Annotated in this window: 442 protein-coding genes and 5 tRNA genes (1 of these 447 running past the window's edge); 246 read left to right on the forward strand and 201 right to left on the reverse strand. The window is 53.4% G+C overall.

Features of this window, described 5'->3' with window-relative positions:
- Nucleotides 1–932 carry the 3' portion of a hypothetical protein gene (locus IFT57_RS08175; RefSeq protein WP_192151150.1) on the forward strand. The gene continues 316 nt to the left of window position 1, outside the view, so the window shows 932 of its 1,248 coding nt (coding positions 317–1,248); the start codon falls outside the window, past its left edge; the stop codon is at nt 930–932.
- A 43-nt stretch (nt 933–975) separates the two neighbouring features.
- On the opposite strand, the gene IFT57_RS08180 is transcribed toward IFT57_RS08175, so the two are convergent.
- Nucleotides 976–1,515: an Arc family DNA-binding protein gene (locus IFT57_RS08180; protein WP_122530972.1), complete on the reverse strand. Its 540-nt coding sequence runs from the start codon at nt 1,513–1,515 to the stop codon at nt 976–978.
- A 116-nt stretch (nt 1,516–1,631) separates the two neighbouring features.
- Nucleotides 1,632–2,537, reverse strand: coding sequence for a phospholipase D family protein (locus IFT57_RS08185; RefSeq protein ID WP_192151152.1), 906 nt, complete (start codon nt 2,535–2,537; stop codon nt 1,632–1,634).
- 163 nt (nt 2,538–2,700) lie between these two features.
- Between IFT57_RS08185 and IFT57_RS08190 the strand changes: the two genes are divergently transcribed.
- Together IFT57_RS08190 and IFT57_RS08195 are read left to right on the forward strand one after the other, a co-directional pair.
- Entirely contained in the window at nt 2,701–3,921 is a 1,221-nt protein-coding gene (locus tag IFT57_RS08190; RefSeq protein ID WP_122530970.1) for a hypothetical protein, read from the forward strand.
- Nucleotide 3,922: 1 nt separating this feature from the next.
- A complete protein-coding gene (locus IFT57_RS08195) occupies nt 3,923–5,146 on the forward strand; it encodes a hypothetical protein (protein ID WP_244656757.1) in 1,224 nt (407 codons plus the stop codon).
- A gap of 55 nt (nt 5,147–5,201) precedes the next feature.
- Here IFT57_RS08195 and IFT57_RS08200 read toward each other — a convergent pair whose 3' ends face one another.
- Nucleotides 5,202–5,918, reverse strand: coding sequence for a hypothetical protein (locus IFT57_RS08200; protein ID WP_122530969.1), 717 nt, complete (start codon nt 5,916–5,918; stop codon nt 5,202–5,204).
- Between the two features lie 139 nt (nt 5,919–6,057).
- On the opposite strand from IFT57_RS08200, the gene IFT57_RS08205 reads away from it, so the two are divergent.
- Together IFT57_RS08205 and IFT57_RS08210 are read left to right on the forward strand one after the other, a co-directional pair.
- Nucleotides 6,058–7,362, forward strand: a complete 1,305-nt coding sequence (locus tag IFT57_RS08205; protein ID WP_122530968.1) for a hypothetical protein — start codon at nt 6,058–6,060, stop codon at nt 7,360–7,362.
- Between the two features lie 470 nt (nt 7,363–7,832).
- Nucleotides 7,833–8,873 carry a hypothetical protein gene (locus IFT57_RS08210; protein WP_122530967.1) on the forward strand — a complete coding sequence of 347 codons (1,041 nt, stop codon included), beginning with the start codon at nt 7,833–7,835 and terminating at the stop codon, nt 8,871–8,873.
- Between the two features lie 530 nt (nt 8,874–9,403).
- Here the strand turns inward: IFT57_RS08210 and IFT57_RS08215 are convergent.
- From IFT57_RS08215 to IFT57_RS08230, 4 genes are all read right to left on the reverse strand, one after another.
- Nucleotides 9,404–10,015 carry a hypothetical protein gene (locus IFT57_RS08215; RefSeq protein WP_192151154.1) on the reverse strand — a complete coding sequence of 204 codons (612 nt, stop codon included), beginning with the start codon at nt 10,013–10,015 and terminating at the stop codon, nt 9,404–9,406.
- Entirely contained in the window at nt 10,015–10,359 is a 345-nt protein-coding gene (locus tag IFT57_RS08220) for a hypothetical protein (RefSeq protein WP_122530965.1), read from the reverse strand. Before IFT57_RS08220 ends, IFT57_RS08215 begins: the two co-directional genes overlap by 1 nt.
- Nucleotides 10,352–11,719: a hypothetical protein gene (locus IFT57_RS08225; protein ID WP_122530964.1), complete on the reverse strand. Its 1,368-nt coding sequence runs from the start codon at nt 11,717–11,719 to the stop codon at nt 10,352–10,354. Before IFT57_RS08225 ends, IFT57_RS08220 begins: the two co-directional genes overlap by 8 nt.
- Before the next feature lie 297 nt (nt 11,720–12,016).
- Complete coding sequence (locus IFT57_RS08230) at nt 12,017–12,541, reverse strand: hypothetical protein (RefSeq protein WP_122530963.1); 525 nt, start codon at nt 12,539–12,541, stop codon at nt 12,017–12,019.
- A gap of 235 nt (nt 12,542–12,776) precedes the next feature.
- On the opposite strand from IFT57_RS08230, the gene IFT57_RS08235 reads away from it, so the two are divergent.
- Nucleotides 12,777–12,965: a hypothetical protein gene (locus IFT57_RS08235; protein WP_122530962.1), complete on the forward strand. Its 189-nt coding sequence runs from the start codon at nt 12,777–12,779 to the stop codon at nt 12,963–12,965.
- 57 nt (nt 12,966–13,022) lie between these two features.
- On the opposite strand, the gene IFT57_RS08240 is transcribed toward IFT57_RS08235, so the two are convergent.
- A complete protein-coding gene (locus IFT57_RS08240; RefSeq protein ID WP_122530961.1) occupies nt 13,023–14,276 on the reverse strand; it encodes a F390 synthetase-related protein in 1,254 nt (417 codons plus the stop codon).
- 515 nt (nt 14,277–14,791) lie between these two features.
- Here IFT57_RS08240 and IFT57_RS08245 point away from each other — a divergent pair.
- The 14 genes from IFT57_RS08245 (at nt 14,792) to IFT57_RS08310 (ending at nt 26,426) form a co-directional block, all read left to right on the forward strand.
- Nucleotides 14,792–14,980 (forward strand): hypothetical protein, encoded by a 189-nt coding sequence (locus IFT57_RS08245; RefSeq protein WP_192151156.1) that lies wholly within the window; start codon nt 14,792–14,794, stop codon nt 14,978–14,980.
- 71 nt (nt 14,981–15,051) lie between these two features.
- Complete coding sequence (locus IFT57_RS08250) at nt 15,052–15,858, forward strand: hypothetical protein (protein WP_122530960.1); 807 nt, start codon at nt 15,052–15,054, stop codon at nt 15,856–15,858.
- Between the two features lie 376 nt (nt 15,859–16,234).
- Nucleotides 16,235–17,560, forward strand: coding sequence for a hypothetical protein (locus tag IFT57_RS08255; protein ID WP_122530959.1), 1,326 nt, complete (start codon nt 16,235–16,237; stop codon nt 17,558–17,560).
- A gap of 81 nt (nt 17,561–17,641) precedes the next feature.
- Nucleotides 17,642–18,226 carry a hypothetical protein gene (locus IFT57_RS08260; RefSeq protein WP_241032670.1) on the forward strand — a complete coding sequence of 195 codons (585 nt, stop codon included), beginning with the start codon at nt 17,642–17,644 and terminating at the stop codon, nt 18,224–18,226.
- 74 nt (nt 18,227–18,300) lie between these two features.
- Nucleotides 18,301–19,488: a hypothetical protein gene (locus tag IFT57_RS08265; protein ID WP_244657274.1), complete on the forward strand. Its 1,188-nt coding sequence runs from the start codon at nt 18,301–18,303 to the stop codon at nt 19,486–19,488.
- 54 nt (nt 19,489–19,542) lie between these two features.
- Nucleotides 19,543–20,733, forward strand: a complete 1,191-nt coding sequence (locus tag IFT57_RS08270) for a hypothetical protein (protein ID WP_192151158.1) — start codon at nt 19,543–19,545, stop codon at nt 20,731–20,733.
- Nucleotides 20,734–20,818: 85 nt separating this feature from the next.
- A complete protein-coding gene (locus IFT57_RS08275) occupies nt 20,819–22,390 on the forward strand; it encodes a hypothetical protein (protein ID WP_192151160.1) in 1,572 nt (523 codons plus the stop codon).
- Nucleotides 22,391–22,477: 87 nt separating this feature from the next.
- Nucleotides 22,478–22,870: a hypothetical protein gene (locus IFT57_RS08280; protein WP_192151162.1), complete on the forward strand. Its 393-nt coding sequence runs from the start codon at nt 22,478–22,480 to the stop codon at nt 22,868–22,870.
- 219 nt (nt 22,871–23,089) lie between these two features.
- A complete protein-coding gene (locus IFT57_RS08285) occupies nt 23,090–23,449 on the forward strand; it encodes a hypothetical protein (protein WP_122530954.1) in 360 nt (119 codons plus the stop codon).
- Between the two features lie 3 nt (nt 23,450–23,452).
- Nucleotides 23,453–23,890 carry a hypothetical protein gene (locus IFT57_RS08290; RefSeq protein ID WP_122530953.1) on the forward strand — a complete coding sequence of 146 codons (438 nt, stop codon included), beginning with the start codon at nt 23,453–23,455 and terminating at the stop codon, nt 23,888–23,890.
- A gap of 30 nt (nt 23,891–23,920) precedes the next feature.
- The gene (locus IFT57_RS08295; RefSeq protein WP_122530952.1) at nt 23,921–24,367 is read left to right on the forward strand and encodes a hypothetical protein; all 447 of its coding nucleotides are present in this window, start codon (nt 23,921–23,923) and stop codon (nt 24,365–24,367) included.
- A 52-nt stretch (nt 24,368–24,419) separates the two neighbouring features.
- Entirely contained in the window at nt 24,420–24,851 is a 432-nt protein-coding gene (locus IFT57_RS08300; RefSeq protein ID WP_192151164.1) for a hypothetical protein, read from the forward strand.
- 444 nt (nt 24,852–25,295) lie between these two features.
- Nucleotides 25,296–25,907 carry a hypothetical protein gene (locus IFT57_RS08305; RefSeq protein ID WP_122530950.1) on the forward strand — a complete coding sequence of 204 codons (612 nt, stop codon included), beginning with the start codon at nt 25,296–25,298 and terminating at the stop codon, nt 25,905–25,907.
- 144 nt (nt 25,908–26,051) lie between these two features.
- Nucleotides 26,052–26,426 carry a hypothetical protein gene (locus tag IFT57_RS08310; protein WP_122530949.1) on the forward strand — a complete coding sequence of 125 codons (375 nt, stop codon included), beginning with the start codon at nt 26,052–26,054 and terminating at the stop codon, nt 26,424–26,426.
- 33 nt (nt 26,427–26,459) lie between these two features.
- Here IFT57_RS08310 and IFT57_RS08315 read toward each other — a convergent pair whose 3' ends face one another.
- Genes IFT57_RS08315 through IFT57_RS08325 form a run of 3 tightly spaced genes read right to left on the reverse strand, consistent with a single transcriptional unit; the run spans nt 26,460 to nt 28,592 of the window.
- On the reverse strand, nt 26,460–26,873 hold the full coding sequence (locus IFT57_RS08315; protein ID WP_122530948.1) for a hypothetical protein: 414 nt from the start codon (nt 26,871–26,873) through the stop codon (nt 26,460–26,462).
- A 14-nt stretch (nt 26,874–26,887) separates the two neighbouring features.
- A complete protein-coding gene (locus IFT57_RS08320; protein WP_192151166.1) occupies nt 26,888–27,475 on the reverse strand; it encodes a hypothetical protein in 588 nt (195 codons plus the stop codon).
- 1 nt (nt 27,476) lies between these two features.
- Nucleotides 27,477–28,592: a hypothetical protein gene (locus IFT57_RS08325; RefSeq protein ID WP_192151167.1), complete on the reverse strand. Its 1,116-nt coding sequence runs from the start codon at nt 28,590–28,592 to the stop codon at nt 27,477–27,479.
- Between the two features lie 341 nt (nt 28,593–28,933).
- Here IFT57_RS08325 and IFT57_RS08330 point away from each other — a divergent pair, with 341 nt between their 5' ends.
- Nucleotides 28,934–29,311: a hypothetical protein gene (locus IFT57_RS08330; RefSeq protein WP_192151168.1), complete on the forward strand. Its 378-nt coding sequence runs from the start codon at nt 28,934–28,936 to the stop codon at nt 29,309–29,311.
- A gap of 1,205 nt (nt 29,312–30,516) precedes the next feature.
- Here IFT57_RS08330 and IFT57_RS08335 read toward each other — a convergent pair.
- From IFT57_RS08335 to IFT57_RS08365, 7 genes are all read right to left on the reverse strand, one after another.
- Complete coding sequence (locus IFT57_RS08335) at nt 30,517–31,161, reverse strand: hypothetical protein (RefSeq protein WP_192151169.1); 645 nt, start codon at nt 31,159–31,161, stop codon at nt 30,517–30,519.
- Between the two features lie 100 nt (nt 31,162–31,261).
- Nucleotides 31,262–31,678, reverse strand: a complete 417-nt coding sequence (locus IFT57_RS08340; protein ID WP_192151170.1) for a hypothetical protein — start codon at nt 31,676–31,678, stop codon at nt 31,262–31,264.
- Nucleotides 31,679–31,748: 70 nt separating this feature from the next.
- Nucleotides 31,749–32,315 (reverse strand): hypothetical protein, encoded by a 567-nt coding sequence (locus IFT57_RS08345; protein ID WP_192151172.1) that lies wholly within the window; start codon nt 32,313–32,315, stop codon nt 31,749–31,751.
- 60 nt (nt 32,316–32,375) lie between these two features.
- The gene (locus tag IFT57_RS08350) at nt 32,376–32,900 is read right to left on the reverse strand and encodes a hypothetical protein (protein ID WP_122530938.1); all 525 of its coding nucleotides are present in this window, start codon (nt 32,898–32,900) and stop codon (nt 32,376–32,378) included.
- Between the two features lie 284 nt (nt 32,901–33,184).
- On the reverse strand, nt 33,185–33,751 hold the full coding sequence (locus tag IFT57_RS08355) for a hypothetical protein (RefSeq protein ID WP_122530937.1): 567 nt from the start codon (nt 33,749–33,751) through the stop codon (nt 33,185–33,187).
- A 284-nt stretch (nt 33,752–34,035) separates the two neighbouring features.
- Complete coding sequence (locus tag IFT57_RS08360; RefSeq protein ID WP_122530936.1) at nt 34,036–34,269, reverse strand: hypothetical protein; 234 nt, start codon at nt 34,267–34,269, stop codon at nt 34,036–34,038.
- 29 nt (nt 34,270–34,298) lie between these two features.
- Nucleotides 34,299–35,012: an SIMPL domain-containing protein gene (locus tag IFT57_RS08365; RefSeq protein WP_122530935.1), complete on the reverse strand. Its 714-nt coding sequence runs from the start codon at nt 35,010–35,012 to the stop codon at nt 34,299–34,301.
- Between the two features lie 142 nt (nt 35,013–35,154).
- On the opposite strand from IFT57_RS08365, the gene IFT57_RS08370 reads away from it, so the two are divergent.
- On the forward strand, nt 35,155–35,790 hold the full coding sequence (locus tag IFT57_RS08370; protein WP_192151174.1) for a hypothetical protein: 636 nt from the start codon (nt 35,155–35,157) through the stop codon (nt 35,788–35,790).
- Nucleotides 35,791–35,998: 208 nt separating this feature from the next.
- Here the strand turns inward: IFT57_RS08370 and IFT57_RS08375 are convergent, their stop codons facing one another.
- Nucleotides 35,999–36,238 carry a hypothetical protein gene (locus IFT57_RS08375; RefSeq protein WP_163020465.1) on the reverse strand — a complete coding sequence of 80 codons (240 nt, stop codon included), beginning with the start codon at nt 36,236–36,238 and terminating at the stop codon, nt 35,999–36,001.
- Between the two features lie 223 nt (nt 36,239–36,461).
- Nucleotides 36,462–36,893: a hypothetical protein gene (locus tag IFT57_RS08380; protein ID WP_122530933.1), complete on the reverse strand. Its 432-nt coding sequence runs from the start codon at nt 36,891–36,893 to the stop codon at nt 36,462–36,464.
- A gap of 224 nt (nt 36,894–37,117) precedes the next feature.
- Here IFT57_RS08380 and trxA point away from each other — a divergent pair, with 224 nt between their 5' ends.
- The 14 genes from trxA to IFT57_RS08450 all read left to right on the forward strand — a co-directional run bounded on the left by trxA (nt 37,118) and on the right by IFT57_RS08450 (nt 43,889).
- Nucleotides 37,118–37,432 carry a thioredoxin gene (gene trxA, locus IFT57_RS08385; RefSeq protein ID WP_122530932.1) on the forward strand — a complete coding sequence of 105 codons (315 nt, stop codon included), beginning with the start codon at nt 37,118–37,120 and terminating at the stop codon, nt 37,430–37,432.
- An 82-nt stretch (nt 37,433–37,514) separates the two neighbouring features.
- On the forward strand, nt 37,515–37,769 hold the full coding sequence (locus tag IFT57_RS08390; RefSeq protein ID WP_122530931.1) for a CopG family ribbon-helix-helix protein: 255 nt from the start codon (nt 37,515–37,517) through the stop codon (nt 37,767–37,769).
- Nucleotides 37,744–37,998 carry a hypothetical protein gene (locus IFT57_RS08395; RefSeq protein WP_122530930.1) on the forward strand — a complete coding sequence of 85 codons (255 nt, stop codon included), beginning with the start codon at nt 37,744–37,746 and terminating at the stop codon, nt 37,996–37,998. Before IFT57_RS08390 ends, IFT57_RS08395 begins: the two co-directional genes overlap by 26 nt.
- Before the next feature lie 10 nt (nt 37,999–38,008).
- Nucleotides 38,009–38,632, forward strand: coding sequence for a hypothetical protein (locus IFT57_RS08400; RefSeq protein WP_122530929.1), 624 nt, complete (start codon nt 38,009–38,011; stop codon nt 38,630–38,632).
- A gap of 18 nt (nt 38,633–38,650) precedes the next feature.
- Complete coding sequence (locus IFT57_RS08405) at nt 38,651–39,178, forward strand: SMI1/KNR4 family protein (protein ID WP_122530928.1); 528 nt, start codon at nt 38,651–38,653, stop codon at nt 39,176–39,178.
- A gap of 7 nt (nt 39,179–39,185) precedes the next feature.
- Nucleotides 39,186–39,452, forward strand: coding sequence for a hypothetical protein (locus tag IFT57_RS08410; protein ID WP_163020464.1), 267 nt, complete (start codon nt 39,186–39,188; stop codon nt 39,450–39,452).
- 13 nt (nt 39,453–39,465) lie between these two features.
- Complete coding sequence (locus tag IFT57_RS08415; protein WP_122530926.1) at nt 39,466–39,900, forward strand: hypothetical protein; 435 nt, start codon at nt 39,466–39,468, stop codon at nt 39,898–39,900.
- Between the two features lie 270 nt (nt 39,901–40,170).
- Nucleotides 40,171–40,704: a 3'-5' exonuclease gene (locus IFT57_RS08420; protein WP_122530925.1), complete on the forward strand. Its 534-nt coding sequence runs from the start codon at nt 40,171–40,173 to the stop codon at nt 40,702–40,704.
- Nucleotides 40,705–40,768: 64 nt separating this feature from the next.
- Complete coding sequence (locus tag IFT57_RS08425) at nt 40,769–41,845, forward strand: hypothetical protein (protein ID WP_192151176.1); 1,077 nt, start codon at nt 40,769–40,771, stop codon at nt 41,843–41,845.
- A gap of 9 nt (nt 41,846–41,854) precedes the next feature.
- Nucleotides 41,855–42,367, forward strand: a complete 513-nt coding sequence (locus tag IFT57_RS08430) for a hypothetical protein (protein WP_122530923.1) — start codon at nt 41,855–41,857, stop codon at nt 42,365–42,367.
- The gene (locus IFT57_RS08435) at nt 42,361–42,561 is read left to right on the forward strand and encodes a hypothetical protein (protein ID WP_122530922.1); all 201 of its coding nucleotides are present in this window, start codon (nt 42,361–42,363) and stop codon (nt 42,559–42,561) included. The genes IFT57_RS08430 and IFT57_RS08435 overlap by 7 nt, the downstream gene beginning before the upstream one ends.
- Nucleotides 42,562–42,605: 44 nt before the next feature.
- On the forward strand, nt 42,606–42,998 hold the full coding sequence (locus IFT57_RS08440; RefSeq protein ID WP_241032668.1) for a hypothetical protein: 393 nt from the start codon (nt 42,606–42,608) through the stop codon (nt 42,996–42,998).
- A gap of 28 nt (nt 42,999–43,026) precedes the next feature.
- The gene (locus tag IFT57_RS08445) at nt 43,027–43,407 is read left to right on the forward strand and encodes a hypothetical protein (RefSeq protein ID WP_122530921.1); all 381 of its coding nucleotides are present in this window, start codon (nt 43,027–43,029) and stop codon (nt 43,405–43,407) included.
- A gap of 11 nt (nt 43,408–43,418) precedes the next feature.
- Nucleotides 43,419–43,889, forward strand: a complete 471-nt coding sequence (locus IFT57_RS08450) for a hypothetical protein (RefSeq protein WP_241032667.1) — start codon at nt 43,419–43,421, stop codon at nt 43,887–43,889.
- Between the two features lie 49 nt (nt 43,890–43,938).
- On the opposite strand, the gene IFT57_RS08455 is transcribed toward IFT57_RS08450, so the two are convergent.
- The 6 genes from IFT57_RS08455 to IFT57_RS08480 all read right to left on the reverse strand — a co-directional run bounded on the left by IFT57_RS08455 (nt 43,939) and on the right by IFT57_RS08480 (nt 48,146).
- Entirely contained in the window at nt 43,939–45,429 is a 1,491-nt protein-coding gene (locus IFT57_RS08455; RefSeq protein ID WP_122530919.1) for a hypothetical protein, read from the reverse strand.
- A gap of 160 nt (nt 45,430–45,589) precedes the next feature.
- Nucleotides 45,590–46,465, reverse strand: coding sequence for a Fic family protein (locus IFT57_RS08460; RefSeq protein WP_122530918.1), 876 nt, complete (start codon nt 46,463–46,465; stop codon nt 45,590–45,592).
- Nucleotides 46,462–46,887 (reverse strand): hypothetical protein, encoded by a 426-nt coding sequence (locus IFT57_RS08465; RefSeq protein ID WP_122530917.1) that lies wholly within the window; start codon nt 46,885–46,887, stop codon nt 46,462–46,464. The genes IFT57_RS08460 and IFT57_RS08465 overlap by 4 nt, the downstream gene beginning before the upstream one ends.
- 3 nt (nt 46,888–46,890) lie before the next feature.
- Entirely contained in the window at nt 46,891–47,142 is a 252-nt protein-coding gene (locus IFT57_RS08470) for a hypothetical protein (RefSeq protein ID WP_122530916.1), read from the reverse strand.
- Between the two features lies 1 nt (nt 47,143).
- On the reverse strand, nt 47,144–47,392 hold the full coding sequence (locus IFT57_RS08475) for a hypothetical protein (protein ID WP_122530915.1): 249 nt from the start codon (nt 47,390–47,392) through the stop codon (nt 47,144–47,146).
- Complete coding sequence (locus tag IFT57_RS08480; protein ID WP_122530914.1) at nt 47,385–48,146, reverse strand: ATP-grasp domain-containing protein; 762 nt, start codon at nt 48,144–48,146, stop codon at nt 47,385–47,387. The genes IFT57_RS08475 and IFT57_RS08480 overlap by 8 nt, the downstream gene beginning before the upstream one ends.
- A 486-nt stretch (nt 48,147–48,632) precedes the next feature.
- Here IFT57_RS08480 and IFT57_RS08485 point away from each other — a divergent pair, with 486 nt between their 5' ends.
- From IFT57_RS08485 to IFT57_RS08500, 4 genes are all read left to right on the forward strand, one after another.
- A complete protein-coding gene (locus tag IFT57_RS08485) occupies nt 48,633–49,841 on the forward strand; it encodes a hypothetical protein (RefSeq protein WP_122530913.1) in 1,209 nt (402 codons plus the stop codon).
- A gap of 806 nt (nt 49,842–50,647) precedes the next feature.
- Complete coding sequence (locus IFT57_RS08490; RefSeq protein ID WP_122530911.1) at nt 50,648–50,989, forward strand: hypothetical protein; 342 nt, start codon at nt 50,648–50,650, stop codon at nt 50,987–50,989.
- A gap of 49 nt (nt 50,990–51,038) precedes the next feature.
- Nucleotides 51,039–51,521, forward strand: coding sequence for a hypothetical protein (locus IFT57_RS08495; protein WP_122530910.1), 483 nt, complete (start codon nt 51,039–51,041; stop codon nt 51,519–51,521).
- A gap of 79 nt (nt 51,522–51,600) precedes the next feature.
- Nucleotides 51,601–52,062, forward strand: a complete 462-nt coding sequence (locus IFT57_RS08500; protein WP_244657275.1) for a hypothetical protein — start codon at nt 51,601–51,603, stop codon at nt 52,060–52,062.
- A 42-nt stretch (nt 52,063–52,104) separates the two neighbouring features.
- Here IFT57_RS08500 and IFT57_RS08505 read toward each other — a convergent pair whose 3' ends face one another.
- Entirely contained in the window at nt 52,105–53,088 is a 984-nt protein-coding gene (locus IFT57_RS08505) for a hypothetical protein (protein WP_342030338.1), read from the reverse strand.
- 175 nt (nt 53,089–53,263) lie between these two features.
- Between IFT57_RS08505 and IFT57_RS08510 the strand changes: the two genes are divergently transcribed.
- The 3 genes from IFT57_RS08510 to IFT57_RS08520 are packed head-to-tail and all read left to right on the forward strand — an operon-like array spanning nt 53,264 to nt 54,687.
- Nucleotides 53,264–53,578 (forward strand): hypothetical protein, encoded by a 315-nt coding sequence (locus tag IFT57_RS08510; RefSeq protein ID WP_122530908.1) that lies wholly within the window; start codon nt 53,264–53,266, stop codon nt 53,576–53,578.
- Nucleotides 53,575–54,168: a hypothetical protein gene (locus IFT57_RS08515; protein WP_241032664.1), complete on the forward strand. Its 594-nt coding sequence runs from the start codon at nt 53,575–53,577 to the stop codon at nt 54,166–54,168. Before IFT57_RS08510 ends, IFT57_RS08515 begins: the two co-directional genes overlap by 4 nt.
- A 27-nt stretch (nt 54,169–54,195) precedes the next feature.
- Nucleotides 54,196–54,687: a hypothetical protein gene (locus IFT57_RS08520; protein WP_163020463.1), complete on the forward strand. Its 492-nt coding sequence runs from the start codon at nt 54,196–54,198 to the stop codon at nt 54,685–54,687.
- A gap of 4 nt (nt 54,688–54,691) precedes the next feature.
- On the opposite strand, the gene IFT57_RS08525 is transcribed toward IFT57_RS08520, so the two are convergent.
- Nucleotides 54,692–56,275 carry a hypothetical protein gene (locus IFT57_RS08525; protein ID WP_122530906.1) on the reverse strand — a complete coding sequence of 528 codons (1,584 nt, stop codon included), beginning with the start codon at nt 56,273–56,275 and terminating at the stop codon, nt 54,692–54,694.
- Nucleotides 56,276–56,386: 111 nt separating this feature from the next.
- Here IFT57_RS08525 and IFT57_RS08530 point away from each other — a divergent pair, with 111 nt between their 5' ends.
- The gene (locus IFT57_RS08530) at nt 56,387–56,872 is read left to right on the forward strand and encodes a hypothetical protein (RefSeq protein WP_122530905.1); all 486 of its coding nucleotides are present in this window, start codon (nt 56,387–56,389) and stop codon (nt 56,870–56,872) included.
- Nucleotides 56,873–57,207: 335 nt separating this feature from the next.
- Here IFT57_RS08530 and IFT57_RS08535 read toward each other — a convergent pair whose 3' ends face one another.
- Nucleotides 57,208–57,819: a hypothetical protein gene (locus tag IFT57_RS08535; protein ID WP_192151178.1), complete on the reverse strand. Its 612-nt coding sequence runs from the start codon at nt 57,817–57,819 to the stop codon at nt 57,208–57,210.
- A gap of 422 nt (nt 57,820–58,241) precedes the next feature.
- On the opposite strand from IFT57_RS08535, the gene IFT57_RS08540 reads away from it, so the two are divergent.
- The 3 genes from IFT57_RS08540 to IFT57_RS08550 are packed head-to-tail and all read left to right on the forward strand — an operon-like array spanning nt 58,242 to nt 59,846.
- Nucleotides 58,242–58,943, forward strand: coding sequence for a hypothetical protein (locus IFT57_RS08540; protein WP_122530901.1), 702 nt, complete (start codon nt 58,242–58,244; stop codon nt 58,941–58,943).
- Nucleotides 58,940–59,431 (forward strand): hypothetical protein, encoded by a 492-nt coding sequence (locus IFT57_RS08545; protein WP_241032663.1) that lies wholly within the window; start codon nt 58,940–58,942, stop codon nt 59,429–59,431. Before IFT57_RS08540 ends, IFT57_RS08545 begins: the two co-directional genes overlap by 4 nt.
- Nucleotides 59,432–59,459: 28 nt before the next feature.
- Nucleotides 59,460–59,846 carry a hypothetical protein gene (locus IFT57_RS08550; RefSeq protein WP_122530900.1) on the forward strand — a complete coding sequence of 129 codons (387 nt, stop codon included), beginning with the start codon at nt 59,460–59,462 and terminating at the stop codon, nt 59,844–59,846.
- 53 nt (nt 59,847–59,899) lie between these two features.
- On the opposite strand, the gene IFT57_RS08555 is transcribed toward IFT57_RS08550, so the two are convergent.
- From IFT57_RS08555 to IFT57_RS08595, 9 genes are all read right to left on the reverse strand, one after another.
- Nucleotides 59,900–60,493 carry a hypothetical protein gene (locus tag IFT57_RS08555; RefSeq protein ID WP_241032662.1) on the reverse strand — a complete coding sequence of 198 codons (594 nt, stop codon included), beginning with the start codon at nt 60,491–60,493 and terminating at the stop codon, nt 59,900–59,902.
- A 189-nt stretch (nt 60,494–60,682) separates the two neighbouring features.
- Nucleotides 60,683–61,210, reverse strand: a complete 528-nt coding sequence (locus IFT57_RS08560) for a hypothetical protein (RefSeq protein ID WP_244657276.1) — start codon at nt 61,208–61,210, stop codon at nt 60,683–60,685.
- A gap of 56 nt (nt 61,211–61,266) precedes the next feature.
- Nucleotides 61,267–61,887, reverse strand: coding sequence for a hypothetical protein (locus IFT57_RS08565; protein WP_122530898.1), 621 nt, complete (start codon nt 61,885–61,887; stop codon nt 61,267–61,269).
- Between the two features lie 28 nt (nt 61,888–61,915).
- Nucleotides 61,916–62,521 (reverse strand): hypothetical protein, encoded by a 606-nt coding sequence (locus IFT57_RS08570; protein WP_122530897.1) that lies wholly within the window; start codon nt 62,519–62,521, stop codon nt 61,916–61,918.
- Between the two features lie 3 nt (nt 62,522–62,524).
- Nucleotides 62,525–62,950, reverse strand: a complete 426-nt coding sequence (locus tag IFT57_RS08575) for a hypothetical protein (protein ID WP_241032661.1) — start codon at nt 62,948–62,950, stop codon at nt 62,525–62,527.
- A 142-nt stretch (nt 62,951–63,092) separates the two neighbouring features.
- Nucleotides 63,093–63,440, reverse strand: coding sequence for an ASCH domain-containing protein (locus tag IFT57_RS08580; RefSeq protein WP_241032660.1), 348 nt, complete (start codon nt 63,438–63,440; stop codon nt 63,093–63,095).
- Complete coding sequence (locus IFT57_RS08585; RefSeq protein ID WP_122530894.1) at nt 63,427–63,945, reverse strand: hypothetical protein; 519 nt, start codon at nt 63,943–63,945, stop codon at nt 63,427–63,429. Before IFT57_RS08585 ends, IFT57_RS08580 begins: the two co-directional genes overlap by 14 nt.
- Before the next feature lie 409 nt (nt 63,946–64,354).
- The gene (locus IFT57_RS08590; protein ID WP_122530892.1) at nt 64,355–65,659 is read right to left on the reverse strand and encodes a type II toxin-antitoxin system HipA family toxin; all 1,305 of its coding nucleotides are present in this window, start codon (nt 65,657–65,659) and stop codon (nt 64,355–64,357) included.
- Nucleotides 65,656–65,910, reverse strand: a complete 255-nt coding sequence (locus IFT57_RS08595; RefSeq protein ID WP_122530891.1) for a helix-turn-helix domain-containing protein — start codon at nt 65,908–65,910, stop codon at nt 65,656–65,658. The genes IFT57_RS08590 and IFT57_RS08595 overlap by 4 nt, the downstream gene beginning before the upstream one ends.
- Nucleotides 65,911–66,068: 158 nt before the next feature.
- Here IFT57_RS08595 and IFT57_RS08600 point away from each other — a divergent pair, with 158 nt between their 5' ends.
- Entirely contained in the window at nt 66,069–66,788 is a 720-nt protein-coding gene (locus tag IFT57_RS08600) for a hypothetical protein (protein ID WP_163020462.1), read from the forward strand.
- A gap of 2 nt (nt 66,789–66,790) precedes the next feature.
- Here the strand turns inward: IFT57_RS08600 and IFT57_RS08605 are convergent, their stop codons facing one another.
- The 4 genes from IFT57_RS08605 to IFT57_RS08620 form a co-directional block, all read right to left on the reverse strand.
- Complete coding sequence (locus tag IFT57_RS08605) at nt 66,791–67,171, reverse strand: hypothetical protein (RefSeq protein WP_241032659.1); 381 nt, start codon at nt 67,169–67,171, stop codon at nt 66,791–66,793.
- A gap of 49 nt (nt 67,172–67,220) precedes the next feature.
- Entirely contained in the window at nt 67,221–67,487 is a 267-nt protein-coding gene (locus IFT57_RS08610) for a hypothetical protein (RefSeq protein WP_122530889.1), read from the reverse strand.
- A 25-nt stretch (nt 67,488–67,512) separates the two neighbouring features.
- A complete protein-coding gene (locus tag IFT57_RS08615; RefSeq protein ID WP_122530888.1) occupies nt 67,513–67,887 on the reverse strand; it encodes a hypothetical protein in 375 nt (124 codons plus the stop codon).
- 63 nt (nt 67,888–67,950) lie between these two features.
- A tRNA-Leu gene (locus tag IFT57_RS08620) sits at nt 67,951–68,035 on the reverse strand.
- 479 nt (nt 68,036–68,514) lie between these two features.
- Between IFT57_RS08620 and IFT57_RS08625 the strand changes: the two genes are divergently transcribed.
- The 3 genes from IFT57_RS08625 (at nt 68,515) to IFT57_RS08635 (ending at nt 72,341) form a co-directional block, all read left to right on the forward strand.
- Entirely contained in the window at nt 68,515–69,771 is a 1,257-nt protein-coding gene (locus IFT57_RS08625; RefSeq protein WP_122530887.1) for a hypothetical protein, read from the forward strand.
- 1 nt (nt 69,772) lies between these two features.
- The gene (locus IFT57_RS08630) at nt 69,773–71,020 is read left to right on the forward strand and encodes a hypothetical protein (protein WP_192151180.1); all 1,248 of its coding nucleotides are present in this window, start codon (nt 69,773–69,775) and stop codon (nt 71,018–71,020) included.
- 61 nt (nt 71,021–71,081) lie between these two features.
- Entirely contained in the window at nt 71,082–72,341 is a 1,260-nt protein-coding gene (locus tag IFT57_RS08635; RefSeq protein WP_122530885.1) for a hypothetical protein, read from the forward strand.
- Nucleotides 72,342–72,350: 9 nt separating this feature from the next.
- Here IFT57_RS08635 and IFT57_RS08640 read toward each other — a convergent pair whose 3' ends face one another.
- The 12 genes from IFT57_RS08640 to IFT57_RS08695 all read right to left on the reverse strand — a co-directional run bounded on the left by IFT57_RS08640 (nt 72,351) and on the right by IFT57_RS08695 (nt 85,730).
- Entirely contained in the window at nt 72,351–72,842 is a 492-nt protein-coding gene (locus tag IFT57_RS08640) for a hypothetical protein (protein WP_122530884.1), read from the reverse strand.
- Nucleotides 72,843–72,844: 2 nt separating this feature from the next.
- The gene (locus tag IFT57_RS08645; protein WP_122530883.1) at nt 72,845–73,345 is read right to left on the reverse strand and encodes a hypothetical protein; all 501 of its coding nucleotides are present in this window, start codon (nt 73,343–73,345) and stop codon (nt 72,845–72,847) included.
- Nucleotides 73,342–73,980 carry a hypothetical protein gene (locus tag IFT57_RS08650; RefSeq protein ID WP_122530882.1) on the reverse strand — a complete coding sequence of 213 codons (639 nt, stop codon included), beginning with the start codon at nt 73,978–73,980 and terminating at the stop codon, nt 73,342–73,344. The genes IFT57_RS08645 and IFT57_RS08650 overlap by 4 nt, the downstream gene beginning before the upstream one ends.
- Complete coding sequence (locus tag IFT57_RS08655) at nt 73,977–74,783, reverse strand: MBL fold metallo-hydrolase (RefSeq protein WP_244656751.1); 807 nt, start codon at nt 74,781–74,783, stop codon at nt 73,977–73,979. The genes IFT57_RS08650 and IFT57_RS08655 overlap by 4 nt, the downstream gene beginning before the upstream one ends.
- Nucleotides 74,784–74,811: 28 nt before the next feature.
- The gene (locus IFT57_RS08660) at nt 74,812–75,783 is read right to left on the reverse strand and encodes an NAD-dependent epimerase/dehydratase family protein (RefSeq protein WP_122530880.1); all 972 of its coding nucleotides are present in this window, start codon (nt 75,781–75,783) and stop codon (nt 74,812–74,814) included.
- Nucleotides 75,780–76,196 carry a hypothetical protein gene (locus IFT57_RS08665; protein ID WP_122530879.1) on the reverse strand — a complete coding sequence of 139 codons (417 nt, stop codon included), beginning with the start codon at nt 76,194–76,196 and terminating at the stop codon, nt 75,780–75,782. The genes IFT57_RS08660 and IFT57_RS08665 overlap by 4 nt, the downstream gene beginning before the upstream one ends.
- Nucleotides 76,193–77,227, reverse strand: coding sequence for a 3-oxoacyl-[acyl-carrier-protein] synthase III C-terminal domain-containing protein (locus IFT57_RS08670; RefSeq protein ID WP_122530878.1), 1,035 nt, complete (start codon nt 77,225–77,227; stop codon nt 76,193–76,195). Before IFT57_RS08670 ends, IFT57_RS08665 begins: the two co-directional genes overlap by 4 nt.
- Before the next feature lie 117 nt (nt 77,228–77,344).
- Complete coding sequence (locus IFT57_RS08675) at nt 77,345–78,547, reverse strand: hypothetical protein (RefSeq protein WP_192151182.1); 1,203 nt, start codon at nt 78,545–78,547, stop codon at nt 77,345–77,347.
- A gap of 102 nt (nt 78,548–78,649) precedes the next feature.
- Nucleotides 78,650–80,401 (reverse strand): hypothetical protein, encoded by a 1,752-nt coding sequence (locus IFT57_RS08680; RefSeq protein WP_192151184.1) that lies wholly within the window; start codon nt 80,399–80,401, stop codon nt 78,650–78,652.
- Between the two features lie 200 nt (nt 80,402–80,601).
- Nucleotides 80,602–84,354, reverse strand: coding sequence for a hypothetical protein (locus IFT57_RS08685; RefSeq protein ID WP_192151186.1), 3,753 nt, complete (start codon nt 84,352–84,354; stop codon nt 80,602–80,604).
- A 129-nt stretch (nt 84,355–84,483) separates the two neighbouring features.
- Nucleotides 84,484–85,530: a CNNM domain-containing protein gene (locus IFT57_RS08690; RefSeq protein WP_244656750.1), complete on the reverse strand. Its 1,047-nt coding sequence runs from the start codon at nt 85,528–85,530 to the stop codon at nt 84,484–84,486.
- A complete protein-coding gene (locus tag IFT57_RS08695) occupies nt 85,521–85,730 on the reverse strand; it encodes a DUF1127 domain-containing protein (RefSeq protein WP_122530874.1) in 210 nt (69 codons plus the stop codon). Before IFT57_RS08695 ends, IFT57_RS08690 begins: the two co-directional genes overlap by 10 nt.
- 181 nt (nt 85,731–85,911) lie before the next feature.
- Between IFT57_RS08695 and IFT57_RS08700 the strand changes: the two genes are divergently transcribed.
- From IFT57_RS08700 to IFT57_RS08735, 8 genes are all read left to right on the forward strand, one after another.
- Entirely contained in the window at nt 85,912–87,081 is a 1,170-nt protein-coding gene (locus tag IFT57_RS08700) for a hypothetical protein (RefSeq protein ID WP_122530873.1), read from the forward strand.
- Between the two features lie 27 nt (nt 87,082–87,108).
- Nucleotides 87,109–88,317: a hypothetical protein gene (locus tag IFT57_RS08705; protein ID WP_122530872.1), complete on the forward strand. Its 1,209-nt coding sequence runs from the start codon at nt 87,109–87,111 to the stop codon at nt 88,315–88,317.
- Nucleotides 88,318–88,466: 149 nt separating this feature from the next.
- Nucleotides 88,467–88,922, forward strand: coding sequence for a hypothetical protein (locus IFT57_RS08710; protein WP_122530871.1), 456 nt, complete (start codon nt 88,467–88,469; stop codon nt 88,920–88,922).
- Between the two features lie 43 nt (nt 88,923–88,965).
- A complete protein-coding gene (locus IFT57_RS08715; RefSeq protein ID WP_122530870.1) occupies nt 88,966–89,490 on the forward strand; it encodes a hypothetical protein in 525 nt (174 codons plus the stop codon).
- A 39-nt stretch (nt 89,491–89,529) separates the two neighbouring features.
- Entirely contained in the window at nt 89,530–89,907 is a 378-nt protein-coding gene (locus tag IFT57_RS08720) for a hypothetical protein (RefSeq protein ID WP_122530869.1), read from the forward strand.
- A 9-nt stretch (nt 89,908–89,916) separates the two neighbouring features.
- Nucleotides 89,917–90,240 carry a hypothetical protein gene (locus IFT57_RS08725; RefSeq protein ID WP_241032655.1) on the forward strand — a complete coding sequence of 108 codons (324 nt, stop codon included), beginning with the start codon at nt 89,917–89,919 and terminating at the stop codon, nt 90,238–90,240.
- A gap of 19 nt (nt 90,241–90,259) precedes the next feature.
- A complete protein-coding gene (locus IFT57_RS08730; protein WP_122530868.1) occupies nt 90,260–90,451 on the forward strand; it encodes a hypothetical protein in 192 nt (63 codons plus the stop codon).
- A 305-nt stretch (nt 90,452–90,756) separates the two neighbouring features.
- A complete protein-coding gene (locus IFT57_RS08735) occupies nt 90,757–92,136 on the forward strand; it encodes a hypothetical protein (RefSeq protein WP_122530866.1) in 1,380 nt (459 codons plus the stop codon).
- 7 nt (nt 92,137–92,143) lie between these two features.
- Here IFT57_RS08735 and IFT57_RS08740 read toward each other — a convergent pair whose 3' ends face one another.
- On the reverse strand, nt 92,144–93,448 hold the full coding sequence (locus tag IFT57_RS08740) for a hypothetical protein (protein WP_122530865.1): 1,305 nt from the start codon (nt 93,446–93,448) through the stop codon (nt 92,144–92,146).
- 181 nt (nt 93,449–93,629) lie between these two features.
- On the opposite strand from IFT57_RS08740, the gene IFT57_RS08745 reads away from it, so the two are divergent.
- Both IFT57_RS08745 and IFT57_RS08750 read left to right on the forward strand, forming a co-directional pair.
- Nucleotides 93,630–95,012, forward strand: a complete 1,383-nt coding sequence (locus tag IFT57_RS08745; protein ID WP_122530864.1) for a hypothetical protein — start codon at nt 93,630–93,632, stop codon at nt 95,010–95,012.
- Between the two features lie 231 nt (nt 95,013–95,243).
- Entirely contained in the window at nt 95,244–96,872 is a 1,629-nt protein-coding gene (locus IFT57_RS08750; protein WP_122530863.1) for a hypothetical protein, read from the forward strand.
- A 135-nt stretch (nt 96,873–97,007) separates the two neighbouring features.
- Here the strand turns inward: IFT57_RS08750 and IFT57_RS08755 are convergent, their stop codons facing one another.
- The gene (locus tag IFT57_RS08755; protein ID WP_122530862.1) at nt 97,008–97,226 is read right to left on the reverse strand and encodes a hypothetical protein; all 219 of its coding nucleotides are present in this window, start codon (nt 97,224–97,226) and stop codon (nt 97,008–97,010) included.
- Nucleotides 97,227–97,355: 129 nt separating this feature from the next.
- Between IFT57_RS08755 and IFT57_RS08760 the strand changes: the two genes are divergently transcribed.
- From IFT57_RS08760 to IFT57_RS08770, 3 genes are all read left to right on the forward strand, one after another.
- Entirely contained in the window at nt 97,356–98,714 is a 1,359-nt protein-coding gene (locus IFT57_RS08760) for a hypothetical protein (protein ID WP_122530861.1), read from the forward strand.
- 70 nt (nt 98,715–98,784) lie between these two features.
- Nucleotides 98,785–100,104 carry a hypothetical protein gene (locus IFT57_RS08765; protein WP_192151188.1) on the forward strand — a complete coding sequence of 440 codons (1,320 nt, stop codon included), beginning with the start codon at nt 98,785–98,787 and terminating at the stop codon, nt 100,102–100,104.
- Between the two features lie 70 nt (nt 100,105–100,174).
- Nucleotides 100,175–101,488 (forward strand): hypothetical protein, encoded by a 1,314-nt coding sequence (locus IFT57_RS08770; protein WP_192151190.1) that lies wholly within the window; start codon nt 100,175–100,177, stop codon nt 101,486–101,488.
- Here the strand turns inward: IFT57_RS08770 and IFT57_RS08775 are convergent, their stop codons facing one another.
- Nucleotides 101,489–102,226, reverse strand: a complete 738-nt coding sequence (locus IFT57_RS08775; protein ID WP_192151191.1) for a hypothetical protein — start codon at nt 102,224–102,226, stop codon at nt 101,489–101,491.
- Between the two features lie 174 nt (nt 102,227–102,400).
- Nucleotides 102,401–102,766: a hypothetical protein gene (locus IFT57_RS08780; RefSeq protein ID WP_122530858.1), complete on the reverse strand. Its 366-nt coding sequence runs from the start codon at nt 102,764–102,766 to the stop codon at nt 102,401–102,403.
- Between the two features lie 177 nt (nt 102,767–102,943).
- Here IFT57_RS08780 and IFT57_RS08785 point away from each other — a divergent pair, with 177 nt between their 5' ends.
- A complete protein-coding gene (locus IFT57_RS08785) occupies nt 102,944–103,483 on the forward strand; it encodes a hypothetical protein (RefSeq protein WP_122530857.1) in 540 nt (179 codons plus the stop codon).
- A 7-nt stretch (nt 103,484–103,490) separates the two neighbouring features.
- Here IFT57_RS08785 and IFT57_RS08790 read toward each other — a convergent pair whose 3' ends face one another.
- The 7 genes from IFT57_RS08790 to IFT57_RS08820 form a co-directional block, all read right to left on the reverse strand.
- Entirely contained in the window at nt 103,491–103,823 is a 333-nt protein-coding gene (locus IFT57_RS08790) for a hypothetical protein (RefSeq protein ID WP_192151193.1), read from the reverse strand.
- Between the two features lie 95 nt (nt 103,824–103,918).
- The gene (locus IFT57_RS08795; protein WP_122530855.1) at nt 103,919–104,377 is read right to left on the reverse strand and encodes a hypothetical protein; all 459 of its coding nucleotides are present in this window, start codon (nt 104,375–104,377) and stop codon (nt 103,919–103,921) included.
- A 10-nt stretch (nt 104,378–104,387) separates the two neighbouring features.
- Complete coding sequence (locus IFT57_RS08800) at nt 104,388–105,968, reverse strand: hypothetical protein (RefSeq protein ID WP_192151195.1); 1,581 nt, start codon at nt 105,966–105,968, stop codon at nt 104,388–104,390.
- Between the two features lie 71 nt (nt 105,969–106,039).
- Nucleotides 106,040–106,621, reverse strand: a complete 582-nt coding sequence (locus IFT57_RS08805; RefSeq protein ID WP_122530853.1) for a hypothetical protein — start codon at nt 106,619–106,621, stop codon at nt 106,040–106,042.
- A gap of 116 nt (nt 106,622–106,737) precedes the next feature.
- Nucleotides 106,738–107,061 carry a hypothetical protein gene (locus IFT57_RS08810; RefSeq protein WP_244656749.1) on the reverse strand — a complete coding sequence of 108 codons (324 nt, stop codon included), beginning with the start codon at nt 107,059–107,061 and terminating at the stop codon, nt 106,738–106,740.
- A 74-nt stretch (nt 107,062–107,135) separates the two neighbouring features.
- Nucleotides 107,136–107,426, reverse strand: coding sequence for a hypothetical protein (locus IFT57_RS08815; RefSeq protein WP_192151199.1), 291 nt, complete (start codon nt 107,424–107,426; stop codon nt 107,136–107,138).
- 3 nt (nt 107,427–107,429) lie between these two features.
- Nucleotides 107,430–107,714: a hypothetical protein gene (locus IFT57_RS08820; RefSeq protein WP_122530850.1), complete on the reverse strand. Its 285-nt coding sequence runs from the start codon at nt 107,712–107,714 to the stop codon at nt 107,430–107,432.
- Nucleotides 107,715–108,090: 376 nt separating this feature from the next.
- Between IFT57_RS08820 and IFT57_RS08825 the strand changes: the two genes are divergently transcribed.
- Both IFT57_RS08825 and IFT57_RS08830 read left to right on the forward strand, forming a co-directional pair.
- Complete coding sequence (locus tag IFT57_RS08825) at nt 108,091–108,888, forward strand: hypothetical protein (RefSeq protein ID WP_244657277.1); 798 nt, start codon at nt 108,091–108,093, stop codon at nt 108,886–108,888.
- A gap of 1 nt (nt 108,889) precedes the next feature.
- Nucleotides 108,890–109,240, forward strand: a complete 351-nt coding sequence (locus IFT57_RS08830; RefSeq protein ID WP_192151203.1) for a hypothetical protein — start codon at nt 108,890–108,892, stop codon at nt 109,238–109,240.
- A gap of 8 nt (nt 109,241–109,248) precedes the next feature.
- Here the strand turns inward: IFT57_RS08830 and IFT57_RS08835 are convergent, their stop codons facing one another.
- From IFT57_RS08835 to IFT57_RS08845, 3 genes are all read right to left on the reverse strand, one after another.
- Nucleotides 109,249–109,845 (reverse strand): hypothetical protein, encoded by a 597-nt coding sequence (locus IFT57_RS08835; RefSeq protein WP_192151205.1) that lies wholly within the window; start codon nt 109,843–109,845, stop codon nt 109,249–109,251.
- Nucleotides 109,842–110,003, reverse strand: a complete 162-nt coding sequence (locus tag IFT57_RS08840; protein WP_163020457.1) for a hypothetical protein — start codon at nt 110,001–110,003, stop codon at nt 109,842–109,844. Before IFT57_RS08840 ends, IFT57_RS08835 begins: the two co-directional genes overlap by 4 nt.
- A gap of 199 nt (nt 110,004–110,202) precedes the next feature.
- Nucleotides 110,203–111,039 (reverse strand): SPFH domain-containing protein, encoded by an 837-nt coding sequence (locus IFT57_RS08845; RefSeq protein WP_122530846.1) that lies wholly within the window; start codon nt 111,037–111,039, stop codon nt 110,203–110,205.
- A 210-nt stretch (nt 111,040–111,249) separates the two neighbouring features.
- Between IFT57_RS08845 and IFT57_RS08850 the strand changes: the two genes are divergently transcribed.
- From IFT57_RS08850 to IFT57_RS08935, 18 genes are all read left to right on the forward strand, one after another.
- Complete coding sequence (locus IFT57_RS08850; RefSeq protein ID WP_192151207.1) at nt 111,250–112,254, forward strand: hypothetical protein; 1,005 nt, start codon at nt 111,250–111,252, stop codon at nt 112,252–112,254.
- A 96-nt stretch (nt 112,255–112,350) separates the two neighbouring features.
- Nucleotides 112,351–113,085: a hypothetical protein gene (locus tag IFT57_RS08855; RefSeq protein WP_122530844.1), complete on the forward strand. Its 735-nt coding sequence runs from the start codon at nt 112,351–112,353 to the stop codon at nt 113,083–113,085.
- Nucleotides 113,082–113,780 (forward strand): hypothetical protein, encoded by a 699-nt coding sequence (locus IFT57_RS08860; RefSeq protein WP_122530843.1) that lies wholly within the window; start codon nt 113,082–113,084, stop codon nt 113,778–113,780. Before IFT57_RS08855 ends, IFT57_RS08860 begins: the two co-directional genes overlap by 4 nt.
- 92 nt (nt 113,781–113,872) lie before the next feature.
- Nucleotides 113,873–114,655, forward strand: coding sequence for a hypothetical protein (locus IFT57_RS08865; RefSeq protein ID WP_122530842.1), 783 nt, complete (start codon nt 113,873–113,875; stop codon nt 114,653–114,655).
- Entirely contained in the window at nt 114,652–114,882 is a 231-nt protein-coding gene (locus IFT57_RS08870; protein WP_122530841.1) for a hypothetical protein, read from the forward strand. Before IFT57_RS08865 ends, IFT57_RS08870 begins: the two co-directional genes overlap by 4 nt.
- On the forward strand, nt 114,879–115,118 hold the full coding sequence (locus IFT57_RS08875; RefSeq protein ID WP_122530840.1) for a hypothetical protein: 240 nt from the start codon (nt 114,879–114,881) through the stop codon (nt 115,116–115,118). The genes IFT57_RS08870 and IFT57_RS08875 overlap by 4 nt, the downstream gene beginning before the upstream one ends.
- A gap of 83 nt (nt 115,119–115,201) precedes the next feature.
- Nucleotides 115,202–115,465, forward strand: a complete 264-nt coding sequence (locus IFT57_RS08880; RefSeq protein WP_122530839.1) for a hypothetical protein — start codon at nt 115,202–115,204, stop codon at nt 115,463–115,465.
- Between the two features lie 92 nt (nt 115,466–115,557).
- Complete coding sequence (locus IFT57_RS08885) at nt 115,558–115,998, forward strand: hypothetical protein (protein ID WP_244656748.1); 441 nt, start codon at nt 115,558–115,560, stop codon at nt 115,996–115,998.
- Nucleotides 115,999–116,190: 192 nt separating this feature from the next.
- Entirely contained in the window at nt 116,191–116,628 is a 438-nt protein-coding gene (locus IFT57_RS08890; protein ID WP_122530838.1) for a hypothetical protein, read from the forward strand.
- Nucleotides 116,625–116,972, forward strand: a complete 348-nt coding sequence (locus IFT57_RS08895; RefSeq protein ID WP_241032651.1) for a hypothetical protein — start codon at nt 116,625–116,627, stop codon at nt 116,970–116,972. Before IFT57_RS08890 ends, IFT57_RS08895 begins: the two co-directional genes overlap by 4 nt.
- A complete protein-coding gene (locus IFT57_RS08900; RefSeq protein ID WP_122530837.1) occupies nt 116,969–117,550 on the forward strand; it encodes a hypothetical protein in 582 nt (193 codons plus the stop codon). Before IFT57_RS08895 ends, IFT57_RS08900 begins: the two co-directional genes overlap by 4 nt.
- Nucleotides 117,551–117,569: 19 nt before the next feature.
- On the forward strand, nt 117,570–117,779 hold the full coding sequence (locus tag IFT57_RS08905) for a hypothetical protein (RefSeq protein ID WP_122530836.1): 210 nt from the start codon (nt 117,570–117,572) through the stop codon (nt 117,777–117,779).
- On the forward strand, nt 117,769–118,077 hold the full coding sequence (locus tag IFT57_RS08910; RefSeq protein ID WP_122530835.1) for a hypothetical protein: 309 nt from the start codon (nt 117,769–117,771) through the stop codon (nt 118,075–118,077). Before IFT57_RS08905 ends, IFT57_RS08910 begins: the two co-directional genes overlap by 11 nt.
- A gap of 16 nt (nt 118,078–118,093) precedes the next feature.
- Nucleotides 118,094–118,285: a hypothetical protein gene (locus IFT57_RS08915; RefSeq protein WP_122530834.1), complete on the forward strand. Its 192-nt coding sequence runs from the start codon at nt 118,094–118,096 to the stop codon at nt 118,283–118,285.
- An 11-nt stretch (nt 118,286–118,296) separates the two neighbouring features.
- Nucleotides 118,297–118,518 carry a hypothetical protein gene (locus IFT57_RS08920; RefSeq protein WP_122530833.1) on the forward strand — a complete coding sequence of 74 codons (222 nt, stop codon included), beginning with the start codon at nt 118,297–118,299 and terminating at the stop codon, nt 118,516–118,518.
- Between the two features lie 3 nt (nt 118,519–118,521).
- On the forward strand, nt 118,522–118,899 hold the full coding sequence (locus IFT57_RS08925; RefSeq protein ID WP_122530832.1) for a hypothetical protein: 378 nt from the start codon (nt 118,522–118,524) through the stop codon (nt 118,897–118,899).
- Between the two features lie 20 nt (nt 118,900–118,919).
- Nucleotides 118,920–119,378 carry a hypothetical protein gene (locus IFT57_RS08930; RefSeq protein ID WP_122530831.1) on the forward strand — a complete coding sequence of 153 codons (459 nt, stop codon included), beginning with the start codon at nt 118,920–118,922 and terminating at the stop codon, nt 119,376–119,378.
- Nucleotides 119,379–119,384: 6 nt separating this feature from the next.
- On the forward strand, nt 119,385–119,741 hold the full coding sequence (locus IFT57_RS08935) for a helix-turn-helix transcriptional regulator (RefSeq protein WP_122530830.1): 357 nt from the start codon (nt 119,385–119,387) through the stop codon (nt 119,739–119,741).
- Between the two features lie 127 nt (nt 119,742–119,868).
- Here IFT57_RS08935 and IFT57_RS08940 read toward each other — a convergent pair whose 3' ends face one another.
- Nucleotides 119,869–121,185 (reverse strand): hypothetical protein, encoded by a 1,317-nt coding sequence (locus tag IFT57_RS08940; protein ID WP_163020456.1) that lies wholly within the window; start codon nt 121,183–121,185, stop codon nt 119,869–119,871.
- Nucleotides 121,186–121,585: 400 nt separating this feature from the next.
- Complete coding sequence (locus IFT57_RS08945; protein ID WP_122530827.1) at nt 121,586–122,365, reverse strand: hypothetical protein; 780 nt, start codon at nt 122,363–122,365, stop codon at nt 121,586–121,588.
- A 207-nt stretch (nt 122,366–122,572) separates the two neighbouring features.
- Between IFT57_RS08945 and IFT57_RS08950 the strand changes: the two genes are divergently transcribed.
- From IFT57_RS08950 to IFT57_RS08980, 7 genes are all read left to right on the forward strand, one after another.
- Complete coding sequence (locus tag IFT57_RS08950; RefSeq protein WP_122530826.1) at nt 122,573–122,974, forward strand: hypothetical protein; 402 nt, start codon at nt 122,573–122,575, stop codon at nt 122,972–122,974.
- 149 nt (nt 122,975–123,123) lie between these two features.
- On the forward strand, nt 123,124–123,657 hold the full coding sequence (locus IFT57_RS08955; protein WP_192151209.1) for a hypothetical protein: 534 nt from the start codon (nt 123,124–123,126) through the stop codon (nt 123,655–123,657).
- Between the two features lie 19 nt (nt 123,658–123,676).
- Nucleotides 123,677–123,931, forward strand: a complete 255-nt coding sequence (locus tag IFT57_RS08960; protein ID WP_122530824.1) for a hypothetical protein — start codon at nt 123,677–123,679, stop codon at nt 123,929–123,931.
- On the forward strand, nt 123,931–124,170 hold the full coding sequence (locus IFT57_RS08965; protein WP_122530823.1) for a hypothetical protein: 240 nt from the start codon (nt 123,931–123,933) through the stop codon (nt 124,168–124,170). Before IFT57_RS08960 ends, IFT57_RS08965 begins: the two co-directional genes overlap by 1 nt.
- Before the next feature lie 5 nt (nt 124,171–124,175).
- Nucleotides 124,176–124,868: a hypothetical protein gene (locus IFT57_RS08970; RefSeq protein WP_241032650.1), complete on the forward strand. Its 693-nt coding sequence runs from the start codon at nt 124,176–124,178 to the stop codon at nt 124,866–124,868.
- Nucleotides 124,869–124,973: 105 nt separating this feature from the next.
- A complete protein-coding gene (locus IFT57_RS08975; RefSeq protein WP_192151211.1) occupies nt 124,974–125,741 on the forward strand; it encodes a hypothetical protein in 768 nt (255 codons plus the stop codon).
- 742 nt (nt 125,742–126,483) lie between these two features.
- The gene (locus IFT57_RS08980) at nt 126,484–127,062 is read left to right on the forward strand and encodes an RNA 2'-phosphotransferase (protein WP_122530820.1); all 579 of its coding nucleotides are present in this window, start codon (nt 126,484–126,486) and stop codon (nt 127,060–127,062) included.
- Between the two features lie 64 nt (nt 127,063–127,126).
- Here IFT57_RS08980 and IFT57_RS08985 read toward each other — a convergent pair whose 3' ends face one another.
- Nucleotides 127,127–128,023 (reverse strand): hypothetical protein, encoded by an 897-nt coding sequence (locus IFT57_RS08985; RefSeq protein ID WP_192151213.1) that lies wholly within the window; start codon nt 128,021–128,023, stop codon nt 127,127–127,129.
- Nucleotides 128,024–128,671: 648 nt separating this feature from the next.
- Between IFT57_RS08985 and IFT57_RS08990 the strand changes: the two genes are divergently transcribed.
- Together IFT57_RS08990 and IFT57_RS08995 are read left to right on the forward strand one after the other, a co-directional pair.
- Nucleotides 128,672–128,977: a DUF805 domain-containing protein gene (locus tag IFT57_RS08990; RefSeq protein WP_122530818.1), complete on the forward strand. Its 306-nt coding sequence runs from the start codon at nt 128,672–128,674 to the stop codon at nt 128,975–128,977.
- Nucleotides 128,974–129,462: a hypothetical protein gene (locus IFT57_RS08995; RefSeq protein ID WP_192151215.1), complete on the forward strand. Its 489-nt coding sequence runs from the start codon at nt 128,974–128,976 to the stop codon at nt 129,460–129,462. Before IFT57_RS08990 ends, IFT57_RS08995 begins: the two co-directional genes overlap by 4 nt.
- A gap of 64 nt (nt 129,463–129,526) precedes the next feature.
- On the opposite strand, the gene IFT57_RS09000 is transcribed toward IFT57_RS08995, so the two are convergent.
- From IFT57_RS09000 to IFT57_RS09055, 12 genes are all read right to left on the reverse strand, one after another.
- A complete protein-coding gene (locus IFT57_RS09000; protein WP_192151217.1) occupies nt 129,527–130,726 on the reverse strand; it encodes a hypothetical protein in 1,200 nt (399 codons plus the stop codon).
- 2 nt (nt 130,727–130,728) lie between these two features.
- Complete coding sequence (locus tag IFT57_RS09005; RefSeq protein WP_192151219.1) at nt 130,729–131,859, reverse strand: hypothetical protein; 1,131 nt, start codon at nt 131,857–131,859, stop codon at nt 130,729–130,731.
- A 147-nt stretch (nt 131,860–132,006) separates the two neighbouring features.
- Nucleotides 132,007–133,239 carry a hypothetical protein gene (locus IFT57_RS09010; protein ID WP_122530814.1) on the reverse strand — a complete coding sequence of 411 codons (1,233 nt, stop codon included), beginning with the start codon at nt 133,237–133,239 and terminating at the stop codon, nt 132,007–132,009.
- Between the two features lie 3 nt (nt 133,240–133,242).
- Complete coding sequence (locus IFT57_RS09015) at nt 133,243–134,469, reverse strand: hypothetical protein (protein WP_122530813.1); 1,227 nt, start codon at nt 134,467–134,469, stop codon at nt 133,243–133,245.
- A gap of 51 nt (nt 134,470–134,520) precedes the next feature.
- Nucleotides 134,521–135,750 carry a hypothetical protein gene (locus IFT57_RS09020; RefSeq protein WP_122530812.1) on the reverse strand — a complete coding sequence of 410 codons (1,230 nt, stop codon included), beginning with the start codon at nt 135,748–135,750 and terminating at the stop codon, nt 134,521–134,523.
- 60 nt (nt 135,751–135,810) lie between these two features.
- Complete coding sequence (locus IFT57_RS09025) at nt 135,811–137,100, reverse strand: hypothetical protein (RefSeq protein ID WP_122530811.1); 1,290 nt, start codon at nt 137,098–137,100, stop codon at nt 135,811–135,813.
- A gap of 56 nt (nt 137,101–137,156) precedes the next feature.
- Nucleotides 137,157–138,371 carry a hypothetical protein gene (locus tag IFT57_RS09030; protein WP_192151221.1) on the reverse strand — a complete coding sequence of 405 codons (1,215 nt, stop codon included), beginning with the start codon at nt 138,369–138,371 and terminating at the stop codon, nt 137,157–137,159.
- Nucleotides 138,372–138,405: 34 nt separating this feature from the next.
- Nucleotides 138,406–139,611 (reverse strand): hypothetical protein, encoded by a 1,206-nt coding sequence (locus IFT57_RS09035; RefSeq protein ID WP_192151223.1) that lies wholly within the window; start codon nt 139,609–139,611, stop codon nt 138,406–138,408.
- A 65-nt stretch (nt 139,612–139,676) separates the two neighbouring features.
- Nucleotides 139,677–140,900: a hypothetical protein gene (locus IFT57_RS09040; RefSeq protein WP_192151224.1), complete on the reverse strand. Its 1,224-nt coding sequence runs from the start codon at nt 140,898–140,900 to the stop codon at nt 139,677–139,679.
- A gap of 62 nt (nt 140,901–140,962) precedes the next feature.
- Complete coding sequence (locus IFT57_RS09045) at nt 140,963–142,219, reverse strand: hypothetical protein (protein WP_192151226.1); 1,257 nt, start codon at nt 142,217–142,219, stop codon at nt 140,963–140,965.
- Between the two features lie 77 nt (nt 142,220–142,296).
- On the reverse strand, nt 142,297–143,169 hold the full coding sequence (locus tag IFT57_RS09050) for a hypothetical protein (RefSeq protein ID WP_192151228.1): 873 nt from the start codon (nt 143,167–143,169) through the stop codon (nt 142,297–142,299).
- 96 nt (nt 143,170–143,265) lie between these two features.
- Nucleotides 143,266–143,910, reverse strand: a complete 645-nt coding sequence (locus IFT57_RS09055; protein WP_122530798.1) for a hypothetical protein — start codon at nt 143,908–143,910, stop codon at nt 143,266–143,268.
- A gap of 324 nt (nt 143,911–144,234) precedes the next feature.
- On the opposite strand from IFT57_RS09055, the gene IFT57_RS09060 reads away from it, so the two are divergent.
- The 17 genes from IFT57_RS09060 (at nt 144,235) to IFT57_RS09140 (ending at nt 164,188) form a co-directional block, all read left to right on the forward strand.
- Nucleotides 144,235–145,632, forward strand: a complete 1,398-nt coding sequence (locus tag IFT57_RS09060) for a TackOD1 domain-containing metal-binding protein (protein ID WP_122530796.1) — start codon at nt 144,235–144,237, stop codon at nt 145,630–145,632.
- Nucleotides 145,632–146,960, forward strand: coding sequence for a glycosyltransferase family 2 protein (locus tag IFT57_RS09065; RefSeq protein WP_420286319.1), 1,329 nt, complete (start codon nt 145,632–145,634; stop codon nt 146,958–146,960). The genes IFT57_RS09060 and IFT57_RS09065 overlap by 1 nt, the downstream gene beginning before the upstream one ends.
- 7 nt (nt 146,961–146,967) lie before the next feature.
- On the forward strand, nt 146,968–147,780 hold the full coding sequence (locus IFT57_RS09070; RefSeq protein WP_122530793.1) for a hypothetical protein: 813 nt from the start codon (nt 146,968–146,970) through the stop codon (nt 147,778–147,780).
- Nucleotides 147,781–147,930: 150 nt separating this feature from the next.
- Nucleotides 147,931–148,668: a hypothetical protein gene (locus tag IFT57_RS09075; protein WP_192151230.1), complete on the forward strand. Its 738-nt coding sequence runs from the start codon at nt 147,931–147,933 to the stop codon at nt 148,666–148,668.
- A gap of 89 nt (nt 148,669–148,757) precedes the next feature.
- A complete protein-coding gene (locus IFT57_RS09080; RefSeq protein ID WP_122530789.1) occupies nt 148,758–149,966 on the forward strand; it encodes a hypothetical protein in 1,209 nt (402 codons plus the stop codon).
- Between the two features lie 612 nt (nt 149,967–150,578).
- Nucleotides 150,579–151,601 (forward strand): HlyD family secretion protein, encoded by a 1,023-nt coding sequence (locus IFT57_RS09085; RefSeq protein ID WP_122530787.1) that lies wholly within the window; start codon nt 150,579–150,581, stop codon nt 151,599–151,601.
- Between the two features lie 7 nt (nt 151,602–151,608).
- Nucleotides 151,609–152,829, forward strand: a complete 1,221-nt coding sequence (locus IFT57_RS09090) for a hypothetical protein (protein WP_192151232.1) — start codon at nt 151,609–151,611, stop codon at nt 152,827–152,829.
- 21 nt (nt 152,830–152,850) lie between these two features.
- Nucleotides 152,851–154,092 carry a hypothetical protein gene (locus IFT57_RS09095; RefSeq protein WP_192151234.1) on the forward strand — a complete coding sequence of 414 codons (1,242 nt, stop codon included), beginning with the start codon at nt 152,851–152,853 and terminating at the stop codon, nt 154,090–154,092.
- A gap of 83 nt (nt 154,093–154,175) precedes the next feature.
- On the forward strand, nt 154,176–155,372 hold the full coding sequence (locus tag IFT57_RS09100) for a hypothetical protein (RefSeq protein WP_122530783.1): 1,197 nt from the start codon (nt 154,176–154,178) through the stop codon (nt 155,370–155,372).
- Between the two features lie 81 nt (nt 155,373–155,453).
- Entirely contained in the window at nt 155,454–156,659 is a 1,206-nt protein-coding gene (locus IFT57_RS09105) for a hypothetical protein (protein ID WP_192151236.1), read from the forward strand.
- Nucleotides 156,660–156,739: 80 nt separating this feature from the next.
- The gene (locus IFT57_RS09110; protein ID WP_122530779.1) at nt 156,740–157,933 is read left to right on the forward strand and encodes a hypothetical protein; all 1,194 of its coding nucleotides are present in this window, start codon (nt 156,740–156,742) and stop codon (nt 157,931–157,933) included.
- Nucleotides 157,934–158,015: 82 nt separating this feature from the next.
- A complete protein-coding gene (locus IFT57_RS09115) occupies nt 158,016–159,206 on the forward strand; it encodes a hypothetical protein (protein ID WP_122530777.1) in 1,191 nt (396 codons plus the stop codon).
- A 15-nt stretch (nt 159,207–159,221) separates the two neighbouring features.
- Nucleotides 159,222–160,514 carry a hypothetical protein gene (locus tag IFT57_RS09120; RefSeq protein ID WP_244657278.1) on the forward strand — a complete coding sequence of 431 codons (1,293 nt, stop codon included), beginning with the start codon at nt 159,222–159,224 and terminating at the stop codon, nt 160,512–160,514.
- Nucleotides 160,515–160,597: 83 nt separating this feature from the next.
- On the forward strand, nt 160,598–161,791 hold the full coding sequence (locus IFT57_RS09125; protein ID WP_122530773.1) for a hypothetical protein: 1,194 nt from the start codon (nt 160,598–160,600) through the stop codon (nt 161,789–161,791).
- 56 nt (nt 161,792–161,847) lie between these two features.
- Nucleotides 161,848–163,083 carry a hypothetical protein gene (locus tag IFT57_RS09130; protein WP_122530771.1) on the forward strand — a complete coding sequence of 412 codons (1,236 nt, stop codon included), beginning with the start codon at nt 161,848–161,850 and terminating at the stop codon, nt 163,081–163,083.
- On the forward strand, nt 163,073–163,513 hold the full coding sequence (locus tag IFT57_RS09135; RefSeq protein ID WP_122530769.1) for a hypothetical protein: 441 nt from the start codon (nt 163,073–163,075) through the stop codon (nt 163,511–163,513). Before IFT57_RS09130 ends, IFT57_RS09135 begins: the two co-directional genes overlap by 11 nt.
- A 144-nt stretch (nt 163,514–163,657) precedes the next feature.
- A complete protein-coding gene (locus IFT57_RS09140; protein ID WP_122531664.1) occupies nt 163,658–164,188 on the forward strand; it encodes a hypothetical protein in 531 nt (176 codons plus the stop codon).
- Between the two features lie 30 nt (nt 164,189–164,218).
- On the opposite strand, the gene IFT57_RS09145 is transcribed toward IFT57_RS09140, so the two are convergent.
- Together IFT57_RS09145 and IFT57_RS09150 are read right to left on the reverse strand one after the other, a co-directional pair.
- A complete protein-coding gene (locus tag IFT57_RS09145) occupies nt 164,219–164,959 on the reverse strand; it encodes a hypothetical protein (protein WP_122530768.1) in 741 nt (246 codons plus the stop codon).
- A gap of 20 nt (nt 164,960–164,979) precedes the next feature.
- The gene (locus IFT57_RS09150) at nt 164,980–165,540 is read right to left on the reverse strand and encodes a S1 family peptidase (protein WP_341477853.1); all 561 of its coding nucleotides are present in this window, start codon (nt 165,538–165,540) and stop codon (nt 164,980–164,982) included.
- Nucleotides 165,541–166,047: 507 nt separating this feature from the next.
- Here IFT57_RS09150 and IFT57_RS09155 point away from each other — a divergent pair.
- The 10 genes from IFT57_RS09155 (at nt 166,048) to IFT57_RS09200 (ending at nt 174,036) form a co-directional block, all read left to right on the forward strand.
- A complete protein-coding gene (locus IFT57_RS09155) occupies nt 166,048–167,250 on the forward strand; it encodes a hypothetical protein (protein ID WP_122530766.1) in 1,203 nt (400 codons plus the stop codon).
- Nucleotides 167,251–167,345: 95 nt separating this feature from the next.
- Complete coding sequence (locus tag IFT57_RS09160; RefSeq protein WP_122530764.1) at nt 167,346–167,633, forward strand: hypothetical protein; 288 nt, start codon at nt 167,346–167,348, stop codon at nt 167,631–167,633.
- A 50-nt stretch (nt 167,634–167,683) separates the two neighbouring features.
- The gene (locus IFT57_RS09165) at nt 167,684–167,878 is read left to right on the forward strand and encodes a hypothetical protein (protein ID WP_163020453.1); all 195 of its coding nucleotides are present in this window, start codon (nt 167,684–167,686) and stop codon (nt 167,876–167,878) included.
- 22 nt (nt 167,879–167,900) lie between these two features.
- Nucleotides 167,901–168,233 (forward strand): hypothetical protein, encoded by a 333-nt coding sequence (locus tag IFT57_RS09170; protein ID WP_122530762.1) that lies wholly within the window; start codon nt 167,901–167,903, stop codon nt 168,231–168,233.
- A 96-nt stretch (nt 168,234–168,329) separates the two neighbouring features.
- Nucleotides 168,330–168,698 carry a hypothetical protein gene (locus tag IFT57_RS09175; protein ID WP_122530760.1) on the forward strand — a complete coding sequence of 123 codons (369 nt, stop codon included), beginning with the start codon at nt 168,330–168,332 and terminating at the stop codon, nt 168,696–168,698.
- A 1-nt stretch (nt 168,699) separates the two neighbouring features.
- Complete coding sequence (locus tag IFT57_RS09180) at nt 168,700–170,778, forward strand: hypothetical protein (RefSeq protein WP_192151238.1); 2,079 nt, start codon at nt 168,700–168,702, stop codon at nt 170,776–170,778.
- Between the two features lie 8 nt (nt 170,779–170,786).
- On the forward strand, nt 170,787–171,110 hold the full coding sequence (locus IFT57_RS09185; protein ID WP_163020452.1) for a hypothetical protein: 324 nt from the start codon (nt 170,787–170,789) through the stop codon (nt 171,108–171,110).
- Nucleotides 171,103–171,402 (forward strand): hypothetical protein, encoded by a 300-nt coding sequence (locus IFT57_RS09190; protein ID WP_192151240.1) that lies wholly within the window; start codon nt 171,103–171,105, stop codon nt 171,400–171,402. The genes IFT57_RS09185 and IFT57_RS09190 overlap by 8 nt, the downstream gene beginning before the upstream one ends.
- 63 nt (nt 171,403–171,465) lie before the next feature.
- Entirely contained in the window at nt 171,466–172,707 is a 1,242-nt protein-coding gene (locus tag IFT57_RS09195) for a hypothetical protein (protein WP_192151242.1), read from the forward strand.
- 63 nt (nt 172,708–172,770) lie between these two features.
- Nucleotides 172,771–174,036: a hypothetical protein gene (locus IFT57_RS09200; protein WP_192151244.1), complete on the forward strand. Its 1,266-nt coding sequence runs from the start codon at nt 172,771–172,773 to the stop codon at nt 174,034–174,036.
- Between the two features lie 81 nt (nt 174,037–174,117).
- Here IFT57_RS09200 and IFT57_RS09205 read toward each other — a convergent pair whose 3' ends face one another.
- From IFT57_RS09205 to IFT57_RS09215, 3 genes are all read right to left on the reverse strand, one after another.
- On the reverse strand, nt 174,118–174,987 hold the full coding sequence (locus IFT57_RS09205; protein WP_122530748.1) for a hypothetical protein: 870 nt from the start codon (nt 174,985–174,987) through the stop codon (nt 174,118–174,120).
- A gap of 355 nt (nt 174,988–175,342) precedes the next feature.
- Nucleotides 175,343–178,117 (reverse strand): DUF2201 family putative metallopeptidase, encoded by a 2,775-nt coding sequence (locus tag IFT57_RS09210; RefSeq protein WP_122531662.1) that lies wholly within the window; start codon nt 178,115–178,117, stop codon nt 175,343–175,345.
- 717 nt (nt 178,118–178,834) lie between these two features.
- Nucleotides 178,835–180,100 carry an ATP-binding protein gene (locus tag IFT57_RS09215; RefSeq protein WP_122530747.1) on the reverse strand — a complete coding sequence of 422 codons (1,266 nt, stop codon included), beginning with the start codon at nt 180,098–180,100 and terminating at the stop codon, nt 178,835–178,837.
- A 263-nt stretch (nt 180,101–180,363) separates the two neighbouring features.
- Here IFT57_RS09215 and IFT57_RS09220 point away from each other — a divergent pair, with 263 nt between their 5' ends.
- Nucleotides 180,364–181,671 carry an aminoacyl-tRNA deacylase and HDOD domain-containing protein gene (locus IFT57_RS09220; RefSeq protein WP_192151246.1) on the forward strand — a complete coding sequence of 436 codons (1,308 nt, stop codon included), beginning with the start codon at nt 180,364–180,366 and terminating at the stop codon, nt 181,669–181,671.
- Nucleotides 181,672–181,929: 258 nt separating this feature from the next.
- Here IFT57_RS09220 and IFT57_RS09225 read toward each other — a convergent pair whose 3' ends face one another.
- Nucleotides 181,930–182,367, reverse strand: a complete 438-nt coding sequence (locus IFT57_RS09225) for a hypothetical protein (RefSeq protein ID WP_122531661.1) — start codon at nt 182,365–182,367, stop codon at nt 181,930–181,932.
- Nucleotides 182,368–182,486: 119 nt separating this feature from the next.
- On the opposite strand from IFT57_RS09225, the gene IFT57_RS09230 reads away from it, so the two are divergent.
- On the forward strand, nt 182,487–182,873 hold the full coding sequence (locus IFT57_RS09230) for a hypothetical protein (RefSeq protein WP_122530743.1): 387 nt from the start codon (nt 182,487–182,489) through the stop codon (nt 182,871–182,873).
- Nucleotides 182,874–182,951: 78 nt separating this feature from the next.
- On the opposite strand, the gene IFT57_RS09235 is transcribed toward IFT57_RS09230, so the two are convergent.
- The 20 genes from IFT57_RS09235 to IFT57_RS09325 form a co-directional block, all read right to left on the reverse strand.
- Nucleotides 182,952–183,572, reverse strand: a complete 621-nt coding sequence (locus tag IFT57_RS09235; RefSeq protein ID WP_192151248.1) for a hypothetical protein — start codon at nt 183,570–183,572, stop codon at nt 182,952–182,954.
- A gap of 61 nt (nt 183,573–183,633) precedes the next feature.
- Nucleotides 183,634–184,674, reverse strand: coding sequence for a hypothetical protein (locus IFT57_RS09240; protein WP_122530739.1), 1,041 nt, complete (start codon nt 184,672–184,674; stop codon nt 183,634–183,636).
- Between the two features lie 146 nt (nt 184,675–184,820).
- A complete protein-coding gene (locus IFT57_RS09245) occupies nt 184,821–185,228 on the reverse strand; it encodes a hypothetical protein (RefSeq protein ID WP_192151250.1) in 408 nt (135 codons plus the stop codon).
- Between the two features lie 23 nt (nt 185,229–185,251).
- Nucleotides 185,252–185,328: transfer RNA gene (locus IFT57_RS09250), tRNA-Arg, on the reverse strand.
- 99 nt (nt 185,329–185,427) lie between these two features.
- Nucleotides 185,428–185,568, reverse strand: coding sequence for a hypothetical protein (locus tag IFT57_RS09255; protein WP_163020451.1), 141 nt, complete (start codon nt 185,566–185,568; stop codon nt 185,428–185,430).
- 156 nt (nt 185,569–185,724) lie between these two features.
- Complete coding sequence (locus IFT57_RS09260; RefSeq protein ID WP_122530737.1) at nt 185,725–186,123, reverse strand: helix-turn-helix domain-containing protein; 399 nt, start codon at nt 186,121–186,123, stop codon at nt 185,725–185,727.
- Nucleotides 186,123–186,707, reverse strand: a complete 585-nt coding sequence (locus IFT57_RS09265) for a hypothetical protein (RefSeq protein WP_192151252.1) — start codon at nt 186,705–186,707, stop codon at nt 186,123–186,125. The genes IFT57_RS09260 and IFT57_RS09265 overlap by 1 nt, the downstream gene beginning before the upstream one ends.
- On the reverse strand, nt 186,707–186,838 hold the full coding sequence (locus tag IFT57_RS27110) for a hypothetical protein (protein ID WP_274605184.1): 132 nt from the start codon (nt 186,836–186,838) through the stop codon (nt 186,707–186,709). Before IFT57_RS27110 ends, IFT57_RS09265 begins: the two co-directional genes overlap by 1 nt.
- Nucleotides 186,835–187,314, reverse strand: coding sequence for a hypothetical protein (locus IFT57_RS09270; protein ID WP_122530733.1), 480 nt, complete (start codon nt 187,312–187,314; stop codon nt 186,835–186,837). Before IFT57_RS09270 ends, IFT57_RS27110 begins: the two co-directional genes overlap by 4 nt.
- A 706-nt stretch (nt 187,315–188,020) precedes the next feature.
- Nucleotides 188,021–188,167: a hypothetical protein gene (locus IFT57_RS09275; RefSeq protein ID WP_163020450.1), complete on the reverse strand. Its 147-nt coding sequence runs from the start codon at nt 188,165–188,167 to the stop codon at nt 188,021–188,023.
- Between the two features lie 269 nt (nt 188,168–188,436).
- Nucleotides 188,437–188,718: a hypothetical protein gene (locus IFT57_RS09280; protein ID WP_241032646.1), complete on the reverse strand. Its 282-nt coding sequence runs from the start codon at nt 188,716–188,718 to the stop codon at nt 188,437–188,439.
- Between the two features lie 60 nt (nt 188,719–188,778).
- Complete coding sequence (locus IFT57_RS09285; protein WP_122530729.1) at nt 188,779–189,006, reverse strand: hypothetical protein; 228 nt, start codon at nt 189,004–189,006, stop codon at nt 188,779–188,781.
- 332 nt (nt 189,007–189,338) lie between these two features.
- Nucleotides 189,339–189,923, reverse strand: a complete 585-nt coding sequence (locus IFT57_RS09290; RefSeq protein ID WP_122530727.1) for a hypothetical protein — start codon at nt 189,921–189,923, stop codon at nt 189,339–189,341.
- A 90-nt stretch (nt 189,924–190,013) separates the two neighbouring features.
- Nucleotides 190,014–190,400: a histone-like nucleoid-structuring protein, MvaT/MvaU family gene (locus tag IFT57_RS27155; protein WP_122530725.1), complete on the reverse strand. Its 387-nt coding sequence runs from the start codon at nt 190,398–190,400 to the stop codon at nt 190,014–190,016.
- 250 nt (nt 190,401–190,650) lie between these two features.
- Entirely contained in the window at nt 190,651–191,052 is a 402-nt protein-coding gene (locus tag IFT57_RS09300) for a hypothetical protein (protein WP_122530723.1), read from the reverse strand.
- 225 nt (nt 191,053–191,277) lie between these two features.
- Nucleotides 191,278–191,463, reverse strand: a complete 186-nt coding sequence (locus tag IFT57_RS09305; RefSeq protein WP_122530721.1) for a hypothetical protein — start codon at nt 191,461–191,463, stop codon at nt 191,278–191,280.
- A 77-nt stretch (nt 191,464–191,540) separates the two neighbouring features.
- Nucleotides 191,541–191,921: a single-stranded DNA-binding protein gene (locus IFT57_RS09310; protein ID WP_192151254.1), complete on the reverse strand. Its 381-nt coding sequence runs from the start codon at nt 191,919–191,921 to the stop codon at nt 191,541–191,543.
- 105 nt (nt 191,922–192,026) lie between these two features.
- Nucleotides 192,027–192,332, reverse strand: a complete 306-nt coding sequence (locus IFT57_RS09315; RefSeq protein ID WP_163020449.1) for a hypothetical protein — start codon at nt 192,330–192,332, stop codon at nt 192,027–192,029.
- 207 nt (nt 192,333–192,539) lie between these two features.
- A complete protein-coding gene (locus IFT57_RS09320; protein ID WP_122530715.1) occupies nt 192,540–193,022 on the reverse strand; it encodes a single-stranded DNA-binding protein in 483 nt (160 codons plus the stop codon).
- Nucleotides 193,023–193,179: 157 nt separating this feature from the next.
- Nucleotides 193,180–193,863: a hypothetical protein gene (locus IFT57_RS09325; RefSeq protein WP_122530713.1), complete on the reverse strand. Its 684-nt coding sequence runs from the start codon at nt 193,861–193,863 to the stop codon at nt 193,180–193,182.
- A 267-nt stretch (nt 193,864–194,130) separates the two neighbouring features.
- Here IFT57_RS09325 and IFT57_RS09330 point away from each other — a divergent pair, with 267 nt between their 5' ends.
- Complete coding sequence (locus IFT57_RS09330; RefSeq protein WP_122530711.1) at nt 194,131–194,895, forward strand: hypothetical protein; 765 nt, start codon at nt 194,131–194,133, stop codon at nt 194,893–194,895.
- A 46-nt stretch (nt 194,896–194,941) separates the two neighbouring features.
- Here the strand turns inward: IFT57_RS09330 and IFT57_RS09335 are convergent, their stop codons facing one another.
- Nucleotides 194,942–195,682 (reverse strand): lytic transglycosylase domain-containing protein, encoded by a 741-nt coding sequence (locus IFT57_RS09335; protein ID WP_122530708.1) that lies wholly within the window; start codon nt 195,680–195,682, stop codon nt 194,942–194,944.
- 241 nt (nt 195,683–195,923) lie between these two features.
- Between IFT57_RS09335 and IFT57_RS09340 the strand changes: the two genes are divergently transcribed.
- From IFT57_RS09340 to IFT57_RS09345, 3 genes are all read left to right on the forward strand, one after another.
- Nucleotides 195,924–196,271, forward strand: coding sequence for a cyclic-phosphate processing receiver domain-containing protein (locus IFT57_RS09340; protein ID WP_122530707.1), 348 nt, complete (start codon nt 195,924–195,926; stop codon nt 196,269–196,271).
- Between the two features lie 208 nt (nt 196,272–196,479).
- Complete coding sequence (locus IFT57_RS27120; RefSeq protein ID WP_274605185.1) at nt 196,480–196,602, forward strand: hypothetical protein; 123 nt, start codon at nt 196,480–196,482, stop codon at nt 196,600–196,602.
- 6 nt (nt 196,603–196,608) lie between these two features.
- Nucleotides 196,609–197,109 (forward strand): ATP phosphoribosyltransferase regulatory subunit, encoded by a 501-nt coding sequence (locus IFT57_RS09345; RefSeq protein WP_122530705.1) that lies wholly within the window; start codon nt 196,609–196,611, stop codon nt 197,107–197,109.
- A 7-nt stretch (nt 197,110–197,116) separates the two neighbouring features.
- Here the strand turns inward: IFT57_RS09345 and IFT57_RS09350 are convergent, their stop codons facing one another.
- From IFT57_RS09350 to IFT57_RS26975, 8 genes are all read right to left on the reverse strand, one after another.
- Entirely contained in the window at nt 197,117–197,284 is a 168-nt protein-coding gene (locus IFT57_RS09350) for a hypothetical protein (RefSeq protein ID WP_163020448.1), read from the reverse strand.
- 122 nt (nt 197,285–197,406) lie between these two features.
- Nucleotides 197,407–197,976, reverse strand: coding sequence for a hypothetical protein (locus IFT57_RS09355; RefSeq protein ID WP_122530704.1), 570 nt, complete (start codon nt 197,974–197,976; stop codon nt 197,407–197,409).
- A gap of 39 nt (nt 197,977–198,015) precedes the next feature.
- Nucleotides 198,016–198,924: an endonuclease gene (locus IFT57_RS09360; RefSeq protein ID WP_122530702.1), complete on the reverse strand. Its 909-nt coding sequence runs from the start codon at nt 198,922–198,924 to the stop codon at nt 198,016–198,018.
- A 138-nt stretch (nt 198,925–199,062) separates the two neighbouring features.
- Complete coding sequence (locus IFT57_RS09365; protein WP_122530700.1) at nt 199,063–199,293, reverse strand: hypothetical protein; 231 nt, start codon at nt 199,291–199,293, stop codon at nt 199,063–199,065.
- Between the two features lies 1 nt (nt 199,294).
- The gene (locus tag IFT57_RS09370; RefSeq protein WP_122530698.1) at nt 199,295–199,549 is read right to left on the reverse strand and encodes a hypothetical protein; all 255 of its coding nucleotides are present in this window, start codon (nt 199,547–199,549) and stop codon (nt 199,295–199,297) included.
- Between the two features lie 2 nt (nt 199,550–199,551).
- The gene (locus tag IFT57_RS09375) at nt 199,552–199,857 is read right to left on the reverse strand and encodes a hypothetical protein (RefSeq protein ID WP_122530696.1); all 306 of its coding nucleotides are present in this window, start codon (nt 199,855–199,857) and stop codon (nt 199,552–199,554) included.
- Between the two features lie 6 nt (nt 199,858–199,863).
- Nucleotides 199,864–200,103: a hypothetical protein gene (locus tag IFT57_RS09380; protein ID WP_122530695.1), complete on the reverse strand. Its 240-nt coding sequence runs from the start codon at nt 200,101–200,103 to the stop codon at nt 199,864–199,866.
- A 10-nt stretch (nt 200,104–200,113) separates the two neighbouring features.
- Nucleotides 200,114–200,554 carry a hypothetical protein gene (locus IFT57_RS26975; RefSeq protein ID WP_241032645.1) on the reverse strand — a complete coding sequence of 147 codons (441 nt, stop codon included), beginning with the start codon at nt 200,552–200,554 and terminating at the stop codon, nt 200,114–200,116.
- Nucleotides 200,555–200,635: 81 nt separating this feature from the next.
- Between IFT57_RS26975 and IFT57_RS09390 the strand changes: the two genes are divergently transcribed.
- From IFT57_RS09390 to IFT57_RS09410, 5 genes are all read left to right on the forward strand, one after another.
- The gene (locus tag IFT57_RS09390) at nt 200,636–201,175 is read left to right on the forward strand and encodes a hypothetical protein (protein ID WP_192151256.1); all 540 of its coding nucleotides are present in this window, start codon (nt 200,636–200,638) and stop codon (nt 201,173–201,175) included.
- 125 nt (nt 201,176–201,300) lie between these two features.
- Nucleotides 201,301–201,477 carry a hypothetical protein gene (locus IFT57_RS09395; protein WP_163020447.1) on the forward strand — a complete coding sequence of 59 codons (177 nt, stop codon included), beginning with the start codon at nt 201,301–201,303 and terminating at the stop codon, nt 201,475–201,477.
- Nucleotides 201,478–201,654: 177 nt separating this feature from the next.
- Nucleotides 201,655–202,185, forward strand: coding sequence for a hypothetical protein (locus tag IFT57_RS09400; protein WP_122530691.1), 531 nt, complete (start codon nt 201,655–201,657; stop codon nt 202,183–202,185).
- A 50-nt stretch (nt 202,186–202,235) separates the two neighbouring features.
- A complete protein-coding gene (locus tag IFT57_RS09405) occupies nt 202,236–203,126 on the forward strand; it encodes a nucleotidyl transferase AbiEii/AbiGii toxin family protein (protein ID WP_122530690.1) in 891 nt (296 codons plus the stop codon).
- 95 nt (nt 203,127–203,221) lie between these two features.
- Nucleotides 203,222–203,722, forward strand: a complete 501-nt coding sequence (locus IFT57_RS09410) for a hypothetical protein (protein ID WP_122530688.1) — start codon at nt 203,222–203,224, stop codon at nt 203,720–203,722.
- A gap of 59 nt (nt 203,723–203,781) precedes the next feature.
- Here the strand turns inward: IFT57_RS09410 and IFT57_RS09415 are convergent, their stop codons facing one another.
- The 3 genes from IFT57_RS09415 to IFT57_RS09425 all read right to left on the reverse strand — a co-directional run bounded on the left by IFT57_RS09415 (nt 203,782) and on the right by IFT57_RS09425 (nt 205,994).
- Nucleotides 203,782–204,948, reverse strand: a complete 1,167-nt coding sequence (locus tag IFT57_RS09415) for a ribonucleotide-diphosphate reductase subunit beta (protein ID WP_122530686.1) — start codon at nt 204,946–204,948, stop codon at nt 203,782–203,784.
- Nucleotides 204,949–205,081: 133 nt separating this feature from the next.
- A complete protein-coding gene (locus tag IFT57_RS09420) occupies nt 205,082–205,642 on the reverse strand; it encodes a hypothetical protein (protein ID WP_122530684.1) in 561 nt (186 codons plus the stop codon).
- A complete protein-coding gene (locus tag IFT57_RS09425) occupies nt 205,632–205,994 on the reverse strand; it encodes a hypothetical protein (RefSeq protein ID WP_122530682.1) in 363 nt (120 codons plus the stop codon). Before IFT57_RS09425 ends, IFT57_RS09420 begins: the two co-directional genes overlap by 11 nt.
- A 775-nt stretch (nt 205,995–206,769) precedes the next feature.
- On the opposite strand from IFT57_RS09425, the gene IFT57_RS09430 reads away from it, so the two are divergent.
- The 40 genes from IFT57_RS09430 to IFT57_RS09625 all read left to right on the forward strand — a co-directional run bounded on the left by IFT57_RS09430 (nt 206,770) and on the right by IFT57_RS09625 (nt 250,459).
- On the forward strand, nt 206,770–207,465 hold the full coding sequence (locus IFT57_RS09430; protein WP_122530681.1) for a hypothetical protein: 696 nt from the start codon (nt 206,770–206,772) through the stop codon (nt 207,463–207,465).
- Nucleotides 207,458–207,916 carry a hypothetical protein gene (locus tag IFT57_RS09435; protein ID WP_122530679.1) on the forward strand — a complete coding sequence of 153 codons (459 nt, stop codon included), beginning with the start codon at nt 207,458–207,460 and terminating at the stop codon, nt 207,914–207,916. Before IFT57_RS09430 ends, IFT57_RS09435 begins: the two co-directional genes overlap by 8 nt.
- Nucleotides 207,917–208,474: 558 nt before the next feature.
- Nucleotides 208,475–208,774 (forward strand): hypothetical protein, encoded by a 300-nt coding sequence (locus tag IFT57_RS09440; protein WP_122530677.1) that lies wholly within the window; start codon nt 208,475–208,477, stop codon nt 208,772–208,774.
- Nucleotides 208,775–208,787: 13 nt separating this feature from the next.
- Complete coding sequence (locus IFT57_RS09445) at nt 208,788–209,483, forward strand: DotI/IcmL family type IV secretion protein (protein ID WP_163020446.1); 696 nt, start codon at nt 208,788–208,790, stop codon at nt 209,481–209,483.
- Between the two features lie 96 nt (nt 209,484–209,579).
- Entirely contained in the window at nt 209,580–210,638 is a 1,059-nt protein-coding gene (locus IFT57_RS09450; RefSeq protein ID WP_122530673.1) for a DotH/IcmK family type IV secretion protein, read from the forward strand.
- On the forward strand, nt 210,639–212,108 hold the full coding sequence (locus tag IFT57_RS09455; protein WP_122530671.1) for a DotG/IcmE/VirB10 family protein: 1,470 nt from the start codon (nt 210,639–210,641) through the stop codon (nt 212,106–212,108).
- Between the two features lie 99 nt (nt 212,109–212,207).
- Complete coding sequence (locus tag IFT57_RS09460) at nt 212,208–213,551, forward strand: hypothetical protein (protein ID WP_122530669.1); 1,344 nt, start codon at nt 212,208–212,210, stop codon at nt 213,549–213,551.
- 130 nt (nt 213,552–213,681) lie between these two features.
- Nucleotides 213,682–214,035, forward strand: coding sequence for a hypothetical protein (locus tag IFT57_RS09465; RefSeq protein WP_122530667.1), 354 nt, complete (start codon nt 213,682–213,684; stop codon nt 214,033–214,035).
- A 15-nt stretch (nt 214,036–214,050) separates the two neighbouring features.
- Nucleotides 214,051–214,188 carry a hypothetical protein gene (locus tag IFT57_RS09470; protein ID WP_163020445.1) on the forward strand — a complete coding sequence of 46 codons (138 nt, stop codon included), beginning with the start codon at nt 214,051–214,053 and terminating at the stop codon, nt 214,186–214,188.
- A gap of 234 nt (nt 214,189–214,422) precedes the next feature.
- Nucleotides 214,423–214,806, forward strand: coding sequence for a hypothetical protein (locus IFT57_RS09475; protein WP_122530665.1), 384 nt, complete (start codon nt 214,423–214,425; stop codon nt 214,804–214,806).
- A gap of 72 nt (nt 214,807–214,878) precedes the next feature.
- Entirely contained in the window at nt 214,879–215,544 is a 666-nt protein-coding gene (locus tag IFT57_RS09480) for an HNH endonuclease (RefSeq protein ID WP_241032643.1), read from the forward strand.
- 151 nt (nt 215,545–215,695) lie between these two features.
- On the forward strand, nt 215,696–216,892 hold the full coding sequence (locus IFT57_RS09485; protein ID WP_122530663.1) for a hypothetical protein: 1,197 nt from the start codon (nt 215,696–215,698) through the stop codon (nt 216,890–216,892).
- Nucleotides 216,889–217,110: a hypothetical protein gene (locus tag IFT57_RS09490; RefSeq protein ID WP_122530661.1), complete on the forward strand. Its 222-nt coding sequence runs from the start codon at nt 216,889–216,891 to the stop codon at nt 217,108–217,110. The genes IFT57_RS09485 and IFT57_RS09490 overlap by 4 nt, the downstream gene beginning before the upstream one ends.
- Nucleotides 217,107–220,124, forward strand: a complete 3,018-nt coding sequence (locus IFT57_RS09495; protein WP_192151258.1) for an ATP-binding protein — start codon at nt 217,107–217,109, stop codon at nt 220,122–220,124. The genes IFT57_RS09490 and IFT57_RS09495 overlap by 4 nt, the downstream gene beginning before the upstream one ends.
- A gap of 65 nt (nt 220,125–220,189) precedes the next feature.
- A complete protein-coding gene (locus tag IFT57_RS09500; RefSeq protein ID WP_244656744.1) occupies nt 220,190–220,702 on the forward strand; it encodes a DotD/TraH family lipoprotein in 513 nt (170 codons plus the stop codon).
- A 27-nt stretch (nt 220,703–220,729) separates the two neighbouring features.
- The gene (locus IFT57_RS09505) at nt 220,730–221,614 is read left to right on the forward strand and encodes a type IV secretory system conjugative DNA transfer family protein (RefSeq protein ID WP_244656743.1); all 885 of its coding nucleotides are present in this window, start codon (nt 220,730–220,732) and stop codon (nt 221,612–221,614) included.
- Nucleotides 221,615–221,655: 41 nt separating this feature from the next.
- Nucleotides 221,656–222,795 carry a type IV pilus twitching motility protein PilT gene (locus IFT57_RS09510; protein WP_122530653.1) on the forward strand — a complete coding sequence of 380 codons (1,140 nt, stop codon included), beginning with the start codon at nt 221,656–221,658 and terminating at the stop codon, nt 222,793–222,795.
- Nucleotides 222,796–222,805: 10 nt separating this feature from the next.
- The gene (icmT, locus tag IFT57_RS09515) at nt 222,806–223,057 is read left to right on the forward strand and encodes an IcmT/TraK family protein (RefSeq protein ID WP_122530651.1); all 252 of its coding nucleotides are present in this window, start codon (nt 222,806–222,808) and stop codon (nt 223,055–223,057) included.
- An 89-nt stretch (nt 223,058–223,146) separates the two neighbouring features.
- A complete protein-coding gene (locus IFT57_RS09520; protein WP_122530649.1) occupies nt 223,147–223,980 on the forward strand; it encodes a TcpQ domain-containing protein in 834 nt (277 codons plus the stop codon).
- A gap of 14 nt (nt 223,981–223,994) precedes the next feature.
- Complete coding sequence (locus IFT57_RS09525) at nt 223,995–225,662, forward strand: hypothetical protein (RefSeq protein ID WP_192151264.1); 1,668 nt, start codon at nt 223,995–223,997, stop codon at nt 225,660–225,662.
- A gap of 15 nt (nt 225,663–225,677) precedes the next feature.
- A complete protein-coding gene (gene pilO2, locus IFT57_RS09530) occupies nt 225,678–227,066 on the forward strand; it encodes a type 4b pilus protein PilO2 (protein WP_122530645.1) in 1,389 nt (462 codons plus the stop codon).
- Nucleotides 227,008–227,865, forward strand: coding sequence for a hypothetical protein (locus tag IFT57_RS09535; RefSeq protein WP_244657279.1), 858 nt, complete (start codon nt 227,008–227,010; stop codon nt 227,863–227,865). The genes pilO2 and IFT57_RS09535 overlap by 59 nt, the downstream gene beginning before the upstream one ends.
- A 147-nt stretch (nt 227,866–228,012) precedes the next feature.
- Complete coding sequence (locus IFT57_RS09540) at nt 228,013–231,111, forward strand: GspE/PulE family protein (RefSeq protein ID WP_122530641.1); 3,099 nt, start codon at nt 228,013–228,015, stop codon at nt 231,109–231,111.
- Nucleotides 231,112–231,139: 28 nt separating this feature from the next.
- Nucleotides 231,140–232,189 carry a type II secretion system F family protein gene (locus IFT57_RS09545; RefSeq protein WP_122530639.1) on the forward strand — a complete coding sequence of 350 codons (1,050 nt, stop codon included), beginning with the start codon at nt 231,140–231,142 and terminating at the stop codon, nt 232,187–232,189.
- A 104-nt stretch (nt 232,190–232,293) separates the two neighbouring features.
- On the forward strand, nt 232,294–232,821 hold the full coding sequence (locus IFT57_RS09550) for a type 4 pilus major pilin (RefSeq protein ID WP_122530637.1): 528 nt from the start codon (nt 232,294–232,296) through the stop codon (nt 232,819–232,821).
- A 55-nt stretch (nt 232,822–232,876) separates the two neighbouring features.
- Nucleotides 232,877–233,839 (forward strand): ATPase, T2SS/T4P/T4SS family, encoded by a 963-nt coding sequence (locus IFT57_RS09555; protein ID WP_241032639.1) that lies wholly within the window; start codon nt 232,877–232,879, stop codon nt 233,837–233,839.
- 64 nt (nt 233,840–233,903) lie between these two features.
- Entirely contained in the window at nt 233,904–235,382 is a 1,479-nt protein-coding gene (locus tag IFT57_RS09560) for a type II secretion system protein (protein ID WP_244656742.1), read from the forward strand.
- 68 nt (nt 235,383–235,450) lie between these two features.
- Nucleotides 235,451–236,677, forward strand: a complete 1,227-nt coding sequence (locus IFT57_RS09565) for a radical SAM/SPASM domain-containing protein (RefSeq protein ID WP_241032637.1) — start codon at nt 235,451–235,453, stop codon at nt 236,675–236,677.
- The gene (locus tag IFT57_RS09570) at nt 236,671–237,810 is read left to right on the forward strand and encodes a radical SAM/SPASM domain-containing protein (protein ID WP_241032636.1); all 1,140 of its coding nucleotides are present in this window, start codon (nt 236,671–236,673) and stop codon (nt 237,808–237,810) included. Before IFT57_RS09565 ends, IFT57_RS09570 begins: the two co-directional genes overlap by 7 nt.
- On the forward strand, nt 237,807–238,907 hold the full coding sequence (locus tag IFT57_RS09575; protein WP_122530631.1) for a radical SAM protein: 1,101 nt from the start codon (nt 237,807–237,809) through the stop codon (nt 238,905–238,907). Before IFT57_RS09570 ends, IFT57_RS09575 begins: the two co-directional genes overlap by 4 nt.
- A gap of 71 nt (nt 238,908–238,978) precedes the next feature.
- Entirely contained in the window at nt 238,979–239,335 is a 357-nt protein-coding gene (locus tag IFT57_RS09580) for a hypothetical protein (protein WP_122530629.1), read from the forward strand.
- Between the two features lie 23 nt (nt 239,336–239,358).
- The gene (locus IFT57_RS09585) at nt 239,359–240,291 is read left to right on the forward strand and encodes a hypothetical protein (RefSeq protein ID WP_122530627.1); all 933 of its coding nucleotides are present in this window, start codon (nt 239,359–239,361) and stop codon (nt 240,289–240,291) included.
- 62 nt (nt 240,292–240,353) lie between these two features.
- On the forward strand, nt 240,354–241,397 hold the full coding sequence (locus tag IFT57_RS09590) for a hypothetical protein (RefSeq protein WP_241032635.1): 1,044 nt from the start codon (nt 240,354–240,356) through the stop codon (nt 241,395–241,397).
- The gene (locus IFT57_RS09595; protein WP_122530625.1) at nt 241,394–243,118 is read left to right on the forward strand and encodes a radical SAM protein; all 1,725 of its coding nucleotides are present in this window, start codon (nt 241,394–241,396) and stop codon (nt 243,116–243,118) included. Before IFT57_RS09590 ends, IFT57_RS09595 begins: the two co-directional genes overlap by 4 nt.
- A complete protein-coding gene (locus IFT57_RS09600) occupies nt 243,105–244,145 on the forward strand; it encodes a hypothetical protein (RefSeq protein ID WP_122530623.1) in 1,041 nt (346 codons plus the stop codon). Before IFT57_RS09595 ends, IFT57_RS09600 begins: the two co-directional genes overlap by 14 nt.
- Before the next feature lie 31 nt (nt 244,146–244,176).
- A complete protein-coding gene (locus IFT57_RS09605) occupies nt 244,177–245,319 on the forward strand; it encodes a radical SAM protein (RefSeq protein WP_241032634.1) in 1,143 nt (380 codons plus the stop codon).
- Entirely contained in the window at nt 245,319–247,103 is a 1,785-nt protein-coding gene (locus IFT57_RS09610) for a radical SAM protein (protein ID WP_122530621.1), read from the forward strand. Before IFT57_RS09605 ends, IFT57_RS09610 begins: the two co-directional genes overlap by 1 nt.
- Nucleotides 247,100–247,891: a hypothetical protein gene (locus tag IFT57_RS09615; protein ID WP_122530619.1), complete on the forward strand. Its 792-nt coding sequence runs from the start codon at nt 247,100–247,102 to the stop codon at nt 247,889–247,891. Before IFT57_RS09610 ends, IFT57_RS09615 begins: the two co-directional genes overlap by 4 nt.
- Nucleotides 247,888–249,033 carry a radical SAM protein gene (locus IFT57_RS09620; protein ID WP_122530617.1) on the forward strand — a complete coding sequence of 382 codons (1,146 nt, stop codon included), beginning with the start codon at nt 247,888–247,890 and terminating at the stop codon, nt 249,031–249,033. The genes IFT57_RS09615 and IFT57_RS09620 overlap by 4 nt, the downstream gene beginning before the upstream one ends.
- A 214-nt stretch (nt 249,034–249,247) precedes the next feature.
- Nucleotides 249,248–250,459, forward strand: coding sequence for a radical SAM protein (locus tag IFT57_RS09625; RefSeq protein WP_122530613.1), 1,212 nt, complete (start codon nt 249,248–249,250; stop codon nt 250,457–250,459).
- A 16-nt stretch (nt 250,460–250,475) separates the two neighbouring features.
- Here the strand turns inward: IFT57_RS09625 and IFT57_RS09630 are convergent, their stop codons facing one another.
- Nucleotides 250,476–250,823 (reverse strand): hypothetical protein, encoded by a 348-nt coding sequence (locus tag IFT57_RS09630; protein ID WP_122530611.1) that lies wholly within the window; start codon nt 250,821–250,823, stop codon nt 250,476–250,478.
- 113 nt (nt 250,824–250,936) lie between these two features.
- On the opposite strand from IFT57_RS09630, the gene sbcB reads away from it, so the two are divergent.
- From sbcB to IFT57_RS09645, 3 genes are all read left to right on the forward strand, one after another.
- Nucleotides 250,937–252,592: an exodeoxyribonuclease I gene (gene sbcB, locus IFT57_RS09635; RefSeq protein ID WP_192151266.1), complete on the forward strand. Its 1,656-nt coding sequence runs from the start codon at nt 250,937–250,939 to the stop codon at nt 252,590–252,592.
- A 58-nt stretch (nt 252,593–252,650) separates the two neighbouring features.
- Nucleotides 252,651–253,484 (forward strand): thymidylate synthase, encoded by an 834-nt coding sequence (locus tag IFT57_RS09640; RefSeq protein ID WP_122531652.1) that lies wholly within the window; start codon nt 252,651–252,653, stop codon nt 253,482–253,484.
- Nucleotides 253,485–253,775: 291 nt separating this feature from the next.
- The gene (locus IFT57_RS09645; protein ID WP_122531650.1) at nt 253,776–254,270 is read left to right on the forward strand and encodes a hypothetical protein; all 495 of its coding nucleotides are present in this window, start codon (nt 253,776–253,778) and stop codon (nt 254,268–254,270) included.
- A gap of 80 nt (nt 254,271–254,350) precedes the next feature.
- On the opposite strand, the gene IFT57_RS09650 is transcribed toward IFT57_RS09645, so the two are convergent.
- Nucleotides 254,351–255,589 carry a hypothetical protein gene (locus IFT57_RS09650; protein ID WP_122531649.1) on the reverse strand — a complete coding sequence of 413 codons (1,239 nt, stop codon included), beginning with the start codon at nt 255,587–255,589 and terminating at the stop codon, nt 254,351–254,353.
- Between the two features lie 178 nt (nt 255,590–255,767).
- On the opposite strand from IFT57_RS09650, the gene IFT57_RS09655 reads away from it, so the two are divergent.
- A complete protein-coding gene (locus IFT57_RS09655) occupies nt 255,768–256,124 on the forward strand; it encodes a hypothetical protein (RefSeq protein WP_122531648.1) in 357 nt (118 codons plus the stop codon).
- Nucleotides 256,125–256,179: 55 nt separating this feature from the next.
- Here the strand turns inward: IFT57_RS09655 and IFT57_RS09660 are convergent, their stop codons facing one another.
- The 5 genes from IFT57_RS09660 to IFT57_RS09680 are packed head-to-tail and all read right to left on the reverse strand — an operon-like array spanning nt 256,180 to nt 261,050.
- Entirely contained in the window at nt 256,180–258,606 is a 2,427-nt protein-coding gene (locus tag IFT57_RS09660) for a DotA/TraY family protein (protein WP_122531647.1), read from the reverse strand.
- The gene (locus tag IFT57_RS09665; protein ID WP_122531646.1) at nt 258,603–259,055 is read right to left on the reverse strand and encodes a hypothetical protein; all 453 of its coding nucleotides are present in this window, start codon (nt 259,053–259,055) and stop codon (nt 258,603–258,605) included. The genes IFT57_RS09660 and IFT57_RS09665 overlap by 4 nt, the downstream gene beginning before the upstream one ends.
- Nucleotides 259,056–259,057: 2 nt before the next feature.
- The gene (locus tag IFT57_RS09670) at nt 259,058–259,702 is read right to left on the reverse strand and encodes a hypothetical protein (RefSeq protein WP_122531645.1); all 645 of its coding nucleotides are present in this window, start codon (nt 259,700–259,702) and stop codon (nt 259,058–259,060) included.
- An 11-nt stretch (nt 259,703–259,713) separates the two neighbouring features.
- Nucleotides 259,714–260,823 carry a hypothetical protein gene (locus tag IFT57_RS09675; protein ID WP_122531644.1) on the reverse strand — a complete coding sequence of 370 codons (1,110 nt, stop codon included), beginning with the start codon at nt 260,821–260,823 and terminating at the stop codon, nt 259,714–259,716.
- On the reverse strand, nt 260,820–261,050 hold the full coding sequence (locus tag IFT57_RS09680) for a hypothetical protein (RefSeq protein WP_122531643.1): 231 nt from the start codon (nt 261,048–261,050) through the stop codon (nt 260,820–260,822). The genes IFT57_RS09675 and IFT57_RS09680 overlap by 4 nt, the downstream gene beginning before the upstream one ends.
- Before the next feature lie 105 nt (nt 261,051–261,155).
- Between IFT57_RS09680 and IFT57_RS09685 the strand changes: the two genes are divergently transcribed.
- From IFT57_RS09685 to IFT57_RS09705, 5 genes are all read left to right on the forward strand, one after another.
- A complete protein-coding gene (locus IFT57_RS09685) occupies nt 261,156–261,635 on the forward strand; it encodes a hypothetical protein (RefSeq protein WP_241032758.1) in 480 nt (159 codons plus the stop codon).
- Nucleotides 261,636–261,651: 16 nt separating this feature from the next.
- Nucleotides 261,652–262,131, forward strand: a complete 480-nt coding sequence (locus IFT57_RS09690; protein WP_122531641.1) for a hypothetical protein — start codon at nt 261,652–261,654, stop codon at nt 262,129–262,131.
- Between the two features lie 24 nt (nt 262,132–262,155).
- Nucleotides 262,156–263,811 (forward strand): DNA topoisomerase, encoded by a 1,656-nt coding sequence (locus tag IFT57_RS09695; RefSeq protein WP_241032757.1) that lies wholly within the window; start codon nt 262,156–262,158, stop codon nt 263,809–263,811.
- A 72-nt stretch (nt 263,812–263,883) separates the two neighbouring features.
- The gene (locus IFT57_RS09700; protein ID WP_122531639.1) at nt 263,884–264,180 is read left to right on the forward strand and encodes a hypothetical protein; all 297 of its coding nucleotides are present in this window, start codon (nt 263,884–263,886) and stop codon (nt 264,178–264,180) included.
- A gap of 192 nt (nt 264,181–264,372) precedes the next feature.
- Nucleotides 264,373–265,491 carry a hypothetical protein gene (locus tag IFT57_RS09705; protein WP_192151268.1) on the forward strand — a complete coding sequence of 373 codons (1,119 nt, stop codon included), beginning with the start codon at nt 264,373–264,375 and terminating at the stop codon, nt 265,489–265,491.
- Nucleotides 265,492–265,500: 9 nt separating this feature from the next.
- Here the strand turns inward: IFT57_RS09705 and IFT57_RS09710 are convergent, their stop codons facing one another.
- A complete protein-coding gene (locus IFT57_RS09710) occupies nt 265,501–267,042 on the reverse strand; it encodes a hypothetical protein (RefSeq protein ID WP_192151270.1) in 1,542 nt (513 codons plus the stop codon).
- Between the two features lie 62 nt (nt 267,043–267,104).
- On the opposite strand from IFT57_RS09710, the gene IFT57_RS09715 reads away from it, so the two are divergent.
- The gene (locus IFT57_RS09715) at nt 267,105–267,377 is read left to right on the forward strand and encodes a hypothetical protein (protein ID WP_192151272.1); all 273 of its coding nucleotides are present in this window, start codon (nt 267,105–267,107) and stop codon (nt 267,375–267,377) included.
- Here IFT57_RS09715 and IFT57_RS09720 read toward each other — a convergent pair.
- Together IFT57_RS09720 and IFT57_RS09725 are read right to left on the reverse strand one after the other, a co-directional pair.
- Complete coding sequence (locus IFT57_RS09720) at nt 267,374–267,853, reverse strand: hypothetical protein (protein ID WP_122531635.1); 480 nt, start codon at nt 267,851–267,853, stop codon at nt 267,374–267,376. The two genes, IFT57_RS09715 and IFT57_RS09720, sit on opposite strands and share 4 nt — an antisense overlap.
- Nucleotides 267,850–268,356, reverse strand: coding sequence for a hypothetical protein (locus IFT57_RS09725; RefSeq protein WP_192151274.1), 507 nt, complete (start codon nt 268,354–268,356; stop codon nt 267,850–267,852). The genes IFT57_RS09720 and IFT57_RS09725 overlap by 4 nt, the downstream gene beginning before the upstream one ends.
- A 74-nt stretch (nt 268,357–268,430) precedes the next feature.
- Here IFT57_RS09725 and IFT57_RS09730 point away from each other — a divergent pair, with 74 nt between their 5' ends.
- Genes IFT57_RS09730 through IFT57_RS09745 form a run of 4 tightly spaced genes read left to right on the forward strand, consistent with a single transcriptional unit; the run spans nt 268,431 to nt 273,996 of the window.
- Entirely contained in the window at nt 268,431–269,117 is a 687-nt protein-coding gene (locus IFT57_RS09730) for a hypothetical protein (RefSeq protein ID WP_122531634.1), read from the forward strand.
- Complete coding sequence (locus IFT57_RS09735; protein ID WP_244657280.1) at nt 269,107–270,492, forward strand: hypothetical protein; 1,386 nt, start codon at nt 269,107–269,109, stop codon at nt 270,490–270,492. The genes IFT57_RS09730 and IFT57_RS09735 overlap by 11 nt, the downstream gene beginning before the upstream one ends.
- Before the next feature lie 2 nt (nt 270,493–270,494).
- Nucleotides 270,495–271,610, forward strand: coding sequence for a hypothetical protein (locus IFT57_RS09740; protein WP_122531633.1), 1,116 nt, complete (start codon nt 270,495–270,497; stop codon nt 271,608–271,610).
- Nucleotides 271,611–271,668: 58 nt separating this feature from the next.
- Nucleotides 271,669–273,996 (forward strand): hypothetical protein, encoded by a 2,328-nt coding sequence (locus tag IFT57_RS09745; RefSeq protein ID WP_192151276.1) that lies wholly within the window; start codon nt 271,669–271,671, stop codon nt 273,994–273,996.
- A gap of 60 nt (nt 273,997–274,056) precedes the next feature.
- On the opposite strand, the gene IFT57_RS09750 is transcribed toward IFT57_RS09745, so the two are convergent.
- Complete coding sequence (locus IFT57_RS09750) at nt 274,057–274,452, reverse strand: DUF4326 domain-containing protein (protein WP_122531631.1); 396 nt, start codon at nt 274,450–274,452, stop codon at nt 274,057–274,059.
- Between the two features lie 60 nt (nt 274,453–274,512).
- Here IFT57_RS09750 and IFT57_RS09755 point away from each other — a divergent pair, with 60 nt between their 5' ends.
- Nucleotides 274,513–274,947 carry a hypothetical protein gene (locus IFT57_RS09755; RefSeq protein WP_122531630.1) on the forward strand — a complete coding sequence of 145 codons (435 nt, stop codon included), beginning with the start codon at nt 274,513–274,515 and terminating at the stop codon, nt 274,945–274,947.
- A gap of 100 nt (nt 274,948–275,047) precedes the next feature.
- Here the strand turns inward: IFT57_RS09755 and IFT57_RS09760 are convergent, their stop codons facing one another.
- The 6 genes from IFT57_RS09760 to IFT57_RS09785 all read right to left on the reverse strand — a co-directional run bounded on the left by IFT57_RS09760 (nt 275,048) and on the right by IFT57_RS09785 (nt 283,290).
- Nucleotides 275,048–275,959 (reverse strand): replication initiation protein, encoded by a 912-nt coding sequence (locus IFT57_RS09760; RefSeq protein WP_241032754.1) that lies wholly within the window; start codon nt 275,957–275,959, stop codon nt 275,048–275,050.
- Between the two features lie 1,272 nt (nt 275,960–277,231).
- Entirely contained in the window at nt 277,232–277,477 is a 246-nt protein-coding gene (locus tag IFT57_RS09765; RefSeq protein ID WP_122531629.1) for a hypothetical protein, read from the reverse strand.
- 204 nt (nt 277,478–277,681) lie between these two features.
- Nucleotides 277,682–278,593, reverse strand: a complete 912-nt coding sequence (locus IFT57_RS09770; protein ID WP_122531628.1) for a hypothetical protein — start codon at nt 278,591–278,593, stop codon at nt 277,682–277,684.
- Nucleotides 278,586–280,490, reverse strand: coding sequence for an AAA family ATPase (locus tag IFT57_RS09775; protein WP_122531627.1), 1,905 nt, complete (start codon nt 280,488–280,490; stop codon nt 278,586–278,588). The genes IFT57_RS09770 and IFT57_RS09775 overlap by 8 nt, the downstream gene beginning before the upstream one ends.
- Nucleotides 280,491–280,494: 4 nt before the next feature.
- Complete coding sequence (locus IFT57_RS09780) at nt 280,495–280,806, reverse strand: hypothetical protein (protein ID WP_122531626.1); 312 nt, start codon at nt 280,804–280,806, stop codon at nt 280,495–280,497.
- A 381-nt stretch (nt 280,807–281,187) separates the two neighbouring features.
- Nucleotides 281,188–283,290, reverse strand: a complete 2,103-nt coding sequence (locus IFT57_RS09785) for an ATP-dependent helicase (RefSeq protein WP_122531625.1) — start codon at nt 283,288–283,290, stop codon at nt 281,188–281,190.
- 186 nt (nt 283,291–283,476) lie between these two features.
- Between IFT57_RS09785 and IFT57_RS09790 the strand changes: the two genes are divergently transcribed.
- Genes IFT57_RS09790 through IFT57_RS09810 form a run of 5 tightly spaced genes read left to right on the forward strand, consistent with a single transcriptional unit; the run spans nt 283,477 to nt 287,994 of the window.
- Nucleotides 283,477–283,746, forward strand: a complete 270-nt coding sequence (locus IFT57_RS09790) for a hypothetical protein (protein WP_122531624.1) — start codon at nt 283,477–283,479, stop codon at nt 283,744–283,746.
- A 3-nt stretch (nt 283,747–283,749) separates the two neighbouring features.
- Nucleotides 283,750–284,223: a DUF1064 domain-containing protein gene (locus IFT57_RS09795; RefSeq protein ID WP_122531623.1), complete on the forward strand. Its 474-nt coding sequence runs from the start codon at nt 283,750–283,752 to the stop codon at nt 284,221–284,223.
- Complete coding sequence (locus tag IFT57_RS09800; RefSeq protein ID WP_122531622.1) at nt 284,208–284,948, forward strand: lytic transglycosylase domain-containing protein; 741 nt, start codon at nt 284,208–284,210, stop codon at nt 284,946–284,948. The genes IFT57_RS09795 and IFT57_RS09800 overlap by 16 nt, the downstream gene beginning before the upstream one ends.
- Complete coding sequence (locus tag IFT57_RS09805) at nt 284,945–287,566, forward strand: DNA topoisomerase (RefSeq protein WP_122531621.1); 2,622 nt, start codon at nt 284,945–284,947, stop codon at nt 287,564–287,566. The genes IFT57_RS09800 and IFT57_RS09805 overlap by 4 nt, the downstream gene beginning before the upstream one ends.
- A 2-nt stretch (nt 287,567–287,568) precedes the next feature.
- Nucleotides 287,569–287,994: a DUF7831 domain-containing protein gene (locus tag IFT57_RS09810; protein ID WP_122531620.1), complete on the forward strand. Its 426-nt coding sequence runs from the start codon at nt 287,569–287,571 to the stop codon at nt 287,992–287,994.
- 13 nt (nt 287,995–288,007) lie between these two features.
- Here the strand turns inward: IFT57_RS09810 and IFT57_RS09815 are convergent, their stop codons facing one another.
- Complete coding sequence (locus tag IFT57_RS09815; RefSeq protein ID WP_241032752.1) at nt 288,008–288,838, reverse strand: EAL domain-containing protein; 831 nt, start codon at nt 288,836–288,838, stop codon at nt 288,008–288,010.
- 97 nt (nt 288,839–288,935) lie between these two features.
- Here IFT57_RS09815 and IFT57_RS09820 point away from each other — a divergent pair, with 97 nt between their 5' ends.
- On the forward strand, nt 288,936–289,733 hold the full coding sequence (locus IFT57_RS09820; RefSeq protein WP_122531619.1) for a serine/threonine protein phosphatase: 798 nt from the start codon (nt 288,936–288,938) through the stop codon (nt 289,731–289,733).
- A gap of 440 nt (nt 289,734–290,173) precedes the next feature.
- On the opposite strand, the gene IFT57_RS09825 is transcribed toward IFT57_RS09820, so the two are convergent.
- The 3 genes from IFT57_RS09825 to dnaG form a co-directional block, all read right to left on the reverse strand.
- Nucleotides 290,174–291,403, reverse strand: coding sequence for a hypothetical protein (locus IFT57_RS09825; RefSeq protein ID WP_122531617.1), 1,230 nt, complete (start codon nt 291,401–291,403; stop codon nt 290,174–290,176).
- Between the two features lie 262 nt (nt 291,404–291,665).
- A complete protein-coding gene (locus IFT57_RS09830; protein ID WP_122531616.1) occupies nt 291,666–293,999 on the reverse strand; it encodes a DEAD/DEAH box helicase in 2,334 nt (777 codons plus the stop codon).
- 114 nt (nt 294,000–294,113) lie between these two features.
- Entirely contained in the window at nt 294,114–295,988 is a 1,875-nt protein-coding gene (gene dnaG, locus IFT57_RS09835) for a DNA primase (RefSeq protein WP_241032751.1), read from the reverse strand.
- Between the two features lie 149 nt (nt 295,989–296,137).
- Here dnaG and erpA point away from each other — a divergent pair, with 149 nt between their 5' ends.
- The 3 genes from erpA to IFT57_RS09850 are packed head-to-tail and all read left to right on the forward strand — an operon-like array spanning nt 296,138 to nt 297,336.
- On the forward strand, nt 296,138–296,494 hold the full coding sequence (gene erpA / locus IFT57_RS09840; protein WP_122531614.1) for an iron-sulfur cluster insertion protein ErpA: 357 nt from the start codon (nt 296,138–296,140) through the stop codon (nt 296,492–296,494).
- A gap of 6 nt (nt 296,495–296,500) precedes the next feature.
- On the forward strand, nt 296,501–297,043 hold the full coding sequence (locus IFT57_RS09845) for a hypothetical protein (RefSeq protein ID WP_122531613.1): 543 nt from the start codon (nt 296,501–296,503) through the stop codon (nt 297,041–297,043).
- Between the two features lie 35 nt (nt 297,044–297,078).
- Nucleotides 297,079–297,336, forward strand: a complete 258-nt coding sequence (locus tag IFT57_RS09850; RefSeq protein ID WP_122531612.1) for a nicotinamide mononucleotide transporter — start codon at nt 297,079–297,081, stop codon at nt 297,334–297,336.
- A gap of 41 nt (nt 297,337–297,377) precedes the next feature.
- Here IFT57_RS09850 and IFT57_RS09855 read toward each other — a convergent pair whose 3' ends face one another.
- The 3 genes from IFT57_RS09855 to dnaE form a co-directional block, all read right to left on the reverse strand.
- Entirely contained in the window at nt 297,378–298,454 is a 1,077-nt protein-coding gene (locus IFT57_RS09855; protein ID WP_122531611.1) for a hypothetical protein, read from the reverse strand.
- 74 nt (nt 298,455–298,528) lie between these two features.
- Complete coding sequence (locus IFT57_RS09860) at nt 298,529–299,161, reverse strand: hypothetical protein (RefSeq protein ID WP_122531610.1); 633 nt, start codon at nt 299,159–299,161, stop codon at nt 298,529–298,531.
- Nucleotides 299,158–302,763, reverse strand: coding sequence for a DNA polymerase III subunit alpha (gene dnaE, locus IFT57_RS09865; RefSeq protein WP_122531609.1), 3,606 nt, complete (start codon nt 302,761–302,763; stop codon nt 299,158–299,160). Before dnaE ends, IFT57_RS09860 begins: the two co-directional genes overlap by 4 nt.
- A 122-nt stretch (nt 302,764–302,885) precedes the next feature.
- On the opposite strand from dnaE, the gene dnaB reads away from it, so the two are divergent.
- Genes dnaB through IFT57_RS09880 form a run of 3 tightly spaced genes read left to right on the forward strand, consistent with a single transcriptional unit; the run spans nt 302,886 to nt 305,636 of the window.
- The gene (dnaB, locus tag IFT57_RS09870; RefSeq protein WP_122531608.1) at nt 302,886–304,370 is read left to right on the forward strand and encodes a replicative DNA helicase; all 1,485 of its coding nucleotides are present in this window, start codon (nt 302,886–302,888) and stop codon (nt 304,368–304,370) included.
- 50 nt (nt 304,371–304,420) lie between these two features.
- Nucleotides 304,421–305,149: a DNA polymerase III subunit epsilon gene (gene dnaQ, locus IFT57_RS09875; protein ID WP_122531607.1), complete on the forward strand. Its 729-nt coding sequence runs from the start codon at nt 304,421–304,423 to the stop codon at nt 305,147–305,149.
- Nucleotides 305,127–305,636, forward strand: coding sequence for a hypothetical protein (locus IFT57_RS09880; protein ID WP_244657281.1), 510 nt, complete (start codon nt 305,127–305,129; stop codon nt 305,634–305,636). The genes dnaQ and IFT57_RS09880 overlap by 23 nt, the downstream gene beginning before the upstream one ends.
- A 41-nt stretch (nt 305,637–305,677) precedes the next feature.
- On the opposite strand, the gene IFT57_RS09885 is transcribed toward IFT57_RS09880, so the two are convergent.
- From IFT57_RS09885 to IFT57_RS09895, 3 genes are all read right to left on the reverse strand, one after another.
- Nucleotides 305,678–306,145, reverse strand: coding sequence for a hypothetical protein (locus IFT57_RS09885; RefSeq protein ID WP_122531606.1), 468 nt, complete (start codon nt 306,143–306,145; stop codon nt 305,678–305,680).
- Nucleotides 306,146–306,240: 95 nt separating this feature from the next.
- The gene (locus IFT57_RS09890; protein ID WP_122531605.1) at nt 306,241–307,227 is read right to left on the reverse strand and encodes a DsbC family protein; all 987 of its coding nucleotides are present in this window, start codon (nt 307,225–307,227) and stop codon (nt 306,241–306,243) included.
- A gap of 76 nt (nt 307,228–307,303) precedes the next feature.
- Entirely contained in the window at nt 307,304–307,906 is a 603-nt protein-coding gene (locus IFT57_RS09895; protein WP_122531604.1) for a 5' nucleotidase, NT5C type, read from the reverse strand.
- Between the two features lie 150 nt (nt 307,907–308,056).
- Here IFT57_RS09895 and IFT57_RS09900 point away from each other — a divergent pair, with 150 nt between their 5' ends.
- Together IFT57_RS09900 and IFT57_RS09905 are read left to right on the forward strand one after the other, a co-directional pair.
- The gene (locus IFT57_RS09900; RefSeq protein WP_122531603.1) at nt 308,057–309,568 is read left to right on the forward strand and encodes a DNA primase; all 1,512 of its coding nucleotides are present in this window, start codon (nt 308,057–308,059) and stop codon (nt 309,566–309,568) included.
- Nucleotides 309,568–311,778 (forward strand): ankyrin repeat domain-containing protein, encoded by a 2,211-nt coding sequence (locus IFT57_RS09905; protein ID WP_122531602.1) that lies wholly within the window; start codon nt 309,568–309,570, stop codon nt 311,776–311,778. The genes IFT57_RS09900 and IFT57_RS09905 overlap by 1 nt, the downstream gene beginning before the upstream one ends.
- A gap of 11 nt (nt 311,779–311,789) precedes the next feature.
- Here the strand turns inward: IFT57_RS09905 and IFT57_RS09910 are convergent, their stop codons facing one another.
- The 4 genes from IFT57_RS09910 to IFT57_RS09925 form a co-directional block, all read right to left on the reverse strand.
- Nucleotides 311,790–312,584 carry a guanylate kinase gene (locus IFT57_RS09910; protein ID WP_122531601.1) on the reverse strand — a complete coding sequence of 265 codons (795 nt, stop codon included), beginning with the start codon at nt 312,582–312,584 and terminating at the stop codon, nt 311,790–311,792.
- A 16-nt stretch (nt 312,585–312,600) separates the two neighbouring features.
- Complete coding sequence (locus IFT57_RS09915) at nt 312,601–314,688, reverse strand: single-stranded-DNA-specific exonuclease RecJ (RefSeq protein WP_122531600.1); 2,088 nt, start codon at nt 314,686–314,688, stop codon at nt 312,601–312,603.
- A gap of 86 nt (nt 314,689–314,774) precedes the next feature.
- The gene (locus tag IFT57_RS09920) at nt 314,775–317,504 is read right to left on the reverse strand and encodes a ribonucleoside-diphosphate reductase subunit alpha (RefSeq protein ID WP_122531599.1); all 2,730 of its coding nucleotides are present in this window, start codon (nt 317,502–317,504) and stop codon (nt 314,775–314,777) included.
- A 67-nt stretch (nt 317,505–317,571) separates the two neighbouring features.
- Nucleotides 317,572–318,171, reverse strand: coding sequence for a hypothetical protein (locus IFT57_RS09925; protein ID WP_122531598.1), 600 nt, complete (start codon nt 318,169–318,171; stop codon nt 317,572–317,574).
- An 82-nt stretch (nt 318,172–318,253) separates the two neighbouring features.
- Here IFT57_RS09925 and IFT57_RS09930 point away from each other — a divergent pair, with 82 nt between their 5' ends.
- Nucleotides 318,254–320,614: an ATP-dependent DNA helicase gene (locus tag IFT57_RS09930; RefSeq protein WP_192151278.1), complete on the forward strand. Its 2,361-nt coding sequence runs from the start codon at nt 318,254–318,256 to the stop codon at nt 320,612–320,614.
- Nucleotides 320,615–320,626: 12 nt separating this feature from the next.
- Nucleotides 320,627–321,097: a restriction endonuclease gene (locus IFT57_RS09935; RefSeq protein WP_122531596.1), complete on the forward strand. Its 471-nt coding sequence runs from the start codon at nt 320,627–320,629 to the stop codon at nt 321,095–321,097.
- On the opposite strand, the gene IFT57_RS09940 is transcribed toward IFT57_RS09935, so the two are convergent.
- Entirely contained in the window at nt 321,090–321,443 is a 354-nt protein-coding gene (locus IFT57_RS09940) for a hypothetical protein (RefSeq protein ID WP_163020520.1), read from the reverse strand. The genes IFT57_RS09935 and IFT57_RS09940 overlap by 8 nt on opposite strands.
- Before the next feature lie 45 nt (nt 321,444–321,488).
- Nucleotides 321,489–322,883, reverse strand: coding sequence for a hypothetical protein (locus IFT57_RS09945; protein ID WP_122531594.1), 1,395 nt, complete (start codon nt 322,881–322,883; stop codon nt 321,489–321,491).
- An 82-nt stretch (nt 322,884–322,965) separates the two neighbouring features.
- Here IFT57_RS09945 and IFT57_RS09950 point away from each other — a divergent pair, with 82 nt between their 5' ends.
- Complete coding sequence (locus tag IFT57_RS09950) at nt 322,966–325,002, forward strand: RecQ family ATP-dependent DNA helicase (protein WP_122531593.1); 2,037 nt, start codon at nt 322,966–322,968, stop codon at nt 325,000–325,002.
- A 30-nt stretch (nt 325,003–325,032) separates the two neighbouring features.
- Here IFT57_RS09950 and IFT57_RS09955 read toward each other — a convergent pair whose 3' ends face one another.
- The 16 genes from IFT57_RS09955 to rdgC all read right to left on the reverse strand — a co-directional run bounded on the left by IFT57_RS09955 (nt 325,033) and on the right by rdgC (nt 338,104).
- The gene (locus IFT57_RS09955; protein ID WP_122531592.1) at nt 325,033–325,422 is read right to left on the reverse strand and encodes a hypothetical protein; all 390 of its coding nucleotides are present in this window, start codon (nt 325,420–325,422) and stop codon (nt 325,033–325,035) included.
- Nucleotides 325,422–326,174 carry a hypothetical protein gene (locus IFT57_RS09960; RefSeq protein WP_122531591.1) on the reverse strand — a complete coding sequence of 251 codons (753 nt, stop codon included), beginning with the start codon at nt 326,172–326,174 and terminating at the stop codon, nt 325,422–325,424. The genes IFT57_RS09955 and IFT57_RS09960 overlap by 1 nt, the downstream gene beginning before the upstream one ends.
- Before the next feature lie 19 nt (nt 326,175–326,193).
- Nucleotides 326,194–327,375 (reverse strand): type II secretion system F family protein, encoded by a 1,182-nt coding sequence (locus tag IFT57_RS09965; RefSeq protein WP_122531590.1) that lies wholly within the window; start codon nt 327,373–327,375, stop codon nt 326,194–326,196.
- Nucleotides 327,372–328,916: a GspE/PulE family protein gene (locus tag IFT57_RS09970; protein WP_122531589.1), complete on the reverse strand. Its 1,545-nt coding sequence runs from the start codon at nt 328,914–328,916 to the stop codon at nt 327,372–327,374. Before IFT57_RS09970 ends, IFT57_RS09965 begins: the two co-directional genes overlap by 4 nt.
- Nucleotides 328,913–330,541 (reverse strand): hypothetical protein, encoded by a 1,629-nt coding sequence (locus tag IFT57_RS09975; RefSeq protein ID WP_122531588.1) that lies wholly within the window; start codon nt 330,539–330,541, stop codon nt 328,913–328,915. The genes IFT57_RS09970 and IFT57_RS09975 overlap by 4 nt, the downstream gene beginning before the upstream one ends.
- Before the next feature lie 9 nt (nt 330,542–330,550).
- Nucleotides 330,551–331,018 carry a hypothetical protein gene (locus IFT57_RS09980; RefSeq protein ID WP_122531587.1) on the reverse strand — a complete coding sequence of 156 codons (468 nt, stop codon included), beginning with the start codon at nt 331,016–331,018 and terminating at the stop codon, nt 330,551–330,553.
- Nucleotides 331,019–331,024: 6 nt separating this feature from the next.
- A complete protein-coding gene (locus IFT57_RS09985) occupies nt 331,025–331,252 on the reverse strand; it encodes a hypothetical protein (RefSeq protein ID WP_122531586.1) in 228 nt (75 codons plus the stop codon).
- 297 nt (nt 331,253–331,549) lie between these two features.
- Nucleotides 331,550–332,047, reverse strand: a complete 498-nt coding sequence (locus tag IFT57_RS09990; protein ID WP_192151280.1) for a hypothetical protein — start codon at nt 332,045–332,047, stop codon at nt 331,550–331,552.
- Between the two features lie 207 nt (nt 332,048–332,254).
- The gene (locus tag IFT57_RS09995) at nt 332,255–332,752 is read right to left on the reverse strand and encodes a hypothetical protein (protein WP_122531584.1); all 498 of its coding nucleotides are present in this window, start codon (nt 332,750–332,752) and stop codon (nt 332,255–332,257) included.
- A 210-nt stretch (nt 332,753–332,962) separates the two neighbouring features.
- A complete protein-coding gene (locus IFT57_RS10000) occupies nt 332,963–333,352 on the reverse strand; it encodes a hypothetical protein (protein WP_122531583.1) in 390 nt (129 codons plus the stop codon).
- Complete coding sequence (locus IFT57_RS10005) at nt 333,349–334,440, reverse strand: hypothetical protein (RefSeq protein ID WP_122531582.1); 1,092 nt, start codon at nt 334,438–334,440, stop codon at nt 333,349–333,351. Before IFT57_RS10005 ends, IFT57_RS10000 begins: the two co-directional genes overlap by 4 nt.
- The gene (locus tag IFT57_RS10010) at nt 334,433–335,965 is read right to left on the reverse strand and encodes a type II secretion system protein GspD (RefSeq protein WP_122531581.1); all 1,533 of its coding nucleotides are present in this window, start codon (nt 335,963–335,965) and stop codon (nt 334,433–334,435) included. Before IFT57_RS10010 ends, IFT57_RS10005 begins: the two co-directional genes overlap by 8 nt.
- Nucleotides 335,959–336,360 (reverse strand): hypothetical protein, encoded by a 402-nt coding sequence (locus tag IFT57_RS10015; RefSeq protein WP_122531580.1) that lies wholly within the window; start codon nt 336,358–336,360, stop codon nt 335,959–335,961. Before IFT57_RS10015 ends, IFT57_RS10010 begins: the two co-directional genes overlap by 7 nt.
- 1 nt (nt 336,361) lies before the next feature.
- Nucleotides 336,362–336,826 carry a hypothetical protein gene (locus IFT57_RS10020; RefSeq protein ID WP_122531579.1) on the reverse strand — a complete coding sequence of 155 codons (465 nt, stop codon included), beginning with the start codon at nt 336,824–336,826 and terminating at the stop codon, nt 336,362–336,364.
- Entirely contained in the window at nt 336,823–337,059 is a 237-nt protein-coding gene (locus IFT57_RS10025) for a hypothetical protein (RefSeq protein WP_122531578.1), read from the reverse strand. The genes IFT57_RS10020 and IFT57_RS10025 overlap by 4 nt, the downstream gene beginning before the upstream one ends.
- Nucleotides 337,060–337,156: 97 nt before the next feature.
- Nucleotides 337,157–338,104: a recombination-associated protein RdgC gene (gene rdgC / locus IFT57_RS10030; RefSeq protein ID WP_122531577.1), complete on the reverse strand. Its 948-nt coding sequence runs from the start codon at nt 338,102–338,104 to the stop codon at nt 337,157–337,159.
- 113 nt (nt 338,105–338,217) lie between these two features.
- Between rdgC and IFT57_RS10035 the strand changes: the two genes are divergently transcribed.
- Nucleotides 338,218–338,907: a sigma-70 family RNA polymerase sigma factor gene (locus IFT57_RS10035; protein ID WP_122531576.1), complete on the forward strand. Its 690-nt coding sequence runs from the start codon at nt 338,218–338,220 to the stop codon at nt 338,905–338,907.
- A gap of 40 nt (nt 338,908–338,947) precedes the next feature.
- On the opposite strand, the gene IFT57_RS10040 is transcribed toward IFT57_RS10035, so the two are convergent.
- Both IFT57_RS10040 and IFT57_RS10045 read right to left on the reverse strand, forming a co-directional pair.
- Nucleotides 338,948–339,763, reverse strand: a complete 816-nt coding sequence (locus tag IFT57_RS10040) for a hypothetical protein (RefSeq protein WP_122531575.1) — start codon at nt 339,761–339,763, stop codon at nt 338,948–338,950.
- Nucleotides 339,763–340,485, reverse strand: a complete 723-nt coding sequence (locus tag IFT57_RS10045) for a hypothetical protein (RefSeq protein WP_122531574.1) — start codon at nt 340,483–340,485, stop codon at nt 339,763–339,765. Before IFT57_RS10045 ends, IFT57_RS10040 begins: the two co-directional genes overlap by 1 nt.
- A 99-nt stretch (nt 340,486–340,584) precedes the next feature.
- Here IFT57_RS10045 and IFT57_RS10050 point away from each other — a divergent pair, with 99 nt between their 5' ends.
- On the forward strand, nt 340,585–342,504 hold the full coding sequence (locus IFT57_RS10050; RefSeq protein ID WP_192151282.1) for a hypothetical protein: 1,920 nt from the start codon (nt 340,585–340,587) through the stop codon (nt 342,502–342,504).
- Between the two features lie 37 nt (nt 342,505–342,541).
- Here IFT57_RS10050 and IFT57_RS10055 read toward each other — a convergent pair whose 3' ends face one another.
- Complete coding sequence (locus IFT57_RS10055; protein WP_241032746.1) at nt 342,542–343,462, reverse strand: hypothetical protein; 921 nt, start codon at nt 343,460–343,462, stop codon at nt 342,542–342,544.
- 218 nt (nt 343,463–343,680) lie between these two features.
- Here IFT57_RS10055 and IFT57_RS10060 point away from each other — a divergent pair, with 218 nt between their 5' ends.
- Entirely contained in the window at nt 343,681–344,031 is a 351-nt protein-coding gene (locus IFT57_RS10060) for an HU family DNA-binding protein (RefSeq protein ID WP_341477854.1), read from the forward strand.
- A 23-nt stretch (nt 344,032–344,054) separates the two neighbouring features.
- Here the strand turns inward: IFT57_RS10060 and IFT57_RS10065 are convergent, their stop codons facing one another.
- Nucleotides 344,055–344,678 carry a hypothetical protein gene (locus IFT57_RS10065; protein WP_122531570.1) on the reverse strand — a complete coding sequence of 208 codons (624 nt, stop codon included), beginning with the start codon at nt 344,676–344,678 and terminating at the stop codon, nt 344,055–344,057.
- A 138-nt stretch (nt 344,679–344,816) separates the two neighbouring features.
- On the opposite strand from IFT57_RS10065, the gene IFT57_RS10070 reads away from it, so the two are divergent.
- Nucleotides 344,817–345,500: a hypothetical protein gene (locus tag IFT57_RS10070; protein ID WP_122531742.1), complete on the forward strand. Its 684-nt coding sequence runs from the start codon at nt 344,817–344,819 to the stop codon at nt 345,498–345,500.
- 15 nt (nt 345,501–345,515) lie between these two features.
- Here IFT57_RS10070 and IFT57_RS10075 read toward each other — a convergent pair whose 3' ends face one another.
- Together IFT57_RS10075 and IFT57_RS10080 are read right to left on the reverse strand one after the other, a co-directional pair.
- The gene (locus IFT57_RS10075) at nt 345,516–346,475 is read right to left on the reverse strand and encodes a ParB/RepB/Spo0J family partition protein (protein WP_122531569.1); all 960 of its coding nucleotides are present in this window, start codon (nt 346,473–346,475) and stop codon (nt 345,516–345,518) included.
- The gene (locus IFT57_RS10080; RefSeq protein ID WP_122531568.1) at nt 346,472–347,293 is read right to left on the reverse strand and encodes a ParA family protein; all 822 of its coding nucleotides are present in this window, start codon (nt 347,291–347,293) and stop codon (nt 346,472–346,474) included. The genes IFT57_RS10075 and IFT57_RS10080 overlap by 4 nt, the downstream gene beginning before the upstream one ends.
- Before the next feature lie 2,609 nt (nt 347,294–349,902).
- Between IFT57_RS10080 and IFT57_RS10085 the strand changes: the two genes are divergently transcribed.
- Nucleotides 349,903–351,711 (forward strand): hypothetical protein, encoded by a 1,809-nt coding sequence (locus tag IFT57_RS10085; protein ID WP_122531567.1) that lies wholly within the window; start codon nt 349,903–349,905, stop codon nt 351,709–351,711.
- On the opposite strand, the gene IFT57_RS10090 is transcribed toward IFT57_RS10085, so the two are convergent.
- Nucleotides 351,701–352,891, reverse strand: coding sequence for a hypothetical protein (locus IFT57_RS10090; RefSeq protein WP_163020518.1), 1,191 nt, complete (start codon nt 352,889–352,891; stop codon nt 351,701–351,703). The two genes, IFT57_RS10085 and IFT57_RS10090, sit on opposite strands and share 11 nt — an antisense overlap.
- 233 nt (nt 352,892–353,124) lie before the next feature.
- On the opposite strand from IFT57_RS10090, the gene parM reads away from it, so the two are divergent.
- The 9 genes from parM to IFT57_RS10135 all read left to right on the forward strand — a co-directional run bounded on the left by parM (nt 353,125) and on the right by IFT57_RS10135 (nt 361,688).
- Nucleotides 353,125–354,135 (forward strand): ParM/StbA family protein, encoded by a 1,011-nt coding sequence (gene parM, locus IFT57_RS10095; protein ID WP_122531565.1) that lies wholly within the window; start codon nt 353,125–353,127, stop codon nt 354,133–354,135.
- Nucleotide 354,136: 1 nt separating this feature from the next.
- On the forward strand, nt 354,137–354,625 hold the full coding sequence (locus IFT57_RS10100; RefSeq protein WP_122531564.1) for a hypothetical protein: 489 nt from the start codon (nt 354,137–354,139) through the stop codon (nt 354,623–354,625).
- A gap of 4 nt (nt 354,626–354,629) precedes the next feature.
- On the forward strand, nt 354,630–355,997 hold the full coding sequence (locus tag IFT57_RS10105; RefSeq protein ID WP_122531563.1) for a secretion/conjugation apparatus DotM-related subunit: 1,368 nt from the start codon (nt 354,630–354,632) through the stop codon (nt 355,995–355,997).
- A 21-nt stretch (nt 355,998–356,018) separates the two neighbouring features.
- On the forward strand, nt 356,019–356,237 hold the full coding sequence (locus IFT57_RS10110) for a hypothetical protein (protein ID WP_163020517.1): 219 nt from the start codon (nt 356,019–356,021) through the stop codon (nt 356,235–356,237).
- Nucleotides 356,238–356,241: 4 nt separating this feature from the next.
- Complete coding sequence (locus tag IFT57_RS10115) at nt 356,242–356,496, forward strand: hypothetical protein (RefSeq protein ID WP_122531562.1); 255 nt, start codon at nt 356,242–356,244, stop codon at nt 356,494–356,496.
- A gap of 74 nt (nt 356,497–356,570) precedes the next feature.
- The gene (locus tag IFT57_RS10120) at nt 356,571–359,114 is read left to right on the forward strand and encodes a type IV secretory system conjugative DNA transfer family protein (RefSeq protein ID WP_122531561.1); all 2,544 of its coding nucleotides are present in this window, start codon (nt 356,571–356,573) and stop codon (nt 359,112–359,114) included.
- A gap of 87 nt (nt 359,115–359,201) precedes the next feature.
- Entirely contained in the window at nt 359,202–359,678 is a 477-nt protein-coding gene (locus tag IFT57_RS10125) for a hypothetical protein (protein WP_122531741.1), read from the forward strand.
- Nucleotides 359,679–359,737: 59 nt separating this feature from the next.
- Entirely contained in the window at nt 359,738–361,033 is a 1,296-nt protein-coding gene (locus tag IFT57_RS10130; protein ID WP_122531560.1) for a hypothetical protein, read from the forward strand.
- Between the two features lie 25 nt (nt 361,034–361,058).
- Nucleotides 361,059–361,688, forward strand: coding sequence for a hypothetical protein (locus IFT57_RS10135; RefSeq protein ID WP_241032743.1), 630 nt, complete (start codon nt 361,059–361,061; stop codon nt 361,686–361,688).
- A gap of 49 nt (nt 361,689–361,737) precedes the next feature.
- On the opposite strand, the gene IFT57_RS10140 is transcribed toward IFT57_RS10135, so the two are convergent.
- Complete coding sequence (locus IFT57_RS10140) at nt 361,738–364,284, reverse strand: preprotein translocase subunit SecA (RefSeq protein WP_122531558.1); 2,547 nt, start codon at nt 364,282–364,284, stop codon at nt 361,738–361,740.
- Nucleotides 364,285–364,427: 143 nt separating this feature from the next.
- On the opposite strand from IFT57_RS10140, the gene IFT57_RS10145 reads away from it, so the two are divergent.
- Entirely contained in the window at nt 364,428–364,835 is a 408-nt protein-coding gene (locus tag IFT57_RS10145; RefSeq protein WP_122531557.1) for a hypothetical protein, read from the forward strand.
- Between the two features lie 9 nt (nt 364,836–364,844).
- Nucleotides 364,845–365,525 (forward strand): dUTPase, encoded by a 681-nt coding sequence (locus IFT57_RS10150; RefSeq protein WP_122531556.1) that lies wholly within the window; start codon nt 364,845–364,847, stop codon nt 365,523–365,525.
- A 157-nt stretch (nt 365,526–365,682) separates the two neighbouring features.
- Here the strand turns inward: IFT57_RS10150 and IFT57_RS10155 are convergent, their stop codons facing one another.
- The 4 genes from IFT57_RS10155 to IFT57_RS10170 are packed head-to-tail and all read right to left on the reverse strand — an operon-like array spanning nt 365,683 to nt 367,958.
- Nucleotides 365,683–366,045 carry a hypothetical protein gene (locus tag IFT57_RS10155; RefSeq protein WP_122531555.1) on the reverse strand — a complete coding sequence of 121 codons (363 nt, stop codon included), beginning with the start codon at nt 366,043–366,045 and terminating at the stop codon, nt 365,683–365,685.
- A 48-nt stretch (nt 366,046–366,093) separates the two neighbouring features.
- Nucleotides 366,094–366,474, reverse strand: coding sequence for a hypothetical protein (locus IFT57_RS10160; protein WP_122531554.1), 381 nt, complete (start codon nt 366,472–366,474; stop codon nt 366,094–366,096).
- Entirely contained in the window at nt 366,471–367,340 is an 870-nt protein-coding gene (locus IFT57_RS10165; protein WP_122531553.1) for a prepilin peptidase, read from the reverse strand. The genes IFT57_RS10160 and IFT57_RS10165 overlap by 4 nt, the downstream gene beginning before the upstream one ends.
- Nucleotides 367,341–367,385: 45 nt before the next feature.
- Nucleotides 367,386–367,958, reverse strand: a complete 573-nt coding sequence (locus IFT57_RS10170) for a hypothetical protein (RefSeq protein ID WP_241032742.1) — start codon at nt 367,956–367,958, stop codon at nt 367,386–367,388.
- An 89-nt stretch (nt 367,959–368,047) separates the two neighbouring features.
- Here IFT57_RS10170 and IFT57_RS10175 point away from each other — a divergent pair, with 89 nt between their 5' ends.
- Nucleotides 368,048–368,548, forward strand: coding sequence for a hypothetical protein (locus tag IFT57_RS10175; protein WP_241032741.1), 501 nt, complete (start codon nt 368,048–368,050; stop codon nt 368,546–368,548).
- On the opposite strand, the gene IFT57_RS10180 is transcribed toward IFT57_RS10175, so the two are convergent.
- Complete coding sequence (locus IFT57_RS10180) at nt 368,545–371,919, reverse strand: DEAD/DEAH box helicase (RefSeq protein WP_122531551.1); 3,375 nt, start codon at nt 371,917–371,919, stop codon at nt 368,545–368,547. The genes IFT57_RS10175 and IFT57_RS10180 overlap by 4 nt on opposite strands.
- 121 nt (nt 371,920–372,040) lie before the next feature.
- On the opposite strand from IFT57_RS10180, the gene IFT57_RS10185 reads away from it, so the two are divergent.
- The gene (locus tag IFT57_RS10185) at nt 372,041–372,952 is read left to right on the forward strand and encodes a hypothetical protein (RefSeq protein WP_122531550.1); all 912 of its coding nucleotides are present in this window, start codon (nt 372,041–372,043) and stop codon (nt 372,950–372,952) included.
- Here the strand turns inward: IFT57_RS10185 and IFT57_RS10190 are convergent.
- The 4 genes from IFT57_RS10190 to IFT57_RS10205 all read right to left on the reverse strand — a co-directional run bounded on the left by IFT57_RS10190 (nt 372,929) and on the right by IFT57_RS10205 (nt 375,904).
- The gene (locus IFT57_RS10190) at nt 372,929–373,897 is read right to left on the reverse strand and encodes a DNA replication terminus site-binding protein (RefSeq protein ID WP_122531549.1); all 969 of its coding nucleotides are present in this window, start codon (nt 373,895–373,897) and stop codon (nt 372,929–372,931) included. The two genes, IFT57_RS10185 and IFT57_RS10190, sit on opposite strands and share 24 nt — an antisense overlap.
- Before the next feature lie 57 nt (nt 373,898–373,954).
- Nucleotides 373,955–374,740 carry a hypothetical protein gene (locus tag IFT57_RS10195; protein ID WP_122531548.1) on the reverse strand — a complete coding sequence of 262 codons (786 nt, stop codon included), beginning with the start codon at nt 374,738–374,740 and terminating at the stop codon, nt 373,955–373,957.
- Nucleotides 374,741–374,810: 70 nt separating this feature from the next.
- Nucleotides 374,811–375,491 carry a hypothetical protein gene (locus IFT57_RS10200; RefSeq protein ID WP_122531547.1) on the reverse strand — a complete coding sequence of 227 codons (681 nt, stop codon included), beginning with the start codon at nt 375,489–375,491 and terminating at the stop codon, nt 374,811–374,813.
- A 38-nt stretch (nt 375,492–375,529) separates the two neighbouring features.
- Nucleotides 375,530–375,904 carry a histone-like nucleoid-structuring protein, MvaT/MvaU family gene (locus tag IFT57_RS10205; protein WP_122531546.1) on the reverse strand — a complete coding sequence of 125 codons (375 nt, stop codon included), beginning with the start codon at nt 375,902–375,904 and terminating at the stop codon, nt 375,530–375,532.
- Nucleotides 375,905–376,056: 152 nt separating this feature from the next.
- On the opposite strand from IFT57_RS10205, the gene IFT57_RS10210 reads away from it, so the two are divergent.
- The 6 genes from IFT57_RS10210 to tmk all read left to right on the forward strand — a co-directional run bounded on the left by IFT57_RS10210 (nt 376,057) and on the right by tmk (nt 382,250).
- Complete coding sequence (locus IFT57_RS10210; protein WP_122531545.1) at nt 376,057–376,905, forward strand: LabA-like NYN domain-containing protein; 849 nt, start codon at nt 376,057–376,059, stop codon at nt 376,903–376,905.
- Between the two features lie 54 nt (nt 376,906–376,959).
- Complete coding sequence (locus tag IFT57_RS10215; RefSeq protein ID WP_122531544.1) at nt 376,960–379,317, forward strand: patatin-like phospholipase family protein; 2,358 nt, start codon at nt 376,960–376,962, stop codon at nt 379,315–379,317.
- A 32-nt stretch (nt 379,318–379,349) separates the two neighbouring features.
- Nucleotides 379,350–379,973, forward strand: a complete 624-nt coding sequence (locus IFT57_RS10220; RefSeq protein WP_122531543.1) for a hypothetical protein — start codon at nt 379,350–379,352, stop codon at nt 379,971–379,973.
- A 1-nt stretch (nt 379,974) separates the two neighbouring features.
- Nucleotides 379,975–380,838 (forward strand): hypothetical protein, encoded by an 864-nt coding sequence (locus IFT57_RS10225; protein WP_122531542.1) that lies wholly within the window; start codon nt 379,975–379,977, stop codon nt 380,836–380,838.
- Between the two features lie 64 nt (nt 380,839–380,902).
- Nucleotides 380,903–381,511: a hypothetical protein gene (locus tag IFT57_RS10230; protein ID WP_122531541.1), complete on the forward strand. Its 609-nt coding sequence runs from the start codon at nt 380,903–380,905 to the stop codon at nt 381,509–381,511.
- A gap of 94 nt (nt 381,512–381,605) precedes the next feature.
- Entirely contained in the window at nt 381,606–382,250 is a 645-nt protein-coding gene (gene tmk / locus IFT57_RS10235; RefSeq protein WP_122531540.1) for a dTMP kinase, read from the forward strand.
- Between the two features lie 15 nt (nt 382,251–382,265).
- On the opposite strand, the gene IFT57_RS10240 is transcribed toward tmk, so the two are convergent.
- Entirely contained in the window at nt 382,266–382,634 is a 369-nt protein-coding gene (locus tag IFT57_RS10240) for a hypothetical protein (RefSeq protein WP_122531539.1), read from the reverse strand.
- 144 nt (nt 382,635–382,778) lie between these two features.
- Between IFT57_RS10240 and IFT57_RS10245 the strand changes: the two genes are divergently transcribed.
- Nucleotides 382,779–383,033, forward strand: coding sequence for a hypothetical protein (locus IFT57_RS10245; RefSeq protein ID WP_122531538.1), 255 nt, complete (start codon nt 382,779–382,781; stop codon nt 383,031–383,033).
- On the opposite strand, the gene IFT57_RS10250 is transcribed toward IFT57_RS10245, so the two are convergent.
- On the reverse strand, nt 383,013–383,591 hold the full coding sequence (locus tag IFT57_RS10250) for a hypothetical protein (RefSeq protein WP_122531537.1): 579 nt from the start codon (nt 383,589–383,591) through the stop codon (nt 383,013–383,015). The genes IFT57_RS10245 and IFT57_RS10250 overlap by 21 nt on opposite strands.
- Nucleotides 383,592–383,688: 97 nt before the next feature.
- Here IFT57_RS10250 and IFT57_RS10255 point away from each other — a divergent pair, with 97 nt between their 5' ends.
- From IFT57_RS10255 to IFT57_RS10270, 4 genes are read left to right on the forward strand one after another with little or no spacing between them, the layout of a single operon-like run.
- A complete protein-coding gene (locus IFT57_RS10255) occupies nt 383,689–383,913 on the forward strand; it encodes a hypothetical protein (protein WP_163020444.1) in 225 nt (74 codons plus the stop codon).
- Nucleotides 383,882–385,066 (forward strand): hypothetical protein, encoded by a 1,185-nt coding sequence (locus tag IFT57_RS10260; protein WP_241032740.1) that lies wholly within the window; start codon nt 383,882–383,884, stop codon nt 385,064–385,066. The genes IFT57_RS10255 and IFT57_RS10260 overlap by 32 nt, the downstream gene beginning before the upstream one ends.
- Nucleotides 385,067–385,096: 30 nt before the next feature.
- The gene (locus IFT57_RS10265; RefSeq protein ID WP_122531535.1) at nt 385,097–386,065 is read left to right on the forward strand and encodes a hypothetical protein; all 969 of its coding nucleotides are present in this window, start codon (nt 385,097–385,099) and stop codon (nt 386,063–386,065) included.
- Nucleotides 386,065–387,192, forward strand: coding sequence for a hypothetical protein (locus tag IFT57_RS10270; protein WP_122531534.1), 1,128 nt, complete (start codon nt 386,065–386,067; stop codon nt 387,190–387,192). Before IFT57_RS10265 ends, IFT57_RS10270 begins: the two co-directional genes overlap by 1 nt.
- A 76-nt stretch (nt 387,193–387,268) precedes the next feature.
- Here the strand turns inward: IFT57_RS10270 and IFT57_RS10275 are convergent, their stop codons facing one another.
- The 6 genes from IFT57_RS10275 to IFT57_RS10300 form a co-directional block, all read right to left on the reverse strand.
- Nucleotides 387,269–388,417 carry a hypothetical protein gene (locus tag IFT57_RS10275; protein ID WP_244657282.1) on the reverse strand — a complete coding sequence of 383 codons (1,149 nt, stop codon included), beginning with the start codon at nt 388,415–388,417 and terminating at the stop codon, nt 387,269–387,271.
- The gene (locus tag IFT57_RS10280; protein ID WP_122531532.1) at nt 388,401–389,330 is read right to left on the reverse strand and encodes a hypothetical protein; all 930 of its coding nucleotides are present in this window, start codon (nt 389,328–389,330) and stop codon (nt 388,401–388,403) included. The genes IFT57_RS10275 and IFT57_RS10280 overlap by 17 nt, the downstream gene beginning before the upstream one ends.
- Nucleotides 389,327–392,176, reverse strand: coding sequence for an ATP-binding protein (locus IFT57_RS10285; protein WP_122531531.1), 2,850 nt, complete (start codon nt 392,174–392,176; stop codon nt 389,327–389,329). Before IFT57_RS10285 ends, IFT57_RS10280 begins: the two co-directional genes overlap by 4 nt.
- A 63-nt stretch (nt 392,177–392,239) precedes the next feature.
- Complete coding sequence (locus IFT57_RS10290; RefSeq protein WP_192151284.1) at nt 392,240–392,596, reverse strand: hypothetical protein; 357 nt, start codon at nt 392,594–392,596, stop codon at nt 392,240–392,242.
- A gap of 143 nt (nt 392,597–392,739) precedes the next feature.
- Complete coding sequence (locus IFT57_RS10295; protein WP_192151286.1) at nt 392,740–393,426, reverse strand: condensin complex protein MksE; 687 nt, start codon at nt 393,424–393,426, stop codon at nt 392,740–392,742.
- Between the two features lie 2 nt (nt 393,427–393,428).
- Nucleotides 393,429–394,823, reverse strand: a complete 1,395-nt coding sequence (locus IFT57_RS10300; RefSeq protein WP_244657283.1) for a hypothetical protein — start codon at nt 394,821–394,823, stop codon at nt 393,429–393,431.
- A gap of 59 nt (nt 394,824–394,882) precedes the next feature.
- Between IFT57_RS10300 and IFT57_RS10305 the strand changes: the two genes are divergently transcribed.
- Entirely contained in the window at nt 394,883–395,590 is a 708-nt protein-coding gene (locus IFT57_RS10305; protein WP_122531529.1) for a YfbR-like 5'-deoxynucleotidase, read from the forward strand.
- Nucleotides 395,535–396,362 (forward strand): hypothetical protein, encoded by an 828-nt coding sequence (locus tag IFT57_RS10310; protein ID WP_241032739.1) that lies wholly within the window; start codon nt 395,535–395,537, stop codon nt 396,360–396,362. The genes IFT57_RS10305 and IFT57_RS10310 overlap by 56 nt, the downstream gene beginning before the upstream one ends.
- Here IFT57_RS10310 and IFT57_RS10315 read toward each other — a convergent pair whose 3' ends face one another.
- Entirely contained in the window at nt 396,363–396,956 is a 594-nt protein-coding gene (locus IFT57_RS10315; protein ID WP_192151288.1) for an HAD family hydrolase, read from the reverse strand.
- A 59-nt stretch (nt 396,957–397,015) separates the two neighbouring features.
- On the opposite strand from IFT57_RS10315, the gene ligA reads away from it, so the two are divergent.
- Nucleotides 397,016–399,043: an NAD-dependent DNA ligase LigA gene (ligA, locus tag IFT57_RS10320; protein ID WP_192151289.1), complete on the forward strand. Its 2,028-nt coding sequence runs from the start codon at nt 397,016–397,018 to the stop codon at nt 399,041–399,043.
- Between the two features lie 67 nt (nt 399,044–399,110).
- A complete protein-coding gene (locus IFT57_RS26865) occupies nt 399,111–400,028 on the forward strand; it encodes a CYTH domain-containing protein (RefSeq protein ID WP_122531510.1) in 918 nt (305 codons plus the stop codon).
- Between the two features lie 85 nt (nt 400,029–400,113).
- On the opposite strand, the gene IFT57_RS10330 is transcribed toward IFT57_RS26865, so the two are convergent.
- The 3 genes from IFT57_RS10330 to IFT57_RS10340 all read right to left on the reverse strand — a co-directional run bounded on the left by IFT57_RS10330 (nt 400,114) and on the right by IFT57_RS10340 (nt 402,222).
- Nucleotides 400,114–400,992 carry a DHHA1 domain-containing protein gene (locus tag IFT57_RS10330; RefSeq protein WP_122531509.1) on the reverse strand — a complete coding sequence of 293 codons (879 nt, stop codon included), beginning with the start codon at nt 400,990–400,992 and terminating at the stop codon, nt 400,114–400,116.
- A gap of 57 nt (nt 400,993–401,049) precedes the next feature.
- Nucleotides 401,050–401,442: an Hsp20 family protein gene (locus tag IFT57_RS10335; protein ID WP_122531508.1), complete on the reverse strand. Its 393-nt coding sequence runs from the start codon at nt 401,440–401,442 to the stop codon at nt 401,050–401,052.
- A gap of 183 nt (nt 401,443–401,625) precedes the next feature.
- The gene (locus IFT57_RS10340) at nt 401,626–402,222 is read right to left on the reverse strand and encodes a TerD family protein (RefSeq protein ID WP_122531507.1); all 597 of its coding nucleotides are present in this window, start codon (nt 402,220–402,222) and stop codon (nt 401,626–401,628) included.
- Nucleotides 402,223–402,332: 110 nt separating this feature from the next.
- Between IFT57_RS10340 and IFT57_RS10345 the strand changes: the two genes are divergently transcribed.
- The 6 genes from IFT57_RS10345 to IFT57_RS10370 all read left to right on the forward strand — a co-directional run bounded on the left by IFT57_RS10345 (nt 402,333) and on the right by IFT57_RS10370 (nt 407,582).
- Nucleotides 402,333–402,896: a hypothetical protein gene (locus IFT57_RS10345; protein WP_122531506.1), complete on the forward strand. Its 564-nt coding sequence runs from the start codon at nt 402,333–402,335 to the stop codon at nt 402,894–402,896.
- 48 nt (nt 402,897–402,944) lie between these two features.
- A complete protein-coding gene (locus tag IFT57_RS10350; RefSeq protein ID WP_122531505.1) occupies nt 402,945–404,804 on the forward strand; it encodes a hypothetical protein in 1,860 nt (619 codons plus the stop codon).
- Nucleotides 404,805–404,814: 10 nt separating this feature from the next.
- Nucleotides 404,815–405,210, forward strand: coding sequence for a hypothetical protein (locus IFT57_RS10355; RefSeq protein ID WP_122531504.1), 396 nt, complete (start codon nt 404,815–404,817; stop codon nt 405,208–405,210).
- A gap of 73 nt (nt 405,211–405,283) precedes the next feature.
- Nucleotides 405,284–405,904, forward strand: a complete 621-nt coding sequence (locus IFT57_RS10360) for a 3'-5' exonuclease (RefSeq protein ID WP_122531503.1) — start codon at nt 405,284–405,286, stop codon at nt 405,902–405,904.
- On the forward strand, nt 405,901–406,401 hold the full coding sequence (locus IFT57_RS10365) for a hypothetical protein (RefSeq protein WP_122531502.1): 501 nt from the start codon (nt 405,901–405,903) through the stop codon (nt 406,399–406,401). The genes IFT57_RS10360 and IFT57_RS10365 overlap by 4 nt, the downstream gene beginning before the upstream one ends.
- Before the next feature lie 95 nt (nt 406,402–406,496).
- Nucleotides 406,497–407,582, forward strand: coding sequence for a hypothetical protein (locus tag IFT57_RS10370; RefSeq protein ID WP_122531501.1), 1,086 nt, complete (start codon nt 406,497–406,499; stop codon nt 407,580–407,582).
- Here IFT57_RS10370 and IFT57_RS10375 read toward each other — a convergent pair.
- Entirely contained in the window at nt 407,579–407,758 is a 180-nt protein-coding gene (locus IFT57_RS10375) for a hypothetical protein (protein WP_122531500.1), read from the reverse strand. The genes IFT57_RS10370 and IFT57_RS10375 overlap by 4 nt on opposite strands.
- Entirely contained in the window at nt 407,748–408,833 is a 1,086-nt protein-coding gene (locus tag IFT57_RS10380; protein WP_244657284.1) for a hypothetical protein, read from the reverse strand. Before IFT57_RS10380 ends, IFT57_RS10375 begins: the two co-directional genes overlap by 11 nt.
- Before the next feature lie 235 nt (nt 408,834–409,068).
- Between IFT57_RS10380 and IFT57_RS10385 the strand changes: the two genes are divergently transcribed.
- The 3 genes from IFT57_RS10385 (at nt 409,069) to IFT57_RS10395 (ending at nt 409,331) form a co-directional block, all read left to right on the forward strand.
- Nucleotides 409,069–409,143: transfer RNA gene (locus IFT57_RS10385), tRNA-Arg, on the forward strand.
- Nucleotides 409,144–409,157: 14 nt separating this feature from the next.
- A tRNA-Glu gene (locus IFT57_RS10390) sits at nt 409,158–409,235 on the forward strand.
- Nucleotides 409,236–409,256: 21 nt separating this feature from the next.
- A tRNA-Glu gene (locus IFT57_RS10395) sits at nt 409,257–409,331 on the forward strand.
- Nucleotides 409,332–409,379: the final 48 nt, after the last annotated feature.

Consider the following 409,379-nt stretch of genomic DNA (forward strand, 5'->3'; position numbering starts at 1 on the left):
TCAAATTCGCCTATTCCAACATGCTTGAGAAGTTTCAGTTGGCCAGCTATCACAGCTATTTAAGGAAATCTCCAGAAACCCTTCAGCGCCTGGAATTTTTCAAAAAGATCGACACATACCCTTTCCAGAACCTGGCTATCGCTTTCGATGATGCCATCATGGCCAAGCGGCTGGTCGAAAAGGCAGGCAATAAATTCGACTACATCCTCTCCTTCCTGGCAGCCGTAACCCATTACCCCTACAGAGACTCGAAGGTCAGGTCTTTTCTCATCAGCCACTTTGGCGACATTCGGGATCATGAGATCAAGCTGCGCTTGTCCATGCAGAAGGTCATGATGAGCAACAGGATGAAATCCAGTGACTACCCAAAGCTTTCACTGGATGAAGCCCCTCCGTATGCAGTTTACGATTTCAAAGATGCCGCAGTGCTGGATCTGAAAGTCTTTCAAATGCCTGGAATTAGAGAATGGCTTGAGGAAGTCCCTGGTAGCATCGAATTGCTGGCCGAGAACCTCAATTACTCATCAGTTGGCAAGCTGGAGGGTCGCGCTGCTAGCCTAATCCCCTACTTTGACCAGGCGCTTGATGTGCTTTTTGAGAGCAAAATGCCGGTGGATCAAATCTACATGCAGGCATGTCAGGGGTATGATCGAGCCAAAGTCGAGTTAGCGCGACAATTTCACAGCTCTGAGCAGGAGCTTCATCGAGATATTTACTGCAACCTGATCTCGAAGCTAAAAGACAACGATCCTCTGTGCAACCACATCGCCAAGACGTTCATCAAGAAGTTGGGCTTGCCCTACTTTCTGGATCTGATGCAGAACCAGGATGATCTACTGGTCATTGCCAGGCATATCCGTGATGCATCGGTGATGAAGCGCCTGTCACCAGAACAGCGCGACAGCCTCATGGGTCATGACATCGGACTTTGAAATGACGCGGGCGACCGAGAAAGCGATCGCCCATGAGCCCTGATTATTCTTGATGGCCCAGCAACGTGGGTTCCATGGCGATAGTAGCTGTCATCAGGGCGTACTGCTGGCGCTGAACGTTGACCCATTTCACCAGTGCTTCGAGCACCCATTCCTTCATTGAGCCGTGCGAAGAGCTTGCCTGAGCTACTCCATTCCTGATGATTTCCCGAACATTGGGGGGAAGTCTGACAACGAACAGGGCTGGTGTGGTGCAGCCCTCAAGCTCGAAATCGGGGATTTGCGCCAGCACCTGTTTGCAAATGGGGTCTCCTAGGCGCTCTTTCAGCAACTTCACCAGCATCAAAGATCGAACCTGGCCATCCAGGGCGTCCAGGATCGCGGCTATGGCCTCGGAGTTCATGCTTCGGCCTTGGTGCAGCCCGATGCCCTTGAGCTCGTCAAATAGCTCTACAAAGCCTCGAATCACGAACTTGTCGGCAGTGCGGCTATCGAACTTGGGCCTGCGCACGGGCCCGCTTCGAACCTTCTTCAGAGCCCTGTTCAGCGCAGCAATGGCAAGCGGGTTGGATAGAGCAGACATTAAATTTCCTCCAACAAATCTCACATCAGACACAGCGCCTGATCTCAAAGCATTGCGCGGGATTATACACACGCACCAAAAGCATGCCTTTGTCGAAAAGATCGAAGAGGTGAGCTCTACTCGCCTTTTCGGTACCAGCCGAGACTGAACGTGTCCAGGTTTGCCCCGTACTTAGCCCAGTGGACAATCGCAGGCTTAGGGCGAAGTGCCGGATTGTTCGCCAGTTCAACCAGAAACGCCTGCACCTTGTCGAAGGTTTTCAGGTCCCTGGCTCGATTGGCCACCATATCGGGGGTCAAAAAGTATGGCTTGCCCTCAATGTTGGTTCGCGCCACCCGGCCAGACAAGAGCCACAACAGGTTGGCAGCATGAGCCGGCACTTTGATAGTGGCCTTGTTTTCGACCTCTCCGGGGAAAGCTCTGTAGTAAATCCTGGCCAACTCGGCGGAGGCCATGCGGGTCTTGTTGCGAGACTTTGCGCCAAGGGGTAGCGTCTCAAACACATCCTCTTCGAATAGCTCTGGCCCGTATGGCTTTCCACCTTCGCGTATCCAGCGCTGCTTGGCCTGTTCGATGTCATCAGATGTAATGGCACGGGCGCCAGCCCAAATGGAATCGAACCATAGATCAACCTCACCGTGGGGCGCAGTACCTGGCTCAATGAAGAAGCCGGCTTCAATCCACCCCCCGACCTCCGCCATCTGCAAGCCAAGTGCTTTTTCGGAGAAATTGGCCGAACCCACCACTGCCCCGCCCGCACTGATCGCAACCTTCGCGTGCAGGTCGTCCCGCTGCCTGAAAACCACATTGGGCTGGCGCATGATGGTTTCAATGACGCCTGGGTTGGTTCCAGGATGAGAGAGATTGCAGATCAACTCGTGTGGCCCCTTTCCTCGCGCCATTACTTGAGCCCCTTCACCCCAAAAAGCTACCGCAGCACGCAAGCGATCACCACCGGCATGGCTTGCAGATATCAAATCATCTATTTTGGCCAGTATTTGGGCGCGAGACTGCAGAAACATAGGGTCACTCCGGCGTAGGGGCAGACGGCAGTAGAGCAAACCTGCTGCGACCCCGCAACCGCCGCCGCCTGTCTTTGAAGTTAGGCCTACATCTGTAGGAAGGGATGCCTTGGCTGGCGCTTTTCTCTGCGCGTACACTGGAGTAAGACCAAGAGTGAAGACCATGACCTCCCTACGCCTGCTTGACGCTGACCTGTACCTCAAGGATGAAACCTCTGACTTCTGTTGGGAGCTGTCCTACGAACACATCTGTCACGTGCAGGACGCCTTTGTCAGCTACATGGAAGAGGGTCTGAGCTTTGACGACATCCTGGAGCACGTCGAGAGCGAGGATGAGGATTTTGAATTTGAATCAGTTCCAAGAATGGATGCTGCCAGAGCCTTCTGTGCTGTCGCGATGTGCGTACCGCATCCCAGAATACAAGATCTTGTAGGGTACATCGCCGACGTAGGGGGTGATCACCGCGATGAGATCCAAAGTGTGCTCGACACCCTGTTTGAGTACAACATGGGGCGCAAGATGATGGTAGCTCAGACCTTGGACAGCATAGGTCTTGAGCATCTGATGCAGTTTTCCCCGCTGACCGCTGATGATGCAAAAATGCTGGTGCTGATCAACGATCCAAAGCTCAGCAAGCGGCTTGATCCGTATCTTAAGCCAGAGGTTCGCCAAGAAGGGATCCTGGGAGTTACCTACAGGCCTGCACGTACCATTGGATGGGTGGACAACAATCCAGAGATCATCCCGCACACCGAAGTGCTGATGCGCCTGAAGAGACTCGGCAATACCTTATCGACTTGGAGCTATGGTGAGGCGGCTTCTACCTGTGACGCCGGCAGTTGGCTGGAGAATTCTGACATTGATGTGAAGGAGCAATGGACACTTGAGGGCATCGAGTCTAATGAAATTGATCTGTCAGTGCTCGATATGCCGCAAACCAAACGAACCATGGCCCTGTTCACAAGTGAGTGCGTAGCTGCGATCGTGGGTGAGCTTAAGTCCAACGACCCTATTCACCGGACGATTCTTGGCAAGTTGACCCAAACATTCCTAGATGCAGGTGTTGACGCCCATAAGCTTTTCTACATGACCTGCAGAGGTATGTCGGCGATTGAATACACCGACTTTCAGGAGCGAGGTGGTGTAGACCGGGGTGATTACATTCGCGAAGCCCTGAATTACACCCAGGCTCAGTGGCCTATCCAGCTGCGCCAGATGGCTGAGCACATGGTGGCGCAAGAGCCCGTGGAAAGCCTGCTATCCCATTGCTTCAGTGATCGCTTGCTGAACGCTGCGTATGCCGTTATCCCTGACAAGCGCTTGTTGACGCAAATGGGCTCTACGGGGCGCGACAAGGCCATGGCCTCCGACCTGGGGCTATGACATGACACAGCCGACGATGCTCAAGGGTGTGGTGTATTTCCGGGAAAACCCCAGGGGCAATGATACCTACTGGCCTATCTCGGTGGCTGAAATCCGCGAGGTGCAAGACACGTTCGTGACCTACATGGAGCATGGTTTGAGCCTCGACCATGTTTGTCAGCACGTGGACAACTCGCAGTACGGTATGGATGCCGATGCGGTTCATGACTGCGCTTTGGCTTTCTGCGCAGCAGCCCTGTGTATCCCGCACCCACGCCTGTCGGATCTGATTCTCTACGTCCGGGAAATAACCCGAAACAATGACTCGGAAGTCAGCCAGACCCTGGAGCGACTTTTCAATTACAACCTCATTCGCAAGTATGAGGTGATGGCAAGCATCACCAGTGATGCCTTGGACTTGCTGGGTGTGGTGGCGCCTGTGGGTGTTGAGGACTGCATCCTGACCTACCTCATCAATGACAAAGCGATCGCCCCCAGAATCTATGCCCAGGCATCTGCCAGCGAGCGGGAAAAGACTCTGGCATGTGTGAGGTACTTCCCCGAGAGATCTCTAGGATATTTGCGGGATAATCCCGAGTACCTTGGGCACAGAGAAATCATTGACCTGCTGGTTTATCAGGCGAGAGCCATGATGGGAGTGCCGGACAGCACATCGCGCAAATACAGCCTCCAGTTGTGGGCTGACGCCTGCAAACCCAGCCTGGATGAGCCGTTCTCGCTGCTTACTATGCGCTGCAATAGCCATGATCACGGCATCCTTGATCTGGAGCAAACGGTGCGCACACTGAAAGCATTTGGGCGGGAATGCATTGCGGCCATCGTCAAAGGCACCTTCCTCTTGAACAAGGATAAAACAGACCCGGTCTTGCTCGACAAAATGATGAATGCATTCCAGAGGGCCGATATCAGCAAGCAGGAGGTCTTTTATCTGTTGTGCGCGAGGATGACCCATGTTGAATACGCTGACCGTGAGGCTTGCCGTCCTACAATCCCTGATCACTTCATTCGTGAAATGCTCAGATTCACTGACTCATCGAACCCGCTACCCTTCCAGCAAATTGCCCTGCGTCTGCTTGAGTCAGAGCCCCTGGCGGTAATCATCGATGCCTGCAACGACGACCGGACGCTCAATGTCGCTTATGGTCATTTCCGGGACAGACGACTACTGCTTAAGATGTCGGGCACGGCACGTGACGTGGCTTTCGGGGGAGATATGGGGCTTTAGCCAGCACTTGGACGAGAGCTCATCCAGAAAGAGCTCTCGTCCAGTTGTTCTATTGCTATGGCTCCATCCCCAAGTCGCGAACAACGGGTCGGCTGACCATGGGGAAGGGATCTTGAGGCTTGGCCATGGCTGCAGCCGCGCTGAATTTCTCGTCGGATTTGAGATCTTGTTTTACCTTGGTAAGCCCAATCTGGGCCAAGGCAGTAACGGCAGCAACAGCACCCATAGCGCCAGCCTGAACTGCTGCCGCGCCGTAATTTCCTTGCCCTACGAACGGAAGATAGCCAATGCCAATACCCGCCATTACAGACGAGAATAACAAGGGGGCGGCCAGCATCATGCGTGTTGAATCCAAAGCTGTGGATGCCCAGTATGACCGTTTACTGGAAGGCGCATCGATAGCCTGGCAGATAGGTGTTTTACCCTCATCAATGAGGCCTAGGTTTTTACCCATCTGACTAATTCCGTCGACAAATGAGCGCCCGAGATTCTTCACGGCAGTGCCGGCGTTTCTCAGATGTTCTTTATCAAGGTTGCCCAAAGCGGCAAGGCCAATCGAGGTACCTACAACAGCAGCTGCTAGGGCTGGAACGCCTTGTGCTAGCAACGGGCTGTCTAAGCCTCTGTTCATTACTTCGCCATATAGAACAAAGCTTAACAGGCAGGTGGAAAGATAAGCGGCGCCCATCGGAATCATTGCGGTATAAACAGCGTTTTCGGCGAATGACACCTTTCCGTCCGGTTTGCTATCTAGTTTTTGGAGCCGATTCATATTGATGTCCTTTTTCTTTTTCTTGTATAATCAATATATCTTAAATGAGAATATATGATGTATTCAATTTAATGTTGCTTATTTTTTTACGCCAACACTGGCAAGATTGGCGAATAAAAAATTGGCCAGGACATCACTCATGAGCTTTTTGAAAAACCTTTTCAACACGGATGGTCTGGTCAAGGTTGAGTTGTACGAGCTTCCAAAAAACTCCCGCTCAAAGCAAGCTCACGTTCCGGATTTGCTGCGAAGCGATGATTACCGCTCCGGGGCTTTGCAAAGAAGCTGCCAGCAAGCCCTGCTGCGCCATTTGGATCAAGGCAAGCCATTGGCCTCAATGATGTCCCCAAAATCAACCAAGGCGGCTGCCAACGCTCTCCTAGCTCTGTCCCACCCCTGCCCCCGTCACCTGGATCTGTTTGCCTACTGCATCGATCTGTTCGACAACGGAGAGGGTGGGCTTAGGCTCAAGGGGTTATATGCCCAGTATCTGCAAGACTTGATGAGCTACAACCCTATCAACCTCGCCAAGATTCTCAAGCTGCACGGAGATGAGTACCAGTTCTTTCAGTTGACCAAACCTGTGCATGATCAGCTCGCCCAATTTGCCATTCTTCTTGACGATCCTGACCTGGCCAAGAGACTTGAGCGCCTGGAAAATTGCGAGGACAAAACGACCAGACTGTTTGACCACCTGCAGTTTCACCATTTCAGGCGGCGCCTGTCCAACAGTCACTACATCCAGGATTCGGCCCTACGCGAATTCCTCACCCCAGGCCGGGACATTGACCACCAGGAGATTCATTGCCGCATCGAACGATTTCTGGGCCCTTTATGTGAATTGTCTGCCGGCGATCGCACCTTCTCCTTCATTCCCAAAACGCTGATCGATCAATACTGGGCAGATGGCCCATCTTTGGAAAGCTGCGCGGAAACATTCGAAAGCGAAGTGACCCTTGATCAGATCATGGCCTTTCCGGGTATTGATCAATTTCTTACTGATCATAGTTTTCATTTTCTGCAGGAACTGGATATCAGCCCCGTGAGTGGAAGTTTGACATTGGGCAAGGATAGGCTGGAGTTGATCTCCCTGATGACCCAGAAAGCCCTTGATGCAGGTCACTCCACAGTCGACATTCACTACACCAGCATATTTGAGATGAGCCGTTACCGGCTCCAGGATATTCGCAATCAAGGCCGTAACATGACCAAGTGCTGGGTCAAACCAGCTTTGGATTTGGTTGCAAACAACAATTTCAGCCCTGCCGGCCTTGCGATCATCAAGGTGCTTCTGATTCACGAGGGCGTTGACAAGCTATTGGGCTTTGATCTGACCGACAAGCAGCTACTCGCGGCCAAAGAACTCACTGGGAACGGCGGGTTTGCACAGGGTCTGAGCCCAGGCGCACGCGACGACATGATGGGGCGCGACTTGGGTTTGTAGCCAGTCTCTGGGGGAGTCGCCCCTTTCGCGCTTCTTTCGCCTGGTGGTAATGGCCAATCCCTGATGGGCTCAATGCCGAACCCCATCACATAGGCGCCGCAAAGCGCGCTTGCTTCTACAAGAGACATTTGGAGGGCAAGGCATTTGTCCATGTTTGAAAAAGCTTCAGTTTTTTGTCCATGTTTCGAAAATTCTGCCGATAAACAGCTTTGGCCCAATGAAATCAGGAGATTGGCCGACATTACACGTGTGTCGACCTTATCGACATGGGGTGATGCTGAGGCATCAAACTCCTCTGCAGGCCCCGTTTTACATGGCTTTCAGCCAAATATGGACGGATTCCTTGCCATGTTCTACCCTGCCCTACCCAAGCGAGCTGTAATCTAGATCGTCGATGCTGCATTGCAGTGCAAATATTCAAATTCTCGATTAAGTGGTATATTGCTGGGAAATTACCATCAGAGGCACCTATGGCAAAGCACTTTTCCATTCACCAATCTGAGGGCGAACAAGCAAGCCTTCTCTGGCCTGTTCATTCGTCGCACGGAAATATAGGTGTCTTGAAGATTGTTTTTGAGGCCCCCTTGCGCAGAGATGTTCGGGTGCAGGCTATCATCTGGAAGGCTATACGTGCTCTAGAGGCTCTCGGACACCCCGATCCGGGTGAGTTGATCGTCCAAGTGTTTGACTCGAATGATGCGAGCATCAATTTGGTGCGAATTCGTCACACCCATCACTGGGCCCCAGGGCTGACCTGGCATCGCGGCACACAAGAAAACCTCGTCGAAGCGCTTGGTATCGACCCTGCATTTCTGAATTGCTCTGATTGGCCAATGGATGAAGACCTTCGGGTATTTCCTGGCAAGAGCTACCCTACCCAGCGCTACCTGTTGTTGAACGAGGACGATGTTCAGGCTCATTTTGATTGGCCTGTACCCAGCGACCATGGCGACATTGCCGTGCTGACAGTTCGCGAGCCGCACAAGGAGCGATACAGTCAGCGCTCTGAAGACCTTACAATTCGTACCGCCAGACTCATCTTCGAGCGGATGGGTGTGTTGGTATCCTGTGTAGTGACTCATACCTTTCAGCCGCGTTTCAAGGAATGGGATCAACCAGAAAAGTGGGCTATGGTCTGGGTGATGTGGCCATCAGTAGGCAAAACATCGACACCTGAGCCCGAGGGCGTTTGGAATTTCACGAGTAAAACCTCCCTTCAAAGTTTCTTGGCGCTGAGCGATGAGGTACTCGATGCCGACCGTCCTTATTTCGATGCACCTCCTCATATGCCGGCAGCTCGCGAAATCATGTCGACTGAGAAGCGCGTTCAGGCCAGGGTAGAGCAGGACGCCGACAGCCTGCTTGATTGCCTTGAGCGAATCAGAGCTACGCTTGAGCAGGGGCGTTCCGTTGGGTTTCAGGTAGGGCTGTCCGAAGGCGCAGTCCAGATGATGATTGCCAGACACGGTGCGCGGGCGGAACGCATCCTAGCCAACTGCACTCGACTCTGATCGAAACCTGGTTGGCCATACGCCGCGCCACCTAGCCGCCAAGGGATTGGCGAATCACCGACCCTCTCTCTTGATGCCTTCGCACCATGGCGATATCCTTCACGCTTTGTTTAAGGCAACAAGGATCAGGTAATGGCCTACACACCCGTAATTTCTCAGGAAGAGAATGTAGTTATCATCAAGTGCCCCAGTTGCAAAGGCTCGGTGATGAGCTTTGTGGAGCGTTTCGCCGGCAATAGGGACTTGGAAGATCTGGAAGATTTCCGTGAGCGTGGCTTCAGCATATCGACGATACCGGTACGGCGGCTTGGAGTTCAGACTGACTGCGCTTGTAGCAGCCCAGGTACGGTGCAGACGATATCTCCAAGCGTCAGCGTATCACCCAGGCCCAAAGCGGCACCCACTGGAAAACCACTTCTAAAGCTACCCAAAAGACCTTGATTCCAACAAGGCCTCGGCACCAATCAATGCGAGATTGAGCCGTCGCCCACCTCAGGTTATCTCGACACGCCATCATGTTGGCGCCTATGTCAGGGCTTGTCGTTTACCGCTCTGGCCAAAGTCTTGAGCGCAGGCCATTTTTTCAGAAGGAGGGTGGCGGCATGATCCACAGATGCCAACTCGCCAGAGCAGAGCGAGACACCGTTGGGGCCAATCAGGGTGTCATCTTTGATCGCAAAAGGCCCAAATGAGTGTGTCAGGGAAACGCCCATTTCTGTTTCATGTCGAGTCACCAGCCACTGTTCACCCCCTTGATTGGCAAGGCCATAGGTAGGATCAGGGATTTCAAGATTCTGATGAAAGTAGGACTCTACAAACCACGGGTTGACCGCCACACGATCATCGATCATGGATGCGTCGATAACGAAGAATTCGTTTTCGCACGAAGGGCAGTGTCCCACCCACAGCATGTAATCGTAATTCTGGTAGTACCACACGCTGTGATCAGAGGTATCGACTTCATTTTCCAAGCCAGCTTCGACCAATTTCCCGTAAAGACCAAAAATGGTATCCCCGTCTGAGATCCAACCGTCTTCGGTGACCACCTCCTCTTTCTGGGTAGTCACGCGCAATAGCGGCTCTAGGCAGCTTGGACAGGTGCGGCAGTATTCGACTTCGATCGGTTTGAGCTCGATACTCATCAGGGGCTTTTCCAGTAGGTCAGGGATTTCGTTCTGCTGTGACAGGCGAATTCAATAGCCGCCTCTCCCGCAGCAATCGGTTCGTTGTTCATGAGCATTGAGTAGCCATGGCTGGTAAGCATCCGGATTACCTTTTCGCAATCGCGGTCTCGACCCGGACGAAGTTCTTGGGTCACAGGGTTTCCCCGGCCAAGCAGATAGGCCTTTTCCAAAGCCATGACCCTGTGCGCCCTGTCAGTTCTGATGTGGTGCCCGTATGCGGCCAGCATCGACACTGTGCCTGCAATCATGGCCAAGCCAAACCATAGATCCCGATCGCCCAATCGAGCCTTGAGACTACCCATAATGCTGGTCTCCCAGCCTGCTTGAGTTTGACCTTGGCATTTGATCGACGATCTTTCGGGCAAGACGCTTGCCCTCAGTGGCCATCCAGTCGCCCTCTGCTGTCTTCTTGATCTCAACCTTGGCGTAAGGTGGCTTGATGATGAAAGCGCCCTGGGCACGATCCTGAAGGCCGTAAAGATACGTCTGAACTCCGTCTTTCTCACCCAGGTATTGGGTTTCCATGGGGGCGGTGGTGGATACAGCTAGGGCCTGGCCATTCCACTCAATGTCGTAAGTGGTGCTTTGAGCAAGAGTTGTGCCGTGGCGCAGCATCCGCCAGCCCATCTCGAACATCAGCAGCCAGCGACGCCTGGACACCTTTTGCTCACCCTCGGGTGCCAAAATATCGATGCAGTCAGTTAACTGCTCCTTGAGATTGGCCCTGTAGCCGCCCCCAAGCTTGCCAATCAAGTTGTACAAGGAGAGGATCGGTTTGAAGGCCATGGTGCGTTGATGAATTCTGGTCTCTGGGCCACTCTCGAACACTGCAGCCTGGAGGTCTTCAAGGTTCAACAGGTGGATGCCACTGGTGCCCCGAGGGTTGCATTCGATCACGTAGACACCCCCTTCGACTTCATCCTCGATAAAATCGAAGGCCACCTGGCCGTTATACTGGTGCTGCTCAATGAACGCTTTGTTGAACGCTTCGATCTGCTTGTAGTGCACAGGTGACAAGGCCAAGGCTGCAGAGTTTTCAATGCTAAAGCGAGCGTGGTAGCAGCTGTAGGCAACCATTTTGCCGTTCACAGCAACCGCGTAGCTGCACAGATTGCGACCGATAAGCTTTTCCTGCTGCACCCACGGCTGCTTGCCGTCAATTGCGGAGAGGTCTTCGGCAACAGGATTCATGATCACTTTGGAGCCAAATCGAGAGAACGCCGGCTTGAGGATCGTCGCTGCATTGCGAATAACGTCGTCGGCGTTGAAGACGGGCCGAGTTTCAGGGAAGCGGATTCCAGTGTTCTCCGGCAGCTGGGTGAAGACATGGTGTTTGTGATGAAGGTCGGCCAACAATGCGAAGTCCGGACAGAAGACCTGGCAGTCCATTTCTTCAGCAAAACTTGCGAGGTAGAAAACCTCCTCGCATGTGGGGATGACCATCTCGATCCCCTGCTCCAGGACAATGGTCTGAATATCTCGCTTGAAGCCTTCAGAATCCTGGGCGGGAGGTGCCACCTTGATGTAGGTACTCGCGAATGGCGCATAGCGCGAATAGGGGTGGCTCAGACTGTCACAGTAGATGATCTCGTGTTTGGCCTTGAGCGCCAGCCCCCAGTAGTAAGCCACATAAGAGCGTGCGCCGGTAATCAGGATTTTCATAGCTTGGCCTCATGGGTGGCCGGAGTTGAAGGTGGAGTTGATGTGAAATCGACACATTGAACCTGGTCTCGCAGCTCAAGTGGCATCAACGATCTGAGCTGATCAAGCAGGTCGCCATCACACTTGCCGTCGACAAAGGGGATTCCAGCGTCCGTAGTGGGGGTATTCATGGAATATTTAGCTCGGTCTGACTTCGAATGATAACGCCCGCTTTGCGAAGAGGCGTGAATCCTTCAAATATACGGTTTAGGTATAAATTGTCAATATGCAGCTACCTCTGGTATCTCAAACCAGGCCCTATGGCGAAGGCGAATCGTCACGGGTATGAGCCTTGAACTTGGCCAATTGTTGATCTGTCAGAAAGAATTCTGGTTTCTGTGCGACTACGCCGACTTTATCACCTGCGAGGGTGTAGTCCTGAATCAGCCCGGTGAATTTGAAAGATTGAGCGATATCGCGGGTCAGCTGGCGCTCGTTTTGACGGAACCAGGAATCATCGGTGTCGCCAGTTAGACGATTTTGCTCCTTGAGGAACGCCCCCAGGGTGTCTGCGATACGGGGGATGGAGAGGTAGTTTGGATTGGCCGGATAAGGGCTTCTTGGCCCTTTTCTGTAGTCACTACGCGTGATGTTAAACTCGTCGCCGAGAAGGTAATCAGAAATAAGCCCCTTCTCGACCATGCTGTCCATGAGTGAGGTAATGACGTGGCGGGTGCTCTGAGCTTTCTCAGGGTTCAAGGCGACTTTGTGGATGGCTTCTTGATAGCGGCTCACCACCAGTTGCAGGGCCTGGGTGAACTGCTTGTCGAATGCTGCATTCATGGCGTTGGCGCTCGTTATAGGCATCGTGCTGTCAATATTACCATATACCGTTTTTCCGTTGCCATTGGTCGTCACCGTTTAGCACTGTCTGCAGATCACCGTTGTGGGCGGTGGATCTATTCGTGAAGCACTTTATGCTCTCTTGACTGACAGCGGGCTGCAAATTTAAAGGTAGATTTTATGGAAAAAACTCCTAGAATGTAATCCGACACTATTAAACTGGATTGGACATCGCATGAAACTCACAATCGCTCACCTGGTTTTACTTGTGATGGCAATTTCCTTGCTGGAATTCGGTCATCAGAGCCTTGAGTTGGCGTTCAGTAAAGCGGGCGGCTTGGCGCTCTTGGCGTCAGCTACACTTTTGCTTATAGACCTCACTCTGGGTGCCGCAGAGTCATTTCGGAAAGAGGCTTTGATCTAGTTTTTTGAGGTTCAGAGCCCATCCTGATCCATGGCGCTTTAGTCGGCGCCATTTCAATCAATCGGAAACTTGCATGACTCGACGCTTCTTGGTCAGCCGATCGGCAGGCGCGTACTCGGCGAGGCTCATCCGTGGCAACATCAAACCCTTGTTCACATAGTGGGCACTCACCATTGCTTCGAGCACCAGGCGCTGGTGAGGATGAGCGCAGAGGATCAAGGACATGTCTGGCCGCTGCTGCACCTGAAACTCGGTTATGTCGGTACCGAAGAGTATCTCGCGAACCAGAAAATCGGGAAACAGCGTCTCGACCGTACCATCCCGTCTGACCCCCTTAAGCATGTCGTCACAGCGGCCTTCGATGCGCACGATCTCCTTGAACACCTGTGGGCTGGCCTTGTTGATGCACACGACGTCATCGAGCTCGTAGCGGATGATGGGCTGGGAGGTGCGGCGAAAGTCGGTGATGATGGGCTTGAAGCGCGTCTTGGCGTCATCCAGCCACATTGGCTCGATGTGCACCAGGTCTTCGTTGAACTGGAAGGCCCCTCGCTGACTGCATGCCAGAAAGCCCTCGGTGCACTGGTAGATCTGCTCAGGGTATATACCCAGCTTGGACTCACACGCGATCGCCGCATCCGGGTACAGCACTTCGGCACAAGCAATGACACGCTTGGGGCGAAAGTTCAGGAGCTCGGCACGCTCGGCCAACATCTTGATCATGGTGCCGGGGGCGAAGATGATATCGGGCTTGAAAGTGTTCATAGCCTCGATGTGCTGCTCCACATCCTTGGCCAGATCGAAGAACTGAAAGCGCAGACGACGCGAGTTCACCGAATCGTACAGTGTGCTGCCGGCGCGCAGAAACAGCGCTACTCGATGCCCCCTCCAGAGAAGATCCGGGAGCATTTTACCCAGGATTGCGCCCGCCCACAGCTCGCGCTCGGCGGGGCTTGCCAGGAAGATCCCACGATTACCTGAAGTCCCGGACGACAAACCCACGGTGAGGCCATTCAACGTCCCGCCGAACTGACGATCCTGTTCGCTTTTGTACGCAAAATCAAAGGCCTTCTCCTTGGTCACCCCCACCGTGTTGAGTTGGTCGAAGTTTTCCATCATGGAGGCCTTGTTCATCAGCGGCCACTGGCTCAGGGGCTTGCTCTTGCAGCGCGCATAGTACGGGGAGTTCTGGCTTACCCAGCACAGATGCTTGCGAATGCTTTGTTGTTGCCAAGCTTCAAGCCCCTCCCGGCTCTTGAAGGATGAGAATCGGAAACGCAGATAGTGGCGAAGGATGCTCAGGGTATTCACGGCGTCGAAGCCTCAGAAAAAAGTGTCGCAATTATGAGGCTTGGGCGAGAGGTGTCAATATAGACCTATATGTTCATTACAAACCCTTGCTCAGACAAGCTTTGGGGAGTGTCCAGCGGGCCATGCCTTGTCGCCCTGATACCGTTCTTTGCCGGTACCATTACAGCTGCTGCACTTGGGGCTTCCGTTATGATCGTAGCGACCACTACCACTGCATGCCGTGCAGGCTTGAAGCTTCCAGCCGTAGGTGTACTTTAGGTACTCTTGAGTCCTGAGGGCTTTGTCGTGGTAGAACGACCACCGCTGATGATGGGGACGCTTATCGTAAATCGCCTTGGCTTGCTCGAATGCCTCTGTTGCAGTGACCATAACCCTGACCCTTTAGATGATAGGATGGGTTGATACTGACACCAATTGCCAATTTGTCAATAAATAGAACCTGCTGTATCGCTTTGGGTTGGTGTTAGAATGAGACATCCATAATAGCTCAACGAGCAGCCACTCGGGTTCCCCTCATGAAACGTCGACTTCTCTGCCTCACCCTGCTCGCTCCCATCTTCCTTGGCTTGCCGGGGTGCGCCTCGCGCTACTCAAACGATTGCAACCTCGCGCAGCAAGCTGCCGCCGTGTTTGTTTCAAGCTTGGCATTTGCTTATGGAAGCATGGATCGCATCGCTCAGGATACCACAGGCTGTAATCTCTGAGGCAGAGTTGCCACGTAGGTGATTAAGGGATATATTGCGGAAAACCATCAACCTTTTGTGAGCCCGCCAGCATGTCCCAAGATTCTGCCAAATTTGACTCAAAAAGCGAGGCCGAAAGACTGCTCGGCGATATCGTTGATCAAAAGCTGCATGCCGCCCTGGGGCCGATCAAGCGCGATGTCTGGTTAATGGGCGTTGGGATTGCAGCTGTTTTGCTTGTGATCTGTATCTTCTTCTATGGCGCAATCAAAAGCGTGCGCGAAGATCGCTCAAACTCGATGGCGCCGGGGATCGAGTCCATTCTGAACCAGCCTACCTCGATTCCAAAGGTGGGCCAGCCAACCGTCAGCGCTGATCCCCGCGCACAGATCATTGGCACTGTGTCGGCGCTGATGGCGTCCGCCGACGGCAAAGTCAGCACAGAAGATGTCGTCTTCGCCTACAAGCTTTTTGCCAAACGTCTGCAAAGCGATTTTGGCGTGGCAGCGGGCACCTATCCAGAAAATGCCAAGCTAGATTTCGTCGACCGCTCGGCCATTCGCGAGCAGTTTGAGGATCGCCTGGAATACCTGACCACGTTCAATAATCGCATGGAGCCTCCTCGTCATATTTCTGAGGTGAGCCCAGCGGAAGTGTTGCGCAAGCAGGAAATCAGTATCACAGCTCTCTACGACCGAATTACGCAGTACGTTCCCGCCTCGGGCGATAAAGATGCCCCAGCAGCACGTGCAGAGCTTGTTAAACAGACCATTAACCTGGCTCGGGTGTGGACTGAGCAGGCCACTGCATTGGCAGGAGGCGCCAACAAGCCAGAAGCAGCGCAGTATCAGTTGATGCTGGACAGAATCGCCGATCGGCTTGATATTGCTCGCCCCTAATAATCCCCCACATCCATAAGAAGCGCAGCCTCGGCTGCGTTTTTTGTTGCCAAAAATACCCCAGCAACAAGGTCTAGATGTTGTTCCAAGGTGCAATTTATGAGATATTAGTTACCAGCTTCGGACAACATATTGCCTTTGAGAGTTGTCTGAATACCATTGATATAGGAGTTGCGCCATGACGCTTTCATTACCATCGCTTGAGCTTCCAGGCATCGTCCTCGTTGGTGTGATCTGCTTCATTGTGGGTGCTGCGGTTGGCTCTGCCTTGATGGCTAACACCGTCAGGCGGGAGGGCCGCAAGGCTCGGGGATGAACTTGTTTTTAGGCATGGGGGCGGTCTCCCCTTGTAGGCTATATGCATAGGAGACCCGCCATGACCAATACCGACAGCCCCCCCATCCCGCCTGATCAGCTTAAGCAGTTCTTCTCGGATTTCATCTACATTGCTGACAGCACGCCTTTCAGCACCCAAGAAGTGCTGACCGAAGAAATCCTGAACGAGATGCCGGGTCTTCGTAAGCGTTCGCTTCCCCAATTGATTCGTTTATCTCAGGGGCTGCTGCTTGAGGTTTGCAAAAACTTCGACACTGATCGAAGCGCTTTCGACTTTTTGAAATCCCTCTCTCCCTCAGTCCTCGGTGAGATTTTCTACTTTGCACGCATGCAAGGCCCCGATCGTGAAAAGGCAATTCATGCACTAGGTTCCAGGCTTGGGCCCTATGTGGCCAAATTGCCCAATTTTTCACCTGATGGATCGCGCTATCATGCTGCAGTCCAGGCGTTGCAGCTTTCATCTGAGCCTTCCGATATTGCGACGACTTTGGATGGGGCATCACTCGGTCTTTTCGTCGATGGGAAACCCCATCACTACACCTTGTTCAATCATCTGTATCATGGCTCCGGCAAATGGTGGGTGAGCAACTCGCTGGCTAACCTCGCCTCTCAACCCGAGGGAGAAGCCAACCTTGCGCGAAAAATTGGCCTGTTGCTGAAGGTAGACCCCGATGCCAGGGACGCGATCCGTACACTGATAAGCGACGAGCAACTTAAACTACATCACCACCAGACCCCCAACTTGCGCCGGATGCTTGGCCAAAGCGACCTCACCCCGTCCGAATGCTCAAGGCGGCTTGCTGCCCTGATCAAAGGTCTTGGTCGTGACGTAGCTCCGGCAGATGGAAGCTTCTGTGCCCAGGCCATCAAGGACTGCCCCCGGTATCGGGAGCATGCCCTGGTACCAGACCTCATCGACGCCATGAGGCTTAACTTGACGGTCTCGCAGTCTGTACAGGACACGTCTCGATTTGAAGCCTCAAGGCTTGCATCGTTCGAGAAGCTACTTGAAGGCCGGCAGCTTTCTCAATCCCAGATCAACCAGGTGGCGTGCCAAGGCATCTTGAGCATGAACGGAGGTGATTACCTGGAGTTGCAGGACACCGGGCCCGCGCACGCCGTCATCAAGCTTCTGGAGCGACATACTGCCAAGGAAAGTCTTTCCCCCGGCAAGGACTATGCTAACCGAGTATTTGTGCTGGGCCTTCTCAAGCACAGCGATCCTCAGCTTCTCAAGCAAACAGCAGCCCTCAAGGAGGAATATGCGATCTCTCTCTATGCCATCACGGGCAAACCCATTCTTTTGAAATTCGTGAAAAACGAAACTAGCCGCGATAAAATATTTTCTGGCGACCTCGGACTGTGACCAATGCGAAGGATTAGGGGATTCGAAAAGACCAAGCCTGAGAGAAAGGTCAGGAGCGCCGACGAAAAAAGGTGCACCCGCGTGGTGACCAACCTGATGAAGGGGCTTGAGCAAGGTATCGGACAGATGCCCAATTTCCCTTGGGTCGTCGACACCATTATGGCCAACCCCACCTACCGGCAGAGGGATCTGGTCGACGATATCTGCGACGCTTTCTCATCCGTTTTGGAGGATGCTATGGACGGCAAGACCTTCACAAAAACCCTGGGTACCGATGCCGAACGAATGGCCGCAATGGTAGTGTTTTTCAAAGGGGTTGGGCTCAATCAGAGCGAGGTTAATCGGGTGATGACTGTCGGCATTCGCGGTATGTCTAAGCACATGTACGAGCAATTGCATAAAAGTGGGACGTGTGACTCTCTGCAGGGTGCTCTCGACTGGCAAACGCAGCTAAAGACCAGCTACACCCGAACAGGTGAGGCAAACCAAATGTCGTTACATGCCTTGATCAAGTGTTGCGACCGATCGGTGCTGGTCAAGGCAGCCGCCCGTAACGAGAAACAAGCGATGCTTCTCTACTCGATTACAGGCCAGACCTTCCTGCTTCAGTCGATAACCAGTGACGAGAACCGGACAAAGGTATTCGCCTCTGATCTGGGCCTGTGAACTTCCCGGTCTTGAGGCGCACAGACCGCACCCCTAGACTGAAAGCATATTTGATAACAAACCTGGCGCCACTCATGTCCGACACATCTCCACGCAGGCCTATTGAGCTAATTTCCCAACTCGCTCTTTCGAGCATAAAGTCATACCCGCCCGCTATGATTGAAAGCCTTAAGCGCGGCGCCATGTATGACATTTGCGTGGAGATCCTTCGCACCCATATGGCATCTGGCAAGAAGAGCCTCGATGACGTTTGTATATCTCACTTGGGTGCGGGACGGCTGGATTCGGACAGTCTTGATCTGGCAGCAGCCATAGCCCTTAGCAAGCCCACAATGGACTATGAGGAGTTGCTGAGCTATGCCCTGACGCTGAATGAGGAGCGTGACATTCGAACCAACCTTAATTTCGTGATCGATAGTTTCGGGTACCGTCCCTCGTTCTACCACTACTTCATATCCCAGGATTCGCATGACGAGGTCATGGTCAAGCTATTTGATCTAGACGTGATGAGTGCTGCGCAAGATGTTGCAGTACATTGTGATCTTGCGGCCTTGAGGCGCCTGGCCAAGCTAACTGCCGCAAAGGATGAAAAAACACTGATCGGTCAAACCTTGGCCTCGATTCCACATGATCAGGCGTCACGAATCAGGGTGAAGCTCACGGGAGCGACGACCATGTCTAATTTCGAATTCACCTCGCGCATGGACAAGTTCTTCAGCCAGAAGGCTGGCCTGACGATGGGGTCTGATGGAAAGGACACTGTGCCCGTTTACACAACCGCCCAAGTGATGAATCTACCTGACTTTCAGGAAAAAATGGCCAAGAATGCCGGCACGGTGGTCAATCTTTTCTATCGGGCTGTGCGGGCTACCGACAGGGATGATGCAGCGCAAGCACTGGAATCCATCGAGAAAGATCTTATCGTGCCCATACTCAAGGTTCCCGAGCAGCGCATGTCCCTATTCTTCTCCCAGGCACTGAGCAAAAGTGACAGCTGGATTGCGGATGTTCTTGAATCGGATGACGGTGGTCGAAGCTATTACCTTCGAATGTTGCTCGATTACGTTGCCAAGGGCAAGAACGCGGCCTTGGGCGTAGCGCGTGCATTCGTGCGTCTGGAGCCTGTAGGCGAGTTGCTTCCCCTGTGTAGCCATGACGCCACCTTGGCCAACCTTTACAAGCTCACCTCCAACAAAGCCTATCTGCAAAAGGTTAGCACTAAGGGTCGCGATAGGTCGTTCAGCGCAGACCTAGGCTTGTAAGCCCGTGTGCTCATTTTTAGGCTTAATCGACCATAATTCATCTCTGGAGCAGCAATGGACTTCGACGATCGCATCAATCCGCTACGTCAGCTGCACCGGATCAAATTAAGTTCGCTTGATCGTGATGGGGCTACCCCCGATGTGCTCAAGAGCATCCGTTTTGGGCGCATCTACGAAAGCTGCCTGGAGATCCTGCGCGCCCAAGCTGCCAGCGGCCTGCCCCATTTGGATGATGGGTGTATCGCCGACATGGGGGCCGAAACCCTTTTTGACGACAACATGACGTTCATTGCCGCTGTTGCCTTGAGCCGCCCCGCCCCGGACTACGACGAGCTGATGTCCTACGCCCTTATGGTCAAGGAGCATCGGGATATCGAAGATGCGCTTCCAAAAATAATCCGCAAATTTGGTCGCCAGAACTCTTTCTACCAATTTCTGATGGCTCAGCAGACTCACGACGATGTCTTGGTCAGGATGTTTGATCTGAATGCCTCCAAGGCCTCGCAGCTTGTGGCGCCACGCGGTGACAAGTCGGCGATGAGTCGCCTGGCCAAGGTTTTTCGTCAAGACACAAAAACATTGACGGACAAGGCCCTTGCGCACTTCCCCATCGAGCGGGCTAAGGTGTTCAGGGAAAGGTTAACGGGCAAGGGGGAGATGTCCAATTTTGAATTTACTGAACGGATGGACATTTTCTGTCGGCAGAAGGGTGGTTTGACCAAAGGGCTATTCGAGGATGAAACCGAGGAGTCCTTCAGCCTGGCTGAGATCATGGGCATGCCAGGCTTCGATGAGAAGGTCACCATTAACGCTGATGAGGTGGTGAAAAGCTTTTATCGCTCACTGCGCGGTCAGGGTAGTGAGGCGGAGATGGGGGAGCTTGAAGCCATTGAGCAAAGGGTCGTCGCGCCGCTTATCAAACGTACTGAGAACCGCGCCAAGGCGTTTTTTGAACAAGCGCTGAGCAAAGGTACAAGCTGGGTCAAGGATGTCCTTGATACCCCAGATGGTGGGCGCCAGATCTACCTTCATATGCTGATCGATGGGGCTTCAAGCAACAAGGTGGTCGACAACCTGCTCGTTAAAGCCTTTGTTCGCTTTGAACCCGCCCAGGATCTGCTAGCCGAGTGCAAGGACGACAACGCGCTTTCCAAGCTGTATGGCATGACAGGTAACACTGATTTTCTGCGCAGCGCCAGCCACAAAGTCCGTGATCGAGCCATAGCGCAAGACCTGGGCTTGTAGGTGGATGCCTCCCCTGCTCCTGTTGCATCATTGAGGTATGAACCGGGGGGCCTTCATGCGCCCAAAGCAAATCCAGGTAACCTCCATGCGCCTTAAAACACTGCTTACCTCTATCCCGATGAGCCAGTTCTCTCAGCCCCGTCAGGCTGTTCTTCGTCGAGTGCTTGATGAGATCAACAGCTACCTGGCCCCAGACACCTTTCTGGGCGACGTGGAGAACCTGGTCGAATTGCACACCAAGGCGCCTGACGCTTTACCCAGGGCTTTGAAGCACGTGTTCGAGCTGGGTGGACTTCCTGAAGACGTCAACAGCTGGGAGGATGTCGCCGGGGTCGATCTCTATGGCGGCTGGCTGATGGACGGTGGCGACGCGGTCGAGGGTTGGAAGCAGCTGCATACTGGTATGGCCAGGCACCTGGATGCTTTGGCTGAATATGTCGAAAAAGTAGGCCTTCACTCAATTGTGTTTCAGATGGGCCTGCGTGATTCGCGGCTAAGCCTTGAGGGTGCTGCGAAGATCGCCGGGGCTTTGATCGAGCATCACAATCATCGCCGTGATGAAAAGGGTGGCTTGGAAAGGATCTCTATCGAAGGATTTGACAAGCCGTCGGAGGATCAGCTTTTTTCAGAGGACTGTGTTTGCGTGTTCTGGCGTCATTACCTCGATCCAAAGGCCCGCAGTAATGAAAAGAGCATTGAGGAAATGGTAGCGCTGGCGCAGAAAGAGTTCAGGCGGCGCAATAGCGGCAGTCATGATGTGCTCGACTATCTGCTCAAAGTCCTGATCTACAACCCTGGTCTTCGGATGCTGAGAGAAACCAGCGACTTCGACGCGGTCATTCAAGCGCTAGATCCCGTCTTGACGGCCATCAACAAGGTGGTTTTGACCGAGCCCTGGGTAAAATTTACGGATGACGAGTACGCGCTGTTTCAACGTCAGGTATTCCTGAACCTGTTCAGCCCGTTCCCGCACGCGCTTGCTCAACTTGAGGTCAACCCAGGAGAGCTTACGGGACACCCTGAACGCGAGTTTGTAGAGGATAAAGAGAAACCCAGCGCCTGGTTTCTTGCTCGCCGCACGCCCGTCAACCAGATGAAGGGCCCTTTGCAGGTATTTGGTTGTGAGACGGATGTCTTCGCCTACTTCAAGCACCAGGAGCTGCCCATCAATCTGGATTGGGTCATGCAGGGTATCGTTGATGACTACATCTTCCGAAATCTGCTGGTGATCGAGGGCAAGTGCGATCTGCTGGACTATAACCTCACCCGTATCGCTGACAATTTGGAGGTGAATGAAGGCGTCATCGAGGCGCTCAGGGGGTATGAGTTCGACCTGGACAAGATCCAGCTTAGCCCTAAGGCCACTGTGGGCGTTGTAGTCATGCTGCTGGGCGTTGGCAATGCGGACGGCTCAGATAGCGTGACCGAAGAATGGTTTGAAAGACGCCTGATCGATCACACCCACTACCGGGACAAGATCAAGGCTGACCCCACAATGAACACCCTGCTGCTGAAACGACTGAAGCAGACCCCCGCCCTGCTGACCCATCGCAACCTCATCTGGTGCGGCTTCGATGCCAAGGTGTTGAGCCAACTCGAAACAAGCGGCGATCGCAAGCTGCGCGATGACTTCTTTGCGGGCGACTTAGGCCTATAAGATAATTTTGACCCTATGCACGACTTAGACTAATATTGCGCATCATTCGGTGCGCAGTCATCGGTCAATTCTGAATTGGGGGTTATCGTGTCCACAATCGAGTACGATATTCATCTTCTCAAGGTGTCCTTGGACGTGCCGATGGCTCACCGACTGAAGGACGATCTTGAGCAGATGGTGATTGTAACAACGCCCATCGAAGCCCGCCTGACAGGGAAAACGTTCTCTACATCTGAAGGCAAGCGCATCCCTAAGGACAGCTTGATGCAAATCAAGACACTGGGGCTCGGCATGCTGCCAGATTACTACGTAGTCTGCTATCCAGAGGATCTGGAACAGGCTGTTTCGCTCATCCACATCCGCGTGGCCCAATTCATCGACAAGCAGCTTTCCTACTACAAGGTGGTTTCCAAGGCTGTCGAAAAGCCATTGCAGGTGAAGAGCCGCGATCAATTCATGAACGATTTGATGAACGGCTGAGCCCGCCCCCGGAGGTCTCGTGAATATCGATTCTGCCACCCTGATGAACCTTTACGCTGTAGCTGCAGGCCAGGTTAGCCATCGCCAGCAAACAGGCTGCCCAGGCGTTATTAACGGACTTGAGTCCCGCGACCATGACTGCCCGGCGTGCCTGGCTTTGATCGCTGCTGAGGCGGTTCCGGGGATTCTTTGGAAACCTGCAGCTGCGAGTTCTGCATCATGATTGCCAAGCCCCTGAAAGGACTGCTCTCATCAGTCTCACAGCGCCGCTGGCTCCATACCGAGCTTTGGGTAGTACCGATGTCGATCCCTGTAGCTATCATTGCTGGCCAGCCCTGGTATGGCATCGCAGTCATGCTGTTGCTGCTGCTGTTGCAGATGGGATTGCTTGGCCTGTGGCTGGCGCGAGCATTCCCCAAGCATATCCGGCCCAAGCTCTGGCACCACGTGGTCAGTCCCTATTGCCTGCTGCTGGAATTGTTCATGTCGGTACCTTTCCTATGGGAGATGCAGATGAAGCAGGACGAAATTGCCAGAATCGAAGAAGAAATGGCTGCCCTCGACACCCAGGAATCCTGAAAAATGTTCATCGACAATCCCGCCAACACCATCAAGCTTGCTGAAGGAAGTGAGGGCCGAGGCCCAGAGAGCACTCACTATCTGCTGGAAATGCGCCAAGACACGGCGAAGTTCTACATGAATAACATAGGCGCCATTCCCACTGACAAGAACTACGAAGACGCCCGCGAATACCTGACCGAGATCACGGGTCTTGAGTTCAATTGCGAACAAACGGAATCTCTGCTCGATCTATATGCCCACGTGAGGATCAAGCTGGCAGTTTACGACGGAATCAGTGACACCGACGTGCGTGACGACCTCAGCTATGCTGCTGCACATTTTATTCTGGGTTGCCCGTGGCCTACCTATGGCGAACAGGCAGACATGGAAGAGTTCATGGTCATGCTCCATGCCCAGGGACATGCGTTGGGATTCGCCAAAGTTGTTGAACAAGCGTAGTTCTTACGCAAATAGGATAGGATGAGCACCATGAACAGCATATCTTTCGCAGAACTGCTTGCAAATAAGCGGGGAGGGCCTGGAATAAATCCCCTTTCTAACGGCACGGAATTTGGATCGCAGTGTCATGTTGCTGATACCTTGAGGCTTCTTAAAAGCGTCAAGGCGCTGCCAGATGAATATGACTATGCACTGGCTAAGAGCATGCTCACCCGAATCTCCGGCTTGGAGTTTACTGATGATCAAACCAAAATGTTGCTGGATCTTAACCCCACTGTCCGCATCCATCTGGCTAACCTAAGCAACATCCCACATCGTGAATACCGAATTCTAATCCAGGGTGGCCTGCAGTCAGCAGTCGCGCACTTCTTCTTGATGTGTAGCTGGCCAGGCGCATGGGAAGGAGAGCGATTTTATGCCTTCAGAGCGCTCCTGATCAAGCAGGGTGTCGCCTTGGGATTCGACAAGGCCCATTGACCCCACTCTTGCGGCCCCGACACACTGAAAAAAACAGCTTGTCGGGTGAACCATGCTTCCTGAATTCCTCTATCACGTAACGGCCAAGAGCAATATCCCCTCGATCCGCAATGAGGGGCTGCGCGCTGGCGCCTACCTGAGCGCCCTGGACAACCTCACGCACTATTACGCAGAAACCATCAAGGATGAGGGGCAGACCCCGGTGACCCTTAAAATCGCAACCAAGGATCTCGACCCCACTGCCTTAGAGCCTGACTACCACGGCATCGAGGAGCCCATCCTGACGGTGGTTCGCTCACACCTGGGCATGGGATATAACTGTGATGAGGACTGGATCTATGGCAAATGGATGGAATCTGAACAGGACTTCGAGTCCTCACTCGCACTGATTGGCTCGGTGCGCTATGCCTCAGCCATTTCCGTAGAGAGCTTAAACCTGGGTCTCAGAAACACCAGAAACTCTGACATTGAGCCAAGTCGTTGACCCTCCCCGCACCGCTCTTGGCCAGGATCCTTTAAGCTCTATGCGCTCACACCACACCCCTATACCCGAACCGGTGCCAGCGCCGGCTTCTGCTTTGCAATCAAAAGCCTTCCAGGACTGGTTCCAAGGCAGCATGGTTGTCGACTCCCATGGCAAGCCTCTGGTGGTTTTCAATGGAACGGCCCGGCTGAATCAAGCGTTAAGGAGCGACAGGCACCAACATTGTGAAGGGGCCTATTTCACCTCAGATTTCGCTGACGCGCCTAAGCGTTGAATAGGGTTATATTGCAATTTTCTCAATTTAGAATTGGAATTTGATAGCGTTGCTCTGTATTCGGCAGGTGAGGTTGCCAATTGACCGGGAGCCTTAGCCCCGGTAATCTTGAGTAAGGAAAAAAAGCCAAGCTGGCGCCTACTCAAAATCAATAATAAAAAAGAGTTCCCATGAAACTCAGAATGCTGACGTTAGCGCTTGCCGCCCTGTCCCTCTCTGCCCAGGCAGAAACCACCAACGTTATACGCATGAGCGCCCCTATCGTTCAGGCGCCACAGCGGCCCACCGTGCAGCAAATAGAGTATGGTGAATGGATTACCTCCAGCCAGTCATGTACGGCCTTTAGCCCCATCACTTCCCAGATTACCTTTGGTCAAAGCTTCTCCCAAACCCGAACGTGCTCTGTAGAAGAATCTCGGGCCGTTACCCAGTGGACGTATTACCAGGGCACACAACAGAGATTCGATCCGGTGAGCCTCAACCCTGAAGCCAGGACGCGCCAACAGGCGGAGAGTCAGATGGCTGTCGGGGCTCAGGCCGTCGAGACAGGATGCAAGTACAGCACGGCCTCACCGGGATACAGTTGGGATTCGAAGCGATCAACCAAAGACAACACATTGATATGGGCAGGTGTTGTCGTGTACCAGCGAACAGGGTTAGCCACTCAACCGCCAATCGATGCAAACGGCTTTCGCTACACACGAGGAGGCGTGAAGCTGGATGAAGGCACCAATCCAACCAATATTCATCGAATCACCGAGATCTGCCGAACCAAGCTCTGATGCTTCATTGGGGTTGTAGGATAGCCACATCCCAGCACTTTAAGCGCCACCAGGATGCACCTTATAGATCATAAGGTGCACTCAGGTGACTCTTAAAGATTAAGCTAAGTACCAATAAAACCAATATAAACAGGTAGTTGCATCATGATGCCGCTGGAATTGGCCTTATGTTCCAAGATGGATGGCCTAGAACCCCAAATTCTTGATCAAAAGGGAGAGGTTTATCGAGCAAATGTACCGGAGAGTTCCCACATGCTGCTCATTCATCCCTACCGCTGTGCAGAGGGCGACAGCATTCCCAGTCTGTACTTTCCGGGGGCTGGTACGGATACCGTCAGCTTCGAAATCTTGGGTGAGACAATGCCTGGCAGAGATGAACTGGCTGAGTTGTTGCAAGAAGAGAATGTCGACTTCTACCTGATGGATTACGACGAAGCCCAAGGGAGAGGATATTTCGTGGCTATTGACGCTGACGGCCCACCCTCGGGAATACTCGCCCTTCCCATTGCTGGGGCCTAAATGCCGCACTCAGGTCTTGAGTGATGAATTGCATTAAGATTGCAATGAAGCATGGGGGCACTCTGGGTTTTTCCAGGCGCTATCAAGCTCACTTTCTCTGAGGGTGTATCCCCTGCGGATCAGTGCCTCGCGAATGATCGGGTTGATGATCGATTCAACATACACCGACCTGTTGTACTGGGCACCTAATCGCTCGAACTCTTTGAGCACCTGGCTGAACAGCCTTTGCCCTCGCAGGTTGGTGGGGACAGTGATGTCGGCCAAGTCGAGAGTCTTGATCCACCGGTTACCCAGAACCCTGGAGGTCATACGGACGTAGACCTGAATTCCCCCAATGTCGATCTGTGCCCTGCTCACGCTTTGGGCATGAAACTTGGACACGAACGACCGCAAGGCCTGAAAGTCCTCGGGGAGTGTGACGGTGGGGATAGAGTCTTCTGTTTGCATTGCGCAATTGTCTTTCAAAAGACAGGCGATTGCCAGCTTTGGCCTGGCTGCTCGAAGGATTCGACTCTCTTGATCTCCTCTGCCTTCAGCGGCGCCTCATGCATAAGCCCCAACTCTTGAATGCGCACGGCATAGGCAATTAAAGCATCCTCCTCAAAAGGCTCAAAGGCTCGCAACAGCCCGCCACCGATCCAATCTCTGAGAATGTCGGACGCTTGCTGCCCTCGTACTTCAAAGAAGTCAAACTGGTCACCGTACTCGGCAAGCATCTCATCATGCTCCCTGAACCCCCTGGCATCGAGCGCAAGTGTCGGCTCTCCCTCCCTTTCCAATAGGCAATAAGCGTGACCCAGGGCCATCATGGGGACGCCATCGTCATTCCAAAAGGCGTCCTCTTGCAGCAGTACGCCCAGTGTAAGTCCCGTGACCTTGGAGAGCGCCAGCGCCATCAGCTGACAATTGCCATGAAGATAGGTCTCTACGGTACGACGCTCACCGTCCAAGCCTTCAAGGATTAGAAAACGCTCAGAGACACTCAGTCGCTCGCCATCGTAGACATACAGGTGCTTTGGCTCTGGTAGGTGGTAAGGGGTAGTCGGCATGTCAGGCTCCATGGGCCAAGGTGGATGCGTGGTAGTAAAGTGACAGGTCAGGCATATCCTCAATCGGCTTAACTCGCTCCAGGAAGCCCGAAAGCTCCGGCCCCTTAAGCTCGAAGCACTCCATGAGACGCGCAGCCAACTGTTCCAGCACCTCCTGGTTAACCTCAAGGATCTTCCTGGCGATCGCCTGATGCTTTCTGCGCATGTCATTGAGGGCAAGCCTATTGTGTTCGATTTCAGGAGCCGTCTTGGGATCAGGGAAGAAGACCTCGTCCGGATCAGTGCGCATCATGCGCTGTGCAAGCTCCAGCCATATGCGGTAATCACTGCTACCTCCCATGCTGGGCGAGCCGATCACAAGGCGCTCGGCCTCTACACCTGCCAAATACCCCACCATCCTCATTACGTAATAATCACGTGAGTGTATGTTGTGTGGCCATCGGGCGTGCCGGCAGTAACCGAATGTGCCGTCTGCTGGATCCTGAGCCAGATAGACTTTGCAGTTATCGTCTATGAGGGGATCAAGCGCAATGATGATGGCATGCCCTGCCTCATGAATGGCAATGCTTCGATGATCCTGCTTGGTGAAAGGAATGACGTGGCGCCATGGGGTTTTGATGCTTCTGCAGAAATCAAACCGCGAGAACAGGTATTGCGACAGCAGATTGATCGGCAGGCTGGCCACAACACCCAGGGTGACAAGCCCTGCAAGGCACGTTAATCCCAGCACGATATATCTGCGCTCGTTTTCAATGACCGTCAGGAGCCTAGCTAGATAGCTATCTATCAGCGGGGCTTTGGCGAGCAGTTCAGGGGCGAAGAAGCTCAGTGTCTGCGTAGCGACCAACATCAAAGCGTTCATGAAGAATTGGTGTGCTGTCGAGCGCCATGAAGCGCAAAAAACAACCAGTAAAAGCCCCAGGGAATTTAGAAACAGCCCGAATGCTGACTCAGCGCTATGTTCTTGGTTGATGAGCAGCCCCATCGAAAGGGCATAAAAGGTGAAATAAGACACGATAGGTATGAGAACAGAGGCCAGATCGCGGAGTATCTCTCCCCTTGGCTTTTGTGGGGTGGCGAAAAAGCGGATGGCTATCCGATGAATGAGGTCTTTCAAAGCTTGTTCTCGACGTGATGCGAAGGACTATTAGTCAATTTATCACTAATCCAGCAATTCATTCGCACAATTCAGAATTGAAAATGCACAGCCCTCGCAAAATAATTGTCACTTTGGCAATTTATAGGTATATTGAATCCAAGTCACAGCACTAGTCCGCAAAAGTGCCTGCGAATTCGAATTTATTGAGGTTTGGCGGTTGTCAGTAGCTGATTGCTCCAACTTCATACGTTTACTACATTCACTCTCAAGGGGTCATCATGAAGCACCACTCTAACTCGATTGAAGGCTACTGCAGCAACCCCCTGCCCCTGGCAGAACTCACCGCCATTGAAACCTTGATGGCAGATCGCACCCAGAAGCGTTGGCGCACCCTGTGGTGCTACGCTGGTGTCCTCGCCATCCTTTATGGCGTTGTTCTGGCATTCCTTGGCCCGCCTGGCTTCGGCACATTTATTGCCAGCATGGTGTTTATCTGCTTTTTCAGCAGTACCGGCATGCTGATCAGTGAAGCGATCGCGCCACAACAAGGGGTCAAGATCGTCATTCATGGCGATGATCTGGCGACCGGTACCGATTTCATCCACGAGGTCGAAGTCCCGAATGAAGAATCTGTCGCCTCCCCGCTGGGCAAGACACTGATCAAAAGCATTCGAGCCCAGGACAGAAAGATGCGCGCCTTCGAGAAGAACCTGCTCAATCGTCTGTGCACCTTTTAACACGCTAACCTGATCGGGCTGGTAGGAACCCTGGTAACTCACCCCGGATCCACCGGCCCTTCATTCGTCCCGCGCTATCGCAGAGGCGTAGTCCATGGCTAAAGAAAGCGCTCCAAAGGTCTATGAGCCCGATGAGGGCAAAACCCACTATGGCCCACCACCGGGATTGGATCAGGTCACGCTGTGCGGCATCCCAGATTGGCTTGGTGGTCGCACTCCAGGGAAGTCCACGACCAAAAAGGTCGACTGTTTCGGGTGCAGGCAGATCGTGGACTTTGTCCAATCCAGCACTTTCAAGTAAACTGCGATCACCACCTCAGGCACGAAAAGCTGTTTTGGTTCCAAACCAAAAGGCTGCTTTCAGTGGCGGCTTGTTTTCTTTGCGCAGGGATATTCGATCATGTCTTTTGATAATCCGCGACCATTTTTCCAAGGCTTGGCGGCAGCAAGGGCTGTCGAAACTGTGGAGGTTGGCCAGGTGATGGATCTGGAGCAAGAATACCAGGATAGCCTGCTGCGATACCGGCGCGGTGAGCGGAACTCAGATCACCCTTCCCTGCAAAGCGTTGGCAGGCGGTACGCGGCGTACTTGGCTAACAGGCATATCTGGGAGAAAGCACTAAACACCAGACGGCAGGCGCCCAGGCGAAGTGACGACCTCCCCTAATCGCCCGCTGGCCTTGCTCAAAGCCTGTGCGAAGTTTCGCTCTAAGATATATAAGCGGCCAGGATAATGGCGTTCAGTACGATCCCTCCAAGGATTAGAGCCGCCCCTGTAGCGAAAGCTTGTCCTTGTTCTGGCCGCAGTCTTCGTTCGAGCATGACCGCTGCTATTGCGCCCATCCACGCACCTGGGAAGCAAAAGAGGTACGAGATCCAGGCTAGCCCTTCTGGGTGTTCCGCCGAAAACACCCACCACGCAAATGCCAGGAAGAACAAGAAAGCCCCAGAATGAGCTCCGAAGGCCAATGCCTTCGAACCGCGCAGGAGTAGCGTCAAGAGGACTACGCAGAGCACGGGGCAGTAGAACCAGGCGAGCCTGATGGGGAAACCGTCCGTTCCTGGTGATGCTATCCAGGCGCTCGCGGCGAGACTTATAGCCAAAGCCCACCAAAGTGAATAACCCGTCTGCTTACCTTTGTGGTTCATGACCAGTCCCTATTGTGCAGAAAGGGACTGTAGCCCTCTGGCGCAAAATCCATGAACTAAAGAGGCTCACGGCAAATTGCAAAGTAGTGATAGCTGATCTTCTTTGCCTCGCTCAGAACCGTGGATTCACGGTATGCGCCCCTCGTATAGCGGTAACCACCCTTATCGTAATAGTCAAAGGGAGTGTTGATGGGAACAGTGTAAAAAGTCTGACCCCAACTCTCGTCGTTCCATGACAATTTTGTCCCGTAGAGAGCCGGATCTGATGGATTCTCAGAACCTGAAACCCACCGGTAAACTGGGCTGCTCGAATCATATTGGCAAACTTTGCTATTCGTGCCGACCCCCTGCTGCGTATAGCTGTAGTCACTCAGAACACGCTCCTCGGTGGAGGTCGATATCAGTCTCGTTTCGCCTGTGACTGAGTTGCCTGTCAGCTGACGTACCGTGCGCGATTGCGCCTGGGTGCAGCCAGACAGGGTTTGTGTAAACAAAGTGCCGGCTGAGAACTCGCTTGCAGCTGGGGAGCCCGGCCCGCAGTTGGAGGCAGAGCCTACATTGCTCCAGTCCGACACCTCGTTGGCAATATCCTGCCAGGCCGATGATCCTCTGATCGGGGCAGACACCCGAATTTCGTTTGAGGCAACTGCCATGGCGGATGACAGGCAGGAACAGGCTAAAAGCAGCGAGACCGAACGCATGGACAACTCCCTAGTCGACTCAAGATTCGACCTTGTGTTTTTCTTTACTCTAGCACTGCAAATAGACACATGACAATTTATTCATTATTCACCGCAGGCGTCATTCCCTTGCCTTAATCGGAGGGGTTTGTTGGTCTTGGCGAAGGTAGGCTGGCGTCTTATCGACTTGAATAGGCGGGGTGGCGAACAAAGCTTTATACGCCTGAAGCTGCTCAAGGCGATGGTCGATCTCACGCCCAATGTCTTCGATCATCATCGCGATGGATGCCGGAATGTCCGCTTCAAGACACAACACCATGCGAGACGGCGTATCGCCCCGATCGTTGCGGATAATCTGGTTGAACTCCGACGCTGGCTGGGTGAAACCGCCGTAACGGCTGTATACCCCGTTTTCAAGTTTGGCTGGGTAGCGCTTGGTTTCCACCCGTGGCTGTGTGTCTCCATAGGTCGAGGTCAGAACCAGCCTGAAATAGGCGTCGGGATGCAGAATTTTGCAGGAATGGGGAGTCGTGGTCATTGGTTGCAGGCCAATCAAAAGTGGTGCGGCAGTATTACATCTAACCTGAGCTTATTCCATATATTGACAATCAACCGATCATTCTTTTGATCAGGTCAAGCTCGAATGCCATGAAAGGCCTGCGTTGACCGTCCACGTTCCTGAGCAGAGTTGCCACCTGTGGCCGCAGCTGGGATCGACTCCATCCCAATTTCACAGGCAGCAGCCAGGTGTAAGCGCCAGCGCTCTCAGAATCTGCCAGGTTCTTTAACCCTTTGTCGGTCAGGAACTTCTTGCCGGCAATGGTAATGCTGCACTCAACGTCAGCCAAAAAACCCGGTGGGGAACGTCTATTGAGAATGGAATAGCCGCCAGCACCCGCCAGGAACATCAAGGCGCAGGGGATCTGGATGCCGTAATAGGCTTCATCCGGCGCCAGTGGCAATCCGGTAAATGAGATAGCCATCAGGTAGGCCAGTACAGACACGAATCCGCACAAAGTGAAAATGGTATTGACCAAGGCCTTACGCTGGGCGGCAGATGCGCACTCTTGTCTCACTGCCTCCAGGAATAGCCACTGGTCGTGGGACACGGGGCTATTGCAATACTCATCCATAGATTTGTAGATGGAGAGCTTTCTTATATCGGTTGGAGGCATGCGTTAGCGGTCTCTGTTCTTGATTCCCCTTGGAACCTTGTTAGGTATGGGCTGTGGCTTCTATGGCAACAGTTCTAGCGCCGTTCGATAAATAAGGTCTAGATGGCCGGGGTTCTGGCGCAGCACTTCTCCTCGGTCATCGCAGGCGCCCAGAAACCGCTCGCGTACGTGCAATGCCAAGCAATTATCAGTGGAAAGGGTGGTGCTGTAAAAGTGAAGGTCGGCCTCCATTTTCTTCAGAACAAAGTCTGCCTCCACTTTGTGAGCAAAACGCGCTTGTTCAGTCGGTATCGGCAAGCCCTGATCGCGCAGCGCCAGGATGTCGGTAAGGCCTGCATGCAGCACAAGCTTGAGTTCCTTGCGTACCTGACGATCGCCAGTGGAAGCTGCGAAGACCTTCTGGACGTTCTCCATATCTGCAGCTTCAAAGGCGATAAGCGATGCGTGACCAGAAACCAGTAGGGACAGAATGCTCGGGCGAATTTGAGCCTTGGTCAGCGCTGTCTGCTCGGTTAGCGCAAATGATTCTGCAGTCAAAACCCAGGGGCTCATTGGCGAAGCTGCCTCGGAAACGTTCTGGAGCATGGCAATGCCTATCTTGTTGAGGTATATCGCGTGGGGTGCATGAGCCCGGAACAGGATCAGGAGAGCTCAAGGATTCGGTCTCTTCAAGAATCAAACGCAAGTCTGAAGCGAAGGTGCTCGAAGCTGCTGCCTGGGATTCTATATTACCCTGAGCATCCGAGATGGCGGCAATGGGTGTAGGAGTGTCAGGCAAACTGGTGTTCATGGGGCACCTTGAAATTGAAAGTGGGCCCAGAGTATCTCCTTGAAGCCCCTTGTGTCAATTTAGAGCTAAACAGAGCGGGTCAGTAATCAGGCCCTTGCAGCAAGGCGCAAGTGGGATCCTGGCTGCACGAGCTCCAGTCGCCTGCATCGGTTGCCATCCCAAAGCCGATAGCAATGGTGAGGGCAGAATAGGCCGAGAATCCAAGAATCCAGCGCCACTTGCGCTTCTTTATTTCGATCCAGCAGTTGCCAAAGCCAAGGACTCGTTGCATACCCCCCAGCCCGACAAGCACTGTTCCAAGCGTAATCCAGGCACCGAACCCCCAAGTAGCTGGGCCATCCAACAACAAGGTCAGCAGGGAGAGGATCAAGCCCGGCAATCCGGAAAGCATTGTCAGCACAGATGCCAGCCCAGGACGAACGCTGTCCAGGTAATCGAGCCGTTCTGAGGCCAGTGCTTCAACACGATCCCTTACCCCCACCAGGTAATAGGCGGGTGCTTCTCCGGATGACACCTGAGCTTCGGCATAGCCGATCGCACCACCCTTGAGTTCTGACACCTCTGCCCTTCCAGCAGTGCTTATGCGCGCAATCCGCATGAGGATAGCAGGATGGGTCTCCAGCTTGGCGGGAGCTTTCGTGGACATGGTCAATATCTTTGTTCAATTAAGGTGTAAAGAGCATATTCCAAAGCCAGGGTCATTGATAGGGCAAGCGCTCCTACAAGACCATCGCTCTACCTGATTGCTCCCTTTGAACCAAAGGCGTAAACCAGAGGGAAAGGTGATTTAAGGACTTTTTTGAATCCAAACCCACGGGCTTTAGGGTAAAGCGAGCGGGAGAAAGGGCTTGGCCATCTTGAAGGGTTGGGGCGGCAATGATGGTGGGCTTTGAGGGGTTGCCGCCTACTGGCGAATCAGCGACCTCCCCCCTACCTGCCTCTGACTGTGACCGTCAGGATGCATTGCTCTTGGACAACCATCTGGTGCTGGCTGTTGAGCCCGCGAGCCAAGACTATTTCCCCCTGGGCCTTGCTCACGACAATGCCCTCAAGATCAAAGGGCTTGAGGTTTTCGACCGATATTTTAACCCAGCTTTTGCTCTCGATAAGCCAGGTGTAGAAGAGGCTTGGGTCGTTCAGGACGTGCTCGGGTATGGTGCTCAAGAGGGTGCTCGCGTGGGTTTGATAGGGAATCAGATATCTGGTGTTTGGCTGGCGGTGAAGGAACCTGACAGATCCACGCGCACCTTAGACTCTCCCGAATCCATGGCTCCTGGCGCTGACATGGAGGCCACTTTCGCCCGCATCATCACTACCGGGGCACCGCCTGAGGTGTATGGCCCGTTGAATGAAAGTTCATCAATCTTGATTTCAGCCTGACCGAGCCCTGTGCCCACGACCTTGGCGCGGTGATTGATGTTTTTCAGGGCCGTATCGTACAACTCATCACCTACCGACTGCGCAGCCTCGTCCGAAAGAGAGTAGCTAATACTGCCCACACGCACAGGGGCCTTGGGGTCTTTGAGGACTTGCTCTACCAGGTCGTACAGCTCCGCGAACGATTTGGATTGAAGCTGCACGCTTGCTTGCTCACTCCACCCGATCACTTGAGGGTCGCCTTTGGAGTCGTCACGATACAGAGGCTTCACGTTTCGAGTGACAGGCTTGAACTTGACGCCATCGTGCCCCTTTACCCTTTCAGAGATGTGGCTCAACGCCTGATTGGTCAAGGAGTAGAGCACCTTGGTGTTCGCGGAGGTGCTTTCGGTCAAAATCACCACTGTCAGCGTGTCATTTGGGACGGCTCGATCCGCAGATGCCTGCAAATTGAATTTTGTTTCGGCATGGGCAGAGGTGGCAATGCAAGCAAGCAGAGCCAGCGAGGTCAACCAGGATGTGTGGTGCATGAGGATCTCCTGTAGGGGTTGCAGACTAGCCACACTCGTTGGCTTGGTCAATTGATATATCATATAGCCATATATTGGGCGGCGGCTGTATGCTTGGAATTGTGCTGCACAGGCAGTTTTATAGGAAGCCAGGGCAGGCAAAATGTTCACCGAACTATTGGCTGTGCCGGCAACAACCAGCCCTCAAGTATTCTTCGATCCAAGTCGGAGCATAGTCCAATCTACCAGAGACAAAAACTTGAAAACAGCGCCTGATAAAGCTCCAGAAGACCTCATTTCTCTTCAGGACTTTCTGTGTGGTGCCGATGGGGCAGACCCCTGGTGCCGGCAGCACTTCGACGATTATATCCACGACATTGACGTTCACTGGGACGAAGAGGGTATGACCACCCTCAAGGATGGCTACTGCCTTGCACCTTCCTCGGACGCTATGCTGCTGCTCAAGCAAAGAGAGTCGACCTTCGACGTAGTCGGCTACTACGCCACCCCAGGCGCTGTTTGCATCCAGGACGGTCATCAAGGCCGGGGATTGGGCGCCGAGCTGATTCTGGCCACCTACGAGTGGTTGGGTGGCCCGCCCACGGCAGGCTTGGATGAACAAAGCTTCAGCAAATCTGGATATGCCGCGCACATTGCGGCGTGGAGGCTGGGTGTTCAGCGGGGTCTGATCATCGACCCAAACGCCGTACCCCAACAACGCCGTAGGCGTAACGAGCAGGACGTCGAACCCGGCTTTTGGCTCTTGGGCGGCGCCAGCCGCCCGCTCTTTATAATATAAGATTCTCGCCGCAGGCGACCTTCTTTTGGCTGACGACAGGAAGCCTACAATTCTTCATCCTGTACAACCTCTACGATCTTACAATGCTTTTTTACAATGCTCTTGATCTACAATGCCTTTCTAAAATGCCGTACCTACAACAGTCTTTTAGAGACAATTGACCTTCAAAGCCTTACCCAACAGCCTCTAGGATCAGAATTTTTACCTTTCAGACCCCAACAGAAGAGTCGGCCTTTTGCTTTCCAACAGCATTTCTTTCCGCAGCCAGCCTATCAAAAAAGCCATTGACCCGAGCTTCATCCCAACCATCAGGCGTTTCGGCATTCAGATCGCCGCCCTGACTGACAATATGATCAGCATAGGCCCATCCCGAAGCATAGAGGTCGGTGCACTTGTCAGGGATTGGCAGTAAAAGTGCTTTGGTCTGAGTGGTGGCTGTAATGGTCATGGTAAGGTTCCTCGTAATGCATAGACGCATTGGGTGTCTGAAATATATCCCGTGTAGCTCCTTTCCCCAAGCAGATTTGAGATTTTAGCCTTTGCTTTGTGAACAAAAGGAGGGATGGTGGTTCGATTCTGGCAAAAATTGCAGGCCTCTTGCTTTGCTCAAATCCCCACTTCCCGTCCAACCTCCCCGCCTAGCCCCGCTGTAGAAGGCTGGGCAGAAAGAATCACTGCAGGCGCAGGGACATGAAGACTTGTCCGTCTTCAGATGGTTTGAGATCGGAAATGCTGACCGAAGCGACGGAGTCTTCACCCAACAGCTTTTTGAGGGCGGTAGTGAGGTGCGCTTCAATGTCACCGATCGAACACTTGCGCAGTGCATCAGCCGGGGTCAGGGACTTCAGGTCTCCCGTTTCAGCATCCAGGCGATTCTGAGCCCAGCTCACCAACACCTCGACACGCGGGTGCTCACCTTTGTTGTTTTCGCGCCAGCGCTTGAGGCCCGCCACACTCACCTGTCCGACCTTGGCGATTTGCTGGTAATCCATGTGCAGATCAACGCGAATGGCCTCGATCAAATCGCTTGTGCCGACGGTCATGCCGCCTTCGGTGCGAACGGCGGACAGGGCTTGTTTGAGTTGGTTTGGAAAGGATTTCATTGGGCCACCTGTATGATTGGTGTTGGTTTGCGTGCCAGAATAATCACACACTACGATCGTACTGTCAACACACTAATTGCACATCAAGCGTTTTGTTCGCAGTCATGATCAAGCATGCCAGGGCATCTTCATGCCTGCCGCCTATGATCCCCATGCTTTCAATTGATGTGTAAAACGAGTTATGGTGCGCTATTCTTGAATCCAAGCCAAAAATGGAGCACATCATGTCTGACCGCATCATCAACATCACTGCCGACAATTTCGAAGAGCTGGTTCTGCGTTCTGAAAAGCCGGTTCTCGTCGATTTCTGGGCTCCTTGGTGTGGCCCCTGCAAGATGATGGCGCCCACGCTCGATCGCCTGGCTGATGAGCGCGAGGATATGGTCATCGCCAAGATCAACGTCGATGAGGTAGGAGATATCTCGGCCAAGTATGGGGTGCGTGGTATCCCCACCCTGATGCTGTTCAAGCAGGGTGAAGTTGACCGCACCAAGGTCGGCGCTCTTTCGGGCGAGCAACTCAAGCGATTCCTTGCCTAAAAGCCCAGCAATATTGACACGAATATCCGCTTGTGTGACAGTGCATACAACGCATACATATCACTCAGCGGATATTTAGATCATGCCTGCAACCCTCTCCTTCCGAACCTTGGATGAATCAGCAGAAGCGTTGGACAAGTTGTGCCAAGCGACTGAGCGTGATCGCACCTACCATCTTACGCGGGCGCTAACGCGCTACCTCGAAACTGAGCTATGGCAGGCTGAGGCCGTTAAGGAAGGAATGGCAGATGTCGAGGCTGGGCGAACGATTTCCCTGGAAGACGTCAAAGCCAAGTGGGTGGGTAAGCGCAATGATCGCCTTAACGAACAAGGCTGAAGTTGACCTGCAGGCGCTTTTTGACCTGTATCCAGATGCTTGCGACGCCTTGAATCAGATAGAGGTGCTGCTTCAAGACCCCTCATTAGGGATCAATGGTGTTGTTCCTGATACTCGGGAGTTTTTGCTTTCAGGCACCCTCTTTGCTGCCGTCTACACCAAGCTTCAAGGCTGGATCATCGTTCTACGAATCCTGCCTCAACGCTTCATTCAGAAATCAGCCCCTTGAGGTAAGCGTTATGAGTAGCGCGCAAAGTCAGGAAGAAACTGCATTCACCCACGATCCTGTACGACCTGTTCGCACTGATGTGCTGGGCGAGGTGGTTTTCATGGCTCGTTGGAAAGAGCTTATGGATACTCATCTGGACTTTGAGTACGACATCGACCCTCCCAACCAGATGCTTAAAAAGATCCTGTGGGATGTGCCTGGTCAATTGACCGAACGGCATGCGCAAGTCGGCGCCAGCCTCATCCGGTGGCTGGGCACTAATAACGGTCGGGCATTCCTTGAGCAGGCGGATGATATGTCCATCCTTTTGCGCAGTCGCGAGCGAGGCTATGTTGCAGCCTGGGCACTCCAGAACGAACGGCGCCTTTCTACCTGTTACGGCTGGCGCACCATCGAGGCCGTGCTGAGCCCGGTTCAGCTTCACGACAATAAGGTGGAGCGACCACTCCTCAGCTTCGATGACGCCGAGACAATTGAAGCTCTGATCGGCTGGCTGGGCAGTGAAAAAGGTGAAGCCTTCGTGGTTCAATGCCGCAAAGAAATCACCAAGCAACAGAAGATCAACCGAGATATTCTCCAAGAGCAGCACCGTCAGCAGCTTCAGGCATCAAACCGGGCGGCAGCAAATCCCTAATTCAGAAGTGAATTCGACATGACTCAAGCAACCCAGCCTTTGATGTTCCCACCTATCCTTGCCGAACTGCACAAGCTGCCGTTCGAGCACAAAGATGGGGATGGTATTGACTTCGAGCCATTCCAGGATTTCTTGGATGCCTCAAAAGTGGAGTCCTTCCTCAAGGAGTGGACAGGAAACGACGAGATCAAGGCAGACAACTTCGCCGTGTTCGGTCGTGATAGTTTTGGTGGGCTGGTCGGCTTTTGGATTATCGATACCGAGAAGGCCGTTGAGGATCAACCGATCATTTTCCTGGGCCTCGAAGGTGAGCACATGGTGGCTGCCAACAACCTGGATGACTACCTCTGGCTTCTGGCAGGCAATCACGGAGCTCGCGAAGCGCATGAGTTCATCCACGATCATTTGCCACATGATGAAAACTTTACTCGCTTTGCCGAACAGCACTCATCCAGTGAGAAGCGTCCTCCATCGGTGATTGTGCGCGAGGCTTTTGATACCCACATCGACCGTTTCTCCCGCTGGGTCAACACTGTTTGCAGGTAACGTCATTATGAGCGAGCACCTTAGTACTCCTACTCGTTGGCAGCAGTTCAATGTCTGGACTGCTCATCACTTGCCGTGGTTTTGGGGGCGTTATTGGGGCTCACGCCTGATGGCCACCACCTATTACAGCCAACAGCTCAGCGAGGAGCGCCCAGAGATCAAGGGCTGGATGAATACCAAGCGGCATGCGCTGGGGCTCGCACTGTTTCTTTTGCCGGTTCCCCTTCCTGTTCGACCTCAATTTCACAGTCAGCCTGATAATCCGCTCCCATAAAAGAGGAATACCCATGGACAACCGCACGATCAACATTGTCTCTGAGGGGCGAGATGACCTCCGGGCAGCCCTCTCAATTCTGCTTAAAACCCACATCAAGGCCACGCATTATTGCGAATTTCGCCTTGTGGGCGCCAAGCCAGGTGAGACAGGTTACGGTATCGAAAGCTCGATCCTCAAAGAAGACCCTGAAGGCATTCCCACGCTGATTCTTTCAACCGCGCCCATCAAGGGACAGGGTCAGAAAACCATGTTCCCCATGGATCTGGACAATAGCGTGGATAATGCCATGGGCTGGCTGCGGAACGTGGACTACCCTCATGAGCCGGGTATCGATGGCAGTTGCAAGAAGGGCTGGCGGGCTTTCACAGAGTCATGGGGGCATGTACTGGGCTCCCACCATGCCATTGTGGCCATTCAGCCTGAATGGGCTCTCTACGGCAAATAACGGCGCGGCCCGTCGAGCCTGGGGTTAGGTGGCTTCCGTGCTCCCTCGCCGAGCCGCTAAGCGTCTTTTAGGGCGCTTAGCGATTTGACTGCGTGCCCCGCACAGGATTCCCCGATTGTCAGGAAATTTCCCATTTGTTTGACGTGGCGATCCTCTTCTGACCCTCCCGATCCCCCCTAAAAATCCAATGTTGCCCAGTATGAAAATCCTATACCGGACAACACCCTTTAGTGATATATTGAAAGCAAATTCGACTTCGGGATACCGGTCATGAGCGCCGACCATAGCAAAATCACCTGCTTCGACCTGGAAATGTGCTGCTGGGAAGATGCTCGCCAAATTGGTGAGATCATCTCATTTGGCGTTTGCGAACTGGATCTGAAGTCCGGCGAGCTAAAGCGTGAGGCTCATTACTACGTCAAGCCTGTCGTCGACACGGTTTCAGACTTTTGTACGAACCTGACCGGCATTACTCAGCGAGTCGTAAATCGTCAGGGGCGCCCACTGAGTGAAGTGGTAAATTCGATCACGGCCAAGTTCGGCACCAAGCGCCCCTATGTGTCCTGGGGTGATGATGGCGATCACCTGGCCCGAATGGCGCGCCGGCAGAACTTCTACATCCCGAACATGGTGTTTCTGAATGCCGCCCTGCTCTATCAGCTGCGCAAGCGCCACGTCGGCGAAAGCATTGGGTTGAAACGGGCTATGGAACGCGAAGGGTTGGAATTTGAAGGCGATGCCCATAACGCCCTGAACGACAGTCGCAACATGGCGCGACTCATTACTCAAGCCAACTTAATTTGATCCTAGTTTTTTCAATGCCAGGCTTTAGCGGATCAACACAAGATTTTTGAAGGGAAGAAACATTATGGGTGGAAATGCCATGCAGGCCTTCGGCGCCAAGCGCGTAGACGCCGACCTTGCACACCAGAAAGCTTTCGAGGTTAGCCAGGCGCTGGATCAGGTGCTCACTAATCACGGCATCACACGCCTTTGCCATGTAATCAGGGCGTACCGTGAGAAAGCCACCTTCGGCGATCTTGATCTGCTCGTGCAGCAAGAGGCTGTGGACGCCATCGGCCAGAAAAGGATTGTGAACGAGCTGGGTGCACTCCTGGGGCACGATCTCCCCTATTATCAGGTTCACCCCAAAGCCCCGCAGTTTCACACAGCGCTACCGCTTGAGGGCGGCGGGTCGTTGCAGATCGATTTTCAGATGATCCCCGAGATTACCTTCGACTATGCCAAGGACTATTTCGCCTGGAACGATTTGTCCAAGCTGATGCAGATCCTCGGGCGCACCATGGGCGGGATCAACTTCGGCGTGGATGGTCTGAGCCGTAGCGTCAAGCACAAAGGGCAGGTGATCGGCCATGTCACCTTTACCCGTGACTTCAATGAAGCCTTGGACTTCCTGGGTTATGACGTTGAGCGCTTCTCTCAAGGCTTTGACAACCTCGAAGCGATGTATGAGTTTGCTGTCAAAAACACCCGCATCAACAGCTCCATGTATCAATGGGAGAATCGAACATCCCGTGGCCGTGGTCAGGACATGGATCGCCCTACGTATCTGGGCTTTCTTGAATGGATGAAGGGTCGTGACCTGCCCGTGGATGAGCCTGTCGATGATACCGATTGGGTCGCGAAGGCTTATGAGCGCTTCCCTGGAGCCTATGCTGAGCGCGATGCACTTTTCGCTGAGCTGTCGGGGCTGGACAGCTTTCGTGTGCGTTTCAACGGGGGCGTGGTCACCAAGCTCACGGGCCTGAAAGGTGAGAGCCTGGGCATCTTCATGAAAGCCTATCGCAAGCATGAGGGTGAAGATGTCTTCGTCAAAAAAGTGCTGGCCATGAGTGATGAAGATCTCCATGCCCGGATCCAGGCTTACTGGAGCCTGTGCACCCAGCTCCCTACACCATCTTTTGACGATATCACCCCTCGGTAGGAGGTATAAATGCTGATCAGAACCTGTGCCCATGGCTTAAGCCCGAGTGTTGCCGACTTGACCGGGGCGTTCCCTCGAATCGCTTTCGTCAACGCCTCGGCCAAATTGATCGTCCCGCAACAGGTGACGTCCAAGCTGTTGCTGGTTGGCGCTGATGACATCAGCATGGGGGCTATTCCGAGGCTCGCTCAGTGGATCTTGCAGCTGCCGTCCCCCTTGTCTAATGCCTTCAAGCGTCTTTATCTGCATCAGTCGGCGGGCTCGGGTTATCCGGCTGCGCCCATGGCGATTGCAGACGGCCTGAAGATTATCGAATTCATCGACATGCATCAGCATATTCGGTCTCAGGAGCTTTTGATCAGTTGTGAGTATGGCAAGAGCAGGTCTGTGACCCTGGCGGGTGTTCTGGGCCCAATCATGGCCTTTCGCAATGCGGATGAAGCCAGAACACCCAATGCCTGGGTCAAGCAAGTGATGCAGGCTGCCATGAGCCAAAAATCAGAGATGATGAAGAAATGGTAAATTCCGATGAACGCCTCAACGCCCACAAGTCCGGCAATCCGGTACATGTGCGCAGCAACGACATCATGCAGGAATACATTGCACCACTGGGGCTGACAGAGGAGCAACTCAATATGGTTTATGCCACGCTCCAGATCTCCTGGAACAGTGGTTATAAGGCAGGATATAAGGACTGCGAAGACAGAGAGGTTTAACACCTCCTTTTCCCAAGAAATTTTCCTTTTTGAGTGACACTGCAATGCCAACTATTGATGAATCTGAATGGCGCCCTATGGGTAGCGCCCCTTTGGACGGCACCATCATCCTGGTGATCGAGACTGCTAACGGGGAAAACTTCCAAGTGCTTCCTGCCGCCTTCATGAACCACAAAGGAGGACACCCGCAGTTTGGGGAAAAAAAGATCGGGACGATCGGCTGGTGCGCCATTGCGCCTTCCCGACGCACTGGTCAGGGCGGAAACTGTCCCCTTCCTGTGACTTGGCAGCCTCTGTGCTCTACCCCGGTATGTTGGAAGCCTATGCCGGAAACCGAGCCCATGGAGAAACTACTCAACCGCCTGCGTTATGTGATGAGCAAACGAGGAAAGGCCCGAGAAGCGGCATTGATTGAAGCTTTGACCGCTACTGCATAAAATCGCAATATACGGGAAAGGGGTGGTCATGAGCAGAGATATTGCGGTCATTGAGCGGTACGTTGGTCGACTGAACACGGATATTCGCTCTGGCTGGGAGACAGGACTGCTGGGCAAGCAACGCTGTGGGTCTCAACTGATTGATCGTTTCCCTCCCCAGCATCTGATAGGTAACCGTCGTCGCGACTGGTTTGATGGTCAGGGGGCGGCAGCACGCTTTCTTCAGACCCGGCGCACACACTTCCAATACAAGGGCGCCGATGGTGTGCAAGTAGAGTTCTGGCGCAAGGGGTTTGCCAATCGTTCGACTGTGCTTTCGGCTTTGCGCAAGAAGGGGGTGCTTGTAGATGTTGAGGTCACCTATGTCGAAGATGGCAATATTGTTCGCGCACTCTCCTGTGGATTCTGAGGGGCAAGGCATTGAAACCTGACCGCTATTTCATCGACTTTGAGGCATCTGGGCTTCACCCCGACAGCTACCCTATTGAAATCGGCATCTGTGGCCCTGACTTTGAGTTTGAGGCCCTCATCAAGCCTGCCCGGTACTGGGAGCACTGGAGCCACGACGCCCAGGACATGCACGGCATCAGCCGAGAGATGATTGAATCCAAAGGGGTAGCGCCAGAAAGGATATGCCAGGCCCTCAACGAGCGTTTCGCGGGCCAGGTGCTGTGGTCAGACTCTCACCACGACACCCTGTGGATGGATATTCTTTTCGAGGCTGCCAGCATGCAGCAGGCGTTTGAGGTCAAGAACATCATGTCTGAGATCGACATTCTCAAGCTTCCGGATTATCGCAGTGGCGGACAGGATGCGCTGGCGCACCGAGCGTTGGCGGATGCCAAAGAGATCAGAGCATGTTGGTTGTATTACCTTTCTGTAAGCCTATAAGCATACAACCGAGACTTTTTTGTATGCTTATGGGCATTTAAAATGCGAGCTACCCCCTCAAAGCTTTCGCGAGTTCTTCTCGTGGATTCGACTTGATGCCAATGCGCTCAGGCTCTTCACCACGATGAATAGGGAGGCAGAAAATTTCCCCCACTCTCAACCAGATTGCATTGGGCAAGTTTTTACCACTGAGCTTTATGTTCTCATCCAGTGCGTTGACTAATCGAGGGATGGTATTGGCCTGATCGTCATGGCCCGGTACGAACCTGCCATCGAGTGGCCCCTCAAGCGCCTTTAATACCAGGTCTGCAGTTGCGCCAGGCCATATGGGCGTAACGTCATGTTTGTTTCTGTGCGCCACCTGGAGCACGCTAAACGCATGCCCTTCATGCTGGACAAAATAACCCTTGCTGTTAACGTAAAATACGGGCGATTGGAGCTGATTCGCTTCGACCATCGCTATTGAGCGCTGAAGCGTGCTGAGGTTATCGTCTGGATGAGCAAATTTATCGAACACCAGCAACACCAGAGGGGTTTTTGCCGCCTCGATTAGCAGTCGAGTTCCGGTCGCTTGCATACCTTCCACAATACCATAGTTGATCCTTTCCCTCCCTTTGATCTGCCACCCCAGTTGCTTCAAGACAGATTCCCAGTTATCAGCCGCTGATTTGCCGGGCTTCAGGGTGGAATGAACAAGGGAAAGATAAACGTTTTTTTTATTCAACCATTGCATATGGGGATCAAGAGGATGGTGGGCCGCAAGTAGATCAAATCCAGCTTGGCTCGCGCCATCAAATGCCTTGTCCAGGTGCATTTGAGCCAATCGGGTTCTGGCTGCTTGCAGCAGCTCTACCCTTTCAGATGGCCCACCGATGTCGATGCTCTCCCCGTTACTTTCAATGATGGAGATAACCTTCTTGAACCAGGCGGCTGCACGGTTTCCGTACGACCCATCCCCGGCCTCAACTAGCCACAGCAGGACATTCCCCGCATTGAACATAGCTTTGAGCAAACCCATGGCTGCAGCCGTTTCGTAGCGCTCTATTGCACCAAGCCAATCTTTCTTTCCGGTAATGTATCCTTCACGCACGATATCGGTTGCATTGGTGATTGCTGAAGCTTTCAGCGACACAGGGCCTTCACCTTTGATGGCCATCTGAAAGTAGCGATCAGCCAGCTTGTATTCCTCCACAGAAGAGGCTCTGAACAGAATTTCATTAGCAGCGTTGTAGGCAAGGTCGTGCCGACCAAACTCCGCAGCTGTCGACCACATGCTCTCGATCTCAGGGCCACTGATGTCATTGGTGACAGCCAGATTGCTGATGTCGTCCAAGATCATTCCCATCATTGGATCTTCCAAAAGATCCGGGCCGCAAGCTTGCGCGGCTTTGAGTGCGGCCTCCTTGATCTTCATGGCATTAATCAGCTGACTTGCTTCATGCCACAGCACCATGGAGGGGTCATAGCTTGATCTTGCCTCAGCCAAATTCTCTACGGCCTTGGAGAGCTGAGAAGAAAGATTGGGTTTTTTGGTCGTCATTAGGATCACCCGCTAGGCTCTAAAAGGCGTGTGCGATCGATCTTCTCCGCACACTGAGGCCTCAATCCTAGTGCCGGCAAGGCGATGTGGCAATTGCGTTGAGCTATTGCAGGGACGGAGAAACATTGACGCAGCTAAAGGTTGTGCTAATCAGTACTTCCTATTCTTGGTCGCTCATTGCAATCATGAGTACACCAAGCATGAATTCAATAAACCCCACCAGCCCCGCCTGACTCAACTGCCCTCGCCCATCCAGATCCCCTCGCCTGGGCTGATCGGCGTTGGCCAGCGATGCATAATACCCCTCACGGCGCTCGTACAGCACTTTTGAGACAGACCAGAGAGATGGTTCAAGCCCCAGACGCTGGAGCTGCAGATGAAGCAGCAGGCGCCCTACCCGGCCATTGCCATCATCGAAGGGATGAACATAGGCCAGCCGGTGGTGGAAGGCGAGACAGGCAATGAGAGCATGACGTGGCTCACGCTGCATCCCATAGGCTTGGTGCATGCGCTTGAGCATTGCATTGACCGCTGTCCAACAGGGCGCCTCGTGTCGACCGACCGCCACCTGCCGCTGGGAATGCGACCTTGTCTGTCCCGGTATCAACCTGCCCCCCGAAGACAGCAACAGATGATCTTGGCTCAACGGCTCGAACAAATACTGATGCAGGCTTTCGATCAGAGATGGCGCGAACACGTCCCCAAGACTGGAATCCCCCACTGGAGAAAACACCTCAAGCTTTTCAAAGTGAGCTTGAGCCCTCATGTGTGCCTGGGCGGGGGTAGGTGGTGTGCTGTATGACTTCCATGGAACGTAGCCAGCCAAGCTCAACAGCCCTGAATCAATGCCCTCGATAAGGCAGCTGAAATGACTGTTGTTGATGCGAGCTTGAGTCACCTTCTCTAAAAGCTGTCCAGGTGTAGTTGAACGCTTGAGGTGATTGGCGCACTCGAAAACGTCTGAGGCTCTATCCAGCAGTCGCAAGCTTACAGGCGATGGAATGAGCGGCTCAAGCCAATGCACCCCGGTGATCACGACAGTGCATCCCCAGAGGCCTGCTCAGGGCGCGCCCGAGTCAATTGCTCGGCCAGTCCATCGCGCTGGCGCACCAGAAGATCATAGGTGGCGCCAGTGGTCTCTTTGGAGCCCTTGAGGTTCCGGGCAAAGGCCAGATTGTCTTCAAGCAGGTCTGCCTGGGTCTTGGCCATCATCGAGTAGAGCTCTGTGATCTGCTCAACCCAAGCCTTTGCTGCTTTGCAATGGGTTCTCCAAGCAAAATCGATCAGGGGCGAGTAGCTCACGTTGCCATCGGCATCTACCTCACGCAGCACATGGCTCACGCCCGCGACTGATTCAAAATAGGCAGGCGATGTCACCAAGGCCAGCAACCTGTCAGGGTCGGCCAGCAACGCTGTATCAGGGAAGCCTTCTGGATTGATCAATAGCTTGGCATGCATGGGTCAGTCCTCTCGGGGCAGGTGATCTTCGAGATCGATGTCGACAGGACGATAGCGGCCCTCAGTAAGATTCGCAGCCATGCTTTCGTGGGTATGCCCTGCAGCGATGATCATGCCATCTACTGTCGAGACCAGAACCAGGCAATCTTTTCCCATGGACTTGGGGTCGTAACCGATGATGTAGCGCTCTGCACGGTTGTGAGAATCAACCTTGCGGCCAGTTTTGACGTCCTGTGGTTCCCATTCAAATTTCATGTCATGCCTCTCTGGTTCTGATTGTCGCGTACTGGGTGAATTTGAAACCCCGGAAGCCATTCAACTTGCCCTGAATCTCTGTGGTGAAATACCAGCCGAATTCGAACATGTCCTGAGCGAATGCAAGCTCGCTCATGCCTTCCGGCTTGATGATCTCAAGACCCTCTGCCATGTCGCTGCGAGATGCCTTAAAACCGGTGCCGTTGTCGCTTTGATAATTCAGAGGCCTATCATTGATCGGTTCAGCCATGTCCCAGCTCCCTTGTCTTGGCGTCAGTCATCAACTCCTGCCAACGCCCCGCCAGCATTTTCAGGTACACATCGGGCTCAACACCCTCGTAGGCACCAATCGCGAAACCTTCATTGCACTCAACCAGGGCGGTTCGGCCATCGTCAAGCACCCCGAAATCGATGGCATGGTGGTCAGTGTAGGTGCCGGTCGTAGCCAAGCGTCGCAGAGCCTCCACCACCATGGCTTCATCAGGCACCACATCAGGATCACCGTCGTAGCAGGCTTTCGCTTGGATTTGCCCGCAAACAATATAAAACCGCCATTCACTTACCCACCTTACCACCTCTGAGCGCCAAACCATCTCGCGCCGAGGTACATGCTTGATCGGGTAGTCATCCCCAGACCGCAGAACGTAGCCGGTAAACAGCTTGGGTCGATCAGCAGGCTTCACAAAACACACCCCGCCCTGCTCGATCTCGTCCAGCACCTTATATAAAGGCAGCTTGAGTACTTTGCGGCATAGAAGGTCGGACAGGATATCGGGGTAGGTATTATCGACCGGCATGCTGACCTTGCTTTGCTGCAAGGCTGCTTTAATGAAAGGCAAGGTGCCCACCACCAGACCTGCATCACGCACATCAACCCTCTGGCGCTGAAGCTGGGAGAGCGAAGCGATGGTGTAGGTTTGCCCACAAAGCAAAAGCCTTTGAGCAACCACCTTTTCCTCATGCTTGAGCTGGTGGCCAGATTTGCTTTCGAGGATCACTCGCATGGACGTCTCGCTGCTTTATATAGAAGGGGGAAGAATTGCCATTCCCTCAATATCTTGGAAACTAGCCACAAATTGCCATTTTGTCAATCTTTAGGCGTCTATTGACAGACATGACAGATGGGAATGCTTCTTGTTGATCTCTACTGTCACCCGTGAGCTTACCAATAGACCGCTTGTAGTTATTCAATTGCCCTATCAGGTCAATTCATTGAAAAATATTGCCTTATCCATGGAACCTTTTATTAAGGACTGCTGCCTCAATGTCTAGCATTTGCTAGGGATGAGCCGAAAGGTCAGGTGCAAAAATATTTTGTTAACCATATATTGACACCGCTTCGGACAACCTATACCTTCAGTCTCAGCTAAGGCGAAAACCACACAGCTCAGTTCTTTTTAGCCAATAATTGAACGAATGTTAGTGGTTGCCAGACAGAGTAAAACCAGCTCGGGCTAGACGCCCAAGCCACCGAATCATTAGGAGTTATCATGAATACGCAAGCCGTGAGCAAGATCCAGAACGAATTCCAGGATCGCGACAGCCTGATTTCTGCCCTGAACCAGCTTGAACCCGTGTGCGCCGATTTGCTGTCCCACATGGTTTTGAAAGAAACCCCGGCCAGCGACATCCAACTGGCGCGCCGTGATCTGCTCAAGGCTCACACTGCGTTGACTGATCTCACCACTGAAATGGAAACACTGCTGGGCCTGGACTTCCTGACCCAAGCAGAAGCTGCTGCTGTGCAGGAAGTGGTTCAAGTGCGACAACTGGCCACCGCCGACTACCATCGCGCCGTAAAGCTTGAAAACAACCTGGCTCGTGCAGCCCGTGAGTTCGCTCCAAAGCTCAATGCCACTTTGCTGAGCAAGCTGACCGGTCTGCAAGGCCAAGTCAAAGTAATTCGCCAAGGTCTGTTTGCCTTGTATTGGGCTCTGCCTGATCTGGGCATGACTTTCAGCGAGTGGAACGGTATGTCCGTACTGCAGCGCCGTGAAATGCGCCCAGCGGGTCGCCCTGCTCTGCCACTGGAAGCCCGTATCAGCAACGCCCAGGCTGATGTTGATCGCCTGCTGATGGATGTCAAAGTCCTGTCCAGCGGCGCCATCAAGAATCTGGAAGAAGCCCTGGCGGGTGTTAAGCTGTCGAACCGTGGTCGCCCTGCTGTTAGCCCGATCGGCAAGCTGGAGCGTCAGGTGGGTCGTCACAAGCGTGAGCTTGAGCGCCTGAATCCTGCTGACTTCCCAACTGCCGCCGAGCATGAGCAGAACCCGCGTATTGGTGACACCTACCAGATGCGTGCTGAGCGTATTCGTGGCCGTATTGACGAAGTGATGGCAACGATCCGCGAACTTGAAGAGGATCTGGAAGGCGTAGCGGTTTACCGTCGCCAACTGGAAAAACTGCGAGCTCGTCACCGCGACCTCGCGCTGTTGGAGCCTCAGGTCAAGGGGGCTGAGCAGGCCAAGGTGCTGTTGGAGATCCTGCTGAACGAAGAAAAACAGCAGGGCATGATCGAAACTATCCACCGCATGGATTCGAGCGCAACTGAGGCAAACACTCACAAGGTGAACCCGAAGGAAACGCGTGATCGCATCAAGCGTCTGGAAATGAACGGTCGCCTGGCTGACTCCGAACTGCTGGTGCTGAGCGAAATCAAGCGCACCATGAACGAGTGCCGCACTATCCGCAGCCGATAAAACCCGGTTGCTTGAACAAAGGTCATGCCTGATCATAAGGGCATGGCCTTTTAATTTGGGAGATTGAAAGTGAAATCCTATAGCCCAGAAACCGACAAGGGGCGCGTAGTGGCTGGGCATGACATCCACCACCGCACCGCCGATCAACCTAAGTCTTGGGCCAATGCTCAGGCCAAAGCCATGCGTCATGCCGCTCGGCAAGAGGGTCGTGATCAGGCTCGATCACGGCTTGAGGACTAAGGCAGAACGACCATCCTCTGCAGGTGGTCAATCCAGACCATAAGCAATGTTGATGCTTTGGCCAAGGCCTCGTTGATTGTCCATATCCTCGTAGAACCAGAAGTCCAGGTAACCCTGGTAATGACGCTTTGAGCCTCTGCGCTCGAAGATGGTGTACTCACCGCACGGATGGTCGCTAATGCTGATGCACTGTTGAGGAACACCTAGGCTTTTGGCGATATAACTGACCTCGCATGGGAAATCACCCGTCACATCGCTGTCGAACTCAAGCGTAATCCGTTACTTGGCAAGCTCCTGAGCTTGAATCCCGCCTAGTTTTTTGGATCGGCCAACATGAAATGGGGTGACACGTGCCATCTGCAATATCCTGTCAAACGCCAGCACAAGGCTGGATATTTCAGGTTATCTGGGCGCCAGTGAAAGCTCAAGCAGCCTATTTAAAAGTTTCCCATCCAGTGTTATTGTCTATATTGAATATCCCTGATGACAAGGAATCCAAATCATGACCTTCATCTGCGCCCAATTCTCGAATCTTCGATCTTTACCTTCAATCGGAGATTCTCATCATGGCAAGAACACTGCGTCGGGGAAAACCCTCGGCTAATCTGCATCATTACCTGAACCTGGACGTTGTCTGGGGTGAGCGAGACTGCTACAGCCTCAGCCGACCACTGTGGAAAGACGGTGAAGACGACCCCAGAACCTATGCCCAGTACGTGACCCAGTCGGTCAGACGACACCACAGGGACAGGCGCAGCAACACCGGACTGCCCCGCTACGTCAGAAAGCTCGATGTCGATCGGCAAAGCCGAGAGCATAAACAGCTGATTTTGAAAGCGGTGCGCACCCAGGATTTCGATGTGGCCCTCACTCGCATGGCCCAGCAAGCATCCTGGGCCTACTGGTAACAAACCTGGCCAGCCGGCTATGTCGAGCTGGCCTTCTTTGGAGAGCCTCATGCTGAACTATCCTCCCGTGCCACCTCGTCGCAAGAGACGCCTGCCCGACAGCGAAGCCTTCAAGATCACCTGCCTGATGATTGCGCTGATCTTGATGCTGATTGGCGTGTTCATCGGAGCCATCAACACGAAAACCGAAGAGGTGGCAACTGGCAGGCCTTTGCAGATCATTCGCGGCCACCTGCAGGAAATCGAAATTCGATCCGGGGGCAAGCAACGCATGATCGAAGAATCGATGAACAGAGGTAAATTCAATCTGGTCAATGAGGATGGCTCCCTGATCATGCAGGCCGGAGGCCCTAATCATGGCCAGATGTCACGAATTTACTACGATCATTCGAGCAACTGCCTCTACCTGCAAGAACACCTGATCAGAACCACCTATTTCGAACGTCGCGTTGGTTATCACCAGTACACGACCTTTGAGGGTGCCCGAACACCCAATCCTGACAATTCCTGTCCAGAATTTCCGGTCGACTGACCATTACCAGATAGGCCAACGGGCATGATGCCCTTGGAGCTTATCAACCACCACCACGCCATACTGCCTGGCATTTCAGATGATCACGATGAAAACAGAAACATCCATTTCACCAACCCGACCCAAAGCCTGGTTTCACACTGGCACAATACTAATAGGCCTATTGTTCGTTCTAATCAGTATCGTCGCGGGCTCGATCTTTTATGCGGTGAGCAACACCCACACCGAGGAAGTCAGCACTGGTCGTGGCCTGGATATCATCCAGGGGCGGCTTGAAAGAATTAGCGGATACAGGAACACAACCGCAGGGTATGCGATCATTTCTGATGAAGGACGAGAGGAGGCGCGAGTCAGCCGAACGCCCTACAGCAGCGAGGTGGTGAGCAATTTCTACGAGGGTAGCTTCTGCATCTATCTCCAAGAGCACCTGGTTCGCACTACCTACCCCAGCTCAAAAACTGATTACCGCCAGCACACGACGTTTGAAGGGATTCGAGACATCAATGCGGATGGCAGTTGCGAAGCATTCCCTTTCGACTAGCGAGCGAAAGGGAAAGGTGTTCTCTAAGCAGATGCATAGCCCCTAGAGACTGGGGGCTTCAATTTCCTTTTCCTTGTGAGTGCCAAAGGCCTTGCGCAGCTCAATGAGCGATGCGGCCTTTTCACTCGCAATCTTGTCGTCCATTACCTTCCAGTAGTCGGCATTCATCTCTGCCATCATCTCGTTATGCCTGGGGTTCTTGAGGGCTTCGCGCTCTTGCTCAGGCAATGCATCATGCTCCAATCTTGAGTTCACCGCTTCACGGAACATGGCTTCGGTGTAGGGCTCGTCAACCTTGCTGATCAACAGCTGGGCCAAAACGCTGCCTGACCCATCAAGGGTCGGAATCTCAAAGCGGTGCTCAGGCAAGTCCCAATTGGTCATCCGATCGATGGCCATCATCAGGTTATGGGTATTGAGCTTGTGCTGAATGTTCGAAAAATGGCTGTAGATGGCGCCGATAAGCGCGTACTGCGGCTTTCTGCCGTGAGAGTCATCACCGTAGTGCAGATTGTGCAACGCCAACTGCTCAACCAGGCTCAAGGAGCGGTGAGTTTCGATCTTGCTGCCCGCGAAAGCTTCGTTATCGGCCTTCAGGGCATAATCAATGTCAGCCTCATCATTATCTACCAAAGTTTTGAAGGCTTCCCAGCCTGCCGGCACTGCGCGAGCCACATCAGGAAAGCTTCGCTCCACCTTGATCTGTGCGGCTTTCACCTGGCGCGTGTAGTCCCATTTGCGATCCACGTCCAGGCCAGCCTCGGCGTAGTAGGAGATGTGCGTCAAAAACGACGACAGCGCCTTACTGGGCCCGTCGAACATCGGCGCATAGGCCTTCTCAATGGGGTTTTCCATCAGATTTCCCAACAGCTCACGCCGACGATCCGCAATACCCCTGGTATAGGCCCCAACATCCAGCCCATCAAAAGAGGCGCGGCTGTCGTGGAAAGCAGCTTCCTGTACAACCTTCACAAGGGCTGGCAGGTTCTCGACAGGCTCCCATTTGCTGGCGATGAAGTTGGCCACTGCCTGGATTTCTTCGGCGATTGAGAGGTCAGTTCGAAATGGCTTCACGTGGGGATCCTTTTTTCTAAGCATGGCGGTTGAGCGACCGCTCGGGCAACAATAGCGAACAATAGTGATATATTGACATTATGCGACTTTGAAGTATATTGATTCTATACACCACAGGGGAATTCCCATGCCCACTCGCTATAAAGTTTTTGCCCTGGTTCTGGCCAATCTCGCTGCTGGCGCTGTTGTCTACGATCTGATCGAGGCACTGCACGCCAACTGGGCCAAGATGGTGATGTTGATTGCCACACAGCGCCCCAGTGAGGAGATCATTGATTTCATGTCGATGGGCTTCAAGATGTCCGTGCTCTGCACCTTGATGGCCTCTGCAGCTTTTGCTTACCTGTTCGCCTGGAGCATGGCTCACTTCGCCCTTTGGCAAACCCAATATAAGCGTGACAGACACAGGGCTCAGCGACTGAGTGAGGGAGCCCTGCCATGAACATGGTCACTGACAATACCAGTTGCCCGGTCGTGCGCCGCAACATCGAGACCTTTCACCAGTCAGTGTATTTGGGCGGCGTACACTCGATGGAGTCGTTCGAACGACCTATCTTGTGGATCCAGGAAAGTGAAACGCGGGTGCTTTATCTGCACGGCGGCAAGGTGTTGCACAATGGCCCTGATTACGGCGATTACTATGGCTACCTGACTTCGTTCATCAACAGAAACGAGGACGACGACAAGACAAGTGAGGCCAAGACCTTCGGCATTACGTGCCAAAGCACCCTTGAAATGCAGTTGGTGACGCGCATTCATCAAATTCCCATGATCGAAACGGATGCTGACCGCCAGGAAAATGCGTCGCGGGCGACCCGAGGCTTGAAAACCCGGCAATACACGCGAATTCCTGAAGACTGGCGCAAAGAAATGGCCTGCGAGCACAGCCCGTCCGGCAAATACTACCCAGGCCTTGAGAAGGTCATGGTGGTTGAAGTGGTGACCTGGTCGAGCAAGCGCACAAAAGAAGAAAATCAAGCCTTTGCTGCCGACTTCATTCAAGAGTGGGCTGTCGAGCAGATGCCTTCCTAACCCCTTTCAATTCTGAACGAGAACTCCATGACCCCTTCCGGCATTCCAGTAAATTACCACTGCACTGTCACTGGCGTGACGTTTCCTACAATCTACAGGATCTATCATCCGGTGGCAGTGCGAGGTTTGCCAGGAGAGCACTCTTCTATTGTGCATAGCCATGAGTTCAACCTGGCGCCGGTATCTCAACACGGTGTCGCCGGTAGCGTCCCGGAGTTTCGGGTCGATGAAGTGCGCCGCCTTGGGCCTGGCGCAGGCGTTGACCTACACCTCAATCGTTTCGACAGTCAGGACAAGGCCACGGGCTTTCTACTGGCCGTCAAATACCTGCAAGAAGACTCGCCAGCCTATCCATCACAGATCGCAACGGAACATGGCTTTTTCGTGCTGATGGCTGTGAAGTCAGAAAAATCAAAGAACCGAGTTTTCTTCAACGTCTTTCAGGATGGGCAAGACCGTCCAAGCCAAGCAGTCTTCAACCAGAACGGGGAGTGCGTGGGTCACCCCTCCGACTGCTAAGTCATCAAAGGCCAAGGTCAGCTGCCATGTAGGCGTCCCGGAATGATGCGGGCGCCCTTGGGCCCAGCTGCCGCAACTCTTTAACGCCAAAGCCGAACACATCAAACAGCTTGCTGGTGACCTTCTGCTGATCCACCATCTCATCGAGCACGAGCGCCTTGAGGTGCGGGCGGGCATCGAACAAAGGCTTGAGCGGCGTGAAGCCTGTTGATCCTGCGATTCTCTTCTCGTTGTAGAAGGTGGAATCGATCTTGGCCAAGCCCGCTGATAGCAGCGACACAACAGTTTGGTCATCATATTGCTCCAGCACCTGGGTAGAGAGCATCAGCTCTGCGACCCTGGACAGGCGAAAAGCGCCCTCATAGTTCCTGAGCATCTCTGCGCCCCGCTCTTCGATCATCTTGAGGGGGTGGGTGGATTGCAGCAGTACGTTCGACTGGATGCGCCCATCAAGAGACCCGTGAATCGAGGTGTCAAAACTGATGCCATAACCCATTTCCTTGAAATACCTGATCATGGGAGTAACAATGTGAAAGGTGCTTGTGGTTTCGTCGCTGCTGGAAAACAAGTGCATAGGGCCCTTGAGGGTCGACGCGAATGCCTGGCTGAGCGGATGACCAATCAGCGCCTTGTCCAAAACGATGCCTTGCAGCTCCTCAGGCTTTGCGTCAAGCAGCTTCAGGCCGGCAGTGAAGGCACTGAACAAGTTGATCAGAACTTGGCGCTTGAGCGCTTCGCTGAATTCTTTGTCCTGGGTGACCTTGCTGATCAGGTAGTCGATCGTCGGTGACACTTCATCCAGAATACTGATGTTGTCATAGTCCATGTCCTTGAGCCTGTAGCCCATGTTGTAGACCAGGTGCATGAACGCCTTCTCGATGCGCTGAACCGCCGCAATGCTGGGCAGACCGTTCTGCTCGCCCTCCTCCAGCAACTGGGCAAAGGTTGACTCAGGTGGATCAAGGTAGTGATCAATCGCCGCGTGGAAGCTCTCCAGCGTCCATTTGGGGGCTTTTCGAGAGTCCAGGCGAAACAAGGTGTAGATCTGCTCTTTGGAGAGCTCCTGGTAATCCGGAGATGACTCCGAAATGTAGTCGTAGCCGTTGACGAGCCCTTCGGCGTCCTCCTGCATGGAGCACGACAACGTATCCAGCGGAAACCCGTGAATATCACGCACGTTATCCGAAATAAGCTTGGTGTAGAACCTGCGATCGGCAAGGCTTGGAAACTCACAACGAAAATGCAGCGAGTGCAAACCGTTCATGGCAACGTCTTCAGCCAGGCGCATCTGATCAAAACCGTAGAAGTCCTCGATCTTATCCAGATCCACACCTTCCTGAAAAATCATGCCCAGCAAATCCAGCCGACCTTCTCCACCCTCATCGAACGCATCAGTAGCTGCGCATCTGCGCTCGTTCTCCCAGTCCTCGTGCAGCATTTCATCGCTGGTGATGATATCAACCGCAAAATCGTAGGGCTCTGCCTCGGCTTGAGCGAAGGCAAGCATGTCTTCGGCCATCACTTCAAGGTGCTGTCGGCGCTCGCGGGTCAAAAGATCGGTACTGGCGGTGCGGAAAAATCGGCTCATGGGTCAGGCTCTCCTATGCTTCAATAATGGCAGGTGAGAGAACCTGACTTCCAGCATTGCCGGCTCATGCGGCACAATGGAGCAAGCCGACACCGCACAAAGGATCTTCTCATGTCCCTCGCCCACTACATCAAGTTCCGCCTGCGCAAGAATCCGTATAAAAACAAAAAGCCCTTGCTGACCGACGAGCAGGTGCTAGGGGATCCTTCACTGGCAATGTGCGCCCAATCCATCAAAAATATCGGAGCGCTTCCTCAAGAAGAGCAGGCCCGTGTATTCACAACTGTCGTAAAAAACAACCTTTGGCTTCATGAACTGGCGTTGATCCACTTCACTTTGCAAACATCCGCCTACGAACCGCTCAATGCCCTCAATGGGTATGTCTGGCACAAAGCTGAAGCTATCAAGTTCGAACAACCCGTGCGCGAGGAAGGAGTCATACTTCGCGAGCACCTAAAATCGCTTGGGCCAGAGGCTATGATCAAACATTGCAAGCGGCATGATTTGAAGGTCGCCTTTGGGGAGATATTTGGCAAGGCGCAAGCCATCAAGGCGTTTGGTCGAGACTACGAGCACACCATCGACATGGAGATGTGATTAGGGCCTAGACCGCTCGTGGGCCTGACGCAGGGGATCATCAGGCCAGCTGAAATCATCTGCCTCGCCATTGTTTCGGAAAAGGTCGTAATCCCATCCTGAGCGAATCATCTCCCCGCACCGGGCGCAAGACGCCCTCTTAAGGGCTTTGGTGATCGTCAGGTGCCCACACTCCAGCACTACGAGTCTGCCTTTGCTTGTGAGCTGGTGGGCTGTCTGCTCGGTATAGAGCATCAAAGCTGCGCCCTGGTTCGCAGCCAACAACTCCACAGGGTTTGGCCGACCTTTGAAAAGATCAGCCAGTGACCGATTGATGATGGGAGCTGGCGTCGGTTTCATGCCTGCATTGGCCACATTTCTGGCACGCCTTGCTTCTGAATCACGGGGTGCGTCCAATACGCCAGCTTGGGATAGAGCGGTCTTCCCGTATGCTTGGCCATAGCGCGACTGGTGACACAAAAACCTGCGTGAGAGAGCCCATGGATTCCCATATGGTGACCCAGCTCCAGGCCCATTCGCTGATCGGCGCCCCCGTTATCAAAGTGGTGATCCAGGATGCGCATTTCCAGAGGGATACCAATGTGTTCAGCTGCAGCCCAGCCCCAGGCGGTTGCCTCCGGATCGCTGCACTGAATGACCGCACGGTACAGAGGTTCGTCAGGGTCGGTGCCTGCATCGGCCACCTCTTTGAGCATCTTGCGCTGAGCCGGGGACACGTCGCCATCCAAATAGGCCCGGAACTGCGCGGGTACTGTGGCGATATGACCAGCTTCGTGCAAGATGTCGCTTACCTCACACGGCGCCGTGAATTGGAGCTCGCCTTTGACGATACGAACGCAGGGCAGAAAGCCTTCGATCGAATCGACCAGGCGGGTCACGATGCCGATCTCGTTGAGAAACTCAGCGGTCTTGAGCAACCAGTGGCTGGGCACGGGGGTGGATGTCATGTCGAACTCCTGAGCGTATCTGTGAAGTGTAACCAAACGCCTTGAAGGCGTCATCTGGCCTACTTGCCCTGTTTTTGAATCGAGAGCCAACGGCCTGAATTCTGAAGCTTCAGCGCCCTCATTTCTTCCTTGGCTTTCTTCTCCGGCTTCCACAAGCAGCCGATGTCGATCTGCACCTGTCCCTCCTTGGTAACCTTGGTCTCTACCACTCGATACATCTGCGCTGCCATGAAGCCCCCGCTGTCCGATACTGCCCCGGAATATGAACGATAAGAGAGTGTTTGAAAACCTCTGCGCCGAATCAATATACTACATATTCGAACCATATCAAGAATTACCGTAACGGGAATTTTCCTTGACAGCTTTGCCCTTATGGTCATAATTGCCACACCTAACCGAATACGATAAACAGGGAGCTTCACATGGCAATCGAAGTGATGAACGATGGTGAACCACGATGGATGCCGGCTGAACCCTGCGCCCTGTGCAGTGAGCCAACTCGTTACTGGTATAACCCCAACGACGTCGCCGTGTGCCAAAGTTGCGCCCAGAATGCCTGCGACTCCGACATTCCCACTAAACTTGAGTGGTTGACGGCGAACGGGGCCAAAGAGCGGTCAGCTGACTGGGCTCCCAACGTTGAGACCTATGCGGCGAAACTTGTGATTCACAAAGATTTGGTTTGCATGGCCAAAGTGGTCGGCGTGAAAGGCCCAGCCATCGAAATGATGAAAGCCCCAGTCGCCCTGATGCTTTTGAGCGCTGAGCGTGAGAAGTCGAATCTCTCGGCCCAGGTCATGAGCGATCACATCCAAAGCCTTGAGTACATTGTTGGCGTCCATGAGGCTCGTGATGAAGGCAAGCCTATCCCTTTACCCTACGCCTCACCCAAGCACATTGAAGAGCCTGTAGTGATGACGCTGGCCCCAGATCGCATTCAGATGGCCGTTGACGTCGACAGTGCGCGCAAAGAGCCTGTTGAGATGATGGCTGTCTCGCATGTGCGTCGCTTTCTTTCGGGTGAGCACTCACGTGCCCGTAACATCGATTTTGCACTTAAAAGCAAGATTGAAAGCCTTCGCAAAGAGCTTGCAACCTACGTTCAAGAAGGTGAACTGGCGTGAGCATGTCTGAGGAGCAGCGGGCGCTTTACAAGCGCCTGGAGGCCAAATCCACTTGGGTCGATGCCTATTGTGGGGCGGACATGAACAGACTGCCGGTGCGTGGTCAGATGCTCTTTGTAGGCTTCTGCATGGCGCCCCTTGCTTATCGGCTTGGGTTCGTCGTGCAGATCAGGCTCAAGCAGGGCGATTTTGGCAGTCACAATTTCTTGATGCGCATGGCGGATGGATCTCTGCATCAACACTCCAACAACAAGTTCGACGCGATCAGCGACGAAGACACCCAGGCATTGCTACCCTTTTTCGTTGGGAAGCCTGCGACCGAACAATATGAGCTTGGCTACTCAGTGGGCAGCCCTGACTCCGGGGCGGCTGGATACCTGATAGCAAGTGAGCAAGAATACCCTCGGCAGGACAATGGTGCTGCGCAAAGCATGCCCTTGGTGGATGCTGCAGGTAGTATTCAAATGGCTGATCTGGTGTATATTTAGCCATTAATTGATAATCAGGAACTACCTCATGCTTCGCATTGCTTCCAATTGGCGCCTGGCGCTATCCTCGATGTTGATGGCTTTTGCCCTTCTCTCCTATCTTCCCGTGGCCAGTGCTGACTGGAAGATGGATCTGATCAGCTCCACCGTGGGTCGCAAGGTCATCAAGGCGATCGTCATTCACGAAGGCAAAGCCATTCTTGAGGGGGCCAAGTCCAAAGCACTGGCGAATCTGGAAACGAAAGTCAGGCAGAATCCATGGCTGGCCAAGCAGGGCGAGAAGTCCCTGTCGGAAATCCTGCGCACGAGGAAGGTACATGAGACCTACAGTGCGAAAGAGATCGCTGACCTCAAAGAGAAATTCCAATTCCGCAAATGGAGTGATGAAGGGGTCGTTCAGAACAGCGACTTCTGAATATCTGGACTCAGCCAGGTTCACGGCAATTGGGTTATCTCGGTCGAATGGTTTTAATCAAGCACCTTGCAAATGTAGTAATAGGTGTAGGCCTCGGAAGATCCACCTCTAGCTGCTTGGCTAGACCCCCTCAGATAGGTCACACCATCTGATACCAGCTGAAACTCAGTGAGGGTTCCTCTCAGGCCAGCATTATTGAACGTCACTGACGAGGGCAGACGATTCCCGGCGCCCGTGACTGACCACTTCGATACCGGGCTGGACTGATTATAGCGACAGTCCAGGTTTCTTGGCTCGTTAAGAGTGCTGCGCGTCTCGCTCTCGTTTACAGCCTCGCCCACATTTCGGTATTCCCCACGCATCGCGTTATATTCGCGCTGCTGAACCGTGCGGGTTTTTGTTACCGCATCGCAGCTTTGGTATTGAACCGTGGTGGTAGCATTTAGCTCGTATCTGGCTGGGCTGTCTATGCAACCACTTGATTTACTGGTCACCCATGAGCCCACCATTGGTTCTGCAGAAATCCAGCTGTCAACGGCACGCGACTGCGTGATCGGTGCATTGACCCGAATGACGTTGTTCGCCAGGGAAAACTGAGGAATGGATAATGCAGCCACCGCCAGTACAAAAGGAATAATTTTCATCATCGAATATCTCTTTTATTGTTGATATTACCCGCGAGTTTCCATGAACACAACGCACCTCTCAGGCTAGGCGCCTGAACGGTCTTAAAGCTTTTTTTTGATTCCAAACCAAATGCTTCAAAGTCCTTGGCAGTTATCCTTCATGCGAGGATCAGAAGTCGAGATGAGTGCCCTGGCGGCGCTGCTGAGGCATCAGAGCCCAAGGTCTGAGCCCAAAATGGCGTCACGATCCTCGCCCACTGCTTTCTGTCGGCAAGCTTCCCACCCGGTCAATGCATAAAGGGCGGCAAGCTTACGGCTTCTTCGGGCCATTTCGGTGATCTCACCCTGCTTGTCCACGGGTATGTGTGGTGCGACCTTGCCAGGCAGCGCGAGCATGCCAGTGTTTTCGGGCTTGAAGGAATCAGATGGCTCTGTCATCAGAACAGCATACAAACCCTTGCACGAGAAATGCTCACACAACGCAACCTTCCACTCCTGGTGCAGGCCGTGTCCGACCTGATCCCACAGGTAATTGATGGTGCTTAGGCCAAAATCCTTGTCGAGTATCATTTTTTCAAGAACGCCGGCAGTCTTTACGGCCTGCGCTGAATAAAGGTCTCGTTTGCCGTCCAGGGGAATGCCGATCGCGAACTGCCCTTCACCCAGAGTCATCCGCACGATGTCGGTGCGCGTAAGATTGAAACCTCGAATCTCACCAACTGCCTGACGAAGGCTCATCTGACCAGCCAGAAGTTGGCGAGCCAGCCCCACACCCCATTCTCGTTCTGATTTTGTCATAACCCTAGGTCGGTACCCATGAGGTTTTCTCGGCTCTTTGCTGACGCTACCTGATGGCAGCAAGGCCAGGCGGTGTATTTATAAAGTAATTCAACTTTCCCCTTCTTGCGGGCGATCAGTGCGATAGGCTCACGATGAGATTCTGGCAAATACTCACCGACCTTTACCGACACAAGCACCTTGGCTTTATTCCTCGACGTGGTCTTGGGGAGGTTCAACAGAACGGCATAGCCAGATTCAACCGTCAGGTGCTTTGTGAAGACTTCCAGCCAACCCAGATCCTTAGGCTTGACCGACTCCCACAGGTAATTGAGCACTTCAGGGCGCAGCTTGGGGTGAACCAGCATCTCATTGATGACCTCCAGTGCCCGCATGGCCTTGGTCGAAGTATGGGGTACGAAACGGGTCTGCCACTTACTAATATCCACTGTCTCCCTGACATGGGAGTCCGGCGCAACACTGCCGAGCCGAAAGATGTCTTCAACGAGCTCGAACCTGCCGACGGTCAAGCCTGCCAAGTTTGCCACTGCTTTGTCCAATGGCACCTCACCCTCAAGGATGCCTCCGGCGAGTGCCACGCACAGGTCAACATGATCGAGAAAAACTGCCTTACCCATCCCCTACATCCTCAGAATTGTTTTTAGATTAAAGCCCAAGGTCGGTACCCATCAGCTTATCGCGGCTCTTGACTGAGGCCACCTGGTGGCAGCACTGCCAGCCCGTAAGCGAGTAAAGCGCCTCAATTTTGCCCTTGGCTCTGGCGATCTGGGCCACTGCTTCGCGCTTTCCATCAGGCAAGTATTCGCCAGTTCTGGTTGCCACATCCACCATGGCCTTTGCTTTGATCGTGGGCTTAGGAGCACTCATCAGCAGGGCAAACGAAGCGTTGTCGGTCATGTGCTCACAAAAAACCCGTAGCCAGGTCTTGTCACCAGGCTTGAGCGTCCCCCACAGGTGGTTCACTACTGTTTGGCGCAGTCGTGGGTGTTCAAGCATGTCGTTAATGACGTCAAGCCCACGCAGAGCTTTCATGGAAGACTCGGGGTAGAAGTCACCTTGGCTGTTTCGCACATGGCCAGAAATCGAGATGCAGGCGAGGTTCATCAGGCGAAAGAGCAGCTCTTCTCGGCCCACGGACAGCCCCTTCAGATCATCTAAAGCCCTGTCCAGGGTGATTGATCCCTCCAGCAGATTCATGCAGTTGCTGGCCACAAGGTTCACATCACCGAGAAATACCGCACGCCTGCTCATTGATCAAAGCCCCAAATCGACTGTCATGATTAAATCTCGTTGCGCGCCCTTGGAATGCTGACGGCACTCGGGCCAGGCTGTTAAACCAAAGAGCTTTCCAACCTGGCGTCGTCGTCCCGCTTCCTGGATAACCTGATCTTTCATCTGCTGCGGGATATGAGGAACTGCGAGGAGGCTGAAATCTTTCCAGCTTTGCTTTCTGGCAGCATTGCTCGGTTCGGTCACCAGCAGGCTGCACAATGCGCCAGCATCCATCCTCTGACAGAACGCCCTAAGCCATTTGGACATGTTCTCGTGCACATGGGCCCACAGGTAGTTCACGGCGCCCTCGCGGTACTTGGGATGGTTGAGCATCTCCTTGTAAAGCCCAAGACCGGCCTCAACCATTTTAGACTTGTACCTCAGTTCATTGAAGGATTCGTCAATCACCACATTCGCCCGAGCAACCGTCAATACGCTCTCTGACAGCTCTGAGCGAGTGATCTTTCGGCTCTGGAGCCATGCCAGCAGGCCCTCTGGATCCCATGGTTCCGTGATCAGGTCATGGCAGAGCTCCGACAGCTGGTCACGCCTATAACGACTGTACGTCCTTGTCATCATCACTTCCCCAGGTCGCTGGCCATCCTTTCTCTGATACATCGATCGCAAAAACTTGAACCGGCACATTGTCGAAATGCGGGTGGGTGATGGTTACGATCTTGTAGCCGCGCCACGGCAGCACCAGGCGGCGTTCGGTATCGCCACGCTTGGGGTAGCCCTTGGTGAGCTCAATCAAGTCGTACTCGCGACCTTCCAGGCGCTTTCGCCAGTAGTCATTGACCAGGCGGTACTCCTCAGGCTTGGTGCCGGCTCTGATGGCATCGAAATACTCGGCCTTGAGTGGCAGGATCAGGCGCCGAGGCTGCTTAGTGGACGACAATGTCGGCGTCCTCGGGAACATCTTTGTTGCCGATGCTCAGCACTGATGGAGCCGAAAGCGGAAACGCGCCTCCGGTGAACACGCAACTGAGCAGCTCTGGGATACGCTTGGTCATTCCCTTGGGCAGTTTGCTGTAGTTTACACAGTGGATGGAGTGCAGGATGTCCATCGCAACCTGGCTGTCCGGGCTTTGCGGGATCTCAAAATCGGTGATGACGCTTCGGATAGGACAGATGTCGAAGTGGCTGCCGCACAGCATCTGTTCAACATTCAGGACGAGTCCTGCCAGCGCCAGGCTTGCAAGCTCAGGATTCATGCTTTCTGGCGGCTCTGGCCACACGATCGAAAGCGTGGGCTTCGTGCCTCGGAACGAATAGACAACATCCGTCCCACTCTTGCGATAGAACAGACCCGGAAACTCCCCTGCAGCAACGGGCGCGGTGTCCAAGCAGATACTGGCGGCACTTTTGCGCCGGGTTATTTCAATTCCGAATGGAAGCTTCATGAGTAATACCATCTTATTCTTGTCAATATACGGGATAATACCACATAAGGCTGAAAACTGAATATCAGCCCCTATTCCTCAGTGTCAGGTTCGGGGCTTTGGTGGCGCGGGATTCTCCAGACAGCTTCCATGGTAATTTGGGCTTCCATTCTGCTTTTGAAGTGCCGGATTCTGCTCTCCTTGAGCCCGAAGCGCGAAGCTCCCATGGTGGCTGTTACATACCATACCCATCCGTTCAGGGTGCCTCGCCAATGGCGGTGAGCGGGGTAGTATCGAATTACGCCAACCACCTTTCCATCCACCATGGCGCTATAGCCTCGCAAAGGGATGCCCTCCCACTCTATCTTCCCCGTAGGTGTATTGGACGTGGTGGCTGTGGTCAGCCAACGACCTGGTCGACCTTGGCCTTTCATAGCTGCGTATCCTCTGATTGATTTCGGGCCTTTGTCTGCCCTCCACTGGAAGGTCTCCCCGCAGTGCGCTTGGCGGCTGAGGGATTGATGGCAAGGAAGATACCCTTATCCCACTCCCCTGACATCTTGGTGTGCAGTGTGGAATCGACCCGATCCTTGTTCAATGCAAGCGCCTGCCTCATGCCTTCGGCAATCCTATCAATTACCCGCTCCGGTCTCTTGAGCATGACAACCTCCCGGCCAAACTTGATCAACTCATCACGGGTTGGGTAGTTGCGATGCTTGTCGCCATCACGCAACCTCAGGGCCATGCTGTCGTCGAACACCTCACGCATGAATTTGCTGCTGTAGTGAGGGTAGATCGAGGTCGTGGTCACGTCATAGATGGGCGACAGGCGCCGACCGCCCTCTTCCCCAGGATGCTCGTAGAGGATGCCGAAGTTCTTGAGGTGGGCATCGCCGTTACGCACCATCAGTGACAGGCACAGGTACTCAAAGAACTTGGTCACCTGCCCCCAATCGCCCGGACACACCGCCTGAATGACCTTGGCGATGGTCTCATAGCTGCGGGTGTACTTGTAGTTGCCAGTGGATTCGACCGGAATGTCCAGCAGCACCGAAATGTCCTCAAAGCCCAAACGCTTCTCTGCCTCCAAGTCAAAGCGCTTCATCACGAACAACTCGCGGTTATCGGAGAGGAAGAACTCGGGCGTCGACATCCCGGACAGCCTAGCCGCTTCCATACAGAGGAACTCGTTCTGGGACAGAGCCTCGTACTCTTCCAGGCCAGATTTCACTATCAGGTTAGAGGCGATCAGGGTTTTGCGACCAAACGCCTCATCATCCTTGTCAGGCGCCAGCACCTTGGGTTGCACCCCAGACACGCCCGAAGCGAAGTACTGGGTGACAAGGAACTCGAAAATCTCTCCGGGTGTGCTGGCGCTGAGGATATCGCCCAGACCCACCTGGGCCTGACGGGGTGCCGGCGAAAATTCATCCGAACTGTAGCTGAGCCGACCGATCTGGTTATCACCGATAAGCGAGAGCAAGAACAAGTCGTTGTAGGGTGTCTTGGCCATGCGCTGGCGAATTTTCTCGGCCAGGTAGCCCTCAGGCAAGTTCATTGTGAAAATGGGTTGCAAGAAATTCTTAACGAAGGGGGATTGGGAGCCCGGCTGGGTGAGACTGACCTCGCGATCCTGGGCGTTTTCGTCGAAGTAATCGAACACATACTGAGCGCCCTTTGACAGACGACCGGAGTCTCCTTGTGGCACGCTGACCTTGACCCGCTTGATCTTCACTCAGTTTGCTCCTGTAGCTCACGCAACGAGCGGAAATCGGTTCTCTTGTCCATGATGTCCATACTCATGCCGAGCGACGCCAGGGCTCTGAAGAGCGTATGCGTGGCGACGTTCGCGCCCTGCTCCAGCTTGATGATGGTGCGCCGGGAGCACTCGCTTCGTTCAGCCAGCTCGTCTTGGGTCAGACCTTTGGCTCTGCGGGCCGATTCGATTCGTTGGCCGAGGCTGAGGGGTGTGTTGATCTGGCTCATGTGCATTATCCTTCACAATATTTACCAATATTATCACATTGTGCATGATAATTCACATTATGCAGGATCGTAACAATCCTTGTGATTGACCATCCCATTTACGGAGCATTTTCTCCAATCGTATCCTGCAGTTAGCTATTGATTTATTGGAGATGATCGTGACAAACGGACTGACAGTTGACGAAGCCATGGAAATAGTCAAAGATTTCTACCGAGAGTACCCCGCCTTACAGCAAATAAGCTGCGAGGTTTTTCCAAGCGAAAAAGAGGCCTTTGGTGATGAATACGCCCAGCAAAGCAGAGAAACAAAAACAAGAACCTCGGGAGCCTATCTCGCGAGGGACAGAGCCATCTTCATCCCCGCCGCCTCCAACTACTCGGAGGAAGATCTCCGAGCCACGCTTCGTCATGAACTAATTGGGCATTTTGGTCTAAATACCTTCACAACGGATCAAAAGAGAAACATTCTCAATGCAATCTTAAGATTCAAAGGTAGTGGGAAGGAGCCTGAAAACTGGGCCAAAATCCAAGGGCTTTACCCACGCGAAAGCAGAGATACCCTCGCAGAAGAGTATTTTGCTCACATCTGTGAAGCGCCTGCACATCCAGATGTGAAGTTATCGGAAAGATCCTTGGAGCAAATCCTCACTTCCAAGAGCTATATTCCGTCGAATCTTGAAATTTCAGGTCTTGCAAACTACGTGGAAAAGCTGGCTTCAGAGAATGTCTTGAAGCAGCAGCATATGCCGTCCAGCAACGGAAGCTCCTTCAAAATTTTTATGAATCTTGAAAAGATTTCCGTCGTGGCGAAGCTAGCCACCGGTAGATTTATTGGGCCTGGCATGGAAATGAAGCGTCATGATAATCCAGAGCCATGACCTTACTCCTTTAGGCCGGGCATTAGCTCAGCCGCCCAGTCCCAACATGACCCCAACACATCGCCAAACCGCTGGATTTCCTGGCGGCTGCAGCCATGCAGCATGCTCCTATCCTGCTCATCGAAATACCAGTTGCTGCACCCATCCCACTTGATCGATCCGTGCAGGTAGATCTCGGCTTCGCCCAGGTTGTCGACGCTGTCGGGAGAGGTGTCTGCCCCTTGCCGTGGCCAGTGAGGCTTGGATTGGTCATCATCCTGGTAGGACTGTATGTCGTAGACGATAAACTCTACGTAGCCCTCATGATCTGTGGCCAGAACAGTGAACAGCAACTCGTGGAAGTGCCTGATCGCGGGTACAGCAGGGGGGATGGATGAAGACATGATCGTAACTCGAATGCTTGGCCTTAAGCCTTAAGGTATGCCTATAGCCTCAGACGGCGCTGGCAATGTGCTTCTGGACGTAAGCTAACGCAGCTTCTTTGGCTTCATCAGCCGTTTCAACGGGCTCACTGTAGGAATTGAAGTGCGGAACACCCGAGCTCCAGCCGGCAACCCAGAACCAGGTACCAAATCGATCCGGGTTGACCATGGCATAGGTCTTCACGCCATCGTGCAAAATCAAAGAGCGGCCCATCTTACTGAGACCGGTCAGCCCTTTCTCTTGAGGCTTGAGTTTCCAACGCAGGCGTGAGGACATGAGATTTAAAATCCAAGGTCAGGTATCAGGAGGAGATGGCAATCTTTCGAGCATTGATCAGTTCGATCTCACGCTCGATGGCCTGAATTTGCTTCAATTTTGAATTGATCGATGCCTGCAGGGTTTCGTTAATGCTGGAAACGACCTCCGCTTCACTGTCAAAAACTACTGATTCATGCAAAAACATGGGGCCTGCGATGGGGCCAGACCGCGACCAGACTTCGGCCATCCCATTGTCCAGGCTTGTATTGGCAACCTGAACGGCTAGCGGTTCAAACTGATGTTCTGTGTAGCAAAGAGGGCCGATGCTTGCGAGCGCCTTCCTCATGCTCCAAGAGTACGCAATGTACCCCGTCCCACGACCGGTAGGCCATCTGGATAAAAACTGCTGGTTTGGCATGCTGACTCCAGATTTGTCCCGAGCAACAAAAAAAGCGCTGTCGCCAGCGCTCTCGTCAAGAATTGGTGCGGAAAGAGAGACTCGAACTCTCACACCTTTCGGCGGCGGCACCTAAAGCCGATGCGTCTACCAATTTCGCCATTTCCGCAATAGTGAGAAAGGCTCGGTTCGCGACTCCCGAGCAGCAGGATCCATCATTCTGCTTCATGCCCTATCCCATTCTCGGCGCACGGTTCGTAAACGAACGCTCAAACGCCTGGGATGATGGATTCCGGTTACCCGCATATCTCGTTGCGCACGCCTTACCGCCTTACGGCAGTTTGGGCCCCGGAATGGGCTTGAATGATCTGTTTACGCAGTGGGCGCGACTCCAGCACTACCCTCACCTCGTACGCCGCTGGCAGACCACAAATGGGTTCGGCAGCCGCCCAAGGTTATTTGGGGATCACTCGCATTGCCTGGCTACAGGCTTTCTTTCTCGTCACCTGGGGTTCAACCAAGTAATGAGTATTATCGCAGATATTGATGGCTTGTCAACGCAAAATATCGCCTGAGCAGCAACCTTACTGGATACCAGCAGCCCGCACTCGCATGGCATTATGGGCTATACACAGAAAGGTTACCGAGATGAACCCTACCCACACCCACACCCCAGAGTCACTCTATGAGCGCCTGGATTGCACCTTCCACCTTCTGTATGAAGGGATCAACCTGAACGATCCTGAAAAGGTCGACACCGCCCTTACAGCGCTACCCCAGGTTATGCACGACGCAATCGATGCCCGCTGCTATCAAGTTCTGGGGAGGGTGGAGCGTGGCATGATGCTTGTATTTGGCGAGCATAAGCTCCTGAACAAGACGATCGCCGGCAGCGTCTCAGAAGATATCCTGGAGCAGGTATTGGGTCACGCCACCCCTCACATGACTGACCTTGCCGGCATGGGTCGTGAGAAGATGACTGTTCGCGTAGGCAAGACCATCGCCGCGAGCTTGATCAAGCGCTACACAAAAGGCCTCAAGGATTACCAGAGCCTGCTTTTCCCGTTTGAGAAAACCAAGCACCTGGACACTTACAAGATGATCTACACCCATTTGCTCAAGTCCACCTTGCTGCTTAGCGAAGCGGAGTACCGCAAAAACCATATGAGCACCAATAGCAACCTGTTCCACGTTACCCTCATGAACGGCGATGAGATCTTCAGCGAAAAGCATGAGGCCATTGCCCAAGTGCTATTTGAAAACCAGGATCTTGTGCTCAAGCACCTGGACATCCAACGTCGAGGCACCTACATCCAATCTTCCCCCATCAACATCCGGATGATCTGCAAGCTTCACGAGATGGGCTTTGAGCGGCTCGCAGAGGCTTGGGGGCCGAACATTTTTTACGACCTCATCGATCCTCGACAATTGATACTGGCCGAGCAGGCGGGCATCGCCATCGACAAGGAATTGGTCACCCGGCAATTGCTCTTCAAAGAAAGCCGCACCAAAATCATCAATACGTTTGAGGCCGACACGCGGATCCCTGAGGACGCCCTTATCTATGCTCTGGAGTCCGATCGCTTTACGCTTGAAGACCTTGAAGAACTGCGTTCCGCTGTCGCAGGCAAGCGAGACAAGACGAACCTGAACCTGAACTTGCGCATGCCAAGCTCGCTGGCCAAAGCCTTGCAGGCCGTTTACCGCAAAAAGATGGCCGGGCCTAGCGAGCTATTGGTACAGAAAACCGAGATGCTGGTCAGCTGGGCCATGAATAACAAGCCAAGCCCGTACCAGCAAGAGCTGACGAAGGTTTTGCTACAGCTTCCTCGTCTGCCCAAGCACATCATTCTGACCCACCACACGCTGCGTGATGCCGCGTTTGGCGCCGACCTGGGCCTTTGACATGCAGGCATTGCCGCTGTACCAGAAGCAGATGATGTGGCGCATGGATGATGCTCGTGAGCTACTGAGCAGCGGCATCGACGCTAACAACACCGTTATGGTCAGTGGCGCCCTGGACGCCTACAAAGAGGTCAAGGCACAAGCGGTCGATAACGAGCTGACGGAGCTGGTTTCTCAGATTGGGCAAGACATCCATGAAGCCATGTGGATGAAGGCCGTCATCAAGAAAGTGGTACAAGGAAAAATCGCAGCAGACATTCTTGAGATGCTGTTGGGCCACGTGAATCTAAGCATCCTTGATCTGCAGCATGTGAACCTTGAGCAAATGAGTGCTCGAACCAGCACCTTACTGGCTGATAGCCTGATTCGCTTCTACGACAAAGGCCATTTTGAGTACGGCAGGATTCTGAATCTGTTTGCTGACAAAAAATACCGGGAGGATTGGAAGCGACTGTATGCGCACATGCTCCATGCCTCGCTAGACGTCGATATCGACAAATACCGTTGCGACCATTTCTATGGCGAGCTGAACCTGTTCAGTGTCGTCAATGCAAACCAGGACACAGAGCTGACCACCCCTATTTACGAGGTGCTGATCGACAATCAGGATGATGTGCTCAAGCATCTGCTCATGCACAAGCTCATCACTGACAGCGCCAAGGCAAGCCCTCTCAATGTTCTGACCCTGATAGGGCTGTACGAAAGGGGCTTCACCCAACCTGCTGAGATGGCGGGGGATGATCTGTTCAGCGAGAGCAAATATCCACGCCAGATGGTGCTTGCGCAGAGGGCAGGCATGGTTGTCGACAAGCAATTGGTGATCGACAAGCTGATGTTTACCGCCTATGGCCGACAAGAAAAGCCGGAAGCCTGGCGCTGTGCTCGCATGGACACTGATGCCCTGGTCTACGTGCTTGAGTCAGAAAGCTTTGATCTGGACGACCTCAAGGCGCTCAAAGCGAAGGTCAAGGGCAGCCGAAGCAAATTGAGCCAGACCTTGAGCCAGCGAGTCGCCTGCGACCTGTCCATTGCGCTAAAAGCGGTATACGACCACCAGCGTGATGAAACCAGTGATCTTCTGATCAGGAAAACCGAGTTTTTGGTCGACTGGGGACTGAAAAGCACCGTATCAACCTACAGAAATGCTCTTCGGTCAGCCTTGATCGAGCTGCATTTCATGCCAAAGCACATCGTGTTCAGCCACCAATCGCTGCAGGACGCCAGATTCGGTTGCGACCTGGGGCTGTGAGGACGTTTCGAGCAGATCTGCTCCTGTGCAATCATGGGATAAAACCCATAAGGGCCTTGCCATGAGCACACCTTTCACCCAAAAACCTGAGCAGATCCCCGAGCGTATCGGCGCCGCCCTTGAGATGGTTTATGCCGGGATCAACCGCAATGAACTTGAGATGGTTGATACCGCCCTGCTGGCGCTGGCTGATCTCAACAAACAGGCGATCGAAACCGGTCAATACTTCCTACTGGAGAAGGTTAACCAGGGGTTGAAGAAGGTCTTTGTTTCCGACCCTCTGTCTCAGTACAGCCTTTTGCCCAAGGTGATTTCCGGCAAGGTGTCGGAGGACATTCTGGAACAGATTCTGGAGCACACCACCCCTACCCCTACCCACTACATTTGGAATGCCGGCATCTCCAAGATGTCCAGCCGCATGTCCCTGCTGATTGCCAACAACTACGCCAAGTTTAAAACTTTGGACAACAGTGACGTTGCGCAGGTGCTCTCACAGCTTCATGAGACTGAACACGCCCAAGCCTTCAGTTTTCTTTACAAGCATGTGCTCACCTCCACCCTAAGCATGGACGAATTGACCTACCACAAGGTCTATTGCAAGGGCGAAGAAAACATTTTCAAGATGCTTGGGCAAAAACTTGAAGAAGAAAAGAACCTTCCCTTGATGACCCAGGTGCTGCTCAACAATCAAGACACTGCCCTCGCCCACATAGATCGCTTGCGTGGGCAGCCTGGCAACACGCTGGAAGGGCTATCCTTTGCTGCAGTCGCGCACCTGCACAATGAGGGGTTCGAGCGTCTGGCACCGGCCTGCGGCATCAAATTGCTCAATGGACATAAAGACATTGATTACATCTACCTTGAAAACGTCAGGGAGTTTGTCGATGCTCAGAACATGGGAATCCCGTTCGATAAGGACTACGTGGTCGGGAAGCTCACGGGGCGCCAGAGCCCTTTCGTAATGCCTCAGGCGATCTATTACGCCCTCACGTCCAAAGAATTTCAGATGGCAGACCTAGTAGCCATGAAAAATACCATCGAGTCATGCAAGGGCAAGGAAAGGGTGGCTCTGGAAGAATCCCTGATGAAGGGAGTCAGGTTGTCGCTAAGGGAAATATTCAAAAAAGCCACGCCCAAGAAAACGCCCGACATGATTGAGAAAGCCGATTTCATGATCAATTGGACGCTTGGTGTGACTCAGGGTGCGAGTTTGACCGGCTTCACTACCGCCATCATGGGCCTGCGACACTTTCCAGACAGCATGATCAACAAGCACCCCGCCCTGCGCGATTCGAAATTTGCCAGGGACGTAGGGCTTTAATCCGCTTTCTCAATCAACGATGGTCACAGTCTGGGCCATTCGTTCCTGCGCCAGCGCCACCCAGGCCATGAAATCTTCACGGGTTGTGTTTTCCTTGATGACGTCCAACAAAAGACGGTCATACACACGGGCAGCATCCTGGCGAAGGACATTTTGCTGGCGCGTCGCCTGATAGGCCTGAGTGTTCTGAACCACGTTCTGGGCCTTCTGTGCCTTGCGCAGTCTGCCAATGTGATCCTGAAGCATCTGTCGGTGGCGCTTGACGTACTTGAGTTTGGTCGAGGCCCGGTGAAACCACTTGGGGTCGGCATACACCTTGTCGTTATAGGCCTTTGACTTGGCTTCCCCCAAGGCGGACTCAAGACTGATCGATGAGCTACTCAACTCTTCCATCAAAGCGGCGCACGCCTCAAGCGTATCTGGCAGCTCGACAGGGCGCGGTGCACGGCGATTCTCGTGAGTGAGAACCGGAAGGGTTCCAGGGCTGACTGCAGTGTTCATACTCATTCCTTTTTATCATTGTATTGGTGAATGCGAATCCAGCTTTTGCGTGGCTGGCAGCGCTCTTCAAAGTTTTCGCGTAGAAAGTTTTCTGGGGCTTGCTTCATGATCGCGTGGCTTGGCGAGGGGTCGTGCACCACCACCTCATAGGTGGGGTGAGTTTCTGCTACCACCCAATGCCAGTTGAGGGGTGAAGAGCCTGGCCCTGCATTGACGGCCAAAATCCCAACTCCAGAGAAATGCTGCCAACCGCGCCAGCGCTCAAGGGTGCTGTCCACCCCAAACTCCGTGAGGGCCTGGCGCAGCTGTTTGAAATTCGTTGCATATGGGTTTCTTGGCCTGATCTGCGGGATGCCTATTGCGTCAAACACGCCACGGGCGGCCAGGTAAGAGATGTTTGCCACCATCGCCAGGCAGGCAACCCCACAGCCCGAGTTGTCATGCTGAAGCACCCGCTGAATCCGGCAGGTGCTTTCCCAGGAAACGAAGCGCCCTGCGCTCATCTGACCTTCCCGGCCTTCTGCGCCCCATCAGGGGTTGAACCGCTTTCCAGCCTTACAACCAGGCGGTAGCACCCCAAGTCTCCCTGTTTGCTCTCGGTGCAGGTACCCAGTGGAAGTTCTACCGACCTGTCTTTCCAGAGGGATAGGCCGGTGTTCAAATCCAGATCAAAGGATTTGGGCAGCTTGAGTTGCTCTCCGGGTTTGAGCAGATCCAAGTCCACGGGGGTGCGGGAGGTTTCCCGAACAGTGGCGCTGAGGCCAACCGTGGCAGTGAGCATACCCCCCGTCTGCAGCAGGGCTGTGCGCACGTAAAAAGACGTTTCACTTTTGGCGTTGTTGAATCCCCCAATGTCCGAGCGATCATGCGTGTCTTTTGCTGCGTAGAGCCTGGCTATCGCACTGTCGTCTACGGGTGTTGTCGGCTCCAACTTCTGCACAAGAGCAACTTCTTGCTGGGTGTGAAGGGTGAATGGAGCCTCGGCTACCAGTGGGGCAGAAAAGGTGCTGACAACCTGATCACCTTTGAATAACTGACCTTTGAGAAACCACCAGTTGCCTTCTTCAGATGCCTGGGTAACGCACGACAGCGCGCACAATGCGAGCGCAGCGACACCCGTTGAAATTGATTTGATCATGGGAATACAGTTGCCTCGTCGTGTGAGCCGATTAACCGCACCAGCTCTGAATGCTGGGCGTGCAGATAAGAAAGAGCGTTGAGCGTGACCATGTACGGGCGAACCTCATCCATGATCAGTCGGGCCATAAAACTGGGCTTGCGTCCCAGCAGATTCCCTTTAGTCCAGAAGGCGTCGCCGGTCAGGAAAATCCATCCGCTTACGGTGCGTATCAGAGCGCCCATATGACCAGCCGCGTGCCCAGGGAGGTTGACCAGGTAGGCGGAGCCGTCTTTGAAGAGCATGCAGCAATCAAAATCGTGCTTGAGTGGCGTACCCAGAATGTTGGAAAGCTTCTGCGGGTAGCGCTTGACCCATGCCGCTTTACGCTCAAAATCCTTAGGCAGAAGGCCCTTGATGAAGCCCTTCCTGACCTGGCCAAAGCGTGACAACGCCATCAGACGCTGGTAGCCCCACTGATCGGCCACGTACTCGTCAGGATTGAAATCAGCGCAGCCTGCAATATGGTCAGCGTGGAAGTGCGACAGGATGATCCGCTTGATCGAATCGCCACTGATGCCGGAGGCCTCCAGCTGCTGGCGCAGGGTCTGATCGAACGTGACAGGCGTTGTCAGTGCGTAGAGTCGCTCAGGGAAACGCCTGGTCTGTTCGAAAAAGGCTGGGTGGTAGCCGGTGTCAAACAATGTGTCGCCATACAGAGGGTGACGAATCAGTGCGCAGTAGTTGGGGAATGACTTGGGTGCCAGACCACAACCGCGCTCGGCCACGCATCCTGGGTGCGAGCACTGCCCGACCTGGAACATCTTGACCTCGACGTGCCCATTTGGAATCTTAGACATGGGCGTAGTCCTTGAGACCGTCAATGAGACTGCGCACAGGCTCATACCCCAGCTCGCGCTGCGCCTTCTTGATACACAGCGTCTGGTCAAAGCACAAAATGCCTGCGGTGTAGCGGGTCAGCTGCGGCTCTTTACCTGTCAGAAGGCCCTTGAGCTCTCCCAGGCGCCCCAGCAGCATCAGAAGCCTGGGATTGACCTTGCGCAGCTTCAGCGGCTCACCAAGAGCGTAGGAGAGCTTGTCGAGCGTCTCCATGAGGTTCTGTGGCTCACCGTTGGTGATGTTGTAGGCCTGGCCATTACGGTGTTCACCCTTGAGCGCAAGTCGAATCGCATGAGTCACATTGTCCACGTGGGTTACATCTAGCACTGCCTCGCCTTTTAATGGCAGGGGAATTCCGGTACCGCGCCCCATCGCAATCACGCGGGGAAAAATGGTGGTGTCGTGTTTACCGAAGATTCCCCGAGGACGCAGGATCGTGACGTGCATACGATCCTGGTACTTGAGCACTTCAAGCTCGGCCAGGTACTTGCTGTGGGCGTAGTGGTTGGCGAACACGCCTGGGGTCTTTGAAAGATCAGGAGTGGTGCCTACTTCGCTCTCGGTGATGTCCCGAGCATCCTTGAAGCGGAAGTACAGACTTGGGGTCGAAATGTGGACGAATTGCTTGACCCCATCCATCACGGCCTGCTCCAGCAACCTGCGGGTGGCCAAGACGTTGTTTTCATTGAATTCTTTCCAGCTACCCCATGGCGAGGACAAAGCCGAACTATGGACAACTGCCTTGAAGCCTTCCAGCCCTGGCAGTGGGTCGTGCGCCAGATCAACCTGCATGAAAGAATGCCCGGTCTCCAGTTGCACCCGCATCCCCTTGCTGAGATTTCGGCCCGTGAATGCGCAAGGCTCTACCGATTGCTCCAGAAAGTTTTGGCCCAGAAAACCCGTGCCCCCAGTCACCAAAATCATGACTGAACCTCGTCAGAATCAATGATTGTTTTCTTACCAAGCTCACAGAAGCGCCGAATAACTGTTACCAAGGAATAAATGGCAATCGGCACTGCGTAGATCACCATGCTTGCCATTAGGGCTGACTCGCGCACACTCTTCGAAAGAAGACCTCGGAACACCTCCTGAAAGCCGATCGTGTCGTCTGTCACCGACAAGTAAATCATTCCAGGGAAGTACACCAGGGCAGAAAAAATCAAAAAAAGGAGACCAATCACCAGAGAAGAGCAAATCCCGGCAAGGATCACCTTTAACCCCACCCACAAATGACGGAGTCGGAGCGATCTGATGGAATTTGCAGCGTCGCAAGCCCAGATACCCAAGCCCGCTTTGACGTGATTGGCGCTGCAGTGCAAATCAGGTTTAGTGTTCATGCCCACTCCCCCACTTCGATGATGGCTGAGCCATAGGACATACCCGCAGAGGTGCCCACCAGAAGCAGGCGCTGGCCAGGCAGGATTCGTCCGGACTCGATTGCCTTGTGGATGGCGAGCGGAATCGACACAGAGACCTGATTGCCGTAGTTCTCGAAGATGTTCAGAAAACGTGAGTCCTCAACGCCCAGCAGGCGCTGGCAGTGCTTGAGGCCATGGCCGCTTGCCTGGTGAGGAATTACCAGATCAATGTCATCCAGGCTCAAGCCTTGAGACGCAAGGTGGTCGTCGACAAAGCCACGCAGCTCCTTGGCTACGAAGCGGTAAAGTTTTTTGCCATCCATATGGAAGACGCAGTCATCGCGGTATTGCTCCAGCTGCTCAGGAGTTTGGACATCACGGATGTGACGGGTGCTGCCACCGGCTGCGATCGTGCAGAAATCATAGGCCTCGGCCACTGTCTCAAAGCGCATGCTTTTGACGTCAAACGAAACGCCTTTGGCTTTCAACCCGTGGCTGACATCGTCTTGCCTTTCGAAAAGGAAGGCTGCCGCACCGTCGCCAAAGATGACGGCGCTTTCAAGCTGCTTGGTGCTCAGGCCGCATGAGGCGACCTCGCTTGAGACCACGATAATGCGGCGGTACCGACCAGAATCCAGGTAGAGCTTGGCCACGTCCAGTGCTTGCACAAAGGAAAGGCAGGTCATGCAGACATCGAAGGTGTGCAGGCGGCGCGTCGAACCCAGATGGCGGTAAACACTGGCCGCATCATAGGGGAGAACCTGGCTGGGCGTACCGGAAGCTGAGATCAAGCAATCGAAATCCTCGATCGACAGGCCCGCCTGATCCAAGGCCTTGGAGATCGCTTGAGCGGCCATTTGATCAGAGGTCTGGCCCTCGCCGGCATAGTAGCGCTGCTTGATCAGAAACTGCTTCTCGCACGTGCCAGGCTCAAGGCCCTGCTGGGCGTCGATGACAGTCGAGTTGACTACGGTGCTACCTAGCTCGATAGCGGATGCGAGGATTTTCATTGTGGCCAAGCCTAGGAATGACAATTTGTCGAATAATACTCCATATTATCCCTATGTCAATTAACAGCTAAACCGAATAATGCCTTGACGCAAGTTAAACCAGCAATCCTCTATCCGTTACAGCTCCATCGATGACTCAGACAGCCTGTGAGCGGCCCTGGCCTCTCGCTCCCTGATCACCGGGCCAATCCTCTCTTTGAGCGCGTCACGATAAGGCTTTACTGCGTCGCGCAGTGCCTGCTGAATCAGATGCTCCTTCTCAGGATACGGGTTGAACTCATCCGGCTGCTCGATCAGCACCCGCTCCTCCTTGCTGGCTTCCAAATCAGCAAAATCGATCTCCCACAGTTCCCCGTCGAGCCAATACCTTTTAGGGTCTACCAACTCATTCTCATACTGCTTTTCGAGCATCTGAGAAACTGCCTTCAGGGCCTCGTCAAAACCCTCATGCACGCCACACTCTGCGCTGACATAGGTGTACTTGCCTTCTTGAGCTTCCAACACCGCAAAGGCCGCGCCGTGATTGTCGTACTGATGCTTCAGGGCATGCGAGTGATAGCTGATCAGTGCGCCTTTGCCGGCGAACAGATGGTCATTGATCACAGACGCTGTCACCAGCATCGACTCAGTGGAGCCGCCCAGTTTTCGATCTTGCAACAGCTTGCTGAATTCGGCCAGCACAGGCTTAGCGTCTTCCAGCGACAAGGGGGCTTTCCAGGCTTCGCTGTGAATGAGGTTCAGCATGTCACGCTCACGTGCCCAAGCTTGCTTCCTGGCCTCTTCCAGCTGGGCCAGGTTAGCCACCAGTTGATTGACAGCAACCGCGACATCACTGATGACCTCTTCCTCATGTTCCGGCACATCAATTTTGGAATCACCACGGACGTAGCAACCGCGCTCTTCATCTTCATTGATGACATTGAGCTCGATATTGCCATGCTCGTGGATATTGAAGGCTGCGTCCAAGGCCTGACCCAAGGTCTTGTAATCACCGACAATCGAGTCATCCACATCCGAGCCCCACGGCACGTACTCAAGAGCCCTGACCCGGTAAGGCTGCTCGTAGTTTCCGTACAGCTTAACCACCTCCAGCCAGGTGCCCCACGGATCGCCCAAGCCCTTGTGATCTGTCGGAGTCGTAAATAGATCAACGCCTGATGAATGCTCGTCCCATTCATTGGCCACGTACTCATAGAATTCAGAACTGACGCTGCGATCCATCTCCTCGTATTCCTGTTCGGAATTGATGGACAGAATCTGAATGAACTCAGGTTTGGCGAGTAGATCCAGCAGATCCTCTTTTCGATTGAGTGTGGACATGGGGTAGGCCCTTGATCTTGTAGTTTGCCCATTATTGTCGGATGTATGGACAGCTTGTCAAAGAAGAGAAACTCAAAACAGGGCATCCTTGCCCTTCTGGTCTCAGTTGGTGGCCTTGAGGTACAGCTGTTTGAGGTAGGTGTAGTCAAAGTGACTGTTCACTGTGCTGTCATAGCTGGCGATGACACACATCTTGGTTGGCGCGACGACGTTGGCACCACCGCACGGCCCGGTATTGCCCCACATTGTCCACAGACCCCACACACTGGCAGCGCTTGAATTGGCGCTCCAGCCAGCGGAGTATGCCCACAGGGTGGTAGGGCCGTTCGGCGTGTTGGCGGGGAAGCCGGCACTGGTGAGGGTCGTACCTGTGGCAAAGGTGTTGAATGTCTGCCAGGCGCCGTACTTGGCAATCCAGCTTGGATGCCCTGGCACGAACATGACCTGAGATGATGCGTTGACCGTGCCTGCAGGAATCGCAGGGTAGTTCACAGCATCGTTCGTCCAGCCATTGACCCCCTGCCCCTTGTAAGCACCCGCTTGAGCAAAGGATTTGGTGCTGGCCATGGTGGTCGACCAGCGCCCTACCAATATCCAGTTGCCCCCGTTGGTTTTCATGTCCACGTAGGCTTTGTAGGTGCCCCCACTGCCATCATTGATCGAGTAGATGCCGCTCATACCCGCAACCGGATTGACGATCGACATGGCCCTGGTCGTGGCTTTGGTACCCACGGCGTTTTGCGACTCGCTGCGGGGTGTGTCCTGGCCGTAGGGAACAGGATTGCCTACGTTACGGGTCAGGTTGAGGCTGGCAATCGATTCACGAGACTGCTTCACATAGGGCATGGATGAAGTGCAGGCACGAGTCTGGGTAAAGCTCACCCCAACTTCGATCGTACCCGCCTCAGGCGCCCAGGCCGCGCACGTGTCGGTGGGCGTTCCCGAAGTCTTCACCTCATCGGCCAGTGCCAACCAGCTCAGGCTGCGCTTGTCACTGCGAGAGGCCTGCTGCGTTTCTGTGGTAGAGGCGCCAGCATTGCGCACGGTACCGGCCTGGTTAACTTCCTGGGCTTGCACCGTACGTGTCTGAGTAAAATGACAGACCTGGGTTTGCTGGAAAGTCGATCCATTGGCCTGGCTCAGGGGATCGGGTGACCAGGCATCACAGCCGGTATCGGCGCCGATGACCCAGTTGCTGACCACAGGATTTGTCTGCTGCCAAACATCCTTGATGCCCACTGCACTTTGCGATTCGATGTTGGATGTGCTTTGGCTGTAGTAATCCGGGTTTCCGACCTCACGCACCAGGCCCAGCGAGGCGATCGATTCACGCGACTGCTTTACATAAGGGGTGATGATGGTGCACGTACGGGTCTGGGTGAAGGTCTCCCCACTAACAACGGTGCTTGAATCAGGATTCCAGGCATTGCAGGTGGTAGAAGGCTCGGCATCGTCCTGATGGATATCGTCGGGCAATGCTTTCCAGGTCAAGTTGCGTGACTTTTCTTTGGACGCCTGCTGGGTCTCAGTAGTCGCTGCCCCTTTGAGCCTGATCTCGCCATCCTGATTAACCTCGCGAGCTTGCACAGTGCGGCTCTGCTCCACCAGGCAGCTTTGTAACTGCTTGAAGGTCGAGGCGAATGGCTGGCTCAACGGGTCGGGTGTCCAACCATCACAGCCGGACGTAGCCCCGTCAACCCAGTTCCCCACGAAGGGGCTGGTCAGATGCCAGACATAGGGATCAACATAGGCGACTGGCGCCTGAGTGCGAATGATATTGGCAGCGTTAGACGACAGCGATAAGGCCATCATCACGGCAGCGGTGATGTGTTTCAATTTTGGGAGCGTCGACATGGTCGTGACCCACCTGATTCTTTTTATTATGGGTGAGATATGACCAAATATTGCACAGATCTTCCTGAGAAACTATGCCCTCAAGCGGAATATCTGCTCAATTTATCGGAAAAGCATTTTGGTTTGTCCCCAAAAAAGCCTTTATGCTTTTCAAGCAACCTGACCCTCTCTAAGCAATAGGGCGTCCCTGCCCTCATGCATCAGTTAGTCGCTCTAAGGTAGAGATGCTTGACGAAGCTGATGTCGTAGTGATTATTGGCGGTTTGCGTTTGGGCAATCACGCACATCTTGTTGGAGCCGACTCGGCCATCACCACCACATGAACCCCCATTGCCCCACTGAGTCCACAGCCCGAAGATGCTGCCGGAGGACGTAGTGCCCTGCCATCCAGCTGACTGGCCATACAGGGTTGAGGCGCCATTGGGCGTGGTGATCGCAAAGCCTGCACTACCAATGACGGTACCCTGGGCGAAGGTGTTGAAGGTCTGCCAGGCACCATAGCTTGCAATCCAGCCTGAGTGACCCGGAACAAACAAGACCTGAGAAGAAGTATTGATGGTGCCATTTGGGATGACCGGGTAGTTGGCATCATCGGTCGAGCCGCTGGTGGCCATACCTTTGAAAGCAACCTGCCCCATTGTCTTGGTGGGGATCGAGTTGACCCAACGATCGAGCAGGATCCAGTAACCGCCATTGGTGGTCATGTCCACATAGGCTTGGTAGCTGCCCCCATTGCCATTGCTGATTGAGTAGATGCCGTTCACGCCAGGTACGGGGTTGATGATCGCGAGTGAGCGATTGAGGGGTTGAGTGCCTGTGGCTGTCTGGGTTTCTGTACGCGGCGTTGACTGCGAGTAAGCCACAAGGCTTCCAACGTTACGGGTCAGGCCCAGGCTTGAGATCGATTCACGGGACTGCTTGGTGTACGGAGTGGTCGCTGTACAAGCACGGGTTTGATTGAATTTGACCCCCACCTCTACAGTATTCTCAGCCGGTGTCCAGGCCGCGCAGCTATTGGTGACCGACCCATTGGTCTTGACCTCATCAGCCAAGGCTACCCAGCTCAGGTTACGAGTGGTGGCCCGAGAGGCGTTTTGAGTTTGGGTGGTCGCAGCTCCGCTATTGCGGATGGCACCAGCCTGGTTCACTTCACGCGCCTGCACAGAACGGGTCTGCGGGAAGTAGCAGGTCTGGCTCTGCTGGAAGGTTGAACCATTGCCCTGACTCATAGGATCCGGCGTCCAGGCATCGCAGCGCGTGTTGGCGCCATCTACCCAATTACCGAACACAGAGGAGGTCGCTGTCCACACATCCTGGGTTCCGGTTGCAGACTGACTTTCCGTCTTGGATGAGGCCTGGCTGTAGGCTACCGAGCTGCCCACATTACGAGTGAGCCCCAAAGAGGCAATACTTTCACGCGCCTGTTTCACATACGGGGTGGAAACGTTGCAAGCGCGAGTTTGGGTGAAGCTCTGACCCCAATCAACGGTGGAGACAGCGGGTGTCCAGGCTGCGCACGATTGAGTAGCAGTGCCGCTGGCCTTGACCTCGTCTGCCAAGGCGACCCAAGTCAGGCTTCGCGTGGTGCTGCGAGATCCCTCTTGAGTCTCAGTGGTTGCAGCACCACTGTTGCGGATAGCACCGGCCTGGTTGACTTCACGTGCCTGCACAGTGCGGGTTTGTGTGAAATAGCACGCCTGACTCTGTTGAAAAGTAGAGCCGTTAGCGCGGGTCAAAGGATCAGGTGTCCAGGCGTCACAGCGGGTGTTGGCGCCATCTACCCAGTTGCCCACTACAGGACTGGTGCTGGCCCAGACATCCTTGGTGCCGGTAGCCGACTGAGACTCTGATTTGGTGGAGGCTACGCTGTAGGCATCGGCGCTGCCCACGTTCCGGGTAAGGCCAAGGGATGAGATGCTTTCACGCGCCTGTTTCACATAAGGTGTGGAAACATTGCAGGCACGGGTTTGAGTGAAGCTTTTGCCGAAGTCGATGGTGCTGACCTCTGGCGTCCAGGCTGCGCAGGAGGTTGTGACAGAGCCATTGGTTTTCACATCATCTGCGATCGCTACCCAGCTCAGGCTGCGATCAGTACTGCGTGAGGATTCTTGGGTCTGGGTAGTGGCAACGCCATTATTGCGCAGTGCGCCACTCTGATTGATCTCGCGAGCCTGCACACTTCGGGTTTGCGGGAAGTAGCAGGTCTGGCTTTGTTGAAAGGTCGAACCATTGGCCCTGCTCATAGGGTCAGGTGTCCAGGCGTCACAGCGGGTGTTGGCGCCGTCGACCCAGTTACCCAACACAGGGCTGGTGTTCGTCCAGACATCTTTAGTGCCGGTCGACGATCTGCTCTCAGTCTTGCTCGAAGCCACAGCATAGGGCACCGAGTTGCCCACGTTACGAACAAGCGAGAGGGAAACAATGGTCTCGCGTGACTGCTTCACATAGGGCGTTGAAATAGCGCAGTCGCGGGTCTGATTGAAGCTGGTACCCCAATCAACTGTGCTGACTTCCGGCGTCCAGGCGGCGCACGTAGTAGTTGGCGTACCATTGGTCTTGACCTCATCGGCCAGCGGTGTCCAGCTCAGGCTGCGCGCATTGCTGCGTGTAGCTTGCTGAGATTCAGTCGACGCCACGCCGCTGTTTCGAAGAGCCCCAGCCTGATTGATCTCGCGAGTCTGCACAGAGCGGGTCTTGGTGTAATAGCAGGCCTGGCTTTGCTGGAAGGTTGAGTCATTGGCTCTGGTCAAAGGGTCAGGCGTCCATGCATCGCAGCTCGTGTTGGCGCCATCTACCCAGCTACCTAGTACCGGATCGGTACTGGCCCACACATCTCGGGTACCTTGACTGGTGCGAGACTCGTTTTTGGTAGAAGCCTGACCGTAGGACACTGGATTACCGACATTACGAACAAGATCCAGCGAGGCAATGCTTTCGCGGGCCTGCTTAACGTATGGGGTTGAAATGTCGCATTTTCGAGTCTGAGTGAAATCCTGGGCCCAATCCACGGTAGAGGTGTCAGGCGTCCAGGTTTGGCAGGTGGTGGTCGCAGCGCCGTTGGTTTTGACATCATCGGCAATCGCAAGCCATGTCAGGGAGCGGCTAGTGCTTCTGGAAGCCTGCTCAGTTTCGGTGGTGGCTTCACCATTGTTACGCAGCGCGCCACTCCGATTGACTTCACGGGCTTGAACCGAGCGAGTTCTGTTGTACTGACAGGCTTGTGTTTGCTGAAAGGTCGAGCCATTGGCTCTGGTCAGCGGATCAGGCGTCCAGGCATCGCAACCTGTGTTAGCGCCATTCGTCCAAGCGCCGACCACCGGATCTGCCTGAACCCAGACGTCCTTGATACCCACCGCAGAGCGGGTCTCATTGTTGGATTGCTCTTGAACAAAAGAGGTAGGCTGCCCCTTCTCCCTGACAATTCCGAGCGATGAAATGGTTTCCCGAGCCTGCCGCATGTAAGGTGTGGTAATGACGCAAGTTCTTACCTGAGAAAACGAAGTGCCCCAGCTCACGCTGCCCGGATCAGGCGTCCAATCATTACACAGGGTGGTCGCATGCGCTTCATCAGCGCTGACATTGTCAGGCAACGCCACCCATGACAAGGTTCTGGATTGATCCTTCTGGGTTTGCTGGCTTTCAGTGGTGGCTTCACCCTTGTCCCTCACCTCACCCTTCTGATTGACCTCACGGCTCTGTACCGTACGGCGCTGCTCGAAGAAACAGGACTGAAGCTGGCCAAACGTTGAACCGAAAGCTTGTTCCAGAGGATCCGGAGCCCACGGCTCGCAGCTGATAGGCGTCCCAGCTCCCCAAGCACTGACGAAGGGCGAAGTGAGCTGCCAAGTGTCGGGATCGACATAGTTGACGGGTGCCATGACCCGGATGATGTTGCTTCCGGCATAAGAAGACATGGAAAAAGCTGTCAAGACAGCCGCTACCAACAGTTTCATCCTATGAATCTGGGACATGGGGCACCGACCATATTAGGCAAAAGGATTCAATATACCCCTAAATATAACATGGCAACCTATCGATTTTCTATGCACGATCCTCTGGGCAAGCAATATGTAACAAAATGACTACGCCCTTTTCGGTTTCCCTTCCTTATCGGACTCGGCGCCCTGAAAGATGCGCTTGTAGATCGTCTTCGCAGAGGTCACCCCCAGTGGAATGCCATTTCGGGTCACCAAAATTCTTGAGCACTTGCCTTCGCGCAACGTCACCAGGGCATCAATTATGGTGCTTTCCTCATCCACCAGTGCCACACCCCTGGCAACATCCTTGGCCTGAGCGCGTGGGTTGGACATCACACCCATGGCAGCGTCGCGAGCCGAGGTCACACCCATGACACCCTGGTCATCGTGAATGATGAAGTAGGTGTCGTGCTGGCCGGCAATCTGAGGCGCGAGGTCGGACAGGAAGGTGGTGGCATCGACACTGATCATCCCCCGGCTGGGCTTGATGTTCTTGACCAGCAGGCGTTGGAGCATCAGCGCATTCTGAAAGATATTTTCTTCAAAGTGCCCAATTACCCCCTTTTCAGAGTAATAGGACACAATGTTCTTGAGCTCGGACATGCGCAGGGTGCGCTTTCGATCAAGCTTGAACAGCCGGATCCAGACGGTCGTCGCCATCACTGCAGGGTAGGTGATGAAAAACACCAGTCGCATGAGCCAGGCCAGATTCACCATCATGCTTTCAAAATGACTGCGCGCCAGCACCTTGGGCAATGAGCGGGCAAAGACGATGTTGGCGTAGATCGACAGTCCCATGTAAATCATCATGGCGTAACCTGAGAACAGATTGAACGCCAGGATGCCAATGGTGCTGTTGGAGACGACCCCGATGATCACCTGGAGGATCATCGCCGCAGCCATGTGCTGGTCACGACCATTGCTCACCGCCGTGATTAGGCGAAGCTTGCGGGGGCTAAGAGTCCGTTTTTGCACCAGCGAGCGAATCTTGAACTCGTCAGCCAGCATGGCCACTGTCTCAAGGCTTGAGACCAGACCTGAAAGCAGGATGGAGGCCAGGGAAAAACCCAGCAGGATGACGAAATCGCTCATTTTTTTATTCTTCTCTATTAAGCATTGCCGAGAACATCGGCAATCCTCAATTATCGCCAAAAAGGCTTCGAGATTTCAAGCTGGCGATCGGACTCCGTGATCCCGCAGTCGCGCAGCAGGCGCTCATCGAGGCGTGCCAGGGCATGACGATTGTGGATGTTGGTGTTCCAACGCTTGAGGGTCGACAGGATCGAGGGGCGAATGGGTTGAGCAGCGCCCTGAGTCGACATGGCCAGGGTGCCGTTGCAGCAGGATTTCATGAGTTCACCTAATGGAATGAGATATTGTCAATTGACACCTAAAGAGACGAAGCATTCATGAGCCAAAGTCACGTTCCCTTGAAAAATAGTTGATCGCGTGGCCATTCAAAATGGTGGGCGGTTGGCCTGACCCTCGCCGCTGTGTCATTCTGAGAAAAAGCACACCTTGCGGAAATTCATGATGAGCCAGAACATCACCAACGTAGAACTGAGCAACCGCTTCCAAGCGGCGTACGATCTGGTCAATCACTCGCAAGGTAGCAAGGATGCCAACGAACTGATCAAGGGCGTTGAGTTGATGCTCGATACCGCCCAGATGTGCATGAGCCTTGGAAAGGCACTCATGATGGCTGACGGCATCCGCCATGTACGGGGCTGCATCAACTACAAGCTTCACATCAAATCCTACCTGTCCAAACAGACGTCAGAGGCCTACTTCGATCAGCTCCTCGCGCACTTTCCTCCCTACAGCAACGACATCCATAGTGAGGATAAGTCCACAATGGATGTGGACGAGAAATTGCTCAAAAGCCTGATTCGTCTGGACTATGTCGACGACTTCACAAGCTACTTGCGTCGCTTTGGCATGAACTCCAGCCGAAAAGCGTTTGCCATCGCACTCGAAGAGGCGTTCAAGCTGGTGACCAGCGAGGAATCCAACACCAAGAAGTCCAAGACTACTTACCCGATCCTCACCATGATCGACAGCTACAAGCCCGCTGCCACAGCCAAGGTTTGCCTGCCCAATGAAATTCTGGATGTCATGAAGCGCTACCCGCTTGAGATCCTTTCTCTTCACCAGCAGTACCGTCACGACAAAGCGGGCGGATACCTCAAAGTCGACATTCTTGAAGCCTTGCTCAGCCGCGCCGCCGCCAATGAGGTGCTCACTGACGTGGTGCTTGAGATCGCCGGCAATTCTGCCTTCAAGCTGGATGAGCCGAACCACCTGGTCTGGATCGAAGAGGTTGCCGGCAAGGTGATTGGCCCAGAGACTCTGAAACGGGAGTTTAGGGGCACGAACAAAATGAATGACGACATTGTCGCGATGCTCTACTACGCCCTGTGCTCCCCGCATTTCCCAGCAGATGAGGTTGACAGCGTAATGCGCCAGACGACCTTCATGATTAGCTCAGACATCTATGTGGAAACAATGAGACTGGCGGTGAAAGCCCAAAAGGCCCCCAACGAGATGTTTGAGAACAAAACAGCCAGCTTCATCAAGACTCTCTTCAAACGAGATCGTGACACCGCTCAGCAGCTGATGAACATCCCCGGCATTCCCCGTAGGCGTTTGATGGATGAACCCGTGCTGCGCGACCTGATCATGGCGGGCGACTTGGGCCTATAGGCCAGAGCCAGCAGGGGAAAAACGACCATGAAAATCACACTGCCCACCGAACAGCAATCCAAGGATATGTTTGACCAGGCGTGCCGCTTGATCGGCCAGTCACAGGCCACTCAAGACAGAGAAATGCTGGCGCAGGGTTTCATGCTGATGCGTTCGGTCAATGAAGTGTGCCGGCGCATCCCTAATGGTGGGGATATAGCCATCAGCGGCATGCGGCGCATAAGAAGCGGGGTTGACTTGCAGGCCGTCATTCAAACCTATCGAAAGAACAAGGAAATTCGGGCCTACCTGGAGCTTTTGCTGAGCACCATTTGCCCAAGCGTGGGCGATGTCACGTGCAAAAAGCACAGCAAGGGCGTTGACACTCTGCTGGTCAAAAGCCTGATAAAGCATGACGCCTACAGGGGGTGCAACAACTACCAACTCAAGACCCTGGATTTCAATGGACTCTTGAGTCATCTGGGCAAAGTGGGCAGCCGAGAGGCCTTCTCACTGGTGTTAGAAGAGTGTTTGAGGCGACTGCACGAGCAAAGCTTTGGCTCCAGGACAGCAAGCCCTCTCAATGTTCGTGTCCTTGAGATGATCAATGGCTTCAAGCATCTCAACCATACCTGCCCGGCATTGCCCAGAGAGATTCTGGATGTGATGGCCAGTCACGCCGATCAATTGCTTGCGCAGCAGCGAAAATACCCACAGCAGGTAGGCGGGTATCTCTCCATGGGCAAGCTCCAGTCAATGACTGACCATTTCCGCGACAATGAACGGATGATGGTCACCACTCAGAAGCTTGTCGGCGCCAGCCTCTATCAAATGGACGACCACAAACAGCTGCTGTGGGCCGAGCAGCTTGGAGTCCCCGTTGACGCCGATCATGCAGGTAAAACGATCCTCAACAGCTGGTTCAACGAGCAACAGCGCCTCTGCGCACTCTACTACCTGCTGAGCTCCCCAGAAGTGGATCTTCGAGCATTCAAAAACATGGTCGCCGAGATCAATGGTTATGTGGCGCCATTCGTATACGAGGCGGGCCTTTTGACTGCGGCAGACACCTTCAATGCCAATGGCCAAGATGATCACCTGTTTGTAGACAAGGCCATCGTCCTGCTCAATCACCTTCTGACCAGAGACAAAGCGACCGCCCAGGCACTTCTGAATAAGCGCATTGTTCCCGCCAGGATGCTGATGAAAGACCACAAGCTTCGAGACCACCTGATGGGAGCTGATCTGGGGCTGTAGTGGCAGCAGCCTGCCGGCTCAAGGTACGACTCCACTGCCCTGGGCCTAGCCAGCTAAAAAGTGGTTTAAATGGAAATTGATAGGTCATGTGCTGTTAAACAAGCAAGACTCTGAAAACACGGGTCTGCAATATATTGACAATTCCCATTATGGTAATTATTCTAGGCACCATATCCGGCGAGCCCGCAACGCCCGCCCTTCTGATTGTGCTTGAGAACCTTGCCATGACCATTGATAAAATCTCCCTGGGCGTCATTGTCGCCCTGATGCTGGGCACTGCCCTGGCCACTCCCCCTGCCCATGCAGATCAGACAGAAATGCGGGTCACTCATGACAGAAATGGCGCTCTTCAAAGTAGTGTCGAGACGTTTGTGATGTACGCCAAAGACAGCAGGCCCGACGCGCTCAAGTGTTTGCAGGTTCAGCGCTGGGTTGCTTCGATCGACACCTACGCAGACGACAAGGGCAACACGCAGAGCGTCCCCATGGTTAAGCAAGCGAGCCGCAGCAGCGTGTGCACCCTGGACGCCAGACCCTATGAAGACTCATGGCAGGCTAGCCAGCGAATGATTCCAGGCAATAAGCCTGCAGATCAATTGAAGTAAGGCCCGCCCCGGCAGCCCCATTTTCTGTTCAAGGATCACGCCCATGTCAGCCATTGTTTGCATCCAAAGCCACCTTACACGTTCCCACAACGTTGAAATCAGTGACGCTCACGCCGAGACACTCTGGAAGGCCACACGGGCTTTGCTGAACAAGCAGGGCTCGACCAAGGTCGTCAAAGCGGCAAAGGAGTTCAAGGGCGGCACCCTGGACACGTATGAGCGCGAAATTCTGCTCGATGCCATGGGCCGTGCGATGACCGAGGCCAACTGGCCAAGCTTCAGCGACCCTCAGAATGCCACACACCTGTTTCATGAGCGGGTCTATGCCTACCTGCGCGGTATCGGCGCCATCACTGCTGAGCAGGATCCGTATCTGGCCAAGATCAAAACTCTGGTTGAGGTGGACGACTGCAAAGGCATGACTCTGCGTGTTCAGAAACGGCTGTCAGGGTTGTACGACATTGCCCGAAAGATTCAGGGAAAGCCGGATGCCGACTATGAGACCAAGCATCCAGATTGCAGTGCTGATGATGCCATCCGGGCGCTGGGCCATTACCTTCAGTTCTGAATCAGATAGACTGACCGCCTGACAAAAGAGTGATGCGCCATGTGCGATGAGTCCACCGATACCGACGAGCTGACCACCAGCTTTGACATTGCTGACTTCTACAAGATGAAGAAGCCGTGTGCCAACTGCCCCTTTTTGAAAGAGGGGGCCATTGAGCTCAGACCTGGTCGGGTTGAATACATTCTCGATGGCATGATGAAGGATGACCACAAACCCTTCTTGTGCCATAAGACACTGGATGGTTTTGAGAGTGAGGAAGGGGGTTACCAAGCCGCTGGTACCGAGAAGATGTGTGCCGGCGCCTCAGCGGTGCTGTGGAAGCGCAGGATGCCAACGGTCGGCATGCGGATGGCCCTTGCGCTTCGCATCGCTGAACCGGAACTATGGGAACAGAACTTCGACAAGACGATTGATTAAGGATTATCCGTGGACACCACATACCCTGCTGCGCTTCCTGCTGTGCTTTACCTGGTCACTCCCGAGCGGGTGCGGGCAGGCAAACCCCCTCAGATTCTGAGGAACCCCCGCTATCAGCAAGGTGAACATTTCTGGGTTGAGGCCGAGGGCACAAATGTTCCCTATCGCATCGAAAAGTGCTGGCCGACTGCCGAGGAAGCGGCAGCCAAGGTCAAACAGATCGCCCTGGATGAGGTTCGATACGCCCAGAGCAAAATGTCCGATCTGGAAAAGCGCCTGCGAATGGCCCGGCGCCTGGCTGATGAATTGGCCAGCCCCACCCAAGCCCCATAACGCTTCGAGGCAAATCCCAATGTTCAGAAGCTTAATCGGCCAGCGCACCGAACGACAGAAGCGAGAAGACGCCGAATTCATGCAGGCGCTGAAGGCCATCCCCACATTGCAAGTTCGGGATGGTCGCATTTCTATGGATGTGTCTGACCTCAAAGAGAAGGTCAAAGCATCGCGAGAAGTAGGCAAACGCCTGATCGACCAGCAAAATTGATGAACCGCTTTCGCAACCGCTTACTGCGCGTCCAGTACGATGCCATGATCGAAGCTTACGAGCGCCGTGACCCCTACCTGTTTACTCCGGAGGGCATCCCCCATCGCGGTAATGCCCTAGCGCTAGCGTTCTGGAATGGCTTTGAAGGCGTGGTGATGGGTACCGGGTTCAGCAAGGCTGAACAAGGATCTCCTGCCTACGCTTGCTGGAGAGCAGGGCAGGACTCCAAGCGGTAATTTCTCCCTGTTGTCGCCCGCGTTGCGCAACCGATAAGCTGGTGGAAAGACATTCTGGATATCGTTGCCATGCAGCCTCACACCCTCGACCCACTTCTCTTTTCCCCTGACATCAGCGATGAACAACGTAAGTTCATGCTTTTTTCAGAAGTTGGGCACCTGTCATGGGAGTGCAACGTTGCCTATTCGATCATCGGCGGGGATCAGGGCAAGCCTGGGCCAGAAGCCTACCCACGCTTTGTTTCGGCTGCCGAACAGGCGCAGCAACTGATCCTGTTGAGCAAGAGGTTGTTCGGGACGGTTGAGGCCATGAACGAATTCCTCAATACCTTCAGTCTCCGCCAAAATACCTCAGGCCAGGAGGGCAGTGAGCGGGGCTATTACCTGAGCATCGCTGGTGCAGCGCTGATGCACGAGTCTCCTGCCCTATCTCCCACCTGTGACTGGCTGCGACAGTGGTTCAAGGTGGATGAACACGCCAGATCAAGCAACCGTCAGGCAAATCTTCGATTCCATGTCGGGAAGGTGAAGGTGCATTTTGACAATATTCAGCCTGGTCTTTACGAGCAGCCCAGGTTTTACACCAACAATGAATTTCGCAACTTGAGCTTTCATCGCTTCTTCTTTGGCGAAGTTGTGGCCCAGCAGTTTCAAGAGATAGCTGATGATGTGCGGCGCAATAATGACGCAGCAGCCTTCTGGTTCCATAAAATCATCGAGGCTGACAAAGGCATTGAGCCCGAGAAGACCATCCAGGCAGAGCTTGCATCACAGCTGCGCAAGCTCCCTGTCGATGGATTGTGGGGCCTTCGCAAGTTGATTTTGGGCAAGGCTCAGCCCTCGGGTGAGGAATGCTCCTCTCGCCTCTCAAACATCCTTAGCATCGCCGTGCACTATGAGCTTCACGAGCAAGCTCTCAAAGACCTCAGCGATAACGTAACTGCCCTTTCTCACAATTGCGATTATAGGGATAACGTGATGCTGGAGGACATGTGCGACTTCTTCAAGGCCGACCTTGTCACCTACAGCAATGAGGAGAAGCACTCCTACGATGGCGGGCCAACGACGATCGCTCAAATCAGCCAGGCCCTTAAATCCCTTGAGCTTCGTCCTGAAGACTTGGCATTTCTGGCGATGTCCACCGTGGCTGATTTCAGCCGGGGGCGTATGCGCGACCTGCAAAGCACTCCGGTAGCCGAGCAGCTCAGGGCAGTCATGGCCGGCATTCAACTCTCAGGGCGCCTGGCCATGCAGCCTGATGATCTTCGATACTCACTGTTTGCTGCGATCACCCGCAACCTGCCCGAGAACCTGATTGCACAGATGGCATCGGTCAACGATCTCACCCGCGCCACCTGCTACGCCATCACCGGAAAATCTCGCTTTCTCAATGGGCTGGAGAACGAGAAATTGCGTGACGATCTTTTGGGCAAGGATCTTGGGTTGTAGTGCTGCCCTAAAGCCCCAGATCGCGGCCAAAACACTCGTCTCGCACCGCCCCATCCTTGACCAATGCCAGATACCCCTTGTCGTTGGTCATGGCATAAACCAGGGCTGCAAGTTTCGAATCGTCCTCAATGGCCATTTTCACCAAGTCCTTGTCGCACCTTCTGAGAAGTGTCGAGTGGATCAGCGCCGCCGAGGAAGGATCCTTGTCGTACTCCCTGGATTTGGCTTGCTGCAGAAAGAATCTCAACATCAGGTGTTCCTCCCCCGCCATCCTGTCGAAGATCATTCCATTGACCTCCCCTCCGCTGGATGACTTTGCCAGGACGTAGTTCATCTCTCGGGTCGTCAGCGCCAGCTTGTCGAAAAGTCTCCCCAGGCCGTCCAGGGCGTCTTGGAATGCCCTGTCACCGATCTTGTCCTCAGTTTTGTCGATCAGGCGTATGACACTTTCAGCCAGATCCAGGGGCATCACATCCTTTCGGTAGCTGGGCGACATGTCGACTGCCTCCACCAAAAAGTCAGCTGCCTGTCCAACGTCGCCCTCCAATATCGACTTCATCACGCCTGATAGCCGGGTACTGCACTCGCCCGCCGACGGGTTTGTCATCCCGGTAATGCGCTGGCGCAGAACAGGAAACAATCTGGGTGAGTAGACGCGTATCTCGCTGCTGACAATGTTGTGGCTTCTCGGCCCCTCATGCTCCCAACCAATCGCGTCCAGAGCGCGGTGTGCCATGGCCTCAGGGATCAATTCATTGAAGGCTGCATGGATAATGATCTTGAAATTCGGAAATTGCCTGTAATCGACGAGCGCGCAATACACTTCCGGAAACAGGACGGCGTTGTCTTTCATGATGGAGGGGATGGCCAGGGATGCCAGATGGACAATGCCATCCTTGGATTTTGCCCCTTTGGGAGTATTGATACCCTCAAGCCGGGTTGCTCTCATCAAATCCGTCAGATCGCCCGCTGAGCAATCGGGGAATCTCTCAATAAAGCTTTTGTCGCCCAGACAGTCCCCTACCAGCTCATAAGCCTCAACCAGGTTTTTTCCTTTCACCAGCAAGCAGTAGGGAAGCACCGACCATTCGAAATCGTGGCGCTGTTTGGAAGTCAGGTTGTCCAGCCAATGACCATCGCTCGGATAACTGGCGCAATCGATCAGCCACTTTCGGCAGTTATTGGCGTGCGCCATGAGCCGTTCGACAGTCTTGTCCGGAACAATCTTGCCGGCGCTCCCGATCAGGTAGTTCATCACCGTCTCACTGACGTTCACCAGCCCATTCAGCTTTTGCTCATGCTCGGCAACCACAACACCACTCCACCACAAACCCATATATTGCCAGTCTATCGGCAGAGCAAGCCTTCGCTCAAAGGATTTGCCCAGGCTAAGGTAACTGGGCAGACCTCAGGAGTGGGTGCAGCAGCTTCTGTGGCTTCATGGATCGCTCGGGGGGTAGACTGAACAAAAAGAACTCCAGGATTTTGCCTCCATGCCTGCCACCACCCCTGCTTCAAACCGTACCGATTTTGCTCAGGAGCTCGGCGAGCGAGCGGCTCAGTGTTCGAACACTGAATGGGTCTTGAGGCAGTGGAACGATCTGCACTCATCTTACGAATCAGTGAATGCGAAAATGTCCTCTGCAGCAGTAAAAGCTCGAAATGCTTTTGCGGTCGTCGCGGCTGACTGCCAGGCCTTCTTGCTCAAGGCGCCCGAACTGTTCAATGACTTTGTAGACATGGATGAGTGGGCCCGAGCCAACAACCTCAGCGACGACCTCGACGATTTCGTCATCCCTTTTGCCATGGCCCTTGATTCTGATGAGCTGACCCCTCTAACCCACTGGATCGGAGAAGGCCTCAAGGTATTTCAATCGGTCGACAATTACCCTGGGAGTGGAGGCCATCCATCACGGGCCCAGGCAAGAGCCCGGCGCGTTGCGATGAACCTCCCCTACACCGACGATGAGCCAAACGCAGAAGCCCCACTCAATCGCCCGGAATTTTTCCGCGACGGTGAGTTTCGAAATGGCTTCTTGCACCGACAGATCTTCGCTCGCCAGGTAGAAGCGTGCGTCAAAGCCATCTGCGACAGCTCGCGGCACAATGTCGTCGAGACGGCCAAGTGGGTGAACCTGATCCATAAGGCAACCACCGAGAGCCCCTCCACGGGAGCAGTCATCAAAAAGGAGCTGGGCGAGCACCTGCGTCATTCGCGCATTGAGGGGCTGGAGACGCTTCGAGAGTACATCATTGGTCGCCACACTCCTACGGGTCAAGAATGCTCTGAGCGTGCTGCCAGGCTGTTTGGCGACATGGTCTATCGGGAGATCGAACCCAAGGACATCACTGACCACTTGGCCACATTGCGCCTGAATGATCGGTATTTTTCCACCCTGTTTTTCGATGAACTGGTGTCTGCACTTGCAGACCGATGCCGGCATTACAACGATAACGAGCGCGGTGACGAGTACGACAATGGCGCCCAAGGCATGCGGCAGTTCAGAGAGCTGTTCCGCCAGCTTGATCTGACTCAGCAGCAGCTGGCAAAGCTCGCCATGACCGTCACCGCCAAGTTCAGTCCAGGGCAGCAGATGGATTTGAGCGAACTGAGCTGCGTCGAGCAGTTGGACAGGGTCATGGAGTTCGCTCAGACAGATTCTTACGTAACCCTCAACCCAGAGGGAAATCTGCGCCACACCGTCTTGTCGGCGGTCATCCACAATCTGCCGCAGGACATGGTCGTCGAGATCGCTCAGAAGCGTGATGCTTCCCGAATGATGATGTACACCCTCACCGGCAAGGATGTCCACTTGCGAGGCATGAAGGACAATCGATTGACCGATGCTGTCTTCAGCGCTGACTTGGGACTCTGATACGGCTAAAATTATCTGAACGCACAACCTCCTTTATGGAATTTTACCAATTATAGAATTTCGTGCATCGACATCGGTTTCTTGCTATGGCTGAAGAGGCACGGATCTAGACGAAATCAATAGATAAAAGACTACTAAGCAAGACTGGATTTTCATCTCCAGTCGCATAGGTTCGTGCTTGAAGCAATGCAGGCTCCACAAGTAAAATGAATAAAAAATAGGTGAAAGATCATGAATCAAGTACTGAAAGACAACCTTAGTAAAGCTGTGGCATCGTTCACTGATTACGAGGGGTTTAGACACAACCTAAATAGGACAGAGGATTTCAACTTCCCAGACTTTAGCCATTACTTCCTAAGCCATTTTAAAACAACCGCTGATGCGATAATTTCTATATACAGCTCAGAAAACCACGATGAAATAAGAATTTCTGAAAAATATCTAGATGAGCTTTCAAGAAGCAAATATTGGACTAGAGTAGTGATTGCCGAGATCCTTGCGGAATTCGACCAATTTAACAATAAAAGCGAGACAGAAAAGTCAATTGAACTTCTACGTACCGACCAAAGGTTTTCAGGGTTCTTTGCTGACAAGGAGCAAGAGTCAATTGCAATGTCCTGGCACCGAACAGTTTCAAACAAAGCGCTTTGGATATTGGCAGACAAGGCAAAGTTCGGAAAAACAGCCCTGGTAAAAACCACGCATAACGACCACACCCTGAGATTGTCATGGGTTTCTCTGCTAACCAAAAACTGCAATAACTCTGCGGAAGAATGCGACTTCATTTTGTCAAAGATTTTTTTTCACATGAAGGATGGAAAGCACAATAGCCTTAACGTAAACAGAGACAATATTCTTGACGTAATCTCAGAATCCAACTCTGATAAGCTTAAATCTGGATACATACACATCCTAGAGTGGATGAAAAAAAATGGCATGCACAACATATATGATAGTCACTTGCCTACGATCTGGCATACTAGAAAGAAGGACTCCACTTATCAATGGAGGGATGATCTTTCTAGCTATATTGAATGCTTAGTTGACAAGGGCCATGTACAACCAAGGTTTTTTGAAGACTTAATTGATCTCGACCGCATCGAACACCAGCATATCACAGCTTATTATGAAGCAGGGCTAAGATTCAGACTAAAGTTCACGGCAACTGAAGTCGATAATATGGTTGCTTGCGATAATCACTCTGTAATTTATGCCATTTATTCGCAGCAGCGTTGCGCGATGTACAAAAGTATAGACTTTAGGACATTATTCAACAAATGTTTCTCTGACAAGGTGGATTTGGAAATAGCGGCAAAATCAATTACTGGATCCTTGTCAAAATCAGAGGCCTACAGGCAGATGATGTGGGAAAAGGCAGTCGATGAGATTTGCGCAGAAAAGATTCAAAAAGAGAAAAGTAATTTCATCAAGTTTATTGTCCTTGGATTTCCTCTTGTTGAAATAGCAAAATTCAGCGCTAAGTATTTATCAGATGAAAATTATACGTTCATCGATAAGGCTTCTAGTACCGCCGCAATAGGTGTTTGGATTGCGACACTTGCCTTGACCCAAGAGGGTAAATCTGCCTGGGCATATTTAAGAAAAAACTTTAAGCACATGTGTAGGTTTCTTTCTCAAAAAACCATGGATGTTGCCTCCAGCATATGTAGCGGTATTGTTGGGGAAATAAGCGCAGCAATGGGAAAGCTTTGGAGCACACTTGGAATGCTTGATCCGGACAATAACCAAATCAATGAGCCTGGTAAAGCTGAGGATGTTTTCCCTGAGACAAAGAAATTGCTATGGAAAATGCATTACAATGAAATCCAAGAAGACATTGAAGAAAAAGTTTTTAGGTAGTACCTAATTTCCACCTAATAATGTTCCATTAAATCTGAAAAAAAACCCGACGCCCACCCCAGCTTTTGACGCCTGAGTGGTTGTAGAAGATGTGGGGCGTACACAATGCAGGGCCGCCCTCCTGCCTGATCAGGGTCATACCGGGCGCGCCAGTGTGCCGCCGCATTGGTGGGTCACGTAGGCCATGAAGCGTGCAAGCAGCTTCCTGTCCAACCTCAGCTCCATCAGGCTGTCGTTTTCGGGTTCGTAGTAGTTGTCGAGGACGACCATCATCCCCTCGTCCATGTCCGCTTCTCGGTAGGTTGAGAAATCGTGCACATCGAACTTGGGTGGAAATTGCAGAATATTGCTCACGTGGCTGCCTTGTTATTATTTTTGTCACCAAACATCCATGCTTTTGCTCGGTGGGGCACGAGCGAGGCCTTGGTCTACGGTGATCTTTATGGCTAGACTGAGTAAAGAATACCAGGAAATTGAGCTGCCATGTCCACGTCGCCTGCGAACGAGCAAACCTACCTGCGCTTGAATTTTCTCCACCAGCTTGTACACCTGGGGAAAGAGTGCGCGGATCTGAACAAGGATCTTGGGGTGACCATTGACCCCACCCGTACTAAGCCAGGCCCCGACACAGTGGGCAAATTGCCGGCATTCAAAGACGCTGTTGCCCGCTCGCAAGCAAAGATTCTTGAAGCCAATTCGTTCTTCCAGAACCCCGGCGAGATGTTGACGTTCATGTTCCAAAACCAGACGCAACTGGGGCAGTCCATGATCGAGAAGCGCTATTTTGGGGTGGTGGCTGGCTATGCCCTTCAGCTTGAGGGGGCTGGCTACACCCAGATCAGCAGATTTCTAAAGCCCTGGTACAACGGGGATTACGGCAGCGACGATTCGACCAGCCTTGCACGTGTAGGGAAAATGGCTGAGCAGGTGAGAAAGGTGTTTGGCACTGCACTCCAGGGGCTACTGCCGACCCTTTACAAGAAAGACCACTTTGGCGACATTTTCATCCAGACCCGATTGTATGCAGCGCAGGCCGACAGCCAGATTAAAGACATGGTTGAGGAATGCCGAACTTCACAGGATCGGTGTGATTTCTGGATTGACGCGCTCAAGCACTCTGAAGAAACGGCGCCTGAGGACTACAGGACTCTTGTAACCTTGCTGACAACGCAGCTTATGAAGCAGGACATCAAGGGCCTTGAGGGCATTAGGTCTTTCGTACTCGGTTCGGCGGGCCCAACCGGGCAGGAGTGCTCAAAACGCACCATCAACTTGATGCGCGGTATCCTTGACCATGAGGCCAACACTGTTGAGGTGCTCGATCATCTGGCCGTTCTGTCGATGAACGAGCAATACCGGCAGGACGTCTTGATGAGCGACCTGCTGGCCACCATTGATGAGATCGCACACGACTACCAGGAAAATGATCGAGGCAACGAATTTATGCTTCGTGAAGAGACGGTTCCTCAGCTGGTTCAGGTTCTCAACGTGCTGCAGTTCAGTCCTGAAGAGATGGCGATGATTGCCATGCGGGCGGTGGCGGGGCTCAATCGAGGACTGACCCGCGATATGCAAAACGAGCCTGTAGCAAAACAGTTGGAGGCCGTAAGCACCGAGGTTTTCAAAGATCAGAGCTTCCCCATCAGCAATGACTCCATGAAATTCACCATTCTGAGCGCGATCATCAAGACGCTTCCCGTGAAACTGGTCAAGCCCATGGCTCAGGTCAACGACAAAGCCAGGGCTGCCATCTACACGATCACCGGCAACGGCGACTTCCTGGCCGGCATCAAGGACGGCAAAACCCTGGACAAGGTGATGGGCGCAGACCTGGGGCTTTGAACCTGCGGCGGGATTGGTTTGGGTCAGTCTCAGTGCCTAAAATGAGGAAAGAGATTGCTGGAGCAGTGAGATGCCAACCCCGTACACCCCACAGGAAAACCGCGACCTCGACAAAAGGATCATCGCCCTTGCCGGCGACTGCAATCATGTAACCGGCAGCTTCCACAGTGACTTGACTCAAGAAGAAGCCTTGCCTCGCTTTCGTCGCTACAAGCTCGTTGCCAAAAGCTGCGTTGATTTTCTTGTTGAGCTCCAGAGACGTAACGACTCATGCGCCCTGATGCTCCATGAGGCGCCTTCCAAACACTGGCGGGATGTAGAGCAAACCATCATCCCTTTCGCCATGAGCAATGACTCTGAGCACTTCACGGATCTGAGCAAATGGATAGGGTCGACCTGGATTAGCCTTCGTCCTCAGGTTCTTGTGCCTGAGCCCATGCTTCACGCCACGAAAAGTTTGGCTGACAAGCTCAATAGCCATTACGGCTGGCTGGAGCCTGAGGGCTACCGCATGCCTGAATTTCATAGCGCCGGGAAGTTTCGTGACATCCATCTGCACATGCGCGCCCTACCCTCCATGGTGAATAAGGCTATGGCCGACATTGTTTCCACCAGCCGTCACGATCCCCACGCCACTGTCGAATGGATCAAGAAGATCCATACCTGCTATGTCAAAGAACCCGCCACAGGTCACAAGATCAAGAGCAGTCTGGCTGAAACGCTTGCCAAGGTGCCCGTGGAGGGCCTGGATGACCTTCGAGACTACATTCTGGGTCAAGCCCCTGCCAAGGCATCAGAATGCTCTGTGCGTTGTGAGCGGATGCTATCCAACATCATTCAGGGCATCCCTTCCTACGATCTTGAATCGGACGCTTTTGTGCTGGCAAGCAACCACCGCTACATGAAGAATGCTTTCGTGGCCGAGTTCGTCGACCAGGCTCAAAAATACCACTACCAATTTATCGAGAGCGATGACGAGGATCCATTCCACACGGGCATCAAGTGTGCAAACGACCTCATCAGGCTCTATGGGATTGCCGGGCTCGATACTGATGATCTGTGCCGCATTGCCATGAAAATGGTGGGCAACTTTTCACTGGGCGCGATTCTTGATCTGGAGGAAGAAGAGCCAGCCAAGCGGCTGACGGCATCTTTCAATGGCATGAATGGCTACAACTGTGAAGAGTTGGATATGCACTCAAATCTGCGTGATGCCATCCTAAGCTCAGTTGTACGGTCGCTACCGGATGATCTGGTCATGGCACTTGCCAATGACAGCGACAACAACCGCGCCCAGATCTACACCATCACCGGCAACAGTGCCCACCTTGCCGGCATGAAAGATCCCAATAGGCTGGACGCGGTCATGGGCTCAGACCTGGGTCTTTGAGCCGTACGATGCCTGGTTAGCGCCCAGGCTCTGCGCCTACAATGAATAAACGCTTTCCGGAAACCCCTGAATGAACACCCTCAGTCACGAAGAATCAAGCGCTCTTCGAAACGCCTTTATCAATTTATCCAACGACTGCTGCCGGCATCGTTCTAAATTTGACATCCGCATTTCAGAAGCCGTGAAGGTCAATAATTTTGCCAACTACCAGGCGCTCAGTCAGCGCTGCCAGGCTTTGCTGGTGTCGAACTTGGACAGCTTCGAGGGCTTTGGGGATCTTCTTTTGTGGGCGCAAACACAGGACGTGAAGGAATCAGTCCATGAAGTCATTCGCTACGCCATGACTCTGGAGTCTGCGCATCTGACCACCCTTGGCTGGTGGATGAGCCCAGTACTCAAGGACACCTTCGAGATTGATTCGGACGGAGCTTTGGTCAACAAGATCCGCTCGCTGTTCCACCAGCTCTGCAACAGCTTCTCAGGACTTGAGGACGAGAAATACCGAGAGCCTGCCTTCTACATCAACGGCCAGTTTCGCGAAGGATTTCTTCACTCCACGATCTTCTCACGCAAGGTCAACCAGGCCATCGTGAACGTTATCGACGAGTGCCTGAATGATCCCGCCGCAACTCGACAATGGATCGAGAAAATTCATAACGCCTACGTAGACGACCCGGTCACGGGGAAGGTGATCAAGGACACGCTGCGCCAGCGTCTGATGGATGAACCCATGGAGGGTCTTGACGGCGTTCGCGACTATGTACTGGGCCAGGTCATGCCCAAGGGCGGGGAGTGCTCAGCGCGCTGCCTGAACGTCTTTAACCGCATAGCCTCAACCAAACGATCACTTGATCTGATGCCGGACATCAAGGTCATGAAACTCAACGAGCGTTACGTCAAAAACGCTTTTGCAGGCGAGCTGATCGGCCACTTTCAGGCGGCTCAGCGTGCGGCGATGGAGTCTTACGTCACAACAGAGCAAGCCCCTGAAAACCCACCCAACCTCAAGAACCTTACTCAGCTGTATTTGCAGATGGGGCTTGATGTGGATGCCTTGTGCAACATCGCAATGGCAGCCAGCGCAGAGTTCACCCTGGGCAAGATGGATGACTACCAGGATGAGGCGCCAGCTGATCGCATCAAGGCGGTCATGCGCCAAATGCAGCAATCATGGCCCGAAGGCTTCAACCCTTGCTGGCCCGCACAAGCTGCCATGGGATCAGTCTTGATGACCTTGCCGGCGAGTATCGTTGCGCAGGTTGCCCAGGATGATGACTACAACCGCATCATGATCTACACCCTGACCGGCAATAGCGCCCACCTTTCCAACATGAAGGATGGCAGGCACTTGGAAGCCATCATGGGCGCCGACTTGGGGCTTTGATCACTGCGCCTTGAGGTAGAGGCTTTTGATCGTTGAAAGATCAGCATGGCTGCCAAACCCTGGGGCCATGACCACACACATCCGGTTCGGCCCAGCTTTGTTAGCCCCGCCACATGGGCCGCTGTTGCTTGGCACTGTCCAAAGCGAGAAGGATTGATCCATCGTCTGGGGCAGACCCCAGGCAGACCTGCTGTGGTACAGGGAAAAGCTGCCGGTAGGGCCGCTGGCTGGGAACCCTGCATTGGTAAGTACAGTGCCAGGCGCAAAGGTCGAGAATTTCTGCCAAGTGCCGTACGAAGCTTGCCAACTGGCATTGCCACTGACCACCATCGCCTTGTCGGCGGTATTGATGTTGCCCGACGGGATCACAGGGTAGTTGGCTGCATCTAGGGTCTGGGTCTTGAGGGGATTGCCTTTGACCACGATATCATTGAAGGTGACGTTGACGCTCGACTCTACCCAACGAGCTGCCAGAACCCATTTTCCGCCATCGGTGTCCATGTCCACATAGGCGCTGAAAGTATTGGCGTTGTTTTTGACTGTGTAGATGCCACTGCGCCCTGCCACAGGATTGAGCACCGTGAAGGTATTGGTGGGGGCTTCGTGATTGTCGCGCTCGACGTATTGGACGGGCGCCATGACGCGGATGATGTTGGCGGCAGCAGCTTTGTGAACCAAGACTGCTTGTATGCAGCACAGGCCTAAAAGCATCAGCCCCATGCGGACTTTCTTGTTCATGATCAGGATCTCATTCTTATTCTAGTTATGAGTCAGATCCTAATCATGAGCCAAAGAAATGTCCAAATTTCTGGATCATTTGACCAGATTGTTCAAAATCAAGGATGAGCTAAAACCGCCAATCCCCAATGGCAGAGACATCAACCCTTGATCAACTCAGGGACTGTGGTGCTTCTATTTTTTGGACTTCAGGCTGACATCCACGCCGGTATTATCCTGATACTGGTGCAGCGTGTCCTGGAGGGTCGTTTCGAAGCACATTTCAAAATTCTGCCCCGTGGCCTTCGACCAGCCTTCGCAATAACCTGCTACCCATACCATCAACAGTTGGCCTACCTGCTCAGGCGACGCATCCGTTTTTACAGTGCGCTGGGCCATCTTGACCGAGGCGGCAGGTTTTTTCACCGGGTCGGCCACATGCGCAGCGGGAGCCTTCACTTCATCCTGTGGTTGTGCGGGTGCTTGATCCACGGTGGAACAGCCGGTCAGGAACAGGGAAACTAGCAGAGCGCCAGCGAGGGCGCGAAATGGCTTTCTCATTATTCTTCTCCAAGACGGGCTCAACCCGACAACGCATTCAATTCACGAACGAGTTTATTCGATTTTCACGTATATTGCATCGGTACAAGGCACAATTTGATGAGGCTACAGCAGAGGTTGCAACCCAGCGCAGGACAAATGCCATAATGGGGTAACGACCAAATCCAGGAAAAACCCATGATCAACCCCTCCCCTGAAGACTTGAAGGTGCTGTTCTCAGAGGTCTACGCCAAGTTCCTGTCCAAGGATCTGCACGTCCAGCAGGTGTTTGCATCAAAAGCTTTCGGCGACGTCACCGAGGCGATGGTCAGCCATGTGCAGAAAGACCACCCCGGCATGGAGGGAATGATGAGCTATGCCAAAGAGCATGGTTTCGATGCCACGGCGGCGCGGGGCATGTGGATTGGCTTGGGCCTGTGCGCGGCTCTCAAGGGCCCCAAACAGAAGAATTACATTGCTCAAGCCGCAGCAGTCTCAAACAACCTGCTGACTGACAAGGGGTTTGCCCCGATCATCGCTGACCTGAAGACAGCGTTCCAGATCGCAAATGGTGGCGCACAGCACACATTGATGTCGACCTTCAGCAAGGCGTTCAGGAGGAACCTGGCGGTATTGATGGAGCCTGCCTCTCAGCCCATCGAGCCTGGAAATCATCAAGAAGCCAGACCAGACAAAAATGCTGAAAGGCACAACACGGACACATCCCCCTCCATGTGATGGCGAATCAGGTTTCGTCTGAGAGCGCCTCAACCTGAAGGAGCTCCCAACGATCCATGTCCACCCCTGGGTTGCGCCAGTTGGCAATGCAGCCATCCTTCCCGATAGTGATGTCCATGTAGTCCCCCGCGCCACTTCTGCCGGCGCACAGGTAATCGCTTGGCACATACACACTCTTCCATCGGGCGATCTGGCGTCCGTGTGCGTCGAGCAACCAGTAAAGGCCTGCGTCGCACACCTTGTACATCAGTCGCGCTTCGACACCCTCTGGCCAGTGCTGCACGTAGCCAAGGGCCAGGTCGATCTTGCACACCCAGGCATCGGTCTCGCGAAGCGGCATATTCCCTTCCTGATCAACCCCCCCATTTAGAATCGCGTCTTCCCAGTACCCTGGGGCCACACTTACTTCGAGAAACCAGGCATCTTGCTCAATCGTCACGGCGCAAGCTCCTCGTTGGCATGTTTACGAGAAACATGCGGCTGGGCATCCATCACCTTAACGATCGCGTATCCAAGGTTTGAGGGAGAATCGCTTTTGTTGGCCACCGTCATGATCCAGGCCAGCATCTCGGACGGCGACTGATATGCCATATCCCCGGCAGAACCAAAGCAAGCCTCGGCGCACTCTTGGTATTCAGCTTTGAACTTGGCTTCGTCCTTGATAAGCGCGGTGACCTTGAGGATGAAGGTGTCAGTCGACTCCCGGTCAAGGCTGCGGCGCAGCACCTCGTAGCCTGCCTCCACGGGTTGTTTGTCGACCTGGGTCAGGTAATGCATCAGTGCACTCTGAACAGTGCCTTCGCCCACCTCATCGCTGAAGCTCTCCAGAAGGCCCTCCTCGTCCTGCAACAGGATTTGGGCGGCATAGGCAACCTTGCGGGGTGTAGTGCTCATGGCGTGCTCCTCAGAGGCCCAGGTCAGTACCGAGCGCATGATCACGGTGTTTGCCATGACTCAGGTGCTTGGCAGGGATGTTGTGCTTGGCAATCTGTAGTCGAACCTGCTCATCCTTCATGCCGGCGATGTAGCTCTTGGCAAGCTTGGGGTCGACTGCTTCCATTTCATCGATCTCAACACGCGTGAAGCGGTCGTAGGGCATGACTGCCTTGATCTGCTCAAGCGTTGCGAGCGGGTGATTGATGATCCGCATGAAATAGTCTCTGTCCTGATCCTGCTCGACCTTGGACACGTAATGCCCGGCAAAGGCTGGATGGCTCAGCAGCTTAGCTTTCATCAGGACATCCAGGGCCTGGGGTACATAGCGCAGGTAGATGTCCCTGGCGCACTGCTGGGCAATTGGCTGTGGGCAGCTGTCGTAGCTCATGCCCTGGTTAGAGGCCTTGACCGAGCTTGCAAAGAACGCTGCTACCGTCTTACTGCCCCCTTCCTCAAATTCGCCCATGTGGCTTAGCAGTTCCTCCACGTCCATACCGGCTGAATGGCCCAAGCGGCGCCAGAACTCAATGCAGATGGCCTCATCTGAGAGGGCCTTACCATCCCTGCGTTCTTCATAGGTACGGCTGGCATACTCGTAATTGCTCACCTTCTTCTGGTAACGGGCATATCCGGAGAGGATCGCTACCATGGCCGCATCTTTGTTCTCAGGATCCTTGAGCGCCTTGACCCAGGAGTCTGACAACAGATCTTTTCCGGACAGGCAGGTTTCGGGAAACATGGCCAGTAGAGTGTTCAAGGTATTGAAGCTGTCCCCCGGCGTGATCAAGGGGTTCGATTGACCCCGAACAAAGCGGTTCGCGCTCGTTAGGCCTACACGGAAGTTGTTGAACAGAGCCTCAGGCTTCTGCATAAGCAAAGCGCCCCAGATCTCCAGGCAATCGCGATGGGCTTCGTATCGCTTGGCATCCATCAAGCTCAAGAAGAAATCGCCTACTCGCTCAAGCCCCTTGTTCTTGTTGAACCAGATGGGCGCGACTTTTGAAAACTCCTGCTGAAGCTTCCCATCTTTGTGCCAGACAAGGTTTTCAAGATGATTGGATCGCTGACGCAGGTTCTGCATTTTGTCCAGAAACTGGGCCTCAACAGCTTGAGGCCAGCCTTCTGACTTGGTAATGCTCCAGGCCAGGTGTGGTTTTTTGCCAATGGCGGGTTTTGGGTCAGACAGGTGATGCTTGAGGGCTCGCTTGAGATGCCGTGAATCCAGGCTGTCAATCGCGTAACCCTGATCCCAGTTGGGATAGAAAGCCACCACGGTGCTTGCGACCTCAAGGCCATTCCAGTGTTTGTCCAGAGCCTCGCGCTGAAGCTCGCTGGCGATGTACTCAAGGGTGGCGGGGTCAGAGAGGGCCTTTTCCATCGCAGCCTGGCTTTTGAAGGACTTGCCACACCAAAACGTGTCCCTCTGCGCGATTACAGAGTTGGGGTGGGCCTGGCGATACATCTGGTAGACGCGAAAATGCTGCGTGAACTTAGGGTCGTTCCAGCGGTAGCGGCCTTCTTCGACAATGGGGGCGAGGTGGATGGTCATCGAGAATCTCCTGTTACCCCATTGTGCCGAGTGATACTTCGCAGCCTCAAGTGCGCAGGTTCAAGCCGAGATCACTGGATGAGATTTACCCTGAGGGTATCTCCATTGTTGATGGAGGCAGTGTCAGAGCAATTATTATAAACCCACGAGGTATAGGGGTAATAATCCATGGTCTTTTTAAGATCGCGGGTATTGCCGTTGATCTCCAGCTGAATCTGAGCCGGAAAGGATGCATAAGGAGTTTCAGAGGTGACCATTAGGTAAGAGAGACAGCTATTTCCGTAAATAAGGTACCGGCCAATAACCGCTTGAATACCCCCAACCTTGATATCGGTATGATCAATTGATCCCATGGAGGCTACCTGGCCTGCGCAGTTTGCTGCATCTGCAAACCCTTTTAGGCCTACTCCGCATCCACCCTGCGTAGGGTGACCGCTCATAACGATGAGATATTGGCTAGCCTTTTGGGGTTCCTCAGGGGTGGGGTCTGGGTTGGTTGAGGGGTCTTCAGGGTGTGCCGACCCACCGCCAGGCTTTCCAGCGATAGGGGCGAAGGTTTTGATAATGTTGTGACTGCTAGTCTCAGCCCCAACAGCAAGGGAGCTTCCTGCAACCAGAAAAGCTAAAAGTAGATTTTGGATTTGGCGCTTCATAATAGATCGCTCTTGTTTTTATTTATATTGATCTTAAGTTTTTCTAATAGCAACAAACAGAAGGGGGTCAGAATTTCATTGCGAACATCATATGACAAGCTACCCGAGGTAACCATCTAACGTGCAGACAACACTGGCACTCCCTTGAGCGTGTGAAGCTGGTACCGGCCATCGTTATAGCTCACCACCAGAATCGCCTGGCTGGCCCCATCATCGCCTTTGAGCATGGCGGGCACCAGATGGCGTTCCGATGACAGGGTCAGACAATCCTTGGCACTATTGAAGAACGGGCCAATGTTCGGACAGCGATCGAGTCCAGTCATCTCGAAACGCTTACCCCCAATCATGACCGGCTCGTTCGGCTGCAGGGCCCAGTTGTCGATTTTCATTTCCGGGTAGGCTTGCGTCAACTTCTTCCCTACCGATCGGGCAGTTTCCATGCAACCTGTGAGACCTGCCAGCACTGCTGGCAGTAGAAATGCAAAAGCCAAGCGCATAAAGCCTCCTGTTTTGTCTACAAACCTGGTTCTAAAAGCTCTTGCCTCGACTGCTTCTTTTCTTCCAGTTGGCGTTTGGTGAGCTTGCGCTTGGCCTCGGCGCCCATGCCCTGGTAATCGGACTCAACCAGGCGCGTGCCCAGCTGATCGCAACAACTGAGCATGCGCTCGCGAGTGAGCTGAGGGAAATCTAGCAGCGCCTGCTCGAACATGGGTTTGAGCTGCCGATACCGCTCGCTGCGGGCCAGGGCAAAGAGGTGGGCTACCACCTCCATGTCGCTGATGTCTTCTGCTGCTCGCTGAGCCATCGCTCAATCCTCTTGGTAGAGGGCCTCAAGATCTTGCTTGAGCGCCTGCTCGATACGTTGTTCGTGAAGTGTAACAGCCTTGAAGACACGCCGTGGGTTGCAGCACATGCAGCATCCGGAGCGTCCGCAGTTCAGGGCGTTCTGTTTGCGCCATGCCCCCTTTGGCTTGGAACCGAAAGCGTCGGGAATGCTTGGCGAGTAGTAGAATTGAACAATCCGCAGCTGACGTTTGATCTGCTTGCGGGCTTTGTCACGCCGGACACGACGTGCATTTTTGTCCTGAGACATGGATCACCGATTTTGCGCGCCCTCCCCGACATGGAAAGGGCCTGCGTGTGATCGGTGCTACCAGGTTGTTCATGGCCGACATTAGAAGCCCTCGTACTCTTCGTTGGGTTTCATCAGATCCAGTCCTCTTCTTTATGGCGGAGCACTATACCCACTCCTCTTCACGCCCAATTGCGTTTTTCATCATCGCTTCCTCTTGTGTCTTGCGCTCAATATAGCAAAGCCAACGCTCGGTTTAAAGACAAATTGATCAAGAGTTTTCGGAGAGTTTGAGTCTTTCAGAATAGGCTGTAACCCTCGTGATCATTGACCCCGGCGCCCCTCACGAGTCATGGTTATGGTATGGCCCCAAACACTTTTCATGAGCGAACTGATAATGCCCGACAACACACCCTTTCAACCCAGAATTTACAAGGTGAACAGCCACCACCGGTACGAGGACAACTGCGTGTTCGCGGACGTCTCCTTGAGCGAGGGTGTAATGATCATTCAGGATTGGTATTCGGCCATTGAAAGTCAGGGCTACTCGCGCCGGGCACTTGAGTGGATCACCGGAGAATCAGCTGTCAGCCGGGTCGAGGTAGTGGATGCTGCTGACAAAGCCATGCCCTTCTGGAGACGAATGTTCGATGTGGGCTTGGTGCAGCAGGTCAGCAGCACAACAGGCGAGACTGTGCTGGAGCGCGTCAATGGTGACCCCGCACCGATTATCAAGCCAGCAACCACAGCCATGCCGCAGTTGCCCAAGGGCATCCTGACGGGCAAGCAGGCCACTCAGTTCATTCATGACGCCATGCAGTCGATCGGGCTGCCTCGCACCAGCAAACTCAATGGCGGCGAAATCACCGGCTGGACAACCCACCATGGCGCAACTGGCTTCTCGGTGCGCCGTGATAACCGTGAGGGCTTGCTCCAGTGGCACGTGGTGGTGTCTGGACGCCCACACATGAGCTATGAGGAGGATGAAGATGGCCACCGCCCTTCCCGCCCAGAAATGCTTTGCACGCGCATCAAGAAGCTTTTCGAAGAGTTTGGCGTGAAAGTGAACTCGGTCAAGGCCACGGGTTGGCAGACCGCTTGGGATGATGACATCTCCTACGAAATTTTAACCGATCACCCTGGGTGGCTTGAGAACAACCGTCGCCTTGACCACGCCTCTGAAGTGAGCCTGTGAAATGATCAGACCAGTGTGTAAAGCGCAGTTCCAGCCTCAGGCCTGGCAAGACGATGATGCCATCGACGTTGACCCTGGCATGACCGAGTTTGATGTTACCGATCAGATCGAAGCCATGGGAAAGGAAAAGGCCCTGGCACTGGAGGACAATCAATATTCGTCCGATGAGCTGCGCGATGGCAAGAACGTCGAACAATGGATCAGGGACTGGGATGGGCCTTTCTACGTGCGTATCGAGGACTCTGTGCGCGAGTACTTCGAGGCAAAGGAGTTACAAGCAAACAAGGTCAGTGAGGGACTGGGCAAGATGTTGCGCCAGCGGCCCGTGCGTGATGATTCGCCCGAGCCTTGATGTGCAGCTTATTTACTCGTCAGGGACGGATCGTTGATTTCAACGGTGATAGGTCGACCATTGAGCGTCCCAATCGATTTCGAAATGCCCCATTCGAAAGTCGCCAGCTGATTCACAGTGGTGGCGCTGGTCACGCCTGTGGCCAGGGTACAGTTCTCGTCGATCACCTCAACCTTGGGTTCTTTCTGCACCTGGCTGGAGAAGCTGACGTAGGCTCTGACCGTCTTCTCATCACTCCAGATCGGCAGCACGGCAATAGTGGTGCCACTGGCGTATTTGGAAAGGTCGCCTATGGTGCTGATGGATTTATCAGCATGCACGATCATGCAATGCGCCTGGCTGGAGGCCGATTGGACTTCACCCGAGGTCATGGTGGTCGGATTTCCGATCAAGGTTGTCATGGTCGATGAGAAACCTTTGGCCTCGACCGATACCACAACAGCTTTTTGTTCAGCACCCGAGATCGCCGTGGTAGGACTTGCGATGAAGGTTGTCTTGGTCGATGGGGAGCCTTGGGCCTCGACCGACACCGCCATAGCGCTCTGTTCGGCATGAACGGTGCTTGCCAGCATGCCAAAAATAAGAGGGATCAGGATCTTCTTCACGGTAATTTACCTTCTTGATGGGTTTGCGGAGGTGTTGATTGGGCCTGCACCTTGGCAACGACTCGATCCATTTGCTGATCGAAACATTCGTTGAAATCAGCGCCCGTCTTTTCAACCATGACCTGGCAAAAACTGGCGACCACCGAAGTGATACGCATAGCCGATTCCTTGGCTGTCGGTGTAGATTGAGAGGAGCTACACCCCGCTGTAGAAACAAGCAGGGTTAAGGCAGAGATTCTTAGAAAGTGCTTCATTGTTCCATTCCGTTTTCATGTGCAGGGTCATCAAACAAAAAACCCAGGTAAGCCGCTCACCTGGGCTTTCTTGAAGGCCTGGCGGTGAACCAGGCTTGATCGATTACTTGCTGGCTGGCGCCGGCAGCGTCATCGGCACGGAGCCGCCCGACATGATCACGCAAGTCGACTTGGCGCAGGCCTCGCTGTACTTGTCGATCGCACGCAGCTCAACCAGTTGCTCTGGGGAGTAGCCCATCTTGTCAGCGTAGGCTTTGTCAGCCAGTGCTCGGGCCTTCTCGGATTCTGCACGAGAATCTTCGGCAAGCTTGCGTTTGTCGTAGGTCTTGGCTGCCTGCTCCTGTGCTACGGTGTCATCCATCTGGGCAACCACTGTTTTGTTCGGACGGCCCTGGCCCATGTTGAAGTCCATCACCAGCACCGGGATACCATCGGCCTTGACCTTGTCGTTCAGGATTTTCAGGATCTTTGTTTCGATCTCAGCGGACGTCCTGGCATCGGAGATGATCTGCGGCATCGTGTAAGCCTTCGAGATGTCACGAAATGCTGCTTCATAAGGACGCTGCAGGTTGTTGACGAACCATTCCTCACGGAAACCTGTGATCAGCTTGACCGAATCGAGCACCTTCACCTGAATGGTGGTGTTGAAATCCAGAAAGCTGTTATCAAGGGTCGGCAAATCGTCGAACTTGATCGCGTAGGTTTTAGGCGTCACGTCAACAGAAACGCCATAGGTGGTGGGCCAGGCCAGCAGCCGACCCTGAGTCAGCGGCTCCTTACGCGCACCTTCATGACCGAAGAAGTACGGGCGGTCAAAGATTACCACTTCGTGACCGGCTTCTACCGTGATGCTTTGAACGAAAAACGTGAAGAAAAAACCAGCTACGACAACAACAACTGCTGTTGCCACACCGATCAAACGACCGAAGAAACCACCCATACTGTTATCCCCTTTTAAAGGCTCATATAGAACCAAAGATGCTCTGTTTCACGCCGCTACGGCGTGGTTGGCGCCAATAATCTACAAAACTTGTCAAACTGTCAATATATTATGAATTCGTTTTTAACAACCAAGATTTACTCCAGATCAGCGTTTACGCATGACTGGATCCATACGACAATACATCTTAAATTCGTATGGACGCCTCCCATGACTGAACCACACCAGCACGCCACCACCCTGGCCGACCGAGCCGCACACCATGCAGGACTTTTTGCTCGCATTGTCGAGGCGGGTCAGCTTGATGAGCGGGCTCAGACACTGCTGGGTCTTTACCAGAGCTATGAGCTGCACCAGGATTATTCCAAGGTCTTTCATGATGCGCTGCGCAGCGATGACGCCAAGACGGGCGGCAATGCTTGCCGAACATTCGATTCTCTCTTCCAGGCACGCCTGAGCGAACAGCTCCAGAACATGAGTCGCCTGGCGCCTGAGCGTTTCGAGTCTGAGGGCGTGCAGGGGCTTGCCCGCCATGATGCCAATACTTACGCCACCGCCGTAGAGCAGGGTGAGACATTCGCCCTTCCAGCCCTGTGGGAGCGCATTCTCATTGGCCTTGATCATCACCAGTACAAAACCTGCTTGATTGCCCAGCTGATGCAGCGCGGCATTGCTCCCCAGCGCTTTCATCAGGATCTGGGCGCCATCCACACCGTGATCCGCGATCAGGTCACTCCTTATGAGCGAAGCCAGGACAGTGCTCGCGTGCTGGACACGCTGGCGCACCGACACGCCCACTTCTACCTTGATCCAGGGCTGTGCGCGAGCGCAGGCTATGACCAGACCCGACTGATGAGTGATATTTATGCCCTCAAAGGTGACAGCGTGTACTGGCAGACCCTGGAAAGCCAGATCGTTGAATCAGATATCAGTTTTGGGCCTATCCACCTGTACTGGTTTCGCCAGGAGATCTCGTTCTTCGAGGCCAACCGCAAGTCTCCTGCATTCAACGAAGAAGACCTGTTTGCGTTCGGCCCGCTCAACACCGCCCTGCTCTCGCTGGATGGGGACGAGGTTCTTCAGGGAGGCATGGCTGGAGCACTGAGAACTGCCCACGGTCATTCTGAACGGGGAGCCTATCAGGACGTGGAGCTCAAAAAGAGCAGCTTCGGAGCGGCTTTGAGAGAAATTGGTCTGGGCGCCAGTGCCCCGTAACCTTTGGTGTGGAAGTGCCCGAAAAGAGCGATATGCCTTTCTTTCCAAGTTTGTCAATTCATGGCAAAATAGCTCAATATTTTTGAGGGCGTGACCATGAAGTTTGGAAAAGCAAGTTGGCTCGTGCTGGTCTCGGCAGTCGCGGTGTACGGCCTGGGATGCCTTGTCGTTTCTTACCACCAACAATATCGACTTGATTCCAGCCTTTTGGAGACATCAGTCCTCAATGATTCCTTCAGTGCAGCTCACCAGCTCCAAAAAACCCTGCGGTCTAGGGGGATGGTGTGCTCAATCTTCTATTGCACCCAAGATTTAAAGGCTAAGTACGAAAAGGTAAGGTCTGTCAGAGAGGACTTGTTGCTATCGGCAGCAAGCCAGGGTGACAAGCGAGCCATCTCACTTGTCTTCGATTCGGAAAATTCGAGCCCCATCCTTAGATACAAGGCCCAAGCACTCATTCCTGCAATGTCGCTACTTCCGAACCCGACGCCGCAAACCTTACAACTGGCGGGTGAAATGTACATGCGTGGCGAAGCGGTCAACACCGACTACAAGCGTGCTTACAGCTACCTTTCAAAATCCTGGGCACAGGGAAACAAGTTTGCTGCCGCCAGCCTTGCACGACTCTTCAGCTTGTTGAACGACAGCCCAAATGCCTATCTGTGGGGTCTGCGCTGCAAAGTGACCTGCACTGAGGTGACGGCCACCGCCCAATCCCATTTAGAGGCAAACCAAATTCTCCGTATTCAGTCCATGGCGCCTTTCGACAAAATTATGACTGCAGGCACCACACCACTGTCTACCTCATCTAACTTGGAAGCTTTGAAATGAAGGTGCCTAGACTCATCCTTGCTGCAGGCCTGATTGCAGCACTCGCTGGTTGTGATCAATCAGGTACGCTTCAAGCGCGCCTTGATCAGGCAAGCCGCATCGGCGATCCCTACGAGGCCGCACAGTATCTGGACATGACCTACGAGGGCAAATACAGAAACGCCTGCGCTATTCTCATCGGCTGCAGCGACCAAGAGCTCGAACTCAACCGAGAAATCGAAAGCACCAAGCAAAGCCTGATGATTAAGGCTGTGGAGAGGGCCGACATTCGCGCCATCTCGAAAATCTTCGACGAGTACAGCCCGCCCAAAGTCCGCGCCCAAGCGGCCCCCATCGTCATGGCGCTGGCCCAGCATCCGGATGCAGACAAAGACATCCTGCGCATTGCCGGCACTCTGGCTTTTGAAGGCAAATTAGCCCAAGCCGACTATGTGAAGGCACTGGATTATTTTGCTCGATCCTGGAGGCTTGGCAGCAATCAAGCTGCCGATGGCGCCAAGACCTTGTTCGCCAAGATCGAGGACAATGACAATGCTTATCTCTGGAGCCTTCGGTGCATGAACGACTGCGCCTGGGACAACAGCAAAATCATCAAAACGCCCAATGCCCAGAGGGTAATTGAAATCCAGCGCCTGGCTCTTGATAAGAGCATTCTGGTGATCGGAGAATCCCCCTTCAAGTCGATCAAAGGCTGAGCCCCTACACCCTAATGTTGGCGGGCACGAATGGGCCTGTCAAAAATAACCAGCCGCAAGGCTGACCCACTCATTTTGCTGTAGAGGTTTTCATGCCCCACGATCTTGAGCAGTTTGATCCAGCCGCCGTCAAGGTGCACGACGCAAGCCTTTGGACGTCTGCCACGCCCACCGTCCACGCCGATGACTTCAACAAGTTGCTGGCGCTCTATGAAATGACACGCCACCGGGCGGACTCGACCCAGAAGAAGCTGCAGACGCTGGAAGCCGAGGTGGGCGACCCAGCTTTCTTCCTGCGCACCATCAACTGCCCCCACACCATCGACGCCAGCAAAGTCGAGTTGCATTTTGACCCCCGGCAGGTAGGCCATAACGCCCTCAACCAACTGTCCCGTCGCCTGACACCTCCCTTGAAGGTGCTCAAGCCCGCCGAGCCATTGGGTGGGCGCCTGCCTCCCCCTGAGCGCCAAGCGATCTGGGTGGTCATCGACGAAGCCCTGAGCGAGACACACGAACCTTTCGAGCGCGGCGATATCTGCAATCTGCTCGCTCCGGTGCTGGTGCCACTTGTTAGCCAATCGCCAGAACAGCCTGGGCTGATAAAACTCAACGATCTGCTCAACAGCGCGCCATGGCTGAACACCCCGCTCAACTTCGACGAGATCCGCCGCAACTCCGATCGCTATCTCTACCTGCGCGATCAGGCCACCAATAGCCGAGTGCCAGCCCCCATGGTCATCATGGTCAATCCCAAGCCAGACTATGTGGCAGCAATCGACAACGATGTTGGAAACTCGCTGAGTTACGGCAAACAGCTTGATCACCGAGTGGATCGGTGTTTGTTTCCAAAAATGGCAGGAGATGATCTGTCATGATCCAAGATGGCGTGTATCCAGACTCTAATAAACCCCTCAACGAACACGACAAGGCCTTTGTTCGAGATTTCTTGAGTGTGTTGTTCGAGCCAGCGGAGGCCGACCAAGATCAGGCGCACCAGCCGCAGGCTGAGCACGCAGGCCTTAACCAGGTAGTCACCACGATTGTCGACCAGGCCTACCTGACCCCAAATTCAACCCAAAGCAAAGAAGGAGTTCTCGCGTGAGAGCGCAAATCAATCTAGACCGGGGTCGTGAGTATCCCTATGACCAACCTGACGATGTGGAAACCCCGTTTCCTGCCAACGACTGGGCGCATGCAGCTGCACGCGGCATCCTGGCAGGGCTCAAAGGTCGCGGCGGTGTTGGCAATGAACTTGAGCAGTACGACGAAGAAATCCGTCAGGAAATCATCAGCGAAGCTGCCGACGTCATTCGCCTGGCCCACTCCCACCACGTCTGAGCCGTATTTCTTTAGAGAACCCCGTCTTTTCGGGGTTTTGTGGGTACCGGGAGCGATAAACGCCCCTTATCAGGAATGCCCACATGTCCGAGCCATCACGCCCCGCCCTGCCCGCTGGCGCCTACGCAGCCCTTGAAGGTCTCAAAGCCCAAGCCAAGGCAGCCATGCAAATGTTTCCAACCTGCGACAAAGCCACCCGTACTGCCGGCAAGAAAGCGCTCGGCGCTGCTCAGGCGACCATGAAGGCCAATGAAGAATGGGTAACCATGATCATTAAGCTCATGCGCTTCGAAGATAAATGCCTGGATGATGTGGATGTGCAGTGGCTGGAAAAGGTTTTACGTTAAGCACAATTGTGCAATAATTGCCAAAATGGCAATAGGTCAACGGGTTAACTGTCTGAGCCATTGCCCATAAGTGATCCACTGAGGATTAGATCATGAGCAAGCGCATGACAGCCGGAGAACTTCGGCGCGAGTACCTGCTTCGCCAGATTCGTCACACCGTCAGTGGCCGTGGCGTGAACTGCCGGGGCGGCATCTCCATGAATGATGATCTCAAGCACCTGGTCGAAGAAGGCAAGGTCGTGATCAATCGCATCCGTGGCATGGGCCGAAGCAGCCTGACGACCTCCAATCGCCCCAAGCGAGGCCCCCGAGGGATTGTCAGGCTGACCGTGGCTCAACCTGCAGACGGTGTTTACACCACTGGTTTTTTTGACTGTCCGTGCTGTGGCGCCCGAGCGCCAGACGCTTGGCTACTCAAGCACGCGTCCAACTGCTCGTTGCGCACCGACCACTACTTTGATCGTTACCCAGGCTGGCGCGCCAAGGAGCCTTGGTACAACAAGCACTGGATGGGCAAACCCAACCGACCGTGACCCTTCCCCAAAAGCCCTGACTCAGACGGCTCTGATCAGGGCCTCGATCATTGTTTATGGAACAATCCCGCCCCTCAATAAAGAGGTGAAATATCACTCTTTTCTCTTGAGTTCACCAGTAACCTCGGCCATACTTAAGTTGTCATCGGGACAAGCAATATCCCGGATAACCGAACAATGCAGGGGGCTACGATGAGCATCTGGAAACCGACGCAAGCACAATGCGACCTGATCAAGCAGGCGGCGGTGCTCGAATCCTGCCCAAATGCCATGCTGGGCCAAATCAAGCTTGAGCCAGGCATTCGCTACAACACATCCTCTCAGACCGCTCCTGAGTGCTTTAACATTGCACGGGTCTCCACACTCCCCGACTGGGCCGACACTGATCTGGTCGACCGCATTGACTGGAAAGTGTTTCGCAAGGGCGTGCCTTTGACTGAAGAAGGTGTGGCTATTGTTGACTTCTACATCCACTCGCGCACCGATGCGATCGCCGACAAGCTCGATTATCTGCTGGGCAACATCGTGGTCTTCTACAGCGAGGGAGAACTGACGGCTATCCGCAGCATTGGCGCCACCGGGAATAACCACCTGCCCCAGTTGCTGGCAAAGCTTGGAGCCTGCGCATGACCGAACACAACCCAATTGGGCAGCAGCCTGCTGCCCAAACAGCCCCTATGCCATCCATGGTCTGGGAGCCTGCCAACACCCGCCATACCGGGGGCGAGTCACTGCGCCTTGGCAAATACATTGTCGGCGAGTGGCAAACCGATGCAACGCTACCCAAAGGGGCCAAGTCCACTCACGCCGTCACCTGTCGTCTGCCTGGCGTACGGCCTGCCCTGGGGCACTGCGAAACCAGCGCCAATGCTCGTGCTTTGCTTGAAAAAGTGGTCAAAAGCTGGATCAGCCAAGCAGGCCTCTTCCTGACCGCCCCCACTACTGAACGAAATGAATCCGGAGTCTGCGCATGAACATTGATTTCCAACCCTTCGATTACGCCAATCTTCCGGATTCTGGCATGTACTGGCTTGCCGGCACCCGCCCCGTCTATGACATCGACGCTGATGCTGATGGGCGTACTATTGGAAAACCCACCGGCGAGGTGGAAAACTTCACCGCACTGGTGTGGCTGGACGTCTACGCCAATGAAGATGGCTCTCAGAGCGGCTATCACATTGATCCGGTCGACGCTGGCAACCTGGGCAACTTCGATGAGTCCAGCACCATCCAGTACTTTGCCGAGGTCAAAAAGGCAGCACATCCTCACGATGTCGAGGACAAGTTGTTCTCCATTGAAGGCGAAGTGATCTTCCAGCGAAGCGACGAGCCAGGCGCGTCCAACTGCGTGTGTTGCCCCCCAGGACAAAACCACGTGTTCTCACGTTACGTACGCTGGGACACGCGCAGCCAAGGCCTGGATTTCCACTACAGCAAGAGTGCTGATGACCTGGTGAGAAAATTGACCGGAAAATTTGCCAACGAAGGCCGTAGAATCAAGCTGACGGCGGAACTGGTCGATGAGACCCCACCGCAAGCCCCTGCCCTCTGACACCACAGGTTGATACCCCATGCCCCGCACCAGCAAATACGGCAACATGCCCGCCTCACTCAATCTGGTCGCCCAGGTTAAAGGTGATGGCGGCACTTATAAGGTCTGGGGTATCGACTGGCTCAACCACAAGGTGCTGCTTGACCGGGCGGGCTACGAGTGGACTGAAATTTCCAAGGTCAGCTTGACCCAGGGCGAGGTTGAACAGGATGACGGGCATGAGCGATAACACCAAGCCTCTTACCCAGGTTGAGTACGCGGCGCTGCTCTGGATCAAGACCACCACCTGCAATCTGGTCAGCATGATCCCAGACAAGACTGAGCTCAATGTGTTTGGCGATAAGGTGCCAGGCATGGCGACCTTCAAGAAACTGGCCAAGCGCGGCTACTGCTTTGAGACTGAGGAGGAGCCTGTTCGCTTCACCGACGATCCAGACGAGGTGCCCTTCGATTTCACGCCCTCGATCGAGATGACCGATGAGGGCCTCGCCGCGCTCGAAACTGCCATGGCCTCGGGCCGCTACTGACCATAGGATTTTCAACATGAATCGCCAGACACCCGAACAAGAGCTTGCCCAGCGTGTGCGTGAAGCTTACGCCACCACCAACAGCTGCAATCCTGAATACGAAAAGCTGTTCGACGAGTTGTCGGACATGCGCAAAAACAACATGGCTCAGTCCCATCGCCGGCAACGCGGCCTGCCTGAACATTCTCCCACCCCGTACGACCTTTGAGTGAGCGCATCATGACTTTGCCCTCGATCACCCTGACCACTGGCCAAATTGCTTGCTGCCCAGTTTGTGAGGCCCAGCAGTCCGATCCCATTGAGGATTACATGGCGCTCAATCGCATGGGTGCTGACAAAGGGGTTGTCGATCGCTGCGAAGGCTGCGGCATTCGCCTCAAGATCATCTGCGAAATTCCCGGCACGTTTGTTATCCATGCCCTTGAAACGACTCGGCGCTAACACATGAAAAAGCCAGATGTTACTCAAGCTCATTTCACCCTAGCCGGAAAGAAAACGGGCAAGACCATCACCCGGATCACCTTTGACGAATGTGAGGCCGATACAAGCGATGAGACCATCATCATCGCTTCTGACAAGCTCAAGGCGGCATTGTGGGAGCCTGATGTAAACACCGATCCGGAAAGCCCGGAAGACTGGGGTGGTTGGCATTGGAGCTTCAAGCTCGATGACGGCACGCACGCCTCGCTGAGCAACGATCGCCGGGGCGGTGCCAACTGGACGCTCTGGGTAAAGGATACCGCCGATTCACAAAGAGTGGCCGAGGTGCTTCTCGATGTAATCGCAGCCTCAGGTTTTCGCGCCCGCACTCGCGGCTTCTGACATCTTTCAAGGACACTTTCATGACCATTCACCACAACCCTCTGACCTGGCCTCAGTACCTGCATGTGAAACTGGGCGAAGAATGCGGCGAGCTCGCCCAATGCGCCGGCAAGGGCCTGTGTTTTGGTATTGAAGACGTCAACCCTAACTCTGGAAACCCTAACTGGCACGACACCCGCAGCGAAGCCAATGACGTCAATACCGTCCTGCGCATGATCGGCTACGCCACCAAGATCAATTTGCTGGGCGATTGGGCCAATGGGGCCAGCGAGAACAAGGCCATGCAGCTCAAGGAAGCCCGCCTCGTCTTTCACGCCCAGTGGGCCTTGAAGCGCGGCACCTTGGTGCTCAATGAAGGCGAACGCAAGTATTTCGACATCATCCTGTCTGAGCATGCCGAGTACCTCAAGGACTTCAAGCACCCGGATGAAATCTTGAAAAAGGATGATGAATCATCCGTTATCCTTGATAAGCGATGATATCTCATGTCTGAACTAAATCCTGCCAGCCTCCAGGCGCTCGTCACCTTGGGCGAGAATATTGAGATAGCGCGCCGTCGCCGTCGCCTGAATCAGAAGGCTATCTGCTTTAAGGCCGACATCACGCCACAGACTTACCGCCGCCTGATCCAGGGGGATGCAGGGATTTCCCTGGGAGTGGTGTTCAGGGTATGCCAGACCATGGGAATCGAGAGCCTGTTGGGTCAGCTGCTTGATCCCCGCCTTGATGAGGCTGGCAAGCAGGCTGAGGCCAAGACCCCTGACTACGAAATCGATGACAATGGGCGGTGCATGCCGGCCCGCAGGCCCAAGACCAAACAGCCACCCCCTTTGGACGAATGATCCGGGTGTAGCCATGAAGATCTGATGTTCGGCAGCAGCTTCGAACAAACACCCTCTCATACTCCAGGATGCATAACATCCGGTGACCTTATCAATCAGGAGCCCTATGCAGCTCCTGCCTTTGCACTCAAGGCCGCTTGATAGTCATGGCGGATACCGTACCCGTGTCAGCACCAACGCTCAGGCCAGTGTCCTTGCTGTACTGGAACTTGATGGCGTAAGAGCCAGTTGTTGGCACTGTGTAGGAAACCTGTCCACTTGTAGACCCTCCCAAAGCGAGCACCTGCACAGTCCCAACGTAAATTCTCAAGAGATCATAGCCGCCCTCAGAGGAGACATTGTAATTAAACGTCAGCACAGTTTGAGCCTGAAGGTTAATCGGCGTGAAGGTGACGAAGCTCGTTGAACTGTGTGCATGGTTGGTGTTGAACCAGCCTGTCGGGCCCCTATTGAAGCTAGCGCTAGTCGATACTTGGAGCTGAGAGGCCGAGGTACTGTTTGTAAAGTCGATGCTGGTCGGAGACGAGGTGCCTACTGCAGTGCGAGTCGAAGTTACCTGAATGGTCTGCTGACTCACTTTTGGACTGCCCACGTTTCTGATTTGCCCAGATTGGCTATTCTGCTCTCTGTCCTGAACAGTCTTTTGCTGCGGTTGCTGGCAAGTTGATGTCTGGGTGAAGCTGGCGCCCATAGAAACGGTATCTACAGCCGGACTCCAGGCTGAGCATCCGCCTGGCTCCCCAACGTTTGCCCATTCCGAAGAGAGGCTTGCGATCTGAGACCATGTTCCTTCAAAGGTGCCCACGGCAGACCGCATCGAGGAAACCAAAGTGGTTTTCCGGCTGACCTGTGGATCTCCAGCATTGCGGATTTCACTCGTAAGGCTGTTTTGCTCTCTGGCCTGGCTGGTCATTTTCTGTTGCTGCTGGCAATCACTTGCAGTTTGAGAAAAGGCTACACCCACACTGACCGTGGATGGATCTGGGCTCCAGTTGGAGCAATTGCTTAAAGCGCCCTCATTCATCCAGCCTGTTGAGGTGCTGGCGATGGCCGACCAGGTTCCGGTGAAGGTTCCGGTGGCGCTTCGACCTGAGGATACCTGAATGCTCCTGTGGCTGATCTGCGGCACACCGACAGGGCGAACTTCGTGTGTGTAGCTGTTGCTTTCCCTGTCCTGGATAGACATCTGCTGGGGCTGAAGGCAGTCAGTTGCCGTCTGAGTGAAAGACACCCCGGTGTTGATAATCGAAGGATCTGGACTCCAGTTTGAACAGCTGGATACCTCACCCCAGTTGGCCCAGGGCGAAGTGAAGGCTTCTATCGGAGACCAGGTGCCACTGGCCTGTGTAATCGGCGCCATGATTCGGATGATGTTGTGGGCGTTTGCGGCTAACGTGAGCCCTTGTAGCAGACAGGCAATCGAGAGCAGTGCTATTTTTTTCATCTCAAAAAATTCTCTTATTTTTGACGGCTCAGGCCCCGTTAAGCACAGCGCCCACAGCGCTGTGAATACATGATGGCCTAATAGCCGATTTCCATGCAATTTATCGTTTAATCGTATTTATAGAAAAGGGAAGCTTTACCAGAGATTAATCAATCCAATCATGGAGTTATAAACAATGTGACGTCTATCACATCCTAAGAAGAGATTTTTTTATCACTCAACCCTTGAGGCTCTGACGTCATGTTTGGTTGCAAAAAAGCTGGTTACAGGCGCCCTATAGAAAGGCCAGTCCGGATTGCACACCGCCATCTGGTTTTCCCACCTTGTTCATAATGCGAGCTTCACGCCTGAATCTGAATAGCCCTGGAAAGCCGATGGGCTCCCAGGGGCCCACAGATCTTCAAGGGCGCTTGATGGTCAGGGCTGAGACACGACCAAGGTCTGATCCTACGGTGACGCTAGCGTCCTTGGTGTAGCGAAACTCAATGGTGTACGATCCATCGGATGGAATGGAGTAGGTTGTGGAGCTACTCACTGATCCTGATGCAGTAACTAAAACCGCCCCATTCACTGCGATGATCAGTCGATCATAGCCAGTTTCAGACGAAACCATGTAGGCGAAAGTCAGTGCAGTGCCGGCCTTGAGGGAGATGGGTGAAAAGGTGACGTAACCTGCGCTGCCATTATCGTGGTTCCGACTTTCCCAGCCATATGCCCCTCTTGTAAAGCTGGAGACCGCAGCAAATGGAAGCTGGGATTCTGAGGCTCCCGTCGTAAAGTCGATATTGCTTTGAGTCGCAGTGCCAACAGCGGGTCGAGTAGATGACACCAATATGGTCTGACTAAGGGTCTGGGGCTCGCCTACATTGCGAATCTGCTGAGTCAGGTCGTTTTGCTCGCGGGCCTGAGAGGTTTTCTGCTGATCTTGCTGGCAATCTGTCGCTGTTTGCGTAAAACTCACCCCGGCATCGATTGCCCCGGTGGCGGGACTCCAGTTTGAACACCCAGTAAAGGCGCCGACATTTGCCCATACGGAGTCGTCGCTGGCGATAGCTGCCCAGTTTCCCACCGCTTGAGTAATGGGAGCCATGACGCGAATCACGTTGTTGGCAGAGGCTGAGGCTGAAACGGCCACTGTCTGCAGTACAAGTGCCAAGGACAGCAGGATTAGCTTTTTCATCCAGTAAATGCTCCAAATTTTGAGTCATGTCTGTGCATATCAGCACAGGCAACAATGTTCAAACATCATGACTCATACAAGGGGTTATTATCAATTTATTGAAAAAACGTAATGGCTGGGCGGTCATTAACTTTGCATGTTGCAGAAAGCCGCGTCTAACGCCAGTTCGGTGGATGACGTAAAAACACGATCACTAAGAGAGTAATGATGACCTGGTATTACGAAGAGATGGGCTCAGAGGCACCGTTTGATGACACTGATGAGGTCATAAAGACCAAAATCGGAGCTACCCCCGCCCGCAGCTGGCAGCACACTGCCGCACGTGCCATCGTGGCGCTGATGAGACATACCGCCGAGCTGCGCGATGCCTTCTCTATGAGGGACTGGCCACAACCCAAGCGCGTCGAACTGATCAAGGATGTGATCATGCTGATTGATACCTTCGAGGACGACCCCGGCACCATCGCCGAACGGATTTTCGAACACGTGCGCAATCACTCCTCGGTTGATCAGCAGTTCGAGGAAATGGTGACGCAGGATGAGCTGCATCAGATGATCGAGGACACGCAGTCCTATATAGAAGAAACCCGTCACCTGGCGGTTGGCTGAGAAAACCACTCAGCATTCTTCCTCAGCAAGGGCGAGGCTTGCAGAAACTGTGCAGCCCGCCCATCCCAAAAGACGCTTATTCATGAAATTGACGAACTGTTCTTTATGGCACATACTTTCCTCAATTTTTGACAACCTTTGGGGGCAACATGATCAAGCTCGATCTGGGGCACGTGGTGAAAACCTTCGTTCAGGCCCTGCTTCCTGCGGGATCCCCAGGCACACTGGCCATCGCTCTTCGAGTTGACACCTGGCTCAACATCGATGAGGACTGGCTCAAGCCAGAAGCCCGTGAAGCCTTCCTCGCAGATCCGACCCTGTACCTCAAGCATTGCCAGGTCAATCATCGCTACCACGAAGTGCTGGTGTTCAGGTGCCCCAATGCCTATACCCAGGTGTACCTGCAGCAGAACGCCGAAAACCCAAGGCAGGTAGCATTTGAAGGCATTTATGCCAAGGTGGCAGACCACGATTCACAATGGATCGACGGCCTGGACGAAATTCAGGGCAATGCACTCAAGGTCATCGAAACCCTTCGAGAAGATGCCAAATCCTACGTGCTGCCTGAATTTGCCGCTCGCCTACGCCCTGGCCAGACGGTGTGTTTTGCCCAGCACCCGGTATTAATCAACCCCACTTCCTGGCGCCTCGACGACGCCGGCAACCTGACTATCAGCCAATAACTACAATAATAGGTGCAACATGTCCGCAAACGCCTTTGTCATTCTTGCCCTGCTGGGCCTGGGAGTATTCGTGCTCTACCAGTTCTACCGAATCTTCTCGATCATGCGCAGTAGCAGCGATCGTGAACAACGCTTTAACCACCTGATGATCATCGAACAGGCTCGCATCGAGGCCCTCAAGCGCAAGGCCGAACAGGCCGCTCAGGTGGTGCCTGCGTCCAGCATCGGTCATGCAGCACCCGAGGATGATCAGCGCCTGGGGCTGAGCGCCTGATGAAAGTCATGATCGGCGGTATCGAGTACGTGCCCAAGGTCGACGTTGCCGAGATCACTGATGAGCGCCTGCACGACGCCCTGCGCCAGCTGGTGTACATGCAGTACCTCAATGAAACCCACAAGCTTCGGGCTCAGGCTTGGGATGTTCTGAACACCCTCGCGCCCGATCTTGCTCAGCTATCGAGCAAATCCCCCAAAGCGGCCTATGACCGCATGCACCCGGAATACCAGGAGTAGCGTCGATGAGCCTTCGAGATTTCCTGAAGACCAGCTTCTCTCAACTGCTCCCGGCGCCACGCCCCAACATTCGATCGTATGAGGATTTACTCAAAATCGATGTTGCCGACGAGCGCGAGTACCTCAAGCAACAGGTGACTGACCAGTTGACCTTCCTGCGTGCGTTCGATGCTGAGATGCGCCAGACCATCGACCGCCTCCATGAGCCTGAGGAAGGCAAGCTGATCCCATCTCAGGTCAATCAGCTGATCGAAGTTCGGGGCCGAATGAAAACGGTGCTGGCAATGACCAGCGCGCAGATCTTCTCTCAGGCCAAGAACCAGACCCCCCAGCCTGTCGTCCAGGCAAAGCTGGCGCTGGAACTTGGCGCCGCCAGTGGCGAGATGGAGCAGATCCTCAAACGTATCGGCGATTTGCATGCAGTTTTGACAGACATGCCTTTGGACGCGGTCAGCAGGAAGATCGGCAATCCCAACCATGGAGGCTCTGGCGTGCTGTGGCTGGGCGATCACGTCAACGTCCATGGTCATGGCAAGGGTCAGCTCTATGACCAGTATCGAGAAGGCTTGACCAAGCTGGTGATGCTCAACGCCTATGGCAAAGCCCACCTTCTCGACCTCTATCCTGAACCGCGCAAGACACTCGACCAGATCAGGCATGACTTCAAGCACGCCCCGCTTGATTCTGACTCTTGGTGAAGGGTCGCACGTAGGGGCTTGTTGATACGCCAAAGGCTCCTTCTGATAATGGCCTAAACCGTCATCAGAATTGACCTACCTACGGCTACGAGTGGCCCTGAAGTCATGAACACATCAAAACTGATCCCCCTGGTCATGGCTATGCTGCTAGTCAGCCCAATGGCCAAGGCCGACAATGTCATTCGAATGCAAGCCCCTATCCAGGGAGGCTCAATCGAGCAAGCTGACAGCTGGCTCCCGTGGACTGATGAGATCAGCGATTGGGCTGCTGTCGGAACGCCCACACTCTGTTCCAACTGGGCTCCACTGGCCAATACTGTCGCTGTAGGCGCATCCTTCACCCAAACCGCAACCGACTGTCAGCAGCTTCAACAGCGCACAATCCAGCCTACAGAGCGCAATGATAAGACCCTGGTCGTACGTAACGCCGGCACCCCCACCGTTGAAACGAAAACGGTCACAGTCAGCGCCACTCAGACTGTCGTAGGCACTCAGCCAATCGGCAATACCGCAGAGTTTTTGGTCACGGTCGGCAATATCTCCACCCAATGGGGATACATGACCAACACCAGCCGTGGCACCCTGATCAGTAGCACAAATCCCAACTATGTTCTCAGCTACGTCTCCCTTGGGTTTCAGAACCAGGTGCTGGTGGGCCTTGTGGGTCAACAACCGCAGTCAGCCTTCAGGTACAAATCGATCAAGATTCAGATGCTCAACAGCGCGGGTGCCGTGTTCTACACGATGTCCAGCGACAGCATTCTCAACAATTATGCGCCTGCGCCCTACTACGTAGGCTGGGCTCACAACGCTACCGATTACGCCAACGCCAAGGTTGCATCCCGATTCATCGTCACCTTGAGCTTCAGATAGAAACCCCTGCAAACCCCAGAACCCTGCAGCTATGCGGGGTTTTTGCTTACAAAGCTCAACGAAGAACTGTTGTCCGACACTGACCCGAATATTGAACGATAATGGAAGCGGGAATGAGGGGCGAAGCCCTGAGGCCTGAAGCTCGACCAGGCGGTCTTCCAATTTTGTTTGAGCCCCCCTATAACCCCCAAACACCACATTCACCCTGTCCCGCACCTAACAGCCTTTGAAGGCTCTGAGGGGCCGCTGGGAGCGATGTCATACAAGAAGGTGTCAGCGGGCGCGGCGAGCCATATAGTTAACAGGTGAGCCATATAGCGCTCATGAGCAGGGTTCTGGCCCTCACTCCAAGCGGGCGAGTATCTAAGCTCAAAGGTCATGATGTACCGCCAAATCATCTGCAGAACATCAAAAGCCTGGAGATCATCCAAATGGCCCTTGAAAAGCACCGGGAAACCCCTGGATTATCCTAGGGGTTTGGATAGGTCGGCTGCCACTGGAAGGCGAAACCCTGCTTCACCTGCTAAAAGTACATGTATACGAAGCTTTAGGTGACGCAGTATCTTTCACACGGGCATGCCGGGAACCTAGACCCGAGCTCCTTTTGCAATATATTGCACGGTGACATCGAGTAATCTACTGCCTTAAGCATTTCTGCAGCAATGGATACACAGCAGCTCGCATTAACCGACTCACTGCTGGATAATCGAACCAGAAGACTATTCATCAAGGAGCCCGCACCATGACCTCTCATTCTGATCAATCTGACCTATTGGCCGTTGGGCGGTACCTTGCAGCCATCCTTCGGCACAAAAAGGTGCCCGATCACATTGGACTCAAGCATGATGCCCAGGGATGGATGAGCATCGCCGAGATCATCGAGAAGTCAGCCGCCAATCGCAAAGCGCCGCCTCTGAGCGTCGAAACTATCGATCTTGCTGTGCAGCACTGCGACAAACAGCGGTACGCCATCTCCCCTGATCGTAAGATGATTCGGGCCAAGCAAGGCCACAGCTTTCCTGTGGATCTGGGCCTTAAGGCCGATGTCCCGCCCGTGGTGCTCTACCATGGCACAGTTGATCGTTTCTTCAGCAGTATCATGCGCGAAGGCCTGACGCCTCAATCACGCCAGCATGTTCACCTATCACATGAAAAAGAGACAGCCCTCAACGTCGGCGGTCGCCGAAAAGGCGAGGTGATCATTCTTGAGGTCGATACCAAAGCCATGCTTGCTGCCGGTCATGTCTTTCATCTGAGCGAGAATGGAGTTTGGCTGACTGATTTCGTACCCTCGACATTCCTGAGAACATCTCGCCCCTGATATCAGGGGTTGATATCGCAGACGAGACCCAGCCCAGAAACTTCATTTCTCAAAAGCTAATCATCTACAGAGGCTTAGTGCCGTAGGAACTACGGAAGTCAGACACAAAGATGTCTCTGTATTCTTCTGTGTCAACGGCCATCACCCTCAACCCGGTAGAGGGGTCGGTGTAGTACTCCAGATGAGTGCGGTACTGCTTCTGAAGGCAGTTAGTGGCTGTTTGCGAGAAATATTGGCCATTTTCTACCGTTGATGGGTCGGGGCTCCAATTGGAGCAACCGTCATAACGACCTTTGTTAGACCAGCCGCCGAAGGCAATCTGGTAAGTCCTTTGGGCTGTGACATTCCCAACAGTTCTGGTTTCTTGGGTGAGAGAACCCACATTTCGGTATTGCCCCGTGACTGAGTTCTGCTCACGTTTCTGAACGTTTGCCGTCTGCTTTTGCTCGCACAAGCTGGTTTGGTTAATGCTGGCGTCGGCGGTGTAACCACTGGCGATCTTGGGTGTCCACTCACCGCAGTTCGAAACCGGGCCGTTGTTGTACCAGGTCGAGTAAACAGGGTCGGCGGCAACCCAAGATGCCATTGAACCCACAGCCTGCCTGGACATGCTTCGGATGACGGTCTGATATTCCAGATAGGACTTTCCAACGCTTCGGATCGCTTTCGAGCTGAGGTTTTGCTCTTGATCCTGAACGCTCCTTTCCTGATCGACCCAGCAATTGGATTTTTGTGTGAACGCGGTACCACTGGCTACCGTACTTGCAGATGGCAGCCATGAGCCGCAGCTTGCTGCTGTTTCGCTATCCACCCAGCCGCCATACCGTGAGTCCGTGATCTCCCAGCTTCCAGCCGATAGGATGGGCGCTGATATCCGAATGATATTCTGCCCTGCTGGGGTAATTGCGAATGCACCGGCTGAACAACCAGTCAAAATCAACCCTAAAAGTGTACGTCTCACGTCCGGCCTCCGGCCTGTCAATAAACCACATTATCGTAGATATTAATCTATCAGGAAACGCGAGCAAGGCGGAAATGATTCATGACATCTGATCAATAATAACCCCGGTAAATAGGTTAATTTTTGTCACGGATCCGGCAATCTCGAATCAGGTCATCAGGAAAAAGGTAAACACCTGAAAATGCCCAGCTCTGAAGCACAATGCAAGCGCAAGAGGTAAACCCCAAGGGGCATGAATAGCAACGTCAAACAGCTTGATTCACGGTTCAGGCCGCATGGAATGCAAACCCCTAAATCTCACCACCCTTGTATTTCCAGGGGCGCTCGTGTGACCCGCGTGGTATGGGTTTACGTTTTAGCCAAGGCCCAAATAATTTCTTCAGGTTGACGTTTTATGCCAAAGAAAGATAAGGCTTTTCCGGGGTTTTCTTTGCGGAAATGTAAACCAGAAATTTCAGGCAATATGCTCCCCATCAGCACTCTCTCGCGCCTTCTGTAGAAAGTGCGATGCGCAGAGACTTGGGGTGAGTCGAGGCAAAGAGGGTGATGAAATTTCCAAACACCAATACACGGATTATCGATCAATTGACGAAACGCCAGTCAGTCGGTAGGATCAGAATGAAACCCTTTCCCGATGGGAGTCTTGCCATGTTCAAATTTTATGCTGATGCCTTCAAAAACTGCCTGGACTTCTCGGGCCGTACCGGGCGCGAGGCGTTCTGGAAATTCTTCGCCGTTCACTTCGTCATCTCCCTGGTGCTGTTCATGCTCAACAAGCGACTGGACGCGCTGTACCTGCTGATCGCGTTCCTGCCCCTGCTGTCGATCGCTTGCCGGCGCATCCGTGACGCAGGCTTTAACCCACTGCTGACCCTGTGCCACTTCCTGCCGGTCATTGGTACCTTGATCACTCTGTTTCTGTGCGCTCAACCGACCAAGCAGGTGGCCCAATGAGCCAAGGCAAGAAGCCCGAAGATGATGCCCTCGATACGATCCAGGTGCTCAACCAGGTACTGAGCCTGGGCGACCAGATCGACCAATGCATCGGCCATATTCGCCGTGGTTCCAATGTGAACCAGGAAGAAATCTGGAGCGCCAGTGAGCGTGTCGACAATTTGTGCAGCATCGTACGCAAGGCCCTGTCGCGTAAGCCCGCGCAGGTGATGGTCGCCGAACAGGCCCGCCCGCTTGATCCGCAAGCCCGCGACACCCAAGTGGCCGTGCAAACCCTTCGTTCGATGGACGAGATCAAGGTCAATCTGCACGTGGCCCGAGAGGCTGGACTGGAAATCTCGGTGACCCCGGAGCTTGAAGCCATTTACGTGGCTGAGTACGGCAATGAAGGAAAGCGCAATCTGGACGTGATGCTTGGGCGCGCCGACACAATCGGGTCGGTAAATGTTCGCACGTTCATGGCACATGACGACCCAGCAGCATAAAGCAGTGGTTTGAGAACAAAAAAGCTCTCTTCGTGAGGGCTTTTCTGTTTATTGAGCGTGAGCTTCAGAGCCCCATGTCTGCTGCAAATACGCCGTCCCGACCTTGATCTGAACGAAGAAGATACGATCGGTACCGAGCATTCTCGCTGACCTTATACAGATAGCTGATCATCTGCGTAGAGGGTTTTTTTGCCAACACTTCATCAACACTCAGGGTGCTCAGAGAAGCATCCAACCATGACAGCATCTTGCCCTTGACCTGCCTGCTATGCGTCTTGATCCCCTGCTCCACTGTCGCAGTCACCAGATCGACCGGTGCCAATGTCTCAAAGGCTCCCATGCAGTCGAGCTGCTCGAAAGGATCAAATCCATAGGGGGCAAGATCTTTGAACAGCAATTTAAGATTGCGGGTTGCGTACTGAATGCCAACTTCCGAATCGCGAACCTTCAGTTGATCGCCAGCCAGACTGCGAATCTGATCGAAGATTATCGCCCGGCTTTGCTCTGGTGTGGAATCAACGCTGGCAACGATACCTTTTATGAAGCCGTCCGCTGGCGCTGGCGACAGGCAACCACTGATACAGGTACGAATGCTGGACACTGCTCGGCTTTGTGCCAGCACGCTTTCTTCCACCTGGGCCAGATATGTGGGCCGGTAGAACTTAACCGAGTTATGAAGCAGGGATTCTGCGGCGATGCGATCGACAAGGCTTGCTGTCTCAAGCGCGTTGAGCAGTGATTCCAGGGAGGCACTGGTCTGCAAATGGTGCTCAAGTTTGATCATGAACTGAAGGCGACCAAATACACCGATGAATTCCGTGGGCTTTATCACGAGCGCCCCATTCTCATCCACAATTGAAGGCAGCTCGCACCCCATTGCCGAAGGATCACCAGTCATCTGGAGGTAGCCCTCAGGCTTGATGATGCCTAGTTTGGAAAAGGGGTCGAACAGAGCATTAAGGCCTTTGATCATGTCGTGCTGACGTTCATGGTCGAAAAGGCAGGCAAACACGGGGAAGTAGGTCAGGCATTGTGAGACATTTCCCCCGGAGTGGTGATGGTCTTGCAGCAACCCCTCCCGACAGGCTTTGGTTCCGGTCAGCGCAGAAAATATGTGATCTGACAGCATGACTGCCAATTCCAGGCGATCCGAAATATTCAGGCCTGCTCTTGACGATAGCATCTGAAATTGACTGATGGCTTTGGGTATCTCAAGGCTGCATGGGCTGGTAATCCCTGAGAGGTTGGGCAGGATGGAGGTCATGATCAAAGCCCAAGGTCTTGGCCCAGGACAATGTCACGCCCCAGATCGGATTGTTTGAGAGCATCGCGGTATTTGGCGGAGCCGGTGTGCTTGGCCATCCACCCCAGTTTATTCGGCGAAAGGTTCTGCTCGATAATCCAGTCTTCATCCATTGTGAGCAAGGCGGCGTCCATCAGAATACTCTTGGTGGTGTCGTATGTCCGCTCATCATCGATCGAATCCACCAGGTAAGCTGTCAGTAGCGAACTGCCCTCCTCAAAGCCCAGCGCTTTGGCGATCGCCGGCAAAGGATCAAACCCATGCTGCCTTGCGCGCAATAGCACCTGGCGCATGCACTCGACAGGATCGACATCATTGGTCAACTCATCATCCCTTTCGATGAACTCAATGATCGCCCCCTCCAGGGCCTCAAGGGCTTTGCAGGTTGCGCTCTTATCCATGATGTTATCGATGAAGTCGAACGCCAGGCTCAGGCGTTTCATGAAGGTGTCTTCGGGATCGCTGCTGATCTCTGAATCCATCATCATGTGAATCTTGACCCACGCCTCCTTGACGGGATCAAGGATGGGCTTGAGCATCAAGCGTACCGGGTCATTGGCAGGCTTTACGCCCTTGTAGACCCGCATGGCCAGCTCCAGATCGAGCATGACACGACTGTCCTGATTCATCTGGGGGTAGTAACTGCGAAGACGCTCGATTCCCGAGGTGCCTTGCTTGAAGATTTGATCGACTTGGTTGCCAAGCTGCACGGGATGAATGATCTTGAATGAAGCAGGCTGATAGCGCAGTTCGCCACCGACATCCCAGAGCCTTGGACTGCCCAGCTTCATCACGCTGGCGTCATTGCACGCGGTGCGCAAGGTGTGGATCTCCGTTGTGCGCACGTTGCCGTAGAGATCGTAAACTTCGTCAAGCATGACGCCTAGCAGGGGGTGATCGCGCATCAACGCATATGAAAGCGTGGTAAGCACCTGGGAGGGCAGCTTTGTCCCGTCCAAGCAGAAGGGCTGCAAAGCCGTGGAGGCTGCTGCCAACGTCCCATAGTGGGCCAGGATCTGCTCAGCCAGGGTTTCTGCTGCGGCAAGGACATCTTCGATTTTTGGCCGGGTGCTGACAACCTTGATGAGGGACATCAGATCGTCGCAGACCTTGATCAGCTGCGCAGGCGTAGGGTTGTGGGACTGGCTGTACAGATCGAACGTGGGCATGGAAATCTCCTATACCCAAGTTTGGCGGCTGAGCACGAGGCGCATCAAGCTCAGGAGCGCCCCTGGCAGCCCCTACAGGCCAAGATCCTGACCAAAGACCACCTCACGCCCGGTCTCGGTTTTCTTCAGCGCCTCACGCAGCTTGGGAGTGCCCTTGAGCTTTAGCAGCTTGACCAGGTACCTCTCATCCAGACCCAGAGACAGATACACATCCTCACTCGCAGCAGTCAGTGCCGCCTGCTTCCAGGCATCAGCGGTATCCATCTCATAGGGGTCTTCTACAAAGCCTTCATCGAGCAGGGCCTGAACCATGGACTTGTTTAGCGTCTTCAGTGCCCTGTAGTGCACATTCTGACAAACCTCATCCAATGCACAGAAGCCGAACTCATCAGCCTTCTCAAGCACCTTTATCAGACCTGGTACTGCCATTTCGGGATGATTGAAACGGTTGGCGCCATCTCCATGGTCGGCCATCCACTCTCGGATACAGGTGCTGATTGCCTTGTGGACGATGTCGGTCGCCTGCCCGATCGGTAGAGCGCGCATCAACGCAAAGGCATGCTCCAGGCGAAGATCGAAATTGGCGTAGACGTCGGGGTCGTCCAGCACCTCGAACATCTCGGCGAAACGCGTGTAGCCGTCCTCAATGTCGTTGAGCTTGTCGCCGAGGAGCGCACGCACCGGGTCATCAGCCGGCTTGATCGATTGGTAGACCTTCTCGCACAGCGTCTTGTCCAGAAGCTGGCGGCTGGCTTCGCTCATTACGGGGTAGTCGTCCAGGATTTTCTGAACGCCTGCAGGGCCCTTGTTGTAGAAGTCGTTAACCTGGCGCTGAAAAGATTGCTTGTGAATACTGGCATAGCCTGCCGGGCTGCAATTGAGCTTTCCGTTATGTCCCCATAGTCGTGGAATGACCGTCCCCGACAACATGCTGTCGTTCCATATCCCCTTGGTGAAGGCGCTGAATGAATGATCCTTGCCATCGCCATACAGCGCTTCGATTTCCCTCAACAAGACGTGAAGCGTTCCGTGCTCGTACACCGATGCGTACACAAACACACTAAGCGCCTCACGGGTTAGCTTGCTGCCCTCCCTCCTGAGCCCGCAGAGTTCCTGCGACACAGTCTCAAGGCTGTAATAGTGGCCCAAGATCTGCTCGGCCAGGTGCTTGGCTTCAATCAGCAAATCTGTCCAATCCGTATGCCTGGGCTTGTTGGCCACAGCTTTCGAGAAGGCTGCGCATACAGCCTGCAGCTGCTCGGGTGCTGGATTGCAGGATTCTCTGTAAAGGTCGAACGCTCGCATACATCACAACCCCAGATCCTGGCCAAAAACGATTGCACGGCCCGTGTCCGACTTCAACAAGGCCTGGCGCAGGCCAGGTGTACCCTTATAGCGTGTCAGCTTGGCCAAGTGCCTCTCATCGAGCCCCAGGGAAAGAAGAAAATCCTCTTCGCAGGCAACCACGGCTGCCTCAACCCAGGCGGTAGGGGTATCAAGATCATCTGAGCCAGTGTCAAAGCCACCGTCCAGGATGAATCCAACCAGCAACGCGGGCGACTCCTTGGCCGATGACAAGGTGTGCTTGGCCACCTCAGCCAGCCCATCAAAGCCTAAGGGCCTGGCGCGCTCCAACACCCTGACCAGGCGAGGGATCACCAACTCCGGCTCATCCAGGTTTCTGGCCAGGCCCGAGTCATCAGTCATCCAATCCCGAATGCATTTTGAAATGCCCTTCAGCACTTCATTGGACTGATCCTTTGGCAGGAACTCAACCAGGGAAAAGGCGTGTTCGAAACGGTCTTCGAATCCGCCCACATCGTCATCCCGGTCGACCAGCTGAAAGAGCTTCTCGAAACGCACAAGGCCGTCCTCGACAGTGTTGAGCCTGTCGCGCAACAGCCAGCGCACAGGATCGTCGTCGGCCAACACGGAGCGATACACGCGCCTGATCAGATCTTCATTCAGCATTGCGCGACTGGCATCATCGAGCATCGGGTAAGCGTCCAGAATTTTTTTAACCCCAGCTTCTCCCTCTGCAAAAAGGGCTGAAACCTGACGAAGATAAGTGCGGTTGTGCATGTGGGAGAAGGCTTTTGGGTTGTACTTGAGCATGCCCTCGGCATCCCACAGCGTTGGGCGCGGCAGCAGCAGCAGCGCAGAATCCTGAAGCATGCCGTTGAGCGATGCGAAAGCTGTGCGGTCTTGTTCATCGCCATAGACGGCATGCACCTCATTGAGCATGGTGTTGAGCGAGGGGTGTTCGCGCACGCAGGCGTAGAAAAACACGTTCATCAGTTGGTACGGCATCTTCTGGCCCTGGCGGGCGAATGCACTCACCTCCTGAGCGACTGCCGGCAGGTTCTGATAGTGCCCCAGGATCTGCTCAGCCAGACTTTCTGCCGCCGTCAGGACATCTTCAATCTTGGGTCGGCTGTCGGCAGACTTGATGTGGGACATCAGATCGTCGCAGACCTTGATCAGTTGCTCGGGCGTAGGGTTGGGGGACTGGCTGTACAGATCGAACGTTGGCATGGAAATCTCCTATACCCAAGTCTGGCGGCTGAGCGTGATGGGCAGCAAGCCTCACAGCCCCAGATCGTGACTGAACACAGCCTCTCGACCGGCGCTGGTGTGCTTGAGGGCTTCTCTGAGCCCCGGCGTTCCCTTGATCTTGAGCAGCATGACCAGGTACTTCTCATCCAGACCCAGGTCAAGATAGATTTTCTCGTCTGTGGCTATCAGGGCTGCTTCCTGCCACGCGATCGCTGTATCCAGCTCGCTGCGATCCTCAAGAAATCCTTCATCGAGCAAAGACTCAACCATGTTCTTGTTTACGTTTTGGTTGGCCATGTACCTGATGTTGCGCGCCACTTCGCCCAAAGGGTTGAAGTCATGTTGCCGGGCACGCTCAAGCACCCTGACCAGATTGGGTACCGCCACAACAGGCTCGTTGAAGCTGTTGATGCCGTCGCCATGATCGGTCATCCAGTCGCGAATGCAGCGGTTAATGGCCCTTTCCACCAGGTGCGCACCTTCATCTGCCGGCAGGGCGCCAACCAGGTCAAACGCATGATTTAGACGAGCATCGAAGCCAAGATGATCATCCGGATTATCCAAGTGCTCAAAGAGCTTTTCGAACCGTGTCAGGCCATCCTGCATGACCTCAAGCTTGTCTTTGAGCAGCACTCGCCTTGGATCATTGGCGGGCGTGACGCTGGTGTAGACAATGGAGCAAAGCTCGGCATCCATCCTCAGGCGACTCTCCTCGTCCATCAGCGGATAGTCATCGAGGATCTTCTGAACGCCCCGAGCCCCTTGATGGTAGAAGTCTGCGACCTGACGTGCAAAAGCGTCCCTTTGCATAAAAGCAAAAGAGCCTGGGCGGCACTGAAGCTTTCCGTCTTCATCCCAGAGTCTTGGCTTTGGCAAAAAAGAAATCAGTCCGTCCTGCCACATCCCTCTAATGGAATTGCAGGCCCTCTTGTCTTCACCATTGGCGTAAATCTGAGTCATCTCATCAAGCACGATGCCAAAGGAGGGATGATTCTGCACGCTGGCGTAGAAAAATACATAGAAGGCCTGGTGGGGCAACTTTTCCCCATGCCCGCTAAATCCTGCGAGCTCCTCTGCCACCTCACTCAGACTTCCATAGTGCCCCAGAATCTGCTCGCCGAGGTTCTGAGCAACCTGCAACAACTGCTTGGAGTGCAAGGCTGAAGGATGACCCACCATTTTCATGAACTGATCACAGACAGTCATGAGTTGTTCTGGGGTCGGATTGGGCGAGTGGCTGTACAAGTCGAGGCTGGGCATTGAATTCTCCTATACCCAATTCTGAGTGCTGAGCAGGATTCACATCAAGCTCAGAAGGGATTACAGCCCCAGATCACTACCGAACACCGCGTCTCTGCCGGCTGTGGATTTGAGCAGATGATTACGGATGATCTTCGCATCACCGCTCAACGCTAACAGCTTTATGAGGCGCCGTTCAGCCAGCCCCAGACTCAAAATCCAGTTTTGATCGAAAGACCTCAGAACGGCCTCCTTCATGGCGCCAGCACAAGTCATTTTACCGCGATCAGCCTCGATGCCGAAATCAATCAAATACGCGACCACTGTCTGGTCGCTATTTATGCGACCCGGCGCATACTTGTACAAAGACACCATGGAATTGAAGCCGCAAGCCTGAGCTCTTTCGAATATCTTCACGAGATAGGGAATGCCCACATCCGGATTTTCGAAGACGCTGTAGTAACCCGCAGTAGGGGTCTCCATCCAAACATCCATTATCTCCCTGATCTGCTCAAAGATGACCTCCTGATTTTCACTCGACAGTTTGTCGATCAGGCTGAAGGCATGCTCAATCAACAAGGGCGTATGGTCTTCATCGCCACCGTTCATGGGCGAGTCGAACATCCGGGCGACCCTGGTTTTGGCATCCTGCAGGTTATCAAGCTGATCTCTCAGGAGTTCGCGCACCGGATCATCGTCAGCAAGCGTCGACTCATACACGTGACGGCAGAGCTTTCTTGTGATCATCCTCCTACTTTCAGCATCGACCCCAGAAAGGCTGGTCAGCATTTTCTCCAGGCCTTCATGACCTCTTTCGAAAAAACTCAGTACTTGCTTGTCCAAACTGGTGCCGTGGATGGTGATAAAGGCAGCTGGGCTGTATTTGAGTCGATCATCTTCGTCCCACAGGGTGGGCCTTGGCACCATCATCAGCATGGTGTGAGAAAGCATCATCTCCTGCTTTTTGATCGCCACACTGTCACTGCCGTCTCTGTACAGGTCATGAGTTTGCGCCAAGATGGTACAGAGCGAGGGGTGCTCTCGTACGCTGGCCCAAAGGAACACCTGCTCAACTTCGTGAGGGAGCTTTTCAGTCGGATGTCGATGGTCTGCCAAAAAGGCTGACACCGCCATCAAGTCCGGATAGTGGCCCAGGATTTGTTCGGCAAGATTCTCTGCTGCTTCCAGAAGATCGTAGGGATGCGTTGAGCCGGCGCGCTTGGCCTCGATCATCATCTCTCTGAGAATGTCGCTATGGCCCGCAGACGGGGCTTTCTTCTCAGCCACAAAGGCAACGAACTGTTCGCAGACAGCAATGAGCTGCTCTGGGTTGGGATTGGTCGAGTGGCTGTACAGATCAAAGCGAGGCATGGCAGGTCTCCTATGCACCATTTTGAGGGGTGAGTGGTCGGGGGAACAAGCAGCGCTTAAAGCCCCAGATCCTGACCAAACACCACGTCGCGACCAGTGTCGGTCTTTTTCAGGTGCTCCCGGATCTTCTGCGAGCCAGTTCTCCCGGCCACCCACGCCAACTGGCGTACATCAAGATCAAAACTTAGCAGCTTGTCATCATCAAGGCTCAGTATGGCTGCCTGTGCCCACCTCATGTACATCGACAAAAAGCTGCTTTCCTGCTCCAGATTTGGAAGGTTAGTCAGGACGCCATGCACAAAGTCCTCCTCGCTGATCGCAAGGTTCACAGTCTTGGACACCACAGCTAAGGGGTTGTAGCCCTGGCGCTTGGCTCGAATGAGCACTTTGGTCATGCATTCCACCAGCTGATCTTCGTTATCAAACGTTGGCTCATCTTGGATGTGGCAGGTAATGATCTCATCAAGCTTTGTGAGCACTCGCTGGGCTGCTTCAGCTGGCAGCCCATCAATGAAGTCGAAAGTGAAATCCAGTCTTTGAAGAAATTGTTCTTGTGGGTCGAGGCTCATTTCGGATTCAAATAGGACTTCAATCCGCGCCAGCCCGTCCTGCACATCATCGAGCTTATCGCGCAGCGTTGCGCGGATAGGAGAATTATCATCAAGATCTGAGAGGTAGATGCGCCAACACAGCGTGGTGTCCATCATTTCCCGGCTGCTTTCGCTCATGTCAGGGTACAAGCTCAACAGCCTTTCAAGCGCCCCACTGCCCTTACGGAAGACAGCTGTAATCTCGGCATCGAACACCTGGCCATGGACGAATCTGAACGCTTTGGGGTCATGGACAAGCACCCCAACACTGTTGATCATCTGCGGCTTGGGCATCACCACAAAGCGCCTGTCGCTTTGCAAAAATCCGGCGATAAGCAGGTACTCAGCCCCCGGCGCCGTATCGGCATACATCTCATGCAGTTCATTGAGGAAAACCTCAAGCAGCGGATGCTCCTGAACACAGGCATACAGGAAGGTGCGCAACACATTTTCAGGCAGTTTTTGGTTTTGACTGCAAACACCCCGCAGTGCTCTTGAGGCTGCCTCCAGGCTTCCATAGTGAGCAAGGATCTCCTCGGACATGCTTTGCGCCACCCGCAGGTGCTCCTTGATGTGTCGGGCGCAGTCAGTCGCATCATCCTCGACGAACTGCTCGCAGGCGATGAGCATGTGATCGACAACCTGGTTTGGGTGAATGTTTTTTAGGTTCAGTATTGTCATTGATAATGTCCACACGGGAATAGCAGGTTCAGTTTCATAAGCCCAGATCCTGCCCAAACAGTATTTCTCGACCGGTAGGCGAAGACTTCAAGGCAGATCTGAGCTTTTTCGATCCCCTAAAATCTGCAATTCTTGCAAGCTTCCTCTCTGGAATTCTCTGATCCAAAAGGGTTTGATCATCAAGAGTCAACACGGCTACCTCCATGATCAGGTTGTATGTTAAATACCCCGAACGAGCTACCTCAGTGAATTGGCCCACCATATGGTGGAGCAAATCGTCTCGGTTTTTTATTTTGTTCTGCAGGTGCAACCCAATCGCACCGATTAGATCAAAGCCGTGGTCTTGCGCCTTGCCAAACAGTTTCAGCGCACATTCGAGAGGCTGGTGCGCCTCTGAGAGAAACTCTGCATCCTCTCCCACCCAGAAACCTACAGTTTGTGTCAGCTCTTCAAATGCCTCGCTCACTTGGGCAGGATCAAGCCGTTCGATCAGTGCAAAGCAAAAATCCAGGCTTTTGTGGAATTCAGAATCCGGCTCATTATTGAGGTCACACCCAAAAACAGCCTTGATACGGTGCTTGGCGTCCTCAACCGGGTTGATCTTGTCCCGGAGCAAAACCCTCATCGGATGATCTTCCTGCAGGCAGGCGATGCAGACCCTATGCCCCAATTCGTAATCGCACAGTTTGCGGCTGGCCTCGTTCATGTCCGGGTAGGACTCAAGCAGTCTTTCAACTCGCCAGGCGCCTTTTGCAAAGTACTCTGACAGCTGGCTGTGAATGGATTTTGGGTGAACGCGGCTCAGGGATGAAGGGTTGTGCTTCAAGACGCCATAGGCATCCCAGGCATAAGGGCGCATGACACCCTTGAGCAGTTTTGACCCAGGGGTCATCCGGATCACCTTGAGTACTTCGGGATCATCCTCGTGCTCATAGAGCTCGAATAACTCATCCATGATGATCGAGAGCATGGGGTGTTCACGCGCACAAGCATACAGGAAGGTGTGCAAAACAGGGTCAGGGAGCTTTTTGCCTTCAGTGCAGAAGCCAATCAGCACCTGGGACGCCCTTCTCAAGCTGCCGTAATGTGCAAGGATCTGCTCAGAAAGGCTTTCAGCCACTTCCAGATGATCCTCAACAGCCCAGGTGGAACCGGCCATAGCGCTATACCGCTCGCAGGCAAGAAAGATTTGGGCATCGGCGGCTGCAGGGTGTATGTGAGCAAGGTTGAGGTCATGCACGGGTATGTCTCCTATGCCCTATTGTTCACGCTGACAGAATGCAGGGTCAATAGACCCGTAAAGCGTTACAACCCCAGATCTTGGCCAAAGACAATGTCGCGCCCGGTGCTGCTCTTCTGCAGATGCTCGCGTAGTCGACTAGAGCCTTTGGCATGGGCAAACCAGGCGATCTGATGCTCTTCAAGCCCCATGGTCAGGAGCGTGTCATCTTCTATTCTGACGAGCGCCGCCTGAAGCCAAACTCGGCAGGTGTTCTCTTCCCATGCCAGATTCTCGAAATCCTCCAGTATTCGAGTGATGAACCCGGCTTCAAGCTTGTCGAAGGACTCAACGAAGTAATCAAAATGACTAACGATGGTACTTGTCCCGTCGTAACCCAGTGCCGACGCCCGGTTCAAAACATCAACCAGGCACTGCACGGGCTGGTAGGTCTGCTCAAGCTCTTCGCGCCCCTCCAGCCACTGCTTGATCACTAAGCCCAGTTGTATCAAAGCACAGGCTGCATGCTCGCGTGGCATGCGTTCGAGCAGCGCAAAGGCATGATCTCGGCGTTTTACAAATTCGCTGCCTGGAGCATTGCTCAGGTAGCACGCAAACATCGCCTTGATGCGCTCCTTTGCATCTTGAATGTCATCGATACGACCCAACATCACCAGACGGACTGGATCGCCGTCAGGTACCAGGCTGCGACAGATGGTGCTGGCAAGCTCCATATCCAGCATCTTCTGACTGTGAGCATCCAGATCAGGGTATTGGCTCAAAAGCCGCTCGATCGCTGGCGCACCTGCCCAGGCAATTGCGGAAACCTGAAACTCAAAGGACTTTCGATGAATGCGTGCAAATGCTGCCGGATTGTATGAAAGCATGCCATCGGATCGAAACAAGCCAGGTCTTGGCACCGAAGTAAATCTCACATCTTCGCGATGTTTCTGCATCGCTCCCAGCTCCCCGGTGGTTGATCCGTCACAGTAAAGATCATGCAACTCGTCGAGCATGATGCCCAAGGTCGGGTGCTCGCGAACCGAGGCCCACAAGAAAACACCCAGGACATTGGTGGGCAGCTTGTCGTTGATTTGTGCACCATTGCTGCTCGCCAGCATGGAGGCAGACGCCTGCTTGAGGCTGCCATAGTGGGCCAGAATGCTTTCGGCCAGATGCTCGGCAGTCAAGAGCAGGTCTTCGACCTTGTAGAGCATTCTGTCAGACTCCAACATGAACGTTTGACACACCGTGACGATGTGTCGCTGGTGTTCAGAGGTCGGAATAGCGTCGAGCTTGAGCAGGTTCATGGGTTTCTCCTATGCCCCATTGTCTGCGCCGCTGAGACGCAGGGTCAAGGAACACTCACGTCCTAGAGACCCAGATCCTGGCCGAAGATGATGTCTCTGCCGGTACTCGACATGAGCAGGGCCTTGCGCAGTACATCCGATCCTCTCGCCTGGGCAATGCGCGAAAGTACTCGCTCATCAATACTCAGCGAAAGCAGCTTCTGCTCATCCACAGCAAAGAGAATCGCCTCCATCAAAACTTTGGCCGAATTGGTGGTGTTCTGACCGAACTCTATGGATTTGAACATCGTTTCGACGATGGCGCCCTCATCGTGCATGTACACGAACGCTGGGCGTAAAGCCCGGAGCACGTCATAGCCATGCCTGCTGGCGCGGTTCAGGACGGTGACCATGCAAACGACTGGATCATAGGGGTTGCCCAGGTCACAGCCGCCATTGTCCAGCCACGCGCTCAAGACGTCAGTCAGTTGCTCCAGCGCATTTGTGGCCTGATCGGGCGTCAAGGTATCAATAAAGTTGAAACAATCATTCAAGCGAGCCATGAACGGGCTAGCCGGATCATTTACTACCTCCAGCACGCCGTTGAAGAGGCAGCTGATGCGAGCCTTGGCATCTTCGACGTCATCGAGCTTATCGCGCAGCAGGCGCCTTACAGGATCACCCGCTGGCAGGTCGGAGAAATAGACCCGATTCACCAGGTAGTTGTCGATCAACCTTTGGCTGTCAGCGCCCATTTTGGGGTAATGACCCAGCAAGCGCTCTATCCCACTCTCGCCCTCTGCAAAAAAGGCATTGAGCTGGCGATTCATTGCGCCGTGGTGGACGTTTCGAAAGGCTGCAGGGCTGTACATCATGACCCCGGCGCTATCCCACAGCTGCGGACGTGGCGTTCTGATGAACCTGGGATCCTGCAGTATCCCGGTCATGGATGACGCTGCCTGGGAATACCCAGAGTGGCAGTACAGCTCGTGCATCTCATTAAGTATGATCGATAGCAGCGGGTGCTCCCGCACGCAGGCAAAGACAAAGGCCTCCATCACCGGCATGGGCAGCAGCTCATCAGGGCTGCAGTAAGCTCTGAGTGCCCTGGATGCCTCGTTCAGCGTTCCATAGTGAGCGAGGATCATCTCAGCCAGGTTCTCTGCAGTAGCCAGAATGTGGTGAGTGCCGCATTCATCTCTGGAGGCCCGGTGTATGAACTCCCGACAGGTGCCAATGATATGGCTCTCTGGGGTGGGCGCATCAACCTGAGCGGGCGCGGGCGCTGGCGCTGGCGGGTTGGCCTGGAACATTTCTTTCAAGCTCTGATCAATGATCACGGGGAATCTCCTATCCCCCATTGTTCTGCCTGAATAAGCCATGGGTCAAGCCGCGCCGGTCACCCCTAATGAGAGATTCACCGCTCTGGGGAAAGCTCTACACCCAGTTTCTTGGCCAGCTGAGTCAGCTCGTCAGAACGTTCGTCGACTAGCTGCTCCCTCATGATCTCAGAAGCAGCCTGTTCCCGAATCTTCGACTCCCCCAGGGTTTCACACATGGGCGCCGGCACCAAGCCACGGGCTGCCATCTTGCGTAGGTAGTCCAGGTACTGGGCATCGGGTCGGCTGCGCCCGAATTCCTCGGACAGGTTCACGCCATGGTCAATCAGGTGCTGGTTGTTGGCGGCGAAGCCCTTGAACTGATCAATGGTGATCATCGCCTTGACTGCCAGCTTCTCAGGGCCAAAACCCCACACATGCTGGGTCAACACATTCAGCAGCGAGCTGCCCATGGTGTGGGCTACCTCTGTTCCTGTGTAGCGTGCAACACCCCCGCTGGTCATGACGCCAGGCGCAAGAGGCGCGGTCGACTCGAAGACCTTGTTGGACATGGCCTTGAGCTCAGCATGATCACCCTTGATGATCCCGAAGGTAGCGTAAGCGTGTTCACCCTCCTCAAGTCCCGGCATCTGAGTCTTGACCAGGGCTATCTCCCCGGCAGGTACGTCGACCAGCGGCGTGCGCCATACCGGCAACTTCAGTACGTGGGTGAATGAAGCATTGAGAACGTCTTCAGGGTAATCGTTACGCTTGGCGAGGTTGTCCAGGTGATGGTCATTGACCAAAAAGCTTACGGGCGCTACGGATCCTGGCCCGGCGATGGCCGAGGACAGTTGAATGGGCATCACATCGTAGTCGTTGAAGACCCGATCGCTGACCACTATGCCAACCATGATCGTCGTGCCACGGGTGACCAGGTCAGGATCGACGAGCGCAAATTGCAATTTCATACAAATTCTCCTTTTCACCAGTGTAGCCAGGCAGCATCGCTGATAACCAGATAGTGATCTCATTACTCACGCATCATTGAGTATGAGACGTAACGCTCAAAGCCCCAGATCCTGGGCCATGAGAATGTCACGCCCGGTGCCTGTTTTCTGAAGCGCCTCCTTGAGCCCCTCTGAACGACGGGCCTGTGCCAGCCAGGCAACGACCCGCTCATCCTCCACTTCAGCCAACAGTGTGTCTTCATCCAGGCTTAGCAGAATGGATTCTACCCAAAGAGAGACGAAGGTCTGCTTTCTGGCTTCAGCTTCAATCCTCCCAAAGGCAAAGTCGACGAGCCCTTTGCCGCTCTCCTCCCAGCACATCTCCGAGTTCATCACCCTGAGGCCATCAAAGCCATGATCTCCCGCTTTTACGAGAAGGTGCTGAAGATTGTCGACCATGGCCTGGCCGTACGAAACGCGCTCGTTGTTCGCCAGCATGTTCGAGATATTGCCTTCAATATCATCTATAACCTTAGCGACTTGATCCGTGCGAAGATTTTCAACAAGCTTGAACAGCCGGTTGGTTTTTTGTCTGTAGGATGCACCCGACCAATCAGTTTCGACGGTGAGTCTCGAATCACTATCACTGTAATGAAGCAGCTCCCTCAACAGCGAACAAATTTCTTTGCCCGGAAAGCTGCCCGCCGCAGTATTTTCGCTGCTAGACGACCCTGAGCTTTGTGTGTTGATCTGGGTTTTCACGAAGGAATCCTTTTTCAACAGTATAGCCCTGCAGATTTTTATCCTGCTAGCGCCTGCATTTGCCAAAGCGTCACCCCCTGCCAGGCTGTCAAAACCTGAGCCCGCAAGCGTTCCGCTGCAGCATCAATTCAAATTGATCGGGCAGTGTCAGACAACGACAACCGGTCACTATATTCGATTTAAACGTATATTGACAAGACCCGTTTTGGGGGTAGAATTGACCTACAACAACAAGAAAGATGCTGCGCTGCCACGGGGCTCTACCCAGGGTTTCCAGCCTGCACAGCCTTGTTCATCCGATAACAACAAGAAAATGTGGTGAGCATGAATCAGCCCAAAGTGGCTTTTGTCCGAAAGTCAGCTCCTTCGAGTCGTCAGGACGGGTTATTTGCCCATTTCCCTGATGCTCAGGCCCTTCTCAAGGATCCTGTCGATTTCGATATCGTGATCCTTGACCAGACTGCCGAGCTGACCGGTCTTTTCCTGCGCCTTCTGCGCGTCAGTCCTCGCTACCGTTTCAAGCTCATCTATGCCCGCGACCAGAGCAATGCCCTGAACACATCGCTGTCCGATGGCCTGCCCCCTGAAAACTTCTTTCTGATCAGCCAAGCCTGGAGCGCCGTCACCGAGCGCCTGGATGCATTCAACCGTGGCAGCCAGCCAGAAAGCTTCGAAACCCGAATTCTCGCTTACCTGTGGATGCGCGAAGGCAGCACCCTGCGCGCCGTGGGCAACAACAAACTGAACCAGCATTACCACTACCCTCTGCTCGATGCCTTGATGGGCAGCGAGAAAGCACACGCTTTTACCTGGCTGAGCTTGATGGAAGGTAAGGGTCTGCTGGAACCTGCCGGCATTGTCGACCGCATTCGCATGTGCAAAGGCTGTGGCTCAAGCCGCCTGAATTATGTGGACGTGTGCCCTGAGTGCAACTGCCTGGACATCAAGCGCCAGCCAGCCATCCACTGTTTCACCTGTGGTCACATCAACCACCAGGACAAGTTCCTTGTTGGTGGCGTGATGAACTGCCCAAAATGCCTTACTCGTCTGCGCCATATCGGCAGCGACTACGACCGCCCGATGGAGAACTACAGCTGTAATGGCTGCCATGCCTTCTTCGTCGATGCCAAGGTCGATGCGCGGTGCCTTGATTGCGGCGAATGCCACGAGCCCTCAGAACTGCGCATGCAACTGGTGCAGGACTATACGCTGACCGAGAAAGGTCGGATGCTCTGCCGCAATGGCCTGCTGTTCGAGCAGACCCTCAATGAGAAGTTCGTGCGTGGCAATTTCGTTTCGTTCGATCAATTCAAGAACCTGCTCGTCTGGCAGATGCAGATGGTCAAGCGCTACCCCGAGTTCTGCTTCACACTGCTGGGCGTGCACATGCACAACCTTGAAGCGGTGATGGGCGAATTGGGTGTGATCAAGGGCAATGCCTTTGCTCAAAACCTGGTTGAGCGCATCAGCGCCAACCTGCGTGAGACCGATCGCGCCAGCCGCAGTCAGGACGATCATCTGTGGGTGTTGTTGCCCCATACCGATGCCAAGGGTGCCAGCAAGGTCGAGCCGCGCCTCCAGGAGATCCAGAAGCTGTTGAGCACTGCATCGGCTCAAGTGAAGATGTCGGTGGCTTCGGTGAGTATCCAGCAGGGTCACAAGCTTGATGACGAACCCGAGGGGCTGCTGGCTCACCTGCGCGACCAACTGGGTGCCGCATGATCGAGAGCATCATTGCCTACTGGCAGTCGTATGCCCACGACCTGGGAATGGCCGACGGTACCTTTCGGCTGTTCCTGATGATCTTCCCCTTCTTCCTTGTGTTCGAGGTGCCTCTCAACGTCTTGATCATCCTGGGTGTGGGGCGCTGGTTCCTTCGCATGAACACCCTGCCGCCCAAGCAGAGCCTGTACACCCCGAAAGTCTCGTGCCTGATCACCTGCTACAGCGAAGGTCTGGACGTGCAGAAGACCCTGCTCAGTCTTTGTGAGCAAATCTACGCGGGTGAAATCGAGATGATCCCGATCATTGATGGCGCCACCGCCAACAAGGTCACCATGGACGCCGTGCGGGCCGTGAACGTCGACAAGGAGCGCTACCCTCGCCGCTTCCTGCGCCCGATCGCCAAATGGCAGCGTGGAGGCCGTGTGTCTTCGCTCAATGCCGGCCTGTCCCTGGCAACCGGTGAGATCATCATGGCCCTGGACGGTGACACCTCGTTCGACAACGACATGGTCAGCACCATCGTGCGCCACTTCGAAGACCCCAAGGTGCCGGCAGTCTCCGGAAGCTTGCGGGTGCGTAACGTGTGGGCGTCCATGACCACTGCCGTGCAGGCGCTTGAATACCTGCTCTCGATTCACCTGTCCAAGGTGGGCCTGGCCGAGTTCAACATCGTCAACAACATCTCCGGGGCCTTCGGGTGCTTTCGGAGAAGCTTTCTGGAAAAGATCGGTGGCTGGGACACCCACACCGCTGAAGACCTGGACACCACGCTACGCATCAAGCAGTACTTCAAGCGCGAAGGCCTGCGCATCCCGTTCGAGCCGCGTGCCGTGGGCCATACCGACAGCCCCACCACCTTCAAGCAGTACCTGATGCAGCGCCTGCGCTGGGACGGGGATCTGTTCTTCATCTACATGCGCAAGCACCGGCACGCCATCCAGCCCCGCCTGATCGGCTGGCGCAACTTCCTGATGACCGCCTATGCCGGCCTGTTCTTCCAGCTAGTGCTGCCCTTCATCATCTTCGGCTACATGGTTGCCGTGCTGTTCCTGCTGCCACCGGGCCAGATCATCGTGCTGACCGCCATGGTGTACGCCCTGTACGTCGCTGCTACCGCTCTCATGTACCTGTTGTCCGTAGTGCTGGTGTCCGAGCGCCCCAAGCAGGATCTGAAGCTGGCACCGCTGGTGCTGGTCTTCCCGGCAGTGATGTTCGTCATGCGCTGCTGGAGTGGTCTGGCGATGCTCAACGATGCCTTCCGTCGCGGGCATGAAGAGACTTCCATGGCACCTTGGTGGGTGCTTAAACGTGCAAAAAAGTTCTGAGGTATGTATGCAACAAGATGATATAAACAACTATGAATTCGAAATATTCAAGTCCGAAACATATAGATTTGAAAATTCGCCAGCCACAAGAAAAGTGGCATGGAGCAGCATTGATAACTTCTACAAGCTAATATTAGAGTGCAATGAAATTGTAGAATCCAGCCTAGCCAAAAATAATAATTATCAGAAAAAACTGAAGGTAAAGATATTCAATTACCTTGTTGGTTCTGCAGAAAGATTTTATTGGTCGCTCAAGAACGAGGATGGTAACTGCATCGTTGACGATGAAGACATCCAGCGCTATGCAATCCACGATTCAAAAAAGATTTTGGAGTCAAGAATAGGGTTTATGAAGATGCTTCAAGATCAGGACTCCGCAGACAACTGGGATCTGCTTAAGAAAGCAGACTTTATTTCTGAGAAGTACGCGCACAAAGAAATCCTGATTCACAATAATTATAAAAATTCACTACATTGGATAGACGATTTAATCGAATCACATAAAAAGGACTTTAAAAACAGTCCTAGTTTCTACCTTGTTGGGGCTGGAGAGTGGAATTTGATATCCAAAGGCAGAAGCAACAGGATATCTGATCTTAAGGATGTTTGCCGAAAGACTGGGATGAGCAAGCACTCTCAATCACTAATTAATAAATATTGGCATTCTGAATGCAATCCATTCGAAGAATTTTACTCGCCGCTTAAAATATCCAGGCTAAATAAGCCATTGATTGAGAGCAGCTCTGTAATCGAATTCTGTTTACAGCTGGCATCATATTCACTAGAAGAATGCAAAAAAGAGATTTTGCTTCACCTGTAAAAATATTGTGACCAATGTAATTTCAAAGTAGCTAACCATTCGGACGAACCTTTCAATGCCACCAATGCGCACGTTATGAAATCTTTTTTTTATCTCTGTGCGCTGCTGGTGCTCAGCCTGACAAACACCACCCAGGCAGAGTCAGGCTTAATGCATAGCACCTACGCCTGGCACTCCCAGACCCTCCTGAACCCCAAAAGCAGCCAGGAGGAATTGACGACTCTCTCGCAGTACGGGATTTCGAGGATCTACCTGGGGCTCTCGGCTGCCCAGCTCCAGACACCCTCGCAGACCGGCTACGCCCTGAACAACCTCATCAAGCGGGCCCACATCCAGGGCATCGCTGTTGATCTGCTGCTGGGTGACCCCGACTGGATCGCTCCCGAGCACCAGGGAAAGCTGCTGTCGATCATCAATGGCCTCAAGGACATCCCCTTCGACGGCATGATGCTGGACATCGAGATCGAGCAAAGCCAGGTGCCCGCCGAGCAGCGAGTCGCCCTGTGGGCCCAGACTGTCGAGCTGGCCATTCAAAATTCACCATGGCTTGTCACTTCGGCCAGCCACTGGCGCTGGTACAGCAAGAGCCCGGCAGTTTGCGAGCAAAACAAAAGCCTTTCTTCGGCCTCCCTGATGATCTACTCGACCAACGTTGAAGTGATCCGCAGGCGCGCCCTGGAAGCCCAGGCAGTGTGTCCGGATGCGCAGATCAGTGTCTCGCAGAGCGTAGAGTCGATTCTTTCCTCCCAGGAGAGCTGGGCGGGGGCTGCAGGTTTTGATGAGGTTCGTGGTCGTCTGGAAAAAGCCCTGGCCGGTACCGGGGTCAAGTCGATCGACTGGCAGGACTGGGACAGCCTCAAGAAGATTCCCCCGCGTGCCGCCCGGTAGCCGCTGGGCTGTAGAAAGAGAATTGGCGACCCTGCCATACTGACCTCAATGACCAGGATGACCTGGCGCCCAGCATCAGGATCAAATCCATGGCCCTCAGCCCAAATATCGAGTCGTTTTACACCAAGGCCAAGAGAGGGGTTTGGGCCTGCGATGATCTTATGGCAGTCGCGAAGGAGTGCGAGGAGTGGTTTCTCTCTGACGATCTGGTTTTTGATTGGCTCGAACCCAGGGTGACTGCAGCAGACCGGGCTGGCGAAATCATCCCCACCGACAAAATGGTATTTGCAATGGCGATGGCGCTCTGCATTCCATCCGAGAAGACGGGTGATCTTTTCAAGCTTCGACACGCCATCCTGTGGGAAGACGCCAACGCGATTGGAAAATGGGTAGTGGACATCTCCGCTGTGATTAAGCAAAGCCTTCCTGAACACAACGTGGATGTACTGACCGCCTTCAGCCATCTGAAAGACAGAAGCGTCAGCGAGGTCGCCCGTCGATGCTACGCCGCAGACATGATGGAAGTGCAGCGCGATGCTGCCGGCTGGGACAACCTGGACGTATTCCTCAAAACGCTCCCCGAAGACCCCGATAAAGCCAGGGAGCCCGCTCTCAGCATGCTCGCACGATTTCCTGAGCACACCGGCACCGCCATCTATCGACACTTCGTGAGGAACGCACGGGATGAGCGCGACCTCTTCCGCGCCCAGGTCAACAACCTGCGCCACAGCCTGATGGGCGACTACTATGACAACATGAGCTGGGTAGTGAGCAAGGGGCCTAAATACCCGACATTGCTGCCCAACAGCGCGAGTGTTATTCCTCACTTTGCGCCTGACGCCGCCAGCGAAATATTCATGCAACCAGATTTCGCCGACAAGGTGCGGATGGACGCTGAGCACCTGGTCAGGGACTTCTTTCACCGCACAGACGAGGCTCTGAGAAACCCAGAGAATGCGCCACATGTGCACCAGATCACCAAAGCCTTCATTGAGGCCGGGATCCCGCCCGTGGCCATCATCAGTTGGTGCGTGTTCAGGCGCAAGGTGAGTGAGCCCTTGGTACCCCTGCCCCTGGCCCTGGGTGAGTACGCGGCCATGGGACTGGTTGAGCAGGACTTCTACGCGCAGGTCTACCGCCAGTTTCTCAAGGACGTTACCCCAACGCAGATCGCTGAAAGCTGTTTTCGAGATGAGACGTTCGAGTCTGCCTATCGACTGACGGGTGACAAGAGCATTCTCAAGAATGCCAGAAGCCGAGTTAGGGATGCGTGCTTTGGGAGCGACCTGGGGCTGTGAGCCTTTCCCAACCGCAGAACGCAAAAAACCCCAGAGCGCGTACCCTGGGGTTTTTTCTTCTCTAGGCCAGCCAGTGGGGCTGCTAGACGTCGGCGGCTATGTGTTTTCGATCTCAGATGGATTTCGAATACCTGGCACTCGCTCAACATTCGATGACCCAGCCCTAGTGGACTGTTCTTTGTGGTCACGGCTGCACTGGACTTAGGGGTCTGCCGGTGGTCACTGCGATCAATGCTGGACTGAGGATGCCGACCTCAGTCGACTGCTACTCCTTAACCGCTCTGGTCTGGATGGCTATGGGTCAATCTTAACGCAATATATGCCTATGTCAACGATTGGCTAGTGCGTTGATCATTTTCGTGACAGCTGCCACAAAAAGCACGCTGCTGATTCCATAAATTGAGCCAGCCTGGAACGCGCCTTCGGCAATATACCTTCAAATCGTGGTAAAATCTTTCGACCTGTGTTTGCGTGCCCTTGCCCCATTGGCCACCTTAGATGTGATGGATCATGGCCGCATCCCGCATGGAAGAAAAATGATCAAGGTCACTGCCGGTACCACCAACAGGCTGACCTGAAAAATCCTATAAGAATCGCATCGAGCAGCCACCCATGAAAATCAGCTTCAACAGCAGCAAGGAAGCCAAGCCCACCGAGCACGAAGGCATGAACGTCATTTATGGCGCTGGCAAGCGTGCAGCATTCAAGATTCGTTGGTACTTCCTGCTGGCGCTCGTAGCCTCGCCCCTGTTGATTCTGGGCGGAAAGGTCGCGGTGTCCCTGGCCATGACCGACGCCCCCGGAAAGCTCGTACTGCCCACCGCCGAGGTGTACAGCCCCGAAATGGGTGTGATCAAGGCCCTGACCATCAAGCCGGGCGATCAGGTGCAGCAGGGACAGATCATCGGTGAGCTTGAAGACATGCAGCTTGATTACCGCCTGAGCACACTGCAGGCCTTGGCAGAGCGTGATCTATCCGCCGAGCAGAAGCTGGCGCGCTCCCAGGAGCTTCAAGTGCTCAATGCCGAGGTCAAACGGGCGAATGCCTGGTACAACACCACGCGCAAGATGAAGGCTGAGGGCGTGCTGACCCAGATGGAGGAGTCCCAGGCATCCCAAGGCTTGCTCAATGCTCGCACCAACCTGATGCGCCAACAGATTGCCAGCGCTGGCCAAAGCCGTGTAGACGGCGACCTGCAGATCGAGCGCCAAGGCGAGCTTGAATACCTGCTCAAGCGTCAGGATCGTCTTCGCATCATTGCTGGCGCCAGCGGCAAAGTTATTGAGGTTCCGCTCAAGCAGGGCCAGTCGGTCTCTGCCGGCGACCTGGTGGCGCGTGTAGACAGCGATCAGCCCGCCACGGCCCAGATCTACCTGAATCCCGATGATCTTTACCGGGCTGAAGTGGGCGCCAAGCTGAGCATCCTTCTGCCAGGCGGCAAAAAGCTTCATGGCGAGATTGTGAAGAGCCCGACGCTTGCGGTACGCATGCCGACCGAGCTCAAGGAAGCTTTCAGCGAGAACCAGATGGGCGTATTGGTCAATGTGCAGATTCTGGACAATCTTCAGAACATCGAGCTGATCGATCAGTTGCCGATCAAAGGTAGATTCCCCTGCCCCTTCAATTTCCTGTGAGGCGGTGATGGTTCCCGAGCAGCTTCTGGAGTTTTGCCGACAATCGCCCGACTTCTCGTTGGGCGAGCACGCCATCGCCGAACTGGCCGAAGAGGCCTGCCTGTGGCTGCTGATCCATGTGGATGAGGACATGCCCTACGAATCGGCTCTCGCTGCCATTGCGCCGATGTGGGTGGACGATGGCAACCCGCGCAACAAGAGCATCAATTTCTGCCGGGCCATCCTGTCCAACCTGCTGAAGCTAACGCTGGCGCGCCCCAACAGCTATTTCCCCGTGGTGTTCGACGCCTACTGGAAATTCATGATCAGTTTCACCCTCACGATGTCCTTGAAGCTTTACGACAAGGCAGTGGGGGTCGATCTTGCCCGGTGCTTCAAGATCCTGGGGGCCGAGCGGCTCAAGCAAGCAAGCCGCCTCTACAACGCACCCCTGAGCGACGTATTGGTCGAGGCCATTGCCACCGATGACGTTGAGCTCTTCAAGCTGATCTGCTCCAAGCCCGATGGCGGCGCCTACCCTTATTACAAATGGCAGAGCCTGGCACAGTTCGAAGATGCCCCGGATTCGCGCATCCTCCTGGAATGCCCCGACTTGAATTGTCCACAGGGCCAAGGCGAAATCTACAAGGCCCGCGCCGCGATGATTCGCTACACCCTGGAGCCGCAGGCCTCAAAACGCCGACTCAAGTACCTGACCCGCAATCCCCCTGGCAGCCCCAAGACCCTGGGCGTGGGATTTGAGAGCTGGCGCCAGCGCGACAATGACGCCGACACTTTCTACAGGCGCCCCGAGTTTCAACAATGGATCCTGGCCAACCCAGTCGACGCCATCAAGGCGATCTATGGCCCAAGCCTGAATCTTCAGATCTATGAGCCCGAGATGTGGGCGCTGGCCGATGAGATCACGGGTATCTTTCTTGACGCCGGCATGCGCCCGCAGGACATGATCACCTATGGCCCGCTCAACCGAGGCAAGTTTGGCACGCCCGTCGAGATCGATGAGGCGCTGAACTACCTGGGGCACCTGTCGGACATGAACCTTCGCTTCTACGCCTACATCTACCTGGCCTACCTGCGTACCTTCACCATCGAGCAGGTGATTGAGGGGTGTGACGGATGCGACAGAACCCTGTTGGGTGCACACAAGATCCTGCGCGATAATAGGTTATTGCAGGCCATGGGTGGTGATGCTCGATCCGATACCCTGGCAGCCGACCTGGGCTTGTAACCCGGCACCAAGGACTTACCCATGATTGACCTGAAGATCCTCGACCTCTACCACCAGACCCTGAAGGGATCGATCGATCGGGAGTTTTTTGCCACTGCAGCCCCAGCGGTTGAAAAGTGCCTGATGAATTTTGTCGACCAAGAAGACCCCGCTGAAGATCTGCTCTACATGATCTTCCAGGACAGCGAGGATTTTGGGGTCGAGGACTTTTTCGGCTGCGCCGTAGACATTGGTCAGGAACGCCAGGAGCACCAGAAGCTGCTGCTGTTCATGCTCGCAACGGCAATGTCAGCTCCCACGCAGAACCTGACACGCATTTTCGACGCCTACATGCTGTTCATCAACGACCACACCTTCCAGATGAAGGACACCTTCCAGGTCTACGCCGATAACCTTCTGGGTGACATCCGCTCGCTGATCAGGCTGGCTGAGCCTTCAAAAATCAAACATATGCTGCGCCTGACCGACGTGTCGGCGATAACCGCACTGGTGGATGCGGTTGCTAACGACGACCTGAAAGCCTACAACCGGCTGTGGAATGTTGTGGATCATGCCGATGACTGGCACAACAAGTTTGGCACCCTGGCGCTGTTTCCCATCGACTCAGACAGCATGATCCACAAGGCCCTGATCCACAGCGACCAGGATCGCAAGGATCTGTTCCTGGCCAAGGTTTTCGCACTGCGCAAAGAAGTCGAGAATGACTTCACCAACGCCTGCTGCTATCTGCGCAACAAAGACGCGAGCGCGCCCACGCTGTTTCCCAACCATCGAAATGGCTGGACAGCCATCAGCCCAACCCATGAGCCGCTTTTCTACACCCAGAAAGCGTTTGCCGAGGGCATTGCCCAAGACATGCACCGCTGCGTTCGTGGCTTCTTCACGCCCAAGAAAAAGCTGGAGATACGCGCCCACGACGGCTGGGATCACATAGATGCAATCACACAGGCGTATCTGGATGCCGGCGTATCGGCGCAGTACCTGCTGACCCACGGCATATGTAGTGAATCAGAAGGCGCTCCACTGGTCTCGATGCAGCAGGCGATGGGGCGCTTGGGGATGCTGGACAAGGAATCACTTCGCTTCTATGGCGCGACCTTCAAGGCCCTTTTTAAGGACTTTGATACCAAAACCCTGCTGGGCTACTGCGCCACCGACGAAAGCCGCCAGGCGCTGTATGCCGTGACTCAGGATAAGGATATTTTGACCCTGGTGGGAGATCGGGTCAGGGATGCGATGTTCGGGTCGGATCTGGGGCTTTAGGGCTTCTGCCGTACACATATCCGGCGCTAAGCTGATATCAATGACCACCAGGGCTTTGAAAGCCCATCTCATGAGGCCCTGTCATGTTTCCCATTTTCGAGCTCGAATCCCAGTTTCAAGACCATTCGATGGGAGAGCTTGACCCTGAGAGCCTTTTTGATCTTGGAAAACTTTGTCAGCAGTGGCTTTTGAGCTTTGCTGACCAGGAGAATCCCGCTCAAGTCGCTGCTCAGCAAATCAACAGTACCAAAGAGGATGAGATATCTCACCGGATAGTGTTTGCCCTGGCAGCCTCCCTGTGTGCTCCAGGAAAGGATGCCGCACAGGTCATCCAATCCTATAAGGGCTATGTCAACGACAACTCCTGGCTGCTGCGCAAATGGGTCGCCGCAATGACAGAGACTATCCATCCTCATCACCCCGTCGACATCCTCGTTACCTTCGACGCCCTGGAAAGCACCGACCTGTATGAGACTGCTCGAAGTGCTTATGGCATCAGCATGCAGGATGTGCGCTGGGATGCTGCTGCCTGGGACAATCTGAAAATCTTTGAAGGGACACTGCCACAAACCGGTGCTGACGATTCTGTTTTCAACGCCATGGCCATGTTCACAGTCGATCCTGAGTCTGCCATTCATCGCAGATTTGTCTGCACCGAGGAGGATGAGAAAAAGCTCTTCACCGCCAGGCTCAACAGAATGCGCACACAGCTGATTTTCGGCTACAACAACGGCTACGCGTCGATGCGGCAATATGGAGAGAAGAGACCAACCCTGGTTTCTGAGATGGTAAACCTGGGCGGTACGCCGAGCATGGATGACACCATCCCGCTGCACAAGGAGCCTGGTTTTACCCAAGCCCTGCTCAGGGATGCCGATAACAGCATCGAGCTTTTCTTTCAGAACCAGAAGGAAAAGCTTTACATCAATACCGAAAGCTGGAAGTACGTGGATGAAATCACCCAGGCCTTCCTGGATGCTGGACTTAATCCTGAGAAAATGATGTTTCACGGGCCCTGGAAAGAAGGAGACGCGTTCCAATGGCGACCACTGGATAAAGCACTCTCTCACTTTGGTCAGATGGATATGAACAACCAGCGATTCTACTCGCACCTGTTCAAGGCTTACCTTGCAACCTTCGAAATCGATGACATCATCGATAATTGCACAGGCCCCGAGTCCCTGGCTGCGGTCTATCAGGTAACGGGTAACAAAGCATTCCTTCAAGCTGGCGACAGCAAGGTTCGCGAACTGATCATGGGTTCGGATCTTGGCCTCTAAGGCTTCTGTCCACTGATACGCGCCCTTTATACTCATGGATGGGCCAGCAGCAGGTGCAGGCTTCAAGCAGCAGGTTGGCCTATGTACAAGGTGGCGGTACTCGACGCGTTTCATGACGATCTTGAAAATGAGATCTGGGACGAAGATGCTTTTCCCATGGCAGCAGAAGCCGCCGAGCGCTGGCTGCTGGGATTCTCCGATAGCACCAACCCTGAGAAATCAGCCTTGGCCAAACTGCGCAAAGGTGAAAGCTCGCGTCAAGATTCCCGACTGATCTTCGCACTGGCCATGGCTCTGTGCGCGCCCTCGCCCAATACCGGCGCGATCATCTGGGCCTACTACGGATACATCAACAAAAACGACACCGATCTGATCACGAAGGTCTCCTTTGTGGCGCACAACGCACAACCTGAACACGAGGTGGATGTGTTTACCGCTTTTCGCTCGTTGCCAGAGGGAAATCTGCACGAGCTTACCGCCAGGCTTTACAGCGTCACCCTCCAAAACGTTATGGATTACGCCATCCTGTGGGATGACCCGGAGGTGTTTCGTAAATGCCTGCATTCTGAATCAGGTCTTCAGACCTGGCCAATCTGCTCGGCACTGGCTCGGTTCCCTGAAAACACTACCAGCAGAATTTTTCAGGAGTTTGCAAGCACTGAGCAGGGCACAAAGGATCTGTTCTTTCACCGTCTGTTCGCCCTGCGGCGCCAGCTTGAACGGGTGTATACCCATGGCATTGAGCGCCTGTGGCTTGACGACCATCAGCTTGGCGTCCTGATGCCCTCGCACAGAAGCGCTGCCGACAATCTTCCACTGTCCGAACTCCTGGCTGTCGCACCACCCCACAAGACCCCTGGGTTTGCCCAAGCGCTGCAAAAGGACGCCCTCAGGATTATCCGAGAGACGTTCGCCTACAAGCAGGATGCCCTCAAGATCGACCCCTCCTACTGGCACCACGTGGATGACCTGACCCAGACCTTCCTGGATGCCGGCATCACTGCTGAACAGCTGGTGAGCCAGGGTGCGTGCGGCCAGCCCACCGAGACGGTCAGTCTGCGAAGGGCGCTTTCCACCCTGGGAGGCATGGACACAATGAACCTGAGGTTTTACCAGGTCATGTTTCGCGCCTACCTGGCCAACCATGAGCCTGAGCACATCATGGCCAATGCCAAAACCTCCAAGTGCTTATTGGCGGTCTATCACATCACCGGGGACAAGGCGTACCTGCAAGCCGGCAATCACAACGTGCGTGAAGCGGCCTTGGGCAGCGACCTTGGCTTGTAAGCAACTTCCCATAGGGGCGACTACAGCTACATACTGAAAAAAATTTAGTGCGGCGCCACGTCGCTTGCTGGAGCCACCCCATGTTCGCCCACTCCCTCCTGGAAAACCTCTTTAACGAGTACCAGTCGCAGACCTTTTGCCCCGATGTCCTACCCGAGGGTGCAAGGCTGGCCGAAGAATGGCTCATGGGCTTTGTTGACCAGGATCATCCCCACAAGGTTGCCCTTGATGAACTCGTGGCCCTGGGAGACAACGAGAACGAAACACGGCTCAGGTTTGCCTTCTCCCTCGCCTTTTGCGCGCCTTGCGAATACACCGGCAGGATCATCGTTGCATTCGCTGAGTACCTGGCTAGAGAAGGGAGAATGATTGGTGTCTGGATAGGCGAGCTCACAAAAGATCTAGAGCCTCACCTGCAGGTCGACGTGCTCAAGGCCTTCGATGCATTGCCGGACGGCAGCTTCTATAAAATCGCTCGCGGTATTTACAGCGTGAGGGAAAAGGATGTCAGCCTGGCTGCGATCGCCACGGACAACCTCAAGGTGTTCAGATGTGCCATGCCTGATGACACCCAGAGCCAGCGTGAAGAAGCCCTGAAGCTGATGGCATGGTTCCCTTACGACATGAATCGACTGATCTTCAAGGACTACATCCTGCGCTCCGGTGATCTATTCAATCTTGTGTTGTTCAGAACAGGGGATCTCTACGCGCAAATGCTGCGTGAGTACACCGATGGCATAGAGTTTCAATTCTGGAATCAGGCATCCCCTGCCCTCCTTCCCAAGATAGGCCTGCAGCTACAGGCGCCAGATCTTGATCAGTATCCTGCGGTACACAAAACACCGGAATTCACCCAGGCACTTAACTCAGATTCCACCTCTCTGGTGCGCGCCATCTTCCTGTTCCGCCAGGACAGCATCTTGATGAAGCTTGAGAATCAAAAGTATTTTGCCGAAGTCACGGCAGCCTTCATCGCGTCTGGCGTCAGCCCCGAGCAGATCATTGCCCAAGGGGTTCTTGGGAAAAATGAAAAGACCACCACCCTGTTCAGCGCTCTGGATATGCTTGGGGTCATGACTCAGCGGCACCAGCAGTTCTACGTGCACGCCTACACAGCCTACCTCGCTCAACACAGCGTGGAGCATATCCTGAATGCCTGCCCCAACAACAAAGCACTGCTCGCCGTCTACAACATCACCGGTAACCGGGCTTTTATACAGGAGGGTGACGAGAAGGTGCGCGATCTTGCCATGGCAGCAGACCTGGGCTTGTAACGCTCTTTCCCGAGCCTGATCGCCAGCCGCATACTGTGTAAAAGTAGTTGCGGGCCAATGGCGCCGCTCGCTGGAGCCATCCATGTTGCCCGTCCTGTTACTTGAAGAGTTGTTCCACAAATACTGCCGATCCGAAATTGATTCTCAATGGGTGCCTCCCGCTGCCCAGCTGGCAGAGCACTGGCTGCTGAGCTTTGCAAAAGCGCCTGATCCCTACCTGGCGGCTTTGGAGAGCCTTGGCGCCCATGATCCTCAGAACACCGAAAAGCGCTTCTACTTCGCCTTTTCGCTGGCGCTGTGCGAGCCGACGGCCAACACCGGCAAACTGTTCAATGTGTTCGTAAAAGCGCTGAGTCAGAACTCTAGCCTGATCGGCAGCTGGGTGGGTGAAGTCATGGGGGACATCTACCCACATCACACTGTCGACGTCCTCAAGGCCTTTGAGTCGATCCCTCACAAGCGTCTCTACACCCTTGCCTACTCGTGCTATCAGACCCATGCGGTCAACGTCAGGCTTGCTGCTGTGGCATGTGACAACGTAACCGTATTCATGAACACCCTGCCCGAAGACCCCGGCAAACTGCACAATGCAAAATTCGAAGCAATCGCCCATTTCTCGATCAAGCCTGACAGCGCAATTCACCAAGCGGTGATCTGCAGCAAGAAGGATGAGCGGGAGCTGGTCTACTTTTGCCTTGAAGCCCTTCGCAAGCAGCTGGCAACGGAATACAAGGATGGCATCACCTATCTTCGAACAGAAGGTCAGGCAAAACCTGTTTTGCAGCCACAGGGGTGGTTGCCCAGCCCTGTCCTGGGTGAGTACCGCGCCATTTATCACCACCCAAGCTTCAAGGAAGCCTTGAGCCACGATCCATCCCGGCTCATCAAACAGTTCTTCATTCACAAAGACACCAGGCTCGACGTGCACCCCGCCAACTGGCAGCACGTTGATGAGGTCTGCAGGGCGTTCATGGAAGCGGGTATTCCCGCTGAGCGCATCATCGACGAAGGTGTCCGAGGGAAGGTGGCTACCCGAACCACACTCAAGAGCGCCCTGACCAAGCTGGGTCAAATCACGCTGGAGAACCAACGCTACTACCAGGCAGCCTACCAAGCCTATTTGGCCAAATACGACACTCAGACAATCGTGGCCAACTGCATCAATCCGGCGACCCTGCTGGCAGCGTACAAGGTGACCGGCAATCGAGCGCTTCTTCAGGCGGGCGGCGACCTGGTGCGCGATAGTGCCATGGCGTCCGACCTGGGCCTGTAACGCCCTTTCTTTGTTTTGCCCTCAAACCCCATACTAAGACAAATGAGTACCAGGGGTTTTACCCTGATCGTCCGAGGCCGCGTCATGTTCCCCACCCTTGAAATCGAATCCTTCTTCGAGCAGTACATGAAGGGGCAGCTGGACATTGAGGGCTTTGCGGCGGTGGCAGAGCTCACTGAACAGTGGCTGCTGGGCTTTGAGGGCGCTCGGGATCCTGCCATGGCGGCTATCCAGAACCTGTGCCAGCAAAGCAGCGTGGAGTACGACAAACGCATGCTGTTTGCGCTGAGTCTGGTGCTGTGCGCCCCATCCGATCATACACCCAGGATATTTTCGGCTTACAAGACGCACATCAAAAACGAGATGCCCAACATCCAGCAATGGATCACAAGCATGGCGATGGCGCTTGGGCCTCATGGCGTTGAGGTTGATGTGGTCAAGTGCCTGCGTCATCTCGAACCCAGCCTGCTCGATATCGCATGCGACGCCTATCAGATTTCACGCATGGAATTGCTGCAAGATGCAGTGGCCTGGGATGATCTGGATCTGTTCAACCTGTCGTTGCCTGAAAATGCCGATCTGGTTAAGCACTGGTTCTTCTCGACACTGGCAAAGTTTGAGCCTGCCCCTGAATCAGACATTCACAGGACGCTGATCACCACCGATGATGATGAAAAGGAGTTCTTCTACTACCGCGTTCAGGAGGTCAGATCCCGGTTGTTTGACGAGTATGCGGGTGGCTCCAACTTCAAAAGACCCACGGGGGAGCGAAGAGCCACGCTGTTTCCTGATGGCATGCATGCGCTTGAAAGAGGCACCACGGCAAGCGATCAGGATTTCTACCGCCAACCCGATTTCAAAGAGCGCCTGATGCAGGATCAAGAAAGGATCGTGAAGTCGTTCTTCATGCACATGAATGTTGGCGTAGGCAATGAGAACAACGATCACCACGCGGCCATCATCACCCAGGCCTTCCTGGATGCCGGGATTTCAGCAGCCTACATCGTCGAGCATGGGCCCTGTGCCCACATGCAGGTTAGACTGCCTACCGATGACGGACAGGAGGAGCCCATGTCTCTCAAGAAGGCTTTGGCCCGATTTGAGTTGATGAAGGTCGAGGGCAAGGCCTTTTACACCCGTCTCTACACCTTGTACCTGAGGGACTTCTCTACCGAGCAGGTCATTGATCTGTGTGACACGCCTGAAAGCCTGGTTTCAGCCTATCAGCTGACGGGCAACAAGGCGTTCCTGCAGGCCGGCAACGACAAGACGCGATCTCTGGTGATGGGTCTGGATCTAGGCCTATAGGCGCTATCGACCCTCTGAGCGCACCCCCTATACTGGGTAAAATAGCGTGTGGGGACACTACCCCCCGATGTCAGAGGTTGGCTATGTTTCCCATCATCGCGATCGAGCAGTTTTATAAGAACCACCTCGATTACCAATACGATCCTGACGCCAAATCAGCAATAGGGGCGCAGTGCACTCAGTGGTTGCTCAGTTTTACTGGAAGAAACCCCTACGATGAAGTGCTGCAGGCCATTAAATCTGAAGGTGGATTTGAAAACGAAGATCGCTTTATCTTTGCCATGGCAATGGCCTTGTGCAGCCCCTCGGAGCAAACGCCAGTATTGATGCGTCGGTTCAAGGACTACATTGATCTCTACTCATGGAACGTTGGCACCAAGGTGGGTGAAATTGCCAGCTTCTACAACAGTGATTTCGAGGTTGATGTGCTGAAGATCTTCAGCTCTTTCTCCAAGGATTTGTACGAGATAGCGCTTAAGGCATATCGCGTTGACATCGAGGATCTGCGTGATAACGCCGTGGCATGGGACAATCTGGGTGTGCTTCTCAATACCTTGGATGAAAAGCCCATGCGAGGTCGATATCAGGCGATGTTTGCGCTGGCAGGGTTTGCTGTAGATCCCACAACCCGGATCCACCAGGCCGTGGTAAAGAACGCCGAAGATGATGAAGATCTCCTCTTTTACAGGCTACTCAGGGTCAGGCATCAGCTGGTCGTGAACTACACCAACGGCGTGTATTGGCGCCGATGCGATGCAAGCAGCCGCGTTACGTTGAAGCCTGACAAACCTTCCAATCTCAGAGCACCCTCACTCCAAGACACGGTGGCTGTTCATAACGAGCCTGGTTTTTGTGAACAAATCAAAAAAGACCCAGTGCGCTTCATCCAGTGCTTCTTTGCGCCAATGGGCCAGTCCACACCCAGCAAGGTCAACCAGGAACAGGCTTCGCAAGTGACGCAGGAGTTCTTGAAGGCGGGTATTCGCCCCGACCAGTTGCTCACCTATGGCCTATTTGAACAGAGAGCATCCCCAAAGCCTTTCTCGCTTATGGAGTCCCTGAAGAAACTCAGCACGCTTGAGGAAAATGACCAGGCTCTGTTTGATGCAGCCTACAAAGCTTATCTCAAGGATTTTCAGAGCCACGAGATCATCAAGCACTGCAATACCCCAGAGATGCTGGCTGCGGTCTACCGTCTCACCGGCGACAAGTCATTCCTGCAGGCCGGCAACGACAAGACGCGATCTCTGGTGATGGGGCTGGATTTGGGGCTTTGAGAAAACTTTCGAGCGCAGCACCGCGCCCCGTATACTGATTAAAACGAGTCTTCAGGGTGATTGCCCTGGTTGTCCGAGGTCGCCCGATGTTTCCAATCCTTGAGATCGAATCAGCCTATCTGGATCACTGGAGCCCAGATTGGGCGCCAACGGGTACAGAATTCGAGCAGGTGGGCGCCTTGTGCGAGCAATGGCTTCTGAGCTTTACCACCAAGGATCCTTCGGTCGACGCCATTGGCGCGCTATGCACCCAAAGCAGGAAGGACTTCGACAAGCGAATGTACTTCGCAATGAGCATGGCGCTGTGCAACCCCTCGCCGGAAACAGGCCTGCTGCTTGATCGATATCGCAAGTTCATTGCTGCCAATGGACATGACATCGGCACGAACGTGTCTGCCCTCTCCAATCTGAATGAGAAACACAGTCCGATTGACCTGATGTCGATCTTTCGAAATATTCCTGCTGACCTCTATGAGGTGGCCACCAAGAGCTATCGCATCGCGCTGGGTGACCTTAGGCATAACGCTGTGGCCTGGGATGACCTCGATGTGTTCACCAAGTCCCTTGATTCGCTTCCATCCCGAGGGCTTCATCAGAGCTACATCGCCCTGTCATCCTTTCCAATCGATCCAAATTCCAAAATTCACCAGGCGGTGATGACCACGCCTGATGCACAAGCCAGTCTTTTGCTCTATCAACTGGAAGCCATGAGAGGCCAGCTGACCGACTTTTCCTCATTCACCAATGGTGTGAGCTACGAGCGATGCACAGACGATATGGGGATTACCCTCAAGCCAGGCAAAGGCCTGCTGCTCAACAGGATCAACATTGAGGCCACCACTGCCCCCCATCACCGACCCAACTTTGCAGCGCTTGTGATGAAGGATCCCGCAGGCCACATCAAGCAATTCTTCGAGCCTATCGGGCAGCGCACCCTCAGCGAGGTTAACCAGGAGGCGGCTACCGATGTCACTGAGGCCTTCCTGAGAGCAGGTATTGACCCCATCAAGATCATCACCCACGGCCCTTGCAAGTTGAATGCTGGCATCTCCCCTGTGTCGCTTCATGAGGCGCTGAACAAGCTGGTGTACCTGGAGGAGAACGATCTGTCGCTTTACCATGCCGCCTACAAGGCTTTTCTGGGTCAGTTCACGGCCAGTGAAATCATTGAGCAGTGCAGCACCGCAGCCAATGCCCGAAGCGCCTATCTGGTGACCGGCAACAAGGCATTGCTGCAGGAAGGTAGTGATCAGGTCAGAAGCCTGGTGATGGGAGCAGACCTTGGACTCTAAAGAGCAGGCAGCCCAGTGGCAGCTCAGTTACATCCTGGATCGCTACCTGGATGGCGAGTGTGCAAGCTTCGCACAGGCCTTGGCCACTATCAGCAGCCTGCCCGTGGTGGTGTTTCGCCTTGAGCGCGATCACGGCTTCTACACTGCAGGCTTTCCCCGGCACGCCGCCGTGCGCGTCGAGCAAGACCTCTATCTGGATGCATCAGGTTTGTTCAGCCTGAAGCAGGCCAAAGGCCGATTCGAGGCGCCCCTGGTGGTCGATAATGCCCCTGACCTTAGCGCCAGCCCCTTTGATCGGGAGTGGCCATTACTTGAGGAGCATGGGGAGGCTTTGGATCACGCCGATCAGATGCTGGCGTTGCGTGGACTAGAGCATTTTAAAGCAGCTCGGCCAAGGCCAAATGACGACTCCCCCCTCTGCACGCCCTGAGCGTTGCCACTCGCCCAGCAGGACTTGAGAGAATTCCCAAAAAGGCTGGGCCAAATCCGATTGCAATGAGCACCAAATCAATTGACCGCCCCTCAATATATGCCTAATCTCTCGCCCACAAACATGTCCCCTCAGAGCTTGTCCATGAAACGCTTTTTCCCTGCCCTTGTCTTGTTCCAGGCCCTGTCTGTCCAGGCAGACACAGCGCCGAGCGTCGGGTTGGTGGGAAATCTGTACAGAGGTGAAGAATTGGTATCGTCGTTCTCGATGGCCAATCTCTCCGCTGTCGGCACTCCGGTCGAGCTTGATGATCTTGTCGAGCACGGGTACGTCGATCGAGCCACGTACAAAAATGGGAAACTGGGGTTTCTCGCCGCGTCAGTGGCAAGCGGCCTGACCCTGCAGATCTCATCTCAGCTAACAGCGCCAGACACCGTGCTTCTCAGGATCAAAGGGGAAGTGGCCGAACTCAACGGCTTTTCGCTCAAGGCAACACCTGGCTCTACCGCTACCGTCCAGACGCCCAGGATGCACCGGAACGGCTTTTCCAGCGCGGCAATGGTCAAGAAAGGCGAATCGAAGGATCTGGTGTTTGGTCAGTGCCCACCTCAGGGGAGCGGGCAGAATCTGTGCGCCTATAAGCTGGTCATTACGGTCAGCAGCACCAAACCCTGATGCATGAACAAGCCAGGATGAGAGCTGGCTCTACAGGCTCATCCCGGTGTCCTCGTGCCCCTTCTTGGGGTTCAACACCGCGTAACGCTCCATGGTGACAAAGTCGACAGCCGACAGGCAGTCTTCATCGTCTGGCAGGTGCTCTTGCTGCGCAAACCCCTGTGTGGAGAACATGCCAGCCCTGGGCGCTGAGAGACCCAGCTCGTCGAGCTTCTCGTCCCAATACACGCCCTTGATCATGCTGGCGCCCACCAGGTGTTCACGAACCCATTCGATCAGTGCGTATTCCATACCGCCGCTGGCGTGACCTCCGGTGAGGTTGTGGATCTTGAGCAGGGCTTCTGTGGCCAGCAACATTGCCCGTGGCTCCACATCAGCCTCGTATTCCCCGGCCTCCAGCAGTGCCTCAGCTTCCGTTTCAAAATGCATCTCGCGAAGAGCGTCCTCCTCGTCAGCCTCACAGTCATGGTAGGCCACCACGTATGTAATGCCCTGCTCGATGAGGCGACGCTTAACCGCCCATTGCTCCACAGCAAGCCTTAAGTGCTCACAAGACGGATCACTGAGCGCCGACAGCATATCGATCAACATGACCTCGCCTTTCTGGGCGTAGTACTTGCCACCACCCAGGCGCGCAATGCCCATCCAGGCGCTCGGACAGGCGGATGCGGAGAACAGATTGCCCTCAAAGCTTTGGCGCTGGCCCTGTGTGTTCTTGTCCAGATCGCCGACGTGCCAGAGTTCGGAGGCAATAACCAATGGGATTTTCAACTGGGCGACTCCAACAGTGTTTATTCAATTCTAGCAACTGCGAGTGCTGCTGGGGAATCGACTGATGACATCGCTGGAACAGGCCCAGGCTGAGCTTTGGCCATTTTATTCTCAAAGCGTCTCCACTCCCTGTTGATTTCGCTGTAAGGCATGTAAACGCTCACCCGCTCACTGCTGGCAAGGTCTGGTCTGTTGAGCTTGGAAACCTCACCCTTTGAGATGAACGCGATGGTGATCCCCACGACTTTGCCATCCTCTGAGAACACAGGCCCTCCGGACATGCCTTTTACGGTGGCGCCATCGTGCGTTGAGTAGAAGACCCCATCCTTTGCATCAAGCCTGACCATCGCAGACATCGCATGCCCCTGGCCTTTGACGGGCATGTACAAGCTGTTGAAGCCAACAGCCGTCACGCTTTCACCCGGAACAGAGTCACGCCACTGAGGTGCATGCTCAGCCTTGTGCTTGAAAAAGACCAGATCGCCACGACCCTCATGAACAATATCTTTCAAAAAAGGCGTGTGCTTGGCCGTCACCGCATATTCATCGTTCCACTGAATTGCAGTGGCCATCAGCATCATGGGCAGTGGCGCACCCGAGGTGACAATGAATGCCTGATCAAAAACAGGGTCAGATAAATAGGCAACGGGGATGCCGTTACATCCACTCAGCAGCGCCACCGCCGCGCCAATGACAGCAGCTTTGATTCTTGCTGCTGTACGCACGCCCGAAATAAGGTTTTTTGGAGCCATCTGGCATTCAATCGACTCTGTGCTCATCATGGTTCCCCGCCCTTTTGCTATAAAAAATAAATACGAATGGGCAATGCCACTCGAATCCGAAAGTATCTCTGTCAATCACTAAGGAGCGACACCACAAAAGCCCCGGCCCCGGCGCTGATTTTCACCATGAATTGCCAATTAGTCAATATACCGTTAATCAGTCAATAACAATGCAGATACACCAGTCTTACTTATGACAACTGCAATATGAAAAAAATGGGATCAAACTGGAACACCCTCGCTCTTTCCCACCATACTGTAATCAATGAAGTGTAAGACCCTGCCTCAGCCTATCCAGGATTACCCATGTTCCCAAGTCTTGAAATTGAAGCGTTCTACCGCAGCCAAAAAGAGGGCTACTTCCTCAAAGACGAGTTTGTTGACGTGGCGCGCCTGTGCGAAGAATGGCTGATGAGTTTTGATGACAAAGAGCCGGCCTTACAAGCTCTGTCGATCCTGTCATTAGGGGAAAGTGACTACGACAACCGCGATCGGATGCGATTTGCCGTCTCGATGGCGCTGTGCATCCCTTCCCAGACCACTGGGGTGCTTGTGCCACGGTATCAGGGATACATGGATGAGAACTCCTTTGACCTGGGCTCAATCATCAGCGGCATCAATGCGAGCCTGCCTGAGGAGGGCAAGGTTGACGTTCTACAGGCTTTCGCAGCGTTGCCGGGGCGTGAGTTCTACCAGACAGCCCGTCAAGCCTACATGGTTGAGCTCAGCACCGTGCGACTGCATGCGGTTGCACACGACAACCTCGACGTGTTCAGAAACACGCTACCAGGCGATGACCCCAAGAAGGATGTGAGCATTGCGTTGAACACGCTGACCCAATTCCCCGAGCAGAAGGACTCTGAGATCCACAGGGCGCTGATCCACGACGAGCAGTCCGAGAAAGACCTCTTCTTCTATCGCATGACCAACCTTCGCCAACTGTTCGTAGGCGTCTACAAGGATGAAATCGGCTGGCTAAGGCCTAGTGCCGAAGAAGTGATCACCTTGCAGCCCTATCATGACTCATCCCTTCAGCGTGCTACCTTCGCCGACATTCCCCATGCCTACGAGGATCCCCTGTTCTCGCAAAGGGTCAACTCCGACAAATACCGCCTGGTGGAGAAATTCTTCTCCCTCACCGCCATGCATGTTACCCAAACGCTGGATTTTGAGGGCTTTCACGCAGCCTCCAGAGCGTTTCTCAACGCAGGGGTGGAGTCGCATTACATCATCTCCCACGCGCTGGTGAGCAGTGACGAGAGCTCCCCCCTGATAGACCTCAAGCAAGCCCTGTCCACCCTCGGCTCCCTGAGTGCCATGAACCAAGAGCTGTACGCGGTCATTTACCAGGACTATTTGAGCCACTTTTCTGCAGAGAGCATCGCCGCTCATTGCGAAAGTGACGAGTCGCTGGCGGCTGTCTTCAAGATCACCCGCAACAAGGCCTATTTGATGGCTTCGAGGGGCAGTGCCATCGACAAGTGCCTTGGCAGCGATCTGGGGCTCTAAAGTGACCCATTGGGGCATACCACCCCCGCAGGAACTGCTCGACAAACATGAGAGCACCCCTCAGAATTCTGTTTATCAGAACTGGAGGTGCACCAATGATCCCGCTACCCGTCAATGAGTATGGCGTTCCCCTCTATCCCAAAGGCCATGCTGGTCGCCTATTGGTGACAATTGCCGCCATCGACCACCTCGACACACCGACCGCCGCCAGCGTGGCTGCTTTGACAGGGCTAAGCAAGGGCAACATCGACACTTATGTCACAGCACTTAATCGCGAGTTAGGTGCCTGTATCGTGAAGACTGGCCCGGTTTACAGCATTCAGAAATGGGGGGACATCCTGAATAAGGATGGGGTCAAAAAGAGGTTGACTAGTTCTGTTTAACAGAACTAATATGCATGACGAGACGCAAATACCCTCACTAGGTGAATTTGATGGATACCACAGTCGCTCAGTACGCAACACAACAAGGCGTTTCAGTGGCTACGGCGCGGAAAAGGCTTAACGAAATGGTTGAGATTGGACGCGCTCAAGTGTCCTACCAAGTCATCATCGAGCACCGATCCATTAAGCGTGGCTCACGCAGCCAGATGGTTGCAATTCGCGGCAACCTCTACCACATCAATTAACCCTCAACTCAAGGAAAAGGTCATGATCCTGAACAATGAGCGCAGCAAAGATGCTGAGGATGTGGGTGTTCTGCTTCACGCCATTTTCAATTACGCGCAGGCCAACGAAGAGCGCCTGGATCGCAGCCTGGTTGCAGTTGGATACGCGACACTTTTAGGTTTGGCCCAAAGTGCTGCCGAAGAAGTCGCATCGATGCATTCGCATGAGGGAGATGATTGGGATGGCGTGGCCTGGTTCGAACGACTGTCCGATACCGGCGAGGGCAGTCTGGCGGCAGCCTTATTCGTCAATGATGACCCGGATGTGGAAGAAATCGTATCAAAGTGGCTGGCACAGGAATTTCCGCAAAGTTAAAAAAGTCATTGATCACAATCATGATGATATTTCATCACTAATCATTGCCAAATGGTCAATATATCGCTAATCTCTCCTTATCAGATGGAGAGTCCCATGACCGAATTCAGCGTTGTCATCATCACACCCCGCAATGAACGTGAGCGCCGGATCCAGGAAGCTTATCCTGATGTCCTTGGGCCCTTGCCCCCTTTCAACGAACTCAAGCACGCCGGCATCTACTGGCTGGCGTACGTGGACGGGGACAAGCGCATCTGGACTTCGGCTCCTTTCCAGTGGGAGCCGGTGAGCAAACAATGGTGCCGCGTAGGCGAGGTGGCCACGGGAAATCCTGTCGACCTGACCGGCTACATCGTCGTGGCACCCTGCATTCGGCCTGAGCTGGGCAAGGTGCATTTCACACCCGACTCCATTATCGTTGAACACCCTCAGGGCCCAGACGCCCCTACCTCGCCAGGACACTGACATGAACAAGCAGGAAAAGCTGGTTGAGGCGCTGAACCTCTGGGTATCACTGACCAATTTCGATGACTCCAAGAAGAGTTTCAGCCTTCGCGAGTACGATATTCTGCGGATGACAGAGTCCATCAACGAAGCCCTGGAGCTTGATGACACCAACATCACCGGCTTCCTGATGCTGAGCTACTACGCCCACAGCTTCATTGGCCAGACCAACTTCAGCCTGACCGATCTGCTCAACGACCGCCCGCGTGTCGAGGACTTCGTATCCCGCACCCAGCAGCTTCAAACCCTGCTGGCCGACAAGGAGATGCTCGAAGACCTGGCTCATTTCCAGCTGGTTACGCGCCAAGCAGTGCGCCACTACCAGGCCGACACCGACGAGGTGATGGCGCTGATCGAAGACAAGCACGACGTTGCCCTGTTGCGGCGTGACGCCCTGGCTTCGATGAAAAAACTCAAGGTGGACTACTTCACCCATGGCTCTGCGGAGGCCGATAGCGTCAAGCCAGCCTACAACCGCGAAGTCTTTCAGTTCTGGAACATCAACTCGATGCTGCGCGCCCTGTGCAACAGCCCCTCGGGTGTCTCGCTGAACTTGATCCGCACCCCTGACGATTACCAGAGCTACTTTGTCTTCGCCATTCGAAATGGCGGGCACATCATTACCCTGTCAGACCTTCCAGAGCAGGCTCACCCCCTGGCCAAGTACATGTCGCGCCGCCCTGACAAGGAATACGGCAAGCGGATCATGCAGAACTGGTTTCCTTACAACCTCATGAACTGGAAGTACGACGAGGAATCGAACCGACTCTGGATCGAAAAGCAGGAATTTGGCAACGCCATCGCCCCGATCAACCAGACAGCCTTTCCCCTGAGCGCCATCAAGGAGCTTGGTGCGCCTGAAATCATCTGGATCACCCTGATGTTCGAGCTGATCGTGGAGCGCTTCTGGCGCCGCCCGGTTGCCCCTCAGCAGCTTTCCTATACCGGTGAAATGGTCAAGGTTCAGGACGCCCTGCTCAACCAGGCTTCTGAAGCAGGACTTCCTGTGGTGCAGTACCAAGGCATCGAGGCCAAGGAATTGACCGTTCTGGAAGTCGCCCACCCTGATGAGCAGATGGCGAAGGCCTTGGGCAAGTCGGGCGGCAATCACAATGAATGGATGATTGAGCGCTACGAGGCCCGGATCAACCCTGTGATGCTCAACATGCTCAGCACGGGCGATGTGGTGGCCTACCTGCCGCGAACCGCTGAGCAAGGAGCACTGCCGACTGTGGTCAGCTCCAAGGAGTACGAAGACAAGATCAACAACGTCTTCAATCGCGAGAAGCCCAAATACAAGTACCACAGCCTGGACAGCGCCTCGTTTGGCGACAAAGAAAAGCTGTTGAGCGACCGCCTGTTCCTGGCCCGCGCCAACCTTGCGACCGAAATTCAGCGCCTGGCCGACATCGAATACGATGAGCGCAAGGCTGAGATCGAAAAATGGTTCAAGGATCGCATCGAGGCCAACGCCGACGCGCTGTTTGCATTCGCCACCCAGGAATTCTGTTACGTGCAGGTTGAGGGCGACAAGATCCCTAACCGCATCAATGGCACCTACCGTACGGCCAAAGGCGTGATGCGCTATCGCCTGGCAACCCTCTATGACTTGGCCGGGTACCACAAGAACATTTCCTACATCCGTTACGGCGTCTCGCTCAATGGCGGCTGGAGCAACTCAAAGGCTTACTGTTATTACAACGGTGCTGTCGCCTCCTGGGTTGTCAACATCGCCCCGCAAACTGTGCACGACCTGGCATTGATTACCGGCCTTGAGGTCTCAGAGCTCCCCGATGTGCTTCAGCACTGGGCAAGCGATCAGGACTACCGGGGCAATGCCATTCTCGATCGTATCGACCCTGTCGCGTGGAAGCTCAATAACCCCTGGATCGAACGCTGCAAGTTCGGGATCAATCTGTGGCTCTCGACCAGCGCGCTGAACAAGATCCGCAAGACCATGAAGCTGCCGGAATCCCCGCGCATGTACCCCAACACTACCGAGGACTGGAATTTCCCGTCCAATGAATACTCAGGCATGTGAGCGTGACCATGTACTCTAAATTGAACCGATTCATCGCCCTTGGCTTGTTTTCAGCACTTGTCGTGCTCTCTGGCTGCACAACCCAGAGCGCCCCGCAGCCGGCACCCAAGACCAGCAAGGACGGAGTAAGCGAAGTCATTGTTGCAGCGGCCCTGCAGTGTCATTCGGATGCTCCCGGCAACGAGAAATATTTCAGGACGTGTGTCAAAAACAAGATCGACCTGGCCATTGTGAGTCTTCAGGGCTTTTCCAGCTGTATCGCTACCACGGAAGGCTGTAAACCGATCGCTGCTGGCGCTGCAATCCAGAATGAGGGCTCTATCCATGAATGATCAAACCCAAACCACGAGCGCTCAGCAGGCCAAATCCCACCCATCAGCCTCCCAGCGAAAGACTGACATGCTGGTCAGCACCCTTGATGCCATGGCAGGCGACCTGGAGAAAGTCGCCAAGGAGCTTAGGAGAATTTCCAAAGACATTGAGGTTGACCGGGATGTGATGCGCACCAGCGAAGCTGCTGAGGTATTGACCAACCTGATGGGGAACCTGCGCTTGGATAAATTGGTACTGATGCCTTGCCAGATCTTGAAAATCGAGATGCTGGAGCAGCGCAACCCTGCTTGACCCCGCCCTTCCCGCTTTGCCCTCGCAGTCGGTATGCTGATAGTGACAAGAGGGCAACATCCGATGACCACCTACCCAGGACTTCCCAGCTACGTTCGCGCCAACAGCGATGTCAGCCTGGATTCCACGAAAGCCGCCGAACGCAATCTGATCGAGGGCAAGGTTCAGCACGAAGCCCTGGCCTTTTTCATGTGGGTCGCTGAACACCATGGGGATGACAACCTCGAAGACACGTTCGAGATGTTGCGCGACGCCGATCCTGACGCCGGCAAGGGGTATCGAAAGCTTCCCGAAAGGGGCAGCTTTTTGTCTGCCACCGTGGCGCTTGCCTTGCTCGTCGACCTGGGCCCCATAGCTGCACACCTGAACGATGGCAAAGTCAGCCGTCAAAGAATCAACGGCTTCATCAGGTTGTGGGCGCGACACACCCAGGTCGACCTGGTCAAGATGCTGCCCCGCAAAGGCCCTAACCAGCTGTGCCAATTCTGTGATCTCTACAATGTTAGCCAAGAGGACTTGGCGCTCAAGGTGGCCTCAGACGATGATCTTGCCGCCTACCAGGTGTTTGCTCAGGAAGGGCCATATCTGATGGAGGACGCGCTGTCACACATCGCCTATGACCCCCTGTCCGCCATACGTGCACAGCATGATGAAGGGGCAATGGTCATCAGCCACGACGAGATGCGACTCAGGTTCAGGAACCAGATCACCGCCTTTCATGAGCACAGCGGCCAGATCAATCCCAACAAGCCGACGAGACTACAGCCGTCCTCATATATTCATTTCGAGGAGATCCAGTCACTTGACCACAAGCTGAGGGTCTTTCCGGGCTATCTGCCCTTGCTGCGTGAAGAAACGCTGGATATGGCGTCCCGGTTTGGCTTCTATGCAACACTGGATCTGACCTTCGATGCCGAACAACTCAACCTGCTGAAGCAGTTGTTGGACGATTTCAAAGCTTCCGGCGCGCCAATGGCGGATGTCATCGTGCCGATCATGAGCTATCAGGGGTTCGGCAAGGCCAACTACCTCAACGAGACCCCGGAGCATCGACACGCCCTCTACCGCAGTCTTCTGGTGGAGCTCGCAGCAGCCGTGGGCGATGACCCCTACTCTCAGTCGCATCACAACAAGCTGTTCATTCTTAATCACCTGATCCTCCAGGAACCCCGCGATGCCCTGGAGAAAGTTTGCGATTCCCCTTCCAAATGGCACGCCATGTACCGCGCCACCCAGGACTCCAAGTACCTGAATCACCTCTCGACCAGGATCGACGCTGTTTTCTCTCAAGACCTGGGTTTGTAGCGCCTGGGGCTTCTTCCAGCCCCATCGCAGCCGCTATGCTGGTACAAACATGAGGATTATTCGATGACAGCGATCGACTGGCTGCCCAGCTACGCCCGACCGGGTGAAGGGGTAGTATTTGACAAGGCAACCCTGCGCACAGGGAAGCTTCAGGATGAAGCCCTGACCTATTTCAAATTGGTCTCTCAGCAAGTGGCGCCCACTGAGCTCAAGGATACCTTTCGCACATTGATCGACAACTACCCTGGCGCCCGGAAAGCTCAGGGGGAGTTCGTGCTCAAGGACAACTTCCTCATCATGACGGTGGCGCTGGCGCTGCTCAAAGACATTGGCCCCCTGGCACCCCATATCACCAATGACAACGTTCCGCTGGGAGCGGTGACCGCTCATATCAAAGACCTGACCGCAGGCCTTGAGCTTGATCTGGTTGACCAGCTGACCCGCAAGGCCGATGTAGACCTCAAGACCTTCTGCAAGCTTTATTCAGTCAGTGCCATGCACCTGGCCCTCAAGGCAGTGGCCGACGACAATGCTCAGGCCTTTGCTGTGATTGAAAAAGAAGACCCCCAGACGATCCATTCTGCTCTGGCCCGAGTACCCTACAACCCCCTGTCTGCGATTCGCGAGCATATTGGCAAGCCACCGAGCGAGATTTCCTTTCAGGAGATGGACTCAAGGATCCGCAATCAGTACACGGCGCTGTATGACCACGTTCCCCTCATCAACCCCAACAAGCCGGTAACCCTTCAGCCGCTTGAAGGCATCAACTACGAAGCCATACAAGCGCTCAATCATCAACTCAAGGCACTGCCTGGCTATCTGCCGGCGCTGAACACTTACCAAAATGAGTATCTGGGCCACTTCGGGGTCAATTGCCGCCAGGTCAACGCTATAGAGACCGACCAGCAACAGCTCATTGCAAACCTGATCGAAGACATGGAAAAGGCTGGGATATCGCGGATCGACATCTTGATGAAGGGGGTGCTGAAATTTTCCCCTGCCAGCAATGATCTTCACTGGAACCGGCCTCCGGAAGAACTCAAGGCCCAGTACCTTGCCATGACGACCGAGCAGAAGCAGGCCATGTACTTGCCCATGCTGTTGGACAACGCTGCCCACTACGGTGATGACCCCAAGGGCTGGCAATCCCAATCTAAGCTGCTGCAACTCAATCACTTCTTGAGCAGGGAGCCGATTGAAACACTAGAAGCCCTCTGCACGACAGGATCCCACTGGAACGCCCTGTACCGGGTGACAGGTGATCGCAAGTACGTCGCCAAGCTCGGCGATCGTGTCGACAAAGTGTTTGGTGAAGACCTGGGGCTGTAGGCAAAGACGCCTTGATGGGATATTGGCCAAGGGGAATTATCGGGTAACTCGTGTTGTCAATTACCCGATAAACCCTTTCATTCAAAGTAGAAAGGCTACCGAGATGATCCCGCACAGGATCAGACAGTCCTGAAGGTTGTACTGCTTCTTGCCCTGAACAACTTGGCTGTATACGTAGCTGGCCAATACCAGGCCGCTGTTTCTCACGATGGTGTAGTTCTCAGCCGGGATCTGCGTGATGATCACCAGAATCATCAACAGCGTCACGCAGTGGCAGAACACCAGTTCAAGCACGCTCTTGACGTTCAGGTTTTTGACCGCAAAATTCTTGTACTCTCGACGACGCAAACTCAAGGCGCAGAACACGGCAAACATCACCAGGGAGCTGGCCATTTGAAACAGGTAGGGGTCGTACTCCTGGATGAGCTTACCCTGCATCATCAACACCACTGATCCCAGCACGCAGTTGGACATCAGCAGATCTGGCCTGACGCATTCGCGGCTTTGCACCTTGCGCACATAGAACAGCGCCAGCAGCATGACGATCAGACCACTCATGACGCAGCGGTCAATCCAGGTGCGCCCATCAGCCTCAATGGTGTTCTGCAGGCTGAACATCCACACGACCATGATCGAGGTGAATGGCACCAGCGCATCGACCATAAAGCTCGACATGTTGAATATGGTAAGGTTTTTCTCATTGAGCTTGCGCGCCTTGAGTTGAACCTTGATGAACAGCAGAAGCCCCGCCTGGGTGATCCAGAACCTGGGGTCAGTCAGGAAGGGGAGATCAAGGGGCGCGTCTCGATAGAGCTGGAACCCGGCCAGGCACAGGAAGCCCGACAGGCTCAGAACCGAAGAGGTGGAATAACGGGTCGCGTAGTACCGCACCTGCAAGTTCTGCAAGTGGATCGTCAGCAGCAACAACACGGGGAAGAGAAGGTAAACCATGAGCAGGCGTCATCTACTACGAGCGCGGCAGCCTGGGTGGGCGCAGAACAGCCCTGGACACCATCTGTCGGCGGGACAAGTGAGAGGACATTCTACACACTTAACCGTAATATTGCGAAGTAATTTTGGGCTAAGCCGTTGACTTCCAAGCAGTCTTAATGAGAATCGACACAGTTCGCAGCAATGTCCGGCGCCAAGCCTAGCAACCCCCACGGGCTTTGTCATGACGCAAATGTGACTATCAGACCTGCGGCCTTTTCCCGCATTGAAAGACCCCCGCAAGCTCTAAATCGCGGATTGTGTATCTATTGAAAACAAAAACCCCGCTGAAGCGGGGTCTGTCATTTCCGGGCAATCAGCTCCTGCCGATGCCGTCCATGATCACGTGGGTTCCCCATTTATCGGTCGGAGCGCTTTCGCCCTGTACCGTCACCCAGAGGGTGGAAGAGCGCACGTTGCGCGGTACCGTTTCAGGCACGGTGATGCCGCCGTCGGTGAAGACGATGACCGGAGCGCCGTAGAACGGGTCGTTCTGGCGGATCTCGTTCCAGATGAACTCGAAGCCTGGACGGAAGTCCGAGCCGCCTTTGCCGTGCAGGCCAAAGGTGTTGGAGTTGATCTCGGCCATCACTTCGCGAGTGTTCATCACTCGGGTCACGTCGGCGTCACAGTGCACAACGAGCACCTCAAGCCCCTTGGAGGTCGCCAGGCGACGAATCAGGCCGTAGGCCATCCGCAGGTTGTCCAGGTCGTCTGCGTTGAACATGGAGCCGGAGGTGTCCATCAGGATGTAGACCCGCGACTCATTCTTCTTCTTGCCTGGCAGCAGAGGACGGTTCGGCGCAAAAGAGTTGCGCTTGTTCGGCTTCTTGAAGGTTGTCAGCGTCTTGGCACCGTAGTTGCCGATCTCCTTCTTGATGTGGCGATCGAACGTCAGCGGTGGGTTGAGGATGCCTTCGATCTGAGCCTGAGCCCATCCCGGCAGCTTGCCCCAGCCATGACCACCTTGCTGACGGTCAGTCTGAACAGCACTGGCCAAGGTCTGCTTATGACGCTCCTGGGTCTTCTCGGGCGATTCGCCTTTGAAGGGGTTACCTTCGATTTCGTCGTCGTCCAGCAGAATGTCGCCCTGCAGCTGGCCTGCGCCAATCTGCTTGCTCACTTCCTGCATTGCCTTTTCCCAGGCGCTCTGATCAGCCATGTTCTCGCCAGAGCCCATCTTGCCTTCCTGGCCAAGACCGTTTTCCTCGCCACGCAGAGCCTTCTGCATCTCCTTTTCCATGGCTTCAAGCTGGTCGGCCACGTTGTTCTGGGCGCGTTGGTTCGACAGGGGCTCGTTTGGCTGCTGTGAGGCACCCTGACCCTGCGACTGGCCCTGCTCGCTGCCCTGCTCGCTGCCCTGACCTTCCTGACCTGGCTGAGGCTGGCCTTCGCCGCCCTGACCGCCTTGCTCGTTAGAAGGCTGACCCTGATCAGAACCGCCCGAAGACGCTTGGCCCGCCTGAGGAGAGGACTGACCGCCCTGACCTGCAGATTGACCGGGTTGGCCACCCTGCTGACCGGGTTGACCGCCTTGACTCGATTGAGATGGCTGTCCACCCTGGCCCGGCTGACCCGGCTGCCCATTGCCCTGGCCTGGTTGATTGCCTTGACCTGGCTCGCTGCCTTCGCCCTGCCCTTGACCGGGCTGATTGCCCTGCCCTGGCTGGTTGCCTTCACCGGAATCGCCCGGATCATTACCACCTGGCTGACCACTTTCATTGCCATCAGCCTGCTGACCTTGATCGCCTGGCTGCTGACCATCAGCACCCTGCTCACCCGGCTGGCCGTCAGCTCCCTGCTCCTGAGACTGCTGGGAAGGATCGGACTGACCATTCTCAGGCTTGTCGCCCTCTTCGCCTGGCTGACCTGGCTGGGATTCGTCGTTCTCTGGCTCGTCTTTCTTGGACGCTTCGTCCTCCAGGCCTTCCTTGGTGACCGTGTCGATGTATTCGTCGCCGGCCTTGTCCAGGTCGTCGCGGAATTCCTCAACGTTTTCCTTGGCGCTGTTTTCTGGCTTCTCGCCGTCTTCCTCGGCGCTCAGGCGATCGTATTCGCGTTGCATGTAGTCGTTGACCGAATCACCCAACCCCTCAGCAAGCTTGTCCAGGGCTGCCTGGTGCTTCTTCTGAGCATCGGTTGGTTCAGCCGCAGGTGGCTGGCCGTCAGCAGACTGATCATCGCCAGGCTGCTGCTCACGGTGATTGAAGGAATCGTTCTGATCCTTCTTGTCGCCGCTCTTGTTGTCCCAGCTACCCTTGCCCGAACCCTTCTGATCTTGATTGGCAAGCGGGTTGTTGACGTTGTCGTCTTCGCTGATGCCATGAGTCAGGCTACCGCCGCCGTCCAGGTCTGCCAGCAAGTTACGGTAGTCGTCACGCTCGGCTTGAAGCTTGATCTGCTCGAAGGTCGAACGAATCTCGTCTTTCTTGGCGCCAACTTCCTTGAGTGCGCGCACCATCGACTCGTTGAGCTTTTCCTTGATACGCTGCTCGCGGTCGTAGTCGCCACCTTGGGACTGAGCCTGCTGGCGCAGAGCGTTCTCGATGTGGTTCTTGTACAGCTCTACCTTTTCCTTGACCATTTTGTCCAGGTCAACGTAGATCTCCTCACCCGACCAGCCGGAGTACTTGGTGTCGTATAGACCGCCATCAGGCAGGGAGATCTTGATGGTGCGCGCTGCCGACTGCTTACGCTTGAGGTGCAGTTCAGGCAGGGTGGTCTTGATGATGTCGTTGATCGCGAAGTCGTGCGCCCAGTTGGCAATGCGCATGTCTTTGCCAGCAAATCGAACCCAGGCATCGAGCGCCACGTGGAGTGCTTCGTGAATCAGCACGCCGATCATCTCGCCAACCGTCAGCGACTTGAGCCACTTTTCGTTGTAGACCACGGTGCCCTTTGGGGAAACCGCAATAGTGGGCACCGACTCGGTCGGCCCGGCAATCCACATCTCTGTCGCCAGAACGCCCAGGAACGGGCTGTGGTTACGCAGTTCAAGCAGGGTGAGGCGAATCAGGGTCGCGAATTCTTGGTCATAGACCTTCGCGTCCGTCATCTCCGGTTTGATTTTCGCTGGGTTGGCCTTACTCATCATCAGAACCTTTGCAGATACTTTTCCATGATTCAGTGTGTCATGGGCGCTTTTAACCATACTACTCCTTTTTGACATAAATTGCGGTTGTGGGAGTGGTTCCACTCATCGTTGTACGACACTGCCCGGAAAAGTGAGAGGGAGGGAGAGGGCCTGGATTCACAGGGCCTTGGCGATGACCTTCAGCAGGCGCTCTCCCCTTCTTGTTGTCCGACACTGACCCGAGTTTCAAACGGATCAGGGTGTGGGGTTTTCGCTTTGGCTTTGCGCTTTTGCGCCTTGGGAGCCGCTTTTGGCCACTTCAGCGCTCCGCCCCCTGCAACCCCCAAACACACACTTCACCTCTGCTCTTCCCAACAAAAAGTACAATGAATCTACAAGATTCTAATCTTCAATAGGATAGAACTACCATCCGGCTCGCAGAGCCGCAGTACTTTAGCCCCACAGGGCTCCTCCAACTCATCTTTGGCGCCTGTGTGCAGGCATCCGATGGGTTGGTCATGCCAAATGGCCTTTGGAAGGCAGGGACAAGGACAGGAGCGAAGGGCGAGGAGCTTGAGCCAAATGGCCCTCTGAAAGCCAGAGCCACCGCCAAAGCAACAGCGAGGGCAGCACATCTGAATGGCCCCATGAAAAGCAAGATCAAAAGCCTGGGGGAAAGGGCAATGGCCCATAACGAAAAAAGCCCTCCGAAGAGGGCTTTCTTGCTGGGTCTTGTTACACCTGACCCATGGTGCGGATCGACTCGAAGACCTTGTCCAGTTCGAGCGAGTCGATGTGGTCGTCTTGCTTGCCATCCAGACGGTACACCCAGGCGCTGAGCTTGGTAACGCAGGTGTCGCGGGTCTTGTCGTTGCGGCCTTCGTTCTTGGTCTGCAGTTCCGACACGATGTGACGGAAGATGAAGGCAGCCATTTCACGACGGCTCTGAGCCATCGACGCGGTGGCGTGCAGAACGTTTTTGACCAGCTTCTCGCGAGCGTTGTCCAGATCCTTCGGCTTGCCAGCGTGGGTTTCTTCCAGCTTGTTGGCGAAGCGGATGAAGTTGCTGCGCAGTGCGTGGCCGACAGCGAAAACGCAACCGATGTTGTTTTTCTTTGCTGCGTCCAGACGATCCCAGCGAGTCGGATCTTCCATCAGCTCTTCGGAGGTTGGGTACTCCATCAGCAGGCTGATGAACTGGCCGTAGGCGGTGGCGAACTGCTTGCCGGACATCGATTCAGCCAACTGCGTTGGGCTCTTCCACAGGAAGCCTGGCTTGAAGTTGCGAACACCGCCGTGCTTCTGGGACAGCTCGGTGCCCAGCGCCGTGTGGTCACGAGGCGAAGGGGTCTTGCCGTTTTCGTCGCTGTACTGGGTGTTACCAGCACTTGGGGCGAAGAAGCCGCCGTTTTCCTTGAGGAAGCCGATAACCGATGGATCCAGGTCACGGTTGCAAGGGTAGTCGATCCAGGCGTCGAAGTCCGGCTCGTAGTTGATCAGCATGCTTCGGCCCAGCAGAGCCTTGTTCCACTCAACAGCGGAGCAACCGTCTTCGATGCCGTTACCGGTCATGGCAACCAGGACGTTCTCGCCGATTTCGAAATCGCCGATGCGACCGAACTGAACCAGTTCGAGCAGACCCGATTGCAGGCGGGGGTCAGCCAGGGTCACGTCGTCGAGCAGCAGAACGCCGTAGCCCGAACCGATGTTCTCCTTGAGCAGGGGAACGATCTGAGCTTCGATCAGTGGCTGAGCGATTGTCCAGACATCGCGCTCGGTGCCATCCAGGCCAGTCACTTTCTGCTTGTCAGGCACCGGGTAGACACCGAAGTCTTCTGCGGTACGGCTCGCCATTGGGATACGGACGAACTTCTCTTCCGGGCTCACCATTTCCATCAGGCTGGTGGTTTTGCCGATGCCGGCACGACCCGAGAGGATCAGACCGCGAAAGCGGCGGTTGTTGGCATCCTGGCGGGGGACTTCGTTCAGCTTACTGCTCATTCTTGTTGGCCTCTGTATTTTATCCGTTGACCAGATTGCGACGATCCTAGCACATCACCTTGGCGAGTGCAGGTCGCTCATCTGCCGATCTGATAGTTTCAACATAGCAACGGAGTTTACGCGAATGCACGAAATATTTGTCAATTTATAGCAAAAAGCTGTGTACCGCTCATCGGGGCTGAATCCCTCTCCCTACACCGATTTGACACTGCCTTATAGGAGTCATATATTTCGCATCTATTGAAAAAGAGTAGGACGATCAGATGCATACCCTGGACTTGATCTTGAGTCGAAACGCAGTCCCCTTTACGGAGCTTCCGAAGGGCCTCCCTCGTCCGCCACACGGTCATCCAGTTTCACCCTACATTGTGCGGGCCGAAGGCAATCCTGCGATTGTCCTGCTTGGACAAAACGCCTACCTGACCCCTGGCAACTACCCTGAGATCATCAAGGATTTCGCGGTCTACGATCGCAGTACCATTGCAGCGCTGCTGGATCTGGGCAAGCTTGAATGCATGACCATTCTAAATGAGCAGATGATTGTCTATATCGACGAGTCCCTGCTTGAGATGGAAAGCATCGTGCTGCCTACTGGCAAGCTGGGTCACTTTGTCAGCGTCACGATTGAGGATTTCAAGGCCTTTCTTGGCGACAGCCTCATTGCAACGCAATTCACCAACACTCGCGTGAGCCATGAAGACGCTTGGAACATCGGTGTCTACAATGAGCGGCGCATTGACCAGCTGATCGTTCAGGACAGCAAGATTCCGCCCTTCCCCGAGACTGCCCGGCGCATCATCGACCTGTTTCAGCGCCAGGACAGCTTCGACATGGATGAGCTGGTGACCGTGATTGAGCAGGACGCACCGATCTCAGCTCAAACCATCTCCTGGGCCAATGCAGCTGCTGGCGGTAGTGCTGGTAAGCCGATTGTCAACGTGCGTAACGCTGTCAGCCGCCTGGGCGTCAACAAGACTATGCAGTACGCTATGCAATCGTCAGTGTCCAACTCCTTCCGAGTGACGGCTGACCTTGCCAATATGCTGGAGGATGCGTGCTTCAACTCTCTAGTCTCCGCCTATGGCGCAGGACAGGTTCACCGGGAGGAAGGTGGTCAATCACCGCAATCCGCCTACCTGGTAGGTCTGATGCACAACCTCGGTGAGCTGCTGCTGATGCATGTACTGCCTGAGCAGTCACAGCGATTCGTCCAGCTGCATCAGATGAACCCCCATCTGTCGCGTGAGTCGCTGTCGAGCGAGGTCTTCATGATCTCGTTTGCGTCGGCCACCCACCTGCTGATGAAAGCCTGGGGCATGCCTGAGAACATGGTGGAATCGTGCATGGCGCTGGCAACCTACAGCGACGAAGGCGCCGATCCTCTTGCCAATAACGTGCGCAGCTGGCAGGTTTCGATGGGCGACAGTGGAATCGTTCCGATCTCCTTTGTGCCACACGGCTGGCGCAATCAGGATTACTTCCCTTTCAGCGAGGCTTTCATCGAAAAGCGCCGCCGTGAGATCAATGAATTTCGAACTCAGGCATCAATGATCTCGCGCCGAGCAATTTGATCTTGGCAAGCATTACCCCCGACCGGAGCAAAGCTCCGGTTTTTTTGTCCTCAAAGCAACGTCACAAGCCTAAAAGCAGGCGCGCTGTCGCGCTGAAGGCCACGCTTCAAGTGTTCAATCTGGCAAGGGGCTAAGGGGGATTGCCACTATTTCTGGAGCAGCGGCTGCGCCGAAGAGCACAAGGGCAGTCGCGTGGCCACGCTGAAGGCCACGCTCCACCACCCCTGCTCGTCAGAGTCTTACGGGGTGCTGCCAAACTTACTGGACGAGGGGTTGAACCCGAAGCTTTTGCTGCGCTTCACGGATCTCACGCAACTGCCTGCGGTAGCTTACCTCGTCGGTAGCACTCAGGATGATTTCCATGAAGCTCTTGGTGCTGCGGTGTGGATAGCCCCAGCAATCAAGCCAGGAAACCTCAAATTCAACAAACTTGATGCCCTGCCCATAGGAAGGGAGGATTGCCGTGATGACTCCCTGTGGGCGATACATCGCCTGCTCGCGCTTACGATTCATCAACTCAAGCTGCATGCGGTGGGTAAAGGTGAGCCGAACGGATTCAACAGGGATGCTCAGCCTTTCGGCAGCCCGCCGCTTGGTCTGCTCGATTCGCCAAGCCTGATGGGTTTCCCAGTCGTCTGCGAATTCATCCGCTTCAAACAGTTCTTCGCGGGTCGCTCTGTCTTTCAACCGTTGCATCATGAACTCCAACCCATACCTGAAGGTGTGCAAGTCTGATCAAAAGTCGCATAGCTGTCAAATTCCTCTTGCCGGGCCGGCCATTAGGAAGTATTTTGCCATATATTGACGAGGTGATTATGGAAGCACTTATACAGTTTTCACAGGTGGCGGTGAATGATGCTGACGCCAATTTCGAGAAGAATTTCCGTTTCAAGCTAGAGGATTTTCTACGCAACGAATGTATCCTGGATCCCCAGGGTATTGAACGTGTCGTGCACGAGCTGCGTCACCTGTACATTCGCACCTGCTACCAGGCCAACTGTCTGTTGATGGTGCCCGGAACTGCGGATCCCAAACTGGGTGATCATCACGAGGCGATCATGCAGTACCTTCAAGAATACGGCCCTGGAGTTTGTGACTCCATGCTTAAGGCTCTGACCGAGGTTCGCATGAACATGCTCAAGGAAACGGCTCGCCAGCTCGCCTACCTTGATGAGAAGCACAACAAGCGTCTTGCGAACTAAGCCCAGCTTCGCTGGAAGGTACGACTCCGCCCCTCTGCAAGGCCACCGGACACCCGGCAGCCTCTAAACGCCCGACAACTACTCCACCGGTTCGGTCGACAATGCCAGCGCTTCGTGCACCTGGCGCCACAGCTCCGGATGCAGACCACCCGAGACCAGCGACAACGCCAGGACGGCCTTGGTGATGGCGTCCAGTTTTAAACTCGTCGCATGCTCACGGGCCACGTGCTTTTTGATTCTGGCCTGAAGATCCATGGCGTTCTGAGCAAAGGCTTTCGATGAGGCCCGGTAGTGCTGAGCCTCATCGAAGGCCCTGGCTGTCAAGCCGTGCACTCGCACAGGCTTCATCTGCTTGGAGATGACCTCCCGATCCTTCCAGTGATCAAGGCGCGATTGAGCGCGCTCCTGGGTGGGCTCCAGGTAAAAGTAGGGGTTACCGTCCAGGCGCATGATCATCACCGCCCAGGCTCCAGGCTTCTCGTCATTCAGAATGTCGGTAGCCCCCTGAACCGTCGGCGCGACTGCCTTGACATACAGCTTGGTGCCTGCCGGGTGACGGTCAGGCCCAGCGGGGGTCAGCGGTTCGATCCACGCCCTTACCGGAAGACCGCCAGGGCCCGCAGGCCCGTGCTTGATTTCGAATGCTGGCTGATCCAGAAGGGCCAGACCTTGCGCCTGCAGATCTTGAGGTGAATTCAAAATGGCATCTCCTAAAACACGTCAGCCCCGCAATGCAGGGCTGGCGATCAGGTGTGGGTAATCAGGCGATTTGTTGAGTCAGCGCTGGCGCGTCGTTGTCGGCGCGGGTGAACTCCCCTTCCAGAGCATCGTCGTCGGCGCCGTTGGGCACTTCTTTGGCCTTGTACTCGGTTTCTTTTTCCTGAAGCTCGCGCATCAGGTTTTCCAGTACGGCGCGGGTCTCTTCGGACAATTCCGCAAAACCTGGGTCTTTCTTGACCAGCAGAGCGGCGTCGTACAGGGAGCGGCTTTCCTTCTTGAGCAGGTTTTCCATCTTGCGACCCGGCATGTGCTTGCCAAGGATCTTCTTGGAGCCCGCCGCATCTGCTGCTGCCTTGGCCTGCTGGAGCACCTGCACAGCCTTGTCGCCGTGCTTGACCATCAGGTTGAAGGCCTCGGTGACCGACATTTCTTCGCTCAGCACCAGGGTCGCGATTTCTTCCGGAGCGCCCGCCACCATCTTAAGCTTGGGCAGGTAGGATGCCGACACCAGACCGGTAAGGCCTTTGAGGATCTGGCTATCTTCCTGCATGTAAACCGTGGCCAGACGCTTGACCAGAATGGCCAGCTCGTACGGGCGGAACTGTTCGTTGTTGTTGCCCTGAGCCAGGCCGTATTGCAACTCAAGCTCGCTGGTGCCAGCACCCTTCGGAGCGACCGGAACCTTATACAGGTCGGCCATATCCGGAGTCATTTCCTTGAGCAGGAGCAGACCGGCATCACGGCGGCGACCACCCTCAACGATCACGCAGACGTTTTCGCCGTTGATGTTGGCGATGTAGCCAGCCAGGGGCTTGTCAGGGTACCAGCCGTGAGTCTTGATCGACTCTTTGAGCGCTTCGATGCCTTCCCAGTAGCGAGCATCTTTCACCCGAGGGTTCAGTCCATCGATGACAATGGTCTTGCGCAGGTCAACGCGATAGATGTCCTTCTTGGTGCCAATGGAGCCCATGGCGGATTTCACGTTACCGGGTACCAGAGCGAACTTCTGATCGACGCTCAGGCCGAAGATGGAAGGAACGTTGCCGGTCAGAGCGTCAACTTGCTTGTGTGCGTCCGTCATTTAGAAATCCTCGCGTTGGATATGCAGTAGGGTCAATGCCCAGGCCTTCTTGGTGGCCTTGATGGTTAGTATACCCGGTATACTAATGACGTCAAGCGTCTGGCCGGCCATAAAGACGATTTATTTTAGAATTGAATGAAACGTGATCAGGCCCGCTTGCGTGCTGGAGCTTGGGCTAGCGACTGGGCCGCAGGTGCTTCGAGGTTGCTGATCATAGCGTCCGCGTAGGACTCCAGCAGCTTTGTCTCGTGTGTGTTGTCGAGATCGAACGAGGCGTCGTAATGCGTCCAGAACTCCATGCCGAAGTGCCGGTAGCCCTTGATGCCGCCAGGGCCACCCAGCGGCTCTCTGAAGCCTGCGCTGCCCAGAGCTCGAAGTCTGGCGCTACGAATGAAGGCTTCCCAGCGCTGGGCGCTTTTGAACGTCTTCTCCAGCAGAGCGCCTGGCGTAAGGGCTGTGCCATGGGTGCATTCCACCAGGCTGCTGATTTCCCGGCACTGGTAGCCCAACTGGCTCAGTACACGCTGCGCTTCTTCAAGACTGATGATGTTCATGCGGTGAACTCCGCAAAGGAAATTGGCGCACCCGGCAGGACTTGAACCTGCGACCATCCGCTTAGAAGGCGGATGCTCTATCCAGCTGAGCTACGGGCGCCTGAAGGGGGCCTCAAGGCCCCCTGCGGCTGCGCATCCTGAATGGACACCAACCGCGTGAGCCACAATATTAGCCAAAAGGGTTTATACGGTCAACCGATTAGTGACAGCGGCGATGGTGAATTACATGGGCCTTGCTTTTGTTGCGACGCACCGCCAGGTGTGCACCTGAGCCGACATCATGAGGGTGGTGAAGCGTGCCCAACAGCAGGGCGAAGAAAAACGAAATTCGCTTGAACATGGCACAGATCTCCTTTTGATTGCCTATCACCTGTATGCGATAAATGTGCCAGCAAAATATAGGATTTTGATTACAAAAACAACGACTTATGCATTAATTGCGTGCACGAGAGGCCCGAAGAGCCAAAGGCACCCCAGGACGGGGCACCGGCAAAATTCAGCGAGCTGGTGCGCGGTTGCGGTCATTACGACTGATGACCATCATGACCGCGTCAAGCTGCGCGTCAGTCAGGGCGCCCAGGGCATTGGCAAACCGCATGGCCACGGTCTGCGCCTGGGGTGATGCCTTGGCAATATCGACGGTGACGTACCCACGATCGAGGATAACGGCCTCTTCTAGAAGTCGCAGCTCCTTGCCATCCAGAGCCAGCCCAAGGGCCTCGACGACCTTTTGGGGGAAGTGCTTGGGCACCGGCTTGTCGCCCTTTTCAATGGCCGACAGGTAGGCAGAACTGACATCAAGCGCCTCAGCCATCTGGCGTAGGTTCATGTCCTTGTCGACACGAAGCTTTCGCACCTCACGCCCGTACTGACTCAGTCTTGCCTTAAGGCCCATCACACCGTCTCCGCAATGATCCGCTTTTGCTCGTCCATGTAGGCCACCGAATTGGCAATGATCTGCTTGTAGAGCTCAAGCGTCATGGGACGCACTGTCCAGAAGGTGGTCAGGGAGATTTCAGCCCAGCCGTCAACGCGAAAAAACAACTCGGTTTCAGCAGCACGGGCCGCAGCGCTGTTTTTACGCGGCTTTTTCGCCGAAGGTGCATCAGGCATCTTGAATCGGGCGCCGCACTGGGTGCGTCGCGTGCCCTCAGCAATCGCAAAAAGCTCACACGTCACATGCTCCAGGGTATTGTTGTGGGTGGAGTACGCCACAAAAACGTCCATGCCATTGATGTGCAGCTGCGTGCCGACCAGGGTGTCTCGATTGGCATGCACATCACGCAGGAAGCCTGGGAAGGCCCCATACTCATATTCGCTGGCACCCATGTAATCCAGGTCGAAGAACTGGCCGAAACGCAGATTAGGCGTAGGCTCCATGGCTTTCTTGGAGATCAGTCGCTGCACAGAGTAGAAGGTGCAGATCTCGACCATGGTGGGCGCCTGTGGCTTCGGGCTTGCCTTGAGAAAATTGAGCATCACTGACTCCTGATTGCGAATTGGTTGAGCGCCGAAGGGGTTGCAGACCTGTCCCAGGGTGCGAAGGATACCAGGGCAAACAGCGCCACGCACACGACTACCCGTAGCGCCTGGATTCGTTTGGCTTTCATGCCGGCATCTCCACCAGGGCGTTGATCCAGGCACGAACAGCCCGATCTGCATAATCCTTGGCCTCTTTAAGGGTTGGGTGCTGACCTAGATCAGTTGGAATGTTGGGCATGTACCCGATACCCTTGAACGCCAGAACACTGCCCTGGACGTCAGCCACCTGAGCCACCTTGACCTTTCCCACCCGGCAAACATGCCCCGACGCCTCAAGCGTCCATACCCCATTAAGCGAGATGCCGGTAGGGGTTTGCGGTTCAGCAGCAATCTGATTGAGGCTGTTCTTGGCCTGGGCCGATGCGAGATTACGCAGGCGCTCGATGAACAACACCTGCTTGCCATCAATACGCTTGATTTCCTTGCTGCGACCACAGTTGTTCATGTCGACAGCGCTGAGGGTGACATCGCCGGTCTCGACGAAGTTGGCCCACATCAACAGGGCGTGCATCTGAATGTGGTGATCATGCTCAAACATTGACATGGAAGCTCTCCGGGGGCGTAAGGCCCCAGGAATGAAAAAAGGGGCATATCGATGATATACCCCCCATTTCTTAACTTCAAAGGTTAATTGACGATTTGGCAATGTATTGTCAACTAGCCTTAGGAACCGCCCAGTGGGTGGATCGCTCGCGCCCATGCAAAGCCCCGCAGGTGCAGCGCTTGCCGTTGGGCAGTGACCAGACAAAGGCCTGGATGATTTCAAAACAGAATGGGCACTCAAGGCCAATGCTGGATTTGCCGTTGACAGGTCTGCGCCAGGTTTCCACCCATGGCCGCGACTCAACCTTGCGGGCGTCTTCAAACTGGGACGCCAGGCGCACATTCTCTGAGGTAGGCCCCTTCTCGGGCGCACGTGGAGCAGGCCTATCAACCTGTCTTGCAGCGTCAGGATCCACGGGGGCCTTGGGGGCCGAGGGCATGGGCACGATCGATGACAGAATACTTGTGGCCTTGGGCTCCCCCGGTGCGCAATCCCAATGGGCGCGCTTGAGGCCATTGAAAGCCTGACCGTCAACCATCGGTTCATCGCAGACGGTACACAGCGGCTGATAGTGCTCGGACATTGTCAGGTTCCTATACATGATCTTGGACAAGAAAAACCCCCCGATTGCCTGTATCTAATGGGCGCGGAGGGTTTTTTGGTTACTCAATGTATACGCTTCAGAGCTTATGAGCTAGATGCCACCCTACTGACAAGCGGTACACTCTTCACCCAGGTTGCAGGCCAGTGGCACTTCAGCAGCTTCTGCGCTCAGTTCGAAGTCGTCACCGTCGGTGGCCTCAGCTTCCCAGTTGAAGGCTGGAGCGGTGTCTTGGATGGCTTGTTGAGTCATGGCGGATTTCCTCGCGTGGATGGCCGGGGTCAATTTCCCCGTTAATCGAATAGACTTTCAGTGTATCGGCAAACGGGAGCGACAATCCAGACCTTCTGTCGATCTGATCGCTCAAAAGCAAAGGTCTTTCTGACCACTGGTTCAGGCATCAGCGTCAGTCAAGATCCAGTGTCCTACGCGTCGGCTTTACGTACTCATACGCAACGAGAAGCCTGGCCAGAAGCCAGTAGACAATGCGCAGGCGCGAATTAGGGAGTGGCCTGGGGGATTTAGCCTTCATGGCTCGAACGACCCAGCAGGTATGACAGGTGAAAGCCTGTTGCAGTCAGAAGGTAGAGGCCAAGGGCGCCCAGCAAGACGAACAGCTCAAGCGCCAGAAACGGATCTGAGATCATGCCAATCATCCTGTACGACCAGAACATCGACAAGCCTACCAGCATGAGGCTACTCAAATGCAGCGCAAACCAGACGACCTCCCCCGTTAATACGATGAGTTCAGATCGTCTGGCAGCATACAAGGGTCTGATTCCTGGCATGGTTAAGGTGCTCATGTAGCCTCCTGGGCGGCGCTGACGCGCCCCACCCCGTTATTTATGGGTATGTGACGCCTTCTATAGTGCGCTCGCCTGAAGAGGCCCTTTGAAGCCCTGCAGGCACAGGATCATGAGGCTTGCGCCAAGACCCAGGCAAAGGAGCGTGGATTCGTTTCGGTCACCGATGAGTCCGACTACGCCGCTGATCAACACCAGCAGCGCAAAGCCCGACGCCAGTGTGTTCAACAGCAGACCCACCATTCGACCCAGGCGACCGTTTTGGGGTCGAGCAACATAGGTTTTCATGGCCATCTCCTGATGATGTATAGGTGGAGTATACTGCGTATTGTCAAATCGTCAATATGCTGAAAAGAGAAAGGCCACCCGAAGGTGGCCTTAGATGGCTTCGAAGATCAGACGATCAACGAATAACTGACAACGAATTAGGGTGCGTCAGGCTCCAACAACGAACGTTCGGCGCTAAGGCCATCTGTTTTTTTGGTGCCAAAGACTGCTTCTTTGCTGACCAGAGGTCAGCTCCAGTATGGTGAAGCCACCTATGAGGCTCTTTGACCACGGCCCATCCGAGGATGGCTACCGGTGTCTCCTACCCCCACTCTCGGAGACATCTTCCCAGGTCAGGCGAACAGGCCGATTTGTTCCGCAATTTCTACAGGCATCGCCAGTTCGAACTGGGTCACGCCATTGAGCCGGTGCACTTCATCGTTGATCACCATGATCTGGCGATCGATGTCGCGCATCAGTGTTTGAATTTCTTCAGCCTTCTCAGCCGAGAGCACCTTGACCTGGATCTTTGGCAGCTCTTCTTTGCGCTCCAGACGCGCCAGCGCTTCATCCAGCAGGCCGATTTCAATGGCGCTGCCTTGATGAGCCAGGCTGTACTGGAGGGCTTCCAGGCCAGCCTTCTGGTTGCGCAGGACAGCCTGCTGGGCCAGCTTGGCGTGCAGACCGATTTCGCTGTTCTTCGCGCCAATGGTGCTGCGCAGATTGACCAGGGCCGCATACATCGCGTTGATCTGGGTCAGCTTCTGGTCGACTTGAGCCTGACGCTCTTCGACTTTGGATTTCTCCGAGGTAAAGCTCACGACCACGGCTTGACCCAGGCGATTGAGTTCGCCCTGCTGCTCGTTAATCAGGCGGGTCAGGCGCTCGACGAACTTGAGGCCCTGGGAAATCGAAATCTTCTTGGAGGTCTGGCTCATTGCCGGGTGTCCTTAAGCGGTTGATTCGACGAGTATAATGATAATTGGAAGGAAAGCAAGCGGGAGATTCACTCCCCCGCCCGGCGCGGATCAGGCTTGATCCTGCACCCAGGATTCAACGACGTCGCCGCCCCACTGACCCTTCCATTCCTTGAGTTGCTTGTGGTTGCCACCCTTGGTCTGGATCTTCTCGCCAGTATGCGGGTTCAGGTAGGTCTTGACCACGCGAGCCTTGCGAGTTTTGACAGTCTTGATCGCCGGAGCAGCCGCTGCACTTTGCTTGGCAGGATCCAGGTGCGGGCACATGGCCAAGACCAGCTCTTCCAGGTTGAAGCCCTTTTCGTTGGCTTCCATGGTGAACAACTCGACCATGTCCAGACGCTCTTGAACCTGCGGCTGAATCTCAGCCAGGCGAGCTTTGTTTTGCGCGATGGATTTTTGCAGATCGTGGAACTGCTGAACCTTGGATGCTGACATATGAATCTTCCCCCTTGAAATAAAATAACTGGTCAGTGACCGTGGAGCCCAATCTAGGGATTAATTGACAAATTGTCAATTCAAAATAGTGATATTTCATCAGGCAAAAAAAAGGGACTCAAAAGAGTCCCTAAAAGTTGTCCAACGCGAGCGGACATACTTTGCCAAGCGGCATTCAAAAATGTGTAGCAAGCGGCTTTTTTGCTCCGCTAAGTGCTTGATCGAAGTATAGATATTCTATACATGGCGGTCAATCAACATTTTCACTTTCCGGCTCGATTTCTGCGTCCAGCGCACGAGCCTGACCAATCTTGTTGACGTCCCTGGGATACTGCACGACCAGCACCATACGAATGTGGCGCTTGTTCTGCCCATCCGTCCAGTCACGGATCGACAATTGACCCTTGGCGTGCAGGATGTCACCTGCCTCGTAGTTGCGAGCCTTGCGGGCGGCTTCGTCGTGGAGCTCGACCAGGATGTGCTCGCGGCGTGAACTTCGACTGTTGTCGTGAAAGGTCTTGGTGAACGACTTCGCCGATACCTTGAGAGTGGCAAGGTTTTCCCGGTGATCGAATGTTTTGGCTGGATTCATCAGCACGCCAGTGATGCGCGCCTCGTTTTCTTCCAGGCTGTTGAAATACTGCTGGGTCATCGCAACCTCTTATTTTTATGGAATTTTTCTACTTCTAAGGGAATGTTAACAGACCATTGAGGCAAGCTCCAGACCCCTCATAGCCCGGCTATGCCGGAAAGGACGACCCCTCCCCCTCCCAGGCCCAGACGATCAAGCCCAATCACCTCACGAGCCGCGCCAGACTTTTTCTCAGGCAAAGAAAAAGCCGGCTAGATGCCGGCTTCTCTTGAATCTGCGCAGTGATCAGGCTGTCAGAGCCTGGGGTGCTGGCTGGGCCTTAGCCTCGTCCAACTTGCTGCCGATGCGATCCAGCAGCTGGTTCAAGCCCGTAGAGCCCCGCAGGCTTTGCTGGATGCTGGTTCGGACAGAATTATCCCCGGCAATCCACTCGTCGGCCATGGTCTCGATTTTCTTTGCGCTCACACTCATTCGTGTCTTCCTGATTCAAAATTCAATTTATACAAAAAGGGTGACCCGCAGGCCACCCATTTCAAGCAAAGGGCTGATTAGGCAGCCGCTTGAGCATCAGCCTTTGGCTTTGGCTTGGCGCCGAGCTCGATTTCGTCAGCGATGACCGACCAGCTGTGGTAGGTTTTGCCGTTGGTGCCGGTGTTCGACTTGGGGTTCTTGCGGAACGCGCCTTCTACATCGACGCTACGGCCACGGGTCAGGTGCTCGGCCAGCTTTTTGGCGCTGTCTTCGCTGGTCAGGAAGCGGGAGACCTGGTACGGAGTGGTCTGGTCGCGGTAGCCGCCTTCAGCAGCTTGATCCTTGACGCGCTTGTTGCAGATCACGGTGAAGGAAACAGCGAACGAGCCTTCCTTGACCTTGTTGTAACGAGCGTCAGCAGCCAGGTTGCCGGTGATGTTCAGTTTGTTCATGCTCATGGGTATTTCCTCGCGTTGGGATTTTTGAGATCGGGGTTTATCCCCGATTCACGCTTCCAGTATATGGAAGCTATACTAGGCAGTCAATATGTATTTAAAGAGTTTTTAAGCAATTTTCGACATTTTTTCTTGGGCTGATGTTTTTGCCCGAGAATTGATGCTCACCACCGCGTCAGTGCCTAGCAGGCATTGCTTCAACGTGGCGATACCGTCGACCATCAACATGGCATCTTCAGGCGCCAGGGCCATCATAGGGCCCATCAGCCCCTCTTCGAAGGCCAGCCGCAGAGCTTCCTGATAATGGTCGCCCTTAGAGTATTCATCAGCCGACACGCACAACTCAACCACCTTGACGCTTTTCTTGCCACGCGGTGTCTGACCGATGACCATCATGGGGATCTTGGTGCTCACGATTACCTCACTTGCCAGGGTGTTGCCAAATTGGCAATTTATTCCCAAGCCGATTCTAACTACGATCAGTTCGCAAATCCACAATATTTGATTCAAAAAAAGTTTTTATACACGACCTCTAAGGTTATGTATGTTTTGTTCGCACAATAGAAAAAGCCCTGAAATATCAGGGCTTTGTCTGTGTTCTCAGATGAGAACCGTTCTCAGTTAGAACGGGATGTCATCGTCTCCCACGTCGTTCGATGCGCCTGGGCCTTCTTGCAGAACTTCTTCCTGCATTTCGCCCTGCTGGCCGACGGCTTCCTGTGCATCTTGCGAGATCGGCTGGTTGTGATCAGCAACGTTCGCAGCGTTGATCGGAGTACCTTCACCCGACAGGCTCAGGCCGTTGCGCAGGCTGCGCAGACGGATGCCTGGGTTCTGGTAGACGTTGTTGTCTTTCTCGTTGACGCTGACGTACGATTCGCCGGAAGCGGTGACCTGCTTGCCTTTGACCAGGTATTCCTTGACGGAGTCAGCGAAGCCTTTGGCGCCGGAGACGATCACAGGGACGTAGGTGGTGTAGGTTTCACCGGTGGCAGCGTTCTTGCCTTCGTTGATTGCGACGACGAAGGAGAGGCTGTCGCGACCGTCACGGGTGGCCAGAGTAGCAGCAGAAACCAGGTTGCCGGCGATAGTGTGCTTTTGCATGATGTGTTCCTCGCGTTGGATTTGGGTGTCTGGCTTGTTGCCAGTTCACGTTTCAAAGTATAGGGATGCTATACCGGGGCGTCAATAACTATTTTAATCGAATTTTACTTTTTCGAAGAAAAGCCCGATTTCTCGGGCTGTGGCCACCAATATATGGTTAAGCCGATGGGGACATATCTGCTTCCTGGCCCTTGCGAGCGCGCTCACGGATGCTGAAGCCCATCTCGCGCAGCACGTCATGGCCTGAGGCAATGAAGAAGTCAGCCCACTTGCCGGTGACCTTGCGCTGCTTCTTGAGCTCTTCATAGCCATCGGCGTAGTCAGCGTGATCCTTGCCCACCATCTGAAGCTTGTGATGACGGCGTTCGTGATCCAGGGCCTCGTCGTCGCTGTACAGCTTGAAGGTCAGCAAAGTCATCACGGTCGGCGTGACCTTGTCAGCCTTGAGGTTCTTGACGTTGATCGTGGCGATCTGGCCGAACACCAGTTTGGTTGGGTCAGCGCGGTGGCTCATCAGCACGTATTCGCGTGCAGCCTTGTCTTCGCTGTCCACTTCCTTACCCAGCGCATCCAGGAACTTGCCGTCCTTCTGACGGGCGCGGGTCTGGTAGGAGCCGTCTTCGTTCTTTACGCGCAGAGCGGCGCGAATGACCATGAACCCATTGTCGCCCTCGCCGATCTTCTCCAGGAAGCCCACACGCACAGGCGCGCCTGCTACTTCAACGCCGTCCTTTGTTTCCTTGATGAAGGCGCGCCATTTGCCGTCATCTGCCTGGCGAATATCCATCTTCAGACCCACTTCGGAATCCTTGGGGGTTGTGACCGAAAAAACCTTGCTCATGTGCTTCACCTGAATGGTTAATAAATCTCTCAATTTAGTTATAAATCGTGCGGCATGGTTTTGCCAAGCCCCAAGATCGAAAGAGTGTTGGCTGCTGAGCCAATCCCCTGTTTTGACTGGTTTTTCGAATGCCATCCGTCCAAAGAAATTGACATTGCAGGCAAATTTCAATCCATGACATCTGAGTGCCACCATTGTTCCATAATTGCTTGACAGTGGTGAGTACGGTGAGTATTTTTGCCGTTCGAACTTTGGGGAGGACTGATAGTGTCCTACGATGATGACAATGACGGTGGATTTGGCGCACGCCATTTCGATCAGCTGACAACGGCGGGCCTGTTCGGCGCCAGTAGCACCCTTAGCGATGCCAACCAGCGCATCCGCGAGTTCGAAGAGCAAAACAAGGGCGATATCCGAGACACCTGTCTGCGTGATGCACAAGCATTCGAGGCGGCAGTCGGCAACGTCTTTGGCAATTACTACCGCGATGGCGACATGGTGTACATGTCCACCCACATGAAGGACTTCGCGTTCATTGGTAACTGCCTGGTCATGAGTTTCAAAGTCATGGAGCGCTACAGCCTGGCCATGGGCAACCTTCGTGACATCGCCGCGCAGCTTGAAAACCTGGTCAACATCATCACCCACCAGGTTGATTCCGAGGGTCAGCACGACTTCAACATCTTCTCCGGCATGATCGACAGTGGCGAGAAAGACGACCTGGTCGAGATGGTTTCCGATGCGCTGCTCGAAACCACCGACACCAATGTCGTGAGAACCATCGTCGAGCAAGCTGCCGACATGGCTCTGGTTTCAACCGACAGCATTCAGCATCACATCCAGCGAGAAGTCATCGACCTGATCAACGGCAAGATCATGGAGCGCGTAGGCGCCAAGCTTATGGCTGACATGGAGAAGCAAGCCAAGGTAGCAGCAGCCAACAGCCCAAGAGCCACCCCGTTTGGACAGCCTGCTGTCGAGAAACGCGAGCGCCCAAGCTGGGTGCGTGTGGTAGACGGCAAGAAAGACTAACCCCTGATCTTCGATAGTGAGGCCCAGGGAGGGCCCTGAAAGCCCATCACAGCTGCTGCTGGATCGAAGCCAGCACAACCTCACGTTCCTGCTTGATCCTTCCCATCTCGTTCATCACACCCGCCGCGTAACGATGCCCCACACTTCTTGCCTTGCGACTACGCTCATATTTGCCTGGGCCAACGTTGTAATAGGCCAATGCCTGCTCCCAGTCGCCCGACAGGTCGTAATAATGGGCGAGGATCTTCGCACTGCAATCAATATTCACCGCGTCCACCCGCAGGTTTCCCCGGCATTCCTTGCCCCAAACGTTCGGCATGATCTGGGCCAGGCCAATGGCGCCGGCAGATGAGCGTTTTTTGTTGTCAAATTCCGTCTCCTTGTTGACCACCGCAGCGATCAAATACGAGGGAACGCTGTACTTGGCTGCACTCCTCTCGATCAGGGGCGCGAGCTTGGCAGCGATTTGAGGGTCGACCTCAAGCTGACTTTGCAGGCTTTGAGCCAGTGCTTCTGATTTGAGATGGGCGGGCGCTGCCGCAGGCTTGATTGGAGCGGGCTTCTCGGCACCTTTCAAGAGAATTGAAAGACTCGCCCACGGTGAGCTCGGGCCGCTGAGATACGCCATCGTCGCTTGGTCGATGGAGCGTTCGAGAGCATCGTCCCGCTTCGCCTGAATGGGCGACTCTGCAATGTCTGTAGCGGTCTGGTGCGGCGTGCATCCCAGCATGAATGCCATGGATATGCTCACCACGAGCATTTTGAGATTGAGTGCTTGCGAACGCACCGGGTGTTCCTCGCTATGAATTGTGAGGTATGACCTCGCCCAATATCCTTTTTATAACAACCGAGCCCATGAAAACAACCTTTAATCGTATATTGATCTGACAAATTTGACAAAAGGTGTGACTTTTCATCCAGTTGCGACAAGTAGCCTCACCTGAAAATAGTATCCAGATCAATTTATCTTGAAATGAGCGCACGGGAGCGCTATCGTCCGCGCACCTCAACCCCTGAAAGACAGGATCATGAACGGCCTATTCCTCGACGATGAGCGCGTACCGAACGATGTCACGTGGCTGATCTACGCCGAGGGTATCGAGTGGACAATCGTTCGCACCTTTGAAGCCTTCACCCAGGCGCTGTTACAGCCTGGCAAGATCTTCGATGTCATCTCCTTCGATCATGATCTGCAGGACTTCACAGCATCGGGCCAGGAGCTCACAGGCTATACCTGTTTCAAGTGGATGCACGACCGCTGCCTGGATGGACTTATGAATCTGCCTGAATGCCTCGTTCACTCTAAAAACGGTGTGGGCGCAGAGAACATCGCCCGGCACTACGACAATCTGCGGCGCCATCTTGGCGCTCCCTGATCCAGCGTTTGCCAATTCCTGTCTCACTCGGTAAGCTTGAACCATGAACACCTTGAATGCTCGTACAGCACTTCATCATGCACAGCCACATCGTCGGCTGGGAGAGCCATTGCTTGAGTGAAACGTAGTCCCTGTTCACCAAGAAAGCCCTCCCAGCACCTGCGCTCCGGAGGGCTTTTTTTGTTTCTACGTAATCAAGGTGAATATCATGGAATACCGCATCGAAAATCAGGCTCGTGGCGTACGCATCATTGCCGGAGACCAAGCAAAATCGCGCAGGCAGTTGCTCAACCAGCTGATCGACATCGCCCAGGAGGCAGGCTTTGAATAGATCACCCTGCCCTGTATCGAGCCATCCCAGGTCTATGTCGACAAAGCTGGCGGGGAAATTCTGAATCAGATGTACGTCTTTGCTGACAAAAAGGGTCGTTCGCTCTGCCTGCGCCCTGAAGCCACAGCCACGGTGCAGTTGATCGCGGATCAATACTTCAAAGGCAGAAAGGATGTGCGCCTGTGGTACTTCGAGCGCTGCTGGAGGTACGAACGACCGCAGGAGGGTCGTTACCGCGAGTTCTTCCAATTCGGCATGGAGGTCATCAACCCGAGCACGCCAGGCGTCAGAGACGAGTTGCTTGCCCTTGCTGCCCGGATGGTTGCACTCAAGACTGACAATTTCGAAGTCAATGCCGGCGTGAAGCGTGGGCTGGACTACTACACCGAGGATGGGTTCGAGATTGCGGTACCGAGCCTGGGCGCCCAGAAGCAAGTCGTGGGCGGAGGTGCCTATCGGCAGGGGATCGGATTTGCGATTGGGTTTGATCGGCTGATGCTGGCGTGAAGGGCAATCAGGGCTCGGGATCAACGTCCCTGAGCTTTAACTTCTCTTGGTTGGGATCCGTAGCGCTGGGAAAGGCTGCGGTCGGCAGGGGTGAATGAGATACCTTGGCGATCACATCTCCAACGTTGATTCCTGCCGAGGCTTTTTGCGCTGCTTGAGCTGGTTCTGCATCCATCTGCCTGCCGAATCCATTTCTTGCATCATTGAGTCGAACTCGCATGGCGTCAAGGCTCGCGGCAGCTTTGAGGTGTCCTGCTTCGCCTTGGGTGAGTTGGTCGATACCATCGCAAAATCCCCCTATACAAGGCTCAATCCAGGAATGGCCCTGTAAACCTTGATCTTGTCATGGCGTGGCGTTGGGTATCGCAACGTTGCGGTCAGATCTTCGCAGTCGACAACCGAGTCGAAAAACCGATCACTTGCACAACCTCCAAGAAAAATGGGCTTGCTCAGGTAGTCCGTGATCTCTCCGATGAACACGATGCGCACGTGCTCTGGCAGGTAGGCCAAGGTGCGCCAAAGTGTCTCGTCGGCCAGGGGCCAGCAGACCAGGAGATAATCCATCTCATGACCATAGCGAATGACCGCATCGAGCACCGAGCAGTTTTCCACGTCGCACAAGTGTCCCATCGATTCGCTGCAATCATGCCCCATGCGCAGACTGGTTGCGTGGATGTTAACCCCTCTCTCAGCCAGAATGGAGGCAAGGATGCCACGGCCAGCATAAGCCTCGACAACCCGCTTACCCGCAAATAGGTCGGCCAGGGAGTCGATGAGCGGCTTGCTCAGATAGCCATAGCTCGCCTGGTTTCGCTGCTCGATACCAATTTCGAAACAGGCGTCTACCGGTAGGTCTTCATATTTCAAAGCGCTTGTCCTTTTCCTTCGACTATTGGCGTGAGTCTATCAACGGCACAAAGCGTTACATGGAACGCCGTCGCCGTCACCATCCAGGCGCTTGTTGCCGCACTGGGTCAGTTGGAACTTGGCCTCTTCGCAAGAGTTCATGGCCTTGCAGGACTTGCGGGTCTCACAGCTAAAACCTGTTGCCGCCTGATGAAGGATCGGCTCGGGCCGTGCCTGGACGTTGACGAATGGCTTGGGAGCAGCAGCCACAGCTTGTTTGCCGCTGACATAAGGGTTGGAGTTGCCCTGGATCCGCACAATCTTCTGATCCAGATCGAGTTCAACCTGATCTACAGGATCCTGGCGAGACCAGATCTCGTACAGGCGAGTCTGCTGATCGCTCAACCGCAGGCCATAGGTGTCGCGCATGTAGAAAGTGATCCGAGCTACATCGCCTTTCAGATTATCTGGCGGCTCGGCCCGGCGATTCTGGAAGTCGACCTTGAACTGGCAGGCGCCATATTGGGTGGCGGGGCCTGGGATCTGGTCGTAACGGAAATTGCTGCGGTCAGCATTGACCTCCCCCACCACTGGCAGGAAGTTGTGCAGGTCATTGTGGGCCTGGACGAAATTTGGGTCATGGTTCATGCAGTACTCTCGGCCACCACCTGGTGTGCCCTTGCCTTCTCTCCAGCAGGCGAACTGGCGACCCAGGTTTTCTGCCGGCACCACGTGCTCGATTTCGATACGGCTGGCACGCGCTTCGTTTTTGCGTACCTCGTACCCACAGCTGGCCAGGTCAACGCGTTTTTTGGCATCAAAGGTACAGCCGCAATAGCGATCGACCCGATTGTCGCTGTAGGTCTGCTCCAGCAGCTTCTTTGCGCCCTGGAAGCTGTCTGCGATCTGGACATCAGCCTGTGCCGAGGCTGCCAGTACTGCGAAGATCAAGCCAAATAGTCTCTTCATTGAGCATTCCTGAATTCTGGACAAAAAAATAGGCAAGACCGGGGGAGGTAGGCTTGCCTATAAAACACGCTAAATGCGTGGATTGGGAAATATGTTGCTTGGAGGCGATCTTAAGGATGTATTGCCAAACTGTCAATACTAATAATCGCTTTCTTCGTAAATTGGCATCGGCGCCGAGGAGATCGCCATCAGCATTCGACTGGCTTCGCCCTGCCAGAAACTGTCTGACAGATTCTCTTTGGCTTGACGGTACCCTGGAAAGCGTTCAAGCAAGGCGTTGGCCAGGCTCGCTGATCGACAGGCAAGCTCAGCGAAGGCGTCAGCAAGTTGAGCCTGCAGAATGGCAATAACAGCCGAAAGACTGGTCATCTCAGTTCTCCAGGGCTTTGTTGAGAGCACGCTGCTGGTCAGTCATGTCCAGACGAGCATCGATTTTGCCGGCAAGGCGGTTCTGCTGTTCTGCGCATGCCTGCTGGGATTCTCGGTCGTCTTTGTCACAGGCACCGGCCTCCAAATAGGCGGAGAACCAGGCAGAAGCTTCTTGCCCATAGCGCTTGGCTTGGGGGTGGAAGGCTGCAAGCAGAACGAGCACCAAGCACACCAGGATGATTAGGAAACCTTTCATGATCACACCATGACTTGCTGACGGTAGATTGAGATCATCTCGTCGCATACGCGACCTGCGACCAGTAGCGCCTTCTCTCCGTCGTCTTCGAGGTCGATCAGGCTGGAATAAACAACAAGCGTAGATCGAGGCTCCAGCAACGTGATCGAATCACCCACCAAATCCACCAGGGCGCTTCCGGAAAAGCCTTCGAAACGGAACACTCCATCCCTTTCCTGCATACGTGCATTGGGCTTTTTGCCCGACATGCTGATCGCCACCTGGCGAATGTTTTCAGAAATATCGACCAGCGCTCGCTGTGCATTCATGGCAGTTCATCCAAATACCTGAGCTGTGAACGCGTCGCGATCATCGTCGCAGACGCAGTGACCTTGCCCGTCTTCAACTACCGTGAAGCCGTCCCCATCAAGAATGACCTCGAATTCGGACGGCAGTTCACAACCCAGAGGAATATCAGCAAAAAGCAGCTGACCACTCGCCGAGAAGGTGACTTTCGAGCCGCCTATCAAGGGGAAGCGGTCGCTGATTATGCAGGTCTGGGTCGTGTCTTTCATGTCGGTTTACTCAAAAATTGCACTGGGTTGGGCTGGTACGGTAGATTTTCATCTGGCCATCGTAGCGTGTCTGGATCTGGACGCAGTCGCCAGGGTACATGTCGCTTTGGTCGTGAACGACCTGGAACATCTGCCCGTAGCGGTTTTGAACCACAAGCTGAGTCTCGGTTTGGCCAGAGGTCAGCGCCTTGTTTACTGCAGCGCCTGCCAGCGCACCGATGCCCGTACGGATAACCTTGGACTCGGTGGAATGACCACCACCTGTAAGCAACCCGGCTACGCCGCCGATCGCGGCCCCCGTACCCCAGCTACCGCTGGTAGCGACTTTCTGAACATCAACGATGCGACCCACGTCCAAGCGGGTTGGCTGCTGATAACTATTGCCTGGGGACGCACAACCGGTGAGGGAAGCGGTCATTGCCAAGGCACACAGCAGAGATAATTTACGCATTGATGACGCCTCTAACTTGAGATTTTCACTATTTCATTATAAATTGAACTGACTTTTTGTCAAGCAACGGTAGATTCCAGAATGTTCAAACGACTATTGATAGGCCTTGCCTTGTTGCCGGCTTTGGCCAACGCCGACCCCGCCTTCGACAACGCAGTCAGACAGCACGCCCAGGGGTCGGCAAGGGAGTTCATGTCCAAGCTCGTCGACCAGCGGAGCAAGGGCTACAGCTGGAAAATGATCCTCAACACCCAGGTGCCCGGCATGCTCGAAGACGGTTGCGGCTATCGGGAGCGCGTCGGCTTGCCCGATCGTTCTTTCAAGGAGATGAAGCAGCAGGTGGTACCTGTCGTTGGCTCCCAGTTGGTGGAGCGATACGAGTCACTGCTGAGCAAGCCTTCTGCTCGCCTGGGCCTGGTCACGGTCAAGAGTGCACAGGACAACTCTGGGGACTACGCTGTGGTAGTGCTCAAGACTCTGTCGAGCAGCAAAAGCGATCCCTACTTCTCATTGATCTACCAGCTCAACGACAATGGCCGCATGTCCTTGTGCGACATCTCCAAGACAGATGACATGACCGGTGGCCTGCTCGAAGAGATCGGCAGCAAGCTCAATCTCTGATGAACGGTGTTTAGCCATATATTGACGTGGCTCCACTCCCTGGTATCATAGAAAATAAAACGCGGGTACCTACCCGTGTCGTACAACTGGGCCGCAAGGCCCGTTTGTTTTTCAGGAGCAGGAGCATGAAAAAGAAAGCCAAGCACAAGGGCGGAAAATCCGGTCTTTCCCAGGCCAAGTCCATGGTGCAAATTCCCCTCTACCGATCTCGTGTAGCAAAGACCGCACAAGACCAAGCCCGCAAGCGCCCCAGCAAAAACACCCTCATGAAGGCCATCGACAACGGTGGCCTTTGTCGTTAATGCCGGCCAGTGTCAGACAACGGCGCGCCCTGCGCACCCCAGAGGCCTTCAAGAGGCTTTTTTTACGTCCTGAATCAGCCATCGCTCAAGATCCCCACATAATTATCAAATTCGATAATTATTCCTTGATATCCAAGGTTTTTTTGCTACCTTAGGGTGAATGCTTGGAGCCTGGTCATGAAACGCACGCTTTTGATCGCAAAATGCAGAGAGCTCGCCGATGCAGGCGTCTGGTGCATTCCCGAAAACACCCTGATGGCCAGCCTTGGTTACCCTGAGCGCGGCTACTTCAGGGTGGCCATGTCCAGACATTGCAAAGCAGGCCTGATCGAACGCATGGGGCCCAAGCTGTATGCCAACCCCTTCCTCAAGCCTCCGGCATTTGGGCTTTATCGCCTGGCCAACTTCTTGCGACCCAACGAAGACTTCTACCTGAGTGTCGAGTCGGTGCTCAGTGAGCACGGCTGGATCAGCCAGATGCCATTCTGTCTGACGTTTGTAACCACCGGCAGAAGCTACCGCTACACAACACTTCTGGGCGACATCGACTTTGTTCACACTGAAGAGTCTACCCAGGCCTGGATGGGAAAGCTGGAGCGCAACCAGCAGCGTCAGATCTGGGAGGCCACTCCGGATAAAGCCCTGGAGGATCTTCAGCGTTATGCGCGAAATCTCGACCTGGTTCTCCCTGAGGATGAAAGGGAGTGACACTGGGTTGGGGTGGCCTTTAGGATAAAAGGACAACAAGAGGAAAGACCATGAAGATCGCATTTTCCCAGCTCCTGGAGCAGGCCCAGGCCCAATCCAATGGAGCGCCTCCAGACGTCGTCGTCAAGGAGCTGCTGCACTACGACATCCTCAAGGCATTGAGCGACAGTGACCTTGCCCGTGAGGTCACCTTCCAGGGGGGATCTGCACTGCGCCTGTTTTACAGCGGTCAGCGCTACAGCGAAGATTTGGATTTCGTCATTGGTGCGGGTGAGAACAAGGGCTTTGTCATTGACGGTATGGTGGAGCTTCTCAAGAAGCAGATGACCGATCGGTATGGCCTTGAGCTTGAAGTCAAGCCCCCGTCAAAAAACGAGTTCAATGGGATCGACGTACGCACCTGGCAATTCAAGATTTCGATCCCAGGTTTTTTGCGCAAGCAGATGATCAAGGTTGAGTTTTGCAACGTGCCGGCGCATGACGTCGGTGCCAAACTGATGAAGCCTCGGTACGGCTTCCTGGATGACACCCACTCCGCCATCATGCTGAGAGTTGAATCAGAGCAGGAGATCATGGCGGACAAGCTCACAGCCATTGCCAACCGCAAATACCTCAAGGCTCGCGACCTTTGGGATCTCAAGTTTCTTTCTGATCGCGGAGTGACCCCCGATTTCGAACTCGTCAGAAAGAAGCTCAGCGACTACGGCGCCCAGGACTTTGCTCAAAAGCTGGAGGAGTCGATTGCCCGTCTGCGTGATGTGAACGCCTCATCAGCCTTCATGACCGAGATGGAAAAGTTTGTTTCACCCTCGATCGTCAAAGGCCTTCGACTGATGAAGCCGCCTGGCCAGGAATATATCCAGTTCGCCTTGGGCCACATGATCAACCTGCAACAAGTACTTGTTCCCCAGAAGGCAACAGAGATCTCCCCTTCGCTCTAGCCCCAGAGGCTCCGCAAGGGGCCTTTTTAGCGCCTAGCCGACTTGACCAATGCCATCTTCACCGTATATTGCCAAAACCTCTCACAGGAGCCCTCATGAGCACTTCTGACTGCAAAACCCTCCTCGTAGAAGCGTACCCAACCACCAACGCCAAAGCATGGAAGCGGGTGTCCAAGTTCAAGAACATTCACAACGAAGATATTCGCCTGTTCTCCCATCACGAGGTTGGCCAGGTGTGGGTTGACGAAGAAGAGGGCACCCTCTCAACTGACCCTGACGATATCCTCAATGCCCAGGCCTCAACCCTCAAGGCTTCGGACTTTTACGTGGCATTCGAAAGCCACCTTGAAAATGGCGTTCAGGTTTGCTCATCCTTGATGGCTGTCTACAAACCTTATTTCGACAAGCATGGATGCTTCGACTCCATTCACCTGGGCAGGGTGATGGAGCGGCTTTACCCCCAGGGGCTGATTTGCGAAGAGGACTCCGAGGCCAGCTTTTGCATCTCCCAAGACTATCCCCTGGCGGATCTTCAGCAGATGTTTCGAGCTGCCGGCTTTCTGGAGAGTGATGCCGCACAGAAGATGTTTGAGTGACTCACAGGGCAGCCACTACGAAAAAGGGGCCCCTGAGGGCCCCTTTTCTTTGCTGCTGATCAGTCCCAGGACAGGGCGCCGCCAGTCTGGTATTCGATAACTCGTGTCTCGAAGAAGTTTTTCTCCTTCTTCAGATCCATGATTTCGGACATCCAGGGGAAGGGGTTGCTCACACCCACATAGGCTTCAGGCAGGCCGATCTGAGTCAGGCGGCGGTTGGCGATGAACTGGAGATACTCCTCCATCATGGCCGCATTCATGCCCAGGACGCCGCGTGGCATCGTATCGCGGGCATACTCGATCTCTAGCAAGGTGCCCTGGATGATCATGCGGGTCGCTTCTCGCTTGAGCTCGTCAGTCCACAGGTGTGGGTTCTCGATCTTGATTTGGTTGATCATGTCGATACCGAAGTTCAAGTGCATCGACTCATCGCGCAGAATGTACTGAAATTGCTCTGCCACGCCGACCAGTTTGTTACGACGGCCCATCGACAGAGTCTGGGTGAAACCGCAGTAGAAGAAGATGCCTTCGGTGACACAGTAGTAAGCGATGAGGTTTTTCAGGAAGGTGGTGTCAGCTTCCGGAGTGCCGGTTTGAAATCCTGGGTCAGTAATGGCGCCCATGTGCTTGATGCTCCAGGCAGCCTTGCGAGCAACTGATGGCACCTCGTGGTACATGTTGAAGATCTCGCCTTCATCCATGCCCAGGGACTCGACGCAGTACTGATAGGCGTGAGTATGGATCGCTTCCTCGAATGCCTGGCGCAGGATGTACTGGCGGCATTCAGGATTGGTGATCAGGCGGTAGACAGCCAGCACCAGGTTGTTGGCCACCAGGCTGTCTGCGGTAGAGAAGTAGCCCAGGTTGCGCTTGAGGATCAGACGCTCATCATCGGTCAGACCGTTGGGGTCTTTCCACAAGGCGATGTCAGTGGTCATGTTGACCTCTTGAGGCATCCAGTGGTTGCTGCAACCGTCCAGATACTTCTGCCATGCCCATTCGTACTTGAATGGAACGAGCTGGTTCACGTCAGCCCTGGCGTTGATCATCTGCTTCTGGCTCACCTGAACTCGGCCCTGATGGCTCTCGGCGATTTCACGTTCACCTGCAGCGATGTCGAGATCGTCGATACCGGCCAAAGCTTCAGCCAGGATCGCTGCGGCGCCCTCCTTGACCGTTCCGCCCGACGATGTCGGCAATTCGTCTTCGTTATCCCAGCTCAACATGTGGTGTTTCCCCCTACAAGAGACAAAAATGGCGGCTATTACTGCCGCCCAATTGGATTGATCTAACCGTATTGTAAGCACGGATCAGCAATATATCCAATATTCGTTCGTCACTTTGGGGCAAATAATCGACCTAAACCACAACATCTTGTGTTTGCTGATCGAACCCAACACCAGGTGGTGTGTTCAGGGAAGGTTGGCCAGGAAGGAGCTGATCACTGTTGAGCTCGATCGTGACAATGATGTCGGTTGAGACGGGTGGATTCCAATTGACGCCGTCGTCGCGCAGCACGGACTGAAGTCGATCGAACCAGAGCTTGAAGCATTCCATCTGCGTGTATCGGGTGATCTTGGCCAACAGCTCGTCCTGGTCATGACACACCATCACCACTGAGCTCTCATCAGTGAAATGCAGTGGCTTATTGTTGAGCCTGGCCAGCAGGCCTTTGCGAGGCTTGATAAAGATGGGGTCGATGCAGGCTGACACCTTCCACCCACGAACGAGCACCGGACTGGTCTCGGCGTATTTCTTGAGCAGCTTGATGGCATCGGCGCCCTTCGAGAACCTAATGCCTTCAGGGAGAGTCGCCAGGTATTCCCAGAGCAGACGCTCATCTTCGTCATCCAAACCCATGGCCTGGGATAAAGAAACGATACGTGCAGCAAATTGATGCAAAAGATCTTCAGTGGACACGGCGCTTGTTCTCGATCAGGTGGGAGCACCTGCATCCTACCAGCATATCGTTGGCAAGATCCACGAGATGACCAGGGTTGCCCTGGTAGGCAACAACCTTCCAGGTATTGAGCTTGGGATCGTATTCCCGAAGAGCCATGAGGCCGGTGTTCATCAATGAGATGTCGAATGCTTCCAGGCCACCCTTAAGCGGGATGGAGAACATCGTGGCACCGGCCCCAGAATCTGCTGACTCTGAGGCCTGGCTCATTCGTTCGAGATCCAGGATGAGAGGATCTCCGTAAGTCACGCCTGAAGACACTAGACATCCTAGGCTCAATTCAAGCTTCTTTTGACGAAATTCTGGGCTCACAGCCTTCTCCTGGTTAAATAGAGATCCAACTGCCCTGCAGGCCACGGATCTCAAGCATTTGAGACCTTAAACCTATATTGCCAAATTGTCAATACAGTTACCGTTCGTCGTTAATGACCATTTTTATTCTACCCCACCCCCTTGAAAATTTTTAAGCGAGACGGAGTTCTTATATTTGAGGACAAGAGAAAAGCTGCGATGACCCAGACAACGTATCTCTCACAGGATACCACCGGTTTTTGCTTTTGCTTTTCAGGCTTTTAGATGCCACGGTTTTGAGGACTTGAGCAGAAGCTTGGGTTGAAACACCAGGCCGCAGGGCAGAAGGGGAATCGCTTTACTTTGCGTCCGAAGGACGCTGCTTTCGCTTTGAAAACAAACAACCGGAGAAATAGGTCTTTTTTTGCGCTCGCACCACTACATCTTGTGTTTGGTAGGGCAGTCGCCCCCTTCGGCATTGCCGACTTCTCATCAGAACCCTCGCCCTGCTCCACACCAACTCCTTCTAAAGGCAACAGCAAAGCCGCGCTGTGCGCTGAAGAGGCTTCGCCTCATCAAAGGCAAGCCGCGCTCCGCGCCGAAAAGGGGCTTCGCCCCAAATCAAAAGCCTGATCAAGAGCAAGCCGCGCTCCGCGCCGAAAGGGGGCTTTGCCCCCAAAGCAGGCTTCGCCCTAAAAGCAGAGTGACTGAAACAAGCGCTTAATCCTGCGCGTTCCCCTTGCCAGACAACAGCTTTGCAGTTATCGTTTTAGCGGTATATTGACAGGAGCTAGTCATGCCCGCCTCGAAACGATCCATCTGGCTGTTTGCTGCAGCTACCGCTGCCGTTGTCGCAGCACTCACCTGCGCGGTTCTTAAGCCTGATAGCTTATCTGCCGAACAGCATAAGCAGGGGCGCCTTGTCACGGTCATCGCACCCCAAAGTATTCCTTCTGATGCTGTTTTTCTGTTTTGGTACGGATGCCCTCATTGCCGGGCCGTCGAAAGCATCTTTGATAAAAACGATGCCGACGCCAAGTTCAAGCAAGCCCTGGCCACAAAGGAAAGCTTGGTTATGGTGCCTGTGCCGATCAACCAGGTATGGGAAACCCACGCTCGCCTCTTCTACGCATTAAGCCATGCCAACGTTAGTCCTCAGACCCATCGCCTGATGATGGCGACAATTCAGGACAAAGGCCTGGTTTCCATGGATGACATGAAGGAAGCGATAGCCATTGCCCTTAAAAGCCAAGAGCAGGAAGGGCACCCTTTGAGAGTGACGGCTGAATCGATCTTTGCTGATCTTGACAGCCAGGCGACAACCCTTCAGATCGACCAAGCCAAATCGCTTGTGAAGCAGATTGGCCTGAAAGGGGTGCCCACTCTTCTGCTCAAAAAATCTGTGGTGCTTGAATTGGGTAATGGCATCACCTACGACAATTTTCTGCCCACCGCCCTCACAATCCTCAAGGGAACTGTCAGTCATGACTAGCCTGCTGACCAACTGGCTGACCACGCCTCACAAATACATCCGCTATTGTGAGGGCTCGATCAGGGTCAAGATCGCCAGAAAAAGCAAATATCTGTACAAGCACTTTGGCATTCGTGATCACGGCTCCTATGACCGGGCACTCAAGGCAGCTATTTCCTGGCGTGATGAGCAGCATCTCAAGGAATTCGGCTATCCAGTTTCTGACAAGATCATCCAGGTCTCCAGTCGCCGAGATGCTCAGGAGAAAATCAATCCGTCTACTGGAGAGATTTTGCCTGCCCTTCCCCCTGGCCTGTCATACGGATATCACCGTAAGTCACTGTTATACATAGTGGTCAGTTTCCAGCGCGAGGGTAAATCTGATAAACGTCGATTTGCCATTCGTGAGGATGGGATCGAAATGGCCATTGAGAAAGCCAAGGAATTCCGACTTGCCACTCTCCAAGGCTGAGGTAGGTTATAAAGCTTATAGTAATTATAAGGATTATATAAATTATAACTAAAAGAAGGTCGGCGATCCTGAAATGGGGCAGCCGCTACCATTTTTTCAGATTCGGAATCTCAGAAGGTGCCATTCGAGGCACTTTCGAAGCCATTTCTGGCACTGCCGAAGCCTTTTTTGGCACTCAAAATGACTTTTGAGGCAATTTCTTCGCAATCTCCTTTTGCGATTACCTAAATCGTCACAATTGGTGAGTGCTGCCAAAATGCCAAGGCATGGCCGATGAGGGCTTAGAAAAGTCAGCTACAGGAAATATGGGAAAATCATCCTTTTGTAGCCTGTGCGGGCATGATTTTGCGGGCTTGTAGGTCACAGTGGTAGAGAGTGACGTCCCTTACAGCCTGTTTCTTGTCACACTCATCGAGTGCGACAGCCGATTCAGAAAAATACATGTCACACTCCCACACTGCGAAAGCACGTTTTGGTCGCATATTGCAAGTGCGGAATTGCTAGGCCCAAAGCAAGGTGATATATTTCGGCCTATATTGACAAATAATAAGAAGAACCATGGACAGCAAGCGCACGCTCGACCTGGAAAATCTGTCGCCTGAGGATCGAAAAGCCCGCGTAACGGAGCTTTTGAACGAATTCGCATCGCGCAGTGATGCCATTGGGGAACCCGGCCCCACCGCCTCGGAGCATAAGAATCGATATCTCATGTCCATGGGCATGATTTTCTACGCCACGGTCTTTAGCTCACTGATGCTTCTGGCATCCAGCGTCTATTTCCACTTCATCCCTGCTCCTTTGGCCTACATCACTACCCAGGATGGTCGGATCATCGAGCTCACCCCCATTAAAAAATAAGAAGAGGCAGGTCATGTCCAACATCGCTCAGAAAACCAAGGCGCCCGTTAAAAAGGCCCCGGCACCCGGCTCCAGCATCCCTAAAGGTGAAGGATTGGCCACAGTTACCCATCGCAACGAGTTCTTCAAGACTGGTGATCGCAAACTCACAATCATGCTTTCTGTGGTTGTTGTTGTGATGTGCATCCAAATCTTTGTGGCATTCCTTGGGTTTACCGCTCGAAACGAGCGAGTCTACTTTGCGACCGATCGTAATGGCTCGCTGATCCGATTGATCGCTTTGGGCGAGCCCAACCAGAAGGATACAGTCGTAGCTCAATGGCTGCAGAACGCCCTGGTTGACACCTTCAGCTTCGACTTCACCAATATCAATACCCGACTCAACGAAGCCACGATGAAGTGGTTCAACGACAACGGCGCTAATGAACTGCTCAAAGCCATGAAGGACAGCGGCAACTTTGATGTGATCACTGATCGCCGCATGATCCTGACCACGACCTTGAACAGCACGCCGATTCTGGTTGGCAAGAAGCCAAATGCTGAGGGTGTTTACTCTTGGACATTCCAGGTGGATGCGATCATGACCTTCCGCACCCAAAGCCAGGAGTTCACCAACAACGTGCGCTTTACCGTCGTTGTTGATCGCCGCAGCGTCCTCGAAGACGTCAATGGCCTGGGTATCTCGAAGGTCGTCATGACCAAGCGCTAAGCGGGTTGCGGGATTAAAAGATAACCTATATACGTAAATTCGGTTTTGATGTAAATTGTCAACCATACAAGAATAATGTCCTGGAGGTCTCCCACAATGCGTAAAACGCCTTTGGCGATTGCCCTGCTGCTTGTCATGCAGGGCACGCATGCACTGGCCGCTGATTCGTTCGACTCGAAGCTCAACGAAACGGCTGCCGAGTACACGGTAAATCCAGCTGATGTCACTAATTTTGATCGCCAGAACACCCAGGCGAAAAAAAGTGCTCTGGCTGGCTATATCAACGAAAACAACGAGCTCAGCGAAATCCGAAAGTATTTCAAGGAGACCGAGACGTCAAAGGGTAAAGAGCGCCAGCTCAAGCTCAAGACGCCTATGGAGCCTGACGATATTACCGACCTGCGCAAACGTCTCGAAGCCATAGACAAGGCTGAGAACGAGCCGTTGCATGGTCAGGCGAATGTGCGTATCCGCAATGTCACTTACAACCCGGATTCGAATCAGCCGCTGGTGATCGAGACTGCCCCAGGTTATGCCGCACAGGTTGAGTTTTATGACGCCAGTGGTGCGCCTTGGTCAATCCGCAAGGATGGCGTTGTGGGCGACGGCGACAGTTTTACCCGCAAGATCATGGGTGAGAAACGCCATATTGCCAGTTTCACGCTGAACAAGAAGTACAACGTTTCAAACGCCGCCATCGTGATGGAGGGGCTCAATACCACAATCCCAATCATCCTCAAGGGCACCACTTCGACAGTGGATGGGCGTGTTTCGGTCACCATCCCAAAACTGAGCCCTAATGCCACCATCCAGCCGGTATTTCAGCATGAGATGGACAATGTGTCTGATGAGCTTGTGCGCCTCCAGGGTGGCGATGCTCCAGCCGGCTCAAAAGCTCTTTCCGTTTCTGGTTTGCCGAACTCTGAAGCCTGGTATGACGGCTCGTATTTGTACCTCTCGCTGCCTGGTCGCCTGCTGCTGCCTCCGCCGATAAATAGCTCTATCTCTCCGACAGGCCGCTACCTCTACAAGGTTGCACCTACTACTTACATTTCGATCTCGCTCAACGGCGATCGCCGAAGCGGCACGATTCAGGATCTTTACAGCGTCGACATCAAACGCGCCAAGACCGTTTTTGATAAAGGGGTAAAATAAATGGGCGCCTTTGCCAACATGAAAAACAACATCAACCCCAAGGCTCGTCTGATGATTGCGCTGACCGTGGTGCTGGTCGGGGCAATCATTGCCTTCGGCTTTTGGCGCATCATGGGGTCTGGCCCTGCTGAACAGCAGGCAACCGTTTCGATCGACGCCCCTCCCACGACCCAGAACATCCACCGTGATACGGCAGCTGACCAGGTCAAGTTCGGCGATGAGACTGCTGTCGGCCAGCTATATAAAGCTGATGATGCACGACGTGCCGATGAAGCCATGACCGGCAATGGCAGTCATGTCGACAGTCTGAGGGTCAATGTGGCCCCCGAGCAGCAGGAAAAAATCGAACCAAAGCCTGCGCCGGCAGCCACCTCCCCGAGCAACCTCCAGAAGCTCATCAAGGATCGCCAGGCAAGCGCAGAACAGGCTGAGAACAAAAACGTTCAGCAGCGCTCACAGGCAAACGCGACTTTCCAGGAAAACCCCTGGAAGGCTTTCCTGGACAACGAATCCAAGGATATCCAGGAATACACGAGCGCATATGCAAGCAAGATCGATCAGGTGCAGCAGGGTGTGGCTCGTCCTTTGGCCAAGGCATCCTACGATGAATCGCTTCAGGCTGGCGTGACTTCATCCCTGCTGGCTGAGAATCAGAATTCTGGTGCCCAAACCGGCTCTGGCACCGCAACGACTTCCCCTCGCTACCTTCAATATCTGAAGACAGCAGGCGTGAGCGTTCCCGCCAATAGCCAGGGTCAAGCTGGCAAGACGGTTGCGCGTACAGGTGGCAAGTTCAGCCAAACTGAGTACATCGATCAATCGGGTAGTGGTTCGGAAGGCGAGGAAGAGGTGGCTACCGCTTCGGAATACCCAAGCGAACGCATCGCGAAGGCTTCAGTCACCAAGCAGAACCCAGTGGGTGAAGTTGTAGTGGGCCAAACCTTCTACTCCGTACTTCAAATCGGTGTGAACACCGACGAGATCAGTCCAATCCGCGCAGTCATGGTGCAGAAAGGGTTGCTTGAGGGCGCAGTTCTGACAGGTGAGCCAGCCCGTACTGGTGAAAAAGCCAAACTGACCTTCACCGACATGAGCTTGAATGGCAAAAGCTACAAAGTCAGCGCGATTGCTTTGGATCCTGACACCTATCGCTCCGGTCTGGCAGATGGCGTGGATAATCACACTTTCGAGCGCTACAGCAAGCTGATGATTGCATCCTTCGTGGACGGCTACTCGGACGCACTGCAGGATTCCCAGACCACCACCAACACTGATGGCAGCTCATCAACCGTGAACTCGGCCCTGCCGAACGCTGGTGACCAGGTCAAGATGGGTATCGGCAAGATGGGTGAGAAATTCTCGCCTATCTTCGAGAAGGAATTCGATCGCCCACCGACCGTTACTGTAGAGCCCAACAAGAGCATCGTGGTCATGTTCATGGCCAACCTTGATCTCACCCAACCGCAATAGATAGATAAATCGGCTGCGCCCAGACACTTTGGGCGCTTGCCAATCTCGTACAAAACATCTATTATCGCGTTTATTGACAAACCATTGCTGGAGTAAGCGATGAGCACGGATAAAATCACTGACCCGTTCGACGACAACGATGAATTTGAGTCATTCGAAGAGCTGGACGAGAATGAAATGGGCGGCACCATTCACGACGATGACCCGGATTCTGGTGGCCCCTCCAGCTTCGATGATGTCGATCCTGAAGATGGTGCTAATGCTCAACCAGCACCTCAAAAGCCCGTCAAGGCAGCGACTGCTGTAGATCAGCCAAAAGCTTTCATCAAGACAAAGCTGGGCATGGCCTGCATTGCCGGCTGCGTTGCCATGCTGGGTATCGTTGGCGTGGGTGCCAGTGGCATCTTGAGCTCCAGTGCACCTCAGGAAGTTGTTGAGCAGGCCGAAGTTCCTGCGCCATCGGAACCGGCAAGTTTTGGTGTCAAAGCAGGCATTGCTGACGTCAAGCCAGCCACCCCTGCCCTTGCTCAACAAATGCAGCCTGTTTCTGCAGTTCATGACGTTCAGCTGGCGCAGCAAAATGCTGCTCAATCTGCCAACCCGATTCTGCAAGCGATTCCAAATCGGGACGCACAAGCCCCGGTTGTTGCAGCGCCTCAGATCGGAACCTCTACCATCTCAAGCAGTGAAGTTGCTGAGCTGAGGTCGTCGATCGTCGAGCTGCAAGAGCAAACCAAGGCTATCGCCACAATGGTCAAGGACGTCACCGGCTTGATCGAGCGCACCAACCGCCGTCAGGATGACCTGATGAACGAAGTGAAGGGCCTGAAAGCAGATATTGCCAAGGCTGCCCTCACCCCAGCAGCGACAGCATCTGTCACACAGCCTGCAGAAAAAGCTGAGGTCAAGGCTGCCCCTGTCACTACCGCCCCGGCAAAACCCGCTCTTGTCACTGACGGTCGCACCCGACTGGCTGGTTTGCAGGTAATCGATACCTCGCAGAACGGCGAAATGTCCATTATCAAGAAAGCTTCCAACGGGCGCATCTTCACTTTGTATCCTGATGAAGTGATCAATTGGGCTGGCAACCGCCAAAAGGTCTCTGGCATCGAGAAAGATGGCTCCATCGTGCTCGTCGGCGACAAGTTCTTCATCGACAAGGTGCTCGAAGCGCCAAAGACTGAGCCCAAGCCTGCTCGCCAGGCGCCACAGGCTCAAGCGCAAATCAAGCGCGATCCTGTTGCGACTGCCCCAGTCAGTGCTCGTGGCTTTACGCTGAATGCAGTCTATGACTCGAACAACACCTTCGGCGTAGTCAATGACAAAGGCGAGTTCAAGTCCTACAAGAAAGGCGAAACCATCGACAAGCTGGGCACCATCAAAGGCCTGACCCCAGGTGGTGATTTGGAAGTCGGCAATACCGTTATCCATTCAGTCTACTGATTGTTAGAGAGCGAACAGGAGGCCTAGGCCTCCTTTTTTCTTGCTTGAACCATTATCAATAGTCAGCTAATCCATTCATTGAAGAGTGCGCTCTGCGTGCTTCTCGTTTTCCAAGTCTCAGGGTTTTGGTATGAAAAAATCAATTAAGTATCTGGAACCGATCATGGTGCTGGCTTTTGTCGTCGGTCTACCTGCCTTAGGCCTGAAGTGGTTCATTGACGTAGATCGAAAATACACAGCAGCCTATTCGCACCTCTACGACGATCTCAAACTCAAAAGCAAGAATCACCTCAACCTGATCGAATATTTCGAAGGGTGTCTCCAGCAGCGACCCAGGAAGTCGAACAGGGTCGTGAGCGCACCTATATGTGTAGAAAAGGCCAGGGGATGGGCAGAGAAATTGAAAATGAAGGGTAACGTCGAAGAGGTTCTTAATGACATTAATCTGGCTGAGGCCAAGGCCTACTTGGCATCAAAAAGCTAAGGAGTTAACGAGACCATGAGCGAAAAAATCACCACCACGCACACTCCACCCAGCGACCAGTCATGGGTAAGAGCCAATCCGGAACTTGCACTGATCTTCGCCATTCCGTCGTTTCTGCTTGTCATGGCTTTACTAGTTTATTATGCCCTCTAAGCCCAGATGGCCATAACCTGGATTATGAGGCGGATCGTTTGCAGTGGACTGGCGATAATGTTGTACGAAATTGCCCCAGATAATGGGCATTCGAGGAAAAAGACGAGGTGGGATTCATCACGTTTTTAGCATATATTGCTCTTTGCCTATTGCATGGCTCTGCAATATATACTAATTTATGAGTAGCAGTTACCGCTCGAACCAACAATAACAAGAAAAAGAGGTTTCTACTCCATGAAGCTCCATAAATCATCCACCACACGAATCGCTGGAGTGGTTGGCGCGGGTGCCCTGCTCGCTTTGTTTGCGCTTGACGCCAACGCCGCCAACACCCTGACCCAAATGGGTTCCCAGTGGAAAACACAGATCAACGCAGCCCTGGGTATCGGCAAGCTGGTTTTCGGCCTGATCGGTTTCTTCCTGTTCGCTGCCGGCCTGTTCTACTTCTACAAGGACAGCAAGCAGCCTGGCCAGGGCGAGATCAAGAAAGGTATCACCGCCTTGCTGGTCGGTACCGGTCTGATGATCATTCCATGGCTGCTCGGCATGTTCACCGAAACCGTCGCCACTGGCGAGGGTGATGGCGCCGTGACTGCAACCAAAGGCACTGCTTTCTAAGCCAAGGTTGCCAGCATGGCATGAAAAAAGGGTGGCCTCTGCCACCCTTTTTTGTTATCTGAGGATCCTGAAATGAATACCAGACCCATCATACTTTCAGTCAAGCGCGGAGCTTTTCGTGCTGACTCGCCACATCCCCCACAAACAGACACGGTCTATAAGCAGGCTCGTGCACGCGTATTGCGCAGGGATGACTTCACCTGTCAGTTCTGTGGGTTCAAGCACGAAAAAAATGAAGTCCATCATGCCAACGACAATCATGATGACCACTCAGAATCCAATCTCGTGACCTCCTGCGTGCTTTGCCATATGTGTCACCACCTTGGCTTTGCTGGCATTAAGAATCGCGGAAAGCTGATCTACCTTCCTGAGACAGAAATCAACCAGGCAGGCCTTAACCAGGTTGTTCGTATGCTCTGGGTTGCCGAAACCATCAGCAAGGGCGATCTGAAGAATACCGCAACCAATCTTTTGTCGCGACTGGATCGCGCAGACATCCCCGTCAAAACACTCCTCGGCACCAGTGAGCCCGCCATCCTTGGCGACTTCATGGCAGGATTGACCCCCGAGGAGTATGCAGAGCGTCATGTGGGGCTTACAAATATTTACCTGCTTCCCAACAAGCAGGCATACCTGCCCTATCTCAAACTGTGGGTTGAGGCTTCGAAAAGCTACAAGCCCGAGGACTGGGTAGAAACAGCCAGGCAAAAGTTCATGGATTGGAAGAATTCAGGCTAGAGCATAAGCGATCGATGCGCCCTTGTTTGGACACAGAGGCCAGCCCGCAGAGGCTGGCTTTATTTTTACTAATGAAAACGCAGGCAATCATTGCCAATTTACTGAAAAAGCGTTAAATTCTGTCAATATTAGAATAAATAGAGCTTACTAAATGAGCCAGGCAATGATCGGCGTATGCATTTTCGACGACCCCAAGTCAGCCCGCGACGGCTGGGCTTCTGTGGCAGGAGAGCCTGCCTGGCGCGTGACCGGCTACCATGAGCTTTCAACCGACAAGCTGTGGGTGACAAATCTCGACTTTCCGGACTTCAAGGCGCTCAACCTATTGCGCCTCAAGCACCTTGCTCAATCTCAGTATTTCCGCACTAGCGTAAAGATGCTGCAGTCAGAGTACGGCATTCCTGAATCCAAATTACTTGCCAGCTTCCTGTCTCAGATGTTCAACCGAGTGGCTCGGCTGGGCGATATTCACCTGGGTGTCGAACCACACAAGTTCAACTACCGCTACACCCAGGCCGTTGCGGCGCGCATGGATGTTCCTGCTTTACGCATCCCGACCCAGGGGCTGAACCCCAATGAAGTTCAGTTGATCATCGATCACGCGACCCAGGAAAACCAGGCCATGACTGGCGTGAAGAAGCCCGAACGCTCACAAGCCGTGGCTTTTTGCTATCCGCGATTCGCCTACTCCAAATGGCTGCTGACCCAGGACTACCCACTGGAAAGTGTCTGGAAAAAAGACAAATTGGGTAAGGACTGGAAGATCGGTATCCGCGAGGGCAAGCCCCTGGCCAAGGCCAACCATGAATTCGTGCGCATGATGGATAACTACGCCCTGAACTCGCGCCGCTCCATCTTCCTGAGAATTTCTATTCAAAGCCAGGAGCCTTCACACCGAGCCTTCGCCACCTTTGCTGCAGGCGCCAAAGGCCAGCGGGTATGGGCAGCCTACCCTGAAGTCCTTGAGCTGATGCGCTACGCAGAAATCTCAGTGTTTGATTCAGTCAGTGTTGGCTGCGGCAAGCTCAGGGACATCCCTCTGATAGACAACAATCAATACAGCTGTTCGATCAGTGCCGGCCTCTTCCTGGAGAACCTCTACTGCTCTCTGCTGGCCCCTGTCGATAAGGTCAACTCTGCACTAGGTGCCTACATGCGGTCGATGGACAGGATGGCTTGCGGTCGCGCAGCAGAGCAATTTCACAATGCGGGATTTGTTGTTGGCTCCTACAGCTCAGGACGAATCATTGTCCTGGTGCGCGAAGGTGAGCGTGAGCGGGCTGCGCAGCTTGCCCTGAAGATTGGAATGATTCCGCCGTTTGAACCGGAACTGGGAGATGACGAATGAATGTCTTCGAAGAAAGCTACGTAGGCCTGATTGCCACCATTGGTGAAGACGTTGTGATGACGCCCATCAAGCAGATGGGGCCCGTAGCACTGACCCGCAAAGCGCTGGAAAAAATCGATTCGCTCATTGATGAGCCCATCGAGCGTCACAGCGATCTCGAATTTACCCGGCGTCTGGTCATGTCCAGCATGCTTTCTGCCAATGAGGACACCAAGTGAGCCTATCGTATTCCGTTGCGAGCTTTTTGAATCGCATTTTCAAAACCTCAGTCAGCCACTACTGCCAGCTGGAAACTGCCTCTGACGAACACAACCTGGTTACCCGCGATGGTGGTCTGATGACTGCTTTTGAGGTCAAAGGCACTTTCGGCATCATGGGCACTGACGCGACAAAGAGCCATATTGCGACTCTGGTGGACACGCTGTCTTCCGCGCTAAAGCGCCCAGGCCACCGGATTCAGTTCGTATTCCGCCGCGACCCACTCAACTCCCATGAGGCGCTTCGTCGTTCTATCCAGGGTGCTATCCGCACCCTGCAGACCCTGAACATGGACTTGGAAGACATGGTCATCGAGCGCTCTAAAAAGCTCGAAAAGAAGACCGTGCTCGAAACCTGTTTTCTGGTCATCACCACAACGCCACGTGCGCTTCATCCCGACATTCTCAAGGGTGCAACAAAAGAGCGGCTGCAGAAAAGCGTCAAGAATGGGGGACTCAAACCTGGTGCTTTTGCTCAATCCCCGATGGTCGAGATGCCTGGCGTTGACATGGTTCATGCCGGCTTCGTCAGTCAGGTGATATCCCGTCTCGAAGAAAAGCTCTCTTTGCGCAAGTACAAAGCTCATGAGTTCCTTCATCAGCTTCGCAAGCAGATCACTCAGTACGACACCAGCGACAACTGGCGCGCCTATCTGCCTGGCGATCGCATGCCTGCGCGCCTGATGCACGAAGCTCCCGATGCCGGGGACATGTCGAACATCTTGTGGCCTGACATTTCGCACCAGCTTTTCTCCCGAAATCCAGAGACCTGCAAGGAAGACCACACGCTGGTGGACATTGGCGACTGGAAGATTGCGCCTATTCTTGTTGATCAGCGCCCACAGGATGCCAAGCCGTTCGCAGACTTGTTCAAATCGATCCATCGTGACGTGCCGTGGCAAATGTCGCTGGTCATCGATTCTGGACACGACCGTGTCTGCCAGCTTATTTCTCGCAAAAAGACTTTCTCCTCCTTCATTGCATTCGTATCAAGCGAGAACAAGCTGATTCGCGAAGCTGCCGAGGAGCTGCTGGATTATGCAGTTGATAAAACAATGGTTTCTGCCCAGATCTCATTCTCGACCTGGGGGCGAGATGTTGAGGAGGTGCGACGCAACCGCTCCAAGCTCAAAACAGCTGTCGAATCCTGGGGGCAGCTGCAGGTCGTTGAAGAGCGTGGGGATGCGATCGAGGCATGGTTCAACACCCTGCCCGGATTCTCTGCTAGCCACCTGGCCACTCGGATTCCGCTTCTAGCGGAAGAAGTTTTGACCATGAGCCCGATCACCCGGCCTGTGTCTCCGTGGTCGGATGGCACCATGCTGTATCGCACCATTGACGAGAAGGTCTTCCCATTCCTGCCTGGTTCAGACCTGCAGACGGCCAACATGGAGCTGGTCTTCGCACCCCCAGGTTTTGGTAAATCATTCTACCTGGCTGCATCCAACATGGGCTTGATCACGCGCCCAGGCAACGAGGTGCTCCCTCGGATCGGGATCCTCGACATTGGTTTCTCCTCAGCCATGTTCGTGGAGTTGGTCAAGGACTCGCTTCCGGCTGACAAGAAGCATCTGGCGCAATCTTTCCGCATCGAAATGACCAATGATTATGCGGTCAACTTCTTTGACACGCCGCTGGGCTGCCAGAAGCCACTGAGTGTGGACAGGGAGTATGTAGTCAACATGCTGCTGTTGCTATGCACCCCGGCAGGCCGCAAAGAGCCTGTGGATCGCATGGCGGAATTGATCAGCAACCTGGTCGATGCCATGTACAACTACTTCTCCGAGGAGCGCAATCCGCAGCCTTACGAGAATGGCATGGATGCTCGTGTGGATAAGGCGCTTGAAGCGCACCTGATTCAGACCTACGAGGGTGACAGCTGGTGGAAGGTTTCCCGCAAGCTGTTTGATGCCGGCCTGATTCAGGAAGCGTCATTGGCGCAGCGCTTTGCTGTTCCGACGCTCAACGATGCCACGACCGTTCTTTCCCAAGAGACGGCAATCAAGGACGTTTTTGGCACCTCCATGACTGGCAACGAATCACTGATCGACTACCTGAAGGTGATGATCATCTCGGCGGTCAACGACTACCCTATCCTGTCGCAGCCAACTGTGTTCAGTATTGGCGAAGCGCGCATTATCTCCATCGACTTGATGAGCGTGGCGAAAGAAGGCTCGGCACAAGCTGAGAAAAAGACGGCAGTCATGTATCTGCTTGGTCGTCAGATCATCTGCAAGGATTACTACCGCAAAGCTGAATTCACCCTGCCGGAGATTCCTGAGCACTTCCGTGGTTACCACAAGAAAGTCATCGAAAAGGATGAATCGGTACCCAAGAAATTCTGCATGGACGAATTCCACCGCACCACGAACTCACCGCAGGTGCGTAAGCAAGCCATTGTCGACATTCGAGAGGGTCGTAAGTACGACGTCCATGTTTCGCTGCTTTCACAGCTGCTGAACGACTTCGACTCCGACATGATCCAGCTGATCAACAACACCGTGATCCTGTCCAAGGGTATTTCGGAAACCACCATGGATGAAATCAAGGCTCGGTTCCGTCCGTCTGCTGATGCTGTTCGCTACATGAACCGCTGGCTCACCGGCCCTGGCGCTGAAGGTTCGAGCATGCTCTACATCGGATCTCTGAAAAGCGAGACTGCCCCACAGATTCAGCAGGTCATCCGGCTTACGTTGGGTGGCAGTGAGATCTGGGCATATACCACCACACCTCAAGACGTCTCGTTGCGACGTCGCATGACTCAGAAGATCGGGCTCAACAACACGCTCAAGATTCTGACCAAGGCATACCCTAACGGCTCTGCCAAGGCTGATATTCAGATCATGCTGACAGATAACGCAGTGGATTTCGATGAACACGACCAAAATCTGACAATTTTCGACATTCTCGTCGATAGGTTGATCAGGGAGAACACGATCTTGATCGACAATTCCAAGATCCCGGTTGCCAGATAATTTTGGTTAATCTATTATTAGCTATATTGACAAAGGGCAAGAATATGTCCCTAAAAGGTGATTTCATGAAGCGCAACTTATCCCTTGCCCTGACGGCAATTTCGTTGAGCCTGGCCCTCACCGGCTGCGCCTCGAATCAGACAGCTCGGGCCACCAGCGTTCAGGTGACCCCGCCCGTGAATCCGATCGACGAACTACGCTCTGTTGCGGTCGAAGCACGGGATGAATTGAGACTGCTGGCCAAGGTCAATGATGCGGTTAACACCCCATCGCTGACCAAAGAACAGCATGCTCAACGCTACTTCCAGTCCACGTACGTGCCAAAAGGCTTCGAGCGTAACAGCAAGTTCTCGTACACAGGCCCTGCTACCCGCGCTGCTGAAGCATTAGCATTGATGGCTGGATACAAGTTCAAAGCGCCAAGCGTACGGCTTGCCAACGAGCCCTGGGTGACGATCAACATTGATAATCAGCCGCTCAACGATGCTCTTCGCGAACTGGGCGTACAGACGGGTTCTTCGATCCGCGTCGAAGTGCTCGAAAAGGCCAACGTGATCAACGTGGTTTACAAACAATAACTGAGGCATTTTTCAATGCTTAAAAGAATGCTTCTCGCCCTGGCGATTTCGTCAACCATGACTCAGGTTCATGCTGACGAGCTGACGCCCGGCGTTCAATACGACAACACAAGCTTGTCTGAGCTGCAAACCTTGCACTATTACAAGGACATGCCTCTGGCTGGTGACGATGATCTGGCCAACAAGCGCCATGAGGCGATGCGCGAAGCGGCCTTGGCTGTAGGCGCTCAGAACGGCTACGTTTCGGAAATGAACAAGCTTCGCAAGCAATTCAATAGCGAAGCCAAGTCGATGGATGAGCTTTGGGCGTTCAAAGATCTGATGCGCCTTGCTGCACCCGGTGAAAAAGCCCTCTATTTCCTGCCTCCTGTCATTCAGGAGTCGCAAGATGTCACGGCCCACTCTGATGACAACAACCGCATCAAGGTCAGCGACACCTACTACGACATTCTCAAGAAAGAGCGACTAGTTACCAATCCGCCAGATTGGCGAGAATACCTGTTGATCGACTTGCCTGTTGACGTCTCCAAGCCAGTAGGAGCCCTGCTGCCAAAGACGCCTCAGGAGCAACAGCTGTGGTCTGACTGGGTATCTGAGGGCTGGGAAGCCGGTATTTTGCAGGCAAATGCCGAGATGACCTCTCGCGTTCGCAACATGGGCTCTGACTTCACCGGCATGGTCAGATACCTACGCCTGGTGAAGGAGCGCAAGATCGAGCCTTCCTATGTTGCTTCGCAATATCGCGGCAAAGTCGAAGACGGCGACAGCATGCACCTGCAGCAACGAACCTTCGCCATTACGGCGCCGGCATCGTTCAACGGCAACGAGAAAGAATGGATTCCACTGGATCTTGATCCACGGGGAAGCTATCGCACCCCAGACGAACAGCGGCAGAGCAACCAAAGGCGGTAATAAAACCGCGTTGCCAAAAACAATAAAAATAAGAGTGTGCAATGGAAAACTTCATCTTCCCGATCCCCCCGCGCTGCAACAACGCAGACGTGGTCAACGATCTTCTCCACCATATGGTGGCGATTGGCGGCTCTGACCTGTTTATTCTGGGATCGGGCGAGGTGTGGGTTTCCCGGTATGGTCGCAAGGTAAAACTGACCGAAAGGCGACTTTCGGACAATGAAGCCCGCGACCTGATCATTTCGATTTACAACACCAACGCCCCCTCAATGCTGGGTGCGGGTGAGCCAATCAACGCCGCACACGAATTCTTTCGCGAAGAAAACAACAAGCGTCAGCGTTATCGCTTTCGGGTCAATGCGGTGGGCTGCCTGCGCAATGGCCGAAAGAGCATCACCATCACGCTGCGTACGATCCCCTCGCTTCCCCCACACTGGGAAGACTATGGCATTGAGAAGGAGATCATTGACGTCACTCGCACCATTGACCAAGGCCTGATCCTGGTCGTCGGCGCTACAGGTAACGGCAAGTCGACGCTTCTTGCCTCCATTCTACGCGACCGGATCGAAGGGCCAGACAGTCACACCAACCTGGTAACCATCGAGCATCCGATTGAGTTCGTTTACGACGAAGTTAAAAAGGACACCTCTCTGGTGACTCAGCTTCAGGTCGGCAACGACATTGGTGGCTTTCATGAAGGGGTGGTCAACTCTTTGCGTATGGCACCCAACGTTATCCTTGTGGGTGAGTCACGAGACCTGGAAACCGTTCAGGCATCTCTGGAAGCAGCAATGACGGGGCACGGGGTGTTTTCAACCGTTCACGCTAACAATGTTCCGGAAACCTTCCAGCGTCTTGTTTACGTGTTTCCAAAAGACATGCAGCAGCAAGCGCGTATTGACGTAATTCAGCCAATGAAAATGATTGTGGCTCAGCGTCTGATCCCTACTGTTGATGGCCGAAGAACCGCCATTCGCGAGACCATGATCTTCGATCAGCAGGACAAGGACATGATGATGGAGTCCGACAATATCGCGTCGGCAGCCTTCAAGCTTGTGCACTCTCGCGGTCGCCCGATGGTAGAAGACGCCCACCTAAAGTACCGCGATGGCGTCATTTCCGAAGAGGTGTACAAGCGGGTCTTGTCCAACTACAACGCCATGAAAGCGAACCTGGGATAAGGACTTAGTCATGCCAGCACATTACATCACTCGACAACCACGCCTGGGGCCAATAGACGCTCAGGCTGTTTACCCCATTTTATTATGGATGATGCTGCCCCGTGTTTGGACGGCGTGGATCCTGCTGGGTTCTATCATTTTCCTCTGGGTTCTGTCCCGCCGAGGCATCAGCATCGGCATGATGATGCGGATTATCCGCAGTTGGTTTGTGGGTCGAAAGCGGCAAATCCGCTCGCCCTGGCGCAAACCGTTCGAGATTTAATAACCCCTGTCAATATTGTTGATAAATGACTTTTCAATCTGCAATATAGGCTATAAACTACAAAAATTAAAGATAAGAGGACATCCACAATGGCCCGCAAGCTGAACCTACTGACGGCTGCGCTAATCAGCGCAACATGCGCCAATGCAGCTTATGCAGAACTGTACATTTCGCCTGTTGTGCGCGATAGCGTGACCTACCAGCAGCCAGCTGCACCTGTGGCTCCTGCCGCCGTCCTGAAGGCTGCGCCAGCCCCCGTGCAAGCCCCAGTGCCTGTACCTGCCAGCAATGGCCAGGTAGTTGGCAGCTCGACTGTGCATGGCGCCTTCGAAATGAAGGATGAGAAAAAAGCTGGCGTCATGTCTTTCGGCAAAAACGTTCCGCTCTTTGCCGCCATGGAAAACCTGGTGCCACAGAGCAAAACCTGGGCAATCGTCTTCGAACCCGGCACTGAAAACACCCCCGTATCCTGGCGCGATGCCGCTGACTGGCGCGCCGCGCTGACTCAGATCTCGCAAAACAATCGCCTGGTCATCGCAATCAATGACGGGGCCAAGCGGATTTCGGTGTCTCGCACTGCAGAGCTTGCCAAGAAGTTGGCTCAGCCTGGTACTCAGGTGTGGTCGCTTCAAGCCGGCAAGTCCATGCGCGAAAACCTGGATGCCTGGGCCAAGAAAGCAGGATGGCAGGTGGACTGGTCGAAGACAGAAGCGAATTACCCTGTTGATCACAGCGCAAACCTGGTCGGTTATTTTGCCGGCAAAGGAGGAGTTGTCGATAAATTGATGAGCGCAACTCAGGGCCGCGATGTTCCACTTACCGCCAAATTCTATCGTGGCAACAATGTCGTTGTAATCAGCGAAGCCGGCTACTCGCCAGAGCATTCGCCAAGCACGCCGATTACTGATGACGAACAATATTAATTGAGGTATTACCCATGAAATTGAAAAAGCTTTCGTACCTGGTCGCGCTGAGTTCGGCTGCGCTGGCGAGCGGTTGCACTATCGTTGATCAGTCCTACGACCAGGCTCGCTCTGACATGGGTTCGGTCAAGAAATCGATCGAAGGCGATCGTTCCATGAAGCCAAGTGCGGTGTCCGACACCGATGAAATCTGGCTTGGCGGTGATCCTTACAAGGTTGGCCAAGAAGAAGCGGCTCCCGGCATTCTCAAGCGAACTGTTTCGGTCAAGCAACTTGATCCCATTTCGGCCTCTGACGTCATGCAGATGCTGAGTACCGACATCGGCATCAAGTTCGTAATGACGCAGGACGCCATTGACTACACCAATGGCGTAGAGCGCAGCACCACTTCAGCCGGCGATGCTGGTAACGGCGCCAAAGAAGGCGCGGGCGCAGATGGCCCTGGCACACCGATGAACACTCAGGCTGGCAACTTCCAGTCCAGCGAGCAAAGTATTTTCCAAGCCATCACAGGTGGCGCACAAGAAGCGGGCTCGCGCATCAAATTCACCCTTGACTACAAGGGTAGCGTTGCAGGCCTTCTGGATCTGGTCGCCAGCAAGGCTGGCTTGTTCTGGAAATTCGAAAATGGCGAGATCGTAATGCGCCGATTCGAAACCCGAAGCTTCATTCTCGACATGTCCCCTGGTACCGTCAGCTACGAGTCGGAGATCAAATCTGACCTGTCGACCAACGGCTCAAGTGATGAGGGCAGCAGCACGTCTGACTCCGTTCACACCGTCAAGTCTGAAATCAAGGGTCAATCCGCTTTTGACGCCGTCAAAGCTGGTGTTCAATCGATGCTGTCTGCTGGCGGACAGATCGCACTGGCAGAGTCGACGGGCAGCATGACTGTGACCGACACCCCGCAGGTGATGGACAAAGTCACCAAGTACATCAAGACACAGAACGCCATCGCCAACCGGCAGATCGCGATCCGTGCTGACGTGTACGAAATCAGCTCTGATGAAAACGGTGATTTCGACCCCTCGCTTTCAGCGTTGTACACCTTTGGTGGCTTCAAGCTGGGTGTTGCCGATGACACGTTCAGCTTTTCTCCAAGCCGCAACACCGCCGCGACCAATCATCAGTTCTCGGGCGATTCGACTGCTGCATTCAAGATGCTGCGCACGAACAAGAACGTGAGCCAGGTATCGTCGTCGACGATCTACGCTCAGAATGGTGAGCCTACACCGTTCCAGCAACTGGATGAAATCGGCTACCTGGCAGAAGTTGAGATCGAGACGGCAGAAAGCGAGAGCGCCAGCAATATCGCAACGCTGAAGCCGGGCAAGACCAGCCAGGGCTACTCGATGACCATCATTCCCCGTGTAACCTCCGATGGTCGGGTCATGATGAAATTCGCAGTGGATTCCTCGCGACTGAACTCGATTGACTCGTACGGCCTGGATGGCGGTGCGCAGATTCAAGTGCCGAGTCGTTCGACCAACAAGAACAACCAGCTGGTTACCGTCAAAAGCGGCGAGCCATTGATGATTGCCGGCATTGAGCGCACTTCGAACAACGCCACGATCACCTCCCCTATGGGACGAAAGTCCTGGTTGCTGGGTGGCTCACAGCAGGGCGGCAAGAAGAAGATCATGACCATGATCGTTCTCACCCCCTACATCATGCAGAAATAAGTGAACGAGGCTCACATGGAGCGTATCTTTGACATCGGTGGCAAGCGGCTCGTAACCAGCCTGGAGTGGATCAAGCTCCAAGGCAAGGATGCCGCCCTAGCTGCCAAGACTCAGGCCAAGCAGCGTGGCTCGAAGCTTGGCACCTTGCGCACTGTCGCCATCGAGGATGGCCCGGCTGTGAGCCAAGTGGGGGTGTGCCACAGCAAAAAGCCCAAAGGGACTTTTTACTCCGCAGCAGCTCACCTGGCCAACATCCACAGCTCGATCATTGCGATCGAGCAGCTGGAGGATGATCAGTTCTGGTTCTGCGTGATCAGCGAAGGCCGTGTCGTGCCTGGTTACGACGTTGTGACCACAGCTCTCGAAATCCGGAGCATGTTCCACGAGTTGTCGACTTCAATTCCGCTGGAATACATGAAGATGCTGATGACATCGCTTGTTGCGATGGAACTGAATCTTGATGAAGAAGGCCTGGATAACCTGATCAACCAGAGCCCTGTCGATGCAATGACAGAGTCTGCGGTTTCTGAAAACGCCCGCATCAAAAATCTGGTCGGCATTCCCAACACTGTTTACCTGGGCCTTCTGCTGGTTTTGCTGGTTGGCAGCTTCGGCGGTTTCATGAAGTACCAGGAAATTCAGAAGCAGCGCGAGCTTGAAGCCCTCATGGCTCAAGAGGCGATGGATCTGAACAAGATTGAAAAGGAAGTGACAGTCGAGAAGGTCATCGACCAAGGCCCGACCGATGACGAGCTGCTTCGCCGCGCTCGCCAGCAGGAGATTGAGTGGCTGCGTGATGACTTCAACACCATCAACACCATGCCTGCATTCAAGCACTTCTACTTCATGAGTAAGGAGTTGCCACGCTACAAGGCGGGCTGGAAGCTGAACAAGGTAAGCTTTGTTGCCGAAAACCCAAAAAGCATCACGGCGCAGTGGACACGTGAGAAGTATGGCACCCCCTACTCTATCCGCGAATCCTTCGGGCCAGAAGTATCTGTATCGTTCACCCCTGAAATGGGCGTGTCCCGCACAGCGCACAAGATTACGCTCGGCTCGCGTGGTGTTGAAGACATTCTGGGTTATATCCGCACCCAGGGTCAAAGCCATCAAGTCTTCGTGACTGACCTGATGAACAATGGCATTCACTTCACAGCGGGCGTCAAGGCAGAAACACAGCGCAAGGAAGTCATCGCTGGCCTTAAAAACAAGGCTTATGAGACAATGCCTCAACTGTCGATGCGGGTGCGCGAATTCCAGATGTCTGGGACGACGTATGATAGCTTCGTCACCCTGATGGATGTGGTGCAGCGTGCAAACAATTTTGTGCCAAAGACAATTGACCTTGAGCGTCTTGACAATGGCATCTCCTGGAAAGTTAGCGGCTCTTTATACGAGAATTGATGAGGACACCATGAAACATACTTACAAGAAAGCACTCATTGCGTGCGCACTGACCACGGTGTTCTCCCTGCACGCCATGGCAGAAGAACCTGTTCAGCAGGCAACTGCGACTTTTGCGGCGCCTGTTGGCGCCCCTGCGCCGGCACCTGCTGCCGCGCCAGCGCCTGTCGCAGCTGCAAGTATCACTGCCGAGGAGGAGACCCCTGCTTCGCTGTACAGCAACCTCAACCCTGAACAGGCTGCCGAAATCAGCCAGTCCAAAGCTGTAACCAAGTCGCTTGACGACCTCAACCGCCGCAAGGATAAGTCCGAAGTTGAGCTGGCGATCATCAAGCTGGAAGTAGACAAGGAAAAAGCTCGCGACGAAATTCGCAAGCTCAAAGGCCAGGTCACAGCATCTGAAACGGCAGCCGCCCAAAAGACAGCTGAGGTTTCCGCCCCTTCTGACGTAAGTGCCCCTAAAAGCAAGGGTGCTGTACCCACCTCACCGCTTGAGCGGGTGTTCGTGACTCAGATCTACGGCCTTGAAGGCAGTGAAGTTGCCACAGTCTTCTATGAAAACAGCATCATCAAGGCCCACTCCGGCGACAATATCGCTGACGGTCTGCGGCTGGAAAAAGTCCTGAGCAACGGCGCTATTTTCTCCTACAAGGGCAAGATCAAGAAATCTCTGCTCACCACCAAGGAGCAGGCCTTCTCCCGCTCATTCAGTTCGGGCAAGGAAGATGAGGGCGATCACAATCGCCAGCAACAGATGCCTCGGATGGCGATGCCGATGAATCCCACCTCGGGCAATTAAGCCCTTCGTAGCGGAAATAAAAGGGAGGCTTTGCCTCCCTTTTTCATATGTATTGACACAAAGCCTTTTGCGATATTCGGCTTTGGTGTATATTGTGAAAAAACCGGGTTAAACCTGGCCAGTAGAATAATAAGAAGAGAGCTGGCAATGAATTTTTTCAGACGCAACAAGCCTGAACACGCCCCTAAAGAAGACCTGAAACAGGTCACTGCTACGGCTAAGCAGCAGCCTGCTGCCAGGCCAAATCGCAATCAGGCTGCCTACAACGTCCTTTCCAAAAAGGACGACATTCCTGTGCATTCTGCTGTCCTTTCTGTAACTGGTGGCCCAATCGAGCTTACTGCTGAATGGCAGAAAAACTACGCCATTTTGCTTACAAACCGCGACAAGAAAGAAGTTGAGGTCATCTGCTCCCTGGATGTCATCCGCAAAGCAGGCATCGATGACGACTATATGGCCATCGTCGATCGCATCAAGCGCAGTGGCTATGTCCGCGCCAAAACCAAGATGCTGGCCAAGCCAGAAATCATCCAGATCATCTACGAGCAGCTTGAGCAAAAGCGCAGCGTGGAAGAGCAGCAAAAAGCTGCCACCGCCATCCAGCTTGAGTTTGATGAGCTGCTCGTTAGCGCCCTGAAGGCCAGAGCCTCCGACATCCACATTGAAGTGACTCGTAAGGGCGCCGAAGTGAAGTTTCGCGTGGATGGCGCATTGCAGCATTTCACCGAATGGCCAGTTCGCCATGCCAGAACCATGGCAGGCGTTATTTACATGGTTATTGCTGAAGAAAAAGACACCTCGTTTGACGAGCGTCGCGACCAATCAGCAATCATCGACCGCGAACTGGGTGAATACGGTTCAGTACGGGTGCGTTTGAACACCCTGCCGACTTATCCTGCCGGCTTCGACATGATCATGCGTATCCTGAAAATGGGTCAGTCGGGCGAAAAGATCGACCTTAACAAGCTGGGTTATAGCCGCGAGCACCTAAGCAAGGTTCGCCGTGGTTCAGCCAAGCCTGTGGGCGTGATGATGATGGCAGGTACTACCGGTTCCGGTAAGTCGACCTCTCTAAACGCGATGCTGAGCGAAAAGATCGCTCATCACGGTGGCCGGATCAAGGTCATCACCGTAGAAGATCCGCCTGAATACCTGCTGGTAGGCGCTACACAGGTTCCTGTAGTGCGTTCTCGCTCGGCTGCCAAAGAAGGGGCCGACGTAAACCCGTTCGCTTCAACCATCCGAGCTGCGATGCGTTCCGACCCCGATGTCCTTATGATTGGCGAGGTTCGTGACCACCACTCTGCTGATCTGCTGATTCATGCCGTGCAGTCAGGTCACCCTGTGTTCACCACGACGCACGCCTCCAGTGGCATTGATATTGTCTCGCGCCTGCGCAGCAACGGCGTGCCTGATGACGTTTTGGGTAGCCACAACTTCATTTCAGCATTGATGTATCAGACCCTGCTAAAAACGGTTTGCCAGCACTGCTCAACTGACTTCGATCACTTCAAGAAGCACGCCCAGGATGAAGCCGATGATGAGTTGGTTCATCGGGTTTACCGCTACCTGGGGCAAGAACAAGCCAAAGAACTGCGCTTTATTCACAACGATGGCTGCCCGCATTGCCGCAAAGGTGTGACAGGACGAACTGTTGCTGCCGAAGTCATCCTGCCAGATGCCTACATGCTTCGAGCTTTCCGTGATCGTCAGGATTCGGATGCACTGATGCACTACGCCTACAATGGTGGTCGATTCGCGCTGCACCACGGCATTGCGAAGATGCTGACTGGGCAGTGTGACATTCGAGACGTTGAGCACAAGCTCGACTTGATCGAGGCTTTGCAGGAGATGTCGACTTCGGTTCGTTTCTTCGTTGCTTCGCCTCAGTACAGCACCTTCATCAAGGTTCAACAGGAAGCCGAAGAGGCACTCAAGCTGTCGGCTAATGATCAGACTTCCTCGTTCATCCTGCTTGACCAGCTGCAGGAGCCCATCATCCTGGCTAAACCTGCGTCCCAGCCAGAGCCAGTTTTGGCCAGCGCACCAACCGCTCAGCCAAAGGCAGAGCCTAAGCCATTGCTGGTTGATGATCAGGTAAAACCTACGCCAGTTGTTCACCTCAAACCGGCAGAAGAGCCAGTGGCTAAAACCTCTGTAGCTGATCCTGAGCCTGTTGTTGCATCAAAAGCAGCTCAGCCAGCCGAGGTGGTTGAGATCGTCCATGCACCTAAGCCTGTTGAAGCAGAAACTACTGCGGCGGTTGCTCCTGCTCCTTCTCCTGCTCCAAAAGAGTCGGCACCAGTTACTGAGAAACCCGCAACCAAGCCCGAGAAAGTGCTTGAGAACACGGCTGCTATCAAGACAACTAAGCCAGAGCCTGTGCGTGTACCGGTAGCCAAAAAACCGGTGGTTGTTGCTTCTACTGCCAAGCCTAAGTCAGAGCCTGTGCCCGTACAGACGTCGACCGAGGCTGTAGTGACTGTCAGCAAACCAGAAGCTGCGCCTCAAGTACTTGCCCCGGTAGTAGAGGCCAAGGCTGCTGCACCCACAAAAACCGCCGTACCCGCGCCGGCACCTCTTGTTTCCCAACAGCCAGAGCCAGCTGCTGATCAGCTTTCTCTGATCGAAGCCTTGCTTCCGGTGCTTCACTCTGAGGTTCAGCGCACCGGTATTGCACTCACTGGCCGTTTCTTCAAAGCGCGCCTTTCGACTACAGCCATTACCGCCATCCTGGCAAGTGAGAACACGGACGAAGTGCTTCGCCAGGCGCTGCAGCTTGCCTTTCAGACATTGACCCAGGCGGAACTGGACGTGGTCTACCAGACCACTGCAGAGCAGCTTCAGGCGCGAATCGACGCCAAGACGGCAGTGTCCGGAGAATCAGAATCTGGCTCAGGTGGTCGGGCCAATGTAGCTCAGGCTGATGAAAAGCAAACAGCCGAAGCCAAGGAAGTTGAAAGCTCGCCAGTGCCAGCCAAGCCCTTGAAGAAGGTTACCTCGCTCGCCCATAAGCGCACAGCTGCCAACAAGGAAAAGGAAAAGGCTGCTGAGGCCAAGCCTAAGCCTGCACGTCAGTACAAATCCAAGCTGTTGTCGACGGGTGAAAAACCCGTGGTCGAAGCCCCTAAAAAAGAGGCCAAGACCAAAGGTGATGGCAATGTCAAAAGCATGGCTGATGCTCGCGCCAAGAAACCTCGCGCTCCCGCCAAAAAAGATACGTCTGGCCAAGACGACAACAAATAATAAGACCCATAGGGGCGGAGACTGACAGATGCAGTGGCTCACAAAAATGCAATTCGGTGCCGATGCGCGCCGCACGATGTATCAATCGTTCCTGGATTACCTCAAGCAAGGTATCCCCATCAACGACATCGTGACCAACCTTGCCGGCTCTATCCGCAAGGCCAAGGCTCGCCGGTTTATGTACCAGGTGGCAATCCTGGATGACATTTCCCTGCAGATGTCGACCGGCGTTGACTTTGCAGATGCCATCTCCAAATGGGTACCTATCAACGAAGCCATGTCGGTTCGGGCGGGGATGGAAAGTGGTGACCCTGCATCTGGGATGCAGAACACGATTGATGCCGTAGGTGCGGCCAATTCGATGAAATCGACCATCTTTGGAAAGCTGGCGTACCCAGTGGTTTTAATTCTGGCGCTTGTCGGACTGATCCTGTTTTTCTCGCACTCGATCATTCCCCGTATTGCGGAGGTATCTGACCCTTCAGGTTGGCCTGACAACTCCAAATCCATGTACACGACCGCCATGTTCGTAAAGGATCAGGGGCTATACGTGATGTTTGCCCTGATTGCCGCCATCGTAGCGATCAATGTGTCCTTATCAAGGCTAACAGGGCGTCTGCGAAGAGTATTGGATGCACTGCCCCCATACAGCTTTTACAAGGCATTTCACAGTGCAAACCTGCTTATCTCGCTTTCAGCACTCATGCGCTCTGGCATCCCATTCGTTGATTCGATGATCCAGCTGCAAAAGTATTCCACTCCCTACCTGAGTGACCACTTGAGCACGATGATCTCAAACATCACCGACGGTAAATCATTGTCGGATTCGATGGACACGGGCCTTCTGTCCCAGGAAATGATGGTGAGCGTACACATGATGAGTTCCAACGCGAACTTTCAGGATGCGGTCAATGAAATCGGGCGCCAGGCCGTAATCAAGGGCATCGAAAAGATTACCCTTATCGCGGGCGCGCTCAATGGCGTTTCGATGCTGGGCGTAGCCGGTTATGTAGGCTGGGTCTATTACTGCTTCAACTCTGTTGCCAACTCGATGGGTCAAGCATCAGGCAGCATGTGAAGAAAAAATCCCCGATTAAACCATATATTGGCTTGTTGGGGACGATTTATGATGATATTGTTCAAGCGTTACCCAAAAACAACTATAAAAAGAGGGTCATCCCCATGAAGCTTAATTTCGCCCGCCAAGCCGGCGCCACTCTGATCGAGATCATGATGGTTGTCGCGCTCATGGCCGTCATCACCATCGGTGCCTTGACGTACTTCAACTCCGCGAACGAATCGTCCAAGGTGCAAGAGGCGACCGCGTCGCTTACCGCTCTGACGTCGGTTATTCGCAACCAGTTCGCTACCCAGGGTAGCTACGAAGGCCTGACAGCTGACGTTGCCGCCAAGTTCGGTAACGTTCCTGAATCGATGCTGGTTCGCAGCGGCACCACCGCCCGTTTCAAGAACCCGTGGAACCAGGCCACTGGCGCAGTAACGATCACCTCGGCCACCACCAACGTCGCTGACGACAGCTTCACTGTGACCTTCACCAAGATCCCTGCAGCTACCTGCATCGACTTGATGACCCGCACTTTCCGTCACTTCGACATCGCCAAGGTTGGTAGCACCACGGTCACCACCGTTGCCACCATCACCACTGCTTGCGGTACTTCAGACACCTCGCTGAGCTGGACTGCACGCTAAGCAAAATGGGCGCCCCGGCGCCCTTTTCCTCCGTTCCCTTCGGAATTCTTGCACAATGACGGCTTCCTCTCCCCTTGATCATGTGACAGACCTCTATCTGCCCGCAGATGATCCGAGATCTGGCTTCTTTTACCCTGGAAACCACCCAATCAGACCGGACATGGTCGGCGCCTGCATCGCATTGGTCGAGAAGGCCAAGAAAAAAAGGGTGTCCGACAGCAAAGTTTCAGAGGGTGGTGTACCGTTTCGTTCACACTTCATGCCCACTTCAGGTGGAGACATGTACATTTTCCGTAAGATGCCGACAGAAGTTCTGTCGATGTCCAAGCTAGGCATGCCGGCAGTGGTCGCCAATCAGCTACTTTCAGAGCGCATGATCAAAGGTGGCCTGATCATCGTGTCGGGATTGCCTGGTAACGGCAAGTCGACCACCCTGGCTTCAATCATTGTCAGTCGCCTTGAGAAATACGCAGGCATCTGCATTACAGTTGAAGACCCTATCGAAATGCCTTTGCAGGGCAAGCATGGAAATGGGATGTGCCTGCAAAGGGGCGTCATTGGTGAAGAGCAGTTCTCCAATGCCATTCGGGACGCCATGCGTGCCTATCCCGCCAAAACTCCTGCCATGATGATGATTGGCGAAGTCAGGGACTCAGAGACGGCTGCGCTTGCCATCCGAAGCGCTGTGGATGGCAGGCTCGTAATGATCACCATGCACGCCGCAAGCCCGATCAAGGCATTGATGCGCCTATGCTCTTTCGCGTCTCGCCACATGCCGCTCGAAGAAGTCAGGGAGCTGCTCTCGTCGAGCTTTCGTATGGCTTTGCACCAGTCGCTGATCACTCCACCTGGAACTGACCAAGTGAAGCTTCAGCTTCAGGTTCTTCAGGACACCAACTCGGTAGCCGGCACAATCAGATCCCGAAATGTTTCGCTCGAAACATTGAAGAATGACTTGAGCCAGCAGACGAACTGCCTTCGACTGAAAATCCCGATCGAGCTCAGAAACATTGATTAACGCTCAGGGTATTGGTATCTTTTTAACCATATATTGAAAAAAATAAGAATAATCGGACGTGCCTATGAAAATGCGCCAGAGAGGGGCCACACTCCTCGAACTGATCCTTGTGGTAGGGCTGGTTGCCCTAGGCACCCTGCTGGCCTTCTATACAAAGCAGGCAGATCTTGAGCAGGCTCGCGCCCGCCAGATGGGCGGCTACATTTACCAGTACAACAATGCGGTGAGAAACTACATCGCCAAGAACATCGAGCTGGCAACGCCAACCACCCGTTCTGGCACATCCTGGCTGAAGAACAACACATGCGGAGGCTCCCTTGCCAGCGGTTCAGAGTTTCTGCCCTGCGATTTCCCTAACGCGCTACCAGGATCACCCCTGCCCTACGGCAACCTGACCTTCACTACGGTGTTGACCTCTTCTGGTGCCGCACCGAGTCGTAAAGTCACAGCGACCACGACCACCTCGCCTTTCCAAATCAGTTTCAAAGGCAGGCTCACCACCCGCTCTGACCTTGCAGGCCTATCAGCCCTGTCGGCTGCCGCCGCACTCATGACCGGCTACCAGAAAAGCGGTACCGGTGTTTCACCGTACACTGCAACCACTGACTCAAACTACAAGGCCAACCCCCTGACGGGTGTGATCACGATGACGGCAGGCAACAATGCCTCCAATGACGTCTGGTTGCGTACCGATGGCGGCAACAGCATGCATGCATCGCTGACTTTTGATGGTGCCAATCCAGCCAATCGCCAGATCCTGGGGGCCTCTACCATTCAGAACCTGGCGGGCCAACTCTTTACGATCGGTGCTGAAACAGGTATCGGAAAACGCTTGTCAGCAGCCTCATCCACTGTCGGCAGCGGCGTTATTGTCGAATCGGATATGGAAGTGGTGGGTCGCCTGCTGGTCGACAGAAGTGCAGATATTGCCGGCAGCTTGGGCGTCAGTGGTGCAGCCTCGATCGGCAGCGATGCTACAGTTAATGGTCAAGTCTATACTCAGCGAATTGTCGATCTGAACGACGGCACATTCTTCCTTGATCCCAATGGAGTATCTTCGCTGAGATCTACCAGAACTCGCTCAATTGCAGCAAACCCCGCGCTTGGCCTGACACTTGATCTGAATGCCCAGCAATTACAGATTGGTCAGATTGATGGTGCTGGTAACACCTCTAATGGGGGTGTAACTACCATGATGGGTAACGTTGATGTCCGCTCACTGAATGTCAGTCGTGGTGGCCAGCTTGTCAGTATGTATGACCTGATGCCTGAGTGGGTTCAGAAGCAAGGCTGGGTCGCTAACGATGGTGAAGGCGTCAGCAAGCCCGCTTGTGGCGTAGGTCAGCCAATGGTGATTGTTACCCCAAGGGCAATCCCCCTAGTCACACTGAACAAGGGTACTGGTTATGATGGTACCTATCTTGGCCGAAGCTACTTCTACGCTTACAACAGCGGCTCATACTGGACGATCAAAGCCGATTCTGCCTACACCGGCTCTGTTGGCCAAGCCATTGTCATGACCTACTGCTACTACCCAAAATAAGCCGGGCCATTGCTATAGGGACGCTTTAGCTATATATTGGCAGCATTCTAACCCCTGGGTGCTGCACAATGATTGGCGTCGTCATCGCAAAACCGACCAAGCTCTGCAATGCAGACTGCAGCTACTGCTCATCCCCGCCCGACGGCTCAAAGCCTTGGGGTGAGGAAGAGTTGGTTCGAATCTTCTCCTCGCTCAAAGGCCACCTTGAACCCAAGGCCATGTTCCTTTGGCACGGCGGTGAGCCACTGCTCATGGGCCCGGATTTCTACCGCAAGGCACATGCCATTGCCAAGGAGCTGACCCCAGAACTGGAATTTGCTGTTCAAACCAACCTTCTGCTCTACAAGACCAAGCAGTGGAAGGGCGTGTTTGATGACATTTTTGGCGGCGCTTGTTCAACCAGCTATGAGCCTGATGAGAAGCAGCGCACCATCAAGGGTGACCCCGTCAAATACAGCAAAACCTTTTTCAGAAAACTGGAAGAGTTTCAGGAGGATGGCTTCAATCCCCTGGTAATCGGTACGTTCACCGAAGAAACCTCAGACTTGATGCATTTGATGTATGACAAGTCGATTGAGCGCGGTGATCGCTCGTATCATCTTCGAATGAACTACTGCTCCCCCGTTGGGCGCGAATCCGGATCTGGGCTCCTGATCGAGCCTGAGACCTACGGTCGAAAATTGATTGAGATCTACGATCGCTGGATTGCTGATGTGCCAGGTTTTGTCGTAACACCCCTGGATCTTATGCTTCGAAAAGTCTTGGGCCAGGATCTGGAGAGATGTCCTTGGACACGAAAGTGCGGCGGCGCGTTCATGGGAATCATGCCCAATGGGGATGTCTACAACTGTGGCGAGTTCTCCGACCTCTCTGATGACTGGCGCTATGGCAATATCCTCAATGGCACTTACACGCCAGGTCGCCAGGCGATAAACTTTGTTCGCAAAGCGCCGGTTGAGCTCATTGTTCCAAGCCTGATGTCGTCTCCTGCAGCAAGAACCATCAAGCGCCGAGCCGTACTGCAGCCTTTGGACTGCCAATCATGCAGACATTTCAAGGAATGCCAGGGTGGTTGTGCTCGTGATGTTGTTTTGTACAACCAGGGCATTGGCGGCAAGTTCATGTACTGCCGCTCGTGGAAAATGGTTTTCGACCGAATCAAGGCCAGCATTCTTTCGGGTGAAGCCAATCGCATGATTGAGTGGTTTGGTGCAGATCCTGCCGTCATCAAGGCCAATATCGAGCGCAACAGCCTGCCTTCTGATCTCGACCGATGGGCGACCACCGTATGCTAACGATCTATTTGAAACCCACAAACTTTTGCAATGTTGGGTGTGATCACTGCTATCTTCCTGAATCCGTCAGGGCTGAGAAAACCCTGATGTCAGACGAACAGCTGCGCAAGACAGCCAGGCTGGCTAAGGATTTGGCTGAGCGTGAGAAAAGTGGGCCGATTCACTTCATTTGGCATGGTGGCGAGCCTCTGATCCTCACGCCAGAGTACTACCTTCAGGCCAATGAGATACTGCGCCAAGAGCTGGGCGATGGGTTCACCCAGTCGCTTCAGACCTCTTTGATTCCCTACACGCAGAAGTGGTCTCATGTGGTTGAGACACTTTTTGACGGCCACATTGGTAGCTCGGTGGACTTCACTCAACGCAAGGTCAAATCAAGCAGCTCCGCTTACCTGGATCTCTGGATGGCCAAGGTCAATTTGGCGCGTAGTCATGGTCACTTCGTTCTTCCTGGGATGGTGCCGACCCGTCACGAGATCGACAATGCGGCCAAGATCATCGGCTGGATGGATGACAACGGTTTCAAGGCATTCAACGTCGAGCGATTCTCCCAGTTTGGGTCAAAGACGCTTGACTGGCCGAGCAACCGGCAGCATGCCCACTTCCTCAAAGGCCTGTTTGATGAGACGGTCAAGCGACTCAAGGACAAGGGCACCTCTCCGGTCATCAACGTTGTTGCGGCCAGCATCATGGGCGTTGTTCATGGAATGCCGGGTGATCGCTGGGGGACTCGGTGCCAGCGTGAGTTTCTCGTGGTGGAGCCTGATGGCTCGATAAATACCTGCCCGGACAGGGCGAAGCATGAGAAACCATACGCCAACATTGAAGATGGTGTGGACGATCTGATTCGCTCCCCTGGGCGTCGGAACTGGATTCGCATCATGGACGTGACCCATAAAAAGGATCACTGCTCGGTGTGTGAATTCAGAAGCTTTTGCAAATCAGGTTGCCCGGTTACCCCCAATGGCCCATCCGAGGGTCAAGATGAGTGCTCGGGCTACAAGACTCACCTTCTTCACGTACAAGCTTACTGCCAAGATCACCCTGAGGATGTCGACATGCTGGTCGACTACGCTCAGCGTCGCCGCAGCGGCTTTGAGTTATTGCCAAAAATTCGTCAGGAGGCATCATGAGTTCCAATGATCCCAGATCTCTGGGCATTTCATCTTTCGATCACCTGGTCTACATTCGGCTGTTCGAAGGCTGCAACCTGGCATGTGAGCACTGCTTCATTCCTCCCAATCCAAAGAGGATGACGGAGGAGCAATTGGAAAAGGTGCCGGGCATGATTGTTAAATTCGCCCAGCCTGGACAAACCATTCTGATTCAGTGGCATGGCGGCGAGCCCACCATGTTCGGCCCTGACATCATCCGTCGCTCGATCGAGCGCTGGAAATCCGAGCATCCAGAATACCAGTGGAAATTCGGCATACAGACCAACCTGCTTTCCTACGACGACAGCTGGAAAAAGCTCTACAAGGATCACTTCGATTCGGACGTAGGGATCAGCTGGGATCCCAAGATCCGCCTGATGAAGGCAGGAAAGCCCGAGTCCAACGCCGATTTCGAGTCCCGCTTCTGGCCAAAGGTTGAAGAGCTGGTGAGTGATGGCTTGTCACCCTACCTGGTCGTTACCGGCACTCGCGTTTTTTTTGAATCTTTCCCCAACCCACTGGCCTTCTTCGAGTTGATGGAGTCCAAGGGTGTGCGTTCAGGACACATTGAGCGACTGACCAAAACAGGCGTTGCTCGGCAGAACTGGGACAAGATTGGCATCTCCAACAAGCAGTACAGCCAATACATGCTCAGATTTGGTCGAGCATACCTGCAGTATCTAAAGAAACCACGACGCGAGGGTGACCCGATCTTCCACCTGTCGCCCTTTGACGGCCTGATTGACTCTCTCGATCGGTTGAACAATGGCTTGGCGGGCGGCTCTGGCTGCCTATCAGGGGCCTGTGACACCCGTTTCCACACCATTGATGCCAATGGCTACAAGCGCGGCTGCACCGCCGTGACAAGCGAATACGACAACCGCAACGCCGGCACTCAGGTCATCCAGATCATGGATTTTCGCATGGCGAGACATATGCGTCAGAAAAGCTGTGATGGCTGCGACTACCGCCCCATCTGCTCAAGTGGATGCTTGGCCTCTGACAAATGGGATGAATCGGGCGAGTGTTCTGGCGGCTCACTCTTGTTCAAAGGCCTGAGACAATTTACTATTTAGCTATATATTGACGCGACCATACCTCTTGCAGTCTAATGACAGCAATATAAAAACAATATGGGTGCTTTCTCATGAAGATTGTCCTGGTATCGGTCGCTACAGCCATCGCTGCTGCAGCTGCCACGATGGCGCATGCCAATGTCCCTCTGCGAATTGACGAGCACAAGGTTTCTGAAGAAGCCCGCATCGCCGCAGATGAACTGCTCAAAACCAACAGCATGAAGGCGTTGATGGGTCAGGATTTCGGCGCTCTGTCGAACGTTCTGTCTGTCAACGGCAACACCAGTCTGTTCGATGTCAAGAACCTGCTGGCAGCAGCCTCTGGCACTGACTCCACGTACGGCATCGACAAAATCGATCCGTTCAACGCCTACGGATGCTACTCCAACTGCTACTCGAACTGCCACGGATCGAGATCCTGGCGCTAAGTCAAAATCAAGGAATGCACCCAATGTCTGACCAGTACATGTTTGGCCCACAAAAAATCTCAGACCTTCTGGCTATTCAAGAGGGGTTGGCCCCGCATGTATTCGGTGTAGATGTTGATGTCTTCGATCCGCTTCCGCTCAAGGGTGTGAAATCCATCGGATTTCTGGCCAAGATGGACAGCGGCCAGCTTGATTTCGACCTCATCGACACAATGCTGCAGTACCACCTGATCCACTGCCCAATTTTCCTCGAAGTGCCTTTCAACTTCGAAATGAAGGCCAAAGACATCCTTATCGTGGCTCACAGCGTGGAAGCCCATGTTGTGGTCAGCCCGCCCGTGTCGGGCAATGCTGAAGACTGGGCTACCTGGGCTCGCTATGTCGACGAATTCGTGACTGCACTGCTGGACTTGCCTCAGTTTGCGCAAGAAGTGCTGCCAGTCACCTCCTACATCCAGTACATGTCCATGAACGTCATGGGCTATCAGCCGGCTACCCTGACCGACAACCCGATGATGTACGAATACTTTGAGAAAAACATGGATGCGCCTACCATGGATGCTCTCAAAGAGCGCATGCACCAAGCCGTTTTGGGTTACTACGGCGGACAAGCAGAATTCGAAATCATGGTTCACAGCACCCTTTCCGCACTGCATGACAATCTGAAAACCATGGGTGAGGAAGCATTGACGCGGATTCAGACCGCCCTGGACAACGGTGAGCCCAACCAAATCTCAAAAGCACTGCTGGAAATGCTGGAGCGCAAAGCATTCCCAAGCGAAAGCTCAGCAGTATCCCTGGTGCAGTCAGCGATGGATCACGAATCCGGATTGCTGACAGGGCTTGAAGTCGAGTTGGGCATTCTTGCTTCCAGCGATGGGGACGAGGAAGCAATCGCCGCACTGTCTGGCTTGATCCTGGATCTTCGCCAGCTCAGCACCTACCGGAAATCCTGATCTGGTCACGATCTCGGTTTAGTGGTATATTGCGGTGCAATCAATCAGAGCCGAGATCAGCCGTGGGAGACAGAGTTCTTTTCGTTAATGTGACCAGGCAATGTAATGTTGACTGCGATCGCTGCTACCTGACGCCTGAGCACCGCAGTGAAAAGGAAAGGCTCAATCCTGACCACTTCCAAAAGCTGGTGTCTGATCCATGGTTTTCCGAGAAGCCCCTTACGGTCATATGGGAAGGTGGTGAGGCTGCGCTTATTGGCAAGAAAGCCTTCACTCATTTAGCCAAATTGTGCGCAGAGCTTTTGCCCGAGGCTCGCCAGACCATGGTTTCAAATTTGTATGCAATGCCAGACTGGCTGATCGACCTCTCTCGTCTTTATTTTGCCAGCCATATCGAGACGACCCTTGCACTGAGCAAAAAGCGAAGTCTTTCTGGCTCGCAAGACCAATTTTTGGAGCGTTTTGCCAGCTCTTATCGAAAAGTGAAAAGTGCCGGCCTGTCATGCCCCATCAACCTTGAGCTCAATCGAGAAACAATCGGAATGGGGCCAGGCGCCTTGCTCGATTACCTTGAAATGCTGGGTGCCAATCAGATCGAGATTGATGTATCCGTAGAGTTCAGCGAGTTTTTCAAGAAGCCCTCCTACGCAGTGGATGGCTACCCACTGTTACCGCTGACGGCAACCTATGTTGAGTTCTCAGGCTATCTCAAGTCCCTGATGACAGAGCACTGGGAGCGAGCCTGCAAGCTTGGGCTGCACTCCACCCTGTTCGACCAATACAAGCTTGGCAAGCGTTCGACCATGTTTGCTGTTCAGCGTGGCCATGACTTCATCACGCTAAACCCTGACGGTACCGTCACGACCAACCCTCTTTTCTCTGATTTCCCCAACACCTACCTGGGGGATCTCAACAAACAGGATACCGCCGACATCTTGTTCGGTGGCAAGCGTGACCGTTACCTGCGCCACGAGATGCGCCGCACTATTCCCTGCCTCAAATGCGCTCACTTCGATCATTGTGCAGGCGGGCCTTCTCACGTCCCCGTTCAGGATGGGAGTGGGGAGTGTGTGGGCATGAAATCCATTTGGGAGCAATTTTCATGAAACGGGTCATCAATCAGATCAACGTTTCGATTACAACCAACCGTACCTGTACGTTGCGCTGCGATCACTGCTATATCGAACCGCACCTTTTCAATGACAAAAGACGCATGAGCGAGGAAACCTATCGGCTGATTTTCGACCGCATCGAAGAGCTCAAGGCCATCGACCACAACCTGACAGAGATCGAGTGGGAAGCCATTGGCGGTGAGACTACGATGATGCCGTTTGAGTTCTGGGAGCGTCAGCTGCCTTGGACTCTAGACCGGATTGCCAAGATCAACTCCACGTTGCGCTCTCCAGGCTCCCTCAACTTCCTGACCAACCTGGTGTATAAGGATCCACGCTACACTGACTTGTTCAATGAACATGCAGAGCACCCAGCCTTTTGCCTCTATACCTCGTGGGAACCTGACACGAACCGTTTTGGTAAGCGCAACCAGTTATTTCAACGCTTTTATGACACTCTGAAAAGCATAAAGGCTAGCCAGAAAACCCTGGACATTATCCTGACCAAGACCGTCATTGAAATGGGCGCTGAGCGGATTCTGGATATGTTCCTGCCCGCTGGCATCACAGACTTTTCCATGAAGATGATTTCCCCGTATGGCTCGGGGAAAGCTTTTTTTGAACCCAATATGGTGGATTTTCAGTCAATGACCGAGTTTTTCCGGGATATGGAAAGGCTCAAGCCTGCAGAAATCACTTTCACGCCGCAGGAGGAGATGCTGTCCACCCTGATGCGTGGCACAAGCTTCCAGTGCAACGGTAATTTCAAGTACGACTTGTCAATCGAGCCTGAAGGCACGTGTCACTTCAATGCCAACCAGACAGCCTCTGAAGCGGCTTTGGGCTTCAAGACGCTCGACATCAGTGATCCGGACTGGGCCTACAAAGTCTGCTTCGAAAACAAGATTGAAGAAGACAACAAGCTCAGCCTGCAGCACCCCGAGTGCGATCAGTGCGTTTTCATGCCTTACTGCAATGCTGGCTGGTACCACTACAAGGTGGCCGACCCGCGAGTCATCGACAAGTACCGTGAAAATGAGTGCTCGGGTTACAAGCAATTTTGGCAGGACAATCTTAATAAATTGGGCCATCAGGGCTTGGATCGCTCTGCGCACCTTCACCGCCTGGCCGTGAGAACAAAGCTAACCCGGCCTACTCGTACAAGCCCCGGTGAAGAGCTGATGCGAGAAACCGAGCTTGCATACGACTATGACCAGTACTTTGTGTCAGCCCGATCCATGGGTGAGATTATTGTCGACCGCGAGCGCTTCTTCGGAAAAACCTTGCTTCAAAGGCTGTGGTGGTATGACGACCTTCGGGTGAAAGCATTTGTGCCAGCAGAAATCCTGATTGACTCAAAGCATGCACCAAGAATCGTCGAGCATTACCTGTACACCAACTATCACACTGTGGAGCTCGACCAGGCCTTTCTCAGAAACTTTCTGGCAAACGACAACTCTGTCATAGCCCGTCGCTTTCGAGTCGCCTGCGGGGCTCTGAGGGCCTCTATGGGCACAGGTATCCCTCAGCAGGGGGATCGCCATGGCTTAGTAATTGATGCCCGCAACGAGGAGCTATTCCGCTCCATCCTGGATAAGGGATTGGTGGATGAAATACAACTGCCAACCCTGGCCCTGCAGGCCCATGAGCTTGCTTACCTTTCCAAAATGAACAGCAACATTATCCGAGAGGAGAGCATCAGTGGGATCTCTTAAGCGGCTGTACCAGGGAAGCCCTCTGCTCTCCTGCTTTCTCATCATTTGTTTAAGTCTCTTGGCGCTGGTGTCGGTTGATACCTATTCGGAAGACAGCTTCATTTCAACCTTCTACCCAGGAGCCGTTTCCTGGAGAGGGCCCTACGAAACGCTGGTATGGCTGGGCTTCTGGCTGGCACTGGGCAGAAGCTACACTGCACGATCGCTGTGGAAGGTGTTCATTGCCTCGTCACTTTTTGCAATGCTGATGCTGATGGACACTGCTTGGCTTGAATTCTGGGGTTTGTTTGACATCACACAATTCGGCAGCTACGTGCTTAGGCCGCAAGATGGCGTCATGGTGCTGGCAGTGATTTCAGGGCTAGCACTCACTGCCAGGGGGATTATTTCTGGCTTTACGGCCCAGCGCGCCATGCACTTGATGCTGATGGTCATCAGCTCAATATTCCTGATAGCTTTTCATTTGATTGTCGTGCTCGAATTTGGCAAAACCCTTGAACAGCGCGATCTTGCTGCACTGTCGGTCAAGTCGACAAGTGAGTACTTCGAGCAATATTGCAAAGCACCTGGATATGGCTGCTATGAAGGAGACTACCGGCCAGATGGTGTGTACAGCATCACGCTGGCTCAACCGCTACACCCGTTTGTGTACTCCCAGTTCTATGGGGATATCCGTGAAAAGCAGGTAGGGCCAAGAGAGCCTGATAGCACCTCGCGTCTGGGCGGTTTCAGGGATCTAAATCAATTTGCTGGCTCAAAGCCTTTATTCATGCACTCATGGAATACTGGATGGATGGATGCTCCTGGCATTGATCAGCCGGAAAAGCAGATGGCATTTTTCAAAAGCGGCAATCGGGTGCGGGTCATGGTGGATTACCACTCCGCAGTGGATGCTCGAAACCGCCAGGTGGCCTTCATGAGACCTATTCTTGCTGTTTTCTCCTTTGTCTGGATCATTGGCGGTTTGTGCATGACGCTGAAACACCAAGGCTTTTCACGCTTCAAGCGAATGGGCAATCGTCAATAAACGTGTTAAATTCACTGGCCAGGAGATTGCCATGACCGCCAGGCCTTTTACACTGCATATTCGATTGACCCATGGGTGCAATGCCAGTTGTACCTACTGCTCGTCTTGGCAGCAGAAAGCTGGCAAAGGCATGGGCCCAGAGGAAGTCAGAAGAGCGCTTCCTTTTATCTTTGAGGTGTGGGAGAAGCTTGGAATTGATCCGACTTACTTGAATATTGAGTTCGTCGGCGGAGAGATCCTCCTCGTTCATCCAACAGTGTTGTCTGACACTGTCCGAGAAGTTAGGGCTTTTTTTGCGAGCAAAGGCATACAGGTACGAGATGGTGCACAGACCAATCTGATTGGCTCTGATGAACGAATAGAGCACCTCCACCAACTTTTCCAGGGTCGGGTTGGCACATCAATCGATCGCTTTACCAATCAGCGCCAGCTTGGTCGGGCTGGCAGTGACGTTGAGCGGGCAGATCGCTACAGGGCGTTTTTTGCCTCCAGCAACGAAAAGGTTAGGGCCATCACCCGCAGAACGCCAGCAGCGGTATTTACTCTTGATGCCAAGACACTACCTCATTTGGAACGGGAACTGAGTTTGGCCATTGAGGAGGGGCGAGAGCTCACATTGCGCCCCGTCTTTCAGGGGGGCTCCCAGATCGACGGAATATCCAATGAGGCATTGGGTGCGGCACTGCAGAAAGGTTTTGAGCAGTGGATGAAAGCTGGAATGAGGGTTCGTATCGAGCCCTTTGTGAATCTTTTCCGCCGCAGGTTGTTCGACGATGCAAGCCAGGATCAGGGCTTCTGTGCCTGGCAAGCCGATTGTGCAGTAAAATCCCTGTCGCTTGAGCCCAATGGTGATCTGTTTATCTGCCAGGAGCTTGCAGACATGGGCGAGCTTCGCCTGGGCAATGCCCTGACTCAAGAATTCGATCTGAGCCTGCATCAGCAGATCCGGTTGCGCTCCCAAAGGCTTGATGCCGGATGCTTTGAGTGTCCCTATTTCAAGGCTTGCCAGGGGGGATGTATGCAGCAATCGCTGGAAGCCGGCACTGGGATGTACGGCAAAACCCAGTGGTGCCAAGCCTGGAAGATGCTGTTTTCAACAATGGACAAAGCCATAGATTACTGGGGTGTTGAACGCTTGAAAATAAGGTTCAGCGGCCTGATTGGGAGCAACTGATGCGCAGAATCATCGATTTCATGAACATTTGCCTGGTGACGAACCGGGGCTGCAACCTTCGATGCACCCACTGCTATATCGAGCCTGAACTATTGGCCAGCAGGGGCGGTATGAGTGAGGAGAACTTCAAACTCACCTACGAGCGCATCGAAACGTTACTCAACCTGGACGCACACACATCCCTGATCAACGTTGAGATCCTGGGTGGCGAGATCACTCGAATGCCATTTGAGTTCTGGGAGACGCTGCTGCCCTACTCCCTCGACAAGCATCAGCACTTTCGCGAGGTCACAGGCAAGGCAGCTTCTCTGGCTTGGTGCACCAACATGATCTTCCAGGACGATCGTTATTTTGACCTGATCCTGGCTCACAAAAACGATCCAAACTGGAGTGTCTTCATCCCATGGGAGCCCGACACAAACCGCTTTGGCACGCGCAACAAGCTCTACCCGCGTTACCTCAAGAATCTGGAGCGCATCAAGGAAGCCGGGAAGACACTGAACATCATCCCTACAAAGATGCTGGTAGAGATGCCCATTGAAGACTTCGTCAAGGTTGTCCGGGACGGAAGTTTCTTCGACATCAGCTCTGACATGCTTTACCCCTATGGGTCAGGCAAAGCCTTCTTTGACGAGCATCAGCCTACCTTTGAGCAAGTCTCTGACTTCTACATTCGCATGACCGAGGCCCTTGAGAAAATTGATGGCATAACCATCTCGCCATGGGATGAGGTGTCTGGCAGCTTGATGACGGGCAAAGGATTCAACCTCAATGGCAACGACGCCTACGACCTCACCATCGAGCCTGATGGAAGCGTAGTGCTCAATTCCAGCATGACAGGCACTGAAGCGCCTTTGCCCTCCCAGTCCATTTCCCTGGACGATCCACTGTGGAACTACAAGATTCTGTTCGAGAACATTCGACAGATGGAGGTCAAGTTCAGCGTGGAGCAGCCAGAATGTAATCAATGCGAGTATCTGCGCTATTGCAATGGTGGGTACTACCACTACAAATACCTCAGCCCGGAAGCAATCTCCCAGTACAATCAGGACGACTGTGCCGGCTATAAAAAATACTGGGACTACGCCAAGGAGCGCCTGGGCAACGGCGTTGTCAATGTCAGCGACATCAATCACAAGGAGATGCGAGCACAGCTACGCAAGCAGCGCCAAGAGGGTTATGTCGAGCCACACCAAGCAATCAGTGAGTCCAGCCTGGCGGTAAGCTATGAGGACTTCTTTCAGAATCTGTCCGCCCTTTCAAAAGCCGATTACGTTGTTATCGATCAAGCCAGGCGGTTTGGATCAACGCTCTCGGAACGGCTGTGGTTCTACGACGGGATTGGTGTCGAGGTCGAGGTTTCCAGCTCACTGCTCAACCAGGCCGGTGAAAATCAATGGATGCGTATTGCACGTAACCTTGCGAGTGGGAATTTCCGCACATTGCGCCTTGAACCGGAAGTTGTGTGGGACTATTGCCTCACCCATTCGGCGACGCGTTTCGCTACACTCGTTCTTGATGCCGTAATTGCCACTCGATTTGCCCACGGTGTGATTGCAGGGGGTGCGCCAACCATCATGCCAAGCACCCTGGTCATCGATGAACGTAATGATGAGCTGTTCCGCTTCGTTCTGCTCAATAATGTGCCCAAATCCATTGAAAAGCTGGCTCAAGACAGGAGCATTCCTCTGCTCTCAAGACATTCGGCAGACGCCATTCAAAAAGTGCGTAAACACATCAACTTTGAAAGCCTGCTGCGAGATCGCGGCGTGGTGCATCTATGAGTCTGCGCGTAGAGGCCCATCGCTTTGGATTTCAGGAGGCGATACGACACATGAGGCGATATTTGGATAATCACGCGGTCGGTCGCCTTGGACGATCGCTGAAGTATCTGGATGCGCTTGCCCATGCCTGTTGGATGGATTTCTATGGTGTAGCTCGCGCTGAAACCCTGGTCATTGGCCCTGATCGTGTGCTCAATTTGATTGTGGCCATGCGCTGCGCAGCTAAAGGCCAGCGGGTATTCGTGTATGAGGGGGATCAGCAGCAGTGGCAGGGTTATCAAGCAGTTCTGCAAAAGAGAATAGCCTGCTGGCACCCAAGTTTTACAGGGCTGGTGGAGTCCGCATTAGCCGTTAGGTTTGACGGGATGGACGTTGAAAAGGAGCTCACTGCCCTATGCGCTCAATATGTCGGTACCGACTCGGCCCCACTAGTCCAGGCACCCAGTCGGATAACACTGTTTTCCGATAAATTGACACACGGGCAGAAACGCTTTAGATTCTGGGTAGAACCAGGCCACTCAAGCTCAGTGCCTGGGCTCAGTCCTCTGGATTTCTGGCCCCAATCGGCTGCCAGTATCTACGATACCGAAGAGGGCAAAGCCGACCGCTTTGCTCTTGAGGTGGATACCGTTGTGATGACGGGTGTGCCTGGGCCTTCATTGGGTGACACGATCGACGATGCGATACGTGTAGGGGAAGCTTTGCGGCCTACGGGCGGCTTTTCAGTTTTCAGAACGAAGGATCGGCTTCAAGATGTTGCCGAGTCACTGGGAGTAGATGTTTCGTGAGCAAAAGCTTTCTTTTTCAGATCAATACCACGCGCGATTGCAACCTGCGCTGCACGCATTGCTACATTTCATCAGCCAAGAAAGACCTCTCCCACTTCATGGCTGAGGAAGACCTGCTCAAGATTTTCGATTCCATTGTCGAGTTTCTGAATTCTCCACGCGGGCTTCGCGACTATATTCTTGCTGATGTGCATATCATTGGTGGCGAGCCCACCCTGCTGGGCCTCGAATACTACAAAAGCGCTGTACCCCAGATTCGCGAGCGACTGGCCAAGGTCAAGCAGCAGGTGAAGCTATCGATCGTGACCAACCTGGTGACGCCAGAGTCGGTTGAGATCTCCAAGCTCTTTGATCACGTGGCGACCTCGTATGAGATCGACACACGTTTCGTTTCCGCAAAGGGGCGCCCACTGCCCAAGCTTGAGGCTCAATGGGCCAAGCACTGCACTACCTTGCAGGAAGCCGGTCAGCCGGTGAACGTGACCACCGCCGTTACCCGACAGGTCATTCAACATGGCGCGGTGAGACTGCTTGATGAGTTTCTTGAGCGAGGTTTTCGCAATATCCACCTGGGCTTCTTCATTCCGTCCGGTGATGGCTTGATACACATGGGCTCGGTCTTTCCACCGTTTCATGAAACAAGCGCCTTCATGATCGAGGCCGCACAATGGTATCTGGAAAAACGAGACGAATACCCAGACCTCTATGTTAACCCGGTCGAGTCGATGATTGAGTCCATCTACCGCAAGGTGCCCATGGATGACATCGTCTGCCCAATCATTCCAGGCTCCCTGGATTTTGATCCTGACGGCGAGGCGGTGACCTGCATTGAGGCGGGCGGAGAAGTGGACATGAATTCCATCGGCAACGTCTTCAAGGACGGTGTCATCGGCATTCTTGAAGGCCCCAGGTATCGACGCGAACGTACCCGAGCCATTGTCCCAAAGCCTCATTGCATGGGGTGTGATGAACTGGTCAACTGTCAAAGCGCCTGCGGCATCCTGCACAACTATTGGAATGGTCGCGGGGAATGTCCGGGCTTCAAAGGCTTCATCAAGCACATCCGCAAGCTGGTAGAAGAGGATGGCATCTTGCCTCGAAGTGCCATTGCTGAAACCGCTGCGACGTGGCGAGCTTGCTGATGATTCACCGAAAAGATGATATCGACAGACGCCTTCAAGCAAAGACCCCCTTCTGGAGGGGGTTGTGGCTCGTTGTTTGCGTGACGGGCCGCTTTGTCTGGTCGTTAGGCCCTCAAAACTGGTCGATTCAGAAACTGGCCACCGCAGGAAAGGAAGACCCCCTGGAAAATGGCCAGGGAAAGACCCAATCGACCTCAACGATGAATAATATCAAATGACCGAACTGACCTTTTTCCCAAACCCCAACCTTCATGTATTTCCTGAGCAAAGGGCATGGACGGATGCGATTTCTTCGGTCGACATCAGCCAAATGAACAGCATCGAGCAAGGCTACTTCGTTTTTACGATGATGCCATCGTTGCGCTGCTCGCTCAATTGTCCTCATTGCTATCTGACCCTGGATCAGCGTCGCAACAGCCCCATCATGACTCTGGCTGACCTTGAAGTAGTCTTGCATAAGGTTGACGACTACTACGCCGCCAAACGCCCAGGAAAGCCGAAGGTGGTCGTGTTCTACTGGTATGGTGGCGAGCCTACTGAAATGGGCTTCCCGTGGTTCCTGGGGGCCTTCAAGTTGATCGACAGCATCTTCACTCGTGAAAAGGGCTATGAGATCCGCCATGACATCCTGACCAGCCTGCTCAACGTCGAGGATGAATGGCTCAAGGTTTTCCACACCTATGGCAGGGGGCAGTTTCAGACCAGCTTTGATGGCCTGATGCGCGGAAAAGGTTATGTGAAAAAATGGGACAAGCGCGTTCGCCAGGCGACTGCAGACGGACTTCGGGTATCCACGATCAGTGTCGTCAACCATGAGCTGTTCAAAGATGGCCCTGTTGCCATCCTGGACTATTTGACTGACCTCGGAATCCAGGAGGCATCATTCCTGCCGTTTATGCTCAATGAGCAGAACAAGGGAGACAAGTACGAGAAATTCGCCCCCCCAATGTCCGAATACTCCAATTTCATGATTGAGCTGACTGAGCACTGGATTGCCTTGATGCACGCCGGCAAGAAGCCGCCCATGATCGGACAACTGGCGTTCATTCTCTCCCGTCAAAAACTGCCAATGGAAGCCAACATCGCTGGCCAGACGCTCTTTCTGCTGCCGGACGGCGACTTTGTGCTCCCCGACTACAAGGATGGCTGGCTTGAATTCATGAAGCCTTTCGGAAACATCCTTGAGCAGACCTTCGAGCAGGTGCTGACCTCAAAGGAAAGGCGCGGCTACATCCGCAGGCAGTACACCCGCAATCTCAATCCAGAATGCGTGACGTGCAACCGCAAGAACAACTGCATCATGGAGTTCTGGAAAGAGAATCGCCCAGGCGATGATTGCTTTGGGGCCAAACGCTATGTGGACTGGCTTATGAAGAACGAGCAAATCAAATACCTTGTCGATGACTCCCTGATCATGGCCTCCTGATCAGGGCTTGGCCCGCTTAGCTGCGGGTCATCAATTCCAGCTCGTACAGGCCCAGGTCTTCCAGCAGCTGACGGAAGATGTCGGCTACCTTGTTTTCATTTTTTTGCTCAAGCCACTGTGACCTCTTGGGGTCGTTGAGCTGTTTGCGCTCATCCACCAGATGCGGGCACAACTCGGCGAGCGGCGTCTCGTACATTTCCCTGGCGATGTGACCCGAAGCAACATAGATCTGCTCGGGCGTGAGCCGGTTCTGCAGGGCGTAGGCCATTTCCACCAGGCTTTTACCATCGATCAACCACTTGCTGAGGTTGTTGATGTCCTGCTCGGTTAATTTGTGCTTCTCTTTTAAAGGGATTATTTTCACGTATATTGCTCCAAGGGCTGGATCTCACATGATATTCTAAAGACATCCACAGACATTGGTAGTTTACGTCATTCGTTTTTGACGTATATTGCAACGAAACATAGGTGATAAGCATGGCTGGCAGAATTACACGTTTGGCGGTATTCGACACAGAAACAAGCGGATTGTCTGCACATCACGACCAGATCGTGCAATTTGCTGGCATCGGGCTTGACCCCGAACTGAACATTATTCCCGGTGACGAAATCGTTTTGGACGTGCTCATGCGCCCTGATGTGATTCCTTCGCCCGGTGCATTTGCTGTCACCGGTATCTCCATCAGTCACCTGATGGAACATGGTATTCCTGAGTTCGAGGCCGCCGGACACATCCGCAACTGGTTCATGCGCCAGGAAGGTACCAATATCACCGGCTACAACACTCAGCGTTTCGACGATGAGGTGATTCGCAATACCTTCTTTCGCAACATGATTGACCCGTATCAGCATGAGTGGGACAAGGGCAACTCGCGCTCGGACATCTTGCGCCTGATCACCATGGTCTACGCGCTGCGCCCAGAGCTGTTGCGCTGGCCCCTGAAGGATGGCCGCTACTCCATGAAGCTTGGCGAGATGTGTCGTGAAAACGGCATTCGGCTGGATAACGCGCACGATGCACGCTTTGACGTCATGGCAACCATCGAGCTAATGCGACTGGTGCGCAACGCCAGCCCTCGCCTCTGGAATCACTTCCTGGGCCTGAGTGACAAGAGCCAGATCCAGAACCTGGTCAATCAACGCAAACCCCTGGCAATGGTTGATCCATTCTTCAGTCGTGAGCAAGGGCACTTGTCGATCGTACTGCCGATCATTTACGACCTGAGCGTAAAGACCAAGATGCATGCGGTTGATCTGCGCGAAGACCCTACAGAGCTGCTCTCATTGGAGCCTTCGGAAATTCGTCGCCGCATGTTTACCAAAGTCTCTGAATTGGGCGAAGGCGAAGGCATCTCTTCCATCCGCTCCATCACCACCAACAAGGCTCCGATTGTTTGTGAGCTTTCAGTGCTACGCGGTCGTGATGATCTAACCCGCCGTTCGGGTATCGACATGGAGCGTTGCCTCAAACACGCCGCCATGATTGATGCAGACAAGGGCTTTCGTGATCGTCTGCAGCAGGCTTTCGTCAGTGACTTCGATCCACCCGAGGATGTCTACGAGGGCATCTACAGCCTGGGCATGATCGGTAAAGATGAGCACACCCTGCGTTCGCGAACTCGCCGCCTGATCAGCATCCCTGGCTTTGAGGGGCAACATCACGAAATCATCACCACCGATCCTCACGAGCTCTCGACCATGCAGTCTCGTGACCGTCTGCGTCTTTTTGAGCTGACCCTGCGCGCCAAATGGGCCAACTTCGGTGACGAGGTAATGGCGCACAACAAATTCACGCCGGCTGAGCTCAGCGAGTGGGTCAAGCACCTTGATCGCCGATGGTTCACAGATCACAGCCTGAAGAACTGCTCCAACCTTGAGCGATTCACTAAGGACTTGGCCGAGGTGAAAGCCAGCGTGGCCATGGATGCTACCCAGGAAAAGGCCCTGGAGGAACTTGAAGCTCACGTAATCACTACCGTGACCTTGATTGACGGCCTGAAGTCCATCAGCGCTGATCTTCGTGATAACGCTCTGGTGGAAGAAACTCTGCGCACCGAAGTTGGCATCATCGATTCCGATCGCAAAAGCCGCGAAGCCCGTGGCAGCTCCGATGGCGTCGATTATCAGCCCTGACCGCTTCTGACATTCACAGCCCGCCGCGAGGCGGGTTTTTATTGATGGTAAAAGACCAATGAAAGCATATATCGACCTTTTGACTGACGTAATCACCAATGGCATGACCAAGGGTGACCGCACTGGCACTGGCACCAAAGCAGTCTTCGCCCGTCAGTTTCGCCACAACCTGGCTGATGGATTTCCACTGCTCACCACAAAAAAGCTTCATTTCAAAAGTATTGCCAATGAGCTGATCTGGATGCTCAGCGGCAACACCAACGTAAAGTGGCTCAATGAGAACGGGGTCAGCATTTGGGACGAATGGGCAACTGAAGAAGGTGATCTTGGCCCTGTTTATGGCGCTCAGTGGACGGCATGGCCAACCAAGGATGGTGGAAAGATCAATCAGATTGACTACATGATCGATTGCCTCAAGAACAACCCAAACAGCCGCCGAATTCTTTTCCATGGGTGGAATACCGAATATCTGCCTGATGAGAAGCTTTCACCCCAAGAAAACGTCAAAGCTGGACGTCAGGCTTTGGCCGTTTGCCACCTTCTTTACCAGGCTTTCGTGCACGATGGCCGACTTTCGATGCAGCTTTACATCAGAAGCTCGGATATTTTTTTAGGGTTACCTTATAACATTGCAGCCTTATCCTTGCTAACGCACATGCTGGCTCAGCAATGTGATCTGATCCCCCATGAAATCATCGTCACAACAGGTGATACGCATGCCTATTCCAATCACATGGAACAGATTGAGGAGCAGCTGACCAGAACCCCGAAAAAGCTTCCGGAGCTGAAAATACTTCGTCGACCTGATTCGATTTATGAGTACAAATTCGAGGATTTCCAGATTATGGGTTATGATCCAGACCCGGCGATCAAAGCACCAGTAGCGGTGTGATTGATGCCAGAGCCATCGAACCTCAAGCTTGCTGAACGCCAGGCTGAGGCACTCAAGCACAAGCCTGCCATACGTGAGTGGTTTCAGTCTGAAGCCGCCCTAGAGGCGCTCAAGGCTGGAGCGCTGGAGGCCCAAGCCCATATCAAACGGATGAGGGAGGACACTTCCTTTGACTGGTGCGAGCCCCATCGACCCATTGTCCGGTTTTGAATTTCAGCAATGACTTATGCATCTATTGAGTTTTCCAGCGCCAGAGTTTAATCTTCAGGCCTCTCAATGAGGCCTTCACTCATGCAACCATTTGTCTTCAGCTTCGATCTCGATCGCTATTATGGTCTTGAGCTGCACGCTGGTACGCTGGGATTTGACGTGTTCAGGGGTTACCTTATTGGCTTGCTGCGGGATCAAGCAGATGCTTGTGGCAGAAACCTTGTACCAACGTCAGACCCAAGCAGGCGGGGTTTCGGGCTGCATGAGCAACCATCAGCGTCAATGCTCAAGATCGAGCTCACCCTTTCGGATGATGAACACGCCTTTGCGCATGCGGTAGGCATGAAGCTTCTAGGCAGAAAACCCGGTAATGAATGGCAGGCATTGGTAATCGATTGGTTGCTGAATCAGGAGGGGTTAGAGCTATGGGACTCAATGCCCCGCACTGGGCTCGACCAGGGTGATGTGACCTATGAACTCGATGTAAAGCGCGGCGCCTTTCTGGCTGTCAGCGCAAAGGTTGCTGGAACAGATGTGTCTATGGCGATCCCACCGGCACCCTATCGGTTCTGTTGATTGCAGCCAATCAAGACAAGCACGGACTCAGACTGCTGGGCGCCCATCAAGTCCAGTAGGACTGGGCGCCCGCAGCTTTATCAGCTCAGATCCATGATGTCGTAGACGCGGGCTGTTCTGACGGGTTCGTCTGGTGCTTGTGCAGCTGGGAGTCGATCCAATTCAGCGAGGAACGAGCTGGCTTTGCGTGCAAACGAACGCAGCTTTTGAACGGTCTGATCGCCAACTTCAGCTCCAGATTGGGTTGATGCTGCCAATCTGCTTGCTCGCTCAGCAACCTGTGGTGCACTGGCAGCAATCATCGCGCTCAAACCCTCTACCGTGACGTGGCGAGGAACATCAAGACGCTCAGCCCGCACCAGGCCATCGACAGTTTTGCGAGGCGGATTCACCGACAACCCCTGGGAGTCCTGCACCAGCTCCTGCAGCGCGCTGACCTGAAGATATGCGCGCACGCCTACAGGATCCTTGCCCAGCATCAGGGTCGAACCATTTTCAAGCGAACGCTTGGCTTCAAGCTGCGAGCGGCGAATGCAGACCTGCTCTACCTGAGGGTTGCGCGTGGAGGTAATGACATTGAGCGCCTGGAACGAAGGCTTGGAGGCATCCTGTACGAGCAGTGCCGGCTTGCCATCTGCAGTTCGCACGAACTTCAGAGGCTTATCCGCCTGTGCACCTTCAATGCCCCCAGCTTCTTTCAGAGCCGCTGCGTAGATCGCCAACCGATCATGTGCATTGTCATGAACAAGACCTTCAACGGTGACCAGGTATGCCGGGATTACAAGGCTTCCGGATTTGGCCAGCACTGAGGACTTGGTCACGCCCTGATACTCATCCTGGTGCCGTACGTACAGATCCTTGATCTGAGGCGTGCCGTCGGATTCCAGATCAACGAATTGATCTGCATTGATCTTCAGGATGCTGTCCTGAGCATCAGCAATGTTCAACCGCCCGCTTTGTGCAGGATGGCCTCGCAGTGCAACGTCGAACATATCGAAAGCCGAAGGAGCACGCCCCAGCTCTTCCTGAACACTGCGCAGGAAGGCGTGGGAGGTGCCGGGTAGGCCCAGTACACTCGCAACCAGGGTAGGGGGAGCTTCATCCAGGTTCAGGCCGTAGGTGCCTTCTTGCTCAGCCTGGTAGAGGCCCATGCGAGCATACACGGCAGCGCCAAGGTGGGACGGGCTGATAATCAGGTTCTTGTCCTGATCAAGTGAAATTGTGGCCATGAGGACATCCTGGCCTTGTTCGTCAGACCAGGCGTGAATCTTGTATTCATCCTTCCAGGTCTTATTGTTCAGTGCATCAAACAGTTGCATGGTCTTTCCCTCAGGGGTTGTATACCCATTATCGCACAGGGAGATCGCCAATGCGCAATATGTGGATAAATCGTACTTCGTAAGCCCTCGAAAATATTTGATGACGCATTGACAAATAGGCAATACACCTTATACTAACGTCATCCAACATGATCCGGCGTACGGACAGGAGATCGAAATGAACATCACCACCTCGCTCTGGAACCTCTTCAAATTTGTGTACCTGCCCATTGGCCTGTACTTCGGCATGCTATACGAATCCACCGGCTTGATTGACCTGAGCTACATGATTGCCAACTCAGTGGCGTCCTTCATGCCTTTTGACGTCTTTGGCGGCGGTTCTGCCATGACGTTGATTCACATCCTGAGCGCTCCTTCGGCGTTGATCGCATGGATGGTTCCTGAAGGCAGCTCCATCGTGTTCCTGCTACCAGCTGCCATCCTGGGTCAGTACGGCATTGTGGTTTTCCTGATCGCAGTATGCTGGATGCTTGCACCGCCGCGCTTCATGCAGCCAAAGCGAGTTTACGAATAAACTTTCAGGAATGAAAAAAGGGGGCCTTGCGGCCCCCTTTCTTTTTGCGCCTTTATCAGGCGCTACCCGAGGATCCATCCTGCTCTTTTTTCTGCTTCATCTGCTCAGCCATGTCCTTGAAGAACTCGCGCTGGTTGGCTTGGTGCTGCCTGTCTCTGCCAGCTTGCATCGCCTTGATCGCGTTACCGTTCAAGCTTCCAGGGGACTTGAGGCCTTCGCCTACGTGGTCTGCGCTTTCGCCAAATGGCGTCACACCGCCACCCATCCATCCCAAGATCTGGTCTGGAATCTTGTGCATGACAGAAATCATGTACCGGCACAGGTTGAGCGAAATGCTGATGTAGATGGAGATCAGGCCAATGATTTCGTAAAGACCCAGGCTCGTCGACAAGCCAGCAACTTTCCAGAACATGGTGTTCATGAGGCTGAACCCGACATAGGACAGCGTCATTGCCGCAAACAGGCCCAGGATGGACAAGGTCGGCCTCAGTACAATGGCGTTAACCAGCTGCAAGGCCCTCTGCAGGTTTTGACCTGCCAGACCATCACCTTCCGGTGTCGCCATCATGATCACTGCAAGAGGCGCAGCCGCGACTGCTTCAATGACTGTCAGCAAGTAGCCGCAGCACATCAGGATCCAGGTGACCACCGGGGTGAATGGGATACCCATTGCCATGATGAAGGACATGCCCAGCAAGGCGCCCATCAAGGGTACCAAGGTCATCACGATGTAGTTGATCGCGCCCGAGCCTGCCGCAGCACCTACTTGAGACAAGATGCTGCCCTCAAGGCCTTTGGAGAATGCCATTGCAGCCAGGCCGATACCCCAAATGACCTCGTTGATGTTCTGCAGACCGCGCCCCATTGAGGACAATGCTGTGAACGGAGAAATCATGCCGCTGGTATTTTCGGTCATTCCGCTATTGGAGCCAACGCCTTCACCCACGCTTGAAGAGGAGCCCATGAAAGTCAGACCGTTCATGAACGTTTGGGCAATAGACACCGAGGCGATATCGAAGAAGCCTACGTCAATGCCGTTGGCACCACTGGTAATTCCGATGATGCCGTTAGCTGCATCAGAAGCGCCTGACGAGCTGGTGTACTGCTTGAGCTCCTCAAGGCGCGCCAGCTTGGACTCTTGGTCTTTCAGGGAGTCATCGCAGCTACCAGACTTGAACCAGCCACAACCGGCGACCCACGACTTGGCATCAGGAGAATAAGTGGCCCCTGTCGTCAACTTGTTGAGGTAGTTGTAGACCGTTGCCTGAAGCTTGGATGCTTCGAAGAACCAGACCCCTGCAGCCATCCAGCCACCTTCGGTCATGGTCTTTTTCCAGGCGGCAGCAATGTCAGGTGTAACGATGGCTGTCTTGGAGGCGGAGATATAGCTGGCGTAGGAAGCAGCCACTGTGTCCAGTGCAGCACCGCTTGTGGCAATTTGATCATAAATCGCCTTGTCTGCCGCGTTGGTGTTGTAGTTGGTTCTGGCAGCGGAAATCTCAGCTGCTGAAGGGCCTTTTGACAAGGTCACAGCTTGAGCAAGCACGCTGTTCAGAAACGTCATGTACGCGGTGGGAACACTGCCCTTGAAATTGTCCGCAATCTTCTTTTCCCAGTCCTGCTTGTTGAAAGCATTGTGAAGGAAAGTGCTCGTGCTTTGGGTGCCTGCCATTGCATCGTTGGTCATCGAAGCAGGGAAAGCGATACTGCCACAGCCATCAAACGAGATGCTGGTCAGCTTCGAGATGTCGCCGAAGTTGAGGGTGTATCCGCTTGAATAATTGAATGCGCCAGTTTTGGCTCCGCCAGCAACATAGGAGAAGTGAGCGGTACCGACAGTCTTGCTGGCAAGACCCTTTTCCTTGAAATACTCGTTTCGGATCACCGAGCAGTGCAGAACGCCCGCGATGTCTTTGAAGGAGTTGTAGTCGTACACCATCGCAGTGGGGATGGTTGGGCTGCCAACAGTCAACAGAACGGCACCCTTCTCCCATACCCAGGTGCCGGCGTTGGAGCCCACGATCACCATCCAGATCACAAGGGATTGGGCAACCGAGAACACTCCGGAACCGTCAGATACAGGAGTGATCATTCCAAATGCTGTTGCGGTTCTCAGTGGGAGCCAGACACTTGACCAGCCCTGGCCGAGCAGCTGACCATCGGCTGCCGTCTTGAGCGCGCCGCCCAGGATCGTGTAAGACAAAATGATCACACCCAAGATCATGGCGACAATGTTTGAGTAGCCTAGAACCTGAGCAAGTGTTGTCGCTTCCTCGGCGCCACCAGGATAGCCGCCAAAGGGCTTGAATACGAACTTGCCGAACAGCTGAGCAAAGCTCTTGTCAGCCAGATCCGTGTCGCTCGGCTTGGCCTGAATCACTTCTGAGATGAAGGATTCTGCCTGCGCGCTGTCAGCAGCGAAGGTTGGGCTGACAAACATTGCCGAGAAGGCAAAGATCAGCGCATAGAGAATGTTTTTCATTGTTTTGTCCCCACCTTGTGGGTCAGAGATAGTGGGAGAAACTGATTGGGGTCTTTAGCAACCGCCGCCAGATAGTCAGGCAGCCGCACAACCCGATTGATTTGTGTGAAAACAGTCTCTCGCGATGCCCACAGCAAAAAATTGAGTTTGACGTAAAACAACTCAAGAACGATGAAGGACATGAGCGAGAGCACAAAACCTTGCACGTTGCCGGCAAAAGCCACCGACAGCAGCGAGATGATGCCCAACACGCCTGCGATGATTGCCGAGATGCGCACGTTGCGATAACGCTTGATGAACTCTTCGGCGCCCATCCAAGGCATGTTGTCATCGAACTCCTGACGGCCTTTGATGCGCTCATTGATGGCATCTTTAATGTCGTTGTACTGGAGCGAAGGCTTGAGGCTGGTTTTGGCCTGCCCGACAATTTCCTTGAAAATACTGATCATGCTTATTCTCCGAAGCACATGGAGCTGATGCCAAGAACGCCGCCAACCATGCAGCTGAACCAGGTGATGTTCATACAGATGAGGCCACCGAAAATTCGGTAGAACGCAGCCCGCTTCATGTTCGCATCACCGCCATCCATACCAATGGTACGAAGCAGATATACCCCATGGACGAATGCAATCAGACCCACAAAGAATACGAAGGCGAATACGGCCTGCAGCGTGTTGGAGTCGATGAATTTACCGAAAGCTGTCTTGCTGACCGCGCCTCCAGCAGCTATGGCCGCTGCCTCTACACCGTTGAGGGCCAAAGCTTCACGACCCTCATAGTCGACACCCGTTGCTGTGGTGCCAATGAAAGATGCTTTCATCAGGCCATAAACCCAGCCAACCGAAAGCATGAAGGTGCCAACAAGCATGTTGACCAGGCCCTGGCCGACTGACTTGTTGCTTCGTCCCGACGATGAGACATAGATTGAGTACAGGCCGTTAGCGAACAGCAGCACACCTATCAGCGAGGAAACCGCAAGCACCACGCCAAACAGCGTGGTGAACTGGGCGACGATGTTCACAGCAGCCGCGTTAGCAAACCCCGGAAGGAAAGCCGCCAGCACCAATGCCAATTTTATTGTTTTTCTGGGCATCATCGTTATTCTTCTTATCTTTTGGTGACGTTATCGAGCGGTGCGTCGACTTGCATCAATACCAAGTTCGCCATCAACTGCTCTTCACGCAGCGACTGCTTGTACTGGGCAACAGCCAGGTGAAGCATGAAGGCATCCATTTCAGCAGCACGCTTCTCAAGCTCTGCAGGAGACACGTAGGCGCTGCTTGAGGTGGTGTCGGCGCAGGAGTTTGTGACTTGGCACAGCCAGCTCGCACTGCCGAATCGGTCATCGGCGAATTTCTGCATTGCAAACAGCTCGCCTGGCTTACGGGTGTTGTTCTCCAGGGTGCCTTGAGTGATGATCAGGACGTTATCCAGCGAAGCCAGGGCTAGGTCACGAATGTTCTCTCGACGCATGTCTGCCAGAGCACTCTGTTTGTAGCTGTCGGTCTCGACGTTGAAGCCGGTGGCCAGCGGAACCTTGGGCGCAATGGCGTTAGCGGCGACTTCGTTCTGGTACTGAGCTGCCTTGTATTCCTTGTCGCTCAAGGCGCCACCTGGAGCCGTGATGAGCAGGGATGGCTTGGCACACATCGAGTTGCCGCTGCTGTCTTTGAGTGCTTCGCAGCTGGCGATGAGCTCACGGGTTTTGGTGGCTTGCACTTCTGCAATCTTGGCGACAGTTGCAGGTTTAGCCTCACCCCCGCCCGCCTTGCCACGACTCAGGTCAGATGTTTCCTGACGCTGGGCTGCCAGCGTTTCAACTTGGGAGTCTGCGTTGCAGAGTGCATCCTCCAGCAAATTGGATACGGTGACTGTCTGACAGGCATCCTGGGCAGGAATCGATTTCTCAAGCTGCTCCATGTTCTGAAGTTCGGCCTGGGTTCGGTTCAGGCGAGCAATCATGTTGGCGAAACCGTTGTTGATGTTGTCCACCTGAAGGCCAGACAGCTCTCCCATCAAGTCCATCTGGGACGCCTGCATGGCAGCGTCCTTTGCCCATTCCATGGCACGCTGCAGGTTGTTCATGATCGATTGCGCCAAGTTGGCGGCATCGGTTGTCGGCAGCAAGGCGTTGGCTGAAGGCGTAATGAGCATTCCGCTGAGAGCGATTGCCGAAAACAATGCCTTCAGTTTGTGTTTCTTGATTGTAGTTTTCACTTCCGGTCTCCTGCTTGACCCAGGTCGATGGTGCGGCCCAATTCATGACTCATGCCAGGCGTCTGGCGCTCACGGCAGAACGCATCGAAATAGCGATTCATGCCGCGCAGGGCCTGCTTCACGTGATCGAGTCGATCGTTACGACCAGCATAATTGGCATCAGGAGAGACGACTTCCTCGACCGTATAGGGGTAAGCCGGGAAGGAAGATAGGGCGAGACTTGACATGGGTACCCCAAACAATGATTTATTCTTATATTGTTGATCATACGGGGTGGCAATTTAACCGTCAATCAGTCAATATATTTAAAAACCGAATAGCCGAGACCCTACATGGACTCTTCCTCACCGAACCCCATGCTCTTTTCTCCGGAAGCTCAGAGTGAGTTCTGGGGAGGCATGCAGCCAGATTTCCGAGCTTTCATTTCTCATTTTGAGAAAAAGGAAACCTTCACCTACGATTTCAATGAGCTGCCCGAGCTTTTCATCCGCATGGCACACGCCCTCCCCCGCGTAGCCCAGCTGCCTATTGATGAAAAGAGCCAGGACATTCTGGTCAAGTTGATCCCGCTGCTTGTCAGCATGCCTTTTGGCACCTGCATCTTCGCGATTCACTGGCTTAACCATCAGGCCGGTGAAAGCCCCATTGGCTGGGGCACGTTGTGCTATCTGGAGGCGACGAACATCACCAACAACGTCGCTGACCACCAGCATTATGATTTGGCGCGCCAACTGGTTGAGCGGATCTCCACGATCATGCGCTCACGCAAGGCGCATGGTATTCACGCCCAATGGCCGTTCAAATCCAATTAATACCGGAGAATCCCTAATGAAGATCAAACAGATCGGGTTAGCCACCCTGCTCAGTGCCATGGCTGTGACAGGGTTGTTCATGTCCGAGTCGGCTTCAGCCGGCTCGTGCCAGACGTACATCGACAAGATCAATAATGTATTTGGCAACCTGGTCAGCAATAGCTGCGTGGGCATCACCAATACACCGTCCCTGGAAAACAACCCTTTCATCTATACCAACCCGGATGGCGGTTGCGATCTGGGCCTGTCGCTTCCTGGTCTGCCAAGCTTCGGCGGAAGCCTGGGTTCTATCGATTCCTGTGCAATCGTCAAGATGGTAACCAGCGATTCGGTTGCCAAAGTCAACACAGCCGTGCGTGACGCGATGAACACATCGGTCAACACGATCAACCAGACAGCTCAGGACACCATCGGCACGAACGTCACGGGCGGTAGTCTGAGCGTGGGCGATCTTGTTGAGCAGCGACTCCAACAGGCCACTCAGTCCGGGAACTAAGCGATGAGGAAAATCCGGGTTTGGGTGATCGAAGCCCCCGGAAAGATCGATTCGCTTAAAATGGCTCTCAAGGATGCAGGTTTCTTAAACGACCGCGTCCTTGCTACCTATGGACGGCTGTACGATCTGCCGGAAGACAAGCTGGGTTTTGACCCCAGCAATCCACACCTGGTCGCCTGGAAAGCCAAGCGGCCCGACCAGATTCGCAAGCTAAAAAAACTGCTTGAGGATGCTGACGAGGTACTGATTGCTACAGATCCGGACATTGAGGGAGAGCTTATCGCCAGTCAGGTTGCGCATCTGTGTCTGGAGAATCAGGTAGTTGACCGGGTTCACTTGGCAGGATTTACAGCCGATTACGTTGAAATCGCCGAACTCAACCGCAAAAAATTGGACTCCGATCGAGTGTCGGCTGCCAAAGCGCGTCGTCTTTTCGACAGGCACTTGGGGTTTATGCTCACCAAGCCTGAGGATCGCTGGCGCATGAGCATGGGTCGCATCGTGACGCCCGTGGTCAAGAGCCTTCATAGCGCCCCAGCAGAAAGCCACATCGTCACCAAGGCGCTTGAGGATGGATGGCATGCAATTGTACGCATTCCTACGACTCAAGCTGTGCATGCTGACACCATCATGAGCATCCTGGACGCACTGCCACGGCCTGATATCGAGTCACGTAAGTCCTTGCCGCTCGAATTTGAAAGAAAGCCACTGACAGGCCCTGAGGCTCTCTCACTGTGCTGCCGATCCTTGAAGAAGCCCTTGGCTGAAATTATTGACTCCGTTCAGCGCAACTACGAGAAAGGAAAACTAAGCTACCCCAGAACCGATAGTCGGCACCTGGGTGAGATCAGTCTACGCTGGGCCGAGCGCATGGCAGTGGCTTACAGCAGGCCTTTCGACCGACAGGTGGCTTTTAATCGTTCGCAAGAGAAGCTTGAGCGCTCCTACGAAGCTCACGAGGCGCTGATTCCCTTGGTTGATGACGTCCCTGACTCCAGCATTCCAACATCGAGCCTGTCATCGGACGAGGCCGTATTGCGAGTCATCGCAATGCACAGCATGAGCCTGGGCGAGCAGCCTGAGCACTTTACTCGTGAAACCGGAGAGCCCCATCTGAACGATGACGGCAAGCGCTGGGTACACGTCTTGCGCTCATGGGGGAAAGGACTGAGTTTTATCCGCGACACGGATGCCCAAGGTAATCATCTCGATCCCTTGCGCCATGAATTACCGAGAGACTGCGACGTCAAACAAGCAAATGTCAGGCAGTGGCGCCATGAAATAGCACACATTGTCATGGAACGATTGATTGAGGATAAGCTGGGCAGACCTTCCACGATAAACCTCCATGCTGCGAAAGTTGCCCAGACTTACCTTGATCAATTTGGATCTACCAATGGCCGAGCACAAATGATGCTTGATCTGGTGGCTGAAAGATCCCCTGAGCTCATAAAGCCCAATGTCGCTGTACAGATCGAGGAAGCGCTAACCAAGCCGCAACCAGGACAGTCCATTGGCTCAAGGCTTCAATCTGCCTGGACAGTGCTTAAGCAGGCGCCTCTTGGATCAGGAGCCCAAGGCACCGGCAAAGCAGCCCCAACGCCAGCTCCGGCAATTCTGGAATCCGTCAGCCAGGCGACACCCACCGTCGACTATGAAGATAGCAGTCCGTCGATTTAGCAATATATTGACGGGCTTCCAAAGTCATCGCATAATCTCCAAACCCTATAAAAACAGCAAGGTAGAAGAAAAATGGGCGTAATGAGCGCGGCTCGTGCATTGACAACCGGCAGCATGGCAAACCTGCGCATTTCCGGGATGATCATCAAAGAAGTGAACACCCTGGTTAAGGCCAAACCACGCGAAGAGGTTTCCCAGGCACTGCTTTCCGACGACGCTATGAAGGTGTTCGCCCAAGGGCTTTACGACAAGCTCTCGGCCCCTCTCAAACAGCAGGTTAAATTCGACGGTTTCCTTGATTTGGTGCTCAAAAACAGGGCCGCCCTGATGAGCAAACCTCGCAATCAGAAGAAAGCTTTGAAAAAATAAGGTTTCCGGGGAGTTTTGAGACACTGAAAAACTCCCTTCCTCCCGCAAGGGCTGCAAAGAAACCGATCTCAGGGGTATTTTTCATCAAAAACCCCGGCAGGTGCTTGATTAAATTATTTCGAAGCGCCATTCTACGCTCCGTCAGCGAATTTCGCGTGCGCATTAAGCCCATTACGCCGGAGCAAGACCAAGATGAGCAGCAAGCAATTAAGCAATTCCCCTAAACCGGAAAATATCCTTAACGCCTTGCAACAGGCCTCCACGCCCTTGTCGATCAACGAGCTTGCCAGCAAAACCAATGTGGTCGCACGCAATCTCCTGAACCCGATTATCAAGCAAATGATTCAGGCGGGGCAGATTTCGCAGACCACTGACTCACCACCAAAATTCAAGCTGTCCGATAATTCCGGGTTTGCTCTGACCAGCAAATCGACTGCACCCAAGGCCAGCGCCAAGGCAACCGACAACGTCGTACACATCTCCCCGAAAAATTCCCGCCAGCCGAAAGAAGAATCTCCCGCCCCAGCCGCTGCACCAAAAACAGCTGCAGCGAACGCCAGTCAGTCTTCGAATGTGCGGGACGGTATCATCCAACTTCTCCAGGAAGCGCCACAGCAAATCGCACTTCTGGAGGACACATACCCTGACTTCGCCGATCTATTGGCCAACCTTCACGCTGATGGCCTGATCATCCAGGATAAATTGATTGGATCTGAAACCATTTGGCTGTCGCCCAAAGGCGAAGATCTTTACACCAAGTTGTTGGCTGATGGTGTTTTGAGCCCCGAGGCTCCAGCGCCACTGGCAGATGCCGCAAGTGAACCAGCGCCGGCACCTACCGCCAAGCCTGCTGCAGCCCAAAAAACCGCTGGCAAAAAAGCTGCCGCCACCAAGGGCGCAGCCGAACCAGAAGGGAAGCGCCCACCAGGTCGTCCAAAAGGTTCGACCAACAAGAAGGCTGCTGAAGAAGAAGTTAAAACCACCGCGAAGTCGGCTGCGCCGAAGAGTTCGACTGCTGCGCCAGCACCCAAAGCTGCAGAAAAACCAGCTGCTACTGTCGCCCCTGCGCCAGCAGCCGCTGCTAGCCCAGCTCCCGTGGCTGACAGTGAAGCCCTCAATGGTCTTGGTGATCAATTGATGGGGCTGCTGCAACTTGCGGCCAAAAACGCAGTGCAAGCCCAAGTTCAGGCTCAGACCCTACAAGACGAGCGCAATACCAAAATCGCTCAGGACATGTCAGTGCTTTCCGATCTGATGATCGAGATGGGCAATCGACTCAAAAGCCTCAGTGAAACCATGACTGCCGAATAATTCTGGCGATCAACCCAAAGCCCGGCCTTCCTGAGCCGGGTTTTTTATGCCCTGGGAATACCCTAATTCGTCCTTTTTCCACTGCGCCCAGAAGTCACCAATGCTCATCATGGTTTCCTCATAGCGCGTAGAGGCCTGTATGGCGCTCGGCGACATGAATTTAGGGAAGTCTGCGTTATGAACCGCTTGTGACTGGATCGCTAAATCTGCGAGCTGATCAGAAGCCCTGCTGTGCCCAGCCATTTTCAATACACCAGCAATTGTTTGCATTTCTTTTCTGACAAAAGCAGGAGAAGCCCCCAGATCCATCTTGATCCCCAGGCTATCGATACCTGCCTGTGCACGCTGAGCATGTGAGTGGATCACCGCCATTCTGAATTGCGAATCCCTCGACCCCCCGGCCAACCTATCAAGCTCTTGCTCAAAGGCCATGGCACTGTCTTCAGGGTGCTTTATAGACCATCCGTAAAGCTGCGCCGCGCAATTCTCCACCCGCAGCACATGTGGCGCGGATTCCGACGCTATAAATTCTTCCATGAGGTTGTGAGCGGTTCGTGCAAGATCTCGCTCGCTAATGTCGGTGAGATCCTGCGGATTGACCAGTGAGGGGAGTTTCCTGAGGCAATGGAATGTATTGTGATCAGCATGTTCCGAGACGCGCTCGGGCAAAATACAGAGCGGCAGAAAATCCCAAGTCTTGGACATTTTGGCTACAAAAAGCGCTGAATAGACGTCTGCGTACACTTCATCTAGCCACTCGTGAATATCTGCATCACCTTCTTTGCCAGACCTTTCAAAGTGGAGCTGATGCGTCTCGTCCGGCATCACGCAATGACCCAACTCATGCGTAAACAGATAGGTTTTGAGTAGCTCCTGACCATGCCATTGACTTGCGCTTTCGCGCTCTGCGTCGGGAGAAAATCTTAGCAAAGACACCGACATCCCCTCCCTTGGGCGAATCAGGGTCGCGTGCGGCTGAAGAGCAAGCTTTTCGCTTCGAAGAAACGTCATCTTGGAGAATGCTCCAAATCGGTGACCTTCATTCTGCTCGTTGAGCGTTTCGCTGACTGCCTTGTTGAACTGGTGACGCTCCTTAAGGTACGAGGCCATTGAGCCCAGGTAGGATTTGAAGGTGAGATCACGACTAAAAAGGCTTTTGACCGCTGGCATGGCGGGTTTTTGCACTGGCTGGTAACGTAAGATGCCATGAGGCAGACTAGAGATCACGTCCGAGAGCGCGGGATCGTCAACATTGAGCAGGATGCTATTGGCAATGCCGTAGCGAACATTGAGCACCTTGTTGAACGCTGACATGCCCGTGATCGAATCCAGCAGCTTTGATTTCCCATCGGCGGCTTGTTGACTGGCCTGGCGAATGCTTTTAACCACAGGGTCAACTTCATTGTCGATTTGGGCAAGCAGATAAGCTCCCAGGGCCGACAAGTTGCGAAACTCGATCTCCTTAAGAAGCGCGGGCAGGTTCTCGCCGTTCCCGGACTTTCCGTCAGAATGCAGCACAATGGCGTTTTTAAGCAGCTGTCTTACTTTCACTTTTTAGTCCTCATGCCTTACCATTGATTCTGAACCTGGAGAAAAGGCCTGCGAAAGACAAAATGCCCATCATCGACCACCCCACTGAGTTTGTTGGCCACTGCGAAGACACCGGAAAGCTCAGGTGCGGCCTGCTCACCACCCTCCTCGACCTCCAGGACATGCCCTTTAAGGGCGCCATCAACGGCTCCCACATCACGATCCTCGGATCAGGCGGGGTCAGTGTCGATTTCAGGGCTAGCGAGGCCGTACAGGCCGCTTTGGCTCAAGGTGCCCAGTTCTGGCTGGGGAACCTTGATGGATCAGAAGAGGCCTGGTTAATCGAACTCCATTAGCCTGAAGCTGCTGGAGCCTCTGCTTTATCGTCAGGGGTATAGCAGCAGGGAGTGAAATTTGAGATTCCGGCTTTTGAGCAGTACGGGATCACTTTTTCGGGATAGCCTGGGTCGATATAGACATCGCTGTCAGTCTTGGCCCAGCTCATGTTCATCTGATCGTTGGACAAAGCACAGGCTTCAAACGTTACGTCTGTCCTGTAGATGTGCTTGGCCTCCGCCTTCCAGTCGACACTGGGTACATCCACAAGATATTTGTCAGTCAGGTCTGTGAGGAGAAAGTCTTCGCTGATAAAATTTCCGTCGCCTTTGTAAATGGTAATGGCACCCGCGATCTGCTGAGCCTGGTTACGCAATTTAGCCGAGAGCGCCTTGGCACCGTTGTCGGTTGCTGCCTTGTCCATCAGCATCATGGAAGACACAAGCACTAAGATTGCAAGCGCCCCTGCAATTATGGCAATAATCAGACTACTCACCAGCTATCCTCCTCTTCAGTAGCCGAGATTTCCCAGACGTACTGCTTGACCTGCATCAATTTAAGGGTAAATCCTTGAAGGATGTCGTTTTCGCGGGTGATGCCATGTCTGTCCATAGGGACAGCGCGCAGAACTTTAACGTCATCGCCCAAAGCCATCAGGCGCTTGGTTCGCACGAAGATGCGGATACCTACTGGGTGAGACGCCTCCCCTGAGCCAATCTGCATAACCAAGAAAAGTCCCGCCTGGTTCTCTACACGCGCAGCGTAGAGCCATTTGGCAGACTTGAATCGGTCATAGAATCGCCTAGGAATGCCCAGGTAAACCTGACCATTGGAGGGCATCAAGCCAAATGTCGAGGAACCATAGGGCCCCAGGATGAAGGTGTGCTTAAGCGACGTCTTGGGGAAGTCGGGACGGAAGTTGAGGATCTCGTGCCCTAGATTGAGCAGCAAGGTTTCCTCGGGATTTTTTCCCACGAGGGGATTGTTTTCACGGGCCATGGCATGCTTATTTTCTTGTTTATTGTCTCGGTAGATATTAGAATCAAAGAAAAAACAAAGCAAGGTCGTTATTCATGTCATTCGACAAAGAAGAAATTGCTATACACCAGATCGAGGACATCCGTCTCGCATTCAGTGCGGCGATGTCGCGCCTGAACCTGGGTAATTACAAGGTTGACGTGGATAACGACAAGCATCCTATCGATGTCGTGACGCACCCGGCTGTGCTGCTTTCGCGCCTTGCAATGCGGGCCGAAGAAACTTCAATCCTGCTCATTGGTGTGCGACTGTTCCCCAATGCCTGCTACACGGTGAGCCGAAGCTCTCCCTGCGGCATGATCATTCAGCATTTTGATGAATTGACCTTCGATCAGCAGACCGATCGCAATATTCAGGATAGTCAGGACTTCCCAGCAGCATCCATGGCCAACATGACCCATGGCCTGATGGGCTTGATTCTGGAAAGTGCCATTGCAGATACCTTCGAAATCGACCAGCAGAACAAGCTGGTTCGGATCAAGCCTCAAAACATGGTCATTCACGGCCTGTTCCGCTCCAGTGCCGAATACGAAGACGGTCAGGGACTGCCTCTGCTCGACGCTGCGATGGTTGCCATTTCCGACCTGCATGGCATGCTCCTGGAAGAAGCTCCTCTCAAAGCACTCAACAAGGCTCGCGAAAAAGCGGCTGAGCTTCAACAGCAGCAGCGCCAGCGCCTGGCCCGCGAGCAGTCGGTAGAGGGTGGCATTGATGGCTTCTAATCGCGATCGCGACAGACCCAATCACCTGCTGGGCGATGATGATCCGACACTGATGGTGGAGGACATTGAAAACAGCTTTGATAGCGATGAAGGTGAAGATAACAGCAGCTTCATTCGCCGGGTCAAAGAGCGCGAGCGTGAAAAAGATCGTCGTCGCCCAACCTCATCACGCCCGGAACCCATGAATCCGGACAAAAAACCCCGTGAGCCTGTTCCCTCTGCCACGCCAGAGCAACCACAAGGTCAGGGGCGGATTGCTTACTATCGGTCTTTGCAGGGATTCCTTCAGGCCGTGGTTGAGGCTGCCCCCCTGTACATGGGTGAGCGTCGACGCAACCCCCACATGAGCGAGGAGGAACTACGTCAGCATGTTGCCTCCCAGTGTCGCAGCCACCTTGATCTGGTCGATCACTGTCTTACCGCAAACAATGCCAATACCCAGGACATTCTGCTGCGCTACATTCGTCGCGCCATGGCCAAAAGCCTAGCCGGGATGTATCTGGACGCGCCGGTAGAAGATCTCCAGGGCCTGGTAGAAATTGCAAAGGCGTGGATTCTTGAAAGCAACGAGTTCGAGAATGCACTGGCAGAGAACTCGACTGGCGACAGCATTCTGGGCGTAAAGCTCTCTCTGTTCACCGCTTCGCTTAAATCCTACCAGCGCCTAGAGGGGCTGTGGTGTGGACACAAACCCAAGGATGTCGTCAGCAAACTGCAAAAGCTGGCCGTTGAGCTTTGCAAGGACGTGTCCTTCAGCTGGAGTAAGCGTTCGCAGATCAGTGACAGGGAGAATCTTTTCAGCACCATGCTTCCTCATTGCCTGGAGGTGCTCGAAGGCGCCTATCGCCAGTGCGTCATGGAAGAACTCGACCCTATCGAGTATTTGCCAAGCGACCCATTGATGGCACTGCCACTATTCGAAAGCACTCTCGAAAACATGGACATGGGCTATGAGGACGCTGCCGCAGAGCAGCTGATCTCACGCGTGCGGGATATCGCTCGTGGGTACCTGGATGGCGCCAAAGTGCCACAGCTGCAACCTGACGACAGTGCACGCTGGAAATCCAATTTCATCGCCCACTTCGATGCTATGATCGCAGAAGCATGGAATGAAGCCGGCAGCGACCTGATCGACGAGCTCAGCAACATGAGCGAAGAAGATAAGGAAGCCTACCTGGAAGAGCACAATTTCATGGAATTTTCGCGGTTTGAAGAAAACTTCAAAAACCGCCTGAGTGGCGAATCTGCGCCATTCTCTGACATTACCATTTCGTTCGAACAGGTTATGGACAAGGCCAAGCATGACATGGCCTGGATTTGGGGCATCTCAGATTCTCTGATCGTCGTGCGTAAAGAACAGCTTCCGGAGGACTGACCATGAAGCTCAAGCAAATGTTTAAGTTGGGCATTGGAACCACGGCGCTTGCAGCATCACTGCAGGCTTCGGCCATGTTTCTGCCGGTGACCGACTATGCCAACCTGGCCAACAACATCATGGACAACATGCAGGCATCCCTCGCTGCCCTCGTGAAGGAGCAGTTCCGGGACACCGTGTTTGACATGACGGGCTTGGGCTCAGAAAATCAGATCGAATCGGTCAACAATGGCGCAGCCAACACTGTTGCTCGGATAAATAAGGTGGCGGCTGACCTTCAAAACATGACTCAGCTTGAGCGCGCTCAGCCTTCGCGAGATGCCTGCTCGGCCACGGTTTCAAGCCAGGCGTTCACAGATTCTCTATGTGCACAGGGCGGTGTTCAGGATGATCACGACAGTCTGATTGATTCGGTTTCAACAAGCCTTTCTGCGCTTTATGCTAATATTGAGACAGGTGCAAGCTCAGTCACCGGCCTGATCACCAATTCAGGTTCAGATGGAGGTACGACAGAAACCCTTTCGGTCAAGGCGTACAAGGAATACCAGAAAAAGCAAATCGCAGCTTATGAGCAATTCAAGAAATGGTCGGACGCCGGCAAGGAGGCTCAAGCCTCCAACCCGAACCTGACCATGCCGATGGGCAATTACAATCCTCAGCTGTCCGATGAAGAAATCGAGATGGCCAAGAATTATGCGTTCGTGACTTACCCTCCCTACGTTAGGAAGAAACCCAGCGATCCCACCAACACCCTTGAAATTGCAGCGGAGCTGCGCCTCAAGAACATGACCAATTTCATCGGCGCCGCCATTAATCGCCAGATCGAGATGCGGGTTCCGCCACAAGCTGGCCAATTGTCGAAGTTGTCGACACTGGAACTACAGACCGCACTGCGCTTTACGGATGACGGCAAGCTTTCTACCGATAAAAACAGCTGGCTTCAACGCACCACCCAGGATAGTTCGTATTCAACCAATGCGATCAATCGGGATGGCGCCATCATGAAGTCGATCAAAATCAAGCAAATGATCGATCGGTACGAATCAAGCCTGTTGCGTGAGCGACTTCTGGCCTCCTACGTCCTGAACAAGCTTGACCCGCCCCAGAAAAACCTTTGATAACAGTTGATGGATGCTGGGCTCCTCGCTCACGATAAAGAAAATAGAGAGTACGTTCATGAGCGATACGACAGCCAACAGTAACTGGGAAGTGCCCAAGTCATATGACGTTGGGGTGGATTACTACCACCGTAACCTGCTCAAGGGCAATCAAGTTGTAGAGCGCTATTTCAAGCAATGGCTGGCTCGCATCGATAAGTCAAATATCGAATCCTTCTATGACTACGAAACGGACGAGCTCAAGCGGTCTGTGAAGAACGGCCATCCATGCGAGATCCATTACGACCAGATTCAGCGCATGGTCAGGGGTGCCAACCTGCCCCTGGATATCGAGAAACAGATCTTCTACCATCTCGACTACATGGACAACAAGGGCATCATCGACATTCGTCGGGTGAAGGAGTACTTCGCCTACGCCGGCATCGAAGGTGTGTACGACCTTGAAAGCGGCAGGCATTTCCAGATCCCCTATGATCCTCCCTTTGCAGTAGACAGCCTCTACATGGAGCGCTGGAAGGACAAGGATCGCGAGGAAATGGCCAGGATGATGGCCGCTCCCGGTGAGGTGCCTCAGTACGATGAGGACATCGAAAAGCTTGAGGCCACCATCTCGACCATGATGTTTGAATCCATGGCAGAGACCGGCCTGCTTGAAAAACTCGAAGCCGAAGGGAAGAACATCGGCATGGAGGTCGGTGATACTTTGGAAGAAATGGAAGAGAAGTCCCGCCGTCATTCCGAAGAAACGCCGGGCTTCAAGCAATATGACAATGATCTCCAGGCGCTGACGTCACAGTTCGAAAAGCGTCAGGATGTCATCGACATGCGGAGCGAGATCCAGAACCTGAAGGTGGATGAAACCGAGAAGCTCGCCCTTGCTCTGAAGAAATACGTGCCTGATGAACCACAGAATCTGTCCGAAATCAGCCCGGAAATCACCAAGGATTGGGACTATGCGTTCGAACACGCCATTGGTGATACTGATCGCTGGGCCAAGGCTTTCTTTGACGGCAAAGATCCGGGCGACTTCCCCAATCATGAGCCTGACGCAGAAGAGCTCAAGCTGCTTGATCCTGTTCTGGTTGAGCAGGGCCGTTTCGACATGGCTCGCTATAAGAACGCCTACAAGGACTTTGAGGTGAAGTATGTGCGCGAAATCCGCGTACGCAACGCAGCCTTTAAAGACTGGATTCTTCAGGACTTCATCCTCAGCCCCATCAACCGTGGCGAGCTTGCCAAGGTTCGTCGCTTGGACATGCCTCGTGATTTTGCCAACGCCGTGAGATCCGAAATGCAAGACGGCCTGATGGAAAAGATTAAGGCTCCAACGAGAATCGAGCGCATCCAGGATGACTCTGGCCGCTACACACTTATTTTGAACGAAAAGCAGGTGGGAAGCTTCCACCCGCAAGAGGTTATGCACATGGCAACCGACAAGAACCAGGCCCCTGAAGAGGTCGACGAAAACAAGAAGAAAAAAACCGAAGAGGATCTGGCTGCCGAGCGAGACGCCGCCTCTGCTGCAATGCTTGACGGACTTGATGAAGATGCTGACGCATACATCCCCAATGAGCCACCACCCGCCGAGCGCAAAGCTGAAAAGCTGAACGAGCAGATCAAGGAAACCGCTCCCAAGGGTGACAAGCCATCTCAGTCATCGGCTGCAAATCCAGGATCCCCTGGTCAGCAACCTGGGGCGCGTCAGTTTGCGCCAGGTGCTGGCAAAAGTGACCCAGCTGCCAACAGGCCGTCCGGCGATCCGCGTGCCGGCAACCCTGGCATGGGTGGCTTTCAACCAGGCATGGGAATGCCAGGCATGGGCGGCGGTATGGGTGGAATGGGAGGCATGCGCCCTGGGATGGGAGGTATGCCGCCACCACTGTTTAACTTCAACGCCAGCTTGCCGAAATTGAGCTTGAAGGGCTTGAGCCTGCCATCCATTCCCTTCCGCTCAAACTTCAATGCTGATTCGATGGCCTCAAGCATCAGCCTTAAATCTCAGGCCATCGGCACTTTGGGCAACATGCTCAAGTCTGGTGAGACCGCAGATGGCGCTCCTCTCTCTGCAGAGCAGACGCTAGGCGCCTGGGGGGAAATGGCCAATGCCATGAAGTCCCTGAACGAGGACATTCAGAAAACAGGCAAGGCGGGTGATAAAAAGCTTAATCCAGTACTCGGCGAAGCCGTAAAAGGCGCCAAAAAAATGCTGGATGAGACTAAGCCTTTTGTCGACGACAAGGCAGGTGAGCCTGGTGCTGTTGGTGAATCTGCTCGCAAGGTCAAGCAGGAGATGGACAAAATGGCCAAAATGCTCATGGAGCTGGTCAAAGCCATTCTCAAGCTGTTCAGCCGACGCCGGGAGCCAGAAGACGCACCGACCCCTTAATGCAAAAACCCCCTCTGAAGGGGGTCTTTTGTGGACATATACCTTGATGAGCACCTGACCCTAGAACAGCATGGCCTGATCAGGTTCGGGTGCACGAGGCTTTGGCCTTATGGGTGCAAGAATTTCTTCCAGGGTGATTTCGCCCAAAAGCACCCGGTATACATCCCCGTGACACACCAGAGGATGGCAAAAGCACCCCAGCTTCTTGCCCTTGAGAAGATCTAGATTGTCCAGAATCCAGGCGCGCCGCTCTGGCTCTACATTGATGTCCGCCCTTCCAGTGATCCAGTCGTGAAAAGCCAAAAGACATGTATATCGGTCAGGCCTGGATAGGGATGTGATTGAGCTTTTACCAAGCGAATAGGGATTTCCGAAATGCATCGGATCATCTTTCGTGCGACCGATATAAATATCACAACGTTCTTTTTTATGGATATTGACGACTGAGGTGACCATTGCTTGCCTCTGATGGGGCTCATGACTGACAATACTAGTATAAGTCGTGGAGACAACGATATGAAAGAAACCTATTTTGTAGGCTACGATCCAGAGTTCAAATTGTGGGATGCTCAGCTTCTGACCCCTGATTTTTCTAATGAAAGTTGGGTATTCAAGGTCACAGCACGCAATGGCCACGATGCGATGATCAAAGGTCTGGAGCAATACCAGAATCTGACCCAGAAGCTGACTGGCGACGAGATGCGCCTGGCCGTTTACATTCAAAACCAGATTGGCCAGTCTTTACGCAAACCAGATGACATCCTGATGGTGGACATCCCACCTCGACTGATGCCGAGCGCAGAAGCACTTGCTGGCCGTGGATTTTTCACCCTGGCTCACCGTGAAGATGCCTTGATCTCGCTTCGTTCAGCCGGGTGGAAGGCGATCAACAAACATGTTCTTGAACAGGTCACCCTGGATCGGGAATATGATGAAGCACTGACCGCCTGAAATAGGGTTTGTTTGCACTCACCGCTGCAAAGCCCGGCACAGTGCATACAACCCTGAGGATAGAGAGCCTGGCACACAGGCTATCGTAAGATGGGGATTCTTAGGCTGCCGCGTGCTGACGCTTAAGGCGAGCCATGACATCCTCTCGCGATTCGCCTGGTCGGGCAGCCTTGTTGATTTCTGCTTCAGTTATCTTAGCGTTTGCCCGGCGCTTTTTCGGCGTCTCAACTGTTCTAGCGCTGATCTTACCTTCGATGACTTGATCACCTGACTCCAAGATCAGAAGCTCCTCCTGGACAGGGAGACCAAAACTGTCTTTCTCCACGTACTGAATCTCGATCGCAACAATCTTGCGGCTTTCGCGCTTTGGCTCAAACTTGATGATCCTGAGATCACTGAAGGTATTGATCTGCTCAAGGGCAGGTTCGATCACTCGCTTTCTCAGATCAGCGTATACCGGGTATGCATCAGCCAATTGCAGGGCAAAGCGCAAGTTTTCAAGAGGAATGAGCGCTACGCCCCGTTGCTTGTACCGAGATTCCACTATCAGCTCGTAGATTCGCACTGCATGGGAGCTTTGCAGCCTAGCCACCGCCTCAAGGCGGTACTTGGTAAAGTTGCCTTTGAGGTTGGCCAGGTACGGTAGGATGTCCTTAGAGAAGCGAACTTCTACGCGGCCACAGCCTTGCAGATAATCGGCGGTCTGAATCCAGCGCGTGTTTCGGTCGCGCTTTCCATCGACCTGAATCCTAACGCTGCGCTCGTACAGCTTGGCCACCGACTCCTTGAGTTCCTGATACGCAGCCATGAGGCTGATGCCGCACAGTTCAGCAAAATCCCTGGCCGTGAAGCCATACATGTGCTCGTCTGTGATGAGCTCATGAGGGTTTCGATCGATCTGGGTGATGCAGCACAGAATGATCCGCATCTCGTTGACAGTCAGCTTATAGCCCGCAGTGATCAGCTCGTTACTTTTGTAAACGTGCATTGAGTTGTGGGCCATGGATGACATTTGCATTCCTTAGGTTCGTTCGAGTTCGTGTGGCGATTGGTGATCTGTATAAGGAAATGTTCCTGGCCATGCCACGCTTTTGTAGCATTACGACCGTTCGTCCGACGAATGGGTCAGGTATTTGTCCACATTAAGACCTAAATCGTCTTTTCATCAAGCTTGTTGTCCACATAAAGGCACAGGCTGCTGCCTAGCCATCTTCTCTGCAGAAACAAGGTTCCTGTCCATAATTACCCCGAACCCTCGCGACACGTCACCCCAGGAGGTTCTACACGCTATTTGTCCATATAAACAGCTCGAATCAGCTTCCCATGCTTTGGCCGTTCAAGCCAGACGTCCACTTTAGAGGTGAGGCATAGGCCTGAAAGTGGACATTTAGCGTGAGCAGGTCTCACTCAGGCGCTCCGTACATGGACAGATAGCTTGTCCAGAGCACTAAACATGGACAAATTCCGTGCTGATTCTCAGTTTTCTTTGATCGGCAAGCCTGAAAGCAACCCAAATATGGACATTCTGCTTGTCTGCGAGCCGTGAAGCGGAATAGACGAAGCATGACGCACGGAATACGTCCACATTTGGCAATTCTTTCGACCCATCAGGGGTTTAGCTTCTTCTTATGAAGCCGATATTCAAGGGTTTTGTCCACATTTGAACCATTATTAAGACCTGAAAAGGATGGAAAGGCTCTTATTATGGACATCTAGCTTGAGCCATCCAGGCTTCGCCCGGCTGAAAGAACGACCTCCCCCTGCCTAATGTGGACAGATACCTTGGCGACCAGCTATCTGCGGGCCTTTTTGAAGCCAAACATGGACATCTGCCTTGGCATGCAACGTCAACTATGGACAGATAGCTGACTTTGCGGAGCAAAAGTGGACAGATAGCTTGCTTGAGGGGGAGAGAGAGGTCTTGGAAACCGCATAAAAACTTCATTCACTTAGAATACGTCCACATTTCAGTTGTTTACGGCGTGTTTCTCAAAATGGGCTCAAGGAATCCGTCCATCTTTGAGCTTTAATCAAGGCAACTGTCCACATTTGGGCGCGCTGGCAGGTTGTTCGGGAAGAGGATAGGCTACAGCGATGATCAGGCTCGTGCTTCCAAGGCATTTGTCCATGGATAAAGGGTTATCCACAAAGCAGATGTCCATGTTTCAAAAAACACCCCAAGCAAAACGTCCACATGAACTCAGTCAAATGTCCATCGCCAGCACGCTGGATGTCCACCGCCAGCACGGTCTCTGTCCACGCAATGCACGGAAGGTGTCCATAGTTAAGCAGCGAAGCCCTTACAGGACGTGGCCTGCAGGGCTTCTAAAGAGAAACGGAAGTTTATAAAGAAATAAAGAAATGCAGTTTCAGTCACAGCTGCTGGTGCTGCTACTGCTCGAACTATCATTCCCACTGCCATTGCCGCCTGCGCAACCTCCGCCAGATCCTGCGTCATATCCAGAATGAGCGTAATCGTAAAAGCCATGATGTGAATTTTGATTAGGCGATCCAAACCCAGAGCGCCCATAACCTGACCCCCCGGTTGACCGATGCGTTCCAGGCCGAACCCTGCTGGCCAAAGCCTTTACCTTTCGACGCCGCTCCTTGAGTGCACAATGCACACCGACCCCGATCATCAGTAACAGAGGCACCACTATCGCCAGAACGTTGGCCAGCACATTTTCGAACATGCAATCGCTCCTCAAGGATCCGGGGCTTACGGCCCCAAAAATCAAGCCGCTGGGGTTACTGCTTCCCTGGCAAGCTCGTAGCATTTTCCAAGCACCCAATCGTCCGCACCTGAATCGGTGCAGGAAAGCGCAATGAGATCCAGCAATCCGTCCTTGCCCTCCTCCTCGGCGACCTCCTGGGCCGATTGCTTGAGCTGATCTACGAACTTGCTGTTTTGATTGAGCAGTACGTTGTGTGCGCCAGCGTGTTCTGCAGCTTCACTGAATACAATTGGAGTGACCTTGAGAGAGACGCGCTCAATACCATCAAGAGTCGCAGCAAATACCGAAATACTCAGCTTCTCTTCCATAGCGGATAATCGCACCAGGCGCCCGGCACGAATCACTGAGCTGTTGGACTCAGAAACCATTTCGGGAATGCCAGAGTGTGGCTCGACAGCAACGTCAAGTGAGGTGAGTACCACGCGACCCCGACTGCCCTGCTCCAAGCGCTTGTGACCGCCCCATGGGGTATGGCATTCAAGATTGAGTTCGCCATAACCACTGCCATCAGCCTTTTGGCAGCTCATTTGGTAGCGTTTGGCGAAAAAGCCTGCAATTTCGGCCACGCCCGCAGCTTGCAATACTGCAGCAATGTGGCCAGTTGCACGATCGCTCCAGCGGGCATCGCGAGGAAGAAGGATGGCTCGATGACCCTTGAGCACATTGATGATGGCCAAAACCTTTGACAGGTCACGGCTCTCCAGAAGCAGATCACCAACGATCACCGGAACCAGGTCGCGGCTCTTGGCAATGTCCATAGCCTGCACAAGTTTGGCCATCGATACATCCCACGCGTTATCGATGCGGCCCGTGCGTCGATCACCCCCCAGCAGAGGATCTCCGATGAACAGAAACCCCTTCTTGCCGGCAATGACACAATTTTCGATGCTGCGCACGTTGATATCAGACATGAGCGTGAACCCCATTCATGGATTGAAGGCAAGTTGGGCAGGTGCCACCCAGAGCCTTGATAATCTCTTCTTTTTCAGCCTTGATGACTTTGGACTGCTTCTGGCAGTTGTCCAAATCACGCAGACGTGAAGTGATTTTGTCGCCGGTTGTTTCAACACGGACAATCAGGTCTGTCATGCGGCTGCGGTCTGCAATTTGAATCGGTGCGCACGCTGGGATTTCGCCCAGGCTTGAAAGTGCAGTGATCGCATCTTGAGTCGCTTTGATCTTGACGCCCAGGCGCAGCATCCCAGGGGCATCTCGAAGTACGGGAGATGTAGACACCTTTGGGATAAGCCTCAAATCTTTGAAGCAGTCGATCACAGCCTTGGTCTTCTCCATTCGGCTGCTCAAGACTTGCATATCATGGGAGCGGGAAAGGTTTACCGTAGGTAGGACGATGCGTTCGATCGAGGACAACCCGTTTTCCAGCGCTGCCTTCTTAACTTGAATTTCATTCAACTTCCCCCCGACAATTTTCATCCGAGCGGTATGATTGCAGCGCTCCTTAAGGCGGTCGATGGCCGATTCAAAATCATCCGTCGACTCATCGCTATCGAGCAGTGGTGACAGTGCCTGAAGCAGGTTTCTGACCTTCATCAGCTGTGCATCCAGGCCCTTTTTCTTAGAGCGGGCTTCAATCACCTGCTGGTTGAAGATTTGGATCATTCTCAGCACATCACGTGACTCTCGCCCCAACGGGAGCATCTTGGCCCGGTCAATTGAGGTGTAATGGCTTGAGAGCAAATACTTGGGCTCATCCTGGTGATGAACATGAATGTTTTTATCGTTAACAAGGCCCATGGCCAAATAGGTATGAAGCCATTCAGGCACCTTGCCGCTACCCAGGTTAGAGCTTTCGACGACCTGCCCTTCTTTGTCCTTGAGCTCCATCAACGTCTTTTGTGAGCCCGTGCGCTTGTATTTCCACAGCAAGCTCATGCCCATTTCCAGGCCAATCTCGATCTCGAAGAAAGGTCGATCATGTCGAATGCGAGCTTCCTGGCCATCATTGGCAAGCAACTCGCCCACTGCGGTAATGACCTTGCTCTTGCCGAGGTCGTTGTCACCAGTGATGATGTTCAAACCACCACCAAGCTCGACCAGCACGTTTTCGTGGGGGCCAAAGTCTCTAAGACGAATGTAGCGAAATGCGTTTTCGGGGTATTCATGGCCCTCAGGCACCTGCTCATCACTCAGGGTCTGAGCGTGGTTCTGCCCGTCCTGCTTGTAAATCTCAATGATTCGACCAAAACCCTGAAAGAATGCCGCAGGATGGTGGCTGATGTAGATCACCTGGATACCCAGGCGCTGGGCAAGCTGTTGCATGACCGCTGCAAAAGCAGGGATGTACTCTTCACGCAGGTGGCAATCGGCTTCATCGAGGAACAGAACGCGGCGGTTAGGCTGACGCGCCAGAACGACAAACCGCATGCCCATTGCAACGATGTTTGCAATGCTGCCACCCTTGTCACGGGAGATGTTTTCGAGATTTCCGTTGCTGTTGATGTCGATATCAAGCGCAGCAAGGTTCTGCCGCAGAGTGCTGCTAAGTACGACCTGCTCGCCCTTTTTATGGGGCATGATCTCGTGAATCAGGGAGGTCAGCAGCTCTTCGAAGACCCCTTTGTTCTTGGCTTGAGCTTGTTGCTGCAACAGACCCAGTTGACGCAATACGTCATCTTTACGGTTGAGCAACCTATCGCATTCGGCAATCTCTACAGCCACGTGGGCCATATCCATCTTGGCTTGTTGGGCGATACCCAGGAGTCTTGCCTCTTGGCGAATCAAACCCGACGTCATGAGATTCAGACTGTCGAGTGTTTGCAAAGGTTGGATTTTCTGCACCTGGGTCATTGGCTTAGCCTCGGCCTGCTGGAGCGTTGGCGCGGGCTACGGCATCCAAGACGCCTTGAATCATGGCTTGACGCTTAAGTACGATTTCTTCACGCTCTGCGACAGCCCGCTCATCTTCTTGGTTCGATGATTTATAGAGGTTGCGCAGTTCTTCGAGCGAGCTGACCTTGAACTCGTTCTGCATGGTCTCCAGCTGCTCCTTTTCCTGCAGCCGAAAGTTGTCCAGGTCGGAGTTCATGCGAATCAGATTTTCGCCGTTGATGCGTTCAATTTCGTTGGTTTGAGCTAGACGCTCCGCAAGGGCATTCTTGGACATGGTGAATTCTCCAATTAGGTTGAAGTAAATATACCAGTTAATTACCATAATGGCAATTATTGAGTAAGTCGTCCTTTGAGGTAGTCGTCGCGCCCGGTTATGCCGTTAATTGACACGCAAAGAGTTTCTAAAGGCTCATTTTAAGGGTTTCCCCTCACGGGAGCGCTTCACCTTTTGCCAATTCTGGTTCTGTTTAGCTGGTGTTTCATGGTTTTCCAGCAGGCGCGTAGGGGCTGACCAGAAAGGAGAGAGCCCATATGAGAGAGTCGCCCCTTCCCGGCCCGAGAAAGGCGACTTGAGACCATTTTCCTTTTAGCCGCTGAGGGCTGGGGCTGCTTTATCGGTTTTTATACCGACTCAGGTCAGCCCTCGCCCTTTGACTTAAGGCGCCGGAGATGGAGATTCTGGGCTTTTGAACTGGAAAATTTTCTGCCCGAGCCCCTCGCTGAGCTCTTTCACATAGGGAGAGGCTTCGGTGATCATCTTCTGGCCGTACTTTCGCTTGACCTTGGAGAAGGAGACGTTGACGCGCTTCATGGCTCGGGTCAGGCCTACATAGAAAATCCTGCGCTCTTCTTCAAGTTCATTGATTTCTTCTGATTCACCTGGGGTGGTATCAGCATCCAGGCCCGGAAGGTAGACGATCGGAAACTCCATGCCCTTGGAGCCGTGGATGGTCATCAGCTTGATGGTCAAGGCCTTGTCTTGCTCGGTTTGCTTTGTGACGTCGCCCATCATGCTCAGTTCGTCAATAATGTCTTCTGGCTTGCGGCCCCCTTCAAGCTCACCAAAGAAACGGTCGAGCAAAAAGGCAACGTTCTGCATCCTTGATTCCACAGCCTCATCGATAGGCGCCGTATCGCTGGCTGCAGCGCGCTGAATGCCAGGCTGCAGGTACGATTCCCACATTCTTTCGACGGCCTGGCGCACGTAACCTGCTTCTTCCCCATAGGCCACAAGCCTGCGGATGCACAGCATCATGCTCAGCAGGGGCTTGAGTTTTTGTGCTACGGCTGTTGGTTCATCCTTGCCACGGGTCTTCTCCGACATTTCGGTCAGGTAGGCATGCGCCGTCTTGCCCGTGGACATTGCTTTTTTCGCACTCTTGTCTGATACGCCAAAGCTGGTGCACTTGAGCACGCGCAGTGCAGCCATCGAATCCCAGGGTCTGAAGGTAAACCGCAGCAGAGCAATGGCGTTCTTGACCTCGGCGCGCTGGTAGAAACCGATGTCACCGACGACCTGGTAGTTGATACCCGCCTTGACCAGCGCTTGTTCAATGACAGGTTTTGTGGTGCGTGACCTGTAGAGAATGGCGATATCCTTGCCCTGTGCACCCTGAGAAATGTCTCGGCGAATGGCTTTGGCAATCGTCTCAGCTTCCTGAAGGTCGTTTTCAAATTGCACGAGGGCGATGGCCTTGCCCCGCTCCATGTGCGGGTCGTCTTTGTGCAGTTGCCCTTCGGTGAGTTTCTGACTCATGTGCCGGGCAATGCAGTTGGCAGCATCAAGAATGGAAGGCGTCGAGCGGTAGTTGATGTCCATCGACACCACTTTCGCATCCTTGTACCGGCTTTTGAAGCCCAGAATAACCGTGATGTCTGCGCCCCGAAAGGCGTAGATCGACTGCTTCTCATCACCCACCACAAAGATGTTTTCGTGATGCTTGGCAATCTCATCCATGATTCTCATCTGGACTCGGTTGGTGTCCTGGTATTCGTCAAGCATCAGGTAACGATAGCGCTCCGAAAGTTCACGACCGATCTGCTGATCACGTGCCAATAGCTGACAGGCGACCACGAGAATATCGTCGAAATCTATGCCATTGGCCGCTCGGCAAAGCTTGGTGTAGGTGGCCCAGACGTCCATAGAGGTGCGATAGAGCAATTCCTTGGGATCGCCGAAGCCTATCATCTCGCGCCCGTAGGTTTCGCTTGTATGGCCCTTTGCGCGGGCCGAAGCCATCTCGCCTTCGATCTTCTTTTCCCACTTGTGCTCATCAATCAGCTCCTGAACTTCCTTGTCCTGCATCTTGATGGCTTCATCAAAGAGTGCATTGGATTCAGAGTCGTCGAGGATCGAGCACTCCTTCATGTCCAGGCCGATCGACTCCAGGTACGGGTGCTCGGCGTAGGCCTTGAGGATCGACTTGTAGATAATGGAGTGAAAGGTGCCAGCAGTGATGTACTGGGCGTCCTCGCCAACCATGGCTTCGAGTCGCTCCTTGATCTCGTCCGCACCCTTGTTGGTAAAGGTAACCAGCATGATGCTGGTCGCAGGCACATCCTTGATCAGAAGGTGTGCTGTGCGATGGATCAAGGTCTTGGTCTTGCCTGCGCCGGCACCTGCAATCGCTGCAACAGGGCCGTTGAGCTGCAGAGCAGCCTCGCGCTGGCCTTCGTTCAGGTCTCGCATCAAAAGATCTACGCGATCCTGCTCAGTGGTCAGGCTGAGGAGATCCTGCAGGGTAATGGCCTTATTCATGGAGGCTCCGAAAATTCGATTTATGCTTCTATTGTGAAGGTGCCCGAGGCATAATTCAATTATGACGTATATTGACAGGCGCTGAACAGAGTGGCAGATTATTCGGGTCGGCGAAAAACGTCAATATGTGCGTAAAGCGACCCAATCACCGAATTCCCCCAAACCCACAGATTTAGGTAGTAACAGATGGCAGATTTAGCTGACGTAGCCGATGAGTTCCAGGAAGCGTTCCTTGAAAGCAGCTTGGCCGCTCACCGCGCACAGGTAAAAGACTCCCCTCAAGCCACGGGCAAGTGCCTGTATTGCGAAGAGACTGTTGCCAAAGCTGGCCAACGCTGGTGTGACAGCGATTGTCGTGACGATTGGCAGAAAGAAGAAGACGCCAGTCGCCGCCGCACAGGCCGGGCCCCGGTACAAATGCCGGTTCAGGTCGACGACGAAGACGAAGAGAAGTAACCGGTGCTGCGCCTGCGATCACTCGACACCAGCCAGCTTGGCAATCGGGTATCCGCCGAAGAATACCGGCAGGCGCTGAGCAAAGGCGCGTCGAAAAAACGCAACGGTAAATTCAATGCAATCAAGGTCAATGCACCCGAGGGGCGCTTTGATTCTAAGATGGAATATGAACGTTTTTTGGTGCTGCGCCTGCTGGAGCGGGCGGGTGAGATCTGCGATCTGCAGCGCCAGATCCCGTACGCCCTGCAAGCTGGCGGAATTCACATCTCCACTTATGTCGCTGATTTTGTTTACAAAAAAAACGGTGAGACAGTAGTAGAAGACGCCAAGGGCTTTCGCACCTCCGAGTACCTCCAAAAGCGCAGGCTTATGAAGGAAATTTTCGGAATTCAAATTTTCGAGTCCGGACGACCCGAGAGAAAAAAGCGCCCAAAGGCCGATAAAAATAAAGGTATCCGTCCATGTTCCGAAAGCTAGCCCTCAGTGCTGCGCTCCTGCTGGGAGTTGCTGCCAACAGCCAGGCTTCAGGCATTGCAGAAACTCCAATTCCTCTGAATGTACTCAATCAGTGCATCAGTCAGTCCAGCCAGGCCTTCGGCATTCAGCCGATCATGCTCAAGACCATCATCGCAGTCGAAGGCGGGCAGGCCGGCACCGCAAGTCGCAACACCGATGGCTCATACGATATGGGCGTCATGCAGGTAAATACCATCCATCTGAACGATATTCAGCGTGAGCTTGGCTACACCTGGAAGGATTTGATTTTCAATCCCTGCAAGAACATTCAAGCCGGCGCCTGGATTCTGTCCAAGCGACTGAAGGAGGAACCCAGCCGCCCCTGGCTGGCGGTAGGCAACTACCATTCCAAGACCCCTGGAAAGCGCGTGGTTTATCTGAAAAAGATCGCCAACGCCTATGCAGGCTTGTACCCGGTCATCGGCACCTCAGGTGAATCCAAGGCGCTGGGACGAACTACCAATTTTGGCCGTGCTGGAGTCGCCATGGCGGCTCAGGACAGCCCGGTTACTGTGTTTACGGACAAGGGGGTTCCTTCCCTTGCCGCGCTGGAACAGTCGATCTCTGGCGGCTCGCCCGCTGGATTCTCAACCCCGATGGCAGCTCAGACCCCCATGGTCATCAAGAAGCGCACTGAAATCGCCGCCATCACTAACAAGCGCAAAATCTTAAGGTTCATCGAATGAAGACCATTGCCATTATCACCGAGAAAAACCAGGTTTCTGAACCGATGGCGAAGGCCATGGGTTGGTCGAAATCGTCCATGGGCTATGAAGGCACCTGGAATGGCTCCAAAGTCATTGTGGTGCCGGCCAAGGGCCACTTGCTGACCCTGCCCTCTCCTGACGATCTGCAGCCTGGCCTGGGTTGGCACAATCCAACCCTTCTTTCGCCCATCCCTCGCAAGAAGAAGCTGGTTCCGATCGTCGATGGCCCTGACAACAAGGGCAAGCCGATCAAGAGCTACCTGGACAACATCAAAAAAGCGCTGGATCAAGCGGATGAAGTGATTCTGGCAACCGACTCTGATCGTGAAGGTGAATACATCGGCTGGTCGATCCTGGAATACTTCAACTGCCAACTCCCAGTGCAGCGCTGCTGGCTGGCCGGGGGTATGGATGGCGACTCGATGCGCAAGGCCCTGAACAACCTCCTCCCTTCTTTCGAGAAGAAGAGTCTGGCCCGAGCTGCTGAAGCACGCGCCCATTGTGACCATGGTTACATTTACGTAGTCAGACTGATGAGCCACTACGGTCAGTTCGCCTTGCTGGGTAACTTTCTGGGTCGTGGCGAAACCGCACGTGACAAGGTCATTTCCATGGGGCGTGTGCAGACCGCTGCCCTGTACATGATCTACAAGCGCGAAATGGCAATTCGCAACTTCGTGCCTCAAACCTTCTTCAACGTTAATGGTGACTTCAGCGTGCAGGGGGCGAACCTGATTGCTGAATACGAGCCAAAAGTGACTCGTGAAATCATAGATGCCATGCCCAGCGGCGTGACCTGGCGCCCCCAGGGTCTTGAGGGCGAGAACAAGATGGATGCGCCGCTGTTCACCAGCAAGCCGCACATCGACCAATTCAAGTCGCGCTTGGAAAAAAGCGCTTCTCAGGCCAAAGTGCTCGAATACAGCGAAGGCACCAAAGAGAAGCATCCGCCCATTACCTATAACCTGGTGGGTGCTCTTGCCGATGTGGTCAAGGTGACCAAGCTTTCCGGCGACGTGGCGCAAGCGGTCATCGAAGACCTGAACGAACAAGGCTACATCTCCTACTCGCGTACCGACAAGTGCGAGCTGCCAAACAGCCTGTACGTGGCCAGTGAGCGCGACCCTTTGATCAAAAGTGTCATGAACCTGCCAGGTCTGACAGCAGCCGCCCAGCAGGCTCTTGCCATTCATAATGGCACTGACCCCAAGTACAAGGCCTTCAAGCCCAAATGCTACACTGACAAGAAACTGGAGCACCATGGGATCATCCCAAGCTTACGTGCTGTCGACGCTCAGGGCCTGGCAAGCATGTACCCCAAAAAAGCGGTCAAGGGCAAAGTCGCCCACACCGCGCACCACATGCAGGCCGCTTACCGCTTGATCGCAGAACGGTTCATTCAGGCCCTTCTTCCTCCTGCCAAATTCGCCACCCAGAAGATTACCTTCCAGGTGCCAGTTGAAGACATGCTGGGTGCCCCGGTCAGTAACTTCTCGGCAAAAGCTGAGCGTACGGTTGATCCTGGCTGGCAAGCAATCATGAATACCGCATCGGCCAAAACCACCGAGTTGCCGCGCCTGAAGAATAATGAGCCCGCTAACCTTGACGAAGTGATTCTCAAGGAAGGACAGACCAAGGCGCCGAGTCGTTATACCGACGTTAACTTCTTTGTTGCGCTTCAGAATGCTGCCCGCGAGGTGGATGATCCTGAAATGCGCAAGTATCTGAACGACGGTACTGACAAGCCAGAGGGTATCGGTACCCCAGCAACTCGTAAGGAAATCATTCCCGTGATCATGGCGCGTGGCTACATTCACGCCGAGAAAGGTGCCTTCTTCCTCGACCCTAAGGGTAAGGAGCTGATCGAATTCCTGATGCAGCACGAAAAGCATGCGATGTATCGCATCGAAACCACCGCTTCGTGGGAAGGAAAGTTGGCAGAGCTGGCCCTGTTGGACAACGATGCAGATGCGATTCGTGCTCGTGACCAGTTCATCGAGGAAACCTTCAGGGGCCTGGATGAGTACATCAACTGGATGAACAAGATGTACGAAACGGTGGAGAAGAAAGCCCTTCCACGCACGCCTGGCAAGGTTACCGACAAGATGAAGTCAGCCATCAAGTCGATCGCCGAGCGAAAAGGGATCAAGCTTCCATCGGGCACCCTGACTGACCCAAAGAAGGCCAGTGATTTCCTCAATGAACATGCCCGACCACGTGGCGAGGGTGGCGAGTTCAGCCTCAGCGATGCGCAACTTGGCTTCTTGGCCAAGATTGAGGCGGCTGCCGGTGTTACCGCAACTGCTGAGCAGAAGGCAGACCGCAAGCTTTTTGATGAGTTCGTCACCAAGCATAAGCCTGCTCTCGACGCTCAGTACAAAAGCGCTCCTCCGTCTGAGAAGATGATCAAGTTCGCCAAGTCCCTGGCTGCCAAGCTGCCAGAAGACAAGCAACCTGATCAGCGTGTGTTCACAGAGATGGATGCGTGCCGCAAATTCATCGACGCACAGCTTGCCGGCGATAAAGCTGGTGGTGGTAAATCTGGCAGCACTGCCAGCAAAACCAGCGGTACCAAGCCCGCTGCAAAGAGGAAGTGATCATGAGGGTGCGCCTGGTTGAAAATTACAGCGTCGAATTGACGAAGGCGCACCCCAACGACATCTTCATCTTTGGAGACAATGTGGTTCGCAAGGGAGTGGCCCATGGCGCTGGGCAGGCGGTGATCCGCTATCAGCCCAACGCTTTTGGTATTGCCACCAAGCGCGCCCCATCGACCGAGGAAAGCGCTTATTTCTCAGACTCCGAGGAAGACATACAGGCAGTCGAGGCTGACCTCAGAGCGCTTTACAAGCTCTCCAGAAGACATACGCTGGTGTTTCCGTCGGGTGGGATAGGTACAGGTCGTGCGCAGATGAAGCAGCGTAGCCCAAAAGCCTGGGCTCGTATGAATCAGATCCTGAGGGATCATTTCGGAATCGAGAATGGTTTTAAGGCTCGCTTGACCGAGCCTGGACTGGAGCCCTGAAGGGGCTCTTCAATCAATTGGGGTTTGGCGTCCACATGCTGTGAACATTGGCAGGAGGTTTACCGGCGCGATCTTGCTCAATGGCTTGATCCAGCTGAGACTTGTAGTTTGCCTGACTCAGCAATTCCTTGCCCGCTTTGGAGAACAGCCAGCCCTGACCGTGGTCAATGCCGATATCGCGCAGCCAAGCGTACTGCTTGGGATTGTCGATGTGCTCAGCGACCACAGGAATGCCGCGAGCCTTGCAAGCAGCTACTGCCTTGATGATGACTTGTTGGGCGGCGCGACTGGAATCAATCATTGTCGTCAAGTGCGAAGAGAGCTTCATGTAGTCAAGGCCAAGTTCTTCGACCACTCGGAAACGAGCATGTCCTGTGCCGAAGTCATCAAGACCGACTTTGCAGCCATGATCCTTCAGGCGCTTTACAAACGCCTTGGCCATGCTCATGTCACGAATGGCTTGGGATTCCGTGATCTCGAATTCGATCTTGACGTGATCTGCTTTACGACTGAGGATCCACTCCATCTCGTCATGGAATAGGGGGTCACAAAGACTCTTGGCGGACAGGTTGATAGCCACTTCAGGCCCGTCATGGAGTTGTGACAGCGTCTTGATGACAGTGTCTGCAACCCACTGGTCGAACAGGCGAATCTCTCCTGTGCGCTCCATCTGGTGAATGAGCGTTTCGGTATCTTGCACGAACCCAAGGGGGCGGCTGAGCGCCTCGTAGCGAACCAGCTTGAGCGTTTTCATGTCTACGATCGGTTGAAAATGCACCGTGAAGCGCTTTTCAAAGATCTTTCCTAGGCTCTCCATGGAGCCCCCTTTATCGTCAAATTCCATTTTTCTATTGAACCACATTAGCTCATATATTGCCCAGCGCTTCTTGCGAAAAATGCCAATATACGCTTAAATAGCTTAGCTAAGAGAATAATAAATTATGAAAATTGATCACCTGAATCTCTCAGGCGGTGGCCGTATATTCGCTATCAGCGAGCTCCACGGCCACTTTCCCGCACTCAACACGTTTCTCGATAGAGTGAAATTCCGGCCTTCTGTGGATCGAATCCTTCTGCTGGGCAACTTCCTTGGCTTCGTGGCAAGCTCCTGGCAGGCCAGTAGCTACCTGGACAAGCCTTGGATATTGGCCGTGATGGGCCAGAATGAGGCGGATGTCCTGACCAAGCTTAATGACCATACTTCACGGCATCAAACCCTGATCGGACAGTGGCTGCCCATGATGACCGAAGTGGCCAAGGCTGAGCTACACCGAGCTTTGCTCAAGCTTCCTGCAGCGATTCAATGGGACACTGATGGTGGCCCAGTCATCTTCAGCCAGGCCCCTCTGCCGGCAGACCGCCATTGGGATGCCATGAGTGATGAGCTGAGAAAGACGGATTGCCCACTCTCAGCCATGAAGCTGTTCATGCGCCGCCTGGATATCCTTGGATGCCTTGGAAGGTTGGGGCCTGGCCCTCAGCGCCCTGCTGCCGGGGTATCCTGGTCTGTCTCTGGCTATTCTGTTGATCAGGTGGAGCGCAGCCACCTTGTTCACAAAAACCGCGTCATCGTTCCATCCTCAGCCCGTACTGCTCAGGATGCGTGCTACGAAAGCACTTCCATCCTGGGTAACCTAGAAATGACGGCATTCATCAATCGCACAGGAGCTAGCCCGTGTCAGTTAGATCTACGTTCAGAGTTGTATCTGAAGAAGAGCTTCTCTACGAATCTGCATTGAGGCGTCGAGCGCAATGGCGTGTATTTTACGCCTGCCTACTGGGACTGCTAGGAATAGCGGCGATACTGGGCTCAATGTACCCATTAGTCCTGAAGTCGACTATCCCCCTCATGTGGCTGGATGAGGCCAATACCAGTGGTTGGAATGCCCAGCTGCAAACGATTGGCATCCATCTTTTGGCAAGGGGAAGGATTGAGGCCTATCCCCTCTGGGCCTGCGTGCTTGCATCTTCTATGGGCTGGCTGCTGCTATGGGCGGGAGGAACACTGTTCAGGCTTCGCAACGAGACCAAGGTGTGGTCGTCAGTGATGACTAAGTCCTTTTGGACTAAAGCCTATGTCTGGCATCAGCCTGATGATGTCATCAGTGTAACAAGGCCTCGTCGAACCAAACGGCGGGCATGAAAAAGGGCAGCTTTCGCTGCCCTTCTCGTGTCCGTCTTAGCGACCCCTGGTGGAGTGCTTGCCCATGATGGACTCTTTGATCTCCTTCAGGATCAGCATTTCGCTGTCGGCAAGGCGACCATTCATTTCCAGGCGGCTTAGGCGCTCACGGGTTTCCTTCGGGTTGACCCGATGGGTCAGCGTTTCGGTAGCCTGCGGATCGGCCTGGCGAATCATCTCGACTGTTTCTTGCTGTTCAACTTCGTTGCGCAGGATCTCAAGCAGCAATTTTGCCTGATCATCTCCGTTTGATTTGCTTTCCAGCACTACCAGATCGCGGTGGCGAGCACGCTGCTTTTCCAGTTCACGGCGATAGACGGCAACACCCTCTAGCTCGGATTCTGCCATGCGAATGGAGTCTTCGATCTCTTCAATGCGAGCAGTCAGTCGAGCAATGCGAATCTTGTAAGTGTCACCCAGGCGAGGATTCTTCTTGTGTTCTGCTTCCGAAGGGAAGTCTTTAGGGTCAAGGCGCTCCATATCACGACGAAGGCGACCTGCAGAACGCTCCATCTTGCCGATATCGCTGATTACTGGACGACCACGCGTAGAAAGCTCGATACCTTCAAGTGCTTTTTCAAGCGTATTGACTTTGCCCTTGGAAAGCTTGCTGATTTCAGCCAGTAGGGCTTGAGATTGGTCTTCGCATTCTGCGATCTGACACTCAAGCGGCAGGGAGGGTCGACCAGTTGGGCGCAGACCACGGCGCTGTACTTGAGTCAGACCTTCCCATTCAGCCAAGGTCATGCCGACATCGGGAAGAGCCCAATAGATTTGAAACAGTCCTTTGCGACAATCGGTGGCCTGTTTTTCAAGGGTGCCGATCTTCTCAAGCAACTGACCTTTCAAAATGGGTGCAAATTCGCGAGTGATGCGAGAGAGCGAATTTTGCAGGCAATATGCACGATAGTAATCATCAGTGGCCTGCTTGCGCATCTGGACAACTTGGTTGATTGCGTCTACATCTTCTTCTGCAACGAAGTCCAGGCCCAGCAAACCTTCGTAATTAGCGACCAGTTCCTGGCGCTTTGTATCGACTTTGAGTAACTCACGACGCGCCTTTAAAAGACGGGTGCTCACATCAGCAGCTGCAACCCGAGCATTTTTGGGGCCTTTTGGGAGATTGGTCTGCATGTCGTCGAACAATGCTTCCAGTCGCGCCAGCTCTTCGATCAGCGGCTCACGATTGGGTAGCGCTTCAAGAAGGTTGTTTTTGCGCTTTCTCATAAGGCCTCCAGGGCTCTCGTTGTTGACCCATGTTGCTGATGGGTTTTGTCTATCGCATGCGGGTTCGCGTTCTGGCTCAATTTCAAGCTTTTTCCCCTTGCCTACATGTCTTGATGATTTAAGTTGAGGGCATTTATACCATTTTCAAGCAAATTGTCAAACATTTTGCTTGAACGCAAAAGACGGCATGCAAGGCAATCCTGAGATCACTCGCATACCGTCTTGACTATAGGGTTTATTGAAGTTGGCGCCTGTTTTTTGGCTAAGGCGTTGGTGCTGAAGCGGCCTGGCGCCAGCCTGCTGGCTTGGTCTGCTCCTTCATCTCTTTGGTGAAGTCTGCGAGGAAAGCGTCCATTTCCTTGGGCGAAAGTTTCAATTGAGAGAAAAGTCCGTCATCGAAACCCTTCTGCGCCTTGCCGCCCGCATCTAGGTTGCCAAAGCCACGCTGCTCCATGTCATGCAGGGCAATGTCTGAACCTCGGGTGAATTTGACCAGGAGGTTCAGACGATCCAGAGCCTTTTCATCGAGCTCGTCAATGGGTGCACTGGCCATCATCACAAAGAAGCCATTGCCGCCGTTTCGCGCTACTCGACCCCTGAGTTGGTGAAGGGTATAGGCGCCCAGATAGTCAGCGTCGATAACCGCCAAAGCCCTCAGGTCAGCGATATCGATACCAATTTCAATCAGCGTGGTGGCTAGCAACACATCGGCATCGCCACGGTTCATCAGGTCAATGATCTCGACTTTCTCGTCACGCTTTGAGCGCCCATGAATGACGGCAACCCGATTTGGCTTGATCTTCTCCCACTTTTCGGCGCCCTGGATGATGGTTTTCTTGTTCTTGAGCGCAAGGTCTTCGTCGATCCGCTCACCCAGGAACTCCAGCACCTGACAATGTTCGCCCAGCGCTCGCTCGAATCGCTTGAGCAAGCGAGTGTGCGCCTGCTCCTCGCCATGAAGCTCTATGACAAAGCCATCACACACCGACTTGGACAATTCAGAAACAATGTCGTCAGACTCTGCAGCTGCCTTAACAGACTTAACCTGGAAATTGAGTTTTTTGAAGGCGCTGCCGATCTTTTCGGCTTCTTTGAGGGTTTCAACCTTGGCGTGATAGACGTAGGCCATTTTTTCCGCAACGAGGGGGTAGATCACGGCCACACGACCGCCATCGGCAACGGTTTTGTAGAGAATGTCCATGGCATTGCGTTTTTCAGACAGGGTGTTGCCAACCAGCTTGGTGGAAATTTTCTTCACCACCGGGCAGTCATCGATCAATGTAATCTTTTTGTTACCAAAAAGAGCTTGAGCCATGGTTCTCGGAATTGGGGTCGCCGTGGCTTCAAGGATGTGGGTTCCCAGATTGTTGAGGGATTCACGTTGAACCGTGCCCATCTTCTGCTGCTCATCGGTCACAGCAAAATCGACTTTCCAGTCAGGATGCTTATCGAGCCAGGCAAGGATCGCGGTGGTGCCGACAAGAATACTTCCCTGCTCAACCAAGCCATTGAAGCCAGCAGTAACCAAGTGCACCTTAAGCTGCGGATACCAAGTGCGAATATTCTTTTCAACCTGTCCCGCCAATGGCTCAGTTGGCAGCAGAATGACAACGTTTTTGCCTTTGGACGCTGCATATGCAGCAGGAATGCCGTAGGCCATTGTTTTGCCGTTACCCACGTCAGCTGATAGGAGGCGATCCATCGGGGTTTCACTGGCGAGGTCACAGATCATGTCCCAGATTGCCAGGCGCTGATCTTTTGTTGGTGTGAAAGGATGCTGGTCAACCAATTGACGAATAAGCTCACGGTCGACCGGGATGGCAGACTCAGGAACGGGTTTGCGGGTTGTGGCTTCCAGGGCCTTGCGAATACCAAAATAGGCGTTCATGCGCCGAGCACTCTTCATCGCACGCTCAAGATCTTGAGGGGTGCGAGGAATATGCAGGGTCATCAATAGATGCTTGAGGTCATTGAACGGGATGCGGCAGTGCTGCATCACGGTCTGCTCAGGCACCCCAAGGTTATTCAGAATCTGGTCTACCGCCTCATCTGCAAAATGCAGGAGTGCTGTTTTGGTCAAGTCAGCGACACGCCCAGGGGTAATCACACCATCTCGTCCGCCGTAGCGGGAGACGATACGATTGCGATCTGAACTTGGAACAATCTCCAGGTTGTTGACAACCTTGAATTGGGGATTGCGCTTATCCTGGGACAGCTTTCCGGAAATGTGAATGATCTGGCCAATGGCATCCTTGCGGATCTGTTCCCAGGGCTTTACACGACCAAACACCATGGCTTTCAGTGAGCGCATGCCATCTGTGAGTTCGATGTTGACGTATTCGCCCGTGCCCGCACGAGCTGGTTGGCCCAGAGCCTTTTTTTGTGCGTCAATTTCCTGAGAAGTTGCAACGCTGACCAGTTTCAGGGAGGCATAGAAACTGGTGCCAATCTCAAGGCGCATGATCGCCGGCACGCTTTTCAACGGAACCGTGAAATCATCGTAGTGCTTGGGCACGTTCAGGAGCAGAGCCCACGGGTCTTCAATGCCGATTTTGCCCAGATCGGTCATCGTGCGAGAAGTGAATACGTCTGACATGAATGTCCCCAATGATGGATCAGATGGACTTCACAAATCCATCTGAGTTCATTTGCCACAATGGCAGTTTATTAAACAGTATCCCCATTTTAGCAGGATATTGATTCAATGGTTCTACAGATTTTTCGTTCTATTGATGCAGTCACGGCGAATGCGCATCAGGTCGTTAAATTTTTCCCGTCCAGCGTCATCCAACGCCCCCATCGCTGCTGTTTTTGACAAGCTTTGCAACCCATTGCCTGCACAGATGCCAGTAATATGCAGTGCCAAGGCGTGAGCTGTGGCCCGACTGGTTTCTGGTTCTTCCTTCATCAGGCTTTCCATCAGCCTGCCTTCATGAAGTCCAGACAGGCGACGGCCCAGTGCGGCTGCCCCACCCCTATTGCGGCAATTCAAGGTGATATCAGCCGCCATGTTTTGGTCACTTTCGATCAAGCGCTGCTCTTCAGCGGAGGGCATGACATCCAGAGAGCCTGCAAACAGATCAATCTTCCACGCCGCCAGGGTTTGGATGATTTCATCACCCTCCTCCAGCCACAATTGAGTGTTTTCGATATGCTCAGCCCAAAGAGGCTCATCCCAAAGAATCCGAGCCAACCGGATGGAGGCGTCATTGAGCTGTTCCTGAGGTTTTACAAAACCGCTTCGGGCGGCAGGCATGGACTTCAGGCGCTCCTCCAGTGCGTCAAATGGCAACCCTGCTACAGCCGCAAGTTTTTGCACGGCCTGATGGCGCAGTAGTGGATCTCGGGTGTCGTGAATAACATCCAGGGCCGCGCTGGCATACTCAGCACGCCCACGGTCTGTCCCAAGGTCATGCCCAGCGGTAAGTGCTTGGATGAAAGCATCCAGCCATGGCTGGGACTGATCAAGCATGGCCCGGTACTGATCGGGCTGCTCAGTAACCATATTGTGAGGATCCACGCCTTCTGGCATGGTCAAGACATCAAAAACAACCTCATGGTCGGTGATGTTCTCCAGCAACAAAGTGCCAATCTGAATCAATGCCTTACGCCCAGCCTGGTCGCCATCGAACAGGAAGCTCACTCGCTTTGCATGGCGCAACATCAGGCGCAACTGCTGCACAGATACCGATGAACCCATTGCAGCGCACGCTGCCAGGTTGAGCATGTGGTTGGCCAGGACGTCAAACTGACCTTCTACCACGAAAAGTCGCTCGATTTTGGTGCCGTTGCCGTAAGCCTGCATTGACTCGTACAGCCCATACAGCACGCTGTTTCGTGAAAACAATGCGCTTTCTTTGGAGTTTCGGTACTTCGGCTTCACCTCCGGATCGAGCGTACGCCCGGAAACGCCGATGACTTTGCCGCGCATGTCGCGCACTGGCATCATCAGGCGATCGCGAAACAGCGAGAAAATCGAGCCAGTCTCATTACGCTGCAGCAAGCCGATCTCGATCAGCACTTCGTGATGCTCGGTCAGGGCATCGATTGCCCGTTTGCCGTAGCCGGCGAAGCCCAGGCCGAAGCGCTCAGAGAGCTCGGCGCTTACCTGACGAGAAGACAGGTACTGGGTTGCCACTGCAACATCCGAGTGATTACGCAACAGCTCATTGCGAAAAAAATTCTGAGCATCTGCCAAAGCTTGAGGAATCTGGAAGTCCAGCTGTTCGTTTTGAGCGGACTTAAGGTAAGGGGTAATGTCGATTCCAACCTCTTCAGCCAGCTCCTGGATAACGGGAATGAACGATTTGCTCAAGTATTGCTGCATGAAATCCAAGGTGTTCCCTCCTGCCCCGCAGCCGAAGCAGTAAAAGAACTGCTTGCGAGGAGACACTGAGAACGAAGGGCTCTGTTCGCGGTGAAACGGGCACAGGGCGATATAGTCTGCGCCCTGTTTTTTGAGCTTGAGGTAACGTCCAACAACTTCTGCCAGATCGGTCTGACTCACAATGCGATCAATGATGTGTTGCGGGATGGAGAGCATTTTCTTGCTCCTGCCTTCCTGATTGCTTTTGGAGTCTTTCACGGGAGTCGCCATTGGTGCCGTCCAGCCAGAGGTAATAAAGGAGCCTTTTTTAATATATTGACAGTCATTTGTCTACCCCATATGATCGGCTTCATCAAAAATTGACGAATGCGGTGGTTTTCCTTGACTCACTGCCTCCGGAGCTATCCATGACGATTGAAACGTATGACCCGGCTGCCCAAGTCGTTCAGATTTCCGAGGATGCAGCGGCCAAGGTGGCCGTGTTCCTTAAGGAAGAAAGAAACCCCGACCTCCTGCTTCGCGTTTTTGTGACGGGCGGCGGCTGCTCGGGCTTCCAATATGGTTTCAGTTTCGACGAAAGTCAGCAGGAGGACGATTCCCTCTTCATCCAGCATGGCATCAAGATGGTCATTGATCCAATGAGCTTCCAGTACCTGGTAGGTGCAACCGTCGAGTACGAGGAAACCGTTGCTGGATCTCGGTTCTCGATTAACAACCCTAACGCTTCAACCACATGTGGTTGTGGCTCATCTTTTTCAGTGTAACTTGCCATGTACCAATTCAAAATCGATCAAGACCTCGCCCAGCCGATCAATGCGGCCATCGTGCAGTACAATGACCTGCTTGCCGGTCGCACTGACTTTTTTGCGAAATACGGTCACCCAGATGCTGCTGTAGAGCTCAATCAGCTATGGAATGGGCTGCGTCCTGCTGTAGTCGAACAGCCTTTGTTCTGTGTTGACCTGGAAGATTGTTTGAGCCGTGCTCAGCTGACAACAATGGTGCGCGCATTCGAGGTATCAGTGTTCTTGGGCGATGGACGTTACTGCTCCCTTCTCGACCATGTGCACCCTTTGCTTGAGCGCCACCCCAACGGCTTCATGCTTCGGCAGGCATTTGGGCTTGCTGAGCAAACTTTCGTTGATATGGGGTTGGCCAAACAGGTAGACCCCAAATTTCGCGAACTGGCATCTGGACTGCGAGAACTGCTGGCATCCATGCGCCTTGCCGCTTGCAACATCAAGCAATGGGCTGGCCCAGGCATGATCATCATCAAGCAGCAGGCCGAAGAGTCCTGTGAGCTTTCCTGCTGATTTTGTGAACCATCAAAGATAAGGCAGGATGACTGATGCTACTTCAAACTGTACTGGAGTGGACAGGTGCAGCCACGGGGATCACTGGTGCGGCAATGGTGGCCAGCCACTCTCGTTATTCGCCCTATGGCTGGATCTGTTTCTTGATCAGCAGCATGTGCATGTCATGCTTTGCTGTGATCACGCAGGCATGGGGATTGATGCTGCTTGAAGCCTGTTTCATCCTGACCAACCTGCTCGGCTTATGGCGGGGGCTTGTTGCGCCATGGCGGCTTAAGCGCAAACCTGCCTGATCAACCGGAATTAAGAAGGAGGCTTGCGCCTCCCCTTTTCGTCACAAAGCTCCGTTAGCAATGTACTCGCCCCGGTTCTTGCCCTTGCACACCATTGGCGAGTAATTCAGCGCGATCGAGAACGCGTGTTTCTTCTCGTGTGCAACACCGTCAACAGTGGGAACTAGAGCGTTTTCGAGCTCTTTCTCACGCGCCATTTTGCTAGGGCGCTTAACGATGTATTGCACGATCAGCCTGTCGTAATCCAACACTTTTGACTTGGGGCTGAAGCCAGGTGCCTTACGTACGATATTGGCTTCTGAGCAGGTGGCTTGACCCCAGGAACGGATGAAGCTTGCGATGATTGGCGCTGGAGCGGTCAACTGCGCCGGGATCTTCTCGCCTTTCTTGAAATAGCGATTCGCGCCTTGACGAACGCCTTCCAGCGTTACGCTTGAGAACAAGGAGAGCATCTTGTGCAGGCAAGTGATCAGCCGATTCCTCGGTGATGCACTTAGCCAGAACCAGGTCTTTTCTTCATCGAGCCAGGTGGTGTCGCGGCGAATGGCGAGCACATCGCGGATGTACTCGATGGCCGAAGGTTCGGGGATTCCTGGAACGAGATCCAATAATTCCTTGACGTTGGCCAAGCCGACTTTGCTGGTGATCTTGCGAGCTTTGGCCAGGATCTGAGTTGCAGAGCCTTCCATGTCGGGAAAAATAACAAAACGCTGTGAGAACTCTTCACTGATGCGAAGGTGCTTCTCTGCTTTATTGAACTGCCGAGCTGCCGCCAAGACGCCTTCCAGGCGGTCGCCATCCAAACCCAGCCCGTTGAGAGCTTCCTCAACGCGTTCTGCACGCGCTGGGGCCATCCTGTTGATGGTGGCCAGAAGAACTGGGAGGGTGGTCACAACCGATTCCTGGCGAGTCGCCATTTGGCGGGCGCATTTGGTGGAGATCTGCCGGACACGTTCGCGGGTCAACAGGTGTTCGTCGCCAACCGACTGCATGCTGCAGCCGCCGCTACCGTCCCAGCCAAAATGTTTGAAGGTGATGTCGATGTTGCGGTCAACGATCTCATTGGAAGGGATCGATGCGTGCACGAGCTCACGCATTTCTTGGCGAAATGTCTTCATGGAAACGCTCTTTATTTTTCTTATTGTGGGCGCTGGTTTAGACCAGATATCTAGAATCTACAGCTACTAACGATTTATGTCAATATTGAGTATAAGGGTTTGTCGCCGAACCACGGGTCGTCGTGGCTATGCAGCAGAGGAGTCATCCAATCGAGAGAGAGCCCGATGCTGTCCTCTGCATTACCCTCAATGGTCATGTGATGCTCAAGGCTAAAGACCGTAGGATTATTTTCCACTCGCTTTTGGTATTTGTGAATTTTGCAAAGCCTTTCCTCGAATATCGCCTTTATTTCGCTGAATCTGATGAAGTAGACCCCCCAACGATAATTCACTGCTCCATATTTCTCGTGCACCAGGGTTTTCCACTCTACCCAAAAGAGAATTCCGACGTCGACACCTCTCTCCAGGTGGGGGATATAGTGAATGAGATCCTTCACATTGAAGCTGATCGCCCGGTCGGGCTTGATTCCATATGCGTACCTGGCTGTAAAAAAGGGCTTATTTTGGGTCTTTAGGTCGCACGGCCCCCACCCATCGATAAGAAAATCAATAGCGTATTTATTTTTGTCTTTCTCGGGATTTCTCCTTACCTTCAGGATGGATCTTGCACCCATCCCCTTGAGAAATTCTCCCTCACACCACTCTCCATGTTGGACGTAAGCCTTTTTGTTCTGCGGGTCATCCAGGTCTTTTTTCGAATATGTCACGACGCCATCTCCATGGATCCGTGCATAGCTGATTTGGCTGCCTGCAGGCTTCGCTCAAGCTCTTCACGAAGCTTGGAGCGGTGCTCGTCCATGTCCTCGATGTCGATGACAGGGTCAATGTCGACAGAATCCTTGCTTCGAAACACACGTCCCAGGCTTTGTGCATATTCAACCCGGCAGTCATCGCCGAATTTACGCTGCAGCAGAGAAAGTGCAGCTGAGGTGTGGTGAATAGGCAGCGCTGGAAGGTCGATCTGATCCCCATTGTCGGTCTCTATGCACACCCGAAGATTGCCTTCCTCGTTGCCGGCGCTGTGAAGAATGCCCATGACACTGGCAGCACTCTTGGTGCGGATAACGATTCGACCCGGCTGATTTTGCAGAAACGTGGTCAGGGGCTGTACACGATCGATGATCAGGGAGGCGATGTTGGTCTTTGGGTTGATCCGCACGATGCCATTAAGAACCACCAGGTTGTCATCCTTCATGAATTCCTGGTACTCGTGGTAAGGCTTGTTGAAGATGCTGCAATCCAGACGCGCAGTTCCATCATCAAGCTTGAAGAACGCATAGGTGCCCTTTGTGTTGCTGCGGGCATCAATATCGCTCAGCAGGCCAGCTACCGTCACGTGCTTGAACTTGGCCTTCTCCACGCCGTCCACGTCGTCTTCGACGCTTTGGGCAATCTCGATCAGACTGGCGGTCAGCGAATGCTTCAGGCGGCTTTGGTATTTGGCGTAAGGGTGGCCAGTCAGATAAAGACCCAGGTGTTTGCGCTCTCCCGCAAGGCGGATTTCATCGTCCGCTGGCGTTATGGCTGGCCGCTTGACCTGCGGCAACTCCATATCAAACAGACTGCCCTGATTCACGTTTTTGCGCAGCTGCTTACCAGCCGTCATCGCGGTCGGGTAGATCGCAAGAAGCTCAGATCGCGTCTGGCCAGAGAAGTCGAACATTCCTGCATGGATGCAGGCCTCGATTGAGCTCTTGTTCAAACTGTTGCGTCGAAGGTAGTCAATGATATCCAGGTAATCACCACCGGACTTGCGATCTGCAAGCATCGCTTTGGAAGCAGACTCGCCAAAGCCCTTGATAGCCCCCAGTCCATACATGATCACACCTTCGTGGGAAGTAAAGTGCCACTGACTGTGATTCACGTGAGGTGTTTGGATTTCCACGCCCATGCTGCGGCATTCGTGGATGAAGCGCACGACCTTGTCGGTGTTGTCCATGTCAGAGGAAAGTACCGCCGCCATAAAGTCTGCAGGGTAATGGGCCTTGAGGTATGCCGTTTGAAATGCAACCAGGGCATAAGCCGCTGAGTGGGACTTGTTGAAGCCGTAGCCTGCGAATTTCTCCACCAAGTCGAAAATGTTAGCAGCCAAGTGCCCATCAATGCCGTTGTCAGCACACCCTTCCACAAAGCCACCGCGTTGCTTGGCCATCTCTTCAGGCTTTTTCTTACCCATTGCCCGGCGCAACATGTCCGCTCCACCCAAGGTGTAGCCTGCCATTACCTGGGCAATCTGCATCACCTGCTCTTGGTACAGGATAATGCCGTAAGTCGGCTCCAGCACTGGCTTGAGACCAGCGTACTGGTAGTTTGGGTGAGGATAGGCAAGCTCGGCCCGTCCGTGTTTGCGGTCGATGAAGTCATCCACCATCCCCGATTGCAGTGGGCCTGGACGGAACAAGGCCACCAAGGCGATCAGGTCTTCAAAGCAGTCAGGCTGAATGCGCTTGATCAGGTTCTTCATGCCTGCTGACTCAAGTTGGAACACAGCAGTCGTTTCGCAGCGCTGGATCATCTCGTAGGTCAGCTTGTCCTTGAGATCGATGCCGTTGATGTCGATCGCGGCCTTGCCTTCTTTGACCAGCCGACCGTTGATGCTTTTGAGAGCATGATCAATGATCGTGAGGTTGCGCAGGCCCAGGAAGTCGAACTTGACCAACCCTGCTTTCTCGACGTCATCCTTGTCGTACTGAGACACCAGGCTACCGCCATCCGGATCGCAGTAGGTCGGGGTGAACTGTGTCAGGGCGCCGGGGCTGATCAATACCCCACCGGCATGCTTGCCCACCTGACGGGTGATACCCTCAAGTTTGAGGGCGTGAAGCATGATGCTTTTCACATCGTGGTCTGTTTCCAGCATTACCTGCAGGGCTGGAACGCGCTCCAGCGCCTTGGTGAGGGTAATGTCCGGCTCTTTAGGGATCAGCATCGAGAGTTGGTTGCCCAGTCTGTACGGATACCCCAGGGCCCGCGCCACGTCACGAACAACCATCTTTGCAGCCATGGTGCCGTAGGTGATGATCTGAGACACCGCATCGTGACCATAAGCATCTGCCACATAGCGAATGACCTGGTCGCGCTTGTCCATGCAGAAGTCGACGTCGAAGTCCGGCATCGACACACGCTCTGGGTTCAGGAAGCGTTCGAACAGCAAGTCATACGCCAGGGGGTCAAGGTCGGTGATGCCCAGCGAGTAGGCTACGAGGGATCCAGCGCCCGACCCACGGCCAGGGCCGACAGGAATATCGTTGTCTTTGGCCCATTTGATGAAGTCAGCAACGATGAGAAAGTAACCAGGGAAGCCCATCTGGTTGATCACGTTGAGCTCGAACTTCAAACGATCTTCGTAGGTCTGGCGCTTCTGCTCGATCACCTCTTTCTCTTTGAAAAGATAGATAAGGCGACCTTCCAGCCCCTCAAAGGATGTCTTCTCCAGGTAGGCAGCTTCGGTCAATTTGTTAGGCGCCGGGAAGCTCGGGAGGAAGCTCTTGCCCAACGTCAGGTCAACACTGCAGAGGGCTGCAATGCGAACGGTGTTTTCGATTGCGTGGGGAATGTCACTGAACAGCTCAGCCATTTCCTCGGAAGATTTGAAATACTGATGCTGCGTGCATGGCGGGTTCAGGTCTTCGCGCAGCGCACGAACACTGCGGCCTTGTGCAATGGCAATGCGGATCTCGTGCGTCTGGAAATCAGCTGGATCCAGAAACCGCGAAGGGTTGGTGGCCACAACAGGCACCTTGTGCTCGATAGCCAGGGCAACGGCTTCCTTAATGTACCGATCGTCAGCTGGGTGACCAATACGCTGAAGCTCGATGAACAGGCGGTCACCAAAAAGCAGCTTGTAGTCAGCCAGCGCGTCGGCAACCTGAGCCTTGCGGTTGCTCATCAGCAGTCTTCCGAGCTCCCCCTCGCGCCCTCCCGAGAGGGCAATCAGGTTCTCAGTCTTACCGTCGAGCCATTCAAGCGGGATGACGGGGTGATTCTGATCGTCGCGAGGGGCTTCGTTGTAGCCCCTTGAGATCAGTTCACACAAAGCCTGGTAGCCATCGTTGTTCATGCAATAAAGCGACAGCGACGAAGCCCCCAGTCGCGGGGTCTTGACCTGGATTTCAGCCGCAATAATAGGCTTGACGCCCATGGCCATGGCCCCATTGTACGCCTTGATGGTTGCGAACATGTTCGAGGTATCCGAGATGGCAATGGCGGGCTGTTTGAATTCCTTGGCCTTGCTCATCAGGGGTTTGACTCGGATGAGTGAGTCGTGCAACGAATATTCAGAGTGTACGGACAGATGAACGAAGCTCACGTGAGGCTCCTGGTCTTAGTAGGCGGTCTAGGTACAGCGTGACAGATGCGCGATTTTAACATCAATTGACATTTCTATGCCAAACAATATACTGCTAACTCGAATTTAGACCCGAGGTCTCCATGAGCTCCATGCACGACACCCCAGCCAACCACACCCTTGCATCATCGGCAGATCCGCTGGAGAAGTCCGTACTGGTGACGCTTCTGGACAACAGCGCCCTTTATAAGGAGGTTGCGGAGACGCTTGAGTCTTCTGACTTCATCAATGATGCAGGCAAGCAAATCTATGCCTGGATCAGCTACGAGGTGCGTGCTGGGCGTAATGTGGACGCCTCCCTTGGCCTGAGTCACTTCAATAACTCCCCCCGCGTCAGCAGCTATTTGATCGAGATTTGCGGCGGATTCCCTACCCCGTCAAACCTCAAGCGCCACTGTGAAGAGCTTCGCGACCTCAGTATTCGCCTGAATCTGGCCCACAAACTGGCTGAAAGCTCGCGTTTGTTGATCTCGGGTGACAAGCCCGTAGAAGAGGAACTGATGCTGGTCGACGCCGGCATCAAGAAAGCAAACGCTCGCATGAATGCGGGCGAAAAAACGACTTCCAGCTACAAGGATGTCGGCTCCCTGTGGAGTGAGCGATTTAAAAAGCGTGCAACCGAGGGCGGCATTCCAGGGCTGAGCACCGGCTTTGATGATCTGGACAACCTGATCAAAGGCTTCAACGACCAAAACCTCATCATCGTCGGCGGTCGACCTTCCATGGGTAAGACTACCGTGTGCATGAACATGGTCGAGCACTCTGCCATCCGCAACAATGTCCCCTGGATGGTCTTTTCGATGGAAATGCCCAAGGAGGATATCTACGAGCGCTCCATGGCCAGTATCGCCGGAATTGACTTCGAAGACCTTCGCATGGGTCGATTGAAGAAAGGCGACCTTGAAAAGCTCAAGATCGCCCAAGAGATGATGAACAATGCTCCCCTGTACATTGACGATCAGCCTGCATTGTCTTTGAATCAGGTGGTTGCACGGGCGACGAAGGCCAAGCGCGAGCACGGTATTCGAGGCATTCTGATCGACTATCTTCAGCTGATGTCTCTGTCAGCCCACTTCAAGAGCAATCGCAACGAAGGTGTGGGTGAAATCAGTCGGGGCCTCAAGCAGCTGGCGCGTGACTTGGGCCTGCCGGTTGTGGCTTTGTCCCAGCTCTCTCGCGACCTTGAGCGCCGCCCCAACAAGCGCCCGATCAACTCCGACCTGCGCGACTCCGGCTCCATCGAACAGGATGCGGACGTCATCGCCTTCGTTTACCGTGATGAAGTCTACAACCCAGACACCGAAGACAAAGGTGTCGCAGAATTCATTATCGGCAAGCAGCGCAATGGCCCACTGGGCACCGTGCGCTTGGGCTTTGCCAATGGCCAGTCGCGCTTTGAGAACATGTCAAAATCCAATCAGCCAAATCGCACGCTTACGCAAGTGGCTCGCAACGCCCAGTCAGCCGAAGCCCAGCGCATGGATAAGGACGACACGCCCGAGATCGACTTGAGCTTCGCCTCTCACGTGGTGAACCCAATCCCCAAAGACGACGAGCTTCCATTTTGAAGGTCAATATATGCATAATGAGGCATAACCATTTATCAGGAAATTGCTAAATGAGCAATGCAGAGAAACTGTTGGTATTCGACACTGAAACTACAGGATTCGATCCTAAAACCGGTGATCGGATGGTTGAAGTAGGATTTGTGGAGCTTATTGACCGCAAGAGAACTGGTCGCATACTACATCTTTACTTCGATCCGGAGCGTGATGTTCCCGAGGGTGCATTTGAAGTTCACGGCCTTTCTAGGGATGAGCTGGTCAAGCTTTCAAAGGGCAAGAAATTTGCTGACCATGCCCAAGAAATGATTGATTTCATGAGCGGAGCAGTTCTGGTTGCCCACAACTCTCGCTTCGATGAAGGCTTCTTTGATGCCGAGTTCGAAAGAGCTGGCTATGGCAAGTTGAAAGACTACTGTGAAGGCATCATCGACAGTCTCGCAGTGGCCAGTCTCAAGCGCCCAGGTAAGCAAAACAGCCTTGACGCTTTGCTACGAGACTATGTGGGTAAGGACAACTACAGCCGAGATCTTCACGGCGCTTTGCTCGATGCCGACCTGCTCGCGCAGGTTTACTTGCTGATGACCGTTGCGCAAGATGGCTTGTCTCTGGACACAAGACTCAAGTCCTCTGGCCCTGTCCTGCGCCCTGCTCGACTTGATGTGCCTACCGGAGCCCTGAGTGTTGTTTCAGTCGATGAAGCGTCCATGGAGCGTCACAATGCGCTTTCAGAGCGAATCAAAAAGGCATCAGGGGGATCAGTTGTTGAGCTTGGATTCGGCTGATAGCCTGCACGTCTTCCATGGCAGTCCAATTCGGCCTGAAAGGCCGGCTTTTGGCAGCAAAGGCAATCAAAGCATCACGGTCTCCCTGGGGAGGCCGTTTTTCGTAACGGAGGTCAGGGCATTCGCCGCCTTTTTTGCACGTGGCGGTACACTTTCTTCGTTGAAAATAAACAGTGCCTGCATGTTGGATCTCACTGCCCATGAAAACATGGACAGACTCCTTGAGGTTTTCAACGCAGATGCCATGTGCCCGGACGCTCCCTGGGATGAGGACATTTTGGGAGAAGTGGCTGAGTCAGCCTACTTGCTGCTGGAGTCCAAGGCGGTATGGACTTACCTGGTGTCTCAGGGTATTGATGCTGTGAGGTTAATGGAACAGGTGCATCCGAGGGTTGAATCGATTGCTATCATAAACCCGGACATCATTGAGCGGCTTAGCACCCATTATCTGAGCAGGAGCGATCACGATCATTCTTGCGGGCCATAAAAAAGGCGCCCTGAGGCGCCTTTTTGTTGCGTGCATTGCGATCAGTTGGACGGCGCCGGAGTAGACGTGTCCGAGTTGTCGCAGCATGGCGTGTTGGGGTTCAGTTCATCCTTGGAGCAGTAAGGGATATAGCCACCCTCAGCTTCACGTACGCCTTGATCCGTCGACTTGTAGTTGAAACCCAGAGACCGGTTTGCTGCCAGGCAGACCTTGTCTTCTACGCCTGTCTTGTAGACTTCGTTTTCACGGGTTTCCCAGTTTACGCCGGCCTGAGGAATGACAGCCAGATATTTGGGGACGAGGACGTCAAGGTTCGTTTCGGTGTCGAGGTAGATCCCGTCATTTCGAGCAATCAGGATAGCGCCACGGATCTGCGCGGCCTCCTGAATGAATTTCGTCGCCTGGGACTTGGCGGCAGTTTCACCACTTTCGGAGAGGTACAGGAGCGTACTCGCCGCAACGATGATGCTCAAGATGATTGCGATTACAATGATGATTAGCTGAGACATGGGGTTTTTCCCTTCTTTTTGTTTTTGTATCGGGATTATCACTCAATGTCCAATATATGTCAAAACCCCTTCATCGAGAAGGGGTCAATTAACATTTAATTCAGCACTGAGTTGATGAGCGCAGGAGTGGTGCTGTAGCCAACAATTTCCTGGCCGTTGGCTGTGATGATCGTTGGCGTACCCTTGACATCAAAAAGCTCGCCGAGGAAATAGTGATCAGCAACGGGTGAGCGCAAGCGGTTCAAATCTGCCGGCAGTTGGCTGCAATCTGTGGCTGGGATCTTGTAGCCCGCATATGCATCATTCATTGCGGCCTGCTGGTCTGCAGAGCACCAGACGTTATTCAGGTTTTCCTGAGTCTTGGTCACAGCGCCTGTATTGTGCCCCATGTCACGCGGGTAGAGGAAATAGTGAACAGTGATGCCGGCCTCGTTCAACTCAGGAATGGCATGGTGCAGTTTCTGGCAGTAGGGGCAGGTAGGATCGGTGAAGACATAGATGCTGGCCTTCTCGTTTTTCGCCTTCCAGTTGACTGTCCACTTGTCAGGGATTTTCGCGATGATGCCCTTGATCTGTTCGGTCTTTTCCGCAGGCGTCATTTGAGTGCCGTCGGCACGGAAGCCAATTTTAGGCACCCGATTGGCATCTGCTTGCCCAGGCTGTGCGATTTTCACAGAAGGCTGAGGCGCTTGGGGGGCAGTTGGTGCCAGTGAGGGGGCAACTTGTGCAGTATTCTGCTGAGCCTGGCCTTGATCAGTGGGGGCTGTTTGGCCCAGGTTCATTCTGACTTGGCCTGCGGCCAGCACAGCAGCGCCCCTTTGCTTGAGCAGCTCGGCGATCTTGTCAGTGTCGATTTTCATCTCATCTACATGGCCAGCAGTTGCAGGAGCAGCCGCTGCTTGCTGGCTTTCAGCTGCTGGAGCGATTGCAGGGGCTACGCTAGCATCAGGGGTGTAGAGGGACTTGTAGGCCACACTCAGGCACATGAGAATTGCTGCGCACTTGAGAAGGTCATTCAGGCTGAAGGGGTTTTTCTTTTCTTTCGGCGCAGGTTTTTGAACCGAGGGGTCGACGTTGGTCATTACCGTGTCCTTATTATATTTGTTGTGGACAATATACCAGATAATCGTATCTAAGGATCACCTGGTATTTGAATATTCATGCCATTTCTAGGAGGTTTTCTTGTTGAAGAAGCCTCTCGACGAACTTGCCAAGGGAGGCGTAACGGTTGTGACCAGTCTCAAAGTCCTTGCGAGCTCTGTTCCAGGGCTGGTCGATCAGGATGAGCTCTTTTGCCATGCCCGCTTCGCGCATGTGATCCAGGTTTTCGTCAAAGTCATCGACAACGAACTCGAACCCTTGCGGATAGTAAGGCTTGGCTGCCTGCGCTTTTGACAAGCCTTCAGGCTTGATGATCAAGTGGTCGTATGCCAGATCATGCGCCTTGAGCCAAGCCTGAGTCAGAGCGAGAGCATCGGGATGATAGCCTCGCGAGGTAATCAGAACAATGATGTACCCAGCATCACGCAGACGGCTCAAAGCCCGTCGTGTGTCAGGGTAAGGAACCATCTTGCTCAACAGATCCTGGCTGATGATCACATCAAAAAACTGCTCGAACGTGATCCCGTACAAGCCGGTCATGTTAAAATTCAGCCAGTTATCGACAGAAAGCTTGCGCTTGAACGCCTGGTTCAATGCAGGGCAAAGCACTGCAGAGAAAGATCCCAGCACGTCATCCATGTCGATTGCACAGTATTTCATCGGAAAATCTCCTCAAAGAATGTGCAATTTAGCATAATATTGACAGGTGTACAATTCAGCGGTAGAAAGGCGCCCGCAGACCAGGCCATTGATAGCGCCCCCACTCACTGCCTATGCTAGTGATATCTCCCCTATTTATGTGTAAATGCCATGCAGCAAGACGTCAGCGACTTCCTCTTCCTGGTCAACCTCCATTCTTGCCGTGATGTTGAGGTTGAGGTGGGTATCAACGAGTTCTCTTGGGAGGAATTCAAGAGCGAAGTGATGCGCCACCGATTCCGATCCCGCAAGGATGGCCCTGGATACATCCCCGTTTCCATGAAAATGGAAGATGATTGGGTGCAGGTCGAATCCAAAAAGGGTAACAAGCATTTCCGCTGCGACGCCAACATGGAATCGCTGAGCCTGCTCGTGATCGATATTGATGAGCCCGGCGCGCTTGAAACTGCCGAGACCTTGTTTGAAGGCTACGAATACATCGTTCACAGCACTCACAACTTCACACCAGAGACGCCCTACAAGTACAGGCTCATCATGCGCCTGGCACAGCCCATTCCGGTTTCTGAATGGCCTGCGTGCTTTGATGCCCTTCACTCGCGTATCGACCTTGACCCGTCGTGCTCAAACCCCTCTCGTTTCTACTACTACCCAAGCCACTCCACTGCGTCAAACATTGCTCCCCGAGCCATACATCAGCCGGGCCGGGCCATCACGATGCAGGAAGTGCTTGCGCTGGGTACCGGCGTGAGCAAGAAAAAAATCCTCGTTTCACCCACCTTCTCCAGATCTGCCGGCACACTTCCGGCTGATCAAGCCAGGGCCAAGCGTCACTTCTCGGGTAAGAAGATTGCAAAATGGGACAACTTGTCATCTTCAATCAATCAGAGCTATGAGAGTTTTGCGGCGCGCCATGCCCGCTCCCTGATCGACTATGAGGTGTCCCCTAATTCCCGGCATAACTTCGCCCTGTCTGTGACCAGTCGCGAGTATTACATCCTGGGGCCACACACACAGCTCCAGCCGCTGCTGATGTTTCTTTTCACGGCAGCTCGCCAGCACGGAACGCCCATTGAGTCGGGGCAAAACACACTCGAAGAGTTGCCGCTCATGATCTACTCGGCGATGGAGAAGTACGCCCAAGAAGCCCTGGACAAGGCTGTGATGGAGCATGGGGATAACCTGAGCGTCTGGATCAGCCAAGCAATTGATCGCGCCCTGAATGTCTATGAGGACGGTTTCCATGCGGGCCAAGCCAAAAAACCGGTGGAGGCGCCTAATAGCTTGTACTCCATGTTCCGCGAGCGTCATCGCAATCACCTGCAGGCATTTATCGGTCACGGCAATTTCCGGGATCTCATGGTCGGTGTACTCAAGATGGAACTGCGCAATGAGAGCATCAATTTTGAGGGCATTGCCAACGCTCTGTTTACCTACCAGTTCGGGTATCTGACCAAGGTAAAGAAGATGGATGACACCACGGCGCTGACCCATATGATGGATATGAAAAGCATCATAAATGGCATTGGTGCTCGTGACATTCCAGTGGATTTGCAGCGCATCAACTTTGCCAAGAGCGCGCTGTTGATCGAGCTAAGCCGCAATACGAAACACCTCAGACAAAACAATAAACTCAAGCATGATAGCGTGGAGCCAGGCCTTTAATGAACGCCCATAACCCCCAAGGGGAAGATAATTCAGCCCAGGCTTCACCTTTGGCTGCCAACCTGCCGATCAAAGCAGCCTCGGGCATTCCGCCGCATGCTGCGTGGGACGTTTTTTTGTCCAGCAACGTGGATCAGCAGTTTATCGCTGAACACTTCGATGTCTTGGTTGATAGCATCAACGACCCGATTCTCGATCGCCGTCAGACCCCCTTGCAAGCGCTAGCAAGTTTTGCCAGCGGTGACCAAATGGCTCGTGCCGCTGACCTGTTCGCATCAGCGGTAGGCAAGGCAGGGATGGCCGCTTTCAGTGAAGGTTCACTCGGAACGATGGCGCTGATTGCCGGCAACATCGAGGGCGCGCTCATAGCCGCCCAGACTTGCCCTGCAATCCACCAGGCAATGCGTAACAGCAATAATGTCACCCTGATGGTTCAGTGCATGATTAGCGGTGAAACAGATCTCCTGCGACATCTGACTGCCCGAATCAATGACAAGCCGTTGATTGACCCGTACTACACCGACAAGGCCGGTATCAGCAGCCTGTCGAGCTACTTTCGAAAAGCGCCCACTCCATCACTCGACGTGGTAAAGGTCTTTGCTGAGTGCCTTCTGGAGTCACGTAATCTGGGAGACGTCAGCGCCGCCTTTTACCAGCGCTATTTTGGTCATCTTGACCGTTTTGGCAAAACCTGTCTGCATGTACTCGCTCAGCGCATGAGCGATCAGAAGATTTCTGATGACACATTTACTGATCTGTTTGGCTGGCTGGGCACCCAGATCGACATCAACCACCCGGACGGTGATGATGAGACGGCTTTGATCACTGCTTCCCACTACAATCGACCTGCGGTGAACAAGGCGTTGATCGAGGATGGCGCGCTTCTTGACTGGGTTACCCACAAAGGGCGTACCGCGCTGACAGTGGCGGCCTATCATGGTCACGTCGATCTGATCGATCTTTACCTTAAATACAACCTGGCCTCAGCTAACATCGACCCCTCACTCAAGAAGGCAAATTCGGACGCAGAGCGGGTTCGCGTCCCGCTCTTGACGGCACGAAACAAGCACTGGGGTGCGTTGAAGCATTACCTCACTTTCAGCACGGATGGGATCAACCAGCATGAGCCCACCGAAGATCGGCACACCCCTCTGATCCTGGCAGTCAAAGATCTAGAGCCTTCGGCTGTTTCCAGCCTCATCAAGGCAGGCGTTGATATCAATGCCGTGAACAACCACGGTTGGACAGCTGTTCACTATGCCGCTCAATACTATTCGGGCAAAAGCCTTCAGGATCGTAATGACCCTTCACTACGCATCCTGTTTGACCTCATTACCCATGGTGGTCGTCTTGAGCTGGCCGATCACGAAGGCAAGACTCCGCTGGAGGTGATTGTTCAGCAAACCAATATCCAGAGCTCGGATTTGTTCTTTGCGGTTAACATCAGCCTGCTTTCTGAATGGGTATTCTCAGGAAATCGCACATTGGCTGAGCAATATGTCGAGGAAACCCACAACATCGCCTTTCTGACTAACTCGGTGCTCAGCAACATGCACCCGCTGGTCAGCCGGGCCGAAAAATGGCGCCTTGAGAACCAGGGCAAGGTAGAAGCCACTAAGGACAAGAAGCTCAAGCAAGCCAAGACCGACCTTTTTTCAATTCTTTCTGACTGCTTCAATTGCTCGATGGCAACGTTTGGGCTTGTCTCTCTGGAGCCCTTTCCCGTGGTCAAGAAGGTCTACGATGCCATTCCACCGGACTGGCAATGGCCAGCAGTGGGTGCTGTAGGTGTGGTGCTGGGATTGGCAAGGGCAACTGACTATCGCGGCAATATGGAGCGATTCCAGAGCATCGGCTACGCCGCAAAGGCCTTTGCCACCAAAATCAGGAAGAATGTCCTGAGCCCTACGCTTAAGTTGATCAAGGAATGCAGTTCATCCGAGCGCGGCCCGTTGCGCTATGTGGTCAGGTACTTCTCTGCGATGCGCAAGTCGTGCTTGAAGATCGCGATGGCGAGCAAGGCATTTGTCCATGTTTTGCGAAGAGAGAGCCTTGTTGATGCTGCGCCCACGGACATTGCCAATCAGCTCGATCCAGAAATGATGAAAGCCCTGGGCAAGATGTCTTACCAGGACTTTCAGAAGTTCAAGGCTCAAACTCGCCTCAACTCTCGCAAAAACACACAGGATCATGACATTTCGGCTCCGTGAGGAGCCTTTTGTCAGCTTCCCATTTCGAGGCTGGGTGCATGCACCAGCTTCTTCTCTCCGGAGAGGGTTTTCCACATATCCTCACTGGTGATCAATTTATGCTTAAGCTGTCGATATAAGCCTGGGAGTTGGGTCACCAGAGCCTTGGGGTCAGTGTAGCTGTGAATCTTGACAGGGGCAGGCTGAACCACTTCGCCAAATATGGACATATCCCTTGTCTGAGTCAGCTCCACCAGTTGCTTGAGTACTTGGTCAAAGCGCCCCGGCAAGTGGAGATCTTTCAGCACCAGATCCCAGTTTTTGCGCCCTGGCCACAACGATTCTTTTGAAAGTATGACGTCAAGACGGTCAGCGTGAGCTTGAAAATCAATGATGCCTCGGGTTTCCATTTCCTTGAACATGCGCTCAGTCACAAAGCGCTCCATGATTACGGGCATCGAAGTTTCGATGTAGACCGAGACAAAGGGCAAGCCCCGCTCTTTGGCAATGCGCTCCATGGACACTACGCCTTCTGGCTCAAGCACCAGGACAGCTGAAGAGCCTCTGGCGAGGATGCGCTCAACCTCGAAGGCAGCGGTGCCATACATGGCCTTGTGAGAGGCCTCGTATTCAAGGAACTCGCCCTTGTCGATCAGCGCCTTGAACTCGTCGGTGCTCACAAAGTGATAATCGACACCGTCCGCTTCACCGTCTCTCATGGGGCGGGTCGTTACGCTGACTGCCTTGCTGAACTGAGGCATGTCACTCAGGGCCTTGGCCAGGTACGTTTTACCGCTGGTGCTCATGCCGCTTAGGGTAATAATCATCTCGGTTACCTATGGGTTAGAACGGTTGAGGATCATTGTCCTCAACGCGAAATCTATCTTTGGTGGGCGCTGCTCTAAGCATGTCCAGCGTGTTGGCGTAGTCAGCCTGAAACCTGTGCACCGGATTGCTCATGTCGCGGTTAGGCAGTCCAGCGATGCGGGTGCTTTTTCGCTCCAAGCCTTCTTTTGCAGCCTTGATCTGATCTCTGCGCAACTGCAGGTCGGGATCTTGCAAAGTCTTCATCATCAGCTGAAGTCTGAACTTACCCTTTGGGTATTCGTTGATCGAAAGACCAAACGAGGCGTCAAAGGTGTCTTCCACAGGCATTTCACCGTCGTGGATGCAGTTGAAGGTGATGGTCTCAAATTGCTGACCAGGATGATCAGCGAACTCAACAATCATCCGCAGATGCTTCTCCTTGAGAACGGCAGGCGATCTGCGACGCTCATCTTTGATCAGTCGAAAGCGCGCATGGAACTCGGGCTCCTGAAAGTGCTGACCCCATGGCCCCATTTCGGAAATAGTGCGGCACAGCTCCATGGTCATGTACTCAGGCTCGGTGTTCATAATGTCCACCGTGATATTGCCCAGCATCTGCTCGTCAGTCAGGTATTTGGACACCTCATCATCGAAGAGCTTCTTGAACAATGGCAGCATTCCATAGCGAACGCTCATGCCAGCGGCCATGGCATGACCACCGAATTTGCCCAGAACTTCTGGATGAGTCTTGTTGATATGGTCGAGAACATGCTTCATGTGGACACCATCTACCGATCGAGCACTGCCCTTTACTTCAGTCTGATCAAGCGTCCATCGCTGCGCCTCGATCTCCGATGGGTGAGCCCCCTCGCTGATCATCACGTTGAGGCGTTCGCGCTCAACACTGGCCTTTGTGGTGTCGGTCATGCAGATCACTGGGCGGTTCAGGCGTTCCTTGATGCGTGCTGCAACAATCCCAACAACGCCGGCATGCCAGCTGGCGTCATGGATAACAACACCCTTGAGCTCCATCAGCTTGTGCTGCTCGATGTAGACGCCAGCATCAAACACGTGATGAGCTTCGATGTCTTTGCGCTGCTGATTGAGCTCTGTCAGGCGATGAGCCAATTCCTGGGCCTTCCCCTCATCCTGTTCAAGGAGGCAGCGAATACCGATCGACATGTCGTCAAGACGACCCGCCGCGTTGATTCTTGGGCCGACGGCGAAACCCATGTCGGTCGCTACCACTTTACCCAGCTCTTTGTCCGCGATGTCGAGCAGCGCCTTGATGCCGGGGCGAACTGCGCCTTGCCGAATGCGCTTTAAGCCTGCGTGGATGAGAATTCTGTTGTTGCGATCCAGCGCGACGACGTCCGCAACCGTGCCCAGTGCAACCAGGTCAAGGAGCTTGGCAATGTTAGGGATCTCAACACCCTTCTCCCGGAAATAGCCGTTGTCGCGCAAGTGCGCTCTCAGCGCCATGATGGTGTAGAACATCACGCCACAGCCAGCAAGCGCCTTGCTTGGGAATGGGCAATCTGGCTGATTCGGATTCACGATCACAGCTGCATTGGGGAGCCCCTTTTCTGCTGCAAGGTGATGGTCGGTAACCAACAGTTCACAAGGGTGGCCAGGAATAACTGTGCCATCTTCAAGCGTGGTTGGTTCTCCCAGGGCATTGACGGCGTCAGCGCCTTCGAATGATGCAATGCCATTGTCCACCGTAACGATCAAATCAGGCTCGTATTCTGCTGCAAGCTTGACTACCGATGGGGAGAGGCCGTAGCCGTGAATCATGCGATCCGGAATGATGAATTGAACGTCGCGGGCGCCCATCATGGTCAGGCCTTCGACCGCAATGCTGGTGCTGGTTGCGCCATCACAGTCGAAGTCTCCGACAATGACGATCTGGCTGCCAGCACGAATGTGTTTTTCGAGCAGCAGCACGGCTTTGTCCATGCCCAGCATCGAAGAAGGAGGGATCAGTGCATCCAGGGGATAGATCATCTCATCAATATGTCGAATACCCCTGTTTTGCAGAATTCTGTTCAGAATGGGGTTTTCGTGTACGGGTTCTTCGTTAAGTGCCGGTTTTTCTAAAATCGGCTTGAGGCCCATGCTCATGAGTAATTCCTGGATTTGACAATATATCTATTATCTAACATAAAGAGATCCCGCCACAAGGGCGGGATTCTTCAATACATGCCTAATTAGCCTGCGCTAACGGCATTCAGCTTGCCCGTGCTGATGGTGGACTTTTCCGTGCTGGTCGCAGCCAGAGCGCGGAGGTAGTAGGTGGTTTTCAGGCCACGGAACCATGCCATCTTGTAGGTGGTATCAAGCTTTTTGCCAGATGCCCCTGCAATGTACAGGTTCAGGGACTGGGCCTGATCAATCCACTTTTGACGGCGGCTGGCGCAATCGATGAGCCAGCGAACATCCACTTCGAACGCGGTGGCGTACAGGGTCTTCAGATGCTCAGGGATGCGGTCAATCTTCTGCACCGACCCATCATAGTATTTGAGCTCGTTGACCATCGTAGCGTCCCACAGGCCCTCTGCTTTCAGATCATCCACTAGGCGTGGGTTGATCACGGTGAATTCGCCCGAGAGGTTCGATTTCACATAGAGGTTCTGGTAGGTTGGCTCGATCGACTGTGTCACACCAACAATGTTTGAGATCGTTGCTGTTGGCGCGATTGCCATGATGTTGGAGTTGCGGATGCCTTTTTTGACCCGAGCGCGAACTGGAGCCCAGTCCAGTGTGAAGGACTTGTCGACGTCGATGTACTGCTCGCCGCGCTGGGCAATCAGGATTTCCTGGGAATCCAGTGGCAGGATGCCCTGGCTCCACAGAGAACCTTCAAAGGTGGCGTATGCCCCACGCTCGTCAGCCAGGTCGCACGAGGCCTGGATGGCAAAGAAGCTGATGGCCTCCATGGACTTGTCGGCGAAGTCGACCGCTGCATCGGATGCGTATGGGATGTGCTGCATGTACAGCGCATCCTGAAAGCCCATGATGCCCAGGCCGACTGGACGGTGCTTGAGGTTGGAGTTTTCAGCCTGCGGCACGCTGTAGTAGTTGATGTCGATCACGTTATCGAGCATGCGTACAGCAGTGTTGATCGTTTTCTGCAACTTGACCAGGTCGAGCTTGCCGTTGACGATGTGGTTTGGCAGGTTGATCGAACCCAGGTTGCAGACAGCAATTTCATCCTTGCTGGTGTTCAGGGTGATCTCGGTGCACAGGTTGGAGCTGTGAACCACGCCAACGTGCTGCTGCGGGCTGCGCAGGTTGCATGGATCTTTGAAGGTCAGCCATGGATGACCAGTTTCAAACAGCATCGACAGCATCTTGCGCCACAGGTCAGCGGCAGGCATGCGTTTGTAGTGCTTGATCTTGCCTTCATCAGCCATGGCTTCGTAGTGCTCATAGCGCTCTTGGAACGCAATGCCTGTCAGGTCGTGAAGATCAGGAACATCCGAAGGGCTGAACAGAGTCCACTGGCCTTTGTCGAACACCCGCTTCATGAAAAGATCGGGGATCCAGTTCGCTGTGTTCATGTCATGGGTGCGGCGGCGGTCGTCACCTGTGTTCTTGCGCAGCTCGATGAACTCTTCGATGTCCAGGTGCCAACTTTCCAGGTAGGCGCATACGGCGCCTTTGCGCTTGCCACCCTGGTTGACCGCAACAGCGGTATCGTTGACCACTTTCAAGAAGGGTACAACGCCTTGCGATTTGCCGTTGGTGCCCTTGATGTAGGCGCCCAGCGCACGAACCGGTGTCCAGTCATTGCCCAGACCGCCTGCAAATTTAGACAGCATGGCGTTGTCGTGAATCGCGTGGTAGATGCCCGACAGGTCGTCGGGAACGGTGGTGAGATAGCATGAGGACAGTTGCGAGCGCAAAGTGCCCGCGTTGAACAGGGTCGGCGTAGAAGCCATGTAATCGAAGGAAGAAAACAGGTTGTAGAATTCGATCGCCCTTTCGGTAGGGTTTTGCTCTTCCAGCGCCAGGCCCATGGCGACACGCATGAAGAAGACCTGAGGGCGCTCAAACTTCTGGCCGTCCGAATGCAGGAAATAACGGTCGTACAGTGTCTGGGCACCCAGGAAAGTGAACTGCATGTCGTTTTCTTCACGCAATGCCTTGCCCAGCTTCGCCACATCGTATTTGCCGCTCAGCAGCACAGGGTTCAGGTGGTCGTTTTTGACACCAAACTCCAGAGCAGCCGCCAGGTCAGCGGCATAGTCGGCGTCACCCTCAATCCCGGTGACCTTGCGCGATTCATCCTTGAGTTCAAGCCACAGCAGGCGGGCGGCGACAAAGGAGTAGTCTGGCTCCTGTTCAATCATGGCCCGAGTCGTGATGCGCAGGCCTTGCAACACTTCACCCCAGGCGATGCCTGGGAAAACGTTCTTCAGGGTTTCTGCGGCCAGTTTTGGGGCAGACACGTTGGGCAGGCCAGCGCAGGCGCGATCCAGGTAATTGGTCAGCAGTTCGACCGACAGGGGGTGTGTCTGCTCATGCTCGTCGGTGTAAAACAACTGAACAGGTGCAGATGGGGTGCGGCGAGTCTTGTTGCGCTCTTCGCGATACAGGATGTAGGCACGAGCTGTGGCGTGCTGCTCGTTCACCATCAGGCCTTGTTCAACCAAGTCCTGGATTTCTTCGACATTAACCGAAGGCTTGCCAGAAATGGCTTTCGTGACGCCATCGACAATGTTGGCAATCACTTCGCGCAGATGGCTGGATTGTGCGGCGACTTCGCCAAGGGTGGCTTTGAATGCTTTGCCCAATGCTGCGGCGATGAGGGCGCCATCGAAGGCCTTAGGTTGGCCGTTGCGTTTTACTACCGTGGTCATGTCTCTACCTTTTAGATGCCAAGCCCCGGTTGAGCCGGGGCAAATTGAATTCGTCTGGGGCGACGTCAGCCCCATATATTCACGCTAGCACGATCGTGAATAGGGCTGTCAATTTACATCAAAAGCGAATTTAGAGAAAGGGCTATTGCAGACCCCTCAACATGAACCGAAATGGCTTCCATATGCCGATAGCCTCGGCCTCTGCCGCCTTTTGTGCGCTCGCCATCATTTTTTCTTCAAGCGACGGAAGGCTATCGAAGGTCTTGTCCTTCATGTAGATGCCCTTTCGAACCAGGTCGACACCAGCAGACTGCCCTTTGACATCAATTGCAGAGCATACTGGCATAGGGACGTCGGCATATTTTCCGTAGCAACGAAACTGGTAGTCATGATTGATGAGCTCGTCTCTTGATGCCTTTCGCGCCTCTGCCTCGAAACCGTCTTCACTGAGCAGCATGCCCGAAGAAGACCCGCTCGTGAGGCCGGCAAGCTGCACCTTGAACATGAATGGGTTGTCGATGATGTACGGTGTTCGCATGTCCTCGACAACCTTGGCGGTCTGGTCGATAAACGGCTCGCTAGGTCTTACCCAGTACGCAAGTGGCCCATCCATCTCGACGGCTTGGGCTTCAAAAACCATCTCTTGCTTGAACGGCTGCCATTGCCCACGCTCATCGACAGGCCCTGCATGGGCTGCGGCGGGAATTAAGACAACCATCAAGGCAGTGAGTACTTTAAGCATGATCACTCCTCAGGCTAGAATGTAGATAGAACAATAATAACAAAAGCACCGCATTCGATTTAAGGTGCTATTGAAGGAAATTATGCAAACGCCTCCAAATCACAGTCTCTTGCTGCCACTTGACCTTGCCAACATGCGTCGTTACGGCATGGATCACTACGAACACGTCTTTACGGCGGGGGCGAAAGTGAACGACAAGCAGACGATGATGTTCCCTACGCCTATCCATGGCGAATTTCCGGTGCCTATTCGCGACAACCTGGTTCGGGGTGTCGTCATGGGGCATATCAACTGCGATGTAGAGATGGTGCCTCATCAGACCTACATTTGTCTCTTCCGTGTGACGGATAAATTCGGGCCAAGTCACCGATGGCTGATGCTTGACTCCATTATTCCGGCCAAAGACTACGGGGTTTCGAAGATTGTTCACCGCGTTATGGACTCTTGGCGCTTCTCTTTTCTGAAAGATAAGAAGGCCAAATGGTACGAGGCGTTTGGTGAAAACTCTTTCATGGTGCTCGATCACAACCCTGAAGCCGTGCGCGAAAAGCTCGATCTCACCGATCGCCAGTTTCTGCGGGTGAAAAACGAGTGGGGCAATCTTCGTGACATGTGGCATGAAATCAGAATGCTGCTGCGCCACAATATCGAAATGAAATACGTGGATCTGCTGATCGACGTGTTCCGTGAAAATCGGGACTCGACCATGGATCGTCACCCCTTCAGGGCCACAAAAACCCTGACTTTGCCGTCCGATGTTCAGGCCAAGTATTTCCGTGCCACAGGTGTGCTTGATCAGGTCAGAGAGGATACTGAGAACGTCGTCAGTGACTATCTGGATGCGGTCGTTTCTCGCGATGGAGCCACTGCTGTGACCCTGCAGCAGGCAATCTTGAGCTGCAGCACGTCTCTCAAGATAAAGGCCCCTATCATCGAGACCACCTTGCTTGAAATGATCAGGCAGGGTCGAGCCGACTATCGTCACATGAACGGCGAGGATTCCGTATCGCTCGGAAAAATGCTTCGAAATGATGAAAGCCTGGCCTCAGAGCTGATGGCACGTTCGGGCGTTCACACCGACACGGTTCCTTTCCAGCGATTTGACGGAGGCTCCAAGGCTAATGGAGACAAGATCGTACTCAACGACGATCAGAACACGGCTGTCTACAGCGCTCTCATGCATCGGGTGTCGATCATCACAGGTGGGCCAGGGGTCGGCAAGACAACAGCCTCTCAGGCTGTCATCAAGGCCCTCAGGCACCTTTATCCGGGAGGTCGTATCCTCTTGGCCGCGCCGACAGGCAAGGCAGCTCGCAGGCTAACTGAAGTCACGCAGGTCTCGTGCTCGACACTGCACCGGCTGCTTGGAATGGCGCCAAACACCTCATCGATGATGACCAGTTTTGGTGAGCACGATACGTTGATCATCGACGAGCTTTCCATGGTCGACGCCTCGCTGCTGACCAACGTCGTCAGGCACATGAAAAACAGGGGTCGATTAGTGCTCATGGGCGATAAAGATCAGCTTGAATCGGTAGATTCTGGCGCAGTTATGCGCGACATCATCGCTTCTCGCCGCTTTCCGGTGGTGGAGCTTCTGGATGTCCAGCGCCAGGCAGCGCAAAGCTTGATTGTCTCCGGAGCCTATTCGATCCTGCGAGGAGAAATGCCGGTCTTTGGCGTCGGTGAGGGCGACCTTCGCTTGATCGAAGCTTCGACGCCTGCCGAGATTGCTCAGAAAGTGAATGACCTGATCCAAAAGGTCATCCCACATGAGCACGGCATTGGGCTTGAGAACATTCAGGTGCTCTCCTCCATGCGAAAAGGGGATGCCGGCGTCAATGCGCTCAACAAAAACCTCAAGAAGGTGTTCAACCCCAAGGCAGGCGAAGCGAAGGCATGGGGTCGTCAGTTGGGGAACAATTTCTATCATGTCGGCGACCGTGTGATGCAGTTGCGCAACCGATATGATAAGGACATTCAGAATGGGGAAACAGGGACGATCCTTGATTTCAACGAGTCTCGGCAGGAGTTCATTCTTGCTTTGGAGGATCGCGAGGTTTCTCTGCCCTACAACAGCTACCTGGACATCACCCACGGGTGGGCCTCAACCGTGCACAAGAGCCAGGGTTCAGAGTTTGAATGTGTCATTTTCGTTCTGCCTGATGATCACCTGAACATGCTGACCAAGCGCACCATCTTCACCGCAATGACCCGAGGAAAGAAGCAGGTGTACTTCGTCGGCTCCAAAGAAACCCTTGCCAAGGCGTTGTCGGGCTTGCGTGAGGATCTGCGCAGGTCGCATCTGGCTTTCTTTTTTGCCGATAAACACATGGATGTGGTCAACAGCCCACAATTCAAGGCTTTGGTTAGCCGCAAACCCAAGCAACGTCCAACCGCATCGCAGCGCATCTCTCTGGATGACATCGACGTGCCATTTTGAGAGATCGCAATTATGAATGAACATGCGTGGATGCTTGGATTGTTATTAGCTGCGCCCGCCCTTCTCTTCATTGAGCCTGGGATCGAGCTCCTGTTCGGCAAGCGAAAAGGCCGGGGGCTTTACCGGCAAGCGAAAAAGAAAGGTCTCAGTGCTGTTTCAGGCATGACTTGGCAGCAGTTCGAGCAGCTTTGTGCCGGCTACTTCAGGGCTAAAGGATACCGGGTTGAGATGTGTGGCCAGGGTGGCGCCGATGGAGGACGAGATTTGATTTTGAAGAAATCTGGCAAGCGAATCCTGGTGCAGTGCAAGCACTGGCGCTCCAGAGTGGGCGTTACCGTGGTGAGGGAAATGTTCGGCGTGATGCACGCCGAGAGGTTCGATCAGGTGATCATTGTTGGCACATCAGGCTTTACCAAAGACGCCTGGTCATGGTCGAAAGGAAAGTCGATCCGACTCATGGATGCCAATTCGCTGATTACCTAGGTTTCCAAGTGGGATTCGACTTGCTGGGATCCGGGTAGGGTCTGCCACGCTGAGTTCTCAACCCTGGTGTGGCGGGGGTGCTGAAGGGGGCAGACCTGGGAGTTTCATCGGCTTTTTGAGCGAGGGCCAATATTCGGCTATCCAGGGCCTCTTTCTCCAGCTGGGTCGTCACCAGAATCCAAAGATTCAGAAAAAGTCCTACAGCTACAGCTAATCCTAAACCAATTAAAATGAAAACCGTCTTTTGGGTGAATTCCTGGGTTCCATCCAGCAAATAGCCGATGGCAAACATGGGGTACAGAAGAAAAATCATCGAGCAGGCAAAGTGTATTATTCGAGTATTCATGCTTTCCTCTCAAAAGGGGCTGGCACTTCAGCCCCCTGATCTATCTTAGAAAAACCCCAGGTGCTTCAGGCAGAAGGCTACAGCCGTACCCGTGCCACACGTCATGGTCACGGCAAGAATCATCTTCACCTGTGACAGGTCGCGAGCAATGGCATCCTTCTCGGTTTGCAGCGTGCCGATCTGGGATTTGAGCGAGTCGCAATACTGGCGACCGGAGATGCGCAGCTGCTTGTAGGCACCGCGAATGTCGTTGAGGCCACCTTCGAGCTTTTTGCTGCGCCCTTGCTCGGCAATCAGCTGAGAATTCAACAGCCCATTGTCTGCGCGGCTCAAGGTCAGGCGCTCGTGCATGATTGCAAACTCAGTGGTCTGAGTTCGATCCTCGATAATGTTCGAGAGCCTGCTTTCCAGCGTTTCGATCTGATTACGATCCTGTGCCCGCGCATCGTTGAGCTTGATGACTTCTTCGCGCAGACTGGCGCTTGTGAGGCGCTCTGTGGTCAGTTGCTCGTTGACCGCAAGCAGGTCATTGCGCATGCTCAGCTCGGACATCCGTAGCTGCGACAGCTTCTCGTTGACCTCTTCGACAGCAGCCTTGGTGACGTATTCGCCGTTGTTGATGCGGGTGCGCAAGTCGGCCAATTCGCCTTCGGCGACTTGACGCTGGCCTTCTGCCTGGGTGATGGAGGTCTGAAGACTGTCACGCAATTCGCTCAGCTTACGCTGGGTTTCCAGGGATGCAACCTTGCGAGCTTCCTCCACACGCGCATCGGCGCGGCTTTCCGTTTCTTCCTGCAGGCGAGCAGTCTCACGGCGCATTTCCTGGATCGTACGAGCCGTGTCGGTAGACACGCGCTGAACCTCACCGCGAGCTTGGTCGGCTTCGGCAGTTTTACGGGTCAGATCCTGTTGCAGCGCGCCATTTTTGCGTTCGAAGTCTGCCTGGAGACGGTTTTTGTCTTCGAGCAGTTCCTCAACGCGTTCCGCCAGGGCACGCTGTTTGGCGCCATGGAATTCGGCGCTGTCGACCGGCGCACGGCCCAGAATCTGGGTGGCATCGTCAAACAGGTCGTTGATTTCCTGGTAGTCGTTTTCAGTGACGTTGTACTTTTGGCGGTAGATCAGGGCCGTCAACTTGGATTGAAACTCAGTCCAGTCCTGCTCCAGGCCGTTATCTTTTTTGCTACCCTCGACCAAGGCTCGCAGGGTGCGATGACCCAGTACTTCTGCGGGGCTTCCAGCACTTGGCGCAATGCTTTCCTTGAGCAAGTACTCGTTGGCGGTCAGGCCTGCAACCCTGAGCACTTGCTGCACGCTCAGATCCCAGGCAAGACTGTTAATACCCAGAAGGCGGCTTACGCCATCGAGCTCAATCAATGCTTGCGTGTGTTCACGCTTGTCATTCAGCGAGGTGACCGCTGAGGAATTGCTGTTATCCATTATTGTGCTCCAATGGCGCTGTTAGATAGACCGCAATAGATATATAATGAATTGGTAGACCTGTCAATATAAGGAATAATCGATGATGATCACCGGGAGGTCGCTCCAGGACACCCTTTCTTCAGTGTGGGGGTTTGATTCGTTGCGCGAGGCGCAGGTACCCATCATTGACTCTGTCGTGAATGGGCGCGACTCCCTGGTCATTCTTAAAACGTCCGGAGGAAAAAGCCTGTGTTTCCAGCTACCCACTGTGCACAGGGCCGGAATGACGCTGGTCATCAGTCCGTTGATTTCGTTGATGAAGGATCAGGTGGACGCCCTGCACCGCATCAACGTCCCTGCCACCTATGTGAACTCAAGCATTGACCCAAGTGTGGTTCGCGAGCGCTACAACGGCTTGGCCACGGGACAGTACAAGCTGTTCTATGTGGCCCCCGAGCGCTTCCTCGACCCCGGTTTTCTTGATGCATTGGCCAGGTCTCCCCTGAACATGATAGCGATCGACGAGGCCCACTGCGCCTCGCAATGGGGCCATGATTTCCGTCCGCAATACTCCAAGCTTGGTCGAGCCTTTGATGATCTCGAAGCCCAGCTGGGAAAACCAATTCAACGTGTGGCATTTACAGCCACCGCCACAGCCAAGGTGCAGGCAGACATCGTCAACATACTTGGCCTGCGCAACCCAGACCTTCACCTTCAGGATTTTGATCGGGAAAACCTCACGTACGCGGTTGTCAACGCCGACCGAGACCGCGCTGCCGAGGTCGAGAAGGCCATTCGTGAACACTCCAATGACTGCATTATCGTATATTGCGTTACGGTCAAGGAGGTTGAGCGGATTCACGCCCATTTGCTCGGATCAGGCATCAAGGCAGGTAAATATCATGGGAAGCTAAGTCCCGAGATGAAGAACACTATCCAGGAGGATTTCATTGAGGGTAAAACCCAGATTTTGGTCTCAACGTCTGCTTTTGGCATGGGCGTGGATAAAGCCGATATTCGGGTGGTGATTCACGCTCAAATGCCAGGATCTTTGGAAGCTTGGTACCAGGAAGCGGGCCGAGCTGGCCGCGATGGCAAGCCTGCCAAGGCGATTCTCTTCTACAACCAGGGCGATCGCAGCATCCACCAGTTTTTCATTGGCATGGCGTCTCCCCAGGTCAAGGCGATCAGGGCGGTCAAATCATTGGTTCATGGGCGTCTGCTGTCCGGGCCAGATACGCTGGACACTCGATGGCTTTCCTCCATTTGCCGAGAAGAGGTTACGCCACCGCAGATCGATTCGATCCTCAGCATGATGGTTGGACAGGGTGAATTGACCCGTCGTGACAACGTATATGCCCTGGATGAGTTTGATCATGACGAGGATTATGTGTGGGTCGATGAGATTCGTCGAAACAACTGGCAAAAGGTCAATGCAATGCAGGCGTGGTGCGAAACCACACTTTGCCGCCGATGGACTGTGCTCAAGTACTTCGGCCTCAAGGAGGCCCACACCCGATGCGGTACGTGCGACACCTGCCTGAGCGAAACCTTCTCCAAATCCCAGACGGATGCGGGTCAGCGCTATATCCGCCCCATCACCCTGATCAACCTCGCCAACTGCCTGGACAAGCTGGCTGAGTGCTGCAGCAAAAACTGGCTCAAGGTTCTTTTAGGCATGATTCCAACATCATCACTCAAAGAGGGTGAGGTCGAGGTCGCTGGTCGCTTCATGAACTATGCGGTAGGTGATATGGAGCGCTGGAGGGAAATGCTTATCAAAGAAGCTCTCATCACTCCTGAGCATGAAATTACTGAGCGCGGATCTAGCTGGATCAAGGGAAAAATTCAGCTCTCGCTCACGAGCTATAGCCGTGCACCTGAAAAGTCTCAGGATGACCTTGATCCAGAGTTGCTGCAGAAGCTTAAAAAGTGGCGAAAGGTTGTAGCCAATCGAGAGGATATGCCGGAGTTTGCCATTTTCAACGAAGTAAGATTGAAGCTACTGGCAAGCCTGAAGTCAATTGATGATAAAACCCTCGAAGAAATAGGCTTTAATCTAGCCTGGCGCACCAAGCATGGTGACCTCCTGAAGAAGGTCTACGTGCAGCATGAAGGTCAAACCCTAGTCCCTTGAACCCTCGGCAAGCCGAGGGCCGCAAGGTAATCAGGCGATCTTCTGGAGTAGCTGCGCCAGAGCAAGACTCATGAAGCTGTCCTTGCCGCGAGAATCCGAAAGCCTGACGGGTTTCTCGCCCCCGGCTGGGTCTAGGCCCAGCAATGTCCACTCACCCCCATCTTGATCAATGACGCTGTCGCCTGGCTTTATGAAGTCTGGCAATTCAAGATTCTGGGAATGTTCCTCCCACTGCCTCTTCCAATAATCCTGCGAGGCTTCAGCATAGACACTCAGGCGCCAATGAAGGCATCCCGATTCGATGGTAGCTGTTCCCTTTGGCGCTTCAAGGCCGTGGGTTATTGCCAGCTTTTCGAGCATGTCCTGAGCCTGAGCGAAGAAAGCAGCCAGTGTTTGCTGCTGGCCTTTTTCAGAAGTCATCAGAAAGTCGCCCCTGGGTGATGACGGCGAGTGCGGTCGTAATATCCATCTACGAAGTCGCCGTAGCGATTCTTCCAATAAGACTGAGCAACCCCGCCCGATAAACAGGTGCGAAGCGCCAAGCCCGTGATTGACTCGAAGCGTCCGCGCTGACCTTCGCTTATTTCCACATAGGGGGCTTGTGAGCCATTCCCGAGCCTGCAAACCAGTACTGGCTGGTTATCCGGAGCAATGGGTGCGCTACCCTGTGACAGCAGTCGCTCAGTTGTCGCCGGCACGGCCCGCTGAGGCCTTGATCCGTCTTGCACCAAGTAGCCTTTGCCTTGCTCAGTAACTGCTTCAAAAGACTGGTGGATGGCTTGTGTGCGCTCCAGATCGACCAGACTGTCCTGTTGGTAGGCTACTTGGTTGCCGGGAAGTTTCACTCCACTTTTCCAGTCGTAGGTATGACCTGGCTCAATCCACCGAAGCATATTGAGACCAACCTCCGTCCACTGGGGATAAAGACTCTGTTCTTCGTCCGCCTGCCAAGCAGCAAAGACACGCCGGGCACCTTCTGGTGAGTCGGTGATGATCTGTTGCAGCTTGAGGGCCGCTTGTTCATTGGCAGGATTCTGAGCCAGCGCCTTCAGGGTTCCTGTAGGTGTGAAGCTAGAAACCTTAAGGCTCAGGTCGTCCAGGATGCCAGCGCTTGCCGTGCCAGACGCAGCGGCAAGACTGATCGCAGCCGCGAGTAGTGCTTGTTTCAACATGGTGATTCTCCTTCAACGATCAGATGGCGCCTTTCGCGGCGACCTGCAAAATGGGTTCAACGCCAAGCTTGTAGAGAATCAAGCCGGCAAGAGTTAGGAATGAGGCTGAAAAGAGCATGAGGATCGGTGTTGTGGCCTTGACCCGTTGCCCATAAATCGTTCGATATTGGTCTGATAGGGCCTTAAGAGACCTTCCCGCCTGATCTCTATCCTGTACAGAGGCAAGAGCAGCCCGGTCGGTAGGGTGCAAGTAGCGCATGGCTTCTGCCCAGTTTTTGCCTTGCTTCACCGCTTTCACGGCATTGTTCAAGTCATCTTTCATTAGCCCCTTGGGCGTACCCTCAGCAGAAAGTGTAAGGCTCTGCTCCATGGGTACTCCGCTTCCTACCAGCAAGCTCAAGCCATAGAGGGTGATGTAGTTATTGCGTGACAAGACCAGGTCTTTGTAGAAAGGAATTCTCACCACTATCTTATCTGACTGGGAGGGCATCACTAGCCGTCCAAAGGTGCCTAGCAACAGCAACACGATGAATGCGCCACCAAAGACGCCCATCAAAACGACAGAGAAGTCCAAAAGCATCAAAGCCCCTTTCGTGTCGACAGCATCGCCCGCCATCTTGATTAGCTCCGAACCGAGGATTTTCGGGGCAAAATAGTATTTGGTCGCAAAAATGGTCAGCGCTGCAAACAAAAAGCCAATGACTGAAAACCACATGGCCCAGACGTTGTTGCGCTTGACCGCATCAATTTCCATTTCAAATTCTGCGGCATGAAGAAGAGCCTTGCCCGTGTTACCGGCTTTTGACCCAGCCTTGACCAGCGCGGTCATCTGACGTGGAAAATCTGATTGGCCAATGTTTTCCATGGCTGTAGGGATGTCATCACCCTGCTCTACGAGCCTCAGCATTTTTCCAGAGACTGCCTTGATGCTGCCCTTGAACGTACGCTCGATCAGCGTCAAGGCGGCAGAGGCACCCATGCGACATTCCAGCATGGTACCCAGGCGCTGAAGGAACATCTGGCGCTCATCCTGAGTAAGCGCCTGCTTAATCACCGAAAAGGTTCGTTTTCGTTTAACGCTGAGGATGCGCCCTTTGCGCCGAACTTTGAGCTCGGCCTCCCGCTGTGTTTCGCATATGACTTCAATGGATGTCACTTTGCGCTTGACGGGATCCTCGTAAAGAATCGACCAGGTTTTCATGAGCGATCTCCTTTCTCAGCAATGATCTCTGTGGCCTCGGCACCAAACACCCGAATGAATTCTGCCTTGTCTGTCATGCCTTCCATGTAGCGCATGTAGGCGTCCTCGATCATGGTTTGCCAGGTAATGTCCTGGGTAGAAAGAAGCCGATTCACATCAGTCATGCCTGCGAAATAGGCACACTCAGACACAATGGTGCGATTGTTGTAGCGACGACCCGTGCACACTGGGCACTCTTCTGATTCCCCTTCGACGCCGCCGCATGCAGGGCAAAGGGTTCGCATCAAGCGCTGAACCATGACTGAACGCAGCACGTATTTGAGTTCATGAGGATCGACGCCCAGATCCTTGAGTCGCTGAATAGAGGCCTGAATAGAGCCTGTGTGCAGTGTTGCAAACACAAGGTGCCCAGTCTCAGCCGCCTTGATAGCAATTCTCGCCGTATCCGCATCGCGCACCTCGCCCACGATGATGACATCCGGGTCGGCACGCATGAAGCTGCGCAAAGCGCGGGGGAAATTCAGACCAACGCTTTCATTGATGTTCACCTGTTTAACGAAAGGTGTTGTGTATTCAACCGGATCTTCAATGGTATAGATTGCCTGCGAGAAACGATCCAGGTAGCGCGTCGTGGCGTTAAGGGTGGTCGTTTTCCCTGAGCCAGTAGGGCCGCAAATAAGACATAGCCCATCAGAGCGGCTGATGCCCTTCTTCCACTCTTCAACACCTGAGATACCAAGAGTATCGAGGTTGAACTGTGCGCGTTCCGGATCAAGAATACGAATGACGATGCTTTCGCCGAAATTGGTGGGTACTGCAGCCACACGCAGGTCAATCAGGCGCCCGTTGTACTCAATTGAAAAGCCGCCATCCTGAGGCACTCGACGCTCCGCCAAGTCCATTTTTGAGCGGTCTTTTATCTTCGCTGCAAGCACCAGATATTCGTCAAGATCGCTTTCATGCACCAGTGTGCGAACCCCCAAAAAGCGCATAAACACGCTGTAAGAGTTGCGGCGAGGATCAATGTGAATGTCTGAGGCTTTGTGTAGGATGGCTTCGCGCAGCAAGAGCTCAAGAACTGACGAATCAGAATCGCTGATGATCCTGAGTTTCTCCACGTAGCTATGGATGCGCTCAACGTTCGCAGGGATAAAAACCAGCTTTTGCTTTGGGAAGTACCTCTCCAACAGGTTTCTAGCTTGAGCTGTAGGGCAAAGGCAGGCGAGATAAACGGCTTCCACGGTTTCTGCGGCAAGCATGATCTTGTGCTTGATCAACAACGCCAGTGGCACCTGGGGGACTATCAGTTCTTCGTCCATCAGTGCATCAGGGGTAATTGACAGCAATGCCTGGACAAGGTCTGCCTGGCGCAAGAAGCCATTGTTGACCAAGATGGTGCCGATTGACTCGTTGGTGATGCCCGATTCCATCTTGGCAGCGTTGATGGCTTGAGGGTTAACCAGCGAGCGGGCAATCAGCACCTGCTCAAGCTGCCTTTCCTTGGGCGTGAGTTCATGCTGAACGTTCTTGGTTGAGATCATTGACTGCAGCTCCAGGACGCATTGACGCGCCCCTGCAAGTTTTCATTATTATTGTTGGTAACCTGCCCAGCAGTTGACTCTGAAAAGAGATATCCCTGCCAACAGGCACTGCCACCAACGGTGGCGGATGTGCCCGATACTGACAAAGCTCCAGAGTCATACACCCCTATTTGGGGTTTGCTGCCCGTCGAAAACCACTGTTGACCATTATCCAACAAGATCGAAGCACCGTCACGCAATACTGCACCATTCCCGAGGTTTCCCGAGGAGTATGCGGTACCACCCGTAGCGACAACTCGCCCCTTGATGTCCATAAAACTGGTCGAGGAACCGTCCAATCGCAGCGTGGTATCAATTGATGACAAAGTCGAATCGAAGCCTACCCTTATGCCCTGCTCAAATGCTCCTTGAAGAATGATCGTGGAACCTTGGAGGCTTAGCCCACTTCCCTGGTCTACCCAGATTCCGTACTGAGAGGATCCAGTGATCCCAAGGCTTCCAGATCTGAGCCTCCAGGTGGACTGGATAAGGTCAATCGCCCCTGTCGAGGCGCTGGTGTAAGTCACGCTCAGTCCTGCATCCTGATCAACCTTGGAGTTATCCAACGAAATCTTCCCTCGGATGGCATTTGCGCCATCAAGCACAATCTCTGAGTGCTTGGCAGTGATGCCTCCAGTTGATGCTGTGACCAGGCTTACGGCTGAATCGGCAAGTTGAAGGCTTGCCTCCAGGTCTACATTGTTTAAGACCAGTCGAGCATTGGTGACAGTGACGGTGCTTGCACCCTTGATTTCCACCTGAGCCGCGCCCGCGCCAGCGATAACAAGCTCTGAATCCGAAGATGTCTGTCGACCGAATGCAAGGTCTGCAGTCAATTGGTAGCCGCCAGCTCTTTCTGGAAGATTCAGGATCAGTCGTCTGGGCGGATTGTTCATGTAGGGGGCCAGGGCTTCATTGATAGATGCCGATTTGCTTGCATCAATGAATTGGCTGCTTGACCTATTGATGCCTTCTGCTGCGCTTAGTGTTCCGCCGTTTGCCCCAAACAGTGGAATGACCTTCGTGTTCACGCCTGGTGTGGCATAGGTACCGGTCTGACCATCGAAAGTAATATCAGCACACGAAAGCTCGTCTGCTTTTTCAAAGGGAGAAATGATGAACGCCAAAGTGCTGCTGCTGCCCCTCTGCATTCCATCAATGTCCCCTGAGCGGATGACATAGTCAAAACCAGCAATTTGGGCAGTTTCGACCGGATAACTCTTACCGGAGGAAAGTGAAACAGCTTGAGTGGGGCCCCCAGAAAGGCCTGCTCGACCAAGAGCGCAATAGCGCGGCGCATAGCCTTTGGAGTTAAGTTTAGGGCCTGGGATGGAGCTGGGCAGGGTGTGACCAATGACTTTTCCGGAGGCATCCAGAATAGAGACCCCCAATGGAGCGACATATTCACCATTAGGCCCAGCCTGAACCATCATGGCAGATACCCCAGCTTCCCAGATCATGTCAATCTGACGCTCACGGCTAGCCGAACTCAAATCGTTCATGGCGGCATACATACCAGAAAGACTGCTCGCTGACATGGCCAGAAGGCCCATCAGGATCAATCCAAGAATAAACATTACCAGCATGTTGCTCTCCTACTTCGACAGGCGGTAAGTCATGACTACCGGGAATGGGTACTGAGCATCTGATGTGGCAGTCTTCCACCCTGGGTCAATGCCCCCTGTGGTGCCACACAGTGAAGAAAGCCCATACTGGTCTGGATAGCGTGTAGCCAGGCCCTTGAGTGAGTCAAAGCCTCCTCTGCCAACACTGCCTTCAAAGCACCATCCATTGAATTCTGTTGTCAGCTGGGTCAGCTGCAACTCATCAGGAATTGGGGCAGTGACAGACAACATGCTCCTCAGATCAGTAACGTCTGCCGGCAGTTTGCCGTTTAGATCGTGGTAGCGGCTCCAAGCTATGGCGAGGTTCAAGTTCAGAACAGACCAGCGTTCGAACTTCTCCTTGCTCTCGAACGAGGAGGGATTGATGTAGGATATGCCGCTGACGAGCATATAGCCCATCAGAGCAATGCCCATGATCACCACGATCAAATGAACCATGGCTACTTACCGCCTTGCGATCAGTTTGATCAGCATTTTTTCCATAAGCTTGGTAATGCTGCACACGGACAGAACCACGGCCAGTACTGCGGTGGCACCCCAGATAGAGGCCTGCAGCCATTCTTTGTTCAGACCGTAGTAGGCCGCGATCACCAGCGCGATGATGGGCGCTATCCGATCGAACCAGACGATAGCGGGGTGTTTGCTGAATTTGATCAAGGTTGCGGGTGACATGGTGTTCTCCGGGTTTTGTGCCTTGCTCAGAGCCGCCTTGTGCAGTCGAGCCTGTCATTTGTCAATATATAGCAAAACCGTGGATTGTTCCACAGGAACTACTGGTGGCGGGTATGCATCTCACACCGTTACATCATGGCTTTGGAGATCATCACGTGCTTTTACCTGCCAGGGGCTGCGGATCTGATCGGTTTCGCCTTTAATTGAAATGGCCCGGAGGGAAATAATTGTGATGGGAAAAGTAGCGGGCACAAAAAAACCCGCCAAAGGCGGGTTTTTCTTTTCCAACCCCAGGGGTTAGATGCGGTACCAAACCTTGTTGGCTTCAGCGCTTGCGCCTTTTACGCAACCGAAGGTGCCGGTGCTGTTGGCGGATTGGTCAGCGATGATGTCGCAGACTTCGTTGGCAATCGACTCGCCAGCGGCGGCTTCGGCAACGATCACTTTCGGAACGGTGGTGCCGTCGGCGTTGAAGGCCTTAGCGATGCGGTACTGGAGGCCGGCTGGCGGCGTTGGAACGCTCGACAGGTACTGCTCGGTGACCAGCTTGGTCAGTTCAGTGCTGATTGCGGTAGGGGCTGTGGCACCATCAGCAGTTTCGCCCAAGGAGAGGCCAGCGTTGTCGTTCTTGTACAGAACGTGGGCGCCGGAGATCTGCTGACCCTGGTTGATGAAGGTCGACGCGATGGCACGTGCCGAACCGTTGGACAGGCCGTCACCACCGTAGAACAGAGTCGAGACAGCCAGGTAGACGGTCAGGGCGATGGCGATAATGGCGATAATCAGTGCGAACATGGGGGGTCAACCTCTTTGTTGTTTTTGTTGTTAGGTCGTTTGCTTCGACAATTTGAATATTAGCAGCTTGTCGATTTATGTAAATATTGACGCCAAACGGGTTTTTGGAATACTTGAAAGAAGAGCATTCTCAACATCTTGGATACGTCAAATCAGACACGCACAAAAAACCCGCCGAAGCGGGCCTTTTGCTAACCCCGAAGGGGATTAGATGCGGTACCAAACCTTGTTGGCTTCAGCGGTCGCGCCTTTCACGCAGCCGAAGGTGCCGGTGCTGTTCGCAGACTGGTCGGCGATGATGTCGCAGACTTCGTTGGCGATCGATTCGCCAGCAGCGGCAGCGGCCACGATCACTTTCGGAACGGTCGCGCCGTCAGCGGCGAAGGCTTCGTCGATGCGGTACTGAACGCCTGCTGGAGGAGTCGGTACGCTCGACAGGTACTGTTCGGTGACCAGCTTGGTCAGCTCGGTGCTGACTGCGGTAGCGCCGGTTGCTGTTTCAGCAGTTTTGCTCAGCGAAAGACCAGCGTTGTCGTTCTTGTACAGAACGTGGGCGCCGGAGATCTGTTGGCCCTGGTTGATGAAGGTCGACGCGATGGCACGAGCCGAACCGTTGGACAGGCCGTCACCACCGTAGAACAGAGTCGAGACAGCCAGGTAGACGGTCAGGGCGATAGCGATGATGGCGATAATCAGTGCAAACATGGTGTAAACCTCTTTATTGTTTTTGTTGTTGGGTCGTTTGCTTCGACAATTTGAATATTACCAGGGTGTTGATTTAAGTAAATATTGACGGGTGACTGCTTTCAGGTATGGGCGAAAGATTGTTATACCCACACAATTGGTTCTGACAAATATATGAGTGAGTGATCAACAAAAAACCCGCCAAAAGGCGGGTTTATGGGAAGGAAAAACCTATTTGAGCGCTGGGTCAAAATAGCTCATGCGAAATACGACCCCACGGATACTCGCACCTTTCTTGTCCTTGCAATCACCCATACAAAATTCAGTCATTTGCATGTCCTGACAATCCTGAATGGCAATTGTGCTTTTGAGCATCTTCTTCTCATGATCCTCAAGCCCAAACAGCTTGGCTTCGACCGAGCCGCCATCTTTGACTACGACAAATCCCGCCTGTTGTGTGGATTTCTGGCATGACTCGACGGCGCTGGTTTTGAGTTTTTCGTAGGGAACATCCTGGCGAGGGCTTAGCAGCAAAGCGGTCGCCCCGATTACGCTAATGGTGAAGACCACCAAGCCGGCAATGCCGATGGTAGAGTTGAAAAGTGCGTTGGAGCGTTTCACTGGCCAGCCTCCTTCAATGTTTTTTGGATGTCGTTCAGGGCAGCATCGGGTGCCGGCATCGGGCTGGGGGCACTTGGAATCACCGGCGCAATTGTGGTCTCAGATTTCTTGATGATGAGATTCCACTTATCTGCCTTGAACTCCAGGCGATCCAGGTAGCTTGCCGGTTGGTTGAGAACGTCATTGACCTTGCGCAGCTGGTCTGAAGGCAACTCATACCGCACTTTGGCGTAAACAGGCACTTTGTCCTTGTTGTACACGGCGTAGACCATAAACCAGGAGGCAGAAATGATTGCTACCCCTAACAAGGCGCTCAACAGGCCGGCAATCATCAGGCCGTGATGCCTTGAGAAAACAGGTTTGAGCGGATCCTTGAAGACGATTTCAGGGCTGGGCACCTTGGTCTCGTACTCGTCAAGAAGGTACGAAGAGAATCCCTGCGGCCTAATGCTTAGCTGCAGATAGCGCTCACTCGATGGAATGATCACTTCGCTGTGGCGACTTAGGGTCTCGATGGCCGATCTCAACGCCCCGCTTCCTGACCCACCTTCCTGAATTTCGTAGGCCAAGCCTCCATTGTATGACTGGATCTGATAAAAACATGCGGACTTTGAAGTGCCGTTATCAGATACCCACTCACCAATGTAGCGAAGCAAATCCTTTTTCTTTACCTGGGTCATGTAACCGATGTGAATCTGCCTAGGCCAATTGGCCACTTCGGATGTTTCTCCATCAATCCCGGACAGGTTAAGGGGGTCGGCGATTCCCGAGAGCTTGTCTCGTATGCGTGAGAAAAGGCTCTTTTTCACTGGCTGACTTTCGTCAACAAGAGGGTCATAGACCAGACCTGCGTCTTCCGGGTAAGCAACCAGGGGCTCATCAGGCATAATGGGCTCGTCGGCAGAGGTCATGATGCCCTCATCACCATGAAGACCAGCCTGCTGATTGCCAAGCTGCGAGAAGCGCTTGACCAGCCCTGGTGCAACCTCTGCGCGGCTGCCCTCTTCGACCCCGGTTTGTGGTTCGGGATTCTGTTCTTGGAGCCTCTTTAGCAGATCGCACACATCTGGCTTGTCAGAATTAATCATGAGCCTGTCCTTTGCTTGCAAAGACCGTCACTGTCGGACGAATCAAGATAAACATCGCAGTTCTCGTGACCTTCGCGCTTTTCGAGGCTGTCTTGTAGTCATCCAGCAAGGCCAGGTTGCTTCTATTGTCAGATAGTTGATCGTACATCAAGCCGCCGATGATCATGCTCTCCCCTGCGCGCACCTTGACGTTGTCAGTGAAGCTTTGCTCCTGGGTCTGGGGGCGGGTCAATGTACCGATTTGGTTACCCGCAGACAATTCGACGAATCGCAACAGCGAGGACAGCTTGAGGTCAACGCCGATCGAAACCAGTTTTGAACGGTTGTCGTAGTAGGGCTTGAGCTTGAGCTCCAGGCCAATGTCGACATCCTTCACATCCGTCGAACCTAGGCTGTTGCTGTTGTTGCTGTAGCCGTTGTTGTTGTTATTGCTGTTGACCCCGATCGAATCGATGTAGGGAATCTTCTGCCCTGATTTGATCGCGACTTCTTCACCCGATATCGTGTCCATCGAGACTGATTGAGTTGTCTTGGTCTCTCCGTAGGTTGACAGCAGATTGAATGCAGAGAGGAAGTTGAAATCACCAGCGGCAAAATTTAGCTCCAGTCCTTTGCTGCTTAATCCTGCATATAGGCCTTTTTTGCGGCCTGAAATGGTCGTGGTGTCGTCTGAGTCAGAATCGCTGTCGGAGTCGCTGTTTGAGCTGCTGGAATTATTGGAATTCGAGGAGCTGTTTGAGTTGTTGGTGGTGCCCGTGGTGGTTTCCTCGACGCTGGCCAGGCCCAGTGCGCCAATGCCGGCTTTCAGCGAACTCCAGTCAAAACCAGTGTTGCGTTCGGTGTCGATCGACACGTTGATGACAGCCACCTGCATGGACACTAGCGAGGCGTTGATGCCCATCTTTCTGACCATGTTCTCGATGCGTGCCTGATTCTGCTGGTTAGCGCGGTACTGGATGGTGCCTGCTTGCACAGATGATTTGACGTCAGTAGCGCCAAGGCTGGTGATGTTTTCCTCGATTGCCTTGGCCACTGTCTCACTCTGTGGAATCTGAACGATGTAAGGCTTGCTCTCCGTCACCATCAGGATGTTGCCAGGCAGCCAGGAAAAGCTCAGGCCATGAGCAATCGAGATCGCGTTCAGGAAGTCACCAAATGCACCCTTGTAGTTGAAGATCACCACCTTCTTGCTTCGAAGTGCTTCATCGGGCACGACCAGGAAAAACCCCTGGTCAGCAAGCACCGCCCCGAGGTCATCCAGAGTGCTGTCTTTGCTGAACATGACCTCGACTTTTTTCATGGCAATCTCTTTCGGAATCGCCTGCGGTGATTCGATCATGAAGTCGTGATCCAGTGCGACTGTCTTCAAAGCTGGAGTTTCTGCCGTCCAGCTCTGCTTCATCTTGTCCGTCAACTCACTCTTGGCTGGAATGGTGTTGTCTTTGGGCATGCCGTTACCGGCGCAACCCGCAAGCGCGAGAGCAAGAGTAAGGGCCGCGATTTTGAATGAATGCTTGTTTACCATTGTTTTGCCTGCTTGGTTGGCTTTTGTGCGGCCTTTTGCACATCCGCGATTTTCTTCTCGATTGCATCAACCTCAGGCGCCTGGGCCTGAGCTTCCAGCGTATTCTTGGAGTCGGAACTGGCGTCGTAACGCACATAGATCCCAGACTCTGGCTTGTACCAAACTTCCTTGCCGTTGATGATCGCAACCATGCGGGCACCCTGAAGTTCTGCCTGCTTTTGGGCTTTGGGTGACACCACCAGCGGTGCGGGAATAACCTGCCCGTAAGCCCCTACATTCACTGGCGCCCCAGGTTGCGGCTCAGGAACCTGACGTGCATCAGGTGGAAGAAACGGGTTCTGTTCAGCAAGCGCTGAGGTCGAACAGAGAATGAACAACAACAGCGCTTTGCGCATTTCAGATCCCCTTCGCTTTTTCTAGCGCGCCAATGCGCTTGAGTGCGCGCACGATCTTGGCTGCTGAATCCAAGCTGTCCTTCCGACGAACAAAAGACACCTCTCCATCAATATTGACGATAACCACTTCTTTCGCGATCAGAATGGCCTCACTGAATTCTGATATCTTGAGGTTCTCGCGAATGACAACCTCGCTGAACTTGGGATGCTTTTTGAGCCCCTCAGTTGAGAGAGATGGTCTGGCCACAAGCGTGAACTTGCCTTCGTGACAATTTTTTGGATTGCTCAGCCAGTCACCCAGCGTACCCGCCAGACGGGAATTTCCGGCACCAGCAGCGACGAAGGAGATGTCAGCTTCGCTGTACTCGGCTTCGCGCAACGCCATGAGCACCTTGATCTGCTCTTTGGCCCTGAAAGCCGACTCTGGCGTGGTTTCGAGCGCCTGTTGAGAAAGCTCAATGCTCATGTGTTAAATGCTCCTGAAAAGTCAGCCCAAAGCTTGGTTGGGCTATCGTTGGGTGCGTGTGGAATCTCCCCGGACTGGGCTTTCAACAGTCGGCGAACGCGAAGAGCAAAGCCTGACAGCGAAGCAAAATGCCCCGAGTTGTCCTCGTCCTTCACCCGCACCTGGATGTGGGCCAAAAGCTCCTCAAGGAAGCCCTTATCGTCCACGCCCATTTTTGAATCCAGCTTGATCATGGGTTGTTGTTTCCGGGCCCGCAGGGCCACTTATTCACCGATTTGGACTATCTTAAACAAACTGCCGTCAATATTCTACTAAATCGACTATTTTGGCTTAGTAGTCGACAGCTGGAACGTCAGAATCCTGCTCAAGCATCTCGCTTTCACTGTCAAGGTCGCCCTTCGCTTCGCCACCGAGCACTTGTAGAAGTGATTCAACCAGCTTGTTGACCTCATCGCTCATGAGTACGACATCGGCCTGAAGAATCTCCAATGGCTCACCCGTACCAGCATCCAGGTCTTGCATGGCGATTTCCGATAGGGAAAAGGCCTTGATCATGAAGTCATCAGTAAGGGTGAAGGAAGATCGCTCACCAAAGAGAAGCTCAAGCTCAGAAACCTTCAGGTTTTGGCTGCGCAGGTAGTCCTGCAGGTTCGGGTCTTCCAGCTGGCGATCCTTGTAGCGAATCGTGCCTTCTTCTTCACCAATGGTGCATTTTTCACCCAGGTTAAAAGGTTCTGCGGTCTTGTCTTCAGCGACCCAGAAGGTCATGATCGACCCGGTTTCGTGCTGAGGCTTAACCGGGTACAGAAGAGGCTCTTCCATTGCGCCGCGCAGGGTGGTAGCAATTGCATCGCCCACTTTGCGTGAAGATGAATTGATGACAAGCAGCTTGGCTTTGTTGTCAACATAAGCCCAAGTTTCCTTGGCTTGCGGGGGAAAGTGAACCAGCAGTCGAGCCTTGATATCTTCCTGGATTGCGCGTTTCTCGTCGCGCTTGAGTCGGCGACCTTCTTTCTTCTCCCTGATCTGGACTTCCTTGTTCAGGGCTGTCTTGATTGCGCCGGTTGGTACCTTCTTTTCTTCGACCATCAGGCAGAAGAGATGGGATCCTGCGACACTGAAAATGCGAGTATCCAATCCCACGACTTCGGTGTATCCGGCGCTCATTTCCTGAGACGGCGTGCAAGGCACGAATGGGTTTGCATCGAGCATCGACAACAAGGCATCAGCCTCGATTGGCTGCCCCATGCGGTAGACGTTGAGGTTTTTGAAAAGCATGGTTAGACACCCTTTTTACGTAAATTGACGGTTGCCGCTTTTTCTAAGTCGTGAGAGCATATATTTAAACGTATATTGAGTCAAACCACCTTTCCTTCATCCCTGGTACCACATTGATCCAAGCGGCCCCTCAGAATCAGCTACAGCTATGGCAGGCGAACCTTAAGGTCGCGGCCAGCCTGGTGCGTGATTACTGCTACAACCCGGTACTGAGCCAGGATGCACTCCAGGAGGCTCAGCTTGCCCTGTGGGAGGCCACCTTCAACTGGCAAGAGGCCATGGAAGGGACTTTTACCCACTACGCCTGGCTGTACATGCGCCGCAAGCTGCTGACGTACCTGACAGAGACCGCGAGCGACATGCCTAAGCTGAGCCGCCGCGAGCGCCAGGTGCTCAAAGAGATGCAAAAGCACCTTCGTGCTGGAGAGCTGATTTCGTGTCAGCTACTCGAAGCGCTGAGCCAGGAATCGGGCATAACCAGATTTCGCCTAGGTCAGTTGGTCAGCTACTGGTACCAGGGCAGCCTGACCATTACCGCCAGCAGTTTTGAAGCTTTTGAAGAATTCGAGGCAGAAGACCCCGAGCAAGTAACCGATGTATCCTCTTTGGAAGAAGGGATAGCCAATCTCCCTGAGCGCGAGAAATTGATTGTCCTTTCACGCCACCTGCAAGATCCCAGAGCTACCCTGGCTGACCTTGCCAAGCAGTTCGGTGTGTCAATCGAGCGGGTGAGGCAGCTAGAATCCAGCGCCATGAAGAAACTTCGCAGTCACATTGCCGCCCATCCTTCCAAAGAGGCATAAAAAAACCCCGCCAGGCGGGGCTTTTCCTTTCTACATGCCCTTACAGGCAGTCAAGCAGACTTGCGGTATCCATGTATTCGGCCTCAGCAGGCTTGATCTCGTCACGATCCTGGTGTTCATGCTCGGGAGGGCTCTTCAGGAGCTCCAGATAGGCCTGTTTGAAGCGCATCTCCGAATTCCTGTCCCGTTCACCGACGTTAAGGTCAAACGCGCCAATGGTGCCTCTAGCGCGTTTGACGAGCGGATGGAATGTCTGCCCAGGTTTCATTGAAATTGCTTGCAGCCAGGCCTCTTCCACCAAGGGAGCATCATTACTGCGAAGAGCTGTCAACGCGTCGCGAAATTGCTCAAGATTGGGCGGGTAACTACGAAATGCAACGCACCCTCTGATCTTGGCCAAGGTTTCTTCAAGTTCGGCAGGGCTCGCCTCGATCTCTTCAATATTGGTAAGCCAGATTCGTTCACGCTGGAGGGTCTCGATTAGCCCCTCTGCACCACGCCACATGCGCCCGTAATTTTGACTGAAAAGAGCATCGAGCTTTCGCCAGAAATCCAGATGGCCTTGCTGAGCATCGGTGAATGGAAAGTTTTTGAGCAGCTGACCCATTTGTACCAAGTTCTCGAAGCTGGGCGGATACTCTGCGAAAGCCTTGATGCCCGTCAAAAGCCATCGCTGCAAAGATTCGGCATCCGGGCCTGCAATGCCTGCGCGTTTTAAGCAAGCGGACAGCTCTGTGGCATAGGCTGCAGGCTCTCCATAAAGCTTTCTGAACATGGCAGCGCCGTAACGGTTAAGGAACTGCCGGCTAATGTTGGAGCAAGCCTGCGAAAGGCTGATCTCGGTTGCAGTGCTCATCAATAATCCACCTCAAAACTTTCATCAACGACAACCTCATCCTCAAGAGAGAGGACGGCAGATGTCCCGTTTTTCTTCAGCCAATTTGTGACCCAGTAAGGGAATGTAGCCGGCTTCGGGCGCTCCATCCTTTCCATTTTCAGATCGTCGAACATCAGATCCAGGGAAACCTGCATGTTGATGCCAGGGAATTCTTTTTGCCACTGAGACAGCATACCCTCCGTCACCACATAGACGGTACCGTCAAGCCCATACCGGTCGGTGGGAAACCATCCCTGATACCCTTCGAGCATGGCAGCGTTGCGCTCAAGAAGAGGTATTCTCCTACAAATTTCTGATACAGCACTCGGGCCAACGTCTCCCAGTCCCAGATCATTGCTACGATCGGTTTGAGCCGCTTTCCGGATTTGGTTCATGTCCAGGCGCTTACCCTTCTTCTTGATAGCGCTAGCCGAGGACTTGATCTGAACAGACCGCAAGACATCATCAAAACGTCCTTGCTCAATTTGCCAAAGATCTTTGGCGGTCATGAGGTCGATTACATGCCAGATCTCTTGAGCGTCGACATGCCAGTCGTCCACCCAGGCCTGGATCTTGAGGGGGCACTCACCTGGTGATTTAGGATCAAGCAGCATGTCGACAATCTCACGCGCAATGGCGCGGTGCACAAAGCAGTTCAATTCATGCTTAATTAGCGTTTGCATCTCATCGTTCAGCCGCATGGATTTTTTGCCCCAACATGCATAGAATATTCAGAATAACCGAAGCGGATCGCATCATAGCGATTTCGCGATAAATTGACAATCCACGTTGATCACCTAATGACTCTAGAAAATATCATTCTCTACCCTCGTAGCTACAACAAGCGCGGTGATGAGTCGTTGCACTCCGTTCAGGGCGTCACTGCCGAGGGCGAAGAGGTCAACGTCAAGCTTCGCATACCGGCAAATGCCAAAATCATCGGCGCTAAACCCAGCATCGCCGAGTTTGCCCGTGATGACTACGGCGCCAAGAACGTTTGCTTGGCCACACCTGAAAACGGCCCAGAAAATCCTGGCGGGATGCTTTTGTTCACCGGCTGCGAGCCTGACGGCTCCAATCGAAAGGGCATAACAAGCTACATCGCCAGGTGGGCCCATCGTCTGGTTGCAGATAAGGACTCCCCCTCCCCCATCCAGGGCTTGGGTCGCGTGGATGTTTCGAAGATGACCTCGAAAAATCGAGGATTGGCCACCGATATTCGCGCATTGCGCGAAGCCAAGCCGCAGGGCTGGGAAGAGAGGGTGGCTATTCTGGAGACCCAGCTCAACAATACAGTGGAGTTTCAGTATCAGTTGCGCATGTACCGCACTGCTGAAACCCGCTCGTTTAGCCTGGCCGATCGTGAGCTGTGGGAAAGCCATTTCTCTCAATTGATCGACACCCAGAATGTACGTGGTGCACGCATCGGCGCGTTTGTGCGCATACGACAAGAGGGCGGCAAGTACCTGCCGGAAGTGGCGAGTGAGATGCTCCCACTGTTTATGACCAAAACGCAACGCTATCAGACGGGTGCCGAGGTACTTCAGTGGTTGCATCGACAGAACCCAGAGCTGCCAGGCCTTGGAGAGGACGCCCAGATCGTCATTGTGCCGATTGAATGCCATACGGCAGGCACAGTGTTCAGAAAGCACTATGGAGCCCCTGAGCGGTACAGCCGCCTCCTCCAACAGTACTACCCTGGAGGTCGGGCTGAGCTTTGCCATCTGATTGCGTCCCGCAGCATGCACGAGGGAGAGCCTATGCTGCTCAGGGCGCACCCTCTCACCCCTCCGCTCGCAATCCCCTCAAAGCTTGCGGAGGATGGCACCCTGTCCGCCCTTATGGTGGGCGAAGAGGTGCCTGTCATACCGCAAAGAGATACACCGATCGAAGTAGGCCTTAACGGCTTCGCGCCCCTCCTTTTCCCAGGGTGGTTCAATCCGGTATGCATCGTTTTGGATGAGGGTGATATCCACCTCCTGCCAGACCTGACAAATGATCAGCCCGATCCAGTCCTCAATGAGGATGCGGACGAGCCTGGTGAGCCAGATGAGATGATCATCATCGACGATATCTTTGAAGTGGGTTCAGAATTGCCTCAAAAGGATCAAATCGGCTCAGATGTTTTTGACATCGCATCGGAGCAAAGAAGCAGCAATGACATTCCTGAACCAGAGCCCATTTATGAGCCAGAGCCAGAGGAAATGCATGAGGTTGAGCCTGAATTGAATGACAAGGCTGATTTCGAGCCGCTACAGGATGCTCATGAAAATCTCAGTTCAGATACCGCAAAAGATGGGGGCGCTCCTTCGACAGAATCCGCCGACCCTATTCCACTGGAGACGTACAGCGACCCAGTCCAGCCCATAGATTCGTTCAATGATCCAGGTGAGGATGCTCAGAAGGAATCTGGCGTCGAGCCAGCATTCAGCGGTGAGCCATTTTTGGGCGTAGAGCCTTTTATGGATGTGGACGATGAGATCGGATCCGACGGAAATAGTCTTGAAGAACAGGTGCTGACTTCAGTTATTGAGGATGTATTTCCTGCAATTTCTTCTCAGCCTGAGCCTGAACCTGAACCTGAACCTGAGCTGCCAGCAACAGAGCCAGAGGCGCCTTTGACCTCAAAAGAAGTCTTCAAAAACCAGAAGACAGTCACAGACAAGCCTAAGCCCAAGGGCCTCGCAGGCTTCATGGCCAGAAAGGGATTGCTCAAGTAGTGTCGCGTGCACCAGCCCTGTTGCAAGGGCCGGTGTTCTAGTTACCCATTGAGTAGCTATTGTCAGCTTCGCGCTGGATCCTGTGAGGCTTGAAAATTCCGGCGCCTGCAGTGATCAGCATCGAGTTTTTATCCCAGTTCTGGCGGATAGGCTCGATCTCTTTGAGGACGGCGCGATACTTGTCGTACTCCATAGGATCGATGCCTGCGTCGATGGCAACCGATTCAAGCTCAATGAGTTTCTTCTCAAGCTGCAGCTCAGCAAGGGCAGTCTCAGCATCCCTGGAGTGAAATTCAGCACGCTTGTCACCCTTCTGAATCCAGAATTTAGCAGTAACGACCTTTTGATGATTGAAGTCATCGTAGAAGAGCGCAGGGTCACCCTCAAAGGCGGGGGGTACGAAAACTCCCTTGAAACCATCCTTGCGGTTGGCCATATTGCCCTTCTCGATCACGTTGATGTAGGCAGCGTAACCGTTCTCGTATGGCGTCTTGAACACCAGCAAGCTAATGTCGTGTTTTTTGGGGACGATGGGATAAATCTCATCGCCCACCTGAAGCAAGTGGCCGGCGTTGAGAGTCACCTTTTCATTGCCAGGAGTATTCCCTAAAGACACCTGGCCAATAGTTTTGCCGTTTTTGCCGACAAGCGTCCACGTGTCATTCTTGCCCATGGTTCGGGCTTGAAATCCGTGCTTTAGTCCACGACCAATGATTACGCTGTGCTCACCAATTGAAAGGGTGCCAAATTCGCTACGAGAAACGATGGCCTTCCCCGAAAGGGTGTTGATGCTTTCATTGAGCTTGACCCTGCGGCTGGATCCGTCATGCCGATGGATCATGAATTCCTCGTTGCCCAAGGGTTCTGCCTCCCAGTTTTCCAGAAGCTTGCCTGGAAAACCGTACACCATCTGGACGGCATTGGCGGCGCGATTGTGTGTTGAACTTTTTCTAGACATTTTTGGCGTCACTGAGTGAGGTCTTTTCTACACTATGTGGGAGCAGTTGAGTTCCGCACAATGGATGGTTAACCCTTAATGCGTTGACAATATATGGGTAAAGGGTATACCAAGACCACCCTGCAAACAAGGAACACTGCTAGAAGCGAGCTAATATTGGATATGATCGGGTAAATTCTGGAATCAATCGTCCATTTTCATGATTTTGTTGATTTGCAATTCACAAAAATAGGTATAATCAATCACAGCAGGGCAAAGAACTGCACTGCACCCTTAGTGAATTTGAGGATTTGCACATGACGAAGAAAGAGCTGATCGAAGCACTCGCATCCCAATCTGGTGTTGACCGCAAGCAGGTTGAGCTGGTGCTCAAGGCGCTCCCTGAAGCGATCAAGGCCGAGCTCAAAGATAAGGGTGAATCGGCAGTCTACGGGCTGGGCACCTTCAAGGTCAGCGATCGCGCTGCCCGTATGGGTAAGAACCCCCAGACAGGGCAGCCCCTGCAAATCGCAGCGCGCAAGGCGGTAACCATGAAGCCGGCTTCGGACATTCGCCAATCGGTGCAGTGATCCCATCACGCTGCTGGGGATTATCACATCCCCAGTAGCGTGTCCGCGCTAGGATCGTCTTTCTGATTGCGTCTCTTGAAAGGGACTACGTTATCAGCCTGCAGCCCACCTCCCCTTCTGCCTGTTAAAGGCATGCCAAAAGAATCTCGATCCCACTGTGGCTCTTTTATATTCAATCCAGTTGTGTATGAGCCTGCTTTGACAAAAGCGTTTTCGAAAGCCGCCTGGCTGACTGGAATGTTGACCTCTCCATTGAAGACAAGCCAATCTCCCTTTGTCCCTTCCAGGCAGCGGGAAAGGTCGGCACTGTGTGAGCAGAAATCATGCTTCATTTTCACAGCCAGGTGTTCGCCAAGGCTGTGGTAATAAGTGCCGTTCGCACCGGCTTTTGAGCCTTCGGCAGCCTTGAACTGTTGCATGAAGTAATCTGCGGGCCAAGGGCGAGGGATTTGCGAACGCAGAACTGCCCTGGACGGGTCAAACCTGTCGCCCAGCCAGCAGCGCTTGGTGTCAATCTCGTAAGCCAGAGCTTTTCCTGGAAGCGTAGTGAGGTCTACCCAGAAAAACATTGGTTTACGGGTAACAACCACTACTTCATTTTCGTCCACAACCTGAAGATGCGTGACGTCGAGCCTAGGGCTATCCATACGTCAGTCCCCCCTTTAGTCCAACCCTCATGCACACAGATTGCCAGGGAGATTCAGGCCGCGCAACGGCAATATACTTGTAAACCGACGAATAATGGAGGTATACTTAGGCATAAATTGATCCAGGGTGAATTTCTGATGGATTTGCAGGGCATTACTCCCTCCGACCTAAACCAGCGCATCGATCTGCTTAACGCCGATCTGACTGTTGCACAAGCCAGCATCTCCGAGCTTCTCAAGGGATCAGACCCTGGTGGCGCACCTCTCGATACCACAAGCCACATTAGACTAGAGGTGCTTCGCTTCGAGCGAAACACCATTCGCTCACGAATCCTCGATGCCACTGCAATTCAGCATGCCCAGGAAACCGCGAAATCGACACGTAAAGCGGTTTCCCTTTTTGCAGAAAAATATCCGTCGCTTTATCAGGAAATTGCTGAAGAGCTTAGTGCTGACCACAGCAGCTTTAATCCTCTGCAGGATGAAAGCGAAATGCTTATTCAGCAAATGGAGAAATGCTATAGAACCATTGCCTCATCTCATCAAGATCAAGTGTCCATGATGACTCAGATCCAGCAAAATCTTTCAAGATTGGATGAAATGGGTGATTGGATCGACCGGGTCAACTTTGCATTGACCAGGTCTAGATCGTTTTTTTCAAGAAAATGTTATTCAGTCCGCAAGTTACGTGAGCAGCTAGCTGCTTCTCAGCAGGACGAATTATCAGCCAAGGTTTATGCGCTTATAGCGGCACGGCATGGCCACGGCTTCGTAGAGCATCTACACGAGCTCATGGCTCAGGAAGCCTATCTGGCCGCTTGATGAGCGGCCATTTGGTCATGCCCCAGCTTCTACCTGATCATCGGTTTCAGTCTTTATTTCAAAGAACGACGACAGGAAATTCTGAAGCTCTTCAAATTTATCCTGGGCCAGGTCTTCCTTTGAAATGGTAAGAGAAACCCCCGTCTCCCCATTGTCATAAGTGCCGACCGCTTTGCCCTCGAACATCAGAATTGCAGATTTCTTTCTCTCAGGTGCTGGTGACGCAGGCTTTGCAGGTCGTGCTTTCTTTGGGGTCGCAACCTTGAGCTCCTTTTGGATGTAATCCAGCATGGCTTTTCGAGTTGGTAGGTTTTTGTTAACGAACCTATCGATACCTTCGATTATTACGTCAGATACCTTTTGTTTATCCGCCTCTTCAACCCCGAACAACTTGCCCAGTGCTTCCGCCTCGGTCTTTCCGACCACGTCAAGGTTCAGCTTGATGACCTCAATGACTTGGATTGGGAATGCCTCAAAGCTCAAAAGCTTGTAATAATCCTGACTACGGATGCCGAGGGCCTCCTGGATTTCTTTGCCTTTTTTTCCCAATCGCTTCTGAATGAGAATGGCATTGTAGTCTTCAAAGGCGGTAGGATTTGATCGGTCGTTGTTCTCGGCAAAGCAAAGCTCTGCCATTTGGTCATCCGTCGCTTCACGAATGACAGCTTTGACCTTGATCCCCTCAAGCGTGCAGGCTCTCCACCGATGCTCACCCCAGATGATGTGATATCGATCACCGGCCTTGCGCACCCCAATAGGCTGCATCTGCCCGTTTTTACGGATCTTCACTCCAAGATCTTTTACAATTTCTGGATTGAATCGGATCCGGTATTGAAATGGGTTGGGGTCAACCCTGGTTGGGTCAAGGTCAACAATCTCTTCACCCTGTTTAGGTTGCTCATCAATCGCCTTGCTGATCGCGCCGTACTGCGTAGCTAGGCTTCTAGCCTTTAGTTGATCTGCAAGGGAGGTCATGCGCTCACCTTCTCAACTAAGGAGGGCTCTACTTTCAATGCAGCCTCCTTGATCACAAGCTTGGCCAATTTCCGGTAGGCATGTGCAATGTCACTAGACGATTTCTTGGAAACAGCAAGTTCACCAGTATAGCTTTGATTTACGACAGATTGCCGCCACGGGATGCTAACCGGCAACTTTCTGAATTCACCTTCTCCAAAAGTCTCTTTTTCGCTCATGTTTTTGTCTACAGCGGTGCCCTTCCTTGTCATCACTGGCAGAACGCCAAGGCACTTAAGTGTTGGGTTCACTTGATATATTTTTTTGAGGATCTGGTGCTCTAGGTTGATCAGGCCCATTTCAGAATAGGCACCAGGGTCAACCGGAATGATGAAGTGTGTTGATGCGGCCAGCGCATTTTCAACCATAAGTCCCAAGTTTGGGGGGCTATCAATGATGATGAAATCAACCAGACCATCCAGCGCAGCGATTTTTTCACGCAGGCGCTCCGAAGGCCGCATCCAGTTCTTCTTATAGGACTCCAGGTTGGTCTCAATATCAGGGTCAGCCATGATCATGCTGAGATTTTCGATGCCCGTGCTCACGATCGCATCCCAAAGGTTGATCGTGTCATTTGTCATCACTGGGCTCAGCGTCGGAGCTCCAGAGGTCATTAGCATCGATGCGACGTGCATGGTCGCGTTGCGCTGAGCATCTGCATCAATCAAAAGAACTGACTTCCCAGCTTCAGCCAGGGCGGCAGCCAGGTTGATGGCGCCTGTCGTCTTGCCTACCCCGCCTTTGTTATTCAAAAAGGTAAATACACGCGTAGATAGCATAAGGCCTCCAAATGAGAAACATTATCAATTGAGTTGTGGTGTGTTGTACCACACTGGGTGGCTGGGCAGGAGTATAACCGCTCACCGTCATTGATCAAGTCCATCAACCCCAAATTGGGCAAAATTCAGCTAGGTGCGGAGACCAACTCGCAAAATCGTTTAGTGAATCGAATGTTGAGGCCCAGGCCTGCCACATGCCCAAATTGGGATTATCGAGCAGAAGGTTCGTGGATTATTTGATCAAAAATAGACTCTGGCTTTGCTATCCTCCCCCTAACCTAACCTAACCTAACCTAACCTAACCTAACCTACCCTCCCCCTCCCCCTCCCCCTCCACTTACATCACGAACATCTAAGCTAATTTTTTTTATCAATAAAATTGCATAGAGTTTTAATAGTCGGCATGTAGCCAGGTAATTTATCAAGATAAGCCTCTCGGCCTGATTTTAGATCATGATTCTTTAGCATCCAAGAATCACATTTGTCATATCAAGGCGTCTGGAGGTAAAAGCCTTATTGCTAGAACCCGGTCATTCCCATCTAACCCAAATTGGGTCTTCTGAAAAAAAGTTCCAGCTAATAGCCAATCGTTGACCTGAGTTTTATCGAATATATCTATTCTTAGGTATTTAATGCCAATTTGTCATTTTTTAGTTACTGGCCATACCGTCGCCGGATGATAAATATCAACAATTGGGCCATTAAAAGATATTGTGGATTGCCCAAATTGGGCTTAATTACAATGCGCCCTATATTGGTCTTCACTTTAACGTTTAGATATCGATTCAAGAGAAGTTCAAATGGCTGTTTCGCTTAGGCTTCAATAACCACAACGGATTCACTATCCAGAAGTGTTAATAAAATTCAATGCGTTTATTAAGATGCCCAAATTGGGAAGTTCTTCAACCCTGGAGTTTGCTTAGTTAGTCAAGGAATTTTCATTTCCATGAAAGAGATCTCTAAGTTGTCTATGGCAAATACTTGGAACAGCCCCCTCCTAGTAGGTGGTGGTTAGCGGTTTGCCCAATTTGGGGTTTTGCCATGACACCAGCCTGTGAGATCCATAGATTATCGATTAGGTGCTCACTTTCATGCCTTGGATCTTGTTTTGCCCAAATTGGGCAACATTGGTCGGCCTTAGCAAAAAACAGCCTCTGAGCCCAGGTTTGTATGTGCTTTGCCTTCATGGAGTGCTAAGAATCAGCGGTCTTTACCTATTGTGGTCTAGGTGTTGGTTGCTCTTTGCCCAATTTGGGCATGACATATAGATCTGACGGTAGGCTAAACAAAGGGTGAAGAGGGATGATGGTTTCAGTTTATCTAAGGCGGCGGCCTATGACCAAAGGGACGGCTGCGTTCCTGCATGGTAAGACTAAAATCAAATGCCCAAATTGGGCAGGTATTATTCTCAAGCTCTTTTATGCAGCATTTTTATGCGTTGCCATGCCCTGCTCTTCATTCCTCATTTTGCGCATCTGAAAATTTATCTCTCATTAAGCTAATGGGGATAGGTAAATTTAGTGCCCAAATTGGGCAGAGAAACTTATAGAAGAATTTATCTTTAGAGCAATCAGGGTAAGTGGCTCACCACATACTCCTGTTAAATTTTGCCACCTCTTGGATCATTAAAATAATATTTGAAATAGCTGCTGAGGATTATGGAATCACATAAACAGAATCCCGCTCGATAAATCCAATATCATGCACAGGGGCGATGGAGGGAGGATTGTTTGCTGGAATCGCACTAGGCGCTTGATAGAGAATTATGGGTACCGAATAGTCGTGATAAAAGTCAGCCATTTATATCTTGATCACGGGATTCGGTTTTTTACTTTGAATCTGTAATAAGGACTTATCCTTTTTATGGCCAAGGGCTACGGCGTGTGTGCAGTTTGGAGCAGAATCCGCCTGGGGATTTAGGTAAAAGAACACAGCAAAGGTCAGCGCCAATGTCTACGACGGGCCTGCATTTAAAGTCGAATGATGGCTACTCATTCTTGTGGATTGGGGCTGATGAGGGTAAGGAGGGGAGGGGAGGGTTTTATCAAAGAAAGCCACTTGGTGATTGGCCTTTTCCGAGTTGGCTTCAGCGCTAGGTAAATATAAGTCAAAAGTTATCGCTTTTTATGCAGGGGTTCATTGCCATACCAAAAGCAAACACCAGAGCATTGGTATTGGTTATATTAATTCATCGTTTATTAGTATTTCCATTCCGGAGTTGGCTATTAATCTGCAAGAAATAAACGTGCGATATTGAGAACTTGACCGCTATTTTGCATTGAAGCACCGCCTCCGTCTTTTTCCATTAGAGGGTAGCTTGCCGTGGTTGTTATCTATGGCTGTACATGCATACAGTAAGGTAATCCCGTACACGCCATGAATGGGCCGTGGCGTCTAACCTATTGATTTATGTATATTTTTGCTTGATCCGGTATTCATCCAGTAGCAAGCTGCTGGATCCTGAATTGATTAAAGCCCTTTATTTGTGGTGAATTAAGGATGATCATTGTTTCCAGTAGACATCCGGCGCACATCCACTGGACGCGTTCAATATTTTGGCCGATACTGCGATGTGATCAAATTTGGGTGCAGATGCTTTGTCTTGTGAGATGACCGCCAAACTGATGAAACAGGCAATTGACGTTTTCGGCTTCAGCCAAGCCTCGGACGCGATATTTGCCCTCAGTCTTGTTGAGCAAATGAATGACGTTGTCTGCGAGAAAGGGTGGCAGTCAGTGTTCGCCAAAGAGAATTGGGAACGCACAATTGGGCTATTTTGCACTGAGGTGATTGCCCAGGGCGGGTCTCAAGCGGATGTTGATCGGTTATCTGCGCGGCTTCCAACATGGAGAATGATATATCAGCTAGAAGCTTTGCCAGAGACGGCTACCGAGCCTGACATGCGACCAGAAGTAGAGGTGGAACGCCTTGGCTATGACCCTGTCGACCTGGGCTCAGTTTTCCACATGGGGCGACTTTACTACCCCATGGAAACGCTGGTGACTACGCGTATAAATAGTGCAGAAGGGCAATCCTCCCGCTTTGAAGATATAGACGTTGTAGTTGTGCGCTCTGACCGCACACTTCACACAATCGTCGAGTCCGCATCCGCAGGGCGGGCCAGCAATTCTATATATCGCCTAACTGACGGAACCCTCATTCGCGAAAAACTCACCGGCACACAACATTCGACATGGAGCTGGGACTCAGTTAAGCAATATCTTGACGAAGGATACACAGCCCCTAGCCTCAGTGATCTGTCCACCCTGATTCACCGCCACCTACAAGCAAGGGTTTGGCTTCCCGATCCCAACGATTACTGGCTACTGACTTTCGTAAGTGTTCTATCTTACGTTCAGGCTATATTTGAGGCAGTTCCTTTAATTCTGTTAAACGGCAAGGGCGGTACGGGAAAGAGTGAATTAGGCGCAGCCCTCGCTAATGTTTCATGCAATGCAACCGTGATTGGCAAATCAAGTGCCAGCAGCATGATTCGCCTAATGAACGAAACCAAAGGGATGACAGTCATCGACGACCTTGAGTCTATTGGGTCTGCTGCAGGAAAAGATAAGTTTAGCGAAATGGTTCAACTGCTCAAGGTGTCATACAAGCGCTCAAGTGCAACCAAGCTTGTGACGAACAGCCGTCGAAAGCCGCAATTGATGAGTTTTTTCGGGGTTAAAGTAATCTCAAATACCTCTGGAGTGGACGCTATTCTGGGTAGCAGGATGCTTCACGTACACACACAGAACATGCCATCGACCGAAATTGAAGATTTTTTGGCACGCGACGATCTGACCTCAGGTGAGCTTAAAAAGCTGCGCAACGACCTTCATTGTTGGGCATTCGAAAATGTTGGAGAAATTGATAGGGTCTACCAGCGTTTGAGTGCCGGCAGCTCCAAGAGAGAGGAGGAGATATCCATCCCGCTCATTGCCCTGGCGGAGCTTTCAGGCTTGAGCCGCGCCCAGTCATCCATCAATGAGTCCCTTGCCCTACAAGCAGAGCGCACATTGTCATTTGCAACCCCAGAGGAGGCGTTGAGGCATGTTGTGTCCGTCTGCGCCCGCAAGGGGATGAAAGATGTCACTGTCATTGAGATCAGCCTTAGGCTACGCCAAGCCATGAGGCAGCGCTCAGTATTGAAGAATAGGCCGGTCTGGATGAAGCCTGAATGGATCTCCAAAAGACTTCGGGAATGGGGGCTGGTATCTCCAGGCGGTGGTAGGCATGGTCTATTTGGCTTCCAGTCTCGAACCGTAATGCTTTCAGAAGCAACCCAGCTCGATACTTCGTATGGCCGAGAGGGGGAGGGCGGCGTATCGAAGTTTTGTGCTGGTTGCCAAACTTGCCCTTTCAAAAACCTTGGCTGTGAGATAATGCCCTACAGGGTGAAGAAAGAAGGCATTAGGTGCTAGGAGTGGCTTGCAAAGCCCTCTGCACTATTTTGCGTGCGGCTGCCCTAACCGTAGTGAATGGACTCCAGGCAATACATGCTTCAGTGAGCATCATCTCTCCAAATTGCCGGGCTGTGATATCCAACCTGGAAGCCCCGGTCAAGTCGACCATCAGGAGTCGACTTGTCGTCTCGCTTACGGCGGCAATGCAATAGATCTGCCAGCCTTTTTCCTGGACAACCTTGTAGTAAGCGCCTACCCGTAGTGACTTAAGACTATTTGGAAACTCGATAGGCGGTAATCCTTGAGCAACACAACACCCCATCACTTTCAATTCTTGACAGTGCTTGAGGTCGTGCATGAAGGTATCGAGATATTTGAGATCAAAGCCAAAATCGAGAAAGAGAGGCCTGACCGTGCTGTACCTCCTTAGAACTCCGTGGCGGTTGTGTGGGGTATCAGCACAGCCCAAGGAGTAAGTCTGGCCCATGAAACCAATGACCATTTGCACCTCAGGCCCAAGCTGGCCAGGGGTTTCATGGCTTGACTTCAGTAGGCGGTTGAGCAAAAAAGGTTGAGCGTACTGCTCGTTTACCCCAAATGCTTTCACGGGAATTGCCGAGTGACTTTGTGAGGGTGCAAGCAGATTTCTGGCCGTCTCCTTGGCACGTTCAATCAGAATAGATCCCCTCCAGCGGTCGACCATCAATGCAACAGATCTCGCATGCCTGAGCATCCACGTGTCGTGCTTAGCCGCAAGGGCCAGGGCATGCTCTATATCAGGCCTCTGAATTGACCTGGGCTTGTCCAATACCTGTATGACCTCTTCAAGCCGAGCAAGCGCTTCTATTCGTGTGTAAGGGGTCATTGTGCAGACAACATGACTTAACCAATAATAGAGCTGCCAAGTGCAGTGGCCCAAATCTATGATGCCTTCCGGCGCCAGCAGACAGTACCTTGCCCAGGGTATTTGGAATTGAGCAACCAGTCTTTTGGCCTCCCTGTCCTGGCAAACCTCCAAAAGGGCCCTCATTGCCAGATGCACAAATTCCAGATGCATCTCGGAAAATGGCGGCATGCTGCGAAGATTGTGATTTTCGCATTGGATGGCCAGCATTTTTTCAAGCTTGAGCAGGGTGGGCTCACGCTTTTTTTTGACAAGCTCCTGGAAGCCACTCAGAAGCGTTTCCAAATGGTTCACTTCATGATCCTCGCAGGCCGCACTGAAAGCGCTCAGAACCCTTGCGTAAGCAGCCTGAGAGGGCTTATCGCACCAGATTCGGTAATCAAGGATCCATAGGGGCTTGGGTGGAGAGGGCATGGCTTGAGCCTGGGCGGTAGCAATATACGTTGAAATCGGCTATTGGTATTGCTTGCCGATGTTGTCGGGCTGCCTTATTATTACCTATATTGACGATCAATGAGAATAATAAAATGTCAGAGACTCACCTGTTCGCGGGCATCGACGATGGCCACCGCGAAACAAAGATCAGGCTTTCTAACGGCGTCAGATTGGCCATCAGTTCCCGTGCCATGAGCGGACTGTCGAACCAGATCTCCTTGAATGGTTCCAAAAGCGGCGTTTATACCTACCAGACTGGCGAAGGCCCCTTTTCGCTTGGTGATGTCGAGTCCGCTGAAGATACAGCCTACGATGACTACCCCGTCAGCGCACAGAACCGCGTAATCGTTGCCCATGCCCTGCGTCAGGCAGGTCTTGGCCATCACAATACGTTGGATGTAGTAACAGGCCTGCCTTTGAAGCGTTTTTACCTAAAGGGCCAGCCCAACAAGGATCTGATCGACAGTAAAAAGGCCAACCTGCTCAATCTAGATGTTAAGGGTCTGGATGGGTATCAGCCGGCTATTATCAAGCGTCATGATGTCCTCTCCGAGGCTATCGCCGCCTGGGTCAATTACGTTTTGACGCGCAAGGATGGTGGAAAGATCGTCATAGATCGTGAGCGAGTTCTGGAGCGTACAGCCCTGGTGGATATCGGCGGGCGCACACTGGATATTGCCGTGGTTCGCAATTGGGTTCTCGACGGTGATCGATCTACCACAGATGAAATCGGCATGATCAAGATCATCTCAGGCGTCAAAGAGCGACTGTACGACTTTTTCAAGGGTGTCGAGCTGTCGGATGAGCAGGTCGAGTTCGCGCTCAATAACCGCACCGTGAAGGTAAGGGGCCGGATGTACGATGTCGGCGATGTGGTCGACGATGCCACCCTGTCCGTGGTCAACAGCATCAAGGCCACCGTGAAGCGGCATCTGAGAACAGCCCAGGATATTGACAATGTCTTTTTCCTGGGAGGTACCACTGAATACCTCAAAAATCACCTCAATGGCTGGTTTGAGCAGCAGCGCGTGATGGAAGACCCAGCATTTGCCAATGCAGAGGGCATGCTCAAGTACGCCGAATTTGTAATGGGCAGGAAGTAAAATGCGCCACCGCAAGGTCATTTCGCTCTACGACGCCGACCCTTCGCATGCTCAGATTCTTGATTATCTGGAATCGTTCGAGGGTCGTAACCGTCAAACCAACGCATTGCTTCAAATGCTGGTTGTTGGTCACCGCGTGATGGCAAATCTTGAGAGTGGGGCAGAAGCGTATTATCAAGTTCGCAACCCGGATGTGCGCAAGGTCAAGCGGGACACAGTGCCGAGAAAACCCCAGGCGAGACTTGAGCGCCCTATCGTCGAAAACGATCAAGCCCTGGCACCCGCTGATTCTTCAATTGACCAAAAAATCGTCATCGAGGAGGGTGAGATCATATCCCCTCTACCCAGTAAACCCAGGCCTGTCCCCATTCCTATGGCAATGCCCAGAGAGATTGCGATGGAATTCGAGCCGTCGGAAGAAATATCCGAGCAGGATTTGGATGACGTGCTTGACCCCCTTATGAAACTGCAAATGCTGTCCGGAGATTGATAACATGTCGCAAAGAGGCGGTGGTGCATCAGATACCAACATGGAAATGTGGGCATTTCTGATTGTCATTATTTTCATCATCATTTTTTGGCTGATCTCAGAAAACTTCTGGATGTATGCCACTGCATGGAAGTGGCTGCGAATCGCTGAACTCAGCGTTTTCGCCTACACCGTGCCCCAGGTCGTCGAGAACTGGTCTGGCATTGATTTCGGTGCGGGTATGCAGTTTCTCATGGAGACAAATCCCAAGCTTCTGACTGCCGCCATGATCAGTGACTTCGACAATATTTACGTCAAATTCTTCAACTGGTTGCCAGGCGGGCTCATTGCGGTGGCTGGCGCCAAGCTGTTTCTGGCTGCTGAAAACGTCTCCAACAAATTCGACATGGAATCTCTGCTCATCAAGATGTCGAGAGCATTTCCACATAATCGACAGTTCCTGGGCATTCACCCAGAAGAGACGCCGATCGATTTCTACCCGGATGACCCAGCAAGCTATGAGTACAGCATGGTGATGACTGAGCGTCAGTTTGCACAGTGCGTACCACCGGTTGGTCTGCTTGAGCCTGCCAAGCGTGATAAGTCTCTGCGCAAACCCATTTGGGATGGCGAGAAATCATTTGACGATGAGCTTGCACGTAAAGCCTTCGATACCCAGTTGGGGGGCCTCTACATGGGGTACAACCGCCTGGACGAAGACGAGAAGCAACTGACCGACCTCTTCCGCAACAAGATCCTGATCAAGCGCAAAGAGGTTCTCCCGGTTCTGATGGACTACGTCAGCCAGATCATGAAGGATCGTCGAGACAAGAAAGTTTTTCCAGATGAAGCCAAGCTATCGGCACGTGTCAATTTAGCTACTCTGGAAAAGGCGGAGGTTAAATTGCTGGCCAATTTCCCTTCACACCATGCCCTGATTCAACAGCTCACGACAGTGGTCGATGGCTGGCTACAGAAGGGCGGTGCCAAAATCAAAATCAAGGAATCCCAGATTCGAACCCTGGTGACGAACAAGGATCTCAAGACGACCCTCAGGCACGTGATGGCTGATGACCGACTATCGCGTCATGCTTTCACCTCAACCGGCCTGATGACCCTGCTGGAGGCTGCTCGCGAGGGTGCCACGCTAGCTCCTTCATCCTTCCGCTGGCTAAAAGTGAAGAACCGTCCTCTTTGGTACGCCCTTAACTGCGTGGGCAAGAAAACGGCTTTCACGGAGTCCGCAGGTACCTATGGCCACTGGCTGCTTGAGACTGAAATCAAGATGGGCGTACCCCATGCAGAAACGACAGAAGCGATTGAGGCCTTGCGCGTTGCACTGGGTCTCACTGCACGAGGAAGCGAAGCCAAGCAGGACGACGACTGGGGCTGATAGCCCCCATTCTGGAGCTCCATGAAAACTCTCAGCGCAACATTGAAAGAGCTTTGGAGGCTGGGCCTTCCTAGACGCAGGGAAACCGTCGAAGCACAGGATGTGCTTTCAGGTAATCCATTTGCCTACGGAACCCCCGAAGACACGGTTCGCTTGATGATCACCTGTCTTCCGCCTGCATGGGGATTGGAGCGTAAGACACCAATACCACCTTCTATCGAGCCCGATAAAAATGACTGATGACATGCGCCGAATCATCAATATATTGGTCGACTGGATGATGATTCAGGGGAGTGGCCCAAAGGATTTGCTGCAGGTGGCGGCTGTACGAAAATTACTTCAGGGAAATGACGATCACAGCCTACGCATGAAGCTGGCTCTGTCCCTATCCTTCGGCCTTGATCCTGATGAGGTGCTCATTTGGATTCAGACAGATCAAGGTGAAGCCAGGCTTGATGAGCTCCTGGTTCGATGCCGCAAGGCGTTCATGAATTCTTGATTTCTTTATCGACGATTATGATGTAAATTGATTGTAGCTGCCAAACCAATAAAAATAACAAAACGGTAACGCACATGGAACATGGTATTTCCAAGAATGCGGATCTTGATCCGGCGCTTCTTCACCGCGAGGTGCGCCCCTTTCGCTACCGCATCAAAGACTTCTTCGCCATCACCGGGGGTGCTGCCACTGCATTCCTCGGCTGTTCAGTCATTATTACCCCATGGGTAGGTTATGGCACCCTTTCTGATTTTCTGATCTTCTTCGGACTGATCATGCTATGGATGTGCCGGAACAACCGACGCGCCTATCCGCTGCGTAGGCCCATGGATCCTGCAGAGCTAGACCCTACCGCCAAGGTAAAGAAAGCCGATCGAAACGACCCCAAAAAGGCTCTCAAGGCCAAGATGGGCAACGGCATCATTCTTATCGGAAATGATAAAGTCAGTGGTGAGGCATTTTGGGTCTCAAACGACGATGCACGTACGCATATGCTCGTTTTTGGTTCGACTGGCAGTGGAAAGACCAGATTTTTATTGGGGTTATTCTACCAGGCATTGTTGCTTGGATCAGGGGTAATGTACGTCGACGGAAAGGGGGATACGACTGTATTCGGCCTGGTCTTCTCCATGGTGCGCCGCTTGGGTCGTGAAGATGACCTGCTCCTGATCAACTACCTCACAGGCTCCAAGAATCCCAATACCAAGGATGATGGCAGCCGACTGTCCAACACGACCAACCCATTCGCCTATGGCCCTTCGGAGCAGCTGCGATCTCTGGTCGTGAGTCTCATGGACGACAGTGGTGGTGGCGATGACATGTGGAAAGGGCGAGCTAGCGCCCTGCTGGCAGCCCTGCTCGACACCCTGTGCTATCTGCGGGATTCTGGTGAGATCAACATGAACGTTGGCCAACTGCGTTCGCACATGCCTCTCGACCGCGTAATGGAGCTTACGCAGCGTCGCGACCTACCTGAACATGCAGTGACTGAACTCAAGAAGTACCTTCTAGACTTGCCTGGCTATACCGAAGACGATGCACTAAACGGAAGTCTTTCTCCGAAGTGCTACGAACAGCACGGCTATCTCACTATGCAGCTAACAAAAGTGCTTGCTGAGCTGTCCTCTACATATGGCCACATTTTCAATGCGCCGCTTGGCGAGATTGACTACAAAGACTTGGTTTACAACAGACGCATTCTTTTTGTAATGCTGCCGGCTCTCGAAAAAGACCCAGGGGCTCTGTCTGGACTGGGTAAGCTCGTGGTAGCTGGTGTGCGAAGCGCACTTGCCCCAGCACTCGGTGAAAAGGTAGAAGGTTCTCACGAAGAAGTGATGGACGCCAAACCTACTAACTCTGATGTGCCTTTCTTACTTATTCTTGATGAGTATGGTTATTACAGCGTAAAAGGCTTCTCGGTAGTTGCGGCCCAAGCCCGAAGCCTGGGTATTTCGGTAGTCTTTGCTGGTCAGGATTTCCCATCCTTCCAGCGTACCGACGAGAAAGAAGCCAAGTCTATTACGGCCAACACTAACATCAAGATCTTCATGAAACTTGAAGACCAGGGTGAAACTTTCCAGCTGGCGCGTGACCGTGGCGGTCAGGGCGAAACCGTACAAACCGGTGGCCATGAAGTCAAAGGCGAGGTGTTTTCTGGATACGCTGACAACCAAACCACCCGCATTGAGCGCCGCGATCGGATCACCATCCGTGACCTCGTAGACCAGAAGCCAGGTCAGGCGCATGTGATGTTTGGTGACCTCCTGGTTCGCTGTCAGCTGTTTTATGCAGAGCCGAAGACGTCTCCTGAGTACCGGATCAATCGGATGCTGATGGTTAACACTCCTCGTCCGGACACGATCAAGCAGTTGTCCCAAGCCAGAACCTCAATGGGCCAGGCGTTCCAGAACGGACTTCAAACTTCACGACTTAAGCACAACGAGCTGGACGCCGGCCTCAAGGCTCTTTTTAGGGGCTATGGCCTGGCGATGGATCGCGCTCAAGATCAGAACTCTAGTGCTCGACTGGCTCTTGGCCTGATGGAGTACCAGGAGCAACTGCTGGATGAGACGTTCATTCGAGAAGTCCGAGGCGACAAGGCGCCAGTAGACAACGTTGTTACTATGGAGAGAAAACGCCAGGAGCCGCGTGTTGCTGATGATGACCTTCAGTCCCGGCCTTCTGTGGACAGGGTACCGCTGAGCAAGGATGAAGTTGAAAACAACGAGCTTGAGCAGGAGATTGAATCAGGTCTGCCGTTCCTTCGCGCCCCTTACGAAGCCGACACCAGTCTCAAGCAGGAAGCTCAGACTATTTACAAATCGCTGTCTGATCTCATCAATGAATCGATTCAGGAGCAAATTGAAGAAAGTCCTGAGCCGCTCTCTCCGAGAGCGAAAGAAGCGGCGATGCCTCTTCAGCAACTGACTTCCATCGAGAAGGCTCATGGCCGCACCGATGAAGAAGCAGAAGCTGAAGCGCGGAGAGGCCTGGGCATCATTGATGAGCGCATCCAATACCCTAGCGATCCTCAGCCAAGCCGCCTTTCTGAGGAGGTTGTGAGCAAAACTCTGGAGATGATGCTCAAGCAATTGGATAGAAGCACCGACGGGGAGTAAATATACCCCAAATTGACAGGCCCAGGGATTGTTCTGGGCCTTGCTCATTCGGCAAAGTAGTCTCATATGCACATTGAGGATATGCAGATGAACTACAACAATAATCTGAACATGCGTGATCTCAAGAAAAACTTGGACAATGTTCGCCTTTCGAACATTCTGGACGCGGTATCTGATGCCGAGATCAACCAAGACCCAAAAGATCAGGTCAGCAAGGGCGTGGTGACCAAGCTTTACATCAACTCCCAGCAGCTGAACGCTGAAGAGCTCAGCATGCTGATCGACTCGGCCCCCAACAGCAACCATCAAAACGGCAGAGTCGTCTGCACCTGGAAGCTTGGTCGTCAGTTTGTGGCTGAAAACGAAGACAAGCTGGGCGACATGCTCACCGAAAAACTCAAGAAGTCTGTCGAAAACACATTCCAGCAGCGTACAGCTCTTGCCAACGGAGGCGCGCTGAACAGCCCTCAGCCGGTTCAGGCACAGAATGAAGGCTTCGTATCGCGACTTATCAGTAAATTGACACGTCCGAAGCAGCAAGAGTCGTCTTTTGGCCTTGGCTGATTGATTTGAAGCCAAAAATAGGGTAGTATTTAGCCCTAAATTGAAATGAGGTGGTTCACATGGCCGTATATGGCAGCCTGAAATCCTTCAACGAAGGCAAGGCAAATGGGTTTGTCGGCTATCCCCGGCAGTATCAAATCGGCGCAACTCCTGAAGAGCAGTTCGTTCATGGAGTTGACCAGGAAGGGGCGCCATTCACCCTTCGTGTGGATGTGCCATCTCGTTTCATCGAAGAGGCCAAGAAGCGCCCCGACATCGTCGTGCCAACGCTATCAGCCCTCAACGAGACTCATCGCAAGGCCCGTACGCCCTGCTATGCAGACCCTGACAACGGGCCGGGTAATCCTACCGGTGGCGTGTTCATGGCCGAGCAGGTCAAAGTCATCGACAAGGAAAAGGGTCTGTATGCTTGCAACTGGCTTTCCATTCTTCGTGACGTCGATGATGCACCTGCCCCTCGCCTGGGTGTTGGTTATCTAGAAATCAACACTGTCGTTCCCAAGGGCTTCGAGTACGAAGAAAAGAAAGTCAAACTCACCGCAATGAACCGACGTTTTGCCGAGGTGGCAGCTAGCGGTCGAGATATTGAAGATATTGATGGGATCAGCCTTCTGGACTACACGCAGGAGCGCGAGAACCTGGCGCTTTCTATGTACAGAGACGCCCGCCAATGGTTTGTGGCTGTCGATTGCCAGTATGGTCGCATGGTTGATCTGAATCTGAGCAACGAGGCGTCTGTTCGCCGCACCTTGATTGAGTTAATCGAATCCAACAGCTCCAACGGCATGTATGGGGGTGTTATTCTTCGACCTGTTGATGAATCCGGCAGCAAGCGCATTGTTCAGATGGACGCTATTCGCCGCCTGACTCACCAGTACGATTACAAGAATGAAAAGATCCCAGCGGTCGATACGCTCTGGGATGAATTCATTGGCCGAGGTTCGGGCTGGATGAAGATGATGGCTCGTAAGGGCCTCAAGGTCGAAGTAATTCCGACCCAGCGCATCAATGGCGTGAAGTCCAATGAGCGTTTCAAAAAAGAATTCGGCACGGGCTTTTCCAAGCAGCTGAAGGCATTTGTCGACAAAGAATTTCACCACTATCCGCACGTTAGCTTCGCCTACCAGAACGCATACCTGGCGTGCCCAATTGCCGTTCGCACCGCAGACACTCGCGATGCAGCTTCACGAAGCGTGGGTACTGTGCTCTTGAGCAACATTCATGCTTACGGCAAAGCGATCGGTAATGTGCTGGAGTTGGATGCGAAGGCTGAAGCTACGCTGGACTTGTCCACGCGCCCGGCGCCCTTCGTAAAGCCTGCTCGCGAAGCTACTGCCGAAGCCAGCTATGAGTAACTGTGTGGTGAGGGAGGCGGGCAGCTTGTTTCATGAGGCCCAAACCCCCACCATCAAGGCATACCTAAGTGGAATGCTTGAGCAGGGTCGTCACGAAGATTTGCGGATCTTATTCAATCATTTCCTGATCAACCCCGAACTCAGTCGAGCCGGGGTTCTCATCGCTTGTTACCGCAGCCTCAACCTGTTCGCAGTCGAGTTGTATTCCCAGTTCGATAGGGGGATCGCCCTTCAGCTGGTACAGCTGGCTCAGGCTCTTTACGATCCTCAAATCATGGATGTGGATGAGCAGCGCGATATCTTGATCATGGATCTGGAAGATCATTGGGCCTGGCTATCACACCTCGAAAACGCAGAGATGTTCCCACCCAGGTTTCAGGTATTGCTTGATGAGCTGTGCCCTGGCCTTTTTGACCAAATGTTCAAGGTGTCGAGTGTTCCTACTCAAGCCCTTACGGCTGATTGCTCTCCATTGCGCTTGATGATGGGGCTTTATCAGGCCGATGGTGCTGACAAGGTGCGTTTGCTTTCAGCGATCACTGATCACACCCTAGCCACCTGCGTAGTAAGGCTTGGCATGGTTGATGCCGAAAGCCTGGTTCATTTGCGCAATCCTCTGCTCAATGAGGCTTATCTGTCAGGCTGTCTACTTTGATACCCAATACGGACTCACAAAAAACCCGCCATCAGGCGGGTTCTTCGTTTTAGGCCGCTGTGGGCTCCTGCTCCATGTCCAGCTGTCGTTCTCGGTGGGCGATGCACATGTAGACGTTATCGATGGTAACGACCGGGATATCGAAGTACAGAGCCTTGAACAGCTTGAAGACTTCCTTCTGGAATTGCTGGTCTGGTTTCTCGTTGGCGTACGCACGCAGGTGAATGCCATTGCGTACATGGTCAGTTTCTTCAAGCATGACCTTCCATTGATTGTCGATCGCCAGAAGCATGCTGCTATGGATCATGGCTTCGCGCTTTTCTTGAAGCTGCTGCGAGCGACCCTTTAAATCAAAGGTGATCCACTTGACCAGCTCTTCCCGGAATGGCTGGACTTTGTAACCATCAGCCTCGAATCGCTCGAACAGGTTGTCATACCATTCGGTTGACAGACCCCATTGAGAGAGTTTGTCCTTCATGCCTGCTTGGTTCCAGTTTTCTGGAAATCCTTTGCCGCCTTCAAGATAAACTTCAACCATTCGCGCCACGGCGCCGGAGACTGTCATCGCGAGGTTTTCCATCACGCCTTCGCCTACGAGCGCCAGAACATCCGAGCGCTGGTTGAAGAACACCTGACGTGGTTTGTCGATGACGCCGTCCTGCTTGAGGCCCTGCTTCCTGGAGGTCGAGAACATGGACTGTTTCTTTTCCTGGGCCTTGGCGATAGCACCATCAATCATGCTGTGCTCAACGCCATCCATTTCGCCTACTCCCAATGAGGTAAACAAGCGTTTGAGCGTCTCCCCCCCAAAGTTGGCCATCAGAGGATCTTCCAGTGAGATGTAAAAGCGGGTTTCGCCTGGATCACCCTGACGTCCTGAGCGACCTGCTAGCTGCAAATCAAGGCGTCGAGAATCACCGCGATCTGATCCGAGCACATACAAACCACCCAAAGCCCGGACTGCTTCGCCTTCAGCTTTGCATTGGTCGATGACTTCCTGCTGCTCGTCTTCGGTCATCTCTTCGGTAATCATGGATTCCGGATTTCCGCCAAGCAAGATGTCCGTGCCTCGCCCAGCCATGCTGGTGGCGATGGTGACAGCACCCAAGCGACCAGCCTGGGCGACAATGCCGGCTTCACCGGAGTCTTGTTTTGCGTTGAGCACCTGGTGTTCTATGCCAGCAGCGGTGAACAATTCAGCGAGCATCTCTGAATCAGCGATGCTTCCAGTTCCGATCAGTACGGGTTGGCCCTTGGCTTTGAGGGCTCGTACGTCAGTTACAACCTGTGCCCACTTGCCTTGCTTGGTCATAAAGACTAAATCTGGGTGGTCAATACGAACGCGTGGGCGCCGCGTAGGGATTGGCACGACGCGAAGGCCATAGAGTTCACGGATCTCTTGAGCTTCTGTCATCGCGGTTCCAGTCATACCGCTCACGCGCTCATACAATGAGACGTAGTTGGACAATGCGATGCGACCCAGCTCTTCGGATTCGGCCTTGATGGTCAGACCTTCTTTGGCTTCAACGGCTTGGTGCAGGCCGTCATTCCAGCGCTTGCCGTGGGACAGCCGCCCGGTTTCCTGGTCAACGATGATCGCCGAATCGTCATGGATGATGTAATCGCGATCTTTGAAATAAAGCAGGCGAGCCTTTGCGCAGGCATTGAGTGTGCGCCATAGATATGATTTGCCATTCTGCCACAACTCGGCTGACTCACTGATCAGGCGATTTTCCATCAGATACTGCTCGATAGCCGATACACCATGCTCGGAGAACACTGCGTCCTGTTTAGCCTCGTCGACAATGATGTGAGCTTCGTACGACTGATGATCCACAAGCACCTTTTCGAATTGGGTGCGCTTATCTTCTTTGATAGCCTCATAGCTCAAAGTAGAAACGAAGGCATAAAAAACCGACCAGAGCGATGCGTCCACCTTGCCTTCCCCCGACAGCACCAATGGTGTGCGAGCCTCGTCGATGAAAATCGAGTCAGCTTCGTCCACAAGGAGGAAGTGCCGGCCTTGCTGCATCAGGTTGTTGTGTTGGTGGACGATATGATCACGCAGGTAATCGAACACAAATTGAGACGGTGTGCCATACACCACGGCATTTTGATATGCGATCTGGCGCAGCTCTCGACCGTAGTTGTCTTGTAGATATCCCACAGAAAGACCCAGCGACTCAAACAGTGGATCGAGAAGCTGAGCATCCCGCTTAGCAAGGTAATCGTTTACGGTCATCGCATGAGCGCGGGACTGCAGACCATGCCAGGCCAGTGGAAGGGCTGCAGTGAGAGTTTTACCCTCGCCAGTGGCCATTTCTGCCAGGTGGCCATCGCACATCGCCAGCGCGCCCATGATCTGCACTTCAAAAGGGCGCATGCCGAGCGTGCGGTCTGCGAGTTCGACAATGATGGAAAAGCCGATGTGCATCGAGTCGCGGTCAGTCCTGCCACGAAGATTTTGGAAGCTATTGGCCAGAGTTCCTTGGGTAAGGGACGACAAGGCCTCACTGTTGGTGATGATTGCCTGTGCTTCCTGTCGGTACTTCTTCACGGTGCGCGAGTTAAAAAATTGGTCGAGCTGCTTGATCATTATGTGGCTCCTGGAAATGTTTATCAGTCTACCTCCGTTCGGTTTAGCTGTAAATTGACGATGGCGACTCTGAGCTTTGACCTTGCATTCGATTTAGCTGTATATTGTCATTTATCGAATCGTCCAGGCCCGTAGAGGTACCCATGAAACGCACTCTTCTTCCCCTTATCTTCGCTGCTGCACTGCCGCTGATGGCGGTGTCATCTGCCGCCCAGGCCGCAACTGAAGCCAGCGCACCTACACAGGCCCAGGCCCCGGCTGGCGCTGCGCAGTTGACTCTGCAGAATCCTATCACCAAGCAAATGCAATCGCTGAGCATGAGTGATATCGGAAGCCCTGAAAAAATGCGCAGCTTCGTAGCACCACTCCCTTATGCAGGCGAGCTCTACGACGCATACGTCAAAGTGGGCTATGCGCCGCTGCACGCCCTGATTCTCTCCAACTGGGATGCCAGCGAAGCCATGCGTGAGCTGGCGCCGAACCTCCCCAGGAATGCGCTTATGGAAGAAAAAATCCAGAGCATCCTGAAACTTTACCAACCTGTTCAATAAGGACACATGATGACCCTCGACATCCGCGCCGATGCCACACTTGCCAAACTTTCGACCATGCTGCGCTATCAGGAGCAGCTGAACGACGTCTTCGACCCCCTGTGGCGCACCAATCGCCACGCTTACCTGCGCGCTGCCAGCGTAGAATCCGGCGAAGCCATTGATCATCACACCTACAAATGGTGGAAAAAGCAACAAACGAATCTGGTTCAGGTTCAGCTGGAAATCGTCGACATCCTTCACTTCTATCTCAGTGAGGTGGCGCGAATTGCCAATGATCCAGATCAGGCCCAAGCCGATCTCTTTGAGGCCTGGAAGGTCGACGATCAGTTCGTTGTATTCGATGGCGTCGAGTACCAATTCAAGGAAATGGACACCTTGCGGAAACTGGACATCATGATGGGTCTGGCTTGCGCCCGCCGTATCAACTGGGCGCTGTTTCGCGCTGTCATGACCGAAGTGAAGCTGTCTTTCGATAGCATGTACTCGATGTATGCAGCCAAAAACGTCCTGAACCTTTTCCGTCAGCATCATGGCGACAAGCAGGGCACCTACATCAAGCTGTGGGCTGGTCGTGAGGACAACTTGTACCTGGAAGAGCTGATGCAGAGCTGGGCTCCAGACGAAGGCATGGACGTACTTTACGCCCGTCTCAAGGATTGCTACGAGTCATTCGCCCTGGGCCTTTGAGTCGAGCATACAAAGAAACCGCCCGTGTGGCGGTTTTTTTGTTTAAGCAGGCTAATCGACTGAACCCGACCTTTTTACCTTTCGGATAGGATCGGGTTTGGGAGAGAATTTGAAGTTAATTGTCACTGTGCCTGCTGAGGAAGCATTGGAATCGCCTTCAAAGATTCCAAGGGGCGAATGGAACGCAGAAGGCGACGTCAGCACCGCCAGACGCCGAGATTTTCTTCTTTTTCACATTGAAGCTGCAAAGCTTCTCGATGGCTTTCTTGCAACCGCAATTGCCTTTTACTGCGCTTCCAGGGCTACCACCTTGAGTCACCGAAAGGGCGCACCCCATCAGATCTTGCGCAGGATTCTCCTGTTCGCCGATCTTCTGCTCCCGGAACTGCTGTTTGTTGAAACTGCCCACTTGGCTGTAAAGCTCATCGTTTTTGGGCACGCTGAAGCATGACATGTCGGCGGCAAAAGCGCTAAATGGCAGCATTACTGCCAGCGCGAGTACGGCTAATCTTGTTTTCATGATGATAATCCTCGGTTTTCTATAGTATTGCTAGCCGCTCCATGGCTTTCAAGTCTTTTTGGTATGCCCCGGCATGAAGTGCAGAGTTGGCTTTGGTACATATTGTATAGATTCGCCAGTTGTACTGTATACGCTGAAGCAATATTTGCTGATCAAGCTGGTGCCAAGCTGCCTGGCCTGTAGAAGGGCGAGTTCTTTGGTCTCAAATCTGATAGGCGTTTCAGTGTTGTCACTGACCTGCACCAGGTAGCAGCCAGACTCGTCTTCAAATATGCCCACCAGGTGCTCTGAGAGCGCTCCCCTCTGCTCATCCCCAAAACCCTTGCAACTGACCTCGATGATCGCGAGCCATTGATCACCCCATGCTCGGGATGTCAGCTTGGCAAGCTCCAAGGCGCGCAAGACGCCCATGTGTGATTTGGAATTCATGACAGGGCTCTCTGTAGATTCTGAATAAGTAAGTGGGCCACTGCTGCGACCAGAATAAGACTGGTGAAACTGAATAAGTATTGGTTATCCGAACCTAAGCGGGCAGCTATGAATAATTTCCACCGCCTGGGCAAGCACCATCCTGCAATGGCCAATGGTGCGATGGCCATGCCCAGAGCAGAAAGCCCCTGAGTGCCGGCTACGAGCCCCAGCAGCCCCATCAACATGACATCATGGGGTTTAAATGGGCCACTGAGGTTTCTTGAGGCCCACGTGCGTGTCATCAGGGCTCCAAACGCGGTCATGCCAGCATAAGCGATGAGAGCGCCTTCAGGGCTGACCAAGCCAGGCCCAAGTACAAGGAAAATAGCCAGTATATTACTGGTCGATACCAGCCCCTGGGGAACAAACCCTTCGCGTGCATACAGTCGGATCGACAGGCTTAGCGTCATCAGCAAAACGGCTAGCACTAAGCCATACACAGTTGGCCCTACCGACAAGGCAATAAGTAGGAAAACCACAGCACCAAGCAACTCGAATAGCAGGTAAATTGGAGCTATCGACGATCCGCAGCAGACAGACCTGCCCCTCAGAAAAAGCCAGGAGATTAGTGGGATATTGTGGTACAGGGGTATCATTTGGCTGCATTTTGGGCAATGCGATCGACCAGCCATCAAGGGCAGGTGCGGCTTGTGAAGGTAGGCTCCATCCTGCAGAACCTCTTTTTCTCGGCTGAAGCGGTAGACCTTACCCCACCTTAGCGCTAAGACGTTGTAGAAACTTCCGATTGCTGCACCGATAAAAACGAAAATACCCCAAAATATTGGGGGCAGGTCAGCGTACAATGGGTGGTATAACCAATCCATTTGGCAATCCTAGTTCTGGAGTTAGATTGCCAAATATTGACACGATCAAGCGGTTTTCACAATCCCGCCTGCCTCCATCTTCAGATGCTTTTCGACCTGTCTCGGAAACTCTTGTTCAAGGAAGCTGCCGGCTTTGGGGTGCAGCTTGCGGCGGGAGTTTGCGGGATGGGCCTTGGACATCACGGATTTGAAGGAGGGGCTCTGATCTTCACCCGTACTGACCGCATGGCCAGCAATGAGTGGCTGAAGAACCTGCTTCCAAAACTGGGTAAGAGAAAGCTCTTGAGTGTGATTGGCCTTGTGGGCGCGGACAGTGTCCATGCATCCTGGCATGCCGGCTTCGCGGAAGATCTCTTCCATGCGCGCCAGGGTCTGTTCGTCATTGAGCATGATTTGCCACTCTTCACAGTCGCGCATACCCATGAGGGTAATCACGCATTCTGGGGAGAGTCGGCGCAAGAGGCTCGACACATCCTGGTTCATACCGAATTCGGCAGCACCCGATTGATAGAAATTGACTGCAGGCAAGCCATCAATATTGACGCTAACCATGAATTGTCCGAAGCTAATAGAAGACTTCACCGCATAAGGCAGGTCGAAGTAATTTACCGTGTCCATTCCGCGCCCTCCGAGGTCGTGTGAGCTTTATAGGCTAAAAAATGAGAAGCGTCAACAAGATAACGTCAAAGTTCAATCGTTCTGACAAAATGCCTATCCTCTACGTGGTAGAGGAGCTCAATCGGCTTGGGAGCGTGCGCTCGCGTCTTCAGACCAAGGATGGTTTCATGGCCATTTCCGACTGGCTCATGAAGATTCACCGACCCGTAGGCTTCCCCTCAGACACCAAGGTGGGCGATGGGTCTCTGCACTTCCAATCCACAGGGCTGACCATGCCATTGCCCTCTGAGCACGCCTGCGCTGGGCTTGTGGGTGAGTTTCACTGGCATCAGGATCTGGTACGTAAGGTGGTTCTGTCCACGCACTTCAGTTCGGTCGACTACGACCTCGGCTATCATAGAGATTCTGGCGCGCTCTACAAGAGCCCTGAGTACGAAAGTGCTGTAAAGAAATTAAGCGAACGTATGAGCCAGTGGTGCGATGGATATCTGGATGTGGGCTATGTCCTGGCTCAATGGGCAGCTCAGAACACCCAGCATCCATTCTGGGTGAACCGGGTGACTGCTCGCGGTCGAGGGCTTAGCTACTAATTGGCCGTGGCGGCAACGATCGCCTTGGCAAATTTTTGAATGCCGTGATTGCGGATCACGAATTGATTTGCCTTTTCTGTCATCTGAAAGTCGGACTCGAAGGTGAGCGCCATCACTGCCTGGGAGGCCCGGTTTAGGTTGCCATAAGTGAGTGTAACCAGCACATCCTTCCCGTCCTGTTCAACCTTGCCCACTTGGAGGCTTTTCAGTGCAATCGCCTCGCCAACCCATTCAGCAAACTCAATGACCTCGGCAGGAAGATAGCCATAAAGGTCTTCGAGCTCACGCAGGTTGATCTTGGACTCATCCACGCTGTCACTGCACATCAGTCGCTGGTACCAGGCCAATCGCTCACCCGTTTCCGCGATAAAGGTCGATGGGATGAAACCGCGACGCGGGATCTGTACGCTCGACATGATGGTTGCCAGCTCAAGGTCGTAATTCTGGCTTGCGCGCTCATCGTCCAAGGCCTTGATTGCCTGCTCAAGCAGCCTCATGTACAAGGCAAAACCAATCCGATGTACATGACCGCTTTGCTCTTCGCCCAGAATCTCGCCGATGCCTCGAATTTCCATGTCATGGCGAGCAATAACGAAGCCTTCGCCAAGGTTTGTGGCAGCCTCCATGGCTTTGAGGCGCATGTTGGCAATGCCACTGGTGCTGTTCGACATCAGGTAGGCATAAGCCTGACGGCTTGAGCGACCCACACGGCCCCGTATTTGGTGAAGCTGACCAAGCCCCAGCATGTCGGCCTTTTCGACGATCAGTGTATTGGCATTTGGGACATCGATACCAATCTCGATAACCGTGGTGCCGACCAGGATGTCAAACTCACGATTACGGAATGCCAACATCGTGTTGAACATCTCGTCCTCGGACATGGAGCCATGCACCATGGCAATTCGAGCCTCCGGAATCAGGCTAGAAAGGTGTTCCACGCACCCTGCCATGGTGTCAATGCGGTTGTGAATGTAGAAGACTTGACCAGATCGACTCATCTCGCGCTGCACTGCCTCCTGGATCATCCGGTCAGACTGTTCACGAAGCAGGGTGCGTACAGATAAGCGGCGAGCTGGAGGTGTTGCAATGATAGACATGTCACGGATGCCGGAAATGGCCATGCCCAGGGTGCGAGGAATCGGTGTAGCCGCCATGCTAAGCAGGTGCTTGTTCCCTCTAACGGTGCGTAATTGCTCCTTCTGTTTGACCCCAAACCGGTGCTCTTCATCCACGATGATCAGGCCAAGGTTGCGGAACTTGATGTCTCCCTGAAGCAATCGATGTGTGCCAATCACGATTTGCACTTCGCCAGTTGAAAGCTGCTTGCGCTCAAGGGCACTAAAGGTGTTCTTGTTGGCCAGCATGATCTGATGGGGCGTTTCTTCGAACCTGGCGCAGAAGGTGCTGTAGTGTTGTTGGGCCAACAAGGTGGTCGGCGCGAGCACTGCCACTTGGTAGCCTTGATCTGCCATCATGAAGGCCGCTCTCATGGCAACCTCTGTCTTCCCGAAGCCCACATCGCCGCAGATAAGCCGATCCATGGGCTTGCCTGAGGTTAAGTCAGACATGATGTCCTGAATTGCATTCTTCTGATCTGCTGTCTCGTCATATGCGAAGGTTTCAGAGAAGCGATCGTATGAATCCCCTGCCTCCTTAAGAATAACTCCTGTTGAGCGCTCTCGTGCAGTGCGAAGGGTAATGAGATCCTTGGCCACCGACAACGCGCTGGCCTGAGCTTCTTTCAAGCTTTGCAACCAGGTGGGGTCGTTGAGCTTTGAAAGTGGGGCCTTTTCTGGATCACCACCCGAATAGCGCGAGACCAGATCAAGATCATTGATCTTGATGTAGGAGCTTGAGGACTCTGCAAAGCCAATCTTGACCAGATCTTCTGCCCCATCGCCCATATCGATCTGCTCAAATCCCTGAAAGCGACCAATGCCTTTGATGGCATGAACCAAGGGCTCGCCCAACTGGATTTCATGCAAGCCTTGAAGGATGACCCTGCGGTGGTGTTCCCCAATTTCATCTTCAAGGCTGCTTTCAATGGCGGCACCAAAGATTTCACGCTCAGAGATCACACGGTACTGGCCATCGAGAAGGTAGCCTTGTTGCATGTCGCCCGTAGTGATGCCAAGGCGGATGCCGGACTCAATGAATTGACGGAAACCACTGACTGTTTCAGTTTTTACCCCAAGCATCAGCATTTTGCACATGACAGCAAGGTGCTTCTGGCGAACTTCGCTTTTGACCACGAAAAGTAGCGGAAGACCAGATGAAATGAGCTCCTTGAGCATGCCCAGGGCCTCGCTCAGCACGCCTTTGCGCTGAAAGCCCGAGGAGACATAGTGAAGATTCTCGACGCCTGGCACAGGCTCTCTGAGCAGCGAATGCTTAGTGAATGGCTCCATGATGTCGATCAGCGACGTTGGCGAAATCCATGCGTCGTCAGGCATGGGCACCATTCGAGTGTTATCTGCCTTAACATCATGGTGGCGCCGCTGGATCAGAGACCAATGCTCATTGACGGCATCAGCAGCGCCCTCATCAAAAATGGTAACGCCCGAGCCAATCACGGAAGGAAGTGGCTGTACATCCATCTCTGACAAAAGGCTCCAGGTAAACAACTCTGGATTATCAAATCCCTGACTAATCAGCTTGTAGGTTTCCTGACCCCGAGGATCGTCGTGAACATCGAAAACTCGCTGGCGGAACAGGTTGATCAGTGGCTGGCCAAAATCATAATCACGAGTTGGAAAAACCTCAAGAGATTGGATCTGGCCCGAAGAGTCTTGTGTCAGGCTATCAAGCTTGCTGATCGAGCGAATGGTCTGATCTTCATTGAGGCGGATACGCACTGCACAATGCACATCCTTTCCACCAGAGCGAGCCATGCCCACAGGATAAAGGTCAAAAATTCGACCCCGCGTTGACCAGGATGATGGAGATTTCACACGGAACGATTCTTTGTAGCCCCAGCCAGTCAGGATCTCGGTGAGATTGGCCGGAAGCTTCTGTCCCACTTGGATGCTCAGGTGCTGACCCAGCCAGAACGCCTTGGATGCTACAGGCTGCATAAGGTTGGACGCGCTGATCACCAGGATAGGATTTTCGATACCCAGCATCAGGCGTCTAATGCCAAGCGCTCTTTCTGATTTGATGGAAGCCGGTGCTGACTCAAGGTCATAGGGGAGCACTTCACTGTCAGGCAGATAAATGATGCGCCCAGCTAGATCAGGATGAAAGAAGGGGATCTCATTGGCGATTGTCGACGCCTCAGACTCAAGCCGAGTAACAACGATTCCACCACCAGGCCGCAGATGTTCGCCATAGACGAGTGCTTTTGCCGATCCTGTGATGTTTAGCCACTGCATATCGAGAACCCTGGAAGAAACTGTGAGGCAAGTATATCTATGCCGTTAGAGATGGCAAGCGAAACAAGCTAGCTTTTCACTGCCGGACAGGGTTCAATAAACAATAAAAAAGAGGTGATTCATGTCTGAGATTGCATTGTCCTTTGACCAGCTGCGTCAGGACATTTTTGAAGGCGTACTGCGTTCTCTGGGCGGGGATTCCTACAGTGAGCTGCATACGGCATTAATGTATGGCCAAGACCCCCGAGCTATGATTTTGCCATATATTGGCAGCTGCATTCAGCTCAATAACTACGGCACCCTTATACTCCCGTTCAAAATTACCAATCACCCCGATCTGCAGCTGTCTGTTGTGCTGACCCTTGGGCGTCTCAATTACACCATTCATGCGCACAAGGATATTGCTGAAATCTGCAATATGCGCACCACAATACCTGAGCTTTCGGCAGAGTTGGGTTTGAAATGCCAGCAGCGAGACGTTAAAGACGGTGTACGTTTCGAGCTGTGCAATGACCCCACATTGGTGTGGGCACCAACAGCAATCAATATATTGAGATCTCCTCAGCTTGAGCACGCCTTCAAGGAGTTCGTAAGGCTTCAGGCTGATAGGCTCATTGCAGGCATCAGTGAAGTCCTGGCTTCCAAGGGGATCTGCAAGCCGGCTGACGACGGCATTTACTGCGTTGCGGTATTTCGGAACATGGGGTTCGAAAAAGACGCGCACGACCTGATCGGCGAGGACTTTGAAATTCTGAACATCGACAAGCGCGATCCAATGAATGTCCTGTATGCCCTGCAGTCCAAAAAACCTACCCCAGCCCCTATCATGCTATGTGATGGTCTTGCCGAGCGGCTGACAGAGCGAGGCTACACCTGCAGCATTCAGCCCTCCTGGCAGCACGGCGATTCCCACGATTCAATGATCCCCTTTGTAACGGAGCGCATTGTGGTGGAAACCCAAGTTGTAGAGGTTGCTGTGCAGCCGCCAGAGATGGACTGGCGCAGCAAACTACGTGACCCCATTATTGACTGATGCCGTTTTATAGGCGTAGATCCGAAGCGTATCGATAAATGGCTCCATCTCAAGCTTTCTATCCCTTCTTTGCTTGCGTTCCACCTTTACGGCGGGAGGAGGGTAGGGTTGATGGGAGGGTGACAGATCATTGCTGCGCAGGAAAAGGATGGGCAAGAAAACCGGAATCGTCAGTCTTCTCACTTCTTGGTCGACGTCATCAGGTTTGGGCCAAAGGACATTCGCCTTGTAATAACCCGCCAGATCCTGAACCTGTGCGAGCTCAAGGTCTGGGCTCTGTTTACCAAGCTTCTTTTTGATGATTTCGATTTTCTTTCCGGACAGGCCCTTTTTCTCAATAAGCATAAGCACCTGCTCAGGGGAAACTTTCTTGATGCTTCGACCTGCTGAGGAAAAAGAAAAGCGGATAGATGCTGGGGTGTCATCTAGAAGGGGGATGTGGCGGTAGGCCTGGCGCAGTGAAACGAGGCCAAGGTGGTGTTTCTTGAGCACATCCCGAAAGGCTCTATGGACTGTATTGGCACAACCCTCCTTATCCATTTGAACGCGTGCACGGGCCTCGTGGACAGCGGTCTGGAACAAATCCTTACGTCGGTTTACTTCCCGAGCCAGTTCAAGCTGATGCTCTTCCACTGGAACCCCGCCAAGCCATATACGGGTCTCACGGCCATCTCCATCGGTCTTTTCTGGTGCTTTACTGTCATTTTGAGGCCCTTCATCAGCGCGACCAGCCTCAGCTTTCAGATGCTCATCAAAGTCATAGTAGATATCCTCATAGGCTCTGGATGCCAAAGCGATAGCGTCATCCCCAAAAAGGAATAAGCCATTTTTGGTTCCAACAAATGCCTTTCTGTTGTCTGCCGCTGGCCTGGATAACGAGCCATTTAGCTTGGAAATTGCAGCTTTGAGATCATTGTAGGCTTCTGTGAGATTGAAGACTTCCATGGCCACACCTATTGGATCGCTGAACGGGTTCAAATGCGTGTAGAGATCCCAAGAATACTACGACTTGGCTCCACTATCATCATCCTTAGGGGCCTGCTTTCTTGGCGCTGCTGATGGCCCGATCTTGATCGCTCGCTTAACCGGGATAGCGCTCTTCTGCCAGGGCTTTTGTGTCGCCATATCCTTCTCTATTTCTTCGCGCTGGATAAGGTTCGATGCCTGAATCCTCAATTCATTCAGCATGGGCCCGCATTCGTGATCGCGATAGGACGCCGCCATCTGCCTGGCAACAGTCTGGATGAAGGTGAATTCGTTCTGGATCCATTTGACCCGCTGTAGGTAGCTTGTGAGGCTTTTGAGCCAGGCATCATCCTTTGGCCGCAAGGTATGAAGAGCTTCAAGGGATGTTTTGAGTTTCGTGACGGCATCATCGCTCATGAATCCTGAGCAGGCTCTCCAAAAACCATCGGGGATAGGCTCTAATATGGCGCAGCTCATCAGCATCTGAATGAAGTCCTGAGGGCTGGCGAGGTCTGATTTGCGACGTCGCAGAGCAAATTTAAGGGATTCCCGAACCAGATCTGAAATATTATCAGCCGTTTTTCCCAGTAGCGCTCCCCGGCTCATTGCACAGGTGTGGTTGAGCGCGTGTGCCAATGCGCGGACACGCAGCTGTTCGAAAAGCTCTTGATCAGTGATCTTGATGGCCTCAGCCTTGGGGCTGGCTAACAGCAAAGGCACGGCGCTGGGCGTTTTCCATGGGTAGTTCAAGACGTAGTAGACACCACCCTTGCGGATGAGCAGCGACACCTCTTTCTCGACGTACCCTATGATGTCCCACATGACGATGCACCGTTGATTTTCGATTATTCCTTATATTGCTATATTTTGTAGGTCATGCATATACCCTGAATCAACACCTCTGACCCTTAAGCGAAGCGATGGCGTCGAAACCGACCATCAGCACACGTCGCTGCTGGTTCCCGGTCAACCCCATCACCTTGTGGACAAACCTTGGGTTTTGATTGTTGCAGCAAACAAGGGTTCGCTGAGCCGGAGCGATGGTTTCCTTGTGAAGTACGGGGGAATCCTGCGTCCTGAGGTAATTGCCAGAAAGGCCACGCTCACCAATAAGGAGTTGTCCGCCGCAGTCATCTTCCCATCCGGGCTTTTCATTGAGGTATATCAGGAAGAAAAATCCGGCGTTAGCTGGGCCATCCCAATGCCAGTCCAAAGGCTCTGCGCCATCCCACAGGCTCAGAAACTTCAATTCAAAATCGAACGCAAGCAGCCAAGAACCCATGAGCGCCTGGCTGGAGATCAGCCCGCTGGCCGCGTGTCGAAGTGCAATGGGGGCACGCAACAGGCTTTGTGCATTGGAGTTTTTCTCTTTCTCTGCCTTTTCAGAAAAATTGATGTCATCTTTTTTTTGCCAGTCTGGGACGGCATTGAACATGCCTTCGCTGTCTGCAATCCATCTCATTTCTGCCAAGACTGCCATCAGGTTCAGATGATGGCTTCTGCTAAGGGCAACCGCATCAAAGCCTTGAGAGTAAATAGCATCAATGTCCAACTGGCGAGGGATTATCTGCATGTTCTGACGGCGGGCTGCATGGAGCCCGCCTCCTTAGGTTATTCGATGATGGTTACCCAAGATTCTACTTCATTGGGCCACTTGGCGCGCCAATCTTTGAGCGTTTTATGATTTCCGCCTTTGGTCTCGATCGACTCGTTGGTGTGAGGGTTGTCATAACGCTTAAGCTTGCGTTGGCGTGTGATTTTCTGGGTAGCTGGTGCCGAGGAGTCCAGCTTTTTCAGGCGCTTCTCAAAGTCCGGGAAGATGTACAGGCAGACCTCAAAAGGATCGACGTTCGCTTTAGCAGCTTCGTTGCGTACGTACTCGCCAATTCGGCCAACCACTTCAAGCTCTGCGCGAAGCGATTCGAAGACAGCCGTGTCCTCGGCAATCTTTTTCTCAAGCGCCTTGAACTGAAGGATTTTGCTCATAGGTGGAACCTCTATCTTGTCTGTGAATTGATTTCTTTGCCCGTGCGAACATATACCAATACATAGTTATACTGTCAACACAATGTGCCTCAAAGTTGTGGTTTAATAAGGTCATTCCACACCCAAAAAATAAGAACAATAGGGGCTTAAACATGCATGCTGAACGAGTAGGGGTCTACATAGACCAAGCCAACGTCAACGCGTCCTCAGGCTTTGAGATGGACTATTCGGTATTGCGGGAGTTTGCCTTAAGAGGCGGAGCCAGGGGGGTTCACCTCAACGTCTACAGCAGCATTAATCCGGCAAAAGCCGAGCGAGACCCCGCCTGGAATTCCAGGGTTAGAGCCTACCAATCGCAGATCAGGTCGATGGGATACCACATAAATCTAAAAGAGGCTAAAGAGTACGGGGAGGGTGATCGGCTTGTCATCAAGGCAAACGCTGACGTGGACATCGCAGTGGATGTTCTTGAAAGCGCGTCCAAGCTGGATCGCATTCTTCTAGTCTCGGGTGATGGTGATTTCAGTAGCCTTGTATCCGCAGCAAGGCGACAGGGCTCAAGGGTTGAGATTCTTGCATTCGATAATTGCTCGGAGCAGCTAAGGGGGTCTGCTGATGCCGTGTACCCAGGCTGGATCATCCCCGAGTTGCTACCTACTGAAGGGGTGGATGAGGATCGCAAGCACCTGCGATGGGGTGAGCCAGGATCGAGACTTCGCGGTATCGTTCACAAGGTAGATCCTGAAAACCAGGTGGGTTTTGTTCGTTACATCCCATGCCTGCAGGAGCTCGATCCATCGTACAAGTTCTCGCCCCTTTCTCCGGAAAGTCATGCGGTGTGTCCATTCAGTCTTGCCGATTTTCCATCCAATCAGATTGGCCTACTGCGTGGCGCGATTATTGAGTTCACCCTCACAGAATCTGCAACCATGGGTTGTGACAGCCGCATTGTGCGGGTGTCCTCTCGCTCGGGCTGGTACAAGCCCTTAATCGAAAATTGATTTCTGTCGATAGCCTGTGGCTTTAATGGTTAAAGCCCTCAAAAGATTGCCCACATGTCCCAGGAATTACATCAGCTGAAAATCAAGCGCCAAGAGGCGCTAGCCGTTTTCCTGCGGGAAAGGCTCATCCATGACATGGCTCTGGTCATCGTAGAAGGCTGGACAGCTTTCATGAAGGTCGGTAGCTACCTCTACGACCCTAAGGACATGGTTGATGATGAGCGTCAGGACGCCTATATGCTTTCCGTCCTGGTTCGAACGATGAGCAAAGAGCTGGAACAGCCTGGGATGTTTGTCGAGCTCGATAATCCTCACGGGCGCAAAAACCGGCACTTGCTCAAAGACCTTGAGCGAGGACTTAATCAAATTGACCCTGCCCTTACCAAGCGTTTTCTGCGGTTGCGCGATCACCTGGGCAACCTGTCCCGCGCCATTCAAAACGTTTATGAGTCACCAGATTCGGTCGAGCAGCAGCGCAAACTAATCGCGTTGAGCAAACAGAGGGAAAACGTCCTCGAAAGTGCGTGTGCGCGTGCAATCCTCATCAAAAAACGTCGTGAAACTGAGTTTTCACCTGAGGCCTTAGTTCTGCAGGGCGGTGGGGCAAAGGGCATTTCTTACAGCGGAGTGACCGAGTGGCTTGAAAGAATGGGGTTGCTTGAAAACATCCGATTTGTTGCCGGCACTTCGGCAGGAGCAATGATGGGGGTGCTTATTGCCCTGGGATTCAAGGCGGAGGAGGTTAAGGAAATTGCTCAGAAAGGGCGTTTTGCTCAGTTCTTTGCGGAGGCAACGCTACCTGTCAGCTTCTGGGCCAAGTACGGAGACAGGGCCAAGGATGCTGTAAAAACCGGCTGGAACAAACTACTGCGTCGTAAGCATCTTACAGCGACCGACACCCATGCTTCTCCTCACACCGAGGGGTTTATGCTCAAAGATTTCAGCAAGAGCTACATGCTCCCTATGCTGACGAGCCAAACCGGGCTGACCATGCAGCACCTGATGAAAGCAGATGAGGAGGTTGTGCATCAGGAACTCAAGGAGCTTGAGCATCACCCCCGTGAAGGGCGAATGACATTGAGTGCAATCTACAAAGCTGCACGCGCCCAATTTCTCGAAGACATGGGTAATCAAGGCATGCGAAAGGAAGCCGAAACTCTTCAGTTCGCCCCCCTGTTAGGCCGTACCGAAGCTTTTCAAGGCGCTGTGCAGTGCATCAGGGTGGCCAAAGCCAAGCTTGAACCCGAATCAGAAACGATCGAGGAGTTCATTGGCGACATCATTCAGTACCGGCTGGATAAAATGCCGGCCCATATGCTGGAGAAAATTGATCCTCCCTTAAAAACCCGCAGCGAAAAAAGAAACATCTCCTTCAGTCAGCTTCAGCAGCTTGCTCGGCACTACCCTAACGAGGGATTTAAGGAATTTGGAGTTTCCCTGACTGACCACTTCATGCCCACATCATTCAAAGGCGTGGGTAAATTCACCGCACGCCTGGTTAAGAAATCGATGGAGGCAGTAACAGGTAAAACTCCAGTTTTCGAGGGCCTAGGGGCCCAAGATAATAGGTTTTTCTTTCGCCCGGTACTGGCTCGCGCCGCCAACCCGGACGGTCGCTTTGGCGAGCTTCAACACATGCCGATCAAAACAGCTGTGCGTGCGAGCATGAACCTGCCCCTGCTGTTCCCTACGATGGAATACCAGGGCCTTAACGTCATTGACGGCGGCACGAACAACAACCTCCCATTCAATATGCACTCGGATCGTTTCGATTCTGTTGAAGAGGCTGATGCCAAGACAATAGGCTTCATACTCTCGCCTCTGGAGTCCGACCTGGAATTCCAGGCGGTCGATGATCTCATCCGCAACAAGGACGGAAAGCTTCGGATCATTCTGGATGAAGAAATCCGCGACCAAATGCGCGAGTACGAGATCAACGGCCTGAAAACCGGGGATAGCACCACGGTGGGGATCCTGAACCGGTTTTGGGGCAAGGCCAAAATTACCGCTATGCGGGCAGTTAGCGTGTCTATCCGAAACTTCATGGCTCATCACAACTCGACGCCGCTTTCTGAAGCCGCTTTGAACAACATTTCTACGATCCACTCGGGGTCTGTGGATACTGCGGACTTCCATATTTCGTTGGAGCAGCGCCAGGCACTTCACACTGCCGGCGAGATTGCAGCCCTGAATCTGCTGAGCTTGCACGAGGATCGGCACTATCGCTATGCGATTTGTCGACTCAGAAGTCTCACGCTTCAAGAAAAGCTGCTGAGTGAAAAGCTCGGCATTGAGCCTTTCGCTCAAGGCCTTTTGGATACCTACGATGACGAACACATGCTTCGCGCCGCCCTGGCAGATCCCCAGCTCGACAGATGGGGATTTGGTGAAGTGCTACAAGGCAGGGTATAGTAGGGCCACAAAACCTGTCGAGATACGTCGCGATGATTTTCAATCAAATTGATGTACAGGCATCCATGGGGCTCGGCTCTGCCATCAGCTCCAGCGGCGAGGTGCATTCGCCCTTGTCTGATTCCAGTATATGGATGTCTCAGTGTTTTCCTGGGCTCAGTGGTATTGTGCGGATCAGAAAACGCGACGTCGTCGTACTGATTGTTGACGATATAATCCCCGTCAGCACGTTGATTGTGAGCGTATTGCCACCCAAAAGCCTTGATCCCACGACTCCTGGGCTCTGGACTGTTCACGTACAAAGCCCCCTTTATGGGTGGCAATTTTCCTGCATGCTCGATAAAGCCCCTGATTTTGGTGAAAATCCCCAGGTTATCTTCATCAAATGGGTGCCGGGCTCACTGAGCGCAGCAGTCCAGTGTCACGATGACCTGTACATTGCCAAAACCTACCAGGATGATGAGCTGATGGTGGGCAGTGACTTTGAAAAGGAATCGATGTCTCGCTATCACCTGGCCATTGGACAGTCTTCCATTGCTCACGCACTGACAGGGAAGGGGGTAATCAAAGGGCTTATCCGTGCATCAGGCCTACAAACCCCTCTAAACCTGCCATTTGCAACAATGGGCATCGCTCTACCTGCACAGGCGATCTGACATGACCGAGCGTGAACTATCCAAGCACTATGGGCGCCTGCATCTGCACCCTGTTGAGTCAGCGCTTTGGGATGGGAATACTGCGAAGGCCCATGCCGCCGTGCTGCAATGGGGTATGCCACCCAATATGGAGATGATGGCGATCATCCTCATAGAAAGGGGCGAAGGCTCTGACCGAATGGGGTTCATCGAGACGCTGCTTACCCTGCACCAGGATGGGGTCGTCACCACGAGTTCGCTTCAGTCATTCATGAGCAGTCTGCTGGTGGCGAAAAGCTTTGGGAACCGAAAAAACCTGACCAAGCTTCTTGCATCCGCTATTGAGCTGACGCAGCAAACAGCACCAGTCGTGTTGGACAAGAGTCTCGTCAGCCGCATTGTGCACCTGGGCCTGGTGAATGGCTCTGAAGCCCTGTTGAAGGCAATTGGGGTCGCTAAAGCATCACTTGAGCCGTCAACGTCCGTAATGTTTGCACTGGTTGATGCATGCACAGCCGAGTCCTTTGAGTGGGTCAAGCCCTACTCTAAGTGGAAAGCCATCCAGCGCATCCAATTCCTTAACCTATTCATGGAGCAATGCGTTCGACGCCACCCCAGTAACAATCGTCAGGCCGAAGTGCTGGCTCTCCTACTCGCTAAAGGGATCCCTTCAGGATTTGAGTTCGCAGAGCGAGATCTAGCTGCAAAGGAGTGCGTTCGATCCACTCTTTTGAACCTCAAAATCTCTGTTTCATCGGAGCTGCTGCGCAAGGCGCCTCCAGCGTTCCGGATGGCAATGGTCAAGGCAGGATTGATCACTTCTGCTGATGCAGGCGTGAAGGGCAAAGCGATCGACAAAATGATGGCAATCGACCTGGGGCTTTAGCTCCTGACCCTTTTTTTCTCCGTCAATATATGCGATAATCGTTATTATAAAATACGGAGGCAGTATGAATCTCAACAAACAACAACAACAGCTCTTCACCCAATTGAACAACATCCTCAAAGCCATTCGCAGCGTCGCCCAAGACCCTGTTGTGGTCAAAGACAAGATGGCTGTCTGGATCGAAGATTTCGAAGCCTCTGTGGGCGCCGATCTCAAGGTTCGCTTCGGCGACGTCCTGGCCAGCGAGATCGTACTGATCGACTGCTCCCGTGATTCCCTGGCCTCCAGCCTGGATTCCACCGAAACCCTGATGGTGCGTGCACGCTCCGAAGGCATCCGCATTGCAGTGACCGCAGCCTACAAAGACCAATACCGCCACAGCAACGCCGCGATGGCCGACGCACTGGAAGCACTGGCGCAGCAATTGCGGGCAGTACCATTCGAGGTCATCGACAAAGGTGCCTGCGACATCCACAGCGAACTGGGCGTGCAGCATAGCCATCAGGACGTTGAAGGCGATGCTGGTTCCGACAGCCAGGTCGACCCCGTTCTGCCCGTCGACGCCGACGCTGACGTACCCAATGCTGCATCAGATGCGCCTGCCAGCAACTTTGACGGCGAACCTGGCGTGTTGAGCCTTGTGCAGATCCCTGGTCAAGCCGATCCAGTTTGATCCTCGCGCCCTGAACGAGCCCGCTAAGCGGGCTTTTTCACGTGTGGAATGCCGCTTTCCCATTCCTTAGAACTATTTACGTGATAATTGAATAATGAACAAAATCGGTCTTATCCTGGTGTTGGATGGCGCTAACGGCGGCGGAAAATCCGGCGCTATTGTAGATATCGCTCGACATTTGCGTGCCAAAGGGCACGAGGTGGTTTGTACAGCAGAGCCTGGTGGAACACCCATCGGCAACAAAATCAGGGTGCTCGCCCGAGACCCTGAAAGCACTGAAATGAGTAACCTGACCGGCATGCTGCTGTTTGCTGCTGCCAGGGCCCAGAACGTCGCCGAAGTGATCAGGCCAGCACTGGAGCGCCAGTGCATTGTACTCGTCGACAGATTTTCAGCATCTAGTCGGTCGTTCCAATATGCGGGTCAAGGCATGCCCTTGGAGCTGGTCACACTCATCGACTCGATTGCTCGTGATGGCGTTGATGCGGACTACACGCTGATCTTCGACCTCGACCCCCTGATTGGGCTTCAGCGAACAGGTGCCCGCTCCACGTGCGATGATAAATTTGAGCTCACTGGCCTTGAGTTCCTGAATCGGGTGCGCAATGAATACCTGGTGCAGGCTCAGGAGACACCTGACCGATTCGAGGTTATTGATGCTTCCAAGACCTATGACCAGGTGCTGGAGGAGGCTATTTCTGCGATCGATGGCTACATTGCATGCCGGCTCAGTGAGTAACTGTCGGGCGGGGCCTCATCCCGCATGAATCTGGTGGTGGCATCTGTCATGTACAATCACCAGTAGGGATGCGCACCTCGCCAGGTTCGGGCAGCCTTCGCAGGGCGGGGCCTTCACAAGTTTCTTGGCCCGCTTACCTGTTGAAGCCATGACCTCTACCTGATGCTCGTACAGGCAGCGATAGAGATATGAGATGTGGTGTACGGTATCCTCTTCGCCGACACCTCTTGAGCAGATAGGGCATTTGCCCTTTTGCTTTGTGATCAAATGCCGCTTCACGTTGGGGTGATGCTGTATTTTTCTGGCAAAGTTATCCCACAGCACGTCTTTGCCCAGCTTCTCGCCGGCTTCATTAGGGCCAAGTTTTGGTGCAAGGGGATGCATGATTTGATTTCCTTATATCTAGCCTGACTGGCAAAGGCTTGGATTTGATCGTGCCTATTATACGGTTATTGTGCAAATTGACATATTGACAATATTATAAGCGGGGGTATAATCACCTCCACACCTATATCCCGGACTTGCACCATGGCTCTTGCACAACGCTATTACGAAGCGCTTCTGCTCTGTGACCAGCTAGAACGCAGGGGTCTGGTCAACTTGATCATGCCTGAAAGCAATCTGCTGATATCCCACCGCCTTCAGGGTGACCAGCGCCGCAGTGCCATAGAGGCCATGAATGTTTACGTGCGGGCCTATCACTTGATGAACATCTCCAAGCTTTCAGTGGCACTTGTGACTATCGCTTTGGGCGCAAAATTGCTACTCAAAATCATGGGATGAGGCCACACGCTCATTCCTGAAAGCTTTGGTCACCTCTTCCAAAGCATTATTCAGCTTGTAGGCAGTGCGAACGTGTTCCGGAATCAAGGGGTTGCGAATCCCCGGCCCGTCCAACCTCAGAGATAAAACACTCTCCCACACATCATTGTTACTCAGCGAATTGAATCCTCCGGTCAAGGTGCTGGAGTTCAACGTGTCGTATTGTCCCATCCAAGCTCGCATGTACACCTCGGTAGCGTCCTTGAGATAATGCGCCTGCATCTCGTCGATATTTGTAAGCCCCTTCTGGATGAGGTTAGTACGCTCGATGTGGCCAGCGGCTTCAACCCTGCGTTTAGCAGGGCTCATGACCTGAGAGCGAATGTATAGGGCAACCGCCCCCATGGCGTTTACAAGGTCGGTCTGACTATGGTTCTGGGTGATCACCCCTTTGGATTCACGCATCAAGTCGAGAAAAGGAACCGGATTTCCGAGGGATGCTTGGTACATAATTTCACAGCAGTGCCCTAAAATGGCCTTATCAGCCTTGTTGAGCGACATATTGATTGATTTGCCCATTTCGCACCCAGCAGAATTAATAGGAGATAACACTACAATAGCACTGGGGCCGGGCTAATAATCCACTGGCGCACTGGTGCAGGACGGGATACTGGCCATGAGCGAAAAATCCAACCAATCACCAAGGGGTCGCGGACGACCAAGGCTTCAAGCGGAACCCTGCACCATCAGGATCGGCTTGCCTTTGACCGAATCCGACCATCGGGCGCTTCAGACACTGGTTGAGCGAGACAAGATCGCCCATGGTAAGCGCTCAAAACAAGAGGTCATTCGTGAATTGATCAGGGTCAATGCAGCTTCAACAGGGGCAGATGGTGAGTAACCAACACTCGACAGTGGATCTCGTTATTCTTGACCAGCTGATTGCGCTCGCCTACTGGAACGATGGGAATATGCCCGGTCGCTCCATGGAAATCACCGACCTTACCCTGGCGGCTTTCCCAAGTTTGCTGGAGTCAGAAGGATTTCTTTCCCAGAAGTCCTATCAGGGCATGGATATTCTCAATCACCTCACGGGTGTATGCGACTTCCAGGGCGCCCTCACTTTTGCTCGCCGCCTGCTTGCCCTAGAGCCTGCAGACAAGGGCGAAGATGGTTTTACCTGGGTAGGCGCCTGCCTGAACAGATACTCTCTGAGACTTGAGGAGCTTACTTCTCTCTATGGGGATGAATGGCTGTCACTTGACGATCGCCAGTTTGCCCTTGAGCTTTCTGAAATAATTGAGCAGATTGGCCCTTATCGGTTAGGGACGTACCCTCACCCTTTCAAGTCCAATACGCTAATGACAGCTCTGTACAAGCACGACCTCGATTTCTTCGACAAGCTTGTCGGCGACGACCCACTTCCAAAGCTGGTACTCAACGACGTATTCGCGCCATCTCGCCTTGGAAAGCACGAACGCCAGACCCAGATTCTTCAGGAGTTGCTGGACTTGAATGAGAAAAAACTTCTCAAGGATGAAGACCTCACTCGGGCGGCACCTGCATTCTGGAAGCTTATAAAGGCTGGTTTGGCGTCTGTTGAGCCCGGTCGGCTAGGCGAGGTAATCCACCTTGCTCAGCGTGTGGGAGTAGAAATCTTCTGCATTGATCGGATGAAAGAGGTCAAGGCCAATTTCAAGCAGAAAAAATTCAGCGACATGATTCTGAATCAGCCTTGGCTTGCACTCCAGGCCAGGAATGAAGGTATGGTTTTCACGGGCAAGGATATCAGGGTGTCGCTAAAAGCCCTGGAAAAGGCCTCGTCGCTGTTTGAGCGACAATGGACAGGCATGGTGACCCTTGACCAGGTAAACGAGCTTAAGGGCGTTCTGGAGGCCTTGCTCGATGAAACCACGGCTGACGATTTTGCAAAGCGCAAGATGTCTGAAGGATACGTCAGCGTTTTATCTGCATTGATGCCTTACAAGGGCTGGATGCAAAAGGTCTCTAATCAAGGACGAGATAACATTTTCATGGCCGATCTTGGTCTGTAACGACTGCACACGTAACCGGAAGCCAATTTTATGCAGCATCTTGAAGTCGTCACTCGCCACGCCATTGCGATGGGTACCAAAGAAGACATCGTTTCAGGGTTCACCCCGGCCCTGATCACCTCGGGTTTCCTGAAGGCTGCGTTTAGCTCGCAGGGCCTCTCATCAGGGGTATCTGAGACGGTATTGTCCCTGATTGAGAGGGATCACTATGCAGCTAGGGCAACCAATCAGATCATTTTGCGTCATGGGAATGATGTGTGTCCTGCGATCGACAGCCAATGCCTCAAACGTCTCGTAAACGTGATCAAGGGGCACATCGGCCTTGGAAAAGGCGCATTCTTCGCAGTCATGAAGTTTATGCCCGAAGATTTTGCCATCATTCAGTTCAGACAGTGGATGCGCGATGATGGTATCAAAGGGCTTGAGCTCAGTCTGATTGAGTCTGTACTCAACCACTCCCTAAATCACGATCGATTTCACGTTGCTCACGCGATGTGTAGCCAGATGGTCGCTAGAGGCGCTGTTGCGGAAATGCAGCATTGCCTACTCAGCGCCCCCTACGAGACGCTTGAGTCAGCCGCGCTTGGCAAGTACATCACCAAGGAGCGAATGCTGGACATATTCTGCAATCGCAAGGCTTTTCAGCAGGCGCAGATTGCAGCCGGCGATGATCCTGCCCTTGACCATATTCTTCGTGACAGCATCGCAAGGCATTTGAACCTCAAAGGTGCTTCTGAAAACTGGGTCGAGTTGTTTGCCAAGCTCACCGAGCGGATGGATGAGGTTGTTGACCAGCAGCTTCTTGTAGATCGCCACAAGAGCGCTGCCACCGTGGTGCTCAACAAGATCATGAACCTTGATTCAAAATCCATCAGCCAGCAGATCAACACAGACAGGCTTCGGATCTTTGCCTATCAGCTTGGTTTGACCGAAGTGCTCGGGTCGCTCAAGAGCGATGCCTCTCGCGACACTGTATTTGCGCATGATTTGGGGCTTTAATGAACTATGACGCTCATTTCATAGAGAAGCTTCGGTATGAGTTGAATGACCGGAGTGTTATCGATGAGGGCGGTATTGCCGGCGCTGGGCTGACCGCTTTCAACCTGCTGCGAGATGGCAAGTCGGTGGCCCTGCTGGCCGAAGAGCTTGATGCTACTGGTTTCTTCGAGCAATTCGGCTGGGATCTTGACAAAATCAGGGTGCAGCTAGGGCTGCTGGTGCTCAGAGCCTCGTTCAATTCCCGTACTTATTGCGATTTTTTGAGAATCTCCTTCGAAAATCGTATGTGCTTCAGCCTGGCAGAAAAAAACTATGCTCCTGGTGTTCCTCGTAAAACAGATCTTACACTGAGGCAGTTCAGCCCTATTCGAGATCAGGCTGGAAACTTCGTAGACCCCGATCACCTCAGTCATCAGATGCGTGGCAAGCGATCGCTTATCGATGTCTACGCTGCAAGGATTCTCCGCCAGCCAGATCCTGAAGGGCTCATGTGGTTTCTTGGGCTCCCCAGTGTCGCAAAGAGAATGCAGGGCGTTGAGCGCAGGACTTGGTTGGCAGATGTAAGTCGGCACAACAAGGGTATCTCCCTCCCCTTGGAAATGACTGAGAGAATTGGAGCCTGGCTTCAGGAGGCGCCTTTTTCGTTTAAGCAGTATTACCAGGATCTGTTGGGGTCTGTCGATTCAACCCAAGGCATCGACAAGATTGGCGTTGTGTACCAGCCTGAGCATACCGCCAAAATAGGCACCGAGCTTTTGATCGAACTGTTGGACAGCAGGCGACAGGATGAGCGATATCTGCCTCTTACCTTTCAGGTTATCCGCGATGGGGCCGACTGGTATCGGGCATTCATGATCAGTGCCCATGGCAGAGGCATTGTTCATGATCTTGAGCTAACCCCCCAATCTGATCCCGAGAGGCTTGCAGCGGTCATGGCCCTAAAGGGATTCACCCCTGGGAAGTTTGGCGCTTTGATCCGTGGCGTGGAGGAAAAAACCCTGATTGCTCATGCTAAAAACCAAGGTTGTGCAGATGAGTTGTACAAGCTTTGTCAGAGGAAATGCCTTGTGCCTTTGGTCAGCAACAAAGTGAGAGATTCAATCTTTGGGGCCGACCTCGGCCTTTAGGGAAATCGCAGCTTCCCGCGAAGCGGGCCTGCTGTTGACATTGAATCAGTGGCTGCGCATTTCAAGAATAGGGCTGCTAGCGGATTTCATAGTCACGCGCACCTGGTTTCTCGCCCTTGAGCAGTTCCTCGTTGATGATTGCCTCCTTCACGCGCCTCAGCTCAGCGTGCTTCGCCGTACCTGAGCCCATCCAGCGAATACCAAAGTAGCCCGCACGGTAATGAGGGGATTTCGTGCCGGCAGGTAGGCTCATGGATTCAATGCGATCGCGGATGGGTGTGTAGCTCTTAGGCCCAACAATGATGCGATCATAGGCCCTGGTCAGCATCTTTTCAATTTTGGGTTTTTTCTTGTCTGCGACACTCTTCAGGCGCTTTTCCAGATCGGCAGCTTCGTTTACAACCCTGCGCTCTTCGCGTTCCACGGAAAGATAAAACAATATCTTGGAAAGCTGCTCAGTATTGGACTGCAAGGTTTGAAACAGATCCTTGTACCCATTGTTTGCGATGACGTCGGCATGCTCGTTGAGCTGCTGATGCCTTCTCAGAACCTCGCCGAAGGGCTCGTCTTCATCCTGGATGTAGATACTCAAGGTATCAATGGTGTCCAGCAGAGCAGGGCTCGATCGTCCAGGCAAGCCTATCGGAGAAGCCGTGAATCCCACCTCAAGTACGCGGGTCTTGGCATGAGGATCCAGCTCAAGCAGCTCACGAGCTTCAGTAGCCATGGGCGGGAGAGCGTCGTAGCTGGTTTCCTGGAGGTAGCAACCTTCAAGAATGGCCTTAAGGCCTGCGCCCTCTACTCTGAAGGGGCTTTCACTGCGCTTTTCGGCTGGAGCAAATTCGATGTAGCAGTTGCGCATTGGCGGCGCAAAATAGCGAATCGGAATATTTTCTCGAACCTTTGTGTCGGCCAGCAGCGAATTGAGCCCTTCGGAAACGGTGTAGATTGGGCCGTTGTTGTATTGGTGGCGACTCACCAGGAACATGGTTCGAAAGGCGCCATCATTGAATTTGAATTGGGAGCGCAATTCTTGAAGGGTGGAATTATCACGAGAACGCGCAATGAAATGAGCGAGGGTGTCATTCTGCTCGCAGCAAAACTGAATAAAGGGGTTGGCCTGGCTCAGGAATAGGTTGCGGTACTCAAGTATTGGCCCAAGCGACATTCTTCTTGGCAAGGGCAGGGTCAGCGTTTCTCCCTTGAGCTCATCGATGCGCTGCATCAACTCCTGCAGGTTTGTCATAACTTGGATCTGCCTTTTCCATATCCCAGACAAGGCGCGAGATACCCAAGACGAACTCTTGCTCAACGCCAGTCCCCAGCCGGGAAAGGCGGTCAAACAACGAAGCCACCGGGCCTGGGTAGTTTGCGCACCATTGGCGAACACTATACAGATAATCTGTCTGTTTGGCCCATAGCTCGCGGCTTCCCCACTGAACCAATTCTGCGTCAGTAACTTGAGGTATCAGCATCCGCACGTCCTGACGAACCTCCAAAAGCTTGAAGTAGTTGTGGAAACCTACTGGGTCGTAGTCCGGAGCGATCCAAAGGCTAGCGTTCGCCCATTCTTTCACCACACTGATTAGCCTGGATGACAGCCAGCCTTCATAGTGAATGATTGAGGCTTTTTTCAGTCGCTCTGGAAGACGAGCCCTAAGGCCGAGCCAAGCCTCCCGATTTTCGACCAGAATCACATCACCTTCTGGCTGAGGGCCAGGTTGTCCTTCTTTGAGGATCAGGCCTGAATACACATCATCTTCAGTCGGCAAGCTGACAGGACGCCCGCTGATCAACCATCGAGTATGGCCTGGAAGGACGTTGATCAGAAGATAGGGAAGGGCCCCGCCGCCTTTGCTAGTGCCATGGGCATGGATGCTTGCCGCTCGGACAGGCAGATCGCTCAATGGAGCATCCCCTGAGTAGCTTGCAATCCTCGATTCAAGCTTTGGGATGTCGATCACCACCAAGTGCGGAGATCGTCGGCCCACAGGTGTAGCGATCCGGACAATGCTGGACTGCTTGAGCGCATCAAGCTCCGTGCGCAGTCCGATAGGCCATTCCGAAACCTTGATCGCCTGTTGATCCCTTAGCGTCAGCAGCCATTTGAGCGCGTCCCTGCGCGTCAGGTTTTTCACGACAGCATTTCCAGCTGATCTTCAGCAGGCTGTGGCTGCTCGTGGTTGAAGAATTGCCAGTCCTTCTCGGTTATTACAATGCGATTGTCATCCATCAAACACTCGCTGAGGTTGACGCCCAGGGAGGCGCTTAGCGTGGGATGAACCGAAGCAAAAACGGGTGTGAAGCCCAGATCTTTGCAGTAGCTAATGATGGTCTCCTGGTTCTTGGTGTCGATGCAGTTCGCCTCATCGATGTAGAAGGGCAGGAAGACTTCATGTCGTACCTTGCGGTCAGCCAGGTGGCGCAATAGATTCATGTACAAAAGAGGCTTTTGAGTCATCGTGCTGCCAAAGCTTGCGAGTTGATCGAGCTTCTCGCTGACGGTTTCCTTGCCCTTGGCGTCGACCATGGTGAACTGAAGCTCGAAAAGGTCTGCTACTTCAAGGTTGCCATCACGACCGTCTTCCACAACCCGAGAGAGCCTGTCCAGGGCCCGGCGCAGCTCTGTATCCGATACTGAGTCCACAGCAGCCCCGCCAAAAAGGTCTGCGGTGTTAACCTCGGTATTGGACAGGTGCTTGAGAAGGGTGTCGATCGACTCAAGGACTACCTCATCCCTCTTGAGCTCGATGCTAAATCGCTTGATGTTGGAAACCTTGCGGGCATTGACCATGCGGTTGAAGAGAGTGACTTCGTGCTCCAGCTGCAAGAAGTTACTCGAAAGATCATGCAGACAGCTCGACACCTGAATAACCGCATGATCGTTCAGCCGGGACAGCCACTGACGCTTTTCTGGCAAAGCGTCGAGCATTTCCTTGGCCTTACGCGGCAGACTGCCATCTTCCAAGTGCTCGGAAAGCTGAGTCAATTCGTCGAGAATTCGCTGCTGGCTGGCTGCGATACTCAAGTCAATGCTTCGAACACCCATTTCCAGGCCCCGCAAACGCTCGACGATAGCGGGAAAATCCACTTCATTTAAATCTAGCTCGAACTCGTCATTTTCACCCTTGGACATACCGAAGAAGTCAGCACGCAAGGTCATCTGGCGCTGGGCATCCCGGATAACCTGAAGTTGCTTGTTTAGCTCCTCATGTTCTTTGGTGGCTGTTGAGGCCTCGCTATTGATGGCTTCAAGGTGGGTAGCATAATCGGCCATCGCAACCATGACGTCTTCGATTTGAAGCTCCAGGGCAACGACCTGCTCCTTGGATTCCATGTACTGCTGCTCCAAGTCTTCCAGGCGATCGTAATCACTGACGGCCCCGTTCAAGCGACGGGAATCGGCTTTGAGTTTGACGATCTTGTCTTGAGTGCCTTTTTGATCGAGCGCAATTCTAAGGTTTTGCTCGATACCTTCGACCGTTTGTTGCTGCAGGCTGATTTGAAGCTCAAGCTCAGGTATTTTGTCCAGACCGAAATCCAGCGCAGGCAAAGATTCAAGGTTGATCTTGAACCCTGCACGCTCAACGATGCCATTCTCTGGTAACAGATTAGCCAGAAGGAAAGCCTTAAAGTTGCCACGGGTCTGCTCTTTGAGCATTACTTTAGGCAGGCTGAAGAGGCCAGGGTTCAGGATCCTGGATAGTTCGGCAATCTCTTCATCTCTGAGCCCCAGGGAATGGCCAAGACCATCACCTTCCTTCAGGGTTTTAAGCTGGTGCTGAAGCTGAGCCAAAGTGGCCTTGGCATTTTCCAGCTGGCGAGCCAGAACGTCAGCATTGAATCGAGATGACTGGCTCAGACTGGACTCCAGTTGCATCAGTTCGCGCTGTACAGCGTCACGATTGGCTTGCACCTGCTCACGAGTCGTCAGGGAAACTCGCTGTTTGAGGGCCACCAGTTCATTTGCCAAGCTATCGTGCTGCCCCTTGCGTCGATTTAGTTCATTCATCAACTGGCTGTTAGCTTTGTACGTAGCAGTTAACCCGTCCTTTCGGGTCTGAACCTGGGCCAGGATCTGCCGGCGCGACTCAATGGCTGCTGGATAAGCAACGACTGCCCGTTCTGCATTGACTTTGAGCTGGCGAGTGAGATGGGCACCCTCATCCCGCTTCTCGATCCTGGCTTCGTTTTCCTGGTGCAGCGACAGAATGTCTGCCCGGCGCGCTTCTAGGCTTTTGATTTCACCCGCCTGCAGGGAATATTCCCGAAAAGCCTCGCGTCTCACCTGGCTGAAGTTTATTGAGAGGTTGCTTAGTTTGTCCTCAAATACATTGAGCAACAGGTCTTTTAGATCCCGGCTTTTGAGCACTGTCTGGGTCAGAAGGTTTTTGTAAATTTGGCGGAAAGTGCCGTATCTCTTGTCCGTGCTGTTGGCCAACGGAAAAAGTGTTACGTCAAAGCGACCATTTTTGACCTTGGTGTATTCCCCATAAAGAAGCTGACGCATTTCTTCGCGGGACACATTGAAGAACTCTCTACCTGCCTCCCCCCAGCGAGAGAAAAGCTCGCGATAGGAAAGGATTCGGTTGTTGTCCAGAAGGTCGTCAGTGTCCAAGCCACCCTTGCAGACGAACAGATCGTAGTCGAAACCTGAACCGGGGCCTTTGCCATAGGCTCCAAGGATGAAAGATCCAGCCGGCAGCATCACTTCCATCAAAAGATAGGAGCTTGTGGTCGGGAAGTAAAACTGGCGACTTTCTTTCGGATCGTGAGAACCAAAATTATGGCTGTTCGCCCCGGACGGGAAAAGGATATATTGCATTGATGTCAATATAGTGCTTTTTCCCAAATTGTTAGCACCCGCAATAGATAAGGTTTCCCAGAATGGGAGCACAGTCAGGGAATGTGAACCTGCGTTCACGAGCGCGTAGCGGGTCAAGCCGAAGTTTTTAGGGCTAAGATTCTTGCCTGGAATATCCATAGTAATCACTGATATCTCGATAATTGAAGGGAGTGGATGGTTCGATGCGGCTATCGCAAGGGCTTAATCGCCACCACCACCACCGCCACCATCACCACCACCCCCGCAGCTGCCACTACCACAGTCCGAACCACCATCAAAACCTGAATAGCCATCTGAACCGGAAGAAGATGTTCTATTTCGTGAGTTTGTGGCTTTGCGATCAGCCTCTTTATGAGTGCGAGTACGCGCCGCCATCTCTTTTTCGAAAGCGCTTGGGCGAAACAGGTCAAATACCCAGACGATGAAGAACCCTGCCGCTACAGTTGCCAGAACAATTATGGCAAAATCAGACTCCAAACCTCCAAAATCATCCTTCAAATAGGGTAGCTCCAGTGCGAAACCAACAATGCCAAGGGTGAAAAAGATGAAAAATTTCATGAATATGCTCCAAATTAGTATGAGTGCTGGGGTCGTTTCCAGGTGAAAGGGTTGTCTACTCCACCGTCATCACCACAATCGATATGGATGTCGATAAAATGATGAACACCGAAGCGCGATGAACCCTCTTAAATTCACGATGGCTACAGGATTACCGGCAAAGTATCTTGAGGATAGTCAATGTGATCACCCGCCTCAGGCGTCACTGATTTTGCGAGTTTTTTGGCGATATCAAGATAGAAATAGGTTGGGATGCCAAAGCAGTAGGCAGTCTCCCCCTTACTGTTTTGCTGTGTGTGCATGACCCCGGCTTCACAGAGCTTTTTCAATCCGTTGGCGATGAACTCCTCCTGAGTGCCCAGGCCAAGCTCGGAAAGCCTTTCGCGATGATGGTCAACTAAAGACGAGATATCCGACAGGCTGATGGGGTCTTCGCTGTTGATCATGGACTCCACAGGCAATCCACGATCCGACATGAATTCCACCGTGCAGAAAATGGCCGCAGCCATCTGCCGCTCCCGCAAATTGATGACCTGGCCGTCTTTGGGTTGCAAGTAGTAAAAGCCCGCAGGATGGTGGGCAAGAATGTTGCCTCCCAATGCAAGGATGTCACCGTAGGCTTTGGCATGGCGATTCAGTTCCTTGTGCAACTTGATGTGGCCGCTTGAACTGATGAAGGTGCCTGAATTGAGCTGAGCCATGATTTCTGCGCTGTTTGGCAAAAGTTCTCGAAGCCGCTGGGTGCATGCAGCAGTCGCCTCCACTTCCTGCGCCAGGCGCAGCGCTTGATCCTGAAGCTCGTTGGTTGCAGTGTCGGTCATGATATCCATGGTCAGGATGCCTTGTGCGGAATGAACGTAATCTCTTCGACGAAGAAGGGGTTTGGTTTTTTCTGAGCCTTGCTCGTCAACGAGCGGCGATTCATCACAATGGTCAGTTCTTCGAATTCGTAGCTAACCATTTCATCGCAAGTCATGAGGAATCTGCGTAGGTTGTCGTCATGACTAATCACATGCAGGGCCTGGCAGAGATTATCGACCTCAGCCAATGGAAACTGGGCTCTCAGGGCCTTCATGGTGTCATTCACGGGCCGCTGGGCTTTAAGCCAATGCACCATCTCACTCACAGTGGTCGAGCGTGTTCGGCTCTTGCGATTGACTGTAGCCTCATCCAAATTGACGGTGCGTTGTTCTTCAGGCCGATCGACGCTCATTAGTCTTGCGTGAAATTCAAGCAAGGTGAGAGGGTCGGCGCGGCGAGTAGCGCGCACGCGCCCAGGTAGTTTGAGCTGTTGAGACACCTGCGGTGAAAGGGTCGACTTGCTCAAATGTCTGAACGCGAGAGCCGCCCCCTGGCTAATCTGTGTATTGATTCGAGCCTGGTTGACCAAGGGGCCGAGGGTGCGGCTCATCAGGTCAACTGACTTGTCCAGAACCTCACGGAAGTCGAGCATTCGAAATTGCACTGACTCTAGCTGAGCCCTGGCATCGTCTGAAGACAGAACGCTCATGCTGTAATCTTCAAGCCAGCTTTGAAATTCGCGTGTGGCCTGGCTCATCACCAAGCTGAATGGCTGACCAGGGCTTTTCATTTGCAGTGCGGGGGTCACGTAGTCGTCCCATGCCCTGATTACCTTGGCGTAGCGCTCTGCGACACCCAGGTTGCGATTAGCCTGCTTTGCATCGTCGACCAGTTTGTAAATGGCTTTGGTGTTCTGATCCACCAGGCGCTGAAGGACATAGAAGCGATCCTCCATCTCGCAGCATTGGGCAAAGAAGTCTCCACGCTTGCCATCGAGCAGTGCAAGTCGGATGCGGTCGAGGTGAGCGTGCAACGTATCTGTGTTGGCGGTGATTTCGGCAATCAGCCCGAGCTTCTGTTCTTCGAGGATGAACTGAATGAAGGGGGTAAGATGGTTGTTGAACAAAAATCCACGCCCACCGCGTTTGTTTTCTGTAAGCACGCCCGTTGAAACAAGCCGATTTGCCAGGGTGGCAGGTAGCTGCTGGTCGAAACCGGCATTGGCTCGAATCGCCCGAAACAGGTCAGATTCAGAGAAGACACGGCCTTCGTGCCGGCTCCATATCATGCTGAGCACGGGCCAGGTGTCTGTGAGTGTCTTGAGAAATATTTCGGGTTTCATGGTGAGCTCCGCAGGTGCGGGCAATATATTCAAAACAGCTAGCATTGTCAATTTACCTATAAACCGTCCCGTTTTCAGATTCATGCCATAAGCCGTTTTTTGGTATCGTGTGTTATGCTGTATAGATAGACAGTGAGGTACTCATGATTCGCTTTCCGATCGCCAATATTGCTCGCTCTGCTGACGTCCGTCGGTGGCATACCACCCCTAGCTACAAGGCACCCAGCATTGCTGAACACACCTGCCTGGTGGCCCACTACTCGCTTTACTTGCTTACTGGCATTGTCGAGCAGCCTACTGCAGAGCAGGAGCTCAAGATCCTCAAACTGGCCTTGTGGCACGACATGAGTGAAACCATCACAGGGGATGTTCCAACGCCTCTTAAGCGCTACCTGGAGTCATTGTTTCCAGCTGGCCAGTCCCCTCTGGAAAAACTCGAAGAACGACTGTGTGAGCCTTACGCAATCGCCAAAGAGGATGCCGATGGGTTGTCCAAGATCATCATGAAGCTGGCAGATGTTCTGGATGCTGCGCATTTTGCCCAAAACGAGATCAAAGCTCGTGCGAGCAAGGCGATTTTCGATGAGCGCAAGGCTGCCTATGCCAGCTATGTAGCCAAGGGCGAGGCAGAGTACCCAGACTATAATTGGCACTATGCTCATGAGCTGCTAGAGGATCTTATGACCTCTGAGCCCGTCAGTATTGCATTCACAGAATTGATGGCGCATGACGCAACCCCAGAGCTCTTGAATTCACCTGCTGTCCAGTGGGAGACTAAGAAAAAAGGTTCTTCTGATGCAACTACTTGGGCACTTATCCGCGAGCTTGGATCCCGAATCTTCCGATTCTGATCCACTGCGCGTCACCTATCGCCAGGTCAGCAAGCTGCCTAAGTGGCAAATGCTGGTTCTGGCCTTTGAAGACGGCTTCAAACACGTCGATCTGAGGAACCATCAGCGCGACAAATCTGTGCGTGCCGATTTTCTTGCCGACGAAGTGCTTTTTCGCTTCACGAACAAGATTTTGTCTTCTCCAGGGGCTTTGGACTTGTTCAGGGATGCGGAGCAGCTCACCATTCAGATGGACAAATTGCACAGAAACCTGAATAGCTCACTCGAACAAGTTGATAGTTTTCCAGCAGGAGCAACCCATCCCCATAAATTCCTGGAAGCAGCTAGCTTCATGCTCGCTCAAACCAGAGGGATGCTGGGCATGAAGGATTCAGTCAAATCAGGGACACGTCAGGTTAGAGCTCTGCTGTATCCAGAGCCAGTCAAAACAACACCATCTGCCTTGGATCGTTTTTTTATGTCCCAGGCTGATGATGGAGCGGAGCGCGAGCGTGAGTCTATCAAAGCCTTTTCAGAGCCGACTTTGAGCGTAAAAGTGCTACAAATGGTGAGCGGAAACGAGCTGGCAAGGCCTGGCCACTTGGTTTATGGCACGGCGACACTCAAGGTCTACCTGCCCATGATGCTCAATGCCTTGATTGAAGGTATTCCGCACTCGCTTGAGCAGGCCAGCTTGCTGGAGTATGTGGAATCTTCACGGAATCTTGTTGGCCATCTTCAACGGTGTCAGAGGCAGGTCGACCTTTTGACCGCCAGTGACCCCCAGCCGTAATCAGTCCAAGCCAGGAGTGTGGTCGTCCAAGCCCCATTTCTGCTGATCAAGCTTGAACCAGCGCTTTTCTATCTTCCGCACATTGGGCTCATCAGCGATGTGCACCAAAAATTTGGTTACGCGTTCAAGGTGGCGATCGTTCAGGTCACCTTTAAACTCGTGCGCCAGCAGAAAATTTCCATAAAAATCCTTGTACACTGCCGGCTTGTCATCCAGAGCGATAATCTGAGCGAGCTGGTACTGGGGGTGATGCTTGATGATTTTCTTCAAGTCTTTGTAGAAGGGAAGCCCATAACCTCCCTCTACCTTCAATTTGCATTGCAGACTTGAATACACGTCCACAATGGGGTGGCGCTGAGGCCAGAACGCATCAAGCTTGGCATAGACATACGCAGGATCCGTATTGCTCCAAACGATGAAGTCATAATGGGGCGCCACAGCGTCCAGCATAGCTTCAACGCCAGGTCGGATGGTGACATAGAGGTCTTTTACTAGATATTGCCAATTTTCGAAAGGGCGCTTTTCTGCATAGAGGAGACACTCATCCAGATCAAGCACAAGCAGCTTTTTTGCGGTTTTCTCTGGTTCATTCATGGCTAGCTTCTCATAAGGATGAATTTCCTATATATTGCCATCATATCAAGGAGCCCACCATGACAATCAACCCCCGCGCCGCCGAACTACGCCATCTGATTGACCAAGCCAATTATCGGTATCACGTTCTCGATGAGCCCACGATCACCGACAACGAATACAACGCACTGTTTCAAGAGCTCAAGGCAATTGAAGCTGCCGACCCCTCCCAGCAGACCCCAGATTCTCCGACCCTGAAAGTCGGCGGCTATGTCGCTGTCGGTGGCCTGCAGCCGGTCAAGCACGCTGTGCGAATGCTGAGCTTGGATAACGCCTTCGAAGACGCCGATTTCGACAAATTTGTGAAGGCGATCGAAGCTGAGATGGGCATCAGTGAGCTGGAATACGTTTTTGAACCCAAATATGACGGTCTTGCCATCTCCTTGATTTACGAGAACGGCATTCTGATCCGAGGTGCAACACGTGGTGATGGCGAAACCGGTGAAGATGTAACTCACACTGTCCGCACCGTTAAGAACATTCCCTTGAAGCTACGCGGCGACTTCCCAGCCCATGTGGAGGTTCGTGGTGAAGTGTATATGCCCCGTGATGGCTTTGAGGCTCTAAATGCTCGTCAGATTGAGCAATCACTCAAGACCTATGCAAACCCACGTAACGCCGCTGCAGGTTCGTTGCGCCAGCTCGACAGCGCCGTTTCCGCCAGCCGCCCACTGGAGTTCTGCGCATACAGCCTGGTTACAGCTGATGGCCTTCGCCCCAAAACTCATATCGAGTCGATGAACTTGGCCCAGAGCTGGGGTGTGCCTATCACACCAGGGCTGCAAGTAATCAAGGGCTTTGACGCCGTCAAGCTTGCCTGGGAGGATCTGCTCAAGCGACGCCCAACCCTCAACTACGACATCGACGGTATCGTTTTCAAGCTCAATGATGTCGAGTTGCAGCAGGAGCTCGGCTTTGTTGGTCGTGTGCCGCGCTGGGCCATTGCCTGGAAGTTTCCCGCTGAGGAAGTCGATACCATTCTGATTCAAGTCGACGTTCAGATCGGTCGTACCGGTGCAGCAACCCCAGTTGCGCGTGTTAAGCCTGTGCAGGTCGGCGGCGTGGTCGTCTCCAATGTAACGCTGCACAATTGGGACGAAGTCGAACGACTGGATCTGCACGAAGGCGACACGATCATCATCCGTCGAGCCGGTGACGTGATTCCTCAGGTGATGATGTCCGTGGCTGATAAGCGCATTCCTGGCGCCAAGCCGATTAAGGCGCCTACTCACTGCCCGCGATGCAACAGCGAAATCCTGAATGACACCGATCTGGTGAGGAAGAAGGGCGTCTTGGTGGAGGTCAAGCTGGCCTACCGTCGCTGCCAGGGTGGGATTGCGTGTGACGCACAACGTGAAGAAATGATCATTAACGCAGTATCCCGTGAAGTGCTGGACATTGATGGGCTGGGTAAAACCACAGTCAAGACGCTTTGCGATCTGGGCATTCTGAAAGACCTCTCGGACGTCTTTGCTTTGACCTACGACGATTTGATCAAGGTTGAAGGCATGGCCGATGCCAGCGTTAGAAAATTGCTGGCATCGATCGATAAGGCCAAGCAGACAGAATTGCCGCGCTTTCTGCGGTCGCTGGGGATCCGTGAGGCGGGTGAAACCACCGGTAAGGTTCTGGCAAAGAAATTCCTGAGCTTCGATCAGATCGTCAACAAGACCTTCGAAGAATTCGTGGCCCTGGAAGATTTCGGGCCGAAAAAAGCAGGCTACCTGGTCAAGGCATTTACGCCTGGATCACCTGTGCTTGAGATGGCGGAGCGCATGCTGAGCTTGGGTGTGAATATTGCACAGGTTGCTCAGCAGGATACTTCCCTGGCGGGTCATACATACGTGTTGACTGGTACGCTTACCCAGCTGTCTCGGGGTGAAGCGAAGGCCAAGCTTGAAGCCAAAGGCGCGAAGACATCCGGAAGTGTTGGCAAAAAAACCACTGCCCTGATCGCAGGCGCTGATGGAGGTGGAAAGCTTGCGGATGCCGCCAAGCTTGGCATTCCGGTGCTTGATGAAGATGACCTGATGAGACTGATCAGCTAACCATTGTTTTTGCCTTCAAAAGCCCGGAGTTGATGCCGGGCTTCTGCATTTGACCGAGGAGATAATTGTGACATTCCCAAATATGGCAGGACATCACCCTGATATCGACAGCGTCTTGAGGCAGGAATTGACTCAGGCCGGCATTGAAGTTCACAGCTTGCAATTTTTGCTAAATGGCAAAAGTGAGGTTAATACCTCCATTCGCGGTAGCCTGCATGGCTGGGAGTTTGAACGCTCCTGGTCGTACTGGGTAGCGACAGGCCCTGGCATTGATGCTGATACAGCAGACGCGCTACACAACACCCATGGCAACACCGTGCGTATTGGCGGGCATTGTGGTTCTCCCAGCCCGCGTGAATTCTTCCAGGGACTGGGGTGCGGTCATTACCATGTGGATGATCAACAGGGTTTGAAAGCACTGGCCGATGCGATCCTGTCGGTGGTTAAGGCCAATGCCCCTGATTCCAGCCAGAAGTATGCAGAGCAGAACTCAATTGGCGATGAGATCGAGCGCAAATTTTTGGTCAAGGATGGATGGCGACCCCAGGTTGAGAGCAGCTCGACCCTTTGCCAAGGCTACCTCAATTCTGATCCGGCCAGAACCGTGCGTGTACGCATTCAGGATGGCAGAGCGGTTCAGACCATCAAGGGTCTGAGTGACGAATCGGGTGAAAAGCGACCCGAGCTGAACAAAAAGCTGACGTTGGCAGAAGCAGATTTCATGCTCGATCTTTGTGAGCCTGGCATGATCGACAAGACACGGCATTACATTCCGGCAGGCGAGCATCTCTGGGAGATCGACGAATTCCATGGCGCAAACGAAGGCCTGGTGGTTGCTGAAATCAGCTTCAAGACTCAAGGAGAGGATTTCTTAAGGCCAGAATGGCTGGGGGAGGAGGTAACGGGACGTCTTGAGTTCTATAACTCTTACCTTGCCAAGCACCCGTTCAACAGCTGGGTCGAGGATAAGGCGCCTGACGCCTGATATTTCCAGAGGTGGGCAAGGCCCCCATTTCCTGATTGAGCCAAATAGAGGGCGCAGAGAGCTGTTCTGGGCCCTTCGGAAAGGATTATGGGGTCAACCCATCTTCCTTGATAAGCTTGCGCTCTGAATCAATCAGAAGGGCATTGAAGGCTTTCTTGGAGATCGTGGCTCCAGCAGCTCGCGGATGACCATTGCCTCCCATCAATTGGGCCAGCCTTTGGGCGGTATGACCAGCAATGTCTCTAAACGACAGAGTGACCTTTCCGTCAGCGCGCTCCGACCAGATCAGGGTGTAAGCCTGTGTCTTGTTTGACTGAATGCTGCCGATCATGCTGGCCAAAGCGTACGGCCCGTTCACAATCCAGCCATTTTCTCCGTCAATCACGCAGGGTCGAGCTTCGTTTAGAATGCCTTCGATCAGCGTCGTTTTGTATTGGAACAGCGGGCCACCAATGTCCAGTGCACGTTGGTAGAGACCAGGGTCTTCCATGTCCTTGATGAGTTTCACGAACGTTGGAATGTCGAGTGGATGTTGCTCCAGGTAGGTGATGAAAGCATCAGTGCCAGGCATCTTTCGGTGGAACAAATCGTAATCCCTTGCATGCTCAATCATTCTCGGCAATTCATGGCCTTTGAAGAAGTAGTTCCACGCCAGGGTGGCCCCGCTTTCATTGACGTCGTAGACCAGCTCAGTCAGCGGCATGTGAGCAATTTTGCTGATGGGTTCCTCATGATGGTCAATGATACGGATCTGACAACCCTTGGCCATGAGCTTGTTGATCGTTGGCTCATCAAAGCTGAAGTCGAGCAAGATCAGCTCGTCACGCTCAAAGGAGTCCAGATCCAACTCTTGGTATTTTCCCGGAAGGTACGTGACGCTGTTGCCAAACTTCATAAAGGCAACGGCAGCTGCGGTCATACCATCCAGGCAGTTGGCGTGATAGATCACATAGGTTTTGTTCACAAATCTCTCCCATAGAAAAAGGGGGCTCAAGTGCCCCCCTTCTGGCCTGCAACCATTTTAGCCGATATTGATGGTCTTGAGCTTCTGATCTTCGGGGATCACCGTTTCGAGCTTGATCTGGAGCATGCCGTTGAGGTATTTCGCATCCACAACATGGGTATTGTCTCCCAGGGTGAAGCGATGATCAAAAGCGCGTCGAGCAATGCCGTGCTGGAGATAATTGATCTCTGCAGCTTCAGGAATTACACCTTTGACGCGCAGGACACTCTTCTCGGTTGTCACCTCGATGTCACCCTGGGCGAATCCTGCGACAGCCAAGTGAATCTCCACCGTAGAGTCGCCGGTCTTGATGATATCCATTGGGGGGTAGTTGGGGGTGCGAGGTTTATCCAGAATGGTCAGTGAGTCGAACAGCTGGATAAGGTGCATGGCGAGAGGTCGGGTTTGCATGTTAAGTCCTCCTAGAGCGACTTTTTATAGTTGGGTTGCACGTCCATCAGGCACGTGAGCTGCACCGGTTTCGATCGCAGCAATTTAAGACTAAATCGAAGTAAAAAGCACGTCAATACCTGGATAATTGAAATTTCACAAAAAAACCGGCACTTGGCCGGTTTTTTTATCAGAACCAATGGCTTACTCTGGATCAACATCCAAGCCAAAGCTTTTGGCCAGACCGTACAGTCCATTGATGTAGCCAGCGCCGACCGACCCTACTCGCCATTCATTGCGGTGGCGATACACCTCAATCATTACCAAGCTATCTTCAAGCTTGTATTCTTCCTGAAGAGAGAAGCGCAGAATCTCTCGATCGGTATCGCGGTTGACGACACGAGCGTAAGCATTTTCGACCATGCCAAAGGTCTGTTTGCGCTTTTTGGAGTCGTAGATAGTGATGGTTACAACAGCTTTATCGATGCGCGCCGGCAGGGTTTGCAAATCAATCTCGATCTGCTCGCAGTCGTCGGCCCCAGTGCCGCCTTTCTTGTTGTCGCCCAGGTGGCGAACCGACCCGCAAAGCGATTTGCGATGTCGAGTGCTGTAGAAGATGAAATCTCGACCCTCTTCCACCATGCCCTGGTCGTTGAGCAGGAATACGCTGGCGTCCAGGTCAAAATCTTCACCTGTGTCACATCGCTCTTTCCAGCCCAGTCCGATCAGCAGGTTCTTGACGCCCGGATCGACCTTCTCCAGAGAAATCTTTTCGCCCTTTTTGAGGCTGATGCTTGCCATGGTTTGACTCCTTGCTTGGTTGCATTTGAGACGATTTAAGCATAAATTGACACGTATGACAAATGCGGTAGATAGCAATTTACCCAAAACCCATAAACCCTGAGGCCTCCATGTTCACAAAGACAGCTCAGCACCCTGTACATTACGTTTTTGGCTGTATCACTCACGCCCCTCTGGTCTTTTCCGCTTGGGCGCTGGAGGACTTCAGCTATAAAATGCGGTGGTTGGCCCTGTATGTATTCACCTTGTTCACCGCTGTCACCATGTCGGTGAATGCTGAAGCCGGCATATTTGTCGGTGTGTGTGTCATGTTCATCAATGGCTTCATTGCTCTTCCAGCCTTCATGGCCACCAAAGGAGAAGGCCCTTTCGCTTTGCGGTTCAGCAATGCTTATGGCAATGCCATCCTGGCCTGGCACGCCTTCTTCGTCGGTTTCTATTTGTTTGTGATGATGTTTGGCCTGATGATGATCCTCTTCAGCATCGCGTGGACGAAAACAACCGTCAGTGTATTTTTTGGCTGTGTCTCCGCTCTGTACATGGCATTCACCATGCAAATGGCTTCGTCATCAACCAAAAACTTCAAGCAGTGGGTTGTACCCCTTGCCTCCACGATTGCTGGGGGCGGGATGTATTGGTTCATGCAGTGGAGTATTGCAAGCTATCATGGTTGATGCTGTCGCACCGCAGGGTTGATACTGGGGAAAATGGAGATTGTTTAGATGAACCTCACCTCAGAAGTATCAGAGCTTTTTGTCAAAGCCCTCAGCAGCGGCCAGAAAGAACTCGCTGCCGCTCTGGCGCCCTTTACCTCCCTCACGGAAATGATCTTCAAACTCCGTGATAAGGAGGGGTTTGACTGGATCGCAAACGCAGGGCTTTTGAGCCGGTCATCCTATACCCGTGATGAGACCGACAAACTCGCCTCCAAGTCCCTTTTGATCAGTGAGGACTACCGAAAAGCCCTTTCTGGCGCCATCGCAAAATGTGATGATAAAAAATCCCTTGAGCATCTCTTTGAATACCTGATGCGCTCAGGCTTCCATGACCTGGCACTTGAGATCGTCGAAAAGGTTCCAGATAGGGTTGATATGTCCATCAAATTGGGCAGTGAATTTGATTTCTGGCGCAAAAGCCAGGGTGGGCAATCCTGCCTGTACGCTGTTGGTTCTGGATCCTCTATCAAGTCCACGACCCTCAAGATCATGGACATGCTGGGTGTTTCTTTGCCTTCATATCTTGCAACCAGCGAGTACAGTCAAAGCACTTACTACAACGACACCTGGGAGTTCGAGCGCTTTGCTGTGCAGGTCGACCTTGTAGCCTCTACCATGGCTTCAGAGGGTGTTCAGATTCCCCACCTGGCTTTTAAGGCAGGCCATGCCTATCTGGATCACAGCGCCATGGCAAAAGCCTTCTTCGAAAGTCGGCACCATGCAGAACGCCTGGGCGGATGGCATGCCGATGTCTTTCCATCCCTGGTGCCGGTGATCGTGAATGATCGGGATGCGCCTGCGGTGGCAAGGATGGGTGGATTTATCCTCTCGCCAAAATTTGAGTGCGTGGTTACGGATGCCAACGGCACTCAGAGCATTCATCCTCACCATGGATTTGAAGATCGGAGTGGAGCGCTTTCGGCTGATGAGGTCATGCTGGCCACTTCATTTCTCAGTTACGATGCTGTGAGCAACCTGCGCAGCGATGAATTCCAGTCAGGTCAAAAGATCGCACTGCTGCGGGCTGAAATGATTCCTGCTCTCCACATGGACGACTCCACCCCCAGCAAGGCTCTCAGCTTCGCCATGCGGCACCATCGCCCAGAACCCCTGCTGCTTGCAAAGCAGGAGAACAACTACTGCAGCGATTATCTGAACACACGTCTTTACCTCAAGGGCGCAGATCCTGTCTTCATCACGTCTCGCGGTAGGCAGGCCTCGCTGGGCATTACCAGGGAGCTCACGCTTAACTCAAGCATGGCAGGTCACTTTCAATCAAAATCTGAATTGCAGTGGCTCTCCACATGGATCCGTGGGAATCATCATCCGATTGAGCGATATTCCTTGCTCAAGCACGACCCTGCGCTCACCAATGATCAGAATGTTGATCTGATGCTCGAAACCATGAATCGTTATCATGCTGCGCTGGGCGATGGTGTTCAGTACAGGACACGTGCGCCGGTAGAGTTCTATGAGTTCCTTGAAAAGAAAAAACTAGGCCTCACCCTTCCGATTGAGTTTGAAGTCCTCAATCACAAAGATGCTGAAGGGTGGAACCTCCATGCGCGTCCGCGCCTTCGCACAAGCCTGGGTTACAACAATGCCGGCCTGATGAAGACCATTGGCAGCAAGCCTGAAGATTGGTTGAACAAAGCTGTTCGCATCAAGGATGAGGCAGTCAGGCAGGCTTGCATGGGGCTTCTGGATCGGCTGCCGCTTGAAGAAGTGGTTAAGCTGGCCACTACCCAAGCCAGGGCAGAATTCCTGCTTGAAAATTTTGATCTGGCGCCTATTTCTGAGCAGCTTCCTGCTCGCTTGAGAGACCGTGTCGTGACCAAACGCTTTGCTATTGATTTGGGCCTTTAAGGAGTCCGCCATGAACAAAATCATGACTTATCAAGACATGTCCTTTGCGGACTACACGCCTTTTCTGGCCGATAGCATCCAGCAGATTCTGAGTAAGGGTATGGTGCTTGAACACAAGGAAATGACTGTAGTATCAAGCACCGCTGGGGAAGGTTTTGTCGATCCCCTTTCAAATGCGAGGGTGATGCCAGAACGCACCGGCATCTACTCCAGGGACGCGGTGGGAGCATGGCGCATTATTGGTGAGCCACACCAGATGGACGATCTTGCCATGCACCTTGCAATGAAGACGCCACTTAACTCACGCTACAGTCTCATGGTTGACCTGCTTGAGAAGGTGGCCTCGGCTCCTGTTGTGCTCCAGCGCAACTCTGCAGCAGCGCAAGAGGGGTTTCAACCCCGGTAATAGAGCTGATTGATGTGTCGACAATTATTGGGTAAGTAGCTAGTATTAGCCCAATATTTTTCCGGTAGCTCCCATGGACACCATAGTCGACCACATCAAAAAACAGACTCTCAAGCGATTTCTCATAGGAGTTGATCTTGAGTGCACCTGTTGGCCAAACGAGATGTTTGGGGCCCCTGACAGGTCTGAGCGAGAGGTCATTGAGATTGGCCTGGCCGCGATCGACATGGAGACTCTGCAGATCGTGGGGACTCATTCTGTGTTGATCAAGCCTGAGCGCCATCCGGGCTTGAGTACATTCTGCACATCCCTGACAACCATCACCAACGAGATGATTCAAAATTCACCCTTGTTTGGTGAGGGGCTCAGCCAGGCAATGGATTGGCTTAGCCAGTTTGAGGATGATTACGCCTGGTGCTCCTGGGGAATGTTTGACCTGCATCATCTTCAGATGGAGAGCGCGCAGAAAGGCATAGAGCTAGAACTGCGTTCCTCTTTGCACTTCAACGCCAAAACGATCTACAGTCAAAGTCATCCAAGGCTCAGGCGTCGTGGTATGAAAAGTGCGCTGGCGCATGAGGGAGTTGAGCTATTGGGAGAGCATCATCGCGGAATAGACGATGCAACAAACATGGCTAGACTGATCATCCACGAACAAAACCAACGACTTGCTAGAGTGAGGACGCTGCCATGATGATGCCCAATGACGTACTGACGCTGGATATCGAGGCATCTGGATTGACCGCAGAGTCCTATCCTGTATCCATTGGCGTCGCCGGCAATGACCAGGCGTGGATCTGGTACGTGACACCCTTGGGTGAATGGGTAGAGTGGTGCGAGATTGCCGCAGGAATTCATGGGATAGATCGGGATTTCCTGCTTTCCCAAGGTCGCGACCCGTTTTTGGTAGCAAGGGAAATGAACGCCATTTTCAAAGGCAGATCTCTGATGGTCAACAGCGAATGGGATCAGGGCTGGCTGGCCAAGTTGTTTGATGAGTCCGGCGTACGGTGTGCATTTGAAGTCAAGCGCCTGGATCAGGTATTTGCTGCAAGCGTGTGCCATTCAATCAATGACGCCTTTGAGTCGGCTGAAGTGCCCCACGAGGCCGACAAAGACGCAACTGTTCTACGCGAGGCTATCCTCGCAGCCCTCGCTTTCCATGCGCAAGCTGAAGATCAGTGCGGCTGAGCCAAGGCGGGCTTGAATCATAAGGCCTTGAAAACCCTCCAGTCGAAATTGATTGAGCGCACCCTGGACTGCTACGCTGGGGAAAAGGGAAGCCCATGAAGCATTATTACGAATTTAGAAACAGCGCAGAAAGCGAGTTCCTGTCGGGCAGCTTACTTCCGACTCAAGAAGCGCAACTCTTCGCATCGCACTGGCAGTCAGAATCGTTCTGGTCATCACTGGGCGTAAAGCTGAGCTCAGAATCAAAAGAGTCCCATCGAAGTCCATCTGAGCGCTCCGAATTTTCAGTCATCAGAGATCGCCACATCCAAGGGTTGCTTGATTTCATTCCCCATGCCAGCACCCAGCACCGAGGCATGATACTGGATCAGTCCCTACGCACATTTCGTGAATTTGGTTTACTGCGGGATCTAAGTGATCCGTTCACCTTTCCCCTGACCAGGCTGATGTCGGACATTGGGCCTGGTGGGCTTTCAACGGTATTGAGTTGGGCTGTGTGCCTACGACGTCATGAGTGCTCGGTGGCTGTAGAGCCTGATGCCTTGGCCGCTGAGCGGGCAATGTGGCTTGCCAGCTTATTAGTGGTAGACCCTCTCCAAAATGTGGATGCAATCGAACCCTTCGAAGCAGAAGCTGCCATCTGGCTTTTGCTGAACAGAGCTGTGGCTCAGGGTTTTCAAGGCGTGGACTACCAAGATTCCCTCGGCGCACTGCGTCAGCTGGCGACTAAGTCAGAAGTAAGTCAGTTTCCGGGGTGGCCGATCCTGCACATCCTGAATAACCCCGAAGGTTTTGAAGGGGTCAATTGCACCCCTAATGTTCAGGCTCATCCCTTTGAAAAATCAGAAATGAATGTTGGCCAACTGGTGTGGGACACTCCAATTCCGGATGTGATGAGCGAGGAAGCCTGGTCGCTTTATTTGGCCAGCGAAATGTCAGACAGCCTGCACTTCGCGACACAGATTGCCAAGAAGCATTCTGGCACTGTCACACCCAGAATCAATCAGGTCATCAAAAGCTTCATAGCCGATCAACCTCATACTTTCATGCAGGTTGAACTCAGTGCCAAAGGTTTCAAAAATCTTGAAAGCCTGGGGATGAAGCGCGAGGTGCTGATAAAGCACCCCTCGACATCCAGAGTGTATGCCGAGGTGCTTATTGGCCGTGATCTTGGTCTCTAGTGAACCAGGGAAGACGGGCTCTGTGTCAGGCTGTCCAGAGATTTCTCCAGCATGTCGCAGGCTCTATCAAGGGCCTTGAACACAGGGTCGTATTCCCTGACGATGGCCTGGCCATCCATCAGGTCTTCATGGGTCTGCTCTGTCAGGCGTGCGGTCTTGACGTCATTAGCGGGCATGCTCAATTTCCAATTCTCGGTGTGGCAGATGTCTGCCAGCATAACGCATCAATGGAGTGCTGGCATCCTGATCAATCGCCCTGGAGAGCTCAATCTCCATGATATTGCGACGGCGGGCGATGCCAGGCGAGACCCTTACCTTGAAGTCATTTTGCTCAAGCCAGTGATCAAGCTTCATAGTGCTTTTCTCCAGCCTTCTTGCTCGCCCGAAGTATAAGCGCTCCAGAGCCTGCCCAGCTGATTGACTGTGGAAGCCTGCGCGAATCGCCCAAGCTCCGGCGATCCTTTCCCTGGAGTGCGATTTTACCAGAGCCCTGTTCAACCCCATTACTGCCGTAGACACGATATGCTTATTGGTAGCGCTAGGAGAGTGTCTGTAACGATCTAGGGCCAATGTCAGTAGGCGAGTTTGTTTTTCAACGATCAGAGCCGACTGGGAAAGCTCACGCATCTCGCGACGCATACGCATCTTGCGCCAATTGTTCAGGTGCTCAGACAGGGGGTTTCTGGCCTTGTCAGCAGCCTTGACCATATCGAGGGTCTTATTCTGAACCTGCTTGAATTCAGCGTGCTCCAGGGCCTTCTGAGCCACTGCTGCCGAGCGCTTGTGGCGAGGAATCAGCTGCAACTCATGAAGAAGGTCTTTTCCAAAGCTGCCTTTGTACTCAAAAGAATTCTGAAGCTGGATCCCGATCGTGTATTCGAGCATTGACTTCAGGTCATCTTTGGAAACATGGCTTTTGGGGGTTCCAAACAGAAAGGCAATGGAGGCTTTGTGATCGGTTACAAAAGCATCAAGGGCTTCGTCATAGTGATTCATGGGGGTATCCGCGACAGTCAATATACTTCCAAGATGCCTTGTGAGATGGCAGCGGGTAAAGGCATCCAAAGCAGAAGCGAGCAGATCAAAATTTTCTTGATTTATTTTCAGAAAAAGGTGTTGACAGCGCGGTGATGTGTGGGCGATTATCAATACATATTGAAAACCACACGGAATACCTGAGATGAACACTTTTGCATTTGAACGGTTTGACGAACGTCGCGAAGATCGCGATGATCGCCCGTGCTTCTGCATTTAGTAATCTCTTCGGAGGGCTAAATGCCCTCCAGACAAGAACCCTGGAGGAAACTCCGGGGTTTTTTTATGCCCTTATTATTTGCTTATGGTGAATTACATGATTATTGATATTTGCATCCGCGCTCGGCGTGACGAGCGAGAAGATCGTTGACTTAGTCCTTCCTTAGATTTAAAGGGGAGGGCGTCGCACCCTCTTGGAAACCCCTGGAGGCGTCGCTTGCAGGGGTTTTTTGTTTCCATGGTCTAAGGGATAAGACGCGGGCCTACGAAGCCTGAAGTGCAAGTTCGATTCTTGCTGGGAACGCCAGTTTTATAAGTTTTGCGCATATCGTCTAGCGGTTCTAGGATGCCTCGTTCTCAGCGAGGAGGACACGGGTTCGAATCCCGTTGTGCGCCCCAATTTAGTATTAAGAGTAGTTAGCCCTATTCTTCTAGTGGTTAGGAATCCGCCCTTTCACGGCGGCAACAAGGGTTCGATTCCCTTATAGGGCGCCAGTTTTGGATGTGTAGCCAAGCCAGGTTTAAGGCACGCGACTGTCTATC

The sequence above is a fragment of the Pseudomonas sp. CFBP 13719 genome, from assembly GCF_014842095.1.
Classification (GTDB): domain Bacteria; phylum Pseudomonadota; class Gammaproteobacteria; order Pseudomonadales; family Pseudomonadaceae; genus Aquipseudomonas.

Coding starts and splice junctions, on each gene's coding strand:
- IFT57_RS08180 (WP_122530972.1), bottom strand. CDS start 1,515: ATGTCTGCTCTATCCAACCCGCTTGCCATTGCTGCGCTGAACAGGGCT.
- IFT57_RS08185 (WP_192151152.1), bottom strand. CDS start 2,537: ATGTTTCTGCAGTCTCGCGCCCAAATACTGGCCAAAATAGATGATTTG.
- IFT57_RS08190 (WP_122530970.1), top strand. CDS start 2,701: ATGACCTCCCTACGCCTGCTTGACGCTGACCTGTACCTCAAGGATGAA.
- IFT57_RS08195 (WP_244656757.1), top strand. CDS start 3,923: ATGACACAGCCGACGATGCTCAAGGGTGTGGTGTATTTCCGGGAAAAC.
- IFT57_RS08200 (WP_122530969.1), bottom strand. CDS start 5,918: ATGAATCGGCTCCAAAAACTAGATAGCAAACCGGACGGAAAGGTGTCA.
- IFT57_RS08205 (WP_122530968.1), top strand. CDS start 6,058: ATGAGCTTTTTGAAAAACCTTTTCAACACGGATGGTCTGGTCAAGGTT.
- IFT57_RS08210 (WP_122530967.1), top strand. CDS start 7,833: ATGGCAAAGCACTTTTCCATTCACCAATCTGAGGGCGAACAAGCAAGC.
- IFT57_RS08215 (WP_192151154.1), bottom strand. CDS start 10,015: ATGAGTATCGAGCTCAAACCGATCGAAGTCGAATACTGCCGCACCTGT.
- IFT57_RS08220 (WP_122530965.1), bottom strand. CDS start 10,359: ATGGGTAGTCTCAAGGCTCGATTGGGCGATCGGGATCTATGGTTTGGC.
- IFT57_RS08225 (WP_122530964.1), bottom strand. CDS start 11,719: ATGAAAATCCTGATTACCGGCGCACGCTCTTATGTGGCTTACTACTGG.
- IFT57_RS08230 (WP_122530963.1), bottom strand. CDS start 12,541: ATGAATGCAGCATTCGACAAGCAGTTCACCCAGGCCCTGCAACTGGTG.
- IFT57_RS08235 (WP_122530962.1), top strand. CDS start 12,777: ATGAAACTCACAATCGCTCACCTGGTTTTACTTGTGATGGCAATTTCC.
- IFT57_RS08245 (WP_192151156.1), top strand. CDS start 14,792: ATGAAACGTCGACTTCTCTGCCTCACCCTGCTCGCTCCCATCTTCCTT.
- IFT57_RS08250 (WP_122530960.1), top strand. CDS start 15,052: ATGTCCCAAGATTCTGCCAAATTTGACTCAAAAAGCGAGGCCGAAAGA.
- IFT57_RS08255 (WP_122530959.1), top strand. CDS start 16,235: ATGACCAATACCGACAGCCCCCCCATCCCGCCTGATCAGCTTAAGCAG.
- IFT57_RS08265 (WP_244657274.1), top strand. CDS start 18,301: ATGTCCGACACATCTCCACGCAGGCCTATTGAGCTAATTTCCCAACTC.
- IFT57_RS08270 (WP_192151158.1), top strand. CDS start 19,543: ATGGACTTCGACGATCGCATCAATCCGCTACGTCAGCTGCACCGGATC.
- IFT57_RS08275 (WP_192151160.1), top strand. CDS start 20,819: ATGCGCCTTAAAACACTGCTTACCTCTATCCCGATGAGCCAGTTCTCT.
- IFT57_RS08285 (WP_122530954.1), top strand. CDS start 23,090: ATGATTGCCAAGCCCCTGAAAGGACTGCTCTCATCAGTCTCACAGCGC.
- IFT57_RS08290 (WP_122530953.1), top strand. CDS start 23,453: ATGTTCATCGACAATCCCGCCAACACCATCAAGCTTGCTGAAGGAAGT.
- IFT57_RS08295 (WP_122530952.1), top strand. CDS start 23,921: ATGAACAGCATATCTTTCGCAGAACTGCTTGCAAATAAGCGGGGAGGG.
- IFT57_RS08300 (WP_192151164.1), top strand. CDS start 24,420: ATGCTTCCTGAATTCCTCTATCACGTAACGGCCAAGAGCAATATCCCC.
- IFT57_RS08305 (WP_122530950.1), top strand. CDS start 25,296: ATGAAACTCAGAATGCTGACGTTAGCGCTTGCCGCCCTGTCCCTCTCT.
- IFT57_RS08310 (WP_122530949.1), top strand. CDS start 26,052: ATGATGCCGCTGGAATTGGCCTTATGTTCCAAGATGGATGGCCTAGAA.
- IFT57_RS08315 (WP_122530948.1), bottom strand. CDS start 26,873: ATGCAAACAGAAGACTCTATCCCCACCGTCACACTCCCCGAGGACTTT.
- IFT57_RS08320 (WP_192151166.1), bottom strand. CDS start 27,475: ATGCCGACTACCCCTTACCACCTACCAGAGCCAAAGCACCTGTATGTC.
- IFT57_RS08330 (WP_192151168.1), top strand. CDS start 28,934: ATGGCAGATCGCACCCAGAAGCGTTGGCGCACCCTGTGGTGCTACGCT.
- IFT57_RS08335 (WP_192151169.1), bottom strand. CDS start 31,161: ATGCGTTCGGTCTCGCTGCTTTTAGCCTGTTCCTGCCTGTCATCCGCC.
- IFT57_RS08340 (WP_192151170.1), bottom strand. CDS start 31,678: ATGACCACGACTCCCCATTCCTGCAAAATTCTGCATCCCGACGCCTAT.
- IFT57_RS08345 (WP_192151172.1), bottom strand. CDS start 32,315: ATGCCTCCAACCGATATAAGAAAGCTCTCCATCTACAAATCTATGGAT.
- IFT57_RS08350 (WP_122530938.1), bottom strand. CDS start 32,900: ATGCTCCAGAACGTTTCCGAGGCAGCTTCGCCAATGAGCCCCTGGGTT.
- IFT57_RS08355 (WP_122530937.1), bottom strand. CDS start 33,751: ATGTCCACGAAAGCTCCCGCCAAGCTGGAGACCCATCCTGCTATCCTC.
- IFT57_RS08365 (WP_122530935.1), bottom strand. CDS start 35,012: ATGCACCACACATCCTGGTTGACCTCGCTGGCTCTGCTTGCTTGCATT.
- IFT57_RS08370 (WP_192151174.1), top strand. CDS start 35,155: ATGTTCACCGAACTATTGGCTGTGCCGGCAACAACCAGCCCTCAAGTA.
- IFT57_RS08375 (WP_163020465.1), bottom strand. CDS start 36,238: ATGACCATTACAGCCACCACTCAGACCAAAGCACTTTTACTGCCAATC.
- IFT57_RS08380 (WP_122530933.1), bottom strand. CDS start 36,893: ATGAAATCCTTTCCAAACCAACTCAAACAAGCCCTGTCCGCCGTTCGC.
- trxA (WP_122530932.1), top strand. CDS start 37,118: ATGTCTGACCGCATCATCAACATCACTGCCGACAATTTCGAAGAGCTG.
- IFT57_RS08390 (WP_122530931.1), top strand. CDS start 37,515: ATGCCTGCAACCCTCTCCTTCCGAACCTTGGATGAATCAGCAGAAGCG.
- IFT57_RS08395 (WP_122530930.1), top strand. CDS start 37,744: ATGATCGCCTTAACGAACAAGGCTGAAGTTGACCTGCAGGCGCTTTTT.
- IFT57_RS08400 (WP_122530929.1), top strand. CDS start 38,009: ATGAGTAGCGCGCAAAGTCAGGAAGAAACTGCATTCACCCACGATCCT.
- IFT57_RS08405 (WP_122530928.1), top strand. CDS start 38,651: ATGACTCAAGCAACCCAGCCTTTGATGTTCCCACCTATCCTTGCCGAA.
- IFT57_RS08410 (WP_163020464.1), top strand. CDS start 39,186: ATGAGCGAGCACCTTAGTACTCCTACTCGTTGGCAGCAGTTCAATGTC.
- IFT57_RS08415 (WP_122530926.1), top strand. CDS start 39,466: ATGGACAACCGCACGATCAACATTGTCTCTGAGGGGCGAGATGACCTC.
- IFT57_RS08420 (WP_122530925.1), top strand. CDS start 40,171: ATGAGCGCCGACCATAGCAAAATCACCTGCTTCGACCTGGAAATGTGC.
- IFT57_RS08425 (WP_192151176.1), top strand. CDS start 40,769: ATGGGTGGAAATGCCATGCAGGCCTTCGGCGCCAAGCGCGTAGACGCC.
- IFT57_RS08430 (WP_122530923.1), top strand. CDS start 41,855: ATGCTGATCAGAACCTGTGCCCATGGCTTAAGCCCGAGTGTTGCCGAC.
- IFT57_RS08435 (WP_122530922.1), top strand. CDS start 42,361: ATGGTAAATTCCGATGAACGCCTCAACGCCCACAAGTCCGGCAATCCG.
- IFT57_RS08440 (WP_241032668.1), top strand. CDS start 42,606: ATGCCAACTATTGATGAATCTGAATGGCGCCCTATGGGTAGCGCCCCT.
- IFT57_RS08445 (WP_122530921.1), top strand. CDS start 43,027: ATGAGCAGAGATATTGCGGTCATTGAGCGGTACGTTGGTCGACTGAAC.
- IFT57_RS08455 (WP_122530919.1), bottom strand. CDS start 45,429: ATGACGACCAAAAAACCCAATCTTTCTTCTCAGCTCTCCAAGGCCGTA.
- IFT57_RS08465 (WP_122530917.1), bottom strand. CDS start 46,887: ATGCATGCCAAGCTATTGATCAATCCAGAAGGCTTCCCTGATACAGCG.
- IFT57_RS08470 (WP_122530916.1), bottom strand. CDS start 47,142: ATGAAATTTGAATGGGAACCACAGGACGTCAAAACTGGCCGCAAGGTT.
- IFT57_RS08475 (WP_122530915.1), bottom strand. CDS start 47,392: ATGGCTGAACCGATCAATGATAGGCCTCTGAATTATCAAAGCGACAAC.
- IFT57_RS08480 (WP_122530914.1), bottom strand. CDS start 48,146: ATGCGAGTGATCCTCGAAAGCAAATCTGGCCACCAGCTCAAGCATGAG.
- IFT57_RS08485 (WP_122530913.1), top strand. CDS start 48,633: ATGAATACGCAAGCCGTGAGCAAGATCCAGAACGAATTCCAGGATCGC.
- IFT57_RS08490 (WP_122530911.1), top strand. CDS start 50,648: ATGGCAAGAACACTGCGTCGGGGAAAACCCTCGGCTAATCTGCATCAT.
- IFT57_RS08495 (WP_122530910.1), top strand. CDS start 51,039: ATGCTGAACTATCCTCCCGTGCCACCTCGTCGCAAGAGACGCCTGCCC.
- IFT57_RS08500 (WP_244657275.1), top strand. CDS start 51,601: ATGATCACGATGAAAACAGAAACATCCATTTCACCAACCCGACCCAAA.
- IFT57_RS08510 (WP_122530908.1), top strand. CDS start 53,264: ATGCCCACTCGCTATAAAGTTTTTGCCCTGGTTCTGGCCAATCTCGCT.
- IFT57_RS08515 (WP_241032664.1), top strand. CDS start 53,575: ATGAACATGGTCACTGACAATACCAGTTGCCCGGTCGTGCGCCGCAAC.
- IFT57_RS08520 (WP_163020463.1), top strand. CDS start 54,196: ATGACCCCTTCCGGCATTCCAGTAAATTACCACTGCACTGTCACTGGC.
- IFT57_RS08525 (WP_122530906.1), bottom strand. CDS start 56,275: ATGAGCCGATTTTTCCGCACCGCCAGTACCGATCTTTTGACCCGCGAG.
- IFT57_RS08530 (WP_122530905.1), top strand. CDS start 56,387: ATGTCCCTCGCCCACTACATCAAGTTCCGCCTGCGCAAGAATCCGTAT.
- IFT57_RS08535 (WP_192151178.1), bottom strand. CDS start 57,819: ATGACATCCACCCCCGTGCCCAGCCACTGGTTGCTCAAGACCGCTGAG.
- IFT57_RS08540 (WP_122530901.1), top strand. CDS start 58,242: ATGGCAATCGAAGTGATGAACGATGGTGAACCACGATGGATGCCGGCT.
- IFT57_RS08550 (WP_122530900.1), top strand. CDS start 59,460: ATGCTTCGCATTGCTTCCAATTGGCGCCTGGCGCTATCCTCGATGTTG.
- IFT57_RS08555 (WP_241032662.1), bottom strand. CDS start 60,493: ATGATGAAAATTATTCCTTTTGTACTGGCGGTGGCTGCATTATCCATT.
- IFT57_RS08560 (WP_244657276.1), bottom strand. CDS start 61,210: ATGAGCCTTCGTCAGGCAGTTGGTGAGATTCGAGGTTTCAATCTTACG.
- IFT57_RS08565 (WP_122530898.1), bottom strand. CDS start 61,887: ATGGGTAAGGCAGTTTTTCTCGATCATGTTGACCTGTGCGTGGCACTC.
- IFT57_RS08570 (WP_122530897.1), bottom strand. CDS start 62,521: ATGAGCAGGCGTGCGGTATTTCTCGGTGATGTGAACCTTGTGGCCAGC.
- IFT57_RS08585 (WP_122530894.1), bottom strand. CDS start 63,945: ATGAAGCTTCCATTCGGAATTGAAATAACCCGGCGCAAAAGTGCCGCC.
- IFT57_RS08595 (WP_122530891.1), bottom strand. CDS start 65,910: ATGAGCCAGATCAACACACCCCTCAGCCTCGGCCAACGAATCGAATCG.
- IFT57_RS08605 (WP_241032659.1), bottom strand. CDS start 67,171: ATGTCTTCATCCATCCCCCCTGCTGTACCCGCGATCAGGCACTTCCAC.
- IFT57_RS08610 (WP_122530889.1), bottom strand. CDS start 67,487: ATGTCCTCACGCCTGCGTTGGAAACTCAAGCCTCAAGAGAAAGGGCTG.
- IFT57_RS08615 (WP_122530888.1), bottom strand. CDS start 67,887: ATGCCAAACCAGCAGTTTTTATCCAGATGGCCTACCGGTCGTGGGACG.
- IFT57_RS08625 (WP_122530887.1), top strand. CDS start 68,515: ATGAACCCTACCCACACCCACACCCCAGAGTCACTCTATGAGCGCCTG.
- IFT57_RS08630 (WP_192151180.1), top strand. CDS start 69,773: ATGCAGGCATTGCCGCTGTACCAGAAGCAGATGATGTGGCGCATGGAT.
- IFT57_RS08635 (WP_122530885.1), top strand. CDS start 71,082: ATGAGCACACCTTTCACCCAAAAACCTGAGCAGATCCCCGAGCGTATC.
- IFT57_RS08640 (WP_122530884.1), bottom strand. CDS start 72,842: ATGAACACTGCAGTCAGCCCTGGAACCCTTCCGGTTCTCACTCACGAG.
- IFT57_RS08645 (WP_122530883.1), bottom strand. CDS start 73,345: ATGAGCGCAGGGCGCTTCGTTTCCTGGGAAAGCACCTGCCGGATTCAG.
- IFT57_RS08650 (WP_122530882.1), bottom strand. CDS start 73,980: ATGATCAAATCAATTTCAACGGGTGTCGCTGCGCTCGCATTGTGCGCG.
- IFT57_RS08655 (WP_244656751.1), bottom strand. CDS start 74,783: ATGTTCCAGGTCGGGCAGTGCTCGCACCCAGGATGCGTGGCCGAGCGC.
- IFT57_RS08660 (WP_122530880.1), bottom strand. CDS start 75,783: ATGATTTTGGTGACTGGGGGCACGGGTTTTCTGGGCCAAAACTTTCTG.
- IFT57_RS08665 (WP_122530879.1), bottom strand. CDS start 76,196: ATGAACACTAAACCTGATTTGCACTGCAGCGCCAATCACGTCAAAGCG.
- IFT57_RS08670 (WP_122530878.1), bottom strand. CDS start 77,227: ATGAAAATCCTCGCATCCGCTATCGAGCTAGGTAGCACCGTAGTCAAC.
- IFT57_RS08675 (WP_192151182.1), bottom strand. CDS start 78,547: ATGTCCACACTCAATCGAAAAGAGGATCTGCTGGATCTACTCGCCAAA.
- IFT57_RS08680 (WP_192151184.1), bottom strand. CDS start 80,401: ATGTCGACGCTCCCAAAATTGAAACACATCACCGCTGCCGTGATGATG.
- IFT57_RS08685 (WP_192151186.1), bottom strand. CDS start 84,354: ATGAAACTGTTGGTAGCGGCTGTCTTGACAGCTTTTTCCATGTCTTCT.
- IFT57_RS08695 (WP_122530874.1), bottom strand. CDS start 85,730: ATGAAATCCTGCTGCAACGGCACCCTGGCCATGTCGACTCAGGGCGCT.
- IFT57_RS08700 (WP_122530873.1), top strand. CDS start 85,912: ATGAGCCAGAACATCACCAACGTAGAACTGAGCAACCGCTTCCAAGCG.
- IFT57_RS08705 (WP_122530872.1), top strand. CDS start 87,109: ATGAAAATCACACTGCCCACCGAACAGCAATCCAAGGATATGTTTGAC.
- IFT57_RS08710 (WP_122530871.1), top strand. CDS start 88,467: ATGGTAATTATTCTAGGCACCATATCCGGCGAGCCCGCAACGCCCGCC.
- IFT57_RS08715 (WP_122530870.1), top strand. CDS start 88,966: ATGTCAGCCATTGTTTGCATCCAAAGCCACCTTACACGTTCCCACAAC.
- IFT57_RS08720 (WP_122530869.1), top strand. CDS start 89,530: ATGTGCGATGAGTCCACCGATACCGACGAGCTGACCACCAGCTTTGAC.
- IFT57_RS08730 (WP_122530868.1), top strand. CDS start 90,260: ATGTTCAGAAGCTTAATCGGCCAGCGCACCGAACGACAGAAGCGAGAA.
- IFT57_RS08735 (WP_122530866.1), top strand. CDS start 90,757: ATGCAGCCTCACACCCTCGACCCACTTCTCTTTTCCCCTGACATCAGC.
- IFT57_RS08745 (WP_122530864.1), top strand. CDS start 93,630: ATGCCTGCCACCACCCCTGCTTCAAACCGTACCGATTTTGCTCAGGAG.
- IFT57_RS08750 (WP_122530863.1), top strand. CDS start 95,244: ATGAATCAAGTACTGAAAGACAACCTTAGTAAAGCTGTGGCATCGTTC.
- IFT57_RS08760 (WP_122530861.1), top strand. CDS start 97,356: ATGTCCACGTCGCCTGCGAACGAGCAAACCTACCTGCGCTTGAATTTT.
- IFT57_RS08765 (WP_192151188.1), top strand. CDS start 98,785: ATGCCAACCCCGTACACCCCACAGGAAAACCGCGACCTCGACAAAAGG.
- IFT57_RS08770 (WP_192151190.1), top strand. CDS start 100,175: ATGAACACCCTCAGTCACGAAGAATCAAGCGCTCTTCGAAACGCCTTT.
- IFT57_RS08775 (WP_192151191.1), bottom strand. CDS start 102,226: ATGAACAAGAAAGTCCGCATGGGGCTGATGCTTTTAGGCCTGTGCTGC.
- IFT57_RS08780 (WP_122530858.1), bottom strand. CDS start 102,766: ATGAGAAAGCCATTTCGCGCCCTCGCTGGCGCTCTGCTAGTTTCCCTG.
- IFT57_RS08785 (WP_122530857.1), top strand. CDS start 102,944: ATGATCAACCCCTCCCCTGAAGACTTGAAGGTGCTGTTCTCAGAGGTC.
- IFT57_RS08790 (WP_192151193.1), bottom strand. CDS start 103,823: ATGCCGCTTCGCGAGACCGATGCCTGGGTGTGCAAGATCGACCTGGCC.
- IFT57_RS08795 (WP_122530855.1), bottom strand. CDS start 104,377: ATGAGCACTACACCCCGCAAGGTTGCCTATGCCGCCCAAATCCTGTTG.
- IFT57_RS08800 (WP_192151195.1), bottom strand. CDS start 105,968: ATGACCATCCACCTCGCCCCCATTGTCGAAGAAGGCCGCTACCGCTGG.
- IFT57_RS08805 (WP_122530853.1), bottom strand. CDS start 106,621: ATGAAGCGCCAAATCCAAAATCTACTTTTAGCTTTTCTGGTTGCAGGA.
- IFT57_RS08810 (WP_244656749.1), bottom strand. CDS start 107,061: ATGGAAACTGCCCGATCGGTAGGGAAGAAGTTGACGCAAGCCTACCCG.
- IFT57_RS08815 (WP_192151199.1), bottom strand. CDS start 107,426: ATGGCTCAGCGAGCAGCAGAAGACATCAGCGACATGGAGGTGGTAGCC.
- IFT57_RS08820 (WP_122530850.1), bottom strand. CDS start 107,714: ATGTCTCAGGACAAAAATGCACGTCGTGTCCGGCGTGACAAAGCCCGC.
- IFT57_RS08825 (WP_244657277.1), top strand. CDS start 108,091: ATGCCCGACAACACACCCTTTCAACCCAGAATTTACAAGGTGAACAGC.
- IFT57_RS08830 (WP_192151203.1), top strand. CDS start 108,890: ATGATCAGACCAGTGTGTAAAGCGCAGTTCCAGCCTCAGGCCTGGCAA.
- IFT57_RS08840 (WP_163020457.1), bottom strand. CDS start 110,003: ATGCGTATCACTTCGGTGGTCGCCAGTTTTTGCCAGGTCATGGTTGAA.
- IFT57_RS08845 (WP_122530846.1), bottom strand. CDS start 111,039: ATGGGTGGTTTCTTCGGTCGTTTGATCGGTGTGGCAACAGCAGTTGTT.
- IFT57_RS08850 (WP_192151207.1), top strand. CDS start 111,250: ATGACTGAACCACACCAGCACGCCACCACCCTGGCCGACCGAGCCGCA.
- IFT57_RS08855 (WP_122530844.1), top strand. CDS start 112,351: ATGAAGTTTGGAAAAGCAAGTTGGCTCGTGCTGGTCTCGGCAGTCGCG.
- IFT57_RS08860 (WP_122530843.1), top strand. CDS start 113,082: ATGAAGGTGCCTAGACTCATCCTTGCTGCAGGCCTGATTGCAGCACTC.
- IFT57_RS08865 (WP_122530842.1), top strand. CDS start 113,873: ATGCCCCACGATCTTGAGCAGTTTGATCCAGCCGCCGTCAAGGTGCAC.
- IFT57_RS08870 (WP_122530841.1), top strand. CDS start 114,652: ATGATCCAAGATGGCGTGTATCCAGACTCTAATAAACCCCTCAACGAA.
- IFT57_RS08880 (WP_122530839.1), top strand. CDS start 115,202: ATGTCCGAGCCATCACGCCCCGCCCTGCCCGCTGGCGCCTACGCAGCC.
- IFT57_RS08885 (WP_244656748.1), top strand. CDS start 115,558: ATGAGCAAGCGCATGACAGCCGGAGAACTTCGGCGCGAGTACCTGCTT.
- IFT57_RS08890 (WP_122530838.1), top strand. CDS start 116,191: ATGAGCATCTGGAAACCGACGCAAGCACAATGCGACCTGATCAAGCAG.
- IFT57_RS08895 (WP_241032651.1), top strand. CDS start 116,625: ATGACCGAACACAACCCAATTGGGCAGCAGCCTGCTGCCCAAACAGCC.
- IFT57_RS08900 (WP_122530837.1), top strand. CDS start 116,969: ATGAACATTGATTTCCAACCCTTCGATTACGCCAATCTTCCGGATTCT.
- IFT57_RS08905 (WP_122530836.1), top strand. CDS start 117,570: ATGCCCCGCACCAGCAAATACGGCAACATGCCCGCCTCACTCAATCTG.
- IFT57_RS08910 (WP_122530835.1), top strand. CDS start 117,769: ATGAGCGATAACACCAAGCCTCTTACCCAGGTTGAGTACGCGGCGCTG.
- IFT57_RS08915 (WP_122530834.1), top strand. CDS start 118,094: ATGAATCGCCAGACACCCGAACAAGAGCTTGCCCAGCGTGTGCGTGAA.
- IFT57_RS08920 (WP_122530833.1), top strand. CDS start 118,297: ATGACTTTGCCCTCGATCACCCTGACCACTGGCCAAATTGCTTGCTGC.
- IFT57_RS08925 (WP_122530832.1), top strand. CDS start 118,522: ATGAAAAAGCCAGATGTTACTCAAGCTCATTTCACCCTAGCCGGAAAG.
- IFT57_RS08930 (WP_122530831.1), top strand. CDS start 118,920: ATGACCATTCACCACAACCCTCTGACCTGGCCTCAGTACCTGCATGTG.
- IFT57_RS08935 (WP_122530830.1), top strand. CDS start 119,385: ATGTCTGAACTAAATCCTGCCAGCCTCCAGGCGCTCGTCACCTTGGGC.
- IFT57_RS08940 (WP_163020456.1), bottom strand. CDS start 121,185: ATGAAAAAAATAGCACTGCTCTCGATTGCCTGTCTGCTACAAGGGCTC.
- IFT57_RS08945 (WP_122530827.1), bottom strand. CDS start 122,365: ATGAAAAAGCTAATCCTGCTGTCCTTGGCACTTGTACTGCAGACAGTG.
- IFT57_RS08950 (WP_122530826.1), top strand. CDS start 122,573: ATGACCTGGTATTACGAAGAGATGGGCTCAGAGGCACCGTTTGATGAC.
- IFT57_RS08955 (WP_192151209.1), top strand. CDS start 123,124: ATGATCAAGCTCGATCTGGGGCACGTGGTGAAAACCTTCGTTCAGGCC.
- IFT57_RS08960 (WP_122530824.1), top strand. CDS start 123,677: ATGTCCGCAAACGCCTTTGTCATTCTTGCCCTGCTGGGCCTGGGAGTA.
- IFT57_RS08965 (WP_122530823.1), top strand. CDS start 123,931: ATGAAAGTCATGATCGGCGGTATCGAGTACGTGCCCAAGGTCGACGTT.
- IFT57_RS08970 (WP_241032650.1), top strand. CDS start 124,176: ATGAGCCTTCGAGATTTCCTGAAGACCAGCTTCTCTCAACTGCTCCCG.
- IFT57_RS08975 (WP_192151211.1), top strand. CDS start 124,974: ATGAACACATCAAAACTGATCCCCCTGGTCATGGCTATGCTGCTAGTC.
- IFT57_RS08980 (WP_122530820.1), top strand. CDS start 126,484: ATGACCTCTCATTCTGATCAATCTGACCTATTGGCCGTTGGGCGGTAC.
- IFT57_RS08990 (WP_122530818.1), top strand. CDS start 128,672: ATGTTCAAATTTTATGCTGATGCCTTCAAAAACTGCCTGGACTTCTCG.
- IFT57_RS08995 (WP_192151215.1), top strand. CDS start 128,974: ATGAGCCAAGGCAAGAAGCCCGAAGATGATGCCCTCGATACGATCCAG.
- IFT57_RS09000 (WP_192151217.1), bottom strand. CDS start 130,726: ATGACCTCCATCCTGCCCAACCTCTCAGGGATTACCAGCCCATGCAGC.
- IFT57_RS09005 (WP_192151219.1), bottom strand. CDS start 131,859: ATGTCCCTCATCAAGGTTGTCAGCACCCGGCCAAAAATCGAAGATGTC.
- IFT57_RS09010 (WP_122530814.1), bottom strand. CDS start 133,239: ATGCGAGCGTTCGACCTTTACAGAGAATCCTGCAATCCAGCACCCGAG.
- IFT57_RS09015 (WP_122530813.1), bottom strand. CDS start 134,469: ATGCCAACGTTCGATCTGTACAGCCAGTCCCCCAACCCTACGCCCGAG.
- IFT57_RS09020 (WP_122530812.1), bottom strand. CDS start 135,750: ATGCCCAGCCTCGACTTGTACAGCCACTCGCCCAATCCGACCCCAGAA.
- IFT57_RS09025 (WP_122530811.1), bottom strand. CDS start 137,100: ATGCCTCGCTTTGATCTGTACAGCCACTCGACCAATCCCAACCCAGAG.
- IFT57_RS09030 (WP_192151221.1), bottom strand. CDS start 138,371: ATGACAATACTGAACCTAAAAAACATTCACCCAAACCAGGTTGTCGAT.
- IFT57_RS09040 (WP_192151224.1), bottom strand. CDS start 140,900: ATGAACCTGCTCAAGCTCGACGCTATTCCGACCTCTGAACACCAGCGA.
- IFT57_RS09050 (WP_192151228.1), bottom strand. CDS start 143,169: ATGAAATTGCAATTTGCGCTCGTCGATCCTGACCTGGTCACCCGTGGC.
- IFT57_RS09060 (WP_122530796.1), top strand. CDS start 144,235: ATGAATCAGCCCAAAGTGGCTTTTGTCCGAAAGTCAGCTCCTTCGAGT.
- IFT57_RS09070 (WP_122530793.1), top strand. CDS start 146,968: ATGCAACAAGATGATATAAACAACTATGAATTCGAAATATTCAAGTCC.
- IFT57_RS09075 (WP_192151230.1), top strand. CDS start 147,931: ATGCATAGCACCTACGCCTGGCACTCCCAGACCCTCCTGAACCCCAAA.
- IFT57_RS09080 (WP_122530789.1), top strand. CDS start 148,758: ATGGCCCTCAGCCCAAATATCGAGTCGTTTTACACCAAGGCCAAGAGA.
- IFT57_RS09085 (WP_122530787.1), top strand. CDS start 150,579: ATGAAAATCAGCTTCAACAGCAGCAAGGAAGCCAAGCCCACCGAGCAC.
- IFT57_RS09090 (WP_192151232.1), top strand. CDS start 151,609: ATGGTTCCCGAGCAGCTTCTGGAGTTTTGCCGACAATCGCCCGACTTC.
- IFT57_RS09095 (WP_192151234.1), top strand. CDS start 152,851: ATGATTGACCTGAAGATCCTCGACCTCTACCACCAGACCCTGAAGGGA.
- IFT57_RS09100 (WP_122530783.1), top strand. CDS start 154,176: ATGTTTCCCATTTTCGAGCTCGAATCCCAGTTTCAAGACCATTCGATG.
- IFT57_RS09105 (WP_192151236.1), top strand. CDS start 155,454: ATGTACAAGGTGGCGGTACTCGACGCGTTTCATGACGATCTTGAAAAT.
- IFT57_RS09110 (WP_122530779.1), top strand. CDS start 156,740: ATGTTCGCCCACTCCCTCCTGGAAAACCTCTTTAACGAGTACCAGTCG.
- IFT57_RS09115 (WP_122530777.1), top strand. CDS start 158,016: ATGTTGCCCGTCCTGTTACTTGAAGAGTTGTTCCACAAATACTGCCGA.
- IFT57_RS09125 (WP_122530773.1), top strand. CDS start 160,598: ATGTTTCCCATCATCGCGATCGAGCAGTTTTATAAGAACCACCTCGAT.
- IFT57_RS09140 (WP_122531664.1), top strand. CDS start 163,658: ATGAAACGCTTTTTCCCTGCCCTTGTCTTGTTCCAGGCCCTGTCTGTC.
- IFT57_RS09150 (WP_341477853.1), bottom strand. CDS start 165,540: ATGATGCTGATGGCCACTGCAATTCAGTGGAACGATGAATATGCGGTG.
- IFT57_RS09155 (WP_122530766.1), top strand. CDS start 166,048: ATGTTCCCAAGTCTTGAAATTGAAGCGTTCTACCGCAGCCAAAAAGAG.
- IFT57_RS09160 (WP_122530764.1), top strand. CDS start 167,346: ATGATCCCGCTACCCGTCAATGAGTATGGCGTTCCCCTCTATCCCAAA.
- IFT57_RS09165 (WP_163020453.1), top strand. CDS start 167,684: ATGGATACCACAGTCGCTCAGTACGCAACACAACAAGGCGTTTCAGTG.
- IFT57_RS09170 (WP_122530762.1), top strand. CDS start 167,901: ATGATCCTGAACAATGAGCGCAGCAAAGATGCTGAGGATGTGGGTGTT.
- IFT57_RS09175 (WP_122530760.1), top strand. CDS start 168,330: ATGACCGAATTCAGCGTTGTCATCATCACACCCCGCAATGAACGTGAG.
- IFT57_RS09180 (WP_192151238.1), top strand. CDS start 168,700: ATGAACAAGCAGGAAAAGCTGGTTGAGGCGCTGAACCTCTGGGTATCA.
- IFT57_RS09185 (WP_163020452.1), top strand. CDS start 170,787: ATGTACTCTAAATTGAACCGATTCATCGCCCTTGGCTTGTTTTCAGCA.
- IFT57_RS09190 (WP_192151240.1), top strand. CDS start 171,103: ATGAATGATCAAACCCAAACCACGAGCGCTCAGCAGGCCAAATCCCAC.
- IFT57_RS09195 (WP_192151242.1), top strand. CDS start 171,466: ATGACCACCTACCCAGGACTTCCCAGCTACGTTCGCGCCAACAGCGAT.
- IFT57_RS09200 (WP_192151244.1), top strand. CDS start 172,771: ATGACAGCGATCGACTGGCTGCCCAGCTACGCCCGACCGGGTGAAGGG.
- IFT57_RS09205 (WP_122530748.1), bottom strand. CDS start 174,987: ATGGTTTACCTTCTCTTCCCCGTGTTGTTGCTGCTGACGATCCACTTG.
- IFT57_RS09210 (WP_122531662.1), bottom strand. CDS start 178,117: ATGAGTAAGGCCAACCCAGCGAAAATCAAACCGGAGATGACGGACGCG.
- IFT57_RS09215 (WP_122530747.1), bottom strand. CDS start 180,100: ATGAGCAGTAAGCTGAACGAAGTCCCCCGCCAGGATGCCAACAACCGC.
- IFT57_RS09220 (WP_192151246.1), top strand. CDS start 180,364: ATGCATACCCTGGACTTGATCTTGAGTCGAAACGCAGTCCCCTTTACG.
- IFT57_RS09225 (WP_122531661.1), bottom strand. CDS start 182,367: ATGCAACGGTTGAAAGACAGAGCGACCCGCGAAGAACTGTTTGAAGCG.
- IFT57_RS09230 (WP_122530743.1), top strand. CDS start 182,487: ATGGAAGCACTTATACAGTTTTCACAGGTGGCGGTGAATGATGCTGAC.
- IFT57_RS09240 (WP_122530739.1), bottom strand. CDS start 184,674: ATGACGGACGCACACAAGCAAGTTGACGCTCTGACCGGCAACGTTCCT.
- IFT57_RS09245 (WP_192151250.1), bottom strand. CDS start 185,228: ATGAACATCATCAGTCTTGAAGAAGCGCAGCGTGTACTGAGCCAGTTG.
- IFT57_RS09255 (WP_163020451.1), bottom strand. CDS start 185,568: ATGTTCAAGCGAATTTCGTTTTTCTTCGCCCTGCTGTTGGGCACGCTT.
- IFT57_RS09260 (WP_122530737.1), bottom strand. CDS start 186,123: ATGGGCCTTAAGGCAAGACTGAGTCAGTACGGGCGTGAGGTGCGAAAG.
- IFT57_RS09265 (WP_192151252.1), bottom strand. CDS start 186,707: ATGCTCAATTTTCTCAAGGCAAGCCCGAAGCCACAGGCGCCCACCATG.
- IFT57_RS27110 (WP_274605184.1), bottom strand. CDS start 186,838: ATGAAAGCCAAACGAATCCAGGCGCTACGGGTAGTCGTGTGCGTGGCG.
- IFT57_RS09270 (WP_122530733.1), bottom strand. CDS start 187,314: ATGTCAATGTTTGAGCATGATCACCACATTCAGATGCACGCCCTGTTG.
- IFT57_RS09275 (WP_163020450.1), bottom strand. CDS start 188,167: ATGACTCAACAAGCCATCCAAGACACCGCTCCAGCCTTCAACTGGGAA.
- IFT57_RS09280 (WP_241032646.1), bottom strand. CDS start 188,718: ATGAGCACCTTAACCATGCCAGGAATCAGACCCTTGTATGCTGCCAGA.
- IFT57_RS09285 (WP_122530729.1), bottom strand. CDS start 189,006: ATGAAAACCTATGTTGCTCGACCCCAAAACGGTCGCCTGGGTCGAATG.
- IFT57_RS09290 (WP_122530727.1), bottom strand. CDS start 189,923: ATGAGCCAGACCTCCAAGAAGATTTCGATTTCCCAGGGCCTCAAGTTC.
- IFT57_RS27155 (WP_122530725.1), bottom strand. CDS start 190,400: ATGTCAGCATCCAAGGTTCAGCAGTTCCACGATCTGCAAAAATCCATC.
- IFT57_RS09300 (WP_122530723.1), bottom strand. CDS start 191,052: ATGACCCAGCAGTATTTCAACAGCCTGGAAGAAAACGAGGCGCGCATC.
- IFT57_RS09305 (WP_122530721.1), bottom strand. CDS start 191,463: ATGAGTGTGAGCGCAAAGAAAATCGAGACCATGGCCGACGAGTGGATT.
- IFT57_RS09310 (WP_192151254.1), bottom strand. CDS start 191,921: ATGAGCATGAACAAACTGAACATCACCGGCAACCTGGCTGCTGACGCT.
- IFT57_RS09320 (WP_122530715.1), bottom strand. CDS start 193,022: ATGCAAAAGCACACTATCGCCGGCAACCTGGTTTCTGCTGCTACTCTG.
- IFT57_RS09325 (WP_122530713.1), bottom strand. CDS start 193,863: ATGAGCAAGGTTTTTTCGGTCACAACCCCCAAGGATTCCGAAGTGGGT.
- IFT57_RS09340 (WP_122530707.1), top strand. CDS start 195,924: ATGAACGGCCTATTCCTCGACGATGAGCGCGTACCGAACGATGTCACG.
- IFT57_RS27120 (WP_274605185.1), top strand. CDS start 196,480: ATGGAATACCGCATCGAAAATCAGGCTCGTGGCGTACGCATCATTGCC.
- IFT57_RS09350 (WP_163020448.1), bottom strand. CDS start 197,284: ATGGATGCAGAACCAGCTCAAGCAGCGCAAAAAGCCTCGGCAGGAATC.
- IFT57_RS09360 (WP_122530702.1), bottom strand. CDS start 198,924: ATGAAGAGACTATTTGGCTTGATCTTCGCAGTACTGGCAGCCTCGGCA.
- IFT57_RS09365 (WP_122530700.1), bottom strand. CDS start 199,293: ATGACCAGTCTTTCGGCTGTTATTGCCATTCTGCAGGCTCAACTTGCT.
- IFT57_RS09370 (WP_122530698.1), bottom strand. CDS start 199,549: ATGAAAGGTTTCCTAATCATCCTGGTGTGCTTGGTGCTCGTTCTGCTT.
- IFT57_RS09375 (WP_122530696.1), bottom strand. CDS start 199,857: ATGAATGCACAGCGAGCGCTGGTCGATATTTCTGAAAACATTCGCCAG.
- IFT57_RS09380 (WP_122530695.1), bottom strand. CDS start 200,103: ATGAAAGACACGACCCAGACCTGCATAATCAGCGACCGCTTCCCCTTG.
- IFT57_RS26975 (WP_241032645.1), bottom strand. CDS start 200,554: ATGCGTAAATTATCTCTGCTGTGTGCCTTGGCAATGACCGCTTCCCTC.
- IFT57_RS09390 (WP_192151256.1), top strand. CDS start 200,636: ATGTTCAAACGACTATTGATAGGCCTTGCCTTGTTGCCGGCTTTGGCC.
- IFT57_RS09395 (WP_163020447.1), top strand. CDS start 201,301: ATGAAAAAGAAAGCCAAGCACAAGGGCGGAAAATCCGGTCTTTCCCAG.
- IFT57_RS09400 (WP_122530691.1), top strand. CDS start 201,655: ATGAAACGCACGCTTTTGATCGCAAAATGCAGAGAGCTCGCCGATGCA.
- IFT57_RS09405 (WP_122530690.1), top strand. CDS start 202,236: ATGAAGATCGCATTTTCCCAGCTCCTGGAGCAGGCCCAGGCCCAATCC.
- IFT57_RS09410 (WP_122530688.1), top strand. CDS start 203,222: ATGAGCACTTCTGACTGCAAAACCCTCCTCGTAGAAGCGTACCCAACC.
- IFT57_RS09415 (WP_122530686.1), bottom strand. CDS start 204,948: ATGTTGAGCTGGGATAACGAAGACGAATTGCCGACATCGTCGGGCGGA.
- IFT57_RS09430 (WP_122530681.1), top strand. CDS start 206,770: ATGCCCGCCTCGAAACGATCCATCTGGCTGTTTGCTGCAGCTACCGCT.
- IFT57_RS09435 (WP_122530679.1), top strand. CDS start 207,458: ATGACTAGCCTGCTGACCAACTGGCTGACCACGCCTCACAAATACATC.
- IFT57_RS09440 (WP_122530677.1), top strand. CDS start 208,475: ATGGACAGCAAGCGCACGCTCGACCTGGAAAATCTGTCGCCTGAGGAT.
- IFT57_RS09445 (WP_163020446.1), top strand. CDS start 208,788: ATGTCCAACATCGCTCAGAAAACCAAGGCGCCCGTTAAAAAGGCCCCG.
- IFT57_RS09450 (WP_122530673.1), top strand. CDS start 209,580: ATGCGTAAAACGCCTTTGGCGATTGCCCTGCTGCTTGTCATGCAGGGC.
- IFT57_RS09455 (WP_122530671.1), top strand. CDS start 210,639: ATGGGCGCCTTTGCCAACATGAAAAACAACATCAACCCCAAGGCTCGT.
- IFT57_RS09460 (WP_122530669.1), top strand. CDS start 212,208: ATGAGCACGGATAAAATCACTGACCCGTTCGACGACAACGATGAATTT.
- IFT57_RS09465 (WP_122530667.1), top strand. CDS start 213,682: ATGAAAAAATCAATTAAGTATCTGGAACCGATCATGGTGCTGGCTTTT.
- IFT57_RS09470 (WP_163020445.1), top strand. CDS start 214,051: ATGAGCGAAAAAATCACCACCACGCACACTCCACCCAGCGACCAGTCA.
- IFT57_RS09475 (WP_122530665.1), top strand. CDS start 214,423: ATGAAGCTCCATAAATCATCCACCACACGAATCGCTGGAGTGGTTGGC.
- IFT57_RS09480 (WP_241032643.1), top strand. CDS start 214,879: ATGAATACCAGACCCATCATACTTTCAGTCAAGCGCGGAGCTTTTCGT.
- IFT57_RS09485 (WP_122530663.1), top strand. CDS start 215,696: ATGAGCCAGGCAATGATCGGCGTATGCATTTTCGACGACCCCAAGTCA.
- IFT57_RS09490 (WP_122530661.1), top strand. CDS start 216,889: ATGAATGTCTTCGAAGAAAGCTACGTAGGCCTGATTGCCACCATTGGT.
- IFT57_RS09500 (WP_244656744.1), top strand. CDS start 220,190: ATGAAGCGCAACTTATCCCTTGCCCTGACGGCAATTTCGTTGAGCCTG.
- IFT57_RS09505 (WP_244656743.1), top strand. CDS start 220,730: ATGCTTCTCGCCCTGGCGATTTCGTCAACCATGACTCAGGTTCATGCT.
- IFT57_RS09510 (WP_122530653.1), top strand. CDS start 221,656: ATGGAAAACTTCATCTTCCCGATCCCCCCGCGCTGCAACAACGCAGAC.
- icmT (WP_122530651.1), top strand. CDS start 222,806: ATGCCAGCACATTACATCACTCGACAACCACGCCTGGGGCCAATAGAC.
- IFT57_RS09520 (WP_122530649.1), top strand. CDS start 223,147: ATGGCCCGCAAGCTGAACCTACTGACGGCTGCGCTAATCAGCGCAACA.
- IFT57_RS09525 (WP_192151264.1), top strand. CDS start 223,995: ATGAAATTGAAAAAGCTTTCGTACCTGGTCGCGCTGAGTTCGGCTGCG.
- pilO2 (WP_122530645.1), top strand. CDS start 225,678: ATGGAGCGTATCTTTGACATCGGTGGCAAGCGGCTCGTAACCAGCCTG.
- IFT57_RS09540 (WP_122530641.1), top strand. CDS start 228,013: ATGAATTTTTTCAGACGCAACAAGCCTGAACACGCCCCTAAAGAAGAC.
- IFT57_RS09545 (WP_122530639.1), top strand. CDS start 231,140: ATGCAGTGGCTCACAAAAATGCAATTCGGTGCCGATGCGCGCCGCACG.
- IFT57_RS09550 (WP_122530637.1), top strand. CDS start 232,294: ATGAAGCTTAATTTCGCCCGCCAAGCCGGCGCCACTCTGATCGAGATC.
- IFT57_RS09555 (WP_241032639.1), top strand. CDS start 232,877: ATGACGGCTTCCTCTCCCCTTGATCATGTGACAGACCTCTATCTGCCC.
- IFT57_RS09560 (WP_244656742.1), top strand. CDS start 233,904: ATGAAAATGCGCCAGAGAGGGGCCACACTCCTCGAACTGATCCTTGTG.
- IFT57_RS09565 (WP_241032637.1), top strand. CDS start 235,451: ATGATTGGCGTCGTCATCGCAAAACCGACCAAGCTCTGCAATGCAGAC.
- IFT57_RS09570 (WP_241032636.1), top strand. CDS start 236,671: ATGCTAACGATCTATTTGAAACCCACAAACTTTTGCAATGTTGGGTGT.
- IFT57_RS09575 (WP_122530631.1), top strand. CDS start 237,807: ATGAGTTCCAATGATCCCAGATCTCTGGGCATTTCATCTTTCGATCAC.
- IFT57_RS09580 (WP_122530629.1), top strand. CDS start 238,979: ATGAAGATTGTCCTGGTATCGGTCGCTACAGCCATCGCTGCTGCAGCT.
- IFT57_RS09585 (WP_122530627.1), top strand. CDS start 239,359: ATGTCTGACCAGTACATGTTTGGCCCACAAAAAATCTCAGACCTTCTG.
- IFT57_RS09595 (WP_122530625.1), top strand. CDS start 241,394: ATGAAACGGGTCATCAATCAGATCAACGTTTCGATTACAACCAACCGT.
- IFT57_RS09605 (WP_241032634.1), top strand. CDS start 244,177: ATGACCGCCAGGCCTTTTACACTGCATATTCGATTGACCCATGGGTGC.
- IFT57_RS09610 (WP_122530621.1), top strand. CDS start 245,319: ATGCGCAGAATCATCGATTTCATGAACATTTGCCTGGTGACGAACCGG.
- IFT57_RS09615 (WP_122530619.1), top strand. CDS start 247,100: ATGAGTCTGCGCGTAGAGGCCCATCGCTTTGGATTTCAGGAGGCGATA.
- IFT57_RS09625 (WP_122530613.1), top strand. CDS start 249,248: ATGACCGAACTGACCTTTTTCCCAAACCCCAACCTTCATGTATTTCCT.
- sbcB (WP_192151266.1), top strand. CDS start 250,937: ATGGCTGGCAGAATTACACGTTTGGCGGTATTCGACACAGAAACAAGC.
- IFT57_RS09640 (WP_122531652.1), top strand. CDS start 252,651: ATGAAAGCATATATCGACCTTTTGACTGACGTAATCACCAATGGCATG.
- IFT57_RS09645 (WP_122531650.1), top strand. CDS start 253,776: ATGCAACCATTTGTCTTCAGCTTCGATCTCGATCGCTATTATGGTCTT.
- IFT57_RS09650 (WP_122531649.1), bottom strand. CDS start 255,589: ATGCAACTGTTTGATGCACTGAACAATAAGACCTGGAAGGATGAATAC.
- IFT57_RS09655 (WP_122531648.1), top strand. CDS start 255,768: ATGAACATCACCACCTCGCTCTGGAACCTCTTCAAATTTGTGTACCTG.
- IFT57_RS09660 (WP_122531647.1), bottom strand. CDS start 258,606: ATGAAAAACATTCTCTATGCGCTGATCTTTGCCTTCTCGGCAATGTTT.
- IFT57_RS09665 (WP_122531646.1), bottom strand. CDS start 259,055: ATGATCAGTATTTTCAAGGAAATTGTCGGGCAGGCCAAAACCAGCCTC.
- IFT57_RS09670 (WP_122531645.1), bottom strand. CDS start 259,702: ATGATGCCCAGAAAAACAATAAAATTGGCATTGGTGCTGGCGGCTTTC.
- IFT57_RS09680 (WP_122531643.1), bottom strand. CDS start 261,050: ATGTCAAGTCTCGCCCTATCTTCCTTCCCGGCTTACCCCTATACGGTC.
- IFT57_RS09685 (WP_241032758.1), top strand. CDS start 261,156: ATGGACTCTTCCTCACCGAACCCCATGCTCTTTTCTCCGGAAGCTCAG.
- IFT57_RS09690 (WP_122531641.1), top strand. CDS start 261,652: ATGAAGATCAAACAGATCGGGTTAGCCACCCTGCTCAGTGCCATGGCT.
- IFT57_RS09700 (WP_122531639.1), top strand. CDS start 263,884: ATGGGCGTAATGAGCGCGGCTCGTGCATTGACAACCGGCAGCATGGCA.
- IFT57_RS09705 (WP_192151268.1), top strand. CDS start 264,373: ATGAGCAGCAAGCAATTAAGCAATTCCCCTAAACCGGAAAATATCCTT.
- IFT57_RS09715 (WP_192151272.1), top strand. CDS start 267,105: ATGCCCATCATCGACCACCCCACTGAGTTTGTTGGCCACTGCGAAGAC.
- IFT57_RS09725 (WP_192151274.1), bottom strand. CDS start 268,356: ATGGCCCGTGAAAACAATCCCCTCGTGGGAAAAAATCCCGAGGAAACC.
- IFT57_RS09730 (WP_122531634.1), top strand. CDS start 268,431: ATGTCATTCGACAAAGAAGAAATTGCTATACACCAGATCGAGGACATC.
- IFT57_RS09735 (WP_244657280.1), top strand. CDS start 269,107: ATGGCTTCTAATCGCGATCGCGACAGACCCAATCACCTGCTGGGCGAT.
- IFT57_RS09740 (WP_122531633.1), top strand. CDS start 270,495: ATGAAGCTCAAGCAAATGTTTAAGTTGGGCATTGGAACCACGGCGCTT.
- IFT57_RS09745 (WP_192151276.1), top strand. CDS start 271,669: ATGAGCGATACGACAGCCAACAGTAACTGGGAAGTGCCCAAGTCATAT.
- IFT57_RS09750 (WP_122531631.1), bottom strand. CDS start 274,452: ATGGTCACCTCAGTCGTCAATATCCATAAAAAAGAACGTTGTGATATT.
- IFT57_RS09755 (WP_122531630.1), top strand. CDS start 274,513: ATGAAAGAAACCTATTTTGTAGGCTACGATCCAGAGTTCAAATTGTGG.
- IFT57_RS09760 (WP_241032754.1), bottom strand. CDS start 275,959: ATGTCATCCATGGCCCACAACTCAATGCACGTTTACAAAAGTAACGAG.
- IFT57_RS09765 (WP_122531629.1), bottom strand. CDS start 277,477: ATGGGCGCTCTGGGTTTGGATCGCCTAATCAAAATTCACATCATGGCT.
- IFT57_RS09770 (WP_122531628.1), bottom strand. CDS start 278,593: ATGTCTGATATCAACGTGCGCAGCATCGAAAATTGTGTCATTGCCGGC.
- IFT57_RS09775 (WP_122531627.1), bottom strand. CDS start 280,490: ATGACCCAGGTGCAGAAAATCCAACCTTTGCAAACACTCGACAGTCTG.
- IFT57_RS09780 (WP_122531626.1), bottom strand. CDS start 280,806: ATGTCCAAGAATGCCCTTGCGGAGCGTCTAGCTCAAACCAACGAAATT.
- IFT57_RS09785 (WP_122531625.1), bottom strand. CDS start 283,290: ATGAATAAGGCCATTACCCTGCAGGATCTCCTCAGCCTGACCACTGAG.
- IFT57_RS09790 (WP_122531624.1), top strand. CDS start 283,477: ATGGCAGATTTAGCTGACGTAGCCGATGAGTTCCAGGAAGCGTTCCTT.
- IFT57_RS09800 (WP_122531622.1), top strand. CDS start 284,208: ATGTTCCGAAAGCTAGCCCTCAGTGCTGCGCTCCTGCTGGGAGTTGCT.
- IFT57_RS09805 (WP_122531621.1), top strand. CDS start 284,945: ATGAAGACCATTGCCATTATCACCGAGAAAAACCAGGTTTCTGAACCG.
- IFT57_RS09810 (WP_122531620.1), top strand. CDS start 287,569: ATGAGGGTGCGCCTGGTTGAAAATTACAGCGTCGAATTGACGAAGGCG.
- IFT57_RS09815 (WP_241032752.1), bottom strand. CDS start 288,838: ATGGAATTTGACGATAAAGGGGGCTCCATGGAGAGCCTAGGAAAGATC.
- IFT57_RS09820 (WP_122531619.1), top strand. CDS start 288,936: ATGAAAATTGATCACCTGAATCTCTCAGGCGGTGGCCGTATATTCGCT.
- IFT57_RS09825 (WP_122531617.1), bottom strand. CDS start 291,403: ATGAGAAAGCGCAAAAACAACCTTCTTGAAGCGCTACCCAATCGTGAG.
- IFT57_RS09830 (WP_122531616.1), bottom strand. CDS start 293,999: ATGTCAGACGTATTCACTTCTCGCACGATGACCGATCTGGGCAAAATC.
- erpA (WP_122531614.1), top strand. CDS start 296,138: ATGACGATTGAAACGTATGACCCGGCTGCCCAAGTCGTTCAGATTTCC.
- IFT57_RS09845 (WP_122531613.1), top strand. CDS start 296,501: ATGTACCAATTCAAAATCGATCAAGACCTCGCCCAGCCGATCAATGCG.
- IFT57_RS09850 (WP_122531612.1), top strand. CDS start 297,079: ATGCTACTTCAAACTGTACTGGAGTGGACAGGTGCAGCCACGGGGATC.
- IFT57_RS09855 (WP_122531611.1), bottom strand. CDS start 298,454: ATGAAGACATTTCGCCAAGAAATGCGTGAGCTCGTGCACGCATCGATC.
- dnaB (WP_122531608.1), top strand. CDS start 302,886: ATGAGCTCCATGCACGACACCCCAGCCAACCACACCCTTGCATCATCG.
- dnaQ (WP_122531607.1), top strand. CDS start 304,421: ATGAGCAATGCAGAGAAACTGTTGGTATTCGACACTGAAACTACAGGA.
- IFT57_RS09885 (WP_122531606.1), bottom strand. CDS start 306,145: ATGTCTCAGCTAATCATCATTGTAATCGCAATCATCTTGAGCATCATC.
- IFT57_RS09890 (WP_122531605.1), bottom strand. CDS start 307,227: ATGACCAACGTCGACCCCTCGGTTCAAAAACCTGCGCCGAAAGAAAAG.
- IFT57_RS09895 (WP_122531604.1), bottom strand. CDS start 307,906: ATGAAATACTGTGCAATCGACATGGATGACGTGCTGGGATCTTTCTCT.
- IFT57_RS09900 (WP_122531603.1), top strand. CDS start 308,057: ATGCAGCAAGACGTCAGCGACTTCCTCTTCCTGGTCAACCTCCATTCT.
- IFT57_RS09905 (WP_122531602.1), top strand. CDS start 309,568: ATGAACGCCCATAACCCCCAAGGGGAAGATAATTCAGCCCAGGCTTCA.
- IFT57_RS09910 (WP_122531601.1), bottom strand. CDS start 312,584: ATGATTATTACCCTAAGCGGCATGAGCACCAGCGGTAAAACGTACCTG.
- IFT57_RS09915 (WP_122531600.1), bottom strand. CDS start 314,688: ATGAGCATGGGCCTCAAGCCGATTTTAGAAAAACCGGCACTTAACGAA.
- IFT57_RS09920 (WP_122531599.1), bottom strand. CDS start 317,504: ATGGGGCTGACGTCGCCCCAGACGAATTCAATTTGCCCCGGCTCAACC.
- IFT57_RS09925 (WP_122531598.1), bottom strand. CDS start 318,171: ATGCTTAAAGTACTCACTGCCTTGATGGTTGTCTTAATTCCCGCCGCA.
- IFT57_RS09930 (WP_192151278.1), top strand. CDS start 318,254: ATGCAAACGCCTCCAAATCACAGTCTCTTGCTGCCACTTGACCTTGCC.
- IFT57_RS09935 (WP_122531596.1), top strand. CDS start 320,627: ATGAATGAACATGCGTGGATGCTTGGATTGTTATTAGCTGCGCCCGCC.
- IFT57_RS09940 (WP_163020520.1), bottom strand. CDS start 321,443: ATGAATACTCGAATAATACACTTTGCCTGCTCGATGATTTTTCTTCTG.
- IFT57_RS09945 (WP_122531594.1), bottom strand. CDS start 322,883: ATGGATAACAGCAATTCCTCAGCGGTCACCTCGCTGAATGACAAGCGT.
- IFT57_RS09950 (WP_122531593.1), top strand. CDS start 322,966: ATGATGATCACCGGGAGGTCGCTCCAGGACACCCTTTCTTCAGTGTGG.
- IFT57_RS09955 (WP_122531592.1), bottom strand. CDS start 325,422: ATGACTTCTGAAAAAGGCCAGCAGCAAACACTGGCTGCTTTCTTCGCT.
- IFT57_RS09960 (WP_122531591.1), bottom strand. CDS start 326,174: ATGTTGAAACAAGCACTACTCGCGGCTGCGATCAGTCTTGCCGCTGCG.
- IFT57_RS09965 (WP_122531590.1), bottom strand. CDS start 327,375: ATGAAAACCTGGTCGATTCTTTACGAGGATCCCGTCAAGCGCAAAGTG.
- IFT57_RS09970 (WP_122531589.1), bottom strand. CDS start 328,916: ATGATCTCAACCAAGAACGTTCAGCATGAACTCACGCCCAAGGAAAGG.
- IFT57_RS09975 (WP_122531588.1), bottom strand. CDS start 330,541: ATGCTGGTAATGTTTATTCTTGGATTGATCCTGATGGGCCTTCTGGCC.
- IFT57_RS09980 (WP_122531587.1), bottom strand. CDS start 331,018: ATGGTTCATTTGATCGTGGTGATCATGGGCATTGCTCTGATGGGCTAT.
- IFT57_RS09985 (WP_122531586.1), bottom strand. CDS start 331,252: ATGTCACCCGCAACCTTGATCAAATTCAGCAAACACCCCGCTATCGTC.
- IFT57_RS09990 (WP_192151280.1), bottom strand. CDS start 332,047: ATGTTCGCACTGATTATCGCCATTATCGCCATCGCCCTGACCGTCTAC.
- IFT57_RS09995 (WP_122531584.1), bottom strand. CDS start 332,752: ATGTTTGCACTGATTATCGCCATCATCGCTATCGCCCTGACCGTCTAC.
- IFT57_RS10005 (WP_122531582.1), bottom strand. CDS start 334,440: ATGATTAATTCTGACAAGCCAGATGTGTGCGATCTGCTAAAGAGGCTC.
- IFT57_RS10010 (WP_122531581.1), bottom strand. CDS start 335,965: ATGGTAAACAAGCATTCATTCAAAATCGCGGCCCTTACTCTTGCTCTC.
- IFT57_RS10015 (WP_122531580.1), bottom strand. CDS start 336,360: ATGCGCAAAGCGCTGTTGTTGTTCATTCTCTGTTCGACCTCAGCGCTT.
- IFT57_RS10020 (WP_122531579.1), bottom strand. CDS start 336,826: ATGAGCATTGAGCTTTCTCAACAGGCGCTCGAAACCACGCCAGAGTCG.
- IFT57_RS10025 (WP_122531578.1), bottom strand. CDS start 337,059: ATGATCAAGCTGGATTCAAAAATGGGCGTGGACGATAAGGGCTTCCTT.
- rdgC (WP_122531577.1), bottom strand. CDS start 338,104: ATGCTTTTCAAAAACCTCAACGTCTACCGCATGGGGCAGCCAATCGAG.
- IFT57_RS10040 (WP_122531575.1), bottom strand. CDS start 339,763: ATGAGCACTGCAACCGAGATCAGCCTTTCGCAGGCTTGCTCCAACATT.
- IFT57_RS10045 (WP_122531574.1), bottom strand. CDS start 340,485: ATGCGGCTGAACGATGAGATGCAAACGCTAATTAAGCATGAATTGAAC.
- IFT57_RS10050 (WP_192151282.1), top strand. CDS start 340,585: ATGACTCTAGAAAATATCATTCTCTACCCTCGTAGCTACAACAAGCGC.
- IFT57_RS10055 (WP_241032746.1), bottom strand. CDS start 343,462: ATGTCTAGAAAAAGTTCAACACACAATCGCGCCGCCAATGCCGTCCAG.
- IFT57_RS10065 (WP_122531570.1), bottom strand. CDS start 344,678: ATGGATAGCCCTAGGCTCGACGTCACGCATCTTCAGGTTGTGGACGAA.
- IFT57_RS10070 (WP_122531742.1), top strand. CDS start 344,817: ATGGATTTGCAGGGCATTACTCCCTCCGACCTAAACCAGCGCATCGAT.
- IFT57_RS10075 (WP_122531569.1), bottom strand. CDS start 346,475: ATGACCTCCCTTGCAGATCAACTAAAGGCTAGAAGCCTAGCTACGCAG.
- IFT57_RS10080 (WP_122531568.1), bottom strand. CDS start 347,293: ATGCTATCTACGCGTGTATTTACCTTTTTGAATAACAAAGGCGGGGTA.
- IFT57_RS10085 (WP_122531567.1), top strand. CDS start 349,903: ATGACCGCCAAACTGATGAAACAGGCAATTGACGTTTTCGGCTTCAGC.
- parM (WP_122531565.1), top strand. CDS start 353,125: ATGTCAGAGACTCACCTGTTCGCGGGCATCGACGATGGCCACCGCGAA.
- IFT57_RS10100 (WP_122531564.1), top strand. CDS start 354,137: ATGCGCCACCGCAAGGTCATTTCGCTCTACGACGCCGACCCTTCGCAT.
- IFT57_RS10105 (WP_122531563.1), top strand. CDS start 354,630: ATGTCGCAAAGAGGCGGTGGTGCATCAGATACCAACATGGAAATGTGG.
- IFT57_RS10110 (WP_163020517.1), top strand. CDS start 356,019: ATGAAAACTCTCAGCGCAACATTGAAAGAGCTTTGGAGGCTGGGCCTT.
- IFT57_RS10115 (WP_122531562.1), top strand. CDS start 356,242: ATGCGCCGAATCATCAATATATTGGTCGACTGGATGATGATTCAGGGG.
- IFT57_RS10120 (WP_122531561.1), top strand. CDS start 356,571: ATGGAACATGGTATTTCCAAGAATGCGGATCTTGATCCGGCGCTTCTT.
- IFT57_RS10125 (WP_122531741.1), top strand. CDS start 359,202: ATGAACTACAACAATAATCTGAACATGCGTGATCTCAAGAAAAACTTG.
- IFT57_RS10130 (WP_122531560.1), top strand. CDS start 359,738: ATGGCCGTATATGGCAGCCTGAAATCCTTCAACGAAGGCAAGGCAAAT.
- IFT57_RS10140 (WP_122531558.1), bottom strand. CDS start 364,284: ATGATCAAGCAGCTCGACCAATTTTTTAACTCGCGCACCGTGAAGAAG.
- IFT57_RS10145 (WP_122531557.1), top strand. CDS start 364,428: ATGAAACGCACTCTTCTTCCCCTTATCTTCGCTGCTGCACTGCCGCTG.
- IFT57_RS10150 (WP_122531556.1), top strand. CDS start 364,845: ATGACCCTCGACATCCGCGCCGATGCCACACTTGCCAAACTTTCGACC.
- IFT57_RS10155 (WP_122531555.1), bottom strand. CDS start 366,045: ATGAAAACAAGATTAGCCGTACTCGCGCTGGCAGTAATGCTGCCATTT.
- IFT57_RS10160 (WP_122531554.1), bottom strand. CDS start 366,474: ATGAATTCCAAATCACACATGGGCGTCTTGCGCGCCTTGGAGCTTGCC.
- IFT57_RS10165 (WP_122531553.1), bottom strand. CDS start 367,340: ATGGATTGGTTATACCACCCATTGTACGCTGACCTGCCCCCAATATTT.
- IFT57_RS10170 (WP_241032742.1), bottom strand. CDS start 367,958: ATGGACACGGTAAATTACTTCGACCTGCCTTATGCGGTGAAGTCTTCT.
- IFT57_RS10175 (WP_241032741.1), top strand. CDS start 368,048: ATGCCTATCCTCTACGTGGTAGAGGAGCTCAATCGGCTTGGGAGCGTG.
- IFT57_RS10180 (WP_122531551.1), bottom strand. CDS start 371,919: ATGCAGTGGCTAAACATCACAGGATCGGCAAAAGCACTCGTCTATGGC.
- IFT57_RS10185 (WP_122531550.1), top strand. CDS start 372,041: ATGTCTGAGATTGCATTGTCCTTTGACCAGCTGCGTCAGGACATTTTT.
- IFT57_RS10190 (WP_122531549.1), bottom strand. CDS start 373,897: ATGGAAGTCTTCAATCTCACAGAAGCCTACAATGATCTCAAAGCTGCA.
- IFT57_RS10195 (WP_122531548.1), bottom strand. CDS start 374,740: ATGTGGGACATCATAGGGTACGTCGAGAAAGAGGTGTCGCTGCTCATC.
- IFT57_RS10200 (WP_122531547.1), bottom strand. CDS start 375,491: ATGCAGATAATCCCTCGCCAGTTGGACATTGATGCTATTTACTCTCAA.
- IFT57_RS10205 (WP_122531546.1), bottom strand. CDS start 375,904: ATGAGCAAAATCCTTCAGTTCAAGGCGCTTGAGAAAAAGATTGCCGAG.
- IFT57_RS10210 (WP_122531545.1), top strand. CDS start 376,057: ATGCATGCTGAACGAGTAGGGGTCTACATAGACCAAGCCAACGTCAAC.
- IFT57_RS10215 (WP_122531544.1), top strand. CDS start 376,960: ATGTCCCAGGAATTACATCAGCTGAAAATCAAGCGCCAAGAGGCGCTA.
- IFT57_RS10220 (WP_122531543.1), top strand. CDS start 379,350: ATGATTTTCAATCAAATTGATGTACAGGCATCCATGGGGCTCGGCTCT.
- IFT57_RS10225 (WP_122531542.1), top strand. CDS start 379,975: ATGACCGAGCGTGAACTATCCAAGCACTATGGGCGCCTGCATCTGCAC.
- IFT57_RS10230 (WP_122531541.1), top strand. CDS start 380,903: ATGAATCTCAACAAACAACAACAACAGCTCTTCACCCAATTGAACAAC.
- tmk (WP_122531540.1), top strand. CDS start 381,606: ATGAACAAAATCGGTCTTATCCTGGTGTTGGATGGCGCTAACGGCGGC.
- IFT57_RS10240 (WP_122531539.1), bottom strand. CDS start 382,634: ATGCATCCCCTTGCACCAAAACTTGGCCCTAATGAAGCCGGCGAGAAG.
- IFT57_RS10245 (WP_122531538.1), top strand. CDS start 382,779: ATGGCTCTTGCACAACGCTATTACGAAGCGCTTCTGCTCTGTGACCAG.
- IFT57_RS10250 (WP_122531537.1), bottom strand. CDS start 383,591: ATGGGCAAATCAATCAATATGTCGCTCAACAAGGCTGATAAGGCCATT.
- IFT57_RS10255 (WP_163020444.1), top strand. CDS start 383,689: ATGAGCGAAAAATCCAACCAATCACCAAGGGGTCGCGGACGACCAAGG.
- IFT57_RS10260 (WP_241032740.1), top strand. CDS start 383,882: ATGCAGCTTCAACAGGGGCAGATGGTGAGTAACCAACACTCGACAGTG.
- IFT57_RS10265 (WP_122531535.1), top strand. CDS start 385,097: ATGCAGCATCTTGAAGTCGTCACTCGCCACGCCATTGCGATGGGTACC.
- IFT57_RS10270 (WP_122531534.1), top strand. CDS start 386,065: ATGAACTATGACGCTCATTTCATAGAGAAGCTTCGGTATGAGTTGAAT.
- IFT57_RS10275 (WP_244657282.1), bottom strand. CDS start 388,417: ATGCAGCGCATCGATGAGCTCAAGGGAGAAACGCTGACCCTGCCCTTG.
- IFT57_RS10285 (WP_122531531.1), bottom strand. CDS start 392,176: ATGGATATTCCAGGCAAGAATCTTAGCCCTAAAAACTTCGGCTTGACC.
- IFT57_RS10290 (WP_192151284.1), bottom strand. CDS start 392,596: ATGAAATTTTTCATCTTTTTCACCCTTGGCATTGTTGGTTTCGCACTG.
- IFT57_RS10295 (WP_192151286.1), bottom strand. CDS start 393,426: ATGGATATCATGACCGACACTGCAACCAACGAGCTTCAGGATCAAGCG.
- IFT57_RS10300 (WP_244657283.1), bottom strand. CDS start 394,823: ATGAATCTGAAAACGGGACGGTTTATAGGTAAATTGACAATGCTAGCT.
- IFT57_RS10305 (WP_122531529.1), top strand. CDS start 394,883: ATGATTCGCTTTCCGATCGCCAATATTGCTCGCTCTGCTGACGTCCGT.
- IFT57_RS10310 (WP_241032739.1), top strand. CDS start 395,535: ATGCAACTACTTGGGCACTTATCCGCGAGCTTGGATCCCGAATCTTCC.
- IFT57_RS10315 (WP_192151288.1), bottom strand. CDS start 396,956: ATGAATGAACCAGAGAAAACCGCAAAAAAGCTGCTTGTGCTTGATCTG.
- ligA (WP_192151289.1), top strand. CDS start 397,016: ATGACAATCAACCCCCGCGCCGCCGAACTACGCCATCTGATTGACCAA.
- IFT57_RS10335 (WP_122531508.1), bottom strand. CDS start 401,442: ATGCAAACCCGACCTCTCGCCATGCACCTTATCCAGCTGTTCGACTCA.
- IFT57_RS10340 (WP_122531507.1), bottom strand. CDS start 402,222: ATGGCAAGCATCAGCCTCAAAAAGGGCGAAAAGATTTCTCTGGAGAAG.
- IFT57_RS10345 (WP_122531506.1), top strand. CDS start 402,333: ATGTTCACAAAGACAGCTCAGCACCCTGTACATTACGTTTTTGGCTGT.
- IFT57_RS10350 (WP_122531505.1), top strand. CDS start 402,945: ATGAACCTCACCTCAGAAGTATCAGAGCTTTTTGTCAAAGCCCTCAGC.
- IFT57_RS10355 (WP_122531504.1), top strand. CDS start 404,815: ATGAACAAAATCATGACTTATCAAGACATGTCCTTTGCGGACTACACG.
- IFT57_RS10360 (WP_122531503.1), top strand. CDS start 405,284: ATGGACACCATAGTCGACCACATCAAAAAACAGACTCTCAAGCGATTT.
- IFT57_RS10365 (WP_122531502.1), top strand. CDS start 405,901: ATGATGATGCCCAATGACGTACTGACGCTGGATATCGAGGCATCTGGA.
- IFT57_RS10370 (WP_122531501.1), top strand. CDS start 406,497: ATGAAGCATTATTACGAATTTAGAAACAGCGCAGAAAGCGAGTTCCTG.
- IFT57_RS10375 (WP_122531500.1), bottom strand. CDS start 407,758: ATGCCCGCTAATGACGTCAAGACCGCACGCCTGACAGAGCAGACCCAT.
- IFT57_RS10380 (WP_244657284.1), bottom strand. CDS start 408,833: ATGCAGAAGCACGGGCGATCATCGCGATCTTCGCGACGTTCGTCAAAC.